At 40.6% G+C, this 461,373-nt stretch carries 425 protein-coding genes, 3 tRNA genes, 3 rRNA genes and 3 riboswitches (1 of these 434 cut by a window edge); of the genes, 212 read left to right on the top strand and 219 right to left on the bottom strand.

The window, feature by feature from the left end:
• Both amrA and amrB read right to left on the bottom strand, forming a co-directional pair.
• On the bottom strand, nucleotides 1-282 hold the 5' end (the start) of the coding sequence (gene amrA / locus QQK06_RS10255) for an AmmeMemoRadiSam system protein A (RefSeq protein WP_284244567.1). The gene continues 309 nt to the left of window position 1, outside the view; only the first 282 of its 591 coding nucleotides appear in the window; it begins with the start codon at nucleotides 280-282; its stop codon lies off the left edge, out of view.
• The gene (gene amrB / locus QQK06_RS10250) at nucleotides 260-1,063 is read right to left on the bottom strand and encodes an AmmeMemoRadiSam system protein B (protein WP_284244566.1); all 804 of its coding nucleotides are present in this window, start codon (nucleotides 1,061-1,063) and stop codon (nucleotides 260-262) included. The genes amrA and amrB overlap by 23 nt, the downstream gene beginning before the upstream one ends.
• A gap of 59 nt (nucleotides 1,064-1,122) precedes the next feature.
• Between amrB and amrS the strand changes: the two genes are divergently transcribed.
• The 3 genes from amrS to QQK06_RS10235 all read left to right on the top strand — a co-directional run bounded on the left by amrS (nucleotide 1,123) and on the right by QQK06_RS10235 (nucleotide 6,334).
• The gene (amrS, locus tag QQK06_RS10245; RefSeq protein WP_284244565.1) at nucleotides 1,123-2,211 is read left to right on the top strand and encodes an AmmeMemoRadiSam system radical SAM enzyme; all 1,089 of its coding nucleotides are present in this window, start codon (nucleotides 1,123-1,125) and stop codon (nucleotides 2,209-2,211) included.
• Between the two features lie 371 nt (nucleotides 2,212-2,582).
• Nucleotides 2,583-3,854, top strand: coding sequence for a sterol desaturase family protein (locus QQK06_RS10240; RefSeq protein WP_284244564.1), 1,272 nt, complete (start codon nucleotides 2,583-2,585; stop codon nucleotides 3,852-3,854).
• Nucleotides 3,855-3,907: 53 nt separating this feature from the next.
• Nucleotides 3,908-6,334, top strand: a complete 2,427-nt coding sequence (locus QQK06_RS10235) for a TonB-dependent receptor (protein WP_284244563.1) — start codon at nucleotides 3,908-3,910, stop codon at nucleotides 6,332-6,334.
• A gap of 11 nt (nucleotides 6,335-6,345) precedes the next feature.
• Here QQK06_RS10235 and QQK06_RS10230 read toward each other — a convergent pair whose 3' ends face one another.
• Nucleotides 6,346-6,723: a helix-turn-helix transcriptional regulator gene (locus QQK06_RS10230; RefSeq protein ID WP_284244562.1), complete on the bottom strand. Its 378-nt coding sequence runs from the start codon at nucleotides 6,721-6,723 to the stop codon at nucleotides 6,346-6,348.
• Between the two features lie 229 nt (nucleotides 6,724-6,952).
• On the opposite strand from QQK06_RS10230, the gene QQK06_RS10225 reads away from it, so the two are divergent.
• From QQK06_RS10225 to QQK06_RS10210, 4 genes are read left to right on the top strand one after another with little or no spacing between them, the layout of a single operon-like run.
• The gene (locus QQK06_RS10225; protein WP_284244561.1) at nucleotides 6,953-7,486 is read left to right on the top strand and encodes a hypothetical protein; all 534 of its coding nucleotides are present in this window, start codon (nucleotides 6,953-6,955) and stop codon (nucleotides 7,484-7,486) included.
• Entirely contained in the window at nucleotides 7,486-9,258 is a 1,773-nt protein-coding gene (locus tag QQK06_RS10220; RefSeq protein ID WP_284244560.1) for an OmpA family protein, read from the top strand. Before QQK06_RS10225 ends, QQK06_RS10220 begins: the two co-directional genes overlap by 1 nt.
• Before the next feature lie 21 nt (nucleotides 9,259-9,279).
• Nucleotides 9,280-9,774: a Rab family GTPase gene (locus QQK06_RS10215; protein ID WP_284244559.1), complete on the top strand. Its 495-nt coding sequence runs from the start codon at nucleotides 9,280-9,282 to the stop codon at nucleotides 9,772-9,774.
• Nucleotides 9,775-9,778: 4 nt separating this feature from the next.
• Nucleotides 9,779-11,911: a sensor domain-containing protein gene (locus QQK06_RS10210; protein ID WP_284244558.1), complete on the top strand. Its 2,133-nt coding sequence runs from the start codon at nucleotides 9,779-9,781 to the stop codon at nucleotides 11,909-11,911.
• Between the two features lie 79 nt (nucleotides 11,912-11,990).
• Here QQK06_RS10210 and QQK06_RS10205 read toward each other — a convergent pair whose 3' ends face one another.
• From QQK06_RS10205 to QQK06_RS10155, 11 genes are all read right to left on the bottom strand, one after another.
• Nucleotides 11,991-13,007, bottom strand: coding sequence for an AraC family transcriptional regulator (locus QQK06_RS10205; protein ID WP_284244557.1), 1,017 nt, complete (start codon nucleotides 13,005-13,007; stop codon nucleotides 11,991-11,993).
• Complete coding sequence (locus tag QQK06_RS10200) at nucleotides 12,985-13,647, bottom strand: lysoplasmalogenase (protein ID WP_284244556.1); 663 nt, start codon at nucleotides 13,645-13,647, stop codon at nucleotides 12,985-12,987. The genes QQK06_RS10205 and QQK06_RS10200 overlap by 23 nt, the downstream gene beginning before the upstream one ends.
• Nucleotides 13,648-13,814: 167 nt before the next feature.
• The gene (locus QQK06_RS10195) at nucleotides 13,815-14,942 is read right to left on the bottom strand and encodes a YHYH protein (protein ID WP_284244555.1); all 1,128 of its coding nucleotides are present in this window, start codon (nucleotides 14,940-14,942) and stop codon (nucleotides 13,815-13,817) included.
• A 16-nt stretch (nucleotides 14,943-14,958) separates the two neighbouring features.
• Nucleotides 14,959-15,423: a hypothetical protein gene (locus tag QQK06_RS10190; RefSeq protein WP_284244554.1), complete on the bottom strand. Its 465-nt coding sequence runs from the start codon at nucleotides 15,421-15,423 to the stop codon at nucleotides 14,959-14,961.
• Complete coding sequence (locus QQK06_RS10185) at nucleotides 15,416-15,724, bottom strand: EF-hand domain-containing protein (protein WP_284244553.1); 309 nt, start codon at nucleotides 15,722-15,724, stop codon at nucleotides 15,416-15,418. The genes QQK06_RS10190 and QQK06_RS10185 overlap by 8 nt, the downstream gene beginning before the upstream one ends.
• Nucleotides 15,725-15,888: 164 nt before the next feature.
• The gene (locus QQK06_RS10180) at nucleotides 15,889-16,095 is read right to left on the bottom strand and encodes a hypothetical protein (protein WP_284244552.1); all 207 of its coding nucleotides are present in this window, start codon (nucleotides 16,093-16,095) and stop codon (nucleotides 15,889-15,891) included.
• Between the two features lie 256 nt (nucleotides 16,096-16,351).
• Nucleotides 16,352-17,110 (bottom strand): isocitrate lyase/PEP mutase family protein, encoded by a 759-nt coding sequence (locus QQK06_RS10175; RefSeq protein WP_284244551.1) that lies wholly within the window; start codon nucleotides 17,108-17,110, stop codon nucleotides 16,352-16,354.
• A 21-nt stretch (nucleotides 17,111-17,131) separates the two neighbouring features.
• The gene (locus tag QQK06_RS10170; protein ID WP_284244550.1) at nucleotides 17,132-17,662 is read right to left on the bottom strand and encodes a methylated-DNA--[protein]-cysteine S-methyltransferase; all 531 of its coding nucleotides are present in this window, start codon (nucleotides 17,660-17,662) and stop codon (nucleotides 17,132-17,134) included.
• Nucleotides 17,659-19,026, bottom strand: coding sequence for a DNA-3-methyladenine glycosylase 2 family protein (locus QQK06_RS10165; RefSeq protein WP_284244549.1), 1,368 nt, complete (start codon nucleotides 19,024-19,026; stop codon nucleotides 17,659-17,661). Before QQK06_RS10165 ends, QQK06_RS10170 begins: the two co-directional genes overlap by 4 nt.
• A gap of 554 nt (nucleotides 19,027-19,580) precedes the next feature.
• Nucleotides 19,581-19,946 (bottom strand): cupin domain-containing protein, encoded by a 366-nt coding sequence (locus QQK06_RS10160; RefSeq protein ID WP_284244548.1) that lies wholly within the window; start codon nucleotides 19,944-19,946, stop codon nucleotides 19,581-19,583.
• Nucleotides 19,947-20,052: 106 nt separating this feature from the next.
• Nucleotides 20,053-21,009: a LysR family transcriptional regulator gene (locus QQK06_RS10155; protein WP_284244547.1), complete on the bottom strand. Its 957-nt coding sequence runs from the start codon at nucleotides 21,007-21,009 to the stop codon at nucleotides 20,053-20,055.
• A 114-nt stretch (nucleotides 21,010-21,123) separates the two neighbouring features.
• On the opposite strand from QQK06_RS10155, the gene QQK06_RS10150 reads away from it, so the two are divergent.
• From QQK06_RS10150 to fghA, 6 genes are all read left to right on the top strand, one after another.
• The gene (locus QQK06_RS10150) at nucleotides 21,124-22,293 is read left to right on the top strand and encodes an efflux RND transporter periplasmic adaptor subunit (protein WP_284244546.1); all 1,170 of its coding nucleotides are present in this window, start codon (nucleotides 21,124-21,126) and stop codon (nucleotides 22,291-22,293) included.
• Nucleotides 22,294-22,302: 9 nt separating this feature from the next.
• Nucleotides 22,303-25,458 (top strand): efflux RND transporter permease subunit, encoded by a 3,156-nt coding sequence (locus tag QQK06_RS10145; protein ID WP_284246605.1) that lies wholly within the window; start codon nucleotides 22,303-22,305, stop codon nucleotides 25,456-25,458.
• Complete coding sequence (locus QQK06_RS10140) at nucleotides 25,451-26,857, top strand: TolC family protein (RefSeq protein ID WP_284244545.1); 1,407 nt, start codon at nucleotides 25,451-25,453, stop codon at nucleotides 26,855-26,857. Before QQK06_RS10145 ends, QQK06_RS10140 begins: the two co-directional genes overlap by 8 nt.
• A 16-nt stretch (nucleotides 26,858-26,873) precedes the next feature.
• Complete coding sequence (locus tag QQK06_RS10135) at nucleotides 26,874-27,902, top strand: zinc-binding dehydrogenase (protein ID WP_284244544.1); 1,029 nt, start codon at nucleotides 26,874-26,876, stop codon at nucleotides 27,900-27,902.
• A 140-nt stretch (nucleotides 27,903-28,042) separates the two neighbouring features.
• The gene (locus QQK06_RS10130; protein WP_284244543.1) at nucleotides 28,043-29,176 is read left to right on the top strand and encodes an S-(hydroxymethyl)glutathione dehydrogenase/class III alcohol dehydrogenase; all 1,134 of its coding nucleotides are present in this window, start codon (nucleotides 28,043-28,045) and stop codon (nucleotides 29,174-29,176) included.
• Between the two features lie 9 nt (nucleotides 29,177-29,185).
• Nucleotides 29,186-30,031: an S-formylglutathione hydrolase gene (fghA, locus tag QQK06_RS10125; RefSeq protein ID WP_284244542.1), complete on the top strand. Its 846-nt coding sequence runs from the start codon at nucleotides 29,186-29,188 to the stop codon at nucleotides 30,029-30,031.
• Between the two features lie 23 nt (nucleotides 30,032-30,054).
• On the opposite strand, the gene QQK06_RS10120 is transcribed toward fghA, so the two are convergent.
• Entirely contained in the window at nucleotides 30,055-30,660 is a 606-nt protein-coding gene (locus QQK06_RS10120) for a LysE family translocator (protein WP_284244541.1), read from the bottom strand.
• A gap of 109 nt (nucleotides 30,661-30,769) precedes the next feature.
• Here QQK06_RS10120 and QQK06_RS10115 point away from each other — a divergent pair, with 109 nt between their 5' ends.
• The 9 genes from QQK06_RS10115 (at nucleotide 30,770) to QQK06_RS10075 (ending at nucleotide 37,168) form a co-directional block, all read left to right on the top strand.
• Nucleotides 30,770-31,651: a LysR family transcriptional regulator gene (locus QQK06_RS10115; RefSeq protein WP_284244540.1), complete on the top strand. Its 882-nt coding sequence runs from the start codon at nucleotides 30,770-30,772 to the stop codon at nucleotides 31,649-31,651.
• Nucleotides 31,652-32,323: 672 nt separating this feature from the next.
• On the top strand, nucleotides 32,324-32,890 hold the full coding sequence (yihI, locus tag QQK06_RS10110; protein ID WP_284244539.1) for a Der GTPase-activating protein YihI: 567 nt from the start codon (nucleotides 32,324-32,326) through the stop codon (nucleotides 32,888-32,890).
• A 9-nt stretch (nucleotides 32,891-32,899) separates the two neighbouring features.
• Nucleotides 32,900-33,394 (top strand): DUF2489 domain-containing protein, encoded by a 495-nt coding sequence (locus QQK06_RS10105; protein ID WP_284244538.1) that lies wholly within the window; start codon nucleotides 32,900-32,902, stop codon nucleotides 33,392-33,394.
• A 33-nt stretch (nucleotides 33,395-33,427) separates the two neighbouring features.
• Nucleotides 33,428-33,739 (top strand): TraR/DksA family transcriptional regulator, encoded by a 312-nt coding sequence (locus tag QQK06_RS10100; RefSeq protein ID WP_284244537.1) that lies wholly within the window; start codon nucleotides 33,428-33,430, stop codon nucleotides 33,737-33,739.
• A 103-nt stretch (nucleotides 33,740-33,842) separates the two neighbouring features.
• A complete protein-coding gene (gene hemN / locus QQK06_RS10095) occupies nucleotides 33,843-35,213 on the top strand; it encodes an oxygen-independent coproporphyrinogen III oxidase (RefSeq protein ID WP_284244536.1) in 1,371 nt (456 codons plus the stop codon).
• Between the two features lie 303 nt (nucleotides 35,214-35,516).
• Nucleotides 35,517-35,897, top strand: a complete 381-nt coding sequence (locus QQK06_RS10090; protein WP_284244535.1) for a hypothetical protein — start codon at nucleotides 35,517-35,519, stop codon at nucleotides 35,895-35,897.
• A gap of 157 nt (nucleotides 35,898-36,054) precedes the next feature.
• Complete coding sequence (locus tag QQK06_RS10085) at nucleotides 36,055-36,246, top strand: DUF3185 family protein (RefSeq protein WP_284244534.1); 192 nt, start codon at nucleotides 36,055-36,057, stop codon at nucleotides 36,244-36,246.
• 131 nt (nucleotides 36,247-36,377) lie between these two features.
• Nucleotides 36,378-36,695 (top strand): heavy metal-binding domain-containing protein, encoded by a 318-nt coding sequence (locus QQK06_RS10080; protein ID WP_284244533.1) that lies wholly within the window; start codon nucleotides 36,378-36,380, stop codon nucleotides 36,693-36,695.
• 92 nt (nucleotides 36,696-36,787) lie between these two features.
• Nucleotides 36,788-37,168 carry a RidA family protein gene (locus QQK06_RS10075; RefSeq protein ID WP_284244532.1) on the top strand — a complete coding sequence of 127 codons (381 nt, stop codon included), beginning with the start codon at nucleotides 36,788-36,790 and terminating at the stop codon, nucleotides 37,166-37,168.
• A gap of 175 nt (nucleotides 37,169-37,343) precedes the next feature.
• Here the strand turns inward: QQK06_RS10075 and QQK06_RS10070 are convergent, their stop codons facing one another.
• The gene (locus QQK06_RS10070) at nucleotides 37,344-37,886 is read right to left on the bottom strand and encodes a DUF1285 domain-containing protein (RefSeq protein WP_284244531.1); all 543 of its coding nucleotides are present in this window, start codon (nucleotides 37,884-37,886) and stop codon (nucleotides 37,344-37,346) included.
• Between the two features lie 287 nt (nucleotides 37,887-38,173).
• On the opposite strand from QQK06_RS10070, the gene QQK06_RS10065 reads away from it, so the two are divergent.
• Nucleotides 38,174-38,911: a substrate-binding periplasmic protein gene (locus QQK06_RS10065; RefSeq protein WP_284244530.1), complete on the top strand. Its 738-nt coding sequence runs from the start codon at nucleotides 38,174-38,176 to the stop codon at nucleotides 38,909-38,911.
• 30 nt (nucleotides 38,912-38,941) lie between these two features.
• On the opposite strand, the gene QQK06_RS10060 is transcribed toward QQK06_RS10065, so the two are convergent.
• Nucleotides 38,942-39,415: a LabA-like NYN domain-containing protein gene (locus tag QQK06_RS10060; protein ID WP_284244529.1), complete on the bottom strand. Its 474-nt coding sequence runs from the start codon at nucleotides 39,413-39,415 to the stop codon at nucleotides 38,942-38,944.
• A gap of 7 nt (nucleotides 39,416-39,422) precedes the next feature.
• The gene (locus QQK06_RS10055) at nucleotides 39,423-40,742 is read right to left on the bottom strand and encodes a M20/M25/M40 family metallo-hydrolase (RefSeq protein WP_431313644.1); all 1,320 of its coding nucleotides are present in this window, start codon (nucleotides 40,740-40,742) and stop codon (nucleotides 39,423-39,425) included.
• Nucleotides 40,743-40,873: 131 nt separating this feature from the next.
• Here QQK06_RS10055 and plsB point away from each other — a divergent pair, with 131 nt between their 5' ends.
• Nucleotides 40,874-43,315, top strand: coding sequence for a glycerol-3-phosphate 1-O-acyltransferase PlsB (gene plsB / locus QQK06_RS10050; RefSeq protein ID WP_284244528.1), 2,442 nt, complete (start codon nucleotides 40,874-40,876; stop codon nucleotides 43,313-43,315).
• Nucleotides 43,316-43,363: 48 nt separating this feature from the next.
• On the opposite strand, the gene ubiA is transcribed toward plsB, so the two are convergent.
• Together ubiA and QQK06_RS10040 are read right to left on the bottom strand one after the other, a co-directional pair.
• Nucleotides 43,364-44,239 (bottom strand): 4-hydroxybenzoate octaprenyltransferase, encoded by an 876-nt coding sequence (gene ubiA, locus QQK06_RS10045; RefSeq protein ID WP_284244527.1) that lies wholly within the window; start codon nucleotides 44,237-44,239, stop codon nucleotides 43,364-43,366.
• Nucleotides 44,239-44,898 carry a chorismate--pyruvate lyase family protein gene (locus QQK06_RS10040; protein WP_284244526.1) on the bottom strand — a complete coding sequence of 220 codons (660 nt, stop codon included), beginning with the start codon at nucleotides 44,896-44,898 and terminating at the stop codon, nucleotides 44,239-44,241. Before QQK06_RS10040 ends, ubiA begins: the two co-directional genes overlap by 1 nt.
• A gap of 147 nt (nucleotides 44,899-45,045) precedes the next feature.
• Here QQK06_RS10040 and QQK06_RS10035 point away from each other — a divergent pair, with 147 nt between their 5' ends.
• Complete coding sequence (locus QQK06_RS10035; RefSeq protein WP_284244525.1) at nucleotides 45,046-45,429, top strand: flagellar basal body-associated protein FliL; 384 nt, start codon at nucleotides 45,046-45,048, stop codon at nucleotides 45,427-45,429.
• 6 nt (nucleotides 45,430-45,435) lie between these two features.
• Here QQK06_RS10035 and glpG read toward each other — a convergent pair whose 3' ends face one another.
• From glpG to proB, 5 genes are all read right to left on the bottom strand, one after another.
• Entirely contained in the window at nucleotides 45,436-46,293 is an 858-nt protein-coding gene (gene glpG / locus QQK06_RS10030) for a rhomboid family intramembrane serine protease GlpG (RefSeq protein ID WP_284244524.1), read from the bottom strand.
• Nucleotides 46,294-46,295: 2 nt separating this feature from the next.
• Nucleotides 46,296-46,628, bottom strand: a complete 333-nt coding sequence (gene glpE, locus QQK06_RS10025) for a thiosulfate sulfurtransferase GlpE (protein ID WP_284244523.1) — start codon at nucleotides 46,626-46,628, stop codon at nucleotides 46,296-46,298.
• Nucleotides 46,629-46,671: 43 nt separating this feature from the next.
• Nucleotides 46,672-47,697 (bottom strand): L-threonine 3-dehydrogenase, encoded by a 1,026-nt coding sequence (gene tdh, locus QQK06_RS10020; RefSeq protein WP_284244522.1) that lies wholly within the window; start codon nucleotides 47,695-47,697, stop codon nucleotides 46,672-46,674.
• Nucleotides 47,698-48,900, bottom strand: a complete 1,203-nt coding sequence (locus QQK06_RS10015; protein WP_284244521.1) for a glycine C-acetyltransferase — start codon at nucleotides 48,898-48,900, stop codon at nucleotides 47,698-47,700.
• A gap of 123 nt (nucleotides 48,901-49,023) precedes the next feature.
• Entirely contained in the window at nucleotides 49,024-50,121 is a 1,098-nt protein-coding gene (gene proB, locus QQK06_RS10010; RefSeq protein WP_284244520.1) for a glutamate 5-kinase, read from the bottom strand.
• A gap of 299 nt (nucleotides 50,122-50,420) precedes the next feature.
• On the opposite strand from proB, the gene yihG reads away from it, so the two are divergent.
• Nucleotides 50,421-51,314 (top strand): 1-acylglycerol-3-phosphate O-acyltransferase, YihG family, encoded by an 894-nt coding sequence (gene yihG, locus QQK06_RS10005; RefSeq protein ID WP_284244519.1) that lies wholly within the window; start codon nucleotides 50,421-50,423, stop codon nucleotides 51,312-51,314.
• Nucleotides 51,315-51,323: 9 nt separating this feature from the next.
• Nucleotides 51,324-52,574 carry a mechanosensitive ion channel family protein gene (locus tag QQK06_RS10000; protein ID WP_284244518.1) on the top strand — a complete coding sequence of 417 codons (1,251 nt, stop codon included), beginning with the start codon at nucleotides 51,324-51,326 and terminating at the stop codon, nucleotides 52,572-52,574.
• On the opposite strand, the gene tesB is transcribed toward QQK06_RS10000, so the two are convergent.
• A complete protein-coding gene (gene tesB / locus QQK06_RS09995) occupies nucleotides 52,558-53,415 on the bottom strand; it encodes an acyl-CoA thioesterase II (RefSeq protein WP_284244517.1) in 858 nt (285 codons plus the stop codon). The two genes, QQK06_RS10000 and tesB, sit on opposite strands and share 17 nt — an antisense overlap.
• A 178-nt stretch (nucleotides 53,416-53,593) precedes the next feature.
• Here tesB and QQK06_RS09990 point away from each other — a divergent pair, with 178 nt between their 5' ends.
• Nucleotides 53,594-53,848, top strand: a complete 255-nt coding sequence (locus QQK06_RS09990) for a hypothetical protein (protein WP_284244516.1) — start codon at nucleotides 53,594-53,596, stop codon at nucleotides 53,846-53,848.
• Nucleotides 53,849-53,972: 124 nt separating this feature from the next.
• Here the strand turns inward: QQK06_RS09990 and rpmG are convergent, their stop codons facing one another.
• The 6 genes from rpmG to radC all read right to left on the bottom strand — a co-directional run bounded on the left by rpmG (nucleotide 53,973) and on the right by radC (nucleotide 56,809).
• On the bottom strand, nucleotides 53,973-54,128 hold the full coding sequence (gene rpmG, locus QQK06_RS09985) for a 50S ribosomal protein L33 (RefSeq protein ID WP_044834320.1): 156 nt from the start codon (nucleotides 54,126-54,128) through the stop codon (nucleotides 53,973-53,975).
• Nucleotides 54,129-54,137: 9 nt separating this feature from the next.
• The gene (rpmB, locus tag QQK06_RS09980) at nucleotides 54,138-54,374 is read right to left on the bottom strand and encodes a 50S ribosomal protein L28 (protein WP_284244515.1); all 237 of its coding nucleotides are present in this window, start codon (nucleotides 54,372-54,374) and stop codon (nucleotides 54,138-54,140) included.
• A 251-nt stretch (nucleotides 54,375-54,625) separates the two neighbouring features.
• Entirely contained in the window at nucleotides 54,626-55,030 is a 405-nt protein-coding gene (locus tag QQK06_RS09975) for a ribbon-helix-helix protein, CopG family (RefSeq protein WP_284244514.1), read from the bottom strand.
• Nucleotides 55,008-55,676, bottom strand: coding sequence for an AAA family ATPase (locus QQK06_RS09970; protein WP_284244513.1), 669 nt, complete (start codon nucleotides 55,674-55,676; stop codon nucleotides 55,008-55,010). The genes QQK06_RS09975 and QQK06_RS09970 overlap by 23 nt, the downstream gene beginning before the upstream one ends.
• Before the next feature lie 75 nt (nucleotides 55,677-55,751).
• Nucleotides 55,752-56,057, bottom strand: a complete 306-nt coding sequence (locus QQK06_RS09965; protein WP_284244512.1) for a PilZ domain-containing protein — start codon at nucleotides 56,055-56,057, stop codon at nucleotides 55,752-55,754.
• Between the two features lie 80 nt (nucleotides 56,058-56,137).
• Nucleotides 56,138-56,809 carry a RadC family protein gene (radC, locus tag QQK06_RS09960; RefSeq protein ID WP_284244511.1) on the bottom strand — a complete coding sequence of 224 codons (672 nt, stop codon included), beginning with the start codon at nucleotides 56,807-56,809 and terminating at the stop codon, nucleotides 56,138-56,140.
• Between the two features lie 150 nt (nucleotides 56,810-56,959).
• On the opposite strand from radC, the gene coaBC reads away from it, so the two are divergent.
• The 4 genes from coaBC (at nucleotide 56,960) to QQK06_RS09940 (ending at nucleotide 61,153) form a co-directional block, all read left to right on the top strand.
• Entirely contained in the window at nucleotides 56,960-58,159 is a 1,200-nt protein-coding gene (gene coaBC / locus QQK06_RS09955) for a bifunctional phosphopantothenoylcysteine decarboxylase/phosphopantothenate--cysteine ligase CoaBC (protein WP_284244510.1), read from the top strand.
• 71 nt (nucleotides 58,160-58,230) lie between these two features.
• Nucleotides 58,231-58,815: a nucleoid occlusion factor SlmA gene (gene slmA / locus QQK06_RS09950; protein WP_284244509.1), complete on the top strand. Its 585-nt coding sequence runs from the start codon at nucleotides 58,231-58,233 to the stop codon at nucleotides 58,813-58,815.
• A 98-nt stretch (nucleotides 58,816-58,913) separates the two neighbouring features.
• Nucleotides 58,914-60,383: an aminoacyl-histidine dipeptidase gene (locus QQK06_RS09945; protein WP_284244508.1), complete on the top strand. Its 1,470-nt coding sequence runs from the start codon at nucleotides 58,914-58,916 to the stop codon at nucleotides 60,381-60,383.
• Nucleotides 60,384-60,496: 113 nt separating this feature from the next.
• Nucleotides 60,497-61,153, top strand: a complete 657-nt coding sequence (locus tag QQK06_RS09940) for a response regulator (RefSeq protein WP_284244507.1) — start codon at nucleotides 60,497-60,499, stop codon at nucleotides 61,151-61,153.
• A gap of 14 nt (nucleotides 61,154-61,167) precedes the next feature.
• Here QQK06_RS09940 and QQK06_RS09935 read toward each other — a convergent pair whose 3' ends face one another.
• The 4 genes from QQK06_RS09935 to QQK06_RS09920 all read right to left on the bottom strand — a co-directional run bounded on the left by QQK06_RS09935 (nucleotide 61,168) and on the right by QQK06_RS09920 (nucleotide 69,866).
• On the bottom strand, nucleotides 61,168-64,284 hold the full coding sequence (locus QQK06_RS09935) for an efflux RND transporter permease subunit (protein ID WP_284244506.1): 3,117 nt from the start codon (nucleotides 64,282-64,284) through the stop codon (nucleotides 61,168-61,170).
• A 6-nt stretch (nucleotides 64,285-64,290) separates the two neighbouring features.
• Entirely contained in the window at nucleotides 64,291-65,604 is a 1,314-nt protein-coding gene (locus QQK06_RS09930; RefSeq protein ID WP_284244505.1) for an efflux RND transporter periplasmic adaptor subunit, read from the bottom strand.
• Entirely contained in the window at nucleotides 65,594-66,235 is a 642-nt protein-coding gene (locus tag QQK06_RS09925) for a TetR/AcrR family transcriptional regulator (protein ID WP_284244504.1), read from the bottom strand. The genes QQK06_RS09930 and QQK06_RS09925 overlap by 11 nt, the downstream gene beginning before the upstream one ends.
• 184 nt (nucleotides 66,236-66,419) lie before the next feature.
• Nucleotides 66,420-69,866 carry a hybrid sensor histidine kinase/response regulator gene (locus QQK06_RS09920; RefSeq protein ID WP_284244503.1) on the bottom strand — a complete coding sequence of 1,149 codons (3,447 nt, stop codon included), beginning with the start codon at nucleotides 69,864-69,866 and terminating at the stop codon, nucleotides 66,420-66,422.
• 288 nt (nucleotides 69,867-70,154) lie between these two features.
• On the opposite strand from QQK06_RS09920, the gene QQK06_RS09915 reads away from it, so the two are divergent.
• Nucleotides 70,155-71,300 carry a GGDEF domain-containing protein gene (locus QQK06_RS09915; protein WP_284244502.1) on the top strand — a complete coding sequence of 382 codons (1,146 nt, stop codon included), beginning with the start codon at nucleotides 70,155-70,157 and terminating at the stop codon, nucleotides 71,298-71,300.
• Between the two features lie 337 nt (nucleotides 71,301-71,637).
• Here QQK06_RS09915 and QQK06_RS09910 read toward each other — a convergent pair whose 3' ends face one another.
• From QQK06_RS09910 to QQK06_RS09895, 4 genes are all read right to left on the bottom strand, one after another.
• Nucleotides 71,638-72,060: a hypothetical protein gene (locus tag QQK06_RS09910; protein WP_284244501.1), complete on the bottom strand. Its 423-nt coding sequence runs from the start codon at nucleotides 72,058-72,060 to the stop codon at nucleotides 71,638-71,640.
• Nucleotides 72,061-72,313: 253 nt separating this feature from the next.
• Nucleotides 72,314-75,460, bottom strand: coding sequence for a TonB-dependent receptor (locus tag QQK06_RS09905; RefSeq protein WP_284244500.1), 3,147 nt, complete (start codon nucleotides 75,458-75,460; stop codon nucleotides 72,314-72,316).
• Nucleotides 75,461-76,016: 556 nt separating this feature from the next.
• Nucleotides 76,017-76,940, bottom strand: a complete 924-nt coding sequence (locus QQK06_RS09900) for an HDOD domain-containing protein (RefSeq protein ID WP_284244499.1) — start codon at nucleotides 76,938-76,940, stop codon at nucleotides 76,017-76,019.
• A gap of 204 nt (nucleotides 76,941-77,144) precedes the next feature.
• Nucleotides 77,145-77,567 (bottom strand): VOC family protein, encoded by a 423-nt coding sequence (locus QQK06_RS09895; protein ID WP_284244498.1) that lies wholly within the window; start codon nucleotides 77,565-77,567, stop codon nucleotides 77,145-77,147.
• A gap of 210 nt (nucleotides 77,568-77,777) precedes the next feature.
• On the opposite strand from QQK06_RS09895, the gene soxR reads away from it, so the two are divergent.
• Both soxR and QQK06_RS09885 read left to right on the top strand, forming a co-directional pair.
• Nucleotides 77,778-78,230 carry a redox-sensitive transcriptional activator SoxR gene (gene soxR / locus QQK06_RS09890; protein ID WP_284244497.1) on the top strand — a complete coding sequence of 151 codons (453 nt, stop codon included), beginning with the start codon at nucleotides 77,778-77,780 and terminating at the stop codon, nucleotides 78,228-78,230.
• 142 nt (nucleotides 78,231-78,372) lie between these two features.
• Nucleotides 78,373-78,762, top strand: a complete 390-nt coding sequence (locus QQK06_RS09885) for a response regulator (RefSeq protein WP_284244496.1) — start codon at nucleotides 78,373-78,375, stop codon at nucleotides 78,760-78,762.
• Nucleotides 78,763-78,823: 61 nt separating this feature from the next.
• Here the strand turns inward: QQK06_RS09885 and QQK06_RS09880 are convergent, their stop codons facing one another.
• The 3 genes from QQK06_RS09880 to QQK06_RS09870 are packed head-to-tail and all read right to left on the bottom strand — an operon-like array spanning nucleotide 78,824 to nucleotide 84,430.
• Nucleotides 78,824-81,682 (bottom strand): M16 family metallopeptidase, encoded by a 2,859-nt coding sequence (locus QQK06_RS09880; RefSeq protein ID WP_284244495.1) that lies wholly within the window; start codon nucleotides 81,680-81,682, stop codon nucleotides 78,824-78,826.
• A gap of 32 nt (nucleotides 81,683-81,714) precedes the next feature.
• Complete coding sequence (locus QQK06_RS09875) at nucleotides 81,715-83,106, bottom strand: M16 family metallopeptidase (RefSeq protein WP_284244494.1); 1,392 nt, start codon at nucleotides 83,104-83,106, stop codon at nucleotides 81,715-81,717.
• On the bottom strand, nucleotides 83,090-84,430 hold the full coding sequence (locus tag QQK06_RS09870; RefSeq protein ID WP_284244493.1) for a M16 family metallopeptidase: 1,341 nt from the start codon (nucleotides 84,428-84,430) through the stop codon (nucleotides 83,090-83,092). The genes QQK06_RS09875 and QQK06_RS09870 overlap by 17 nt, the downstream gene beginning before the upstream one ends.
• Before the next feature lie 271 nt (nucleotides 84,431-84,701).
• On the opposite strand from QQK06_RS09870, the gene QQK06_RS09865 reads away from it, so the two are divergent.
• The 3 genes from QQK06_RS09865 to QQK06_RS09855 all read left to right on the top strand — a co-directional run bounded on the left by QQK06_RS09865 (nucleotide 84,702) and on the right by QQK06_RS09855 (nucleotide 86,910).
• Complete coding sequence (locus QQK06_RS09865; RefSeq protein WP_284244492.1) at nucleotides 84,702-85,580, top strand: TraB/GumN family protein; 879 nt, start codon at nucleotides 84,702-84,704, stop codon at nucleotides 85,578-85,580.
• A 219-nt stretch (nucleotides 85,581-85,799) separates the two neighbouring features.
• Nucleotides 85,800-86,666 carry an SPFH domain-containing protein gene (locus QQK06_RS09860; RefSeq protein WP_284244491.1) on the top strand — a complete coding sequence of 289 codons (867 nt, stop codon included), beginning with the start codon at nucleotides 85,800-85,802 and terminating at the stop codon, nucleotides 86,664-86,666.
• 55 nt (nucleotides 86,667-86,721) lie between these two features.
• Nucleotides 86,722-86,910, top strand: coding sequence for a type II toxin-antitoxin system antitoxin (locus QQK06_RS09855; RefSeq protein ID WP_431313643.1), 189 nt, complete (start codon nucleotides 86,722-86,724; stop codon nucleotides 86,908-86,910).
• 584 nt (nucleotides 86,911-87,494) lie between these two features.
• Here the strand turns inward: QQK06_RS09855 and polA are convergent.
• Nucleotides 87,495-90,239, bottom strand: coding sequence for a DNA polymerase I (polA, locus tag QQK06_RS09850; RefSeq protein ID WP_284244490.1), 2,745 nt, complete (start codon nucleotides 90,237-90,239; stop codon nucleotides 87,495-87,497).
• Nucleotides 90,240-90,903: 664 nt separating this feature from the next.
• Here polA and QQK06_RS09845 point away from each other — a divergent pair.
• On the top strand, nucleotides 90,904-91,350 hold the full coding sequence (locus tag QQK06_RS09845; protein WP_284244489.1) for a helix-turn-helix domain-containing protein: 447 nt from the start codon (nucleotides 90,904-90,906) through the stop codon (nucleotides 91,348-91,350).
• An 84-nt stretch (nucleotides 91,351-91,434) separates the two neighbouring features.
• Nucleotides 91,435-92,520, top strand: coding sequence for an HDOD domain-containing protein (locus tag QQK06_RS09840; protein WP_284244488.1), 1,086 nt, complete (start codon nucleotides 91,435-91,437; stop codon nucleotides 92,518-92,520).
• Nucleotides 92,521-92,585: 65 nt separating this feature from the next.
• Here QQK06_RS09840 and gorA read toward each other — a convergent pair whose 3' ends face one another.
• Entirely contained in the window at nucleotides 92,586-93,938 is a 1,353-nt protein-coding gene (gene gorA / locus QQK06_RS09835) for a glutathione-disulfide reductase (protein WP_284244487.1), read from the bottom strand.
• A 73-nt stretch (nucleotides 93,939-94,011) separates the two neighbouring features.
• Nucleotides 94,012-98,580, bottom strand: coding sequence for an EAL domain-containing protein (locus QQK06_RS09830; protein WP_284244486.1), 4,569 nt, complete (start codon nucleotides 98,578-98,580; stop codon nucleotides 94,012-94,014).
• Nucleotides 98,581-98,790: 210 nt separating this feature from the next.
• Between QQK06_RS09830 and prlC the strand changes: the two genes are divergently transcribed.
• The 4 genes from prlC (at nucleotide 98,791) to QQK06_RS09810 (ending at nucleotide 103,693) form a co-directional block, all read left to right on the top strand.
• Nucleotides 98,791-100,839: an oligopeptidase A gene (prlC, locus tag QQK06_RS09825; RefSeq protein WP_284244485.1), complete on the top strand. Its 2,049-nt coding sequence runs from the start codon at nucleotides 98,791-98,793 to the stop codon at nucleotides 100,837-100,839.
• Between the two features lie 133 nt (nucleotides 100,840-100,972).
• Nucleotides 100,973-102,133: a GGDEF domain-containing protein gene (locus QQK06_RS09820; protein ID WP_284244484.1), complete on the top strand. Its 1,161-nt coding sequence runs from the start codon at nucleotides 100,973-100,975 to the stop codon at nucleotides 102,131-102,133.
• Between the two features lie 70 nt (nucleotides 102,134-102,203).
• Complete coding sequence (locus QQK06_RS09815) at nucleotides 102,204-102,890, top strand: DNA-3-methyladenine glycosylase I (protein ID WP_284244483.1); 687 nt, start codon at nucleotides 102,204-102,206, stop codon at nucleotides 102,888-102,890.
• Between the two features lie 8 nt (nucleotides 102,891-102,898).
• Nucleotides 102,899-103,693: a class I SAM-dependent methyltransferase gene (locus tag QQK06_RS09810; protein ID WP_284244482.1), complete on the top strand. Its 795-nt coding sequence runs from the start codon at nucleotides 102,899-102,901 to the stop codon at nucleotides 103,691-103,693.
• On the opposite strand, the gene QQK06_RS09805 is transcribed toward QQK06_RS09810, so the two are convergent.
• Nucleotides 103,690-104,178, bottom strand: coding sequence for a hypothetical protein (locus QQK06_RS09805; RefSeq protein WP_284244481.1), 489 nt, complete (start codon nucleotides 104,176-104,178; stop codon nucleotides 103,690-103,692). The genes QQK06_RS09810 and QQK06_RS09805 overlap by 4 nt on opposite strands.
• A gap of 297 nt (nucleotides 104,179-104,475) precedes the next feature.
• Here QQK06_RS09805 and QQK06_RS09800 point away from each other — a divergent pair, with 297 nt between their 5' ends.
• From QQK06_RS09800 to ftnA, 4 genes are all read left to right on the top strand, one after another.
• A complete protein-coding gene (locus tag QQK06_RS09800) occupies nucleotides 104,476-106,419 on the top strand; it encodes a methyl-accepting chemotaxis protein (protein ID WP_284244480.1) in 1,944 nt (647 codons plus the stop codon).
• A 255-nt stretch (nucleotides 106,420-106,674) separates the two neighbouring features.
• A complete protein-coding gene (locus tag QQK06_RS09795) occupies nucleotides 106,675-107,592 on the top strand; it encodes a cupin-like domain-containing protein (protein WP_348541182.1) in 918 nt (305 codons plus the stop codon).
• Nucleotides 107,593-107,863: 271 nt separating this feature from the next.
• On the top strand, nucleotides 107,864-108,337 hold the full coding sequence (locus QQK06_RS09790; protein ID WP_284244479.1) for a peroxiredoxin: 474 nt from the start codon (nucleotides 107,864-107,866) through the stop codon (nucleotides 108,335-108,337).
• Nucleotides 108,338-108,677: 340 nt separating this feature from the next.
• Nucleotides 108,678-109,205 carry a non-heme ferritin gene (gene ftnA, locus QQK06_RS09785; protein WP_284244478.1) on the top strand — a complete coding sequence of 176 codons (528 nt, stop codon included), beginning with the start codon at nucleotides 108,678-108,680 and terminating at the stop codon, nucleotides 109,203-109,205.
• A 393-nt stretch (nucleotides 109,206-109,598) separates the two neighbouring features.
• On the opposite strand, the gene QQK06_RS09780 is transcribed toward ftnA, so the two are convergent.
• Both QQK06_RS09780 and QQK06_RS09775 read right to left on the bottom strand, forming a co-directional pair.
• Entirely contained in the window at nucleotides 109,599-109,973 is a 375-nt protein-coding gene (locus tag QQK06_RS09780; RefSeq protein ID WP_284246600.1) for a winged helix-turn-helix domain-containing protein, read from the bottom strand.
• A gap of 12 nt (nucleotides 109,974-109,985) precedes the next feature.
• On the bottom strand, nucleotides 109,986-111,497 hold the full coding sequence (locus QQK06_RS09775; protein WP_284244477.1) for a hypothetical protein: 1,512 nt from the start codon (nucleotides 111,495-111,497) through the stop codon (nucleotides 109,986-109,988).
• 393 nt (nucleotides 111,498-111,890) lie between these two features.
• On the opposite strand from QQK06_RS09775, the gene QQK06_RS09770 reads away from it, so the two are divergent.
• Entirely contained in the window at nucleotides 111,891-111,998 is a 108-nt protein-coding gene (locus QQK06_RS09770) for a hypothetical protein (RefSeq protein ID WP_284244476.1), read from the top strand.
• 121 nt (nucleotides 111,999-112,119) lie between these two features.
• Nucleotides 112,120-113,304: a BaiN/RdsA family NAD(P)/FAD-dependent oxidoreductase gene (locus QQK06_RS09765; protein ID WP_284244475.1), complete on the top strand. Its 1,185-nt coding sequence runs from the start codon at nucleotides 112,120-112,122 to the stop codon at nucleotides 113,302-113,304.
• Nucleotides 113,305-113,308: 4 nt separating this feature from the next.
• Here the strand turns inward: QQK06_RS09765 and QQK06_RS09760 are convergent, their stop codons facing one another.
• The 4 genes from QQK06_RS09760 to QQK06_RS09745 all read right to left on the bottom strand — a co-directional run bounded on the left by QQK06_RS09760 (nucleotide 113,309) and on the right by QQK06_RS09745 (nucleotide 116,805).
• A complete protein-coding gene (locus QQK06_RS09760) occupies nucleotides 113,309-114,604 on the bottom strand; it encodes a sensor histidine kinase (protein WP_284244474.1) in 1,296 nt (431 codons plus the stop codon).
• A 15-nt stretch (nucleotides 114,605-114,619) separates the two neighbouring features.
• A complete protein-coding gene (locus QQK06_RS09755; protein WP_284244473.1) occupies nucleotides 114,620-115,294 on the bottom strand; it encodes a response regulator transcription factor in 675 nt (224 codons plus the stop codon).
• Between the two features lie 45 nt (nucleotides 115,295-115,339).
• On the bottom strand, nucleotides 115,340-115,792 hold the full coding sequence (locus tag QQK06_RS09750; protein WP_284244472.1) for a nuclear transport factor 2 family protein: 453 nt from the start codon (nucleotides 115,790-115,792) through the stop codon (nucleotides 115,340-115,342).
• A gap of 347 nt (nucleotides 115,793-116,139) precedes the next feature.
• On the bottom strand, nucleotides 116,140-116,805 hold the full coding sequence (locus QQK06_RS09745) for a glutathione S-transferase family protein (protein ID WP_284244471.1): 666 nt from the start codon (nucleotides 116,803-116,805) through the stop codon (nucleotides 116,140-116,142).
• Nucleotides 116,806-116,935: 130 nt separating this feature from the next.
• Between QQK06_RS09745 and QQK06_RS09740 the strand changes: the two genes are divergently transcribed.
• From QQK06_RS09740 to QQK06_RS09730, 3 genes are all read left to right on the top strand, one after another.
• On the top strand, nucleotides 116,936-117,412 hold the full coding sequence (locus QQK06_RS09740; RefSeq protein WP_284244470.1) for an Lrp/AsnC family transcriptional regulator: 477 nt from the start codon (nucleotides 116,936-116,938) through the stop codon (nucleotides 117,410-117,412).
• A 211-nt stretch (nucleotides 117,413-117,623) separates the two neighbouring features.
• The gene (locus QQK06_RS09735) at nucleotides 117,624-118,184 is read left to right on the top strand and encodes a P-loop NTPase family protein (protein ID WP_284244469.1); all 561 of its coding nucleotides are present in this window, start codon (nucleotides 117,624-117,626) and stop codon (nucleotides 118,182-118,184) included.
• A 29-nt stretch (nucleotides 118,185-118,213) separates the two neighbouring features.
• Entirely contained in the window at nucleotides 118,214-118,732 is a 519-nt protein-coding gene (locus tag QQK06_RS09730) for a hypothetical protein (RefSeq protein WP_284244468.1), read from the top strand.
• 76 nt (nucleotides 118,733-118,808) lie between these two features.
• Here QQK06_RS09730 and sigX read toward each other — a convergent pair whose 3' ends face one another.
• Genes sigX through QQK06_RS09715 form a run of 3 tightly spaced genes read right to left on the bottom strand, consistent with a single transcriptional unit; the run spans nucleotide 118,809 to nucleotide 120,419 of the window.
• Nucleotides 118,809-119,345, bottom strand: coding sequence for an RNA polymerase sigma factor SigX (gene sigX, locus QQK06_RS09725; protein WP_284244467.1), 537 nt, complete (start codon nucleotides 119,343-119,345; stop codon nucleotides 118,809-118,811).
• A 16-nt stretch (nucleotides 119,346-119,361) separates the two neighbouring features.
• Nucleotides 119,362-120,186: a mechanosensitive ion channel family protein gene (locus QQK06_RS09720; RefSeq protein WP_284244466.1), complete on the bottom strand. Its 825-nt coding sequence runs from the start codon at nucleotides 120,184-120,186 to the stop codon at nucleotides 119,362-119,364.
• Nucleotides 120,186-120,419 carry a hypothetical protein gene (locus tag QQK06_RS09715; RefSeq protein ID WP_284244465.1) on the bottom strand — a complete coding sequence of 78 codons (234 nt, stop codon included), beginning with the start codon at nucleotides 120,417-120,419 and terminating at the stop codon, nucleotides 120,186-120,188. The genes QQK06_RS09720 and QQK06_RS09715 overlap by 1 nt, the downstream gene beginning before the upstream one ends.
• A gap of 315 nt (nucleotides 120,420-120,734) precedes the next feature.
• Here QQK06_RS09715 and QQK06_RS09710 point away from each other — a divergent pair, with 315 nt between their 5' ends.
• From QQK06_RS09710 to QQK06_RS09665, 10 genes are all read left to right on the top strand, one after another.
• Nucleotides 120,735-121,778, top strand: a complete 1,044-nt coding sequence (locus tag QQK06_RS09710; RefSeq protein WP_284244464.1) for an OmpA family protein — start codon at nucleotides 120,735-120,737, stop codon at nucleotides 121,776-121,778.
• Between the two features lie 94 nt (nucleotides 121,779-121,872).
• Nucleotides 121,873-122,034: a hypothetical protein gene (locus tag QQK06_RS09705; protein WP_284244463.1), complete on the top strand. Its 162-nt coding sequence runs from the start codon at nucleotides 121,873-121,875 to the stop codon at nucleotides 122,032-122,034.
• Nucleotides 122,035-122,370: 336 nt separating this feature from the next.
• Complete coding sequence (locus QQK06_RS09700; RefSeq protein WP_284244462.1) at nucleotides 122,371-123,093, top strand: substrate-binding periplasmic protein; 723 nt, start codon at nucleotides 122,371-122,373, stop codon at nucleotides 123,091-123,093.
• A 178-nt stretch (nucleotides 123,094-123,271) separates the two neighbouring features.
• Nucleotides 123,272-124,723 carry an MBL fold metallo-hydrolase gene (locus QQK06_RS09695; protein WP_284244461.1) on the top strand — a complete coding sequence of 484 codons (1,452 nt, stop codon included), beginning with the start codon at nucleotides 123,272-123,274 and terminating at the stop codon, nucleotides 124,721-124,723.
• 154 nt (nucleotides 124,724-124,877) lie between these two features.
• Nucleotides 124,878-126,836 (top strand): TonB-dependent receptor plug domain-containing protein, encoded by a 1,959-nt coding sequence (locus tag QQK06_RS09690; protein ID WP_284244460.1) that lies wholly within the window; start codon nucleotides 124,878-124,880, stop codon nucleotides 126,834-126,836.
• 19 nt (nucleotides 126,837-126,855) lie between these two features.
• Nucleotides 126,856-128,031: an HmuY family protein gene (locus QQK06_RS09685; protein ID WP_284244459.1), complete on the top strand. Its 1,176-nt coding sequence runs from the start codon at nucleotides 126,856-126,858 to the stop codon at nucleotides 128,029-128,031.
• Between the two features lie 60 nt (nucleotides 128,032-128,091).
• A complete protein-coding gene (locus QQK06_RS09680) occupies nucleotides 128,092-128,691 on the top strand; it encodes a MotA/TolQ/ExbB proton channel family protein (protein ID WP_284244458.1) in 600 nt (199 codons plus the stop codon).
• Nucleotides 128,678-128,983 carry a DUF2149 domain-containing protein gene (locus QQK06_RS09675; RefSeq protein ID WP_284244457.1) on the top strand — a complete coding sequence of 102 codons (306 nt, stop codon included), beginning with the start codon at nucleotides 128,678-128,680 and terminating at the stop codon, nucleotides 128,981-128,983. The genes QQK06_RS09680 and QQK06_RS09675 overlap by 14 nt, the downstream gene beginning before the upstream one ends.
• A gap of 14 nt (nucleotides 128,984-128,997) precedes the next feature.
• Nucleotides 128,998-133,173 (top strand): cobaltochelatase subunit CobN, encoded by a 4,176-nt coding sequence (locus tag QQK06_RS09670; RefSeq protein WP_284244456.1) that lies wholly within the window; start codon nucleotides 128,998-129,000, stop codon nucleotides 133,171-133,173.
• A gap of 209 nt (nucleotides 133,174-133,382) precedes the next feature.
• Complete coding sequence (locus QQK06_RS09665) at nucleotides 133,383-134,552, top strand: serine hydrolase domain-containing protein (protein ID WP_284244455.1); 1,170 nt, start codon at nucleotides 133,383-133,385, stop codon at nucleotides 134,550-134,552.
• 147 nt (nucleotides 134,553-134,699) lie between these two features.
• On the opposite strand, the gene QQK06_RS09660 is transcribed toward QQK06_RS09665, so the two are convergent.
• Complete coding sequence (locus QQK06_RS09660; protein WP_284244454.1) at nucleotides 134,700-135,377, bottom strand: HD domain-containing protein; 678 nt, start codon at nucleotides 135,375-135,377, stop codon at nucleotides 134,700-134,702.
• Between the two features lie 75 nt (nucleotides 135,378-135,452).
• Entirely contained in the window at nucleotides 135,453-135,884 is a 432-nt protein-coding gene (locus QQK06_RS09655) for a rhodanese-like domain-containing protein (protein WP_284244453.1), read from the bottom strand.
• 177 nt (nucleotides 135,885-136,061) lie between these two features.
• Here QQK06_RS09655 and QQK06_RS09650 point away from each other — a divergent pair, with 177 nt between their 5' ends.
• A complete protein-coding gene (locus QQK06_RS09650; RefSeq protein WP_284244452.1) occupies nucleotides 136,062-136,931 on the top strand; it encodes a LysR family transcriptional regulator in 870 nt (289 codons plus the stop codon).
• 96 nt (nucleotides 136,932-137,027) lie between these two features.
• Nucleotides 137,028-137,834 carry a substrate-binding periplasmic protein gene (locus QQK06_RS09645; protein ID WP_284244451.1) on the top strand — a complete coding sequence of 269 codons (807 nt, stop codon included), beginning with the start codon at nucleotides 137,028-137,030 and terminating at the stop codon, nucleotides 137,832-137,834.
• A gap of 24 nt (nucleotides 137,835-137,858) precedes the next feature.
• On the opposite strand, the gene QQK06_RS09640 is transcribed toward QQK06_RS09645, so the two are convergent.
• Complete coding sequence (locus tag QQK06_RS09640) at nucleotides 137,859-138,869, bottom strand: LacI family DNA-binding transcriptional regulator (protein ID WP_284244450.1); 1,011 nt, start codon at nucleotides 138,867-138,869, stop codon at nucleotides 137,859-137,861.
• Nucleotides 138,870-139,020: 151 nt separating this feature from the next.
• Between QQK06_RS09640 and QQK06_RS09635 the strand changes: the two genes are divergently transcribed.
• The 5 genes from QQK06_RS09635 to QQK06_RS09615 all read left to right on the top strand — a co-directional run bounded on the left by QQK06_RS09635 (nucleotide 139,021) and on the right by QQK06_RS09615 (nucleotide 143,990).
• Nucleotides 139,021-140,058, top strand: coding sequence for a UDP-glucose--hexose-1-phosphate uridylyltransferase (locus QQK06_RS09635; RefSeq protein WP_284244449.1), 1,038 nt, complete (start codon nucleotides 139,021-139,023; stop codon nucleotides 140,056-140,058).
• Nucleotides 140,058-141,233: a galactokinase gene (galK, locus tag QQK06_RS09630; protein ID WP_284244448.1), complete on the top strand. Its 1,176-nt coding sequence runs from the start codon at nucleotides 140,058-140,060 to the stop codon at nucleotides 141,231-141,233. Before QQK06_RS09635 ends, galK begins: the two co-directional genes overlap by 1 nt.
• Nucleotides 141,234-141,236: 3 nt before the next feature.
• Nucleotides 141,237-142,799, top strand: coding sequence for a sodium/sugar symporter (locus QQK06_RS09625; protein WP_284244447.1), 1,563 nt, complete (start codon nucleotides 141,237-141,239; stop codon nucleotides 142,797-142,799).
• A 149-nt stretch (nucleotides 142,800-142,948) separates the two neighbouring features.
• Complete coding sequence (locus tag QQK06_RS09620; protein WP_284244446.1) at nucleotides 142,949-143,452, top strand: hypothetical protein; 504 nt, start codon at nucleotides 142,949-142,951, stop codon at nucleotides 143,450-143,452.
• Nucleotides 143,453-143,465: 13 nt separating this feature from the next.
• Nucleotides 143,466-143,990 carry a GNAT family N-acetyltransferase gene (locus QQK06_RS09615; RefSeq protein ID WP_284244445.1) on the top strand — a complete coding sequence of 175 codons (525 nt, stop codon included), beginning with the start codon at nucleotides 143,466-143,468 and terminating at the stop codon, nucleotides 143,988-143,990.
• A gap of 51 nt (nucleotides 143,991-144,041) precedes the next feature.
• On the opposite strand, the gene QQK06_RS09610 is transcribed toward QQK06_RS09615, so the two are convergent.
• Both QQK06_RS09610 and QQK06_RS09605 read right to left on the bottom strand, forming a co-directional pair.
• Nucleotides 144,042-145,499, bottom strand: coding sequence for a Gfo/Idh/MocA family protein (locus QQK06_RS09610; RefSeq protein ID WP_284244444.1), 1,458 nt, complete (start codon nucleotides 145,497-145,499; stop codon nucleotides 144,042-144,044).
• A gap of 167 nt (nucleotides 145,500-145,666) precedes the next feature.
• Nucleotides 145,667-145,834 (bottom strand): hypothetical protein, encoded by a 168-nt coding sequence (locus tag QQK06_RS09605; protein ID WP_284244443.1) that lies wholly within the window; start codon nucleotides 145,832-145,834, stop codon nucleotides 145,667-145,669.
• Between the two features lie 108 nt (nucleotides 145,835-145,942).
• Here QQK06_RS09605 and QQK06_RS09600 point away from each other — a divergent pair, with 108 nt between their 5' ends.
• From QQK06_RS09600 to QQK06_RS09585, 4 genes are all read left to right on the top strand, one after another.
• Nucleotides 145,943-146,863: a LysR substrate-binding domain-containing protein gene (locus QQK06_RS09600; RefSeq protein ID WP_284244442.1), complete on the top strand. Its 921-nt coding sequence runs from the start codon at nucleotides 145,943-145,945 to the stop codon at nucleotides 146,861-146,863.
• A 66-nt stretch (nucleotides 146,864-146,929) separates the two neighbouring features.
• Entirely contained in the window at nucleotides 146,930-148,270 is a 1,341-nt protein-coding gene (locus QQK06_RS09595; protein ID WP_284244441.1) for a sigma-54-dependent transcriptional regulator, read from the top strand.
• Complete coding sequence (locus QQK06_RS09590) at nucleotides 148,257-149,546, top strand: sensor histidine kinase (protein ID WP_284244440.1); 1,290 nt, start codon at nucleotides 148,257-148,259, stop codon at nucleotides 149,544-149,546. The genes QQK06_RS09595 and QQK06_RS09590 overlap by 14 nt, the downstream gene beginning before the upstream one ends.
• 252 nt (nucleotides 149,547-149,798) lie before the next feature.
• Nucleotides 149,799-150,272: a c-type cytochrome gene (locus QQK06_RS09585; RefSeq protein ID WP_284244439.1), complete on the top strand. Its 474-nt coding sequence runs from the start codon at nucleotides 149,799-149,801 to the stop codon at nucleotides 150,270-150,272.
• 102 nt (nucleotides 150,273-150,374) lie between these two features.
• Here the strand turns inward: QQK06_RS09585 and QQK06_RS09580 are convergent, their stop codons facing one another.
• From QQK06_RS09580 to QQK06_RS09565, 4 genes are all read right to left on the bottom strand, one after another.
• Nucleotides 150,375-151,997: a phosphoethanolamine transferase gene (locus QQK06_RS09580; RefSeq protein WP_284244438.1), complete on the bottom strand. Its 1,623-nt coding sequence runs from the start codon at nucleotides 151,995-151,997 to the stop codon at nucleotides 150,375-150,377.
• 299 nt (nucleotides 151,998-152,296) lie between these two features.
• Complete coding sequence (locus QQK06_RS09575) at nucleotides 152,297-152,788, bottom strand: nuclear transport factor 2 family protein (protein WP_284244437.1); 492 nt, start codon at nucleotides 152,786-152,788, stop codon at nucleotides 152,297-152,299.
• A gap of 94 nt (nucleotides 152,789-152,882) precedes the next feature.
• Nucleotides 152,883-153,362 (bottom strand): GNAT family N-acetyltransferase, encoded by a 480-nt coding sequence (locus QQK06_RS09570; RefSeq protein WP_284244436.1) that lies wholly within the window; start codon nucleotides 153,360-153,362, stop codon nucleotides 152,883-152,885.
• Nucleotides 153,363-153,379: 17 nt separating this feature from the next.
• Complete coding sequence (locus QQK06_RS09565) at nucleotides 153,380-154,072, bottom strand: cytochrome b/b6 domain-containing protein (protein ID WP_284246599.1); 693 nt, start codon at nucleotides 154,070-154,072, stop codon at nucleotides 153,380-153,382.
• Between the two features lie 218 nt (nucleotides 154,073-154,290).
• Here QQK06_RS09565 and QQK06_RS09560 point away from each other — a divergent pair, with 218 nt between their 5' ends.
• Genes QQK06_RS09560 through QQK06_RS09550 form a run of 3 tightly spaced genes read left to right on the top strand, consistent with a single transcriptional unit; the run spans nucleotide 154,291 to nucleotide 158,710 of the window.
• A complete protein-coding gene (locus QQK06_RS09560) occupies nucleotides 154,291-155,526 on the top strand; it encodes an HlyD family secretion protein (protein ID WP_284244435.1) in 1,236 nt (411 codons plus the stop codon).
• A 50-nt stretch (nucleotides 155,527-155,576) separates the two neighbouring features.
• Entirely contained in the window at nucleotides 155,577-156,278 is a 702-nt protein-coding gene (locus tag QQK06_RS09555; RefSeq protein WP_284244434.1) for an ABC transporter ATP-binding protein, read from the top strand.
• Nucleotides 156,279-156,295: 17 nt separating this feature from the next.
• Nucleotides 156,296-158,710: an ABC transporter permease gene (locus QQK06_RS09550; RefSeq protein WP_284244433.1), complete on the top strand. Its 2,415-nt coding sequence runs from the start codon at nucleotides 156,296-156,298 to the stop codon at nucleotides 158,708-158,710.
• On the opposite strand, the gene QQK06_RS09545 is transcribed toward QQK06_RS09550, so the two are convergent.
• Together QQK06_RS09545 and QQK06_RS09540 are read right to left on the bottom strand one after the other, a co-directional pair.
• Nucleotides 158,693-159,127, bottom strand: coding sequence for a hypothetical protein (locus QQK06_RS09545; protein ID WP_284244432.1), 435 nt, complete (start codon nucleotides 159,125-159,127; stop codon nucleotides 158,693-158,695). The genes QQK06_RS09550 and QQK06_RS09545 overlap by 18 nt on opposite strands.
• Nucleotides 159,128-159,180: 53 nt before the next feature.
• Nucleotides 159,181-161,016, bottom strand: coding sequence for a M61 family metallopeptidase (locus QQK06_RS09540; RefSeq protein WP_284244431.1), 1,836 nt, complete (start codon nucleotides 161,014-161,016; stop codon nucleotides 159,181-159,183).
• Between the two features lie 217 nt (nucleotides 161,017-161,233).
• Here QQK06_RS09540 and QQK06_RS09535 point away from each other — a divergent pair, with 217 nt between their 5' ends.
• Nucleotides 161,234-161,992: an AraC family transcriptional regulator gene (locus tag QQK06_RS09535; RefSeq protein ID WP_284244430.1), complete on the top strand. Its 759-nt coding sequence runs from the start codon at nucleotides 161,234-161,236 to the stop codon at nucleotides 161,990-161,992.
• Here QQK06_RS09535 and pip read toward each other — a convergent pair.
• Nucleotides 161,981-162,928: a prolyl aminopeptidase gene (gene pip, locus QQK06_RS09530; protein ID WP_284244429.1), complete on the bottom strand. Its 948-nt coding sequence runs from the start codon at nucleotides 162,926-162,928 to the stop codon at nucleotides 161,981-161,983. The two genes, QQK06_RS09535 and pip, sit on opposite strands and share 12 nt — an antisense overlap.
• Nucleotides 162,929-163,175: 247 nt before the next feature.
• On the opposite strand from pip, the gene QQK06_RS09525 reads away from it, so the two are divergent.
• Entirely contained in the window at nucleotides 163,176-163,565 is a 390-nt protein-coding gene (locus tag QQK06_RS09525; RefSeq protein WP_284244428.1) for a nuclear transport factor 2 family protein, read from the top strand.
• Between the two features lie 35 nt (nucleotides 163,566-163,600).
• Here the strand turns inward: QQK06_RS09525 and QQK06_RS09520 are convergent, their stop codons facing one another.
• Nucleotides 163,601-163,810: a cysteine-rich CWC family protein gene (locus QQK06_RS09520; RefSeq protein WP_284244427.1), complete on the bottom strand. Its 210-nt coding sequence runs from the start codon at nucleotides 163,808-163,810 to the stop codon at nucleotides 163,601-163,603.
• Between the two features lie 2 nt (nucleotides 163,811-163,812).
• Complete coding sequence (locus QQK06_RS09515) at nucleotides 163,813-163,944, bottom strand: hypothetical protein (RefSeq protein ID WP_284244426.1); 132 nt, start codon at nucleotides 163,942-163,944, stop codon at nucleotides 163,813-163,815.
• Nucleotides 163,945-164,198: 254 nt separating this feature from the next.
• Here QQK06_RS09515 and QQK06_RS09510 point away from each other — a divergent pair, with 254 nt between their 5' ends.
• Together QQK06_RS09510 and QQK06_RS09505 are read left to right on the top strand one after the other, a co-directional pair.
• Nucleotides 164,199-164,606, top strand: coding sequence for a GNAT family N-acetyltransferase (locus QQK06_RS09510; protein WP_284244425.1), 408 nt, complete (start codon nucleotides 164,199-164,201; stop codon nucleotides 164,604-164,606).
• Nucleotides 164,607-165,084: 478 nt separating this feature from the next.
• Nucleotides 165,085-169,116, top strand: a complete 4,032-nt coding sequence (locus QQK06_RS09505; protein WP_284244424.1) for an ExeM/NucH family extracellular endonuclease — start codon at nucleotides 165,085-165,087, stop codon at nucleotides 169,114-169,116.
• Between the two features lie 91 nt (nucleotides 169,117-169,207).
• Here QQK06_RS09505 and QQK06_RS09500 read toward each other — a convergent pair whose 3' ends face one another.
• Together QQK06_RS09500 and QQK06_RS09495 are read right to left on the bottom strand one after the other, a co-directional pair.
• The gene (locus tag QQK06_RS09500; protein ID WP_284244423.1) at nucleotides 169,208-169,339 is read right to left on the bottom strand and encodes a hypothetical protein; all 132 of its coding nucleotides are present in this window, start codon (nucleotides 169,337-169,339) and stop codon (nucleotides 169,208-169,210) included.
• 25 nt (nucleotides 169,340-169,364) lie between these two features.
• Nucleotides 169,365-170,111 carry a TIGR00266 family protein gene (locus QQK06_RS09495; RefSeq protein ID WP_284244422.1) on the bottom strand — a complete coding sequence of 249 codons (747 nt, stop codon included), beginning with the start codon at nucleotides 170,109-170,111 and terminating at the stop codon, nucleotides 169,365-169,367.
• A gap of 280 nt (nucleotides 170,112-170,391) precedes the next feature.
• Here QQK06_RS09495 and QQK06_RS09490 point away from each other — a divergent pair, with 280 nt between their 5' ends.
• Both QQK06_RS09490 and QQK06_RS09485 read left to right on the top strand, forming a co-directional pair.
• Nucleotides 170,392-171,024, top strand: coding sequence for a thiol:disulfide interchange protein DsbA/DsbL (locus tag QQK06_RS09490; RefSeq protein WP_284244421.1), 633 nt, complete (start codon nucleotides 170,392-170,394; stop codon nucleotides 171,022-171,024).
• Between the two features lie 138 nt (nucleotides 171,025-171,162).
• The gene (locus tag QQK06_RS09485) at nucleotides 171,163-171,963 is read left to right on the top strand and encodes a substrate-binding periplasmic protein (protein ID WP_284244420.1); all 801 of its coding nucleotides are present in this window, start codon (nucleotides 171,163-171,165) and stop codon (nucleotides 171,961-171,963) included.
• On the opposite strand, the gene QQK06_RS09480 is transcribed toward QQK06_RS09485, so the two are convergent.
• Complete coding sequence (locus tag QQK06_RS09480) at nucleotides 171,960-172,436, bottom strand: acyl-CoA thioesterase (RefSeq protein ID WP_284244419.1); 477 nt, start codon at nucleotides 172,434-172,436, stop codon at nucleotides 171,960-171,962. The two genes, QQK06_RS09485 and QQK06_RS09480, sit on opposite strands and share 4 nt — an antisense overlap.
• A gap of 172 nt (nucleotides 172,437-172,608) precedes the next feature.
• On the opposite strand from QQK06_RS09480, the gene QQK06_RS09475 reads away from it, so the two are divergent.
• Nucleotides 172,609-174,993 carry a DUF748 domain-containing protein gene (locus QQK06_RS09475; protein WP_284244418.1) on the top strand — a complete coding sequence of 795 codons (2,385 nt, stop codon included), beginning with the start codon at nucleotides 172,609-172,611 and terminating at the stop codon, nucleotides 174,991-174,993.
• Between the two features lie 14 nt (nucleotides 174,994-175,007).
• Entirely contained in the window at nucleotides 175,008-175,460 is a 453-nt protein-coding gene (locus QQK06_RS09470; RefSeq protein ID WP_284244417.1) for a YaiI/YqxD family protein, read from the top strand.
• 18 nt (nucleotides 175,461-175,478) lie between these two features.
• Here the strand turns inward: QQK06_RS09470 and QQK06_RS09465 are convergent, their stop codons facing one another.
• A complete protein-coding gene (locus tag QQK06_RS09465; RefSeq protein WP_284244416.1) occupies nucleotides 175,479-176,855 on the bottom strand; it encodes a DEAD/DEAH box helicase in 1,377 nt (458 codons plus the stop codon).
• Nucleotides 176,856-176,958: 103 nt separating this feature from the next.
• Complete coding sequence (locus QQK06_RS09460) at nucleotides 176,959-177,642, bottom strand: response regulator transcription factor (RefSeq protein ID WP_284244415.1); 684 nt, start codon at nucleotides 177,640-177,642, stop codon at nucleotides 176,959-176,961.
• A gap of 349 nt (nucleotides 177,643-177,991) precedes the next feature.
• On the opposite strand from QQK06_RS09460, the gene QQK06_RS09455 reads away from it, so the two are divergent.
• Entirely contained in the window at nucleotides 177,992-179,641 is a 1,650-nt protein-coding gene (locus tag QQK06_RS09455) for a tetratricopeptide repeat-containing response regulator (protein ID WP_284244414.1), read from the top strand.
• Nucleotides 179,642-179,693: 52 nt separating this feature from the next.
• Here the strand turns inward: QQK06_RS09455 and QQK06_RS09450 are convergent.
• From QQK06_RS09450 to QQK06_RS09425, 6 genes are all read right to left on the bottom strand, one after another.
• Nucleotides 179,694-179,778: transfer RNA gene (locus QQK06_RS09450), tRNA-Tyr, on the bottom strand.
• 42 nt (nucleotides 179,779-179,820) lie between these two features.
• Nucleotides 179,821-179,935: ribosomal RNA gene (gene rrf, locus QQK06_RS09445) — 5S ribosomal RNA — on the bottom strand.
• Between the two features lie 186 nt (nucleotides 179,936-180,121).
• Nucleotides 180,122-183,000 (bottom strand): 23S ribosomal RNA (locus tag QQK06_RS09440).
• A 427-nt stretch (nucleotides 183,001-183,427) separates the two neighbouring features.
• A tRNA-Ile gene (locus QQK06_RS09435) sits at nucleotides 183,428-183,504 on the bottom strand.
• A gap of 39 nt (nucleotides 183,505-183,543) precedes the next feature.
• Nucleotides 183,544-183,619 (bottom strand) — tRNA-Ala (locus tag QQK06_RS09430).
• A gap of 74 nt (nucleotides 183,620-183,693) precedes the next feature.
• Nucleotides 183,694-185,234 (bottom strand): 16S ribosomal RNA (locus QQK06_RS09425).
• The 16S, 23S and 5S rRNA genes sit together here with 3 tRNA genes alongside, the layout of an rRNA operon.
• Before the next feature lie 699 nt (nucleotides 185,235-185,933).
• Between QQK06_RS09425 and QQK06_RS09420 the strand changes: the two genes are divergently transcribed.
• Nucleotides 185,934-186,476 (top strand): gamma carbonic anhydrase family protein, encoded by a 543-nt coding sequence (locus QQK06_RS09420; protein ID WP_284244413.1) that lies wholly within the window; start codon nucleotides 185,934-185,936, stop codon nucleotides 186,474-186,476.
• Between the two features lie 224 nt (nucleotides 186,477-186,700).
• Here QQK06_RS09420 and QQK06_RS09415 read toward each other — a convergent pair whose 3' ends face one another.
• The 12 genes from QQK06_RS09415 to QQK06_RS09360 form a co-directional block, all read right to left on the bottom strand.
• A complete protein-coding gene (locus QQK06_RS09415; RefSeq protein ID WP_284244412.1) occupies nucleotides 186,701-187,249 on the bottom strand; it encodes a DUF7010 family protein in 549 nt (182 codons plus the stop codon).
• A 154-nt stretch (nucleotides 187,250-187,403) separates the two neighbouring features.
• The gene (locus QQK06_RS09410) at nucleotides 187,404-187,886 is read right to left on the bottom strand and encodes a hypothetical protein (protein WP_284244411.1); all 483 of its coding nucleotides are present in this window, start codon (nucleotides 187,884-187,886) and stop codon (nucleotides 187,404-187,406) included.
• Between the two features lie 252 nt (nucleotides 187,887-188,138).
• On the bottom strand, nucleotides 188,139-188,588 hold the full coding sequence (locus tag QQK06_RS09405) for a nuclear transport factor 2-like protein (protein ID WP_284244410.1): 450 nt from the start codon (nucleotides 188,586-188,588) through the stop codon (nucleotides 188,139-188,141).
• 160 nt (nucleotides 188,589-188,748) lie between these two features.
• Nucleotides 188,749-189,231, bottom strand: a complete 483-nt coding sequence (locus QQK06_RS09400) for a hypothetical protein (RefSeq protein ID WP_284244409.1) — start codon at nucleotides 189,229-189,231, stop codon at nucleotides 188,749-188,751.
• A 48-nt stretch (nucleotides 189,232-189,279) separates the two neighbouring features.
• Nucleotides 189,280-190,089, bottom strand: coding sequence for a hypothetical protein (locus QQK06_RS09395; protein WP_284244408.1), 810 nt, complete (start codon nucleotides 190,087-190,089; stop codon nucleotides 189,280-189,282).
• Between the two features lie 650 nt (nucleotides 190,090-190,739).
• Complete coding sequence (locus QQK06_RS09390; protein ID WP_284244407.1) at nucleotides 190,740-190,964, bottom strand: hypothetical protein; 225 nt, start codon at nucleotides 190,962-190,964, stop codon at nucleotides 190,740-190,742.
• A gap of 10 nt (nucleotides 190,965-190,974) precedes the next feature.
• Nucleotides 190,975-191,784, bottom strand: a complete 810-nt coding sequence (gene aroE, locus QQK06_RS09385) for a shikimate dehydrogenase (RefSeq protein ID WP_284244406.1) — start codon at nucleotides 191,782-191,784, stop codon at nucleotides 190,975-190,977.
• Between the two features lie 126 nt (nucleotides 191,785-191,910).
• Complete coding sequence (locus QQK06_RS09380) at nucleotides 191,911-192,612, bottom strand: OmpW/AlkL family protein (RefSeq protein ID WP_284244405.1); 702 nt, start codon at nucleotides 192,610-192,612, stop codon at nucleotides 191,911-191,913.
• 174 nt (nucleotides 192,613-192,786) lie between these two features.
• Entirely contained in the window at nucleotides 192,787-193,158 is a 372-nt protein-coding gene (locus tag QQK06_RS09375) for a diacylglycerol kinase (RefSeq protein WP_284244404.1), read from the bottom strand.
• 4 nt (nucleotides 193,159-193,162) lie between these two features.
• Nucleotides 193,163-194,077 (bottom strand): oxygen-dependent coproporphyrinogen oxidase, encoded by a 915-nt coding sequence (gene hemF / locus QQK06_RS09370; protein ID WP_284244403.1) that lies wholly within the window; start codon nucleotides 194,075-194,077, stop codon nucleotides 193,163-193,165.
• Nucleotides 194,074-194,619, bottom strand: coding sequence for an L-threonylcarbamoyladenylate synthase type 1 TsaC (tsaC, locus tag QQK06_RS09365; RefSeq protein ID WP_284244402.1), 546 nt, complete (start codon nucleotides 194,617-194,619; stop codon nucleotides 194,074-194,076). Before tsaC ends, hemF begins: the two co-directional genes overlap by 4 nt.
• A 159-nt stretch (nucleotides 194,620-194,778) precedes the next feature.
• Entirely contained in the window at nucleotides 194,779-196,413 is a 1,635-nt protein-coding gene (locus tag QQK06_RS09360; protein ID WP_284244401.1) for an acyl-CoA synthetase, read from the bottom strand.
• Nucleotides 196,414-196,757: 344 nt separating this feature from the next.
• Here QQK06_RS09360 and purE point away from each other — a divergent pair, with 344 nt between their 5' ends.
• Both purE and QQK06_RS09350 read left to right on the top strand, forming a co-directional pair.
• On the top strand, nucleotides 196,758-197,240 hold the full coding sequence (gene purE / locus QQK06_RS09355; protein WP_284244400.1) for a 5-(carboxyamino)imidazole ribonucleotide mutase: 483 nt from the start codon (nucleotides 196,758-196,760) through the stop codon (nucleotides 197,238-197,240).
• Between the two features lie 11 nt (nucleotides 197,241-197,251).
• A complete protein-coding gene (locus QQK06_RS09350) occupies nucleotides 197,252-198,412 on the top strand; it encodes a 5-(carboxyamino)imidazole ribonucleotide synthase (protein WP_284244399.1) in 1,161 nt (386 codons plus the stop codon).
• Between the two features lie 59 nt (nucleotides 198,413-198,471).
• On the opposite strand, the gene QQK06_RS09345 is transcribed toward QQK06_RS09350, so the two are convergent.
• The 4 genes from QQK06_RS09345 to QQK06_RS09330 form a co-directional block, all read right to left on the bottom strand.
• Nucleotides 198,472-199,029 (bottom strand): DNA topoisomerase family protein, encoded by a 558-nt coding sequence (locus tag QQK06_RS09345; RefSeq protein ID WP_284244398.1) that lies wholly within the window; start codon nucleotides 199,027-199,029, stop codon nucleotides 198,472-198,474.
• A gap of 144 nt (nucleotides 199,030-199,173) precedes the next feature.
• Nucleotides 199,174-199,647, bottom strand: a complete 474-nt coding sequence (locus tag QQK06_RS09340) for a DUF494 family protein (protein ID WP_284244397.1) — start codon at nucleotides 199,645-199,647, stop codon at nucleotides 199,174-199,176.
• 9 nt (nucleotides 199,648-199,656) lie between these two features.
• Nucleotides 199,657-200,808 carry a DNA-processing protein DprA gene (gene dprA, locus QQK06_RS09335; RefSeq protein ID WP_284244396.1) on the bottom strand — a complete coding sequence of 384 codons (1,152 nt, stop codon included), beginning with the start codon at nucleotides 200,806-200,808 and terminating at the stop codon, nucleotides 199,657-199,659.
• A 35-nt stretch (nucleotides 200,809-200,843) separates the two neighbouring features.
• Complete coding sequence (locus QQK06_RS09330) at nucleotides 200,844-201,938, bottom strand: LysM peptidoglycan-binding domain-containing protein (RefSeq protein ID WP_284244395.1); 1,095 nt, start codon at nucleotides 201,936-201,938, stop codon at nucleotides 200,844-200,846.
• A 116-nt stretch (nucleotides 201,939-202,054) separates the two neighbouring features.
• Between QQK06_RS09330 and def the strand changes: the two genes are divergently transcribed.
• From def to trkA, 4 genes are read left to right on the top strand one after another with little or no spacing between them, the layout of a single operon-like run.
• A complete protein-coding gene (gene def, locus QQK06_RS09325; RefSeq protein ID WP_284244394.1) occupies nucleotides 202,055-202,570 on the top strand; it encodes a peptide deformylase in 516 nt (171 codons plus the stop codon).
• 22 nt (nucleotides 202,571-202,592) lie between these two features.
• Complete coding sequence (gene fmt / locus QQK06_RS09320; RefSeq protein WP_284244393.1) at nucleotides 202,593-203,567, top strand: methionyl-tRNA formyltransferase; 975 nt, start codon at nucleotides 202,593-202,595, stop codon at nucleotides 203,565-203,567.
• Between the two features lie 3 nt (nucleotides 203,568-203,570).
• A complete protein-coding gene (gene rsmB / locus QQK06_RS09315; RefSeq protein WP_284244392.1) occupies nucleotides 203,571-204,860 on the top strand; it encodes a 16S rRNA (cytosine(967)-C(5))-methyltransferase RsmB in 1,290 nt (429 codons plus the stop codon).
• Between the two features lie 20 nt (nucleotides 204,861-204,880).
• Entirely contained in the window at nucleotides 204,881-206,260 is a 1,380-nt protein-coding gene (gene trkA / locus QQK06_RS09310) for a Trk system potassium transporter TrkA (protein ID WP_284244391.1), read from the top strand.
• A gap of 53 nt (nucleotides 206,261-206,313) precedes the next feature.
• Here trkA and QQK06_RS09305 read toward each other — a convergent pair whose 3' ends face one another.
• The 5 genes from QQK06_RS09305 to QQK06_RS09285 form a co-directional block, all read right to left on the bottom strand.
• Complete coding sequence (locus QQK06_RS09305; RefSeq protein ID WP_284244390.1) at nucleotides 206,314-207,105, bottom strand: NF038132 family protein; 792 nt, start codon at nucleotides 207,103-207,105, stop codon at nucleotides 206,314-206,316.
• 160 nt (nucleotides 207,106-207,265) lie between these two features.
• Nucleotides 207,266-208,717, bottom strand: a complete 1,452-nt coding sequence (locus QQK06_RS09300) for a TrkH family potassium uptake protein (RefSeq protein ID WP_284244389.1) — start codon at nucleotides 208,715-208,717, stop codon at nucleotides 207,266-207,268.
• A gap of 290 nt (nucleotides 208,718-209,007) precedes the next feature.
• Nucleotides 209,008-209,625 (bottom strand): YigZ family protein, encoded by a 618-nt coding sequence (locus QQK06_RS09295; RefSeq protein ID WP_284244388.1) that lies wholly within the window; start codon nucleotides 209,623-209,625, stop codon nucleotides 209,008-209,010.
• A gap of 9 nt (nucleotides 209,626-209,634) precedes the next feature.
• A complete protein-coding gene (pepQ, locus tag QQK06_RS09290) occupies nucleotides 209,635-210,954 on the bottom strand; it encodes a Xaa-Pro dipeptidase (protein WP_284244387.1) in 1,320 nt (439 codons plus the stop codon).
• Nucleotides 210,955-211,031: 77 nt separating this feature from the next.
• On the bottom strand, nucleotides 211,032-212,942 hold the full coding sequence (locus tag QQK06_RS09285; protein ID WP_284244386.1) for a transglycosylase SLT domain-containing protein: 1,911 nt from the start codon (nucleotides 212,940-212,942) through the stop codon (nucleotides 211,032-211,034).
• A 144-nt stretch (nucleotides 212,943-213,086) separates the two neighbouring features.
• On the opposite strand from QQK06_RS09285, the gene QQK06_RS09280 reads away from it, so the two are divergent.
• Together QQK06_RS09280 and tusA are read left to right on the top strand one after the other, a co-directional pair.
• Complete coding sequence (locus QQK06_RS09280; protein ID WP_284244385.1) at nucleotides 213,087-213,992, top strand: SPOR domain-containing protein; 906 nt, start codon at nucleotides 213,087-213,089, stop codon at nucleotides 213,990-213,992.
• 10 nt (nucleotides 213,993-214,002) lie between these two features.
• Nucleotides 214,003-214,245 carry a sulfurtransferase TusA gene (tusA, locus tag QQK06_RS09275; protein WP_284244384.1) on the top strand — a complete coding sequence of 81 codons (243 nt, stop codon included), beginning with the start codon at nucleotides 214,003-214,005 and terminating at the stop codon, nucleotides 214,243-214,245.
• A 73-nt stretch (nucleotides 214,246-214,318) separates the two neighbouring features.
• Here tusA and glyS read toward each other — a convergent pair whose 3' ends face one another.
• The 6 genes from glyS to dnaA all read right to left on the bottom strand — a co-directional run bounded on the left by glyS (nucleotide 214,319) and on the right by dnaA (nucleotide 223,598).
• The gene (glyS, locus tag QQK06_RS09270) at nucleotides 214,319-216,388 is read right to left on the bottom strand and encodes a glycine--tRNA ligase subunit beta (protein WP_284244383.1); all 2,070 of its coding nucleotides are present in this window, start codon (nucleotides 216,386-216,388) and stop codon (nucleotides 214,319-214,321) included.
• Between the two features lie 4 nt (nucleotides 216,389-216,392).
• Nucleotides 216,393-217,307, bottom strand: coding sequence for a glycine--tRNA ligase subunit alpha (gene glyQ / locus QQK06_RS09265; protein WP_284244382.1), 915 nt, complete (start codon nucleotides 217,305-217,307; stop codon nucleotides 216,393-216,395).
• Between the two features lie 252 nt (nucleotides 217,308-217,559).
• Nucleotides 217,560-219,995, bottom strand: a complete 2,436-nt coding sequence (gene gyrB / locus QQK06_RS09260; protein WP_284244381.1) for a DNA topoisomerase (ATP-hydrolyzing) subunit B — start codon at nucleotides 219,993-219,995, stop codon at nucleotides 217,560-217,562.
• Nucleotides 219,996-220,005: 10 nt separating this feature from the next.
• The gene (recF, locus tag QQK06_RS09255) at nucleotides 220,006-221,091 is read right to left on the bottom strand and encodes a DNA replication/repair protein RecF (RefSeq protein WP_284244380.1); all 1,086 of its coding nucleotides are present in this window, start codon (nucleotides 221,089-221,091) and stop codon (nucleotides 220,006-220,008) included.
• A complete protein-coding gene (gene dnaN, locus QQK06_RS09250) occupies nucleotides 221,092-222,195 on the bottom strand; it encodes a DNA polymerase III subunit beta (RefSeq protein ID WP_284244379.1) in 1,104 nt (367 codons plus the stop codon).
• A gap of 29 nt (nucleotides 222,196-222,224) precedes the next feature.
• Nucleotides 222,225-223,598 carry a chromosomal replication initiator protein DnaA gene (dnaA, locus tag QQK06_RS09245; RefSeq protein ID WP_284244378.1) on the bottom strand — a complete coding sequence of 458 codons (1,374 nt, stop codon included), beginning with the start codon at nucleotides 223,596-223,598 and terminating at the stop codon, nucleotides 222,225-222,227.
• A 456-nt stretch (nucleotides 223,599-224,054) separates the two neighbouring features.
• On the opposite strand from dnaA, the gene rpmH reads away from it, so the two are divergent.
• The 24 genes from rpmH (at nucleotide 224,055) to QQK06_RS09125 (ending at nucleotide 248,091) form a co-directional block, all read left to right on the top strand.
• A complete protein-coding gene (gene rpmH, locus QQK06_RS09240) occupies nucleotides 224,055-224,189 on the top strand; it encodes a 50S ribosomal protein L34 (protein WP_011045771.1) in 135 nt (44 codons plus the stop codon).
• A 39-nt stretch (nucleotides 224,190-224,228) separates the two neighbouring features.
• Complete coding sequence (gene rnpA, locus QQK06_RS09235) at nucleotides 224,229-224,582, top strand: ribonuclease P protein component (RefSeq protein WP_284244377.1); 354 nt, start codon at nucleotides 224,229-224,231, stop codon at nucleotides 224,580-224,582.
• Nucleotides 224,552-224,800, top strand: a complete 249-nt coding sequence (gene yidD / locus QQK06_RS09230) for a membrane protein insertion efficiency factor YidD (RefSeq protein WP_284244376.1) — start codon at nucleotides 224,552-224,554, stop codon at nucleotides 224,798-224,800. The genes rnpA and yidD overlap by 31 nt, the downstream gene beginning before the upstream one ends.
• A 6-nt stretch (nucleotides 224,801-224,806) precedes the next feature.
• Nucleotides 224,807-226,438 carry a membrane protein insertase YidC gene (yidC, locus tag QQK06_RS09225; RefSeq protein WP_284244375.1) on the top strand — a complete coding sequence of 544 codons (1,632 nt, stop codon included), beginning with the start codon at nucleotides 224,807-224,809 and terminating at the stop codon, nucleotides 226,436-226,438.
• A gap of 269 nt (nucleotides 226,439-226,707) precedes the next feature.
• Nucleotides 226,708-228,087 (top strand): tRNA uridine-5-carboxymethylaminomethyl(34) synthesis GTPase MnmE, encoded by a 1,380-nt coding sequence (mnmE, locus tag QQK06_RS09220; protein WP_284244374.1) that lies wholly within the window; start codon nucleotides 226,708-226,710, stop codon nucleotides 228,085-228,087.
• A gap of 30 nt (nucleotides 228,088-228,117) precedes the next feature.
• Entirely contained in the window at nucleotides 228,118-228,561 is a 444-nt protein-coding gene (gene mioC / locus QQK06_RS09215; RefSeq protein ID WP_284244373.1) for an FMN-binding protein MioC, read from the top strand.
• Nucleotides 228,562-228,968: 407 nt separating this feature from the next.
• Nucleotides 228,969-230,858 (top strand): tRNA uridine-5-carboxymethylaminomethyl(34) synthesis enzyme MnmG, encoded by a 1,890-nt coding sequence (gene mnmG / locus QQK06_RS09210; RefSeq protein ID WP_284244372.1) that lies wholly within the window; start codon nucleotides 228,969-228,971, stop codon nucleotides 230,856-230,858.
• A 27-nt stretch (nucleotides 230,859-230,885) separates the two neighbouring features.
• The gene (gene rsmG, locus QQK06_RS09205; RefSeq protein WP_284244371.1) at nucleotides 230,886-231,521 is read left to right on the top strand and encodes a 16S rRNA (guanine(527)-N(7))-methyltransferase RsmG; all 636 of its coding nucleotides are present in this window, start codon (nucleotides 230,886-230,888) and stop codon (nucleotides 231,519-231,521) included.
• A 17-nt stretch (nucleotides 231,522-231,538) separates the two neighbouring features.
• Nucleotides 231,539-232,333 carry a ParA family protein gene (locus QQK06_RS09200; RefSeq protein ID WP_284244370.1) on the top strand — a complete coding sequence of 265 codons (795 nt, stop codon included), beginning with the start codon at nucleotides 231,539-231,541 and terminating at the stop codon, nucleotides 232,331-232,333.
• A gap of 18 nt (nucleotides 232,334-232,351) precedes the next feature.
• Nucleotides 232,352-233,254 carry a ParB/RepB/Spo0J family partition protein gene (locus QQK06_RS09195; RefSeq protein WP_284244369.1) on the top strand — a complete coding sequence of 301 codons (903 nt, stop codon included), beginning with the start codon at nucleotides 232,352-232,354 and terminating at the stop codon, nucleotides 233,252-233,254.
• A gap of 176 nt (nucleotides 233,255-233,430) precedes the next feature.
• The gene (locus tag QQK06_RS09190) at nucleotides 233,431-233,829 is read left to right on the top strand and encodes an ATP synthase subunit I (RefSeq protein WP_284244368.1); all 399 of its coding nucleotides are present in this window, start codon (nucleotides 233,431-233,433) and stop codon (nucleotides 233,827-233,829) included.
• A gap of 17 nt (nucleotides 233,830-233,846) precedes the next feature.
• Nucleotides 233,847-234,614 (top strand): F0F1 ATP synthase subunit A, encoded by a 768-nt coding sequence (atpB, locus tag QQK06_RS09185; protein ID WP_284244367.1) that lies wholly within the window; start codon nucleotides 233,847-233,849, stop codon nucleotides 234,612-234,614.
• A 112-nt stretch (nucleotides 234,615-234,726) separates the two neighbouring features.
• The gene (gene atpE, locus QQK06_RS09180; protein ID WP_284244366.1) at nucleotides 234,727-234,963 is read left to right on the top strand and encodes a F0F1 ATP synthase subunit C; all 237 of its coding nucleotides are present in this window, start codon (nucleotides 234,727-234,729) and stop codon (nucleotides 234,961-234,963) included.
• A gap of 47 nt (nucleotides 234,964-235,010) precedes the next feature.
• Complete coding sequence (gene atpF, locus QQK06_RS09175) at nucleotides 235,011-235,481, top strand: F0F1 ATP synthase subunit B (RefSeq protein WP_284244365.1); 471 nt, start codon at nucleotides 235,011-235,013, stop codon at nucleotides 235,479-235,481.
• A gap of 12 nt (nucleotides 235,482-235,493) precedes the next feature.
• Nucleotides 235,494-236,027, top strand: coding sequence for a F0F1 ATP synthase subunit delta (atpH, locus tag QQK06_RS09170; protein ID WP_284244364.1), 534 nt, complete (start codon nucleotides 235,494-235,496; stop codon nucleotides 236,025-236,027).
• Between the two features lie 13 nt (nucleotides 236,028-236,040).
• Nucleotides 236,041-237,582, top strand: coding sequence for a F0F1 ATP synthase subunit alpha (gene atpA / locus QQK06_RS09165; RefSeq protein ID WP_284244363.1), 1,542 nt, complete (start codon nucleotides 236,041-236,043; stop codon nucleotides 237,580-237,582).
• A 26-nt stretch (nucleotides 237,583-237,608) separates the two neighbouring features.
• Complete coding sequence (gene atpG, locus QQK06_RS09160) at nucleotides 237,609-238,469, top strand: F0F1 ATP synthase subunit gamma (RefSeq protein WP_284244362.1); 861 nt, start codon at nucleotides 237,609-237,611, stop codon at nucleotides 238,467-238,469.
• Nucleotides 238,470-238,511: 42 nt separating this feature from the next.
• The gene (gene atpD, locus QQK06_RS09155) at nucleotides 238,512-239,897 is read left to right on the top strand and encodes a F0F1 ATP synthase subunit beta (RefSeq protein WP_284244361.1); all 1,386 of its coding nucleotides are present in this window, start codon (nucleotides 238,512-238,514) and stop codon (nucleotides 239,895-239,897) included.
• Between the two features lie 50 nt (nucleotides 239,898-239,947).
• Nucleotides 239,948-240,370, top strand: coding sequence for a F0F1 ATP synthase subunit epsilon (locus QQK06_RS09150; RefSeq protein ID WP_284244360.1), 423 nt, complete (start codon nucleotides 239,948-239,950; stop codon nucleotides 240,368-240,370).
• Nucleotides 240,371-240,708: 338 nt separating this feature from the next.
• Nucleotides 240,709-242,070 carry a bifunctional UDP-N-acetylglucosamine diphosphorylase/glucosamine-1-phosphate N-acetyltransferase GlmU gene (gene glmU / locus QQK06_RS09145; protein WP_284244359.1) on the top strand — a complete coding sequence of 454 codons (1,362 nt, stop codon included), beginning with the start codon at nucleotides 240,709-240,711 and terminating at the stop codon, nucleotides 242,068-242,070.
• Complete coding sequence (locus tag QQK06_RS09140; protein ID WP_284244358.1) at nucleotides 242,070-242,825, top strand: substrate-binding periplasmic protein; 756 nt, start codon at nucleotides 242,070-242,072, stop codon at nucleotides 242,823-242,825. The genes glmU and QQK06_RS09140 overlap by 1 nt, the downstream gene beginning before the upstream one ends.
• Before the next feature lie 118 nt (nucleotides 242,826-242,943).
• A complete protein-coding gene (locus QQK06_RS09135; protein ID WP_284244357.1) occupies nucleotides 242,944-243,705 on the top strand; it encodes a DeoR/GlpR family DNA-binding transcription regulator in 762 nt (253 codons plus the stop codon).
• Nucleotides 243,706-243,728: 23 nt separating this feature from the next.
• The gene (gene glmS / locus QQK06_RS09130) at nucleotides 243,729-245,561 is read left to right on the top strand and encodes a glutamine--fructose-6-phosphate transaminase (isomerizing) (protein ID WP_284244356.1); all 1,833 of its coding nucleotides are present in this window, start codon (nucleotides 243,729-243,731) and stop codon (nucleotides 245,559-245,561) included.
• Nucleotides 245,562-246,222: 661 nt separating this feature from the next.
• A complete protein-coding gene (locus tag QQK06_RS09125; protein ID WP_284244355.1) occupies nucleotides 246,223-248,091 on the top strand; it encodes a hypothetical protein in 1,869 nt (622 codons plus the stop codon).
• A 217-nt stretch (nucleotides 248,092-248,308) separates the two neighbouring features.
• On the opposite strand, the gene QQK06_RS09120 is transcribed toward QQK06_RS09125, so the two are convergent.
• The gene (locus QQK06_RS09120) at nucleotides 248,309-248,677 is read right to left on the bottom strand and encodes a PilZ domain-containing protein (protein ID WP_284244354.1); all 369 of its coding nucleotides are present in this window, start codon (nucleotides 248,675-248,677) and stop codon (nucleotides 248,309-248,311) included.
• A 254-nt stretch (nucleotides 248,678-248,931) separates the two neighbouring features.
• Here QQK06_RS09120 and QQK06_RS09115 point away from each other — a divergent pair, with 254 nt between their 5' ends.
• Together QQK06_RS09115 and QQK06_RS09110 are read left to right on the top strand one after the other, a co-directional pair.
• Complete coding sequence (locus QQK06_RS09115; RefSeq protein ID WP_284244353.1) at nucleotides 248,932-249,474, top strand: hypothetical protein; 543 nt, start codon at nucleotides 248,932-248,934, stop codon at nucleotides 249,472-249,474.
• Between the two features lie 18 nt (nucleotides 249,475-249,492).
• On the top strand, nucleotides 249,493-249,948 hold the full coding sequence (locus QQK06_RS09110) for a hypothetical protein (protein ID WP_284244352.1): 456 nt from the start codon (nucleotides 249,493-249,495) through the stop codon (nucleotides 249,946-249,948).
• Between the two features lie 283 nt (nucleotides 249,949-250,231).
• On the opposite strand, the gene QQK06_RS09105 is transcribed toward QQK06_RS09110, so the two are convergent.
• From QQK06_RS09105 to QQK06_RS09075, 7 genes are all read right to left on the bottom strand, one after another.
• Entirely contained in the window at nucleotides 250,232-250,678 is a 447-nt protein-coding gene (locus tag QQK06_RS09105; RefSeq protein ID WP_284244351.1) for a GNAT family N-acetyltransferase, read from the bottom strand.
• An 86-nt stretch (nucleotides 250,679-250,764) separates the two neighbouring features.
• Entirely contained in the window at nucleotides 250,765-251,598 is an 834-nt protein-coding gene (locus QQK06_RS09100) for a helix-turn-helix domain-containing protein (protein WP_284244350.1), read from the bottom strand.
• Nucleotides 251,599-251,942: 344 nt separating this feature from the next.
• Nucleotides 251,943-253,949, bottom strand: a complete 2,007-nt coding sequence (asnB, locus tag QQK06_RS09095) for an asparagine synthase (glutamine-hydrolyzing) (protein WP_284244349.1) — start codon at nucleotides 253,947-253,949, stop codon at nucleotides 251,943-251,945.
• Between the two features lie 17 nt (nucleotides 253,950-253,966).
• Nucleotides 253,967-255,040, bottom strand: coding sequence for an aspartate/ornithine carbamoyltransferase family protein (locus QQK06_RS09090; protein ID WP_284244348.1), 1,074 nt, complete (start codon nucleotides 255,038-255,040; stop codon nucleotides 253,967-253,969).
• Between the two features lie 105 nt (nucleotides 255,041-255,145).
• Nucleotides 255,146-256,573, bottom strand: a complete 1,428-nt coding sequence (locus tag QQK06_RS09085; RefSeq protein ID WP_284244347.1) for a sodium:solute symporter family transporter — start codon at nucleotides 256,571-256,573, stop codon at nucleotides 255,146-255,148.
• Nucleotides 256,574-256,577: 4 nt separating this feature from the next.
• Entirely contained in the window at nucleotides 256,578-256,955 is a 378-nt protein-coding gene (locus QQK06_RS09080; RefSeq protein ID WP_284244346.1) for a hypothetical protein, read from the bottom strand.
• Nucleotides 256,956-257,155: 200 nt separating this feature from the next.
• Nucleotides 257,156-257,530: a hypothetical protein gene (locus QQK06_RS09075; protein WP_284244345.1), complete on the bottom strand. Its 375-nt coding sequence runs from the start codon at nucleotides 257,528-257,530 to the stop codon at nucleotides 257,156-257,158.
• Between the two features lie 204 nt (nucleotides 257,531-257,734).
• On the opposite strand from QQK06_RS09075, the gene QQK06_RS09070 reads away from it, so the two are divergent.
• From QQK06_RS09070 to QQK06_RS09055, 4 genes are all read left to right on the top strand, one after another.
• A complete protein-coding gene (locus QQK06_RS09070; RefSeq protein WP_284244344.1) occupies nucleotides 257,735-258,496 on the top strand; it encodes a SapC family protein in 762 nt (253 codons plus the stop codon).
• Between the two features lie 117 nt (nucleotides 258,497-258,613).
• Nucleotides 258,614-260,002 carry a coiled-coil domain-containing protein gene (locus QQK06_RS09065; protein ID WP_284244343.1) on the top strand — a complete coding sequence of 463 codons (1,389 nt, stop codon included), beginning with the start codon at nucleotides 258,614-258,616 and terminating at the stop codon, nucleotides 260,000-260,002.
• A gap of 44 nt (nucleotides 260,003-260,046) precedes the next feature.
• A complete protein-coding gene (locus QQK06_RS09060) occupies nucleotides 260,047-260,646 on the top strand; it encodes a YjaG family protein (RefSeq protein WP_284244342.1) in 600 nt (199 codons plus the stop codon).
• A 109-nt stretch (nucleotides 260,647-260,755) separates the two neighbouring features.
• Nucleotides 260,756-262,324: a serine hydrolase gene (locus QQK06_RS09055; RefSeq protein ID WP_284244341.1), complete on the top strand. Its 1,569-nt coding sequence runs from the start codon at nucleotides 260,756-260,758 to the stop codon at nucleotides 262,322-262,324.
• Nucleotides 262,325-262,340: 16 nt separating this feature from the next.
• Here the strand turns inward: QQK06_RS09055 and rsmD are convergent, their stop codons facing one another.
• The gene (gene rsmD, locus QQK06_RS09050; RefSeq protein ID WP_284244340.1) at nucleotides 262,341-262,943 is read right to left on the bottom strand and encodes a 16S rRNA (guanine(966)-N(2))-methyltransferase RsmD; all 603 of its coding nucleotides are present in this window, start codon (nucleotides 262,941-262,943) and stop codon (nucleotides 262,341-262,343) included.
• A gap of 120 nt (nucleotides 262,944-263,063) precedes the next feature.
• Between rsmD and ftsY the strand changes: the two genes are divergently transcribed.
• The 5 genes from ftsY (at nucleotide 263,064) to QQK06_RS09025 (ending at nucleotide 269,932) form a co-directional block, all read left to right on the top strand.
• Nucleotides 263,064-264,263 (top strand): signal recognition particle-docking protein FtsY, encoded by a 1,200-nt coding sequence (gene ftsY, locus QQK06_RS09045; RefSeq protein ID WP_284244339.1) that lies wholly within the window; start codon nucleotides 263,064-263,066, stop codon nucleotides 264,261-264,263.
• Between the two features lie 43 nt (nucleotides 264,264-264,306).
• On the top strand, nucleotides 264,307-264,990 hold the full coding sequence (gene ftsE, locus QQK06_RS09040) for a cell division ATP-binding protein FtsE (RefSeq protein ID WP_284244338.1): 684 nt from the start codon (nucleotides 264,307-264,309) through the stop codon (nucleotides 264,988-264,990).
• Nucleotide 264,991: 1 nt separating this feature from the next.
• A complete protein-coding gene (gene ftsX / locus QQK06_RS09035) occupies nucleotides 264,992-265,966 on the top strand; it encodes a permease-like cell division protein FtsX (protein ID WP_284244337.1) in 975 nt (324 codons plus the stop codon).
• A gap of 322 nt (nucleotides 265,967-266,288) precedes the next feature.
• Nucleotides 266,289-267,152, top strand: a complete 864-nt coding sequence (rpoH, locus tag QQK06_RS09030) for an RNA polymerase sigma factor RpoH (RefSeq protein ID WP_284244336.1) — start codon at nucleotides 266,289-266,291, stop codon at nucleotides 267,150-267,152.
• A gap of 161 nt (nucleotides 267,153-267,313) precedes the next feature.
• Nucleotides 267,314-269,932, top strand: a complete 2,619-nt coding sequence (locus tag QQK06_RS09025) for a sensor domain-containing phosphodiesterase (protein WP_284244335.1) — start codon at nucleotides 267,314-267,316, stop codon at nucleotides 269,930-269,932.
• A 9-nt stretch (nucleotides 269,933-269,941) separates the two neighbouring features.
• Here QQK06_RS09025 and QQK06_RS09020 read toward each other — a convergent pair whose 3' ends face one another.
• Nucleotides 269,942-270,994 (bottom strand): hypothetical protein, encoded by a 1,053-nt coding sequence (locus QQK06_RS09020; RefSeq protein WP_284244334.1) that lies wholly within the window; start codon nucleotides 270,992-270,994, stop codon nucleotides 269,942-269,944.
• Between the two features lie 93 nt (nucleotides 270,995-271,087).
• Here QQK06_RS09020 and tatA point away from each other — a divergent pair, with 93 nt between their 5' ends.
• From tatA to QQK06_RS08985, 7 genes are read left to right on the top strand one after another with little or no spacing between them, the layout of a single operon-like run.
• A complete protein-coding gene (gene tatA, locus QQK06_RS09015) occupies nucleotides 271,088-271,312 on the top strand; it encodes a Sec-independent protein translocase subunit TatA (protein WP_284244333.1) in 225 nt (74 codons plus the stop codon).
• A 3-nt stretch (nucleotides 271,313-271,315) separates the two neighbouring features.
• Complete coding sequence (gene tatB / locus QQK06_RS09010; protein ID WP_284244332.1) at nucleotides 271,316-271,666, top strand: Sec-independent protein translocase protein TatB; 351 nt, start codon at nucleotides 271,316-271,318, stop codon at nucleotides 271,664-271,666.
• The gene (gene tatC / locus QQK06_RS09005) at nucleotides 271,666-272,424 is read left to right on the top strand and encodes a twin-arginine translocase subunit TatC (protein WP_284244331.1); all 759 of its coding nucleotides are present in this window, start codon (nucleotides 271,666-271,668) and stop codon (nucleotides 272,422-272,424) included. Before tatB ends, tatC begins: the two co-directional genes overlap by 1 nt.
• Nucleotides 272,425-272,458: 34 nt before the next feature.
• Nucleotides 272,459-273,253 carry a TatD family hydrolase gene (locus QQK06_RS09000; RefSeq protein ID WP_284244330.1) on the top strand — a complete coding sequence of 265 codons (795 nt, stop codon included), beginning with the start codon at nucleotides 272,459-272,461 and terminating at the stop codon, nucleotides 273,251-273,253.
• Entirely contained in the window at nucleotides 273,244-275,091 is a 1,848-nt protein-coding gene (locus QQK06_RS08995) for a GGDEF domain-containing protein (RefSeq protein WP_284244329.1), read from the top strand. Before QQK06_RS09000 ends, QQK06_RS08995 begins: the two co-directional genes overlap by 10 nt.
• Entirely contained in the window at nucleotides 275,088-276,110 is a 1,023-nt protein-coding gene (gene hemB, locus QQK06_RS08990; protein WP_284244328.1) for a porphobilinogen synthase, read from the top strand. The genes QQK06_RS08995 and hemB overlap by 4 nt, the downstream gene beginning before the upstream one ends.
• Before the next feature lie 8 nt (nucleotides 276,111-276,118).
• The gene (locus QQK06_RS08985) at nucleotides 276,119-276,973 is read left to right on the top strand and encodes a DMT family transporter (RefSeq protein ID WP_284244327.1); all 855 of its coding nucleotides are present in this window, start codon (nucleotides 276,119-276,121) and stop codon (nucleotides 276,971-276,973) included.
• Here the strand turns inward: QQK06_RS08985 and QQK06_RS08980 are convergent.
• Together QQK06_RS08980 and rhlB are read right to left on the bottom strand one after the other, a co-directional pair.
• The gene (locus tag QQK06_RS08980; RefSeq protein ID WP_284244326.1) at nucleotides 276,970-278,481 is read right to left on the bottom strand and encodes a Ppx/GppA phosphatase family protein; all 1,512 of its coding nucleotides are present in this window, start codon (nucleotides 278,479-278,481) and stop codon (nucleotides 276,970-276,972) included. The two genes, QQK06_RS08985 and QQK06_RS08980, sit on opposite strands and share 4 nt — an antisense overlap.
• Nucleotides 278,482-278,500: 19 nt before the next feature.
• On the bottom strand, nucleotides 278,501-279,760 hold the full coding sequence (gene rhlB / locus QQK06_RS08975; RefSeq protein ID WP_284244325.1) for an ATP-dependent RNA helicase RhlB: 1,260 nt from the start codon (nucleotides 279,758-279,760) through the stop codon (nucleotides 278,501-278,503).
• Nucleotides 279,761-279,973: 213 nt separating this feature from the next.
• On the opposite strand from rhlB, the gene trxA reads away from it, so the two are divergent.
• A complete protein-coding gene (trxA, locus tag QQK06_RS08970) occupies nucleotides 279,974-280,300 on the top strand; it encodes a thioredoxin TrxA (protein WP_284244324.1) in 327 nt (108 codons plus the stop codon).
• Nucleotides 280,301-280,497: 197 nt separating this feature from the next.
• Nucleotides 280,498-281,757, top strand: coding sequence for a transcription termination factor Rho (gene rho / locus QQK06_RS08965; protein WP_284244323.1), 1,260 nt, complete (start codon nucleotides 280,498-280,500; stop codon nucleotides 281,755-281,757).
• 56 nt (nucleotides 281,758-281,813) lie between these two features.
• Here the strand turns inward: rho and QQK06_RS08960 are convergent, their stop codons facing one another.
• The gene (locus QQK06_RS08960) at nucleotides 281,814-282,422 is read right to left on the bottom strand and encodes a LysE/ArgO family amino acid transporter (protein WP_284244322.1); all 609 of its coding nucleotides are present in this window, start codon (nucleotides 282,420-282,422) and stop codon (nucleotides 281,814-281,816) included.
• 91 nt (nucleotides 282,423-282,513) lie between these two features.
• Here QQK06_RS08960 and QQK06_RS08955 point away from each other — a divergent pair, with 91 nt between their 5' ends.
• Entirely contained in the window at nucleotides 282,514-283,407 is an 894-nt protein-coding gene (locus tag QQK06_RS08955) for a LysR family transcriptional regulator ArgP (protein WP_348541177.1), read from the top strand.
• 1 nt (nucleotide 283,408) lies between these two features.
• Here QQK06_RS08955 and QQK06_RS08950 read toward each other — a convergent pair whose 3' ends face one another.
• A complete protein-coding gene (locus QQK06_RS08950; protein ID WP_284244321.1) occupies nucleotides 283,409-283,900 on the bottom strand; it encodes a hypothetical protein in 492 nt (163 codons plus the stop codon).
• 189 nt (nucleotides 283,901-284,089) lie between these two features.
• Here QQK06_RS08950 and ubiD point away from each other — a divergent pair, with 189 nt between their 5' ends.
• Nucleotides 284,090-285,559 carry a 4-hydroxy-3-polyprenylbenzoate decarboxylase gene (ubiD, locus tag QQK06_RS08945; RefSeq protein WP_284244320.1) on the top strand — a complete coding sequence of 490 codons (1,470 nt, stop codon included), beginning with the start codon at nucleotides 284,090-284,092 and terminating at the stop codon, nucleotides 285,557-285,559.
• Between the two features lie 53 nt (nucleotides 285,560-285,612).
• Nucleotides 285,613-286,308 (top strand): NAD(P)H-flavin reductase, encoded by a 696-nt coding sequence (gene fre, locus QQK06_RS08940; RefSeq protein WP_284244319.1) that lies wholly within the window; start codon nucleotides 285,613-285,615, stop codon nucleotides 286,306-286,308.
• Between the two features lie 122 nt (nucleotides 286,309-286,430).
• Here the strand turns inward: fre and QQK06_RS08935 are convergent, their stop codons facing one another.
• From QQK06_RS08935 to cyaY, 10 genes are all read right to left on the bottom strand, one after another.
• A complete protein-coding gene (locus QQK06_RS08935; protein WP_284244318.1) occupies nucleotides 286,431-286,895 on the bottom strand; it encodes a glutaredoxin family protein in 465 nt (154 codons plus the stop codon).
• Between the two features lie 87 nt (nucleotides 286,896-286,982).
• Nucleotides 286,983-287,663, bottom strand: coding sequence for a DUF2982 domain-containing protein (locus QQK06_RS08930; protein ID WP_284244317.1), 681 nt, complete (start codon nucleotides 287,661-287,663; stop codon nucleotides 286,983-286,985).
• Between the two features lie 50 nt (nucleotides 287,664-287,713).
• Entirely contained in the window at nucleotides 287,714-288,181 is a 468-nt protein-coding gene (bfr, locus tag QQK06_RS08925; protein WP_284244316.1) for a bacterioferritin, read from the bottom strand.
• A gap of 9 nt (nucleotides 288,182-288,190) precedes the next feature.
• Nucleotides 288,191-288,655 (bottom strand): bacterioferritin, encoded by a 465-nt coding sequence (gene bfr / locus QQK06_RS08920; protein ID WP_284244315.1) that lies wholly within the window; start codon nucleotides 288,653-288,655, stop codon nucleotides 288,191-288,193.
• 131 nt (nucleotides 288,656-288,786) lie between these two features.
• Nucleotides 288,787-288,981 (bottom strand): (2Fe-2S)-binding protein, encoded by a 195-nt coding sequence (locus QQK06_RS08915; protein WP_284244314.1) that lies wholly within the window; start codon nucleotides 288,979-288,981, stop codon nucleotides 288,787-288,789.
• A gap of 251 nt (nucleotides 288,982-289,232) precedes the next feature.
• Nucleotides 289,233-290,453, bottom strand: a complete 1,221-nt coding sequence (locus tag QQK06_RS08910; protein ID WP_284244313.1) for a heme biosynthesis HemY N-terminal domain-containing protein — start codon at nucleotides 290,451-290,453, stop codon at nucleotides 289,233-289,235.
• A 2-nt stretch (nucleotides 290,454-290,455) separates the two neighbouring features.
• Nucleotides 290,456-291,784 carry a uroporphyrinogen-III C-methyltransferase gene (locus QQK06_RS08905; RefSeq protein WP_284244312.1) on the bottom strand — a complete coding sequence of 443 codons (1,329 nt, stop codon included), beginning with the start codon at nucleotides 291,782-291,784 and terminating at the stop codon, nucleotides 290,456-290,458.
• Nucleotides 291,777-292,541, bottom strand: a complete 765-nt coding sequence (locus QQK06_RS08900) for a uroporphyrinogen-III synthase (RefSeq protein WP_284244311.1) — start codon at nucleotides 292,539-292,541, stop codon at nucleotides 291,777-291,779. The genes QQK06_RS08905 and QQK06_RS08900 overlap by 8 nt, the downstream gene beginning before the upstream one ends.
• A complete protein-coding gene (gene hemC / locus QQK06_RS08895; protein WP_284244310.1) occupies nucleotides 292,531-293,460 on the bottom strand; it encodes a hydroxymethylbilane synthase in 930 nt (309 codons plus the stop codon). The genes QQK06_RS08900 and hemC overlap by 11 nt, the downstream gene beginning before the upstream one ends.
• 12 nt (nucleotides 293,461-293,472) lie before the next feature.
• Nucleotides 293,473-293,793, bottom strand: a complete 321-nt coding sequence (gene cyaY, locus QQK06_RS08890) for an iron donor protein CyaY (RefSeq protein ID WP_284244309.1) — start codon at nucleotides 293,791-293,793, stop codon at nucleotides 293,473-293,475.
• 110 nt (nucleotides 293,794-293,903) lie between these two features.
• On the opposite strand from cyaY, the gene lptM reads away from it, so the two are divergent.
• The 7 genes from lptM to QQK06_RS08855 all read left to right on the top strand — a co-directional run bounded on the left by lptM (nucleotide 293,904) and on the right by QQK06_RS08855 (nucleotide 301,830).
• Nucleotides 293,904-294,065: an LPS translocon maturation chaperone LptM gene (lptM, locus tag QQK06_RS08885; protein WP_284244308.1), complete on the top strand. Its 162-nt coding sequence runs from the start codon at nucleotides 293,904-293,906 to the stop codon at nucleotides 294,063-294,065.
• A gap of 5 nt (nucleotides 294,066-294,070) precedes the next feature.
• Nucleotides 294,071-295,318 (top strand): diaminopimelate decarboxylase, encoded by a 1,248-nt coding sequence (gene lysA / locus QQK06_RS08880; protein WP_284244307.1) that lies wholly within the window; start codon nucleotides 294,071-294,073, stop codon nucleotides 295,316-295,318.
• 28 nt (nucleotides 295,319-295,346) lie between these two features.
• Nucleotides 295,347-296,177 (top strand): diaminopimelate epimerase, encoded by an 831-nt coding sequence (gene dapF, locus QQK06_RS08875; RefSeq protein ID WP_284244306.1) that lies wholly within the window; start codon nucleotides 295,347-295,349, stop codon nucleotides 296,175-296,177.
• Nucleotides 296,174-296,896, top strand: coding sequence for a DUF484 family protein (locus tag QQK06_RS08870; protein ID WP_284244305.1), 723 nt, complete (start codon nucleotides 296,174-296,176; stop codon nucleotides 296,894-296,896). The genes dapF and QQK06_RS08870 overlap by 4 nt, the downstream gene beginning before the upstream one ends.
• A gap of 11 nt (nucleotides 296,897-296,907) precedes the next feature.
• Complete coding sequence (locus QQK06_RS08865; RefSeq protein WP_284244304.1) at nucleotides 296,908-297,615, top strand: HAD-IA family hydrolase; 708 nt, start codon at nucleotides 296,908-296,910, stop codon at nucleotides 297,613-297,615.
• A 35-nt stretch (nucleotides 297,616-297,650) separates the two neighbouring features.
• Nucleotides 297,651-299,840, top strand: a complete 2,190-nt coding sequence (uvrD, locus tag QQK06_RS08860) for a DNA helicase II (protein WP_284244303.1) — start codon at nucleotides 297,651-297,653, stop codon at nucleotides 299,838-299,840.
• A 130-nt stretch (nucleotides 299,841-299,970) separates the two neighbouring features.
• The gene (locus QQK06_RS08855) at nucleotides 299,971-301,830 is read left to right on the top strand and encodes a YfiR/HmsC family protein (RefSeq protein WP_284244302.1); all 1,860 of its coding nucleotides are present in this window, start codon (nucleotides 299,971-299,973) and stop codon (nucleotides 301,828-301,830) included.
• Between the two features lie 7 nt (nucleotides 301,831-301,837).
• Here the strand turns inward: QQK06_RS08855 and rarD are convergent, their stop codons facing one another.
• Nucleotides 301,838-302,764, bottom strand: a complete 927-nt coding sequence (rarD, locus tag QQK06_RS08850) for an EamA family transporter RarD (RefSeq protein ID WP_284244301.1) — start codon at nucleotides 302,762-302,764, stop codon at nucleotides 301,838-301,840.
• Between the two features lie 114 nt (nucleotides 302,765-302,878).
• Nucleotides 302,879-303,334: a thioesterase family protein gene (locus QQK06_RS08845; RefSeq protein ID WP_284244300.1), complete on the bottom strand. Its 456-nt coding sequence runs from the start codon at nucleotides 303,332-303,334 to the stop codon at nucleotides 302,879-302,881.
• A gap of 128 nt (nucleotides 303,335-303,462) precedes the next feature.
• Between QQK06_RS08845 and recQ the strand changes: the two genes are divergently transcribed.
• Complete coding sequence (gene recQ, locus QQK06_RS08840; RefSeq protein ID WP_431313659.1) at nucleotides 303,463-305,277, top strand: DNA helicase RecQ; 1,815 nt, start codon at nucleotides 303,463-303,465, stop codon at nucleotides 305,275-305,277.
• Nucleotides 305,278-305,328: 51 nt separating this feature from the next.
• Here recQ and QQK06_RS08835 read toward each other — a convergent pair whose 3' ends face one another.
• Complete coding sequence (locus tag QQK06_RS08835; protein ID WP_284244298.1) at nucleotides 305,329-305,628, bottom strand: c-type cytochrome; 300 nt, start codon at nucleotides 305,626-305,628, stop codon at nucleotides 305,329-305,331.
• Nucleotides 305,629-305,757: 129 nt separating this feature from the next.
• Between QQK06_RS08835 and QQK06_RS08830 the strand changes: the two genes are divergently transcribed.
• Together QQK06_RS08830 and QQK06_RS08825 are read left to right on the top strand one after the other, a co-directional pair.
• Nucleotides 305,758-306,063, top strand: coding sequence for a DUF3630 family protein (locus QQK06_RS08830; RefSeq protein ID WP_284244297.1), 306 nt, complete (start codon nucleotides 305,758-305,760; stop codon nucleotides 306,061-306,063).
• Nucleotide 306,064: 1 nt separating this feature from the next.
• A complete protein-coding gene (locus tag QQK06_RS08825) occupies nucleotides 306,065-306,538 on the top strand; it encodes a 2-thiouracil desulfurase family protein (protein WP_284244296.1) in 474 nt (157 codons plus the stop codon).
• Between the two features lie 16 nt (nucleotides 306,539-306,554).
• Here QQK06_RS08825 and QQK06_RS08820 read toward each other — a convergent pair whose 3' ends face one another.
• Nucleotides 306,555-307,565 carry a GGDEF domain-containing protein gene (locus tag QQK06_RS08820; protein WP_284244295.1) on the bottom strand — a complete coding sequence of 337 codons (1,011 nt, stop codon included), beginning with the start codon at nucleotides 307,563-307,565 and terminating at the stop codon, nucleotides 306,555-306,557.
• 293 nt (nucleotides 307,566-307,858) lie between these two features.
• A riboswitch (cyclic di-GMP riboswitch) is annotated at nucleotides 307,859-307,941 on the bottom strand.
• Between the two features lie 132 nt (nucleotides 307,942-308,073).
• Here QQK06_RS08820 and QQK06_RS08815 point away from each other — a divergent pair.
• The gene (locus QQK06_RS08815) at nucleotides 308,074-309,936 is read left to right on the top strand and encodes a tetratricopeptide repeat protein (RefSeq protein ID WP_284244294.1); all 1,863 of its coding nucleotides are present in this window, start codon (nucleotides 308,074-308,076) and stop codon (nucleotides 309,934-309,936) included.
• An 8-nt stretch (nucleotides 309,937-309,944) separates the two neighbouring features.
• Nucleotides 309,945-310,442, top strand: a complete 498-nt coding sequence (locus tag QQK06_RS08810; protein WP_284244293.1) for a hypothetical protein — start codon at nucleotides 309,945-309,947, stop codon at nucleotides 310,440-310,442.
• Here QQK06_RS08810 and rep read toward each other — a convergent pair whose 3' ends face one another.
• The gene (rep, locus tag QQK06_RS08805; RefSeq protein WP_284244292.1) at nucleotides 310,443-312,464 is read right to left on the bottom strand and encodes a DNA helicase Rep; all 2,022 of its coding nucleotides are present in this window, start codon (nucleotides 312,462-312,464) and stop codon (nucleotides 310,443-310,445) included. It abuts the gene before it with no gap.
• Nucleotides 312,465-312,575: 111 nt separating this feature from the next.
• Between rep and ubiK the strand changes: the two genes are divergently transcribed.
• Nucleotides 312,576-312,827: a ubiquinone biosynthesis accessory factor UbiK gene (gene ubiK, locus QQK06_RS08800; RefSeq protein WP_284244291.1), complete on the top strand. Its 252-nt coding sequence runs from the start codon at nucleotides 312,576-312,578 to the stop codon at nucleotides 312,825-312,827.
• A gap of 428 nt (nucleotides 312,828-313,255) precedes the next feature.
• Here the strand turns inward: ubiK and ilvA are convergent, their stop codons facing one another.
• The 5 genes from ilvA to ilvG all read right to left on the bottom strand — a co-directional run bounded on the left by ilvA (nucleotide 313,256) and on the right by ilvG (nucleotide 319,732).
• Nucleotides 313,256-314,824: a threonine ammonia-lyase, biosynthetic gene (gene ilvA, locus QQK06_RS08795; RefSeq protein WP_284244290.1), complete on the bottom strand. Its 1,569-nt coding sequence runs from the start codon at nucleotides 314,822-314,824 to the stop codon at nucleotides 313,256-313,258.
• Nucleotides 314,817-316,682 (bottom strand): dihydroxy-acid dehydratase, encoded by a 1,866-nt coding sequence (ilvD, locus tag QQK06_RS08790; protein WP_284244289.1) that lies wholly within the window; start codon nucleotides 316,680-316,682, stop codon nucleotides 314,817-314,819. The genes ilvA and ilvD overlap by 8 nt, the downstream gene beginning before the upstream one ends.
• Before the next feature lie 107 nt (nucleotides 316,683-316,789).
• The gene (locus QQK06_RS08785) at nucleotides 316,790-317,716 is read right to left on the bottom strand and encodes a branched-chain amino acid transaminase (RefSeq protein ID WP_284244288.1); all 927 of its coding nucleotides are present in this window, start codon (nucleotides 317,714-317,716) and stop codon (nucleotides 316,790-316,792) included.
• Nucleotides 317,717-317,820: 104 nt separating this feature from the next.
• On the bottom strand, nucleotides 317,821-318,066 hold the full coding sequence (gene ilvM / locus QQK06_RS08780; RefSeq protein ID WP_284244287.1) for an acetolactate synthase 2 small subunit: 246 nt from the start codon (nucleotides 318,064-318,066) through the stop codon (nucleotides 317,821-317,823).
• 1 nt (nucleotide 318,067) lies between these two features.
• Entirely contained in the window at nucleotides 318,068-319,732 is a 1,665-nt protein-coding gene (gene ilvG, locus QQK06_RS08775) for an acetolactate synthase 2 catalytic subunit (RefSeq protein WP_284244286.1), read from the bottom strand.
• Nucleotides 319,733-320,205: 473 nt separating this feature from the next.
• Here ilvG and QQK06_RS08770 point away from each other — a divergent pair, with 473 nt between their 5' ends.
• Nucleotides 320,206-321,729 carry a YifB family Mg chelatase-like AAA ATPase gene (locus QQK06_RS08770; protein WP_284244285.1) on the top strand — a complete coding sequence of 508 codons (1,524 nt, stop codon included), beginning with the start codon at nucleotides 320,206-320,208 and terminating at the stop codon, nucleotides 321,727-321,729.
• A 78-nt stretch (nucleotides 321,730-321,807) separates the two neighbouring features.
• Nucleotides 321,808-322,269 carry a hypothetical protein gene (locus QQK06_RS08765; RefSeq protein ID WP_284244284.1) on the top strand — a complete coding sequence of 154 codons (462 nt, stop codon included), beginning with the start codon at nucleotides 321,808-321,810 and terminating at the stop codon, nucleotides 322,267-322,269.
• 5 nt (nucleotides 322,270-322,274) lie between these two features.
• Here QQK06_RS08765 and ilvY read toward each other — a convergent pair whose 3' ends face one another.
• Nucleotides 322,275-323,159 carry an HTH-type transcriptional activator IlvY gene (gene ilvY / locus QQK06_RS08760; protein WP_284244283.1) on the bottom strand — a complete coding sequence of 295 codons (885 nt, stop codon included), beginning with the start codon at nucleotides 323,157-323,159 and terminating at the stop codon, nucleotides 322,275-322,277.
• A gap of 176 nt (nucleotides 323,160-323,335) precedes the next feature.
• Here ilvY and ilvC point away from each other — a divergent pair, with 176 nt between their 5' ends.
• Nucleotides 323,336-324,820, top strand: a complete 1,485-nt coding sequence (gene ilvC / locus QQK06_RS08755; protein WP_284244282.1) for a ketol-acid reductoisomerase — start codon at nucleotides 323,336-323,338, stop codon at nucleotides 324,818-324,820.
• Between the two features lie 109 nt (nucleotides 324,821-324,929).
• Here the strand turns inward: ilvC and QQK06_RS08750 are convergent, their stop codons facing one another.
• Complete coding sequence (locus QQK06_RS08750; protein ID WP_284244281.1) at nucleotides 324,930-325,760, bottom strand: alpha/beta hydrolase family protein; 831 nt, start codon at nucleotides 325,758-325,760, stop codon at nucleotides 324,930-324,932.
• A gap of 161 nt (nucleotides 325,761-325,921) precedes the next feature.
• Here QQK06_RS08750 and waaA point away from each other — a divergent pair, with 161 nt between their 5' ends.
• The gene (waaA, locus tag QQK06_RS08745) at nucleotides 325,922-327,229 is read left to right on the top strand and encodes a lipid IV(A) 3-deoxy-D-manno-octulosonic acid transferase (protein ID WP_284244280.1); all 1,308 of its coding nucleotides are present in this window, start codon (nucleotides 325,922-325,924) and stop codon (nucleotides 327,227-327,229) included.
• On the opposite strand, the gene QQK06_RS08740 is transcribed toward waaA, so the two are convergent.
• Nucleotides 327,226-328,293: a glycosyltransferase family 9 protein gene (locus QQK06_RS08740; RefSeq protein WP_284244279.1), complete on the bottom strand. Its 1,068-nt coding sequence runs from the start codon at nucleotides 328,291-328,293 to the stop codon at nucleotides 327,226-327,228. The two genes, waaA and QQK06_RS08740, sit on opposite strands and share 4 nt — an antisense overlap.
• Before the next feature lie 50 nt (nucleotides 328,294-328,343).
• On the opposite strand from QQK06_RS08740, the gene QQK06_RS08735 reads away from it, so the two are divergent.
• Complete coding sequence (locus tag QQK06_RS08735) at nucleotides 328,344-329,084, top strand: 3-deoxy-D-manno-octulosonic acid kinase (protein WP_284244278.1); 741 nt, start codon at nucleotides 328,344-328,346, stop codon at nucleotides 329,082-329,084.
• Nucleotides 329,085-329,110: 26 nt separating this feature from the next.
• Here the strand turns inward: QQK06_RS08735 and QQK06_RS08730 are convergent, their stop codons facing one another.
• Nucleotides 329,111-329,767 carry a TetR/AcrR family transcriptional regulator gene (locus tag QQK06_RS08730; protein ID WP_284244277.1) on the bottom strand — a complete coding sequence of 219 codons (657 nt, stop codon included), beginning with the start codon at nucleotides 329,765-329,767 and terminating at the stop codon, nucleotides 329,111-329,113.
• 171 nt (nucleotides 329,768-329,938) lie between these two features.
• On the opposite strand from QQK06_RS08730, the gene coaD reads away from it, so the two are divergent.
• Both coaD and QQK06_RS08720 read left to right on the top strand, forming a co-directional pair.
• On the top strand, nucleotides 329,939-330,421 hold the full coding sequence (coaD, locus tag QQK06_RS08725) for a pantetheine-phosphate adenylyltransferase (protein ID WP_284246597.1): 483 nt from the start codon (nucleotides 329,939-329,941) through the stop codon (nucleotides 330,419-330,421).
• A 43-nt stretch (nucleotides 330,422-330,464) separates the two neighbouring features.
• Nucleotides 330,465-330,893, top strand: a complete 429-nt coding sequence (locus QQK06_RS08720) for a DUF6491 family protein (protein WP_284244276.1) — start codon at nucleotides 330,465-330,467, stop codon at nucleotides 330,891-330,893.
• A gap of 11 nt (nucleotides 330,894-330,904) precedes the next feature.
• Here the strand turns inward: QQK06_RS08720 and mutM are convergent, their stop codons facing one another.
• The 3 genes from mutM to QQK06_RS08705 are packed head-to-tail and all read right to left on the bottom strand — an operon-like array spanning nucleotide 330,905 to nucleotide 333,149.
• Entirely contained in the window at nucleotides 330,905-331,720 is an 816-nt protein-coding gene (gene mutM / locus QQK06_RS08715) for a bifunctional DNA-formamidopyrimidine glycosylase/DNA-(apurinic or apyrimidinic site) lyase (protein WP_284244275.1), read from the bottom strand.
• Between the two features lie 12 nt (nucleotides 331,721-331,732).
• A complete protein-coding gene (locus QQK06_RS08710) occupies nucleotides 331,733-332,632 on the bottom strand; it encodes an ATP-grasp domain-containing protein (protein ID WP_284244274.1) in 900 nt (299 codons plus the stop codon).
• Between the two features lie 31 nt (nucleotides 332,633-332,663).
• The gene (locus QQK06_RS08705; RefSeq protein WP_284244273.1) at nucleotides 332,664-333,149 is read right to left on the bottom strand and encodes a hypothetical protein; all 486 of its coding nucleotides are present in this window, start codon (nucleotides 333,147-333,149) and stop codon (nucleotides 332,664-332,666) included.
• A 170-nt stretch (nucleotides 333,150-333,319) separates the two neighbouring features.
• Between QQK06_RS08705 and QQK06_RS08700 the strand changes: the two genes are divergently transcribed.
• Nucleotides 333,320-335,065 carry a DUF885 domain-containing protein gene (locus tag QQK06_RS08700; protein ID WP_284244272.1) on the top strand — a complete coding sequence of 582 codons (1,746 nt, stop codon included), beginning with the start codon at nucleotides 333,320-333,322 and terminating at the stop codon, nucleotides 335,063-335,065.
• 589 nt (nucleotides 335,066-335,654) lie between these two features.
• Here QQK06_RS08700 and QQK06_RS08695 read toward each other — a convergent pair.
• The 5 genes from QQK06_RS08695 to ubiE all read right to left on the bottom strand — a co-directional run bounded on the left by QQK06_RS08695 (nucleotide 335,655) and on the right by ubiE (nucleotide 341,068).
• Nucleotides 335,655-337,541, bottom strand: coding sequence for a metallophosphoesterase family protein (locus QQK06_RS08695; protein ID WP_284244271.1), 1,887 nt, complete (start codon nucleotides 337,539-337,541; stop codon nucleotides 335,655-335,657).
• Between the two features lie 49 nt (nucleotides 337,542-337,590).
• Complete coding sequence (locus tag QQK06_RS08690; protein WP_284244270.1) at nucleotides 337,591-337,965, bottom strand: response regulator; 375 nt, start codon at nucleotides 337,963-337,965, stop codon at nucleotides 337,591-337,593.
• A 90-nt stretch (nucleotides 337,966-338,055) separates the two neighbouring features.
• A complete protein-coding gene (ubiB, locus tag QQK06_RS08685) occupies nucleotides 338,056-339,621 on the bottom strand; it encodes a ubiquinone biosynthesis regulatory protein kinase UbiB (protein ID WP_284244269.1) in 1,566 nt (521 codons plus the stop codon).
• Entirely contained in the window at nucleotides 339,614-340,273 is a 660-nt protein-coding gene (locus QQK06_RS08680) for a ubiquinone biosynthesis accessory factor UbiJ (RefSeq protein ID WP_284244268.1), read from the bottom strand. Before QQK06_RS08680 ends, ubiB begins: the two co-directional genes overlap by 8 nt.
• A gap of 3 nt (nucleotides 340,274-340,276) precedes the next feature.
• Nucleotides 340,277-341,068, bottom strand: a complete 792-nt coding sequence (gene ubiE, locus QQK06_RS08675) for a bifunctional demethylmenaquinone methyltransferase/2-methoxy-6-polyprenyl-1,4-benzoquinol methylase UbiE (protein WP_284244267.1) — start codon at nucleotides 341,066-341,068, stop codon at nucleotides 340,277-340,279.
• 156 nt (nucleotides 341,069-341,224) lie between these two features.
• On the opposite strand from ubiE, the gene QQK06_RS08670 reads away from it, so the two are divergent.
• Nucleotides 341,225-341,443, top strand: coding sequence for a hypothetical protein (locus tag QQK06_RS08670; protein WP_284244266.1), 219 nt, complete (start codon nucleotides 341,225-341,227; stop codon nucleotides 341,441-341,443).
• On the opposite strand, the gene QQK06_RS08665 is transcribed toward QQK06_RS08670, so the two are convergent.
• The 18 genes from QQK06_RS08665 to QQK06_RS08580 all read right to left on the bottom strand — a co-directional run bounded on the left by QQK06_RS08665 (nucleotide 341,440) and on the right by QQK06_RS08580 (nucleotide 357,482).
• Complete coding sequence (locus QQK06_RS08665) at nucleotides 341,440-342,486, bottom strand: acyltransferase family protein (RefSeq protein WP_284244265.1); 1,047 nt, start codon at nucleotides 342,484-342,486, stop codon at nucleotides 341,440-341,442. The two genes, QQK06_RS08670 and QQK06_RS08665, sit on opposite strands and share 4 nt — an antisense overlap.
• A 177-nt stretch (nucleotides 342,487-342,663) precedes the next feature.
• Nucleotides 342,664-343,437, bottom strand: coding sequence for a substrate-binding periplasmic protein (locus QQK06_RS08660; RefSeq protein ID WP_284244264.1), 774 nt, complete (start codon nucleotides 343,435-343,437; stop codon nucleotides 342,664-342,666).
• 82 nt (nucleotides 343,438-343,519) lie between these two features.
• Entirely contained in the window at nucleotides 343,520-345,619 is a 2,100-nt protein-coding gene (gene recG / locus QQK06_RS08655) for an ATP-dependent DNA helicase RecG (protein ID WP_284244263.1), read from the bottom strand.
• Between the two features lie 24 nt (nucleotides 345,620-345,643).
• Nucleotides 345,644-346,351 (bottom strand): tRNA (guanosine(18)-2'-O)-methyltransferase TrmH, encoded by a 708-nt coding sequence (gene trmH / locus QQK06_RS08650; protein ID WP_284244262.1) that lies wholly within the window; start codon nucleotides 346,349-346,351, stop codon nucleotides 345,644-345,646.
• Nucleotides 346,352-346,377: 26 nt separating this feature from the next.
• Nucleotides 346,378-346,767 (bottom strand): RidA family protein, encoded by a 390-nt coding sequence (locus QQK06_RS08645; RefSeq protein ID WP_431313642.1) that lies wholly within the window; start codon nucleotides 346,765-346,767, stop codon nucleotides 346,378-346,380.
• Between the two features lie 14 nt (nucleotides 346,768-346,781).
• Entirely contained in the window at nucleotides 346,782-348,890 is a 2,109-nt protein-coding gene (spoT, locus tag QQK06_RS08640) for a bifunctional GTP diphosphokinase/guanosine-3',5'-bis pyrophosphate 3'-pyrophosphohydrolase (protein ID WP_284244261.1), read from the bottom strand.
• A gap of 169 nt (nucleotides 348,891-349,059) precedes the next feature.
• A complete protein-coding gene (gene rpoZ / locus QQK06_RS08635; RefSeq protein ID WP_284244260.1) occupies nucleotides 349,060-349,341 on the bottom strand; it encodes a DNA-directed RNA polymerase subunit omega in 282 nt (93 codons plus the stop codon).
• A 54-nt stretch (nucleotides 349,342-349,395) separates the two neighbouring features.
• On the bottom strand, nucleotides 349,396-350,025 hold the full coding sequence (gene gmk, locus QQK06_RS08630; RefSeq protein WP_284244259.1) for a guanylate kinase: 630 nt from the start codon (nucleotides 350,023-350,025) through the stop codon (nucleotides 349,396-349,398).
• Nucleotides 350,026-350,143: 118 nt separating this feature from the next.
• Complete coding sequence (locus QQK06_RS08625; RefSeq protein ID WP_284244258.1) at nucleotides 350,144-350,503, bottom strand: hypothetical protein; 360 nt, start codon at nucleotides 350,501-350,503, stop codon at nucleotides 350,144-350,146.
• 33 nt (nucleotides 350,504-350,536) lie between these two features.
• Entirely contained in the window at nucleotides 350,537-350,908 is a 372-nt protein-coding gene (locus QQK06_RS08620) for a hypothetical protein (protein WP_284244257.1), read from the bottom strand.
• 18 nt (nucleotides 350,909-350,926) lie between these two features.
• Nucleotides 350,927-351,541: a LysE family translocator gene (locus QQK06_RS08615; protein ID WP_284244256.1), complete on the bottom strand. Its 615-nt coding sequence runs from the start codon at nucleotides 351,539-351,541 to the stop codon at nucleotides 350,927-350,929.
• Between the two features lie 29 nt (nucleotides 351,542-351,570).
• Nucleotides 351,571-352,104, bottom strand: coding sequence for a GNAT family N-acetyltransferase (locus tag QQK06_RS08610; protein WP_284244255.1), 534 nt, complete (start codon nucleotides 352,102-352,104; stop codon nucleotides 351,571-351,573).
• 66 nt (nucleotides 352,105-352,170) lie between these two features.
• The gene (locus QQK06_RS08605; protein ID WP_284244254.1) at nucleotides 352,171-354,204 is read right to left on the bottom strand and encodes an RCC1 domain-containing protein; all 2,034 of its coding nucleotides are present in this window, start codon (nucleotides 354,202-354,204) and stop codon (nucleotides 352,171-352,173) included.
• 109 nt (nucleotides 354,205-354,313) lie between these two features.
• Nucleotides 354,314-354,628: a DUF1330 domain-containing protein gene (locus QQK06_RS08600; protein ID WP_284244253.1), complete on the bottom strand. Its 315-nt coding sequence runs from the start codon at nucleotides 354,626-354,628 to the stop codon at nucleotides 354,314-354,316.
• A 271-nt stretch (nucleotides 354,629-354,899) separates the two neighbouring features.
• Nucleotides 354,900-355,304 (bottom strand): DUF1801 domain-containing protein, encoded by a 405-nt coding sequence (locus QQK06_RS08595; RefSeq protein ID WP_284244252.1) that lies wholly within the window; start codon nucleotides 355,302-355,304, stop codon nucleotides 354,900-354,902.
• 37 nt (nucleotides 355,305-355,341) lie between these two features.
• Nucleotides 355,342-355,737, bottom strand: coding sequence for a universal stress protein (locus QQK06_RS08590; RefSeq protein WP_284244251.1), 396 nt, complete (start codon nucleotides 355,735-355,737; stop codon nucleotides 355,342-355,344).
• A gap of 112 nt (nucleotides 355,738-355,849) precedes the next feature.
• The gene (locus tag QQK06_RS08585) at nucleotides 355,850-356,317 is read right to left on the bottom strand and encodes a nuclear transport factor 2 family protein (RefSeq protein WP_284244250.1); all 468 of its coding nucleotides are present in this window, start codon (nucleotides 356,315-356,317) and stop codon (nucleotides 355,850-355,852) included.
• 127 nt (nucleotides 356,318-356,444) lie between these two features.
• Nucleotides 356,445-357,482 carry an alpha/beta hydrolase gene (locus QQK06_RS08580; protein ID WP_284244249.1) on the bottom strand — a complete coding sequence of 346 codons (1,038 nt, stop codon included), beginning with the start codon at nucleotides 357,480-357,482 and terminating at the stop codon, nucleotides 356,445-356,447.
• A gap of 283 nt (nucleotides 357,483-357,765) precedes the next feature.
• Between QQK06_RS08580 and QQK06_RS08575 the strand changes: the two genes are divergently transcribed.
• From QQK06_RS08575 to QQK06_RS08560, 4 genes are all read left to right on the top strand, one after another.
• A complete protein-coding gene (locus QQK06_RS08575) occupies nucleotides 357,766-358,632 on the top strand; it encodes a PEP-CTERM sorting domain-containing protein (RefSeq protein WP_284244248.1) in 867 nt (288 codons plus the stop codon).
• Nucleotides 358,633-358,762: 130 nt separating this feature from the next.
• The gene (locus tag QQK06_RS08570) at nucleotides 358,763-360,634 is read left to right on the top strand and encodes a CocE/NonD family hydrolase (RefSeq protein WP_284244247.1); all 1,872 of its coding nucleotides are present in this window, start codon (nucleotides 358,763-358,765) and stop codon (nucleotides 360,632-360,634) included.
• Nucleotides 360,635-361,141: 507 nt separating this feature from the next.
• Entirely contained in the window at nucleotides 361,142-361,987 is an 846-nt protein-coding gene (locus QQK06_RS08565) for a hypothetical protein (protein WP_431313658.1), read from the top strand.
• 10 nt (nucleotides 361,988-361,997) lie between these two features.
• Nucleotides 361,998-363,182, top strand: a complete 1,185-nt coding sequence (locus QQK06_RS08560; protein WP_284244245.1) for a DUF4785 domain-containing protein — start codon at nucleotides 361,998-362,000, stop codon at nucleotides 363,180-363,182.
• Nucleotides 363,183-363,456: 274 nt separating this feature from the next.
• On the opposite strand, the gene QQK06_RS08555 is transcribed toward QQK06_RS08560, so the two are convergent.
• Together QQK06_RS08555 and QQK06_RS08550 are read right to left on the bottom strand one after the other, a co-directional pair.
• The gene (locus QQK06_RS08555) at nucleotides 363,457-364,644 is read right to left on the bottom strand and encodes an amino acid aminotransferase (protein ID WP_284244244.1); all 1,188 of its coding nucleotides are present in this window, start codon (nucleotides 364,642-364,644) and stop codon (nucleotides 363,457-363,459) included.
• Nucleotides 364,645-364,902: 258 nt separating this feature from the next.
• Entirely contained in the window at nucleotides 364,903-365,613 is a 711-nt protein-coding gene (locus tag QQK06_RS08550) for a DUF445 family protein (RefSeq protein ID WP_284244243.1), read from the bottom strand.
• A gap of 115 nt (nucleotides 365,614-365,728) precedes the next feature.
• Between QQK06_RS08550 and QQK06_RS08545 the strand changes: the two genes are divergently transcribed.
• Nucleotides 365,729-366,586 carry a peptidylprolyl isomerase gene (locus QQK06_RS08545; RefSeq protein WP_284244242.1) on the top strand — a complete coding sequence of 286 codons (858 nt, stop codon included), beginning with the start codon at nucleotides 365,729-365,731 and terminating at the stop codon, nucleotides 366,584-366,586.
• 52 nt (nucleotides 366,587-366,638) lie between these two features.
• Here the strand turns inward: QQK06_RS08545 and QQK06_RS08540 are convergent, their stop codons facing one another.
• The gene (locus QQK06_RS08540; protein ID WP_284244241.1) at nucleotides 366,639-367,058 is read right to left on the bottom strand and encodes a hypothetical protein; all 420 of its coding nucleotides are present in this window, start codon (nucleotides 367,056-367,058) and stop codon (nucleotides 366,639-366,641) included.
• 310 nt (nucleotides 367,059-367,368) lie between these two features.
• Nucleotides 367,369-367,460, bottom strand: a riboswitch (cyclic di-GMP riboswitch).
• 231 nt (nucleotides 367,461-367,691) lie between these two features.
• Here QQK06_RS08540 and QQK06_RS08535 point away from each other — a divergent pair.
• The 6 genes from QQK06_RS08535 to QQK06_RS08510 all read left to right on the top strand — a co-directional run bounded on the left by QQK06_RS08535 (nucleotide 367,692) and on the right by QQK06_RS08510 (nucleotide 375,024).
• Nucleotides 367,692-368,966 carry an efflux RND transporter periplasmic adaptor subunit gene (locus QQK06_RS08535; protein WP_284244240.1) on the top strand — a complete coding sequence of 425 codons (1,275 nt, stop codon included), beginning with the start codon at nucleotides 367,692-367,694 and terminating at the stop codon, nucleotides 368,964-368,966.
• A 9-nt stretch (nucleotides 368,967-368,975) separates the two neighbouring features.
• Nucleotides 368,976-369,677: an ABC transporter ATP-binding protein gene (locus QQK06_RS08530; protein WP_284244239.1), complete on the top strand. Its 702-nt coding sequence runs from the start codon at nucleotides 368,976-368,978 to the stop codon at nucleotides 369,675-369,677.
• Between the two features lie 15 nt (nucleotides 369,678-369,692).
• Nucleotides 369,693-371,054, top strand: a complete 1,362-nt coding sequence (locus QQK06_RS08525; protein WP_284244238.1) for an ABC transporter permease — start codon at nucleotides 369,693-369,695, stop codon at nucleotides 371,052-371,054.
• 10 nt (nucleotides 371,055-371,064) lie between these two features.
• A complete protein-coding gene (locus tag QQK06_RS08520; protein ID WP_284244237.1) occupies nucleotides 371,065-372,282 on the top strand; it encodes an ABC transporter permease in 1,218 nt (405 codons plus the stop codon).
• Between the two features lie 97 nt (nucleotides 372,283-372,379).
• Nucleotides 372,380-373,714: a sigma-54-dependent transcriptional regulator gene (locus QQK06_RS08515; protein WP_284244236.1), complete on the top strand. Its 1,335-nt coding sequence runs from the start codon at nucleotides 372,380-372,382 to the stop codon at nucleotides 373,712-373,714.
• Between the two features lie 2 nt (nucleotides 373,715-373,716).
• The gene (locus QQK06_RS08510; RefSeq protein WP_284244235.1) at nucleotides 373,717-375,024 is read left to right on the top strand and encodes a sensor histidine kinase; all 1,308 of its coding nucleotides are present in this window, start codon (nucleotides 373,717-373,719) and stop codon (nucleotides 375,022-375,024) included.
• Between the two features lie 74 nt (nucleotides 375,025-375,098).
• On the opposite strand, the gene QQK06_RS08505 is transcribed toward QQK06_RS08510, so the two are convergent.
• The gene (locus QQK06_RS08505) at nucleotides 375,099-375,983 is read right to left on the bottom strand and encodes a discoidin domain-containing protein (protein ID WP_284244234.1); all 885 of its coding nucleotides are present in this window, start codon (nucleotides 375,981-375,983) and stop codon (nucleotides 375,099-375,101) included.
• 84 nt (nucleotides 375,984-376,067) lie between these two features.
• Nucleotides 376,068-376,541, bottom strand: coding sequence for a transcription elongation factor GreB (gene greB / locus QQK06_RS08500; protein WP_284244233.1), 474 nt, complete (start codon nucleotides 376,539-376,541; stop codon nucleotides 376,068-376,070).
• Nucleotides 376,542-376,669: 128 nt separating this feature from the next.
• On the opposite strand from greB, the gene QQK06_RS08495 reads away from it, so the two are divergent.
• From QQK06_RS08495 to QQK06_RS08470, 6 genes are all read left to right on the top strand, one after another.
• The gene (locus QQK06_RS08495; RefSeq protein WP_284244232.1) at nucleotides 376,670-378,679 is read left to right on the top strand and encodes a hypothetical protein; all 2,010 of its coding nucleotides are present in this window, start codon (nucleotides 376,670-376,672) and stop codon (nucleotides 378,677-378,679) included.
• Nucleotides 378,680-378,736: 57 nt separating this feature from the next.
• Nucleotides 378,737-379,540: a hypothetical protein gene (locus tag QQK06_RS08490; RefSeq protein WP_284244231.1), complete on the top strand. Its 804-nt coding sequence runs from the start codon at nucleotides 378,737-378,739 to the stop codon at nucleotides 379,538-379,540.
• Nucleotides 379,524-380,600 carry a porin family protein gene (locus QQK06_RS08485; protein WP_284244230.1) on the top strand — a complete coding sequence of 359 codons (1,077 nt, stop codon included), beginning with the start codon at nucleotides 379,524-379,526 and terminating at the stop codon, nucleotides 380,598-380,600. Before QQK06_RS08490 ends, QQK06_RS08485 begins: the two co-directional genes overlap by 17 nt.
• 61 nt (nucleotides 380,601-380,661) lie before the next feature.
• Nucleotides 380,662-381,210 (top strand): sigma-70 family RNA polymerase sigma factor, encoded by a 549-nt coding sequence (locus QQK06_RS08480; protein WP_284244229.1) that lies wholly within the window; start codon nucleotides 380,662-380,664, stop codon nucleotides 381,208-381,210.
• Nucleotides 381,195-381,917 carry an anti-sigma factor gene (locus tag QQK06_RS08475; protein ID WP_284244228.1) on the top strand — a complete coding sequence of 241 codons (723 nt, stop codon included), beginning with the start codon at nucleotides 381,195-381,197 and terminating at the stop codon, nucleotides 381,915-381,917. The genes QQK06_RS08480 and QQK06_RS08475 overlap by 16 nt, the downstream gene beginning before the upstream one ends.
• Entirely contained in the window at nucleotides 381,917-383,155 is a 1,239-nt protein-coding gene (locus QQK06_RS08470) for an alginate export family protein (RefSeq protein WP_284244227.1), read from the top strand. The genes QQK06_RS08475 and QQK06_RS08470 overlap by 1 nt, the downstream gene beginning before the upstream one ends.
• A gap of 3 nt (nucleotides 383,156-383,158) precedes the next feature.
• Here QQK06_RS08470 and QQK06_RS08465 read toward each other — a convergent pair whose 3' ends face one another.
• Nucleotides 383,159-383,806, bottom strand: a complete 648-nt coding sequence (locus QQK06_RS08465) for a leucine-rich repeat domain-containing protein (RefSeq protein ID WP_284244226.1) — start codon at nucleotides 383,804-383,806, stop codon at nucleotides 383,159-383,161.
• Between the two features lie 233 nt (nucleotides 383,807-384,039).
• On the opposite strand from QQK06_RS08465, the gene QQK06_RS08460 reads away from it, so the two are divergent.
• The gene (locus QQK06_RS08460) at nucleotides 384,040-386,199 is read left to right on the top strand and encodes a DUF6351 family protein (RefSeq protein ID WP_284244225.1); all 2,160 of its coding nucleotides are present in this window, start codon (nucleotides 384,040-384,042) and stop codon (nucleotides 386,197-386,199) included.
• Nucleotides 386,200-386,322: 123 nt separating this feature from the next.
• Nucleotides 386,323-388,662: a Tex family protein gene (locus QQK06_RS08455; RefSeq protein WP_284244224.1), complete on the top strand. Its 2,340-nt coding sequence runs from the start codon at nucleotides 386,323-386,325 to the stop codon at nucleotides 388,660-388,662.
• A gap of 121 nt (nucleotides 388,663-388,783) precedes the next feature.
• Here QQK06_RS08455 and QQK06_RS08450 read toward each other — a convergent pair whose 3' ends face one another.
• Nucleotides 388,784-390,094: an aminotransferase class I/II-fold pyridoxal phosphate-dependent enzyme gene (locus tag QQK06_RS08450; RefSeq protein WP_284244223.1), complete on the bottom strand. Its 1,311-nt coding sequence runs from the start codon at nucleotides 390,092-390,094 to the stop codon at nucleotides 388,784-388,786.
• Nucleotides 390,095-390,200: 106 nt separating this feature from the next.
• Between QQK06_RS08450 and QQK06_RS08445 the strand changes: the two genes are divergently transcribed.
• Nucleotides 390,201-391,088: a dihydrodipicolinate synthase family protein gene (locus QQK06_RS08445; RefSeq protein WP_284244222.1), complete on the top strand. Its 888-nt coding sequence runs from the start codon at nucleotides 390,201-390,203 to the stop codon at nucleotides 391,086-391,088.
• 7 nt (nucleotides 391,089-391,095) lie between these two features.
• Entirely contained in the window at nucleotides 391,096-392,298 is a 1,203-nt protein-coding gene (locus QQK06_RS08440) for an MFS transporter (protein ID WP_284244221.1), read from the top strand.
• 148 nt (nucleotides 392,299-392,446) lie between these two features.
• On the opposite strand, the gene QQK06_RS08435 is transcribed toward QQK06_RS08440, so the two are convergent.
• Together QQK06_RS08435 and QQK06_RS08430 are read right to left on the bottom strand one after the other, a co-directional pair.
• The gene (locus QQK06_RS08435) at nucleotides 392,447-393,985 is read right to left on the bottom strand and encodes a methyl-accepting chemotaxis protein (RefSeq protein ID WP_284244220.1); all 1,539 of its coding nucleotides are present in this window, start codon (nucleotides 393,983-393,985) and stop codon (nucleotides 392,447-392,449) included.
• 216 nt (nucleotides 393,986-394,201) lie between these two features.
• Nucleotides 394,202-395,260 (bottom strand): DcaP family trimeric outer membrane transporter, encoded by a 1,059-nt coding sequence (locus tag QQK06_RS08430; protein ID WP_284244219.1) that lies wholly within the window; start codon nucleotides 395,258-395,260, stop codon nucleotides 394,202-394,204.
• 318 nt (nucleotides 395,261-395,578) lie between these two features.
• Here QQK06_RS08430 and QQK06_RS08425 point away from each other — a divergent pair, with 318 nt between their 5' ends.
• The 4 genes from QQK06_RS08425 to QQK06_RS08410 all read left to right on the top strand — a co-directional run bounded on the left by QQK06_RS08425 (nucleotide 395,579) and on the right by QQK06_RS08410 (nucleotide 401,340).
• A complete protein-coding gene (locus QQK06_RS08425; protein ID WP_284244218.1) occupies nucleotides 395,579-397,864 on the top strand; it encodes a S9 family peptidase in 2,286 nt (761 codons plus the stop codon).
• Nucleotides 397,865-398,052: 188 nt separating this feature from the next.
• The gene (locus QQK06_RS08420; RefSeq protein ID WP_284244217.1) at nucleotides 398,053-398,364 is read left to right on the top strand and encodes a TraR/DksA family transcriptional regulator; all 312 of its coding nucleotides are present in this window, start codon (nucleotides 398,053-398,055) and stop codon (nucleotides 398,362-398,364) included.
• 105 nt (nucleotides 398,365-398,469) lie between these two features.
• The gene (locus QQK06_RS08415) at nucleotides 398,470-398,721 is read left to right on the top strand and encodes an HP1242/YdcH family protein (RefSeq protein ID WP_284244216.1); all 252 of its coding nucleotides are present in this window, start codon (nucleotides 398,470-398,472) and stop codon (nucleotides 398,719-398,721) included.
• Between the two features lie 408 nt (nucleotides 398,722-399,129).
• Nucleotides 399,130-401,340: a M4 family metallopeptidase gene (locus QQK06_RS08410; protein ID WP_284244215.1), complete on the top strand. Its 2,211-nt coding sequence runs from the start codon at nucleotides 399,130-399,132 to the stop codon at nucleotides 401,338-401,340.
• 132 nt (nucleotides 401,341-401,472) lie between these two features.
• On the opposite strand, the gene QQK06_RS08405 is transcribed toward QQK06_RS08410, so the two are convergent.
• From QQK06_RS08405 to QQK06_RS08370, 8 genes are all read right to left on the bottom strand, one after another.
• Complete coding sequence (locus QQK06_RS08405) at nucleotides 401,473-401,877, bottom strand: GFA family protein (RefSeq protein ID WP_284244214.1); 405 nt, start codon at nucleotides 401,875-401,877, stop codon at nucleotides 401,473-401,475.
• 36 nt (nucleotides 401,878-401,913) lie between these two features.
• A complete protein-coding gene (gene gloA2 / locus QQK06_RS08400) occupies nucleotides 401,914-402,297 on the bottom strand; it encodes an SMU1112c/YaeR family gloxylase I-like metalloprotein (protein ID WP_284244213.1) in 384 nt (127 codons plus the stop codon).
• Nucleotides 402,298-402,301: 4 nt separating this feature from the next.
• Nucleotides 402,302-402,640, bottom strand: coding sequence for a tRNA-binding protein (locus tag QQK06_RS08395; protein WP_284244212.1), 339 nt, complete (start codon nucleotides 402,638-402,640; stop codon nucleotides 402,302-402,304).
• Between the two features lie 79 nt (nucleotides 402,641-402,719).
• A complete protein-coding gene (locus tag QQK06_RS08390; RefSeq protein ID WP_284244211.1) occupies nucleotides 402,720-403,190 on the bottom strand; it encodes a GNAT family N-acetyltransferase in 471 nt (156 codons plus the stop codon).
• Between the two features lie 180 nt (nucleotides 403,191-403,370).
• Nucleotides 403,371-403,790: a GNAT family N-acetyltransferase gene (locus QQK06_RS08385; protein WP_284244210.1), complete on the bottom strand. Its 420-nt coding sequence runs from the start codon at nucleotides 403,788-403,790 to the stop codon at nucleotides 403,371-403,373.
• A 93-nt stretch (nucleotides 403,791-403,883) separates the two neighbouring features.
• Nucleotides 403,884-404,378 carry a gamma-glutamylcyclotransferase family protein gene (locus QQK06_RS08380; protein ID WP_284244209.1) on the bottom strand — a complete coding sequence of 165 codons (495 nt, stop codon included), beginning with the start codon at nucleotides 404,376-404,378 and terminating at the stop codon, nucleotides 403,884-403,886.
• 85 nt (nucleotides 404,379-404,463) lie between these two features.
• Nucleotides 404,464-405,162, bottom strand: a complete 699-nt coding sequence (locus QQK06_RS08375) for an exonuclease domain-containing protein (protein WP_284244208.1) — start codon at nucleotides 405,160-405,162, stop codon at nucleotides 404,464-404,466.
• Between the two features lie 9 nt (nucleotides 405,163-405,171).
• Nucleotides 405,172-407,028 carry a putative nucleotidyltransferase substrate binding domain-containing protein gene (locus tag QQK06_RS08370; protein WP_284244207.1) on the bottom strand — a complete coding sequence of 619 codons (1,857 nt, stop codon included), beginning with the start codon at nucleotides 407,026-407,028 and terminating at the stop codon, nucleotides 405,172-405,174.
• A gap of 281 nt (nucleotides 407,029-407,309) precedes the next feature.
• Here QQK06_RS08370 and QQK06_RS08365 point away from each other — a divergent pair, with 281 nt between their 5' ends.
• From QQK06_RS08365 to QQK06_RS08335, 7 genes are all read left to right on the top strand, one after another.
• Entirely contained in the window at nucleotides 407,310-407,558 is a 249-nt protein-coding gene (locus QQK06_RS08365; protein ID WP_284244206.1) for a DUF4212 domain-containing protein, read from the top strand.
• Nucleotides 407,559-407,560: 2 nt separating this feature from the next.
• The gene (locus tag QQK06_RS08360) at nucleotides 407,561-409,300 is read left to right on the top strand and encodes a sodium:solute symporter family protein (protein WP_284244205.1); all 1,740 of its coding nucleotides are present in this window, start codon (nucleotides 407,561-407,563) and stop codon (nucleotides 409,298-409,300) included.
• A gap of 129 nt (nucleotides 409,301-409,429) precedes the next feature.
• Complete coding sequence (locus QQK06_RS08355; RefSeq protein ID WP_284244204.1) at nucleotides 409,430-409,870, top strand: hypothetical protein; 441 nt, start codon at nucleotides 409,430-409,432, stop codon at nucleotides 409,868-409,870.
• 99 nt (nucleotides 409,871-409,969) lie between these two features.
• Nucleotides 409,970-411,088 carry a helix-turn-helix domain-containing protein gene (locus tag QQK06_RS08350; RefSeq protein ID WP_284244203.1) on the top strand — a complete coding sequence of 373 codons (1,119 nt, stop codon included), beginning with the start codon at nucleotides 409,970-409,972 and terminating at the stop codon, nucleotides 411,086-411,088.
• A 107-nt stretch (nucleotides 411,089-411,195) separates the two neighbouring features.
• A complete protein-coding gene (locus tag QQK06_RS08345) occupies nucleotides 411,196-412,359 on the top strand; it encodes a serine hydrolase domain-containing protein (protein ID WP_284244202.1) in 1,164 nt (387 codons plus the stop codon).
• A gap of 95 nt (nucleotides 412,360-412,454) precedes the next feature.
• The gene (locus QQK06_RS08340; RefSeq protein WP_284244201.1) at nucleotides 412,455-412,769 is read left to right on the top strand and encodes an antibiotic biosynthesis monooxygenase family protein; all 315 of its coding nucleotides are present in this window, start codon (nucleotides 412,455-412,457) and stop codon (nucleotides 412,767-412,769) included.
• A 24-nt stretch (nucleotides 412,770-412,793) separates the two neighbouring features.
• Nucleotides 412,794-413,483 (top strand): helix-turn-helix transcriptional regulator, encoded by a 690-nt coding sequence (locus QQK06_RS08335; protein ID WP_284244200.1) that lies wholly within the window; start codon nucleotides 412,794-412,796, stop codon nucleotides 413,481-413,483.
• A 25-nt stretch (nucleotides 413,484-413,508) separates the two neighbouring features.
• Here the strand turns inward: QQK06_RS08335 and QQK06_RS08330 are convergent, their stop codons facing one another.
• From QQK06_RS08330 to QQK06_RS08320, 3 genes are all read right to left on the bottom strand, one after another.
• Nucleotides 413,509-414,474, bottom strand: a complete 966-nt coding sequence (locus QQK06_RS08330; RefSeq protein ID WP_284244199.1) for a tetratricopeptide repeat protein — start codon at nucleotides 414,472-414,474, stop codon at nucleotides 413,509-413,511.
• A 4-nt stretch (nucleotides 414,475-414,478) separates the two neighbouring features.
• A complete protein-coding gene (locus QQK06_RS08325; protein WP_284244198.1) occupies nucleotides 414,479-415,417 on the bottom strand; it encodes a tetratricopeptide repeat protein in 939 nt (312 codons plus the stop codon).
• A gap of 281 nt (nucleotides 415,418-415,698) precedes the next feature.
• Nucleotides 415,699-417,372, bottom strand: a complete 1,674-nt coding sequence (locus QQK06_RS08320; protein WP_284244197.1) for a M1 family metallopeptidase — start codon at nucleotides 417,370-417,372, stop codon at nucleotides 415,699-415,701.
• A 169-nt stretch (nucleotides 417,373-417,541) separates the two neighbouring features.
• Nucleotides 417,542-417,687, top strand: a riboswitch (TPP riboswitch).
• A 78-nt stretch (nucleotides 417,688-417,765) separates the two neighbouring features.
• Here QQK06_RS08320 and thiC point away from each other — a divergent pair.
• From thiC to thiE, 5 genes are read left to right on the top strand one after another with little or no spacing between them, the layout of a single operon-like run.
• Nucleotides 417,766-419,763, top strand: coding sequence for a phosphomethylpyrimidine synthase ThiC (thiC, locus tag QQK06_RS08315; RefSeq protein WP_284244196.1), 1,998 nt, complete (start codon nucleotides 417,766-417,768; stop codon nucleotides 419,761-419,763).
• Nucleotides 419,750-420,976 (top strand): glycine oxidase ThiO, encoded by a 1,227-nt coding sequence (gene thiO / locus QQK06_RS08310; protein WP_284244195.1) that lies wholly within the window; start codon nucleotides 419,750-419,752, stop codon nucleotides 420,974-420,976. Before thiC ends, thiO begins: the two co-directional genes overlap by 14 nt.
• Nucleotides 420,960-421,172 (top strand): sulfur carrier protein ThiS, encoded by a 213-nt coding sequence (gene thiS, locus QQK06_RS08305; protein WP_284244194.1) that lies wholly within the window; start codon nucleotides 420,960-420,962, stop codon nucleotides 421,170-421,172. The genes thiO and thiS overlap by 17 nt, the downstream gene beginning before the upstream one ends.
• A 3-nt stretch (nucleotides 421,173-421,175) precedes the next feature.
• Complete coding sequence (locus tag QQK06_RS08300; RefSeq protein ID WP_284244193.1) at nucleotides 421,176-421,976, top strand: thiazole synthase; 801 nt, start codon at nucleotides 421,176-421,178, stop codon at nucleotides 421,974-421,976.
• Nucleotides 421,977-421,983: 7 nt separating this feature from the next.
• Nucleotides 421,984-423,534: a thiamine phosphate synthase gene (gene thiE / locus QQK06_RS08295; RefSeq protein ID WP_284244192.1), complete on the top strand. Its 1,551-nt coding sequence runs from the start codon at nucleotides 421,984-421,986 to the stop codon at nucleotides 423,532-423,534.
• Here the strand turns inward: thiE and QQK06_RS08290 are convergent.
• The 6 genes from QQK06_RS08290 to QQK06_RS08265 all read right to left on the bottom strand — a co-directional run bounded on the left by QQK06_RS08290 (nucleotide 423,501) and on the right by QQK06_RS08265 (nucleotide 432,288).
• The gene (locus QQK06_RS08290; RefSeq protein WP_284244191.1) at nucleotides 423,501-424,748 is read right to left on the bottom strand and encodes a DUF418 domain-containing protein; all 1,248 of its coding nucleotides are present in this window, start codon (nucleotides 424,746-424,748) and stop codon (nucleotides 423,501-423,503) included. The two genes, thiE and QQK06_RS08290, sit on opposite strands and share 34 nt — an antisense overlap.
• Nucleotides 424,749-424,900: 152 nt before the next feature.
• Complete coding sequence (locus QQK06_RS08285) at nucleotides 424,901-427,921, bottom strand: PqiB family protein (RefSeq protein WP_284244190.1); 3,021 nt, start codon at nucleotides 427,919-427,921, stop codon at nucleotides 424,901-424,903.
• Nucleotides 427,905-428,528, bottom strand: coding sequence for a paraquat-inducible protein A (locus QQK06_RS08280; RefSeq protein ID WP_284244189.1), 624 nt, complete (start codon nucleotides 428,526-428,528; stop codon nucleotides 427,905-427,907). Before QQK06_RS08280 ends, QQK06_RS08285 begins: the two co-directional genes overlap by 17 nt.
• A complete protein-coding gene (locus QQK06_RS08275; protein WP_284244188.1) occupies nucleotides 428,512-429,144 on the bottom strand; it encodes a paraquat-inducible protein A in 633 nt (210 codons plus the stop codon). Before QQK06_RS08275 ends, QQK06_RS08280 begins: the two co-directional genes overlap by 17 nt.
• A gap of 124 nt (nucleotides 429,145-429,268) precedes the next feature.
• Nucleotides 429,269-430,768, bottom strand: a complete 1,500-nt coding sequence (locus tag QQK06_RS08270; RefSeq protein WP_284244187.1) for a DUF418 domain-containing protein — start codon at nucleotides 430,766-430,768, stop codon at nucleotides 429,269-429,271.
• Nucleotides 430,769-431,046: 278 nt separating this feature from the next.
• Nucleotides 431,047-432,288: a c-type cytochrome gene (locus tag QQK06_RS08265; protein WP_284244186.1), complete on the bottom strand. Its 1,242-nt coding sequence runs from the start codon at nucleotides 432,286-432,288 to the stop codon at nucleotides 431,047-431,049.
• A 202-nt stretch (nucleotides 432,289-432,490) separates the two neighbouring features.
• Here QQK06_RS08265 and yihA point away from each other — a divergent pair, with 202 nt between their 5' ends.
• Entirely contained in the window at nucleotides 432,491-433,111 is a 621-nt protein-coding gene (yihA, locus tag QQK06_RS08260) for a ribosome biogenesis GTP-binding protein YihA/YsxC (RefSeq protein ID WP_284244185.1), read from the top strand.
• Nucleotides 433,112-433,159: 48 nt separating this feature from the next.
• Here yihA and chrA read toward each other — a convergent pair whose 3' ends face one another.
• Nucleotides 433,160-434,305 carry a chromate efflux transporter gene (gene chrA / locus QQK06_RS08255; RefSeq protein WP_284244184.1) on the bottom strand — a complete coding sequence of 382 codons (1,146 nt, stop codon included), beginning with the start codon at nucleotides 434,303-434,305 and terminating at the stop codon, nucleotides 433,160-433,162.
• A gap of 47 nt (nucleotides 434,306-434,352) precedes the next feature.
• Nucleotides 434,353-434,907, bottom strand: a complete 555-nt coding sequence (locus QQK06_RS08250; RefSeq protein ID WP_284244183.1) for a MarR family winged helix-turn-helix transcriptional regulator — start codon at nucleotides 434,905-434,907, stop codon at nucleotides 434,353-434,355.
• A 100-nt stretch (nucleotides 434,908-435,007) separates the two neighbouring features.
• Between QQK06_RS08250 and QQK06_RS08245 the strand changes: the two genes are divergently transcribed.
• Genes QQK06_RS08245 through QQK06_RS08235 form a run of 3 tightly spaced genes read left to right on the top strand, consistent with a single transcriptional unit; the run spans nucleotide 435,008 to nucleotide 436,314 of the window.
• A complete protein-coding gene (locus QQK06_RS08245) occupies nucleotides 435,008-435,754 on the top strand; it encodes a hypothetical protein (protein ID WP_284244182.1) in 747 nt (248 codons plus the stop codon).
• Between the two features lie 25 nt (nucleotides 435,755-435,779).
• Entirely contained in the window at nucleotides 435,780-436,025 is a 246-nt protein-coding gene (locus QQK06_RS08240; RefSeq protein ID WP_284244181.1) for a DUF2024 family protein, read from the top strand.
• A gap of 31 nt (nucleotides 436,026-436,056) precedes the next feature.
• Nucleotides 436,057-436,314 carry a Rho-binding antiterminator gene (locus tag QQK06_RS08235; protein ID WP_284244180.1) on the top strand — a complete coding sequence of 86 codons (258 nt, stop codon included), beginning with the start codon at nucleotides 436,057-436,059 and terminating at the stop codon, nucleotides 436,312-436,314.
• A gap of 80 nt (nucleotides 436,315-436,394) precedes the next feature.
• On the opposite strand, the gene QQK06_RS08230 is transcribed toward QQK06_RS08235, so the two are convergent.
• The 7 genes from QQK06_RS08230 to QQK06_RS08200 form a co-directional block, all read right to left on the bottom strand.
• Entirely contained in the window at nucleotides 436,395-436,562 is a 168-nt protein-coding gene (locus tag QQK06_RS08230) for a hypothetical protein (protein ID WP_284244179.1), read from the bottom strand.
• 379 nt (nucleotides 436,563-436,941) lie between these two features.
• Nucleotides 436,942-437,940, bottom strand: a complete 999-nt coding sequence (cydB, locus tag QQK06_RS08225; RefSeq protein ID WP_284244178.1) for a cytochrome d ubiquinol oxidase subunit II — start codon at nucleotides 437,938-437,940, stop codon at nucleotides 436,942-436,944.
• Nucleotides 437,933-439,336 carry a cytochrome ubiquinol oxidase subunit I gene (locus QQK06_RS08220; protein WP_284244177.1) on the bottom strand — a complete coding sequence of 468 codons (1,404 nt, stop codon included), beginning with the start codon at nucleotides 439,334-439,336 and terminating at the stop codon, nucleotides 437,933-437,935. Before QQK06_RS08220 ends, cydB begins: the two co-directional genes overlap by 8 nt.
• Before the next feature lie 131 nt (nucleotides 439,337-439,467).
• Entirely contained in the window at nucleotides 439,468-440,016 is a 549-nt protein-coding gene (locus QQK06_RS08215; RefSeq protein WP_284244176.1) for a GbsR/MarR family transcriptional regulator, read from the bottom strand.
• 528 nt (nucleotides 440,017-440,544) lie between these two features.
• Nucleotides 440,545-442,344 (bottom strand): radical SAM protein, encoded by a 1,800-nt coding sequence (locus QQK06_RS08210; protein WP_284244175.1) that lies wholly within the window; start codon nucleotides 442,342-442,344, stop codon nucleotides 440,545-440,547.
• Nucleotides 442,341-443,141, bottom strand: coding sequence for a hypothetical protein (locus QQK06_RS08205; protein ID WP_284244174.1), 801 nt, complete (start codon nucleotides 443,139-443,141; stop codon nucleotides 442,341-442,343). Before QQK06_RS08205 ends, QQK06_RS08210 begins: the two co-directional genes overlap by 4 nt.
• A gap of 14 nt (nucleotides 443,142-443,155) precedes the next feature.
• On the bottom strand, nucleotides 443,156-443,518 hold the full coding sequence (locus tag QQK06_RS08200) for a hypothetical protein (RefSeq protein ID WP_284244173.1): 363 nt from the start codon (nucleotides 443,516-443,518) through the stop codon (nucleotides 443,156-443,158).
• A gap of 235 nt (nucleotides 443,519-443,753) precedes the next feature.
• Between QQK06_RS08200 and QQK06_RS08195 the strand changes: the two genes are divergently transcribed.
• The 5 genes from QQK06_RS08195 to QQK06_RS08175 all read left to right on the top strand — a co-directional run bounded on the left by QQK06_RS08195 (nucleotide 443,754) and on the right by QQK06_RS08175 (nucleotide 447,198).
• The gene (locus tag QQK06_RS08195; protein WP_284244172.1) at nucleotides 443,754-444,227 is read left to right on the top strand and encodes a hypothetical protein; all 474 of its coding nucleotides are present in this window, start codon (nucleotides 443,754-443,756) and stop codon (nucleotides 444,225-444,227) included.
• A gap of 105 nt (nucleotides 444,228-444,332) precedes the next feature.
• On the top strand, nucleotides 444,333-444,878 hold the full coding sequence (locus QQK06_RS08190; RefSeq protein ID WP_284244171.1) for a hypothetical protein: 546 nt from the start codon (nucleotides 444,333-444,335) through the stop codon (nucleotides 444,876-444,878).
• Between the two features lie 23 nt (nucleotides 444,879-444,901).
• Nucleotides 444,902-445,408 (top strand): hypothetical protein, encoded by a 507-nt coding sequence (locus QQK06_RS08185; protein ID WP_284244170.1) that lies wholly within the window; start codon nucleotides 444,902-444,904, stop codon nucleotides 445,406-445,408.
• A gap of 165 nt (nucleotides 445,409-445,573) precedes the next feature.
• Nucleotides 445,574-446,683 carry a DUF4238 domain-containing protein gene (locus tag QQK06_RS08180; protein WP_284244169.1) on the top strand — a complete coding sequence of 370 codons (1,110 nt, stop codon included), beginning with the start codon at nucleotides 445,574-445,576 and terminating at the stop codon, nucleotides 446,681-446,683.
• 356 nt (nucleotides 446,684-447,039) lie between these two features.
• On the top strand, nucleotides 447,040-447,198 hold the full coding sequence (locus QQK06_RS08175; protein ID WP_284244168.1) for a DUF2986 domain-containing protein: 159 nt from the start codon (nucleotides 447,040-447,042) through the stop codon (nucleotides 447,196-447,198).
• A 547-nt stretch (nucleotides 447,199-447,745) separates the two neighbouring features.
• Here the strand turns inward: QQK06_RS08175 and QQK06_RS08170 are convergent.
• From QQK06_RS08170 to QQK06_RS08155, 4 genes are all read right to left on the bottom strand, one after another.
• On the bottom strand, nucleotides 447,746-449,116 hold the full coding sequence (locus tag QQK06_RS08170) for a S41 family peptidase (RefSeq protein ID WP_284244167.1): 1,371 nt from the start codon (nucleotides 449,114-449,116) through the stop codon (nucleotides 447,746-447,748).
• Between the two features lie 320 nt (nucleotides 449,117-449,436).
• A complete protein-coding gene (locus tag QQK06_RS08165; RefSeq protein WP_284244166.1) occupies nucleotides 449,437-449,874 on the bottom strand; it encodes a GNAT family N-acetyltransferase in 438 nt (145 codons plus the stop codon).
• A 53-nt stretch (nucleotides 449,875-449,927) separates the two neighbouring features.
• A complete protein-coding gene (locus QQK06_RS08160) occupies nucleotides 449,928-450,281 on the bottom strand; it encodes a tRNA-binding protein (protein ID WP_284244165.1) in 354 nt (117 codons plus the stop codon).
• A 15-nt stretch (nucleotides 450,282-450,296) separates the two neighbouring features.
• Nucleotides 450,297-451,160, bottom strand: a complete 864-nt coding sequence (locus QQK06_RS08155; RefSeq protein ID WP_284244164.1) for a DMT family transporter — start codon at nucleotides 451,158-451,160, stop codon at nucleotides 450,297-450,299.
• A gap of 114 nt (nucleotides 451,161-451,274) precedes the next feature.
• On the opposite strand from QQK06_RS08155, the gene QQK06_RS08150 reads away from it, so the two are divergent.
• Nucleotides 451,275-452,165: a LysR family transcriptional regulator gene (locus QQK06_RS08150; protein WP_284244163.1), complete on the top strand. Its 891-nt coding sequence runs from the start codon at nucleotides 451,275-451,277 to the stop codon at nucleotides 452,163-452,165.
• A gap of 83 nt (nucleotides 452,166-452,248) precedes the next feature.
• On the opposite strand, the gene QQK06_RS08145 is transcribed toward QQK06_RS08150, so the two are convergent.
• Both QQK06_RS08145 and QQK06_RS08140 read right to left on the bottom strand, forming a co-directional pair.
• Complete coding sequence (locus tag QQK06_RS08145; RefSeq protein ID WP_284244162.1) at nucleotides 452,249-453,271, bottom strand: TIGR04552 family protein; 1,023 nt, start codon at nucleotides 453,269-453,271, stop codon at nucleotides 452,249-452,251.
• A 229-nt stretch (nucleotides 453,272-453,500) separates the two neighbouring features.
• Nucleotides 453,501-455,945: an FAD-binding oxidoreductase gene (locus tag QQK06_RS08140; protein WP_284244161.1), complete on the bottom strand. Its 2,445-nt coding sequence runs from the start codon at nucleotides 455,943-455,945 to the stop codon at nucleotides 453,501-453,503.
• Nucleotides 455,946-456,016: 71 nt separating this feature from the next.
• Between QQK06_RS08140 and QQK06_RS08135 the strand changes: the two genes are divergently transcribed.
• A complete protein-coding gene (locus QQK06_RS08135; RefSeq protein ID WP_284244160.1) occupies nucleotides 456,017-456,973 on the top strand; it encodes a class I SAM-dependent methyltransferase in 957 nt (318 codons plus the stop codon).
• A 122-nt stretch (nucleotides 456,974-457,095) separates the two neighbouring features.
• On the opposite strand, the gene QQK06_RS08130 is transcribed toward QQK06_RS08135, so the two are convergent.
• The 6 genes from QQK06_RS08130 to QQK06_RS08105 form a co-directional block, all read right to left on the bottom strand.
• Nucleotides 457,096-457,830 (bottom strand): SIMPL domain-containing protein, encoded by a 735-nt coding sequence (locus tag QQK06_RS08130; protein WP_284244159.1) that lies wholly within the window; start codon nucleotides 457,828-457,830, stop codon nucleotides 457,096-457,098.
• Nucleotides 457,831-457,865: 35 nt separating this feature from the next.
• Nucleotides 457,866-458,573: a TonB family protein gene (locus QQK06_RS08125; protein ID WP_284244158.1), complete on the bottom strand. Its 708-nt coding sequence runs from the start codon at nucleotides 458,571-458,573 to the stop codon at nucleotides 457,866-457,868.
• Nucleotides 458,566-459,120, bottom strand: coding sequence for an RNA polymerase sigma factor (locus tag QQK06_RS08120; protein WP_284244157.1), 555 nt, complete (start codon nucleotides 459,118-459,120; stop codon nucleotides 458,566-458,568). The genes QQK06_RS08125 and QQK06_RS08120 overlap by 8 nt, the downstream gene beginning before the upstream one ends.
• A gap of 24 nt (nucleotides 459,121-459,144) precedes the next feature.
• Nucleotides 459,145-459,753, bottom strand: a complete 609-nt coding sequence (locus QQK06_RS08115) for an energy transducer TonB (protein WP_284244156.1) — start codon at nucleotides 459,751-459,753, stop codon at nucleotides 459,145-459,147.
• Nucleotides 459,754-460,038: 285 nt separating this feature from the next.
• Nucleotides 460,039-460,803: a class I SAM-dependent methyltransferase gene (locus QQK06_RS08110; RefSeq protein ID WP_284244155.1), complete on the bottom strand. Its 765-nt coding sequence runs from the start codon at nucleotides 460,801-460,803 to the stop codon at nucleotides 460,039-460,041.
• Nucleotides 460,804-460,839: 36 nt separating this feature from the next.
• A complete protein-coding gene (locus tag QQK06_RS08105) occupies nucleotides 460,840-461,301 on the bottom strand; it encodes a nuclear transport factor 2 family protein (protein WP_284244154.1) in 462 nt (153 codons plus the stop codon).
• Nucleotides 461,302-461,373: the final 72 nt, after the last annotated feature.

The following is a 461,373-nucleotide window of genomic DNA, read 5'->3' as shown; positions in this document are numbered from 1 at the left end:
GGGGGGAAAACGACTATCATTAAAGGCGCTGCTATAAGCATTATGACAGACATCATGCCACAATGGTCTGCTGGCCTCTAATGAGCCAATACAACCTCGTAATTGCTCATTTAAATACAAGGTAACAAAGCTTGCTGCTGGCTGCTGCAAGCTTTGATTAACCGGCGCGGCTGGCAAAATAAAGTGCTGATCAACCACTGCATTTTGCAATACTTTCACCACTAACTCCTTTAGAGTCTCAACTGCCGCTGGCTCTAACTCAATAGAGCACGAAACTGGCATAGCCAACCACCTCTTGTTCATTGTCAACTTCAGTGCCCTGATGTGCAGCTAACACATCGCCGGAATTTGCATAGATTACCGGATCAATCTGCCAGTTTTCCCGCTCAGCATAAGTTAATAAACCATTAATCGCATGACAGCCACAAGCTTGTTCGGCAATTAATGGCGTCTGATATTGCTCAATCTGCTGACAAGTTTGTTGATCAATAATTTTTGCTTCTGCATACGGATGGTAATGACTCAAATCACTACTCACTACGACCAAAGTATTTTGCTCTCGCCTTAAGTAGGCTATCAATTGCATCACCTGCTGTGGAGAGCATTGCCCCACTACTAGAGGTACCAAGGTAAAATCATCAAGGCAATACTGTAAAAATGGTAACTGCACTTCCAGCGAATGTTCCCAATGGTGAGCGCTGTCTGAGCTAGTCGCTAACCCCAACGCCAATAATTGTTCTATCGCCGCTTTATCAATAGTAATTTCACCTAAGGGGGTAATAAATAAATCATCTTCTGGCACGGCGCATGTATGTAAGGCAATGTGATGACTAGGCCCCAATAGCGCTATGCGCCGAAATTCACATTCATGATTCTCCAGTAACTGATACGCTTTGGCTGCAATAGCTCCGGAATAGAAATATCCGGCATGCGGGACTATTAGTGCCTTAGGGATAAAATTAACTGGTGAATGCTCAGCAAAGAAACTGGCTAACTGATGCCTTAATTCAACGGCCGATAGCGGATAAAACTTCCCAGCCACCGCAGGCTGACGATATTTCATCTTTTATTCCCAACTAATGACTATACTTCCAGTGTAGGCGATTTCGGGAAAAACTCCTTATGACACGCACAACACCGGACATTTTTCCAACTCAATATTGGCACAAGATCGACGATGGCAGAGTGTGCTGTGACGTTTGCCCACGCAAATGTACCCTCAGGGCCGACAAACGCGGCGCCTGTTTTGTTCGTATGCATAAGGACGGTGAAATAGTACTGACCAGCTATGGTCGTTCCTCTGGTTTTTGCATTGATCCTATTGAAAAAAAACCGCTCAACCACTTCTATCCTGGCTCTAGCGTATTAAGTTTTGGCACTGCCGGATGCAACTTAAGCTGCCAGTTTTGTCAAAACTGGGACATGAGTAAATCACGCGAAATAGACACCCTTTGTGATACCGCCATGCCAGAACAATTAGCAAAAGCAGCGGCCCGATATGGCTGCCAGAGTCTGGCGTTTACCTATAACGACCCGGTAGTTTTTCTGGAATATGCAATCGATACCGCACAAGCCGGCCATGAACTCGGCATTTTTAGTGTCGCAGTCAGTGCCGGTTATGTTTGTGAACAGCCAAGAGAGTTATTTTACCACCACATGGATGCTGCCAATATCGATTTAAAAGGCTTTAGCGAGCGTTTTTATCATAAAATATGTCATGGCCAGTTAGCACCGGTATTGGAAACTCTTGTTTATATCAAGCATCACACTCAGGTCTGGCTGGAAATCACTACACTGTTGATCCCAGACGAAAACGACAGCGATCAGGAACTACACAGCATGTGCCAATGGCTGGCTGAAAACCTAGGACCGGATGTACCATTACACTTCACTGCCTTTCATCCGGACTTTAAAATGCTGAATAAAGCAAAAACCCCGCTCGCTACCTTATTAAGAGCAAGAGAAATTGCCCTAAGCTATGGTTTACATTATGTCTACTGCGGCAATGTTCACCACAGCGATAGTGACAGCACTTACTGCCCAAACTGTCACCACAAAGTCATTGAGCGAGACTGGTATCAGTTAGGCGATTATCACTTAAATGCTCACGGCCATTGCCAACACTGTGGTTATCCCCTTGCCGGAGTATTTGCACCAACACCGGGAGATTTTGGTGCCAGACGCATTGCCGTTCGTTTGGCAGACAATTAACACCGATTACTTGTTCAGGCCTTCATATGCGCCAGTAAAACGGCAGCAGAAGCTTATATCCGTGTCGCTAATATCGAGTTAGCACCAACCTTCTGGTCACCACTATATGGTCAAGTGACAGATCAATTTAGCTTGGCGTGGGTGGTGATGATAGAAGGGGCAGAGCAACCGTAATTTCGGCTCACTTAATTTTTACGGATCCTGAATTCACCCTAAATGAATTCAGGACACTTTCCCAAATCGGTTTCCACAGTCAATCAATGTCGCTCTAAGGTCAATGTTTTACCTGAACACTTTCGCTATCTTTGATCTTTATCAAAGGTAAGTAAGCCATTTTTTGCTTGCTCAAGTCACATTAAAGGTTAGGTGTTATGGGATTTATTCTCGCGGCGATTCCATTTTTTCTGCTCGCTATAGCTATTGAACTATGGTTCGATAAACGCCGCGCCACTGGTTATTACCAGTTCAATGATGCAATAAACTCACTGCAGCTCGGCACCTTAAGTAGAATCATAGGCCTATTAAAAGCAGCGATTCCTTTTTCCCTCTATACCCTGATTTATCAAAACTATGCACTATGGCAATTACCTGAATCATCGCTATTAGTCTGGCTATTTGCCTTTATCGCCTATGACCTGGGATATTATTGGGTGCATAGATTAAGCCATCGCATAAATGTGATGTGGGCCTCTCACGTCGTGCATCATTCCAGTGAAGAATACAATTTAACTACTGCACTGAGGCAAACTAGTACGCCCGCACTGTTTGCCTGGGCGATATTATTACCACTGGCATTTTTCGGTATCAGCCCTATGCTGCTTATTAGCTGTGGCGCGCTAAATTTGATTTACCAATTCTGGGTCCATACCCGTCATATCGACAAAATGCCAGCCTGGTTTGAAGCCATTATGGTGACGCCGAGCCACCACAGAGTGCATCATGCATTAAATCGCGATTATATCGACAAAAACTACGCTGGGGTATTTATCCTCTGGGACAAGCTGTTTGGTTCGTTCCAGGCAGAAAAAGACAATATCAATATTGTTTATGGTGTTAGTCATCAGTTAAAAAGCTGGAATCCAATTTGGGCAAATTTTAAAGTCTATCGCGATCTGCTCACTGATACCTTAAATACCCAAAATTGGCGCGATAAATTTCAACTTTGGTTCAGACCACCAGGATGGCGACCACAAGATGTCACCGATACACATCCTCGCCCTTGGGTGACTACCAAATCATTAATCAAATATGACAACCAGCTTAGTTACATGAGCAAAGCTTATATCTTGTTTCAGTTCGTTATCACTATCGCGTTATCATTTTTTTTATTACTCAGTGCTAGTAACTTTAGCCTGCTAACTAACGTACTACTGTGCGGTATTGCAATGTTCTGTCTCTTTGCCACCAGCACATTACAAGAACAAAAACCAGCGAGTTTTTTATTTGAAACGCTACGCATTATTTTAGTTTCGTCAACGGTAGCCTATTTTTCGCCTGCAGAGATACAAGGCACTGTAGGCGTGGTCACGCTTTGCTACTGTTTAATAAGTCTGATGGGTTTACTTATCTTAAAACGCAAGCAGCAACGACAAACACTTTCATTAGCACCAACTCAGTCGCTCGCAAACGAAGCCGAAAACTAAAACAATAAATATCACCATAACAACAATAATATTTTATCCAACAGGGAATCTTTATGGACAAGCACCAATTTCTATCAGCTAGGCTGCGCCCGAGCCTGCTGACTATTACAATATTAAGCGCATTACAGGTTCAGGCCGATGAACTCGCTGACAACGTAAAAAAATCCGACATTGAAGTGATCCAAGTTAGTGCCCAACACAGAGTTGAAAATATCCAAGACGTCCCCATTGCCATTAGCGCATTTTCAGATGATAGCTTGGAAAAACTAAACGCCGAAAATATCAATGATCTTGGGCTGTTTACCCCGGGACTAGAAACCAATAATGCCACAGCCACTCAAACTACTTTTAATATTCGCGGTATTACTACCAATGATTTTGGTATTGGTTTAGATCCGGCAGTCGCCGTTTATATTGATGGCGTTTATGTTGGACGACGTGGTACCTCTAACCTTAATTTTAACGATATTGCCCGAGTGGAAGTATTAAAAGGCCCGCAAGGTACCTTATTTGGCCGTAATTCCGCCGCAGGTGCCATCAATATCATTACCAAGTTACCGGAAGAAGAAAATACCGGTTCATTACAATTAACGGCTGGCAACTATGGAAAATTAAAAGCCGCCACCACCTATAACCTAGCATTATCAGACGACTTATTCTGGCGAGTCAGCGGGGTTAAAAATCACCGCGATGGCTATGTCGATGTTATTCATCAGCAGGAGGACATTGGCGATAACAATGACTGGTCGCTAACCAGCAGTTTGCTATGGCAGGCCAGTCCTAACTTAACCGCCAACTTGCGCTTTGATGTATCGAATATCGATCAGGACTCAAGACCTGCAGCGACATTAAACCCGGCATTTGGCCCTGGCGATCCATTTGGCAGTGTTGCCACCGACGTTGAAGATAATAACGAAAAGCGCAAAGCGAAAGGCGCTTCATTAGAACTTAACTATGATTTTGCCAATATGCGGTTTACCTCGATTAGCGCCTATCGCGAATTTACCCGCTATAACTCAATGGAAGATGATGGCAGCGCTTTTGATCGCGCCTATTTCCACAGTATCTTAGATGAAGATCAGCAGCAATTAAGCCAGGAATTTCGCCTGACCGGTTACAGCGATAAGCTGAAATGGACACTAGGCGCAACTTATTTCGATGAAGATATCTCTCAAGATACTTATGCTAACTTTCTGTTTCAGTCAATTGACGGCTTTGCCCTGACCAGTGCAGGCATGAATCCGGCAGAAATTCCTAACGTTATGCCAGGTTTAGGTATGGCAGGCTTTTTCATGCAGCTGCTGCCACCTCAGCTAATTAATGAAATCGCCAGTCAAACGGTATTCACCCCGGAGCAAATTTATGGCGTTATTGCCTTTAATAACTATGGCAAGCCATTTAACGAATTAACTCGTAACCGTAACCAAACCACTAGTTATGCCGCCTATGCCGATGCCACCTACAGCGTTAATGAACAGTTCAATCTAACCTTAGGCCTACGTTATAGCGTTGATAAGAAAACGTTTAACATTAATACTGCTTATCAAAACGAAATCAATATTGGCTTACTTGACTACCCGGGCATTCCGGTAGGATTCGCTTTTGCCAACCCTACCGACAGTGAACAAAAAGATGACTGGAGTAAACTAACGCCACGTATCGTCGTCGATTATCAATGGACAGACGACTTAATGACCTATGCCAGTTATGCCGAAGGCTTTAAATCCGGCGGCTTTAATACCTTAGGCATGGCACCACCGGTAGCTGAAGAAACCGTTAAAAATAGTGAGCTCGGGATGAAGTCTTTCTGGCTCGACGGCGACTTAAAACTCAACCTCTCGGTATTTAGCTACCAATACACTGATTTACAGCAGCATGAATTAGATGGCCCGGCTGGCACTATCCCTACCTATAATTTACGAAATGTTGATGCAGAAGGTCGGGGCTATGAAATTGAAGCAGAATGGCAAGCCAGTGATAACTTGTTGCTTTCTGTTAATTATGGCCTGCTCGATACCGAATATACCCATTGGGGATTATTTCCCTGGGAAAATGAGCAAGACTTAAATGAGTCAAAAGTCGGCGAGTCAATTTCCGGCATGCCAAAACATAATATATATCTTGCCGCCGATTATTATCACTACTGGTCGCAGCATACCCTAGCCGTTCACCTTGATCACACTTATACCAGTGAGCGCCAAACCGATATCGACGGCCCATCGATTCCTGTCTTGCCGTATGATCCTGCCACGGTAAAAGGCTTAACTGCCGATAACCGCATTGACGCTTACGGCATCACCAATGCCCATATCAGCGTGATTGATAACGATGAAAACTATCGTGTCAGTTTTTATGTCGAAAACCTGTTTGACAAAGAATATCTGCTGGCAATCGGCGGTCAGGCAATGGCTGTGGGCTCACCAATAGCAAACCGCGGTCTGCCAAGGATGTATGGTGTTAGCGTTACCATGAATTTTTAACCAGCGATAACTTATGTTAAAGGATAAGGATGTAAGCGATAGGACTGTGGCGTGTGCCCGGTCCAACGCTTAAACGCTCGCTGAAAGGCACTTTGCTCGGAATAACCGAGTTTAGCGGCAATATACAGCAATTTGTGATCAGTTTGGGTTAGATAAGAGATTGCCTGCGCTTGGCGAATGTCCGTTAACAGCTGAGTCAAATGAGTGTCTTCTTTTTGCAATTTACGCTGCAACTGTCTAACACCTATTTCTAAATGTTCAGCGATGTCAGTGAGCTCAGGCACTTTATTGGGCAAGGTTTCAATAATAAACTGAGTGATAATATCCAGTGACGCACTTGAACGCTTCGCCGCCAGTTTATTCTCAGCATGACAACACATCTCCAGCATCTAAAGCAACTAAAGCCAATGTCAATAATGTATTATCTTTACAACGGGATGAACGTTGCACAGCAACCAGCAATAACAAAATAGGCAGTGCTTTAAGGCAAATTGCAATGAATAAGGGCAAAGCTTACGAAATTAGATAAATGATCACTGTTAAGCTAAACAAGAAAATTATCAGATTACTGTTACACTTAAATAACTGACTAATTTTCAATCAAATGGAATAAGAATAATGGCGAATAAAAAAGTCACTAAGCCAGATAATGTCATCGCCGATACAGACAATGAACTTAATCAACTACGCAGTATTATTTTCGGCCAGGCTCAGCAACAACTTAACACGCAAATTAATCAACTATCACAAGAACTGCAAAAAGGATTAACTAAGCTTGAGCAAGGCTTTAACCGACAGCTTAGTGAAATGAATAATAGCATTAATAAACGATTAACCGAGCTTAACCAAAGGTTGCAAGATATAGATAAAACTCATGAAGATATCGAATCGCATCTTCAGCAAGATCTGAAAAATCTGGCATCAGAAAGTGAAATGTTTTCCACCTCGACTCAAGAAGATCTTAAGCATATTGAGCAATCACTCAACGAAGAGGCCAGCATGCTCACTAACACCTTTAATGAACAGTTAGAAAAATTAAAAGCACATTTAGATCAGGTATCTAACGAGTTAACCACGTCAAAAACTGACAGGAAAACACTGGCTAAACTACTGGCAACCATGGCGAACAACTTGGAAGACGACCAGCTATAATGAAAACATCGGGCGATAATGTATCAACTGAGGCTCAACAGTTAGCACAATTACGATCCATAATAATGGGTAAAGGTTACTCAGAGGTAACCGATGTTGTAAAAAAAAATGCCCGCCACATCATCAGTGCACAAATCAGCGAGGCGCTGCATGACAGACAAAAATCAGATCAGTCTATCAACAAGGTACTGCAGCCATTACTTGAAGAAACCGTCAGTCATAGCGTAGCTCATAATAAAGAAAAATTAGTCAGCGCCTTATACCCTTTGATGGGGAGCTTAATCAGAAAATCTGTTGCTGCTTTTCTTAGCGACTTAATGACTCGCACTAACCAATTATTAGAAAGTAGTTTTACCTTAAAAGGCATTAAGTGGCGCATTCAGGCATGGCATGCGGGGATAAGTTATGCGCAATACGTAGCCGCTCAAACTTTTATATATCGAGTTGAGCATGTTTTTCTTATCCATAAAGAAACTGGATTATTGCTTAATTATGTCAGCCAAAAAAGTAATAAAAATACCGATGCCGATCTGATTTCCGCCATGCTCACTGCGATTAATGATTTTGTCAGTGACTCATTTTTATCTGATAGTGATGGCGCAAAGCAACAGTTGGAGACCATCACTACTAACAATTTCAATTTATTAATAAAACCTGGACCAGAAGCTTTAGTGGTCGCCGCTATTATCGGTACTCCATCGCCACAAATAAATGAACAACTTCAAATCACCTTGGAAGATATCCATCGCCTATACACGGAAGAACTTACCCAATTTGATGGTGATGACCAACCATTTGCCCACACAACAAGCTTATTAAAAGATTGCTTACTTGCAGAGCAGAAAACCTCTGCTAAACACCAACATTTTCCATTATATGCCTGGTTATTTGTCGCAACATTAACCTTGTTGCTAGTGGTGAAGTTAACGTCAATTTGGCAGCAAAAACAGCTCGCCAATACCTTAGCTTTGTTATCCGATGAGCCTGGTGTAGTGGTAAAGCAGTTAAGTGTAATAAATAGCAATGAAGTCATCATCGATATACTGCGCGATCCTGATGCCATAACAATTAACAGCTGGTTACAACAACATCAGCTATCAATTGAGAATCTAACCATCAAACAAGCCCTCTATCGCTCTTGGGAACCACAATTATTAACCAAACGTGCAAGCGAAATTTTAACTCGCTACCCTGAAGTTACATCAAGTTGGCAAGATAACCAGCTAAACATTAGTGGCGCGGTAATGTTTACTCGTCGAGAAAAACTGTTAACCGAGCTTGCTATTGCCGGGCTCTCAACAGAGAAAAATCTGAACACCAACAGATTAACCTTGTTAAAAACACCAGTAAATAACAACAATCAATCGATTAACAAGCAAATTTTTGATGATTTGGTTGGCCAAATAGCCGCTATTCAATTGAGCTTTGCCGTGGCAAGTGCAGAGATAGATGCCCAAATGCAACAAAAAATAAATAAACTGATGCACTTGTTTACCCAACTCAATTTTCAAGCAAATAAGCTAAACTTAAAAGCAGGGATATTAATAATGGGCTTTAGCGATAGTTCAGGCAATAGAGAAGCCAATGAGGTATTGAGCCGATTACGCGCACGAAACACCGCAAATCAGCTTACGCAATTAGGCATTGCACGAGAGCTCATCTATGTTACCGGGTTAGGGGAAATAGACATAAACGAGGTGGAAGCAAAATCAAGAAAGGTGCTGTTTAATATTATTTATGTCACCAACGGTAAATTAGCAGCGAGTAAATGACCAATTTAATGGAGTAATGTCTTGATTCAAAAAAAAGTATGTCTATTAGGCGCTTCAAGCGTTGGCAAAACAAGCTTAGTAAAACAGTTTGTTGAAGGCATCTTTAACGAAAAATATTTAACGACCATAGGCGTTAAAGTTGATCGTAAAGCACTAACAATTGAAGATAAGACAATCCAGCTTATGCTTTGGGATATAGAAGGTAACGATAGGTATAATCAATTCCAACAAAGGTATTTACGTGGCGCGGCAGCATATATCCTAGTGATGGACCAAACCCGATTTTCTTCGCTTGCCGATGGCATAGATATTCACACGCAAGCAAGGCAAGTAACCGACTGCCCGGCGATTTTGGCTATTAATAAAAACGACTTAGCCGCCAATTGGCAATGGGACAGCGAAGAAGTAAAAAGATACCATAACCTCTTTGAACGACAATTTTCAACCAGTGCCAAAACCGGGGAAAATGTTGACAATATGTTTACCTGCTTAGCCAAATTATTGCTTGAGGATTAAGATAATGAGTTCCTTGATAAATAATCTGATCAACGCGATGGAGCAAGCGGTTTTTGAGGTTACCGACTATCATAGTCATAAATTTAAACTGATTGAAGGACAAAGTGACTGGGTCAAAAAGTTATTACCCAAGGCCACTCATCAAAATGTATTTATCATCAATGACGATACCCCGTTTTTATTAGACTTCCTGTTTGACGCAAATCAGGTCTGGCATAATAACGAAAATGCTAAACTAAAGTCTGGACTGTGGACCGAAGTAACCGACAACGGAAAAGAACTACACTTAGAAGCAATAGCAATAAAACATCAAGGCAACAATTTATTGCTGATCACTAATCAATCTGACGAATTCAGTTTCCGACAAAAGACCCTACAAACAGCAAGAGAATTGTTGCTATCTAACGATAAGCTCATTGAGCAAAATGAATACCTAAACAACCGGATCCAAAGCATTTTAAAGCAACCCTCAGAGCAAAGTGATATTTTACTGGCGCTAACCAAAGCTATCGAGAATGCAAGTTTTGGTGTACTAATCACTAACGCTGACTTTATTACGCTTATTGAAAACTCTTCCGCTGAAAAAGTCTTTAATGTACAACAAACCGCCAAAGCAGTATCAGCAAAACCTGTAGACATTATTACCAAACTACTGATAAACCAACTACCTGAATATGATCGTATTATAACAACTAAATCCAGTTGGACTGGTGAGCTTTGCTGGATGTCGCCACCATCGACACTGAAATGGCTTAAAGTAGCCTTGTACCCGGTAAAGAATGAACTTAACGAACTCACCAATTGGATTGTTTTTATTAATGACATCAGTGACTTAAAACACCTTGTTCAGCACAACGAACAACTGGCACTACTTGATATGCTGACAGAGTTACCCAACCGCATTTCTTTTTGGCAAGCGTTAGAGCAACATATCGCACAGCAAGATCAATTCTATCTATTATATATAGATATCAACGACTTTCGTCATCACAACGAATTTTATGGTCATGAAGCCGGAGATGAATTACTAATTGAAGTTAGTATTAGGCTAAAAGAGCAATTAACTCCTGCGGATTACTTGGCGCGTGTCGGTGGTGATGAATTTGCCATTATATTAAGTCAGATCAACTGCCAAAAAGACTGCCAACTTGCCGTTGACAATATAATCAACCACATCAAAAAACCATTTTATACCGCCAACAACGATTTAATTAATATTAATGTCAATGTCGGTGCCGCTAGCTATCCCAACGACGCTAAAAATGTTGAAGAATTAATGAAGTTTGTCGACTTAAGTGCTTATAGTGCTAAGAAAGGCAAAAACAGTACGCTCCAGTTTTATGATCAGTCAATTAAAGAAGCCTCTGACAAGGTGCTCGAGATTGAGCATGAGTTAAAAACAGCCGTCACTAACAATGAGTTTGAATTGTACTTACAACCGATTGTTGATTTGGAACAAAGGAGAATCGTAAAAGCGGAAGCACTGATCCGCTGGAACCACCCCCAAAAGGGTATTGTTGGTCCTGTGCAATTTATTCCCATTGCTGAACAAAGTGAGTTAATCATTACCATAGGTAAATGGGTGATTGAAAGTGCCTGTAAAATTGCTAAATATATCGAACAACATGGCTATAAAATTAAAATTTCCATGAATCTCTCACCGACCCAAGTGTTAGATGATAACTTGTTTAACTTTTTATATAGCAAAATCAAAACCTACAATGTTGAGCCAGCATTACTGGAATTAGAAGTAACCGAAGGGGTACTGGTAGATGATTACTCGGTTATCGATAAATTACTCAGTAAAGTCAGAGCCATTGGAATGAGCGTCTCGGTTGATGATTTTGGCACCGGCTATAGTTCACTCGCCTATTTAAAAAAACTGCCGCTTGATAGCATCAAAATAGACAAGTCTTTTATCCAGGATATTGCAACCGACGATAATGATAAAGCTATTGTTCGAGCTGTTATCGCCATGGCTCACAATCTTAATCTTGGTGTTATTGCCGAAGGGGTTGAAGATAATGAGCAATTACATTTTTTATCAAAAAATCTCTGTGATTCGGCACAAGGCTACCTATTTAGCCGGCCAATAAAGGTCGAAGAGTTCTTACAGTTAATCAAAGAATATCAATAACTAATCCAAATTAATAAACACTTGATGTTAATACTATATACATTAACGCCACTTCAATATTCATTGACTTCACTAAGCATTAAACTAAAGGATAAGGATTTAAGCGATAGGACTGTGGCGTTTGCCCGGTCCAACGCTTAAACGCACGCTGAAAGGCACTTTGTTCCGAGTAGCCCAGTTTAGCGGCAATATAAAGCAACTTATGGTCGGTCTGAGTTAAATAGGAAATTGCCTGTGACTGGCGAATATTCGTTAGCAGTTTAGTTAAATTAGTGTCCTCTTTCTGTAGCTTACGCTGCAATTGCCGGACACCTATCTCTAAATGTTCGGCTATGTCGGTGAGCTCAGGCACTTTATTGGGCAAGGTCTCAATAATAAACTGGCTGATAATATCCAGTGACGCACTCGAACGCTTCGCCGCAAGCTTATTTTCTGCATGGCAACATAAAACATTTAACACTTCCTCATTAAACGAGGAGATCGGCAACATTAGCGAACTTTGTTTAAACACTATGCCGTTAAAATCGGCATTAAAATGCACTGGACAGCCAAAAAATTCCTGATATTGCTCGCTATCGGCTAACGAAGCATGAGTAAAATGCACACTTAACGGCTTATCATCTGTGTAAGTATATTGGAAGGCAAAAGCAACCCAAGAAGTGATCACTTGCTCGATATTATTAGCACTAGCATTCGGTTCCGACAGCCAGCGAATAACCACTTGCTGCTGCTCAATCTCATGGTAAGCACGGCCAGTGTTACCTAACAAACACTGATACCGTTTTTGATACGCCAGCGCCTGCCATAAGCTCGGACACGCCGCCACAATATGACCTAAAAACCCCCAAAAACTCAGTTCAAATGCCTTGCCATGAACAAAGCCAATATTGGCAATATTTAATCGCTGACTGCCAAACTGCAACAAGGCTTCATAATCTTGTGTGGTATATTCCCGCTCATTAAAGTCTGTTTCCTTCACTCCAATCATAGCAAGCACTTCAGATAACCCAACGCCCTGGCGAACAAGGAAATTCACCAGCGCTTTTAACGCATAGAAAGATTGAGCTGTCGCGTTAGCTGATAGCTGTTCGGTCATCTTGCTGTTTTAACATGCCATTAATAATAAAGAATTGTGCCAAGTAATAACTGAGCATCACCAGCTGATCGGAAAAAGGTAATGGCGTTTTAAATATACTCAGCGCCAGCATGGCATCAGAACTGATAAAACTTAATGCGCCGACCGCAACCCAAAGATGGATCCCTGAGAGTAACGCGCATAACCCCATACAAGTTATAACAAATAAATAAACTGTCACTGGCACCATTAATTCACCGGTATCTGGCAAAATATAAAATGCCATAGCAATTGCAAAAGCCAGTACCAGCACTGCTACTATTTTTCGAACCTTGTTCGGCTTGTTAACTCGCGCACGAATAAAACTCACTGTATAAACCAATTGCGCGATCAAAAATGCTCCCAGTCCTAAAATAAAGCTATTACTGATTGGCAACGCCAGCAACACATCTCCAGCACCTGAAGCAATTAATGCCAATGTCAGTAATGTTTTATCTTTACAACGGGATGAACGTTGCACAGCAACCAGCAATAACAAAATAGGCAGTGCCTTTAAGGAAAATTGCAATGAATAAGGGCTAAAGCTTAACGAAATTAGATAAATGATCGCAGTTAAGCCAAACAAGGTATTTAACTGATTATTATTAGTTTTTGTCGTCATAACATCTCAACTATTAGCAAGATAAGCTTGATGTTATAACATGCTTATTGTGGTCTTACCACTAGATTTACCCAGATATAAACGAGCTACCTATGATAGCTCGTTATTGATTAGGGGACGCCTTCCTTGGCACTGCGATTGTTAGCGCTAACTATTGCTGAAATCTATTAATGACTATGACTAATTCCATTATGGCTGTGCAGGCGATTAGCTAATGCCGGTCCTTGTTTATTAAGCGAACTATCTGGAGTCCCTTTATAACAACCAACCACCCAAGGATAACTATTAGTAATGTAATAACCGTACTGGCCGTTAATCGTCATGCCATTACACTGATCTAGATCGCCACTACCCGCCTGATAATCATAATCGCCACGGAATTGTCCGTCATAATTATTGCTGGCAACATCTCCCATACCCGCCTGAGGGGTCGTATAACCATTGACCAGTTGACGAACACCAGCTTTTAACTGATAGCTTGATTGCGCTTTTCTCACTACGCCATTGTCACTAAAGCAAGAGCCATAAATCGGAAAGCCATCAGCAGCAAAGCCTATCACTGGCGATTCCTGAGCAATCAGATCACAATCACTGTCAAATAAAGCCATAGGATTACCATGATAATGATAAGTGCCATCAGGTTGAACATGGGCATTATGAATGTCAGTACCAAAATTATTTAATGGCGACATAGGGTCATAACGCCACGGGTTATCGAGCTGATCTTCACCACAGCCAATTTTTTCCTGCCCTAACGGTTCATTGCCAACGTCGTAACAAGCGGCAGCTAATAAGTCAATTACAACACCATTAAGCAAGATCGCATTGGTTGTCCCCAAACTTAATTCAGTGACAGTAGCGGCAGCAACCGGCGATTTAGGAATTTCATAACGTCCGCTCTGCTCTGCAACATTGGTGGCAAAAGATGCCGAAGCATCATTAAAATCATGATTGGGGATTTCGTTAACGTCAAAAACACACTTATCGCCACTCACACTGATCACCACATCACCATTAAAACCAACATTACGTTGAACATCCTCTACATTTGAATAATAAGAGCCAACATAATATTCACATGAGCCGTTTTGCTCGGTTAGTATCGCATCAGTTATATCAATGGCATCACCAGTAGTCTGCGTATCAGTAGTAGTGGAGCCTGAAGTTGTAGTCGTATTATCAACGCCCGCACTATTAATATTAGAGCTACTGCTACCACACGCAGTTATCACACTGGTTAACAACGCGATAGCAGCACCCGTTTTTAGTAAACTACTATTAATCTGCTGTTTCATCGTATATTTCCTCAAACTAAACTCGGGTATTAATAATCGAATCATGGTCTTCAAGGCCAAACTTTTCCAATACCTGAGACAGAATTGCCTGCTTTTCATCGTCAGTTAAGCTACCAGTCTCACTGGCTGATAGCTTTTCTTTCATTAGCTGTGCCAGATAGTCCACCATAGACCCTAATTCCTGCCGATGCTGTGGAGCTGGCGGCTTCTGCAAACCGTTTTTTCGCTTCACACCTGCCAGTTCACCAACGACAGCAGCATCAAAACCGGCAATTGCCATAGTTTGTGCCAGCGCTTTTCCCGGTCGAATACCCGCTTGGGAGAATTGCTCAACAATCGCCAAAGCATCTTGCTCAGATAAACTATCAGCATCAAACTGCTTCAGAGTTTCAGTAACCAGTAATTGCTGCTGTTCGTTTAAACTGTCTTGTTTCGGTAATGAAAATGTACTGGAGTTTTCCATAGTGACTGAATCAATCATGGTCTGCTCCTTGATGATGAGGTGGCTGTGGTGGCTTATGATTAGTAAATTCATGCCTGCTGATCACGCCGTTATTATCAGTATCAATACGGGAAAATACCGCTTTATGTTTACCACGCGGTAGTTTTTTGACAGCAAATTCCTTAAAGGTGATTTTACCATCGCTGTTAGCATCAATCGTTGAAAAGCAAGGTCTTGGTGGATGTACTTCTCTTTCATCTGCTACTTGATGAGCTAATACCGAATTAATACCAGAAAAAGCGAATGCTGCGAATACAGCTGATTTGATAAAGGTGGACATGCTGTTCTCCTGTTAGTACTGAACTTACCGGCAGAATAACAACCAATTTTGCAAAAAATGTGTAAAAAGTTAGCAACTATTGAGCAAATATCAATATCATACTAATAGCTGCTTGAAGACGTGCTAAAAAATTACACCCAGACACTGAGGGCTCTCCACAAGCTCTACAAAGTATCAAACGAATATGCTCCACCAGATAAATGCAGTTGCTTGATTGCTGCCAAAAGCTCTCGATATGAGAGCTTCTCATATCGATTTGCCATGACTCTTAAGCCTATAGAATGAAATAAAAGCACATTCTTATTCTTCAAGCTATTTGCCTGATATTGATGGTGTTTCTTAGCTTTTTTAGCCGCTAACCCGATGGCCATGAGCTAAAACCGCTCGAAACCAAGGCGTTTTAAAACCAGCGTCAGTGACTATAATTGGTTTGCTTGTATCGGCTAATACTTTAGCCAAGTTTGCTAAAAACTATTGATGAGTCGTAGGTTTCTCTTTAGTTTTAATGCATTGTATTTAACTCAACCGCCAAAATGTTGTTGGATATTTGTTAACACTAAACAGTGTAGATCTAACGAAAGCATAAATAGTCATCCACCCCTTTTAATTCCTTATGACATCTAACAATTAAAACAAGGCACTAAAATTCTGTGATTTGAGAATCTGGCTTACGTTTTCTTGATAACTATTTGCCAGCTTTTCGAACAACCAATTCCCCATGCTTAAGCGCTTTACGCCAAGAGACTGCAATTGAACAAAATCACACATGTCAGGCATAGCCAACAGGTTTAACGGCAAAGACGTGCAATTGACTAATAATTGAATATCGGCGTGTTCAACCGCGCAAGGTACAAAAATGCCATCTATATCAACGGTCTGATAAGCAGTGATCCTTGCTATTGCACTCGATAAGGCATCAGGAACACCAATAAGAAAAGGGTCTGTTCTAACGTTAACAAAAATATCGAGATTTTTGTCTATAATGCCCTGTTTAAGGGTGCTTAACAATTCGACAAACTCTGAAGTAGGCAACAACGATCTTGTACCGTTATTGACCGTGCTATCTTCAATATTGATTCCTTTCACGCCAACCGCATGCAACTTTTCGATGTTGGCCAGAATGTCGGCGGGGTTGCGGCTGTATCCAGATTCAATATCAACAGACAAGGGCAGTGCCGTGCGCTTAGCAATTTTTTCGACGATAAAAAACAACTCGTCAAAAGACATATCTTCGCCATCTTCGTAGCCTAGCGAGTTCGCAATTGCGGCACTTGACGTGGCAATTGCTTGTACGTTTAAGCTTTCTGCCAATAATGCTGTTTTCACATCCCACACATTGCAAATGATTAGCGGAGTGTCTTGTTGGTGAAGCGTTTTAAAATTCATGTTGTGTTGTCCTACGTGTTGTTAATCTAAAAATTGCGTTTTTGCCTGTCTAGATGAAATAACCTCATCGAGTTGTGTCTCGTTTTTATCAGGGGCAAGTTCAATACCTTCGTGCGACAACAACCACCTTTTTCGTGCTGTACCACCCGCGTAGCCTGTTAACGTTTTTGAGGCGCCAATTACGCGATGACACGGCACAATCAAGGTTATTGGATTTCTGCCATTTGCGCCGCCTACCGCTCTAACGGCTTTCGGATTATTTAAGCGATTTGCGATATCCATATACGACAGTGTTTGACCAAACGGGATTTCCAATAAAATTTGCCAAACGCGCTGTTGAAAGTCGGTGCCGTTAAAATCTAACGGCAAGTCAAACTTTTTTAGATCGCCGTTAAAATAGGCTGTTAATTGGGTATGGCACTCTTTTGTCAACTCATTGCGTTTTACAGGTTTAATGTTGTCGCCACAAAAAATTAACTGACGGATGCCAGCATCTGACGCTTTATACTCGATCAGACCGAGCGGGCTTTCAAAATAATCGTTGTATGTCATTTCAGTTTATTCCAAAGTTGAAGGTTTAAATAACTCCTCCATGGCGAAGCCAGAGCGGGTTCAAAATCTTGTCCAACAAACTGCTGCGCTTTTTTAATGCCTAAATCGGTGCTTAAATAAATATCAGGGTCACTCGCGCCGCGCATTTGTGCATATTGCATCGTCCAGGGGCCTATCCCTTTAATTGCATGCCAGGTATCAACATGCTGAGGTGATTCTGCATGCACATAATGTTGGCTAAAGCCTTTAAGCGTATTTATTCTGCTTTGTGGTATGTTCAAAAATGTCAGGTCACTTGCCGCCACCGCTTCAGGTGTTGGAAAATACGCGCCTTTTTCATTGGTTTCACCTAATTGAGCGACCAGCTGATTAACGAGTTGTTGCGCCGCAACGACCGAGACATGTTGGCCTAAAATGGCTCTGATACCGGCCTCATACATAGCCCAAATACCAAGCAATCGAATACCTGATGCCAATGTAAAGTTGTCACCAAGTGCACATTGCAAGTTAGCTTCAATGGTCTGTAGATCAGCGTCTAGATCTAATACTCGACGAATATTGTTAACAACCAGCTTTAACACGCTGATATCGTCTAGTTCAATTTCGACATCGAATTTGTGTTTTGCAGGGTGATGCACTGCGTTAAATTTACCTTTATGGCCATGTAATACAAAGTATCTGCCATAGCCCTTGTCATCACACCATTCAACACCTTTTATTGCTCTGGTTTGCAGATACACTTGCATGTGTAGCCAGTCAAACGGTGGGCGATAAAACAACTCCAACGACAAACTCGACGATTTTTTGTTCGATTTGCGACGCATTTCTGTGGGGGTAAGTTTCAACATGGTTTTAAAGCAATCATTGAAACGTCTAATGCTTTCAAAGCCACTCGCCAGTGCTATGTCTGTAATCGGCATATTGGTTTGATGAAGCAGCTTTTTAGCAAATAGGCATTGTTGGTAAAGTGCATAAGTTTTTGGCGATACCCCAAGTTGCTGGTGAAAAAGCTTACGTAGGTAACGATCACTCACCCCTAATCGATCGGCTAAATTGGTAACAGCTGCTTTTTGCAATGCGCCGGCTTCAATCAGCTTTAACGCACGCTCAAGGGTTGCGCCTGTGCCCTTTGATGCGGGAGAACCGGGAGCACTATCGGGTCGACAGCGTAAACAAGGCCTAAAGCCAGCATTGGCGGCGGACATTGCTGTAGGGTGATATTCTACATTAACTTCTTTGGGTGGGTAAACTGGGCAGGTCGTTCTGCAATAGATGCCTGTGGTTTTGACTGCGGTAAAAAATTTACCGTCAAACCTCGCATCTCTGGATAATCTGGCTTTTTTGCATACTTCTGCTGAATACATAGTTTCTTCCCCTAAACGACGTCAGCATTATATCGGTTGTCGAGTATCTTTCTAGCCAGATCCGGAACTGTACGTAAAAAAGGGGCGGTGACTTAGGAATCTCTTCAATTGCATGAACAATAAGTAAAGTTGACAACAATGGCTATAGCTTATTTTTCAGCCGATTCTATAAATTTAACTGTTTATAAGGCTAGAAAAAACGTTCACAGCTAGCTAAGCAAAACAATTGCAAGTGAACATTGGGTAACAGGCTATCTGCTCATTTTACTCTATGTTTTTCCTTCGCTTGCAAGTAAATATCTCAGCCAAGGTTAGTTACCCTTGCACTTGCTCCCATTAAAAGGCTTTCAAGTAACGAGGCTAAAGAAGCTCGTCGTCTAGCGTGCATTTTAAGGCTGACAAGAGTGAGAGTTTTCTTCAGTATAGAGAGTGCATTCATGGTGTTTCCGGTTGGTTATTTTTGTTTGGCGATAGATATGATCACCAAACACCATGAATGTTCCCTTCGATTTAAATTATTTCATTGATATATAAGAATTATTTGTGGGGATAGCTCAGACCCAAACATCATTCTCTGCGGTCAACTCACCGCCGGAATCACCGGTATTTTTTACACCACGCGGTTCAATAAACATTATTTTGCATTCATTTTTCGCGTAAGGTTTATGCTCTACACCTTTAGGTACGACATACATTTCCCCCGCAGCTAAATCGACTTTGCCATCACGAAACTCTATTGTCATTTCTCCCTCAATCACTAAGAAAACCTCATCGGTATCTTGATGATCATGCCAGACAAATTCATTCTGGATTTTTGCCAGTTTAAACTGATAATCATTCATCTCCGCAATCACTTTGGGTGACCAGTGTTCGCTGAACTTGGCGAATTTCTCCTGAAAATTAATAGCAGACTTTGACATTTAATCACTCCTTTATCGCGAAAATGAGTACAACATTACCCATTGATGTGCGAACAGAATAGCGATAAATCAACCAGCTGGATAAACAACAACCCTAAAATACTGTTCAACGGTTGCCACTACCTTGGTACATGCGATCGAAATCTGGAATACCATGTTCCCAGATCGGTTTGTCTTTACCTAGGTATTCACGTACCGCATCAAAAAATAGCTGAGTCCGCACCGGCAAATCCCGATGTGGGTACATGGCATACATGGCATTAAACTCCAGTAATTTGACATTAGTTAACAAAGGCACCAATAAACCATCTCGTACTTCATTCTCTAGAATAAAAGCTGGCGCTATCATAAATACAGTACTAGATAAGGTTTTCATTAACAGTACTTCCGCATCATTGGCACGAAACACACTATTAATACGTTGTTCTTGTACCTGATCATTGGCGTCAAGATAGCGAATACCTTCAACCCTTAGCGAAGTACTGCTATAGCTAGCAGCTGGTAACTCAGCTAACTGTTCCATCTTAGCTGGCATGCCATAGGTTTCAATAAATTCCGGCGTCGCCAAAATCAATAAACGATTACGCGCCAGTTTTCGGGCAATCAGTGATGAGTCTTTAGGTTCACCAACCCGAAATGCTAAATCGAAACCCTCAGAGACTATATCCACCAGTTTATCATCTAAACGAAATTCTACTTCCACTTGCGGAAAACGTTTTTGAAAATCGTTAATCACAGGTTGTAGGTAACGTTTACCAATAATGGTCGAGGAAGTAATTTTTAACACTCCTCTGGGTTCCTGATGATAATTTTCAGCTAAATGTATGGTTTCATTTAATAATAACCGCAATTCCGCCGCTTTTTTTACCATTTCAGCGCCAGCAGCAGTCAATGAGAAAGAGCGGGTCGTACGGTTAAGCAACCTAACCCCTAGATCATCTTCCAAGCGGTTCATTTGTTTGGAAATCACTGAACGATCAATATTACGTACTTCGGCCGCTTTAATAAAAGAGCCTTGTTCAACTATTTCCAACAACATTAATAACCGACTAGTTGTATCCATACTTTTCTCTTAACAAACGTCATTGTTGCCATTTTGGCACTAATGAAATGCTAAATCTAGGGTTTTTGTCACCAGTTGTCTTTCGTAACATAGCGCTATCAAAGGAGAGTTATCATGAAGAAACATTTAATCGCCGTTACCCTAGCTTTTTCCAGCTTGATCTTGGTTGGCTGTTCAGAGCAAGCCAATAACCAAGCAGGCCAACAACATTTACAACCGATAGATGTTGCCCAGGTATTAGTCAAACCAGTACAAAGCTGGCATACCTATACCACACGCCTTGAGTCGCCTGAGCAAGTAGCATTAATGCCGCGCGTATCCGGGGTCATTGACAATATTGCTTTTCATGAAGGTGATGCAGTTAAACAAGGAGATTTATTATTTAAACTCGATGATCGCCCTTTTGTTGCCGTAGTCGATACGCTTAAAGCACAAATTATCAGTGCTAAGGCCGCGTTAGCCCAGGCTAAAAGTGAAGCAAAACGTGCCGCCCGCTTAACAGAGCGTAAGGCTATTTCAACCGAGCAAGCAGAATCTCGCACTTCAACCTTGCGTCAACGTGAAGCACAACTTGCCGCACTGCAAGCACAGTTAACATCCGCACAACTCGATCTAGAATTTACTGCCATTCGTTCACCAATAGATGGCGTGATTTCACGCGCTAATATCACCAAGGGCAATAATGTCTTAGCCGGACAAAGTATATTGACAACTATCGTCTCAAGTGAACGTATGTATGCCTATTTTGATATTGACGAACGGACCTGGAATAGCGCTTTTACCAACATCACAGCCGAAAGCAAACAGCCCGTAGTCATGCAAAAGGTTGGACAGTCAGCATTTACCCATCAGGGATTTATTGATTTTATCGATAATCAAATCGATCCAGCTACCGGTACCTTAAGAGTACGCGCGGTGTTTAATGATGACAATGAACAATTACGCGCTGGCTCTTTCGCTCGTATTAAGTTAGCGGCAAACCGCATTACTGAGCAGGTAATTATTCCTGAGCGTGCCATTGGTACAGATTTGAAAAATCGCTTTGTCTTAACCTTAGGCGAGAACAATATTTTGCAATATAAATTAGTGAAAATTGGTGAGCGTTACGGCAAGTTACGCGCCATTACCTCAGGACTAGAAAGTGGCGATGTTATTGCAGTCAACGGCCCTGCTCGTGTCGGTCCAGGTATGCCGGTTAATCCCAATAATGTTGCCATTGACACTAGTGGTATCGCCTTCACTCTAGCGCCATTAGATCAAGCCAGCTTAGTCGCTAAACAATAAGAGTATATGATGAAATTTTCCCATTTTTTTATTCAGCGTCCGATATTTGCTGCCGTACTATCGCTGATCATATTAATCGCCGGCAGTATTTCACTATTCCAACTGCCTGTCAGTGAGTACCCAGAAGTTGTACCACCAACAGTGGTTGTTACGGCCAGTTATCCTGGTGCTAATCCGTCGGTGATAGCGCAAACGGTAGCAACACCATTAGAACAGGAAATCAATGGTACAGAGAACATGTTATATATGTTTTCTCAAGCCACTAGTGATGGTCGTATGACCTTAACTGTAACTTTTGCCTTAGGCACCGATCTTGACCGGGCACAAGTGCAAGTTCAGAACCGAGTTAACAGTGCGTTATCACGATTACCAGAAGAAGTTCAACGTCTGGGTGTCGTTGCCGAAAAGTCGTCACCCGACCTGACTATGGTGGTGCACTTATATTCACCAAAAAAGACTCATGACACCACCTATTTATCTAACTACGCCGATCTTTATATCAAAGATCAGATCGCCCGCTTACCTGGTGTCGGTGACGTCAAATTATTTGGTGGCGGTCAGTATTCAATGCGAGTTTGGCTAAATCCTGATGCTTTAGCCGCTCGAGAATTAACCGCGATGGATGTCGTCAGCGCATTAAAAGCACAAAACCAGCAAGTTGCTGCCGGTAGTTTGGGCGCGCAACCTGCAAGCAATGACAGCCAATTTCAAGTATTGCTAAATGTCAAAGGTCGTTTAGATAATATTGAAGAATTTGAGCAAGTGATCGTTAAAGTCGGTTCACAAGGTCAAATCACCCGCTTAAAAGATGTTGCTCGTCTCGAATTAGGGCAAAACAACTATGCACTACGCGCAATGTTGGACAGCCAACCCGCACTCGCTATGCCGATCTTCCAACGTCCAGGATCAAATGCGATAGAGCTTTCGGATCAAGTTCGTGAAACTATGGCGACGTTATCGCAAGATTTTCCTAGCGGCGTCGAATATGAAATAGTTTATGATCCAACGGTTTTCGTCCGTGATTCTATTGATGCGGTCATTAAAACCTTACTGGAAGCGATTGCCTTAGTAGTGATTGTGGTAGTAGTGTTTTTACAAACCTGGCGCGCGTCAATTATTCCACTGATCGCTGTGCCAATTTCATTAATCGGTACCTTTGCGGTAATGCAATGGCTCGGCGTTTCTATTAATACCTTGTCACTGTTTGGTTTAGTATTAGCGATCGGTATTGTCGTTGATGATGCGATAGTGGTAGTTGAAAACGTCGAACGTAACATCGAACAAGGACTGTCACCATTGGAAGCAACCCGCGTTGCTATGTCTGAAGTAACCGGACCAATTATTGCGATTGCGCTGGTGTTATGTGCGGTTTTTATTCCAACAGCATTTATCAGCGGCTTGTCCGGACAGTTTTATAAGCAATTTGCACTAACCATTACTATCTCAACGGTTATTTCAGCGTTTAACTCATTGACCTTATCACCAGCATTATCAGCGTTATTACTTAAAAGTCATGAGAGTAAGCCTGATAAGTTAACGCGATTGCTTAATAAGTTATTTGGCGCCTGGTTATTTGCCCCATTTAATAAATTATTTGATCGTGGTGCTCAAGGCTATCAAAAACTAGTACAAAAGCTGATCCGAATGAGTGTAATCGTTATGCTGGCCTATGTTGCTTTGCTTGGCGGTACCATTAAATTATTTGACGCTGTACCCGGTGGTTTTATCCCAGCACAAGACAAGCAATATCTGGTGGCGATTGCACAGTTACCCGATGCGGCTAGCCTAGATCGTACTCAGGCAGTAGTAAAAGAAATGGAACAAATAGCACTGCAAGTACCTGGTGTTGCTCACTCAGTGGCATTTCCTGGTTTGTCGGTCAATGGCTTTACCAATAGTCCAAACAGTGCCATCGTTTTTACACCATTGCAGGCCTTCTCAGAGCGCACCGACCCGAGTCAGTCTGCTATGGCAATCGCAGCACAGCTGAACCAGCGTTTTGCTGCAATTGATGAAGCCTTTGTTGCAGTTTTTCCACCGCCCCCTATTCAAGGACTAGGTACAACTGGTGGCTTTAAATTGCAAATTGAAGATAGAGGCAATAAAGGATTTGAAACTTTGTTTAATAGCTTGCAAGCAGTGATCGGCAAAGCGCGACAAACCCCGGAATTAATGGGTCTGTACTCTAGCTTCCGTATTCAGGTACCACAGATGGATATCGATATTGACCGTGAGCAAGCATTGATCCAGGGCATTCCATTAAATGAAGTATTTAATGCACTGCAAGTTTACTTAGGTTCGGTTTATATTAATGACTTTAATATGTTTGGCCGTACTTACCAAGTGAAAGCGCAAGCAGAAGCAGAGTTTCGTCAGGATCCGGAGCAAATCCTTAATTTGAAAGTACGGAATCGTCAGGGTGATATGGTGCCACTAGGTTCTGTACTGACAGTCACGCCAACTACGGGGCCGGATCGTGTGATGCATTATAACGGTTACCCAAGTGCGGAGCTAAACGGTAGCCCAGCACCTGGCTATAGTTCGGATCAAGCTCAGCAAGCAATTGAAGCCATCTTGGCGGATACACTGCCAAAAGATATCACTTATGAGTGGACAGAAGTAACCTTCCAACAAATACTCGCTGGGAATACCATGGTTTATGTTTTCCCATTAGTCGTGCTGTTAGTCTTTATGGTATTGGCAGCACAATATGAAAGCCTGCGTTTACCACTGGCCATTATTTTAATTGTCCCTATGACCATTTTCTCAGCATTGTTGGGGGTTTGGTTAGTCGGTTCAGATAACAATATATTTACCCAGATTGCCCTGATAGTACTGGTAGCACTGGCTTCAAAAAATGCCATCTTGATGGTGGAGTTTGCTAAAGATAAAAATCAGCAAGGGTTGTCGCATTTTGATGCCATTATCGCTGCCTGTCGCTTACGTTTACGCCCGATATTAATGACTTCTATCGCTTTTACTGCCGGGGTAGTTCCGCTCGTACTGGCAACAGGTGCCGGGGCAGAAATGCGTCATGCCATGGGTAATGCGGTATTTTCCGGCATGATTGGTGTCACCTTTTTTGGCCTATTGTTCACCCCGGTATTTTACATGCTGGTCACTAAGATAAAAGATTCATCTGCTCAGGAGCAAGCGCATGACTAAAAACATCTCTCAGCGCCTAAGCACTAAACTGGCGTTTGGTACCACGCTAATTGCTGCTATGCTTTCAGGTTGCGCCAGTAAAATTGATACTGAGCAGCATCAGCAGCTCATTGAAAACTTTATCGCCGAGGCGCAAATTGCGCCAGAGCTTAGCGGTCAAAGTGAAGTTAACTGGTGGCAGCAATTGCAATCTCCCCAGTTGAATCAGTTGATTAGCCAAAGCTTAGCCAACAACTATGACCTACGCAGCAGTCAATTGCTGCTAGAAAGCGCCCTAGCACGTTTAGGAGCACAAAAAGCGAAATATCTGCCGCAAGGTGGTGTAACGATTGACAGTCAACGGACTAATTTGACCACCCCTTATCAACGTCAGTCCAGTGCGGCGATAGGTTTTGACTGGCAGGTTGATTTATTTGGTCGAATTAGCGCCTTAGTCAATGCAGCTAATGCGTCAGCGATGAGCCAGGCAGAACAATTACGCGCACTACAAATAGAAGTAGTCAGCGCAGTAGTCAAAGGCTATATCAGCTATCAGGGCAACCTGAAAAAGCAACAGATCATTGAAATGCAAATTGATGCCCTCAAACAAAGTATCGAAGTGTTAGCAGCGCAAGTGGAAGAAGGGATGGCTAATGAGCTTGATCTGAATCGTACCCGCGCCCAGCTCAATCAACAACAGGCATTATTACCTGAAATTTCATATGCCCAGTATCGTGATAGCTCAATGCTGGCACTGCTCACCGGACGTCTGGTCAACGATTTATCGTTACCAGATGAACAACAAATATTAGCACAACCCTTTGCTGTTGCTCTGGCGCAGCCTGATCACGCTATCGCCCTGCGTCCGGATATCAGCCGCGCATTATTTGAATTTAGTCAGGCAAATTCACTGAGCGTCGCAGCTGCAAAAGCCTTATATCCAAATATCAGCTTATCAGCCTTTACTGGCGTACTTAGCTTAGGCAATAATCAGTTGAAAGATAGTCAGCACCAATGGCAGGTGGCACCGCAAATTGAATGGTCATTGCTCAGTTATCCGGCGTTATTGGCACAACGTGATGCTCAGCAATTATTAAGTGAGGCTGCTTATAATCATTATCAACAGGCGGTATTAAAGGCAATGAGTGATAGTGAATTATCTTTGCAATCACTGGATAAGCAAGTCAAGCAAAAATACTATGCAGAACGCCGTTACTTGCATGCAAATAAAGCATTTTCTCAGGCTAACGCCATGTATCAAGAGGGACAAATTCCCTACTTAGAGTTGTTAGATGCCCGCCGGGATGTTTTAATAGCACAAGAAAATGCCGTTGACTCGACTATTTCATCACTTATCGCCAAAGTCAGTGCCTATCAGGCATTTAATGGCCGATGGAGTAGCGCGTTAACCACCTTGTAGTATAAAGAGTTTACCGATGTCAAACGCAGCAAACAGCGCCACCTCAGAGTTAGCTAAGACAATGCAGGCCATTGTGCTCGAGCAGCCCAATCAAGCCATGACGTTATCTGAACTCACCATAGCCGTGCCTGATTGCGCAGACAATGAGCTGTTGGTTAAGGTGGAATATGTCGGTTTAAATCCGAATGACGGCTATTACGCAAAAAACGGCTTTTGCCAATGGCAATACCCGCACGTGCTAGGGGTAGATGCTGTTGGCACGGTTGTTAACGCAGCAAAAGGAATTTTTCCAGGTGTTGGCGAACGGGTGATGTGGCATGCCAGCCTCGCCGACCAAGGCGTGCTTAGCGAGTACGCTAAAGTCCCTAATTACGCCGTTGCCGTGATCCCTAAAGGCGTCGCAGGAGAAGAAGCTGCTGCCTTGCCTTGTGCTGGTATGACAGCATTAATCGCTTTAGATAAACTAGAAGTAACACAAGGTGATACCATCTTAATTGAGGCGGGTGCCGGTGCCGTTGGACAGTTTGCCATCCAATTTGCCAAATTACGCGGCGCAGATGTTTTTACCACTGCAGCCAAGCGCAATCATCAATTAGTGAAAAAGCTCGGCGCAGATGTCGTATTTGATTATCAGGATAAAAAACTCTGTGAAAAAATTCGCCGTGAGCTTGGGCCAAACGGCTTTGACGCAGTGCTTGACTCTGTTGGTGGTGAGGCAACAATACGTAATATTGAACTAATGCGTTTTTGTGGCCGTATTGCCTGTTTAAAGCCATTGCCACACTTTGATCAACAACTGATGTATCGCAAAGCCCCCAATATTGGCATAGTTTCACTCGGTGGCGCCTGGCTCACTAACAGTTTATGTGCACAACAGAAAATGAGTTTTATGAGTAATTTACTTCTCGATGGCATCGCCAAAGATAAGTTACAGCTCCCTCAGCTCAACTTAGTCAACTTTAACGCAACCGAGATCAGTCAAGCATTAGCAAAACAACTCGCCGGTGGTTTTACCGGTAAACAAATCGTCAAAGTATGCCAATAAAAATAATCCAAAATTATTCATTTATCACTCAGTTAAGCCAGCAGCAAACCAATGACATTAAATTTCTATAAATTCATTGGTAATTAATCTCTTAGCGTTCATAATTGCACATTACATCGAACCAATAATAGTAAAAAAGTATGAGCGAACAATTTATCAAATCAAAAGCCGCCATTGCCTGGGGGCCTAATCAACCGTTATCGATAGAAGAAGTGGATGTTATGCCACCGAAAGCCGGTGAAGTATTAGTAAAAATTGTCGCATCTGGTGTCTGCCATACCGATGCCTTTACGTTGTCAGGTGAAGATCCTGAGGGAATTTTCCCGGCGATACTCGGTCATGAAGGTGGTGGAATCGTCGAACAAGTAGGTGAAGGAGTCACCAGTGTCAAAGTGGGTGACCATGTTATCCCGTTGTACACACCTGAATGTGGTGAATGTAAATTTTGTTTATCTGGTAAAACCAACCTATGCCAAAAAATTCGTGAAACCCAAGGTAAAGGATTAATGCCAGATGGCACCACGCGCTTTTACCAAAATGGTAAACCTATTTATCACTATATGGGCTGTTCAACCTTCTCCGAATATACCGTGTTACCGGAAATTTCCTTAGCGAAAGTCAATCCAGAAGCACCGCTAGAAGAAGTATGTTTACTTGGCTGCGGTGTCACTACCGGCATGGGTGCGGTGATGAATACCGCGAAAGTCGAACCGGGTGCTACTGTCGCTATTTTTGGTTTAGGTGGTATTGGCCTTTCTGCCGTAATTGGTGCAAAAATGGCGCAAGCAAGCCGTATTATTGCAATCGATATTAACGAAGCAAAATTTGATCTGGCGAAGAAACTCGGCGCCACTGACTGTATAAATTCAGCCAATATCGAACAACCTATTCAGGATTATATTATTGAGCTGACAGACGGTGGAGTTGATTATTCTTTCGAATGTATTGGCAATGTCGACGTCATGCGTTCAGCGCTAGAATGTTGCCATAAAGGCTGGGGCGAATCGGTGATTATTGGTGTTGCCGGCGCCGGTAAAGAAATATCGACCCGACCATTTCAACTAGTCACTGGCCGTGTTTGGCGCGGAACTGCCTTTGGTGGCGTTAAAGGCCGCACTGAATTACCAGACTATGTTGAACGTTATCTAAACGGTGAATTTAAACTACAAGATTTTATTACCCATACTATGCCGTTAGAGCAAATCAATCAGGCATTTGAGTTAATGCATAAGGGTGAAAGTATTCGTTCTGTTGTTCACTTTAAACCGGAATAAACGCTGAAAATGACCATCACAACCATTAATCAACATAAAGTATTTGGTGGCAACTTAACACAGTGCAATCATCAGTCAAACACGGTTAATTGCACCATGCGCTTTTCCGTGTTTATGCCGTCAAGTGCCAGTAAAGAAAATCCGGTGCCAGTACTTTACTGGCTATCGGGACTCACTTGTACCGATGAAAACTTTATGCAAAAAGCTGGCGCGCTGCGAGTTGCCGAACAACTCGGTATCGCTATCGTCGCACCTGATACCAGCCCACGCGGCACGGATGTACCGGATGATAGCAACCAAGCCTATGATTTTGGCTTAGGTGCAGGTTTTTATGTCAATGCCAGCCAAGCACCATGGCAACAACATTATCAAATGTATGACTATATTCGTTATGAATTACCACAACTAATCACACAGCATTTTCCGGTATCTGCGCAACGCGCTATCAGTGGTCATTCCATGGGGGGGCACGGCGCTTTAGTACTGGCATTACGCAATCGCGATTTTTATAGCTCAGTTTCAGCGTTTAGTCCGATTTGTCATCCGGTTAATTGCCCCTGGGGCGAGAAAGCATTTAGCCACTACCTTGGCGATAACAAAGATGATTGGCAACAATATGATGCCAGCATACTAATCAGTAAAACAGGCAGGCAGCTTCCGATGCTGGTACATCAAGGCGGTGGAGATGAATTTCTTGAACAACAACTACAGCCTCAGGCATTGCTCGATGCAGCAAAGCGCAAGCATTATCCGTTAGAATTTAATATGATGGATGGCTATGATCATAGTTACTATTTTATCAGTAGCTTTATCGAGCAGCATTTACAATTTCACGCACAGCATTTTAAACGATAGATGAGCCATGCATGACTTGAGGGCTAACTATAGCCCTCAAGTAAAAAGCTCGTCATCAAGTACAAAGCTAATAACATCAACACACTCCCCATCAGACGATTAAAAGTAAGCATACGCCGCTGATTGTTAAGATAAACACTGACTTTATCCCCTACCAGTGCCCAACTGCTCATCGCAAATAAACAAATCACAAAATAGAGCGTAACAAACACTAGTAACTGCTCAGCTGCATCAATTAAATTAAACGCCGACACTCCGGCTACACTCGCTATCCAGGCCTTCGGGTTTAACCATTGCAATAACATTCCTTGGGCAAAGGTCGGCAACAAATGTTCTGATTGATGCACGTTCACAGAGGCAGAAAAAAGCTTAGCACCAAGATAGAAAATAAAACTGTTACCCGTCAGACACAATGTAGTCAGCCAAACCGAATGTTCTGCAGTAACCACACCAAGCCCTAACCCCACCACTAATAACAGCAAAGTAAAACCTATTACCGCCCCCAGCACAAACGGCATAGTGTGGCGAACACCGTGATTGACACCACTGGCTAACACCATCAAATTAACCGGCCCGGGGGAAATTGACATAGCGAGTGCGTATAAGCACATGGCAATAATTATCGACATGCTTGCTCCTTAACAATTTTTTTCTAGTATAAGAAAGCAAAAAAATATAACTAGATAGGATGATTGAAATTAATTATTCTAATAGATAGTACAATGAGTTGGACAAAAGATGATTGATGAATTACGCGCTATGGCAATTTTTGCGCAAGTAGTAAAGCTTGGTTCATTTCGCGCCGCCGCTAAAGCGCTCAAGCTATCACCATCAGTGGTCAGTTATCATGTTGCTCAGCTGGAACAGCAAGTAGGTACGGCCCTTATCTATCGTTCAACACGTAAACTGTCCCTCAGCCATGAAGGCAAAGTATTAGTTAAACATATCGACACCATGATGCATGCTGCCCAGCAAGGGCTGGATGAGATCAGTCATAGAGAAACAAAACTCACGGGTAAGCTTGCTGTCACCTTGCCAACCGCGCTGATCAAGTCACCAATTACAAAGCAAATATCACTGTTTGCCCATCAACATCCTAATGTTGCATTATCACTACTCTATAGTGATAGCAGAGAAGATATTATCGCCAACGGCATAGATTTAGCCATTAGTGCCGGAGAACTCACCAGCAGTAACCTCAAAGCGAAACGGATAGGGAAAATTCAGCGAACTCTGGTGTGTTCACCTGAGTGTTATGCTCGTTATCAAACACCAACGCAACCGCAACAATTAGCGCAATGGCAATGGTTGAAGCTTGCTATGCTGCCGAATTATCGCGACTTTCAGCACCCAGATTTTGGCAAAGTGAAAGTACCATTTTCCCACCAGCTTAGCGTCAACACTGTTGATGCCATGGTGCAGCTATGCCTGTTAGGTCATGGATTAGCAACACCAGCGAATTATCAGGTTAACGATTTAATTACCCAAGGCCAGCTAGTTCAGGTATTGCCACAATGGCAAATAACCCCAATTCCGCTTTATGCAGTTTGGCCAAATAATGTTGCCGAACGCAGTTTAACTAAACAGTTGCTTACCTTTATCAGCGATAAATCAACCTAAAAAACCGTATAAAAACGAAGATTTTCGTATAAAAACCAGGCGATTTTTGTCATCTATTTGCCATGATTTTTGTAAGACATTGACCATTATTTAATTATTCTTTTGCGCTTTTATATTTTGTAAAAAATCATTTCTTTATAAAAATTAATTGGATAACTAAATTGTAAGAACAAAATAACCAATTTTTTACAAATATCCCTTGTCAGTCCTGCTCACTCCTGTAAAGTATTTGCCAGCTACTCGGTAGCGCTGATAAAAAGGAATGTTGTTGCAGGGAAAGCAAACATATTCTTTGAATATGACAAATTTCGAATAAGGATAATTACCTTACATCAGGAAGATGACTGATTATAAAAGTCCGGGAGGACAATAAGGACAGCCCAAGAAAGCGTCAGGATGACCAAGAAAAAGAAAATCAGGAAACAAAAATAACAACAGGAATTAAGTGTCAGTAACAGGGACTGTGCTAATAAGTTAGGAAAACTACTTAAGAATTGGAAATAAAATATATCGTGGTAACACCACTCATATATTCTCCGAAAACGATGGCTCTGCCATCGTTTTTTTCTTGCTAACAAATAAATTCAACGGGAATCTTGTAATCTCACTAACGATCCCAACAAAAGTAGCGTAAAATATCCGCAGATATTGTAACTATGACTTTTTAGCCAAATGACACGCCAGAAAAAATCAAGAAAACCCGGATTAGCACCAGCTAGCGCCAGCAAAGATAAAAAAGATTTAGCCACGCCTAGCGATAAAAAACCGAAAAAGCTTAAAGGCAGAAAACCCGGCTCGCGCCAGACTGATGCCATTAAAAAATCGAAACAAAAATCAGCGCCGCAAACCAATAAAGACCCTCGTGTTGGCAGTAAAAAACCCATAATGTTGACAAAAGCTCAAGCGCCTGAAGCAGCAAACAAAGCGGTTAAAGCAAAGCCTGCACAGAGAAAAGTTGCCGCAATTAAAGTGCTAGATAACACTCAGGCATTGGAGCAGGAATTTTATGCGATTGAAGAAGATGCGCAATTACAGTCGATCTTCGCTAAGCAGGAACAAGAGCAGCCATTAACCAACGAAGAAATCGATTACTTCAATGAGAAAATGGAGCGTTACCACAATTTACAGCAACAACTTGGCTGGTCAGATGAAGAAGAATCATCAGAACCAACTGGCGAAACAGATGAAGACGCCTTATGGGATAAACTAGATAATAATCATTTATCTGATTACGAATAAGGAGCTGCGATGATTGTAGATTATTGGCCATACTGGCTGGCATTTGCCTGCATGATCGTCATCAGCTTAGCAGTTTATGCTGGCAAACTACTACGCCAACTCAAGCATCAAACAGAACGACAGCAGCAACTAACATTGCAACAGCAGCAGGCGTTAGCGACACACGATAAAAAAATCCTCGATAGCGTAGTCATTATTGTTAGAGCAATGAAAGAAGAGCAATGCGATATCTCGGAAGGATGCTGGCGCTTATCAGTATTGCTCGACTCATTAAAAACCGCCGACGATCTAAGTTTGCAATTTCCTGCTATATTTGAATTATACGGTGCAATAAAGCATATGCCTATTCTTGAAGAACGTAAACAGCTCAGTAAGCAGCAACGAATGAAGTTTGATTTAGAGCGCACCAAGGTTGAAGCTCGCTTACAACCTTCTGTTTTTCAAGCAATAGAAGAATTGCATAATTACGCATTAGCAAAGATCGGAGCACTGTCTAATAGCTGATCTTTGCTAACAAGCTTGGAGTAAGATCTCGTTATGACACAGCAATTAAAACAACAGTTCACCCAACGTATTATTGAATTACAGCAAAGAGTAAGCGCTATTCATCAGGACTTTGCTCAAGGACGCGATGCCGATTGGTCAGAGCAAGCCGGAGAGCGAGAAAACGAAGAAGTACTCAATGCACTAGAGTCGGAAGCAAAAATAGAAATTCAGCAATTATCCAATGCGATAACCAAAATTGATCAAGGGCTTTACGGCATTTGTGAAGAATGTGGAGAAACTATTGCCAGCCAACGTTTAGCAGTGCAGCCCGCTGCTTCTAAATGTGTGCAATGCGCCCAATAGCCTACGCCATACTTCATTAATAATTCACTTAGCTTGCGCTCGATCAATAAGCTTATCGGTTCCTTATTCTATAATCCCCTTGTGATAGAGATAAGGAACCAAAATGCAAGCCAAGCAATTTTTTGATAGCCAGTTATTAAATAAATACAATACCAGTGGTCCTAGGTATACCTCCTACCCGACGGCACTGGAATTTAATCATCAGTTTAATAGCACAGACTTACTTCAGGCGATTGAAAAATCAGATAATAATGAGTTATCTCTTTATATTCACATCCCGTTTTGCCATTCGCTTTGTTACTACTGCGGTTGCAATAAAGTTATCACTCGCCATCGTGATAAAGCAGATATTTACCTAGATTACCTTGCCAAAGAAATCAACTCACGCGCACCACTATTTAAAAACTATACCGTTAAACAATTGCATTGGGGCGGTGGCACGCCAAGCTTTTTAACTCATCAACAAATCACCCAACTGGTTACTCTGTTAAAACACGCGTTTAATTTTGCGGATCAGGTAGAAATGAGTATCGAAATCGATCCTCGTGAAATAGAAATGAATTTAGCCGAGCACTTATATGCTCTCGGCTTTAATCGTCTTAGTATTGGGGTGCAAGACATAGATGAAAAAGTCCAAAAAACTATCAATCGCGTACAATCAACTGAGTTTATTGAGCAATTTATCGCCCACGCCAAGCAAGTAGGCTTTCAATCAATCAATGTCGATTTAATTTACGGTCTGCCACATCAAACCATCGAAACATTCACCCGCACGTTAAATAAAGTGCATGAAATGGATGTCGATCGTATTTCATTGTTTAGCTATGCCCATCTGCCAAGCCGATTTGCTGCGCAGCGTAAATTACGAGATGAATGGCTACCTAATACGCAAGAAAAATTCGCCCTGATGAAACTGGCGATCGAAACCTTATGCGGTTTTGGCTACGAATTTATTGGTATGGACCATTTTGCCAAACCTGATGATGAATTAGCCATCGCTCAAAAAAATGGTACTTTGCACCGTAACTTTCAGGGTTACACCACCAAAGGCAACTGCGATTTGTTAGGACTAGGTGTTTCGGCGATTAGTGCCATAGGTGACAGCTTCAGCCAAAACATTAAAGATTTAAAACCTTATTACCAGGCCATTGAAGACCAAGGTCATGCCCAAGAAAAAGGCATCACTTTAACTCAGGATGATGTAATTCGCGGCGAAGTTATCCGTGAATTAATGTGCAACCTTTATTTAGATAAACAACACATCAATACAAAGTACGGCATCGACTTTGATAGCTATTTTGCCGACGACCTACCGCTACTAGAGACCTTTATCAATGATAAGTTAGTGGTGAACAATCAGCAGGAAATTATCGTTAAACAAAAAGCCCGACTGCTGATCCGCATTATTTGTATGAGTTTTGATGCTTATATGAAACATCACATTAACCAGCAACGCTTTTCACGAGTGATCTAAATATTAAATGCTGTGACAGCTACCAGCAATGTAATTTCAACTGCCCGTAGCAGATGAGCGTGAAGCAGACCTTGAATAAATCGTTTTTTATTAAGCGAATATTTACATCACGAGTCTAATGTATGGCTCGTTTATCTCAACTCTCGTTTTCCACACAGCCTGACTATATTGTAATAAATTAATTCTATTGATAAGGTGCTAAAATAATTAAAAATTTATCCTGATATGTGGTTTGCTTTAAATCGTTGATTTGGCATAACCCGAAATGCTCGATAATAAGCTATTAGGGTTCTGGAGTGTTCAGTGACGAACCAATACCGTTATAAAATGAGTTTTACTCAACCAGATTCAGGAATGAATAAGTGCTCAACTGTAATTGGTGGTGTCGGTATTTTGCTGGGAATGGCGTCACTAGCTTTCTTTGGTAAAGGAAGTATCCATGGATATACGTTGATCTATATCGTGGTTTTAGTTGCATTAAATTTTCTTAGTTACCACGCCCAAATACTTAGAATGGTCACCGCAGTTATTTCTGGAAGCGTATCTCTGGCTTTAATTGCTTATTCATTCCCGGACTTTATATCAAATAATATGATTCGTTCTCAAAAAGGGTTTTATTATGTGCTTGTTGGGTTGTATTCAGCTGGTGTTTGTTTATGTCAAATGAAGGCCATACGGAAATAGAACTCATACAAGGCAATTATCAATGGGATATCTAAAGCTTGGCTGGCGCTCATTCTTCGCTAACTTTAGCTAAGCTTTTGTACGCCCCATATTGTGCCGTTATGCGTTTAGTCAGTTGATACGTTCAACTGTATATTTATAAATTTCAGGAGTTAAAATGAATAACAAAATTATCGGAATAGTCCTTATTATTGCGGGTGTTGTATCAGCTATGTGGGGCTACAATATTTATGATTCTGCTAGCTCACAAGTTACTCGAGCATTAAGTGGGGACACGCCTATTGAGGCTTGGGTGGGAATGGCTGGTGGTATAATTGCGATTTTAATTGGTATTACAAGACTCAAATAATATCAATCAATAAGCACATATTAAGGCATTCAAACGAACTAAAAACAGTTGGCTTTCCGTTCGTGCCTCACTTATTTTAGTCAAACTGTCATTAGCCACTTAACGTGGCGTTATATTTTCAAGGAAGCTTTATGATTTATTCGACCACCGAGTCAATCCCTGGAAGAGAAATAGAAAAAATTGTTGGTGTCGTTACTGGTAATGTTGTTCAAGCAAAGCATATTGGTCGTGACATTATGGCTGGCTTGAAAAGCATTATCGGTGGTGAAATACGCGGTTACACCGAGATGTTAACTGACGCCAGAGATATAGCGATTCAACGTCTTGTTGAAAATGCACAAGAAAAGGGAGCAGATGCTGTTGTAGGTATTCGCTTTACTACAAGTGCAATAATGGATGGTTCATCTGAAATAATGGTCTTTGGAACAGCGGTTAAATTAAAAACATAACTTGGCGCACAAGAACAGACAAAAAAACAGTTGGCTGTTCGCTTCACTAAATTTTAGCCTGTTATTGAGGCGTTATAACTACCTGGAATATTATGAAAAAAATTGTCAGCTCGGGTTCTCATCTTGAAGAGCCAATTGGATTCTCTCGCGCTTGTAGAATTGGAAATTCTATAGCTGTGTCTGGAACCGCTCCGATTGAAAATGGGCAAACAGTGTATGAAGGTGATGTCTACAATCAAACTAAATACTGTTTACAGCTGTCAATAAAAGCAATCGAAGAAGCGGGCGGTAGTCTGCAAGGTGTCATTAGAACACGAATTATGCTTACCGATATTACTCGTTGGGAAGAGGCAGCAAAAGCTCATGGTGAATTGTTTTCTAAAATAAAACCCGCTTGCACTTTTGTTGAAGTAAGCCAATTTATCGATAAATTGTGGCTTGTTGAAACAGAAATTGATTGCGTTGTAATCTAGTTATGACAAGTGCTTTAAATGGACGCAAAACAACAAGCAGCAGCGGGTCTTTGGTGGTTTTAACCCTGACGCGCTGTCGCCAACACAACAATATAACGTCAATAGAAAAGCTAAACTCAAAAGAATTTCACTTAATATCGGACATCGAGCAAAAACAGATACAAACGACTACGCGCTAGTCCACCTCCCCAAGCACATAGCACTGACCATCACTATAAAACGTCAATACTGTTTTATCTGCCAGCTGTTCTTGCTGCGCTAAATCCACCCACTGATAATAGACATTACGATGTACTTTCGCCCTTAAGTTATGTCTGACATTAACATACAAAGCACCCTGCTCATTATCGCTCAGTTGATGTTCACTATTCAGCACAAAGCTATCGCCTAAGTTGGTAGTGAGCTCCATCACCGACTGTTGTTCATCCAACCACTGCCATTGGGTGATAATAAATGGCACATCTTCAACAGTAATTTTCACTTTCTCTACCGGCGTTACCAAAAAGTAATCATCCGCTTCTTTTTTTAGCACTGATGCAAAGAGTTTCACCAATGATAGACGTTTAAAAATAGTGTCCTGATAATACCAGTCACCATTGCTTTTAATGGTCAGTTTAATCTCACCGCAATACGGTGGATCCCATAATTCAACTGGCGGTAATGCTTTTTCATTATCTGCCAATCGAGTGATTTGTTTTGATAATTTATCTAACGCCACCTTTATTCACCTTTTCCATCCAAGTTACGATTATTACATTACTGTTCAGTAACTAATGCGTTAATAATTAAGTCCTTTTTCCATTTATATTGGCTTACTATAGCAAGAAGTAAGCACCTTCACGCTATCCCTGATCATATTCACTAACTCAGGTTATTCATTGTAATATAGATCCGCTTTAACGCTAACAAACAGTACCTGCAAATAAAGACTTATTTATCATCTACTAACCTTGTTCACTATTTACTATACTAGGTAAATACCTCATTAATTAATTGTTTGGGCTTGTGCGCTATCTTCTTACCATCATTTTGTTATTCTCTGGTTTTGCCTCTGCACAGGTTAAACAAACGGTTAGTGTTTACCATTATCATACAAAACCCCCTCTGGTGATAAATATCCAAATCAAACAAGGCTTGTATTATGATTTTACCCGTTACTTAAATACCCGCAGTACTACGCATCATTTTGAACTAGTATTTGTGCCAAGAAAGCGTATTGAACGTATGCTCAAGGATGAAAAACTCCAGGGCATTTTATTAGGAGTGAACCCCGTCTGGTTTAACGATAAAAAAGAAGTTAATTATTTATGGACCGAGAAAATTTTTACCGATAGAGATGAAGTTGTTTCATTGGCTGAGACCCCAATAGAATTTACCACACCTGATTCATTAGCCGGAAAAGTGTTTGGCGGCGTTAGGGGGTTTTATTACTATGGCATAAGTGAACTAGTTAACCGCAATAAAATCAGCCATATTGAAACAGTTAAAGAAGTCGATCTATTTTATATGCTGTTAAATAAGCGCATCGACGCGGCGGTGATCAGCCGTTCCACTCTTGATTATTTAGTGAAAAAAAATAACTGGCAATCCATCTTCCATTTATCCAACAAACCGCACGATATTTATGAACGTCGTGTTTTAGTGCCTAAGCATTTATCACCGGTATTTGATGAGCTAGATACAATAGTCAAAAAACTCCCGAAAGACAAAAACTGGCTTAAAATATTAGCTAGATATAAATAGTCTCAACTTAAATTATCAGAAGCACTTCTTCTACAGTAGCAAGGCTTCATCTATCGGAGAAAATTCATCGGCACTATTAATCAAAGAATTCGCAGTTAACGCTAATACGCCATAAACTTGCGTCTCTACTTGATACTTATCTCTTACTTTCCGCAGCAATAAATCAAAGTCGCCATCACCCGAAAGTAACACTATCTGATCAACGTCATTCGCACACTCCAAAACATCGATAGTGATGCCGACGTCCCAATCACCTTTTGCTGAACCATCAGCGCGTTGAATATAAGGTTTGAGCTTTACACTAAAGCCAATGTGCTTTAATGCCTTTTGAAATTTATGCTGGGCATCATCACTGCGTTCAATCGCGTAGGCATTCGCTACGACAATATCTCCCTGAGCGCTCAATAATTGCCATAGTTTTCGATAATTAAACTGTCGTCTAAAGGTATCTCTGGTGGTGTAATAAATATTTTGTACATCGACAAATACTGCAATTTTCTTCATTGCTCATTCACTCAGCGCTATTTTGTGATAAACGATAAAGTAATATCGCTGTCTTTTCGATGTTTTTTGTAAGAGATGTTAAATCCGCAACTTCATTTTTAGTATGGCCTCCCCGCCCCATAAGGCCTAAGCCATCTAACGCCATTTCAACATGATTTGCGGCAAAAGAAATATCTGCAGCTCCCGCTTTTCTTGGGTTAGCGGCAACCACCTCACCATATCCTAGATCCTGGCTAACCTGACTATACAATGAAAGTAACTGCTGATTGCCGCTAGTAGGTGCCATCGGCGGATACCCAGTTGAAAAGCTAAGCACTGCTTGAGTGTGAGCAAGATTGTCACTGACAATCGCCTGCATCATCTTTCTAGCATTTGCCACCTGCTGCTCTGTTAACCCACGCAAATCACCGTTAACGATTAAGCGTTGCGCAATCACATTGGCTTTACCAAAAGCATTGAAGCTTGATGCTGCTTGCTGGCCATTAACTCGTGTGCCACCAGCGATCACCCCAGGGTTAAAGGTTAAGTTCTGCTGCTGCGATAACTGTTCTCGAAAGGCATTAAGAATACGCGCGGCTTCCAATACTGCGCCATAACCTTGTTCTGTGGTAAATATTTGTGATGAATGAGCCGCTTTTCCAGTAACTGTAAGCGTCCAGCCTAAATAACTACGCCTTGCTACCATGGCCGTGCCTATATTACTGTCACCATTTTCAAACCCCAGTGCAATATCCGCCCATTTTGCCGCATCAACAATGGCTTTTTTCGATAAGGCTAACGGCCGGCCGCTGCTTTCTTCGTCGCCGGTCAGCACCACTGTAATAGCTAGATCCTGTAAAATATTCACTTTTTTTAATGCCTGTAATGACGCCAGAATAATCGCATTACCACCTTTCATATCAATCACACCTGGACCAGACGCTTCTGTTTCTGAAAGCCGCTGAAATTGCTGAAAACTGTCATCTTTCGCGAACACTGTATCCAGATGCCCGATCATCAGGATTTTTTTCTTGTTTGCTTGGTTATGATTAAAGTGAGCAACCACGTGACCAGCACGATTAAAAGCACCTCCCTTTTGCCATTTCGCCGCAAAACCTAAAGCGCTCAGTTGCGCTATCATCAATTCACCAACCGCTTTAACTCCGGGGAAATTCATCGTACCGCTATTAATATTGACTGCCTGTGCCAACTGCTCAATCGTTTTCGGTAATTCCTGATGAATTTCTCTGATCATCTGTTGTTCAACAACACCTAACGATTGCCGAGCATTAGCTGATGTGAAAGCCAATATGTGAGTAAGACAAACGAGTACAATAAACTTTTTCATTATTAAGTTCCTAGGGGCTGCTATTGCTGACGATTCGCCTGAATCGCTTTAGCATTAAGCCATATCAGCAATAAGACAAATTTAGATAAAACTGCTAAACTAACTGTTCGAATAAATTTGAGCAAAACAAGATGTTAGCATTCCGACAATTTTTTTATTTTCTATTAAAACTCCCCATTAAACTCTGGGTAAATTGTAGAATTGTTGCCGATAATGTCCTTGATAATAAACAAGCCGATAGCAATAAACCAATCTTTTATGTGGTTCGCCATCAATCGGCCAGTGACTTATTAACACTGCAAAAAGCCTGTCGCAAACTGAGTTATCCCGATCCATTTGAACAGGTCACTATTAACGGCCAATGTTATGACCGGACATTATGTTTGGAAAAGCCCAGCCGTTTATTGGGTGCTAAAGCAACCAATAATCCGTCGGCACAACAACAAGGCTTAGCAATATTAGCCGCCCATCAAGTTGACGAACAATTGGACGCTCAGTTAATCCCTGTAAATTTAGTGTGGGGCAGAAAGCCAACAAAGGAAAAGAATAACGCCAATGTCGGCACCTTATTGGCCGATCAGGAATCTCCCAACTGGCTGCGTAAATTTTTTATCGTACTGTTTCTTGGTCGCAATACCTTAGTACGTTTTAGTGAATCTTTGTCTTTTCGTTTCATCGCCGATAAACAAGGCACCGATAGCGCCACAGTACGTAAGTTTCTACGCGTCGCCCGTTTTCATTTTTATCGACAAAAAATAGCAGCTACCGGCCCTCGCTTAATGCATCGTCAGCAAATGTTCAAGACGCTGATGAAAAATCCGGCGATCAAACGCTTGATTGAAGACGAAGTCGCCAGTAAAAATCAGGACAAAGCAAAGGTTGAAAAGCAGGCACTGGCAATAATGAATGAAATTGCCGGTGATTATCGTGAGTCAATGATCCGAGTCGGCGAGCGTGTGCTGCACTGGCTATGGAATCGGCTATATAATGGCATCGAAGTCAATAATGCCAACACCTTGCGCGAACTAGCAGACGAAGGCCATGAAATCATCTATGTACCATGCCACCGCAGTCATATGGATTATTTATTACTCACCTATATCATTTATCAGCAAGGATTGGTCACTCCAAGAATTGCTGCCGGTATTAACTTAAACTTTTGGCCTGCCGGACCGATTTTCAGAAAAGCCGGGGCCTTTTTTATTCGTCGAAGCTTCCGCGGGAATCGTATGTATTCCACCATTTTCCGTGAATATTTAGGGTTATTATTTGAACGGGGTTATTCAGTAAAATTCTATTCGGAAGGAGGACGCAGCCGCACCGGTAAATTGCTTGAACCGAAAACTGGCATGCTCGCCATGACCATTCAAAGCTTACTGCGAGGTATTGACCGACCTTTAACCTTAGTTCCGGTTTATCTCGGCTATGAACACGTGATGGAAGTGGGGACTTACCATAAAGAACTCAGCGGCAGTAAAAAGCAAAATGAGTCTATTTTTAGTGTCTTTAAGGCGATTCGTAATCTACGCAATTACGGTAAAGGCTATGTCAATTTTGGTACGCCGATCAATATCAACCAGTTTTTAAATCAGCAGGTACCTGAATGGAAAGACGCCATTGATGCCGTGGAGCCACAAAAGCCTTCTTGGTTAACTCCTAGCGTTAACGTATTGGCAGATCAAGTAATGGTAGCGATTAATAAGAGTGCCGCGCTTAATGGTATTTCTCTCATTGCGCTTGTTTTGCATGCGACGGAAAATAAGGCGTTATCACGTCAAGAATTAGCCGCACAACTGGATTTCTTTTTAATGATACAAAACTCAGCGCCATACAGTGAGCAATTAACGCTGCCAGAGCAAACGGGTCAGCAGTTAATAGATGATGCTGTCGCATTAAATAAAGTGGATGTTGAACAAGATAGCTTTGGGGATATTATTTCCCTCAGTGATTCCGCAGCATTAGAAATGCGCTATTATCGCAATAATATTCTCCACGCCTTTATGCTACCCGCATTGATATGTCGCATCTTAGATCGCAACGCAAAAATCAATCAGCAAGAGTTAATTTCACAAATTCACTTAATAATGCCGCTGTTAAAACGCGATCTATTTTTATGGCAAGATATGACCGAATTAAGCAAACAAACCGAGGCTATACTAGCCACGCTTGAGCAACATCAGCTCGCTAAACAAAGTAAAGCAGGATTCTGGTCACTGGTGGGTAATACCAATTCCCTTAATAAAATCAGAATACTGGGGGAATGTGCGGAAGAAACACTACAACGTTTAACCATAATCACCACGTTACTCAATCAGTTATCTCCAATAACTAAAAGTGAATTTAGTGAAAAAGTGGTAGCAATCGCCAAACGGTTATCGGTACTTAACAATATTAATGCGCCAGAGTTTATTGATAAGAAAGCACAAATGACCTTAATTAACGCCATGCGGGATAATGCTTATATTGGCAGTGATAATGAAGGTAAGTTGGTAGCAAACAGTAGCATGGCGAACTTAAGATCCTGTGTTAGTAATCTAGTCGATATTGCAGTATTACAAAGTATTTTACGTTAACACATGATCAACCTCAGTTTAGCTAATAAATGCTAAGCTGAGGTCTGCTTATAAATACTCAATATAAATACCGGCAAAAACAACTAGGCCGACCCAATGATTATTAAGGAAGGCCTGAAAACATCGGCTGCGTTCTCGATTAGCAATCAACATTTGCTGATAACAAAAGAAGCCGGCACTTATCACCAAAGCCAGTTGGTATGGCCACCCAAACGCCAGCATATCGCCAACAGTAAACAACAAAGCTAGCGTTAGTAATTGCAGTAAACCTACAACACGCTTATCTCTCTCAGCAAATAAAATAGCAGTAGATTTTACCCCGATTAAGATATCATCGTCACGATCGACCATGGCATACATGGTATCGTACGCCACCGTCCATAATAAATTCGCACTGAATAACAACCAGGCAATCAGAGGAACTTCTCCCATGGTTTCAGCAAATGCCATGATCATACCCCAGCTAAATGCCGCCCCTAATACCACTTGAGGCAGATGGGTGTAACGTTTCATAAAGGGATAACACGCGGCCAGTAATAACGCACAAACAGACAGTTGAATAGTATAAAAAGATAAGGTCAAGACAAGCGCTAGCGCACCACCGATAAGGAAAGCAAATAAACTTAACGCCTGTTCACTGGTCATCGCACCAGACACTAATGGCCGCTCAGCGGTTCGTTTAACCTTACCGTCAACATGGCGATCTGCATAATCATTAATCACACAACCAGCGCTGCGCATAATAAACACCCCTAACGAAAACACCAACAGGTGATGTAAGCTAGGCATGCCATCAGAGGCGATCCATAATGCCCATAAGGTTGGCCATAATAACAAATATGTTCCTATCGGTTTATCCATTCGGGTGATTTGCTTAACTGCCAACCATTTCTGTTGCCACGATTGACTCACTGACTGCGTCATTAATTTACGTTCTCCATATAAGCCACGGATTGAGGTAAAAATACTTCGGCAACGATTAATGGTTTATTATCAATGACAAACACAGAACGGCGCCCCCACATCGTATGAATCACCGGTAGTTGATAATGTCTGGCTAAATGAGCTACGCTGGAATGGCGATTAAACTCTGCTACCTGAATGGATTTACGTTGTAAGTTGGGGTGGTTAAAAATCACTTGTCCCAGTGGCTGATTACCTAAATTAGCCAGTTCTTTTTCAGCTCCGGTTAAAGAGCTTAATGGTAAAAGACTACGAGCAAAAACATAAGGACGATGATCACAATGCAATATCACTTCTCTAACTAAAACTTCTTGCCCTGCTGGGACTTCATCTGTTGCCTCATCTGGCTGACAAATTTCAACTTGCTGCCCCAACACTTCAACCTCAAATACTGAGCAATGTTTTTTGAGTCGTGCGGTTAGCGAACTTGGTTCCAGTAACCAGTTCCGTAAATTTTCACTAAGCTCACATAACTGTTCATCAGTCCATGCTGCATGGATATGTACCGGAAATAAAGCATGTAAGTTCTGCTGCTGAGTCATAAAGTAATTCGTGTTATTTACCATTAAAAAACCCGCGCATAATAACAGTTTTTTACTTTCAGGTGTTGAACTTTCCACAGCTGTTCTTTCGATATTAAACTCTGATTTTTGCGCCATCCTGACAGATAAAAATTTTCTGCGATAAATTAAATGAAAATCAAAGTTAAGATCGCTACAATAACTGTCGATACATAAAAAATACAATTTATAATGGACTTAGCCAATATGATCAGAAGCTTTATATTTATCCTTTCGTGCTTGGTATTGATATCACCTGCTAAAGCTGCCGATTATGCCTATTATGGGTTTGAACCATCTATTGTCACTAACTATGTTGCCGTCAAGAAAAAGATGGGCTATGTGCGCTTAACGGTAGAACTGATGATCGAAAACTCGGCTAATTATGAAGTAGTTGAACATCACTCACCGTTATTACGTGATGCCATTATTACCATTATTGGCCAACAACCAGAAGCTAAGATTAAATCTATCAATGGCCGTCATGAAATTCAAAAACTGTGTGAAGAGAAAGTCAAAAATTTATTAACCAAAGAAACCGGTAAACCACTGATCAAAAAATTACTATTCACCCAATGGCTGGATAACTAATAGCAGTTAACGCTTAGCCTGACCCGCAAAACGCAGCCAGGCTAATACGCATCCGGTTACTAAGCCAACTAAATGAGCAGTATTGGCCATATTGATTGGTAACACATCAACAAAACCCAGCAATATCCAGAATATTAAGAAGCCAATGATAGGACGAGATAAAGCAAGTCCCCGTTCTGGCGCTAACCAGCCAGCCCACCAGACATAACCAACAACGCCATAAACCACTCCAGATAAACCACCAAAGTTAGGTCCCGAAACAAGAAATTGTCCTAAATTAGACAATACACCTGAAAATACAAATAGTTGCAGTAGTTCCAACCGCCCCATTTTTTGCTCAATACTGCCGCCTAACTGCCACCACCACATAGTATTAAAAGCAATATGTAAAATGGAGAAATGGAAAAATACCGGACCAATTAAGCGAAAAGGATTATCAAAAAATGCTTGAGGAGAAAGCTGCGCGAAAAAATGTAGCTGATTAAATAACGTGCGCTGCCAGCCTAAACTAGCAGCTAAATAGACAGCCCAACAAATTGCAAAAACAACTAGAGTCACAATACCTGCATGAGCAAAAAATTCTTCTTTAACACTCGCAAGTAATGACGGGCCATGATTAACTACCTTGGTATTATCGGCATTATCCCAGGCAGCACCTTGGTATTTTTTATCATCAGGGTTTTTAATAAATTGCTCAAAGATCGTCTTCGCCTGCTGAAGCTTAGTACCCTCGCAATAAACAACGAATTGTTGCTCTTGTTGAATAACTTGCACTTTAATGCCTTTTTTAGACAAATAATTAGCAAGTAATAACGCAATATTGTGTTGTGAAATCCCGACTAATGGCTCAAGTTCATCCTGCACTATTAAGCACCCGATTCAACATCTTCCGGATAATGGAGCTGCCAGTCGACAAAACCACCATCAAGCGAATAAACATCAGTAAAATCCTGACTCGCAAGGAACTGTGCTGCCTGCTGACTGGAATTACCGTGATAACAACAAACCACTAATGGCGCATCTAAATCAGCTTCACGGATAAATTCACTAATATTATCATTAGTTAAATGAATGGCATCAGGAATATGGCTGGTTTGATAAGAAGCAGGATCACGAATATCGACCACCACATGACTATTTTCCTTTAACACCGCATGCAACTCTGAAATATGCAAATGCTTAAATCCCACTTCACTCATTCTATTACTACTCCAACAATATTATAAACCAATTAATTAAATGCTACTGCCAATCCAAAATCACTTTACCCGATTGACCCGAGCGCATGACATCAAAGCCCTGCTGAAAATCATCAACCGAAAAATGATGAGTGATTATCGGCGTTAAATCTAAGCCCGACTGTATTAAGCTCACCATTTTATACCAGGTTTCAAACATTTCCCGGCCATAAATGCCTTTAATGGTTAAGCCTTTAAATATCACCTGAGACCAGTCGATTGCCATGTCTTTACCCGGAATGCCGAGCATGGCAATTTTGCCGCCATTGTTCATCTGGGCGAGCATTTCCTGAAACGCCATTGGTACGCCAGACATTTCCAACCCAACATCAAAGCCCTCTGTCATGCCAAGTTCGCTCATCACATCAGTAAGCTTTTCTTTGCTGACATTGACCACTCTGGTCGCCCCCATTTGTCTCGCTAGCTCTAAGCGGTAGTCGTTCACATCGGTGATTACCACGTGACGGGCACCAACGTGTTTGGCCACCGCGGCTGCCATTATACCTATCGGTCCGGCGCCGGTGATTAATACATCTTCCCCAACTAAATCAAACGATAAGGCGGTATGCACGGCGTTGCCAAATGGGTCAAATATCGCGGCTAAATCATCAGAGATTTCATCCGGCAGCTTAAAGGCATTGAACGCGGGAATCACCAAGTACTCAGCAAAACAACCCGGTCTATTAACGCCAACCCCGACGGTATTTCGGCATAAATGGGTACGGCCACCACGACAGTTACGACAATGACCACAAGTGATGTGCCCTTCACCCGAGACTCTATCACCGATTGCAAAGCCCTTAACTTCCTGACCAATCCCCACCACTTCACCAGCGTATTCATGCCCCACTACCATAGGCACAGGAATGGTGTTTTGTGACCATTCGTCCCAGTTGTAGATATGGATGTCGGTACCGCAAATCGCGGTCTTTTTGATTTTGATTAGTAAGTCATTATGACCGAGTTTTGGTTTCTCGGTCCGGGTCATCCAAATGCCTTCTTTGGCATGCAGCTTCGCTAGCGATTTCATTTAAATCACTCCCATCTCAGTACCAATGCGAGTAAAAGCCGCAATGGCTTTATCTAATTGCGCTTTAGTGTGCGCGGCAGAAATTTGCGTACGAATACGGGCTTGCCCTTTCGGCACCACCGGGAAAGAAAAACCGATGACATAAATACCCTCGCTTAATAAACGATTCGCCATCTCACTGGCGACTTTCGCATCACCCAACATCACCGGCACAATGGCATGGTCAGCACCAGCGCAAGTAAAGCCCGCCGCTTCCATTTGCAAGCGAAAATACTGAGCATTATCTTTTAAGGTTTGGCGTAAGTCATCGCCGTCAGCCAATAACTCAAGCACTTTAATTGAGGCATTAACAATCGCCGGCGCTAATGAATTGGAAAACAAATACGGGCGTGAACGTTGACGCAGCCAGTCGATGACTTCCTTTTTACCAGAGGTATAGCCACCAGACGCACCGCCCATCGCTTTACCTAAGGTGCCAGTGATAATGTCGACTCGGCCCATCACATCACAATATTCATGACTGCCTCGGCCTTTATCACCGACAAAACCGACGGCATGGGAGTCATCCACCATCACTAGCGCGCCATATTTATCGGCTAAATCACACACGGCAGATAAGTTAGCAATCACGCCATCCATTGAAAACACCCCATCGGTGGCGATTAATTTAAACCGTGCACCCGCAGCATCGGCCTCCTGTAACCGCGTTTCTAATTCCGCCATGTCATTATTGGCGTAACGAAAACGTTTTGCCTTACACAAACGCACACCATCGATAATCGAGGCATGGTTAAGTGCATCAGAGATAATCGCATCATCCGGCCCAAGTAAGGTTTCAAACAAACCCGCATTGGCATCAAAGCACGAGGAATACAAAATAGTGTCTTCCATGCCTAAAAATTCCGATAGCTTCTGCTCAAGCGTTTTATGAATATCTTGGGTACCGCAGATAAAACGCACTGACGCCATACCAAAGCCATGGTCATCTAAACCGGCTTTTGCGGCCTCAATCAATGACGGGTGATTCGCTAAACCTAAATAGTTATTGGCGCAAAAGTTAATCACTTCTTCACCGGTCGTGACCGCAATCTCCGCCTGCTGCGCCGTGGTGATAATACGTTCAGCTTTGTATAAACCGTCTTGTTTAACCTGCTCAAGTTGTTGTTCAAGGTGAGAGTAGAAGTTGTTTGCGCCTGTTGTCATGAGTGCCTCGAAATAATTAAAGCTGCTGATCAGTACATTATGTTATTAGAATAGATACAGATCGAATATGGCGCTATTGTACGCCATTCTTTTTTAAGGTGAAGCACAATTTAAATTCAGAACTTACAGCACTACCATATCATCGCGGTGAATAATTACTTTGCTTGGACAGTAACCGAGAATGTCAACGATCTGCTCACTATTACAGCCCTTGATTTTCAATAAATCACGTTCACTGTACTGGCAGATCCCTTTAGCGATAACCTGATTGTTGTCATTATTTACCAGGTCAATAGAATCACCCGCAGCAAAATGACCATTTACCGATGTGATCCCCGAAGGCAATAAAGAAGCTCCTTTATTCACTAATGCCTGCACTGCACCACGATCTAACATCACCTGACCATTACTTTTTAACGTGTGTTTTAACCAGTGCTTGCGCGCTTTCGTTGCCGCCTGGCTGGCAATAAATTTTGTCCCAGGGTTTTTACCTTTTAATAGCAAGTCAAAAACACCACTGTTAGTGCCGTTTACTATGTAAGTTTCAATGCCATTTTCCACCGCTTTCTCAGCCGCTTGAATTTTTGTTTTCATGCCGCCAGTCGCTATTGGGTTACTTGTGGTACCCGCCATCGCGTAGACAGCTTCGGTGATTTGCTCGATTTGTGGAATTAATACCGCATCAGGATTATTTCGCGGATCCTGGTCATAAACACCGTCGACATCACTTAAAATAAACAAGCAATCGGCTTCACTGACTAACGCCACTAAGGCAGCTAAATTATCGTTATCACCAACTTTCAGCTCTTCGGTTGCCACGGTATCATTTTCATTGACCACTGGAATAACATTATTGGCTAATAAAATACGCAATGTATTTTTAATATTAATGTAACGCTGGCGATCTTTTAAATCCCCATGAGTGATCAATAGTTGACTACAAGGAACATCAAAAAAACGCTGCCAATTCGCCATCATTTGCATTTGTCCGACAGACGCCATCGCTTGTTTGGTGGGAATTGAGGGGACAGGAGAACCATGATGAATTAATTGCCTGCCAGCAGCAACACTACCGGAAGACACTAAAATAATTTCTTTACCTGCCCGCTGACATTCAGTAATAAAACGAGCAATAGCTAATAAATGTTGGCCACTGCAACCTTTATTGTCTGGCGCCACCAAGGCACTCCCCACTTTAATAACCGCACGATTAAAGTTCATTGTCACTCCCCTCTAGAATTACGCTTAAGCATGCCTTGAACTTAAGGTAAGTTGCAACGAGATTTTTAACTATTATTAGAAAAGATCGCTATTTTTACTCAGTTAAAGCAATAAGGCGTAATAATTAAATGTTTTCCTTTATTAACTAGGTCAAAATTCTAGTATTTACTTGCTTAAATTATGTCATTGTTTAGTTGTCACTCAGCAATTAAGAGAAAAGCAAAAAATTAGCTGAAAGCGAAAGAAATTCACTTTATTATAAACACCATCAGTGGGTTAATTTAATTATATAGTGTTTCATGTTGAGTTTTTTACCATCATTATTGCTCGGATTACTGTCCTTTACTTTCTACACCATTAATACATTTTTATGGTTAATACCTATTGTTATCTTTTCATTTTTAAAGGCGCTGTTACCTTTTCATCATTGGCGGAAGTTTTTTAGTTATTTATTAGATCAAATGGCAAGTAATTGGGTAGCCCTAAATACCGTCAATCAAAAATTATTTACTAAAACTAAGATTTCAGTCAAAGGACTGGAAAAACTAGAGAAAAAGCAATGGTATCTGATTATTGCCAATCACCAATCCTGGGTCGATATTGTGGTGCTGCAGCGTATATTGCACGGCAAGGTACCCTTTTTAAAATTCTTCCTAAAAAAAGAACTGCTTTATGTACCATTTCTAGGTATTGCCTGGTGGGCATTAGATTTTCCATTTATGAAACGTTACAGTCAGAGTTTTATTAAAAAAAATCCTCATTTAAAAGGTAAAGACATAGCAACAACACAAAAAGCTTGTAAAAAGTTTCGCCATAAACCCGTTTCGATTATGAACTTTATCGAAGGCACGCGTTTTACTCCGGAAAAACATCAAAAGCAAAATTCACCGTTTAAATATTTACTTAAACCTAAAGCCGGAGGCATCGGCTTTGTTATGTCAACCATGGGAGATCAGCTCAATAAGGTATTAGATATCACGATTTATTACCCCGAGAAAACCCCCAGCTTTATTGACTTTATTTGTGGTAAGGTAAAAGAAGTGCAGGTAGATATTAAGATAACCGACATCGACCATTCGTTAACCGGTGACTACATTAACGACAGAGCCCATAAAATTCAGTTTCAAAAATGGGTGAATCAGTTATGGCTTGATAAAGATGCAAAACTCTCTGAGTTTCATCAACAACAATAAGGAAAGACTATGTTAACGCTTATTTCATCATGGTTAGCTAATTATGGCATCGCCGAAGAAAACCTCGCGTTAGCATCCTTAATTACCGGTATAACGATTATCTTAATTATTTGTGCCACCGCTTATTATTTCACTAAACACAAGCTACTCACTCTAATCAATAAATTGGTTATACGGTCACAGAACCAATGGGATGATATTATTCTAGAGCATCATGTCTTTCAGCGCATTGCCTTGATCATTCCTTTAATCACCTTATGGTTTTTGGCGCCTAAGCTTATTGCTAGTGATAATATTGTACTTGATGTGTTACTAGTACTAACAAAAATAGCCACCACCTTTCAGGTCGCCCGCATCATTGATGCGATTTTAAATGTAGTAAAAAGCGTATCACAGCAATCAGCCTCTAAACGTTATCTGCCTCTTAATGCCACGATTCAGGTGATTAAACTGATCGTTTATCTAGTTGCCAGTATTTTATCCATCTCTTTTGTACTGAATAAATCACCTATCTATTTATTAAGCGGCTTAGGCGCACTGACGGCAGTGTTATTGTTGGTATTTCAGGACACCATTAAAGGCCTGGTTGCCAGTATTCAAATATCGGCAAATAAAATGCTCGCTCCGGGTGACTGGATAGAGATCCCTCAATATGGTGCGGATGGCGATGTTCTGGAAATCGGGTTAAATACCGTAAAGGTGCAAAACTTTGATCGCACGGTCACTACAGTGCCAACTTATGCGCTGATCAGTGGTTCATTTAAAAACTGGCGTGATATGTTCGCCTCAGGTGGTCGCAGAATTAAACGCACTATCACGATAGACATCAGCAGTATTCATTTTTATCAGGCTGATGATATTGAGCGCTTAATGAATATACGCTTGATCCGCGAATACTTAACCAATAAGAAACAAGAAATTACCAAGCATAATCAAGAATACTGTATTACGGATACCGATTTAGTCAACCAAAGACAACTCACCAATATTGGAACATTCAGAGCCTATATAGAAGCCTATTTGCGACAGCACAAAAAAGTACACCAGCAAATGACCTGTATGGTCAGGCAATTGCCAGCAACAGCGACAGGCTTGCCACTGGAGCTCTATTTTTTTAGCAATGATCAAAACTGGGTAAGTTATGAAGGCATTCAGGCTGACATTTTTGATCATTTATATGCCATGGTACCGCTATTTGATTTACGAGTATTTCAACACCCCAGTGGCGCTGATTGGCGAAAAGCTAACGCTGACGAATAACGCCTTCTTGCATAGTCGTTGCTACTAGCTCGCCTTGCTGATTAAAAATCTGGCCGCGTACTAACCCTCGGCCACCAACACTGGTAGGACTTTCCATCACATATAATAACCAGTCATCAAAGCGAAAAGGACGGTGAAACCACATTGCATGATCTATGGTAGCAATTTGAAAATTTGGCTGCCAATGGCTGACTCCATGCGGGAATAACGCCGTTGGTAAAAAGTGAAAATCAGAAGTATATGCCAACATATATTTGTGAATTCTCGGATCATCCGGCAAATTACCATTTGCTTTGATCCACATATGACAAACAGCATCAGTTTTTTCCGGTTTTACCCAGTTATATTGTTCAACTGGTCGCAACTCAATCGGCTTTTCCGATAGAAACTTGCCACGGACATTTTCTGGAATAAACTGCTGATGATCAAAAATAAAATCAGTAAATGAGGGTAAATTTTCTGGTCCCGCAACTTTCGGCATGTTGATTTGATGATCAAAGCCGGTTTCTTCCTGCTGAAACGATGCTGTCATATAGAATATCGCTTTACCGTTTTGGATCGCCTGTACACGTCGGGTATTAAAACTTCGGCCGTCTCTGATATTTTCCACTTCATACACCACCGGCTTTTGCGCATCTCCCGGACGTAAGAAATACGAATGCAATGAATGGGTAGAACGTGCAGAGTCTACGGTTTCTTGCGCAGCAGATAGCGCTTGCCCCATAACTTGTCCACCAAACAAAGCCTTAAAACCAAGATCTTGGCTTTGACCACGATATAAGCCCTGCTCAATTTTCTCTAATGTTAACAATGCTAATAAGTCATCTAATACCTGGCTCATACAACCACCCATATGCGCAATCATTTAGACCATTATATCGATGTTCAATAAAAACCAAAAGATAGTGATTGTACCAGTCGGTTTAATCGCTTAATAAACGTCTTTTTTGTTGAATTAATAAACAAATTACGATAATGTCCAATGCAATGAATAAAAAAGTATTAAGACAGGGGTATGCGTGCAAGCAGTATTAGAACGCGAAGTGTTACTGGAGCGAAGGCATTATAATCCTGAACACTCGGTATTATGGGATAAGCTTTCATTAGCGCAAAAATTTGCAGCCAGTAGTTTAACGCAATTTGGCTATGATCTAATGTTTATCAGAGGCAGTAAGGCTGGCAGCATGGCCGTATTGTTATGTGATGACAACATCGCCACTATTTCGGATGAAGGGGAAATTAATACTTCACCAGAAATTACCATTCGCCCCTGATTTAACAAATAAAGTTTTAACAAAAATGCCATCATATTACTGATGGCATTTTTTATGGCAGATAAAAAATAGTAATAAAAAAACCCAGCAGATGCTGGGTTTTTTAAATACGTTGAAACTATAATTATTTAATTTTAGCTTCTTTATACATTACGTGCTTACGAGCTTTTGGATCAAATTTTTTGATTTCCATTTTCTCTGGCATGGTTTTTTTATTCTTGTCAGTAGTATAAAAATGACCTGTACCTGCACTAGAAACTAAACGAATTTTATCGCGCATGATAATTCCTTAAATTTTTTCGCCACGGGCACGAATGTCAGCTAATACTGCATCAATACCTTTCTTATCGATAATACGCATTCCTTTCGGAGTTAAACGTAATTTAACGAAACGGTTTTCACTCTCTACCCAAAAACGGTGAGACTGAAGATTCGGTAAGAAACGACGACGTGTTGCGTTTCTTGCGTGAGAACGGTTGTTCCCTACGACTGGCTTTTTGCCTGTTACTTGGCAAACTTTAGACATGTGAGTCACTCCAAAATTAATTTCAGCTCGAGCTATATTTCCCCAAGACCGTCGCCTCGGGATCCTGAAAAAGGTGGCATATTATAGTGAAAGTGAAAAACGAAAGCTAGCTTTTATATCAATTCTCTTACTAAAAACAACTATTTTTATAAAATTCAGTAAGTTAATTGATTATTACAGGGCTAATTTTCACTTAAATAAAGATTAGCCTTGTTTATATTTTAAGCTCAACGCGGTTAAATCAAACAAATTTAGTCTACATTAGAAGCTAATAACTTACTTAATTTTTCCTGTTGTTCTTTATTACATAACTCGTTAATTAAGATTCGGATAATGTGTGACTTTGCTAACTGGCTATCTTTTGCTAATTCCTGTAGCTGGGCAATAGCTTCTTCACTCAAAGTAAATGTTGCATGCCGAAAGGGTTTATCCGATTTTGATTTTCTTCGCTCGGCCTGACGTTTTACTTCAAACTGCTTAGCTGCTGCTAATGCTTGAGCGAGGTCAACAGGCTGTTTTTTTCCTTTACTGACGAGTTCAGGTGCCCCTTTGGCGTAATTCTCGGCGTCAGCGATAAATTCGTCTACAGTAAATGCCTTTTTCTTGTGTTTATCATCCTTGGATTTTTTTAAATCAGTTAAACTCATGTGAGTCATCCGGCTCCATTGCTAATAGTTCTTCAGCGATTGCTTTCATTTCATCAGCCGCTTTACCTGTGGGATCATTTTCTAACACTGACGAGCCTTGCTCTTCACTATCGTCGTAAACATTACGATTATAAGTTACCGCATCAAGCACATTAATCCCGTATGAGCTACACACTTCTTTTGCTTCCAAGATACGGTTAACTTGACTAGGCAATGCAGGACATTGCGTAATAACAAAAGACGCCAGCATTTTAGGGTTTACCATTTTACAGGTACTGAGCATATCTTCCATATGAGGTACAGTTTTCAAATCACGACGCTTAGGTCTGAGTGGAATAATGACATGTTCAGCAACAGACATTGCCGCCCTTAATGCTAAATTGTCCTGACCGCCACAATCAACAATGACATAATCATAATGCTGTTTAAGACTTAATAAATCATTACGTATTTTACCATAGAGTTGAATACAGTTTATGGCCGGTAAGGATGGATCTGTATTTCTCGCTTGGATCCAATCAGAGGTGGTACGTTGAGGGTCACAATCAACCATTAATACTATGGCTTGTTTGTCACGCGCAAAATAAACCGCTAAATTCTGCGCTAGGCAACTTTTACCACTGCCGCCTTTCTCACCACCAACTAAAATCATCATATTGCCAATTCCTTCTACTACCACTTTTTCAATGCAAGGGTACTTAATTATAGTCTAAAAAATCACAATCTACCTTTAATCGGCTAGTCTTAAAGCAACTTCATACCAACCATTATCCTGCTGGATACAACGAAGTACCCGTCCGGTTAATTGCTGACTGTGCTTAGCCGCCGCCTGAAACACTACGGTGACTTCAGTATTAACCGGAATTTCCTGATCGCAATCGAGCTTTAAACCACCTTTTGAGAAGTCAACACAGACAATTTTTTTCTTAACTTCTTGGCCTTGCTCTCCAGTCCATAGAATATCTACCAGCTCTTTTTCCATATCCAAGCGAAAAGATTGCCTACGTTCAGCGTTTTCTTGATTATCATCAACCATTTCAACCTCCAATCACCTCTATCATTAAAGCTAACCGTCATTTTAGCGAGTTGCAAGATTTTTCTATGACATTCTCTGCTTTAAATGAGTCCATGCTCAGCAAACGAATAACATTGATGACCCGCAATAATCATATGGTCTAACACCTTAACATCAATCAAGGCCAACGCCTGTTGCAACCTTTGAGTAAGCTGCTTGTCAGCCATACTGGCTTCAGCAACACCAGACGGATGATTATGTGCCAAAATAACAGCTCCTGCTTTAAAGTGTAGTGCTTTTTCAACCACTACTCTCGGATAAACCGTTGACGCGTTCAAGGTACCATAAAATAACTTTTCAAAACGTAGTACCTGATGTTGGCTATCCAAAAACAATAGCGCAAATACTTCATTAGTTTCATTTTTTAATTGCCCGATTAAATAGTTCTGGCTATCGACAGACGAAGTTAAACCTTCACCATTAACCAGTTGTTCCTGCAAATAACGCTTGGTCATTTCCAAACACGCTTGTAGCTGTACGTATTTAGCAATCCCTATCCCTGAAATCTGGCAAAACTCCTGTTCACTGGCATTATAGATACCGGCAATGGTACCAAAGTTATTTAAGAGTCGCCGCGCTAACTCAACCACATCACACCCTTTGACACCTGTCCTTAGAAATATTGCCAGTAACTCGGCATCAGACAAACTCATTGCCCCCATAGCTAACAATTTTTCTCGCGGTTTCTCTGCATCCGGCCAATCTTTTAACATAAACGCTTCCTTGCATGCTCATATCGGTTAATTGCTATCAGATGGCCTTTATTTAATTTCAAGCCATAGTGATCACACGCCAATTTTCATCAACCCCTAATAATGCTATGGTATGCACTATAAAATTTAGATTAGTAAGACTCGCGACTTATGCAAACTCTTCAGGAAAAAAATATTGTTCTCGGCATCACAGGTGGTATTGCTGCTTATAAGATTCCGGAGTTAGTACGCCGGCTAAAAGAGCATGGTGCCAATATCCGTGTGGTAATGACCGAAGGTGCGAAAGCGTTTATTACCCCGTTAACACTGCAAGCCGTTTCAGGTAATACGGTGTCAGACAATTTACTTGATACTGAAGCAGAGCTGGCGATGGGACACATTGAATTAGCAAAATGGGCTGATCTGGTATTAATTGCACCGGCAACAGCTAATACTATCGCGAAAATTACCCACGGACATGCTGAAGATATACTCTCAACACTAGTATTAGCTACGCCAGCGCCAATATTTATCGCGCCGGCAATGAATCAGCAAATGTGGCATGCAACGGCAACACAAGAAAATATCGCCACACTGAACAACAGAAAAATTAATATCTGGGGACCTGGACAAGGCGAGCAAGCCTGTGGTGATGTTGGCTTTGGCCGTATGCTGGAAGTAACTGAATTAGTTGAACGCGTTTGTGCTTTATACCAAAACGATAAGCTCTCAGGTCAACACTGGGTGATAACTGCTGGGCCAACCCGAGAAGCGATCGATCCGGTACGTTACATTTCTAACCATAGCTCAGGAAAAATGGGCTTTTCTCTAGCACAAGCAGCACAACAAGCAGGTGCCAACGTCACCTTAATTGCCGGTCCTGTACACCTTAATACACCACAAAGCGTTAAGCGTATTGATGTTGAAAGTGCTGAGCAAATGCACAAGCAAGCATTAACTTACGCCAACGAAGCAACCGTTTTTATTTCCTGTGCAGCAGTTGCTGATTACCGCGTCGCCCAGATTGCCGATCATAAAATTAAAAAGACTGACGACAATCAAGAAATGCAAATTAAGCTGGTTAAAAATCCAGATATTGTTGCCGATGTCGCACAATTGACTAACAAGCCCTACACAGTTGGCTTTGCAGCTGAAACGCAAAACATCGAGCAATACGCCTTAGACAAGCTCAAACGTAAAAATTTAGATTTAATTGCTGCAAATAATGTTGCCACCTCAGGACAGGGTTTTAACAGTGATAACAATGCATTAACTGTCTATTCCACCAATAATAAGTTCGATATTGATCTCGCAGATAAAAGCTTAGTGGCACAGCAATTAGTAGCACTTATCGCCGAACAACTAGATTGAACAACGGGTTCGAGATACAATTGCCCCATTAACAATATTATTCAACATACTAATAAAAGAGAATAATTTATATGTCGGTTACTCAAAAGCCAAACCGTAAACAACAAATTTTAGAATGTTTAGCATTAATGCTGCAAAGCAGCCCTGGTGAACGCATTACTACCGCTAAACTCGCGGCAGAAGTTGGTGTTTCAGAGGCAGCGTTATATCGACATTTTCCGTCAAAAGCCCGAATGTTTGAAGGTTTAATTGAATTTATTGAAGAATCGATTTTTTCACGTATCAACCTGATCTTAACTGACCATAAAGAGGCTTTGGTGCGCTGTCATCATATTCTCCATGTATTATTAGTATTTGCTGAGCGTAATCCGGGGATGTGCCGTATTTTATCTGGCGATGCACTTATGGGTGAAAACGAGCGTTTACGAACCCGAGTCAATCAATTTTTTGAAAAGCTCGAATCACAATTTAAACAGGTACTGAGAGAACGTAAACTCAGAGAAGGCAAAGGTTTTGACATTAATGAACAGGCATTAGCCAATATCCTAGTTGCCTTTGCCGAAGGAAAAGTTGCTGCTTATGTCCGCTCAGGCTTTAATAAAAAACCAAGTGAGAGCTTTAATGAGCAATGGCAATTTTTAATGGCCAGTAAATAGCTTTATACAACTTCGACTATTAAAAACGCTGGCTTTGCTGGCGTTTATTTTTACTAATCAATAATAATAATAACAAATAACGCAAATGAGGAAATCTCGTGAGTAGCCTTGCACATTTACAACCGAACAAACTATGGCAAATTTTTGAACACATTTGTTCAATACCGCATCCATCGAAACATGAACAAAAAATTTCTGCCTGGATCCAGTCATGGGCAACAGAGCAAGGTTTAAACGTAGAGGAAGATGAAGTCGGCAACCTGCTGATCAGCAAAGCGGCTACACCTGGTATGGAAGATCGACGAGGCGCAATTTTGCAAGCTCATATGGATATGGTGCCACAGAAAAACTCAGACAAAGATCATGATTTTTTAACCGATCCAATCCAGCCATTAATCATTGAAGAAAATGGTATGCCTTGGGTAACGGCAGACGGCACTACACTAGGTGCCGACAATGGTGTTGGCCTGGCATCTGCACTAGCAGTATTAGCAAGTGATGACATAGCTCATGGCCCACTGGAAGTGTTAGTCACTATCGATGAAGAAGCCGGTATGACCGGTGCGTTTGGCCTACAGCCGCACTGGTTAAAAGGCGACATTCTGATCAACACAGATTCAGAACAAGAAGGCGAAGTCTATATGGGCTGCGCCGGTGGAATTGATGGTAATGCCAAATTTATGCTCAGTTTTGATCAAGTTGCACCCGACTATCAGGCGTTTAACTTATCAATCTCCGGATTAAAAGGTGGTCACTCCGGCGTCGATATTGATACTGGTCGTGCTAATGCCTGTCTACTATTAGTGCGCTTTCTATTAACTATGGCTGAAAAGTATGATCTGCAATTAACCGAGCTCAATGGCGGTAGTTTACGCAACGCTATTCCAAGAGAAGCAGATGCCAGTTTTGTTATAAACAAAACGCAAATAGAAGCATTCAAACAAGATTTAGCGGATTATTTAGCAATAATTAGGTTAAATTTCAAAGCAGTAGAAACTGATATTGAGATGCTGCTGATCTCACCAGAAACGTTTGAACAGTGCTGGAGTAAAGAATGCCAAACAACCATACTTAGAGCGTTAAATGCCTGTCCTAACGGTGTGCAACGCATGAGTGACGATATCGAAGGCATAGTCGAAACCTCACTAAATCTTGGGGTATTAAGAACTAAGGGTAATAGATTTGAAGCCATGACCTTGATTCGCAGCCTACATGATGATGGCCGTTTAGCCGCACAAACCATAGTAGATTCTGTATTTAAACTCGCGGGTGCTGACATTCATTTTTCAGGTGCTTACCCTGGCTGGAAGCCAAACACTGATTCGACCATTATGAAAGTAGTCAGAGACACTTATCAGTCACTGTTTAATAAGATTCCAGAGATCATGGTCATTCATGCAGGTTTGGAATGCGGATTATTTAAAACGGCTTATCCTCAGTGGGATATGGTGTCATTTGGCCCGACGATTAAATTCCCACATTCTCCGGATGAAAAGGTTGATGTCACAACGGTTGAGCAATATTGGCAGTTATTAGTGGCGGTATTAAAAAATATTCCGGCACGTTAGAGCATATTAGACTTTAGTCTATAAGCTTTTCTCTGATTAATGGGTATACTAAGGATTGCTGAACTAACAAGATCAGCAATCCCTAACCATGGGGACGTTTGAGGAAATTAATTATGATCCAGCCAGAAAAAATAATAATAGCTGATGATCACCCATTATTCAGACAAGCTTTATTGGATACGCTTAAAGTAAAACTGACGCAAACACAGTGGGTTGAAGCACAAACTATCGAAGAATTAGAGCAACAGCTCATCACACATAGTGATGCTGATTTACTGCTGTTAGATTTAAATATTCCAGGAGCACACGGTTTTAATACCCTGATCCATGTCAGAAATCACTACCCACAAGTGCCGGTTGTCGTAGTCTCCGCTCATGAAGATCAAGACACCATTGCCAAAGCAATGGAATATGGCGCTTCGGGTTTTGTCCCAAAATCAACCCCGGTAGAAACCATTTTTGCTGCCATTCAGCAAGTTCTGCTAGGTGATATTTGGCTACCTGAAAGCTTCCGCTTAGAGAGTAAAAATGAAGATCACACCGATATTGCCGAGCGGGTTGCCAGTCTCACTCAACAGCAATATCGCATTTTAATGATGTTTGCCCAAGGCATGCTCAATAAACAAATTGCCTATGATCTCGAAGTTTCTGAAGCGACAATAAAAGCCCATGCCACCGCGATATTTCGTAAACTCAATGTCAGAAACCGAACGCAGGCAGTAATTGCCATCGGGCAGTTGGATTTACCCGAATTAGGTTTAGACACATAAAGAAGTGAGCGCTGCTAAGCGCTCACTGCGCTACCTTGCATATGATGCTTGGCCGTGAGCCCCCAGTCTTCAAAAATGACATACAAACAAGGCAAAACAAACAAAATCAAACATGTTGAGGCTGAAATGCCAAACAATAAGCTAACCACTAATGGCTGTAATATCTGAGCCTGCATACTGGTTTCCAGCAATAACGGCAACATACCAGCAATGGTTGTGATTGAGGTAATAAATACAGCGCGAAACCTTTCTTTTGCCGCTAACACCGCACTTTTATGGATGTCGATACCAGATTTTTGATGTGCCTTAATATAAGTTACTAGCAAGATAGAATCATTCACCACTATGCCCGCTAACGATACAAAGCCCATAATACTCGGAATAGTAAAATCGTAACCTAGTAAAACATGGCCCCATAACGCGCCGATCAACGCCAGTGGAATTGCTAACATCACTATCGCAGGCTCCATATAACTGCGAAACTGAAAACTTAGAATAATAAATACTCCCACTAAGCCCATGAGAAATTTTTGACCGATAGAAGCGCCTGTACCGCCACCTTCTTTCACTTCTCCTTCATAACTGACAGAGAGCTGAGGATATTCAACTAACAAATCGGCAATTACCGTTTTTTGTATCGTTTTAATCAACTCGCCAGTATTCACTAATTCGGCATCGACATCACCAATCACAGTAACCGTTCGTTCGCCATTAACCCGGTTAATGCGCGCATAACCACGCGTTGGTGTTAACTCAGCAACGGCTGATAATGGGATCTGCGTACCGTCACTTAACGTTATCGGATAATTCTGTAATTGCCATAACGAGCGCTTATCTTTTTTGCTTAGCCTGACATCCAGCTCTATATTTTCATTGCCACGCTGAAATTCATCGGCAATTTCACCAAAAAATGCCGAGCGCAATTGGCCAGCGATCATCGCGCCGTCAACTCCTAACGACATAGCTCCCGGCAATAAGTGCACCTGGTATTCTTCCTTGCCTGGACGTAGATCATCCATGAGATTTAACACACCGCTATATTGATTTAACGCTTGTTGGATACGATAAGAAGCTGTTTCCAGCATAGTTAAATCTTCACCATGCAAACGAATTTCAATAGCGCGGCCTGCTGGTCCAAAGCTTGGTTGTTTATATGACAGGGCTAACGCACCGGGAATTTCCCCCACAACTTCTCGCCATTTGTGTTGCAGGTAAACTAAGCTAGTATTACGTTTTTCTGCCGTCAGTAAATCTACCCTAACGGTCGCGACGTGACTTCCTTTCTCGCCAGCATCCGCATTAGTGTTATATTCAACACTAATGTTTTCTACCAGCGTTTGCCCTTTGGGTTGCTTAGGCGTTAACTCCAGGTTAAGTTGTTTAAGTTTATCAATCGCATCCTCAACAATCACTTCGGTACTACGAAGTGGCGTACCTTGTGGCATCAGTAAGCGCATTTCCAAAACATCGCCTTCCAACTCAGGAAATGCTTTAAATTTTAAGATACCACCAGCAAGCAATGCGATAGACAACAAGAACATCGCTAAGACGCCACCAACCACGGCATACCGATATGTGACTGCCTGCTCTACCCAGTTAACTAAGCGAGTCGCACGAAAATATTCAAACTTTTCATTAAAGCGTTGTTTAAAAGTTGCCGCATTGCGCTGATCTCTGTGATGCAATGAATGCAGTAAATGCCCCGGCAAAATGAAAAACGCTTCAACCAAGCTCACCACTAACACCGCCAATAATACCAGCGGAAATACTTTCATTACCTGACCTATATCACCTGAGATAAACGCTAAGCCGGCAAATACTGAAGCGGTAGTGAGGAATGACGAAAACACACCCGGCGACACCATAGTGACACCAGCAACAACAGCACTGTCTATTTGCTCCCCGCGCTCAATATGACTGGCAATACTTTCAGCAATCACTATCGCATCGTCCATTAAAATACCGATCGCCATCAGCATGCCAACCATAGAAATCATATTGATGCTGACCCCTAATAAAGACATTAGCCAAAACGCACCAAGAAAAGACACAGGCAAGCCCATCGATACCCAAAACGAATAACGCCAAGCAAAAAACAGCCACATAGTAGCAAACACCAGTAAAATACCCTGCCAGGCGTTAGTGATCAGCATCGCCAGCCTGTCTTTTACAATTTGTGCCTGATCATTGGTTAACACCATAGTGATGCCAACAGGAAGCGACTGTTGCTCTTGTTCGACAAAAGCATACACTTGGTCGACTAATTTAAGCGCGTCCTGACTGCGAGTTTTTTGAATTTTAATCAGTGCCCCTTGCTTACCATTGAACTGCACTTTCGCTTCATCGAGCTCAAAACGTTCAACCACAGTGGCTAAATCTTTTAACCGCACCTGACCACCTGATGCGGTGGACGCCACCACGAGTTCTTTCAAGGTTTCGGCATTGACCTGTTGTTGATCAAAACGAATTTGTATGGTTTTACCTAAGGTTTCCAAACTACCACTTGGCAATTTAATGTTCTGTTTTTCGATACGCTTAGCAACATCATTAATTGATAAACCATATTGCCTTAACAAAGACAAAGATAACTCAACCCTGAGCTGATGATCAGAAAAACCCTCAATAGTGACTAATGAGATATCCGGTAACTTTTGCAGCTTATCTTTCACCCGTTCAGCATAGGCTTTTAATTCAAAATCGGGTAATTCGGCACTGAGTGCCAAAGTAATCAAGGCTTGTGTACGCCCCATTTCTTTAATAATCGGGTTCTCTATCTCTGCCGGAAAACTGTCAATCGCATCAACTTCGGTTTTAACATCAGCAAGCAACCGCGACAACTCTCGACCTTCGACCATTTCGACCGTCATGATTGCCACCCCTTCACTCGCTTCACAGCTCACCTGGGCAACATCACTGAGACCATCAATGGCATCTTCTAGTGGCATACATAACGCCAGCTCAGTTTCTTGGGTACTCGCACCCGGATAAGGCACCTGAACACTGATTGTATCAGCACTAATTTCCGGAAAAGTTTCTCGCTTAAGCGATGGTAATGTCGACAGGCCAAGCACAACTATCGCTAACATTAACAAATTAGCAGCGGTTGGATGTTTGGCAAAATAACTTATCATCAGCAATTACTCCGCAGACTTAGGTGCAACAGCACGCAGATGTCGACCTGGCACCGCAGGAATAACGTCGCTTAAGATCACCTGCTCGCCCTCGTAAAGGCCACTGCTAATCACGGTCAAACCGTCAGACTCAAATGCAATATCAACAGTGCGCACTTCGAGTGTGCCATCGGTTGTTAACAGATAAATTTTACCACCATGCAAAGCATTAGTTGGCACTGCCAGCAATGATTGCTGGCTGCCTGTTATTTTCACTTGCACATACATATCGTTAATCAAAGGTGGCCGACGCTTAGGGTCAAATGCCTCATTACTGATATTGACATCAACAATTAGGGTGACGGTATTACCGCGAGGGTCGATACTCTCGCCAACACTGGTTAACTTACCCGGCCAGACGTATTGCTGATTGCCAACAAATAAACTCACTTCAGCGTCGAGCAACCAGGACTGAATATCGGGAAATTGCTCGTCATTTGCCATTGGTTTTGTTAAGTATTGGGCAAATTGTCGCATATCTGTCATTGCCACTTGTACTGGGATTTCCATCGTACCAATGCGATGAGCGCTGATCAGACTCTCCCGTTCACCAACAACCTGCTCCAATTCAGCATTCACGCTGGCAATCCTGGCATCAAATGGTAGCGTTATGGTGGTTTTTGCTAATTTTCGCTGTGCTTCACTGAGTTTTGCTTGAGCAACTTTTTGTTTTGCCTGAGCAACCGCTAAATTAGCCGGGTGCTGCTTCACTGCATTCTCCAAATCCAGCACTTTTTGTTGTTGTGCCCAGACATTATTTTGCTCTGCATCTACCGTTGATTGTGCAATTGAGCCAGAGTTTAACAAGCCGCGTTTACGTTTTAACTCTTGCTCTAAGATGCCTAAGCGTTGGTTTTCCAGTTTTAATGATAAGCTTAACTTTGCTTCTTCCATCGCGACCCGACTCACTTCAGCGCTTGCAGAGTTAACATCAGATTGTGCCTGTGCAAGTTTTAATTGATAGTCAACCGGATCAATTTTCAACACCACAGTACCAGCGTTAATGACTTTGCCTTGCTCTAACAACGGATGACGATAAATCACCCGTCCATTAACTTCGGACAATGCTTGCCAAATCTCTTTCGGTTTGGCGCGACCAAAGCCCGTGACAAATGGCGCTATTGAGTGCTTTTCAACCTTTATTACCTTAACTAACGGCTGATAACGGTCGTTTTCCCGCTTTTGCGGTGATGGCTTGACTGCAACAATCAAGATAACAATTACCAGAGCAATTAAAGGAAATATCGCTAACCAGCGTTTTTGTTGCCAATTAATTTTCATTATTTGTTTGCTCCTTTACGCAGCCATATTTCAAAATATCTGCATTGTGCGCTGCCATCGCATCAAGCATCGCTTGGTCATAAGGTAACTTCATTTCCGCTTGCAACATGCCTTTAAGGTGCCAGGGAAACAGCAACATCGACATAAAGTTAAGCGCTAAAAAGCGTAAATCGACATTGGGTTTCAATATTCCCTGTCGCTGCATTTGATCGATCACTTTAATAATAAAGGGTTGATTATTACGCAGCAGACGATCGATTAAAAATTCCCGACACTGCCCTTGATCCAACACTAGCTCCTTGAACATTAATAGCGGAAATGTTGGATTCTTTTGCATAATGCGATAAAAAATACGGAATACTTGCTCAATATCAAATTCATCTTTTGCCGCGAGTGCTTGATTGACCGCCTTCATCACCTCACCGGTGACAGAAATAAACATTTCTTTATAAAGGCCTTTTTTATTGATGAAGTAGTAACGGATCAAGGCGGCATTAACACCAGCTTGCTCAGCCAGCATTCGAGTAGTGACGTCGTGATAAGGCATATTAGTAAAACATTGCTTAGCGGCATCAATCAGCTTGCGTCTAGCGTCATCACTGCCTTTTTCCGGTCGACCACGATTAGTCATATGTTGATCTCTTAATCATGCGGTTAATTTTTAACGGACAATAATAACTATAGATGGATAATTCACCAGCAGATTAATTATCCATATAAAGGGATTTGATTAATTATTGAAAATAATTTTATTTAATAGCTATAAATACAAGGTGTTACTAAAGATTTAGCGCCAAATTTTCGCGATATTTGCACTAATCACCGATGAAACAGCGATGCAGTTTATCGGCTAATTTTGCGCTTATCATTGCTCTTAATGACGCTGGTTTCACCATTTTGCGCAGATAACCAACATCGGCCGCCTTAGTCTTATCTTCAATATCAGAGTCTGTGGTAGCGGTAATTAAAATGGCAGGTAAATAATGATGGCATTGCTGACGCAGTGAAGCGATTAATGTTAACCCGTCAAGGCCATTATCTAATTGATAATCCACTAGTAAGATCTGGACATCGTTACCGTGCTGGTGAAATAACTGCTGCGCCTGCTGAAAAGACTCAGCAGCCAGCACCCGACATTGCCAGGTCGACAACAGTTCCACCATGCCGCTCAGCACATCCGGGTCGTTATCGATGCACATCACAGTAATATCGCTAAAACCAGCGTTAAACGCAGGTTTCTTATCGACAGCCATCTGCTGAGGTTTAGCCCGTTCGACACCGATCATAAATTTACAGCCCAACTGCTCTTTTGAGACAAGTGTTAAACTATGGCCCAGTAACTGGGCTAAACTCTGGGTAATATTTAGGCCTAAGCCTAAACCCCGCCCAGACTGTGATGCGCTATTTTGCAACTGAGTAAACTGCTCAAACACTAACGATTGTTTTTCCAAAGGAATACCTGGGCCATCATCCTGTACCTGAATACTAGCCTGACCACCTATGCGTCTTACCCCTAACAACACTTTACCCGGACTAGCATACCGAAACGCATTCCCAATTAAGTTTTGTAGTATTCTGCGTAATAAATTACGATCGGAAGAGACCCAAACAGACGTATTAACAATACGAAAATCAACTTCCTGTTCAGTGGCAGACGCAGAAAATTCCCGGCTTAACTCCTCAAATAAACCATTTAGCGAAAAAACTGAATACTGCGGTTTAATGTTACCACTCTCTATTCGAGCGATTTCGCCGAGATCCGCTAATAAATCGTTCGCCACTTTCAGCGAGTGGTCGATATTTTGTACCTGACGCCGTTGACTGTCATTTAAATTATTTTGATTTGCCAGTGCCGAAGTAAATAAACGAGCAGCTTCCAATGGTTGCATTAAATCATGACTACAGGCTTTTAAATATAAGCTCTTTTTAATATGCGCCTGTTCTGCTTTTTCTCGCGCCAATGCCAGCGCTTCATTTGCTTGTTCAAGTTTTTGTGTCCGTTCCCTGATCAAATCTTCTAAATTAACATTAGTGTCTTTCAATACCTGTTCTGCCTGACGAAATGCGGTGATATCTGAAAACATCATGACAAAACCACCGTCCGGTAATGGGTTACCTTCTATGCGAATAACCTGACCATTGTCCTGCTGACGTTCTGAGCTATGGGAGCTGCCACGCTTTAAATGATGTAATCGCTTACTTACTTGCTGTTCTACATCTCCTCTACCACAAAGCCCTTTACTGGCATTAAAGCGGATCAAATGCTCTATCGGCGCGCCTTTATAAATCAGTTCCGTCGGATAATTAAACAAATCGAGATATTTCTTATTCCAGGCCACTAGATTCAAATCACTATCGACGATAGAAATCCCTTCACTGGCATTTTCAATCGCACTTTGCAGTAAATTCTCGCTATATTGCTGCTTTTGACTAGACGCTTCTTCCACCAGTAAGGCTAAATCATCCAGCGCAATATCACGGCCATCCAGTGCCGATGACAAAACCAGACGGGCAGATGATGCGCCCATAACACTGGCTAGGGTCTTTTCAGTGTGTTGTAGCAATTCCTGATTATAAGCAAGAGTCCCTAATTCTTGCTTAATATTCTTACGCTGAAACTTAGCAAAACTATTCGCCGCCTTAGTTATACCGACAAAACGTGACGTCAATAGCTCCAGTTCACGATAATCTACTCGGCGATTTTTCCCCCCTGATAATAAATCAGGTGATTGCCACTCAAGGAATAGTGACGCCTGCACCCTTTCCTGTACTGTCTGACGACTGATTTGTGACAATGCCCACATGACAAAAATATTAGCCGCTAAACTTAACAGGCTCGAGATACTGTTTGCTGGTAAAATTCCGTCATTAAATGGTTGTTGATAAAGGCCAAATTGAGGCAAGAAATTTAAAATCAGCCACAACATAAAGCCCACTAAAATACCGCCATAGACCCCAGTTAGACTGGCTCTACGCCAGTAAAATGCGGCAATTAAAGCAGGGGTGAGTTGCGCAAAGGCACCAAAAGCCACTTCCCCCATCGAACTTAAAGTATCTGGTGACGCCATTAAAAATACGACATAACCGAGCAAAATCACCATCAGCACCAAAAATTTGCGAATTTTCAGTAATCGGTAACGAAAATTGTCATACTCTATCTGTGCATGATCAGCCTGATGGGAACGAAACAGAAAAGGAAAAACGATTTCATTACTTAACATGGTACTTAAGGCGATCGACGAGATGATCACCATAGAACTGGCGGCAGAGATTGCACCGAGAAAAGCGATCAGTGTCAGCCAAGTTTGCTGTTCTATCCAAGGAAGAAACAATACATAGGTATCTGCCGGGACTGAGTCCCCCAACAGAACATGGCCAGCTAGGCCTAATGGCATAGCAAAAAGCGCAAAAACCAGCAGATAAAGCGGAAAGACACGACGACTAAGCCAGGTATCTTTTTCATCTTTTAGTTCTACTACCATGACCTGAAACTGCCTCGGCAGTGATAGAAATGCCGCCATCACAATAATCAACATCGCGGACATCGAGATAAAATTATCAAGATTCATATTGTTATAGAGCTGCACATTAGCATCAGACTGTCGCCAGATTTCCATTGGTGAATCAAATAGCACAAACGACACGAACAAACCAACAGCTAGAAATGCGATCAACTTGACTAGGCTTTCAAAAGCAATTGCTAATACCACGCCAGGGTGACGTTCTGTAACATCAATATTGCGAATACCAAACACAATAGTAAACCCTGCTAGTACCAAACTGACAATTAAGCCAAAGCCCCAAGTGCTGACAATATTTGATGCCTGCAACTGTTGAAATGAATAAACAATGGCTTTTAGCTGCAGCGCGATATAAGGCATGGTACCAATCAAAGCGACAAACGTGACCATGATCGCCAGATTATGCGATTTACCAAAACGAGCCGCCAGTAAATCAGCAATCGACGTCAGGTTGAGCTTTAAACTGATGCGGATAATACGCCTGATAAATGGCCAGGCAAAAACAAATAATAATATCGGCCCTAAGTAAATAGGCAGATGGGAAAGAAAATTAGAAGATGCCTGTGCCGAGGTCCCTAAAAAGCTCCACGAAGTACAATAAACACCTAATGATAAAGCATAAATAATGCTCTGGCTTTGTTTAATCAGGCGGTGACGGTACTTATCCCCTAAATAAGCAATAATAAACAACAGTCCAATATAACCAATACTAATTAATGTCAGTTGCCAGTTCGGGAACATATTACCACTCAGTTGTTACTATCATTTTTCACCCAGTTACCTTATCAAGTTAAGCACTGAAAAAACATCTCAAAAACTAAGACATAAGTCGTAGGTAAAACAAATAAACAACACACATTGTAATCAAGCGATTATGGTAGATGCTAACAGCACAAATGACACACTGGTTAAAAATTACTTTTACGCTAGTATTGATATAAAGGATTAATTCATTAGCCCGAGTGCATGACAAGGATTGATGATTATTAGCAAGCTGACTATCTAGCAGCATTTATTGAGATTGTTTTAATGGTGTATCAGCTCGTACATACCATTGGTTCTACCATTTATTTCACCATTTTTATCTTGTTTCTTTGGATAAGTCAGGTTTCGAGAACTAGTCCAGGTGCTGGCTGGTGGGCACTTGCCACAGCGTTTGCATTATTAGCCAGACTGTCATTATTATTCACAACCTCCATACAAGACAGTCAGTTACAATTACTACTGTACGCATTATTTAATATGCCGGAAAAAGCCTGTTTACTGATAGGTATTTTAAAATTTTTAAATTCTCGGCAACAGTTGCAGTTAATTATTAGCGCCACAGTACTTTGTGAAGCTCTAATGCTGCTTTTTACCAGCATAGATATCTCTATCTGGTTTGCACGGATACTGCTCATTGCCGTTAATATTAGCTTTCTGATTATCTGTGCAACCATTTGCTACCACAAGCGACATCAGGAACCGCGAAAACTGCTATTCGTTGCCACCATCTTCACAAGCTTGCTTGCTGTTCATTGGCTCTCTTATCCCATTATATTTGTTATTCCACAATGGCGTTTTTGGGGTTTTTTGCTTGGCACCTTATTGATGTTAATTATTTACCTAACTTTACTTGCAGTAATACTCTTAAATTTTCAAAAACGCCTACTGGATGCAGAAGAGAAAGCCTTGAATCTCGCTTATCACGATTCACTCACCGGATTAAAAAATAAACGCTATATGAATAACCTGTTCGAAAATGCCGTCTCTTTAGCTAACCGTCCCCATCAATTAATGGCGGTACTCTACATCGATTTGGATAATTTTAAACCAATCAATGATAACGCAGGGCATAAAATTGGTGACGAGGTATTAAAGATTGTTGCACAGCGCTTAGTCAAACATACTCGTAGTACCGATATTTGCGCCAGAGTAGGAGGAGATGAGTTTGTCTTGATCGCAACACAATTTGAAAACCAGCAACAAGTCCGCGATATGGTAACGAAATTATTGCAGCAACTACAAAGCCCTATCATGGTCGATCGAACGTGCTACTGCTTAGGAGCCAGCATAGGCATCAGCCTTTACCCTAACGATGGCAATGAATTCAATGAGTTAATTGAAAAAGCCGACAAAGCCATGTATCAAGTCAAAGGCGAAGGTAAAAGTAATTATCAGTTTTATCAGTGTTAACCTGAATGCTTGTTAGGTTTCCGGCTTTGCTCTACCTCCTGCTTCCATGCAGCCCAATACATCGTCACTCCTGGCCATCCATGACATTGCTTACATGGATGGTAGTACTTAGTTTTTGTCTGGAACAAAAAATTCACCATACATCCTGTACAGACACGAAATAGTGCTCCTGCTATTTCGAAATACCGTACATCCTGTATAGACACGAAATAATGCTCCTGCAATTTCGAAATACCGTACATCCTGTACATAAAAAAAAGCGGCTAAATAGCCGCTAAAAACATTTGCCTCTTAGGGAGAATAAGAGTCAAACCAAGAGAGAAAGTTAAGCTGCTGTTTAAGGCTCCCCTTGACATCCTCGATGAGTATCACATGGCACCCAAACCTTAACCATACGACAAGAGCCTTCAATTACCTGAGTTTCCTCATGAGAATCATAACTGTGTGATTCATCTGTTAATGAGATTTCGCCAGTAAAGCGTACAAATTCCCATCTACCATCATCAACTTCTACTTTTCTGACTCTTGATACTGTCACCTCAGCGGGGCATGAAACATGATTATCGAGTTTTTTAGTAGAGGTAACATACATAGGACGACCAATACTAGGATCATCAGCATAAATAGAACCGCTATAACTACAATGCGTTACAGGATCATTAACCGTAATAGTTTCATACTCACAAACTTTGCGGTAGTCCCAGTAACCTCCTCCGGCATATGCAACAGCAGATGCAGCTAGTAATGATAGAATTCCCAAATTGAACTTTCTGAATTTATTTTTTTTCATTGTTTCTTCCTTAAAAATTGTCATATCGCATACTCAACATCAACTCACAACTTAGTATACAATATTTAATATACATTAATAGCTCTATATTTAGAACAGAAATAAAAATGGGTGTTATATGAATTAATAATACTATATATTTCTTTTTTTTATTTAGGTTAATCAATTGATAAGTAAATAAAAAATGCCGCATAAAGCGGCATTTTAATTAAGCAATTTACAACTAAAACTCGTACCTCATCGTTAATTGTGCACTTCTTGGTGCTTGGAATTGCTCTGGTCTTCTGTAGTTAGGATTATCCACACCTTGTTCTAATTCTGCTTTATCGTAATATGATGTTGGAGTATCAAAATCAAAGATATTGAAAATAGTTGCAGAAACAAACAGGTTACCGCCAACCACTTCGGTGCTATATGAAGCACTCAAGTCAAGATTGTAAATCCATTTGCTATGCCCATGAGAACCACGTGGAGATGATTGACCATTGTAGTAAAAATCCGTGCCACGAATATCCGTACAATCTGTCACAGCATTTGTATTAAACTGTGTTTTCGCGTCATCTAACCACATAGGTTCACTGCACGATCCTACGCCCTGTGGATGATACCCAAATTTGTTAATCGGGCGTCCCTGCTGAATACTCAAGTTGAAACCAAGAGCCAGTTCATCGGTCACATCGTAAACACCAAACATTTTTAATTTATGCGGAACATCATTAGAAGTACGACCAAAACTATTATCTGTTAGTTCTGGCGCATCGTATGAACCTGACCAACCAGGATCGGCTTGTGAATGTGCACCACTTACTAAACCTTCGGTACTACCTTCATTTTTAGACCAAGTATAAGAGGCGTGTAATTTAAAGTTCTCAGATATTTGCCCTTCAGCCGTAAACTCTAGAGCGTGATATTCACGTTTTGCTTTAGGTAAGCCTAAATAGTCAGCATCCCATTTCACGTATTCATCACTTGCTACTGTTCCATCTTGATTTTTGTCATAAGCAAGCTTTACTGGGTTACCTGGATTAATGACAAGCGCTAACCAACTAACATTAGTATTTAAGCCAAGTGCCTGAAGTGTCTGTAATTCTTCTGGATTTTCCCGACCCCACTTTTCAACTAAAGCGAACCTTAAGTTTGTATCTTCAATCGAAGATTTAAGATCACGGTATATATAACGAGCACCAATAACCCAATCATCATTTAGTTCGTGTTCAATACCTAAGACAAATTCATCGCTATACATAGGTTCTAGATCTTTATCAACAAACGTTGATACTGGCTGCGCCAATTCGCCATCACTATTAACTTCAACTGCAAATAACTCCCCAACTTGATTTGGTGTATTATTTTCTTCATTGAAGCCGTCAAACATACCGTAACCTGTAATGTTAACCTCTGGTAGCGTCATACGAGCACTGGTGTTTGGCGAAATAGGCATATAGTAACGCCCGTAGTTAGCAAGTAACTTAGTACCACCATCAGCAAATAGATCGTAATTAACACCTAAACGAGGTGCCCATTGGTTATCCATAGAGACATATTCTTCACCAGTACCCGTTGAAGCATCAAACGAGCTATTACGAATACCTAAATTTAAAGTTAACTGCTCATTAACTTCCCAATTATCTTCAAGATACCAAGAACGATAATTTTGTTCAGTTGAACCATTTTTCTTATATTGCTTGGTCCAAAAATAATCATCGCCCACAGCTAAAGGAGAAGGAACGTAAGCAACACCTCTTCTATTAGCATCACGTTTAATAATATCATTTATATTGGCAATACGACTTTCTGTTGCAGTATACAAATCATAACGCCACCCGTTACCTGTGTACTCTGAACGATCAAAAGTTTCAACCTTCTCATGACTATAACCAAAGTTAATTGTATGGTTATCTAACACCCAATCAAAATCGATACGTGTTTGAGTACGTTTATCTTCAGTTAAGGCACTCTTTGACCAGTTTGTCCAGTCACCTCTACGCTGCCAACTGCCACTCCTGTTATCCCATACACGACTTAAGTGCTCCGTAGGGTTTACTTCTAGCGTATCTTGATCAGTGACACCGTAAACTGCAGAGACACTTAAATCGTCAGTAATATAGCCATTATAATTAACAGAAAATAATGAACCGCCCCATTCAGATTGCGTAGGCTCACCGTATTCACCAGTACGGTTACCCTGCTCTCGACCTGTTGGACTATAGGCGTAATCGGCAAAATAATCACTACGTTCCCATTCATTATTCATCGCAGTAAAAGTTAAGCTGTGTTCTTCAGTAATATACCAATCAACATTTGCTAACCAGAAATCAGCTTCGTCAACACGTTGAGTCATAGTTGTCGTATCAGCCCAACGATAGGTCACTTTTTGTGGATTATATAAAGCATAAAAGAATAGTGTATCTTCAATAATTGCACCACTAGCCCAAATGTTATAGCGGGCATCTTTGGTATAATCTTCACCGTTATATGTTTCTAAGGCTAGAGGGTAGCCAGTCACATTACCATCAGCGTCCGTTTCAGGGTGGCCAGTATCAAACTGCCAGATGTCTGGGCTACGAGAACGGAGGAAACTACCCGGTTTGTAGTCAACTTTAGCGCCAAATTTAAACTCATTATCACCAGATTTAGTGACTACATCTGTAACACCACCGATAAAATTACCATACTCAGCAGGAACCCCCCCCACTACAACATTGGTCTGTGCAATAGCCTCCCACGGAAAATCAACATAACCTAATCCTTTACGGATATCGGTAATATTTAAGCCATTAAGAAAATAACCATTTTCAGCAAGTGAGGCTCCACTAAAAGAAACCCCTCGTCCATAATCTCCATCGGGATCTGCCGCTAACGACGATGCTGGAGAGAGTAATGCGACTGATTCAAGATTTTGCGCAACAGGCAATTTTGCTAAATCGCTGGCATTAATCGTTAACTGTGCAGTTGAGCTTTGCATATCAATGTTACGGATAGCTGCGCCTGTTACTTGAATTACTTCAACATTATCTGCATACATAGACACATCGAAAGAGGAAGTATTTCCTGCCGCAACAGTAAGCTTGGCTTCGGATACAGTTTGATAGCCATTTTTAGAAAATGTTACTGTATAGGTACCAATAGGAAGACCTTTAAGATCAAACTCACCGCTTTCATTTGTTGTTGTTCTTTTTACAAGGCCTTTTGTATTATGTTTAAGTGTGACATTTACATTAGCAAGAGACTGACCGTTCTGAACTAACACGCTCCCCTCAATACTACCGGTTGTTTTATCATATGCGAACGCTACAGTAGAGCTTAAGCTGCACGCAATTGCGGCAGCTATAAGACTTTTACGCCATACATTTGCTGATTTCATACTCATAGTTTTTCCTAGATATTTTATTATTAGATTAATAAGCGCTCAGCTATGTTAATCTTCGTTCAAAAGGAATTCAATATATTGCATACAATATATTGAATTCCTTTTGAACGAAGTTATTCTTTTTAGTTATAAATAGAGATTAATGAGTGAAAAAAAAGTTAGGTGTCAAACAGAAACTGCCGATAAATTGCTACTTACGCTATGATTCAGTTAAGTAACGTCTGCGGAAAATACGACTTAACATTCAGATCTATGACATGAAATCATCTTGAATATAACGGAGGTTCTACCCTAAATGAATCGGCTGTTGAATAAGAAAGTTATACAAGATCAGGATTAATACTTAACCCTTTGAAAATAATTAACTATTAATAGATATTTTAATACGGTGTATTAGATTCCATTGATAGAAATAGATGATTCACATTAAGTTTAAGCATAATAGTATGTTTAATCTCGAAAATAGTCGAACTGTTCATAACTGACAAAGCCAATATATCAGCCTTTCACAGTGAGTTAATTAACAGCATAACGGATTTAATCGCACAAACCGCCATTAACTCATATTAGCGGCTATTTCTGGTGCAAGCTCATTAAACTGTTCAAAAACCTGATCACTGATTGCTAATTGCTGCTGCAACTTCTGATAGTCTTTCATCACAACATCATGTTTTTGCCACAACAAATAATGTTCACTTAAGCGATTAGCACGAAATAGTAGCTCAGCTAACGTATCATGTGTTTGCTCTTTTTGCTGCTCAAGCGCCACGATATAAATTGAAGGTAGTTGCCACTCTTGTGCTAATAAATGGCTGATCTCTAACGAAAGGTCGGTCATCAATACTTTAAACTCCCGACTGGACGGCATTAATGAGCGGAATGTCTTGCCTGTCACTTCAGTTAAGCAATGAAAAACAATAATTCGTCCTAAATCATGAATCAAACCAATAAAATAAGCATCAGCCTCATTATCGCCTTCTTCTTTTGCCAATAATTCACACAAGCTGGCACATTGCACTGAATGTGTCCAAATCTGTCGGCCATAGAGTTTATAAAATATGGGTTCGCAAGGGATCACTTCTGACAATAATAAAGTGCTGGCGATTTTCATTAAACCGGAAGTACCTAAAAATGATGCCGCTTTACGTAAGTAAACCACTTCGGTGTTATTACGATTGTATCTAGCAGTATTTGCTACTTCCACTACCTTGGCGGCAAAGGTCGGGTCTTTTTCGATAATGGCTAAATAGGTAAAAATATCACTGTGAGGATCTTTTAACGCATCCAACAATTTGATCAACATTTCCGGTAACAGCGGCATGCGATCACTCAATTCCTTTGGATCTTTAAGCATATTCACCACACGACCATATGTACCACTTTCTATAGCGCTCATACTATTGCAAGCATGCACACTACCAAACATCGCATTATAAAAATCAATATTTACTTCACCCACAGGGATCAGGTTTTTCGTCACAACAACTAGGCCTTAGGTGTTTTCATCAAAATATTACCAGCAGCACTTAACCATTTAATAATATATGTTTAAATTTAGCTTTATATACTGGCACCTAACTTAAGACTAGTTTAAATGAAATCAACACCGCTTAGCGAATTTTTTCCATAACTTCGCTAATTTACCACTTAGCTAAATAAATTGGATATTAGTGAATATTGTGAATTATGAAATTGATAGATTACGTTGCTCTGGCAGATCACTGAGATATTCAACAAACTCCACTTCAAAACCATCATTGTCAATAAAATAAACATTTCTGCGAAACGGCTCGTCTGCACCAGATTTAGCAATGTTAAAACCTGCTTGTTCAAGTCGTTGAATTACTTGCTCCAAATTAGTCACGACAAAAGCAAAATGAGCTAATCCTACTTGATGACCCGCTAGTTCTCTAATAGTGCCAACACCATTATCATTGAAAGTGAGATACTGAAAATCATCTCCGAAATGTAACCAGTTTCTCATTTTACCCGACCACGGACTTTGCCCGCGCTGACGTATTTTCCAATAAGGAAACGCGGCTTGATAGAAAGTTAATGCCTGCTCAAGATCTGCCACTACTAAATTCAAATGTTCTATTCTGATCATATTATTTTCCCGCCATTGTCGCATTGAATACTTTCAGTGATAGCTTTAATAATCGCCGCTTTAATACTTGTTTATTATTTGTCTGAGGTTGAATTAACTGCATAGTAATGCTCCTTTTTTTGATATGAACGGCGCTTACTGTAAAACCTCAACTTAAGTTGATGTAAAGTATTTTTTTACGTAAAGTTAAAACATTGCAACGGAGGGAAAATGGAAGAAGCCAATTTAACTGTCGGGCAAGTCGCTAAACGCTGTGGCGTTAAAGTATCTACCCTACATTTTTACGAAAGAAAGCAGTTGATCCGTAGCTGGCGTAACCTGGGTAATCAACGTCGCTACAAAAAAGACGTATTAAGGCGGGTCTCTATTATAAAAGCGGCGCAAAAAATGGGCATTAGTCTAGCGGAAATCAAACAGACTTTTGCTAGCCTACCTAATAACAGAACACCAGACCATACTGATTGGGAGCGCTTAGCCAAGCACTGGCAACACAGTCTCAACAACCGTATTCAATACCTTAATCGCTTAAAAGACTATTTATCTGGCTGTATTGGCTGTGGTTGTTTATCGATGAAAAAGTGCCCATTGTATAATGCTCAAGACAAACTTGCGGAATTAGGTCCTGGCCCAGTCATCCTGGATAACTTTAGTGAAGAGCAATAGGTAAAGCCCAGTCATCAGTGAACAATATAGCCCAAAAATAGTGATCGCTGCTTGGTTTAGCATCCATCAAAAGATTACAACTTTACAACGCTATCTGAACTTTCTATGCTTAATTCATTCACTATGCTAAAGATAAAATATCATGGATGAACAATTACAATCGAGCATACTGATCGTTGATGACAGTAAAATCAACATTCGGGTAGTGTCGCAAATGATAGGAGACTTAGGTCATCAAATTCACGTTGCACAAAACGGCATCGATGCGTTAAAACTGCTGACCAGAATCAAACCTAGCATGATTTTACTCGATATAAAAATGCCAAAAATGGATGGTTTTTCTTTTTGTCAGCGGATCAAGAAATCTGCGAGCAGAGCCGATATACCTGTTGTTTTTATGTCAGGCTCTCATGATAGCCGCGACATTGCCAAAGCCAAAGCCGTAGGGGGTAAAGGCTATCTCACAAAACCCATTGATTTTAGCCGATTAAAAAAAGAAATTGATTTTAATATGCCATGGACTGACAGTTAATATTAACAAGCAGCTATTCAGATATATCTGAATAGCTGCTGTACGCATTGTCTATTAATAATTAAATTTCGTAATTAATCACTGAATAGCCTAAAGCTTTCAGTTGTGGCGTTAAGGTTTTTGCATCACCCACCACAACAATAAACATCTCATCAATATTTAAATGCTTTTTCGCTAACGCATTGATTTCTTGTTTACTAATGCTAGCCACAATTTTACTACGCGTTTTTACAAAATCGGGGGTTAAGTCATGTTCCAGAATTTGTGCTAAAAACGATAACTTAGCACGAGGTGTTTCATATTTAAGCGCATCATTTTGATTAATCGCACTGCGCATAAATTCCAGCTCACTATCGCTAATGCCATGCTGGGCATAATTGCTAATTTCTTTGAGCAGCTCTACTAGTGATTTATCTGTCACGTCAGCTCTAACTTCTGCGCCCGCAAAAAACTGGCCAGAAAATTTATTACCACGAAAACTTGAACCTGCACCATAGGTATAACCCTTATCTTCGCGCAAATTTAAGTTTATATGACTATTAAATGCCCCACCTAAAATAAAATTCATCAAGTTCGACTTATAAAACTCACCCACAATATCCTGCTTCATCGAGCGTTTACCAATGCGTATTGCTGACTGCGCCGCCTGGTCTTTATTGACCAGATAAATCACTCCCGCCTTCGTATCAGGTAAAGGCAAGGTTAACTGCAATTCACGCCCCTTACCTTGCCAAGACTTAAACAGTTCGATGGCAGTCATCATTTGTTGCTCAGGTAAATCGGAAACCACAATCAACTGGCTATTAAACGGTTTGACCTGCTGCTGATAAAATGCCTTAACATCTTCCAGGCTAATATTCGCTAGGCTGATTTCAGTACCACCGACAGGTAAGGCAGCGATATTGTCTTGATGTAATAAACGACGATAAGCCGCTGATGCTAAATAACTCGCATCTTTTTTACTATTAATTACCCCTTGAATCGCATTACTTTTATTTCGGGCAAACTCACTATTAATAAAGGCGGGTGATAACAACTTCTCGTAAACCAGCGCCAGTGTCGGCATCAGATTTTTCGTTAAGCTATTAATATTAACATTCAGATATTGCGTGCCAGCAGAAATAGAAACTGAACTGCCTAACTTTTGCAGTGCCTGGCTCATATCTTCCGCACTACGCTTAGTCGTTGACTCATTCAGCATATCAGCTAATAACGACACTAATCCGGCTTTCTCCGGCATTTCATAATAATGTCCAGCGGGAATTTTGATCAACATCGACGTTGTTGGCGTTTCAGTACTTTGACTACCTAGGACTTTAATCCCGTTAGCCATTGTATGCTGCCACATTTTTGGTACATCTACCGCTTTATTTACTGGTACTTTAGGCATCACACTGCGGTCAAAATTGTCTTTTGCTTTACGTACTTCAACATCTTCTTTAGCAATCTCACTGGTCGGTGCTATCTGACGTGCCGGCGGAGTAAAATTATCTTTCGCTGCCACTAACGCTAATTGACCTTTGGGTACCACACTCATGATCACACTATGTTGACCTTTAATATATTGATTAAACACCCGCATCACATCAGCTTTTGTCACCTGATTATAACGAGCGACATCTTGAGCAATATAATTAGCATCACCAGTAAATGTTTGATAAGCAGCCAAAGTGCTGACTTTTCCTGAAACACTTTGCAGGCCAAAAATCATATTGGCTTCCATTTGTGCTTTCACTTTAACTAAATCATCATCTTCTACCCCTCGTTGTTCGAACTCAACTAAGGTTTGACGAATAATATGTTCAAGATCCGCGAGGCTTTTACCCGATGCGGGATGAGGTAAAGCAAGCAAATTAAAGCTACACGCAAGCTCAGCACAAGGGTGGTTCACCGACGCCTGCACTGCGAGCTGATTTTTCACTAAATTTTTATACAGTAATGAGGTTTTACTGCCACCTAGAATAGATGACAACACATCTAACGCCGCTTCATCTTGATGGCGTCCATGAACTGTTGGAAACGAGATATAGAGCAAAGGTAAATGAACATTATCTTCCATCGAGATATAACGGTCACTATCAAGCGTTACTGGTAATTTCTCAGGCATTGCCACCTCAGGACCACGAGGTATAGAAGCAAAATATTTTTTCACTAATGCTAACGTCTGTGCTTCATCAATATCACCGCCGATAGTGATAGTAGCGTTATTAGGTCCGTACCAACGTAAGAAAAATGCTTTCAGATCATTAACGTTAACCCGATCTAAATCTTCCAGATAACCTATGGTCTGCCACGAATACGGATGTCCAGCCGGGTAAAGCGCCTCAGCAACTCGTTCTCTCAATAAACCATACGGACGGTTATCATAATTTTGTCCCCGTTCGTTTTTTACCGTTTCTCGCTGCACTTCAAACTTTTCTTGGGTCACCGCATCCAATAAAAATCCCATGCGGTCGGCTTCGAGCCATAACACTTTTTCCAATTGGTTTGCTGGCACAGTTTCATAGTAATTAGTACGGTCACTATTGGTAGTACCATTTAATTGCCCACCCGCCTCAGTAACTATTTTAAAATGCTGTTCATCGCCAACATTTTCTGAGCCCTGAAACATCATGTGTTCGAAAAAGTGCGCAAAACCAGATTTACCAACTTGTTCTCTGGCTGAGCCAACGTGATAAGTAACATCAAGATGCACCAAAGGATCTGAATTATCCTGATGTAAGATAACGGTCAAGCCGTTATCAAGTACATATTTTTTATAAGGAATAACTATTTTTTCTGGCTTAGCAACTACCTGTTCAACAAAATTAACCCCTTGAATCAAAGGTGTTGATGATTGCTGTTCATTACTCGGTGCCGTTTGTTGACAAGCAGCTAAGCAAGACAGCAACAATAGGCTTGTCCATTTTCTCAATGTCATTCTCCTGATCCTGTTATTATTAAACCGAATGATTATTTACTATTAAAACCGTTATCAGCAATTTGTACTTCCGATAACTGACCATATTTTTCCAGCTTTTCTCTCAATTCATCCGCTTGTCCAATCACAACAAACTGTAAATTTTGCTGAGGAAAATATTGGCTAATAAGCTGTTTGGTTTGTTCTAAGGTTAAAGAATCAACCGCTTGTTCAAAGCTATTAATATAATTTTCATCAAACTGGTAACCATACATATCCGCTAACAGTCGAGCAAGCTGCGATGAAGTCTCAAAGTTAGGTGGAAATTGCCCTTTGACATAAGCTTTTGCTGACGCTAACGTTTGTTGGTCAAGACCTTGCTGCCATAAACGCTGATAAGTTTTTAATGCTAAGTCAATCGCTTCAACCGTGGTTGCTGTTTTAGTAAATGTGGAAATAACAAAACTACCGTCCTGGCTATAGGCATTAAAACGGCTGCGAGCACCATAAGTTAAACCGGCATTGACCCGTAATTCATCATTTAACCAAGAGGTAAATCTTGCGCCTAAAATGGTATTAATCACTGACAAGCCAACACGATCAGGGTTACTCTTAGCAATCCCCTTACCGCCAATCAAAAATGTTGATTGCCTAGCGTCGGGCTTATTCACTAATAACAGTTGAGGCTTTTTAGGGCTCGTTGCCATGGCAATGTTTGAGGGTTGCACCTCTGCAGTATTTTTCCAGCCACCGAACAAGGTATTTAATTGGGTTTTCATCAGCTGGCTGTTAAAATCACCAACCACTATTACCGCACTATTTTTTGGCTGATACCACTTTTGATAATGAGCTTTAATATCAGTTAACTGCATGGCATCAACCGACTTATTGTCTCCTTGTACCACAGCACCATAACCCTGTTTACCAAATAGTAAGCGATTAAAATAATTATTAATTACCGCACTGGGGCGTTCTTTATTCTGTTGCAAATTAAGTAAATGTCGTTGCTTAAATTTATCAAACTCTTCGGCATCAAAGCGCGGTGTTATTATCAAATCACGCAGTATCGGCAATAGCTGCGCTTTATCTTTAGCAGCAAAGGACGCACCGATAGTGGCAAACTCTAAATTTGCCGAGCTGTAAATTTCCGCGCCAACAAAATCAACGGCCTGATCTAGCGCTTTTTTCGACAATTGCTGACTACCTAAGATCATGTTTTTAGCGGTAAGGTAGCTGATACCAGCGTTATTACCGTCTTCTATCGCACCAGCCCGCACCACAATATTGACATCAATTAATGGCACTTCCTTTTGTTCCATTAAGTAAACCGTTAAGCCATTTTCCAATGTGACTTTTTCATAGTCTGGTAATTGATAGCCTGCCTGAGTGAAAAAACTGACGCTAATAAGTAATAGCGCAATAAGAGAATTAAAGATCCGTTGCATTGCTATCCTCCTGTGATGATAAAACTCCGACGGTACGGTTGGCCTTTCTTAAATATTTTTTTGCAACAGCCTGCACATCTGCCACTGTCACCTGATCATACGTTTGTGGCGCACTGAATAGCTTTTGATAATCGCCAAAATACATCTCATAGCTGCCAATGGTATTGGCTTTACCATTAATGGTTGCCATCTGACGGTAAAAATCCACTAACTTGGTATTTTTCACTTTCTGTAATTCCTGCTCACTAATACCTTCAGTCATCACTTTATTGATTTCTTTGATGATGCCCTGCTCTAACTGCTGCGCGCTGACATCTTTTGCTGCCACGGCATAAATATAGAAAAGGTTAGGATCGATAGATTGCGGCTGATAAGTAAATACTGAGCTAGCCAGTTGTTGTTCATTGACTAGCGATGCCTGCAAACGTGAGCTATCACCAGTAGAGAGCACGTCATTTAAAATATCTAACGCATAGTAATCTTTGTGCTGAGTTTCAGGCACATGATAAGCCATTAAAATATTAGGAGTAGTTACCGATTGTTTCTGCAAATAAACCCGGCGCTCACCTTTTTGTTCAGGCTCGACAGTATGAACTTTCCGCGGCGCATCTTGTGCAGGAATTGGCTCAAAATACTGTTTAGCTAATTGTTTAACTTGCGCTACAGTGACGTCGCCAGCAATGACGACTACCGCATTATTCGGTGCATAATAAGTTTTATGGTATTTTCTAAGATCGTCGAGACTCCAATTATCAATATCAGACTGATGACCGATCACTGACCAACTATAAGGGTGAGCACGAAAAGCAGCATTTTTCACTTCTTCCGATATCGCGCGGTAATTGGAATTTTCCAAACCAGTGCTACGTTCTGATGTTACGACACCACGCTCACTTTCCACCATTTTTTCATCTATCGCTAAGTTCGCGATGCGATCCGCTTCTAAATCAAACATGGTTTCTATCGCAGAGGCAGGAAACCAGTCAGTATAAACCGTTAAGTTTTCCGTGGTATAAGCATTATTACTGCCACCAGCCGCTTCCATCGTACGATCAAACATTTTAGGGCCATACTTCTTTGCACCGTTAAACATCATATGTTCAAAAAAATGCGATAATCCAGTGATCCCCGGATATTCGTTGCGTGAACCTACTTTCCAGAATAAATACATATTGGCATTAGGGATCGAATGATCTTCTAATACCATGACTTTCATACCGTTTTCTAAGGTAAAGGCTGTAATATCATCCACTTTAGTATTGGCAAATACGCTATGGCTGAATACAACATTGACCAGAAGAGTTAGTGTTGCTAACAACTTCATTTATTTTCTCCATATAAACTATTTCGTCTAACTGACAACTAGAGGCTGTTGATCTATCAGGATTATTTTAGTCACTAGCACCATCAGTTTTATAACAGAAACTTAACATAGTTAGCACTAGCTCGCCTTAAAAATTAGATTAACAATAGGTTAAACAAGATAAATCACTCGCAACAGCAAAGCAGAATCTGTTGATTGTTTACTTTTATTATCTTTATCCACTAGTGTTTATTAGAATGACTTATATATTACCAACACAACAGGCGTTTCGATGAACAGCGTGCTAAGCAAAGTGATCACCCTAGTTCTGTTATTGATATTTAGTTCTCCTAGCTTAGCTGATTCCGCAGTATGGCAAGTAACTAAGGCCGATCAGCGCATTTTTATCGGTGGCACTATCCACATACTACCAGATTCAGCCTTACCTTTACCGCAAAGCTATTCTACAGCCTATCAAGCCAGCGATAGTCTCGTATTGGAAACTGCCATACCTGAACCGAGTGATAGACAATTTCAACAACAACTTGCGAAAGCGATAGCATTGGCTCCCGGACAATCATTAACTGAGTATTTAAGTCAAAAAACATTAAAAACATTAACTACTTACCTAGAAGCAGCCGGCGTCAATCTAGCAGCAATAAATCAATTTAAGCCGGGTTATGTTGCGAGCTTATTAGCCAAACTAGCAGCGAAAAAAGCCAATATTACCAATATTGGGGTTGATTTGTATTTTGAGCAACAAGCAAAAGCAGACAATAAAAAGATTGAATATCTTGAATCAGCATTTTTTCAGCTTAATTTACTAACGCAAATGGGACAAACTGACCCGGATAAATTTATTAGCGACACGTTAAGTCATTTAGATGAGTTTCCAACCGTATTTCAACAATTGTTATCTGCCTGGCGTAACGGAGATACAAACAAATTATCTCAACTGATTATTGAACCGATGAAAGCTGATAATCCCACACTGTTCAAATTAATAATGACAGACAGAAATATACGATGGATAGGACAAATAGAGCAGATGTTTGATGATCACGATACAGAGTTTGTCTTAGTTGGTGTTGGACATCTCGTTGGCGAAAATAATGTATTACAGCTCCTACAAGATCGCGGCTATCAGGTCGTTCAATTAACAAATGATTAAGAATTTCCCCCTAGCAACTACTGCTCTAATTACTAAAACCAAGCTAATCATCAATACCTGACGTCACCAGAGCCTTTATTTCACCGCCATTGAATAAGTTGATTATCCGTTATTACTCGTTGCCATTTATCAATAATCAACAAATTTTTATTTAATAACTTGCAAAAAACACAAAGTGATATCATTATGATATCACTTTAAACAGTTTGGAGCATAAACATGCTGATAGAAAAAGAAATAAAAGCACCAAATGGCATTATGTTTATATTTGTACTTTTAGCGACACAGCTAGGAACATTCGCCATAATCGTCAATGCGATAATGCACAGCTCAGGTAGTCAGGCCATTATCGGTATTCTATTAGCGATCCCTGTATTTATCTGCTGGTTTGGCTTTTTTATGGTCAACCCTAAAGAAGCTCGAGTATTACAGTTATTTGGCAAATATGCTGGCACAGTACATGCGTCAGGCCTGCGCTGGGCCAACCCATTTTATACTAAATCCCGCGTATCTATGCGGGTGAGAAACTTTGAAAGTGGTAAATTAAAAGTTAATGATAAAAATGGTAATCCTATTGAAATCGCTGCAGTCATTGTTTGGGAAGTCGTCGATAGCGCAGAAGCGGTATTTCAAGTTGACGATTATGAAGACTTTGTCTCAATTCAAAGCGAATCTGCCTTACGTAACCTGGCAACAAGCTATGCTTACGATCATCATGAAGATGATGACATCTCATTACGCAGCAACCCTGTCGAAATTTCTGAGGCATTAAAACAAGAAGTGCAAGCACGTTTAGAAAAAGCTGGTGTGAATGTTATTGAAGCACGCATCAGTCACCTCGCCTATGCACCAGAAATTGCCAATGCCATGCTACGCCGCCAACAAGCTATGGCCATTATCGCTGCCCGTCAAAAATTAGTTGAAGGCGCAGTTGGCATGGTAGAAATGGCGCTTAACCAATTATCAGAGCGTGAAATTGTTGAACTCGATAGCGAACGTAAAGCCGCTATGGTCAGTAATCTCTTGGTTGTACTTTGTAGTGATGAAGCGGCACAACCGGTCGTCAACGCTGGCAGCTTGTATTAAAATAGCGAAGGAGACTAGTGCTCCTTTCTTGTTCTCTTAACCAATTGAGGTAATCGTGGCCAAAAAAGCCTATCCATTACGAATCAACGAAGAAATTCTCAATGCCATGCAACAATGGGCTGACGACGAGCTGCGCAGTTTAAACGCGCAGATTGAATATGTACTGCGAGATGCGTTGCGTAAAACCGGTCGTAGTAAACCTCGTCCAATTGACCCGATAATTGATCCAATTGACGATAAATAAACGTAAATTTAATTAGTTATGTATTTAGATGTGGATAAATCAATAACTTCTTTTGGCATCAACCACAACGTGTTGGAATGGACTTAATATTATAGGCATTAACGACGACTACTTTGTTCAAAATAGACTAAGAATTAACTTTCTAACCTTAACAATACTTGTAGTAACTACCGTTGACTAATAATAAAAAATATCTGTCTGCTGTTCGCGCTTTCTAACCTTCGTCGGCATGAAATTATATAATTTTCCTATGCTTACTTCTTCTATTTAGAAATATTATTACATATTTAGTCAAAACAGAACGAGATGAATTAGGACATAGCACCGAGCAAAAAAAAGCCGACAGGTAAACTATCGGCTTATTAGCTATGAGGAAAGCTAGAATATACAAATTATTACAACAAGCGTTCGCTTAGGAACGAGAGTAATTATAGAGTAAATACTCCTCCCATGTAAAGCATTTTATGTAATTAAATTACATAAATGTATTAAAATTACCTTTTTTTTGGATTTTGAACATAAAAAAGCCCCAACAATCAATCTGCAAGGGCTAAAAGTAAGACGCTATTGATTGGAATTTTAATCTAGTGTGCCTGCTCCCAGTTATCACCAATACCAGCCTCTGCGATTAAAGGTACATTGAGCTCAACCGCACTATTCATGATCTCCACCAGCTGTTCTGTCACCTGTTCAACAATATCCTGATGAATTTCAAATATCAGCTCATCGTGTACCTGCATGATCATTTTGATCCGCTTATCATTTTGCTCAGTTATCCACTGATCTACCGCTAACATCGCCTTTTTAATAATATCGGCAGCGGTCCCTTGCATTGGCGCGTTAATCGCGGCTCGTTCAGCGCCTTTACGGCGCATGGCATTTTTCGACTTAATCTCCGGCAAATATAAACGACGACCAAACAATGTCTCGACATAGCCTTGCTCCGTTGCTTTTTGGCGGGTTTCTTCCATATAGCCATGAATACTCGGATAACGTTCAAAATACTTATCCATATATTGCTGTGCCTGATTACGAGCAATCCCCAATTGCTTTGCCAGACCAAATGCCGACATGCCGTAAATCAAGCCAAAATTAATTGCTTTGGCACTACGACGTTGATCGCTGCTTACTTGCTCAAGCTCTACGCCAAATATCTCGGCAGCCGTTGCCTGATGAACATCTTTACCTTGAGAAAATGCCGCTAATAAGCCGGGATCATCTGACAAATGCGCCATAATACGTAATTCAATTTGAGAATAATCGATAGCAACTATTTTATGATCTGTCGGTGCAATAAATGCGTGACGAATTTTGCGCCCTTCCTCACTGCGAATAGGAATATTTTGTAAATTTGGATCAGTCGATGATAATCGACCTGTTGCTGCTACTGCCTGTTGATAAGAAGTATGTACCCGTCCCGTTTTTTCCGACACCATTAAAGGAAGTTTATCAGTATAAGTCGACTTTAATTTACTTAAACCACGATTTTCCAAGATGACTTTTGGTAACGGATAATCCAACGCCAGCTCTTGCAAGACTTCTTCTGCCGTTGACGGGGCACCTTTAGGTGTTTTCTTAATTACCGGAATTTTTAACTCTTCAAATAAGATCTTTTGCAACTGCTTCGGTGAACTTAAATTAAAACTTTGACCGGCAATATTATGGGCTTCAACTTCTAACTCCTGCAAGCGAGCACCAATAGACTGACTTTGCTCTGCCAGCAAATCAACATCAATCAGTACCCCATGTTGTTCCATACGCGCTAATACTGGTAACAACGGCATTTCAATTTCCCGATAAACCGAGTGTTGTCCGCTTAATTTTTCCAATTTAGGATAGATGGCCTGATGTAAACGCAAAGTAATGTCAGCGTCTTCAGCCGCGTAATGCCCTGCTTTATCGATATCAATTTGATTAAAGGTTATCTGCTTAGCGCCTTTACCGGCAATATCTTCAAAGTGCACGGTTTTATAATCTAAATATTTTTCGGCCAGCGCGTCCATATTGTGACGAGTCGCTACACTGTTTAAACAATAAGATTCGAGCATGGTATCAAACGCTATTCCTTGCATTTTAATGTCATAATGGCTCAGCACATTAGCGTCATATTTTAAATTCTGGCCAATTTTAGCGATTTTTGTACTTTCCAATAATGGCTTTAACTGCGCTAAAACCCAGTCTATCGCTAATTGTTGCGGTGCATCCTGATAATCATGTCCGAGTGGCACGTAAGCCGCTTTCCCTGGTTCAATCGCAAAAGACAATCCTACCAACTCAGCTTTCATATAATCCAGGCTGGTGGTTTCAGTATCAAAAGCAAAAGACTCGGCTTTATTTAACAGCTCAAGCCAATGATTAAACTGCTCTTGGGTATAGACTATTTGATAATCGACATTTTCGGGCGCGATAACGACATTAGCGTCTTCGTCATCATTTGCTGAGGCTTCTTTGGCAGGCTGTTCTCCTGATTGCAAATCAGCAAGTAGTCGTCTTAATTCAAACTGTTTATATAACTCAGTTAACTTAGCTTTATTTGGGTCCTTTGGTTGTAATTGTTCGACCGATTGTTCCAGTTCTACATCCAGTTTAATAGTGGCTAACTGATAGGAAAGTGGTAATTGTTCCAGCGCATTGCGCAAGTTCTCACCAATTTTTCCTTTCACTTTATCGGCATTAGCAATGACATTATCTAAGTTTTCATGCTCGAGCAGCCATTTGACCGCAGTTTTTGGACCACACTTTTCGACACCGGGAATATTATCAACCTTATCTCCCATCAAGGCTAAATAATCGATAATTTGATCGGGGCGAATGCCAAATTTTTCGATGACACCGGCAACATCCATTTCAACATTGGTCATGGTATTAATCAGTCGCACATGTTCATTGACCAATTGCGCCATATCTTTATCACCGGTAGAGATCACCGTTTCAATACCCGCCTGAGTCGCCTGATGTGCTAAGGTACCAATGACATCATCAGCTTCAACACCTTCAATCACTAATAACGGCAATCCCATCGCCACAATAATTTCATGTAAGGGTGCAATTTGGGTGCGCAAATCATCCGGCATTGGCGGGCGATTCGCTTTATATTCAGGGTACATGTCATTACGAAAAGTTTTTCCTTTCGCATCAAATACCACAACAATATTACCGTTAGGGTAGTCTTTTTTCAGACTACGGATCATATTTAACACCCCGGTAATTGCACCCGTTGGTTGACCATCTGCAGTAGACAAGGCTTGTAAATAAGGCACGTGATAAGCACGGAACAAGTAAGAAGAACCATCAACTAAAATCAACGGTGATAATGGCGTATTCGACATGAAATAAACCCTTTAAGTAAAAATTTGCGCTAGCATGACATATTCAAGTCACTGACTCTATAAGGAAAAGCATTTTTATTAGTGAACAGGCTACTTACCTGTGGATAACTTTGTTGAAAAGCAACACAAAAGCCCACAAAGAAAAAGTTTCTTTATGGCTTGTAACTACAACTAAATAACTGTTACTTAAGGAAAAAGGTAAGAATGAAATCCTTTTAACACTATTATTATTTTAATTTTTTTAATGTGAATAAATTATTTCACTATTAAAAGTGTTGAACAAAAAATATGCGGATTTATCGTTCAAGGGAGTAAGAGATTACCAGAAATATCTGCTAATACCAGTCAATTGTTAAAATATTTTGAAAGAAATATGAAAGATGTAAATAACAAAAAAACATAAGCCTGAAATAGCAAGAGATAGCGGCAATCGAGATAAAAAATTTTTTTAATAATTATTTATCACTCACTTTTTAGCAAACCCGCTACCGTTATTAACTAGAAAATTAGTGCGCACCTTCAATCGTTCATCACAACGAGCAATAAAAACAAAAAAACAATACTTATCAAAAAGTTAATAGTATGTCGGGTAAATGTCGGGGACTTTTAGCAACGGTCATGATACTTATTCACTATCAAATTTCGAATATCAATAGAGGTAACAATGATCGTTAAGCAGTTACGATTAAGCCGTCGACTTTCTCAAGAACAACTCGCTCAGATGTCTGGCTTAAATGTAAGAACAATACAACGTATTGAAAGTGGCAAAGCACCAAGTAACGAAACCTTGAAATGTATTGCGGCAGCTTTAGATGTGGAAATAGAACAATTAACGAAGGAGCACTTTATGATAGATAAAAAAACCAGTGACTGGCAGAAGCTACCATTGTTTTTAAAATGCTGGTTTACATTCAATTTTTTAAGCGCCCGCCCAAATAAACCGGCAGCCAATCGGGTTAAATATATTTCTCACATTGGCGGTTTTTTGAGCTGCTGCGTTGGTTTGATCAATGAAGCAGCATTAGTTGGCGGTTTGCTTTTACTGGCAAATGCATATCTTTTTGAGTTATTGATTTATCAAGGAGATAAATATGCTATCTGGTTCGATTAACAACTGTATTAATCACAGCTTTAAGCACTAATGTAAAAACAATCTATACTAGTAGGAAAACACCTTAATAAGTTAATTATTCTAATGTTTAATACCTTGGTTAAGCGTTTGTTTTCCTCTGGTAAAGAGCAACCTAACTACTTTTACTATGAAGACACTAAAAATTCTGCGAAAGATGAACAAGAAAATGAAATAGCACAACTTCAGTCAAATCTTAATATAACAGCTATTGATCAGGTTAATGAACAACAGCATCAAATTGCCTTTTACGATTATCTATTTGGCCAATCGCCTCCAACCCGACAACATGACGAATTATCCTTATATGTTGCCAATAAGATCACAGAACTCATGGCTCAGCCAAAACCAGTACTTGCGTCATTACCTATATTGCCCGCTTCACTCAGTAATGTATTAAGTCAGCTAGACAACGAAGATTTTCACACTGATACCCTGATAAAGTTAATAGAGTTGGAGCCTGCGATTGCAGCGAAAGTCATTGAATTAGCCAACTCGTCTTATTACAACCACAGTGAAAAAGAAGTCACTGAGTTAAAATCAGCATTTATGCTGTTAGGGGTAAATGGTTTGATTGAAGGTGTGATCAACGGTTTTGTTAGTAAATTAACCCCTCGACCACAAGTTTATTTTAGCCAATATGGTAATAAAATCTGGCAGCACAGCTTATCAACAGGCGTGATAGCAAAAGAACTGTTACATACTTCGCCACTAAAAAAGCAAACAGCTCAAGGGTATTTGCTCGGTTTAATTTGTAATTTAGGTGATATGATTATCTATCAGCTATTAACTGAAGCCTTTGCCTACATTCATCCGGATTGCCAACCAAATTCATATGCCTTTAAAACCTTGATGCATGAAAACTCAACAAAACTGACCTATTTTATCGCCAAACACTGGCACTTTCCCGAGATGATTTTGTCGGTATTAGCACTACAAACGAAAATCACTAAAGCAGCAACACTGCCGCTTCTTTATCAGAAAAATCCAATGGCCTGCTACATTTATGAGGCAAATTTACTCAGTGAGCTTATCATTCGCTATCAACACCAAGCTATTGATTCAAGCTATTTAGAGCAAGCAAAAGATCGTCTGATATATAGCGAACAGGCAAAATGTTATTTAACTAAGGCCATTGAAGAGCAAGACTAACAACGACCATACCAGTAAAATCAACATCATAAATATCACATAAACAATATTTTAATATTAAATGTTTACATTGTGACAAATTCTTCCGCAGATGTCGGGTGAATTGCCACGGTATTATCAAAATCGGCTTTTGTCGCTCCCATCTTCATTGCTACGGCAAAGCCTTGTAATAACTCATCACTACCAAAACCAATCGAATGAATACCAACAATTTTTTCTTCTTTACCGACACATACTAGCTTCATTCGGGTCGGATCACGATAATCTTCAGTCATCGCCTGATAGAGTGCGGTAAACTGTGAGTTATACACTTTTACCTGATCTGCCCCATATTCAGCTAGCGCTTCTTGCTCGGTCATGCCAACGGTACCTATAACAGGATGACTAAAAACCACCGTTGCTATATTGCTATAGTCCAGATGTTCATACGGTTTATTATTAAACAAGCGTTCCGATAATCGTCGACCAGCGGCAACGGCGACGGGTGTTAACTGTGCCCGACCAGTGTTATCTCCAACCGCATATATACCCTCAACCGAGGTATTCTGATATTTATCGGTAGGAATAAAGCCTTGAGGATCTAACTCTATACCTGCAGCACCAAGATTAATCTTATCGGTCGCAGGCTCTCGGCCTATCGCCCAAATCAAACTATCAACTGGCCCTACCGTTTGACCATTTGCTAAATGAATCGTTAATTGTCCATTTTTCTGCTGTTCTACGCGCTGTGGAATACTATGAGTATGTAATTGAGGACCATGTTTTGCCATTTGTTCCACTAAGGTATCACTTAACATGTTATCAAAATTACGCAGCGGTTTTTCCTTACGCACGAGTAAATGAGTCTCACTGCCCAAAGCATGTAATACCCCTGCCAATTCCACGGCAATATAACCAGCCCCCACGACAGCAACCGATTTGGGTTGTTGAGATAAGGCAAAAAAACCGTCTGAATCTATACCAAATTCAGCGCCTGGGATATCAGGAATACTCGGTCGACCTCCGGTTGCAATGACAATATGATCGGCAGTAATTTTCTCACCGTTCACTTCAACGGTATTTTTGTTAACGAATCTGGCAAAACCATTAATCACAGTAACACCGTTGGCGGCAAAACCACGCTGATAAGCACCATGAATACGTTCAATATAGGCTTCACGATTTCTTACTAGGGTTGGCCAATCAAAATGCTGTAATGGCGCCTTAAAACCATAATCTGATGCATAATGCAGAGCATCGGCAATTTGTCCCGCATACCACATCGCTTTTTTCGGCACACAACCAACATTGACACAAGTACCGCCAATTTGTTTCGCTTCAATTACCGCCGCTTTCTTACCGTGTTTAGCCGCCCGATTAGCCGAAGCAATGCCACCACTACCAGCACCGATAGCAAGAAAGTCAAAATGTTGAGTCATGGGTTATATTCCTAAAAAATGAGACAAGTAGTATATAAGAGTGGCTAAGTGCAGATTCAAGCTCAGTGATGGGTTAATTATTACTGTGCTGAATATCTCCTACGCTAATTTCAACTTTATCTTCTTGTAAAAAATGCGTAACCACTGATTGCTCAACAGGTTTACTATAGAGATAACCTTGAATATTATAACACTGGCGCTGAGCTAAATAATCTAACTGCTCTTTTGTTTCCACGCCTTCCGCAATGCAGTTCATACAAAGTCTGTTTGCTAACACTAGGGTTGCTTCAACAATCGCTTCATCGGCAGAATCCTGCCCAATACCAGCGACAAAGCTTCGATCTATTTTAATCACATCCAGTGGTAAACGTTTTAGGTAATTAAGCGAAGAATAACCGGTGCCAAAATCATCCAGAGCTAACGCGACACCGAGTTTTGCCAGTGCCGTCATTTTAGTAACAACTTGCTCCGGGTTTTTAATCAAAGTGCTTTCCGTCACTTCCAATTTTAATAAATGTGGCGGTATTTCATAACGGGCGAGGATCTCAGTCAGGAAGTCAACAAAGTTATCTTGAGTAAAATGTACCGCCGAAATATTTACCGAAATAAAAAAATGCTCTCGAATGGTCAGCCAGTGTTTTAAATCAACAAAAGCACGTGCTAACGCCTTTTCCGTCATTGCAACAATTAGCCCAATTTCTTCGGCAATGGCAATAAATTCGCCTGGTGAAATTAATAGCTCGTCTTTTTGCCAACGTAATAGCAATTCTACACCTTTCGCCTTACCACTTATAGAATCCACCACTGGCTGATAATAATTAATAAACTCATCCTGCTCATGGGCTTGTTTTACCCTCGATTCGGCATGTAGCCGCTGATTTGCCTCAACATTCATTCTAGGAGTAAAAAACTGAAAAGTATTACGGCCTAATTGTTTCGCATGATACATAGCAACATCAGCATTTTTTAACAATTCATCGGAATCGGCAGCATCCTCAGGAAAGAGTGCAATACCAATACTGGCACCAACACAAACCATATTACCATTTAAGTCGATCGGTTCTCCAATCACCTGGATCACTTTCTGAGCGATTTGTCCTAAAAAGGAATTGTTTCTAAACGACTCCAGTAGAATGACAAACTCATCACCACCTAGGCGTGCAACGGTATCATCAACCCGTAAAATACCCTTCAATCGTTTGGTGATTTCTTGCAATAATAGATCACCATGATCATGTCCTAAACTATCATTTACCTGTTTAAACCTGTCTAAATCGATAAAAAACAATGCTATTGATCGACCAATACGCTTAGAGTAGTCCATACCATGTTTGATCCGTTCTAATAATAACGAACGATTAGGTAAATCGGTCAGATGGTCATAGTTAGCAAGATAACGTAATTCTTTTTCCGCAATTTTTTGTGCCGTAATATCGGTAAAAATACACACATAATGTAAAGACTGGGTGGTTTGATTCATACTGACATTAATATTCAGTAACACATGATACTCTTCACCGGCCTTGGTTTTTACTAGTTCTTCACCACGCCAGTGATCTCCTTCATTTAACGATTGAAATAGTTTTTTATAAAACCGCCGCCTTTTCCCCTCTAAACCAAAGATATTATCGTCAAATGATAATTCTTCTTCCTGCCAGCCAAAAACTTCTTTTAGCGAACGATTTACCATCACCCGGGTAAAATTATCGCTAATGATCAACACCCAATCTTTCGTTTGTTTAAAGGCTTCACCATAGTATTGTGCCCGTTCAGATTCTGCCCTGGATTGTGTAATATTGGTATAGGAGCCTGTTACTCTGATAGGGTTACCGACGTTATCAACATCAACAATTTTACCCAAGTCCTTATACCACAACCATTCCCCATCCGCTGTTCTTAGACGATATGAGCAGGAAAAATTATCTTCTAGATCCCCTGACTCCAGAAAAGTTTGCCACTGATGAACAAATGCTTCGCGGTCGTTTTCATGAATTAACTCGATATGCTGATCAAAACTATAACTCTCAGATAAATTTTTAAAGCCAAGTTCTTCAAACGCTCGTCGGGCAAATAACAAATTTCCCTCCGCCTGCCAATCCCACACATCGCTATTACTGCCATGTAACGCTAAAGATAACCTTTGTTCACGAAATTTAACCTGATCATGGGCATCAATCAGTTGACGAGTATACTGGCGCCGACGTCCAAGCCATAAAAAGAAGCTAGCTAAAGCAACTACTGCATAAATCAAATAGGCTAGTGGCGATGCCCATGGCGCATAACTAACATTGATATAGAGCTCAGTTGCTGGCGAATACTGTCCGGTATATGGCGAGCGCACACGCACAGAAAGCAAATGTTGGCCAGGTGGCAGGCTAGGAAAGGTAATAAAATTATCTTTGGTATCCGGGTAATTGACATTTTTGCTACCATGCAGGCGATAATTGTACTGTAAATCCTGATGCTTATATGTGAACGCCGAGAAATCAAAGCGGATGCCAACATCATCATAAGCTAGCTCTATCGGCTTATTTTCAACCAAAATAAAAGGTAATCGTATATCACGAGACAAAACTTCAATATTAGTCACATGAACGCTTAGCTCTCCTTGAAAACTCGTGGCTTTTAATGCGGACGGATCAAACAATGACACACCATTAATAGAACCATAAGCAAATAAGTGATCATTAATTTTTTCAAAGGCATTAGCATTAAATTCCCGAGCACTAAAACCATCTGCGATATTGAAATTGCGGACATGAAGAGTTTTTCGATTGAGATTATAAATGCCGTTATGGCTGGAAAACCATATATCACCATCGGCATCTAAGGCTAAGCCATAAATGTTATTATCTATACCGCTTTGCTTTTTATTAAAACTGTATTTTAATTGCAGGCTTTCGGCATCTAGCCCGACTAAGCCCACTGAAGAATAGGCGAGCCACAAGACATTTTGACTATCAATTACCCAACTATCAATATAGGCCCAGTCATTTTCAATCACCTCTGGGTTGGTATATAACAATCGCGTCTTTCGAGTTTCAACATTAAACGAAATTAACGAATTGTAGGTTGATAACAGCATTTCCTTACTATTTGGCAGGAACCCCAAAATATTAAAAATATCACTATCGTCATAGTAAGGTTCTAGCTCCTTAAGTTCATCTACCTCACCCGTGTTAACATTGATACGTTTAAAAGCCTTGCCCGTTAAACTCCAAAGATAGTCATCAGTATCTAAATATATTGCATATTGATCTGTCGCTAGGTAATCCAAAACCTCAGTAGAAAAATCTGGCTGGATCAGTTGCTTAGTTTTGGTATCAAACAACTTAATCCCTTTGGCACTTAACAGCCAAAGCCTGTGCTGACTGTCTTCTTTTAACTGCGTGATATAGCTAGCAGAGAAAACACTTTTACTCTGCCGATTCATCAAATACCGTGATACCTGCCCTGTCGACAATGACAACTGATTGATGCCATCTTCGGTAGCAATCCAAATAAAATCACTATCTTGCCGACTTTGTTCTATTGACCAAACGACATTATTGGATAAACGATTGGGATTAGATTTTTGATAACGTAAGTTAGTCACTAAACTGAGCCTGGGGTCCCATTTATATATACCTGTGACTAATGAGCCGAGCCAAAATCCTCCTTGTTTATCCTGATGAATCGCAGTAACGACATTATTATTGATATCCTCATAAACATCGTTATATGCAATGATTTGCTCAGCACTATCCGTTGTTAAATCAATCTTAGAGAGCCCTGAATAGCTACCAACATATAAAGCATCTTCAGTGGCTTTAAATGCCCAGCTATTAGTATTTTTATCTATTAATCTATAACGTTCTAGCGAGGCATCGTCAGAGAGAAAACTGGCGACATTAGCAACATTCACAGCATAAACACCACTATATGTACCTAAATAAAGTTGTTTTTCTGGTGAAACATAAAGATTGTAGACTTTATCCAGATCATCTTCTTTGACCAGCTGACTATCGTTAATACTAGGCAGCTTTTTCCATTGACCACTAGTTGTATTTAATACATAAACCCCCGCTCTTGTGGCAATAAATAAAAAATGTTCTCGCAGAAATATTTCAAAAATACGTTCAGTTTTAACTAAGGCATCAGATAAATCGACTACTGTCTTTAGTTGCGCTGTTTTTTTATCATAAGCAAGGATATATTTAGCGGATGCTATCCACATTTTTTGCCCTTGCCCCTCGACAACATCAACAATAAATTCCTCTTTTTTTTCGGGGGCATGAGATAAAACCAGCTGGAAATCATCACTATTTTTATCGTAGGTGAACAATCCTTGAGTGGCAATGAGCCACATCAAGCCTTGTTTATCTTGAATCACTTTATAAAAGCCACTGTTTTCAAATTGATCATCGAAACCTGATAGCACCCTGAAACGATAGCCGTCATACAAGTTGATGCCATTTTCAGTACTTATCCATAAGTAGCCTTGGTCATCCTGATAAATATCATTAACCGTTGCTTGCGATAACCCGTCATTAACTGACAAGTGTTGAGAGAAGGTGTTGGCAGATTGAGCATTAAAACTAATAAGCAATAGCGCGCTATTAACGACGACAATTAATATCATTTGCTTCAGTAGTCTAACCATAAGTAGCCCCAAACTGCATTGCTTTCATTATAGAATAGTTCGGCTGTTTTCTAAACGATAGTCGTTAATTTCCCCTAAAACCAGATATTTACAAACTGTTAACAAGCATGATGAGTTGAATAACTCTTGATCTTTTATTAAATACAACTTGAATAATTGCCTTATCGATCTTACATCTAAGTAATCACTTTCAATCACATTTTGATACCTATGACCAATCCCTTATTAATGGCAACAGATTTGCCAAAATTTTCCGAAATAAAGCCTGAACATATTAAACCTGCAGTCGAGCAAGCGATTGCCCACTGCAAAGATGTGATTGCCACAGTATTATCAGAAAATAGTGAGTTTAGCTGGCAAAACTTAGTCGAAACGATTGATGAAGCAGATGATGCCTTAACTAAACTTTGGTCGCCGATATCTCATATGAATTCCGTGGTCAGTAGTGATGAGTTACGTCAAGCGTATGAAGCATGCCTACCACTATTATCTGAATACGGAACGTTCGTTGGCCAACATCAACCATTATTTGAAGCCTATCAACAACTCGCTAATAGTGCTGAGTATCAAACTTTGGACCAAGCTCAGAAAAAAGTCATAGATAATGCGTTGAGAGATTTCAAATTATCAGGCATCGCGTTACCAGAGCAAGATAAAAAACGCTACGGCGAAATCGTCAGCCGCTTGTCTGAATTAGGCTCAGGCTTTAGCAATAACCTGCTTGATGCAACTCATGCATTTAGCGTCAATATCACTGAAGAAACTGAACTGGCTGGATTACCTGATTCAGCAAAAGAAGCTGCCGCACAACTCGCGAAAAGTCAGGATAAAAGTGGTTGGTTATTCACCCTGGATATTCCCAGCTACTTACCCGTAATGATGTATTGTGATAATCGCGCATTACGAGAAAAACTGTATCACGCCTTTGTTACTCGCGCCTCTGATTTAGGGCCAAATGCCGGAGAATTTGATAATAGCGAAGTAATGAATGAAATATTAGCGTTACGCCATGAACTTGCTAAGCTGCTTGGTTTTGAGAGCTTCGCCGAGAAATCACTAGCAACCAAAATGGCAGATTCTCCGCAACAAGTGCTGGAATTTCTTGAGCAACTTGCCGAAAAATCTAAGGCTCAGGGACAAAACGATCTGGCAGAAGTAACCGCTTTTGCTCAACAAGAGTATAACTGTCAAACGCTAGAACCTTGGGATCTCCCCTACTACAGCGAAAAACTTAAACAAAGCCGTTACGCAATTTCAGATGAAGAATTACGGCCGTATTTCCCAGAAAACAAAGTCGTCGCAGGGCTGTTTGAAGTGGTTAACAGACTGTTTGGCATATCAATTAAGGAACAACAAGGTGTAGATACCTGGCATAAAGACGTCAAGTTTTTTGACGTTTTTGACGCTCAGGGGGCTAAACGCGGTAGTTTTTATCTCGATTTATACGCCCGGGCGAAAAAACGTGGTGGAGCCTGGATGGACGATTGCGTTGGTCGGCGTCAGCTGCCTAACGGTGACATTCAACTACCTGTTGCCTATTTAACTTGTAACTTCAATGGACCAGTTGGCGATAAGCCGGCACTCTTTACTCATGATGAAGTCGTCACTTTATTCCATGAATTCGGTCATGGTATTCATCATATGCTCACTCAAATCAATGCCAGCGGCGTTTCCGGTATTGATGGTGTACCTTGGGATGCAGTGGAGTTACCTAGTCAATTTTTAGAAAACTGGTGTTGGCAACCGCAAGCATTAGCTTTTATTTCTCACCACTATCAAACCGGAGAACCTCTGCCACAAGCGATGTTAGATAAAATGCTGGCAGCAAAGAATTTTCAATCAGCGATGCAGATGTTGCGTCAATTAGAATTTGCGTTATTTGATTTTAAAATGCATGCCAATTACCAGCCAGAAAACGATAACAGCCACTACATTCAGTCCATCTTAGATCAGGTACGCGAAGAATATGCGGTAGTTAAAGCCGCTGACTTTAATCGCTTTCAACATAGCTTTAGTCATATATTTGGTGGCGGTTATGCCGCGGGTTATTACAGCTATAAATGGGCAGAAGTCCTTTCTGCTGATGCCTTTGCTCGTTTTGAAGAAGAAGGTATATTTAACCCACAAGTCGGCAAAGACTTTTTAAACCATATTCTGGAAAAAGGCGGTTCACAAGAACCAGGGGAATTATTCAAATCATTTCGTGGTCGTGAACCAGAAATTGATGCATTGTTACGCCACAGTGGCATTAATAGCTAAATCCTTCTCAACGGATGACACAACAGAGCCAAGGTTATTCATAGGCTCTGTTTCAATTTCACCATAAAACACCGCATTTGTTGTATAATCCAAGTAATTCAACCATTTTACTATGATTTCTGGGATATAATTTTTGCAAGAATATATTGTCGCGCTTTCGTATTTTTCTGCCCTGACTATCGTTTGTTTAGTGCTGTATGCCTTTACATATTTACTGCCAAAGCCCGACAATCATAATAAGGCGCGTTCGACCTTTTTCTTTCGTTTAGTATTGCTTTTTACTATTGCCTCATTTGAAGGGCTGTTACTGCGCTATGAACACTTTCCGGTGATTGCAATTGTGCTCGATAATTTCTTTATCCTGTTGATCGCCTATTCACTAATGTTTGCCATCTATACCCGCTATGATTGCGACATTAATTACCGTCACTACTTGCTCTGTGGCGCACATTTGTTGTTTTTTGTTTTGTTAATTTACCTGTTACACAATCAAAACGATAACGACTTTTTCCGGTTTTTTGCGGTAATTATTAATATTTCGATCCCTTATTTTTTTACCATTAAAAAAAGCCATCAGCAATATAAACGCCATCGTATTGGCGATCGAATTTTATATAGTTCGCTGATAATCATCTTTATCGTCTTCGTCGCTTATGTTGCTCTTTATAGCTTTTTCTATAGCCATGATATTCAAGTACCAATAGCTCTTTATTTTGTCACTCTGATTTGTTGTATCTGCGTACTGTTTTTTGGTTTTGCACTCAGCATCATTTATTCATTAGTCGGAAAACTGCGTAAAGAGATTATCACTGACCGATTAACTGGCACTAAAAATCGCAATTATTTAACTGATATTTCCGAGCAAATGATCTCGCTCGCAAAGCGCAATAATACACCGCTATCTTTAATTTTATGTGATATCGATTTGTTTAAAAATATCAATGATAACTACGGTCATGCCGCAGGCGATAAGGTATTAGTTGCCTTTTCAACGTTTGTAAAGCAATCCCTCAGAGCAGAAGATGTTTTTATTCGCATCGGCGGAGAAGAATTTGTTATCTTACTACCACAAATTGATTTAACTCAGGCAATACAAACCGCTGAACGTATCAAAGAGATAATTAATCAGCAGCACATTGAGATTGGATCAGAACACATTCATATTTCAGCAAGTTTTGGCGTCACTCAAGTCGATGTCAGTTCCGGCATAGATAACAATATTAACAACGCTGATATTGCTTTGTATGAAGCAAAACGTACTGGTCGTAATAAAGTGGTCGGTCATCGAACATAAATTGCTTGAACCTGGGTATCAGGCCTCTATAATCTAATTTTTCTTAAATCACAGATCTTAGTCATTATTAATGGAATCATTTAGCACACTGTACCAACGCGCCTGCAAGCGTAAAGGCGGCGAACAAGCATTAAAGCACCTGCTAGGTGATGGTAAACATAATCAGCAAGTAGCGCAGTTAACTGACGATCGAGTACTATCTGCCTTTAGTAAAAAAATCTTCCAGTCAGGTTTTGTCTGGCGAGTAGTTGAGCAAAAATGGCCAGATTTTGAGGAAACTTTTTTCCATTTTGATATTGAGAAAATATTAATGATGCCGGACGAAATGTTAGAAACCAAAGCCAGCGATCCTAAAATTATTCGCAATTTCACCAAAGTGAAAACCATTAAAGCGAATGCACAAATGATTTTTGAGCATAGAGACGAACAAAGCTTTGCCCACGTTATTGCTCACTGGCCAAGTGATGACATAATCGGCTTATGGGCATTTTTAAAACAACATGGCCAACGTTTAGGTGGTAACACCGGACCTTATGCTTTACGTGCTTTAGGTGTCGACACCTTTATCATCAGCAGAGATGTTGAAGCTTATTTCCGCGCACATGACATAGTCACCGGCGGCATTCAAAGTAAAACCAGCCTTAATGCCATTCAGCAGCAGTTTAACCAATGGCAAACGGAATGTGATTTATCGTTAAGCCAATTAAGCCGCCTGGTAGCCTTTGCCACCGGCGATAACCATATTCAGGCGCAATAACAGACACTATGGAATTATTACCAGAAATTGCCGTGGGATATGTCGATCCGTCCGATAAAGCACTGGCTCAATCTATTGCGCAAAAATGGCAGTTTCATTATTTGGGTGATGTCGCAGCCAGTACCAAATTTCCCAGTTTAAAATTTCTGTTGCAAGTTAATATCCAGCAACTGGAGTTAATCAAATGCGATGAGCCTAAACTTGCCGCGATTAAAGTTGATTTTGTTGAAGGGGCAGTAGCGCATCGTCGTAAATTTGGTGGTGGCAGGGGCCAGGATATCGCCAAAGCAATAGGTCTAAAGCACGGTTTCACTCCACATGTGTTAGACGCAACCGCAGGGCTTGGCCGGGACGCTTTTGTTTTGGCATCACTTGGCTGTCAGGTCTCATTAATGGAGCGGATGCCGGTAGTTGCCGCTTTACTGGAAAATGGTCTGACGCGAGCACTACTTAACAATGAAACCAAAATTATTGCTGATCGTATGGAGTTGATTTATTCATCATCTATCGAAAATATGTCAATGATTAATGCGCCAGATGTCATTTATCTCGATCCTATGTACCCGCATAGAGAAAAATCTGCCGCTGTTAAAAAAGAAATGCGGGTATTTCAATCCTTAGTCGGTGAGGACCTGGATGCCGATAATTTACTGACACCAGCTCGTGCTTTGGCTAAATATCGGGTCGTGGTTAAGCGGCCATCCTATGCGCCGCCACTTGATAATGTTAAACCATCTACCAGCATTAAAATGAAAAAAAATCGCTTCGATGTTTACGTTAATCAGGCGATTCCAAAAAATTAATGCCATTCGGGTAAGGTATTAAATTCTGCTTCCGTACTTTTTTCAACATTACGCTCCATGATAATTTGCCAGTTACCATTAACTTTCACATTTAAATCGGCAAAGCTCATATAATATTCAAAGGTCACTTTGCCATTTTTATCGAGCTTTCGATAATGATAAATACCCGTTTCATATGCACTGTCGTCGTTAATGACACGATTGTTAAAGCGCATTCTTAGCTCTGCCTTACCACCGCTTTGGGCAATTTTTTTACCGTCAGCACGCCAACGTTTAAACGACTGGCTGATCAGCTCGGTTTTTTTCTTACTCACTAATACCGCATCTCGGTGATATTGTGCTGCCATTAAATCAAAATCATTAACATCAACTGACTTTATCAACGCGCGATACATGGTATCCGTTTGATAACTTTCAACACCATAAGCGCTAGTTGCCGATAATGACATTATCGCAAATACGGTCAACATAAACTGTCTAAGCATAACTGTATCCTTATTATTGTTCTAATTAACAGCTAACTACTTTACCTTGTTCGTCAAATATGCGCTTGTTATTCAGCCGATAATCTTAGGCATTGGTCGAATTTTACCGTCATTTTTCATCTGTGCTTCACAATATTGTCATATAAGAAAAATAAAATACCCCGCTAACGGCTTATGTCACAATTCTAAAATTGTTCTTATTATCATTGTCATAAATCCGTCATATTTCAGTAACCTAATTGTCATAATTATTAACGACAATTCGCTGCAACTAAATTTTACTATCTAAGGTTTACTGTGCGTGTTTCCAGTTTTTCTCGAGGTTCAGTGGTCGCTATTTGCACCTTTGCCGTTATTTTTGTCTCTACCATGTATCAGGTAGGAGAATCATTAACGAAAAGTCGCGCTAAATATTCAGAATATCAAACCCTTAAAACCCTGATCACGGTTAACTTTAATCGTACTATCTCGCAATACTTGCAAACGGGTGACGCCAGCTTACTCAATGAAGCCGAAGCCCAGCTCGATAATATAGTGCTACACACCAAGACATTAAACATTGCCGCTATCTCGACTGAGATGTCACAACAAGCACAACAGCTAAAAGAAGATATCAATACCAAATACCGAGCAATGGGAAAACTCAGCGGTAACCCGCTCGCCTTACTGCGCAATGGCGAACGCGCTATGACGGCAATTAATCATCAGCTCACAGAGTATGCAGAGCAAAGTACAGCATTAACCACAGAACAAAAAATCAGTTATTTGAAACTGACCAGCAAGATTGCTTATTCGCTTGCTGATCTGATTAATATCCGAGAAAACATCTTTGCCAATCACAATAATAATGAGCAGGCACTGTCAATGACCCTCAATGAGTTAGCTATGTTATCAGAGCGACTGAAAAACTTTCCATCATTAGAAATTTATACCGAAGGCGATGACGAAGATGACTTTTTTGATGATCCCGATGATAAAGAAGAGCTCAGCAGTGATGCAATTAGCGAAATCGCTTCACTTATTCGCCGCTATCAAGGAGAACTTGATTCAACCTTGAGCTTACAACAGCAGCAGCAACAAGGCTTAACGTTACTTTCCGCACAAGTAAAAAAAATTGAAGACATCATAGTGAGTGGTGAAGATGCCATAATTGCAGAGCAAAAGCAGGTCAATCAGCAATTAACAATAATTGTTATCGGTTTGCTGGCATTTTTAGTGACCTTTCTCGCCGCTAATTATTGGTTAATGCGTACCGTTGTGCTAAACCCGCTACGCAAATTACGCGACAGCTTTGTCACTTTGGTCAGTGAAGGTCGCGTTGATAACATTACTGGTATTCCGTCAAAGACAGAATTAGGGGAAATATCGCAAAGTTTTAATCAAATGGTATCGCAGCTAGCAGAAGAAGATAAGCAAAAATCGACTCAGCTCACACTCGTATCTACCGCAATGAAAACCATGGAAGATCAGGCGAGAAATATTCTCAATTCTTCCTCTAGCACCAGTGAGCATTTACACGTTGTCGGTAATATTATGCAGGCGCTGTCTAGCGTTACTGATGAAGTCAATACCTTATCACAGCAAGTGGTGGAAAATGCTCAATCTACCCAACAGGCAATGGACGACAGTCAGGAGAAAGTGACCGAAGTACTGAGTGCTAGTGAGCAAACCAATCAGGCGGCCTGTGCCGGTAAAGAAGCAATCTTATTATTGTCACAATCAGTAGAAAGCGTTGGCTCGATCGTTGATGTTATCAGTTCAATTGCCGATCAAACCAACTTGCTTGCCTTAAACGCAGCAATTGAGGCGGCAAGAGCCGGCGAACATGGTCGCGGTTTTTCCGTAGTGGCAGATGAAGTACGTCAATTAGCAGGAAAAACTCAAGAGTCTCTTGATCAGGTCAGTGAACGTCTTGAACAGCTCAATCAGGCTAGCCGAAGCTTAGAGCAGAATATCTTCGGTATTGAACAAGCGTCGGATCAACAAAAGCAAATTGCTGAACTGTTAAAAGACAATGCCGAAAATGTCGTTCAACGCGCGATCACCTCAGCAACTGTTGCAGCACAAACGCTAGAACAGGTAAATAAACAGCGACGCCATTTTGTTGAATTTGAACAGGCAATGGAAAGTGTCAGCGTTGAGGTGACTCAATCAAGTCAGTTGGCGGATAATATTTCGCAAGATGTTTCTGCTCAGGTAAAAGACATCAGTCAAACGCTAAAATTAGTAGTAAGCGACTAGTTTTAAGCCCGTGCCTCTTATGGATAACCGATATAAGCTTATGAAATAAAAAGCTTTGTAACATTTAATGACAACTAAAGATATTTAGCTATTCGTTCTTTATAATCATTTGCTCTGTGCTAATGAACAGACACTTCTATCATAGGAAATTGTAAACAAAGGACGAACTATGCACCCATTGCCTCAAGTTGCTCAATGGCATAACGTTGACTTAGCGACGATTAAGAATGAAATAGTACCGTTAGGGCAACCCCAATATTAAAAGGTATTATTAGAAACTGGCCAGTAGTAGATTACGCCAATCATTCCTACGATCGTTTATCCCAATATCTCACTAGTAATCATACCAATGAGCAAGTTGGCTACATCTACAGTGAAGGGCAGCAGGGGCGTTTATTCTACAATGAAGATTTCTCCGGAGTTAATTATCAATCCTATCGCGCAACATTCTCTGATGTTATCAATAAAATATTAAAACATAGCAGTAAAGACACCGACAGTGCCTATTACATGAGTAGTGCACCATTAAAGCGGCATTTACCTAAATTTTTAGATGAAAACTATAACGACTTTTTAAACCAAAGTGCCAACCCCAATATATGGATCAGTAACAAAATTACGGTAGCCACTCATTTTGACGTACCAGATAACATCGCATGCTGTATTAGCGGTAAACGTAAATTTACCTTATTCCCCCCTGAACAGATATCAAATTTGTACGTTGGTCCCCTCGATATTACCCCAGCGGGCCAACCGATCAGCTTAGTCGACATCAGAAACCCCGACTATCAGCAATTCCCTAAATTTAAACAGGCACTTAAACAGGCTTTAATTGCTGAGTTAACACCCGGTGATGCCTTATATATCCCCTCTCTCTGGTGGCATAACGTTGAATCACTCGATCATTTCAATGTACTACTGACGTTTTTCCATGATGCAACACCTCCTCATTATGGTTCTGCATTAAACAGTTTGTTACATGGATTAATGAGCATCCGTAATTTACCTCCACATAAAAAACATGCTTGGCAATCATTTTTTAATCATTATATTTTTTCCGATAGCCGACAGCGAGATTTGCATATACCGGCAGAAAGACTTGGTATATTAGGGCAACAGACTCCTGAAATTTCAAATGCATTGAAAAAAATACTAACGATGTCAATGAATTGATAAATGTAAAAATAATAATTTTATCCGTTAATTCCGTGCGATAAGCAGGTTAATCCTCTAAAATTAAAATGAATATTTTCGAGGAAAGCTCCATGGCTAAATCTTTATGTAAATGGAAAAAGAAGGAGATTGAAAAACACCTTCATGAGCTTGCTCATATTGTCGACAAGCCCAGATACCTATGTAAAGATTGCGCCCGATCTGCTCACGATAAAGGCTTTCTTTGTAAAGCAATAAAATTACCACTCACACATCCAACATAAGGTTACTTATGATCAGCGAAAATATGAAAATGCCTGCTGGCCAATTACAACAGTTAAAAGACGGCAATATGGTCAATCACAATACTGACGAACTATTTGCCAATAAAAAAATTGTCTTATTTGCCGTCCCCGGTGCTTTTACTCCAACCTGCTCCGCTGCACACTTACCTGGCTATGTCGTCTCTGCCGACGAAATAAAAGCCAAAGGTGTCGATGAAGTTATTTGCTTGTCTGTTAATGATGCCTTTGTCATGCAAGCCTGGGGTGAAGCACAAAATGCCGAAAATATCATGATGCTCGCCGATGGCGATGGCAGTTACACCAAAGCTTTAGGGCTGGATATGGATACGGGCAGTTTTGGTGGCATACGATCACAACGTTATGCAATGATTATTAACAATGGCATAGTCACTAACTTGCACCTTGAACAACCAAAAAGTTTTGAAGTCAGTAAAGCCGAAGTCATTTTAGATGCACTATAAGCCTTAATAAATGTGGTATTGGCGCTATTTTTTAGCGCCAGCGTCGGCGCTATCCCTACAATTTGCTTTATTTACAATTGCTATAAAATATATCAACTATTTGAGTGATAGAAAGTTAATGAATATTCATCGTAGTTTCTTAAATTTAAACTGTTTGTCAGCAATAATACCCTTGGGGTCAAAGCATCCTGCCCGTAGAAACACATTTAAAATGTAATAAATACAAACGATTAACATTAATCATCTTATTGTTTTATAAGTATTTTTTATTTAACAGTTCTTGAAGCAATAGTGGAAAATGCGTAAAATCAGAGATTAAGTTAAATAATGAGGACAGCAGATGTTAAAACCAGAAATGGTTAAAGAACTTAACCAACAGATTAATCTAGAGTTTTACTCGTCAAATCTCTATTTGCAAATGAGCGCTTGGTGCGAAGAGCAAGGATTTGAAGGTGCTGCGGAATTTATGCGTAAACATGCGCTAGAAGAAATGGACCATATGACACGCCTATTCACTTATGTCAGTGAAACCGGCGCCTTGCCTATTTTAGGGGCGATTGATGCACCACCTCATCAGTTTGATTCATTAGCAGATGTTTTCGAGAAAACTTACGAGCATGAATGTTACATCACTGAGCGTATTAATGCCCTAGCTCACCAGGCATTTACTAATCAAGATTATTCAACCTTTAACTTTCTGCAATGGTATGTCGCCGAACAACACGAAGAAGAAACTTTATTCAAAAGTGTTTTGGATAAAATCAACCTAGTGGGCCATGACGGTCACGCCTTGTTCTTTGTTGATAAAGACTTAGCTGAAATGGCTAAAACCGGTACTAATAGTGTGATGACAGAGTCTGGGGCATAGTCACGCTAATTCCCTTTTTAATTAACCGTCAGATTTATATCAGCACTTATCGTTATCTGACGGTTCCTTTCAGGCCAAAAGCCAATACTCACCAGGCAAGGCATCATTTTCACTGCTTCCTTTAAACCGAAAATGAGTATTTTACTATCAGCATACCTGGTATTGATTGAATCCTATCTTAAGTGTACTAATTTTAAATAAGCCGTTGCCGTTAGGTAGTTGATAATTCAATAAATGAATAAATTTTTTCAATAAAATAAACTGCGCACTTCCGCTTACCTTATTTCCACCCTGTTTACCTTTAACACTAACGCATCGAGCGTAGGGCCTGATTCCTTGTATCAATTAACCCTCAATCAACATGATACCCCTGTGTTTTATCTCATTAGCACCCTACATGGCCGAGCAGGACGCAGTATTATCGCAACATTTAGCTATCGTTTGTAAGCTGACATAGTAACCTTGCCCTCTAATAGACTTTATCACTAAGCCACTTTGTGCCAACGCCAGCTTAGTACGTAAATGAGAAATATGAGTGCTAATACAAGCCTGACAGTCTTTAAAGGGCAAAGAAAAAACCTGCTGAGCAATTTTTTCGTGCATTACCAGCGCCGGAGTATCCGTTAACAACAGCAGTAACAAGTTATATTCCAACCCTGTTAACGCAACTTCTGACTGATGCACCAATAACTGTCGAGCATCAATAAAAAGTTCAGCATTGCCAGCCACCAAAACCTTAACTTTTGCTTCGGCAATGTTACATCTCATCACTTATCTCACCTATTCTATCAACTGATCAAACAAGCTTGCTTTATAGCCACTGACAGAATAGGGATCATTCTCTATCACCATAAACTGATCGCGAGAAGATTCATCCAGTGTCAGCGCAAATGATGTCAACACAATATTGCTGCTATTGTCTTTCGCAGTAACATACACCTGATAAGTATTATTGTTTAAGGTAATCGTGTCGTCAGAAGTAAAACCCAATGAACGCTGATAAAGCGCAGTGGCAATGGTTTCATCGGCGCGAATAAAGTAGACATTCACTAAAGTAAAGTCTTCGCTATCCACCAAATTCACCATATTTATTTTATGATTATAAATACTTTCGCTAGTACTATTGTCCAGCACTAATGAGTGAACAATCACTTCTTGCTGATCGACAATACCGTCACCATCTTCATCAACATCGCCGTCATCATCATCATCGACATTTTTAACGTCAGTATAAAAGATCACCGTTTTATTGGTATTTTCCGGTAACGTTAGTAAATGGTTATGTAGCAAAGATATCTCCTGTTCATTACTAGTAACATCAACACTGTAGTCACCATTATTTACGCGCGACCAATCACTAAGCTGACCATAAGCTAAGTTTTCAATCGTTAATGATTGCTCTAATGCGGTGAAGTTCATCGAAATACTGCCACTATACTCAGGCAATAATTCATGCTCGGCAATGGCGTTATAAACATTAAACTGTGCCTCAGCATTAAAATCGATATACGTGGTTTGCGATGCGCTGGATAATTTGTCCAAAATAAATGGCGAAGCGCCTGCGCCGGTATTTTCGCGGATCACCATTAGATACTGTGATGCATAAAAGTAATCAATAGTTTTCGATTGAAACATCACTTCATCACTGCCCGCTTCCGTCAGATAAAAAACATAGCTGCCCTGATCAAACTTCTGATTTTCCGATAATTGCTGATAACCATAACTACCGACGAGTACAGCTTCACTAAAGGTTTGATCAGATTTAGAAATATAAACATCCGTTGTCATTTCCGGCGAATGTAGATTCAATAAACGAAGATTAAATCGTTCATATAAGTCATCATCAGAGTCGTCAATCAGCTCAATATCATAAACTTGCACATTCGGAGTATTCACATCTTCATTTAAGACAATAAAATGAATTGTATCTTGTTCAATAGTGAGTTCCCCCTGATAAATTAGTGCTAACTCACTACGTTCGCTGCTGTCTCCATCTTGCCAAGCCAATTCATAAAAATAATGATCAGTGCTTAATGTATTACGGTTTAACGCCTGACCAAACTCAACCGCACCAAAAGTAAGTTCGAGATCATCATCTTCACTGGTATCCAAATCTTCATCTACGGTTAAATGAATTGCTGGGGCATTTTTAGACGCATTGAAAAACTTAATATAGCCTTGCTTGTCACTATCGCCACTATCAGAGCCGCAAGCCGTTAGCACTGCTGCAATAACAACGATTAATAGATTATTGATTACTCGCGGAATACCACTTCCAAGATTTATTTTCATTTATTACTTCCTCAGATATAAAAGCTAGCCCAAGGCAATCATTCATACCTTAGGCCTTTGGAAGCAATAGATAAACAACAAAGGAATTAGTTCGGGTCTTTACAAAACCTTTGCATTTCTTAAGATTTCTTGAGCTTTCTCCAATAAATGACTGCCGCTATGCACGCTCACGCCTGCGCAATTTGAACAAAGGTGTTAGAGCCTGCAATGGTTTGTACTTTTTATCGTGTTTTACAATGAAACTCCATACTGTTTGGTCAGGCGAGCACCATCGGGCATTTGCTGATATGCCGCCGCCAACCAGTCTTGGTGGTTTACCCATCAAGCAGTTTGCACCGCGTTCCCCCTGTCATCAAAGGTCGTCGTTAAGCCTCATTTTTTTGGTTACAAAGTATGGGCAGAAACGATGAAAAACGGGCAGTTTTATTTGATATCGATATAGCAATTCAATCATTACGACAGCAAGTTGCTGACTCACCAGAAATCGTACAATTAACTTGAGGTTACCATAATATGATCCGCCAGTGGGTACCAACCTAACCGCTCAGCATTAGCTCATTGTGGCTCGGGCGACAATCTATCGGTATAATGGCGGCATTTGCATAAATGCTAGGTTTTTTTCTTGATCAAAACAGATGTTCTTATAATTGGTGCTGGTGCCGCCGGCTTGATGTGTGCTGCCACAGCGGGTTATCGCGGTAAATCAGTCACTGTTGTCGATATGGGCAAAAAGCCCGGGCGAAAAATTCTGATCTCAGGTGGTGGCCGCTGTAATTTCACTAATGAAAACGCCAAACCAGAAAACTACCTCTGTAAAAACCCACATTTTATCAAATCAGCGATGAGTCGTTACAACGCACAAGACTTTATCGAATTGGTAGAACGCCACGGCATTGAATATCACCATAAAACCTTAGGTCAGCTGTTTTGTGATAATAGCGCTCAGGATATTGTTGACATTTTGATGACCGAATGTGACTGGGCCGGTGTGCAAGTACGGCTGCGCAGCGAAGTGCTTAAAGTAGAAAAAACCAAACAAGGCTTTGAAGTAGCTACCTCGGATGAAAGCTATTTGGCCCACTCTCTGGTGGTCGCCTCTGGCGGTTTAACCATGCCCAAATTAGGGGCTAGTCCTATCGGCTATAAAATCGCCGAACAATTTGGCATATCTGTATTACCCACTAGCGCAGCTCTGGTACCCTTTACCTTACATGACCACGATAAAGAGCGCTTTGATGGTTTGTCCGGCATCAGCATTCCTACAGTAGTCACCAGTGAAAGTGGTGTCAGCTTTAAAGAAAACATCTTATTTACCCACCGCGGTTTGTCCGGCCCAGCAATTTTACAAATATCGTCATTTTGGCAAGCTGGCGAGTCAGTTACTATTGATTTATTACCAGAATATTCAATAGAAGACATTGTGCAACAATGGCGAGAATCTCATCCGAAAAAATCACTAAAAAACCAACTGGCGACCATACTGCCAAAAAGCTTTGTTGAAGCCATGGTCAGCCAGGAAGAAATTATCGATAAAGCTGTTAACCAGCTATGTAAGGATGACATCAGCCAACTTAGTGACCACCTGCATCAATGGCAAATCAAACCCAATGGCACCGAAGGCTACCGCACCGCAGAAGTTACTTTAGGCGGCGTTGACACCGATGAGCTAAGCTCAAAAACTTTTGAAGCGAAAAAAGTACCTAACTTGTATTTTATCGGCGAGGTGATTGACGTCACCGGCTGGCTCGGCGGTTATAATTTTCAGGCCTGTTGGGCTGAGGGTGTTGCCTGCGGCCAAGCCTGTTAACTGTTCAATGCTTTAAATATGGCAATCTTAGTGTAACGACTAAACCAGGGCCATTATCCGCAAACTCAAGCTGGCCTTGGTGTAAATTAACAATGGCTTTAACTAAACTTAACCCAAGCCCTGTTCCAGATTGAGTTCGGCTTTTATCACCACGATAAAAACGCTGTGACAGCTTTTGCATTTCCTCAGGAGGCACGCCAACGCCATTATCTGAAACAGCAATATAAACACTATCACTAATATTGATCGCAACAATAACCTTACCAGCCTGTGGGGCAAATTTAATTGCGTTATCCAATACATTACTGAGCGCCTGAAATAATAGCTGTTTATCTGCATTCACTGCGGCCTTGTTAACAACCACTTTCACGCTGATATTTTTATCTTCGGCCAAGGGTTGATAGAATTCAACAACCTCTTGCACCAGCTCTGACAGTTCAATGGCTGCTAGATTAATCAGCTGTTTACCGGATGCTAATATTGATAATCTTAACAAGGCATTAAATATAAAAATAATATGGTCAATTTCACTGTTGGCTTGCTCAAGTTGTTGTTCTACATCACTCTCACGCGGCGAGATTGTTTCAAGCCTATTTTTAAGTCTGGTAAGTGGAACCCTTAAATCATGTGCGATAGCATCCCCGGTATGCCGGGCATCCTCCATCAATGTTTCAATTTTATTTAACATGCCATTTAGATTGTTTTCCAATTCGTCAAAATCTTTAGAAGACGAGGACTGAGGAAGACGAAGCGATACATCACCTGAGTTAATGATTTGCGATGTTAATTGATTAAGTTTTTGCAATCGACGTTGAATGGTATATCCCCAAAAAAAACTCAATATCGCCGCAATAACTACCGAACCGATAAACAACGATGCGGTTAACATAGGGTTGTCAGCATTGGATTGAGCGCTCCAAACCACAATACGTGCCGTTTTACTTTTATCTAACGGAACAATGTCATAGTGATAGTTGATTGAAGATTTACCTGATACGTTAGTGGGTTCTGTTTTGTTGATGTCGCGAATAGAAAAGCCGTTACTGTGAGCACTATTTGAGGTAATTGCATTACCCTTATCATCTTCAATCACCACATAAACATTGGATGCCAGCCCAGCATATTGAGCTTTTACTTCTTCTATTCCTCCAGTATGAAATGCTGTAGAAATTTTTTTACTTATCTGATGAGTCGGATATTGATCCGATTTATCGTCATGTAAAAACAAAGGAGATATAAGCACGATTAACACAAGGACTAAGGTAAAACTTAATAACCAGGCCTGGTGAGTAATAGACATTCTTATCACTGCACTTTACCCATCAATAATATAACCACTACCACGCACCGTTTGCAGTAACTTTTTATCGTGTCCTTTATCAACTTTGGCTCGTAAGCGACTCATATGAACATCAATAACATTGGTAGCAGGATCAAAATAATAATCCCATACTTTTTCAAATAACATAGAACGAGTGACAATTTGCCCTTTGTTTTCCATCAAATAAGCAAGTAGCTGAAACTCCTTCGTTTGCAGTGAAATGGGATGACCAGAACGGGTAACTTTACGACGGGTTAAATCTAGCGTTAGATCTTCAACTTGCAACACGGTTTCGGTTGAAAACGTCTGCTTGTGTCGCTTGTGTAAAACTTCAAGACGGGCCTGTAGCTCTATCACAGAAAATGGCTTTTCCAGATAATCATCTGCGCCCGCTCTCAAACCTATCACTTTTTGATCAACTTCAGCCAAGGCACTTAGAAACAAGACAGGAGTCTCATTTTTTGATTCACGAAGCACTTTCAACACGGTAAGACCGTCAACATTCGGTAACATGCGGTCAAGCACAATTGCGTCGTATTTTTCAGTCGTTGATAAAAAAAGTGCATCTTTGCCATCATGCGCTTGATCGACAATATGGCCTGATTCTTTTAACGCTTTTGCCAGGTATGCAGCAATTTGTGCATCATCCTCAACGACTAAAACTTTCATTCGACCTTTCCTTGAGAACACACAGTATCTCGACCTATAAACTCATTACTGACTTTTTGAATTTGCCACTATAGGTGTATATTGGGCATAAGTAAATTTCCATTCATTGGCTATTTGTTTGAGGGTAAAAATGACTCGCATTGAAAATAATGTGGCATCACTGTTGGGCGCTTTAAAAGTCTCGGTAAGTGCGATGTAAGCCATGTTTTCAACATAACTCACCTGTAGAACGCTCTTTTCAATCGCTGGTACAAATTTCGTTTTATTCATTGGTTGATAAAATTTCAACACCTTGGCTTTAGTGTCAAACTCACCTTTGGGTGAAATCTCGATAAATTCGTCTGACAACAAGTGATCCAACTTTTTTGGGTCAAATGAGATTTGTGCCAAAATCAAATCATCAACACGTTTTATTAGGTCGCGTTCAATAGGGTTTTGAGCGTTACTGGCGCAAGACAGCATTATGGCAAAGACTAAACAAAGGCTAGGCATTTTCATTGGTAGTTCCAAGGTAATTAAACTAAGTGAACTCAAGAAGTTAACACAGCTCACATTTCAACAACCTTGCTAAAACATTAAGAAAAGTTAATGTTGGTAGATTGGTCTAATTGGCGATATTAAGCAGCAGCAAAATAATTTCGTCTCGTTAATATTTGGTTTGTCTGCATAAACGAATTATTTAACTGAGCAATTTTTCCAATTAAAACTCATGCACCAGCAACAAAGTGACCATAAACCAAGAGGATTGAATATTATGGTTCACTTCGACATGTTCATATAGCCGCCTCGCCGCAAAAATCACCTTGAGCGACGCCGACACAGATGAACTAAGCAAACAGCCAATATTAAGGATCATTTCGATATCCCGGTAAGTAAATTGGTGCGAGTTTATTAGCATCATTCAGCCATTCTTTGACATACGGTCGGTTTAACAATAATTGCACCCAATCGCTTGTTTTTGGCCAACGCTGATCCGGTTGGTAATGTGAAGTCAGCCTGAGCACTGACGGCACAAATGCAATATCTGCTAGTGAATATTCACCAACAAGATAGTCTCCACCAAATTCCGTTATCGATTGTTCCCAAATATCATAAATTCTCTTTATCGTTGCAACTTCATCCGCTGACAGTGTTTTTTTCTCCGGGTAGAACGCACTTTCAAATGATAAACATGAACATAAGCGACCAAAGGTAGAATGTTGCCATGCCGCAAGCGAACGCGCTCTTGCCCGCGCTTGAATATTTATCGGTAATAGCGAGCCGTCACCAAGTTCATTGGCATATTCCATAATTGCCAGCGAATCAGAAACAATAAAGCCATTATCATTTAATACCGGCACCGCAGCAGGCGCAGAAAACTCACCAATGCTTTCAAGATTTTTCCAACGCTGCGGACGTCGGATATCAATAATTTTTTCAGTAAATTCAATACTTTGTTCTTTTAATGCCAACCAGGCACGAAAAGCCCAACTCGATGCATTTCTATTGCCACTGTATAAAATTCTGCTCATTGCTGACCTTAAATGAAATGATTGTCTATTTTTAACTACTATAATTATTTTTTATTCACTTTTCGCTTTATAATGCACTGGTAAACGCCTATTTAAAGTCATTTTTTATTATTTTTCGGGGAATTTATCCATGGATGATTTTGACGTTCAAATCCTAAAGCAGCTACAAACTGATAGCCGCCAAAGTACAGAAGCCGTCGGCAGTAAAATTGGTTTATCTGCCTCATCCTGTCAGCGTCGAATAAAGAAACTCAAGCAGCAAGGCGTTATTCAAACAGAAGTAGCAATATTAGACCGCTCAAAGCTGCCAAACATTATCACAACAATTGTCGAGATCACCTTAGAAAAAGGCGGCGAACAAGCGCTTAATGCCACATTAGATGATTTAAATAACGAAGCAAGTATTCAGCAATTGTATTACATGGCGGGTGATATCGACTTTGTTGTTATAGTGGTAACTAACAACATGGAAGAATTTGATCAGTTATCAAGAAAGCTATTTATGTCGAACACCAATATTAAGAAATTTACCACCAAAGTGGTGATAAAACCGCACAAAACAAATTTAAGCATTCCGTTGGATAAGTTAACAAATAATAGCCACTAAAATTGTAACATTAGGTGTTCAACCGTTGACTTCACTACGCTGTGCTTTCAAGATAAGCATATGACGACAAAATTTAATCAATACTTAGCTCGAATTATCATCATTCCATAGGAATGGTGGGATTTGCTGTGAGTTAAAATTGTCAAACCCGCCCAAGAGGCGGGTTTTGTCATTCTGCCTCTAGGGATAAACGTAAATAAACGGAGGTAATATGAAAAAAATAGCTGTTTTCGGTAAACCCGGTAGTGGTAAATCCACTTTCAGTAAAAAATTAGCGTCTGTGACTGGCATTCAGTTGCACCAATTAGACTCTATTGTTTATAACAGCGATGGTAGTCAGGTAGATAGCCAAACGTATCACGAAAAGCATCAAAATATTCTAGTCTCAGACAGTTGGATTATCGATGGTTTTGGGCCAATAGCCTCTTTCAATAAACGCTTGGATGCTGCTGACACGTTAATTTATATCAACTTACCTTATACGGTGAGTTATTGGTTAGTGACCAAGCGACTATTAAAAGGGTTGTTTATAAAACCAGAAGGTTGGCCTGCCGGCAGTTCAGTATTAAAAGGCAGCATAGCGAGCTATAAAATGTTAAAACTCAGCCCGACATTTTGGCATGGGGATTTCCTACAACAACTAGAAAAAAAGTCACCGGGCAAGTCTGTGTATGTGATCCGCTCACTTGCACAATTAAACCACTTTATCGATAGACATGTGAAGCCCCAAACCACAACGAACAGCAACAAAATAACGTCCCATATAGACTGAACGTTCAACGAACCTGAGACTAAATTAACATGACAACAATATGCATTGACCTGTTACCAGAGAATGCTTTATCGATAAAATATGCACATCAAGGGGCACACACAGATTGCTATTACATTGACATCCCTAAAAAAGTGACGCTAACGCAATATATCGAGGCTTTTTATACAACGCCGGTCTTTAAAATTGAACACATCATCTTGTCAATTTTTGCCAAAAAACATGTCAGCAATAATGATATTAGCGCTTTAGCGAACGGTAATAGTAATCAATTTTCAATCTGGACGGTCGAAGATAAGAGTAATAACCAAATATTACTGTGTGAATTCACCAAAAGTACCCGCTCTTGGTTAATGACAGCGTCTTTAGAACACCTGAATCAGCCCGTTACCCGGCTTTACTTTGGTTCTGTCGTCGTTCCCAGAACAGTATCATCATCAGGAAAAAGCACTTTCGGTATCTTGTTTCATGTATTTTCCGGTTTTCACAAGTTATACAGTCGGGCGCTACTAAAATCAGCATTTAACGCACTGGTGAAGCATAAATAACACTTAAAATAGACAAAGCATCGGCATTATTCGGCGTTGAATAACTGCCAAGAATAGCGATATTAAGACAGTTGAATTACTCCGCTTGAACGTGCGCCTTTAAGTAATCAATCACTCTTTTATGGCGCATTTTTACTGCTGATAATTTCATTTCACAGATATCGGCAATTTCCTGAAATTCTAATCCGGTGCGATATCTCAGTAGCATGATGTTGCGGTCAACAAATACTAATTCATCGAGTAGTGATGATAATAACTGAGTAAAGTCACCTTCGTTCACCATAGGAGCTTCGAGAGTGTCAAGGTAATCACTATCATTGTCATAAAGCTCCCAGCGACGTTCTCTAATTTTATTTATGCATTCATTATGAGCTATTTTAAACAGCCAAACTTTAAACGAGACGATCCATTTAAAGCCTTTGAGGTGGTTCAAGGCTTTAATGATCGTTTCTTGCACAGCATCTTCAGCATCAGCCAGATTACCCAGAACTTTCGCACAATAGCTTTTGAGTCTGGGTAAATAAGGGGTGATCAGCTGCTGAAAAAATTGTGTATTATACGGCAAGCTCTCTTGCACTAATGCAACGAGCTGCCGTTCATTCAAGGCATTCAAATCAATCTGACCTGACTTACCCTTTAGTCACTTTATTGGCTAATAAAAACGTATTTGGCACAGTCACAATCTGCTCTTGTTCTGCCATGACTTTACTGGCAACACTGCCGATTGACACTAAAGTGCCTTTTACTTCTTGCACTGTGATGCTATCGCCCGCTTGATACATTTCTCTTAAATAAACACCGGCGACAATTTCCTGCGCCATTGACTTTGTTCCTATCCCTAAAGAGATTGCAGCGGCTAAACCAACGCTGGCAATAACGACAGAAATAATGGTATTAAGCAGTGAAACATCGATATCAAGCTGAGTGATAGATAATGAGAACGTGATCACTATGATGATGCCGCGGCATACTTCCGCAACCGAACGACCATAATCGACGCCAGTATTTTTTGCCGCAATCTTAACGGCATTAAACACGATCTGGGCAACAAAGAAACCACACAGTAACACCGCCAATGCCGCCAACAATTTAGGTAAAAACAAGGCTAAGGTATCAATTAAGCCAGACAACATAGTTAGACCAACAATATCTAACGCCGCCAGTAAAAAGATCAACATAACAAATATTGAAATTATTCGGGCGATCACTTCACTACCGGTAACCTTAATATCCATTTTGCTCAATAAAACATCCAGCCCTAACTTATCTAAAAAGTTATTAAAACCAATTTTACTGAGTGTTTTGTTAAGAAAACGCTTAATCAGTGTAGCGACTAGCCAACCGACTAACAGAAATACTATGGCAACAATAAGGTCTGGTAAAAACGTCATTACCTTGTGCCATATCGTCATTAATCCGTTATAGGTTTTTTCTGTGATATTTTCCGTTGCCATTACTTGTTCCTACCTTGTGCCATGTTGTTTAATACGGGCTTCAAAATTTTGATAAATATGCTGACAAATACCACCCAAATAGAGGCCATGCCCAGCGCAAGTAAATCTTTACTACCCTGTTGTACATTGACAGTCGTCGCTGCCCGTTTAAATAATTCGTCGTCTGGCGTGTTAAAGGCGACATCCTCATCACTGGTCAGCCCCTCCGCCAAACTTTGTTCAATACTTTTCATTTCTTCCCCTAGCAATCACCACCTGCTTAAACCAATAACGTTTCGTTTTGATAAAAGTCACAAAAAATAATCAATTAATATAAATTTTGTCGGCGGATTGTACGTTAATTTCGAGCATTATTTCTATGACTAGTACAGAAAATAACTATTTAATCAGCACTTAATACATAAGTTGTTTTCAATTTTTCTATCAATTTTTTGCCAAACATCAACAAATAAATAAAAAAAATAATTTTTTTGTGACTTTCTTGTTTTCTCACCGTTATAGCTGGCAGACATTAAGAAAAATTTATCTGATCTACACAAGGAATTATCATGAAAGCATTTAACATTTCCCTACTCGCAGCCCTTATCAGCGCACCTTTAGCTGCACAAAATATCGATAAAACATGGGAAGTTGGCGTATTTGGCGATTACATAAAATCAAGTACCAACAAAGAAGATTTAATTGACTGGCAACAAATTGAAGCTGGCAAGTCTCTTGGCTTAGACTTACAAAAAATTATCAATGAACAATGGAATGTACGTTTAGAACTTGCCAGAACACGTTTTGACACCGAAAACGGGCACGACAAAGAATACGGCAACCGTTATGGTATTGACGCCATCTATCACATTAAAGATAGCAACGCTTATACGTTTGCCGGCGTTAAACGCTTCAATAATGTTAAAAGCTACAACGCTGTAAACCTTGGTGCAGGCTACACAGTAAGCATAAATGACAATCTATCACTTTATAGTGAAGCTGCCGTTTATAGGGATGTGGATTACGGTTACACCGATCAGGGCATTAAACTTGGTATGAAATACACCTTTGGTAAAACTCAACCAGCCCCTGTGATTAAGCAAGCTAAACCGGTAAAACCAGCTAAGCCGGTCACAGTTGCCGACAGCGATAATGACGGTGTTAACGATAACAATGACCAATGTCGTCATACACCTGCTAACGTTAAAGTAGATGCGAAAGGTTGCACAGTATTCACTAACGAAACCGTTGAAATGTCGCTCACCGTTGCTTTTGCCCATGACAGTGCCACGATTAAACCTTCTTCAATTCATGAAATCAAACAACTGGCTGATTTTATGAACAAATACCCAGATACTTCAGTTGAAATCGCGGGTCATACTTCTTCAGTTGGCAGTGCTGAATACAACTTAGGACTCTCTCAACAACGCGCGGACGCAGTAATGAACGTTTTAGTGGATACATTCAATATTAACGATTCTCGCTTATCAGCAAAAGGCTATGGTGAAAGCCAATTGCTATCGGCTGACAATAGCGCATCAGCACATGAAAAAAATCGTCGTGTTGTAGCCAAGATTACCGCAACAGAGAAAAAAGCACAGGTAAAACACTAATCATATTGTCGATGCATGAATGCAGTATTTCACTGCATTCATGTTCACGATTTCTGGTTGCCTAATCAACATTCTCGATAGGAAATACACACTAATGAAAAAGATAAAAGCATCCACATTAACCTTTATCAATAAAAACATTAAAACGAACGAACATGCTTCATCCTATCCGGTTCGTAAAGTTAAAAATGAAAAAATAACCAATATCCCGTGCCCACAGGAAATTGTTAAAAAGAAGCAGCAAGCCATTTGTTAAGGCAGTACTCGCACAACTCTGTCAGATGCCACTATCAACATCTGGCAGTCTCTTACCATGACAATACGTTTACTAAAGTAAAGTTATAATTTGCATAACAAGAACACCTGTTCCAAGCGGATAACCATACCCAGTACTAGTCATTTAGTTATCGAAGAAAACCCTCATGCCTTAGTAGCAGAAGTTCGACATTCCTTTAATTAGTAAAGTTAATTGTTCAGCTATACTATAAATTACAAACGGTTAACGGTAAGTAATGTGCTTTTAAACTGGTATTCTGATTACAACAATAGCGATAGATGGTACCTATGGTGTCATTTATCGCGACTAACATGCTTGTTTTTTTTTCTCAAGCTATCCGCTATTTCGGCTCAACCACTCGATACCGTCAAATTAAATGCCGTAACCGAAAACCTGCCGCCTTATCAAATCGTAAAAGATAATCAATTGATCGGTGGCAGTTCTTATTTTTTAGTCAAAGAACTGCTGCAACGCGCCGGTTATCAAGTGAATTTTCAAGTACTTCCCTGGGCGCGGGCTTATTATATTGCGGAGCATCAAGCCAATGTTGTGATTTTTTCAATGACTCGTAGTAGCGCGCGGGAACATAAGTTCAAATGGATTGGTCAGCTACGAGAATTAACTTACAGCTTTTATGGGGTAAAAAAAGATGACTCGATCATCATCAACTCAATAGATGATGCTCGATTACTTACTGTTGTTGCGGTGCGTAACAGCTTTGAAGCTCAGTCATTAATACAAAAGGGCTTTATTGTTGACCAAAACTTAATTCTGGTGAAGAATTATCAACTAGCTTGGCAAATGTTACACAAGGGCAGAGCTGATTTAACCTATGCTAATGCCTTAGTCGCAGAGCAAATCAACAAAAGTTTTCGCATACAACACACCCCTTTTTTTAAACAACCTTTTGAAGTTGAAAACAACGCTTTGTACATCGCCGCCAGCCTGAAGACGTCTGACACTATCGTTGAAAAACTAAGTCTAGTGTTAAACGATATCAAAAATGATGGCACTTTTTATCAAATTAACAATCCATAAAAAAGCAATATATTAATAATTACAGCAATTTAACTAACGTATCATCTTGTAACACCTTAGTGCACTTACCGTAGAATTCATACCATTGACCTCATCCAGATTGAGTTGCTTAACAACAGCAACTAACGTGATTTGACGCTGATTTTTTCAGCATCTTGAATTTATCTAAGGAATGAATATGCAGCTATTTAATCGTCAAATCCTGTTTGCTTTCTGCTGTATAACAGCGTTCAGCACTGTTGCTGGCGAACAGGAACAAGGTATTATCGAACGTACTATACACGCTTATGGTGGTAAGCAATTACTAGCGCTTAAAACCATTAAAATCGAAGATGAATATAAAGGTTTTCGTTATGGGCAAAGTAACAGTCCTGATGAAGTAGATATGGTTGATTATCGTTCCAGCCTGACCATTGACTTAGAGAATAAGCGCAAAGACTTTAAATGGCTACGCGGCAACCAGGCTGATTTTTCCACTCAGCACAGAATATTTAATGGTCGCACCGGCTATGTTATCAATCATGATAAGCAAACCCTAACGCAGGATAACCATATCAACTACCGCAATGCTGGCCGTAATCACAGCTATTATCTCGATACGGCTATGGTGTTATTACTTAACGAGAACAAAAACAAGGTAAAGTATCTCGGTCAGAAAATGTTACACGGCAAAGCACATAATTTGCTTGAGCTAAATACTCAAGGTTTTAAAAACCTGACCTTTTACCTTGAAAAAGAAACGGGTAAATTAAGTTTAATGACCCGGCCTCATTGGCGTCCCAATACCTTTTTTAACTATAACTATTCAGACTATCAACAGCAGCAAGGGATCACTTATGCTGCCAGTACTTATGTCACCCGAGGCGGCCAGCCATTTAACGCGTTCGTTAAACGACAAGTTGACTTTAACCCTACAATCACTAATGAGTTTATCGTACCGCAAGACTATGGCAAGGCACCCGATATCTTAGACTTTAGTGAAATGACGATCTCTTCTCCTGGCGATAACCTTTATTTAGTTGGCAAAGACTGGGGCTTTACCCTGTTTATTGACGCTGGAGACTACTTTATTGCAGCGGGCGGTTATCAAGATCTATCCAAACGGTTCGCTTTAATGAAGGAAAAAACTGGATTAGATAAACCACTGAAATATCAAGTTGTTAGCCATCACCATCTCGATCACCTCGGTGGCATGAGTGAAGCAGCGGCATTAGGGGCTTCTTTTATCACCGTCCAGAGCAATGTTGCCAGTATTCAGCAAGTGCTGGATCAACCATTACCAGATCAACGCTTTATTATTATCAAGGAGCAAGCAAGTTTCGCCAACGGCTTAGTACAAATAATTGATTACCCTAACAGCCATGCCAATCACAGTCTGCTCACCTATATCCCTGAGGCTAAATTACTGTTTAGTGCCGATTTATATTTATCCAGACAAAAAACCGGCGCCCCCGATGGCTCCCCTGAATTAGCTCAACTAAAAAATACTTTAGCCAAACATAAACTTAAGGTTGAACATTTTGCCGCCGCTCACAGCAGCAGAGTGCTAACCAATAAAGATTTCAACGCCTCACTAAACAACATGCCAACTGCTGTATGCCCAGCAAATTGGCAAATATGCTTTGACTAAGACACCAAGTAATCATTAAACAATTCATACCACTGATATCGGTAAATATCAGTGGCTCACTCACATTCTCCACAAAAAAATTACTTGCTATTCACTTTCCACCTTTATAACATACAAACAATAACAATTATCATTTGCATTAAAATTTAGATTAATGAATCCTTCTTTACTATCCTTAGTGATGCTAACCACAGCGGCAACAGCTATCGCACATGCTGAAACAACATCCAGTCAGCATGAACATATCGTTGTTACCGGCACTCGCACCGCTAAACTATTGAGTAACTCTCCGGTATTAGTTGAAGTGGTTGATGGTGAAACCATTGCCAAGATCAGCCAGGGAACAATGGCGCAGGCGCTGAACTATATTCCCGGCGTCGTAGTAACACGCAGTGTAAAAGACGGTTATAACGTGCAAATGCAGGGCTTTGACGGCGATCATGTGCTAGTACTGATCGACGGTCAAACCATCATTAGCCCGACCGGCTCTTCCGCCGATCTCGACCAAATCCCCGCCAATAATATTGCCCAGATTGAAGTGATCCGCGGTGCTGCTTCGGTAATGTATGGCAGCTCTGCCATGGGAGGAGTGATCAACATTATCACCAATCAATCAGCTGAACCGGCATTACAGTTTGATTACGATGTCAGTCAGTATCAGGGTAACACCATAAAAGATAATGACCTGAACCATACCTTTAAGCTAAATGCCGTCGAACAGTTTAATGGTTGGCGTACGAATTTTAACGCCCTGGTTATCGATAATCAGGGCTTCGATTACGACCAAACCACGGTTAGTCAGGACGCCGCCAGTGTTGACAAAGTTTTTATTCGCCTCGGCGCCAGCAAACCTCATAGTAATGACATTACCACCAGCATTAATTATCAGTTACTGGATGAAATGAAAAAGCGCGACAGCTCAAAAATTCCCGGCCGTAGCGATGTAATTTTCTACCAAACCGATGTTAATCAGCATCAACTGGATATTGGTGTAAAAGGCAATAGTCAACCGCAATCGCCCTGGCAACTTAATGCCCGTTATATCAGCCATCAGGAGACTAGCGGCCAGTCAAACAGCCTGCGCAATACCGACATCACGCTGGCAGAAATTAATGGCCAGCAGGTATTCCAATTCAAGCAACTGGCACTGGTAGCTGGTGGCGTATTGCATAGCGATAAGCTTGATCAGACAAAACCAGCTGAAGATGTCATTGAAATTAATGATAAGCATAGAGAAAGCGCTGAACTTTATCTGCAAGCTAACTGGATTAACGATAGTTACCAGCTGTTGGCAGGCATGCGCAGCCAGTACGATTCTGACTTTAACTGGCACCATGCCATGCGGCTGAGTACTATGGCTAATTTCCAGCTGGCGAAAAGTCAGCTGCAATGGCGCGCCGGAGTCGGCCAAAGTTATCGCGTGCCTAACTTAAAAGAGCGCTTTTACCTGTTTGACCACAGTGCTCTCGGTTATATGGTGTTAGGTAATGCACACCTTGAACCTGAAACTGCCAATTCCATTAATTCCAGCCTAACATTCGATACCTCGATTGCCGACGGCAGAGCCGATGTCAATGTTGATTTCAGCCTGCATTATTCGAAAACCAAAGACTTGATCGACACGGTTGTCGACACAGATATGTCTGAACAGCAGCAGTTAGCAATTTATCATTATCAAAACATCAATAAAGCCGATATTTACGGCGTTAATGTTAGCACTGAACTGAACTTAAGCGACTGGCAATTACAGTTAAATTACAGCTACCTAGATAGTAAGGATAGCAACAATCAGCGCCTGTTTTCTCGGCCTCGCCACCAGCTAAAACTTAATATTAAGTACGAAGTAAGCGCTTATGATCTTGAACTGATCGCCTACGCCCTCTATCAGGCAGATGAAGCGGTACCGACGAGTTATCGCAGTATTGCCAACAACGAATACACCACAGTTACCGCCTTGATTACTCAAGCGATAACCGATCAACTTTCCTGGCGCATCAGCATGGCAAATATTTTTGATCAACATCAAGCCAGCAACGCCAATCGCCAGAACCTGTTTGATGCTCGCCCGGTTAGCAGCCGTACCATTAGTGCCGGCGTCAGCTACCAGTTTTAACTATTAATTTGGAGATCCCATGAAATTCAACTCAGCTTTATCCATAACCAGTTTGGCCTTAAATTTGACATTGTGTGCCATACTTAGCGCCTGTGGCGGTGGCAGCAGTTCAAAAGACACTACAGACCCAGAACCCCAACCAACTCCTGAGCCAACGGCGCCAGTGCAAGGGCAAATATTTGGCCCATACAGTACAGGTAGCGTTAACGAGCCAGCATTTGTTTATTTCGATCTCGACAGTCACAGTGTGGTTGCGTTAACGGCAGAGCAAGCAACAACCAATACCGAATGGGATATCGCTTTTAAACGCAGCGGCATTTACCTGAATCAGCATCAAGAAAATACCATTACTGCCTATTCAACCGGCAATAACAGTGACTTTTTCGACGCTGAAGGCAAGCCAATTGCCGATAGTTTTATTAATGCCACTGCCGACACGGAACTTGATGACTATTTAGCAGTAACCACCAGTAATGTCCCAACAGAAGAAGGTGCCTTTGTTGGCGACATCACTTCCAATATTGTTGATGGCTTTTATAATTATAATTCATCAACTCATGTCGTCACCGCCGCTGAAGATCACTATTTTATCGTCCATTCTGATGATGCGTTTACCAAGTTCAACGTCACCAACATCACTACAGAAGGTAGGGCCATGAGCGAAATCAGCATAGCGCTTGGTTATCAAGGCGTAAGCGATGTTGAGTTTGGCATAGCGCAAACATTAACTATCGATGCAGCATTAGCCTGCTCTGGTGATACCGACAGCATCTATATTGATTTTGATACTCAACAGGAAGTAACAGTTAACGATGATTGGGATATCAACCTGCCCTGTATCGAAAATAATGCCGACAATAACAGCGGCGCTGATTTCATAATTAATCTTGCTGACGACGCTAAAGCACTGCAAGATTTTGATAATAACTACACTAGCGTAGACGCCAGTGCCGTTGCTTACTATGGATTTAAAGACAACAGTTATTCGGTAAAGGCGTTCGACGCTACCCCCTGGTATCAGTACAACTTAAGTGGCGGCCACTTACTATGGTCACAGTTTGACGTTTATCTGATCAACACGCCAACCAGCACTTATAAGCTACAAATGACCAGCTATTACAATGAAGACGGTGTTTCCGGCCATATCAGCTTTAGGGCTGACCAGTTAACTGAATTAGCAGGCACCAGCCAATAATTCCCCAGTGGCACAAAGCAGATTTTTATCTTGTGCCTAACGTAACTTTTTGGAGAACTTATGATCGCCCAAATTGAACAGCTCATGTACCAGTTATCTGACTTATTTATGGCACCTGTACTGGCGCTGATAGCGGTGTTGTTTATTTACTCGCTGTTTGCCAGCGGCCAATTTTTTAGCCAGAGTCTGCAGCGAAAACGTCAGTATTCATCATTCGTAACACTGATCAATACTGGTATCGGCAACAAGCAGCCATTAACGCTAACAGGCTACCCGCTAGCTACTCTCGCCAATGAATATACAACGATTAGTCAGGAGCAATTGGACGTTGCCGCACTAAAAGAGCTGGAAGGGGTGCGTAATGTCAGCAGGTTAGCACCAATGTTGGGGCTAATCGCTACCATGATCCCTATGGGGCCAGCATTAAAAAGCCTTGCCGACGGTAATATTCAAGGCATTAGTGAAAATCTGATCGTTGCTTTTTCCGCCGTTATTTTTGGTTTGGTTATTGCCTCCATCACTTTCTGGATAGCATCAGTGAAAAAGCGCTGGCTGGCAGAAGAGTTAGTCGCTTTGCTACCGCTGTTAAATAACACGCCGAAAATTGCTAAATCTCAGGCAGAAGTACATGCAGTGGAGACTAACCATGCGGCTGCTTGATGAAGACGAAGCCATCAACCCAGCACTATCTGTGGTCAACCTGGTCGATGTATTTCTAGTATTAGTTGCTGCACTACTTATTGCCATCGCGCAGAATCCGCTCAATCCCTTTATGGCTGAAGACGTTACCGTGATTAAAAACGCAGGCAAAAACGATATGGAAATTATCGTCAAGAAAGGCACCACCATAGAGCATTTTAAAAGCGAAGGAAAAACCGGCTCAGGCTCCGGTAAAAAAGCTGGCACTGCTTATGAAATGGCAGATGGCAGCATAATTTACGTCAAAGAATAGCGATTAAAAACCCGATGAGAAACCCGTTAATTACCCTAGTCCTAATACTGGCGATATTGTTTAGTTTTGCTGGTGCCGCCAGCGAAAATTCAGCCAAAGCTGACACTGAATTTGCCAACAAGTTGCTGTTTGTTAGCACCGCCCATAGCAATAAAGCAAAAGTACGTTTGTTGCAGAAAATGGCCAAACAGCATAAGAACTTATGGCAAATTGAACAACAGTCGGCACGCTCACTGTCTGAGTCAATAAAAGACAGCCACACCTTTGCTCAATTATTTAACCGCTATGACTTAGTGATCTTAGATGCCGTTTCAGCGCACGAAGCACAAAAAAACTATGGCAGTTACAGCGCTATGCTAACTAAGGTAACTTCACCGGTAATCGCAATAAACGCGCTCTCACATGATGCTCTTAATAAAAGATTAAATAGCGAAATAAGCGAGCAAATACAAAGTTACTGGCAAAACGCAGGCCGCACTAACCTTAATAATATGCTGAGCTTTATTTCATCGGCCATAAGTAATCGCAATACAGATAAAGTCCCCGCCCCTATTATTTTCCCGAAGCAGGGCATTTATCACCCGGAATTATCACAAGTAATAGTTAACGATTTAGCCAGCTACCAGCAAATTAAAGCACCTAAGCCGCAGCAACCGAAAATAGCGCTATTACTGCAACGAGCATTAATAGAAACCGAACAAACCCAGCTAATCGACAGCACCATTGCCCAACTGGAAGCGAAAGGCGCCTATGTTGTGCCCTTCTACTTTGAACTAAGTCCAGCCAGTGGCGACTATAGCCAATTATTGCAAACCCCCACCTTTGAAAATGGCAAAGTTACCGGCCAGCAAACCGCCGTCGATTTAATTATTAATTTTCGCAATATTCACTGGGCCAATAAGCGCAAAGTAGAATTCGAACAGTTCGGCGTTCCGGTGATACAGGCGATGACTTACTACTCTGGCGATCAAGTTGCCTGGGAGCAGGATATGCAAGGTGTATCACCTGGAATGACCGCCTTTACTCTGGTACTGCCGGAAACTGCTGGCGTAGTCGATCCTATGGTAGTAGCCGCCATGGACATGAAAAGCCAGCAAGTAGAAATTATCGATTACCAGTTGCAACATTTAGTCAATAAAGCGCTTAATGTCGTTAAGTTAAAATACAAAGCCAATCAAGATAAAAAGCTAACGGTTTTTGTTTGGGGTGATAAAGACGTTGGCGCCTCTTTCATGAATATTCCTGACAGTATCGAAGCCATCAGTGAGCGATTGGCGCAGCAGGGTTACCAAACCTCAGAGCGCGATGCCAAATACATTACCGATAATATTAAGCAGATTCTCGACCCGTTTTATCGCGACTATCAGCTGACCGAGCTATTAGCACAAGACCTGGCCGAACTAATGCCTATCGATACCTATTTAGCCTGGTTCAACAGTTTACCTCGTCAGCTCACCGAGAAGATTAATGATCACTGGGGGCAACCGCAAGATAACTTTATGGCGGTTGAAAAAAACGGCAAACATTACTTTATTCTGCCGCGTATTCGCAACGGCAATATGCTGATCATGCGCCAGCCACCACGTTCAGATAATAAAAATGATGAAAACATGATTTATCATCAGGGTATAGTGCCGATCAACCATTTCTATCTGGCGGCTTACTTTTACGCCCGTGAATACTGGCAATCCGATGCCATTATTCATTTAGGCACCCATGGCTCACAGGAATACTTAAACGGTAAAGAGCGAGGCCTGTCGATTTACGATCAGGGGAATCTCGCGGTGTGGGATACACCGGTGATCTATCCGTTTATTGTTGATGATGTTGGTGAAGCGATGCAAACCAAGCGCCGTGGCCGGGCAACGGTGATCTCGCATATGACGCCGCCATTTGCCGCCGCCGGTTTGCAAGGAGAAATTCGTAACCTGCATGAATTAATGCACCAATATAAACAGCTGGATCAAGGGGGCGTTAAACAAAAAACCGCCAAGCAACTCACCGCATTATGTTTTGACACTAATGTCTGCAGAGATATCGACTGGCAACAACCACAAATCGATCGAAATTTTGACCAGTTTATTGAAGCGCTGCATCTTCATCTGGAAGATCTGGCGACCGCCAATCAGCCATTAGGCCTGCATACTTTTGGTCAGCTAGCAGAGCAGGATTTGCTGATTTCAAGCTTAATACAAATGTTAGGGCAAGATTTTTCACAACGCGCCAGTGACTTTGAGCATAAGTACTTTGAACATCAGCACTTTGGCTATCAACAACATCAGGAAACAACCACCGGTGAGCATAGCCATAACTACCATCAAACAGCCAAAGATACCGAGCAGGACGTAAAACAACTCGCCGGTTACCAAACCGTTAAACAATTTATTGTTAACAGCAATGCTCAGGCAACAGATATCGCTATAACCGAGCTATCTGATGAACTACAAGCAGATATCAAACGCGGCAAAACGCTTTATCAAAGCATGTTGGGCATTAATGAGCTCAATGCGATGTCGGATGCGTTATCTGGCAAGTACATCCCGGTAAAAACCGGCGGAGATCCTATTCGTCATCCTGAATCATTAGCAACCGGTTTTAATTTATACGGTTTTGATCCAAGCCGGGTGCCAACCCAAGCCGCGTATCAGCAAGGCAAAGAACTGACCGAGCAGATGATAGCCAACTATTATCAACAGCATCAACAATACCCGGACAAAATGGCATTTTCCCTGTGGTCAATCGAAACCATGCGCCATTACGGTGTGCTTGAAGCGCAGGTAATGGCCGCTATCGGAGTAAAACCAAAATGGAGTGCCGACGGCCGGGTAATTGGTACTGAGGTTATTCCATACAGTGAGCTCAAAAGGCCACGGGTTGATGTGGTGTTATCTGCGACAGGTTTATATCGCGATGCTTTCCCGAATGTGATGCAACTACTGGCGAAAGCAATCAATCAGGTCGCCGAGCTAACAGAAGACAACAACTCGATTTGGCTAAACAGTAAAAAAATAAAAGCCGAGCTGATCGCCGACGGCCTGAGCAAAGAAGATGCACAATATTTATCGACTATTCGAATTTTCTCAAATAAGTCAGGTGATTATGGTTCTGGTGTAGATGATGCCACCTGGGCCAGTGATACCTGGGAAACCGACAAGAAAATTGCCGATAACTACCTGAGTAAAATGGGTTACTTTTACGGGGCGGATAATAAACGTTGGGGACAAAAAGTCACTAACAACCAGGGGCAAGATATTCAGCTCTACGCCAAACAGCTATCAGGTACAGATATCGCGATGTTTGCCCGTTCATCTAACCTGTTTGGCATGTTAAGTTCCGACGATCCATTTGAATACTTTGGCGCGCTCAATCTGGCAGTACGCAATATCGATGGCAAAAGTCCGGACATGGTAGTGTCAAACCTGCGCGATGCCAATAATGCCAAAGCCGAAGACGCCAGCCTGTTTCTGGCAAAAGAATTACGCACCCGAATGTTCCATCCAAGATGGATCAAGGAAATGCAAAAAGAAGGTTATTCTGGCGCGGTATCTCTGGCTTCGCGCATGGATAACTTTTTCGGCTGGCAAGTAGTGTCACCAGACTTAGTGCGTAATGACCAGTGGGATCAATATATGGATGTTTATGTTAACGACAAACTTAATCTCGAGCTGGATAAATGGTTTAAGGAAATTAATCCGGCAGCACTGGCGCGGATGATGGAACGTATGCTTGAAGCCGAGCGTAAAGATTACTGGCAAGCAGATCCCCAGCGCTTAAAACAGCTGGTAGAAAAATACATCGACATAGTGCAGCAAAACGAGTTAGTGGTACTCAATGATGCGCTCAAACAACATGTTAATGAACTCGCCACCGGCTTTGGTTTAGCGCCATTAAACACAGCACAAACTATCAGAGATATGGCAAAAACTGCGATGGCACAAAAGCTACGAAATGCCGAGCAGCTCACTCAACCACAGGCAACGCCTGAGCAAAACAAGCAAACTCAACAGCAAAAAGTGGAAGGACAAAAGCTGGAAAAACAAACCGCTAAAACCAATGAAGCGAATAACAATATTTACTACTCGTTGGCCGCAATGCTATTTATCGTTATATTTGGCGCTTGCTGGCAAACCATGCTAGGAACAACCTCTCGTCACCAGCGCTATTTGCTGGTTAACGACACCAAACAGTAACCGCAGCTTGCGGCCACTTCTACTTAGAGGTGGCCACTTCCTTTCCAACATAGCTTCAGATCCTAACTGAAATTATTTACTTGCCAATACACTCTATTTCTTATTTTTTAACCTTGATACAACTTGATACAAAGAGCTAAACAAGGATACAGCTTCCCTCATTTTTGTTCGCTACATTATCCGCATCTTTATTTAATCAGGACATCAAAATGAAATTAACTCAGCCACTTTTCCGCACTATGACATCCGCCATTAGCTGCGCTATCGCATTGACATTATCCGCTTGCGGTGGCTCAAGTAGTAAATCTACAACCGCAGAAGCCAAGCCAAACACTATTGAAATGTTTGATTATCAAGCCTTGATCGATAACGCAGTCACCGGTGAAATCCCAGGTGTAGTACTTTATATCGACTCTCCTGAATTACACTTTCACGGCGCAGCAGGACTAGCCGATCTTAATCAGCAGACTCCGATGCAAATTGATGCAAGAATTCCCAATGGCAGTGCCGGTAAAAAACTGACCGCCCTGTTAGCTGGCATGCTGGCAGAGCAGCAATTACTGAATTTGGACGCTAACATTACCGACTACCTTGCTCCTGCCATTACTAACAGGATTGCCAATGGCTCAGAAATCACCATAAGACAGATGTTGCAACATACTGCGGGGTTATTTGATTATCTTAATGATTCAGACGGCGCCTTTTATCAGGCGGTACGGTTAGATCCCGACAGTATTAAAACAGATATTTTCGCGATCCAATTTGCTTTTGATCAGGACGCGAAATTCGCACCGGGGCAGGACTGGTCATACTCGAATACCGGATATATCTTAACCGGTCTGGTTATGGATCAAGTACTCGGCGACCATCATTTTAACGCAATGCGCAGCCAAATTTTCGAACCCTTTTCCCTGAACAGTATGAGTTATGGCGGTCTGGAAAAAGATCATGCGCCAATCACCTCCGGCTATTTTAAAGATGATGCTGAGACGATAAACACCCGCCCATATTACCAAAACATCGGCGTAGCTGATGCCCCAGTTGTCAGCACCGCAAAAGATATGGCCGATTTACTGAAATTGATTGTTGATGGCGCGCAAATGAGTGCAACAACTCATGACTTATTGGTTGCTGATGAAAGCTTTGTTGATACCGGTATTGGTTCCTTGCAGTACAGCCATGGCTTATTCAAAGAAACCATTAACGGCAAGCAGGTATTACACCACGGTGGAAGTGAACTAGGTTATGCGACTTACAATTTTTACATCTCAGAAACAGATACTTCAGTTGCCATGTTAATTAACTGTAATGGTTACCAAGCCTGTGATAACGCGCACACCGCTTTGTATCAACAAGTGATTAATCAATTAACGAAATAAATACGTTTAAGTATTATGCGCCCAAAGAGTAAATCAGATAACGCCTATAAAACCAATGAAACATAATTCAATAGGGTCAGATCTGTTGATGTCGATTTAAAAAGCCAGATCAGTTTTTAATCTGATCTGGCCCCATTGATTTAACGATTACAACGCACTGCCATTACGGGTTTCAGCTTTCAGGTTTTGAATAAATCGCTCGGCTCTATTTACTCTCTGCTGAGCCAACTTTTTTGAAGCCGTCAGTTTTAACTTTGCCGGTAGTTGAGTATGAAACCTTTCAATCGTGTTAAGTGCACCTGTTAAACCCTCCGCCCACCTGTGTCTGGTAGTCATCGATAATATTCGGGTAATGCCAATAGTGCCTAAAAAGTCTAAGGTATCTGCATCATGAAACGCCTGCGCCAGCTTATCCTTTCCCGGTTCGCTATAAAACATATGCCCGAGAATTAGCGCGTTAACGGCCGGAATTTTTTCCATCGGAAAGCCAACCGATAACAAAATACTCTCGATATTATCCACCGCAGTTTGCGAATGCTCAGCATCATCAATTTGATAAGGTGGAAAAACCCCTAGATCATGCAAAAATGCGGCGGCAAACACCACCTCGCTATCGAACGGAATATTTTCCTGCTCTGCTATTTTTTGGGTTAACAAATAATTACGCTGATAATGAGCAATACCCCAGGCACTATGTTGCAATAATTTATCCGCAAACTGATATATCTCGCGTTTCCAAGGCTTACCCAAGCTAATTACCGCAGGTGTTTCACTGGCATCAGAAACTGCGCTAGCAAACAATAATAATAACCATAAATACGGCATATTCTCTTGTTCCTGTTTTTTTGTATTTAACGCTTAACTGGCCAGACGAATCTGAAAGCTCATAATAATCACAGATTATTGCTGTGCTTCATTGACCCGGCGATTAACAGGATAACGTTCAAAATCTTCCCAGTAGTGGATACCGCCGATCATCTCCTTAACCGCAAAACCTAATGCCGAAATTTTCGCCGCCGCCTTGGTAGCACCATTACAACCTGGACCCCAACAGTAAACGATGAACAGGGTATCCTTGTCATACTGAGCAAAAGACTGTTGATTAATTTCTTTGTGCGGCATACTAAGTGCAGTAATCGCATGGCTTTTTTCATATGCCTCAGATGAGCGCACATCTAATAACAAATAATCTTTATTGCCTGCCTTAATGTCGGCATAAACATCGGAACAATCGGTTTCACAGGCCAGTTTATCGGTAAAAAATGCATGTGCATGATCACTTGCCGCCACCTGAGTGGCAAAAGCATTACTAACGATAGCTGTAGTTGACATAGTATATTCCTCTTAACAAAAGTGTGATGTGAAAAATCAATAGTGCTAAGATAAACCGTTAGCTCAGCGGGTAAAATTCACTTTTGCTGAACTCGCGATTCAGATTAACTGAATAGTCATTGCGACCTAAGCAAAGTAAATTAGCTTTGTCGATACTATGATTGAAGGAAGTGCCGCTTGGAATTTTATCATTTACGCTCATTTGTTGCCGTCGCCCAAACGGGAAATCTAACCCAGGCAGCAAAACGTTTATATAGTACACCGCCAGCGATCAGCGCTCACATCAAAGCCTTAGAACAAGAATTGTCTACCGCATTATTTGTGCGCTCAAGCAAAGGCATGGCATTAACTGACAAAGGCCGACTACTGCTAGAAAAAGCACAAGCTACATTAACCAGCGCTCAAGATTTAGTTAATACCGCCGCCAACAACCAGCACGACATCATAGGCCATTTTCGCTTGGCGATTAATTTGCCAGTAGAGCGAATTAAGTTGCCACAACTAATCAATAACTTAAAAGAAAACTGCCCCGGCATCAGTGTCGACATTCATCAACAGGCCACAGGGAAAACCTTGGTCGAGATTAGAGAACAGCAACTCGATGGAGGCTATATTTCCGGCGATGTCCCTGAAGATTGCTTAGGAATTAACGTTAAACAGCAGCAAATTACCACCATTGCCCCATTGCGTTATGATGCAAACAAATTACAGAGTCAATCAGCACTGAACCAACAACCGTGGATCACTATGGGCGATTATTGTCCGTTTGATATTTTCCTTAAAGAAAAACTAGGCGATGATGTTCCTTCAGCGCTCACCACCAGTGATAACAGCACACGTTTGGAACTGGTTAAAAACGGTGTTGGACTCAGTTTCTTAGAATATGAAGAAGCCATTGAGGCGGCAGATAAACAGCAAATCCAAATCATTCCAACCTTAGATTTTTCAACCCCTCTACATTTCATTGTTCTCAAACAACGCGCAACTGAACCTGTGATCAAGGCATTGCGACAAGAAATTCGTATCTTATGGGGCGTGGCTTTATAGTTGCATAAATAAACGTCAAGCTAATTGATTGGTAATTAAACAAAAGCTATGGTTTACTAAATAAAAATAAAAATAATAATTTAATAGCGACTCTCGATGTTGTTACGATTTTTGATCCATAAAGTCTGGCATATACACTCACTGACTGTTTGTCATCCCATTCGATACTTGTTATTTAGTACATTAATATGTTTTCAGTGTACAGGTCACAGTCAGACGATAAAAATTGCCGCTATCGACTGGTGCCCGCAAATTTGTCTAGATAAACAGCGACCCGGTTATGTCATCGAAATTGTCAATCAGGTGTTTAAAAACAGTCCTTATCAAATCACCATTGATTATTATCCCTGGTCACGAGCTATTAAGTATGTCACTGAAGGCAGTTATGACGCGTTATTATCGCCAGCTAAAAAAGAAGCGCCTGATTTAACTTACCCTGAGCAAGCGGTCGGACACCAAAAAATGTGCTTTTTTACTAAGGCGCAATCAAGCTGGCACTACCGAGGACCCAATTCATTAGATGATCAGTATGTTGGTGTTGCTGCTGATACATCGATTGAAGAACTAAATCAGTATATAAAAGAACATCCTCAACATTTTCAATTTCAGCCCTATCATGAACGTTATGTTAAGCAAAATGCCGGCAAGGTATTAAAAAATAGAATCGACAGTTTTATTTTTACCCTTAATACCACTAACTACACCTTGGCACAGCTCAATCTGACGGCAAAATTTAAGAATGCAGGCTGTGTTTCCGTCGCGCCAATTTATATCGCATTGACCCCGATAGCTGAAAAGCAAGATGCTATGCAAGCAATCGCTTCATTTTGGGATAAGCGTTACGCCGAGCTACAAAGCCAAGGCGTAATCAATAAAGTCATCACCAAATACCGGATTGAATAACCGCGCAACCACCTAGATAGATTGTTATAAGGATAAAGCAGAGGTCGATTCTCGCTTCACTAAACGTGGTAAATATTTAAAAGTTTCAGAAGATTGATGAATAGACACTTGCTCGCAATTCGCTAACGCCAGTTGCGCTGCTTTTTCTGCCATTTCTTCGATAGGATAATGTAAAGTTGTTAATTTAGGACGAGAGTAACGCGATAATAAGACATCATCAAAACCGATTACTGAAACATCTTGTGGTACACGAAAGCCGTTGTCCTCCAGTGCAGAGATCACACCAATTGCCATCGCGTCATTGTAAACAAACACCGCACTAAACGGTATGTGTTTAGAAAGCAACTTTTGTGTCGCTAATTCGCCCCCCTGCTGATTAGGTTCAGCATCAACAATTAATTCAGGAACCATTTGTTTATCTTGTCGCGCCAACTCGGCACTAAACCCCTGCAAACGTAATGACGGATCATCAATGGAATAATGGCTGGTTACGCAGGCCAATTGTGTATGCTGCAACGACAGTAAATGACGCGCTGCAATACCGCCACCTTCAAAATTATCTAACCATACACAGCGGTGCTGAATCGCTTCAATAAAACGATCAATTAATATTAGGCCAGGTGCCTGTTGTGCTAGTGAGATTAATTCTTCGTCAGCTAGTTTTTTACTATGAACGACAAAAGCATCACATTGTCGCTCTAGTAGCAGATTGATCGCCCGACGCTCTGAATCGGCACTAACCTGGCCAGTACTAAGTAATAATTGCATATTGTTTTGCCGGGCAATTTTTTCGACGCCATTAGCTAATGAAGCAAAAAATGGATCGGTTAAATCTGGGATCACCACACCAATAGTCGTATTTTTCTGAGTGACCAGTGCACGAGCATTAGCATTAGGTTTATATCCAATATCAGCCATTACTTTTAGCACTTTATTGCGAGTTTTCTCTCCTACTTTCGGCCCGTTATTAACCACCCGCGATACTGTGGCAATGGATACCTCGGCAATTTTTGCAACATCTTTTATCGTACTCATATGAAAACGTTTACTTGAAGTTAAAAAAGGAAAATATACAGCTAATAACTTTACCTTACTTGACCACTAATTTATATAAATTTCCATTTGCAATAAAAAATGTAAACGTTTACCCTAAATTAAATTTTTACGATATAACGATAGATTTAACATGACTTTTGATCCCAGTGAGCACCCACATCGACGTTTTAATCCTTTAACAGACGAGTGGGTTTTAGTCTCACCTCACCGAGCAAAACGTCCGTGGCAAGGGCAAGTTGAACCGTTAAACGAGCAGCAAAATGCAAGCTATGATGCCGAATGTTATTTATGTGCAGGTAATACCCGCATTAACGGCGAAGTAAATCCGCAGTATCAAAAAACTTATGTCTTTCGTAACGACTTTGCCGCGTTAAAAACTGATACCCCACTTAGTCACAATGATGATCCCTTGTTTAAAATGACTACTGAGCAAGGTGAAAGCCGGGTGATATGTTTTTCTCCGGATCACAGTAAAACTCTACCTGAACTCAGCATTAATGAGATCACCGAAGTGATTTCCACCTGGCAACAGCAAAGCCAGGAGCTTGGTAAGAAATATCTATGGGTACAAGTATTTGAAAATAAGGGCTCGATAATGGGTTGTTCCAACCCTCACCCTCATGGACAAATTTGGGCACAGCAACAATTACCAACATTAGTAAGTAAAAAACAACAAGCTCAACAAGCCTATTTACAAGCATATGGCAGCAACTTACTGCAAGACTACGTCGAACGAGAGTTAACTCAGCAACAACGTGTAGTGGTAAAAAATCAAGACTGGTTAGTGGTAGTGCCATACTGGGCTGCCTGGCCATTTGAAACGTTATTGCTGCCGCGTTTTTCTATTCAGCGAATAACAGAACTAAGCTCAGCTCAACGCACCAGTTTAGCAGATATTCTCCGTCAAATTACTATTCGCTATGACAATTTATTTAACAGTTCGTTTCCCTATTCAATGGGCTGGCACGGGGCTCCTTACGATAACAAGGAGCACCCAGAATGGACGTTACACGCGAGTTTTCTCCCGCCATTATTGCGATCAGCAACAGTGAAGAAATTTATGGTCGGTTATGAAATGATGGCAGAGTCACAACGGGACTTAACCGCAGAACAAGCGGCACAAAAATTAAGAGCTACAGCTGAAATTCATTATAAGGAACAGCAATAATGGACTTAGCATATTATGTAAAACACAAATTTATCGATTGCTTTGCGCAACAACCGGACATCATTACTCATGCTCCGGGGCGAGTAAACTTGATTGGTGACCATACAGATTACAACGACGGTTTTGTTTTGCCAGCAGCAATCAATTTCGCTACTTATATTGCAGCGCGACAGCGCAATGATAATAAAATTAGAGTGCTGGCGCTGGACTATCAGCAACCGCTAATGGAATTTGAACTTAACCATATTCAGTTTAATCACAAGAATATGTGGCTCAATTACGTCAGTGGCACCTTGCAAGCACTGATGGCGCAATTCCCGAATATTTCAGGTGCAGATATCGCCGTAACAGGCTCGGTACCGCAAGGAGCAGGCTTAAGTTCATCCGCCAGCTTTGAGATAGCGATATTAAAAGCGTTTGCTCAGCTGAATAACCTCCCCTTGACCGGTGTTCAGGCAGCACTCATCGGGCAAAAAGCAGAAAATGACTTTGTCGGCTGTAACTGCGGCATTATGGATCAACTGATTTCAGCATTAGGTAAAGAGAATCAAGCGATGCTACTCGATTGCCGTGATATGAGTATGCAGTACGCCACTATTCCAAAGGACATGGCATTGCTGATCATTAACTCCAACGTTAAACGCGGTTTAGTGGATAGCGAATATAACTTGCGTAGATCTCAATGCGAACAGGTTGCCCGTTATTTTAATCAACCAAGCTTACGTAGTGTCAGTTTAAATATGCTAAAACAGGCCGAAAATAAGCTTGACCCAATATTAATTCAGCGGGCTAAACATGTGATCACCGAAAATACCCGCACTGAAGCGGCAATGAAGGCCTTAGAGCAGCACGATATTAAGGCCCTAAGTTACCTAATGGCAGATTCACATCTATCATTAAAACAAGATTTTGCTATTACCACAGCAGAAATCGACTTTCTGGTTGAACTGATAGCAAAAGCACTGGGTACCCAAGGTGGCGTGCGTATGACAGGTGGCGGATTTGGCGGCTGTGTAATAGCGTTAACGCCAAAGAGCAAGGTTGAGGAAATAACTCAGCTGATTAACGATAATTACCAAAAAAGCACTGGTCTTAATGCAACAATTTACTTATGTGAAGCGAGCGATGGTGCGTTTAACAATACACTCCCTAATGATAACAACAATGGAGAATAACCAATGAAACTGGAAATGCTCGATAGCGGTGTTTTTATCGCTTATGTCATCGGCTTATTGATTTTAGCCCTGTGGATTTCAAAAGAAGATAAACAAGAAGGTAAAAATACCGAAGATTACTTCCTCGCCAGTAAAGCCCTGCCCTGGTGGGCGATTGGCGCTTCGTTAATTGCTTCGAATATCTCAGCAGAACAAATCATCGGCATGTCAGGTTCAGGTTATGCTATCGGCTTGGCAATCGCTTCTTATGAATGGATGGCTGCCATCACTCTGATCTTAGTCGGTAAATACATGTTGCCGATCTTTCTAAAAAATGAAATTTTCACCATGCCGCAGTATTTGGAACAACGTTTTGATAGTCGGGTGAAAACTACTTTAGCGCTGTTTTGGCTCGCTGTTTACATTTTCGTTAATTTAACTGCCGTATTATGGCTAGGCGGCTTAGCGATAGAGACCGTCGCCGGCGTTGACTGGATGTTTGGCATGGTATTTCTCGCGGTATTTTCGGTTGCCTACTCCCTTTATGGTGGCCTCAAAGCCGTTGCTTATACCGATATTTTGCAAGTGGTACTATTAGTCTTTGGCGGATTATTCTTAAGCTATTTAGCCTTAGATGCCGTTGCCGATGGTCAAGGTGTTGTCGCTGGTTTTAGCGTGCTCACTCAAGAACTGCCGGGGCACTTTGACATGATCTTATCACCTGAAAATGAACATTATATTAGTTTACCTGGTATATCAGTGCTAATCGGCGGTATGTGGATCATGAACTTTAGTTACTGGGGTTTTAACCAATATATTATTCAGCGGGCGCTGGCCGCCAAAAACATTAAAGAAGCACAAAAAGGCATCGCCTTTGCTGCCTATCTGAAATTGCTTATGCCAGTAATAGTCGTATTGCCCGGCATTGCTGCAGTGATATTATATCCACAATTAAGCGCAGCCGATCAGGCTTACCCTTCGATGATGGCATTAATGCCAGTCGGTATTAAAGGCCTAGTGTTTGCTGCCTTAGTGGCGGCAATAGTTTCCTCACTAGCCTCAATGACCAACAGTATTTCCACTATTTTCACTATGGATATTTACAGCAAGCTAAAGCCGGGAAAAACACAACGTCATTATGTTCACATTGGCCGTATCGCAGCATTAGTATCACTGGCAATCGCGCTAGTTGTCGCTGAGCCATTATTAGGTAAATTCGATCAGGCATTTCAATATATTCAGGAATTTACCGGCTTTTTCACTCCAGGGATAGTGGTTATTTTTGTGATGGGGATGTTCTGGTCAAAAACCAGTTCCGCAGGTGCCTTATCAGCCGCGTTAGGTTCCGCTGTTTTTTCATTAGCACTCAAAATCGTTTGGCCAGAATTACCCTTTATGGATCGTGTAGGTCTGGTATTTTTACTGTGTTTAGCTTTATGTATTTTAGTATCACTACAGCATAAGGGAGGTGACTCAAATTCCAGCGTATCGCTAAAAGAAATCAGTTTTGATACTGAGAAAAATTTTAATCTGTCAGCGTTTGGCGTGGTATTAATTTTAATCGCACTGTACAGTACCTGGTGGTAAAATCCTTCTTCTTTCAGGCCACATAATGTGGCCTGAAAATTATTGATTTAATAGTGCCTTTCCCAAACGAATACAAAATAAAATTGCCCCTGATTTTCTCTGGTGGTAACGTTAATATAAGTTATCAAATACGATAAAAAGAGAAAACAATGAAGTACTTATTTAATTTTTTCTTACTCATTTTTGCCACAACCGCTCACAACGCAAAAGCTCAACAAATAACAGTCGAAAGTGCGTTATTAGCCTGCAAAGATAAAACGCAAGTACATGAGAACTTTCCCTTTAATTATCGCTACGGTGTTGACTTAGTATTAAAAAATACCAGTGATCAAAACCTGACAATCGCTACGAATATTAATAGTGCTACCACCATGTTTAATAAGGAAAACATCTATCAGGTTTCACTAAACCATCAAATGGTTAAACATGGTGATAACGTTATAATTCCTCCCACAAGTACCCTCCAGCTTGTTGAGTTATATCCGGGCGAATTCACCTCGATTTCCTATCAATTTTCTCATAATGCACTGATAGAGCAGGCAAAATTAGAATTTATTGCAACTGAATCATTAGCTAACCGTTTTAACCTCTGGCAGGGCAGAGCACTTTCTCCAGCAGTAAAAACTCGTATAATGCACAAATGTAAAACTTAATCACCACTAATCGATGCAAATTAGACTAGTCACTATCAACGACGCTCGGGCATTATCTGATTTTTATCAAGCAAATCATGATCATTTAACTCGCTGGGAGCCTTTAAGACCTGACGATTATCATACTCTTACTGCCTGGCAACTAAGATTAGAGCAATGGCAGCGGGAACAAGAGCAACAACAAGCGGCTTATTTTATCGGCCTGTCTGAAAATAAACGCGATATTATTGCCACTTGCTCACTAACCAATATTATTAAAGGGCCATTTCAGGCAGGTAACCTAGGCTATGGAATAGCAAAAAAACACCAAGGAAAAGGATTAATGAAAAAATTATGTCAACAGACCATAGATTATGCTTTTAACGAGCTTAAGTTAAATCGAATTATGGCCAACTACCTACCTGACAATCATAGATCGGCAGGATTATTACAAAATTTAGGATTCGAAAAAGAAGGGTACGCGCAAAAATATCTGAAAATTAATGGTCAATGGCAAGACCATGTTTTAACTGCGCTGATCAATCCGAGTAACCATTAACTTATTTGAAACAAGCAAAGGCAGATAGTTTCTGCCCTTGCCTGCCATTCACTAAGCAACAATACCGAGTGGTTTGCCCGTTTTCCATGCTCCACGGGTAAAATCAGGAATGGTTTTACTGTTGCTTCTGTCTGCAACTGATGCCGCACTAAGGGGCGAAATAGCTGACCAAGCAGCCGCATCATAAACATCTTGATCTAGTGGCTGTCCGTGGCGCAAACAATAAACAATTCGCCACATCATGACAAAATCCATGCCGCCATGCCCTCCGTTACGCACCGCTTCTTCTCCCATGCGTTTCCATAATGGATGGTCATATTCCGCCCGCCATTTTTCCATATCATTATCCCAGCGATGGTAACTTGGCGGATACGGTTTTCTACCCTGAGACCCAGATTCTTGCCAGGCTTTTAACGCTTGCTGATACTCTTTTTCATAAAGTGCCTTGACCTTACTGGGTGCCTGCTCGATAGCAATACGATTTGGAAAACCGGCAAATGTACCATTGGTTCCTTGAATAAGGTTATGACGACTGTAAGGCCTTGGGCTGGTCGTATCGTGCTGCACAACAATAGTTCGCCCTTTCACCGTTTTAATAGTACTAGTGTTGATATCTCCAGTAACAAATTTCATCTGATTGCGCTGATGATCTGCCGGAAACTCTCTTCGCGCGTAAGCCGCGCGCCCCAAGGCAGGAGAACTCATCGAGGTCAAATAGTCAAATCTGTCGCCACGGTTAATATTCATATACTGCGCAATAGGCCCTAAACCGTGCGTAGGATACAAATTACCATTACGCTTAGTATGCCACTCAGTCCGCCAAGATCCTGTACTATGTTCAATCTCTTTCATTTGCCAGCGTAGCTCATGAATATAAGCCGCTTCACCATGTAACAATTCGCCAAACAGTCCTTGACGCACCATATTAAGCACCATCAATTCATCTCTGCCGTAGTTGACATTTTCCATCATCATACAGTGCTTTTGCGTACGCTCTGCGGTATCAACTAATTGCCAGCATTCTTCAATACTGGTGGCTACCGGTACTTCGACAAAAGCGTGCTTACCACTTTCCATGGTATCGATCGCCATCGGAGTATGCCAGCGCCATGGAGTAGAAATAATAACAATATCAATATCTTGCCTAGACAGCATATCTTTATATGCTAAGTCGCTGCCAGTATAACGAGTAGGCTTTTGCATTCCTTGTTTAACGACGTAATCAATAGATTGATCAAGCATCTCTTCATAAGTATCGCAAATAGCCTTAATTTCTACCCCTTCAAGATGACAATAATGTTTAACATGCCCTGAGCCGCGTTGACCAACCCCAATAAAGCCAACCCGTACGGTATCCATTTGAGGCGCAGTTAGCCCCATGACGGATTTTCCTTGTGCGTCAGGAGTGTGATTTTCTAACGAAGCTAAATTACTGCAGCCTGCAGCTACGCCAGCCGCAGTGACTGCAACCGCTGATTTAATAAACTTACGACGATCTAAAGTAGACATAGCATTCCCTGTAAAAAAGAGCACGTAGAAAGCCCTTTCATTTTTTATTGTTGTTACTCTCCTTTTTATCATTTACAGACTTAGCGTGGCAAGATACAACTTAGCAATACTTCACTCCATCCACCGACTTTTGTTGCTTATATCTCGAACACGAAAAGATCTATAACCTACTTGTAATTAACTAAATGACATAACACTAGCTTATTTCCTATTAATGTTAACCACTTTGACACTAGCGTGCCATTAAACAATTTTATTTTCGACTGCTCTACTTTACCGTCATCAATTAATATGTTGTTTTTAGCTAAATTTCTGCACTCTTGATAAGTATTCATTACTGTATCTCCTATTCGATTTGATGATATTCTGTGCAATATCTTTTGCTTTAGCCAACGATAAGAATTAACATTAAACATAAGTAAAACTTATATTACTGTCATGTTATGGATAAAAGGCTGAAATACCTGAATGCGTTACATAGTTTTGAATGCGCCGCTCGCCATCAGAGTTATAGTAACGCGGCAGAAGAATTATATGTTTCCCAAGCGGCCATTAGCCAACAAATGCGCCAGTTGGAACAGGCGTTGGAGATAAAACTTTTTACGCGTCGAGGACGTAATATGCTGTTAACCCAAAGTGGTGAAAAGCTTTATCACGCGTGTCGAATAGGCTTTAGCGAAATAATTCAAGGACTTAATGGTATTCAATGTCAGGGCATTGCCGGCGATCTGACGATAACCTCAACCCAGGCGTTTTGCTCGTTATGGTTAATGCCAAGATTACACAAGTTCTCTCTATTGCACCCTGAGATTAATATTAAAATACTAGGCTCCAATCAAATTGAAGATTTGGAAAAAAAACATATCGACTTAGCTATCCGCTTCAGTGTATCACAGCTTGATAATGATAATGATCAACTTGTTGTTGAAAACTTCGGCTCTGATTATGCGTACCCAGTGATCGCCCCACAATTAATGGAAAGCTGCCAAATCAAACAACCACAAGATCTACTGAAATGCCGGCTGGTTAGCCTTGCCAATGAAAATGTCGCCACCTGGCAATCTTGGTTTAAACATGTTGGTGTTACTGGATTTTGTGAACACACTTTAAAAACCGAGGTGACCTCAAGTGATATGGCATTAAGCGCGGTAGTCGCTGGTCATGGCGTTGCATTAGCAGCATCCACTATGGCTGCACCTTATCTTCAAAGTAAACAGCTAATTATTCCTTTTAAAATTAAGCATCCTGCAACATGGCAACGTTATTTAGCCTATCCGGCAAACTCCGCTAAAAAGGCGAGAATAGAAGTGTTTTGTCAATGGCTGAAAAATGAGATGATACAATCAGTAAGTTCACCGTCTTAAGGCCCGATACTTGCTAGTATTTAGCAAAGAACAACGCGGAAACAATATCGTTTGGCAACCAATCATATGACCAATATATTAGTAATAGATGATCGTTCAGATATAAGATTAAGCTTAGTCTTACTATTGGAAGATCATGGCTATCAAGTAATCGAAGCTGACAACCCACAAACTGCCCAGCAACAGTTAAAGCAACACACAATATCGCTTATCTTACTTGATATGAACTTCAGCTTGGATACCACTTCTGGCGAAGAAGGTTTGCAGTTTTTAAATTGGCTTCAGTCAGCCAAACTGAATACCCCAGTGATCGCAATGACCGCCTGGAGCAATACCGACCTCGTGGTACAAGCAATGAAATTAGGTGCAAAGGATTTTATTGAAAAGCCATGGAAGAACAAACAACTGATACACATTATCAGTCAACAACTGTCGTTAACTTCGTTGCAACAGGAAAACGCTAAATTCAAACAACAACTGACAGAACAAGCCATTCAACATTATCAATGGCAATCTGCCTGTATGGCGGAATTACTCGATACTCTCAAAAAAGTCGCAGCAACAGATGCAAATATTTTACTCACTGGTGCCAACGGCACTGGTAAAAGTGAATTAGCACGCTTTGTTCACCAACATTCAAACCGGCAACATCACCCTTTAATTTCAGTCAATATGGGATCGATACCAGAAAACTTGTTTGAAAGCGAAATGTTCGGTCATGTTAAAGGTGCATTTACTGACGCAAAAGCGAATCGTATCGGACGCTTTGAATTAGCGGAAAATGGCAGCTTATTTCTTGATGAAATAGCCAATATTCCATTGACTCAACAGGCTAAATTACTACGCGTCTTAGAATCTGGTGAATATGAAGTTCTCGGCTCAAGTAAAACCCAACGTGCGAATTGCCGGGTCATCAGCGCGACAAACGGAAAATTTTCCGAGCTAATTGCTAACGATGTCTTTCGGGAAGATTTATATTACCGATTAAACACGATAGAGCTGACGGTACCATCGCTGCAAGAACGATCATTAGATATCATACCGTTAGCCAAATTTTTCATTACCCAGTTTTCGCAAAAATACCATAGTAATTATTGTGAACTGACCCAAGGTGCGCAACAAGCATTACTTGAGTATCACTGGCCCGGTAATATTCGTGAATTAAGTCATTTAATTGAGCGGGCAGTGTTATTAAATAGCAATGCACTAATAGACGTTGAAGATTTACGTCTAAAAGCGGCAGCGCCTAAACAGCAACTGCCGATTATGACATTGCGCGATGCTGAAATTCAGTTGATCAAAAAGGCATTACTACAAACTGACAACCATATTCCTCAAGCGGCTAAGCTACTTGGGCTAACGAAATCTTCCATGTATCGTAGAATTGAAAAATATGAATTGGCTTAAACCTCGCTCTTTAGAGCAACTACTGACGATAAAATTACTTATTTTATCCTTACCGGGTGCAGTATTTCTTGCATTGCTAGAGTATCAGGCTGATCTTCACTGGCAGTGGATTATTGTTTCTGAATTTGCACTGTTAATTTTTATAATTTGGTCAGTGCTTACCATTAAATATCAAGTGATGCGCCCCTTTGTTCGCGCTGGCCTTCATCTCGATGCTGTCAAGCAAGAAGACTATCATCAATTCGCAAAAACTAGCTTTGACCAAGGAAAGGTTAAGGACTTTCATCTGCAACTCAATGAACTCAGTCATCACCTACAACAGCAAAAATCTCGCTACGACCAACATGTATTTCTTGTTTATCAATTGATTGGTCAGCTAGCTACCCCTGTGATGGTGTTTAATCAAAAACAACAACTAACTTTCGCTAATAATGCCTTTAGCCATTTATACAAGCAACCATGGCAAGTATTCCGCTTTGCCAAGACTAAGCAGCTAGGAATTGAATTTGATGGTCATCAGTGGCAATGGCAAAACGATAGCCAGCATAAATGGCAAATCAAACACAGTGAGTTTATTAACAATGGTGAATCACATCAGCTATTAGTTTTCATTGATATTGAATCAGCGTTACGTGCCAATCAATTAGAAGCCTGGCAGCAGATCATTCGAGTGCTCGGCCATGAGATTCGCAATTCACTTACCCCAGTTTCATCAATGGCAGAAAGCTTAGCAGATAAGTGCCTGATTGAAAAAGATAAAAGAGCACTAGATGTTATCTCTGAGCGTTGTTTTCATCTTCAACAATTTGTTGACCGTTATACTACAATTTCGAGACAATTATCTATTACAAGACAAAAAATTTCCGTCGATGAATTGGTGTATTCAATAACTAAACTATTTGAAGACTTCACAATTGAGCTTGAACAATCTGTTGATACTATTTGGGCCGACTTGAGCTTAATTGAACAAGTATTAATAAATTTGATCAAAAATGCTCAGGAAGCAAATGCAACAAATGTCCAACTTTCATTCTCTGAGCATGAGCAACATTTTATTATAGAAGTCGTCGACGATGGTCATGGATTTGCCAATCTAGATAATTTATTTGTGCCACTTTATTCGACCAAAGTTGACGGTCAAGGCATTGGGTTAAGCTTTTGTAAAAATATCATTGAGCAGCACCAAGGAGTCATTGAGCTTCATAATAATGCTAAACAAAAAGGTGTGACTGTGATCATTATTTTGCCGATTAATAATCGTATAAATAATGCCTAAGTGCACTGGTTCGAAAATGGGAATTTATAGTCCGATTTCGGACTGGCGAGAATAAATATATTTAATTATTTGTTTTTATTTACTATTTAAAATAAATGAATAAATAAGCTTGTATAATATTTATACAGTAATTACCAAAATTTACAATAAATTTACCCAGTTTTTAATTAAGAAAGCATGAAATAACTGCTAGACTAATGCCCTGTTATAGATGGCTAATAAAAATAATTTAACCCAAGAAAAGGAACTAGAATGAAAAAAATTTTACTCGGCAGCGCACTTATTAGTAGCTGCTTGATGGTAGCGGTAACTGCAAATGCACAACAAGCTCAATCGGAAAAACATGCCAATCGAGCGACCGAATTACGTCAATCTTTATTCAGTTTGTTAGGAAGTAATATGGCACCTTTAGGTGCTATGGCCAAAGGAAAAATGCCAATTGATAAAGCAGCCATAGAGAAGCATGCCACACGTATTAATCAATTATCGTTAATGATTAACGACTACACTAAAACTGATACTTCCAAGTTTAAAGTAGATACTGAAGCATTAGAAGAGGTTTGGTCTAAACGCGCAGCCTTCGAAAAACGTACTGATGACTTAACCAGTGCCTCGGCTAACTTAATAAAAGTGGTTAGCACAGGTAAAGAAGGTGAAATCAAAAAAGCTATCGGTGGAATAGGCAAAACCTGTGGCGGATGCCATGATGATTTTAAAGCAGACTAAACAAAATCAAAGTATTTGATCGATCTCAGAGCCGTTAATCATTAACGGCTTTTTAATTGCTTTTTATCTACAACCCTGTGCTAAAGTAAGCTAGATTACCAGCTATAAAATATCATTTTCTGCTAAGCAATTTTGCTCTTTAAGCGACTTTAATGAATAAGACTTATATCCGGCTAAACCAAATGCATCCGTACCATTTAGATAGTAAATATCATCTTGTTGGTTTGGATTGTTAATCGTAAAACCCATTACCTTCGCAATTTGTCTACTGATCATATAGTGATTAGTTAAGCAACCTAACTCATTATTAATCGCACTTATAGTGTCACTGGTTACATTGGCACCATAGAAGAAAAACGGTACTTTTGCGGCATCTATATCAACTATATTGTGGCCAAATCGTCCACTTTCCCCCATTAATTCACCATGATCTGAGGTAAAGAAGACATACGTTGGCTTTGACTGCTTTTTAGCATAATCAATAATATCTTTTATTACCTTTTGGGTAAAAAGCACCGAGTTATCGTAACTATTCATCATATAATCACGGTATGCTTGACCTTCGACCGGATAAATTGCCTTACTTTTAGGGTAGTTCTCAATATAAGGAGTATGAGCACTACGCATGTGCAAAGTGATAAATTGAGGCTGTTCGCTTTTTAAATCAATACCTTTTAACTCGTCGACTAGACGATCATCATATTGGCTTTGATAATTTAATAAATGCTTATTTTCCTTCCAAATGTCGATATCACTAGGAGAAAGGGCATACGTTAATCCACCTGCATTTTTTTGAGTACTAATATAAAATGTGCGATAGTCGGCAATTTTAGCTAAGCGAAACAGAGAAGTATTCATTTTACTTATCTGACTTACGTTATCAGGCTCATATATCGTATTGAAAAATAATGATAATGAAACCCTTGTTGAAACGGCACTGGCTATTGAAGGCTTAAATATAAAATTTGGATCTTTCAGTAACTTTTCGATATCTGGTGTCGTGTTTCTTTGATAACCAAACATCCCCATATTTAAATAGCTGAGGCTCTCTCCCATTATTACTATAATATTGGGTCTATCTACATTGTATATTTTAGTTATTTGATATGGAGCATAATGCTGTAATTCGGGCTCTATTCCACTTATTGCTTTTACTTGTCTCGCTAAAAAATAAGAAAAACTATAAAAGCCATTTTTAACCGATGACTGAGCAATATTAGGTTGAAATTTCTGAGATGAATCCGATGTCAAGGCTTGCAAAAAAGGCGCAAAGCAAATGATTAACAGAATATAAGGCATACTTTTTACAGTAAAATTTTTATTTCGTAACTGATTTAAAACCAGTATTGCGATAATAAAAAAAGCAAACGATAAGCTCGCGGGCACTATCAAAAATTCAATAACGTCCCAAAACCCCGTTATTGCGTCTGATGATTCAGACATCAGTAGAACTAAATCAAAGCCACTATAAAATCCACCATAATAATGGAAATACATGAGCTGTGTTACTTGCCAGATAAAAAGAAAAAATAACACAATATATGTCAGAACATAGGCTCTGCTCAACGCCATAAGAAGTGCTAATAACAATGAAATAACGCAACTTTTACCATTGAGCCCCGCAATATAATGAGGGTTTATCCATTGGTAGAGCATATCTGGCAATAATAAAAATAATGAAATAACTAACAGAAGGGAAAGGCTAGACTTAAGCGTTGAGCTCATAAATAAAACCAAGTTTGATGTAAATGGGCGACCTTTAGAGCCGGGATTATACACAATAATATACGGTATGAAATTAAACAATTAATTAGCTAACTCGCTTTATCATGCATTAGCTATCGCCGAAATTATTAATCTCAAACAGTAATTGATAGGGTATTATTTTTGACGACCAACGATATCACTGATAAAAACCACACGGCACTAATCACATGCTATCGAGCATTAAAGAAATAATAAATAGTCATCCAATTCATATTCTTAACAAAGTGCGAGCCTGGTAGGGAGAGAGTTACAATTGGTTAAAACATCGTATTATTATTTTTAGATTTATCAGGGACCGATTGGACAACATTCCAGTGTTCAGCAAATTTTCCGTCTTCCATGCGAAAGATGTTCACAACTGCACGACCGAGATCGCTCGGTGTGCGCTTTACGTGCTGATGAATCCAAACCAAATCCCCTTGAGTAGCAGTTCGTTTGATCGAAGTTGTTATTTCCCGATGATTATTAAACCGATTTTCAAACAATTTTAAAACTTCTTCTCTGCCATCCTTCACATGTGGAGAGTGTTGAATATAATCAGCCGCAAAGCACTCATTTCGCAATATATTGATACGTTGAGATGGTTCAAGATCAGGGCGGTTTTCCAGGATATCCATACAATACAGCGCTTTTTTCAGGTTTGCTTGCGCCGGCGTGCTAGTTTCTTCGCTTGCCTGTGACGCCATAGTTGCTGATAGTGCTAATAAAGCAATAAATCTGTACTTGAAAGGCTTATTTTGGACAGCCATGTTCGCTCCTTCTTTGTAAAGCTTTATCACAATTACCAAACCAGTCTATGAAATATATTCTTCAATTTTTAAATAGCTTATCGAACTTTATTTATCAAGCATTAGCTGTCGCCGGGAGCATTAATCTCATCGAATAATTAGTTAATAAGGTATTATTTCTAACCACGCTATTTTCTTGTTCGACAACAAAGCCAAGTTTTTCAAATACTGGTTTTGCAATGATTGATGCTTCGACATATAGCTCGGTTAACCCTAGGCTCTGTGCTTTAGAGAGCAAATACTTTATTAATGTACTAGCAACTCCTCGCCCCTGAAACTTAGGTAAAACGTAGGTACAATCAATATGACCATCAGGATCTAATTCAATAAAGCCGGCAACCTGATTATCAATCAAGGCAACCAAGGGCTGTTTAATCGCTAAACGTTGCTGCCATTTTTGATAATCTATTGGAGCAGGTGCCCATGCCTGCTTTTGCTGTTCAGAGTATACCGAAGCATCTATCGCATGAACTGCCTGATAAAACAGTTCTGCAATCGCTTTGGCATAAGCACTAGAGTAGTTGGTTATTTTCATATTCAGGTAAAAACCACTTAATAGTAATATTCTTCAATGACTGGTGCATTGAGTACTACCAGCCAGTAAACAAAGGCGGCAACCGCTATCGCAACAACGGCAGCTTTGACAATTTTTGAGCTTTCGATTGCAGCATCTTCACTGATAACATGTGCCGCTTTTTTCCCATTGACCATAGGTTTAATCAGGTTTTGCTTCTTCACCAGTAAGTAATAAAACACAGCAAAAACATGTACAGATGACATCAACAAAATAGCGTTAAAACCATTACTATGAATAAATTTTAATAACCGTTCGAGCTCACTACTTAAAACACCACTATAAGGGCCAGAAGAAAAAACTTCATCATTAATAAATAAGCCCGTAGAAGCTTGTACCAATACTAGCAATAACATTAACAGCACCATCAGGCTACCTGCAGGATTATGCCCGGCATATTGAGTTGTTTTGTCACTAAGACTACCTCGAATATAAATAATCACCTGATAGAAATTGGGGACAAAATTTTTGAACCTGGCATGAGTAGTACCAACAAACCCCCAGATGATACGAAATAGCACAAAACCTAACGCCAGATAACCAAGCTTCATATGCACTTCAATTAATCCACGATCTTGTTCTGAGGTATACCAAAGCGCCAGCAACAGTATGACAAACCCCCAATGAAAAATACGAATTGGTAGATCCCATACCAGATATTGCTTAATCATCACTACAGTTCCAAGCTAAATTGAATTCTGGCTACGGATTATAAAGGATGTTTACCTAAGCTAAAACCGGAAATAGCAGTTCGATACCGGACTAAACTTAGTACCACTGACAGCAGTAACCACCTAACGCACTGATTAATATGGATTAAATCTTTGGCATATTATTCGCATTTATATAAACACTAGACAGCGAAGACGAGCGTTATCAGCAGCCTTGTATGGATATCATTAAAAAAAAATCATCAAAATCGCGTACTAAATTATATATTAGCGCAACCATAGCTATCACTGCATTAGTGAGTGCTATGGTGCTAAACAACAATAATGTCAGTTTAGCAAAAAACACCTTACTTATTGCTAAGGTCAAACAAGGTGATTTAGCTATTAGTGTCGAAGGATATGGCAAGCTGGTTTCAGAAAAACTTAAACTGATCACCGCAGCCACTCAGGCTACTGTGAGTGAAGTATTATTAAAACCAGGCGCTCAAGTAAGTGAAAAAAGTATTATTGCAGTACTTGAGAATCCTTATTTAACTCAGCAGCTTACTAATGAGCAACAGGAGCTAGCTCAGCTCCAAGCGAATTTTCGCCAGCTTAAAGTCAATCAGCAACGAGAAAAATTAACAGAACAGGCGATGCTGACCGAAGTCAAATCGGCTTATCAATCAGCCCGACTCAAACGACAAGCACAGCAACAACTGGTAGATCAGGGTATAATTTCACAAATTACCTTTCAGCAAAGCCAATTAGACGAAAATCAGTTAGATGCCCGAGTTAAAATACTAGCTAACCGCTTGCAAAAACTCAGTCTGGTACATCTCGAAGCGCTCAATATTCAGCAACAACGAATAGAGCAACAATTAGGCAAGCTCACCAGCATAGAGCAACAAATTGAGCAACTAACAGTCAAAGCAAATTTTGAAGGTGTGATACAACATATGGCAATCAAACTTGGACAGAGTTTACAAGCCGGACAGGAAATCGCCGTTATTGGCAGTACCAAACGTTTAATTGCTGAAATCGTTATTCCACAAAACCAGGCTTCACTAGTACAACTAACACAGCAGGTCACTATAGACACCCGCCAAACAACCATTACTGGCGAAGTAAGCAGAATAGACCCAATAGTAGAAAACAATATGGTTAAAGTAGACATTAAGCTCAACGAACAATTACCCAGCAACGCCAGGCCTGAACAAAGTGTCGACGCTAACATTATTACCAAGGTACTAAAAAACGTCAGCTACATTGAAAAACCAATCAATGTTATGACAAATAGCCAGCATACTCTCTATCGCCTAAACAGCACACAAGCCATGGCAAAGCGCACAAAAATTTCTTTTGGTGAAACTGCAGGACGTTATATCCAAATAAATTCAGCAATTAAGCCAGGTGAGCACTTTATTCTCTCAGATCTATCGAATTATCAGAGCGAAACAATACACTTGCACTAATTGGCATATTCTATAAATTAATTTAATTAACAAATATAAAAGGCTAAGCAATGACTGAAATAGTAAAACTGGCTAATATTGAAAAAATATTTGAAACCGAAGAGCTAGAAACTCACGCGTTAAAGTCGATTAATCTGGTGATTAATCAAGGGGATTATGTCGCTATTTCAGGGCCATCAGGCTGCGGAAAATCGACTTTATTGTCCTTAATCGGTTTATTAGATATGCCATCAACCGGACAATATTGGCTTGATGGTAAAAATGTCGCCGAGCTTTCTTTAGATCAAGCGGCAGAAATCAGAAGTAGTAAAATTGGTTTTATTTTTCAGTCATTTAATCTTATAGATGAACTCAGTATTTTTGATAATGTCGCCTTACCATTGAGATACCATCAGAACAAATTTTCCGCGGCAGAAATTCAGCAAAAAGTCAGTAGCTGCCTGGAAAAGGTAGCATTAAGCCACAGAGCGCAACATAAACCAAACCAATTATCTGGCGGACAGCAACAAAGGGTTGCCATCGCCCGAGCGTTAGTCGCCGATCCGGCGATTATCCTCGCTGATGAACCAACCGGTAATTTAGATTCTCACTCCGGCGATAAGATCATGACCTTACTATCACAACTGCATCAACAGGGAACCACTATCTGTATGGTCACTCACGATCCGAGATATGCTGATATGGCAAACTCTCAGATCCAATTACTTGATGGCATGATATTAAGCACGCCAGCTATCTCCACCGTCGCCTAAACACTGGAATTTCCTTTATGCACTTATTTATCTACCAATTAAAGCAGGCGCTTTTAAGTTTAAGGCTAAGACCAAATTTTGTCTTTAGCATAGTGATAACTATGGGCTTAACCTTAGGCGCTTTACTATTTGTTGCGACATTAGCCTATGTCATGCTCATTAAGCCTTTACCCTATCCTGAACAGGAAAAATTGTTCACCCTGACTCATCAGCTAGTCGATGAAGATAACAATATTGACGGTTACGCCTTTACCTACCCAAACTTAATGCACTTATATCAGCACCAACAAGTATTTAGTGAACAGGCGTTACTATATATCGACGGCGCAGTGATCACCTCACTAACAAATAACCCGATGATGCACATCAGTTACGTCACCCCAGAGTGGTTCACTATGCTAGACGCGCCGATGGCAGTTGGACGACGCTTTCAACAAAGTGAAAAACTAGGTAGTTATCATCCGGTTGCCATTATCGATTATCAAACCTGGCAACGAGAATTTAATGGCGATGCTGATATACTGAATAAGAAAATTGATTTTGGCGATAAAAGTTTTGCCATTGTCGGTGTACTCGCGCAATCACATCATAAACTATCATTAGCCAGCCCTAGTTTTAAATCCCATATCTATATTCCTTGGGATTTTAATACCGTTAGTGAGCGTAATCGAAAAAAATGGGGTAATGACGATAGTGGATTAATGTACCTTGCCAAGGCTAGCCAGCACACCATGGAAAACTTGAGTGATAGCCAAATTGGCATGCAACTCACGCAACTGATTAATGAAAACTGGCAACAACAGGTGCAAGAAATTGCCTTTTTTAAAGATTGGCGCATTAATATTGTCGCAAGCCCATTAAACGAGCATATTATCGCCGACAGTAAGAATAGCCTTTACTTATTAATTATTGGCGCAATTGGGCTCTTACTTATCGCCTGCGCTAACATTGCTAATTTATTTATCTCACGCTTTGCCGAACGCCAACATCAGCTTGCTATTTGCGCCGCTATAGGCGCCAATCGAAAACAATTATTTACCACGTTAGTAGCGGAAATCGGCGTATTAATGTTTGGCGCACTGGTTCTGGCTCAATCGATCGCTGCAATCGGATTTACCAGCGTTTCGCCATATTTACAGGATTATTTACCCCGAGTTTCTGAGCTAACACTCAATAGCTTTTCATACGCATTTTCCTTCTCTTTACTATGGATATTAGTCCTGGGCTTTTCTCTTATCGCTGTCAAAATGATCCGCTATCAAAACCTTAGTAGCTCAATGCAATCCAGTGGTAAAGGCAATAGCTTTCAGGTGTCTAATACCGTTCGAAAATTGTTAGTTATCAGCCAAATCACAGTAGCATCATGCTTAATTTTCATTAATATTTTGCTTTATAGTAACGCCCAGCAAGTGATTAATCAGCCATTAGGCTATCAACCAAGCAATAGTTATGCTGTAGTACTATCTCCGTACGCCAACGATAAAGCTCGTGCCGCACAAATGAATGAACTAAGAACAAAGCTTAGTGAGTCGGCAAAAATCGCCCGGGTGAGTCAGGCAATGCGCCCCTCTATTTTCGCTACTTTGGCATTAACTGCGGAAAAAACCAATCAACGATATACGGCAGCAGCAAAAGATATTGATGAGCATTATTTCCCATTAATTGAACAAGCCATTATTCAAGGAGAAAATTTTACCCGCAGACAAATTGATGAAGACGAAAAAGTTATTATCGTCAACGAAAGTTTCGCCAATAAATTAGCACCAGATGGTAATATCTTAGGCTTGCGCTTTGCCAGTAACCGTCAGGTTATTGGGGTAGTTAAAGATATCTATTTACCTGGAGACAATATCAAACAGGAACGTTTCTATTACCCCGTAAATAGAAGCCGAAATATGCTGTTGATCCGCATGGAACCTGGACAAACACTGACTAGAGCAGAATTATTGCAGCAACTGCAATCCGTCAATAAACAACTGAACATTTTCAGTTTTGCCACGCTAAATGAATACAATGAGCAGTTATTATTTCGCTCAACCGTGACCGCACAAGCCACCATTATTTTAACAATAATCACCTGCTTATTATCGGGGATTGGTTTATACGGCATTTTAAAATACACCAGTGAAATACGCCGTTTTGAAATCGCAACACGTATGGCTGTAGGTGCCAAAGGCAAAGATATTATTCGATTGATTTTTAATGAAAATTTACCAGCGATAGCAATAGGCTTTGCCATTTCATTAATGATACTCGGGGCTATTTATCTTAACTTTAACCAAGTATTAACCAGCTATAGTCTGCTCGAGGGACTGATATCATTTGTCGGCACCAGCATCTTGATCACACTACTAACGCTATATGCCTGTTACTTGCCGTTAAGGCAATATATTAAACAGCCGGTTATTCTCAACTTAAGACATAGTGAATAAGCGCTTAAGCTTAGTAAACACTCCTGAAGAGTTCTGTTCAGGAGTGTTGTGATATTCAGTAGTAAATAACTTAAGTCGTAACGAATAAGTACCACCGTGATCCCAAGGCCACCACAAGGCGACAATAGTAGGCGAATCATGTTTGCCAGATAACGCTAATATTCGCTGGTGTTTACTGAGTTTTGTTAAACTGCCTAGTTGCTGCTTAAGCGGCTGAGGCATTTTTTTCCAACTCTTACCCTGCCACTCATCAGTTAAGGTTAGGCGAAGCTTATGTAATACTGGCTCCGCCTTATTTTGAGCAAATTCACTTAACATCGCATGATTGCGTTCATCATATGACCAGTTGATATTATCTCCTAACGACAACCTCAGAGATTCAGTCAATGCTTCAATTTGTTGTTGTGAAAATGCCACATTTTTTCCTTAAATAACTTACTCAGCATTGAGCTAGGTAAGCTGTCAGTTAATTATTCTTCGCTTTGTTCGCTATCAATGCCAATCCAGCTTTCTAAAAACTGTTGTTGTGTCTCAGTTATTTCATCCTCTGAAAGTTTGGCAACTTCTAACGTTGGGTTACTAATAAAGGTAATTTGTTTTTTCACCGTGTGGCCACGCTGAATATATTCAATTGTCGTGGTATCACCAGGCTTAAACTGCTCTAATGCTTTATCCCATAATTTTTGTGAGCGAATTTCCCGGCGACCTAGTTTAACTATCTCGTCCCCTTGTTCAATACCTGCTTGATACAATGGACTGTTAACTAAAATTCGATTGCTGACGATCGCCGCTTTGCCATCAAAGTGTAAAGATAGCTTACCTAAATAAGCACTGTCACTGTCCTTTTGCTCTAATGTTAACCCTGCAGGTGCTAATAATGCCGCATAATCTGCTTGAGTTTGGCCATAAACATGCTGATCAAAAAACTTATCAACAAAACGTTGATCGCCTGTCACTTTTACCAGCGTATTTTTAATATCTTCTCGGCTATATGGTGTTTCAGATTTACCAAAATCTAACCACATTTGACGCATAAAATCATCGAGTGACTTACCGGGGAACTGAGCTCGAATCGATAAATCCAGCGCTAAGCCGACAGCTCGACCATAGGTATAATAACTGAAGAAGATGTTTTTATAATTGGTTTTATCAATTGAGACCCCGGCATCAGTAAAAGTTGCAAACTGACTCGCCCCTTCAGGCGTTTTATATAACCGACCGCGCATGTTATAGGCCTGATTAACTACGGCCGCAATATCATCTAAATATTCACTATGATCTTTTTCATTCGCGCGACGAATAAACAAATTCGTATAATAAGTAGTAAAACCTTCCGCCAACCATAAACTTGGCGTCATATTGGCGCTCATAAAATTAAATGGTTCAAGCTCTTTCGGACGAATACGCTCGACATTCCAAGAGTGAAAAAACTCATGGGACAAGGTTCCCAATTGCTTATACTCCCCTTCATCCAATGACTCGTGATGTGTCAGTATGGTGGAGTTTCTATGTTCCATACCATCGCGACTAACATGCGGCAGATAACAGGCAATAAAAGTATATTCACCATAGTCAAACTTAGGTAATTCACCGAATACTTTAACTTGCTCAGCAACAACCGCTTTCGCCATTTCTGTATATTTATCTAAGTCTTGCTCGATACCGTCATGATGAACAGCAAGATTAATGGTTTGTGTGCGACCGCCCGATGTTACCTGCCATGAGCGAACCTGATGATCGCTTAGCTCAGTTGGACTATCAAAAAAATAATCTAAATTGGGAGCGGTAAAGCGATATTTACTCTTATTGTTGGCTTTCGGCATTTGCGTGGCGACTTTCCAGTTTGGCGCAAATGGGCGAAACTCAACATCAATGGCCCTATTTTCATGACCTGTCGCCCAGATAAAGGTTGCAGGCATATTTAAATGAGCATGAGTACGATCAATTTGCGAATAAGTACCATCGGCCCGATCAGCAAATAAAGTATAAGTAACGGTGACTTCACCATCATGATTGGCAATATGCCACTGATAAGGAGTTGCCCGTGTGACCGTTAAAGGTTGGCCAACACTATTAACCGCTGAAACATTATAGACGTTCTTAGCAAACTCGTGCATCGCATAGCGTCCGGGTGATGAGCGGCTCATCTGTACTTCCAGTACTTGATTTTCAATACCGGTAAATGTCGCTGAAACTCTCGCTTCATGGTGCACGGCATTATCAAACGACACTTGATAACTTGTCTCTCCATCAGCAAAAGCAAGCGTGCTTAATAACAGCCAGCTGAGCGTCAATAGTTTTCTCATCTTATTTCCCTAACCTATGATTAATTTATGATAATGGTGACAAGTTTAATTATTATTGCATACAAAATACAATTATTTTATTGTTAAAATATTTATCATTTACTATCTTATAACAGTTAACGAACAAAGGTAACCAAGTAATATTCTTGCTATTTTGCCATTTCTAGCCAACAATTTATGTCATGAATTAGCACTTTAATTAATAAAGATAGAGTTAATGACAAACGATATTAATACAGAGCTCCCTACACCAATTGCGGTAGTGCATCGAAAAATACCGATATTAGCCGGAGTTAATCAATATCAATCGCCGTTTACTCAAGTGATCTATGTCAAATCTGGCGTGTTATCTATTATTACTGACTCCGGGCGCCACTTTGTCCCACCGACGCAGGCGATAGCGATTCCCGCACAACTTTCACATGAATTGTTAGCTAAAACAGAGGTTGAATTAACCTTGTTGTCGTTTGAATCTAAGCCAGCCGAGATCTTGCCTGACGAGATAAAGGTTTTATCGATTTCCACTTTTTTAAAACACTTATTAGATGAATGTCAGAGCATAGATAAACACTATCTCTGGCACGAAACACCAGGCAGACTGCTGCGATTGATTCGTGATTATCTTGCCTGCGCACCGAGTTTAGATATTTTTTTACCTTACCCAAAAGATCCACGACTGACTAATATCACCGAGAAATTACTGAAACACCCATCGTTAAAAAGTGACCTCATCTCTTGGGGTAAATTTGTTAATGCCTCATCGCGGACCTTAACCAGAATCTTTAAAAAAGAAACCGGCATCACCTATAGTGAATGGCGACAGCGGCTGAACATTCAGATTGCAATTAAACATTTAGCCGTTGGCGATAGTATTAGTCATATCGCCAAATTACTCGGCTATGAGTCAAGCTCCGCTTTTATCTATATGTTTAAAAAGCAAATGGGAATATCACCTAATCAATTTTTAAAGAGTTAACATCTTATTAGTAGCGTTAATTAAATGATGGGTAGTTTCCGGCTCAATAGAGGCATGACCCGCAGTTTTACTGATCACTAACTGAGACTTAGGCAATGCCTGATGCAATAACCAAGCATTATCAAATGGACAAACAATATCGTATCGTCCATGAACAATAATCATTGGAATTTCTGTAATTTTTTCACAATTAGCCAAAATCTGATTATCTGTTAAAAAGCAGTCATGCACCATAAAGTGCGCTTCATGACGAGACAAAGTCCAGCTACTATCATCATCTGTTGCCCCAGCCAAAAATTCTTCGTTCGGCTCTAAGGTACAACAACGAATTTCCCAATTTGCCCAAGCGTTGGCGATTTTTTTCGCCAACGCTTTATCATCACCTGTCATAATGTCATAAGCTGCTTTAATACTCTGTTGACTTTCCCCATCAGGAAAACAGGCCAAATACTCATGCCAATAATCGGCAAAAATACGAGTGCCGCCGCCACCTTCAAATGTCCATTGTGTATCCTGTGGACGTCCTAAAAATATTCCCCTCAGTACCAGACTCAATACAGATTGCGGATGGCTTTGAGCATAAACTAACGCTAAGGTTGAACCCCATGAACCACCAAAGACATGCCAGCTTTCTATACTTAGGTGATGGCGAATCTTTTCAATATCAGCCACTAAAAAACTAGTTTCATTGTCCGTTAAACTACCAAAAGGTTTAGAGCGACCACAGCCCCTTTGATCAAACAAGACAATGCGGTATTTTTCCGGATCAAAGAATCGGCGATCTTTCGTAGAACAACCCGCCCCTGGGCCGCCGTGTATAAACAAAACCGGTTGACCTTGAGGGTTACCACACTGCTCAACATACAGCTGATGAGTTGCGTCAACGGCTAATAACTCAGACTGATAAGGTTCAATTTCAGGAAATAACTGCTGCATTTTGTCCTCTGTGTAAAACATAATAGATAACATTGATTATGCTGATTTGTATTAAGAAAGTCGATTAAACATCATTGCTATTAGCAATGAGTTATCAGTTTTAACATCATAATTTGTCACACTTTATAGATTCAGTTTCCCCAACAAACCTAGAAGAACTATGCTAATGTCTGGTAATTAGCAAGGACTTCAGGAATAGATGATGAGAATTTTCACTCTCTTATGCGCTTTATTAAGCGTTAGCGCGATGGCTCAAACTCAATATTTTGGTGACAAATCACAAAGAGCTGCCGTTGAACAAGCCGTTAATTACTATTTAGAAGGCAGCCTACTCGGAGATCCGAAAGTAATTGCTCAAGCCTTTCATCCAAATGCCAAAGTACAAGGCATCAGAGATGGGCAACATAAAGTCTATGATATGAAAACATTTTTAGGCTTTTTCAGTACCGACAAACCAAGGAAACATACCACTAAAATAGTTTCCGTGGATATTGAAAACAATGCGGCTTCTGTTCGAGCAGAATGGGATATGGGTAGTTGGAAATATGTCGATTATCTATCGTTATTAAAGCAAAACGAGCAATGGAAAATCGTCAATAAAATCTATACCGTTGTGCAAAAGGATCAGAAAAAATAGCTTCAATGGAGAGTTACTCGAGCGGATAACCCTCATTAACGTACTTCTTTAATATTATTCAGGTTAAACTTTTTCAGACAGGCCTGACAAATACAACTTTTCTTTTGCAATTGCTTTGGAACCTGAGCAAGCAGCTTTGCTGGCATTTTGCTTTTTGTGCACCAGCAAGGCTCAGCATTATTTACACCACAATGATTTTGCTGCTGACATAAAGGACAGATACTGCTATCGATTGAAGCTGGCATGGTTAAACCGCCATCACAGCATCACGCACGATTAATGGCGGTTGGAACAGGTGTTGAATTGCTAATTTTTTTTGCTGATAAATATCTTTTATCGACACTTTCGCCAGTTCAGATACTTGATAAATAGTTGCCATATTTTCCTTACGACCAACAACTGATAAAATTACGACTCAGCTTAAATTATATGCTTATTTAGTTGCCGCTAGCCTACCATAATTAATTCGCTTTAAAAATTATTCAGTTAAGCACTAAGCTTGCTCGCCGCTACCTCAGAGTTTGAGTAATTTCTTGCGTCAGCTGACTTGAAAGCGGATAAATCTAACTTTGCTGGTACAATGAGCAAAGCATTACTAATCATCGGCAGGCATTATACTTGTATCGAGCAATTATGAAAATTCAGAAAATTACATGGCAACAAGCGCTTCCAGTTAGGCATTGTGTATTATGGCCAACAAAGCCTCTCTCATTTTGTAAAATTACTTCTGATGAAACTGCAGATCACTACGGTGCATTTATTAATGATAAATTGGTCTGCGTCGCTTCAATTTACATTGATGGCGATAATGCCCGGTTAAGAAAATTTGCCACCTTACCTGCATTCCAAAGTCGCGGTGTCGGCAGTAAAGTTATTGAACATATTGTTTCAGAGTTGAAAAAGTTAAAGATTAGTTACTTCTGGTGCGATGCACGAACAACTGCGTTAACATTTTATCAAAAATTTGGCCTTGATGTTCAAGGCCCTGAGTTTACAAAATCGGGCCTGCCGTATTATAAAATGGCAGTTCGATGGCACTGAATAAGTAAAGATAATCCCTTTTGATTTTTGCAGATTACACCAGGAGAGAAATTACAGCGAGTCACATTAATACTCAGCTTGGGTTCTTTCGCTACTCGTTTCCACAATCACCTTTATTTATAAGCCTTAAATTGGCAAGACTCACCTCTAGCTCATTATTTTTTCATCCCAAATCAAAAGTTGACCCTATGGTTAAATTATGATTTTCACAATTATTTGATAACCTGTTCACTCAATATACTTATTTTTTAATCAATCTATTGAGTAAGTTAAAGTGATTTTATTACTCCATCTAAACATTACAACTAGAGCATTAATTGACCATATGGTTATATTGTGGCATTTTACCCATGTTATAAAGATGTAACTAAATAATAATAAGCAGCAAACAAATTTTTACAATAATCCTTCTTTTCATCAAAACGTCATGCTTTGGTGTAAGAATTTCTTGCGACAAAAATAGGTAAGGAAAATTATAATGGAAGTCAAACCACTAGTACTTCTAGCCTCTCTCTGTGCTTTACACGCACAAGCGGACGAGGTCACTAATGCTTGCTACAACTGTCCTCCTCTAGACAGAGTGGCTGATGCAACTAATTTTGATGATTCAAGCTATTATGCAGATGCCTTAGTAGCGATTTCAAACAATCAATCTGCGGCAGATGTTAAAGCCAAAATCACTGCCAGTATTAGTCAAAACCACAAAACACTAACATATTCAGAAGTCTGGACGGCATTAACCCAGACAGATGAAGACCCAGCTAATACTGATAACGTTATTTTACTCTACAAGGGGACTTCAATTCCTAAAATGTCAAATGGCAGCGGTACCCAAAGTAGTGATCCAGATAACTGGAACCGTGAACATGTTTGGGCAAAAAGTCATGGGTTTTCTAGCTCTAGCAACGAAGCATATACTGATATTCACCACCTAAGACCCACTGATATTTCAGTGAACTCTTCACGGGGCAATTTAGACTTTGATAACAGTGACTCTCCATTATCAGAAGCACCTAGCAATAGCGTTGATAGCGACTCATTTGAGCCAAGAAATGCTGTAAAAGGTGATGTAGCACGTATGGTGTTCTATATGGACACTCGCTATGAGGGGTTAGGTGATATAACACCTGATCTACAAGTACTTGACCGTTTAACTACTAACGGTGAAGCAGCATTAGGTCGTTTGTGCCGTTTATTAGAATGGCATGCTAATGATCCTGTTGATGCAACGGAAATAGAAAGAAACAATCGCATTTATGAATTTCAAGGTAACCGTAATCCGTTTATCGACCACCCAGAGTGGGTAAACGTGTTATACAGCGCACCAGCATGTAGCGGCGATGGTGATACCGGTGGTGGCGACACTGGCGGCGGTGATACTGGTGGTGATACCGGAGGCGGCGACGGTGGTACTTCAGCAACCAGCATGATGATTTCAGGCATAATCGATGGCCCATTATCAGGCGGCATCCCAAAAGCTGTTGAGTTATACATCACTAGCGATATTGCTGATCTAAGTAACTGTGGTATTGGTTCTGCCAATAATGGTGGCGGCACTGACGGACAAGAGTTTACCTTCCCAGCAGAATCTGCAGCAGCCGGTACGCACATTTATGTGGCATCCGAATCAACAGGTTTTACAGCATTTTTTGGCTTTGCACCTGACTATATCTCGGGGGCTGCAAATGTAAATGGTGATGATGCGATTGAACTTTTTTGTAATGGCAAAATCGTTGATACCTTTGGTGATATTAATACCGACGGCAGCGGCCAGCCATGGGAGTACATGGACGGCTGGGCTTATCGTAACGACAATACTGCCGCAGCCGGCACTGAATTTAACATAGCTGACTGGACATTTAGTGGCAAAAACGCCCTTGATGGCCAATCAAATAACGATAGCGCGGAAACTCCCTTTCCAAGCAAACGCTTTACGGTTGGCGAACCATTAATTATTACCGGTATTTTCGATGGTCCGCTATCAGGCGGTACACCAAAAGCGATTGAGCTATATGTACCATTTGGTATAACTGACTTAAGTGCTTGTGGTATTGGTTCGGCGAATAACGGCGGTGGTACTGATGGCGAAGAATTTACCTTCCCAGCCGATGCAGTCAGTGCTGGTAGCTATATCTATATTGCCACTGAAACAGCTGGTTTTGAAAGCTTCTTTGGTTTTGCCCCTAGCTATACTCACGGTGCAGCTGCGGTAAACGGCGATGATGCCATTGAACTATTCTGTAATGGCCAAGTAATCGATACTTTTGGTGACATTAATAAAGACGGTACAGGCCAGTCATGGGAATACAAAGATGGTTGGGCTTACAGAAACTCAGGCACAACGACTGATGGCACTCATTTTGACATTAACCATTGGACATTTAGTGGTAAAGACAGCAATGATGGCGAATCAACCAATGATACTGCAGATAAACCATTTCCTTTAGCGACATTTGCTGCAGGTAATGATAATGAAGAGCCACCAGTAAGTGCGCTCGGCCAATGTTATGATCACGCGACACTCATTAGTGCAATTCAGGGTGAAACCAATACATCACCATTAGTTGATCAAACTCATGTGGTTGAAGGTGTAGTTAGCGCGGTATTCCCTGATCTTAAAGGCTTCTTCATCCAAGAAGAGCTAGTTGATCAAGACGATAACCCTTTGACTTCTGAAGGCCTGTTTGTTTATAACAATCAGAACACAGTAACGCCAACTGTTGGTGATGTTGTGCGTGTTATCGGTAATGTCGCTGAGCACTACGATAATACCCAAATAAGCGCTAATGAAGACTTACTCAATTGTGCCACAGATTCTTTAGTTGCTACACCCGTGACTTTACCTTTAGCATCACAATATGCTTTAGAAGCAGTTGAAGGCATGTTAGTAAGCTTTGAACAAACGTTAACTGTGGTAGATAACTATAGCTTAAGCCGTTATGGTGAAGTCACGGTTGCTAGCGAGCGTTTATATAACCCAACGCAAATTGCAACTCCGGGTGATGCAGCGAACCAGATTAAAGCAGAAAATGTTCTTAAGCAATTAGTAATTGATGATGGTCGCACCGTACAAAATGCTGATTCTGTGCCTTACCCGGCGCCGGAATTAAGCGCTGAAAACAGCTTACGTGTTGGCTCCCAAGTAACTAACCTTGAAGGTGTAATTAGCTACTCATATAGCAAATATCGTTTACAGCCAACCGTAGCGCCAAACTTTATTGATGCTAACCCGCGTACCTTTGCGCCTGAGCTAGCTAATGAAGGTGACTTAAAAATCGCCAGCTTTAACGTATTAAACTTTTTCAATGGTGACGGACAAGGAACGGGTTTCCCAACCTCTCGTGGTGCTGACACAGTTGAAGAGTTTATTCGTCAACGTGACAAGTTAATTAGCGCATTATTAGCGATGGATGCTGATGTTGTTGGCTTAATGGAACTTGAAAACGATGGCTTTGGTGAATTTAGTGCTATTCGAGATTTAGTTAATGGCTTAAATGACAATACAGCAGCGGGCCAATGGGCATTTGTTAACCTAAATGCAGAGCATGTCGGTACCGACAAAATAAGCTCAGGTATCATCTACCGTAGTGATAAAGTTGCCGAAGTCGGTATAGCAGCATTTACTACGACAGAACCATTTAATTACGGCAATCGTCCGCCGGTTGTACAAACTTTTGAAGACTTATCAAATGGTGATCAATTATCATTAGTAGTTACTCACTTACGTTCTAAAGGAAGTTGTAGTAAAGCGGAAGGTGATGACAAAGATCTTAATGACGGTCAAGGCTGTTGGAATGCGACACGGGTAACTGCAGTTAATACTCTATTAGCCTGGTTAAACACTCATCCAACAGGTATAGCGGAAGATGATTACATTATTTTAGGTGATATGAACGCTTATAGCATGGAAGATCCAATCAATGCCTATAAAACTGCTGGTCTGTCTCATTTAATGCAAGAGTTTCATGGCAACCAAACCCACTCATATATCTACCGCGGTGAATCAGGTAGCCTAGATCATGCTTTTGCTTCTTCCAATATGCGTAAGAAAGTGATAGCTATCACCGACTGGCACATTAATGCCGATGAACCACCCGCACTAGATTACAACATGGAATATAAGTCTGACTACCAATTAGCGAACTTGTATGCCGATAATGCTTATCGTACTTCTGATCACGATCCTATTGTCATTGCACTTGATACTTATCAAGAGTTCGATGTTAACTGGGATAATTTATCAGGCAATCCAGGTTGGAGAACATACAGCTTTGATTTACCAGCGGGTATGAAAGTATTAGAAATCACGAGCCAAAACGGTAGCGGCGACGTGCAGTTGTTTGTTGAACATAATAAAAAACCGACTTATGGTCATTTTGATTGTAAATCGACCGAGGCCGGCACAAAACAAGCTTGCTCATTTGATAACCCTACGGCTGGTACCTGGTATATTCGTATCCGTGGTGGACGTTACAACAATGTTGATATGAAAGCTTATTATCACAACTAAAAACGTAACAATTAGATAACCCCATTAGCTTTATCGCTGATTAATTAAAAGCCGCCACAATATTGTGGCGGCTTTTCAATTTAATCAAAGATTACTTCACTGGTAAGAAGGTTATACGGGCACCTAAAGTCCAACGTGCTTCATAAACGTTTTGAAATGCTTTTTGTTTGTCAAACTCAATATAGGTTTGCTGGCATTCTTCGGTAATGTTAGAACCTTTCACATAAGAGCTAATGTTCTCATTCCAGTTATTCCCCTTGATTGCTCCCCCCTAGCCTAGGTGCATGTTGAATTATGCGATCAGCTAATCGTGAGAAAGGCAAACTCTGGATCCACACTTTGCCATACCCAGAAAGTGTCGCCATAAAGAACCCTTCACCACCAAAAAACATACTTTTCAGCCCCTTGGTCATTTCAATGCTGTAATCAATGCCATCGCTAAATGCCACCAAACAACCAGTATCTAATCGTAAGGTTTCACCATTAAGTTCTTTTTCAATCACTGTGCCGCCAGCATGAACGAATGCCATACCATCTCCTGATAAATGCTGAAGTATAAAACCTTCACCACCAAAAAAACCACTGCCTAAGCGACGGTTAAACGCTATATCTACTTTTGTACCTCGCGCAGCACATAAAAAAGAATCTTTTTGACAGATAACACTGCCACCCATTGTCGCTAAATCAATGGCAATAACAGAGCCAGGGAAAGGTGCAGCGAATGCAACCCGCCGCTTTTCCTGTGCGTGACAAGTAAAATGAGTTATAAACACTGACTCTCCGGTTAGTGCTCGCTTGCCCGCTGAAAACAGCTTACCCAGTACCCCTTGTTCGGCATCCGATCCGTCCCCCAATTTGGCCTCAAATTCGATACCATCTTCCATGTAATTCATCGCTCCTGCTTCAGCGATAACTGTTTCTCCCGGATCGAGTTCTATTTCCACCATCTGCATTGAGTGACCAACAATTTCATAATCAATTTCATGGCTTTGCATAACGACATCCTCTGTTTTTATCAAAATTGTTCATTCAAAATAGCATGAGACATATTTTTTTACATACTCAATTGCAACCAAATGACTAAAATACGGTCTATTAGATTGCCATAATAAAAATACCAATGAATGCCAATAATTAATTGTTATCGTATTAGTGCATCAGGGCGTGTTGTACTTAACTCATTCATTGCTATAAATAACTTTGCTGATATTACCTATTTATAGGAATAATGATATTATCAAACAAATCATCTGTTATTTTTAAAGAGTACAAAGTATGAAAAAACTATTGATTGCCTTTTTTGCTATCGTTTTACTGCCTATCACAGCACAAGCTGCAAAATTTGAAGAAGGCAAACATTACTCCGTAGTACCAGGACAAGCCACTAACACACCAGAAGTGAGAGAATACTTTTCTTATTATTGCCCTGCCTGCCGTGGTTTTGAACCCTACTTAGCTGACATAGCGAAAAGCCTGCCTGAAGGCACTGAATTAAATAAAACCCATGTCGATTTTATGGGCCATAGTTCACCAGAAATTCAGGGGATGTTAAGTACCGGTTTAGCGGTGGCAGAAAAAACCGGCCTGGCAAAAAAATTCAGCGCTGAAGCCTTTAGTTATTTACAAACTCAACGTAAATCTATCTCTGACCTCGAAGATGTAAAAAAAATCTACATCGCAGCAGGCGGTGACGGTGCCACTTTTGATAAAGGTGTAAAATCTTTTGCGATTCGCGGACAGGTAAAGCGCAATAAAAAAGTACAGGATAAATTATCTAAAGCCCGTTATATTGGCAGCGTGCCTGCATTTGTTGTCAACGGTAAATATGTAATTAATGCCAAAGAGCTAGATCGCAATAACTTTATGCAAGATTATAAAGATATTATTGCTTACTTATTAACTCTTTAAATAAGGCCTCACTCATACTGACAAGCACCAGTCATTATTCTATTCTGGTGCTTGTTTTATTAATAACACCGAAACTTCCACACCTCTCCAACTAATCGTTTATACTCAAGTAAACCGTAAGCTGAATTAAACGAGAACATGAGTTACTTAAAAGCTGGTTTATCATTACTCGTACTCTGCATAATAATGAGTACCACAAATGCTAAAGCATCCTCCTTTAAAGAGTGCCAGGTACCATTAACCTTATCATCCACCACAGACTGGTATCCCTACATTTATCAACAAAAAAATATCAGTTATGGTGTTGATGTTGAGTTATTACAACTTATTCTTGAACAAATGGACTGCCAATTAGAGATACTCCATTTTCCTGAAAGGCGTTCATTATTTGAATTAAGCTCAGGCAATTTTGATATTGCTTTAGGCGCCAGTCGCACTAAAGATCGCGAGCAGAAATTTCATTATTCTGTTGCTTACCGTAAAGAGCAAAACCGTTTTGTTTACCGAGCTAATGACAGCAAATTAACCAAGATAAATAGTTTACAAGGCATCATCGCAGCAAAAAAAATCATCGCGATTAACCTAGCCGGTTGGTATGGTGATGAAATAGAGCAAGCGAAATCCCTCTACAATGGCTTTATTTTTTCTGACACCGTAAATAAACGACTAAAAATGCTTTCGTATCAAAGGGTTGACCTGGTAATCGATGATGATATTGTCCTTTGCAGCGAAGTCGAACGCTCTTCTTTACCTAATTTAGCTCTACACCCACTGATTCTGTCAACCGCCAGTATTCATTTTATTTTCAATAAACAAACGGTTTCTTTAGACTTTATCAGACGATTCAATCAAATTTTAACCTCTATGAGAACATCTGGAGAGTTGGAAGCGTTATACCACCAACAGTTACCCGCTAGCTGTATTAACCCTATACCTTAATCAACAAATATCTGCATTTCCTGACCAATCTGCTTACGCATTTCCATTAATTTTTTTGCTGTATCATGCTGCTGTTTATCTTCATTCGTTTCTGGTATCCACTCAGGTACTGAAATTTTTTCACCATGCTCATCAACAGCCACCATAATAACGATACAGTGGGTCGTTAAGCGGCGATTTAATGATTTGGGATCACAAGCACTGACTTCAAGCGCAATATGCATTGAAGAGTTACCGGTTAGAATTACCTTGGCATTAACTTCCACTAAACTACCGACATGGATTGGAGCGACAAAACGAATACCCCCCGCATAAGCAGTAACACAATAGCGACCACTCCAGCCTGCGGCACATGCATAAGCAGCTAAATCAATCCATTTCATTACTGCGCCACCATGCACTTTACCACCAAAATTAACATCTTGCGGCTCAGCAAGAAATCTCAATGTCAGTTCCCGTTGTGGTTTAGCCATTTTCACCCCCAGTCTGTAATTACAGTCATACAACCTTATCATTGAACAAAATGCTTTTAACAACAGAAGTAATGTCATTAATTAATCATACAAAGCGATATTCAGCAGAGCATTAATTAGCTAAAATAAGACTTCATTAATGTATTATTTCCGACTATTAGACTTTAAGCCAATGAAACAGAAGTTTTTTTCCTTTTTTAAATACTTAGCCATCTTTTTACTTTCGCTTTATTTGCTAATTTGGCTTAGTTCACCAATGGTGATTCACTACTTAGTCACACAACAACTTAAGCCTTATAAGTTAACCTTGTCAGAACAATCGAGCATTCGCTATAACCCGTTTATTTCAGCTTTAAATATAAATAATCTCGCAATCAGCAAAGCGCAGGAAAAAGTGTTCGCTATTAAACGACTTAATTTGGAAGTGAACTTGTTACAGCTACTGTTTGATCGAATCTATATCAAATCATTTAGCATCGATGGTTTATCGACAGAAATAGCATTAATTGATGGCAAGCTTGAAATAGCTGGCATCGCCATTTCGGAAAGTACAGAAGAAAAGCAAACAGATACCAGTAAGCCAGCAAATAACTCCCCTTACCAATTCATTATGCCTGAGCTTGCACTCAAAGAAAGTGAATTGATATTTCGCGATGAACATCAGCAGAAAACATTAACCATTAGCTTGTTAACACTTAATGGCATAACAGCAACCGCTAACGCTCAGCAAGCCAATCTCGACTTGGCGCTAACAGTTGAGCAATCAAAAATAAATATGCAAACAACGCTTGCTGCCACAGAGGGTAAAATAAGTATTAACAATAAGCTGGCATTAACAAATTTTTCACTAGAACAGTTAACTCCCTGGTTACCTAAAGAGGTCAGCAAACTCGCCGGTAAGTTAGATTTGTCCGGCCAACAAAAAATAACTATTGCCCCAGATATAACTACAATAGAACTAACGGATACCAAACAAATCCTTAATAATTTACAGCTGAACAGTGCTGACATTCAGCTAAATACTGCGCAAGAGCTAATGACCAGTCCATCTCTAACCGTGACCTTGCTACCGCAACAACCTGTGACAATTGTTGGCACATTGCATACAGAAGTAAACGATATATCGATAAACACACAAAATGATAATAAACAGCTGTTATTTTCGCTTAAACAGCTTAATTCCGGCACAGTCACGCTGAGTCAACGTCAGCAAACTCCACTAATACATTTAGATCAGCTGATATTAAACGATGCAACTATTTCCAAAAACCTTAATGCCGAATTACCAGCTCTGAGCCAGTTTGCCCAACTGATCATCACAGATACTGAGTTGTCGCCGACAAGTATAAAAATTAATGATGTCAGCTTAGCGGGATTACAAGCCGATCTGATAATCGATCAGCAAAAAAATATGATCACGTTAGCGCCAATCAATAGTTTAAAGAATCAAGAGCAGGCAGCTAAGCCGCCAGAACAACCAGAACAACCAGAACAACCAGAACAACCGCCAGTAAACAATAATACGTTTGTTTTTAGTCTAACTAAGTTTTCTTTAATGGATGACGCCAATATTCGTTTTAAAGATAGCAGTGTCGAACCTGCTTATAATCGAAGTTTTACTATCAATGAACTAACCTTGGGGCCAATAGATACCGAACAAGCTGATTTAGTGAGTGAGTTATTCTTAAAAGGTAAGAGCAATAAATATGCTCACTATCAATTTAACGGCACAGCTACTCCATTTACCAAGGTGCCTGTTTATACGCTAAAAGGTCAGCTTAAAGAACTTAACCTGCCAGATATCTCAACTTATATAAAAGATGCTTTAAAATATGAAATCAAAAGTGGTCATCTCGATTTAACCATAGATGCCAAACTGAGTGGCGAAGATATTTCTGGTAATACCGATTTATTGCTACAAGGCATAGATTTAACGGCAGCAAATGATCATGAAGCAGACTCTCTCAGTGATCAAACCGCCATTCCCTTTTCTGCAGCCATTGGCATGCTTAAAGACAGTGACGGAAATGTGGAACTTAGCCTACCACTTTCAGGCAAAACCAGTGAGCCATCTTTTGGAACTTCCGGCTTTCTCAGTTTGATAATCAAGCAAGCTACCATGATGGCGGCTAAGGATTACCTGATCACTACTTTTGTCCCTTATGCGAACGTTGTCTCCGTAGCATTATCCGCCAGTAATCATCTACTGAAAGTACGCTTTAATGATTTACTCTTTAGCCCGAAACAAGTTGCAATTAGTGCCGAACAACAAAAATTCGTTACGCAATTTGCCAGCTTGATGAAAGATAAAAAGCAAACTAAATTCACCCTTTGTGCCATAGCAACACCAGCAGATATTGGCTTAGCTGCTGGTACTAAGGTCAGTACTAAAACCGACATTGAGCAGTTACACAGTATTTCACAAACACGCTTAGATAACTTTAAGCAACTGATGGTTGAGCAATATCAAATCGCCTCATCACGTTTATTATTATGTACTCCACAAATAGATACCGGCACTAAAGCTCAGCCTAGGCTGACATTCAACAGCCATTAATTAGGATCGCAGATATGAAAATTTGGGTTGATGCTGACGCTTGTCCGGTGGCAATTAAAGAAATTTTGTTTCGCGCTGCCGATAGAACGCAAACAGAAACAACACTCGTTGCCAACCATGCGATGCGTATTCCACCATCAAAGTATTTACACTTTGTTAGGGTAACAGCAGGTTTTGATGTTGCTGATAATGAGATTGTTAAACGCTGCCAAAAAGACGACTTAGTGATCACCAGCGATATCCCATTAGCTGCTGAAGTAATAGAGCAAGGAGCAACCGCTTTAAATCCAAGAGGTGAATTATACACTAAAAGTAATATTCGCCAACGGCTAAATATGCGAGACTTTATGGATACACTGAGATCCAGCGGTGTAGAAACAGGCGGCGTACCGCCACTAAATCAGGCGGATCGCCAAGCGTTTGCCAATAATCTCGATAAATGGTTAGCCAATCATCCTAGCGAGTAAATCAAAATCAAAGCGTAACTAAACAGCGGTAGTGCCTTTATTCACCCGTTTAACACGATTTGTTCGATTGGCCGCAGTTTTTGATTTATTGTTTTTTTCAGCCCAGTTTGTTTTACTTTTTTTAGCGGGTGGTTTGTGGCCTTTAGCAACATCTGCTGAACGTTGTCCATCCTGATGTTCTTGCTTTGGCGCTTTATTCTTTTTCGGCTTTTTAGCTTTCTTCGCTTTTAATGGTCGAATAGCTCGTGAGGCTGGTAACTCATTTGCAGGTATAAAGCCTGGCAGTTCCTTGCGCTCAATATGCTGTTGGATAACATATTCAATATCTTGTAATTGCTTATGCTCATCTGCACACACTAAAGATATTGCATGGCCAGTTTGACCAGCTCTGCCAGTGCGACCGATACGATGCACATAATCTTCGGCTACATTAGGTAATTCAAAATTTACCACTTGTGGGAGCTGATTAATATCTAAACCTCGTGCGGCAATATCAGTTGCAACGAGTACGCGGATTTCACCTGACTTAAAGTTTGCTAACGCCTTAGTGCGCGCTCCCTGACTCTTATTCCCATGAATCGCTGCGGCGTTAATTCCTTGGCCATCGAGATCTCGGGTTAAACGATTTGCGCCATGTTTTGTTCGGGTGAATACTAGTACCTGCTGCCAGTTATTTTCACTAATTAAATGGCTCAGTAGTTTAGACTTTTTCTTCTTATCACTTGGAATAACTAATTGCTCAATGGTAGTAGCAGTTGAGTTTTCCGGACTAACCGAAATTTCAATTGCCTGCTTAACCAAGCCTTTCGCTAAAGCACGAATATCAGGTGAAAATGTAGCTGAAAATAATAAGTTTTGTCGCTGCTGGGGCAACAAGGCAATGATCTTTTTAATATCACGAATGAATCCCATATCGAGCATACGATCTGCCTCATCCAAGACCAACATTTCTAGCTGCGAAAACTTAACCGCATTTTGCTGATGCAAATCGAGTAATCGACCAGGTGTTGCCACTAAGATATCAACACCTTGACGTAGCTTCATCATCTGAGGATTAATTTTTACTCCACCAAAAACTACGGTAGATTTGATTGCCAATTCGCTCGAATATGCTTCAACACTAGCACTAACTTGCGCCGCTAATTCTCGAGTTGGCGTTAACACTAATGCTCTCACATGATTAGCTTTTGCAGGTGTCCCTTGTGACAATAATTGCAACATAGGTAGGGTAAAGCCCGCCGTTTTTCCCGTTCCCGTTTGTGCTGCCGCCATCACGTCCTTGCCTGTTAATATAGCCGGGATTGCCTGAGCTTGAATAGCAGATGGAGTAGTGTAACCTTTCGCTTCAATCGCACGAAGAATAGGCTTAGATAAGGATAACGAGGAAAAACTCATAATGTGACTCAATATGTAAATAAAATGCTGATATACAGCGGCGCTGAAGCATACAGTATAGCGGCCTTAAGCGCAATCAAGCCATAATTTATAGTTAACTCATCTACTGAGCAGTGTAATAGAACTGATAGCCCTTAGAGCGCACCGATTGAATCACACTCACGGTTAAGCCAGCAGACTTTAACTTACTGCGTATACGTGCAACCTTAATATCAATGGAACGGTCAACTCCGTTGTAATCAGCACCTTTTAAAACTTTTAATATCATCTGCCTAGAAACAACTTTATCTCTATTGGTGGCGATATAGTAAAACAGCTCATACTCTTCCTGAGTCAAACCAAGGCGCTTTGCTTGAAAAGAGCAATCACAATCATTGGGATGAAACACCAATTCACCAAACATTAGCGTATGATTACTATCTATTTTTTTAGGTCTGACCCCTAACCTTTTGATCCTTTGATACAAAACCTCAAACGGTGCACCTTTAATGACAAAATCATCAGCACCTAAATCAAAAGAGGCAATTTCAGCTTCTGTAGACTCTTGAGCAGTAAAAAATATAATCCCACCTTGATAGAACTCACGTAACTCCTTACAGATGTCATAACCATTTTTCTCAGGCAAACCAATGTCCAGTAACACTACATCAGGATTGGTACGAATCACTTTTCTAATAGCCGCAGAACCGTTGAAGACTTGGATGACTTCAAAGCCTTTGAGCTCTAATTGTGCTTTTAACATCAAAGAGACCACACTATCATCTTCGATGACCAAAATTTTTTGCATCTGCTACCTAAGCCATAGCGACTTCATTCATTAATATAATTAGATACTATACCTGTAAGAATATTTATCAATTGATCACAAACTGCATGCTCAAAATGCTATCACTTGTTAATGGATTTTTACCAATATTTAACGATATCAGTACATTTCCATCAATTTACAGATAAAAATCATCGCAGTTATCTCATTGTTAGTTAAATAACGAGGTCTGAAAGTAGACTTTATTCCGATTTAATCGCGTGTTGAACTGAGCAGTAATAAATTATTCCCGATAAGATAATGAACAAAACTAGACAAGATCTATAAATTCCGTTAAAAGCATAATAATAATAGCGGTTAAAGGGAATTCATGAGTAAGGTTGATTATGGAAACAAACGTTTCCTTGTTGTCGATAATATTAAACAATCACGCGATACACTAAAAATCTTTGCCTATAGTCTCGGTGCGTTAAGTGTCGATACTAATTGCCATGCACCCGACATTTTAGCCTTATGCGAAACAAATGATTATGATGTTATCCTGCTCGGCTATGATTTAGGTGATAAAAGAAAAAATGGTCAGCAAATTTTAGAAGAGCTTCGAGCTAAAAATAAGCTTTCACGTCGCTGCATTATCATAATGATCACAGCTGAAGTATCTCAAGCTATGGTATTGGCCGCACTAGAACACAAGCCTGATGAATACTTAACCAAACCCTATACCTTAAAAGATCTTACCATTCGCTTAAATCGTTGCTTTGAGAAAAAACAAGCAATGCGTGCAATTTACCAGGCAATGGATGTCGATGATAAAGTAAAGGTCATTGCCCTGTGTAAAAAGTTAATCCAGAAAAATTCTCCCTACAAAAATGAGTGTCTAGGTATCCGCTCTCGTCAACACTTTGAATTAGGGGAATATGCTCAAGCTAAAAAAATCTACTCCGCCTATTTAGGTACCCCAAACTGTCAGTGGGCTGCTATTGGCTTAGGGAAAATTGCTCTGGTAGAAGGTCACTACCTTAATGCCGAAAAATATTTCAATGCCATTATTGATGATAATCCGCTTTATCTTTCTGCATATGACTGGTTAGCTAAAACTTATGAACTCAATAACGATCCAGATAAGGCAGAAGAGATACTTGAAAAGGCCCTAATGGCTTCACCTCGTTCTGTTACTCGCCTGAAAAAATATGCTGAGCTTTGCCTCACTAATAATAAACTAGATAAGGCAACGAAAGCCTTATCTAAAACGAATGATCTTGCTTATCATTCGATTCATAAGAAACCAGACCATGCGCTACAATTTGCCGAAGCACTGATAGAACATGCGGATAATTTGCGCTTGTTTGAGATCCGCAAACTTAATCATAAAGCCTTTGATATTTTAGCTAACATGACCAGAGACTTTCCGGTCAACGAATTGAAGGTCATCGCCCAGTTTTTAACAGCACAACTACACAATAAAGCAAAAGATACAGGCTTAGCTAAAAGTGCACTTAAAGACGCTGAGCGTTTACTAGAGCTATTTAAAGATCAGTTATCAGTAGAGAATACTTTTAGAGCTGCACGCTCGCTTATCGCTTTACAGAGAAGAGGAAAAGCCGAAAAACTATTGGAACAACTCGCCGAAGCTCACCCTGATAATATGGAAATACTATCAGAAGTCGTTGCATTGTCAGACCGCCCAATCAGTGAGAAGGATAAACTAGCCGCTCAAGCAGCACTGGAAGTGGGAGTGAGCTTATATAAAGCCAATCACTATACATTAGCAATAGATAAGCTTAATCAGGCGCTTTACCACTTTCCTAACCACTTAGGGGTTAAACTCAATCTACTACAAGTGTTACTCATTTCTTATGAAACGAATCCAGATCGTATTGCTGATTTTAAACAAGCAAAAGTACTGATGAATCAATTAAAAGATCTTTCACCGGAAAGCGAGTCTTTCAAACGTTACAGTAAACTAAGAAGTAAATATCAAGCATTAGCGACCTTTATTAATAACAGAAAATCAGGCTAACTTAACAGGATATAAAAATAAAAAAGCCTGCTAATGCAGGCTTTTAGAATGATGGTGGAGGGAGGTGGATTCGAACCACCGAAGGCGGAGCCGTCAGATTTACAGTCTGATCCCTTTGGCCACTCGGGAACCCCTCCAAGGGGAAAAGCCCAGTCTTAAGACTGGGCTTAGCAATAGAAGTCTAGCGATGACCTACTCTCACATGGGAACTCCCACACTACCATCGGCGCAGTTGCGTTTCACTTCTGAGTTCGGCATGGGATCAGGTGGTGCCACAACGCTATTGTCGCTAGACATAAACTGGCGTTAATCAAGCTCACGCTCAATTAACCAATCTTGGAAAGCTGTTTCAATCTTCTTATTCAATTCTGAGTACGTGATTTGACGTGCATGGATGCACTAATGTCGATGAGGTTCATGGATGAACGTTTTTCATCGACGATATGTCAGTCTACAACTTTAAAACCACTTGGGTGTTGTATGGTTAAGCCTCACGGGCAATTAGTATCAGTTAGCTCAAGGCCTCACAACCCTTACACACCTGACCTATCAACGTTGTAGTCTCCAACGACCCTTTAGGGAGCTTAAAGCTCCAGTGAGAACTCATCTCAAAGCCTGCTTCCCGCTTAGATGCTTTCAGCGGTTATCAGTTCCGAACGTAGCTACCGGGCAATGCCATTGGCATGACAACCCGAACACCAGTGGTTCGTCCACTCCGGTCCTCTCGTACTAGGAGCAGCCCTCTTCAATTCTCAAACGCCCACGGCAGATAGGGACCGAACTGTCTCACGACGTTCTAAACCCAGCTCGCGTACCACTTTAAATGGCGAACAGCCATACCCTTGGGACCGACTTCAGCCCCAGGATGTGATGAGCCGACATCGAGGTGCCAAACACCGCCGTCGATATGAACTCTTGGGCGGTATCAGCCTGTTATCCCCGGAGTACCTTTTATCCGTTGAGCGATGGCCCTTCCATACAGAACCACCGGATCACTATGACCTGCTTTCGCACCTGCTCGACGTGTCTGTCTCGCAGTTAAGCTGGCTTATGCCATTGCACTAACCGTACGATGTCCGACCGTACTTAGCCAACCTTCGTGCTCCTCCGTTACTCTTTGGGAGGAGACCGCCCCAGTCAAACTACCCACCAGACAGTGTCCCCAAGCCCGATAAGGGCCCTAGGTTAGAACATCACGCATACAAGGGTGGTATTTCAAGGTTGGCTCCACCACATCTAGCGACGCGGTTTCAAAGCCTCCCACCTATCCTACACATGTAGGAGCAATGTTCACTGTCAAGCTATAGTAAAGGTTCACGGGGTCTTTCCGTCTAGCCGCGGGTATACGGCATCTTAACCGCAATTTCAATTTCACTGAGTCTCGGGTGGAGACAGTGTGGCCATGATTACGCCATTCGTGCAGGTCGGAACTTACCCGACAAGGAATTTCGCTACCTTAGGACCGTTATAGTTACGGCCGCCGTTTACCGGGGCTTCGATCATGAGCTTCGCAGAGCTAACCCAATCAATTAACCTTCCGGCACCGGGCAGGCGTCACACCGTATACGTCATCTTTCGATTTTGCACAGTGCTGTGTTTTTAATAAACAGTTCCAGCCACCTGGTTACTTCGACTGTCACCAGCTTAGGGAGCAAGTCCCATCACCAGCAACAGCGTACCTTCTCCCGAAGTTACGGTACTATTTTGCCTAGTTCCTTCACCCGAGTTCTCTCAAGCGCCTTAGTATTCTCTACCTAACCACCTGTGTCGGTTTGGGGTACGGTTCCTATATATCTGATGCTTAGAAGCTTTTCCTGGAAGTATGGCATCAACAGCTTCAACTCCGTAGAGTCTCGTCTCGTGTCTCAGTCTTAAGAACCCGGATTTGCCTAAGTTCTCAACCTACACACTTTCACATGGACTACCAACGCCATGCCTGCCTAGCCTGCTCCGTCCCTCCTTCGCAATATATAGAAGTACAGAAATATTAATCTGTTTCCCATCGACTACGCGTTTCCGCCTCGCCTTAGGGGCCGACTTACCCTGCCCTGATTAACATGGGACAGGAAACCTTGGTCTTTCGGCGGGGGAGTTTTTCACTCCCCTTATCGTTACTCATGTCAGCATTCGCACTTCTGATACCTCCAGCAAGCTTTACAACTCACCTTCAACGGCTTACAGAACGCTCCCCTACCACTTAATCCTAAGATTAAATCCGCAGCTTCGGTGCATAGTTTAGCCCCGTTACATCTTCCGCGCAGACCGACTCGACTAGTGAGCTATTACGCTTTCTTTAAAGGGTGGCTGCTTCTAAGCCAACCTCCTAGCTGTCTGGGCCTTTCCACATCGTTTCCCACTTAACTATGACTTTGGGACCTTAGCTGGCGGTCTGGGTTGTTTCCCTCTTCACAACGGACGTTAGCACCCGTAGTGTGTCTCCCGCATAGTACTCATTGGTATTCGGAGTTTGCAAAGGGTTGGTAAGTCGGGATGACCCCCTAGCCTTAACAGTGCTCTACCCCCAATGGTATTCGTGCGAGGCTCTACCTAAATAGATTTCGGGGAGAACCAGCTATCTCCCGGCTTGATTAGCCTTTCACTCCGACCCACAGGTCATCACCGCATTTTTCAACATACGTGTGTTCGGTCCTCCAGTTGATGTTACTCAACCTTCAACCTGCCCATGGGTAGATCGCCGGGTTTCGGGTCTATACCCTGCAACTAAACGCGCAGTTAACACTCGCTTTCGCTACGGCTCCCCTAATCGGTTAACCTTGCTACAGAATATAAGTCGCTGACCCATTATACAAAAGGTACGCAGTCACCCGAAGGCTTCCACTGCTTGTACGTATGCGGTTTCAGGTTCTATTTCACTCCCCTCACAGGGGTTCTTTTCGCCTTTCCCTCACGGTACTGGTTCACTATCGGTCAGTTAGGAGTATTTAGCCTTGGAGGATGGTCCCCCCATGTTCAGACAAAGTTTCACGTGCTCCGTCCTACTCGTTTTCACGTTGTGTTTGCTTTCGTGTACGGGGCTATCACCCTGTATCGCCAGCCTTTCCAGACTGTTCCACTAACGCCCACACGCTTAAGGGCTAATTCCCGTTCGCTCGCCGCTACTAAGGAAATCTCGGTTGATTTCTTTTCCTCGGGGTACTTAGATGTTTCAGTTCTCCCGGTTCGCCTTCTTTGGCTATGTATTCACCAAAGAATAGTTGCTTATGCAACTGGGTTTCCCCATTCGGAAATCTGTGCCTATAACGCCTTTTATCGGCTTAACACAGCTTATCGCAGATTAACACGTCCTTCATCGCCTCTAACTGCCAAGGCATCCACCACATACGCTTAGTCACTTAACCATACAACCCCAAATAGTTTGGTACGCCAGGGTGACTAAACCCCAGCAATTGTAAAGCCTGACATTTTCACGTACTCAATAGAGTATCTTGAATAAGAATTTGATAGTTTTTCAACTATCGGTTGATAATCTTCTCTTCTCAACATAGGTCGAGGAGAAAGGATTATCGGTGATAAATATTGGCGCGACACCAACATTTATCGGGATATATATCAGCTTTCCAGATTGTTAAAGAAGTAGTAATTAGCGCGCATTCGGCTAAAAACTTGGTTTAAAAAACCAAACTTAAATCATCATCAAATGATACGTTAAGTTTGGCCTTTCGTTCCTTGAAGAAGTACGTTCAATTCAAGTTAATCAAGCTAGTTAGTAGCGACGTGTAGGCTTTTTTACACGAGCTGCGAACTAACGCAGAGTAACGAAGAATTTGGTAGGTCTGGGCAGACTTGAACTGCCGACCTCACCCTTATCAGGGGTGCGCTCTAACCAGCTGAGCTACAGACCTATTTTAGTATTCACCGCCAGTAGGTCACTCAGATAAAGTTGGTGGAGCTAAGCAGGATCGAACTGCTGACCTCCTGCGTGCAAGGCAGGCGCTCTCCCAGCTGAGCTATAGCCCCAAAGGCTTTGTCTTCTTCTAATTCGTTATCATACAATGTGTGTGAACACTCAACACAAGTTAATTCGTTCAAGATAAGGAGGTGATCCAACCCCAGGTTCCCCTAGGGTTACCTTGTTACGACTTCACCCCAGTCATGAAACACAAAGTGGTAATCGCCCTCCCGAAGGTTAGACTAACTACTTCTTTTGCATCCCACTCCCATGGTGTGACGGGCGGTGTGTACAAGGCCCGGGAACGTATTCACCGCAACATTCTGATTTGCGATTACTAGCGATTCCGACTTCATGGAGTCGAGTTGCAGACTCCAATCCGGACTACGACGTACTTTAAGTGATTCGCTCCACCTCGCGGTCTTGCAGCACTCTGTATACGCCATTGTAGCACGTGTGTAGCCCATCCCGTAAGGGCCATGATGACTTGACGTCGTCCCCACCTTCCTCCGGTTTATCACCGGCAGTCTCCTTAAAGTTCCCGCCATTACGCGCTGGCAAATAAGGATAGGGGTTGCGCTCGTTGCGGGACTTAACCCAACATTTCACAACACGAGCTGACGACAGCCATGCAGCACCTGTCTCAGCGTTCCCGAAGGCACTAATCTATCTCTAGAAAATTCGCTGGATGTCAAGGGATGGTAAGGTTCTTCGCGTTGCATCGAATTAAACCACATGCTCCACCGCTTGTGCGGGCCCCCGTCAATTCATTTGAGTTTTAACCTTGCGGCCGTACTCCCCAGGCGGTCAACTTAGCGCGTTAGCTACGCTACCCACGTTTCAAGAACACAGACAGCTAGTTGACATCGTTTACGGCGTGGACTACCAGGGTATCTAATCCTGTTTGCTCCCCACGCTTTCGTGCCTCAGCGTCAGTATTTGTCCAGGTGGCCGCCTTCGCCACTGATGTTCCTTCCAATCTCTACGCATTTCACCGCTACACTGGAAATTCCACCACCCTCTACAATACTCTAGTTAGCCAGTTTCAAATGCAGTTCCGAGGTTGAGCCCCGGGATTTCACATCTGACTTAACTAACCGCCTACGCACGCTTTACGCCCAGTAATTCCGATTAACGCTCGCACCCTCCGTATTACCGCGGCTGCTGGCACGGAGTTAGCCGGTGCTTCTTCTGTCGCTAACGTCACAGTGCAAAGGTATTAACCTTACACCTTTCCTCACGACTGAAAGTGCTTTACAACCCGAAGGCCTTCTTCACACACGCGGCATGGCTGCATCAGGGTTTCCCCCATTGTGCAATATTCCCCACTGCTGCCTCCCGTAGGAGTCTGGGCCGTGTCTCAGTCCCAGTGTGGCTGATCATCCTCTCAAACCAGCTAGAGATCGTCGCCATGGTAGGCCATTACCCCACCATCTAGCTAATCTCACTTGGGCTAATCTAAAGGCAAGAGGCCCGAAGGTCCCCCTCTTTGGTCCGTAGACATTATGCGGTATTAGCAGTCGTTTCCAACTGTTGTCCCCCACCTTAAGGCATATTCCCAAGCATTACTCACCCGTCCGCCGCTCGACGCCGAAGTACAAGTACTTCTCGTTTCCGCTCGACTTGCATGTGTTAAGCCTGCCGCCAGCGTTCAATCTGAGCCATGATCAAACTCTTCAATTAAAAAATCGTTTGTGAGAGACAAGCTCTCGACTCAATGAATTCTGTACAAATAAAACTTACTTACTACCCGAAGGTAATAATTGTTTTGTATGAACATCTTCACTGAGATTATTGTTGCTACCTAAGTAGCTGTCGAATCAATCTCATGTGAGTGCTCACACAAATTGCATGATAACTAATTGTTAAAGAACGTTATCTTTTCTATATAAAGAAGAGATAACTGAAGTTAAATCGCATTCGTTTAACTCCGACACTTCGATTTGGCTAGAAGCCTTGCCCGAAGCGAGATGCGCATTCTACGCAACTCAGTTTTGATGTCAACAAGTTTTTGAAAATTTCTTTAGCTTTTTCGCCGCAGCACTTTTTCTTAACTTATCTGACCCGTTTACCTATCAAATTCGATAACTAAACTTATCAAAACACTCCTCTGGGCTGTCCCTGAGAAGTGGATGCGCATTTTAGGGATTTTTGCGACCACGTCAACAGTTAATTTCACTTTTTTATTTGTTTGCTCTGTTTTTGTACAAAGCGCGGTTTTTCTGACATTTATTGCACTATTCTCGCTTTAATAATCAACAAAACTAACGAAATGACTTTATACGTAGTTTAATACTGATAAGTAGCAATTCGCTTTTTTGATGATAAAAGCATAACCTTTTAGCTAAATCATTCAGCCAAGTTCTATTAAAGAGATAAACCATGGAACAAACTAACTTACGTTCATATAAAGGAACACAGCCCACAATAGGCAAAAATACCTATATAGATAAAAGCGCCGTACTCATTGGTGACATAACAATTGGCCAAGATTCCAGCATCTGGCCATTAGTTGCTGGCCGCGGCGACGTGAATAAAATGACAATAGGTAGTAGAACCAATATCCAGGATGGCACCATTTTGCATTTGACCCGCACCTCTAATGCACATCCAAATGGTTTTCCATTAGTGATAGGTGACGATGTCACCATTGGCCATCAATGTATGCTACATGGTTGTACTATAGGTAACAGGGTTTTAGTGGGGATGGGTGCGATTGTTATGGATGGTGCTATCGTTGAGGATGATGTATTTATTGGTGCCGGTACTGTAGTACCACCTAACAAAACACTTAGAAGTGGCTATCTTTATGTGGGTAATCCAATGAAAGAAGCTCGACCATTAAAAGACGCAGAAATAGCATTCCTCAAAGAGTCGGCGATCAACTATGTCGATTTAAAAAATGATTATTTAACTGAGCAGTAATAAATTGAATAAGTCATGACTTGAGCTGTCAGATTCAATCTTTAGGATGCGATCAAATCTGACAGTCGCATTTGTGCCATTAGCGGCTATTTATGCAACATACACGGACACTTTATGGGGTACAAAAGCGGACGTTCGGTAATAACGCCCCATTCAGGGGCTGATAATAGCTTGCTAAAATGTGCAGCGAATCGGAACCTAGCAAGCTCTTAGCAGTCCCGTTACTATAATGGCTTGTATGTGCTTGTTATATCTCTAGTTAACATTTGATAAATACTTAACAAATAAGTTAAAACGATAACACAAGAGATAGCTAAAATACCGCTGTTAGGGAATAAATACCAAGCTGCTACAATTAAAACACTTCTTAATACAGCATGAATTAAGCCTACAGGATGGTTAACAATCCAAGAATAGACTACCCAATGAAGCCCTAATCCAACGCCTAAACTCAAAGGAACAAATTCAGGTGCATTTAATAGTAATGGTATATGGACGACCCAAAGAAGATTAACCATTATGATGCATTGACCCATTAGTTTTGCCAAAGGGTTGGTTGAGGAAACTAAGTTCTCTTTCCTATATTTAGCTATTAATAAAGCTATAGGAAAAATACCGCCTGTTGCAAAAAGTAAAATATATATAGAAATGTTTGCGCTAAATTGTGTGCTTAGAAGTCCAACTAAAAACCAAATAATTGTTCCAGCAACCGGCATTGAAATAGATCTGTTTGAAGATTTTTCAAATTCTTTTCTGTATTCATCTAATGTCAAAATACTCTCTCCTTCGCTTGAGTAATGCTAAGACTTGTTGAAGCATATAACGCCCTTTAAGGGGCTGATTAATAGTTTGCTAAAATGTGTAGCGAAGCAGAACTGAGCAAACTGTTAGCAGTCCTGCTTTAAATTCTTGTTATATTGCGCTTAATTAAGGCCTGACGAAATTACCATAAAGCTGATTTCTAACGGGTCGTTTAATTAAATAAATCGCCCCATTATTTTCCATTTCTCTAATTTTATTTAAAGGGATATATTCTGGTATTGGCGTAAAATAATCATCGTTACTTAAATCACCGTATTGGATACTATTTACGACTGAATATTGCCATTGATAGAAAAACCTTCCATATACGATTGCTACATTATCATCAGTCACGCGTACAACTTTTGCCAGTTTATATTTATTTTTACGTTCTAAATCACCCTTGATAAGCCTCATATCTAAAAAATAAATATCACTAATTTGAGGATTTAGAACTAAAACCGTGGTTTCAGCCTGTTCAGTTTGATGTTGCTTATATCTATCGAACCCAAAATACATAACCATAAGTAAAAAAACTAATAACACCAGTTTATTTAAGGATATTGTCAACTTAGATTTTGGAAGTTGTGACTCGAAGGCATTTTGCACTTTAATCTCTCCTTGAAAAATACAGCGCGGTGCTAATCAACAAAATAAAGAATATAAGATGACTTAACGGCATAATATGTCACAAACGTAACTCGTCTGACATATTATGTCAACAAAAGATTAGTGCTCCTTAGCTTATGAGCAATATAACGCCCATTTAAGGGGCTGATAATAATTTGCTAAAATTGTGAAGTGAAGCGGAACCGAGCAAACTGTTAATTTTCCCGCTTTATTGCCTTGTAGGGCGAATTATTAGTCCATGTACCTTCTCATTTGCGTTATTAAACCTTGTTCATTGAACTCCAACACGAGAATAGTACGTCCCTTATAATGCTTAAGCTTTTTATTTTTATAGTATTTTGAGTCTTCATTAACTACTACTACAGCTGTATCAGTACCTATGATTATATTATCTATAGTCTCAACCACAGAAACCATTGAAGTACCTTTACTTATGATCCCATTTCTAAGTTTATCTTTTCCAGTAAATGAAACACCATACGTAGGATGATGATCTGTAAAGTCATCCGTAAAAAATGCAAGATACTTGGCTATTGCTTCTTCATTCGAATTTGGCTGCCTCGCGTTTTCCGATGCCGATATAAATGCTTTAATCAAACCAGCTGTTGGTGCAGCTTTAGCTGATAATATAAATAATAAAGTTAATACTATAAATATATTGATAATTAGTTTTTTATTCATTTTATTCTCATTATATTGAGCGGATAGCTGGTAGACATCTATTCGTCTAACGCCCTGTTAAGGGGCTGATTAATGTTTGGCTAAACTTGTGTAGCGAAGCGAAACCGAGCCAAACGTTAGCAGTCCCGCGCTTAAACAGCTTGTTAGGCAACTTTATAAACTACTGGCTATAAAAAACTGTAGGTATTTCGCCGTTTAAATATTCTTTATCATCTGTACAACTTACATTAACTAAACCATGTACGAGAAATGCAACTATGCAACCGCCACTTTCCTCATGTTGATATCGAGCCTCTGCAGCAGTAATTTTCTGATTTTCAATAGTAAAGGTAATTGCTTCAAAACCATCATCGAATACAAAAGGTAGCGGAATAATTACTATCAAAGCGAAAAAGCCTTTCTCTGATTCGGAAAAGTTGTAGGTCCATTTTTCTAATCCATTAGATATTGATTTTAAATTAGGCTCCCCCCAATATTCCTTTAACTCCGTTGCGCTGATACCGGTTCCTTTATCTGAAATATAGCCTTTTTCTTTTTTTACTATAGGGTTTTGTATTGACGAAACTCTAGAGTCTAAAGAAGAGTAACCAATACCAACACACCCTGATAATAAGCACGATAATAATATCAATAAATTTTTCATGTTCATCCTTGCAAAATACGTCCTATGCACACTTAGTTGCCTAACGCTTCAAGCAGGGGCGCAGCTTTGCTGCGTCCATTGCCTTGACTTGTTAGATTGTTCTATAAGGTTATTCACATCTTTCATAATGTTATTAAATTCGCTATCGCTTCCATTATTCTTAAAGACAAAGTGAGGGGGAACTAATGATTTTCCAGCTGCATTTCTGTACGTTCCAACTACAGCTATATTTTCAGTTGCAACTATAGACATCGTAAAGTTAAAGCCATACTGATAGATATCTAGTTTGTTTGTGGCAGGTGAATTTTTATGAAATGACAAATAGTCATTTATAGACTCTCTAATTTTACGACCATAATACCCTTCTTCAGTTTTCTTGTTTCGGCTGTTCAAAACTCCTTCAGATTCAGATTCATCTGACATAAGAATTACAACTGTTTGTTTATCTTCCAGTGAAAATCGTTTTGAGAGATCTTTAGAATTATTAGTAAAAAAGTTTTTCCCATCATTCATAACGATATAGAGCTTATCAGAATTAACTAAGTCAATACCTAAGTTGCTCATACTGTTTTCATAGGTGACCTTATGGAGACCGATATCATCAAATTCTAGTAATTTCGGAAAGCTCTCTTTCAACAGACCTTTTACTTCATAGCTGGTACTTTCGCCAATTTTCTTATTGATAAAGTAACTAACAGTCAAACCAACAAATAAAGCGGTTCCAATTGAAAGCAGCACCTTTTGATATGGTTCTGGGACTTTAAGAAAAATCGGAATAACAACAAAACATAAAAACGCAATAACTCCCCAAAGAGCAAAGTTTTTCTTTGTTAAATCGGTAAAATTTGGAGACTTCATAATAACTTTATACTTCCTGTGTATTTGTCTTTCAATCTAACACCCCATTCAGGGGCTTTTTATTGTTGGCTAAAATAACGAACGCAGTGAGGAGATCCAACTATTAAAAGTCCATACTGCAATGGCTTGTTATGTTTACTTTACTCAAGTTTTCCAGCGCAAAGTATAAAATGAAGCGCCCATTGTAACGATTACAATAAAACTGCCAACCAAATAACTCTGGATATTGTTGCTAAAGTTAAAGTCTTCTCCAAGAAGGGTAAAGCATATCTCAGCTGTTAGCGCCCCAACAATTACACCAAATATTGTAAAAATATAAACAGTACGAGCTGTAAACTGTGAGTGGGTTATCTTCAAATACAGGAAGCCAACCGAAGCTATTGAAGCCAAAATAGCGAAAAACTGTAACACCAGAATTAATTTATTCACTACATTATTATCAAATTTACTAACCTTTTGCTAGCTAAGAAAATATTTGAAAGTTAGTAGAGTGGTCTAAGGACAAAAATGCGCAAATTGCTCATTTTCCTGAATATAGGGGAAGTTTGTTGGTTCTGGATATAAAAACAGTATCAAAAGAAAATATTTCAATGTCCGTTATTCGCTCATTGCAGTCTGCCAGATAAAAAGCTAGTACAGATAAATACGCATTAAGTTAGCGTAATTACCCCTTGATCTGGCTCGTTATCTTCGAGCCAATCTTCAACTAATGATTCCCAATCCAACGTCACTTCCGTGTTAATAGTTATTTGTTGCTCTGTCTCTTGAGCTAATACTATCAGGATTTTTTCTCCTGCAAGCTGCCCGCTAAAACACCAACAGCCATAATCGCTATCAAAATAATGATCGTCGTTAAATAAAATCGCCTGATTCATACTAATCCTTTCACAGTGCCGTTCTTAATTGCGACAAAACCGTGCTCACCTCTGGTTTAACACCTCGCCAAATATAAAAACTTTCCGCCGCCTGTCCCACTAACATCCCAAGGCCATCAATTGCTTGTTTAGCATGATGTTGTTTGGCAAAAGCTAAAAAAGCAGTATCTTCCTTACCATACACCATGTCATAACAAACCACTTGTTCATTAATCAAGGAGTGCTCTATCGGTAACTTATCTCCGGTTAGGCTCGCTGATGTTGCATTAATAATGACATCGAATGCCATTTGATTAACATCGCTAAAGCTCTTTGCAGATAAACGCAGATCGTTAAATTGCTCAACCAGCTTTTGTGCTTTACTCATGGTGCGATTTGCTACTACGACAGTTTCAGGGTTTTGTTCCAGCAAAGGTAATACTACGCCTTTTGCTGCACCGCCCGCCCCTAGTAACAAAATGTTACTCCCTGACAGTTCTACCCGATGTGCTAACAGATCATTAACCAGGCCTAAACCATCGGTATTATCCCCCAATATTTGCCCCTCTTTAAAAGTTAAGGTATTTACTGCTCCGGCTAACTGAGCACGTGATGATAATTGATCACACAAACACAAAGCCTGTTCTTTAAAAGGCACGGTAACATTGGCACCTTTACCGCCTGATTTAGCAAATGCCCGCACAGTATTGGCAAAACTATCTAGGGCAACGAGTTCACTAAGATAATTCAGTGGTTGTTGTGTTTGACTAGCAAATAACTGATGAATAAATGGTGAGCGTGATTGGCTTATCGGATTGCCATAAACGCGATATTGGTCCATAACCTTGTAATCATTAATACTAAATTATCACTAGATTAGCGCAATCAAAGAGAGATAAAAACTAAAAAGCCGCGCTTAACTTAAAGTTAGCGCGGCTTTTTTATTATGACTTAGCGCAAGTTAATCTTAAAATTTGTAACCTAACATCACTGAATACACCATAGGATCAACAGCTACATCAGCAGAGCCCTTAATCGTGTCACCAATTTTAAAGTTTGCTTCAGTCTCAATATCGATATAACGAACCGAGGCGTTAATATGCCAGTTATTATCTAATTGGAAATCTGCGCCAATCTGCGCAGAAAAGCCAAAAGAATTATCTAAATCTAAATCTTTAAAGCCTAATGACTTAGGGGCTGATTTAAATTCTTCATCAAAGAAAATTGTGTAGTTAACACCTAAACCAAGATACGGTTTAAAATTTGAGTTAGTATCAAAGTAATATAGTGCACTGATTGTTGGTGGTAAGTGAGTTGTTTCTGCAAGCGTAACATCATCAACATTTACCCCGAAAACACCAGGAGAAATTCCTTGAGCATCGTGAATTTTAATATCATGAGAAAAAGGAGTCGCAGCTAATACTTCAAGTGCCCAGTTATTATCGTAGAAATATACAAAGTTCAAACCTAACTGGCTGTTATCATCAACAGAAACGGCTAACGGCGTATCGCCACCTAGGGCTTCAACATAAACTCCTGCTTTATCACTATCCGGGTTTACCATAGTGATACCACCACGTACTAATATATCACCCGCTTTATAGTTATCAGCAATTGCTGTTAGCGATAAGCTGGATAAGACGGCAAGTGTTAATAAATTCTTTTTCATAATGCTATTTCCATAATGTTTATAAGGTTTTTAAGTTGAGCGCATTTTATCGCTTACATTATGGAAAATGTTGATCCAGCACAAAGTTGTAGAGCTCCCAGAAGAATATCTGACAGCTTTTATGATCTAAATCATCTTTTCACTTATTACCTAGATAACTTAGCCAATAAATGATTAAAACAATGTATAAATTTTATAACCCCAAACCAGAACAAAATAACAGATAGCAACAAAAACGGCTGCTGAACCTAAATCTTTTGCCCGACCACTAAGTTCATGCCGTTCCAAACCAATACGGTCAATCGCCGCTTCGATACCCGAATTAAGTAATTCGGTGATCAAGATACCAAAGATGCCGGACATTAACAGACAAAACTCAACAAAACCATTAGCGATATAACAAGCAATCGGCAGTAAAATAATTAATAAAAACACTTCCTGACGAAAGGCAATCTCATGCTTATACGCTGCTTTTAATCCGAGAATGCTGTTACGCGTCGCAGGACCAAATCGAGCGAAATGCCCTAAGTTATTTTTTTCTGTCATAAAATTACTCTGCTATCAGCCAATCTGTCGGAGTTAAATAATTTATCAAATGTGCTTCTTCACTGTCAGGCTCAGGCTGGTAGTTGTATTCCCAACGCGCCAACGGCGGCATCGACATCAAAATAGATTCAGTGCGACCACCGGATTGCAAACCAAACAAGGTACCACGGTCAAATACTAAATTAAATTCAACATAACGGCCACGGCGATAAAGTTGGAATTGTCGATGCGACTCTTGATAAGGTGTCGATTTACGTTTATTAACAATGGGAACATAAGCATCGATATAGCCTTGACCGACTGCCTTAATATAATCAAAACACTTGTCAAAGCCCCACGCGTTTAAATCATCAAAGAATAAGCCTCCAACACCTCGTGTTTCATTGCGGTGTTTTAGATAGAAGTAGTCATCACACCATTTTTTATGCTCGTCATATATCAAATCACCAAATGGCTGGCATAAATCTTTAGCCGTTTGATGCCAATGAATAACGTCTTCTTTAAATGGATAAAATGGCGTTAAATCAAATCCACCACCGAACCACCATACAGGAGCTTCACCTTCTTTTTCTGCAATAAAAAAACGAACATTAGCATGTGATGTTGGTACAAAAGGATTTTTCGGATGAATCACCAACGATACGCCACAGGCCTGCCAACTTCTGCCTGCCAGTTCTGGGCGATGTGCTGTCGCCGATGGTGGTAATTTATCGCCCGATACCAAAGAGAAATTTACTCCGCCTTGCTCAATAACCGCGCCATTGGTCATTACCCGAGTACGACCTCCGCCACCTTCTGCCCGCGTCCAGTTATCTTCAACAAACTTTCCTTCGCCATCTGCCTGTTCTAATGTCTGACAAATTTGATCTTGCAATGACTTCAAAAATTCAATGACTTGGTCAATATTTACTTGGCTCATGAGCGAAAAGTTTCTCCTGTTAAAGCATCAATAATGGTAGATGGCTGGCTATACCCTAAGGTATTCCCTTTAATAATAAAATCGATTGTTTCTGTTAATGCAGGTGATAAATCCTGCCACTGCGTTGCAGGTAGCTCACCAGATAAATTAGCGCTGGTAGAAACTATCGGTTTATTAACTTGATTACACAAGGCGACAACATCCGGCTGACTGGTTACTCGCACCGCTATCGAATCGAAATCACCGGTTAGCCAAGAAGATAACGACGGATTTTTTGGAAACACCTGAGTAATGCCATCAGGCCAACGTGACAAGACGCTAAAGCGTTTGTCTTGCGGTATTTTATTATCATCAACATAAGGTAGTAATTGTGAGTAATTAGCAGCTAATAAAATCAAGCCTTTCGCTTTATCTCGTTGTTTTATTTTGAGTAATTTTTCAATAGCTTCAATATTGTCAGGATCGCATCCTAAACCGAAAACGGCTTCTGTCGGATAAGCAATAATACCGCCCTGTTGATACACTTCTACGGCTGTTGTCATAAAATCAATACTAAAGCACTTAAACAATGGCGCCAATTATACGGTTTTTTAACTCGCTTGCATTAATATTATAAAGTTGTCTTGCCAGGCAATAATAAAAAGACCGAAAAAGCAAATATCACTCTTTCAGCCTTTTTCACTAAACCTCAGTTATTAAAACTAAACTTCACTAAGTTGTTTTACTTTCTCCCGTAAAATAAACTTTTGCACTTTACCGGTAGAAGTTTTCGGTAATTCACTAAACACTATGGTTTTTGGCGCTTTAAAATTGGCCATATGCTCGCGGCAAAACTCGATGATTTCCCGTTCGCTAGCATCTTTATCCGCTTTTAAGGTAACAAACGCACATGGGCTTTCCCCCCATTTTTCATCTTTACGAGCAACTACTGCAGCTTCCATTACAGCAGGATGCTGGTATAACACACCTTCCACTTCTACCGAAGAAATGTTCTCTCCACCAGAAATGATAATATCTTTAGAGCGATCCCTTATTTCAATAAAGCCATCAGGATGTTTAACCGCTAAGTCACCAGAATGAAACCAGCCATGTTTAAAGGCTTCAACCGTTGCAGTATCATTTTTTAAATAGCCTTTCATGGTGGTGTTACCACGAAACATGATTTCGCCGACGGTTTCCGCATCAGCTGCAACAGGTAACATGGTTTGTGGATCTAAAACATCCACTTCTTCCTGAGTTGGATAACGCACTCCTTGACGTGCCTTTAACGCTGCTCTTTCATCGTCGGTTAATTCGTCCCACTGACTTTTCCATTCACTAACCACACAAGGACCATAAACTTCTGTTAAACCGTAACCTTGTGTTATATCAAAGCCATGTGCTTCCATACCTTTGATCACCGTTGCAGGTGGTGGCGCGCCAGCCGTCATAATATTGATGCCACGAGGGATTCTATCCAATAACTCACTATCAGCATTTAAAATCATATTTAACACTATTGGCGCACCACAAAAATGACTAACATTATGTTCTATCAAGCTAGTGACAATCGCATTGACCTCCACTTGACGCAAACACACATGCGTACCGGCCATTGCTACTACTGTCCAGGGAAAACACCAGCCATTACAATGGAACATTGGTAATGTCCATAAATACACTGAATCACTGGCAAGCGGCCAAATCATATTATTACCAACAGCATTTAAATAGGCACCACGATGTGAATAAACCACCCCTTTAGGATTTCCCGTCGTACCCGAAGTATAATTTAACGCCAGCGCCTGCCATTCATCATGAATTAAATTTCCTTGAAAGTTTTCATCCCCTTCTGTTAATAAGTCTTGATACTCTAATTCCCCTATTCGCTCAGCATCTTCACACTCAATATCATCATCGATATCTATCACTAATGGCGCACGAGTACATAAGGCTAGCGCCTTTTTTACTGTCGGTGCAAAAGCGGTGTCCGTCAGCAACACATCACATTCACTATGATCGAGAATAAAAGCAATCGCCTGTGCATCCAGACGAATATTAATCGAGTTGAGCACAGCTCCAGTAAGCGGAACGCCATAATGAGCATCTAAAAATGCCGGAATATTAGCGGCAATGATACTGACAGTATCTCCTGTTTTTACTCCTCGTTGAATTAAAGCCGAAGCTAAACGACGAACGTTCTGTCGATATTCTCTGTAGGTAAATTGCTGATCACCATGAATAATAGCGACTTTATCCGGATAAACATCTGCTGTGCGATTTAAAAAATTGATCGGTGTTAATGGCTGACTATTGGCAGCTACTTTGTCTAAGCCTTGATTATAAATATTATGCATAACCTTTCCTCATCAGTACTTATCGCCAGTCTTACGCCAGCTTTTTAGTTTAGATAGGATCAGTTTACGCCTTTAATGGTGAATAAAAATTAGCCTTTGGTCTAATACTGTCGACAATACACATAGTTTTTGCTATTAAAAAACTATGTTTCTATATATTTAAATTTAATTGTCTACAGTTTGATTCCCGACCTTTCCTTTACTAAGGATTAAAGTGTCTATTTTATCAACAACTTTTGTCAGACTTATTTCCGTATTAAGCCAAACAAAGGTATAATGCGCGCCTTATTTTATTGCGACAATATAGCAGCACTTTAGCCAACTAATTATCAAGGTGAAAAATCATGAAAGTGGGTATTATCATGGGGTCAAAATCTGATTGGCCGACAATGCAACACGCAGCAGAAATGCTAGATTTATTGAATGTTCCATATGAAACAAAAGTCGTTTCAGCCCATAGAACTCCTCACTTGTTAGCTGAATATGCAGAAAGCGCTAAAGAACGTGGTTTAAAAGTGATTATCGCTGGTGCTGGTGGTGCAGCCCATTTACCAGGTATGACGGCAGCGTTTACTGCATTACCAGTGTTAGGCGTTCCTGTGCAATCAAAAGCATTAAGTGGTCAGGACTCATTATTGTCTATTGTTCAAATGCCTAAAGGTATTGCCGTAGGTACATTAGCAATAGGTACCGCTGGTGCCGCCAATGCTGGATTACTTGCAGCGCAAATTTTAGCGACTCACGATGAAGCCATTATGGCGAATATCGAAGCATTCAGAGCCGAACAAACCAATAATATATTAAGCAACCCGAATCCAGCAGAATAGGCAAATCATCCATGAAAAAAGTTTTGGTATTAGGTGCCGGCCAGCTAGCCCGTATGATGGACTTAGCCGGTTCACCACTCAACATGGATGTAAAAGCCTTCGATGTTCGCACTAACAAGGTAGTTCATCCGGTTGCGCCTGAACATATTTACGGCAATTTAGCTGAGGGCATCGCAGAGGCTGAAGTAATCACTGCAGAATTTGAACATGTCGCTCACGATATCCTTGAACAATGCGAACAATCAAATAAGTTAAAACCAACTAGCCAGGCTATTAAAATTGGCGGTGACCGTCGGTTAGAAAAAGCGCTGCTGCGTGAGTGTAATGTTGCTAATGCTAAACATTACGTTATCGAAACTCGGGAAGATTTTGAGCAAGCATTAACAGAGTTAACTCTGCCAATCATTTTCAAAAGTGCTCTAGAAGGTTATGACGGCAAAGGCCAATGGCGCATGAAGTCCACAGAGCAAGCAGATGAAATCTGGCAAGATATGGCTGATTTTATTGCACAGGCTAACTCATCGGTTCCTCAGGGCATAGTCGCTGAACAAATGGTACCATTTGATCGTGAAGTATCTCTCGTTGGTGCCCGGAACACGCATGGTGAAATCGAGGTTTACCCATTAACTGAAAATCATCACGCTGGCGGTATATTAAGTGTCTCAGTTGCTGCACCTGTTGAGCAAGAACTACAAATTCAAGCAGCAAGTGTGTTTAAGGCGTTAACGGAAAAATTGAATTACGTCGGTGTATTAGCAATAGAGTTTTTCCAAGTTGGTGATCAATTGCTGGTAAATGAAATAGCCCCTCGGGTTCATAATTCAGGCCACTGGACACAACAAGGTGCTGATACCTGCCAGTTTGAAAATCACTTACGTGCTATTTGTGGGTTACCACTTGGCAGCACCAAACTTGTTCGCCCTACGGCTATGGTGAATATTTTAGGGGAAGATTCAGTACCAAATGAAGCTCTTGCGCTCCCTAGCCTAAGTATCCACTGGTACGATAAAGAAAAGCGAGCGGGTCGTAAAATGGGACACCTTAACTTGTGTGGTAATGATGAACAGGAATTAGCACAACGATTAAATCAGTTAGCTGCTATTTTACCTACAGAAGCTTTCCCAGATTTAGCAAGTTTCGCTGCTAAGTATCAAGAACGAGTTACTCAGTAATCATTCCGAAATTTATATTGGTTCTAAACATAAAAAGCGAGCTTGGCGCTCGCTTTTTATTATTGAAATTTACTGCATTTTTTCTGCGCGCATTGTAACTTTTCTCCTGCCGCCATCTGCCTTTTGAGTAATAGAGGAAAACCACAGGTTTTGCATTCGCCAGCAACCGGTTGATGATTAACGGCAAACTTGCACTTAGGGTAGTTATCACAGGCATAAAAGGTTTTACCAAAACGGCTTTGTCGCTCCACTAAAGAACCTTTTCGGCAACTTGGACAAGATATCTGTTCTAATGGCTGCTGTTGTGCTTGATGCTCAATATGATGACAAGCAGGAAAATTAGTACACCCAATAAACATACCATAACGCCCTTGCTTCACAGCTAATTCATGACCACAGTCAGGACATTCACTGCCGGGCAAGATCTTATCTTCTACTTTCTGATGTTCAACGACAGGACGAGTGTATTTACATTGAGGATATGATGCACAGCCAAAAAATGCCCCGGCTTTACTATGCTTAACCACTAACTCACTGCCACAATCCGGGCACACCTCATACGCTTTTTCTAAAGCATGCTCATGGCGAGTAAATAATGGGTCGTCTGGCTTTGACATAGAGTAAATATAATTAAAAATTAGTAACGTCTATTATGCCATAACTCCTATTAACGAGAATAGGCTATTTTTTACCGTGTCACAAAAGCAAAAAAGGGATCGGTGATTAAAAGCATCATCGATCCCTTCTGTTATCTGTTTGACTTAATGTAACGGGCCTTCCTGCTCATCAAAGATCAAGTCTTCCATTTGAGAGTAAGCCGATTCTTTACCTGGCACATTAAACAATACCATCAATACAACCCACTTAAGATCATCGATAGTGAAATATTTAGTATCTAATTCCATCACTCTATCAATCACCATCTCTCGGGTAGTAAAGTCTAAAACATTAACTTGCTCGAGAAACATTAAAAAGCCCTGACACTCTATATCAAGCAATTGCTTTTCTTCACGGGTATAAATTCTAAATGAACGGCTTTCTGTTCGCGTAAAATATGGATAGGCGTCGGTATCCTGCAAAGCGGCTAGCTTTTCTAACCAGGCAAGAGCTTTATATATTTCGTCCTGGTGGAATCCTGCGCGAGTTAATTCATCAGTGAGTACATCATGGTCTACCATTACTTCAGCTTCACTATGAATGTAATTTTCAAAAAGATACATCAAGATATCAAACATAATTAGCCCCTATTTAATTTTCAGGTAGCCTCCTGGCACCGCAGATACCAGACCTCTAAGCTCAAGCATTGTTAACCGGGTTAGCACTACATCTGTGGGTAGTTTACTCCGAGAAACCACCGTATCTACGGGAGTGATTTCATATCCCACACTAGCTAACAATGAATCGTTAAACAAGTCTTGATCACAACTTTTTTTTGACCCTTGCCCTTTCTCCTTGTTTCTATTGTTATTTCCCTTTAAGTGTAGACCATAATCACTGTTAACGTTCACCTCTTCTATTATATCGGCCACTTCATCAACTAATTTAGCTCCTTGTTTAATTAGCCAGTGACACCCTTTAACCTGAGGGTTTTGAATATTTCCCGGCATGGCATAAACATCCCGGTTCTGTTCAAGTGCACATCGAGCTGTAATTAACGAGCCACTTTTCATCGCGGCTTCAATTACTAGCACCCCTTGCGATAAACCGCTAATAATACGATTGCGCTTTGGAAAGTGACCAGCCTTCGGTGGTGTATGCGGCAAAAACTCACTAATAATAGCGCCACCGTATTCAATAATTTGTTTAGCTAACCCCTTATTTCGCGCCGGATAGACAATATCAATGCCGGTGGCAATCACAGCGATAGTAGCTTGCTGGTTATCAACAGCTCCTTTATGAGCAAAAGCATCAATTCCCAATGCCAAACCACTAGTCACTACTAAGCCACATTCTGTCAGCTCTTTCGCCAATAGTGTCGCAGCTTCCCGACCATGAATGCTGGCATTACGGCTGCCAACTATGGCTATTTGCTGACGATTTAATAATCGGGTATCCCCCTTAACAAACAAAACTAGTGGTGGGTCATAAATTTGTTTTAGCAGCTGTGGATAATTAGCGTCTTGATAACTAACAATAACAGCACCAGCCTGCTGACTGTGTGCAATAATTTTTTCGATTGCGAACCAATCAGGATTCACAATCCCTTGATATTGTTTTTCACTGATAGCAAGTTGCTGCTGACTTGGCGGCTGATTAAACAGCTGTTCAATACCATACCGTTTAACCAAGACCAATTTTTTCTGAATAGATAACCGAGGAATAAGTTTTAACGCCAGCCAGTAATATTCTGGCGTATATTCTTTCATTTGATTGATGTGACTTTCCCTGTCAGTCACCTGTTTACTCCTTAAAACAGTGTTTTTTTATTGTCCTATAATGCCATAACGCTATCATTTAAACGCAGAGGTTTTTCAGATCGTAAAATTAACGCCATACTCACCTGATCAAATACTTTAAACACCATGATTTTACCAATAGCTTCTTCCGGCATCTGATAATCAGAATCTGAAGCATTAGCCAACCGACTCCAGCGAGAAGCATCTTGGGTGTACACCGGGCCATCTTTCGTTTCCAACACACCAGGGCTTAAACGATTAACCGATAAAATGTCTCCTTGTTTAACCCCGTGCTCTATTCCCTGATCAATAAAAATCACTTCAAACTTACCGAATTCACGATTACCGTTTGATGATTTAATAATTTTACCCTGCACCGTATCAGCAGCAGCCTGCATAGTAAAAAATGCCGGTAATAACTGCCCTTCATTAACAGGTTTGACGATAGCGCCAGAGCGTAGTTCTCGCATAACCCCCTCTAAATACATAGTAGATGGTTCTTTTTCTGCAGCGTTCCCTGCTCTTATCGCCTTACCTGAACCTACCATACGGGCGTGATAGCCAATAACAGTTTCGCCATCAACGGCAATAATCGCTTCTTCTTTTTGATAAACTCCGTAAGACTGGCCTACTTGCAAGTCACCGTTCACGTAAAGCTTAAAACCGTTAACACTGGATTTATAACCTTCATCACTACCAAGTATATAAGGTGAATTATCCAGATCTTGCTGAGACAAAATAGTATCGTATTTTAAAAACGGGGATAAAACACTAAGCGAGATGGTTTCAACTGGACTTTGATCTTTTAACTGAGTTCTGACTTTCGGTGACCATTTTAATACGGGCTTACTATTCTCTTTTACCAGCATTGGCTGGCCTTCAACGTCATACACTAGCTTTAATTCATCACCAGGATAAATCAAATGTGGGTTTTCAACCTCCGGATTAATACGCCAAAGCTTTGGCCATAACCAAGGCTGCTGTAAAAATTTTCCAGAGATATCCCACAAAGTATCTCCTTTTTTCACCACGTAAGAATCTGGTGCATTTGGCGCTAACCGTAATTCATCCGCTAGTGCAGCCCAAGGCAAAATAAGAGAAAATAGTGTTAACAAGACTCTTTTTAACATACTAACCTGCCTATTCTTGTAGCAATTAACCTAAATCACTAGGATTAATTTTATTTAATGGCTAAAATTGAAACATAACACTCTATGCGAAATTTCGCGAATTCTTTTGAAAAATTATGGCTATATTAGACGTTTTAACATTTCCAGATCCAAGATTAAGAACCAAAGCAAAACCAGTTGAAGTGGTCGATGACAATATTCGACAAATTGTCGACGATATGTTTGAAACCATGTATGCAGAAAATGGTGTCGGCCTAGCAGCAACCCAGGTTAATATCCACCAACGTATCGTAGTCATTGATGTTTCCGAAAACAAGGAACAATCCTATGTATTGATCAATCCGGAAATCATCAGAAAAAATGAAGAAACGATGATCAACGAAGAAGGTTGTTTATCGGTACCCGGTAATTACGCCAAAGTGGATCGTCACACAGAAGTTACGGTAAGAGCACTTGATCGAGACGGTAACGAATTCGAACTGGACGGTGAAGAGTTGCTCGCAATCTGTATTCAGCATGAGCTAGATCACCTGAACGGTGTGCTGTTTGTTGACTATCTGTCACCACTGAAGCGTAAACGCATTCAGACCAAGCTTGAAAAAGAAGCGCGTTTAGCGAAAGCCAACGCCTAACTTACTTAACAACAGAAATTATATGTCAAAACCATTAAACATTATTTTTGCTGGCACGCCCGACTTTGCTGCCCAGCATCTTGCAGCGCTAATAGATTCTCCTCACAATGTTGTCGCCGTTTATTGTCCACCAGATAAACCTGCGGGCCGCGGTAAAAAGATCACCGCTTGCCAAACTAAACAACTGGCTCTTGCTCATGAGATCCCAGTCATTCAACCATTAAATTTTAAAGAACAAGCAGACCAGAAAGCATTAATCGAACTTAAAGCCGACGTCATGGTGGTAGTTGCCTACGGTTTGTTGTTACCAAAAGTCATTCTAAAGGCGCCAAGACTTGGCTGTATTAATGTGCATGGTTCGATACTACCAAAATGGCGTGGTGCAGCCCCTATTCAACGAGCAGTAGAGTCAGGTGATCAGCAAACCGGGGTCACCATCATGCAAATGGACGAAGGACTCGATACTGGTGATATGCTATTAACCGCCTTGTGCGATATTACCGAGCAGGACACCAGCACCAGCATTTATCAAAAGCTAGCAGAACTGGGGCCAAAAGCGTTATTAGAGACCTTATCCTTAATGGCTGAAAATAAACACCAGGCAATTAAACAAGATAACGAACAAGCGACGTACGCAACAAAGCTAGATAAGTCTGAAGCTGAGTTAAACTGGCATTTACCAGCAAAAGTATTGCATCAAAAGTTACGTGCTTATATCCCTTGGCCTGTTGCACAGTTCACTTTTATCGACGATAAGACAAAAGAACATCGTATTAGAGTCTGGCAAGCTAGTGTTGTAAAAAATAGTGCGCCGGTTCAACCAGGTACCATTATCGATGTCGATAAAACAGGCATAACGATAGCGACCAGTGAGCAAGCATTAAAGCTAGAAAGCCTACAATTACCAAACAAAAAAGCCATGGCAGTTGCAGACATACTTAACAGTAAAGCAAACTGGTTTAAAACAGGACAATCCATTAACGGACAATTGAGATAACCCATGAGTGCAAATGTTAGAGCACTAGCCGCTAAGTGCTGTTATGCGGTTGTCGATAAAGGCCGCAGCTTAGCAGATGAATTACCCCAATTGCAGGAAAAAGTAGCTGGGAAAGATAAAGGTCTATTACAGGAGCTTTGTTATGGCGTGTTACGTTACCTACCCGAATTAGAACATAGCTGCCGGCAATTAGTGACAAAGCCGTTAAAAGGTAAACAACGGGTAGTACATTTTCTGATTTTAGTGGGCATTTACCAGATAAAATATACTCGCATTCCTGATCATGCTGCAGTCAGTGAATCTGTTGCGGCAACTAAACCTTTGAAGCATTTTCACTTAAAAGCCTTGGTTAACGGAGTGTTACGCGGCTTCCAACGAATGAGCGCCGACGGTCAGTCAGAGGTTGCAGACGCAATAAAATTTAATCACCCCAGTTGGTTTATCAATAAAATTAAACAGGCATATCCAAGTGATTGGCAGCAAGTATTAACCGCTAATATGGCAAAACCACCGATGTGGCTGAGGGTCAACCAGTTACAAAACAGCGTTGCGCACTACCAAGAACAGCTCAAACAGGCAAAAATTGATATTGAACTAGTAGATAGCAATTCAGGAGCAATCAAACTGGTGACTCCCGTTGATGTAGGCTCTTTACCTGGATTCAATCACGGTGAGGTTTCAATTCAAGATGGTGCAGCACAACAAGCCGCTGTGCTACTAGATTGTCAAAGCGGTGACCGTGTACTTGATTGTTGCGCTGCACCTGGCGGAAAAACCTGCCATATGCTTGAGCTCACACCAGGTATTGCGTCAATGACTGCAATCGACGTCGATGAAAACCGATTGGCTAGGGTCAAAGAAAACTTATCTCGGCTCAATCTCAGTGCCAAAACCATTGCTGGTGATGCCTCGGATCCTGAGAGTTGGTGGGATGGTGAATTATTTGATCGGATCTTGCTCGATGCCCCGTGCTCAGGTACAGGTGTTATTCGCCGTCATCCCGATATCAAATGGCTCAGACAAGCAAGTGACATAGATAAGCTGGTGATATTACAACAACAAATTTTAACGAAAGTATGGTCTTTACTTAAACCGGGTGGTACCTTGCTTTATGCAACCTGTAGTATTTTACCTGAAGAAAACTGTGAGCAAATTCAGCAATTTATTAATAAAGAACCTAACGCTGAACTAGTATCACTCAATAGCAATAGCGACACCATTGGCTGGCAGATTTTACCTAATCAGCAATCAATGGATGGGTTTTATTACGCAAAATTAACCAAAAGAATATAAAGGCACTTTGGTAAAATAAAATGAAAATAGTGATAATCGGCGCAGGACAAGTAGGCGGCACCTTAGCGGAAAATCTGGTAGGTGAACGTAACGAGATCACCTTAATCGATACCAACAGCGAAATCCTGCGCGAACTGCAAGATAAAATGGATCTACAGGTGGTTACTGGCCACGGTTCACACCCAGATGTCCTGAAAAAAGCTGGCGCAGAAGACGCAGAACTGGTCATTGCGGTTACCAGCGATGATTCAGTTAATATGATTGCCTGCCAAATTTGCTATTCACTATTTAATACCGCCAGTAAAATTGCCCGTATTCGCTCAGCCAAAATACTTAAATATCAGGAACAATTATTTCAAAATGACAATATTCCGGTTGATCATGTCATAGCACCAGAGCAATTAGTTACTCGAGATATCGCTCGCTTAATCGATTACCCAGGTGCACTCCAGGTATTGGAATTTGCCGGTGGTAAAGTCAGTCTGGTTGCGGTAAAAGCCTATTATGGCGGCTTGTTAGTGGGTCATGCTTTATCAACACTAAGAGAACATATACCCAATATTGATACCCGAGTCGCTGCAATTTATCGAAATGGTAAACCTATTCGCCCGTTAGGTACTACGGTAATTGAAGCAGACGATGAAGTATTCTTCATTGCCGCCACTATCCACATTCGCGCCGTAATGAATGAATTACAAAAACTGGAGCCTGCCTATAAACGAATTATGATAGCAGGAGGCGGTAATATAGGCGCCGGTTTAGCTAAAATGCTGGAGAAAAATCACCAGGTAAAATTAATAGAACACACACCCAAGCGTGCAGCTTATCTAGCGTCTGAACTCAATGATACCTTAGTTTTTGTTGGCGATTCTTCCGATCAGGAACTATTAGTGGAAGAACATATTGACCAGTTTGATGTTTTTATCGCGGTTACCAATGATGATGAAGCCAATATCATGTCTTCGCTACTCGCAAAACGACTTGGTGTTCGTAAAGCTATGGTTCTAATCCAACGCAGTGCCTATATCGACCTAGTACACGGCAGTAACATTGATATTGCAGTATCACCACAGCACGCAACTATTTCTGCGTTATTAACCCATGTGCGTAAAGGCAGTATAGACAATGTTTACAGCTTACGTGGCGGTGCAGCAGAAGCGATAGAAATCGTCGCTAAAGGCAATGAAAAATCATCCAAGGTTATTGGCAGAGCCATAGCCTCATTAAAACTACCACCAGGGACAACGATTGGGGCTATTGTGCGTGATGAAGAAGTAGTAATTGCTCACTCCAACACAGTAATCCAGGCAGAAGATCACGTGATATTATTTTTAGTAAACAAGAAATACATTTCAGATGTCGAAAAACTGTTTTACGTTGACCCGCTGCAGTTTTTTTAACGCAATAAAAAAGCCTAACAAAATTGCTAGGCTTTTAAACAAAAAGGCTAGTATTAACTATACTTTTTTCTCGCTAAACCAGCTAACGCTAAAACAAATAATATAGCAGTTTGTGGTTCCGGTACATCAACCGGTTCGCCAACCACATCACCACCAACGGAAATACCATCAAATGCTAAGCCTGATTGGTACTGGCTGTCATCCCAGTTAACGGTACCAAATTCTAGATAATAATTTCCAGCATTAGCAATAGAATAATTTGATTCTATCCAACCTGTGTAGCCACAACCAGCTTTATAACAATCACCAGAATCACCCCCTAATGGCGACCATGTTGGTGCACCACCAATAATTTCCACCGTTGCTGGCGATAAAGTTGCTTCAGGTGCTGGCATACCAAAACCAGGCACTATATTTCCACTTTCTAGAGTACGAGCAGTAAACAAAATAGCCACTTGATTAAATGCTTCATCCAATAATCTTGCCCAACCATAATCAGCAAAGCCAGCGCCGTCAGAGGTCACATAGTTAAAAAAGAAGTTTAAGTCATCACCAGCTTCTGCTGAAAATAGACTAGAAGTTAATACTGAACCCGTAGTTCCCCCGATACCTTCTAACCCAACTCCTGCTTCACCATCAGTAGTTGCTACCCAGCCATAATTGCCACCAAATGACGATTCAGTCACATCTCCATCTGCACCTGCAGTACCACAAGTTCCTTCACAATTCCAGCCAGCAGGTAAACCTGAATCAAAAATAACAGAGGCTTGGGTATTAAGTGATAAAGCAAACAGCATCGCTGACGCTATTATTTTAATATTGGTTATTAATAAATTGTTTTTCATTAACTTTTTTCCTTTATAAAGTTATTAAACTAATTAGAATCGAGCACACTGCAAAATTCAAACCAAAAAGAATAAATAGTTAACAATCAATATGATAAACATAGCTACTAGTTATTAATTAATACAATTGTAAAAAATTTAGACAGTAATAACGTTTTTGCTAAGAGCGCCAAAAAGCAGGAGTGAACAGCACCAATAGAGTAAAGATTTCAAGCCGGCCAAAGAGCATCGCGATAATAAGTACCCACTTACTAAAATCGCTAAGGCCTGAAAAGTTAGCCGCAACCTCTCCTAAGCCGGGTCCAAGGTTATTTAAACAAGCAGCTACCGCTGTAAAAGCAGTAATATCATCAACGCCTGCAGCCAACAGCGCTAACATACAGACAACAAACACCGCAGCATAAGCAGAAAAGAAGCCCCAAATAGCTTCAACCACACGATTAGGTAAGGCTTTAGCCCCCAGTTTAATCGTAAAAATAGCTTTCGGATGTACGAGTTTCTTAAGCTCACGTATCCCTTGTAAATAAAGCAAAACAATACGCACTACTTTCATACCACCACCAGTACTACCGGCACAACCACCAATAAAACTGGAAAAAATAAGTAATATCGGCAGCAAAGTTGGCCAATCAGCAAATGATGTTGTAGCAAAACCAGCTGTGGTACTAATAGAAACCGCCTGAAACAATGCCTGATCTAGGGTATCAAATGTTGAATCATAAACACTAAAACTCATCAGCACGATAAAACAAATCAGTGTCAGTACCAATTGAATGGTAATAAAGGCTTTAAATTCAGGGTCATAAAAATAGGTACGTAATGAACGGCTGTGAACAACAGCAAAATGCAACGCAAAGTTAACGCCGGCAATTAATAAAAACAAAACACAAACAAAGTTAATTAACGGACTATCAAAATACCCCATGCTTAAATCATGGGTGGAAAACCCCCCTATGGCAATGGTAGAAAACGCATGACAAATCGCATCAAATACTGTCATACCCGCCGCCCAATAACTTAATGAGCATGCCACAGTTAATGATAAATAAATATACCAGAGATGTTTTGCGGTATCCGCTATCCTAGGCGTCATCTTTGACTCTTTCACCGGGCCTGGGGTTTCTGCCCGATATAACTGCATGCCACCGACCCCAAGCATAGGTAATACTGCCACCGCTAATACAATAATCCCCATACCACCAAGCCATTGCAATTGCTGGCGGTACCAAAGTACGGCATGAGGTAAGCCATCAATTTTATTTAATATCGTGGCACCAGTTGTTGTTAATCCGGAAAATGACTCAAAAAATGCATCGGCAACAGATAAGTTTGGCTGTTCCAGTAACATCAATGGAATAGCAGAAAAACTCGCCAGCACCGTCCAGAACAAAACAACGATAAGGAATCCTTCGCGCGCCCGTAAATCGCCTTTTTCATTACGGTTTGGATACCAGGACAACCCACCCATCACTAAGCAAAATAAAAATGCCATCAAAAAGGAGACCCCGCCACCATCACGATAAACCATAGAAATCAACGCAGGTGGCAACATGGTAACACTCAGTAAAGCGACCAAAATTCCCAATATTCGGATTATATTTTTATATTGCACAATAAGTTACGTTTGTTTTTATTATTTATACCAAGTGAATTAAACATTTGGCCATTCAGCGATAATTAAAAGGCTTATAGGCAAGGCTTTGATTGTAACTAATGGTTATTCCCTTAGCAAAATCAATAACGCAGCATGTAAGCCTTTTAAACTCGCCCGTTGGGAGCTTGTCAGAAAAGTGATAACTTTACAAATTGCTTTGATGGAGAATGCTACACTGGCATCAATTTGTTTTGTTCTAACTTCTCTGACACAGCTCTGAATAGGTTAAATATTTATTTCAATTGGTATTACGGTTCTTTTGATTTTAATGCCAATTGCCCAGAGCTCAAAGTTTGCAACTGAGTCTTTATCTGCTGGATATTATCTGCCGGAATTAATAACGACAAATTAACGTCAGTTTGAAAGTTTTGCTCGATAATTTGCCCACCATTTTTTTCAATTAAATGCAGCACATCATTTACTTGAGTATACTGACACGCCAACGTCTTCTCTACCATAGGTATTTTCGTTTTTGTTTGAAGATGAACGAGTGCCTGGCGCACGCTTGCACCATAAGCACGCTGCAACCCACCAGTACCTAATTTAGTACCACCAAAATAACGAACAACAACCGCGATAATTTCGCCAATTCCACTACCCTGTAACACTGCCAGCATCGGACGCCCAGCAGTACCTGAAGGCTCTCCATCATCAGAAAAACCATAGCTTTGGCTATCTAACGGATGAGCACAGACAAAAGCATAACAATGATGGCTCGCCTGCGGGTGCAATTGTTGAATCTGCTTTAAGAATAGTTTAGCCGCCTCTTTTGATTGGCAAGGGGCCAAATAGCAAATAAAGCGACTACGGGTAACCACAGTTTCATCGATTACTTCGTTAGCCGCAATTGAATAGGAAGATGTCAAAACGCTCTCTTAATTTAATTCAAGCTCACGCGTCATATTTTCATTATGGGATTGATGAACAATGATATTATCTTCAATTCGAATACCACCAAAAGGCCGCATTTCATCAATTTGTTGCCAATTGATCATATCGCGATGAGCCGACTGTTTAAGTTCAGCCAACAATGAATCAATAAAATACAAACCCGGTTCAATAGTAAAGACCTGATTGCTTTCAACCACTCGAGAGGTTCTTAAAAAGCTATGAGGCTCTGGAGTCTCAATATGGGTGCCACGTTCATCCGCCATAAAACCACCGACATCATGAGTTTGCAATCCTAAATGATGACCAAGGCCGTGCGGAAAGAAGGTGCTGACAATGCCAGCTTCAATCGCCAGTGCAGGATCAACCTTGATAAAACCAAACTCATGTAAAACATTGGCAATGTCGTTATAGGTTTCAATATGTAAATCAACATAACTTTTGCCCGGTTTCAATCCATCAACCGCTTTTAGCATCAACTTATTCATTCGAGCGATCAGTTCTGCAAACTTATCTCGTTTAAATGAATAGGTACGGGTAATATCCGACGCATAGCCATTATAATTTGCGCCCGCATCAATTAAAAAAGAACGATGAGCCTGCGGTACTTCCCTTTCTAACGCGGTATAGTGCAAGATTGCGGTATTTTGATTTAATGCGACAATATTGCCGTAAGGTGTTTCCGTTTCAGTATGTTGAGTCGCTTTTAAATACGTCTGCTGAATATCATATTCAGAAGCGCCATCAAAAAATGCATCTCTCGCCGCCATATGTCCAGCGACGGCTAGACGATTTGAACGACGCATACATTCTTGTTCATACTCCGTTTTATAAGCCCGATGAAAATGCAAATAATTAAGCAAAGGTTCAGAATTAATATTTTCAAAGCCTAACGCTTGTGCCACCTCTACGTGTGCCCCGATATAAGCAAAACCATTTTTATCATAAGGTAATAACTGATCAACATCTTTTGCTGTAGTTAACACCTGAATATCAAAAAATTCTGTCCAATAGCTCTCGGGTAACGGCAACACTTTATGCCAAAAATCAACTGGTTGATAATAAATCAACTTAGGTTTATCTTCGCCGTTAACGATAAGCCAGGAATTAGGTACATCAACCAATGGTAACCAGTGTTTAAAGTGAGGATTAACTTTAAATGGGTAACCTAAATCATCGAGAAATACTTTTAACTCTTGCCCGGAATGAATCACAATCCCTTGCAAGTTTTCTCTGGTTAATGCATTTTTTGCTCTCACTTGCAGCTCAGCCAAATGGCCAGGATACAAAGATGCTAATTTACTCATAAGATCTCTTCACCACTAGAATTTTTATCTATCTTATCATAGCCTAGATGACTGTACATTAGCCGAAGGAAAAGTGTTTACAGCTGGCTAATGTTCTTACGGTGCAATTGCTCAAACAGGCGACTAGATTGTCCGACTTTTTGCTGGTAAATCTGTTGATAAGCAAGCACGCTTTTAACATACTCCCGTGTTTCTCTAAACGGAATAGTTTCTATCCAGATATCAGCCGGCAATGACGACGCTGTTTTTAACCATTTTTTTACTCGTGACGGCCCAGCATTATAAGCTGCCGTAGCTAACACCTGATTGCCCTGATGTCTATCTAACAAATTTTTCAGATACTTAGTGCCCAGATTAATATTGTTTTCACTATCTAACAGGTATTTATTTGACACTTTTTTACGGCGTGTTAATAATTTTGCCGTCGCTGGCATCAACTGCATCAAGCCTTTAGCACCAACTGATGAATTTGCGTCCGCCATAAATGAGCTTTCTCGCCGAGTGATGGCAAATGCCCAGGCAGGATTGATCGCATGCTTACTTGCGTGATGATTAATTTCATCATTAAATGCCAATGGAAAACGCAAATCAACATCATCCATATAACCAACCTGGGATAGAGTAAAAATAGCCCGATCGAACCAACCAATTTCATTTGCCAATTTAGCTGCAACTAATTTTTGCCTGTCATCGAGTTGATTTAGCCAATAGTTCCATTCTTTACGTGCAAAATAATAGCGACCAAGATGAAATAATTCGAATGCACGTTTACCAGCACTGTTTTCAAATAGCGCCTGTTTCTCCTGCTCGGTAATTTGCAGAGGTTTATTCTGAAGGTTCATCGGTTTATCGGAAAAACCTGCTGCTAAAAATCCATAATAATGGCGCTTGTCGGCAAGCGTTGCCATCAATTGTTGACCTTGTTGTATTTCATCCGTTGCTAGTAAGCTACGAGCATACCAGTACTGCCACTGCTGGCTTTTTTGCAGTGGCTTTGGCAAAGATAATAATGCTTGCTTAATAGCTGGCCACTGTTGTTTTCTTAAAACATCGGCAATTTTCCATTGCACCAAATTACCAGTAAGATGACTATCATCCACCTGCTCTATCCAATAAGAAGCTTTAGGGTGGTGCTTACTGGCTAACGCTAACGCAAACTTAAAAGCTATTTGTTGTTGTTGCTGATAGCTAAAGTTAAATACTTTTTTCGCTTGCTGATAGGAAGCTATCGCCCGCCCCTGATCACGCCAAATCAATCTTTTTATTCCATAAACAAAAACATTAGTCTCTTTAGCATTTTTAGTCGGAAAACGAGATAGATTAGTAATATAAGCGGGGTCTCTGCGTACTTTATGCCAAAGCTTACCAAGATATTGTTCCTCTTTCGGCAGCAATGATGTTAAGTATGGAATTAAGGTATGTTTACCGCCATCGGCCGCTTTAGCCAATCGCCGCCACACTACCTCCGGCGTTCTCAGCCCAACTTGCTGCCAGCGTTTAAATAACGGATCACAAGCCTTAGGTTGTGATTTTCCTACTTCCCACAAGCTGGAAACTTGAGCGAGTATTGGTTTTTCTTCAGCCCCTTTATTTAACTGATAGCGAAGATAGTAACAGGTTAACTTTGCATCAGCCGTTGGCTGGAAAAATTCGATATATAAGCTCTGACGATTACGCTTGATCAAATAGTTTAGCCACTTTTTCCGAAGCGGCCAATCCAGCGGACTGCCCTCATATTTTGTTAAAAAATTTGCAATCTCTTTGGCCGACGATAGTCGCATACGCGTCATTAAGCGTTTTTGATCTAAATACGGCTGCAGCGGATAAAAATGTAAGCGATTATAGAGTGTTTGATATGTAGCAGAATTTGCCTTCCAAATTTGCTTTTCAGCTTTTTCGAAGGTTTTTCTTAATAAGGTATTTTCATCGGCATAAACATTAGTCACTATGCTGGAAAATAAGGCGACAATAAGGAAAAAACGGGTCATAACACAGCCTTTATTTAACATCTGCATTTAAGGTTATTCAGCAAAAGATAACAAAGCAAGCCTTATCGACAAAATTCATTTTTTCGCCATATTTTAGAACGCTCAATGAACTGTTAATATGATAGAAAACAACGAACAATTTTAATGAAAAAACAGCTAATTCCAGCAATTGTGATGATATGCGCTACTCAAGCCGCACTTGCTAGTGATATTCATAAATTCGGACTCGGGGTTAATTATCACCTTGATCAACAAAGCACACCTGGCTATCAAGCGGCTTACCAATGGCAATTTAGCGAAGCGTTTGAATTTGATGCCCGGTTACTGTCAAGTAATGATATAGAGGTTGAGCAAAATGAGGTTAATATTTTCGGTGATTATGCGCAGTTCTCCATCGGTGCTAGCTTTCTCAAACGTTATAACGATGAATTATCAATAAAAGCTGGTACGGGTTTAGGTTGGACTTTTTCGTCGTCAAATAAGCAACTGATCAGAGACTCAGCAATAGCCCCCTATTTGATGTTAGCCGTTAATTACCAACTCACTGAGCGTGTTTCATTGGAGCTCGGTCAGTTTAGTCACTTTAACAGTGAAGCAATAGACACCAATCACAGCATCTATTTCAACATTAGTATACAGTTAGGCCGTAATAATGTGTTATTCAGCAGGTTTAACAGTAATAATCAAACAGCTATGGAACAAAGCCCGGCAGTAAACAATACACCTGCCGCCGTTAATAAAACCGCAAATACTAGGGTTAGTGCAAAAGCAAATAGCACAAAGATACAAAGAATCCCGCAAACGAGCACCTTAATGCCTAATTATTGGTATGTGCAACTTGGAGCATACCATCAGTTATCAAATGCGGAATTGGCTTATAGTGAAATTCAGCATCGAGCACCTGCACTCAAACTCTCAATAATTAAAAATAATAGTTATTATCGCATTATTAGTCACAGTTTTAATTCAAAACAACGAGCAGAAGATTATGCAACTATGATAAAATCACAGTATCAATTATCTGGATATATCAGCCAGTTTAAGAAGTAACCCGTATAGAATGAAAGACCTGTTTGAAAATGCTGATCATCAGCTAGATGCTATTGGCTTGCGATGTCCTGAGCCAGTAATGATGGTTCGGAAAAACATCCGAAAAATAGCCAGTGGAGAAACCTTGTTAGTATTGGCTGATGACCCTTCTACCACACGCGATATACCTAGTTTCTGTCGCTTTATGGAACATGAATTAGTCGCGCAACAATCCGATTCATTGCCGTTTCAATACCTGATAAAAAAACATTAAAAAAAGGAGCTTCTAGCTCCTTTTTTTATTCGCGATCAATGGAATGCAGTAATTACCTTCCACCTTACATACTTTAGCTTTGTAATAATGAAATATCAGCAATAGCTAAAAAGCTATTTCTGATCTTATTTAATAAGGTCAAACGGTTAGTTTTCACCTGTTCATCATCCGCCATCACCATAACGCTATCAAAGAAGGTATCTATTGGCTGTTTAATTTGTGATAACTCGGTTAATACCGCTTGATAATCCCTTGCAGCTTGCAATGGCGCTATTGTATCACCTATTTTGGCGAATGTTTCAGCAAGTGCAATTTCCGCAGCTTCAGTTGCCAGCCCATGATTAAACTCAGCAAATAATTCACCATCAAATTTGGCTAAGATATTACCAACACGTTTATTCGCAGCCGCTAACGTTTCCGCTTCAGCCATCGTTTTGAAATGTTGTACCGCAGAGACACGCTTATCAAAATCTAATGGCGCTGTAGGTGCATTCGCAAGGACTGCCTGAATAACATCAACCGCAACATTTTGTTCTTGATAATGCGCTCTAAAACGACCTAGAACAAAATCAATCACTTGCTGTTGAGTGTCCTGATTGGTTAACTTATCACCGTACAATGCAATACTTTCAGCAACCAGATCTGTAATATCTAAGTTCAATTGCTTTTCAATGACAATACGAATTAAACCGATCGCAGCACGACGTAAAGCAAACGGGTCTTTATCCCCTTTTGGTGGCTGATTAATACCAAAAATTCCAACCAAGGTGTCAATTTTATCTGCAATAGCAACGGTACAACCGATATTACCCTCAGGTAGACTATCACCAGCAAAACGTGGACGATACTGATCTTCTAATGCCTGAGCAACGGCTGGCTGTTCACCGTCATGCTGAGCATAGTATTTCCCCATAGTGCCCTGAACTTGAGGAAACTCTAATACCATTTCACTCATCAGGTCAGTTTTACTAAGTAAGCCCGCACGATACGCCAACAAAGTATCTTCATTGATGGTTTTAGCGATATGCTCACTGAGCATGGCGATACGTTCAGATTTAGCTTTCAATGTGCCCAATTGTTTTTGGAACAAGACCGATTCTAAACTTGCTAAGCGCGATTCTAATGACTGTTTTTTATCTGTTTTGAAAAAGAATTCCGCATCTGCCAAGCGAGGACGTATTACTTTTTCATTACCAAAAACGACCTTTTCCGGTTCTTTACTTTCAATATTCGTGATAAAAATAAACTTATTAAGTAAGTTACCTTGTTGATCTTGTACCGGAAAATATTTTTGATGATCTTTCATCGAATAAATGAGTGGTTCTGCGGGTACTTGCAAAAAATCTTTATCAAAACTACCAATCAGTGCGACCGGCCATTCGACTAAAGAAGTCACTTCTTCCAGCAAATCCTGATCAACTAATGCCACGCCATTCAGTTCGTGCTCAGCCTTTTTAATTTGCTCAACAATTAATTGTTGTCTCGCCTGGTAATCAACTTGCACATACGCATCTTTTAAACTTGCTTCATAATTATCGGCATGGGTGAGTGTCAATAAGCCATGATGGTGAAAACGATGGCCTTGGAGCAAGTTGTTTGAACTAACACCTAAAGCTTCACCGGCAAGAATAGTCTCTCCATACATTAAGGTTAGTGTATGTACAGGTCGGATAAACTGAATACGTTCACTCCCCCAGCGCATCGGCTTAGGAATAGGTAATTTACTTAAAGCTGTATTTACCATATCAGGAATAAGCGCTTCAACACCTTGTCCAGCCTGCATCGCTTTATGTAACAGCCATTCACCTTTATCGGTTGTTAAGCGTTGTGCTTGTTCAACCGTGATACCATTAGCTTTTGCCCAACCTTGAGCAGCCTTACTTGGATTGCCATCCTGATCAAATGCCACATTAACTGCGGGACCACGCTTTTCAATTTCTTTATCTTGTTGCTTAGCTGCAAGTCCGTTAACCTTAACAGCCAGCCGACGAGGCGTTGCATACCAGGTAGCGCTATCAAATGCTAATTCAGCATTTTCTAACTGACTTACGATTTGATCATAAAAAACCGTCGCTAATTTTTTTAATGATTTTGGCGGTAACTCTTCAGTTCCCAATTCAATTAATAAAGTTTCTGTTGTCATAATATTACTCCCCCGCTTGCTGAGATTGACACATAGGGAAGCCTAGTTGTTCTCTGGTTGCATAATATGCTTCTGCACAGGCTTTAGATAGAGTTCTTACCCGTAAGATATAACGCTGTCTTTCGGTAACTGAAATAGCATGACGCGCATCGAGTAAATTGAAAGCGTGAGAAGCTTTCATCACTTGTTCATAAGCTGGTAAAGCTAAACCTGCTTCAATGAGTTTTTCACTGTCTTTTTCACATTGGTCAAATGTTTTAAATAAAGCATCGACATCAGCATGCTCAAAATTATAGGCTGATTGCTCAACCTCATTCTGATGAAAAACGTCACCATACAGTACTTTTCCCATCGGACCATCAGTCCATACAAGATCATAAATACTATCGACGTTTTGAATATACATCGCCAAACGTTCAAGACCATAAGTGATCTCACCGGTAACAGGCGCACACTCTATGCCTCCAACTTGCTGGAAGTAAGTAAACTGAGTGATCTCCATTCCGTTTAACCATACTTCCCAACCTAACCCCCAGGCGCCAAGCGTAGGCGATTCCCAGTTATCTTCAACAAAGCGGATATCATGTACTAAAGGATCGATTCCTAATTCCTTCAAAGAATTAAGATATAGCTCCTGAATATTCTTTGGTGATGGCTTTAACATTACCTGAAACTGATAATAATGCTGAAGACGATTTGGGTTTTCACCGTAACGACCATCGGTAGGACGACGGCAAGGTTGAACATAAGCACTGCTAATCGGCTCAGGGCCAATTGAGCGCAAAAATGTCATAGGGTGAAACGTACCTGCTCCTACTTCAAGGTCAAGTGGCTGAACAATAACACAGCCTTGTCGTGACCAATAATCTTGTAATTGTAAGATGAGGCCCTGGAAAGTTTTTATGTTAAACGTACTCATGTTTATCCGATTTTAATACTGAGTTAGTTGGATACTGGCGCTAGTATAACGTTTGTCTGTTTATTCGACTAGTTACTCGCGATAATTTATTGAGCTTTTACTCAAATTCAAACTAACATTAATAATGATGTCCGGGAGTTATTTTGTCTATCAATTCAACACCCGATATCTGTTGTTATTGATTTATAGATAAGTTATTAATCTCTAACAAAAAAGACCACATGTAGTGGCCTTTTTCATCAGAGGTTAAAACTAAATATCTAAGTTTGCTACTTTTAGCGCATTTTCTTCAATAAAGTTTCGACGCGGCTCAACATGATCACCCATTAAGGTGTTAAATAATTGATCCGCTGCAATAGCATCTTCTATAGTCACTTGTAGCATACGTCTGGTTTCTGGATCCATCGTGGTTTCCCATAATTGTTCCGGGTTCATTTCACCCAACCCTTTATAACGCTGTATATACTGACCACGCTTTGATTCTGCCATTAACCAATCTAGCGCTTGTTCAAATGACGTAACCACTTTAGTCTTATCACCACGTTTAACGTAAGCACCTTCTTCCATCAAACCATTAATTGCTTTGTTTAAGCTAATAATAGCGGCAAATTCATTAGACTGAATAAACTCATAACTACAGTTATAAACCCTATCGATACCATGCTGACAAACATTGAAGCTAGCGAAATAAATATTACGCTCCTGATCATGTTTTACCTGTGCATCATAAAGAGAGCCATTACCATCTTGGTTTTGTAATTTAGTTGTGATTTCTTTTGTCCATTGATCAACCTTAGCTTTATCTTTAAAATCCTCTGGCGCAATTGGCTGACCATAGATCATTTGTTCTAAGATTTCTTTAGGAATTTGACGAGACACTCGTTTAATAATAGTTTTAGTTTGACGGTATTCATTAACCATTTTTTCTAATGCAACACCAGAAATTGCCGGCGCAGATTCATTAACATAAATAGCTGCATTATCTAATGCCAATGACGTCAAATACTCTATCAGCGCGTCGTCATCTTTAATATAGCGTTCTTGCTTACCTTTTTTCACTTTATATAAAGGAGGCTGTGCGATATAGACATAACCTCGCTCCATAATTTCCGGCATTTGACGATAGAAAAAAGTTAACAATAAAGTACGAATATGAGAACCATCAACATCCGCATCGGTCATGATAATAATACTATGATAACGTAATTTATCAGGATCATATTCATCGCGACCAATACCACAGCCTAAGGCCGTAATTAAGGTACCAACCTCAGCAGAAGAAATCATCTTATCGAAACGCGCTTTCTCTACGTTTAATATTTTACCTTTTAACGGTAAGATTGCCTGATTCTTACGATTACGCCCCTGTTTAGCAGAACCACCCGCAGAATCACCCTCCACAATATATAGTTCAGAAAGCGCCGGATCTTTTTCTTGGCAATCTGCTAACTTGCCAGGTAAACCAGCAATATCAAGTGCCCCTTTACGGCGAGTCATTTCTCGAGCTTTTCGTGCAGCTTCACGTGCTCGCGCGGCATCAATGATCTTCATCAAAATGGTTTTAGCTGTCGTAGGGTTTTCAAGTAGGTACTCACCTAGCTTTTCACCCATCGCTTGTTCAACAGCAGTTTTCACTTCTGATGATACTAACTTATCTTTAGTCTGTGATGAAAATTTAGGGTCTGGTACTTTTACCGAGATAACGGCAGTTAAACCTTCACGGGCATCATCACCAGAGGCACTAGTTTCACCTTTTTTGGATTTATTTAACCCTTCTTTAACCATATAAGCATTTAAAGTACGAGTTAATGCCGTACGGAAACCACTTAAGTGAGTACCACCGTCACGTTGTGGAATGTTATTTGTAAAACAGAAAATATTTTCCTGGAAGCCATCATTCCACTGCATAGCGACTTCTACCACTATGCCGTCTTCTCGTGCTAAATCAAAATAGAATATTTCTTCATTAACAGGAGTTTTATTGGTATTAAGATAATCAACAAATGCTTGAATACCACCTTCATAAAAGAAGTGTTCTTCTTTTCCTTCCTCACGTTCATCAATAAGTTTTATTGATACACCAGAGTTTAAGAAAGATAATTCACGGATACGTTTAACTAAAATATCATAGTGAAATTCGATATCAGAAAAAATAGTAGCGCTCGGCCAAAACCTTACTTCAGTCCCGGTATTATCACTTTCACCAACAACAGCTAAAGGTTCTTGTGGTTCGCCTAAATGATATTCCTGCTCATGTAATTTACCAGCACGACGAATGGTTAGTTTTAATCTATCACTTAAAGCGTTTACAACGGAAATACCAACACCATGTAAACCACCGGATACCTTATAACCAGAATCTTCACCACCAAATTTACCACCAGCATGTAGTACTGTCATGATGACTTCAGCAGCTGATACACCTTCTTCTGGATGAAGATCGGTAGGAATTCCTCGACCATCATCTTTTACAGAGACAGAGCCATCTAAGTGGATTTTTACAATGATATCATTACAGTGACCAGCCAAAGCTTCATCAATTGAGTTGTCCAACACCTCGAACACCATATGATGTAATCCAGTGCCATCATCGGTGTCACCAATATACATACCAGGTCTTTTACGAACAGCGTCGAGCCCTTTTAATACTTTAATACTGTCAGAGCCGTATTCATTTTCTACAGTCATAGCTTTTAGCCTATTTACTCATTGCGGATATATGCCCATGTTTCACGTGAAACATCTTATAGTTATCGTTGTCTGGAATAATGGGTTCCAATGCAACTCGATCTATTGCCGTTATCATTGTTTGACAATCCAGGTGATTATTTATGTTTGCAATAATACTGCGAGAATTAATATCTAATTCTGCCCCGACATCATCAATTAACAAAATTGGCTTTACTCGTTTACCTTGCTCTATTAATTTAGTTTGAGCAAAAGTTAACGCGAGTAAAAACAACTTTTGTTGTCCTCTAGAGAGTCGTTGTTCCAAAGTCAGGTTGTTTAGTAAAAATCTGACATCAAATTTATGAGCGCCAAAAAGCGAATAGCCTTTTTCATACTCTCTTTGCTTGTTTACTATTAATACTTCTCTAAGTTCCTTTTTACTATGCCAGCCCTGTAAGTACTGAATAGTAATATCGTCTTCTATAGTTGGCAAAAACAGCTTTAGCCAAACTAGCAACTCTTCCCTTAACCCTTCAATATATGCACTACGCTCTTGAGCAATACTCTCTGATAGTTGACAAAATTCTTCCGTCCAATAGCTATATTGATCACCAGCTACCTTATTTTTTAAGCAAGCATTTCTTTGCTTCAATATTCTATTAAACGTTTTCCAGTCTGAGGGAAAAGAATGTTTCACGTGAAACAATCCCAAATCAATAAACTTTCGACGCTCTTTGGGGCCACCAAAAAACAATTTAAAACTCTCAGGTGTTACTACTTGAATGGCGACATTCTTTGCTAAGTCCGATAACTTATTGTGCTTAACACCATTAATTTTTATTTTTATCTCACCACTCTGACTACGCTGAATACCAAGTTGATTATCAGAATCTGTTTTTACGGTAACTACAAAATTATCACTGCTGGTATTTATTAGACTATTTACATTAGTCGAACGAAAAGATTTACCATGCCCTAAATAAAAGAGACTTTCTAATAAACTGCTTTTACCGCTGCCATTACCCCCAATAAAAAAATTTAATTTACTATGAAAATTAACTTTCGCTGTACTTAAATTTCTAAAGTTAAACGCCTGTAACTCTTTAACGCTCATTTACAACCGCATAGGCATAACAACATAGATGGCTTCACCAGAATCTTCGCCTTCAATTACCACACTGCTATTAGCATCAGATAAGGTAAATTTCACTCGGCTATCTTTAATGGCATTAAGCACATCTAGAACATAATTGACGTTGAAGCCAATTTCGACTTCTTCAAACGGAAAGTCTATTTCAAGTACTTCTTCTGCTTGTTCTTGTTCTGGATTATTGGCGGTGATCTTTAATTCAGTGTTCGAAAAATTAAGTCTAACACCTTTAAACTTTTCATTAGATAATATCGACGCACGAGACAATACTTGCCTTAAATCAGTATTATCTGTGGTTAATACCTTGTCACCATTTCTTGGTAAAACCCGTCGATAATCGGGAAAACGACCATCGACCAATTTACTGGTAAAAGAAAATTCACTGTCGATTATCCTAATATGATTAGAACCAAGAAAAACTTGTACTTCTTCTTCCACCGGATCTAATAATCGAATAATTTCTAAAATACCTTTTCTTGGCACTATTACCTGACGATTAGGTAACTCTAGATTTTCTATTGCTAATTTACAAATAGCAAGTCGATGGCCATCAGTTGCAACAGAACGAATTTCATTTCCTTCTGTTTCAATCGACATACCATTCAAATAATAACGAACATCCTGATTTGCCATAGAAAAATGAGTACTTTCAATCAGGCGTAATAATTCTGACTTACATAGTTTAAATTCAACATCCCCTTTCCACTGTTCAATATTTGGAAAGTCATCTGCAGACAAGATTGATAATGAATAACGGCTTCGACCAGAAGAAATAGTCACCGTATCATTTTCCGAAGCAAAGGTGATCATTGAGCCTTCAGGCAGGCTTTTACAAATATCCAGTAGCTTTTTCGCTGGAATCGTTAATTTACCATCACCTTGATGGTTCTCTATAGTTGCGTAAGCAACCATTTCGAGCTCTAAATCTGTAGCTGTTAACGTTAGTGATTGCCCACTAACATCAAATAAGATATTACTTAAAATAGGAAGTGTACTTTTACGTTCTACCGCACCAGACACCAGTAACAATGGTTTTAATAACAACTCTCTGTTTAATGAAAACTTCATTTTATACCTACTATTTTTATACCTTATTCTTAGGATGAAAGGGTTCTAGTTAAATTAGAATAATCTTCTTTAATATCGTGAGACTCTTCCCGTAATGCCTTTACTTTTCTGCAGGCATGCAACACGGTAGTATGATCTTTACCGCCAAAAGCATCCCCTATCTCTGGCAAACTATGATTAGTTAACTCCTTCGATAATGCCATTGCAATTTGCCTAGGTCTAGCTACTGAACGATTTCTTCTTTTTGACAGTAAATCAGCCACTTTAATCTTATAATATTCAGCAACTGTCTTCTGAATATTATCGATAGTAACTAACTTATCCTGTAAGGCAAGTAAATCTCGTAACGCTTCTTTAACAAAATCGATATTTATTGCTCTACCGGTAAAATTTGCGTTTGCAATAACTCGATTTAATGCGCCTTCCAGCTCACGAACATTAGAGCGCAATCGTTTAGCAATAAAAAATGCAACTTCATCGGCAAGGTTAATATGGCTTTCTTGCGCTTTACGCTTAAGTATCGCTACCCTAGTTTCAAGTTCAGGTGGCTCAATTGCAATTGTTAAACCCCATCCAAAGCGAGATTTTAATCTGTCCTCTACCCCATCGATCTCTTTAGGATAACGGTCACTGGTTAAAATGATCTGCTGATTACCTTCGAGTAACGCATTAAAGGTATGAAAAAATTCTTCTTGAGTACGCTCTTTATTGGCAAAAAACTGAATATCATCAATCAATAAAGCATCTACACCACGATAATACTGTTTGAATTTTTCAATCGCATTATTTTGCAGCGCACGTACCATATCCTGAACAAAACGTTCAGAATGCATATAAGCAATTTTAGCATTCGGCTTATTAAGCAAAATACCGTTGCCAACAGCATGCAGTAAATGGGTTTTACCTAACCCGGTACCACCGTATATAAATAGTGGATTATATGCTGTGCCCGGATTATCTGCTACTTGCGATGCGGCAGCACGAGCTAACTGGTTTGACTTACCTTCGACAAAATTATCAAAAGTATAATTAACACGGACGTTAGTTTTTTTCGGCAAGTTAGCTTCTGGAAAATTACCTGAATTGCCCGAATTTTTATTATCAGATTTTTTCGGGGCAAATGCTTTTTCGTCTTCCTTAGCCACCTTATTGACCTTGGCTATACTACCAACATCAAAACGCAATAATGGTGGATTTCCACTTTCTTCTAGCGATACCAATTCATTGATACGATCGACATATTTATCTCTGACCCAATCTAAAACAAATCGATTTGGTGCATACAAAGTCATGATGTTTGCATCTACAACACATTGTAAAGGTCGGATCCACATACTAAATTGCTGCGCAGGAAGTTCCTCTTGTAAAATAGAGAGGCATCGTTGCCAAAGAGAATGTTCCAAAAGAAAACTCCAGTAATATAGTAGCGTGTATAAATGATCGTTATCGCTACCAATTAAGATTATTGTTATAAAGAACTCTCATTATCTCTTTAGTTATCCACAAGTGCAATATTGACTTTTCCGATAAAATTGTATTCAACAACTAAAAAAACCTATCCATTTGATTTATTTGCGATAATCTCTTTATATTTAAATCGATTTAAAAAAATTTATATAGAGTTTTTTGCTCTTAATAAACGTGTTTTGATGAAATAACTGACAAAAACTCCCCCTCTTGTTATAAAACTGTGGATATTCAATAGATCATCAAAAGATCCTTTCATGATCTTTTGTTTTTTAGCTAACAATAAATATTGACAATGCCATAGTTTCTATTTAGAATTCGCCCTCATTTTTAGACCCAGTGTGCTCAATACGGCTGTTTTGCCAGGGCAACAACAACCGACGGATAGCGTAATGAAAAGAACATTTCAACCTAGCGTATTAAAGCGTAAACGTAATCACGGATTCCGTGCTCGTATGGCGACTAAAAACGGTCGTGCAGTTATTGCACGTCGTCGTGCTAAAGGCCGTGCACGCCTAAGCGCATAATCTCTTTGTTTAATCTTTAATAAAGAGAAGGTAACCACTATGGTTACTAATAGATTTACTCGGGAGTCACGTTTGTTGACTCCCAGTCAATTCCAAAATGTTTTCAAAAAACCTCTCAGGTTTGGCTCTAGCCATATCACTGTTCTCGTCAGTCCAAATAAATCAGATCAAAAACGTTTAGGTTTAGCTATTGCAAAAAAACGCGTCAAATTAGCCGTTCAACGCAATCGCATTAAACGACAAATACGAGAAAGTTTTCGCTTAACATTACCGATGTTACCCAATATTGATATGGTCATTATGGTGAAATCTGGCGCAGATAAACTTGAAAACGAACAAATTAGACAGCAATTAGAAAAAATATGGCGAAAAATAATTCAACGCCACAACTAATTGCAATATCACTGGTAAGAGCGTATCAACGTTGGCTTAGCCCATTGCTTGGTAGCAATTGTCGATTTATGCCGACTTGTTCAACATACGCTATAGAAGCAATTAATCGCTTTGGTGTAATAAAAGGTTGTTGGTTAGCAGCCAAACGTATACTAAAATGCCACCCACTACACGCGGGAGGAGAAGATCCCGTGCCACCACTAAAAAAAGAGAAATAACATATTATGGAATCTCAACGCAGTTTTCTGTTTATTGCCTTAATGGTTGTCACCTTTTTATTATATCAACAATGGCAATTAGACAATGCACCGGTACAACCACAGCAAGTGGTTAATCAAAGTGATGGAGCTATTTCAAATACTTCGTCGGATGATTTTGTCCCAGCATCAAGTGCAGATAGCCCTGTGGTATCAAATACCACTAAGCCAACCGCTGCGCTGGTTGAAGTTACTACCGATGTATTAAAAATAAAAATTAATACCCAAGGTGGCGATATAGTAGAAGCTACTTTGTTGCAATTTGAAACAAAGCAAGGAAGCAAGATACCATTTACTATAATGCAGCAAGATAGTCTTACCTATATTGCACAAAGTGGTTTAACAGGTGCTCAAGGTATAGATCGCATTATTAAAGGTCGACCAATTTATCAAGTCGCGCAACAGCAATATCAATTAGCTGATGGTTCACCATTAGTAGTTGATCTTACCTATGTAACAGACACAGGATTATCAGTAACCAAACGTTTTACCTTTGAGCAATCGAGCTATAAAGTTGCAGTTGACTATATTATTGATAACAACTCAAGCACCACTGCCAGTGTTGAACTTTACGCACAATTGAAGCAATCGACTATTGTAGAAAAATCAAGTTCTATGCTCCCGACTTATCGTGGCGCTGCTTACTCCACAAAAGAAGAACTTTATGAAAAATACGATTTTGACGATATCGCAGATGCCAACTTAAACATATCAACCCAAGGTGGCTGGGTTGCTATGCTACAACACTACTTTGTTGCGTCGTGGATCCCGGCTCAGAATGAAGTTAACCAACTTTATACTAACTACACCCGTAATGGTGAAGCGGTGATTGGTTTTAAAGCCCCTGCTCTTTTAATCGAGCCTAATGAGCAAGCAACCGCGTCAACCAGCATCTATATTGGCCCTAAAGATCAAGAAAACTTAGACAAAATCGCTGACGGTCTGGAATTAACCGTTGATTTTGGCTTCCTATTTATGATCAGTGCGCCGTTACACTGGCTATTAATGCAAATTCAGGCCTTAATTGGTAACTGGGGCATAGCAATTATTATCATTACTATTATCGTTAAAGGTCTGATGTACCCATTAACGAAAGCGCAATACTCGTCAATGGCGAAAATGCGTGAGCTACAACCAAAAATGACGCAACTAAAAGAGCGTTTTGGTGATGACAGACAAAAAATGTCACAAGCCATGATGGAGCTCTATCGAAAAGAGAAAGTTAATCCAGCCGGTGGTTGTTTACCTCTAATAATCCAAATGCCAATATTTCTGGCGTTATACTGGGTATTCCTAGAAAGTGTAGAGTTACGACATGCAGGCTTTGGCCTATGGCTAACCGATCTGTCATCTAAAGATCCTTACTATATTTTGCCAATATTAATGGGGATCAGTATGTTTATCATGCAAAAAATGCAGCCGATGACAGTACAAGATCCGATGCAACAAAAGATCATGCAGTACATGCCGGTAATGTTTACCGTATTTTTCTTCTGGTTCCCTTCAGGACTGGTTTTATACTGGCTAGTCAGTAACATAATTTCTATTATACAAATGAAGATAATCTTCGCAGCATTAGAAAAACAAAAAGCTAACTAAAGATTATTCACTTGTTAATAAAACGCGACGCTAATACCGTCGCGTTTTTTATATACGGTATACCACGGTTACAAGGGCGTAATAAAATGCCGTTCTATATAACGTACAGCGTTACGCAAATTCATAAATGAAAAAGCGTATAAATAACTCCTTAAATTCATCAATAACTTTTCTGCTTTTTCCACTACCTAACACGAGTATTACCTATTTATCACTTAAGGTTTATAATGGCGCCTGAGAAATAGAGATTAATGATTTAGGTAACAAGTATGACTGCTTACGCTCTCGAGCAAAAAGAAACTATCGCAGCACAAGCTACAGCACCAGGACGTGGTGGTGTAGGTATTATCAGAATTTCAGGTCCGCAAGCGAGTAATGTTGCACAAGCGATACTAGGCAAGGTGCCAGAGCTAAGAAAAGCAGAATATCTAACCTTTAATGACCTAAACCAACAAGCATTAGATCAAGGTATTGCACTTTTCTTTAAAGGGCCAAATTCCTTCACTGGTGAAGATGTACTTGAGTTACAAGGTCATGGCGGCCCAGTAATTCTCGATATGCTGTTAAAGGAAATTTTAGCCTTAAACAAAGTCAGAATGGCAAAACCTGGAGAATTTAGTGAACAAGCTTTTATTAATGACAAACTCGATCTCACTCAAGCCGAAGCAATTGCCGACTTAATTAATTCCAGTTCAGAGCAAGCAGCACGTTGCGCCCTACACTCACTGCAAGGTGATTTTTCCAAACTGGTCCATCAAATGGTAGAAAATACCATACATTTACGTATGTATGTTGAAGCCGCAATAGACTTTCCTGAAGAAGAGATCGACTTTCTTGCCGATGAAAAAATCGTAAATGACTTAAAAGCGATTATCGCGCAAGTTGAGCAGGTTCAGCAGCAAGCCCAACAAGGTAGTATCATCCGTGAAGGTATGCGCGTAGTTATCGCAGGTCGTCCTAATGCTGGCAAATCCAGTTTACTCAATGCATTAAGCGGTAAAGAATCCGCCATAGTAACTGATATTGAAGGCACCACTCGCGATGTCTTATCAGAGCAAATTCATATTGACGGTATGCCACTACATATTATCGATACAGCAGGGCTTAGAGACAGTGCCGATAAAGTGGAACAAATCGGTATTAAACGCGCCTGGCAGGAAATCAATCAGGCCGATCGTATTTTACTCATGGTAGATTCTACTCAAGTACAACACGAAGATCCCAAAACGATCTGGCCAGAATTTTTTGATAAATTACCAGATAACATCGGACTAACGGTGATCCGTAATAAAGCGGATGTCTCCGGCGCACAAACTGGATTAATTAGTGATACAACGCTGCCGACCATTACCTTATCGGCAAAAACCGGTGACGGTGTCACAGCGCTTAAACAGCACTTGAAAGATATCATGGGTTACCAAGGTAACGTTGAAGGTGGTTTTATGGCACGTAGACGTCACTTGGCAGCTTTAGAGCAAGCTCATTTTCATTTAGTCACCGGCTTAGAACAATTAGAAGCTTATGTCGCTGGTGAAATTCTCGCAGAAGAGCTTCGCCTTTGTCAGCAAGCACTCAATCAGATCACTGGCGAATTTACCAATGATGACTTATTAGGACAAATATTTTCATCCTTTTGTATCGGTAAATAATGCCTTTCTCTACATTTTATAAGGAAAATTATGAGTTCTTTTCAAATAATCGTTGGCAGTATGCTTGGCGGAACCGAATACGTCGCCGAAGCTTGTCAAGAGACTTTATCGTCGCTTAATCATCAAACTCAGCTGCATTTTTCACCTGAATTTGAGCAAATACCAATAAAAGATCAAATCTGGTTAATTTGTACCTCGACCCATGGCGCTGGTGATTACCCAGACAACCTACTCCCTTTTGTAAATAAACTAAGATCAAACACTCAAGATCTATCCCCGATCAAATTTTTTGTGATCGGTGTCGGTGATTCTAGCTACGATACCTTTTGTCAGGCTGCAAAAAATATAACTACTGAATTAAAATCAAAGGGTTGCAAAGAATTAATCTCATTAAAAACTTTAGATATGCAATTAGATTTAGATCCTGAAGATGAAGCTCAGGCATGGATCTTAGCTAACAAGGATCGTTTATAACCTGCTTACCCATAAGTTATTCACAAAACAATATAAAAAAACACTCTATTGTGGATAAAAATAAAAAAAACTATGGATTAGCTATTATTTTTCAGTTTATAAAAAATAAATAAATATGGTCTGTGAATAAATAGCCATTTTGATCAAGGCTTATAACGGCTTTGATCAAAGTTTGATCACATCAATACATGTTAGATAATTATATGATTTTAAATAAATAAAAACGCTTATCCACAAAGATCCTTTTTACTAATAAGTAATAATAATAAGATCTTTAAATAGATCTTATATATTATTTAGTGATCCTTCCTCGATCTTTTTCGTCATTTGATCATTCCCCTAGTAACTAAAAAAAGTTAAAATACGTGCCCTTTTATTTTGAACTTAATTTTCAAGGCTAATTTTTTATGTGGTATCAAAACTCATATGAGGTAATTGTTGTTGGCGGCGGACATGCAGGTACAGAAGCTGCATTAGCAGCAGCACGTATGGGTTGTAAGACATTATTGTTAACCCATAATATTGATACTTTAGGTCAAATGTCATGTAATCCAGCAATTGGTGGCATAGGCAAAGGTCACTTAGTCAAAGAAATTGATGCATTAGGTGGTTTAATGGCAACAGCCATAGATCATGCAGCGATCCAATTTCGAACGTTAAATGCCAGTAAAGGCCCAGCTGTAAGAGCTACTCGAGCGCAAGCAGACCGCGCTTTGTACCGCTCTTTTGTTAGAAATTACCTTGAAAACCAAGAAAACTTAACAATATTTCAACAACCATGTGATGATCTTATTTTAGAAAATGATCAAGTGATTGGTGTTTCTACCCAAATGGGCTTGAAATTTAAGGCGCAAACCGTTGTTTTAACGGTAGGAACTTTCTTAGCTGGTCAGATCCATATTGGTTTAAATAATTATCAGGGCGGGCGTGCAGGTGATCCTGCCAGTGTTAATTTAGCGAATAAATTACGTGACATGCCATTTAGGATCGATCGTTTAAAAACTGGAACGCCACCTAGGTTAGATGCCAGAACCCTGGACTTTTCGGTAATGGAAGAACAACCTGGCGATGATCCTCGCCCTGTTTTTTCATTTATGGGATCTCGCGATGATCATCCACAGCAGATTTCTTGTTATATTACTCATACCAATGAAAAAACTCATGATGTTATCCGTAATGGCCTAGATCGTTCACCTATGTATACCGGCGTGATCGAGGGAATAGGCCCTAGATACTGCCCTTCTATTGAAGATAAAATTACTCGCTTTGCTGATAAAAATTCCCATCAAATTTTTGTAGAGCCTGAGGGGCTTACCACACACGAAGTTTACCCTAATGGTATTTCAACTAGTTTACCATTTGATGTACAAATGAACTTGGTACGCTCAATTAAAGGTTTTGAAAATGCTCATATCACCCGCCCTGGTTATGCAATTGAATATGACTTTTTTGATCCTCGTGATCTAAAACAAACCTTAGAAAGTAAGTTTATTAAGAACTTATATTTTGCTGGTCAAATTAATGGTACTACGGGGTACGAAGAAGCTGGGGCACAAGGACTCATTGCTGCAACGAACGCTGCTGCTAATGTACAGGGCAAAGAAGAATTAGTATTAGGTCGCGATCAAGCCTATATGGGGGTATTGATCGATGATCTTGCGACCTTAGGTACCAAAGAGCCCTATCGTATGTTTACTTCGCGCGCAGAATATCGTTTATTGTTACGTGAAGATAATGCCGATATTCGCCTAACAGAACAGGGTCGTAAACTAGGTTTAGTAGATGATGAGCGTTGGCAGCGTTTTAATGAAAAAATGGAAAATATCGCCCAAGAACGTCAGCGATTAAAAGATATTTGGATCCAAAAAGATCATCAACAGGTTGAGCAAGTCAATCAATTATTAAAAACACCGGTAAGTCGGGAAAATAGCCTGGAAGATCTTATTCGTCGTCCTGAAGTACGTTATGACGACTTAATGAAAATAGAGAGCTTAGGTCCAGCAATAGCTGATACACAAGCGGCTGAACAGATTGAAATTCAAATAAAATATGCCGGCTATATCGAACGTCAATTAGATGATATTGCTAAGAAAAAACGTCACGAAGATACCTTGATCCCAACGAGTTTTGATTACGGTCAGATTTCCGGGTTATCAAATGAAGTGGTTGCTAAGTTAACGGATGCCAAACCTGAAACTATTGGCAAAGCGTCGAGAATTTCTGGTATCACACCCGCGGCAATTTCGTTATTATTAGTTTATTTGAAAAAGCATGGCTTGTTGCGTAAAAGTGCGTAACAGGCATTATCGCTTGGAAAGCTTTTAATGTCGCTAAAAGATGAATTAATCGGATTAATCGAACAAACTGATTTAGTAGTCACCGAACTACAAGTGAATCAACTGATCCAATATGTTGAGCTACTGAATAAATGGAATAAGGCTTATAATTTAACGTCGGTAAGAAATCCTAGTGATATGTTAATTAAACATATTATGGATAGTTTAATGGTAGGAAAATATCTAGCGGGTAACTCGTTTATCGATGTTGGAACCGGCCCGGGATTACCGGGTATTCCCCTCGCTATTTTATATCCAGAAAAACAATTTACCTTGCTTGATAGTTTAGGCAAACGCATTACTTTTATTCGTCAGGTTGTTTTTCAATTAAAACTTGCTAATGTATCTCCTCTACTTTCTCGCGTAGAAGACCATCAGCCGCAGCAGTTGTTTGATGGTGTGTTAAGCCGGGCTTTTGCCTCGTTAGAGGATATGATCACCTGGTGCTCACACTTAATTGCTGATGAAAAAGGTCGTTTTTTTGCGTTGAAGGGGCAATACCCGGAAGAAGAATTACAACATTTGCCACAAGGCATAATATTAGAAAATAGCTTTCAAATTAATGTACCTGAACTTGTCGGTGAACGTCATTTGATTGCGTTAAAAAAATCAAACAATAAATAATATTATTTGAGGTTCTAGTGGGAAAAATTATTGCAGTTGCCAACCAAAAAGGTGGCGTCGGAAAAACAACTACCGCTGTTAATTTAGCTGCTTCGTTAGCGGCGACTAAGCGTCAGGTATTATTAATAGATCTTGATCCTCAAGGCAATGCTACTATGGGCAGTGGTATTGATAAATATGAAGTGCCTGCAACCTGCTATGAACTGCTGATCGATGAAACGCCGTTCGAGCAAGTTGTCTGTAAAGAGACTTCTGGGATTTATGATTTAATCGCTGCTAATACTGATGTCACTGCTGCTGAAATTAAATTAATGGAAGTGTTTGCCCGCGAGCAACGTTTAAAAAACGCACTGGCACCGGTGAAAAAGCAATACGATTTTATTATTATTGACTGCCCACCTTCATTGAATATGTTAACCGTTAATGCGATGACAGCTGCAGATTCCGTATTAGTGCCGATGCAATGTGAGTACTATGCGCTCGAAGGTTTAACTGCGTTAATGGATACCATTTCACAATTAACTTCTGTGGTAAATGGCGATCTACACATTGAAGGCATCTTGCGTACTATGTATGATCCGCGCAACCGCTTGGCCAATGATGTTTCTGAACAGCTAAAACGTCATTTTGGTGATAAGGTTTATCGAACCGTAATACCACGTAATGTTAGGTTAGCCGAAGCGCCAAGCTTTGGCGCACCTGCAATGTATTATGATAAATCATCTACCGGTGCTAAAGCGTATTTAGCACTAGCGGGTGAAATATTGCGTAAAGCAGAACAAAAAAAACAATGTTCTGAACTAGTTAAGTAAAATTTAGCAAGGAAAATTATGAGTCCGTCAAAACGCAGAGGCCTTGGTCGTGGATTAGATGCATTATTAACCAATGCGCCACGTAAGCAAGAAGAAAGTAGCAATCAACCAACCACTCAGGCGGGATCAGAGAGTAACAATACCAGCGAATTACAAAAATTACCGATTGAGCAGTTACAACCGGGTAAATATCAACCTCGTAAAGACATGTCACCGGATGCGCTAGAGGAACTGTCTCATTCAATAAAATCGCAAGGTATTATTCAGCCTATAGTTGTTAGACCTCTTGCTAAAAATAGTTATGAAATTATTGCCGGTGAACGTCGTTGGCGTGCTGCACAATTGGCTGAAATTGATTTAGTCCCTTGTTTAATTAAAGATGTGCCTGATGAAGCTGCTGTTGCGATGGCATTGATTGAAAATATTCAACGGGAAGATCTTAATGCGATGGAAGAAGCTATCGCTTTAGACAGACTGTTAACTGAGTTCGAATTAACTCATCAGGAAGTGGCCGATGCTGTCGGTAAATCGCGCACCACAGTGACTAACTTATTACGTTTAAATAACTTAAACGATGAAGTCAAAACTTTGTTAGAACATGGCGATATTGAAATGGGTCATGCTCGCGCCCTACTTGCTTTACAAAATGATCAACAAACAACTGCCGCGAGAACGGTTGTTGCCAAAGAATATAATGTAAGAGAAACGGAAAACTTTATTAAGAAGTTACAGGAACCAGAAAAACCTAAAGCTGAAAAAGTAAAAGACCCTGATACTCAATCATTAGAGCAAAGCCTTTCGGAAAAATTGGGTTCACAAGTGACTATTTCGCATAATACCAAAGGGAAAGGCAAGTTAGTTATTTCTTATACCAACCTTGATGAACTTGATGGAATTGTCGCCAGATTTGGCTCTTTTTAATTATTCTTATTAATCAAGTTAAAAATTTGCAATTATTCGCACATATTGAGGGCAACAAATGCCCTCTTTTGTTGCATTAATAACGTAATTAAGTATACTTGCGTCGGCTTGATTAAGTTATAAATTCGACTTAAAAGAAGCATAAGTTTTACGAAGATTTTCGTTTGGAGAGCGTTGTGACAACTAGGCAAAAAAATGCCTTAACCAAAACCGGACGAAAATACGCAAATCTACAAATTGCGTTAATGATATTTTCCGTATTAACTTGTGCCGCAGTAACATATTTATTTTGGGGATTATCTCACGCGACTTCGGTATTAGCCGGAGGAGCTGTTGCGATAATCCCTAATGTTGTCTTCGCAATTAAAGCGTTTCGCTATGCAGGAGCAACTGCGTCAAAGAAAGTGATGGAGTCATTTTTTAGCGGCGTAAAATTAAAATTGGGTTTGACGGCGCTTTTATTCGCACTAGTCTTTAAATTTTTAGTGATTATTCCGCTACCCTTTTTTGCAAGTTTTTGTTTAGTAGTGGTTATGCCACTGGTAACACCATTTTTATTAAAATTTAAACTTTAATCATTAGGAACTTTAATATGTCTGCAGGTGAAATAACCAGCCAAGAATATATTAAACATCATTTGCACAATCTAACTGTGGGTGAAGGCTTTTGGGCTGTCCACATAGATACGCTAGGATGGTCAATATTTTTAGGCTTAGTTTTTCTTTATATCTTCCGCTCTGTTGCAAAAAAAGCGGATACTGGCGTACCGGGTAAATTACAATGTGCAGTTGAGATGATCGTCGGCTTTGTTGATGACAGCGTTAAAAGCACTTTTCATGGTAATAATCCGTTAATTGCACCATTAGCCCTAACTATTTTTGTTTGGGTGTTATTAATGAATGCTATGGATTGGGTCCCTGTGGATCTATTACCTAGAATTTTTGAGTTGTTTGGTGTGCATTATATGAAAGCGGTACCGACAACGGATATGAATATGACGTTAGGTTTAGCGTTTGGCGTATTTATCCTAATTATTTACTATTCAATCAAAGTGAAAGGTATTGGTGGTTTCATTAAAGAATTAACTACCCAACCTTTTGGACATTGGTCATTGTATTGGTTGAACTTTATTCTTGAAGTAGTCACGATGTTAGCTCGTCCATTATCATTAGCGTTACGTTTATTCGGTAACTTATATGCGGGTGAATTAATATTCTTATTGATTGCGACATTAGGGATTGCCCAATTGCCAGTGCACTTTATATGGGCTGCGTTCCATTTATTGGTTATCCCATTACAAGCGTTTATTTTTATGATGCTAACTATTGTTTACCTTAGTTTAGCTCACGAAGATCATTAACTTTTCGGGAATATGTTAGGACGGCATTAGCCGGCTCGAAAGGTAAAGGGCAGGAAGCCCATAATACTAAATTTTTAACTTTAAACTTTACTTTTAATAATCGGAGATAGAAATGGAAAACTTAGGTTTACTATATATTGCAGCAGCACTACTTATCGGCTTAGGTGCTTTAGGTACAGCTATTGGTTTTGGTTTATTAGGTGGCAAATTCTTAGAATCAGCTGCTCGTCAACCAGAATTAGCACCTCAACTACAAGTAAAAATGTTCATCGTAGCGGGTCTTATCGATGCAATCGCGATGATCGGTGTAGCAATGGGCTTATACATATTATTCGTTAAAATTGGTTAATTTTTTAACTTTTATTAATCAATACGAATTTTATAGGAGGTACACAAATGAATATTAATATGACCTTAATCGGTGAATTAATCGCATTTGTCGTATTTGTAATTTTTTGCATGAAGTATGTATGGCCACCAATTATTGGTGCCATTGAAACACGTCAGAAAACGATTGCTGACGGGTTAGCTGCTTCAGATCGTGCTGCTAAAGATCTTGAGCTTGCTCAAGAAAAAGCTACGGCACAACTAAAAGACGCTAAAGCGCAAGCAGCTGAGATTGTTGAAGCTGCGAAAAAGCGTGAAGCTCAAATTGTTGAAGAAGCCGCTGAAAAAGCACAAGCAGAGAAAGCAAAAATTATCGCTGCTGGTCATGCAGAAATAGAGACTGAACGTAACCAAGCGAAAGAAGAATTACGCCAACAAGTGGCGATTCTTGCAGTAGCTGGTGCTGAGAAAATTCTCGAGCGTTCAATTGATGCCGCTGCTCACAGCGACATCTTAGATAAACTTGTAGCTGAACTTTAAGAGGGAAGAGCTATGTCTGAATTGACAACTGTCGCTCGACCCTACGCCAAAGCAGCGTTTGATTTTGCTGTTGAAGCTAATGCCGTAGATAGCTGGCTGGAAATGCTAGTGTTTGCAGCTGAAGTTTCTCAAAATGAAACTATCGTTAACTACCTTTCTGGTGGTGCTTCGGTTGAGCAAGCCACAGATTTATTTTTAAAAGTCTGCGGTGAGCAAATAGACAGCAAAGGCCAAAACTTAATTAAGTTGATGGCTGAAAATCATCGTTTGTTGGTGCTACCACAGGTACTGGCTCAATTCAGTGAATTAAAAGCTGAATATGAGAAAGAAATTGCTGTGGATGTTACATCTGCTGTGAAATTAAAAGCAGCACAACAAAAAGTAATAAGCGCCGCGCTTGAAAAGCGTTTGGCTAGAAAAGTAAAGCTCAATTGTGTTGTCGACGCAAACGTGGTTTCCGGCTTGTTAATTAAAGCGGGTGACATGGTTATAGATGGTTCAATCAGAGGTAAATTGAACCGCTTAGCAACAACAATGCAATCTTAACGGGGAACAGAGCATGCAACTGAATTCCACTGAAATCGCTGAACTGATCAAGAATAGAATTGAACAGTTTGACGTAGTTAGTGAAGCTCGTAATGAAGGTACTATTGTTTCAGTAACTGACGGTATCATTCGCATCCACGGTCTTGCAGACGTAATGCAAGGTGAGATGATCGAACTTCCTGGCAGCCGCTATGCAATCGCGTTGAACTTAGAACGTGATTCTGTAGGTGCGGTTGTTATGGGTCCATACGCAGACCTAGCAGAAGGCGTAAAAGTTAAAGGTACAGGCCGTATTTTGGAAGTACCTGTTGGTCGTGGTCTATTAGGCCGCGTAGTTAACACCTTAGGTGAGCCAATCGATGGCAAAGGCCCAATCGATAACGATGGTTTTTCACCTATCGAAGTCGTAGCTCCTGGTGTTATCGAACGTAAATCAGTTGATCAGCCTGTACAAACAGGTATCAAATCAATTGACTCTATGATTCCTATCGGTCGTGGTCAGCGTGAGCTCATCATTGGTGACCGTCAGGTTGGTAAATCTGCAATCGCATTAGATGCCATCATTAACCAGAAGAACACAGGTATTAAGTCTATCTATGTTGCTGTTGGTCAAAAAGCTTCGACTGTTGCAAACGTAGTTCGCAGCTTAGAAGAACATGGTGCATTAGAAAATACTATTGTTGTTGTTGCCTCTGCTTCTGAAGCAGCAGCATTACAATACTTAGCACCTTACTCTGGTTGTACTATGGGTGAATACTTCCGTGACCGCGGTGAAGATGCGTTAATCGTTTATGATGATTTGTCTAAACAAGCTGTTGCTTATCGTCAAATTTCATTGCTATTACGTCGTCCACCAGGACGTGAAGCATACCCAGGTGACGTTTTCTATCTTCACTCTCGCTTATTAGAACGTGCTGCTCGTGTAAATGAAGCATACGTTGAGCGTTTCACTAACGGTGAAGTGAAAGGTAAAACAGGTTCATTAACGGCTTTACCTATTATTGAAACACAAGCGGGTGACGTTTCTGCATTCGTACCAACTAACGTAATTTCGATTACTGATGGTCAGATCTTCTTAGAATCTAACCTATTTAACGCAGGTATTCGTCCTGCGGTAAATGCGGGTATCTCGGTATCTCGTGTTGGTGGTGCAGCGCAAACAAAAATCATCAAAAAATTAGGTGGTGGTATCCGTTTAGCATTGGCTCAATATGCTGAGCTAGCAGCGTTCGCGCAGTTTGCATCTGACTTAGATGATGCGACTCGTGCTCAATTAGAGCATGGTCAACGTGTAACTGAATTGATGAAGCAAAAACAATACAGCCCGTTATCAATTGCAGAAACAGCGGTTTCGCTATTTGCTGCTGAAAAAGGCTATCTAAATGACGTTGAAATCAACAAAGTAGTTGATTTTGAAGCAGCGTTACTTAGCTATGTCAATAATGAGCAAGCTGAATTGATGGCTACAATCAACGAAAGTGGCGATTACAACAAAGACATTGAAGCAGGTTTAGCGAAAGCGATTGAAACTTTCAAAGCTACGCAAACTTGGTAATTAGTTAACTTTCGGAGAGAATAGTCATGTCCGGCGCTAAAGAGATAAAATCGAAGATTGGAAGCGTACAAAATACGCAGAAGATCACCAGCGCGATGGAAATGGTTGCAGCCAGTAAGATGCGCAGAGCGCAAGAGTCTATGGCTGCCTCTCGTCCATACGCTGAAAATATGCGAAATGTGATCGGTCACATCGCGCTAGGTAACTTAGAATATCGCCATCCATATTTGGAAGAGCGTGAAGTTAAGCGCGTAGGCTATATCGTTGTCTCTACTGATCGTGGATTATGTGGTGGCTTGAATATTAACTTATTCAAGCAAGTGCTTGCTGATGCTGGTAAATGGCAAGAGCAAGGTGCTGAAGTTGAGTTTGGTATTGTTGGTTCAAAAGCGACTGCTTTTTTCAACAATATGGGCGCCAACGTAACATCACAAATTTCAGGATTGGGTGATAGCCCTTCAGTAACTGACCTTATCGGTAGTGTTAAGGTAATGCTGAATGCCTATGACAATGGTGACATTGATAGGTTGTTCATTGTGTATAACAAATTCGTTAACACCATGACGCAACAGCCGACCATCGATCAACTTTTACCTTTACCTAAGTCAGACGATGACGCAATACAACATCGTTGGGATTACTTATACGAGCCGGATGCGCAAGCCTTGCTTGACCAGTTATTGGTTCGTTATACAGAGTCTCAAGTATATCAAGGTGTAGTTGAAAACCTCGCATGTGAGCAAGCTGCTCGTATGGTTGCGATGAAAGCCGCAACAGACAATGCGGGTGACTTAATCGGCGAATTACAATTGGTATATAACAAAGCACGTCAAGCAAGCATCACCCAAGAATTGAGTGAGATTTGTGCTGGTGCTGCAGCGGTATAGGTAACTGTTCTTGTAAAAGAGCACAATTATAGAGGATTAAACATGAGTACAGGTAAAGTCGTCCAAATCATTGGCGCAGTTGTGGATGTAGAATTCCCACAAAATGCTGTACCTCAGGTATATGACGCATTAAATGTTACTGAAGGTGACCTTTCAGGCTTAGTACTTGAAGTACAACAGCAATTAGGTGGTGGTGTAGTTCGTGCTATCGCTATGGGTTCTTCTGACGGTTTGCGTCGTGGTCTGAACGTAGAAAACACAGGTAATAACATCCAAGTTCCAGTAGGTACTGCAACCTTGGGTCGTATTATGAACGTATTGGGTGAGCCTATTGATGAAGCTGGCCCAATCGGCGAAGAAGAAAAATGGTCAATTCACCGTGAAGCGCCAGCGTATGCTGATCAAGCGGCAGCGAATGAATTGTTAGAAACAGGTATCAAAGTAATCGACTTGGTATGTCCATTCGCTAAGGGTGGTAAAGTTGGTTTATTCGGTGGTGCTGGTGTTGGTAAAACCGTTAACATGATGGAGCTTATCCGTAACATCGCAATCGAACACAGTGGTTACTCTGTTTTCGCTGGTGTAGGTGAGCGTACTCGTGAAGGTAACGATTTCTATCATGAAATGAACGATTCTAACGTACTTGATAAAGTAGCGTTGGTTTACGGTCAAATGAATGAGCCTCCAGGAAACCGTTTACGTGTTGCGATGACTGGTTTGACTATGGCTGAGAAGTTCCGTGACGAAGGTCGTGACGTACTTTTCTTCGTAGATAACATTTATCGTTATACGCTTGCTGGTACTGAGGTATCTGCATTATTAGGTCGTATGCCATCAGCGGTAGGTTACCAACCAACGCTTGCTGAAGAAATGGGTGTACTTCAAGAACGTATTACTTCAACTAAGAAAGGTTCAATTACCTCAATCCAAGCGGTATACGTACCTGCGGATGACTTGACTGACCCTTCACCGGCAACTACCTTTGCTCACTTAGACGCAACTGTTGTACTTTCTCGTGATATCGCGGCTCAAGGTATCTACCCGGCAATCGATCCACTTGACTCTACATCACGTCAATTAGATCCATTAGTGATTGGTACTGAGCACTATGAAGTAGCACGTGGCGTACAATCTACATTACAACGCTATAAAGAACTTAAAGATATTATCGCAATCTTAGGTATGGATGAGCTTTCTGAAGAAGATAAGCAAACTGTTGACCGTGCTCGTAAGATCCAGCGTTTCTTATCACAACCGTTCTTCGTTGCTGAAGTATTCACAGGTTCTCCTGGTAAGTATGTATCACTTAAAGACACGATTGCTGGCTTTAAAGGTATTCTTGCGGGTGAATATGATGATTTACCAGAGCAAGCGTTCTACATGGTTGGTTCTATTGAAGAAGCAACTGAGAAAGCGAAAAACATGTAATGTAGGCTGGCGACTGATTAATAGTTATTAGTCGCCTATTTGGAGGTCATATGGCATATACAAGTGTCAATCTGAATGTAGTAAGTGCAGAGGAGAGTTTGTTCTCTGGTGCCATTGAATCATTACAGATCACAGGTAGCGAAGGTGAGCTAGGTATTATGCCTGGTCACGCACCTTTGCTGACCTCGCTAAAACCTGGTATGGCAAGAATCGTTAAGAAAGGTGGTGACGAAGAAGTTATCTACATTTCTGGCGGTATGCTTGAAGTTCAGCCGAATCAAATCATTGTGTTAGCCGATGTGGCTACACGTGGTGCTGATTTAGATGAACAGGCTGCTCAAGAAGCGAAACAACGTGCAGAAGAGCATTTAAATGCTCATGGCGACGATGTTAACTACGCAGAAGCAGCAGCGGAATTAGCACGAGCAGTAGCTAAATTACGTGTTATTCAAGCGGCGAAGAAAAAACTCTAGCCCATGCGGTAATAAGACAACACTAAGTTTTAGTGATTGAGGAAAAGCGACCTTTACTTTGGTAAGTGGTCGCTTTTTTATTGCGAGATTTTCTTAAAATTAGGAGGGCGATTAGCTAGATCGCTTGATATAAAGATGAAGCCCTCAGCTTGGTGGTATTTTTAAAGGAGATGATGGGAAGGTTTTTTAAAGTGATTTAAGTATTATTTGTTGGCATGTTGTGTGAAAAATAATTCAAAATACTGATGGAAAATTGTTATTAAACAAAGTTACAATTTCTTTATCAACGCTTATACGTTAACGTATAGGCTTAATTAATAACGATTAATGGAATAGCTATGTCTCTGTCAGTTGTCATCCTTGCTGCGGGTAAAGGTACCCGTATGCGTTCAGCCTTACCTAAAGTGCTACATACCGTTGCCGACAAACCTATGGTAAGTCATGTTATTAATGCTGCCCGTTGTTTAAATGCCGAAAATATCTATGTAGTTTACGGTTTTGGTGGGGAAATTTTAAAAGCGAATATTAGCGGTGATGATTTAACCTTTATTGAGCAAAAAGAGCAGCTAGGTACCGGGCATGCTGTAGATATGGCATCTCCCTTTATCAAAGATGATGAAGACGTTTTAGTGTTATATGGTGATGTGCCATTAACCCGGGTTAATACTTTAGAAAACCTAATAGCAGTTAAGCCTGATAATGGTATGGCATTACTAACGGTGCATTTACAAAACCCGACCGGTTATGGTCGTATTGTCCGTGATAATCATCAGGTGGTTGGTATTGTAGAGCAAAAAGATGCTAATGCTGATCAGCTAGCAATTAAGGAAGCCAATACCGGTATATTGTTAGCGAATGGCGGCGATTTAAAACGTTGGCTGGCTAACTTATCTAATGACAATGCTCAGGGAGAATATTATTTAACTGATGTTATTGCTGCTTGTCATAATGAAGGGAAAATTATAGCAACTGCACATCCTGAAACGGAAGTTGAAGTTGAAGGGGCAAATAACCGGGTACAACTGGCGGCATTAGAGCGAGCATATCAGTTAAGAGAAGCAGAAACTTTAATGCTTAATGGTGCGAGTTTGCGCGATCCTAACCGTATTGATATTCGTGGAAAAATGCTCATCGGACAAGAAGTACAAATTGATGTTAATTGTATTTTCGAAGGTGAAGTGGTTTTGGCTAACGGTGTTGCTATTGGAGCAAACTGTATTTTAAAAGACTGTACCATAGGTGAAAATACTATTATTAAACCTAACTCTATTATTGAAGGGGCAGTCATTGGTGATCAATGTTCCGTTGGGCCATTTGCTCGTATTCGTCCTGATACTATAATGAATAAAGATTCTCATGTCGGCAATTTTGTTGAGTTGAAGAAAACCATTCTTGGCGAAGGTAGTAAATCAGGTCATTTAACTTATTTAGGTGATACTACTATTGGTAAAAACGTCAATATTGGTGCTGGTACCATTACCTGTAATTATGACGGGGTTAACAAATCTCAAACTATAATTGATGATGAAGCCTTTATTGGCTCAAACAGTTCACTAGTGGCGCCGGTGTTTATCGGTACAACAGCAACCGTAGGTGCAGGTTCTGTGGTGACTAAAGATGTTGAAAATGAAGAACTGGCTATTGCCCGGGGTAAACAGCGAAATGTTAAAGGCTGGCAACGACCAACTAAGAAGAGTTAATGAAACTATGCATTAATTATCTACTCATTTCTTACTTAATGGTGGGCTTATTCCTAAGTCCATCGTCTTGTATTGCTTCCAAATTAAAAGTCGTATCGACAGAAAATAAACTATTACAGTATAAAGAAAAAAATCAACTTAAAGGACCAAGTGCTGAAATATTTAAGCTATTAATGGTTGATGCTAAGTTATCGGCAACTGTAGACTTTATGCCTTGGTCTAGAGCTTTTAAACTTGCCAGTGAGCAAGCCAATACCATGATTTTTACTATGGTAAGAACTAGTGAACGCGAAAGCAAGTTTCATTGGTTATTGGCAGTAAGTGATGTTGTACGAGCATTTGTATCGTTAAAGCAGCGCCCAGAACTCAAGTTAAGCACTATTGCTCAGGCAAAAAATCATAGTATTGCGGTGGTAAGGGGATCTTATGGATTGTCGTCTTTACTTAAACTTGGATTTAAGGAAGGAGAGAATATTTACTTGGTCGCCAATAATAAAATAGCTATTAATTTACTAATGAGTGAAAAAGTTGATTTTATCTTTGTAGATCCTAGTATTCTAACACCTTATTTCTTAGCTCAAGGCATAGTTACTGAGCAAGTTATAAATAAATACATTTTCCCCGAAACCCGCAGTCAAGGCTATATTGCACTGAATAAAAACTCCACACCTGAATTGGTTAGGGTATTACAACTGTCTGCAAAGCATGTAATGCAAAACTCTCTTTATCAGTATTACTATCATCTAGAACCATAATATCAACGTTAAATAACCTAAGAATAAACCTAATATTCCTGATCTGAACTATTGAATAAATTTATAAAAAACCTATAATAACTTTCGGTTTGAAATTTATGGTCGTAAATCGAAACTAATGTCTAAACGAAATACTAAGCAACGCCGTCATATTATCATCACTGAATTGAATAAATTAGGTGAAGTGAGCGTTGATCAATTAGCTAAAAAATTTGATACATCAGAAGTTACTATCCGTAAAGATTTAGCTGCGTTAGAAAATAGTGGCTTGTTATTGCGCCGTTATGGTGGTGCGGTACCTTTGCCAAGTGAGTTGATCGAAGCTAAAAGTGATAAAGTTTCAAAACGAAAGGTTAGTATCGCTGAGAAAGCAGCGACATTAATTCGTGATCATAATCGCATTATTTTAGATAGCGGCAGTACTACTTCTGCATTAGTGAAAGAGCTCAGCAACAAGCAAGGCTTAGTGGTAATGACTAACTCGCTCGCTATTGCAAAAGAAATTCATGCTTTAGAAAATGAACCTACCTTATTGATGACCGGTGGCACTTGGGATCCTCATTCAGAATCATTTCAGGGTAAAGTAGCAGAAAGCGTACTGCGTTCTTACGACTTTGACCAATTGTTTATTGGTGCTGATGGTATCGACATCGAACGAGGTACGACGACCTTTAACGAATTGCTTGGCTTAAGTCAGGTGATGGCAGAAGTTTCTCGTGAAGTGATTGTTATGGTTGAATCAGAGAAACTTAATAGAAAAATACCTAATTTGGAAATTCCATGGTCTGATATTCATACTTTGATCACAGATGATGATATGCCGATGGAAATTAGAGAAAAAATTATTGCTCAGGACATTAATGTTATTTGTGTCCAGTAACAACAGAAAAAAAGGATAACGATATGTGTGGGATTGTCGGTGCTGTAGCACAGCGTGATGTGGCAGATATTTTAGTTGAAGGGTTAAAACGTCTGGAATACCGAGGTTATGATTCGGCAGGGGTAGCGCTTATTGATAATGACAAGTGTCTGAATCGTGCTCGTCGTTTAGGTAAAGTACAGGAGTTATCGGATGCATTAGCCGAACAGCCTTTATTCGGTGGAACAGGGATTGCACATACTCGCTGGGCAACTCATGGTGCGCCGAGCGAAATCAATGCTCATCCTCACGTTTCTAGCGATAATATCGCGGTAGTTCATAATGGTATTATTGAAAATCATCATGAACTAAGGGAAAAGCTTGTCGGATTAGGCTATAGCTTTGTCTCGGAAACAGACACAGAAGTGATTGCCCACCTTGTGCATCATGAACTAAAAAGTGCTAAAAGCTTAGTCGACGCGTTTCAAAAAACAGTTGTCCAGCTTGATGGAGCTTATGGCGCAGTAGTGATGGATAGTAACGATAAAGATCGTATTGTTGTTGCCCGTTCTGGTAGCCCGTTAGTTATCGGTTATGGTTTAGGGGAAAACTTTATCGCTTCTGATATGTTAGCCTTATTACCGGTAACCCGTAAATTTTCTTTCTTGGAAGAAGGTGATGTTGCTGAAGTGACACGCTTTGAAGTTAATATCTTTGATAAAAACGGTAATAGCGTCGAGCGTGAAGCAAAAGAGCGTGAAGTGGCGCAAGACAGTGGCGATAAAGGTGAATATCGTCACTACATGTTAAAAGAGACTTATGAGCAGCCAACGGCAATTCGCAATACCTTAGAAGGTCGTCTTATTGGAAATCAGCTGGATATCAATACCTTTGGTGAAGGTGCGGATGATATTTTTAAAGAAATTGAACACGTGCAAATCATTGCCTGTGGTACCAGCTATCATTCAGGTATGGTGGCGCGCTACTGGTTGGAAGCGTTAGCCGGTGTATCTTGTAATATCGAAATTGCCAGTGAGTTTAGGTATCGTCAATCTCATGTACCGAAAAATGCCTTATTAGTGACTATTTCACAATCTGGCGAAACTGCAGACACCTTAGCTGCGTTGAGATTAGCAAAAGAGTTAGGTTATAAAGCTAGTTTAACTATTTGTAACGTGCAAGGCTCATCTTTAGTCAGAGAATCTGATCTTGCCTTTATGACCAAGGCTGGCGCTGAAATCGGCGTTGCTTCCACTAAAGCATTTACCACGCAACTGGTTGGTTTATTAATGATGACACTGGCTATCGGTCAGCATCATGGTATGAGTGAATCAACGCAAAATGACATTGCCAAATCATTAATGACTTTACCTAATAAACTTGATGAAGTATTAGCATTAGCTGATTCTATTGAAGATTTAGCAGAAGATTTTGCTGATAAGCATCATGCGTTATTTTTAGGTCGTGGTGATCAATATCCGATTGCGATGGAAGGGGCATTAAAGCTAAAAGAGATCTCTTATATTCATGCTGAAGCCTATGCGGCTGGTGAATTAAAACATGGCCCATTAGCGTTAATTGATGCTGAAATGCCGGTAATCGTGGTAGCACCACAAAATGATTTAATAGAAAAATTAAAATCAAACGTCGAAGAAGTGCGAGCCCGCGGCGGTTTAATGTATGTGTTTGCTGATCACAATGCCCGTTTTGAAAGCGATGAAACCATGACGGTAATTAATGTCCCGCATTGCGATGATATCATCGCGCCAATCGTCTATACCTTACCATTACAATTGTTATCTTATTATGTCGCTATCATTAAAGGTACTGACGTGGATCAACCACGTAATTTGGCAAAATCAGTAACGGTAGAGTAATTAACAGGTAAAGTAGCCTTTGTTTTGTGAGAGAGTAATAAAGTTGTTAATCACACAATAAAGATCTTAACTAAACAATAAAGTCGTTTACTAAAACCACTGAAACTATGCTTGATTGATGAGCAATGTTTGAGTGGTTTTTTAATGGCTGCAAAACAATATTTCAATAGTGAAGTAAAAAATGCTAAATGGATAAAGTAAGGTCGTGGAGCTGGCGGTAATGCCTGATAATAGTGCTAAGATGCAGAATTGAGCTATTGCTGCTCAATTGGATGGTGAACGCCAGCTAGCGGCAAGTTTTATGCAAAATGAAGTGGTACTGGCAACTCTGTTTCATCATCAAGCACAAATCACCACCGGTGGCGCTAAATTTTCCCGGTGTTGAAATTCATGCCACCATGTTTGACGTATCGATGTTGCCCGAAACTTTGCCTTATCGTCCGGACTGGTGGCTGGAGAACGGATTTCCTTATCTGAGATTAGTGACGCTGTACTAGCTTATTCAGGAGCCACCAGACAAAGACTGGGATGAGGTATTTAGCCATCAGTTGAAATAATGCTAAGGTTAGAAGCTTAACTTGCATTTAATTGATTCCAAGACCAAAATCATTGATGTGGTGAAAAGTAAGCAGACGCTTGATAATAATAAGGAATACTTTTTATGGCTTATGATTTTGGCTCACAAACATTAGGGATAAAAAACCCGTTTAAGGTGGAAGGGCTGTTTAAAGTAGGTGCTGGTCTATTAGTGTTGTTAGCGGGAGTGATACCTTTGCTTCAAGTCGCTGATACGTTGCAGCAGGATAAGATCGCTGGCTGGAGCTATGCCATTCTTGGTTTTGTGCTAATCACCAGTGGTGCTAGGCATGCAGGTATCGGTATTTTTCAGCTGTTTCGTTATTTTGTCGGTCGTTCGGTGCCAAGTTCGCTCGCTTATAATCAGTCCGTCTCTGAAAAAGATATTGCAGACGAAGAGCGGGGGACAAATGTCTTGCTCTACGATGCTAAGCAGCTGCATGCCATGTTGATGGGACGTAAAAATACTACCTTTAAGGAACCTTTGGGCTGGATGGCGCGATTATTACATTCGCTATATCCTAAATTAACTTTTATGCCTTATCCATTGCGCAATTTGGCGCAGGAACTAGCGGCAATGACGATTAATGTGTTGACCGCGCTGCTGGCATTTGGCATTGCTGCGTTTGTTGTTAATGTTGGCTTGGCAGGTGAAGGGGCTAAGGTCATCGCCTTACCTGTGTTATCTATTTTGTTGCTAATTTATTTGCTAGTTAACTGGTATAACACTGCCGGCTCGATTACCGGTAAGAAAAGTTCGAGGCTACATACGAGTGGCGGTAAATCTTTTGGTGGTTTGATCGCCTTGTCGTTAATCGCGCCTGTGATGGCCGGTGTTTATCTGGATCAATATTCTCCTGCCAGTCCACAGCAATTGCAAACTTATGCTGAAGCTACTGCGATGTTTAATGTCTGGGGGAACTTATTATTGTTGCTTGGTGCTATTATTGTGGTACTTGGCGTGACGTTACCTTTGCTATTTCGGCGCATGGCTGAAGTGACACCGGCGACTGAGGTTAGTGAATATCGTGAAAACATGCAGGAGTCGGTACATCCAAATGAAATATTCATTAATATTGAAAATATCGTGCTGGCCAATCGCCGTTATCGTGAAATCCCTAATCGTATTTATCGTAATTTTGATCCTAAATTGAACGAGCAATCTGAAGGTAAAGGCAGTTTTAATGGTGAGCTTATCATTGAAACTCAACCGTCACTGGCTAAAGGTGAGACTAAGCATAATGGTTTAAAAAAATTACTGACCGGAGTGAGCCAGTTAGGTTATCTGCTCGGCGCATATTTATTTTACTTATTTGGCTTAAAGCTTTTGGATGTCGTCAAGCAAGCGGTCAGCTTTAACGGTATTCAACCTGGACAAGAGCAAGTGCTTGGCTTTTTTAATTTATGCTCTGCTGCGCTGGCGATATTTTTTGCCTGGCTGACTATTTCGACGGCGGCGCGGGTGATGAGTCAGGCATCGCATTTATTTTGGGGGGAAATGCACTTTAATTCTCTGCTGATGTTTATGAAAACCGAAGGCACCTATACGGAGTCAAAAATATCTACCGGCATGGCTATTCATGACAGTACGCGTTCGGAAAACACTGTGGTTAGAAGTAGTATTACTCCTTGGGTGATCACCTCTCGTATCAAATCAACCATTTTTGCTACTAGTGGTGGTGCTAATTTGGAATCGATTCGCTATATCATGGGAATGAATAAAAATGAGGAAGAACTGGCTGATATTGTTAATGAAATTAAGTCATTCTTGCGTGGCAGAGAGGCGATAGCAGCCATTACTAATGAAAAAGACCTCGATAATGCCAGCCAGATTTTTCAGGTTAATCAACAAACTCGATCGATAAATAGCGAAAAATCAGCCAAACTTGAACAAAAAGATAGTGATGATCAAGCTGCGGGCTATCTGCGTAATCAATCGCCAGAAAAAGATTAAGCTTAGATTGAGTAATCATTTTTTAGAAATACTAATTAATACAAAGTAAAAAGTAACCAATCGGTTACTTTTTATCAAAAAAAGAAGATAGGCCGTCTCTGCTTAAGTTACTTGAAGCTATTATTGAGACCGTAAAACACACTAAAATCTCGTTTTAAAAACTAGATCGGTTGCTTGCTAATAAATGTGCTTTTTAGGTAAATAAAAGCTAAGTAATTTAACTGGCCTTTTGCTCAGCAAGGTTATTTATCAATAAGTCAAATAGGCTTATATTAGGTTCGGGATTATGAGGCCAAAATCGAATACCAAGCCAGTAATGAGACTGCGTATCATTTTTGACTAGTTCCTGCCAAATCATGGTGCCATAAACATCAAGTTGATCTTCCTTATGATGGTAACGAATTTGGATTACATCATCTTGTTTAGCTGGTTCTGCTGCTAATAGACAGACGCCAAAAGGAGAAATATCTTTGAATTTAAATAAGTCTATTGGTCTATGATCATACATCAGAGTTAATTCACCTGCAGGGAGTATGATATTGCTATGGCGAGCGTTTTGACGGCGTTCTCTATAGTTGTAGTCCATGGTAGTCCCTTACTTTAAGTATTTCTACAGCATAATCTTTAAGTGTAGCAAAGGTTGTTTAAAAGACAATTTATCGGGTAGATGACAAATTAATTATTACAAAAACATTTTTGATAATGGTAACAAGTTATTGTTACAGTATGATTTATTAGAAATATTATTAGTTAGCGCTGAAAAACTCCTTGTAACTTATCGCTTAAAATAGCAGCTTTTGCATGGCAATTTGTTCTCCCATTATTTATTAGGATAGGTAAATGAAAAATATTGATATGCCCATAGGATTATATGAAGTGTTTGGAGAACAGCAGTCGATTGCAGAAATTATTATTACGATTGTTTTTGCCTTGATTGGGAGTGCTCTAATTTATTTTTGTTTTTATCGGCCTAGCCATCAAGAAGTAACCTGGATGACGATATTAGGCTTAATTCTAGTTGTTGATGTTTTAGCCGGTTGTATCGCAAATTTTACTAGGGGTACTAATCAGTTTTATTCAGAACGTGCCAAGAACAGGATTATTTTCATTTCAATACATATCCATATTTTAGTTATTGCTTGGCTCCTCGCGGCACCTATGGAATATGCTGTATTGGTTTGGGCTTATACAATAGGCTCTGCATTCCTTATAAACTATTTGAAAGGTCATCCTTTGCAGATGTTTTTTGGTGCTTTTTTTATGTGTTGTGGTCTTTTAGGGTTAATGCTGATGCCTATCGAGCAATGGTTTTTAATTACTAGCATGTTTTTTATGATTAAAGTGGTATTTAGTTTTGCTGTTGATCATTACAAGAAAGAATAACTCGAAAAGGAAGCGTTTATGAAAGGTGAATATCAGCTTATTATTGCGGCTATGCTTAGTTTTATTGCCTCGCTACTTCATGTGATGATTATTTTTGGTGGCGCAAGTTGGTACCGTTTTTTTGGCGCGGGTGAGCGTATGGCTAAGCTTGCTGAGTCAGGGAGTTACTACCCGATGATAATAACATTAGCGATAGCGTTAATGTTATTTCTATGGGGGTTATATGCATTATCAGCCGCGGGTGTGATCGTTAGATTTCCATTAATTAAATGGGTGCTTTGCGCTATTACTGCGGTTTATTTGCTGCGAGGAGTTATTGGCTTAATAGCACCATTTATCAGTCGCCATCCGGCAATAATGGAAAATTCAGTCACATTCTGGCTAAGTAGTTCGATAATTTGTTGTCTTTTTGGCGTTTTTTATTTGCTAGGTACTATTTATTACTGGCGCCAGTTAGCTAGTGTTACTAGTTAAGCTCCGGTTTGTTTAATAACTGATGCTCAGAGGCATTAGCATTCGTTAAGATAAGTAAAATATGATCAATATTTTATGCAATAAAAATAAACTGCGCAGCCCCTATTTCCTTGGCCTAATGAAGCGCTTTTTAAAGCCGATATGTGTGCGCCTACAGAACGACAAAGTGACGGGTGTTTGGTTGAAGATACCTTGAGTGAATATATTTTACATTACTAAATTGAACGACAAAAATAACCCAGGTAGAGCTCCTGGGTTTTCTTTGCACTTATTGAATATGAGTTTACTTTTTTGTCGTTGAGTATATTAAGCGTTGTAGCATTTGCCCTGTTGGCTGATGAAGCTTTTCTTCTAGTAATGTAAAACCATATTTTTTATAGAAATTGCGACCGATAGTGTTTACTTTAAAAACCTCAACTTGCAATTCGTTGTGAAGTTGTTGTGCTTTATCCATCAGTTTTTTGCCGATGCCTTGACCGTGGAATTTCGGATGAAGGAAAATCGCGCCAACTTCATTTCCCATCAGGGCGATAAAACCTTTAACTTCATTATCTATTTCGGCTACCCAAATATCAGTATTGGGAATATAAATCTCGGCCGTGTTAATGCGTTCTTTGGCAATAAACTCATCAGTCATAAAGCTATGCGCCATTCTGGTGGAGATTTCCCACGAATCTAGTACAGCGGTTAAATCGGATGTTTGATAGGGGCGAATTTTTACTGTCATCATTTACTCATCTGCTATTTTATTTATGCCGTTATTTTAATGAGCACTAGACATTAGTGATTGAATAAAAACGACAACTTTAGCTGTTGTTAGTCAAATTCAAAATTACCGTAAATATCAATAGTAAGGTTTCTTTGTTTAGCGTATTGCCCTGGGGTTTGACCAATAGACGCTTTGAGATAACGAATTAAATGAGGTTGATCGCTAAAGCCATATTTAGTGGCGATATCCGCCCAATTGATGGTTTTATCTGTTGAGCTATATAAATGTTCCAACATTTCTTCTAAGCGGATCATTGACTGAGTTTGTTTCATAGTGAGTCCGGTAACCCGGGTAAAACTGCGCTCTAATGTTCGTTGTGAACGATAGAGCTTTGCGCCTATATCTGCAATAACAGTTGTTTCCAGCATAGTGAGTACTTGGCGGGTCAACTCGATGTGCTGATCGTTGTGGTTTGTTTTGCACCAATCACTGAGTAAGTTATCAAGCATAATAGCGGCTTGCTTTGGCTGGTTTGCAGCGCAACTCAATAATTGAGCTAAGTTAACAGTACTGGTTGTGAGCTTTTTGATATCAACGGCCTGAATTAAATTTGTAACAAGCTTACAATCTTGGTTTAACAATGAGTAAGGCCCGCCGATTTTAAATTTTATCCCGATAATTTGAAATGGCTGACTATGATCCATAGTGAAGGTGTTTAAGTGCTGAAATAGCCAGTGACTGCCATTGCCTGTTTGCAACTTGTTGTCTGCAGCATAATGATAAGGTGTATGAGCTTGAGTAATAATTAAATGTGTAGCTGGGTCCGGGTTTAATTTTGGATATTGATGGCTGGTATCACCAGGTTCTTTTTCTAAAAACCAGTAACATTCGACATATTTGGTGATTTCTTTATTGCTGGGAAATAACTTCCAGTTTTTCATTGTAATAATCTAAGGTTAGCTATCATGGTGTTATGTCGCTGTGGTTTGTATTTTGATACTAAACTAGCTGTATTATTCAAGGAAGTATTTGTTGGTTTTTTATCTGAATTTAAGATGTTTTGGCGTAGCTATAGCTGGCTATTCCACGTCAAAATAACGGTTATATTGCCTATGCGACGCTGAGGCTATTTGTCCTCTTAAAATCAGAACTCAACTTCATCTGTGGCGACTTCAAAGTCTGCGATATGTGCGGTATTAGCTGACACATGATACCAATCGCCTTAAAAAGAAACACGCGAAACCTTATTGATTTCGCGTGTTATGCTTATGCAAAGTTTAAAGTTTTACACCACCCAACCAAGTGCTTGCGCCTTATCATAGGCTACTTTACTAATGTCTTGTGCGACAAAATGATGATACAAAATCATGATGCCTAATACATGATTAAGCAAGGCATCATTCTGAATTTTTTCAGCATCGCTAGTGGTATGGCTTTCCTGACGTTGGATTAATATTTCTAAAAAGCCGGGATCGATTAATTTAGCTTGTTCAAGCCGTTGTGGTGAGGCGAACTTATCTAACAAGTTTTTCAGTTTTTGCCATTTATCCTGATCGGTATGAGCAGGTGGTGCCATAAAGGCAAACTTTTCTCTATTGTAGAGGGTTTCTGGTAATAGCCCTTTCATTGCTTCTCTTAATACATGCTTTTCTCTATTGCCCTTAATGCGCATTTCTGGCGGCACTAAACAGGCAAATTCTGCCAGTTTGTGGTCGAGAAAAGCCGGGCGTGCTTCCATAGAGTTGGCCATATCAACCCGATCTCCACCCCAAGTTAATATTTGTCCTTCGAGCATGGTTTTAATCCAGACATATTGTGCTTTATCTAGTGGGTGCCGGCCTTTGAGATATTGTTGGTCGAGTTTTTCCGCGATTGCTGTACCTGGCTCATAGCGAATGATCTCTTCACGGCGATCTTGATGGATTAGCTGCTTAGCCGCACCTGTACAGCCGAGCCAAGGTTGCAGGCAACTGGGAGTAAAGCCAACTTTTTCATTAATATCATCAGAAATATATTCATCTTTAGGCAACATAGCGCCCTGAAATAATTTGTTATTGGCTTCGAGTGTTTGTTGCCAGGCCGCAGCTTGCTCCTGATCTAGGCCATCCATGCCGTGTAAAAACATGTCTTTTCTAAAAGCGGGATAACCGGCAAATAGCTCATCCGAACCCTCACCTGTTAACACTACTTTATAATTTACATGACGCACCCGTTGCGACATCATTAACTTGGCAACTGCCAAGGTATTGTATATCGTGCGTTCGGTGTGCCAGATGGTGCGTTCAAAATTATCGTATAACAGATCGGCGTTGAGGGTTAATATTTCCTGTTCTGCGCCAACAGATTGCGCCATTTCTGTCGCGATAGGTGTTTCGTCATAATCGGCATTATCAAAGGCAATAGTAAAGGTTTTGATTTTTTCCTGGGCAGTGGCTGAGGCAAGACCCAGGATAGAGCAGGAATCAATGCCGCCGGATAAGTAACAACCCACAGGAACATCGGCATTTAATCTTAGTTGTACTGCTTCTAATAGATGTTTTCTAACACCTGAGATATAAAATTCTTCAGAATGTTTCGAGCGCATTTTCAATTCAGGAAAATCCATATCCCAGTATTTGTGAGTGTCTATATGAAATTGACCGTTTTTACGGGTTATTTTCAGCATATGGCCTGGCTCAACCTGTGAAATCCCTTTAAATGCTGTAGTACCGGGTACCATCACCTGAATTAGTTGATGAAACAGGCCATGAGTGTCAATTTCGGCATTAACGCTTGGGTGAGCTAATACTACTTTGACTTCTGAGCCAAAAACGATTTCTTCGCCAGTATTGGTCCAATACAGAGGTTTAATACCAAAGCGGTCGCGTACTAAGTATAGGGCATCTTCTTGCTCATCATATAAAGAGAAGGCAAATTCGCCACGTAACTGTTCTAAGGTTTTATCTATGCCGAGGTGTTTAAATAATCTCGGTACGATTTCTGAATCGCTTTTACTTTTAAACTGAAAACCCTGAGCGGTTAAATCGGCACGAATGCGTTGAAAATCGTAAAACTCGCCATTATGAGCGTAAATGATTGTGCCATTTAACCAAAAAGGTTGGCGGCCTCGTTCTTCATTTAAGTCGATAATCGATAGTCGGGAGTGACTCATGCCAACCCCTAAACTTTTAGGGTTACAATAGCCGTAATTATCAGGGCCGCGGTGATGTTGGATCGCCGCCATATTAACTAAAATTTGTGAATCTATATAACAATCTTTACTTGATGCAAAAACACCAGCAATGCCACACATATAATACCTCTGGAAAATTAAACAATATCGAGAACGCGTTCAGCCCGTCTAACCAAACAGGTAAGGAGCGCTTGCCTTAAGAAAACAGCGCCCCGAGCCTGTGCAAAATACCAGTTGTGATGGGTTTTATCTAAGCTGGTACATAGCTCCTCGCCACGCGCTAATGGATGCAAGATAATGGCGTCTTGCTTGAGTTCTGTTTGATCTGACAATACGTATTTACTGCCATATTCTTTAAATGTGTCACCTTCCCAGGCAATGGCATTGATGTAGATAACATCTGCTCTTTTGACACTGTCAGCAAAAGAGGAAGTGACATTAACCTTAATGCCTTGTTCGGTCAGTTGTTCTTTTTGTTCAGGGCTAAATACGGTATTTTCCTGCTCATTAGCAACTATGGTGACGGACTTAAATGCCGATGAAAATATCGCGATCAGTTTTAATAGGCTTCTGACTGTCCGCATTTTTGATGGCATGCCGATGATACATATATCGATTGGGTTTTCCGGCTGTGCCGCGATAAGCTCAGGCCGCCATTTAAAAATAGTGTAAATATCGGCTAAGGCCTGAGTCGGGTGTTCATCAAGGCCATTACCGGCATTAATGATAGGGATACGTAGCGTATCCATCATTTCTTTGACTGACTCTTCGTTTGAGTCCCTTAATACCACACAGTCACCGTAATTATTAAACATTTCAGCGACGTCACTCAGGCTTTCCCCTTTAGCGATACCTGTAGTTGAACGGTCGGTGATCGACATAATGTCACCACCGAGTCGATGCCAGGCGCTTTCAAATGATAAACGGGTACGAGTGCTGGGCTCATAGAATGCTGAGATCAGTATCTGCCCTTGCAATGAAGCTGAGAATCGGCCCGGGTTCGCTTCGTACTTGGCTGCCAGTCGAAAAAGTTGTAGCAAAGTATGACAATCAAGTTGATCGGCAGAATAAATATGTTGATTGGTTAACTTTTCCAGATACTCGCCATCTTCAACAATCGCGCGTAACAAGTTTTTCGGGTGTGCGTTTCCGTAAACATCCGGTTTCTTTCTTTCGAAATTAACGATGTCTTGTAAGTTAGGATCTACCATAATGATTTATTTACAACGTCTTTGAATAAAAAGTACAACAAAAAAAAGGGACTGCAGGTGCATACTATGAGTGCTGTGTATATCACAACCATAAGTGCATCTTCACTAATATACATGATCACATTCCTGTTCTTCTTGCCAGTGAAAATCTATTGCTTTGAATCGGATGAAATACTGACATATTACAAAAGAAACAAAGCATGAACTGATAGCGGCGGTATAAAACCCGACCTGAAAATAAAACACTAAACCGGTTACCGTACCAGCAACCATGGCAAGCATAGCTCCTCTACCTGATAACTTAGCTCCGTAGAGGCCATAAATGATTGGCCAAATGGTTGAGGCAACAAAGGCGCCGGTGAAATTGAGTAATGCTCCTAAGGTTGCCATTTTGGGTAAACAGGCTAACCAAGTGGTGACACCTAATAAGATGATCATTAATTTATTGACGGTAAGTAATTGTTGGTTAGAAGCATTTTTCATTAACAGCTTTTTGTAGATGTCGTTTGAAAGTAAGTCTGAAGTGGCTGCTAGAAGTGAATCCATGCTGGAAGCTAGTGCTGAGAAAATAATAATAAAGACCAAAATGGCGCCGGACGCCCCTAATACTTTAGCAGCAACTAATGGGCCCACCATATCGGGAGATTCAGGAAAAATGCCAAGGGAATTAGCAGAAAAAGCAATAAACCCGGTGACGATGGGAATAGGGAACCACAACAGGGCTGAAAATTTAAATGACTTTTCTCCGACACCTTGTTTAAAAGCAAGTGCTCTCGACCACCAAACGTTAGAATGAAAAATTTCACCGATGCCAAAAAAGATATTATTAAAGAAAAACATTATTGCTGCTGGAAATACTAGGTTGAGTAATTCTGGTTGGCTTTGTTTAACATTTTGATAAGTATTAGAAAAACCAACTTGGTCTAGGCAAGCATAGGCAATATAGGCAACACCGGCTATGATGATCAGGGTTTGCGCAAAGTCAGTCGCGATTACCGCCCGCAATCCGCCAAGTAAGGTATAAAGAACACACACTACGATGATCACTGTCATGCCAGTGTGATAACTTATAGGGCTTAAACTTGACAGTAAAATACCGCCGGCCATACCCAAGCTGACTAGCCAGCCCAAGGCATAGCAAAGGGAAATGATGAGAAAAGCACACCAAGCTCCTTTGCCATAGCGCAAGTAAAAGAAATCACCACTGGTGACACCGCTCGGTAATAAAGATTTAATTCTTTTTGCCAAAGGCGCAAATAGCAGTAAACCCAGAGCAGCCATGCAGTAGCCCAACATGCCCCAGATACCAAACTGATAAGTTAATTGAGGTGCGACTAATGTGGTATTGCTCGTCACCCAGGTCGCCATCGCCGTTGCTGTAGCGAGAGCAAAGCCAACATTTCTGCCAGCTAAGGCAAAATCATCCTGAGTTTTCGACTTTTTACCTAGATACCAACCCCAAAGTACCCAGATAACAGAAAATGTTACCAGAATGATGACGGTGTCTTGCATGCTGATAAGGTTTGAAATCATGTGATTATTCTTCTTGTTTTATCTTTAGAAGTCTAAGAATTAGTGCACAAAATAATATTGCACCAATAATGAACACAGTTAGTGCTTTAGTTAAGGCGTGATGTTGTACCGTGAATTCATTGGTTATTGCTGTTTGACTGCCTTTACTTGGATAATAAGTGACTTGATAGTTACCATCAGACAACCCTGACAGTGTAAAAGCATCTTGATGGCTAATTTTTTGTTCTATATATGGTTTTCTTTCTTTAGTGACACTAACTTTGAGGCATCTTTTTTCGCAGTCAAGATGAGGGATGACTAACGAAATATAGCCTTCGTTAATAATTTGACTCGCGTTGCTGTTAAAGCAAAGTGCGAGTAACAGTAAAAAAGTAGACTTCAAATCATTAGTTAGGATAATTAGTGATGCATTTACCCTAGCATTGATTCGAGTACTAATCAAATTGAAAAGGAGGGGAAAGATAAAAGGCAAAACAGTATATCGTTGTGCCTTTTTTGAGTGACTATTTACAATATTTTAGGCACTATTTGTCTGTTACGCGGTGGTTTTGGATTAGGTTACGCCTTTCGCTTTATTCGACATTAACGTATTACCGAACCGCCAACTGAATAGTTTTTATATTGCGGATAAAGCTCGATATAGTCGCACCAACTACTGAAACTGGTGTAGTCATAACGCTTATCGCTGGCGGTAAACCATTGAGATGTGGTTAAAGGTGGCAAGCGAAATTTCTTTTTAAAACCGTCAATCGCTATCCAGCAGGCTAACTCTTTAGTGGTTTTATTTTGAACTTGTATTTGGGCATAACCTTCGGGAGTGTAGCGATAGAGTACTTCCGTTTTCGGTTTGCTGGTCGCTGAAAACGGGAAACTAAATAAAATAGCGAGCATAAATAGCGAGGCTTTTTGCCAGAAAAACTTGGTCATGTAATTTGATTTTTCATTATTAAAATTCATCTATATCACCAAGTTACCCGTTAACTATTATGCTATTTTATCTGCAATTGTTGATGTAATGTTAAATTTTGTTGAGATTTTTATATTTTTGCCATTGAAAGCGATCAACTTTGTCTCCATAACTAACTGCAACGCGTATTCTGTTATAACAAATTAGATTACAAATACAGTAAAAAATTTCAAAAAAAGTTAGAGTGAATATATATGAATATTGTAGCAGTTAAAAAAGAGCAACATCAAAACCTTAAAGTTGCCAACCAACGTGACTTATCACATGTTGCTAATCAACACATAGTACCTGTAAATGTCCGTGAATTTGGTCAGGCTTCTACCAGCTACCCAATTGTTATTGTTAAAGACCCTGAGTCAGAGCGTTATCGTACTGTCGCTATGTTAGGTCTTGAAGCTGGTGAAAACCTATATCATGAAGAAAATAAGTGGCAGGCGATTTATATTCCTCAAGCTTTATCGGTGGCGCCATTTTCTCTTGGTTTAGATCCTGAAAAAGAAAAAACATTAACTGCTTGTATCGATATCGATAGCCCATTCGTTGGTGAAGATAAAGATAATGCCTTGTTTGATGAAGAAGGTAATGACACTGAATTTTTCAAAAGTATTCAAGATCAGTTAGGTCGTTTATATGAAAACGAAGTCGCTAATGAAAACTTTGTTAAAATATTAGCCGAAAATGAATTATTGCAAGAGTTAGAATTACAAGTTGCGTTTAATAACGGCGAACGAAAGAAATTAGTTGGTTTATTCGGCATCAACGAAGAAAAACTACAAAACTTAACAGATGAAAAAATCTTAGAATTGTATAAGCAAGGCGCATTTATGCCAATTCATGCGATGCTTGCTTCTTCAGGTCAGGTTAATCGCTTAGCACAGCTACGTAATGCGAGTGATAATCCGGTAAAAGTTAGCGGTATTAATTACAGCATAGTTGGTGCTAAAGAGGAAAAATAATTAAGATCTAGGGTCTTAACCTCAAAATTATATAAAGGGAGCTGTTAAGCTCCCTTTTTTATTAGCAAAAGCTATGCTAGTTTTAATCCATAGTGCTTGCGTTTTTCTGAGGTTTAAATGGCTGAAAAGAACAGAACACCTAAGGAGTTAAATGAAAAAATTCAGACTCTGGCGGGTGAGATCCAAGTCCAGATCGAAGAGAAAGTCGCTGAACTGATGAATAATCACGCCAGTGAGAAACCGTTTACGGATGAGGAAGTTGGACAACATCCTTATTATCAAGCACTCGTTAAAGAAAAAGCGGCGCTAGAGCAAAACTATCAAACTAATGAACAAACCATTAAACAAAATGAAAAGCAATATCTGCATCAGCAAAAAGTGCTGAAAAAACAAGTTGCCGAGCTCCAAAATAAAATTAATGACCATCAAGCGCTAAATGAAGCAAAATTAACTGATACAGAAGCCGCATTGAAAAAGAAGCTAGCGGAGTATTCGTCGTTAGCAGATAAGTATCAGGAATTAGTTAGCCAGCAACAAAGGCAGCAGCAAGAGCTAACCGAATCTCAGCAAGCAAATGCGGCCTTAGCAGAACAAGTTGAGGCATTAAAAAGTATCGAACAAAACCTGTTAAAAAGTGATCAGGCAAAAGCCGCGACGCTCGATGTACAAAATCAGCAAATTTCAGGGCTTAACAACCAGCTTAATAATTTAGGGGCAGAGTTAGAGTTAGCCAAAGCTGAGCAGACTCAAAGCTCGACCCTTGTCTCGCAAGTGACTGAGCAGCAAACAAGCATCACTGAACTTACTGAACAATTACAACAAAGAGCACAACAATTAGAACAACTGTTCAAAGAGAAAAAGTTATTAGAAGTAAGTAAAGACCAACTTACCGAAGAAGTTAAGCAGCAAAATACTGAGATTCACTCATTAAAACAACAGTTAGCTCATGCTCAACAAGAATATAGTGATACTCAGCAAACCATGCTAGAAACTGAAAAACAGTTGGTATCACTTACGGATGATAACCAGCGGCTATCGAAAGAATTAGCTCAATCAAGAGAACAATTAACCCAACAACAAGCAGGCCATCAAGCGGCGCTAGATCAATTGAATGATCGACTTCAGGCAAGCGACGAATTACAAAGAAAAAATGCTCAGGCGCTGCTGCAGCTACAGCAAAGTTATGATAATTTAGCGGCGTCGTTTGAACAGGCGCAACAAGATGTAGCGCAATACCAGCAATCTTCAGCACAGTTAGTAAAAGATGTTGAGCAAGCGCATAGTGAACTAGAACAAAATAAACAAAGGTTTAATGCGCAAATTGAAAAACGCGATAAACAGGAAGCTGAATATAATAAGGCGCGAGAAACCATTAAATATCTACGTGATGAAAACGTTGAATTATCACAAAAGCTTGAACAGCAAGTATCTGAATTAGAAAGTAAAGTTACAGAGTATCGCTTACGATTCGAATATGCACAAAAAGAATTAGCGAAAAACCAATAAACTTTTTGGTAAGATAGCGGCAGTTTTATTGATAGGAATTGCTTGTGACCATTCACCTCCCCTTTGCCAAGTTATCTCAATGGCAGGCCATTGCCTTTAGTGTTGCCTTAATTGAACGTATGTTACCTAACTACAAAATTTTTGCTGAAAATGCTGGCTTCGGTAATTTTCAGTTACTGCGCAATCAGGTGGATTTAATTTGGCAACGGCTGGATAAAAGTCAAAAAGTTAACATCAACTATGATGCTCAATTATTAAAATTAGAAGAACAGGTGCCAGATCCACAGGCTTTTGATTTTTTTGGTGTTTATCCGGCGCTTGATACGTCGATGGCGGTGATGTCGCTATTGCAAGCAATGCAAGATAGTGAAGGTCAGGATTTTGGTAATGTATCCAGGCTTTCTGAAAACAGTGTTAATTTTTATGTTGAGCTTTGCCTGTTACAAGAGCAGGAACATCAAACTTCTGAGCAAGAGCTGGCAGATAAAATTCAACAACATCCGTTAATTCAGTGGGAGGTCGCGACTCAAAATGAATTATTTGATTTCTTAAAAGCGGCGCCGGAAAACAAAACGACCATTCAAACGATCAAACAAATGGTACTTGAACAAGGTTTGTCTAATCTGGGCATTGAAACCAGTTAGCCTCTGATTATTGTCGTATAAAATGTACATTTTATCTTATTTTTTATTTTAGCTCTGGGCATCACAGCTCAAATTCGTTAACGTAAAATAAAAACTAAGTGGAATAGTAATGAAAAAACTCTTTTCTTCGGTATTTTTACCTGTCTTATTGTTTTGTGCTGTTTATAGCGCGGCGGCAAATGAACAATATAACCAGAAAATTAACCAAAACATTGAACAGGCTATGGCTGCTTTTCAGGTGCCAGGCGTAGCCGTTGCTATCGTGAAAGATGGGAAGCTCGCTATGAGCAAGGGCTTTGGTGTCATAGAGCATGGCAAGCCAGAGCAAGTGGATGCTGATACCTTATTTGGCATTGCCTCAAACACTAAAGCCATGACCGCTGCCTTGATTGCACAGCTGGTGGATCAGGGTAAATTATCTTGGCACAGCAAAGTGATTGATATTATTCCTGAGTTTCAGATGCCTGATGCCTATGTAACCCGTGAGTTTACTATTATTGATTTGCTTTCTCATAACAGTGGTTTAGGACTTGGTGCCGGTGATTTAATGATCTGGCCACAAACCACTCATACCATGGCTGATATTATTAAAGGCATTAAATATTTACCTCAGGTATCAAGTTTTAGAAGTGAATTTGCTTACGATAATTTGATGTTTATTATTGCTGGTGAAATCGTTGCTCGTGTCACCGGTAAATCATGGCAGGACAATATCAAAGCGCAAATTTTCCAACCTTTAGGAATGGATAATACTAAAGCAATGTTTTCTTTGATCAGCCCGACAAATAACAATGTTGCTCGTGCCCATGTACCTCTGGATGGAAAAATAAATGTCGTCGGTGGTAACTTTTTAGAGAAATTTTCTTCCGCTGGTTCAGTTGCCTCAAGTGTTAATGACATGGCTAAATGGTTAATTGCTCAATTGAATCGTGGTCAATACATTGATGGCAAACAACAAAAACAGCTATTTTCTCAAGCACAGAGTGAAGCCATGTGGCAACCTCGGACGTTATTGCCAGTGTCAGAAAAAATGATGGAAAATGATAAAACACATTTTTCTGCTTATGGCCTTGGTTGGTTTATGAAAGACTATCACGGTGTTAAGTTGGTGCAACATACTGGCGGTATTTTAGGTATGGTCTCTAAAGTGGTGTTAGTGCCGGAAGAAAACTTAGGTCTAGTGATACTAACAAACCAGCAATCAGGCTATGCGTTTAACGCCATAGCGAATGATATTTTGCAAACTTATCTGACAATTGATAATAAGGATTGGGTTGCTCATTACCAGGCGTTGCGGGATAAACGTTTAGCTAATGAAAAAACACGTTTGGCTGAGGCAGCAGCTCAGATTGATAAAAGCTCGAAACCTTCACTTAAGTTAGCGGACTATGCGCAAACATATAATGATAAATGGTACGGTGATATTGCTATTACGTTGGAAAATGAGCAGTTAGTGATGCAGTTTACTAAAACTGCTGAATTACGCGGTAAGTTAGAACATTATCAACACAATACTTTTATTGTCCGTTGGGATGACCGAACGATAGAAGCTGACGCTTTTGTTAACTTTAATCTTAATGAAGATGGCTCAATTAATTTTGCAACCATGAAAGCAGTTTCTAATTTAACCGACTTTAGTTTTGACTTTCATGATTTAAAGCTGACACCGAAGCATTAGTTGATAGCGTAGTGTTTTAGTGACTTGCTTGATAGAGGCGATAGCTCACCTGGCCTGCGTTTTTTTCTTTTAATAATGACCAGTTATTCGGCAGGGATAACTGGTCATTTTCGTTTTCCATTTCAATATAAATTAAGGCATCATTAGCTAACCAGCCGTGTTGTAACAGCTCGACGGTTTGCTCTACCAATCCTTGTCTAAAAGGCGGGTCGATAAACACTAGGTTAAATGTTGTTGTAGCTTGCTGTGATAAAAAACTTAATATATTGGTTTGCTTAATCTCGATATTTTCGGCATTTAACAGGGTTTTATTGCTACTGAGCTGTTTAGCCGCTATGCGATCGAGTTCAACAAAGGTGACATGTGCGGCGTTACGAGAGTGCGCTTCAAACCCTAAACTGCCAGCACCGGCAAAACAATCTAAACAACGACTCTGATTGATATAAGGCATCAGCCAGTTAAACAGCGTTTCCTTAACTCTATCCGTTGTTGGTCGTAAGCCCTCAGCTGCTAATACCGGTAACTTTCTACCGCGATGTTTACCGGCAATGATTCGAATATTACCCGTTGGTTGACGGTTTTTTTCTGGTTTAGCTGAGCGATTTTTCGATTTGCGCATAAGTTCAACTACTTTGGTTTGTTGTCGACAGTTTAGGTGTTAAGATAGCGGCAATTTTATCCTTGTTTCAACAGTGATGGCTATCAATATTGTCATTGATAGCACAAAGAAGATGTAAATATGTCGAAAAAGAAAGGTATGTTTTCCTGGTTAGGTCTAGGTGGACAAAAAGAAAAAGCAGAAACGCAATCGCTTGAGACTCCGGAAGACGAGCAACTATTATCAGAAGCGCCTGAAGCAAGTGAAAAAACACTTGCGGAGCAGATACCGTCATCAAATAATGATTTGCCAGAGCCAGAGCCAGAGCCAGAGCCAGAGCCAGAGCCAGAGCCAGAGCCAGAGCCAGAGCCAGAGCCAGAGCCAGAGCCAGAGCCAGAGCCAGAGCCAGAGCCAAAAGTTGGTTTTTTTGCTCGCTTAAAGCAAGGACTAACTAAGACACGGCAAAACTTAGGTGGCGGATTACTTGATCTGTTCCGCGGTAAAAAAATTGATGATGAATTATTTGAGGAATTAGAAACTCACTTATTAATGGCGGATGTTGGTGTTGAAACGACGATGAAAATTATCGATTCGTTGACAGAATCAGCATCTCGTAGTGAGCTAAAAGATGCTGAAGCCTTATATGATTTACTTAAAGCTGAGCTGAATAAGGTGATTGAGCCGGTTAATCAGCCGTTAGAAATACCAGAATCTGATTCACCATACGTGATATTGATGGTCGGGGTTAATGGAGTCGGTAAAACGACCACTATAGGTAAACTGGCTAAACAATTTCAGGCGCAGGGGAAATCTGTGATGCTAGCTGCTGGAGATACTTTCCGTGCCGCGGCAGTTGAGCAGTTACAAGTCTGGGGTGAACGCAATGATATTCCAGTGATCGCTCAGCATACAGGTGCCGACAGTGCATCGGTTATTTTTGATGCAATCAGTGCGGCAAAAGCTCGTAATGTTGATGTGTTGATCGCAGATACCGCTGGACGTTTACAAAATAAAAATCACCTAATGGAAGAGCTAAAGAAAGTGGTTCGGGTAATGAAAAAGCTCGATCAAAATGCCCCACATGAAGTGATGCTAACCATAGATGCTGGCACCGGACAAAATGCTTTAAGTCAAACGCAGTTGTTTGATCAAGCTGTTGGTTTAACCGGGTTAACTTTAACTAAGCTTGATGGCACGGCTAAAGGTGGTGTGGTGTTTGCGGTTGCTGATAAGCATGGTATTCCTATTCGTTACCTTGGGGTTGGTGAAGGCATTGATGATTTAAGACCGTTTAACGGTAGTGATTTTATCGAAGCACTGTTTAGTGATGAAAATGCTTAACACAATGTAGGCTATTAAACGATTACTATAAGAATAATTAAAGATGATCCGTTTTAATAAGGTAAGCAAAACATATCCCGGCGGTATTGTAGCATTAAACAATGTTAACTTTAGTATCGCCGCAGGAGAGATGGCATTTTTGACCGGACATTCAGGCGCCGGTAAAAGTACGTTATTAAAATTAATGAGCTTAATGGAGAAACCGAGCAACGGTAGTGTCCATATTAATGGCATAGATCTCTCGCAAGTTACCTATCAACAAATACCTTATGTGCGCCGCGGTATCGGGATGATTTTTCAAAATCATAACTTGCTGATGGATAGAACCGTATTTGATAATGTTGCATTACCTTTGATTATAGAGGGTTGTAGTCATAAAGAAATTAAAAAGCGGGTTGATGCTGCGCTCGATAAGGTACACCTGGGAAATAAACTTCGTTGTTTTCCTAATATGCTCTCCGGCGGTGAACAACAACGTGTTGGCATAGCTCGAGCGCTAGTCAATAAGCCCCCTATTTTACTTGCCGATGAACCTACAGGTAATTTAGATCCTAAGTTGTCACTGGAAATCATTAAATTATTTGAAGAATTTAATGATGTCGGTGTAGCGGTGCTAATCGCGACCCATGACCTTGGTTTAATTGCCCGTTTAAAATACCGCACGTTGACTTTAAAGCAGGGAGCGATGATTAACGACGGTCTGTTCGAGGGGTTACAAGGCGAATAATATGGCTAACTTGTCACAGGAAATGCACGAACAGAACACCAGTATGATTGGAAAAATGATTGCCTATTTATTGCGTCATCTCCAACAAGGTATTGGTAGCTTAGGAGATTTATGGCGTACTCCTTTTACTTCAGTGATGACAATTTTGGTGCTAGGTATCAGTCTGACCTTGCCTGCAACATTACACATGTTTGTCAAAAATGCTAAAGCTATCTCTGAACAATGGGATTCAGCCTCTGAAATTAATGTCTTTTTAAAGCTATCAGTAACAGATAAAGCAGCAAAAAACTTAGTGCAGCGTATTCGTTTGTATCCAGAAGTGGCAGAAGTGAAGTACATTTCAGCGAATCAGGCGTTAGAGGAATTTAAACGTTTATCCGGCTTTGGCCAAGCATTAGAGTATTTATCAACTAATCCGTTACCTGCAACCATATTAGTTACGCCGACAAAACGTGCCAGTCAAGCGCAAGCAGCTGGTGAGTTGCTACAGAAATTAGAGAATGAAAAAGAAGTCGCCCAGGGAAAGCTGGATCTTGAATGGCTAACCCGTTTGGAAGCTGTCACTGAATTAATCGAAGATATTGTTTTAGGCATAGCGAGCTTGTTATGTTTATCTGTGGTGTTAATCATAGGTAATACCATTAGATTAGCCATTTTAAATCAGCGAGATGCCATAGCGGTTATGAAACTGGTGGGCGCTACCGATAGCTTTATTCAACGTCCCTTTTTGTATTCCGGTGTCTGGTATGGCGTACTTGGGGGGATGGTTGCCGTTTTATGTGTTGAAATGCTCGCTATTTACCTGACCGGTTCGTTAGCTAAATTAACAGACTTGTATCAGAGTAGTTTTATGCTACAAGGCTTAGATGGCAGTGAAATGTTATTGCTCATAGGTGCAGCCGTTAGCTTAGGCTTAGCTGGGAGCTATCTTTCAGTTCGTAAACATATCCGTGCAATAGAGCCTACGGCGGATTAATACGCCTGAAATTGACTAACAGCCAGTATGCCATCAGTCCAAGCCAGCGCTTAAGTTCTCGTCATATTTTTTCTTAAGTTTAAGTAACAATGAAAATAGTGCTTAATTTTGCCGTGTTTTTAATTAGGTAAAATCGTCCGGTTATTAACAAAATAATACAAATTTATCGGCAAGTTGTTGAAAGCATTTATTGTATTACACTGTCTAGTAAGATAGGGTATTAAATCATCGAATGATTGTTTTATTCAATGATGATAAGTAGTCGATCAATTTGTTTGTTCGTGTTATTATCGCGAGCCAAGCTAAGAAAAGGGTTTTATAAATGAGTGATACTATGCAATCTATGGCGCTAACGGTACCGCAAAGCGGTAGCATTGAAGCCTACGTGCAATCAGCTTATAGCATTCCAATGTTGAGTGCTGAAAGAGAGCATGAGCTTGCAACTCGTTTACATCAAGAAAACGACTTACAAGCTGCTCAAGAATTGATTATGTCGCATCTGCGCTTTGTCGTGCATGTGGCGAAAGGTTATGCCGGGTATGGTTTACCACAAGCGGACTTAATTCAGGAAGGAAATGTCGGGCTAATGAAAGCGGTTAAACGCTTTAACCCTGAAGTTGGGGTGCGCTTGGTTTCATTTGCTGTTCATTGGATTAAAGCAGAAATTCATGAATTTGTGCTGCGCAATTGGCGTATCGTTAAAGTTGCAACGACTAAAGCACAGCGTAAATTATTTTTTAATCTTCGTAAAAATAAAAAACGTTTAGGTTGGTTTAGCAATGATGAAGTATCTAACGTTGCTGAAACACTGGGGGTTAGTGAGAAAGACGTGTTAGAAATGGAATCTCGGATGACTAGTCAGGACCAAACCTTTGAAATTTCATCTGATGATGACGATAGTGGCCAAGGTATGAGTTTTGCACCTGCCCAATATTTGGAAGACAAGCAGTCTGATATTGCGGAACAGGTTGAAGAAAGTAACTGGGAAGATCATGCCAATCAACGTTTGGCCAATGCATTAGTAGCATTAGATGATCGTAGTCAGGATATCATTAAAACCCGTTGGTTAAATGATGATAAAAGTACCTTGCAAGAATTAGCAGATAAATATCAGATCTCAGCTGAACGTGTTCGTCAGTTAGAGAAAAATGCCTTGAATAAACTGAAATCAGGTATGGCTGCTTAAGTTTATCTTATCTACTAAAAACCGGCTGTTGCCGGTTTTTTTTACCCTAGAATTTATTAATTGCATAATTTTTATACATAGCCTCTGGTAATGGTTATATATTTTGTTAGACTATCCGCTTCTGATATTAAAACAATAAAAACTGAATAGGCTAGCCTTAGATGGAAGTAAGGGCGAAAAAGGATACACAAGCAACGAAGCAACTCCCTAAGTTAAAATCGTTGTTAAAAAAGTATCGACAAGTTAAAACGATGCAATCAGGGCTGTTACAGTTATCTGAACTGGCAAGCACTGTTACCAACATGTCGTCTTTTTATCATGCTTTGGAGTCGGTGATCAAATCGCTATTGATCACAGACAGCTTCTATATTGTTTTATTAAATGACTCCCGTCAGTTATCACTAGCCCATAGCCAGAATACCAAAGAAGAACGAATATTTGAGCATCTTGATAACCATAATTGGCGTCAAAGCTTAACCAATATGGTGTTTAATCAAGAAGAACCTCTTCACTGTAATTCAGCTGAACGCATGGCGTTAGCACGCGCCGAAAAAATTGTATTATACGGCTCAGCCTGTGTTGACTGGCTTGGTGTGCCATTACGTCGAGGCCGTCAGGTTATTGGAGTGATTGCCTTAACCAGTTATGATGAAAAGCTTTATTTTGATGACCGGGATTGCCAATTGCTTGAATTTATTGCAGAACATTTAGTGACAGCAATAGATAGAGTACGTAGTCGAGAGCTGTTAGAGCAAAATATTCGTCAACGGACGCAAAAATTAACAGAAACTAATAAAAAGCTGCAGCAAGAAATTGCTGAACGTCAAAAAGCGGTGAAAACGCATAAAGCGTTATTGGCGATTTCCGAGTTATCCGCGGCCAATCAGGATATTGATAGTTTTTATGCATCATTGCATAAAGAAGTTGCCAGCTTGTTGCCAGCGAAGAATTTATATATTGCATTGTTATCTGAGCAACAGCAGTTATTATCATTCCCCTATTATCAGGATGAAAAGCTATCGCCCCCTGAGCCTAGAAAACCAGCTAATGGTTTAACAGAGTTAGCGATTGAAATCGGCTTACCTATCTTGATCCGAGAAGGACAAATATATCGTCTTAGCCATGATGGTGAAATAGCCGTTAGCCCATTTTCCCGTCCTTATCCTTGTGAGCGATTACCGAAAGCCTGGTTGGGCTGTCCGTTAATGGAACAGGATAATATTATCGGGGTGCTGGCGATTCAGCATTATCAGGATAGTTATGCTTATCAAGAAAATGATATTGAGTTAATACGCTTTGTTAGTCAGCATATCGCTTCTGCCATTATGCGGAAAAAAGCACAGGAAGACGTTGAGCATAGTAAGGAAGAGCTTGAGCGCATTATTAATCAGCGAACCCAAGAGCTACAAGCGACTAATTTGAATTTGCGTATGCAGATAGAGGAACGGAAAAAAGCAGAGCAACAGCTGTTTTTTGAAGCTCATCATGATGCGTTAACTAAGTTGCCAAATCGGGCGATGTTTTCTGATCGACTGTCGTATGCGATTAAACACGTTAAGCGTCATCCAAACCATAGATTTGCTGTACTTTTTATTGATTTAGATCGTTTTAAAATGATCAATGATACCTTAGGGCATCATGCCGGCGATGAGTTTTTAATCGAAATTGCTGCCCGTCTATCGGATTGCGTTCGCGATAACGATATTCTTGCTCGTTTAGGTGGTGATGAATTTGTTATTTTACTCGATTCTTTACATTGTCAGGACGATGTTGAAGAAGTAGCGTCACGAATTATTTCTGCGATAGAGCAACCATTTGAAATTAATGGTCATGTGCTGTATTCCAATGCCAGTATTGGTATTGCCTTATGTAGCAATCATTATAATGATACCAATGAGATTTTGCGTGATGCTGATGCAGCCATGTACCAGGCTAAAAGTTTGGGACGTGGTCGTTATGTCTTTTTTGATGAAAGTATGCGGGAACAGTTAATTGCCAGCATGACGCTTGAGCAAGAATTACGCATCGCGATTAAAGAGAAACAGTTTGAGTTACATTACCAAAAAATTTCTGATTTAGAGCTCACCCGCACTCTTGGATTTGAAGCGTTACTTCGCTGGCAACACCCAACCAAAGGTTTATTAACGCCGAGTGAATTTCTGTTTATGGCAGAAGAAACAGGCATGATCTTAGAAATTGAAATCTGGGTGATAGAGCAAGTGTGTTTGCAGCTAAAAAGTTGGCAATCAAGTCATGAATATCAGCATGCGTTTATTGGTGTCAATTTATCCGGTCGTCACCTTACTCAAGCTAATCAACTGAATGCGCTGATCCAGCTGATTAAAGGCAATACAGTCGAGCCAGAGCGATTAATTCTCGAATTTAATGAATCTGCCTTTAGTCAACACACAGAATTAGCACTTAAGGGCTTAAAACGATTAAAAGCGTTTGGCGTGAAATTAGCACTTGATGATTATGGTGCTGGTTTATCATCGTTTAACTTTTTATATAACTATCCGTTTGAATTTATTAAGTTAGATCGAAGCTTCGTTCGTTCATTAAAAAATAATAGTAACAACATTTCTTTAGTTAAAGCATTACATCAGTTAGGAGACCAATTTGGTTATCGGCTAGTGGCCGAGGGCATTGAATCTCAGGAAATGCTGGACCGATTACAACAAGCTGGGTGTGAATTTGGTCAAGGGTATCATATTAACCGTCCTGGTCGTATTGTTGATGAAAGTGAGTTAATTGATGATCTTCCTAAGGTTTCAGCTTAGCTAATAATGTTAGCCTTTGGAAAAAAAGCCTTCTACTCTTAACGCTATTCCTGGCGTGGTGCTGTAATGTTGTTTTTCCGGCCATTCTAAAAAAGGTTCTACTTCAAAAAATAACCAGCTTTTTAACGCGTTGAATCGGTAGCGATAACTTAGGGTGTATTTATCGATAATAAAGCCTCGTTTGCCATTACGCTCTCCTTCTACCTGAAAGGCAGTAATAGTTGCCGCGTTTTGCTGTAGCTGAGTGAGTTTATAGAAACCGTGTTTCCAGCGTAGACCACTAAATGACTCTGATACCCGGACGCTGTAGTTAATACGGTATTGTGTTCGTTGTGTCGCCTGGTAATCATACTCAAGCAACAGTTTAGCGCCTAAGCCGTCATCTAAAAAATAATAAACTGAAGGTTCAATTTTTATACTATTAATATCGTGCCAATTAAAGCGTCTTTTATGTTTGGTTTTGACAAAGATATCACCACCTGAAATACCGATGCGAGACTCAAGTAATTTGGTGTCACTGCGATTATGAGTATATCTGACCGCGGCAGCAAAGTGTTCATCTTCATCATCGGGGCGTGAATTCACCGTTTCTAATGGCAGTTGACTCTGGTTGATATCGTCGTCATCCGATAAAATGATATCGACCCTATCTTTAAAATGGGGTAGTTTCACTTTTACCCGAAAACGGGTATCAAATTCACTCCAGTCTCTGGCTTTTGGCTCCCAACCAAAACGTATTTTTGCTGTCACCTTTGGACTTTCTTGTTCTGAATTTTCATCGAGGAAAAAGTTATCAAACCACATTGCGGATTGAAAAACCGAATCGGAGACCGTTTGATGAAGTTGTTCCATCCAATGGTAATCGTCAACCTCTGTATGGGGGGAGTGACAGGGATTTTGTAATGAATGAGTCGTTGGTTTGTTTGTGACTTTATCGCTTTGTTGCTTAGTTTTTGGCTGATTATTATCCGCTGGGCAGGCGCTTAGCGGTAACTGAACGATAAATGCCAGCAATGCAACAATAACGGCAGCGATAACTCTATTGTTGGGCTTATCTAGCAAAGTTTGTTTTACCTCATCTTTTGCGTGGCTAATTGGTGCTTTTTTTTAAATAAACTTTATAATGGATTCAATTGAATTATAGGAGTTTTTTTCATGGGTGGTATAAGTATTTGGCAATTAGTGATTATTGCCGTGATCGTCATACTTTTGTTTGGCACAAAAAAATTACGTAACCTGGGTTCAGATTTAGGCTCGGCAGTTAAAGGCTTTAAAAAAGCGGTTAGTGATGAAGATAAAGCGGACAAGGAAAAAGATGCTTTAACGGATAATTCAGCGGAAAACGTTAACGCTGACGCTAAAGAAAAAGACAAAGTTTAGCCGATGTTTGATATTGGTTTTTGGGAGCTGTTATTAATATCAGTGATTGGCTTAGTGGTACTCGGGCCGGAGCGTTTACCTGTTGCTATTCGTACTGTACGAGCCTGGATTAGTGGTGTTAAAAATTTTAGTAATAGTGTAAAAACTGAATTAACGGAAGAGTTAAGAATTCAAGAGCTCCATGCCAATTTAAAAAAAGCTGAGCAGTCTAATCTGGAAAATTTATCGCCAGAAGTTGCCCAATCATTAAAAACTTTGCAAGAGGCGGCTGAGTCTGTGCAGCAGCCTTATAAAAAAGAGCCATCTCAGCCTGAAGACATCACTTCAGCAAAGAAAAAAGAAAGCGATAATTAATGAGTTCATCAAGCAAACAATATACGTTATTTGATCATTTGCTCGAATTACGTTCGCGGTTATTGCACGCGGTATTAGCGGTATTGGTCGTGTTCTGCTCGATGATCTATTTTGCTAACGATATTTACGAGTATGTTTCTCAACCATTGTTAGCGACTATGCCTGAAGGTGGACAGATGATTGCAACCGATGTTGCTTCATCGTTTTTTGCCCCTTTTAAGCTAACCATAGTGTTGGCACTGTTTATCAGCATGCCTTATATCTTGTATCAAGTGTGGTCCTTTATTGCCCCTGGTTTGTATAAAAACGAGAAAAAGTTAATTGCGCCATTAATGTTTGGCAGTAGTTTTTTGTTTTACGGTGGGATCGCTTTTTCTTATTACGTGGTGTTTCCGATAGTGTTTGCCTTTTTTACTTCTGTCGCACCAGAGGGCGTTAACATTGCCACTGATATTAGCAGTTATCTTGATTTCGTTTTAAAATTATTTTTTGCCTTTGGTATCGCCTTTGAAATCCCTATTGTTATTATCTTAATGTGCTGGACTGGCTTTACCGATCCCTATAGTTTACGCAAAAAAAGACCTTATATTGTTGTCGGTGCATTTGTCATCGGTATGTTATTGACACCACCTGATGTGATTTCTCAAACCTTATTAGCTGTACCTATGTTGTTATTGTTTGAGCTTGGAGTCTTTATTTCTAGTATTTATTACAAGGAAGACGATGAGCAATCGACGGAAGAAGTAAACCACGAATAAGTTTTGTTTAACGGCAACATAGCGAACAGATGATTTGATAGACATAGGCGTTAATTTTACAAACTCTCGTTTTGATAAAGATCGGGAACTAGTGATTGAGCGAGCTCAAGCCGCAGGTATAAAAGGTTTGCTAGTTACCGGTACTAACGTCAACGAAAGTCAGCAAGCTTTGGCATTATGCCAACAGTATCCGCAATACCTAGCTTGTACCGCTGGCGTGCATCCTCATGATGCGAATAATGTTAGCGATAATTACCTCACTGAGCTGCAATTATTAGCACAATCACCTTATGTCAAAGCTATTGGGGAATGTGGTTTAGATTTTAACCGAAATTTTTCTACGCCGGAAAATCAACAAAAAGTTTTTGCCGACCAAGTTGCGCTGGCTAGCAAATTAAAAATGCCGCTGTTTTTACACCAGCGTGATGCTTTTGATAGCTGGCTGGAAATACTAATGCCTTTTGTTAGTAAAGTACCCGCTATGGTGTCCCATTGCTTTACTGGAGATTTAACGCAATTAAAGGCTTGCTTAGCGCACAACATGTATATTGGTATTACGGGTTGGGTCTGTGATGAACGCCGTGGCCAGGAATTGAGAGAGATAGTTAAACATATTCCGCTCGAGCGTTTAATGATAGAAACAGATGCGCCTTATTTAACACCAAGGAATATCCGACCTAAGCCGAAAAGTAGCCGCAATGAACCAGGTTATTTACCTTATATTGTCCAGGTTTTAGCGCAGGAAATGGGCTGTTCTACTGACGATATTATGCGATATAGTATGACTAATAGCGTTGACGTCTTTGGAATGGAGCGATTATGCGAATAACAGGAACCCTCTTGTTATTAGTGTCGGTATTGGTGACAGATTTGCTCTGTGCCAGCGAGTTAACAGTGACCGATAAATCGATTTCGGTTCAGTACTTTGTGCTACCGTCATCTCAGGCGCAATCATTGCCGATTGATAAAGTGCTCACTATTGAACAGCAGTTCTGGCAGCAACAAGCTGGGAATCGTGTACCAATTACTGAGCCCTTAAATTGGTTAGCGGTAAAGTTGACTAACCATACTAAGCAGGAGGCACATTTTCAGTTGGTGTTAACGGGGGGCGAATATATTTTCGCTGAACGATTTTTTGTTGAAACGCCATCAGCCAATGTTAAGTCACTAGTCAGTGAACGTGAACTCAATAACCTCATCCATAGTGCGATCACCTTGACTTCCGAACAAACTATTACTGTTTATCTTGCGTTAAGCTCGCCAATGGCTGATTTTTTAACTCTAGAGTTAATGAGCGAAGTGCAGTTTAGCCAATTTCTGGCAGCTGAATATTTATCGTTAGGCCTCGCGGTTGGCAGCCTCTTTGCGTTTGCGGTGATTCTATTGTTCGTCGCTTTCGCCAATAAGCAACAAATGATGTTTTTACTGGCGGGATATTATTTATTGCAGTCTTTGCTGTTGGCTGTGATTTACGGTGTGAATCTGCATACTATTTTTCCTGGACTCACATTAGTGCGTGGCCTTGAAATACCAGTATTAACATCGCTATCGGTAATTACATTACTCGGCTTTAGCGGACAATTGTTTAATTTAGCGGCGCGTCAGCCAAAAATATATCAGTTGTTTTGCGCTACGGCCTGGTTAATGTTGTTTAATATTGGCTTGAGCATATTTTTACCTCTTAACGTCAATTTCTTGATCAGTCAGTTGCTTAGTATCGTCTCGATAGTGCTACTTGGTGTGCTAGTGAAAACGCTGCTACGGGGGCAGGATAGATTAGCCAAATTATTTACCGGGTTTGTTGTGATACAAGCATTAGTGGTCATTGTTAATGTGCTGCTAGTTGGCTGGTTTGATTTTGATGCCTTGACTTATACCTTTGGGAATTGTTGTTCGGGATTATTTATTGTTTATTTATTAGCGCGCCAGTCAGCATTGCAAATTGATAAAAAATATAGTGCACAACGCGCGGCACTAGAAAGTGAAATGCAATCAAAACAGGTGCGTGACGAATTAATTGAATTGCAGGCTCGAACTCAGGAACAGTTAGAGAGCAGAGTTCAGGAACGCACTTTTGAGCTTAATATTGCGCTACAGGAGCTGGAAGAAGCGAACAGGGAACTGGCACAAAAAAATACCTTGGACGAGCTTACGGGTCTTTATAACCGACGCTTTTATGATCAAAAAATGCTAGCGGAATTTCGTCGTAGTCGTCGTAATTTAACGCCATTAAGTTTAGTGATTATCGATATCGATTATTTTAAAAAAATTAATGATAATTATGGTCATTCTGCCGGAGATAATTGCTTAGTTACATTAGCTAAAACCATTCAACAGTTAATGCGCCGGAGCACTGATATTGCCTGTCGTTATGGTGGCGAAGAGTTTTGTCTGATCCTGCCGGAAACTGATAATGCTGGAGCCGTGGCGTTAGCGAATGAGCTCAGAGAAAAAGTGATAGCACAAATCTTTGATATTGGTGTTACAGAACTGTCATTAACTATTAGTTGCGGAGTCAGTACTTATCAGCATCAGGCAGATGTTCAGCCAGTTGATATTTTTAATGCCGCCGATAAAGCCTTATATCAGGCGAAAGAAAATGGCCGAAACCAGGTAGTTAACAAAGAAATTTTATCGGGCACTGTTGCTCAAGAGGAGAACGAATGAATAATAGCTTTGGGCAATTTCCGGCCCGCAGAATGCGCCGTATGCGCAGAGATGATTTTTCCCGACGCTTAATGGCTGAGCACCAGCTTACGGTTAATGATTTGATTTATCCGGTTTTTGTTTTAGAAGGAGAGAATCAACGGGAAAGTGTTGCTTCGATGCCGGGTGTTGAGCGTAAAAGCATAGACTTATTACTGGAAGAAGCACAAGAGCTGGTCGACCTTGGAATACCGGCTGTGGCATTGTTCCCAGTAACGCCTAATGAGAAAAAATCATTGCTTGCTGAAGAAGCTTATAATCCGGACGGTTTAGCACAGCGTGCAGTACGGGCGTTAAAAGCTAAATTTCCTCAATTAGGTGTGATCACTGATGTCGCATTAGATCCTTTTACTACCCATGGTCAGGACGGCATTTTAGGTGAACAAGGTAAAGACCAAGACTATGTTTTAAATGACATCACTAAAGAAATATTAGTTAAGCAGGCTTTGTCTCATGCTGAAGCTGGTGCAGATGTGGTGGCACCGTCTGATATGATGGATGGACGAATTGGTGCTATTCGAGAAGTTTTAGAGCAAAAAGGTTTTGTTAATACTCGGGTATTGGCATATTCCGCGAAATATGCATCTAATTATTATGGACCATTTCGGGATGCCGTAGGTTCTGCCGGCAATATTAAAGGCGGTAATAAGCACTCTTATCAAATGGATCCGGCTAACAGTGATGAAGCGTTGCATGAAATTGCGCAAGATATTTATGAAGGGGCTGACATGGTAATGGTTAAGCCAGGCATGCCGTATTTGGATATTGTTCGTCGTGTTAAGGACGAATTTAAAGTGCCAACGTATGCATATCAAGTCAGTGGTGAATATGCGATGCATATGGCGGCGATTGAAAATGGCTGGTTAGCGGAAAAACCGTGCATTATGGAAGGCTTACTAGCCTTTAAGCGTGCCGGTGCCGATGGCATTCTCACTTATTTTGCTAAACGTGTGGCTCGCTGGTTAAAAGAAGACGCTTAATTAGTTTTATGAGCTTAACAAATAAGCACCAGTCATTAGTGGCACTGCACAGCGCAGTGTTACTTTTTGCCTTATCTGGGTTATTTGCTAAATGGCTTGAATTGCCGGCTACGGTGATCGTTTTTGGCCGCGCGGTGTTTTGTGCCTTGACCTTGGCGTTGCTGGTGATAATGTTTAAGCGTCAATCATTAGCTTGCGACAAGAAAACCTTGGCTGCACTAGCAATAACTGGGGGCATCTTAGCATTCCACTGGGGCAGCTTTTTTCAGGCAATTCAGCTATCTTCCGTGGCTATAGGCTTGATCACTTTTGCCAGCTTTCCGATTTTTGTCAGCTTTTTAGAACCGGTATTTTTTAAAGAGCCATTTCATTATCAGGCATTGCTACAGGCACTATTAACCTTAGCTGGGATTTATTTAATTTTACCTGATGGTGCGACCACCACCAATGAGTTAACAGGTGCATTATGGGGAATAGCATCAGCATTTTCTTTTGCGGTGCTGACCTTACTCAACCGTAAATTTGTCAGAAATAGTTCAGCGAAAAAGGTAGCATTTTATCAAAATACTTTTGCTGCCTTGTTTATCGCCCCCTTGATAGTCATCGAACCAGTTGCTGTTACATCACAACAGCTGACGATATTATTGATCTTAGGTGTGGTATTTACAGCTTTTGCTCATAGTTTATTTAACTATTCGTTAAAAGTAATTAAGGCACAAATTGCAAGTATTGCGGTGAGTCTAGAGCCTATTTATGGCATTGTTGCTGCTTATTTTTTTCTTGGTGAACACATCAGTATGCAGATGGTTATTGGTGGGATGATTGTATTAGCAACAAATGTATGGGCGTCGACTAATCGTTAGCTCGTTTGAATTGTCAGAGTCAAATTAAACGCCGCCAAATGCTCATTTTCCTGTGCGAGTTCATCGCTGATCAGCGGATGTTGATTTAGCCAGTTCTCAGGTAATATTAACAGAATATTGTTATTGCTGACGGATGCTTGATAACTTGGTAGCACATCATCTTTGCGTCGCCGGCATAAGATCACCGCTAATCGTAATATGGCTAGCAAGTATTGGGCACTTTGCACTTCATTGGTTGAGCGCTGTAATAACTCAGCTTGGATATCGCCTTTATACAAGAGCACCAAGGCTTTTAGTAACTGCTTATCTGTTTGATCAAAGCCGGGTAATTCTGCATTTTCGATAATATAGGCGCTGTGGCGCTGATGATGTTTAAATTCCAGTAGCAGGCCAATCTCATGTAACTGGCAACTGGCGATTAATAACTGGTAGTTATTGTCTTCGCTTAACTGCCAGTTATCTTTGAAGCTATTAAATAGTTTTATCGCCTGTTTTTTTACATTCTCAGCATGATGACAGTCGACATGAAATCGCTGTATTAAAGAATTTATCGTCCGTTGGCGAATATTGATTTTCGCATTATGGGGCAGCATTTCGTAGAGTAATCCTTCACGCAGTGCGCCACTAGATAGCTGTAGTAAAGCAATTTCAAAACATTCAAAAATAGCGATTAAAATGGCTAAACCACTGGCAATTACCGGTGTTCGCTCACTGGATAATCCTGCGATACTAATTTTGTCAATGCGCTGGCAAGCAATTAATTGCTGTTTGATCTGCCGCAAGAATTCTGGATGGATTAAGGTTGGTTGATGCTGGTGAATTAAGACTTCAGCTAATGCCTGCATGGTACCTGAACCACCGAGCACAGTTTGCCAGCCAATGGCTTGATAAGGTTTTATTAACGGTCGGAGTTTTTCTTTTGCTGCTGATATCGCCTGATTGAAATTATCTTGGTTTAATTGGCCATCAGCAAAATATTGTTTAATAAAAGTCACGCAGCCAATATCCAGACTGGTTACTTGTTTAGCATTAATGCCTTCACCAACAATTAATTCGGTACTGGCGCCACCTATGTCGATAACTAATCGTTTATTGGCGCTGCAATTGGTATGAGCGACGCCCTGATAAATATACTGTGCTTCCTGTTCGCCACTGAGCAGAGCAATTTTATTCGCTAATATATGATTAGCCTGACTGATAAATTCCGCACTGTTTTTTGCTAATCGCAGCGTTGCAGTGGCAACAATACGAATATTATTTTTTGGAATATCTTGCAAGCGTTCGGCAAAAAAACTGAGACACTCTAAGCCTCTTGCTATTGCTTGTTGGCTCAGTTGATTATTAGCATCTAAGCCAGAGGCGAGGCGCACCTTGCGTTTTACTTTATCGACAACTTGCACGCTATCGGCAAGTTGTCGGGTGATCAGCATATGAAAACTATTTGAGCCAAGATCTATGACCGCATATAACGGCGCGCTTGCTGGGTTTTCATTATGCTGCTTGGACATTGCTTGTTACCTGTTCAACCTACCGATAACTACGGTTACCACCGGTTTTTCCCCGATTCTGCCCACCGTTATGAGGCCGGTGACGACGCTTGCGTGGCGCTGGTTTAGGAAAATCTGTGATCAAAGCATCCGGATCATATTTACTCACCGGTAATGTATGCCCAGTATATTCTTCTATTGCGGGCAAGTTGAAAACATACTCTTCACAGGCAAAGCTTATGGCATGACCTGTTGCTCCGGCGCGACCTGTTCGTCCGATGCGATGGACATAATCTTCACAATCATCCGGTAAATCGTAATTAAATATATGAGTTACTTGTGGAATATGTAAACCACGAGCAGCAACGTCAGTCGCCACTAGAATATCCAGCTGACCGGCAGTGAATTGTTCCAGTATTTTTAAGCGTTTTTTCTGAATGACATCACCGGTCAATAAGCCAACGCGAATATTATCGGCTGCTAGGTGAGCATAAATATTTTCACAGCTGTGCTTAGTATTGGCAAAAATAATTGCTTTGTCTGGCCACTCTTCTTCGATCAGTGTCTGCAGCAAATTCATTTTATCTTCATTCGAGGGATAAAATAATTCTTCACTGATACGAATATTGGTTTTTTGCTCTGGTTCTATTTCAACACTGACTGGATCGTTCATGTGCTCAAATGCCAGTTCTTTAACGCGAAATGATAAGGTCGCGGAAAATAACATGCTAAGTCGGTCAGTAGCCGCTGGCATCCGCCGGAACATATAGCGAATATCTTTAATAAAGCCGAGATCAAACATACGATCTGCTTCATCCAGTACTACCACTTCGATATGGTTGAGGTTATAAACCCCTTGTTTCATATAATCGATTAATCGTCCACAAGTACCGATTAAAATATCGACACCTTGTTCAAGCTCCTGACGTTGACTTTCATAACCTTCGCCACCATATACAATACCAAGGCGTAAACCGGATGTTTTTGCCATTTCAATGGCATCACGGTGGATTTGCACCGCGAGCTCACGTGTTGGCGCCATGATCAGTGCTCTTGGTTGGCGCGGATCTTTAGATGGCGTTTGTAATAAACGGTGAAAAGTTGCGGCTAAAAAGGCGATGGTTTTACCCTCACCAGTTTGTGCCTGACCGGCAATATCTTTGCCTTGTAAAACAACGGGAAGTGATTTCGCCTGAATGGACGTACATTGGGTAAAGCCCATGGCATCTAACCCGGCAACAACTTGCGGTGCGAGGTTAAGCTCTGTGAACTTTGTTTCTGTTAAGTGAGTTTTATTCATAGAGCGTAGCTTAACAGGTTACAGAGCTAATAATAAACAATATCTCATGGCTTAGGACATTATTCTTATAAAAAAGCATGATTTTGTCTTAAATAGCCGGTGAGATGTTTGATTAATTTGCTAGAATTGATCAGGACGTGTTGGTAATTAAATGTGATGCGGGTATAATCCCGAGCAATTTGGCGAAATAAGCCATCATTATTGGAGAGAAAAATGAGCGATAAGATTGTTCAGTTATCAGATGACAGCTTTGAAGCTGATGTAATCAATGCATCAGGTCTGGTTTTAGTTGATTTTTGGGCTGAATGGTGTGGCCCTTGTAAGATGATTGCCCCTTTGTTAAATGATATTGCTGATGAATACGCAGATCAGGTAACTGTTGGTAAATTGAACATAGATCAAAATGATGCAACGCCGCCAAAATATGGCATCCGTGGTATTCCGACATTGTTACTATTTAAAGATGGTGCGGTGATCGATACTAAAGTTGGCGCATTATCAAAAACTCAATTAAAAGAGTTTATTGATAACAATTTATAATAGGCAAAAGGCTCGTAATTACGGGCCTTTTGTTTTTAATCAAGTTAGTTAATTATTTTTTGTCACTTTACGTACTGAATTTTTAATGCTAACTTTAATTATCAAATAAAATAGCATTTCAAAACTCATACTACGCAACTCGTTATTTTGCCTGTTGGCAAGCTCAAAACAACGTAACAAAGTCTAAGAACCTCAATATGAATCTTACCGAACTTAAACAAAAATCTATAAGCGAACTGGTAAAGTTAGCTGAATCAATGAAACTAGAGCATCTTGCTCGTAACCGTAAACAAGACATTATTTTCGCAATATTAAAAGCGCATGCTAAAAGTGGTGAAGACATTTTTGGTGGTGGTGTCTTAGAAATTTTACAAGACGGCTTCGGCTTTTTACGTTCGGCAGATTCGTCGTATTTGGCGGGTCCAGATGACATTTACGTCTCACCGAGTCAAATTCGACGTTTTAGTATGCGTACTGGTGATACTATTGCCGGTAAAATTCGCCCGCCGAAAGACGGTGAACGCTATTTTGCATTATTAAAAGTTAATGAAGTTAACTTTGATAAGCCAGAAAACTCCCGTAATAAAATCTTATTCGAAAACTTAACCCCTATTCACCCAGATAGCCGTATCGGGATGGAACGTGGTAATGGCTCTACCGAAGATATTACTGCACGTGTACTCGATTTAGCTTCACCTATCGGTAAAGGTCAGCGTGGCCTAATTGTAGCACCGCCGAAAGCGGGTAAAACGTTATTGCTACAGAATATTGCCCAAAGTATTGCCCATAACCACCCTGATTGTGAGTTAATGGTGTTACTGATAGATGAACGCCCGGAAGAAGTGACCGAGATGCAACGTCTGGTTAAAGGGGAAGTAGTAGCTTCTACCTTTGATGAGCCCGCAAATCGTCACGTACAAGTGGCCGAAATGGTGATTGAAAAGGCGAAACGTTTAGTCGAGCATAAAAAAGATGTCGTGATCTTACTCGATTCAATTACCCGTTTAGCACGTGCTTATAACACGGTGATCCCGTCTTCAGGTAAGATATTAACTGGTGGTGTAGATGCTAACGCTTTACATCGTCCAAAACGCTTTTTCGGTGCCGCGCGTAATATTGAAGAAGGTGGTAGCTTAACCATTATCGCTACTGCGTTGATTGAAACCGGTTCGAAAATGGATGAGGTTATTTACGAAGAATTTAAAGGCACGGGTAATATGGAATTACACTTGTCTCGTAAAATTGCTGAAAAACGCGTCTTCCCTGCTATTCACTTTAACCGCAGTGGTACTCGTCGTGAAGAGTTATTAACTAAGCCGGATGAACTGCAAAAAATGTGGATTTTACGCAAGATCGTCCATGAAATGGGTGAAATCGATGCGATGGAGTTTATGATAGATAAGCTTGCGATGACCAAAACTAATAATGAGTTTTTTGATTCGATGAAACGTAAGTAACCGATAATGCGATAGATAGAATAAAGCCAGCAAATTTGCTGGCTTTTTTGTGCTCATTAAAGATTTGTTAGCAGTGAATAAGCGATTGCTGCCATGATAATACCAACTAATGCATCAATAGCACGCTTGGTTTGCGGACGGTTTAACCATGGAGCGAGCTTTGCTGCTGTCCCAGTAATACTATAGAACCAAATAATCGACGCAAGGATAGTACCAATGGCAAATGCCACTTTTTCATGACCGATAAATTGCCCACCAACGCCGCCAAGGATAACCACGGTATCGAGGTAGACGTGAGGGTTTAGTAAGGTTACTGCCAAGGTAGTTGAAATAACTCCTACTCTATTACTGGTTTTAGTATGGAATTGCTCCGCCTGATATTTGTTTTGCCAGACATTGCGAAATGACAATGCAGCATAACTAAATAGAAATAACACACCCCCCCAGGAAATTAGCATCATTAATAATGCGGAACTTGCGATCAGTTGTGCACCACCAAAAATACCAAAGGTAATTAATAATACGTCACAACATAAGCATATAGTGGCTGCTAGTATATGGTGATTTCTTTTGATGCCATGATTGAGCAGGTGCGAGTTTTGTGCGCCAATTGGAATGATCATGCTGGCGCCGAGCATTAATCCTTGTAGTAAAGGTGAAAACATAGTGGACTCCTATAAGACGTTTGTCTCACTTTAAGTCTCGCTTTCGTTAAAGTATAATTAATATATTTTATAACTCATTAATTTTACTAATGTGATAGATTACAAACTACTTCATGCGTTAAGTGTGCTTATTACCCAGCAAAGTTTTGAAAAAGCGGCAAATGTATTGTGTATTACTCAGTCTGCGGTTTCACAACGTATTAAATTGCTGGAGCAAACCATAGGGCAACCTGTGGTGGTTCGAGCACAGCCGATAGTCGCAACGGCAATCGGGAAGAAATTGCTTAGTCATTATCAGCAGGTAAAGCTATTAGAACAGGATGTCTTGCCGGATATTTTTGCTGATCAGCCAGAAGAGATCCTTGCGGTTAATTTAGCCACCAATGCAGACAGCCTGGCTACCTGGTTAGTACCGGCAATAGAAAAAGTGGTGCATCAGCATAAAATATCGGTCAATTTTTTGGTGTCCGATGAAAATCGAACAATAGATTTTTTAAAAAATGGCGAGGCGTTTGGTGCTATCAGTACTTATGAAAAAGCGTTGCCTGGTTGCACCTTCACTAAGCTAGGAGATATTGAATATTTACTGGTGGCTTCGAAAGCATTTAAAGAGAGGTACTTTATTAATGGTATTAATCGTCAGAGCATACAATTGGCGCCGACGGTGGCATTTGATCAAAAAGACGACATGCATATTCGTTATATAGAACAGCAATTTGGATTAGCGGAAGGGAATTACCCATGCCATACCGTGCGTTCGTCTGAAGCTTTTGTCAATTTTGCCAAGCAAGGACTGGCATATTGCTTGATCCCTAAACTGCAAATAAAGCAAGAACTGGCTTCAGGAGTCTTAATAAATTTATTGCCTGACAACTCATTAACCAGAACCTTGTATTGGCATCGTTGGGTGTTACTTAAGGGGGCTTTTAAGCAATTGTCTGATGCGATATTAACTAAGGGGACTCAGGCATTAGTTCAGCAATAAACTACTTTTTGCGGTATAAACCATCAAAAGCATCTTGCCAGTTATCTTCATTTGGCTTTTTGGTTTGCCAATGCTGACGTACTGAACCATCTTTATTTGCGGTCCAGATAATGCGCTGCATCACCGTTTCTCCGTTCTGTTCTAGGCTACCCGACAATATCATTTGATTAGCTACTCTATTGCCGGTCAATATGAGTAACAAACCGCTGTTATCAGTCCAGGTTTGATGCCATTTTCCTGAGTTTTTATCGTATATATTGAAGCTTTTTCCTGTGTATCCTGAGGGGGTTGAGTATTCTTCAAGTATGGTACAGCCGTCGTTGATTTGGCTAATTTTGCTAGTACGAACAATATTGTCTTTTGTGGTGGTGACTTGCCATTGACCGAGCCAAAAATCAAATGCTCGGTAATTTTTATCACTACAGTTATTTATCGCTGCCTGACTAGAGACGGTTAGTAATAAACAGCATAATGTCAAGAAAGTGTTTTTCATTTGAGTACTCCTTACTGAGTGAAGAGTGATTTTTATCTTATTGTTTAAGCATAATGATTCGCTTGTCAGTTGTTGGTAATTTGCGATAAATGCACCATAAGTTAAGTTATATCCCCCTAAGATCAGTGAATTATTATGCCTTTATGATACAGATCAGTATAATGGCAAAAAATTTTTAAAAAGATGCCAATGAAATACAGTGATTTAAGGGATTTTATTGACCAGCTGGAACAACTTGGTTTGCTAAAGCGTATCAAGCAACCTATTTCAACTGAGTTAATGATGACAGAAATTAGCGATCGAACGCTAAGAGCGGGCGGTCCTGCGTTGTTATTTGAAAACCCTGTTGGCTATGATGTGCCTGTATTAACTAACTTGTTTGGTACGCCTGAGCGGGTAGCACTTGCTATGGGACAACAAGATGTTTCCTCATTGCGGGAGGTGGGTAAATTATTAGCCACTTTGAAAGAACCTGAGCCGCCAAAGGGCTTTAAAGATGCTTTGGATAAATTACCGCTGTATAAGCAAGTGCTTAATATGCCGGTAAAAGTAGTGAAAAAACCGTTGTGCCAACAGCAAGTATTCAGTGGTGATGAGGTTGATCTGACTCAATTACCGATCCAAAAATGTTGGCCTGGTGACGTTGCTCCCTTGATCACTTGGGGTTTAACCGTGACTCGTGGACCTCATAAAGAGCGTCAAAACTTAGGAATATACCGTCAGCAATTATTAGGCAGAAATAAAATTATTATGCGTTGGTTATCCCATCGTGGTGGCGCATTGGATTTCCAAGAGTTCAAGAAAACGAACCCTGGTGAAAAGTATCCTGTATCAGTTGCTTTAGGCGCTGATCCTGCAACTATTTTAGGAGCGGTGACACCGGTACCTGATACGTTATCTGAATATGCCTTTGCCGGCTTATTGCGTGGTGCAAAGACGGAAGTGGCCAAATGTATCAGTAATGATTTGGAAGTACCAGCAACAGCTGAAATCATTTTGGAAGGTTATATTGATCCTGATGAAATGGCGCCAGAAGGGCCATATGGTGACCATACTGGCTACTATAATGAAGTGGATGATTTTCCGGTGTTTACCGTGACTCATATAACCCAGCGGAAAGCGCCGATCTATCATAGTACCTATACCGGCAGGCCACCCGATGAACCTGCTATTTTAGGTGTTGCATTAAACGAAGTGTTTGTGCCTATTTTGCAAAAGCAGTTTCCGGAAATTCAGGACTTTTATTTACCGCCAGAAGGTTGTTCGTATCGTTTGGCAGTGGTTACTATTAAAAAGCAATATGCCGGGCACGCCAAACGGGTGATGATGGGGGTGTGGTCGTTCTTGCGTCAGTTTATGTACACTAAGTTTGTTATTGTTTGTGATGACGATATCAACGCCCGGGATTGGCAAGATGTTATTTGGGCGATGACTACTCGGATGGATCCGAGCCGAGATACAGTGTTAATTGAGAATACCCCAATTGATTATTTAGATTTTGCCTCGCCAGTTTCCGGGCTAGGATCAAAAATGGGTATGGATGCCACTAATAAATGGCCGGGTGAAACAGACAGAGAATGGGGTGAACCCATAGTAATGGATAGCAGCGTTAAACAGGCTGTTGATGAAATTTGGAGTGAACTCAATATCTTTGAGTAACTCAAACTGATAAAGAGTAAATAGCGCTGGCTATTTAAAACATAGGTTGATAAATGAAAGAAATACAATGTCAGGTTCAGTCAATATCATCATTAACTGAGTATGTTTATAAGGTATTACTGAAGCCTGAGCAGCAGGTGGAGTTTTTGCCCGGGCAATATTTAAATTTTGTCATGGCTAAAGATGATAAACGGCCATTTTCTATTGCCAGTGCTCCAGATAACGAACTAATCGAACTACAAATTGGTGCCTTTGGTGCCGACAGTTACCCGATGCAGGTCATTGAGCGTATTAAAGAAAATAAAACTGTGACCGTTGAAATGCCATTAGGGAAAGCCCAGTTAAATACTGACAGTGAACGCCCCTTATTATTGATAGCTGGCGGTACTGGCTTTTCCTATATCAAATCTATGTTTGAATATTTGGCTAACACCCATTCTAAGCGTCAGGTTGTGGTTTATTGGGGGTTAAGAGATCCAAGTGCCTGCTATGAATTAGATAAAACCACAGACACAATTAATAAATTAGCTAATGGTTGTTTTCACCCTGTCGTCGAAACACCTCACGATGATTGGCAAGGCCGTATTGGGATGGTACATAAAGTGGTGATGAAAGATATCGAAAACTTAGCGGATTATGATATTTATATCGCTGGGCGCTTTGATATGGTTGCGGTGGTTAGAGATGACTTTGTCGCTCAAGGCGCAGATATCAATCATATGTACGCCGATGCTTTTGCTTATATCTAATACTCTTACATAAATACTAACTTAAGCAGTCAGGTTCAATGGTAAACAGTGAAACCAGACTGCTATAACAATGCAGCAAGTCATGCTTGGTTAAATTAGCCCATTATTTTTTAATGCTCAGATTAGCTGTTTTTTGCGTACATTTTTTTAAACCTGGCAACACTAAAACCGGTCATTTTGTATTTCCCCCAAAATAACACTGGCACGCCTGTACCGCCAAAGTTTGTAAATTCGCGCTGGTATTTTTCTGAGGTTTCAATATTTTTTTCTTTATAGCGAATGTTATTTTCAGCAAAATATTTTCTTGCCTTAGCGCAGTAACCACAGCGAGAGGTGGTATACATCACTAGATTATTAGTTTGGCTATATTTAAGCGCCTGATATGGTGCTATTTTTATCGCAACTTGAGTATAGCTGCTATATTTTGACGTTAATGCTTGTTTATCTATGGTTTTAGCGTCAAAGTCTGCTGGCTGCTTATCGCTATAATGCACCTTGCCGTCTTTATCTAGCCACTTATAGATTTCCGCCGTTGTCCCCGGTATGGCTATAAATAATAATAACCAGTAAATTATCGATCTTTGCATTGCTATATCCTTATATGATTGCCAACTCTTTATTGCACAGTGTAGTAAAGAGTTGGCAGCTCAGCGAAAGAAGTTATAAAACTTGAGCTAGTGCGACGATTGATAATTTTTTGCGGCACTTTTGCATTGTTTCAGTAACTGTGCGAATGCGTCAACATCACGATCTATATATGAATCATTAATAAAAATATCAGCACCAAGTGCTTGATGTAATGCGCGGCATTGGTGAAAGAAACCCGCCAGTGGTCCTTTGATCTCATCGCCATTTTGGCACTTATAACCATCAAAACTGATGATAGCACTTTCGATAGGCATTAACTCTCTGGCGACACAATACGTGACTAATGGCTTTTGTTCATGAATCAAATGATTGGCAAGCCGTGGTGAAATATGATCTTTAAGCTGTTCAAAGGAGTGTAGTGTGAGTCCGATATAGCAAAGCTGCTCCTGGGTGATGCCATAAGTATTGGTAATAGGGTGAATGGTGCGAATATTGTCCCAGGGAATTTGCCAGCGCCCTTTTCGATGATAAAAAGTGATGTGCTCTGGCGATAAAATAAAGCTATTTTTCGGTTCCAGTAGTTTAAGTATCCCTAAAAAGATAAATGACAGGCTCAGTAATAACAGTAGCATGAGTGAGAACTTCGCCTGTTGCCAATAAAATTGACTGACTAACAACACAACTAACAGCGCAAGTACACTGCATAAGGTGATAAACCAGGCGTTACGTTTGGCTTTAGCGGCAATTCTTATCTCTGGTTGTTGCATTTATCCCTCGGATTGCTAACCGTAGCCGTTATACGTTATGCCTATTATTGTTAAAGTTGTGACTGTAAGTAGTTTTCTAAGCCAATTTTGTCGATTAGCCCCAACTGTTGTTCTAGCCAGAATGCATGGTCAACTTCGGTATCATTGATCAAAGTTTGTAGCATATCCCGGGTGACAAAATCTTGCTTTTGTTCACACAATGCCATCACTTCTTTGAGTTTGTTATCGACAGCATATTCGACTCGTAAATCGCTAGCGAGCATTTCTGGGACATCGCTACCGATTTTAAGGCCGTCACGGGTGGTCATATCGGGCACACCTTCTAAAAACAAGATACGCTCGATTAGTGCTGAGGCGTGTGACTTTTCATCGTCAAATTCATGATCGATGCGGGTAAACAATTTGTCAAAACCCCAGTCTTGATACATCCGTGAATGAATAAAATACTGATCCATGGCTGCTAACTCAAATGCCAGTAAATGATTGAGCTGTGTGATAATTTCTTTATCGCCTTTCATAACGGGCTCCTATAACTGTGCTTGCAGGTAGTTATCAATTTTCATGGTGGCTATTTGATATTGTTGCGCTTCTAGCCAGTCAATATGTTCTTCTTCCTGATGAAGAATTTCTACTAGCATATCCCGGCTGACAAAATCTTTGCGTTGTTCGCACAGCACTATCGCTGATTTTATCGTCGCCAGTTGTGTTAACTGAAATTTCATATCACAGTTCAACATTTCTTCCGCATGTTCACCAATAGCTAGTGCGCCTAATTGCTGTAAATTTGGTAAACCTTCGAGAAACAAAATGCGCTCAATCAATTTGTCAGCTTGTTTCATATCGAGAATCGATTTTTTATAGCACTTCTCGTTAAGTTGATGAAAGCCCCAGTTTTTGTATATGCGGGCGTGGAGAAAATATTGGTTAATCGAAGTTAACTCGCTGGTTAATACTTTATTGAGCTGTGTGATGATTTCACTTTGACTTTTCATAATGATGACTAAGTTGAACAAGGTATCATTAGTATAGAGACCAAAGGGGAAAGTTCAATATTTACTTTGAAAAACAAACGTTTGAAAATAGTAATGGTTTTTGTTTAAGTTAATGTTTTGGCAGGAATAAATTAGCCGACGTCTTTAAACAGACCTTCATCAATAATGGTGTTATTGATCACTTGTTGAATAACTTTAGTGCAGGAGCCGCATTGTGAGGAGACATCAAGATGTTTTTTCAGTTCACGAATAGAACCAACACCGCCTTCGATGACATGTTGTGCCACTTGTTTATCCGTAATGCCTTTACAAATGCAAACGTACATTTTTACCACTTAACCTCAACCGAAATCTTAACGCAAGTGATAATAGTTCTTGTTTGGTTTTTAGTCAAGAAGAATTTAGATTGAAATAGATTGATAAAAGATGCTTTACCGATTCAGTGTTAAGGCATTAAGGGGCAAACGCCCCTTAATGCGGTGATTATTATCGCTATGAAATTTGAATAGCTAACAAGGGCAAAGGTATTCATTCAGGAAATTAAGCTCCCTTTGCTTTTGTATGAACTAACTATTGCTTAGCCATTAATGGTAATTAAAGCATTATCGGTTAAGTGAGCTGCTTTTCTCAGTACTTCATTCGCTTTGGCTAATTCTCCTTGCTGTTGTAGTACTTCGGCAAAGGTCAGTAAGTCGGTCTTATCATATTGTTCACCGTCTAGGTGAACTAAGGTGTTGAAGGCTTTTTCCGCTGTTGGCCATTGCTTAGCTTTGGCACAAAGGTGGGCTAATGTACTAAGCCACTGAGCATTTTGTTGGTCATTGTGAAGATGCTTTTGCACTGCCTGAATTAACTCGTCACATGCGGTGAGCGGTAGAGTACGCATTTGTTTAAGTAAGACATCATTACTTTCTTTTTTGATCACGGGTAACAAGATTTTACTTAATGGCTGATGAATTTGGTGCTCAGCCAGTACTCGGCAATAGGCAAAGACCACAGCTGTGCGTTGTTTGACTTTTCGCCCTAAATTATCCCAATACTGTTGCAGTGCTTGATTATCATGCTGATTTATTTGCTGATTAAATGCACCATAAAATCCCTGAGCTTCCCAGTGCTCAATCCGTTCTGGTGTAATTTCTTTGTTTTTTCGGGCTGCTTTCAGTTGTTCAACGACATAATCATATCTTTGTTCAATTAAACTTAATTCGATTTCTAATGCTAATAACCTGCTGTCGTGACCAATGAACTTATGATGTTGATCGATAAGGGCACGGGCTTGCTTAAACTCTTTATGTTTGAGCAGTATGCTTAAGGTCACTAATACCGACTCTAGACCGACATCTTTTAAATTTTGATTATACTGTTGCAGCTGAGCTAAATAATGCTTGCTGTTGCTTGCCAGCCCTTGCTTATCTGCGGCACTGGCAGCTAATAGGTAAGCTATTTGCTGTGCCTTGGCGGATTCTGCACATTTTACTAATAAGTGTTCTGCTTGTTGATTATCGCCTAAGACATAAGCGGCTATCCCCTGATTTAATTGGCGTAGTCCTTTACGCTGTCCGGCAAACAACAGTTTATTCCAGGCAGCTAAACTAAATGACATTCCACCTTTAAACAGCTTTAATGACATTGCCAGTGCGATAAAAAGTACTAGCAACATAATACTGGCAGTGACCACGGTAGACTCAATCGTAATGTCTCCCATGGCAATTAAAATATAACCTTTCTCGCCAATTAATACCGGACTAATGGCAACGGCAGCAAAAAATAGTAACAGTACAAGGATCAGGCGCTTCATGATTAGGCCTCCTCATTGCTTACGGGTTGCTGCTTAACTGGTTGCTCTGGTGCTGCTTTAGGCGTCTGCTCTTGGTTGGTTTTATCACTCTCAGCATCAGTTGCTTGTCCAGGTTCAATCGTTGGCTGGGTTATCTGTGAGTTACTTTTTTGTGTTAACAATTGACGTATTGCCTGATGTGATTGTAACTGGATGGCATAGTCATAGCTGATGATTTTATCTTTAAGCAATTGTAGTGATTGATAAAACTTAGCCGTTTCTAAATGGCCCAGATCAAAATACTCACGTAACCAGAGCTGTGCCTCGTCCATATATTGCTGATATAAAGGAGTATTTTCTTTGCTAGCTGCCCATTGCAGTTGTTGCAGCTTGAGCGCTAAATTTTCTTTTAAATGTTGTTGTTGCTCAGGTGCCATCAGTGGTTCTACTTGCCCCGTTCTTCGGCGCACAGTAATAAAGTCAGCAAGGAATTTACGCCAGGTTTTGACCAGGTTCGCTCGCCAATCTGCTGCATCTTGTGACAATTGCAAATCTTGTTGTTGCTCTTGACTGTCAGGTATTTTTGCCATGGCAAAGCTTAACTGTGGGAGTTGCTTACTTAATGCCATTAGCTGTAACAGTACCTCTTCGGTATCCAGTTGTGGCATTAATTTTAGCGCTTCAATATCTTGATAAATATGCTGACGAATTGGCAGATATTGCGGATCATTGAGTTGTTTGATTCGGTGTTCTGCATCGTTTAACAATGCAATTGCTGCCTGAGTATCGTGCTCTAACCATAATGTACGGGCGGCAATTCGGGTTAAATATTCCGCTTCGTGTACCAGCCAGTCGCTCGGTTGATTTTGTTCAAAACGGGCAATTTGCTGTTCCAGTTGCGTAATACGTGTCTGGCTACTTTCTGTTAGCTCAGCAAGTGCGGTTTGTATTTGCTGTTGAGTAAGTGCTTGTTGTTGGTTCACTAGTTGCTGCAGCTGCTTAATATTTTGTTGCGCTTTGCTATCGACCTGAGCCAGTAGTTGTTTGTTTTGTTCACTATTTTGCTGGCTGTGTAAATAATGGATGGCGGCTACGCCAGCACCACTGGCTATTGCGATGACCAGTGCCAGTACTGCCGTTTTCGATAGTTTATTACTACTTGTTGAGTTAGTTGTTTGTGTGTTTCGTTGTGCTTTCAAAGTATGCTCTTCTTTTGTTTTTACTTTGCTGTTTGCTTCACTAGTTTTCGCTGATTGTGTAGTAATTTTATCTTGAGACATTGGAGTTTCAGGCAACTGATCGTTTGACTGTTGAGTGTTGCTATCTGCAGGTGTGTTTTTATTGTCAGTCATGTTCAAGTCCCATAGTCAGTACGGCGTTAACAATTGCTTGGTGATCAGCCCCTTGGGCGTTGATCACTTTTTTTAGACCAAGCTGCTGTGCTGTTTGTTTTATTCTTTCACTGGCGACTACCCATAAGCATGTGTTTTGCCAGAAGTTATCCTTAATATTGATCAAGTCTACTACACGTTGCAATAAAGCGTTACTGGTAATGATGACACCGGCAACATTTTTTTGTTGCCAAAGCTCGAATACTTGTTCGGTCATTGAAAGCCATACCCTTTGGTAGCTTTCCAGGTACTGAGTATCAGCACCACGTTGCCTTAACTGAGTTGCTAACAATTCCCTGCCACCATTACCGCGAACAATTAATACCGTCGGGTGGTTTGCTAACTGTGCCGCGCTTAATTGTGGCAAGCTGAGCATGCCCTCAGTGTCGTGTTGGCTTGGACAAATTGACTCTACGCCAAGGGCAGTTAATGTTTGTCGTGTCGCTTGACCGACAGCTATTACTGTGGTGCTAGCGCTGATCCAATGACTAAGTGGATAAGCCTGGTTGGCATAATTCACTGCGGCGACACTGACAAAGATGAGAATATGTGGTTGAACGTTCTGTTGTACGTTGAGTATTTCGGCTTTGTTAGTCGCTAGTTGATATTCAAATAATGGCTGACAAATACTGTCTACACCAGCTTGCAGCAAGGCTTGTTTTAATTGTAAGCCTTGCTTTTCAGGACGGGTAATAACAAACGGTAATTTATTGATCATATACCTGTTTTAAAATGCTATCAGCACCTTGCGCTAATAGTTTTTCCGCCAGTTGTAGCCCAAGTTGCTCTGCCTGGCTTACATCACCAGAGACTTGATCTTTGATAATTTGTGAACCATCAACGGCGCCAACTAGCCCGCGTAAATGAATGTGTTGTTGCTCAATTTCAGCATAACTGCCAATCGGCACCTGACAACCTCCTTCTAATGCTTTGTTCATAGCGCGCTCGGCTAAGACCCGTGTTCGGGTTGTAGTACATTCTAGCGGTGCTAATAGCGCTTTGATGGTGTTGTCGTCAGTTCGACATTCGATACCGACAGCACCTTGGCCATTGGCGGGTAACATCACTTCAGGTGCAATAAATTCTTTAATGCGTTCAGGCATTTCTAAGCGGATCAAACCCGCGGCGGCTAAAATAATGGCATCGTAATCGCCGTTATCGAGTTTTGCTAATCGGGTGTTAACATTACCGCGCAGATCTCTAATATCTAGATCAGGGCGTAGCGCTTTTATCTGGCATTGGCGGCGTAAGCTTGAAGTACCCACAACTGCGCCATGAGGTAACTCTTCAAAGCTGGCGATGTTATTGGAAACAAAGGCATCGCGCGGATCTTCACGCGGACAAATAACTTCGAGTCCTAATCCTTCTGGAAACTCAACCGGGACATCTTTCATTGAATGTACTGCGATATCGGCTCGGTTTTCTAACATTGCCACTTCCAGTTCTTTAACAAATAGCCCTTTGCCACCAACTTTTGCTAATGGAGTATCTAAAATGATATCCCCTTTTGTGGTCATAGGGACTAATTCTACCTTAATGTTTGCATGGAAATGTTCAAGCTGTGCTTTAACATATTCAGCCTGCCATAAGGCAAGCGCACTTTTACGGGTGGCGATACGTACGGTTTTGTCGGTCATTTGATATCCTGTTTATGCTGCGCTGAGGCTGATGTCGGCTTCTGCCTGAGTACTCACGGCTTGGGAGATAAATTGCCAAAATTCGTCACCGCCGCGTTTGTCTGTCCATTGCTGATCTTGGTATTGGAAATGATGGCCGTTGAATTTTGTTGCTACCCAAATTTCATGGAGCGGAGCTTGTTTATTGATAATAATTTTTGAACCATTTTTGAATGTTAGAGTTAACATACCGCCAACGCCTTCATAATCAATATCAACACCACAGTCTTCAATTGCTTCTTCTAATGCTAATAACAGTTCATCCGCCATTAAATTGTATTGGGTATCGTTCATTTATTCGCCCTTTAAATAAAAAGTTGATTAATAGCTTTTGTTTAGCTTGTATTTGATGGTCATCAGATTATAAAACGTCTATCATGGGAAAAAAATCGAATTAATCAAAAATGCGTAAACTAAATTCATTAATTTTAACTACTGTATTGATCTTAAGCTCGCTATCTGGCTGTGGCATGTCTGGTCCCTTGTATCAGGAAAAAGAACCAACATCGGCTACAAGCCCAGACACTCAAGATAAACAAATTAATGCAGATGAACAACAGGAATAATCGTTGTGGATTTTTTTAATCGTAAAGGTACTGAATTATACGCAGAAGATTGTGCGGTTGCTGATTTAGCAAAAACTTATGGTACGCCGTTATTTGTTTATTCTCGAGCGACTATTGAACGTCATTGGCATGCGTTTGATCAGGCGGCAGGTGAGCGTCCTCATCTCGTTTGTTATGCGGTCAAGGCTAATAGTAATTTGGCGGTACTAAACGTGCTGGCGCGCTTAGGTTCTGGTTTTGATATCGTTTCGCAAGGTGAACTTGCCCGGGTTATTGCCGCTGGTGGTGATCCGGCGAAAGTGGTGTTTTCCGGTGTTGGTAAAAAATCTGCAGAAATTGCCTACGCATTACAGCAAGGTATTTATTGTTTTAATGTTGAATCAGAAGCTGAGTTAGATCGTATTCAGCAGGTAGCTCAGCAGCTGAATGTGATAGCGCCAATTTCATTACGAGTTAATCCTGATGTTGATGCCGGTACTCATCCCTATATTTCTACTGGCCTGAAAGAAAATAAGTTTGGCGTCAGTATTAGCGATGCGCATCGTATTTACGCTAAAGCTGAAAGTTATCCTCATATTGCGGTTAAAGGCATCGATTGCCATATTGGTTCTCAGCTGACTGAAATTAACCCGTTTTTAGATGCGTTAGAGCGTATCTTATTGCTGGTTGATAATCTTGCACAGCAAGGGATAGAATTATCTCATATTGATGTTGGTGGTGGATTAGGGGTCTGTTATCAGGATGAACAACCGCCTCACCCTAATGAATATGCTAAGGCAATTGCCGATAAACTAGCAGATCGTGATATTACCTTAATTTACGAACCCGGCCGAGCCATTATGGCCAATGCTGGGATCTTAGTGACAGAAGTTGAGTTTCTTAAAACCAACCAAGATCGACATTTTGCTATCGTTGATGGCGCAATGAATGATCTGATCCGCCCGTCGTTATATCAGGCGTGGCAAAACATTATTCCTGTCGTTGAAAGACCTGAGCTAGCTAAGCAATGTTACGATATCGTCGGTCCAGTGTGTGAAACTGGAGATTTTTTAGGTAAAAATCGAGAGCTGGCGATTAACGCCGGAGATTTACTGGCAGTGCGTTCATCCGGCGCTTACGGTTTTACCATGAGTTCCAATTATAATAGCCGACCACGTGCCGCCGAAATTATGGTAGATGGTGAACAGGTCTATGTGGTACGTGAACGCGAAACCATTGAAAGTTTATGGCAAGGTGAGTCGTTATTACCTTAAGTGAAGGCGTTTAAGACGAGATTAATAGATGCTAGTTAAATTTTCCAAAATGCACGGTTTAGGTAATGACTTTTTAATGCTGGATAATGTCACCCAGAATGTCTATTTGCCCAATGATCAGATTCGATTATTAGCTGATAGAAATTTTGGTATCGGCTTTGATCAGCTGCTAGTCGTTGAACCGCCATATGATCCGGATTTAGATTTTCATTATCGTATTTTTAATGCTGATGGCAGTGAAGTGAGTCAATGTGGCAATGGTGCCCGTTGTTTTGCTAAGTTTGTTCGAATGAAAGGCTTGATTAACCGTAATAAAATACGGGTATCAACCCATGCCGGTAAAATGACTCTATATGCCGAGCGCGACGGTAATATTACCGTCACTATGCCAGTGCCTCAGTTTGAACCGAATAAAATCCCATTTACGGCCCAGAAAGTTGAAGGCACTTATATTCTGCTCACTGAAGAAGAAACTGTCTTATGTGGTGCTGTATCTATGGGGAATCCTCATTGTGTATTAACGGTGGATGATATTGACAATGCGCCGGTTGAGCGCTTAGGCAAGCAATTAACGAGTCATGAACGTTTTCCTAAAGGTGTGAATGTCGGTTTTATGCAAGTGGTATCCCCGGAGTTTGTTAAACTTAGAGTATACGAGCGCGGTACGGGAGAAACTTTGGCTTGTGGTAGTGGTGCCTGTGCGGCGGTAGTGGTTGGCCAAATGCAGAAAAAGTTAGCAAAACAGGTTACCGTGCAGTTACCTGGCGGTAAGTTAAAAATATTTTGGAAAGGACCAGGTAGCCCGGTAAAAATGACAGGGCCTGCAGTTCATGTATTTGATGGGCAATTTCATCTATGAGTAAAAAATCACATTCCAGTACATCTAAGGTACAGCAACAAGAAATGATGCAAAGCGAAGAAATAACCTTAACTGATGACATCGTCGTTAGTTTTTTAGAAGACAATCCCGAATTTTTTAATCGCCATCCTGAACTGGCGACTAGCTTACGGGTTAGCGATCAACATCGAGGCACAGTGTCGTTGGTGGAACGTCAGCAACAGCAATTACGACAAAAAATTCACGGTCTTGAAGAAGAAATCACTCAGTTAATGGCGATAGCGAATCAAAATGAGCAGTTATTTACCTTATACAGTGACTTATATTTACGATTAATTGATTGTCAAAGTGCCGAAGAGTTACTTGATTGCTTGTTTAAAGCAACCACAGAGTTATTGTCATTAACAGATATGAAACTGTGGTTGGTAGCGCCGGGCGAATTTAGTCATGCCTGTCTGGTTGAGAAAGACTGTGGCGGTATCTTGCAAAATCGATTGGCAAAAGATCAATATTATTTTGGTCGTATCCAGCAAAGTGAACAGGAAATGATATTTTCCGGTCAGTGTTTAGGTTCAGTGGTATTAATTAAGCTACAGCACCAGCAGCAAGTATTAGGCTTTCTCGCCATTAGCAGCCAGGATGCCGAACATTTTGATCCCCGGATGGATACCTTGCTGTTGAGCCAGTTTAGAAAATTAGTAGCAAAATTGCTGGAAAGATTCTTAGTGAATGAGGCTTAGTCTTATTTTTTATGCAGTTTTATCGGCGGTTAGCACCTTTTAAAGCCATCAGTTTTGATTTAGATGATACCTTGTATCATAACTATCCGGTAATGATGGCGACTGACGCGAAAATGATCGCTTATTTTCGGCGTCTATTGCCACGGGTAACGTTTGATTGTGATTATCGTTTTTGGTTTCAATATCGCCAACAAGCGTTAGTTAATCTACCTAAGCTCAAACATGATGTAGGTGCTTTGCGTTTTGAAAGCTATCTGTTAGGTTTATCCGCATTAGGTTTTAGCGCCGATGATGCTAAAAAGATGGCACAGCAGGCACTGGATTATTTTATTGTGCAACGTAGTGATTTTACTGTCCCTGATGAGGTGCATCATTTACTCACTCAGTTGCAACGGCATTGGCCGTTAATTGCAATTAGCAATGGTAATGTAGATACACAGTCGATAGGCATTCATCATTATTTTAGTGCGATATATCATGCCGGTAATGGTTTAAAGCAAAAACCCGCCTCAGATATGTTTCAACAAGCTTGTCAGCAATTTAATTTATTGCCTGAACACTTGCTGCATGTGGGGGATTGTGGCGCTAATGATGTTATCGGTGCGATTCGCCATGGCTGTCAAACAGCTTGGGTATCGACTTATGATGTTGGTAAACCGTTAAGGGTATTACCGACATTGGCATTAAGCGATGTTACAGAATTACAACGCTTGATATAATCTCCTTTCATTTATTTTTTTCGAGTTTACCTGCTATGGATGTCTCTGAACTGCTTGATTCCTTAAACGATAAACAACGTGATGTTGTTGCTGCACCGCTACAAAACATGCTGGTACTGGCAGGTGCAGGTAGTGGTAAAACACGGGTACTGGTGCAGCGCATTGCCTGGTTAATGAAGGTTGAGCATGTTTCGCCCCATAGTATATTGGCGGTGACCTTTACTAATAAAGCCGCAGCGGAAATGCGTTCACGGGTTGAACAGGCCGTTGGCGGTAATGTTCATGGTATGTGGATTGGCACCTTTCATGGATTGGCACACCGATTATTAAGAATGCATTTTCAAGAGGCAAAATTGCCTCAGGCATTTCAGGTACTGGATTCTGATGACCAGCTGCGTTTAGTTAAACGTGTGGTACGGGCATTAAATCTCGATGAAAAACGTTGGCCGGCAAAACAAATGCAGTGGTATATCAACGGTAAAAAAGATGAAGGCTTACGCCCGCAACACATTGAAACTCACTATGACCCGACAGAAGAAACCTTTGTTAAAGTGTATCAGGCATATCAGGACGCCTGTGATCGCGCAGGGTTAGTGGATTTTGCCGAACTATTATTGCGCGCTCATGAGCTGTGGCTAAACCACCCTATTCTTTTACAACATTATCAGCAACGCTTCACTCATGTGTTAGTGGACGAATTCCAAGATACCAATGCTATTCAATACGCCTGGTTAACCATGCTCGGACGAGAGCAAGGAAAAGTAATGATAGTGGGTGATGATGATCAGTCAATTTATGGCTGGCGTGGCGCAAAAATTGAAAATATCCAGCGTTTCTTAAAAGATTTTGATGGTGCACAAACGATACGCTTAGAGCAAAACTATCGCTCAACCGCCAATATACTTAATGCGGCAAATAAGTTAATTGCTAATAACAATAACCGCTTAGGTAAAGATTTATGGACTCAAGATGATGCCGGCGAGAAAATTTCTGTTTATACTGCATTTAATGAGATAGATGAAGCCCGTTTTATTGCTGGCAGAATTACTGAATGGCAAAAGCGTGATTTGGCTGCTAGTGAAGATTCACTCGATGATGTTGCTATCTTATATCGTAGTAATGCTCAGTCGCGCTTATTAGAAGAAGCATTATTGCAAGCGAACTTGCCCTATCGCATTTATGGTGGCTTGCGCTTTTTTGAGCGCCAGGAGATTAAAGATGCATTGGCTTATTTACGCCTGATTAATAATCGGGATGATGATGCCGCGTTTGAACGTATAATTAATACCCCGACCCGAGGGATAGGTAACACCACATTATCATTAGTGCGTGATGCCGCACGTAGCATGGAAGTGACGTTATGGCGGGCCTGTCAAACCATGTTAATCAATCAGGAACTGAAAGGACGAAGTGCTAAAGTGATCCGTCAGTTTATTGAATTGATTGAACAACTGGAAGATGATTCAATTAATCTCGACCTCGATCAGCAAGCCAACTTTGTTATTCAGCACAGTGGCTTAAAAGCTATGTATCAGGCGGAAAAAGGTGAACGCGCCGAGGCAAGAATTGAAAACCTCAATGAGCTGGTCACTGCTTGTCAGACTTTTGAGATGGACCCTGAATTAATGGAAGAGCAAAGTCAGTTAACTGCATTTTTAACTCATGCAGCTTTGGAGTCGGGTGAATCCCAAGCTGATGAATATGAACCTGCAGTACAGCTAATGACTATGCACTCAGCCAAAGGCTTAGAATTTAAGCTAGTATTTATCGCTGGTTTGGAAGAAGGGATGTTTCCTTCACAACAGTCGGTAGAGGATATTGGCCGTTTAGAAGAAGAACGACGTTTATGTTACGTTGGTATGACGCGGGCCATGGAAAAGTTATATCTTTGTCATGCGGAAAGTCGTCGTTTATATGGCCAAGAAAAATATCACAGCCCGAGTCGTTTCCTCAAAGAGTTACCGGGCGAATATACCGAAGAAATACGTTTACAAAATCAGGTTTCCCGACCTAAATCAAGTGGTCGCTTCTCCAATACTATTAGTCTGGAAACTTTTGAAAACTCAGGTTTTAAATTAGGGCAGTCCGTGTTACATCAAAAATTTGGTGAAGGCGTGGTGCTAAACTATGAAGGGAATGGAGCACAAAGCCGTGTTCAGGTGAATTTTGCTGATGTTGGCAGCAAATGGTTAGTGGTAGCCTATGCTAATTTAACAGCCCTGTAGCTGGAATATTTATCCGTTATAAAAATTACGCGTGCTTTGTTAGATAAAAATAAGTAGAGTATTTAATGCACTACCTAATGTAAGAGTTATTTTTTTGATGCTATTGAAATGGTTAAGATACTATTGCTGTGTGCCCATACTATTTATGGGTATGCTGTCAAACTTAACTTTTGCTCAGCAACTTAGTAGTGAACAAATAAAAGCGGCATATCTTTATAACTTTCTTAAACATGTAAAATGGCCTCAAGAACAAAGCAAGCAGCAGTTTGTGCTGGCTATCTATCAAGACGATGATTTTTACCGCACTATTAATCAGGCGTTAAGTCGCCGCTTAGTAAAAGGTAAACCCATTTCGGTCAAACTGGTTAACAATATCAACCAGGCAAAAAAAGCAGATTTAGTTTTTGTTTCAGTTAAACCTAATATAGATATTTCACTGATTGCTACTGACTTACGGCGAACTGACACCTTATTGGTGACAGATAATAGCGTTGATAAGCATAACATCATGATCAATTTGCTATTTAATTCAGAAACTTCCGGTATTAGTTTTGAGGTCAATAAATCTAATATAGTGTTTGAACGGCTGGAAATGTCGGCAGAGCTGCTGTTATTAGGGGGAACCGAAATAGATGTTGCTGAGTTATATCGAGAAACTGAGTTGGCAATGCAAAAAATGCGGCAGCGTGAAATTGAACTCAATAGTGCGCTAGCAAAACAGAATCAGCAGTTGGCCCTCAGTAGTCAGCGACTTAAGCAATTAGATCTAAGCTTGAAAAAAAGGCAGCAGGAAGCAGAGCAGCGACAACAGGATTTGGTCGCGTTAAAAAATAAGATCACAGAGCAACAACAGGCATTTTCAGCAAAAGAAAAGCAATTGGATGAACTGGTAGTGCAACTGACCGGTGCGAAAGCTGATTTAGAACAAAAGCAAACACTGGCGGAAGAAAAAGAGCAAGCGAATATTCAAATGGCGGAGCGGATTGAGGCGAATCGTCAGATACTTGCCCAGCAGCAATCACAAATCGATTTACAAGGTGTACAACTGAGCCGTAAAAACGAAGAGCTGGAGGAAAGAAAAGCCCGTATTGAGCAGCAAAAATTCTATTTAATCGTTTTGGCAGTACTCATTTCTATCGCGGTATTTATTAGTATCTTAGTGGTATGGTTATTTAATAAAAATAAGAAAACTACCAGAGAACTGAGCCGCACCTTAGAGAATTTAAAGGAAATGCAAGATCAGTTGATTCAGTCAGAAAAGCTTGCTTCATTGGGTAAATTAACTGCCGGTGTAGCACATGAAATTAATACCCCATTAGGTATTGCCATTACCTCCTCAAGCTCAGCACTGGAAAATACCAAAGAAATTCAGAGTGATTTTGATTTAGGCAATCTGAAAAAATCAACATTGGGTCGCTACCTGAAGGTGATGGAACAATCGACCAACCTCAATATGTCGTCCCTTAATCGAGTGATTGAATTACTGAATAATTTTAAGCAGGTCGCCGCTGATCAGGTGGTTGGAGAGATCCGTGAGATTGATATTGCCGAGTATATTAATGAAGTGATGCAAACCCTATCTGCTGAGTTAAAGCGTTTTCGTGTTAACTATCGCTACCTTGGTGATGACGATATTATCGTTAAAACTGTCCCTGGTGCATTGGCACAAGTGATCACTAATTTAGTGACCAATTCGCTTAAACATGGCTTTGAAAGCCGTGATAGCGGTAATTTAACCATTAGTGTTAAGCAGCAAGGTAATAATATTGAAATTGAATATACCGATGATGGCGAAGGCATGGATAGTGAAGTGCTACGCAATATCTTCGAGCCCTTTTTTACCACTAAACGCAGCAGTGGTGGCACCGGCTTAGGGATGAATATCGTTTATAATATTATCCAGCAGAAGCTACATGGTGATATTAAAGTTAGCAGTGAGTTATCTCAGGGTTCACGTTTTGTTATCACCATTCCACAAGCTTTAAATTAAACAGCCCTTAGACACTGACATTTTTGCGCAGAGCCTGTTGCTTTTGTTTATGGGCATTAAAAGAATCAAGGCTGTAAATTATGAGTGCGATCCAGATAAAGCCAAAGGTGATCAGCTTTGCCATTACTAACGGTTCTTGATAGTAGGCAGTCGCTAAAATAAACATAATGCTTGGCCCTATATATTGGAAGAACCCGACAGTAGATAAGGTTAAACGTTTAGCTGCGGCGGTAAAGCACAATAGTGGCGCAGTGGTAACGACACCGGCAAATATCAGAGTCGTATTCATGGTTATGGTATTGATTAGCATATTGCTGGTCTCGCTACTGACAAAAATGCTCCAGTAAACAAGTGCAATCGGTAACATCAGCATTGATTCGACTAACAAGCCGATAAATGAATCAACATGCAGTTTTTTTCTTAATAATCCATAGACGCCGAAGGTGCTCGCCAGTGCCAGTGAAATTATCGGTAATGAACCAAAGGAAATAAGCTGAATTAATACACCGCTAATCGCTAGTAGTACAGCAAACAGCTGCCACTTTCTAAGTCGCTCCTGAAGAAATATCACCCCGAGTGCGACACTCAATAGTGGGTTGATAAAATAGCCTAAGCTGGCATCAAGCAAGTGATCATTATTGACTGCCCAGATAAATAAAAACCAGTTAGTGCCGAGAATAGTTGCTGTTAGCAATAATTTAGTCAATATTTGCGGTTGTTTGATAATTGCGATAAATGCTCGCCATTTACCAGTTAAGATCACGATAATTGACAACAATAATGATGACCAGACGACTCGATGTACCATGATTTCATCTGGAGTTACAGCAAGTAATAACTTAAAGTAAATTGGTGCCAGCCCCCACATTAGATAGGCGGATATGGCGTTAATTACGCCGGAACGTACATCGTCTTTAGCTGGTTCAGTCGTCATTACTGGAATACTGTCAAAGAAAAGGAAAATGGGATTATATCATCTCTGCCAATTAGCACGGGTAATTGGATGAAGTAAAATGTGTTTAGATTGTAAAGTCAGCTGCACATTTTTTTATCCCACCATATAGGTACCAGTGCCAAATGCAATGTGATCGTTTTGTTCATTGTGCAGCTCCATCCTAGCAACCGCGACTTTACTGCCACTTCTAATGATATGAGCCGTGGCAACAAATTCTTTTCCTCTGCCTGGGCGAAGAAAATCAGTACGTAGATCTATGGTGCCTAGCTTACTGAGACTTTGTTGGATATTTTGTGGTGATAAGTCATCAAGCTGATCAATAATATTTGCCGCCGCAACGACGCCACCCGCTAGGTCTAACACTGAGGCGGTTACGCCACCGTGGAGGATTTTCTGAATCGGGTTACCAACCAGTTTGTCATCCCAAAGAAAGCGGATCTCAGAGCGTTGGGTATCGAAATGTTTAATCTTTAAGCCAAGTAACTGATTAAATGGCATATCATTGGTCCAAAACTGCGCAATTTGTTTAAAGAGTTGTGCCTGATCCATAATTGTTCTGGTCTGATGAGTTGTTTGTTAAGCATATCACTGAATTTCTCGATAAAGAAATTTTCTTATTAGATTACTCGTTACTAAATTATCGGGTAAAATAGCGCGATTAAAAATAACGAAGTAATATTTTGACTGTAGCCACGCCTGATATATCAAATGATGCACTATTAACAAACTTAAAGCACTATTTTGGCTATAGTGAGTTTCGTCCTGGGCAGCAAAACGTGATTGAACAAATACTTGCAGGTCGAGATAGTTTAGTACTGATGCCAACAGGTGGTGGTAAATCGCTTTGTTACCAATTGCCTGCGACTATGTTGTCGGGGATAACCATTGTTATCTCACCTTTAATTGCCTTGATGAAAGATCAAGTGGACGCGTTAAAACGTCAGGGTATTCAGGCGGCATATGTTAATTCAAGCTTAACGCCAGCAGCCATTAATGAGATTTTCCAACAATTGGCGCGCGGTGAGATCACTTTATTGTATCTCGCACCGGAGCGGCTGAATAACTATTATTTTATTCAGGGATTGCAAGAGTTGCCGATCAAGTTATTTGCCATTGATGAAGCTCACTGTATTTCACAATGGGGGCATGATTTTAGGCCTGCCTATACTCGGCTAAATACTATTAAGCAACAATTTCCTCATGTGCCGGTAGTCGCGTTAACGGCGACCGCAGATGTGACGACTCGTAAGGATATTTTACAGCAATTAGGCTTACAGAACCCTTATATCCATTTGGATAGTTTTGACCGCGCTAATATTCGGTTAACACTGGCGGATAAGTATCAGGGCACTCAGCAGATCATCAGTTATATCAAAAAGCGGCAGCAGGAATGTGGCATTGTATATTGCAGTAGTCGTTGGCAAGTGGAAAAGTTAGCGAAAGCGTTAGCGAATACTGGAATAAACGCCGCAGGTTATCATGCCGGAATGGAGCCTGAAATTCGCGACATTGTTCAGGAAGGATTTGCCAAAGATAATATTCAGGTGGTGGTAGCAACGGTAGCGTTTGGTTTAGGGATCAATAAATCTAATGTTCGTTTTGTTATTCATTTTGAACCGCCGAGAACATTGGAGTCTTATTATCAGGAAATTGGCCGAGCCGGACGTGACGGCTTACCGGCAGAGGCGCTTTTTCTCTACGATGAAAATGATCTTAAACGTATTGAATCCCGCATTGAATCCAGTGAGCACGAACAGCGGCGTCATGTTGAACTGCAACGCTTTCAGGCGATCACAGGTTTTGTTGAAGCACAGACTTGTCGTCGACAGCTGGTACTAAACTATTTTGCCGAATACACTAAGCAGGGGTGTGGTAACTGTGATATTTGCTTAGACCCGCCAAGTTTATTTAATGGTTTAGAGGTCGCGCAAAAAGTATTATCTTGTGTTTATCGCATTGGGCAACAAGGTGACGCTAATTATCTGGTTGATATTTTACGGGGCGTAACGACAGATAATATTGCTAAACAAGGCCATGATAAGGTATCGACTTTTGCCATCGGTAAAAACAAAACCCCGGGTTATTGGCATTCGATTATCAGACAGTTAATTCATTTAGGTTTTCTGCAGCAGGATATTGCTAATCATTCTGTACTTTGTTTGACTCAGGCGGCTCACGCGATATTAAAAGGAGAAATCGCACTAATGCTGGCGTCTCCGCGCTTGCAAAAAGCCAGTTACTGGCGACGATCAACACAAAAGTCCAGCTATGACCGTAAATTGTTTGCTAAATTAAGACAATTGAGAAAGGAACTGGCGGATGCCGAGGATATTGCACCTTATATTGTCTTTAATGACGCAACCTTATCAGAGCTGGCTAAATACCAGCCGATATCCAACCATGAAATGCTTAATATCAGTGGCATTGGTGAAACCAAGTTACAGCGTTATGGTCAGCCCTTTATCTCTTTGATTAAAGAGCATAAATTATAGAAATAAAAAAGGCGCCTGATGCGCCTTTTGAGATCATCAAGAAAGATAAAGTTATTTCAAGCTGGCAAAATATGCCGCTAAGTTTGCAATGTCTTCATCTGATAAAGGCATTGCCATTGCACCCATTACTGGATCTTTACGAGCGCCTGATTTGAAATCTTTTAATTGTTTGGATAAATAAACTTCTTTTTGACCCGCTAAGTTTGGATACATAGGTACGGCAGATATGCCAGTTGCACCATGACAAGCAGCACAAGTGCCTGATTTTGCTTTACCTGCGGCAATATCACCGGCAAACACTGGAGATGCCATCATCACTGTAGCTGCTACGGCTAAAGTAAGTTTTTTCATAACTTTCTCTCTCTTAATTTTTATATAGAATTTAAACGCCTTGGCTGATTATAGGTAAAAAGATCAAAGCTGTCGTTGCTTTTTTTAGTAATATAGCGCAATCAAAGAGAATTCTTAGGTTTAGATCAAATGACGACTAAATTTATTATTAAATGCAACGAGTTAATTGATTCAAATATTATATTAACGTGCAATCAGAACTGGTCGCAAGAAGATATTGCGCTAATCGTAGAGCAATTTTTTCATCAGTATCCACAATGTCAGTGGGTTGAATCTTTAGAAGGAGCCGATCGGGTGGTAGCCCGCTTACTATGGCAGCAAAATCATTTTCAATTAAATTTTGAATGCTACTCTGAGTCAATCTGGCTTGATAGTGAAGATGAGATGGCTCAAATGAATATAGAGTCTTTTTATGCAGTGTTAAAAGGGGCATGATATGGAAAAAATATTAGTCAGTGCCTGTTTGTTAGGGCAAAGCGTCCGTTATGATGGCGGCCATCAGCTGTTACTAAATCAACAGCTCATTCGCTGGCAGCAACAAGGACGTGTAGTGGCTGTTTGCCCTGAAGTTGCCGGCGGCTTATCTGTGCCTAGAGCACCAGCTGAAATTAGCCAGCTAGATCACAGGGTTTATGATAATACCGGCATTGATGTCACTGATGCTTTTAATCAAGGGGCGCAGTCTGCTTTGGCACTTTGCCAGCGACATAAAATTCGTTACGCTTTATTAAAAGAATCCAGTCCATCTTGTGGCAGTCAGTTAATATATGACGGTCATTTTCAGGGAGAAAAAATTGTTGGGCAAGGGCTGACGGCAGCATTGCTACGTCAGAACGGTATTACAGTCTACTCTGAGCAAAGCCTTAATGAACTTATTGTGCAAGTCGAGGCACTCGATCAAGATAATTAGTGAAGCCGAGCTGGGGTTAATTAGCTACTGTGAGCCTATTATGACCACCGCGCTGCAAATCCATTACTAAAGTGCGGGTATAATTAAGAATTGTCTGAACATTTTGGGACAGTTTAAAGTCGTTAACCCCGGTTGAAATCGTCATTTGTGGTAAATGCATTCCTGATTTGCTGCTAACAAAACGAAGTTTTTCTACACCCTGGCGGATTTTTTCTGCGATTTCGCCGGCTGTAGAACGTTCAATTTCTGGCAAGAGTATTAAAAATTCATCGTGGCCAGCACGCACTGGGAGCCCACTGTCACCGACGTAGCTGCTAACTTTATTCGCTACTTTTGCCAATAATACATCGCTGATCAAGGCTCCGTATTTCTGAGTTATTTGTTGCATTTGATCGACACTAATCACAATCGCAGCCACTTGCTTATTTGGATTCTCTTTGCTCCAGCTTTCCAAGTGCTTATTAAGTGCCTTACGGTTGTATAAGCCAGTTAATGGATCCAGATAAATTTCCTTTTTAACTTCTGCTAACTCTTTTTTCAGTGATTGCGATTGTTGCTTAGAAATTTTTAATTGCTGCGCCAGCTGTTGTTGCTTTTGCTTAAATGACAGCGACGCCTTTTCAATTTGTTGGATAGCGTATGCGATTTGTTGGGCGTTTTGGGATTTTAATCCTGTGATGTTGTCATCAATTCTTTTGATTAAGTTGCTAGTAAAGTTAACCGAACTTTCACTATTTTGCTGGACGCCACTAATAAGGTCATCAATTTCTGTGATTATCTCGTCACGAAATTTACCTTGTCCGAGAATATAAAGTTGATATAGCTCTTCAATAAAAAAATTATCCAGCTTTTTGCCTAAGGAAAAATGCTGTTTTATTTGCGCAATGAGCGCTGTATTTTTGCCGCTGACATATTCATAACTGACGGCATAATTTATCGGCGAAGCAGGGAGGTGCCAAAGTTGCAATTGCTTTATAGCAAGCGCAAGTTTGTTATCTGCTTGTTCCATGGAATCATGATACTTCACTACTTCCAAACCTCTAATTAGCGCGGCGACGTCTTATTATTATTATTATGGCATCTATTCTCTAGCAATTTTGTCAAAAGTGCTAGAGTAAATATGGAATTAGTATTAATAAAATGTAAATAAAGTGGCTGGTAAGATTGATTCTGCCTAAATTTGTTGATAATGCGCTATTGTGTCGCAGTAGACATGATGTTTTATTAAACTCATGAGAGGGACAAGGGAGGCACGCAAAGTAGGTCAGGAATAGTAAGTTAGCGACTGCAAAATATAGACAAGCCCCCACTATATCTAAATTCGGTAGTTCCGCTATCTTAGGTTTCCCCTTAGACCGGTAACTTTGCGTCTCTAGCTTTCACTAGATTTGCCCTTATCGAGCTTTAGCAGCTCAGTGACCATTATAAGCTATGAAGACAGCTTGTAAACCTTTATGATAAATTATCGTGTCATGTCGTCGCCACTATCGACAGTTTATTTATAATGTTATGAATATTAAGGAAAATATAGATTAATGAAATCTAGCTTATTTGTGCTGTTAGTGCTGTTTTCTGGTTTTTTTACAACTTTTGTTGATGCCAATGAAGCAAAACTGTCGGAACTGCAAGACAATATTATTCAGGTTGATACCTTGTTTTTGACCGATCCTGAATCCTTGCCTTATCAAACAGTGATTGAATTATCGCAAAAAGTGATTCGCAATCGAGAGCTCTATAACGCTAATACCATAGGTAAAATGTTTAGTTTATTAGCTGATGCAGCCGTTAATAAAGGGGATTTGGCGAAAGCATTACAATTTTCTTTAGATGGCGAAGCGTTGATTGGTCTAGAGGCTAAGCTACATTTATCATTAACACTGAAAGTGGCCGCTGGTTATTACTATAAAGGTAAATATCACCAAGCGAAGGAAATTGCCGATCAGGCGGTTGTATTGGCAAAACAAATTAACACTCCTATTTTGTTGATTAAGGCTTTGGGATATCGGGCTATGGCGAATGCGGTTATTGCGGAGCATCAACTGGCATTAATCGATTTACAGCAAATTCAGCAATTGCTCGCAAATTATGAGCAATTTAATGATCATATTCATTTACTGGCGGTGATTGCTAATGCGCATTTTTATTTAGGTTCATATCAAACGGCGCTAAAACTATATAATAAGGTACTGAAAATCAGGTTTGATCAGAATAAACAATTTAATATTGACCAGACCTATTACAATATTGCTCGTTGTTATCTTAAATTAGATCAGTTAGATGATGCCTTTCATGCCTTTAATGGTGCAAAACAATATGCTGAGAAAAAAAATGCGCCGATCAGAATTGCATACGCAGAGCTTGGCTTGGGGCAAGTGTTATTAAAGCAAGCAAAGTATGATCAGGCATCTGAGCATTTGATGGTGGCGAATGAACTTTTTCATGGGCAAAACATCCCTCAGCCGTATTTAACAACTTTACTTAACTTGGCTCAGGTAGCCAAAGTTAAGGGAAACTACGCACAATCCTATCAATATATCACTCAGGCTGAAATGTTGGTTAACAGTACGGAATTGACTCAAGAACAAATTGCCTTCTATCAATACTTGGCGCAAATGTATCAGGAGCAGGGGTTATATCAACAAGCTTATCAGGCGCAAACTAGGTATATTGAGCGTTATAAACATTTTAATCATGTCCATCAGCACCTGCCAAGCGAGTTGGATCCTAATAATATTGCCAGCGAAAAAAATCGCGAATTGTCACTAAATATGGCGGCAGAAACTGAACTGAAAAATCAGTTTGCTGAAAAATTTAACCAGCAATATCAGGTAATTGTCAGTCTGGCTGTCGTCATTGCGCTAATGGTGATTTTACTATTGAGCATAATACTTAAACACAGGGCAAAACGATTGAATCAGCAATATGATGAAATTGAAAAGCCGACAGATATTTTGGCAACGCCTTCGCAAACTAAGAGCTTTTATCAACATTATTATAAAATGGCGCGAAAATTTGAATACCCACTGTCAGTGGGGTATTTTTCCATCGATAATTGGCAAGAATTAAGATTTCAGTTCAATAAAAAGGTGGTCGAGGAAGTGGCACGTATTATCGCTACCTTGGTTAATGAACATAAAGGAGAATTTGATCAGGTTGGGTTAATTAATGAGGGAGAGTATTTATTTCTTGCTCCTTATCAAGCACCAGAGCAGTTAAGAAAAACCTTTGAACAATTAACAAACGCATTAAAAGTGCAGTTTTTTGCTAATTTAGGTGAGTTTTCTTTAAAAGTTGGTTACGATTGCCAATCTCCAAATGTTCAAGATATTGATCCTTACATTTTCTTATCTCGTTTGAGCGAATCAACGAGAGCTGAATATAGTAGTTATAAAACATAGGCTTATATATGGTATTTAGTCTGGTAATTATTGGTATATTTGTTGCCGTTAGTATTTATTTTTATTTTCGTGCGGAAAGTTTGTACCGACAGTTGTTAATTGTGAAAAAAGACGCTGCGCATGCTAAGAAAGAAAGCAAGCAAATGGTGGACTCCATTGCGGTTATTGCTAAAAAAAATGAAGAGTTTTCCGTTGCTAGGTATAAACGAATTAAGGAATTGGTCAGTGACCCGGCGGAATTAGAGCTGTTATTACCGTTAGTAAATAATTTCTCTATGATTTTTCGAGAGAGTTTACGTGGCAAGGGACAACTTCATAAAGTCGCGAAAAAGTGCTGTGATAGCTATAAGCCAGGACACTATAAGCAATTAACGACTCATATTGCTAAACAAGATGCACAAATTAAACGTGTCTGGAGTAGCAATAATCTCAGTGGCTTTATCGCTTTTATTGAGGCGATGCTGATCGAACACGAAACAAAATTAATTCCGAGCAGCGACAAATAACTACGCGTTTTTCTTTTTCAGTAATTCGCGTAAATTCTCTACTCCTTGACGAGCCGATGCTTGCTTTTGCTCTTGGCTCTTTTTCGTTTGCGTTACTTCCCAGTTCAAATCATTTTGCGGCAACTCATAAAGAAAGCGGCTAACTTCGGTGCGGGCTACCTCACCAAATTGACGGCGTTCTCTGGCGTAAGTGAAAATCAGTTCCCGTTGTGCCCGTGTAACGCCGACATAAGCTAGGCGACGCTCTTCTTCAACATTATCTTCATCGATACTTGTTTGGTGTGGCAATAAGCCTTCTTCCATACCGATTAAAAATACATAGGGAAATTCCAGTCCTTTTGATGCATGCAGCGTCATTAACTGTACCTGATCGGCAAATTCTTCTTCTTCATTTCGCTCCATCATATCGCGCAGCGTTAGTCGGGTGACGATTTGTGGTAAGGTCATTGGTTCTTCATCGTCAGAGCCTTCGAGCATTTGAGTGACCCAGCTAAATAATTCGGTAACATTTTTCATCCGCATTTCCGCCGCTTTAGCACTTGGCGAGGTATCATAGAGCCAGTCTTCGTAGTTTATTTCCCGGATCATTGCTCTTAGCACCGCTGCGGTATCACCACGTTCAGCATTATCTGCCGTTTCCACCAACCAGCGGGTAAAGGCCTGCATTTTTGCCAGTCCTTTACCGGATAGATGTTGCTCTAGCCCTAATTCAAAGCTGGCGGCAAACATACTAATTTGTCGCATATTGGCGTAGGTGCCGAGTTTTTCTAGAGTAACTGGACCAAGTTCGCGCCTTGGCACGTTAACTATCCGTAAAAAGGCATTATCATCATCTGGATTGACTAATACTCTAAGGTAAGCCATTACGTCTTTAATTTCAGAGCGTGAAAAAAACGAAGTACCACCACTTATTTTGTAGGGAATACGGTTGGTCATTAGCGCTTTTTCCAGCAAGCGTGATTGATGGTTGCCGCGATATAAAATGGCATAATCTTTATAATGACTGCGATTTAAAAAGCGATGACCTATCAGTTCGCCCACGACACGTTCAACTTCATGTTCTTCGTTTTTCGCCTGCACCACCCTTAGTTCAACGCCATAATCGAGTTCACTAAACAGAGATTTATCATATACATGAGGGTTATTGGCGATCAGAATGTTGGCGCATTTCAGTATCCGACCGCTGGAGCGATAATTTTGTTCCAACTTAATCAGCTTTAATGACGGAAAATCCTGGCCGAGCAATACCAGGTTTTGTGGCTTGGCACCGCGCCATGAGTAGATCGATTGATCGTCATCGCCTACTACGGTTAATCGGCCGCGTTCACCTGTGATCAGTTTAACCAGTTCATATTGACTGGTATTGGTATCCTGATATTCATCTACCAACATATAGCGAATTTTATTGCGCCAGCGCTCCCTGACTTCCGAATAGTTTTTTAACAATAAGGTTGGTATCAGGATCAAATCATCAAAATCCAGCGCGTTATAAGCCTTCATATGTTGCTGGTAGCGGCGGTAAAACTCGGCATAAAGTGCGGTATCGGCATCACTGGCGAGTTTGATGGCAGCATCGGGTAGCAACAGGTCGTTTTTCCAGTTGGAAATCATAGTTTGTAACTTGCTGAGCAAATCTTTATCGCCGTCGAGTTCTTCAGCGGTTAATTCTTTTAATAATGCGAGCGTGTCTTGATCGTCAAACAAGGTAAAACCAGGCTTAAAACCTAAGGTTTTTATTTCCCTGCGTACGATGTCCAGACCTAATGAATGAAAGGTGGAAACCGTTAAACCGCGGGTTAATTCGCGCCCTAACATTTTAGTGACCCGCTCTTTCATTTCGCGTGCTGCTTTATTGGTAAAAGTCACCGCGGCGATATTACGTGCCTTATAATCACATTTTTGGATCAGATAAGCGATTTTCTGACAAATAACCCCGGTTTTACCGCTGCCAGCGCCAGCCAGTACCAGGCAAGGGCCGCTTACATATTTGACTGCTTCATTTTGTCCGGGGTTAAGTTTCATGCCATTGGTGTTGTTAGTTGACGAGGGTGCTGATTTTACCTTGTTTTATCCTTTGGCAAAATAACTTAATGCATTACAATAGCGAGATTAATCGAATAATGAGCAACTCCGATGATCAATGCCAAGAAAATAGAAGAAATTGCTAAGCAGGTGACTGAGTCAATTCCACCGAGTTTAAAAAACTTAGCCAGTGATTTTGAAGATAAAACAAAAACTGTGTTGCAGCGTAAATTATCTCAGTTAGATGTGGTGTCGCGCGAAGAGTTTGATGTGCAAACGCAGGTTTTATTAAAAACCCGTGAAAAACTTGAACAGTTGGAAGCAAAAATTGCTGAGCTCGAGGCTCAACTGAATAAAGATTAATAGGCCCTAGGTTAGTGCCTAAAAAAGCCCATCGCATAGCAATGGGCTGAAAGCGTCAGCCTCTATTTTTAAAGGCTAACTGATGGGAAGCTAAGCATTTAAACTGATGTTGGCGGTTATTGTTCTTTCATATTCGATAAAATATCCTGACCGCTGGCCATAACTGTGGTTGGTAATTTTCCACCCCACCGCTGGGCTTTGACATATTCCACCAATACTTTACTGGTTTTAATCGCTTGTGCTTTTTCTTAATTGCTTCTGTGGTGATAGCTTAAGCGGAGCCGTCGGCACGGGCTTTTTCTGCGGCGGCAAGATTGTTCTCTGATTGTTTGGTTTCTATGCTTTGCAGGTATTTATGCGGCAGTACCAGATTTTCTATTGGCACGCTGTGATAAAAAAACCACTTAAGTATTAAGTGGTTTTTAACGTTACGCTAGAAATGCCTGATAGGCTTGATTGTTGGTTTCTTCTTGCCATTCGTAAGCTAAATCTTTGAGATGATTAAAGAAATCGAGTGAATCATCATTATTGACTTCAAACCCAGCGAGTACCTGACCAAATGCAGCGCCGTGATTACGGTAATGGAACAAGCTAATGTTCCAATGTTCGCCTAAAGTATCGAGAAATTTCTCCAACGCGCCAGGATATTCTGGAAACTGGAAACGGAAAATACGTTCTTGTGTTTTAACCGGGTTTTGTCCGCCGACCATATAACGAACATGTAACTTGGCTAGTTCATTATCGGTTAAATCACTTACCTGATAGTTTTCCTGCTCTAGCAGAGAGATTAACTGCTGACGTTCAGCCTGGTCTGCAACTCGCACACCAACAAAAACATGGGCAATGTCCTGTTGAGTGGCTCGGGATGCATGGCGGTAATTAAATTCTGTGATCACGCGCCCTTGCAAGGTGTGGCAGAAATTACGAAAACTGCCTTTTTGTTCTGGAATGGTTACTGCTAATACCACTTCTTTTTGCTCACCGAGTTCACAGCGCTCAGAAACGTAGCGCAAGGTATGAAAATTCATATTGGCGCCAGATAAGATTGCCACTAAGGACTCATCCCCAGAACTCGATTGACAGTACTTTTGCAAACCCGCAAGTGACAGTGCGCCAGCTGGTTCGGCGATCACTCGAGTATGCTCAAAAATATCTTTAATTGAGGCGCAAATCTCATCGGTGGTGACTGTGATGACGTCATCGCAATATTGCTTGATTAACTCAAAGGTATGCTGACCAATACGTTTGACCGCGACACCGTCAGCAAATAACCCGACTTGTTCAAGATCTGTCGGTTTTCCCTGTGCTAACGCGGCTTTTAAGCAGGCGGAATCTTCAGCTTCGACTCCTATCACTTTAATATCTGGTCGTAATTGTTTGAGATAAACTGCCATACCGGCAAGTAGGCCACCACCACCAACTGGAATAAAAACAACATTGGCTTTGGGTTGTTGCTGCAATAGTTCTTTTGCTACTGTGCCCTGGCCTGCTATGACATCTGCATCGTCAAACGGGTGAATAATGGTTTTATTTTCCGTGTCGGCAAATTCAATTGACGCCGCTTGTGCTTCATTAAAACTCTTGCCCACTAAGCGAACTTCGGCACCAAAACGACGGACATTATCTACTTTAATGTCAGGTGTGGTGATCGGCATCACAATGGTTGCTTTGATGCCTAGTTTGCTGGCAGCCATTGCCAGACCTTGTGCATGATTACCAGCAGATGCGGCAATTACGCCGTGAATACATTGTTGCTCAGATAAATTGGTCAGCTTGTTATAGGCGCCACGTAGTTTAAACGAATGCACCGGCTGCTGATCTTCACGCTTTAAATAGATTTGGTTACCTAAGCGGGCGGATAATTTATTCAGTGGTGTTAACTCACTTTCTACTGCGACATCATAAACGGGCGCTAACAATATTTTTCGCAAATATTCAAGCGCTTGCCCCTGAGTAGCTTGTGTTGATAATAAAGCTTGCTGTTCGGCGTCAGTCATTGTCAGTGACTCCATCTAATATATCGCGGTTTCTTACCGCACCTTTATCGGCACTGGTGGCGAGCATGGCATAATTTTTCAGGGCATAGCTGATAGGGCGTTGGCGATCAAGTGGCTGCCAAGCATCTTTGCCTTTGGCAAACATGTCAGCTTCTCGTTGTGCCATTTTAGCGGCTGACACTTGTAATTCAATAATACGGTTTGGAATATCAATATGAATAATATCCCCCTGTTCAACTAAACCTATGGCGCCACCACTGGCAGCTTCTGGAGACACATGACCGATAGATAAGCCGGAAGTACCTCCGGAAAAACGACCATCGGTGATCAACGCACATTTAGTGCCTAGCCCCATAGATTTTAAGTAAGTGGTAGGATAAAGCATTTCCTGCATGCCAGGACCACCTTTTGGTCCTTCATAACGGATCACAACTACTTCGCCAGCGACAACCGAGCCGTTTAAAATTCCCTCTACTGCGGCTTCTTGGCTTTCAAAAATATGAGCAGGTCCGGTAAAGGTGAGGTTTTCTTCGGCAACGCCGGCTGTTTTGACGATACAGCCATCTAAAGCAAGGTTACCGGAGAGTACCGCTAAACCGCCTTCTTGAGAGTAGGCATGTTTGAGTTCGCGAATACAGCCATTTTCTCGGTCGTTATCTAAACTGTCCCAGCGACAATCTTGGCTAAAGGCTTTCGTTGTGCGAATACCGGCAGGTCCGGCACGATAGAAATCTTTTACCGCTTGATCAGCGGTCAGGGTAATATCGTATTGTTGAAGAAATTCATCTAAGGTTAACCCTAGGACATTTTTCACTTCGGTATTAAGTAGGTTAGCCCGTGCTAATTCGCCAAGAATAGCAACGACACCACCAGCGCGGTGAACATCTTCCATATGATATTTTTGCGTTGATGGCGCCACTTTACAAAGTTGGGGGACTAAACGAGATAATCGGTCGATATCGGCCATAACAAAATCAATTTCTGCTTCCTGTGCCGTTGCCAATAAATGCAATACCGTATTGGTTGAACCGCCCATGGCAATATCTAAGCACATGGCATTTTCAAATGCTGCTTTGTTGGCGATATTGCGTGGCAAAGCGCTTTCGTCATTATCTTGATAATAACGCTGAGTTAAATTTAATATTTCACGGCCGGCGCGCAAAAATAATTGTTCACGATCGGCATGAGTTGCTAGCATAGAACCGTTGCCTGGCAGTGCCAAACCTAATGCTTCTGCTAAGCAGTTCATTGAATTGGCGGTAAACATACCGGAACAGGAGCCACAGGTTGGACAGGCTGAACGCTCAATCTCATCACTTTGTTCATCAGAAACTGTTGGATCAGCGCCTTGGATCATGGCATCAACTAAATCGAGCTTAATGATTTGCTCAGAGAGTTTAGTTTTACCCGCTTCCATTGGGCCACCTGAAACAAAGATCACCGGAATATTAAGGCGCATTGCCGCCATCATCATTCCAGGGGTGATTTTATCGCAGTTAGAAATGCAGACCATGGCATCAGCACAATGAGCATTAACCATGTATTCAACAGAATCTGCGATTAAATCCCTTGATGGTAAGCTATATAGCATGCCGCTATGCCCCATGGCGATACCATCATCTACCGCAATGGTATTAAACTCTTTAGCAACACCACCAGCCTCTTCAATCGCCCCAGCTACCAGTTGTCCCATATCTTTGAGATGCACATGGCCTGGCACAAACTGAGTAAAGGAATTCACGACTGCGATAATAGGTTTACCAAAATCGTCATCAGTCATTCCGGTAGCACGCCAAAGTGCACGAGCTCCCGCCATATTGCGGCCTTGAGTAGAAGTAGCAGATCTTAATTTAGGCATAATAGTGTCCATGTGAGTATTTCGAATTTTATTGTTAAAGCCGACTAAAAAGTTAGCTTTAATAATAAAACTCAGGGACAAGTGGTCCCTGAATAGTCGTTAAACGATTATTTTACCGGAGCTAACCAGGAATCTTCGATCTCGGTCTTACCGTTAAATATACCGAAGAACGCTTCTTGTAACGCCTTCGTGACCGGGCCACGAGAGCCAGTGCCAATCGGCATACCATCGACAGTTTTCACTGGCACAACTTCGGTAGCGGTCCCTGTCATAAAGAATTCATCTGCAAGGTATAACGACTCACGTGATATTGGTTCTTCTTTGACTTCATAGCCTAGTTTTCTAGCTAACTGCATGACCGTATCGCGAGTTAAACCCGGTAAAATAGATGCGGTACTAAACGGGGTATAAATTACCTTATTGCGCACTAAAAATAAGTTTTGACCAGCGCCTTCACTGACCATATTATTAACATCTAATGCAATACCTTCGGTATAGCCGTGACGACCTGCTTCCATGGAAATTAATTGTGAAGATAAGTAATTTCCACCTGCTTTTGCTGCTGTTGGCATAGTATTTGGTGCCAAGCGGTTCCAACTCGATACACCAACATCAACCCCATGTTCAATCGCATCGGCACCTAAGTAAGCTTCCCAGCTAAATGCGGCGACCATTAAGTCTGCTTTGGCATCGGCAGGTGGACGTAATCCCATACCAACATCGCCTAAGAAGGCTAACGGGCGTAAATAAGCAGTTTCCAAGTTGTTTTTTGCTACGGCATCTTTACAAGCCTGCATCACTTCTTCCTGAGTGTAAGGAATGTTCATGCGATAGATTTTCGCTGAATTAAATAAACGTTGAATGTGTTCTTCTAAACGGAAAATACAGGTGCCTTTATGCGTTTTGTAGGCACGAATACCTTCAAACACTGACGAACCATAATGTAATGCGTGACTCATTACGTGTACTGTGGCGTTTTGCCACGGCATGAGTTCACCATTAAACCAAATGAGTTCTGCACTTACTTTAGCCATTTTATTTTTTCCTAACTCTTTGTGGGTTAACCGTCAGTGTTAACAATTAACCGAGTAAATTTTAGGGTGCTTCTCGCTTGTTAGTATAACTTCTTTACACTGGTTTAGCGTGGGCCATTATTGTCTACGGAGACATCTTTGATGTCGATTAGCTTATTGATTTGATCGACCAAAAGTTCAATCGGCCTTTCACTACTAACTTGTAGATTAATTGTCCCGATGTGAGTGCCAGTATTTACTTTAGCTTCGATGCCATTGATCAAAAAACCGCGATAACGAGTTACTTGTAATATGCGCTCTAATACCACTTGTTTGTCATCAACATGGATAATGAGTTGGTAATTATTCATGCTAGTTGGTCTCCATCATTTTATCGTTGGCAGTTTCAGGTGGTACTAATGGCCAGACGTTATCTTTGGCATCAATTTTTACCTGTAATAAGTAAGCACCGTCATGTTCAAACATTTCATTAATTGCCGTGGAGACTTCTGATTTTTGTGTGATTTGCTTTGCTTTAATATCAAAGGCTTGTGCTAACGCTACAAAGTCAGGGTTATCTGATAAATCAGTTTCACTTAAACGACCATTGAAGAACAGATCTTGCCATTGGCGTACCATGCCTAATTTTGCATTGTCGATTAACACGATTTTGACTGGTAGTTGAAAACGCTTGATGGTGGATAATTCCTGAACATTCATCATTAATGAACCATCACCTGATACTGCGATGATACAGTCATGCGGACGACTGATTTGCGCACCAATCGCTGCCGGTAAACCAAAGCCCATAGTGCCCATACCACCGCTAGATAGAAAGTTACTTGGATCATTAAACGTCATATGTTGTGCTGACCACATTTGATGCTGACCAACATCCGTGGTCACGCAGGTATTTTTCGGCATTGCATCGCTGATGGCTTTTAATACCGCTGGGGCAAAGATATTGTTACCGGGATGATCATAGCGCCAGGCAAATTCCTTTTTCATTTGCTGACAATATTGCTGCCATTCGGCTATTGCTAACGGAATTGCCAGTGCCGGCAAGTTTACTTTCAAATCGCCTAAAATTGCTGCATCTGCTTTACGGCGCTTATCAATTTCTGCAGTATCGATATCAAAATGTATGATTTTGGCATGTGGTGCAAAGCTGTTTAATTTTCCCGTTACTCTGTCATCAAAACGGGCACCAACGGCGATTAATAAATCACATTGCTGTACTGCTAAATTGGCGGCTTTAGTACCGTGCATACCCAACATACCAAGATAATTTTCATCTTCTGGGTCTATTGCACCTAGGCCTTTGAGTGTTGAGACACTTGGCATATTTGTCGTCTCGATAAAGGCGCGTAACTCATCGATGGCATTTGCCATACCAACACCACCACCAACATAGATCACCGGTTTCTTTGCTTTACTTAGCATCGCTATGGCTGAACCAACATTAGCAGGAGGCAGGTTTACTTTGTTCTTCAACCGTGACGGTACTTGATGTTGACTGACGACTGGAGCCAATTGTATATCTTTGGGAATATCAACTAACACTGGTCCTTGACGACCCTCTAGCGCTATAGCAAATGCCTGATGTAGTACTTTTTCTAATTCGTTTACATCGGTAACCTGAAAAGAGTGCTTGGTACAGGCGAGTGATAAGCCAAAGATGTCGATCTCCTGAAAAGCGTCTGAGCCCATCGCCACCGTCGGTACCTGTCCTGTGATGGCAACAACCGGGATTGAATCAGCTAACGCATCGGCAAGGCCGGTGATCAAATTCGTTGCGCCCGGGCCAGAAGTGGCCAAGCAAACTCCAACTTTGCCTGATGCTCTGGCATAACCAACCGCCGAAAAAGCAGCACCTTGTTCATGTCGACAAAGGAAATGGTTGACCTCACTGTCATACAAGGCATCGTAAATCGGCATAATTGCGCCGCCGGGATAACCAAAGACATCGGTTACGCCGTGTTGCTGCATTACCTCAAACAGTAGTGAACCGCCGGTGTGTTGCTCTTCGTTAGTCATTGTTGTGTTAACTATTCAAAAACATTTGTTAATGCTTTGAATTAGTATGCTCCTTTGATTATGTCTAAGATGTTAAAAACAAATTAGTTGTTACCTTAAAACGAAAAACCCCCCGGTCCTTTCGGAGCGGGGGGTTTGTATATTTTCAGTGAGTTTTATTTAGCTCAACAAACGACCCCGCGATGATTGAATAATCACCACGACGAGAATGTTAATAATCACTAGGCTAAATTTTTTCATTTTATTTATGCAGAAACTCTGAAATTTTATTAAAAATTTTGGCTGTTTTTCAGCCTTATTAAATTAGTACCATAGCTCTAATTGATAGTGCAAGTTTTTTTGTTAGCGTTTTTTCTTGGTTGAATTGTTTTTTAGTTATAAGCCGGCCGGAGAATATTTCTTATGGCGGTTCGCATATTCAGCTTTTGCTGGCTACACTGTTGAATTAGGGATTGAATTAAAAATGGAATTTTATGTCTCTTGCCCGTGTATATTCTCGGGCGCGTATGGGATTAGACGCGCCCTTAGTCACCGTTGAAGTTCATTTAGCCAATGGTTTACCCGCTTTTAATATTGTTGGTTTGCCTGAAACTTCAGTACGTGAATCGAAAGATAGAGTGCGCAGTGCTTTAATAAACTGTGGCTATGAGTTTCCTGCTAAACGCATCACCATTAACCTTGCCCCTGCTGATTTGCCAAAAGAAGGTGGTCGTTTTGATTTGCCTATCGCGTTAGGCATTCTCGCTGCTGCTGAGCAGATCCCGGTGCAAGATTTGGAACATTATGAATTTGCCGGTGAACTGGCTTTATCTGGTGAACTGCGCCCAGTAATTGGTGAAATTCCCATGGCGTTGGCCACTAGTGCTGCCAATCGTGCCTTGGTTTTACCTTATCAAAATGCTGAGCAGGCAAGTTGGGTGCGAGAAGCGAAAATATTTGCCCTTCGTCATTTAAATGAACTTTATCGACACTTGCTAAAACAGCAAGCTTTGCCATTAGTTGAGGCGAAGCAGAATTTAGAGCCGGAGTTCACCGATCAGTTAGATATGGCGGATGTTATTGGTCAGCCATTAGCCAAGCGAGCGTTAGAAATTGCTGCTTGCGGCGGACATAATTTGCTGTTTATTGGCCCTCCGGGGACTGGAAAAACCATGCTCGCCAGTCGTTTACCGGGTATTTTACCTGAAATGACTGATCAGGAAGCATTGGAAGTTGCAGCAATTCAGTCAATCAGTCATCAAACTATTGATAGTCAGTCTTGGTTTACCCGACCGTTCAGAGCTCCACATCATACCGCCTCATCTGCGGCACTTGTTGGTGGAGGCAGTCAGCCACAACCAGGAGAAATTTCGTTAGCCCATCATGGGGTGTTATTTTTAGATGAGTTACCGGAGTTTGAGCGTAAAGTGCTGGACGTGTTAAGAGAACCGATGGAGTCTGGTGCTGTAACTATTTCACGTGCTTTGCACAAGCAAACCTATCCGGCACAGTTTCAGTTGGTGGCAGCGATGAATCCGAGTCCAACCGGGTTTTACAATGATAAACGCAGCACGCCAGAGCAGGTTTTGCGCTATCTTAATCGTTTATCAGGGCCGTTTCTCGATCGTATTGATATTCAGGTCGAAGTGGCTCGTTTGCCACGAGGCATGTGGAGTCATCATCCGGAAAAAAATGAAAGCAGTCGGCAAATTCGTCAGCGGGTGCAGCAAAGTCGGACGATGCAATTGCGCCGGCAGGGAAAAGCGAATGCTCAGTTAACCAGTAGTGAGATCAGGCAATATTGTCGGCTGAGTGGAGACGATAATGAGTTTCTTGAACTAGCGGTAGAAAAGTTTGGTTTATCGACTCGGGCTCATCATAAAATTTTGAAAATAGCCCGTACTTTAGCTGATATCGAAGGTGAACGCGTTATTCAGCATGCTCATTTGATTGAAGCGTTATCTTACCGGGCAATGGATCGCATACTACGGCACTTAACCGATGCCGTTTCGGCTTAACTAGATGTATTGAAATTGGCAATATTTATGGTATACCCTCTCTAAATGTTCTAGTCAAATTTTCCAGTGACAAGGCGGATGCAGTTAATATTTGATCATAAAAAATTTTGGTTAGTGAAATCACCCTATATTATTCTGAGTATATTGTTTGTTGCTGATTACATATTTTTTCCACCAGAAACATGGCACCATGAACCGACCATGTTCAGAAGAACTGTTTTGATTTATGTAGGATTGTTAGTTCCGCCGATAACAGTTTTTTATCTGATTAAAGATTATTTTTCAGCGAAGCATATTAGTGTCAATTTTAATAATTTAACCATCACTGCTGGTAAAAAAGTAACATCACTAGTAGGTGTGAGAAAAGTTTTTTATAAGCACAAAAGCTTTTTTAAGCTATTCAAGTTTTCATTTGTGGAAATTGATATGGTCTATGAAATCCCTTATTGGTACAGCCCTGTGGATAAACAGGAGCTTGATTTGATGTCACTGGAAAGCGCTTGTAACAAGAATCACATTAAGCTGATACGTTTAAAATAAATGATTTAATCTGGGTTAATCGCCTGTAAAAAAGCCTGTATTAGTTTTTGTTCACGCTGTTGATTTAAACAGCAAATGCCGAGTTCAAATGGCTCAATCTCGCCGACATTTGCCAGATACTGCACTCGGTCTTTAACCGGGCTGTTCTCCACTACTACCTTGGGTGCTATACCGACACCACAGCCTAAGGCAACCATACTCACTAATGCTTCGTGGCCGGAAACAGTGGCATAAATATGCGGTTTGCCTTGCTGGCGCCGGCGATACCAGTAATCAAAACGTTTTCTTGCCACGCCGTGTTCGGGCAATATCATTGGAATGTCTGTCCAGGGAATAATCGTTTGTTTGACTTGTTGTTGTACTTGGCAAGCCATGACTGGGGCAATCACGGCGAGTGGAATTTGCGCTAGAGGTTGAAAATAAAATAATCGAGATAAGTTTTCAGGTCTGACGGCGATGGCGATGTCGACGGATTGTTGTTGTATTTGTGAAAAAGCATCGGCGGCATCACCGGTAGTTAACATAATTTCAACCAGTGGATGCTGTTGGCGAAAACGTTCCAGCAACGGAGGTAAATGACTGTATGCTGCTGTTACTGAGCAAAAGATATGCAGTGTGCCTTGTAGCTGTGCCTGTTTTTCATTCAGCGCTAATTGCAATAATTGCCACTGCTCAAGTTGCTGCTGAGCAAATTGCAAAAACTGCCTGCCAGCATCAGTTAGTGCGACAGAACGATTATCACGTATCAGTAGTTCGCAACCTAATTCTGTTTCGATGCGCTGAATTGCCCGACTTAGTGTCGACGGACTGACATGATGTGCTTCAGCGGTTTTACCAAAGTGCAGGCTTTGCGCTAAATGGCAAAACATGGTTAATGCTTTTTGCTCCAAAATAACTCTCTTTCTATGCTGGTTCGATAAGATTATTGCGTAATTTGCAACGTAATGGTGCAAATATATCATTTTAAGCAATATTAGTATTGCGCTAAGCTAAGTGCAAGTGAAGAAAAGTTAACATTCTTTTGCAGCTCATCTGAGCAAAGCATCAGATGATTGAGGATAACCGCATGAGCAACTATTTTAATACCTTAAGTTTACGTGAAAAATTAGCCCAGTTGGGTAAATGTCGCTTTATGAAGCGAGAAGAGTTTAGCGATGGCTGTAATTTTATTAAAGACTGGAATATTGTCATCGTCGGTTGTGGTGCCCAGGGACTTAACCAGGGGCTGAATATGCGTGATTCAGGGTTAAATATTTCGTATGCCTTGCGTGAAGCGGCAATCGCTGAGAAGCGTCAGTCGTGGCAATGGGCAACGGAAAATGGTTTTACTGTTGGCACCTATGAAGAGCTTATTCCACAAGCAGATTTGGTACTAAACTTAACGCCGGATAAACAGCATACCTCGGCGGTTAATGCGGTAATGCCACATATGAAACATGGTGCGACTTTGGCGTATTCACACGGTTTTAATATTGTTGAAGAAGGCATGCAAATTCGTCCTGATATCACGGTTGTGATGGTGGCACCTAAGTGTCCTGGTACCGAAGTGCGTGAAGAATATAAGCGTGGTTTCGGTGTGCCTACCTTGATCGCTGTGCATCCGGAAAACGATCCGCAAGGTAATGGTTTGGCGATTGCTAAGGCTTATGCTTCAGCAACCGGTGGTGATCGTGCTGGTGTGCTTGAGTCGTCATTTATCGCCGAAGTAAAATCGGACTTAATGGGTGAGCAAACCATTTTATGTGGCATGTTACAAACTGCCGCGGTATTAGGTCATCAGCAATTACTGGCGCTTGGCGTTGAAGCTGGTTATGCCCGTAAATTATTACAATATGGCATTGAAACGGTGACTGAAGGGTTAAAGCACGGCGGTATTACTAACATGATGGATCGTTTGTCGAATCCGGCAAAGATCCGTGCTTTTGATATGTCGGAACAGTTGAAAGGCATTTTACGTCCACTGTTTGAAAAGCATATGGACGATATTATTGAAGGTCGTTTTTCTGCCACTATGATGGAAGATTGGGCAAATGATGATGCTAACTTATTGAAATGGCGAGCAGAAACCGCTGAAACTTCGTTTGAATTAGCACCAGATTGTGAGCAAGAAATTAATGAACAAGAGTACTATGATAAAGGTATTTTTGTTGTCGCCATGGTGAAGGCTGGGGTTGAATTGGCGTTTGAATCTATGGTCGCGGCAGGCATTATCGAAGAATCAGCTTATTATGAATCTTTGCATGAAACACCATTGATTGCTAACTGTATTGCTCGTAACAAGCTTTATGAAATGAACGTGGTAATTTCAGATACTGCAGAATATGGTAATTATCTATTTACTCATGCTGCGCAGCCGTTATTAAAAGACTTTGTTAGCCAGTTAACTTTGGAAGATTTAGGTCAAGGTCTAAACGAAAGCTCTAATGGTGTTGATAATGTCCGTTTGATTGAAGTGAATGAAGCGATCCGCAGTCATAGCGTCGAAGCTGTCGGTAAAGAGTTACGTGGCTATATGACAGATATGAAACGTATTGTTGAATCGGCATTATAGCTTGCTGTTATCAGCAACGCGGTAACGATTCTCTGGAGAATAGGGCGTATGATTTTTCAGTTTAACATTGAGATTAAACTGAAAAGTTATACGCCCTAATGCTTTGATGTTAACGACGCTGAGCGAGGGAATTGCTTAACCACAGAGCGATATCCTGAGCTAAAAAAGCGTTACCTTTTAATAATGACTGGCCTTGTCGGGTGCCTTTAAATAGTTTTAATGTTGAGCGACGTTCCCCATTCCATTCAAATAGTTCTTTAGCTGTTTGATAGGTGTCTGTGTGGTGCACTGAAGCGATAAAGTAAATAGGAATATCGATCAGGTTTTTAAAATGCTCTTTTTCCATATAGTTGAGTGTTGGGGTGAGCATGACAAAACTGTTGATGCGGATATTTTCGGCCAGAAAAATTGCCTGTGCCGCAGAACACCCCGCTGAAATCACAGCGACTTCATGCTTATTACTAATGCGGGTACGTAAATAATTATAGGCGGCTAAAACATCACTTTGCCAGTATGAGGTTAATCGGCTGACTTCTGATTGATAAACGCTAATCTCTTTGGCATTACGTTTGATTTTCAGGTGGGAAAATTCGTCGGAAATACTCTCCCCGTAACCGCGTAAATCTAACGCTAAAGTATGTAAACCATGGCGTGATAATTGTTTGGCTAGTTCGGTATAATCAGCACTGTCGTGACTGCAATCATGTAATAATAACACCCCTGCATGTTCTTCTTTACCGCCGTAATATTTGCCGGCGAGCATAAAGTTTTGCGTGGTCATAAATTTGACTTGGTTAACATCAACCGACGCTTGCTCGGTTGTTGCCTCTGTTGTATTCGCCTGCTGGGCAAATACCTGGGCTGATAACGAACCATAGCTTAGATAACATAAAGCGCTGTAGATGAGATGTTTGCCGAAGATAGCGAGAGCCTTTTTCAAAACATTTCCTTAAATTATCAAGCGTTAGTGCATTATTAGAGTAACGTAATCTGCGACTAACGGCTAGTATCTGCGTTATTGTCAGATTATGTCGTTCGTTATTTAAGTATTATTCTTCTATAACGTATACTAGCGCGATAACTTAACGATTTTTTTTATTTGTGCATTATTTTATTAGCTTATTGCTTTATCGTATCTTATTGCTGCTGTTATTACCTGTACTGATAGTGGTATTACTTTTACGTTCAATCAACCATCCACAATATCGCTATCGTATTTTCGAACGTTTAGGGTTTGTTAATTCAGATTTTAAAATCGGCGGTATTGTGATCCACGCTGCCAGTGTCGGTGAAGTGATTGCGTTGAAAAGTTATATTGAATTGTTGCTACAGCAGGCACCTGAGCTAATTATCACCTTCACGACCTTTACCCCGACAGGCTCGGCGCAAGTGAAGAAGTTATTTGCTGACAGAGTGCAACATTGTTATTTACCATTAGATATCTGGCCTTGTAGCTGGTTGTTTTTAAAAGCGTTAGCCCCTAAAGCTGTGGTGTTGATGGAAACAGAACTATGGCCGAATTTAATCGCGCAATGCCACCAACGAGGAATAATATTACAGCTGATTAATGGGCGTTTATCGGATAATTCTATCAATAGTTATCGTAAATTGAGTTGGTTGATAAAACCAAGCTTGCAAAGTTTTCAACAAATACTAGCGCAAAGTAGTGACAATCAGAAAAACTTTATTGCCTTAGGTGCTGATGCTGAAAAATGTCAGGTTTCTGGTAACCTAAAATATGATCTACATATTAGTGAAACGGTCAGAAAAAAGGCCCTGCTATTAGCACAATTTATTGCTAAACAAAGAAAAATCTGGCTGGTTGCCAGCACACATCCTGGTGATGAAGAGTTGGTATTAGCCAGCTTTGCTCAACTAAAAGTTAAGTATCCCGAACTTTTATTGGTGCTGGTGCCGCGTCATCCGGAGCGTTTTGAATCAATTTATCAATTGTGTCTTGCACAGGGTTTTCAGTCGATAAAGCGTAGTACCGAGCGGCCGGTGACCAGTGAAAATGATATTTGGTTAATTGATAGCCTGGGTGAATTGCTGCCGTTATGTGGCTTGGCAGATATTGTTACTATGGGAGGTAGTTTTTCTTCTATTGGCGGCCATAACCCATTAGAACCGGCCTTGTTTAAAAAACCGATTGTTGTTGGTCATGATATGAAAAATTTCAGAGCGGTGATGAAACAATTGACGGCGAAGCAAGGGATCATGCAATTAACAACCAGAGATTCTTACTCGCGAGTACAAATGACAGATGCGCTAACTCAAGCGGTCGATCAATTGTTGCAGCAACCACAGATGATGGAGCAACTAGGACAACAGGCATTTAATGTCGTGCAGGCTAACCAAGGAGCGAGTGAATATTCAGTGCAGGCTTTGTTAGCATTAGTAAAACATTAAAATGCAAGCTCTGGGTATTGCTCTTTTAATAACAGCTGAATTTTATCTTTAACCTGATTAAACGTAATTCCCCGCATTAAATCTTTACCTTTAGCGCGAATACCCCAGGGAAGCTCTGTAAGAGGGGCATTTTGCTGTCTTTCAATTGACTCTTTATAGCAACTAACAACGTAATCTTGATAAAGGTAAGGGCCAGTACGTAACGGATTTGAATGGGCATATAAGCCGATCACTGGTGTTCCAACGGTTACTGCCATATGAGCGGGTCCGGTATCCGGCGCTATTACCAGATGAGCGAGCTTTAACATCGCCAGTAATTGTTTTAACGAGGTTTTACCAACTAAGTTGTGCAGCCGGTGGTTACTGAGACTAATGATTTCTTCAGCAAGTAGTTTTTCCTGAGTGGTTGGGCCGCCGCATATAATGATATCAAAACCATGCTCGGCTAAATAATCAGCAGTCTTCGCGTAGCCTTCACTGTGCCAGTTGCGTTCTGCTTTACTGGCAGCTGGTGCAAGTACGGCTATGGGCTTTGATGTGCTTAATGCTTCACTGGCCCAAAGCATGTCTTCATCAGCTATTGGTATTTCCCAACTCGGTGGTTGTGATGGTACGCCAAGCGCTTGAGCAAAGCCTAAAAAGCCTTCTAACACATGTGGATTTTTCAGTGGCGCTACTTTTTTATTAGTAAATAGCCATTGCCCTTCTTTGGCGCGAAAATGGTCGAAGCCTATTTTCACTTTTGCTGGAATACATAGGCTGGCAAGGCTTGCGCGTAATGCTACCTGCATGTGTAATAACACATCAAAGTTACGGCCTTTTAACGTTTTTCGTAACTCTTGGTAGCCTGTAAAGCCTGCCTTTTTATCAAAAATAACAAACTCTACGTTAGGCAAGCCCTGTAATAATGCTGCTTCTATTTTTCCGATCACCCAAGTGATTTTAATATTTGGCCAATGCCGTTGAATTTGTTGCACCATAGCAACGGCATGACAAACATCTCCGATAGCGGAAAGTCGTAAAATACATAAATTATTTACTTGAGCTAATTGACCCGGGTTCAATGAATCACCACAATATACAAGGATAACATTACTAACTAGGCCGTATTATCTTGAACTCTCCACTAATTGTAAATTATTGTCAGCAAAAAGTTTTTCAACAAGATAATTGTTATTGCCTTTATGATAGCGATCAGGTGAAAAATTTCACACCGCAAATGTTTGAAGCCGACTATTGGCAACAGCGTAATGCTGTTAACGGTACCGCACAAGGACGAGGCACCACCTACTTTATTCAGCATCAACAGCAGCAATGGGTGTTAAGGCATTATTACCGAGGAGGGTTAATTGGTAAGCTTATACACGACAGTTATTTGTTTACTGGTTATCAAAAGACCCGAGCGGCACAGGAATTTGCTTTATTAAGTCAGTTAGCGGTATTAGGTTTACCGGCACCTAAGCCTGTAGCTTACCGTATTACACGGAGCGGTTTGACTTATCAAGCTGATATTATCAGCGAACGTATTAATCACGCCAAAGATCTGGTGGCATTGCTGAGTGAACAAACATTAGCGGCAGCGAGTTGGCGTGCGATTGGACATTGTATTCAGCGATTCCATCAACAAGGGATCTATCATCATGACCTCAATGCTCATAATATTTTAATCGATGATCAGGAAAAAATTTGGCTAATTGATTTCGATCGGGGGGAGCAGCGTAAACCTGCACAACAGTGGCAGCAACAGAATATGGACCGGTTGTTGCGCTCATTTAATAAGGAATGCCTTAAATTTTCGCAATTTCATTGGCAACCTGATAATTGGCGACAGCTGATGGAGGGCTATTTGAGTTAATACTACATTAACTCAGTAGGTGCATCTTAAGCTGCGTTTAACGCATCTTGATGACGTTGCTGATACATGTTGCGTGCTTCAAGAAAGTCAGCTTTAGCAGATGCTGTGATATAAGGGCGTAACAAGACCAAAATTTTCAATACCCCTTCAAAAAACACTGAGTCGTTAATTTCGGTATTTTCTGTTTGGGTTTGATAAAAACTTAACCAGAAAGTATTGATCAAACGTAAAATACTGACGATATCTGCTAGTTCGTCATCCTCAAAGGTCATCATATTCGCATCACGGAGCGATACCAGCATTTCACTTAAACGTTTAGATATCGTGTGTTGCACTTCAACATATTTTTCGTGCAATAACGGATTTTTGGCCAGTAATACCGGCAAGTTCGCATAGAAAAAACGAAACTTCATTAATGCCTGAAACACTGCATCCATATAGAGGATAATCGTATCTAACGGCTTCATTTCAGGATTTACTTGCGGGAAGGTTTCTAACAACAGGTTGCGGGCATATTCTTCGTAGATGGAGAGGATAATGTCTTCTTTATTGCGAAAATGATAATAAAGATTACCCGGACTAATGCCTAAATGAGCAGCGATATGATTAGTGGTAACGTTGCGCTCACCTTGTTCATTAAATAACTCGATACTGGCTTGAATTATTTTATCGCGAGTTTTCATGCTCTTATACTTCTGTTTAATTAGTCGATTTGCTTATAATACTATCAATGTTTATCGGATTAAAAGTCTTTTCGAGTAAATACTTTAACACCTTTGACACTATCTTAGTTGTCATTGCCCTAAGCTCGGCACTACAATGAAGGTTATTAATCAATGAATGATAGTAAGACAATGACAGTTAAAGCAATTTACCCTGGCACTTTTGACCCGGTTACCAATGGCCACACTGACTTAATCGAACGAGCGAGTCAGTTATTTTCACAGGTTATTGTTGGGGTGGCGGCAAGCCCTAGTAAGCAACCCAGATTTGATTTAGCACAGCGGGTTGCCATGATTGAAGAAGTCACCAAAGAGTTAGCGAACGTTACTGTTGTTGGTTTTAGTGGTCTGCTAGTGGATTTTGCTAAACAGCATCAGGCGAATGTCTTGATCCGAGGCTTGCGAGCAGTATCTGATTTTGAGTATGAATTTCAGCTGGCGAATATGAACCGGCGTTTATATCCGAAGCTTGAGAGTGTGTTTTTAACGCCGGCAGAAGAAAACTCATTCATTTCGTCGACATTAGTGAAGGAAGTGGCCTTGCATCATGGCGATGTTAGTCAGTTTGTTCATCCGGTCGTTAAACAGGCTCTGGAAGCCAAACTATCAAAGTAAACTACTAGCTTATAATAAAGATATCACTCGATTGAGGAAGGTTATGATGAGCTTTTTAAAACTGGTAGTACTCAGCGTTTTGTTATCGGCTTGTGCGCACAATGACAAGTCGGCGTTTGCGGAAAAAGATCAAGCGTTGCGCGAATATATTGTGAGTAATGCACTTAATTCTGTTAAGCAGGTTAATTCATTTCGATTTTATGGTTGGAACAGCTTAAGTAATGACTTTATTGTCCTTTCCTCTTCACCTAGGCGTCGGTATCTTATTGAATTGTCTGGGTTTTGCCATGATATTCCCTGGGCGCATACTATCATAGTGAATCGTGGTCATGATACGAGCCTTCATGCGCGTTTTGATTCGGTGTCGGCAGTTGATTCGCCAGAAATTAAGTGCATCATTAAAACCATATACCCAATAACTAAAGCGCAGTTTAAAGATATTCAAACGATTGATAAGCCAGCAGAAGAATAGCTCTTTATTTGCTAATCCGTTTGACAGTTGGGGCAAAAAACCGAGCTACGGTTACTTTGTCGGATTTCTTCTAACGATGTCTTACAATTCATACATGGCTTGCCTGCGCGTCCGTATACCATTAATTCTTGTGCAAAATAGCCGGGCTTACCATCTGACTGGGTAAAGTCCTTTAACGTTGTCCCGCCTTGTTCAATTGCTGCCGCTAATACCTTTTTAATGATGTCAGTGAGGCGATCAAAACGCTGTTCATTAATGTCAGTTGCAAGCGTGGTTGGTAAAATACCGGCTTGAAATAAGGCTTCATTAGCGTAAATATTACCGACGCCGACCACGATTTGATTATTCATTAAAAAGGTTTTAATGGGGACTTTACGTTTTTGTGCTTTTTGGTAAAGGTAACCATAAGTAAAATCATCGCTCAGTGGCTCAGGTCCAAGTTTAGCTAAAATCCCCTGATGATCTATGTGTTGTTCAAACCATAATACTGCGCCAAAGCGTCGCGGATCGTTAAGGCGCAATATTTTGCCGTGGGCAAATACTAAATCAAAATGATCATGCTTTTTTACAGCGACGCTACTATCAACAACTCTAACTGTGCCTGACATGCCAAGATGTAATAATAAAGTGCCGTGGGAGAATTTCAGCAATAAGTACTTAGAACGACGTTCAATCGCCTCCACTTTGTGATTTACCAGTTGCTGTACTTCGTCAGGTATTGGCCAGCGTAATTGTTTATGACGCACCTGCACGTTAATGACTTGCTGGTTTAGAATGTGAGGGGTGATACCGAGTCGGCATACTTCTACTTCTGGTAATTCTGGCATAATTGTTTTCTATTAAAGGCTGAGTCGGTTCATTCTGGTGACAAAAGCTTGAGCAAAGCGCTCAGCTGATTGATTATCCATATTAAAATACAGTGAAGGTTCAATTAGTTCCGCCTCCATTAACGCAAATTGCTCGCCAAAACGGACAAGATCGACCCGAGCGTATAAAGGCATTTGATGCTGCTTGGCGATAGCATCAAGACATTGTGTTGCTTGCTCAACTAATTTGGCTTCCGGCGCTATGGCTGCCAATCGACCACCATGTTCTTCTTGCACACGAAAATCATCATTTTTTGGTGTTTTTAGAATGGCATGGCTATATTGTCCGTTGAAATAAAAAAGTGAGTACTCACCTTCTGTAATAATGTTTTCCATAAATGGTTGAACCATATAGTCGCGATTAGCAAATGCGCTATTGATTGCTGGTAATTTTACGGCTATCTCGTTTTCCTTGAGCCAGAAAGTATTATCGGCATTGGCACTAATACGAGGTTTTATTATTAGCTGCTGGCAATTTAGTTGTGCAAAATAACTAGTGATGTTATCACAGGTAAGTTGTTTGTCAGTTAAGCGCTGATGCCAAAGTGTAGGAACTAAAGTGACACCATTTTTTTCTAAATCTTGCAGGTAAATTTTATCAATATTCCAGCGCACTATATTGAGGTTGTTTTCTAGGTGGGCGGAAGATTGTTCAATCTGTTCAAGCACTCTGAGAAACGCTGGCGCATCATCCTGATAATCCCAAGGGGTACGAATAATCACCGCATGGTAATTATTCCAGTCAACATTTTTACTACGCCAGGAAACGGTTTCCGTTTGCCAACCTAATGCTAATAACGGCGCTTCTATGAGAGTATCGTAACTTTCAAAATCATCTAAACAGTCCATGGAAAGTATTGCGCATTTTTTCATGTTGTTATCCTGCTGTTTTTATCAAGTTGCTTTAGGAATTAAAGAGCTGTTCTGGCAAAAGTTGTTGGTAAATCGGTAGGGCTAAGGCATACCAGAGTTTATCCTGATGGTGATAAATCAATAATTGCTGTTCTGCGATATGTAAAGTTAATACGTTAGCTTGTGCCTGCCCTGCTACTTCAATACTGATGATCAGTCCCAACTGTGGATCAATATTATCTGGAGGGGCAATCTTATCTCCCTCAAGCCGCTGCCAACTTAACATCATTTGCTCGAGCGCCTGACCACTAAGAGCGGGGGGGGTAGCTCGCCAGCTGTTGCCGATACGTTCAACTTTGATTTGTTGATTCAGGGTAAGGGTTAAAATAACGCTATTTTCACCTAAAATATAATGATTTTCCGGCAAGCTTGTCCTGCTGGTAAAAACATTATCATGGGTGGCATTGATCAATAAAATAAAGCCCATGACGGCAAAAATAATAATATTGTTCCAGCCTGCACGAGAAAATTTAATCATGGAAATCATCTAACTATTGTTACTAAGTGTTTAAACTAGCATAAAGTGACCCCAGGTTCATTAATTTACATTTAGCGACAATAATCCTAGTGAAATTTTCACTGGTGATTAGACTTAACCTTGCTATTTTCATTACACTATAGCGAATTAAAATAACAACAGGTGTTGAAATGAAACGTACCCTAATTAAGTCGCTCGTGCTTAGCGTTAGTACCTTATGTGCTAGTGTCACTAGTGCCTTTGAATTAAGTGCCAGTGAGCGTTTACAACAATTGCTGCAAGAACATTGGCAAACTGCGAATAAAGAACAAGTATTTTTCCGTAAAGATCCTGATGCTTTTCGCATGAATGGCAAATTGCCGGAAATGTCACAACATGGCAGAGATCGTCGTCAGGCATACAATACCAAATTACTAAAGCGCTTAGATAATATTGCGTTGGAACAGTTGACGCCTGAAGAGCAAGTCACTTATCGTTTGTTTAAATATGAGCGTCAAACTGAGGCAAAAAGTTATCAGCAGCTGGATCATTTCTATCCGCTCACTTATTACAGTGGCTTCCACAGTTATTTTGCTGGTGCACCAGCTAATATGTCCTTTTTAACGAAAAAGGATTACCAGAACTATTTAATCAGTTTGGCAGATTTTCCACGTTATAATCAGGAACATATTGTTGATTTAAAACAAGCGATTAAAGCAGGTCATACCCATTATTGTGAAACCTTTAAAAATTACCATAAAGGGATCAGCAAGCATATCGTTGACGATGTTACTCAAAGTGATTTTTACGGTCCGATAGCGAACTTACCAGCAAACTTTTCGCAGCAGGATAAAGCGTATTTTACTGAACAAACTACGTCATTGATTAAAGAAAAAGTGATTCCTGAGTATCAGAAGTTTTATGATTTCTTTACTCAGGAATATATGCCGCACTGTCGTAAAACTGTAGGTATCAGCGAGTTATCTGGGGGGAAAGACTATTATAAATATTTGATCGAGTTTTATACCACCACAGATATGACGGCAGATGAAATACATCAGTTAGGGCTAGATGAAGTAAAACGCATTCGTGGTGAGATGCAGGCGATTATTAATAAAGTTGGTTTTAAAGGGGATTTTAAAGCCTTTATTAAATTTTTACGCACTGATGAAAGGTTCTATACGGATTCTGAGCGCGATATGCTGGAAAAAGCCAGTTATATTACCCGTAAAATGGCGGCACAATTGCCTAAGTGGTTCTCGGTACTACCAAGACAGACCTTTGATATTAAACCCGCACCAAATGGCGGTGCTTACTATGTTGCTTCCGACGGTAGTGGCACGACTTCAGGTACTTACTTTTTAGATACTAAAGATTTAAAAAGCCAGCCGTTATATACGCTTGAAGCCTTAACTTTCCATGAAGCTGAACCTGGCCATCATTTTCAAAGTGCAATAGCGCAGGAAGTGGACATGCCAGAATTTAGAAAAACTTTGTACCACGCCGCTTATGGTGAAGGTTGGGGACTTTACTCTGAGCGTTTAGGTAAAGAGATCGGTTTTTATCAGGATCCTTATAGTGACTTTGGTCGTTTAACTTATGAAGCATGGCGCGCTTGCCGTTTAGTGGTTGATACCGGTATGCATGCTAAAGGCTGGTCACGCCAGCAAGCAATTGATTATTTAGCGGAAAATACAGCCTTGAGTATGGCGGATGTTATTGGTCAAATCGACCGTTATATCAGTTGGCCAGGTCAGGCTTTGGCTTATAAAATTGGTGAAATCAAGATCCGTGAATTACGTGCTCTTGCAGAACAGGAACTCGGTGATAAATTTAATATCCGTTTATTCCATGATCAGCTGTTAAAAAATGGTAGTTTGCCGATGGCATTACTAGAAGAGTTAACGAAAGATTGGATCAAGCAGCAGAAAAGTTAGTTTAGACAGTTCTTAGTTTAATGTAACTGAACGAGAAAAATACTTAATAGCTTGGTGTTTTTTTATAGTTATATTGTCGCAGTGGCGACGGCACCCAGAAAGGGTTTACGCGAACCCTCTCTGGACTCTCCCGCGCTGCTGCAAAATGTTATTCTTACTGAAAAATTCAATCATCGAGCAAACACTTTGATGGCATGTCCCCATGCCACTGCGCTTTGCCATCATCCATGATGGCTATAGCTGTGATTGAATGTTTCATCCAGACATTTTGCCAAAGCAGACCTATGCTTCGTTCAAATTTAGTGATGAAGCTCGTTGTAATAACGAGCGTTTAAAGTTTACACCTTTCCCATCAAAGTGTTTCGTTGTGCTGGACGACGAGGATTCTTACAGGACGTAAGTTATTAGAGCAACGCAGGAGCAGTTGCCGAGTTTCCAAAGAGGAAACAGTCGTTTTTTCCTCTTTGGGTGGTGCCAACGCCCCGGCAATATAATCAGATTAGAAAACCAATGTTAGAAAGTATTTATTTCTAACTTTACACTAATGTTTGTTAACTGATTGGCATTAGGCAAATCGCCTGCTTTTTTATTACCTCTGTTCACCAAACTGGATATGCTCACCGTCTGCGGTTATTAGTTCAGCCTGAACCAATTGTTCGTTGTCGGTTAAATGGAGCAATCCGATGCCACTGCCATTATATAACTGTGCTCTTTTAGCATTATTTGGCTTACGGACGTTAACCTTCATTCGGCGTCGTTTAGTAAACCAGTTTAACGGTGAATAAGGGGCATAGAGATAGCGATTTAATTTATCCAGCCAGCGCAGTAGGCCGCTAGGAAACTGATTTTTAATACCACTGCAGGTGATCTGGACAATACGGGAACTGTTTTTACTAAACCTATGGCTAACGTCGTAGACAAAGGAATAATGCACATCGCCAGAGAGAATAATAAATTCTGGTGGCGTTTTGTTATGACGAAAAATATTGAGCATCACGTTGGCCGTACCGGAATGTGCCATCCAGTTTTCTGCATCAACCATTAACGGCTGACCGAAAAAGGTAAAAATGCGCTGTATCGCTTCGATAATTTTTACGCCATAAATCGGTGCGGGTGATACAAGAATGACTCTCGATTCACCGATCAACTCCTGCTGCATTGCTGTTAACGCTTCCCAGTCCATTAACCCGGAAGGTTTTGATGCCCGGCTTTCTGAACGCCAGCGTTGGGTTCGGGTATCCAGCACTACAAGTTTAGGTGTCGTTGCTAAACTAAAATGCCAGTCTTGCCAGCTTAATAGCTTATCGATCATTGATTCTTGCTGTTGAACACCTTGGCCGTTAAACCATAGCTTTATTTTAGCATTTAATGAGTCAAACTTATGTGGTGCATTGCCCCAGCCTTGACATAACCAGTAAGCAATTAACGAATTGCCGATAATACGCTTAGAAAATGCGTGATTATATGCCGCTTCTTCCCAGCCGCGGGTTAAGTTCCAGTCGTCGGTAATATCATGATCATCAAAAATCATATAACTGGGAATATGGGCTAGCGCCCGTCTTACCTGAGTTAAGCCTTGGATAAACTCTTTAATTGTCAGCAGTTCATCCTGATATTGTGTTTGATAACCGAGAGGAACTCTCTCTGACGAAAAATTTACTGCCTGCCATAGCTCTGGCGACCATACCAGTAAATACATCGCCAGATTTTCAGCTAATGTGACTAGATGATTTTTCGCATTGACGGAAGTAAAAATCGGTTTTTTACTGGCGGCAAATAGCTTGTCATAAACTGCTTTATTCGCTTCGGTATGAGGTAATAATTTGTCACGCTGGTAATAGCAGTATTTACTGCTGAATAACTGCTCACTGTTATTTACTACAGCACCTTGAAACTCTTCCGGATATAAACCTAAGATTTCAATTACTTGATGAATGGCAACTAACGTGGGGCCGGCAACATCATCGGCGTAAATTTGGTCACCGGACATCATAACTAATGCTGGTCGCTTATCTGCTTCAAATTGCTCAGTCGCTAATAAATCATCAATCCGGGTTAAGCCATCACCACTGTTATAATGCGGCTTTCGGCAAGAGCCATGCAACATGCTGTTAATATTATTAGGTACAACAACACTAGGTAACTTCTGTCCAGGGTATAGTAGCTCGGGTATCAGTTCGGTTAGCTGATGACTGTTTTGCTTGTCGCTGAATTCAATATCGTAATAAATAAGGCTATTGGTGGGTAATGGCTGTTGTAGTTTTAATGAAACGAGCTGAATAAAAGCGCGTTCACCTATAGCTACTGAGCTACATTCATCTGATGTTAATGGCCGTTTGACTATCGGTGCTAAGTCTTGTTGAAATAAACTAAGCGTGAGTTGATAAGGCTTAGTCGTTACTAGCCACAGGGTTAAATTATGGCTATCAAGGTGTCGAACGATTGGGCCTGCAATGATCGGAGCTAAAGAAGACAAAGTAGTATTTTATTATTATGAGTAAATTACCGCAGTGTATCAGAGCCGTTTAGTCTTTCAATAAATTATCTATTACTGTCACTAAGTCAGGCAAATTTACTGGTTTAACTAGATAGTGCTTAATGCCAATGTCAATAGCGGTTTTTTTATCATTTTCTGTGCTGTGTCCCGTACACATGATGATAGGAACTGAAGGCGCTACTTTTAATAATTGACTACTGAGCTCGTTGCCAGAGATGTTTGGCATGGTTTGATCGGTCAGCACTAAATCAAAATTTGTTGGGTTAGTGGTAAAAAGTGATAATGCTTGCTCGCCATCGAGGCAAATGCTGGTTTGATAATCAAATTCTTCGATAAATTCACGATATAAGTTAGCGATATGGGGTTCATCTTCGACGATCAGAATATGCTTTCTAAAGTCCATTTTTCACTTCGTAAATGCCATTGTCAGATAATAAAAAGATGACACTATTTAGACAAATTCGCAAGTTGAATGTAATAACTATTTGATCTTTTAGCTAAATAATATTGCAATAGTCAGCATGCTAGCAGCGAGAATAATAGTTTGTATCATTCGCAAATGTTGTTGCTGGCGTTGTTGTTGCAGTGTTTTTAACAAGGCTAATTGTTGCTGGTGACTATCTTTACTGGTTTTTAAATAATCGTAAATTAGATCGGGTATTTCGGGTAGTTTTTCATTCCAAAATGGAATATTTTCTTTGATTTTGGTAAATACGGCTTTTACCCCCATCTGCTCTTGTACCCAATTTTCCAGAAAAGGTTTGGCGGTTTGCCATAAATCTAGCTGTGGGTAGAGCTGACGCCCTAAACCTTCGATATAGAGTAAGGTTTTTTGTAATAATACCAGTTGCGGTTGCACTTCCATATTAAAGCGACGGGCGGTATTAAACAGATTCACTAATACCTGACCAAAGGAAATTTCTGCTAATGGCTTATTAAATATGGGCTCACAGACGGTGCGAATGGCAAATTCAAATTCATCAACACTAGTGCCTGCAGGCACCCAGCCTGAATCTACATGCAACTGTGCCACTTTACGGTAATCGCGGTTAAAAAAGGCGACAAAGTTCTCGGCAAGGTAGCGTTTATCTTCCCGGTTTAAGGTACCGACAATGCCACAATCTATGGCAATCCAAGTCGGATCGGCAGAATTGGTTGCGTTAACAAAGACATTACCCGGATGCATATCGGCGTGAAAAAAACTGTCACGAAACACCTGAGTAAAAAACACTTCAACACCACGTTCGGCGAGCAGCTTCATATTGACATTAAGCGCATGTAACCGGTCAATTTCTCCAACGCCAATACCATAGATACGTTCCATTACTAAGACGTTTTTAGAACAATATTGGCTATAAATTTCAGGCACATAGAGAATATGATCATATTCTCTTCCTTGGCTGAAATTACGCTGTAGCTGGATGGCGTTTGCTGCTTCTCTGTTGAGATCTAGCTCATCGAGAATGGTTTTCTTATATTCAGCAACGACTTCTTTTGGCCGTAAACGTTTGCCATCGGGCAGCCAGCGGGCTAAAAGTTTGGCAAATAACGTCATTACCTTGATATCGGCGTGAATGACTTTTTTGATATTAGGACGTAATACTTTGATCACAATCTCTTTATCATGATCATCAAGCGTTAAGGTAGCGGTATGAACTTGCGCGATTGATGCTGAGGCCAATGGCTCAAGTTCAAACGCCTGAAAGTATTGTTCAAAGGTTTGCTCACCAATGGCCTCAATAATAATTTTTTTAGCTTGCTCGCCGTTAAAAGCGGGTACTCTGTCTTGTAGCATTGCCAGTTCATTAGCAAAATCTTCTGGCAGCAGGTCTCTGCGGGTTGATAACATCTGGCCAAATTTAATAAATACTGGGCCAAGTGATTCAATCGCCAAGCGAAAGCGTAGCGCTAGTGGTTTGTCTTTGTGTTTGTTACGCAGCCAGAACAAGCTCAATCGTAGTAATTTTGTATACCAGGGCAAGGTGTTTTGCGGTAGCAGTTCGTCTAAACCATAGTGAAAAAAGGTTTTGATGATGCGGTATAAACGAAAACTACTCACTATCTTGGGTATCCTTACCAACTAGCATGCTTGAAGTGAGCATATCGTCTATATGGGTCATACGTAATTCAAGTTGATTAATGCGTTGTGCTAATTGTGAAACTTGTTGTGAAAAATCATCGATGTTATCAGATGTTATCGCAAGTTGCTGTTCGTGCACTAGGTATTCACTGGCATCTGCCTGAATTTGCTGTGCAGCAAATTGTAATTTTTGTTTGCACCAATCAGAAAACTGTCCAAGTTTATAAGTTGGAATATCTCCTATATGCTTCGCCAGTTCTGAACGCCAGTCAATGGTAATGTTTTCAAACAGGCTTGCAAAACGTTGGGCAACTTTTAAATCACCACTGATATCAAGTTTATCCTGCTTGATCAGTTCAGTTAATTGTTGGTTTTGCTGTAGCTGCTGTAATGCCGCAATATTAGATGTTAGCTGACAATCATTGTGTTCAACATTACTGGTAACTAATACTTGCTCCCCATCAACAGTTAAGGTGACGGGAAAGTTTAATTCGGTTAATTTGATCGTTAAGGTTTTTTCCGACAACTCATGCAATGCTTTGTTATTATTTATGTTTAATGTTAAAGCTTTATTGATAATAGTCTCAATTATTAGCAATAACATTTGTTGCGGCATGTGGAATGTCGACATAATTTAAAATTTATATCCTTTGTGTAATGCAACCACACCATCGGTCAAATTGGTATAACTGGTTTGCTCAAATCCTGCATCATCCATCATAGATTTTAATGTTTCCTGATCAGGGTGCATACGGATAGACTCCGCAAGGTACTGGTAACTGTCACCATCTTTGGCCACCAGTTCCCCCATTTTAGGTAAGATACTAAATGAATAAAAATCGTAGAGCTTATTGATAATTTCATGCTCTGGTTTGGAAAACTCTAATACCAGTAAGCGGCCACCAGGCTTTAATACCCGGTACATCGACCGTAATGCCATGTCTTTATCGGTGACATTACGCAGGCCAAAGGCAATGGTAATTACGTCAAAGCTATTGTCTTCAAATGGCAGGTATTGCGCATTTGCTTGGACATATTCAATATTTTGTACCAGTCCTTTATCACGTAATTTATCCCGGCCAACATTGAGCATTGAACTGTTAATATCTGCTAATATCACTTTACCTTCACGGCTAACTAATTTTGAAAACCTGGCGGTGAGATCACCAGTGCCACCCGCTAAATCTAATACTTTATTACCAGGACGAACACCACTGGCATCGATAGTGAAACGTTTCCATAAGCGGTGAATACCAAACGACATTAAGTCATTCATGATGTCATATTGCTGGGCCACAGAGTGAAATACGCTGGCAACCTTGGATTCTTTTTCCTGTTTATCGACAGTTTGATAGCCAAAGTGCGTGGTTTGCTCAGTATCAGATGAGGCAGCTTGATGCTCTGAAGGTTGTGGTGACGATGACATAGGGTGTTCACAGTGTTTAAAAATTATCGCTAGTCTACCGTATTTCTTAGTAATAATTAACTATTCAGATCAAGATATCTGACAGTAATGAACTTTTAACTAAAAAATTTTTCTAAATGCTCGGGTGTGATAACAATAACTGGAGTATTAAGGAAAATGCCATCTAATAAAATTATACAATTGCTACTGATTTTATTGACAATATCAGCGTGTAGTTCGAAGGAGTTATATGATGCGGGTAAGCAGAATCGTCAGTCTTACTGTCGGGAATATGTCGGTCCGGAGTATGAGCAATGCCTGAAAGAAATTAACAACAAAAGTTATGAAGACTATCAGCGGGAGCGTCAGCAGGTCATAAACGATAAAACAAATTAGCGAGTTAAGAATCTTTGCTTAAGCCAGTTATTCAATGGCTTGGCTAATTTAATTTCAATATATTTATGTAACATAAAGGCGATAAATAACATCACACCAATAGTGATAATGACCATTAACTGAATATTGTCTTTATTTCCTAAGGTATTGAAAATTATATACCCTAAGTGCTGATGTATCAGATATAAAGGGTAGGTCAAAATTCCCAGATAGTAGCACCAGGATTGGCGTAACGGATTATTCTGGCAGAATGCTGTGAGACAAAATAGCGCAAAAAATAAAGTATTTAATAATACGATAGTTGTACTGTTAAAGTGGAGTTGAAACCATTGTCCCATTAAGTCACCAAACAGCACCGATTGCTTCAGTACGTAGCAGTAAGCAAGAACTAACAGAGACATGCGATACCAGTTTACGCCATCACGTTTTAATAAATAAAAGATACAACCCGTAGCAAAGTAGCCACTCCAGTGAGGAAACATCGCTGTGAACATATTAATATTGCTTGCCCAAGGTGTGTATAGCGCGATTAGACTTAACGCTAATACCAGGGCGATAATATGCTGAAAATGTTTTAACCAACCAAGTAATAATAACGCTAGTATAAATAAGTAAAATTTGAGTTCTATATAGAGTGTCCAATAGGCGCCGTCGATGGGTTTATAGTTTAACGCTTCATTGACCATAGTTGTATTGGCAAAAAATTGTGGCCAACTGACAGAAAAAACTTCTCCTCCCCAAAAAACGGTGACAATACTGGTGATGATTAATGCAGCCCAGTAAGCCGGAAACAAGCGTACAAAACGAGAGATCAGAAATTTTTTAGCACAACCATCAGCGACGCTCATAAAAATAACAAAGCCGCTTATGATAAAGAAAAAATTGATGCCCATATAAGCATATCGGGTCGCTACCCTTAAACTCTCAAAATCTGCGACAGGTGCATAGCCCTCCATTACTGCGGTATAGGTGTAATGAAAAATCACCACGCCCAGTGCAGATAAAAAACGCAGTAAATCAATTTCAAAAAATCGCGTATTCATTGTTAATATCGGAGTGCTTAAGTATTGTTAATTTAATGTTAAATCTACAGGTAGATAGCAGTAAGCACTAGTGATTTTTTGCTATAAGTAAAGAGTATTTTGATATAAATCAGGTGATTGAGTAATGCTCATGGCTGTCGAGTCAGTGGTCGAACAGTGTCACCTCGAAATAAAAGGTTAAAACTGATTTGCGGTTAGATGGTAGGTTTCCATCAGCTGGGTGAAGCGGCCAGATTCTATTAGCTTTGTTAAGCCGACATTAAATGTCTGTATCAATTCTTTTGCATTGGGGTGACTGTTGGAAATACCTATCACAAGTGGCAAAGCGTGTTTTAAACAGCCAGCTTTTCTGATTTGATGGGTTTCATTTCTCTCCGTTAACAGATGTGACATCACCGCTTCGTGCTCAAGTAATATCTCGATACGCTGTTTGAGTAACAACTGGACATTGGTTTTGGCAGCGATATCTCCGGTGCGAAAAATAATATTAGCCGCCTTGGATTTTTTGGCATTACTGAGAAATGCATCAAATGGACCGCCATCATAACCATAATCGTCTACTACATTGACGGTCACCGGACTTAAGTCTTTAATATCGGTATAACGCCATTTATTTTGCCGGTTGACGAAAAAGCAAGCTCGCGAATAAGTTAACGGCATGCTGTTAATGAATCGATCACTGATTGTCGGCGCATAAATACCATCTATTTTTCCTTGTTCTGCTAAGATCATCGCTCTATTTAACGGTAGTAATAATGACGTTAAATTAACGTTAGCGTGTTTGAGAATGTCTTTTGAGGCGTCAACAAGAAAACCGTGGCTGATTTGCTTGCCTTGAATGCAAATAAACGGGCACCATTCATCCGATGCCAGCTTAAGTTTTGTCTCGTCGGCTTGAGTAATAAAAGATGGTATAAGAATAACTAAGGCTAACTTGATGAAAAAATTCATATATCTGTGTAGCGATGGATTATTATAGCTAAGGGTAGTGAGTATTTTTGTGAAAAGCTATTGATAACGGTTAATCTGGACTTTATGCGTTGGAATAATGCTCACGGCTACCAAGCCAGCGATCGATAAGTGCCAGTGCTTTGTCAGGATATTGTTGCCATAACAGGTAAGCATGTTGCTGTACTTCGGGGATCAACTCGGCATCGCGTACCAGATCGGCAATTTTCAGTTCCGCCAGTCCGGTTTGTTTAGTGCCGAGCAGTTCTCCCGGACCACGAATTTCCAGATCTTTTTGCGCGATAACAAAGCCGTCGTTACTTTCTCTTAGTACCGCCAGGCGTTTAGTGGCGGTTTTTGATAACGGACTCTTATACATTAACACGCAATGAGAAGCGACTGAGCCGCGGCCGACCCGACCGCGTAACTGGTGTAATTGTGCCAAGCCCAAACGTTCCGGGTTTTCGATCACCATTAAGCTGGAATTAGGCACATCGACTCCGACTTCAATGACTGTGGTTGCCACGAGTAAATGCAGGTCACCAGCCTTAAACTCTTCCATGATCGCCTGTTTTTCCTGTGCTTTCATTCGGCCATGGACCAGACCCACTTTGAGTTCAGGTAAATGTTGCTGTAAATAAATTGCGGTATCTTCTGCGGCCTGGCACTGCAACACTTCAGACTCTTCAATTAAAGTGCAGACCCAGTAAGCCTGACGGTTTTCTTCGAGACAAGAGGAGCGAATACGGGCAACAACATCGTCACGGCGACTGTCAGGTAGTGCCACCGTTGTGATTGGCGTTCGTCCCGGCGGTAGTTCATCGATAACAGAGGTGTCAAGATCGGCGTAAGCCGTCATTGCTAGTGTTCTTGGGATAGGTGTAGCCGTCATAATCAACTGATGCGGATAGTTTCTATTAAATGCGCCTTTTTCTCTTAATGCTAGTCGTTGATGAACACCAAATCTGTGCTGCTCATCGATAATGATTAAGGTCAGCTTGTTGAATACGACATCATCTTGAAATAACGCATGAGTGCCAACCACCATTTGCATATCACCGTTAGCGATATGTTCGAGAGCCTGTTTACGTGCCTTGCCTTTGGTTTTTCCGGCGAGCCAGCCAACAGTAATCGCTAAAGGTTCAAACCATTGCTGAAAGTTAATCGCATGTTGTTCGGCCAATATTTCTGTTGGCGCCATTAATGCTACTTGATAGCCTTGGCCGATAGCGGTAATTGCCGCTAAGGCGGCGACTAAGGTTTTACCTGAGCCGACATCTCCCTGCACTAAACGCATCATCGGAATTGCTTTATTGAGGTCAGTACGGATCTCTTTTACCACCCTTGCCTGTGCATTGGTGGGAGAAAAAGGCAGCGACGCTAAAAATTGATCGTTAAGCGTTTGATCAATCGTTAATGGCATTGCCTGATGGGCGTCACTGGATTGTCTCAACTTGAGCATGCTGAGATTATGGGCCAATAACTCTTCTTTGATTAATCTGAGCTGGGCCGGATGTTTACCAGCCTCTAACTGCGTGACCGAAGTATCGGGTGTTGGTCGATGCATAAAGGCTAAGGCGTCGGCCAGCGAGTATGGCTCATTAATAAAGTCAGCTGGTAGTAACTCTTCCACCTGACCGCGTTTGAGCCGTTGCAGTGCTTGTTCGGTCAGGTTACGCAAGGTGATTTGTCTGAGGCCGTCTGTGGTCGGATAAACCGGGGTTAAAGTTTCTTCTACCGACGTTAAGGGCTGGTCTTGTTCTAATGCTTTGTATTCCGGATGGATGATTTCAAAGCCACGTGCTCCTCGCTGAATTTCACCGTAGCAGCGAATCGCTAAACCAATACTGAGATTGTTTTTTTGTGCGGCGGAAAAATGGAAAAAGCGTAAGTTAACTGAACCTGTGCCGTCATTCACTGTGACTAGCAGCATTCGGCGGCGTCCTTGAATGATTTGGTTTTGGGTAATTTCACCTATGATATTAGTATAAATGCCGGGTAAACAGTCTCTGATGGCAGTTACCCGGGTACGATCTTCATAACGTAACGGTAGGTGAAATAACAGATCTTGAACTGAAACCAGCCCAATTTTTTCCAGCTTCTGTGCCATGCTGGGGCCAACGCCCTTCAATGCAGAAATGGCGATTCGTGCGAGATTACCTAGTCCCTGTTGATTCGCTGACACCTTACTAGCCTATTGTTTGTGCACTTAATTATCCAGTTCTTGCCAGGCTTCTTGCGTCATTTGCATTTGCTGCCACCACTGCTGAGAAGCAATAATTTGTCCTTGCTCATCAATTTCAGGATAGGGCAAGCCTTTGCGTTGACAGGCCTGAGCAAAAATTGGGTGACCGCCTTCAAATAAAAACCGTTGGCGGCGTTGATAAGAAATGCTTGGTTTGTCGTACATACCGGCCGCTTTTCGCTGACGTTGTGCTTCATATAAGACTACGGCGTTTGCGACGGAAACGTTGAGTGACTGCACCATGCCAACCATAGGGATCACTATATCCTGATCGGCTAATGCTAATGCTTCTTCGGTGGCACCAAATTTTTCTTGGCCTAAAATAATTGCGGTTGGTTTGGTGTAATCAATTTCGCGAAAATCTACCGAAGTATCAGAGAGATTAGTGACCAATACCTGCATATTTTGCTGTTTTAATACCGCAATCGCGTCTTTAGTGCTGGAGTAGTTATGGACATCAACCCAGTTTTGACTACCAGCTGCACTACCACCGGAAACACGCATTCGCTCGTTTTTCCATACCGCATGAACATCACTGATACCTATGGCATCAGCGGTTCTGACGATAGCGGCTAAGTTATGAGTTTTATGCACACCTTCCATACAAACGGTAAGGTCCGGTTGGCGTTGATCTAGCATGGCATTAATGCGTTGTAGCCTTTCTGGGGTCATTCGATTTTCTCTATTGCTAAGCGCTATTAGGCAACGTTAGGTAATTCCATTACGCCATCGATTTCGATAGCAACATCTTTGGGTAAACGTGCTACCTGTACCGCCGCACGAGCTGGGTAAGGCTGTTCGAAATACTGACTCATGACTTCATTCACTGTAGCGAATTGACTCAGATCCATTAAGAAAATATTGACCTTAACCATATCGTTTAAGTTACCACCTGCGGCTTCACATACGGCAGATAAATTTTTAAAGACCTGATGTGCTTGCTCGGCGAAATCATCAGAAATGACTTCCATGGTTTCAGGCACTAATGGAATTTGCCCCGACAGATAGACGGTGTTTTTTACTTTCACGGCTTGGCTGTAGGTGCCAATTGCGCTTGGTGCATTTTCAGTATTAATAATAGTTTTCATAATTTTCCTTTAGATTACTTGTTACGGACAACGCGTTGAACGTCAACCATCACTTTAATTTTACGAATAATATCGGCTAAATGGATACGGTTGCGACAGGTAATTTCCATATCAATTACATATAAGCCAGATTCTTTTTCGCCTGAATTCAAGGTATGAACGTTAGAATCACATTTGGCGACCACATTGGTTAATTTAGCCAGCGCTCCTTGGTGATTGACGATTTCAATTCGTAATTTAGCGATAAAGTCACGATCGATATCACTGTCCCATTTCACTGGAAATAATTGACTTTCCTGAGAGCCTTTGATGTTACGACAGCCTTGCTGATGCACCATCAAACCTTTACCTGGGCTTAAATAAGCGAGTATGCTATCACCAGGAATTGGACGACAACATTTACCATAGTTGACTAACATGCCCTCAGTACCTTTGATTGGCATTTTAGTTTTACTGGTGGAGTGATTTAGCACGCTGTCTTCAGTGAATTCATCGGTAAGACGACGAGCGATACCTATGCTTAACGCGTTACCCAAACCGATATTAACCAGTAAATCATCAAAACTGCTATTGCCGGTTTCTTTCACTACCTGCTTAATTTTTTCCTGGCTAATATCGTCGAGTTTTGTTTTGCCTAAAGCGTGACTGAGCAATCGTTTACCTAATGCGTGAGATTCATTTTGTTCTTGCGAGCGTAAATATGTCCGAATTTGTAAACGGGCCTTCGCAGTAACAACAAAGTTTAGCCAAGTGGCATTTGGTCGGGCAGCAGACGAAGTGATAACTTCTATGGTTTGTCCAGAATCTATCGGTTGACTTAATGGATAAGGTTTTCGGTCAACTTTTACCCCAACACAGGAATTACCGACATCGGTATGGACCGCATAAGCAAAATCGACTGCTGTTGCTCCCATGGGTAATTCGATAATGCGGCCATCAGGAGTAAATACATAGATTTCTTCAGGGAATAGGTCTGATTTTACATTTTCAATAAATTCAAATGAGCTACCGGCACTTTGCTGTAGTTCCAGCAAGCTTTGCATCCAGCGGCGAGCTTTCATTTGTGCTGTGGTGCCACCGTCATCATTACTTTGTTTATAAAGCCAGTGAGCAGCAACCCCTTTATCGGCCATTTGATCCATGTCTCGGGTTCTGATTTGGATTTCCACTGGGATACCGTGCGGGCCAATTAACGAGGTATGTAATGACTGATAACCATTGGTTTTTGGGATGGCAATATAATCTTTAAAACGAGTTTCGATTGGTTTAAATAAATTATGGACGGCACCTAGAGCGCGATAACATTCATCTAACTTGTTATCCACTATGATGCGAAATGCATAGATGTCCATCACCTCGTTAAACATTAATTCCTTGTTTAACATTTTACGATAAATCGAAAACAGATGTTTTTCTCGGCCAATAACCTGTGCCTCAATACCATGTTCTGTAAGGCGAGCTGCTATTTCTTCCTGAATATTGTTAATAATTTCTTTACGATTACCGCGTGCCTGTTTCACTGCTGATTTTAATGCTCGGGCACGCATTGGATGTAAGGCTTCAAAACCTAATACTTCCAGTTCATTTTTAATGTCGTGAATACCGAGACGATTGGCTATCGGTGCATAAATTTCGAGTGTTTCGCGAGCAATGCGGCGGCGTTTATCCGGCCGTAAGGCGTCTAAAGTGCGCATATTATGGGTGCGGTCAGCCAGCTTAATTAAAATGACTCGGATATCCTGTACCATCGCGAGCAGCATTTTACGGAAGTTTTCCGCTTGCATTTCTGCTTTATTATTAAACTTTAATTTATCGAGTTTACTGACGCCTTCTACGAGTTCAGCGACAGTGTGACCAAATAATTCCGCCAGTTCATCTTTAGTGACTGCGGTGTCTTCTATCACGTCATGGAGTAGCGCAGCCATCAAGGTTTCATGATCCAGATGCATTTTCGCGAGATTTAAGGCAACGGCTACCGGATGAGTAATATAAGGTTCACCACTTGAACGCATTTGTCCTTCATGTGCATCGCGGGCAACGATATAGGCTTGTCTTAATAGATCAATTTGTACTTTTGATAAATAACTGGAGACATGTGCTTTTAATGGTTCAAAAAGGTACACGCAATAAATCCCTTAGTGAATGGTGAAAATTATCTGCTTATAACTATAAGAATACGTTGAATCAGTATGAAAGCCAAACAGTTCACAGTGATACTCTGATACTAGTTAGAAAAAACGCGTAATTATACAGTGATAATTACGCGCTTAATAAACGAATATTAGTATCGAATTATTGCTGGTTGTTACCACCAACAATTGCAGCTACAGCAGCTAATTCAGCAGATTCTTGTTGAATTTGCTCATGACGATCTGTGTCGTCCATTACTTCAGTTGAGATCAACCCCTTTTCTATCTCACGTAAAGCTAAGACAGTAGGCTTATCATTTTCTAATTCAACCAAAGGTTCTTTACCACCCGTTGCAATTTGACGAGCACGACGAGATGCTATTAACACCAAGTCAAAACGATTACCGATTGCATCTACGGCATCTTCAACAGTTACGCGAGCCATTTGGTCACTCCAACGTTTAAAAATTACAAAATAGTTGCGTAGTTTACTATGTGCTTAATCGTTAGCCAATAGCTCTTTGAATAAAAGTTGATGATTTTGCACTTGTTGGCTACGTTTTAAGCGTTGATTGTTAACAATAGTGGTTAAATCAGCAAGCGCCTGATCAAAATCATCATTGACTATGATGTAGTCAAACTCCTGATAATGTGAGCATTCCGCCTTTGCTTGCGCCATACGTTCTTTTATCACTTGTTCGCTGTCTTGGCCTCGACTTGTTAAGCGATTTTCTAATTCTTGTTTGGATGGTGGGCTGATAAAAATGGTAGTAACGTCAGGTTTTTTCATTCGTACCTGTTGGGCACCTTGCCAGTCGATATCTAAAAAGACGTCAATCCCTTGTGCTAACTGTGCGTCAATTGCGGTTTCTGATGTGCCGTAATAGTTGCCAAATACTTCCGCGTATTCATAAAACTCTTTTTGCTCGATTTGCTGTTTAAACTTCTCAACGGTGACAAAGTGATAATGTTGACCGTTAATTTCGCCCGGGCGTGGATCACGTGTGGTGTGAGACACTGATACTTGCATTGCTCGTTCACTAGGCTGTTTTAACAATGCTGATATAAGGCTGGATTTTCCAGCACCACTTGGCGCGGAAAGGATAAATAAATTGCCTGGAGCCGCCACGACTTACCTCAGAGGTTGATAATAAATAGCGCACTATAGCCTAATTTCGTTGATTTTTCTCTATTGAGTGAAAAATTTACTAAGGCGTATTGTTCTGAGTCAGTCGGAGCCGTGGCGACTAATCACGTAATAAACGAAGAATTTCTTTCATGTTTTCTGTGACTACTAAGGTATGGCAATTGAGTGCTGTTATTTTGACTGGAATAAATGAGTCGCTGGTCGCGGCATACATCTTACCTGACCAAAGGTTTTCCTTTGTTTTATCAGTTTGCAATTCTTGGATTACGGTTAACCCGGCGGTATCAGGGTTGAGTTGATGACGTTCAACAGTGATTTGTTGTTTGCTTATATCAATAAGTAAGCTGGCCGGTTTTTGCGAATGTTTCCAGCTGCCGTTAATCTCACATGACTGGGCAAAAGTGTTAGCCGAGCATAAGAGCAGTAGTAAGGTAAAGGTTTTAACAAATTGGTTTTTCATGATTATCCTTAAATGTAATTATCAGCTAGGTATTTAAAATAGGTAAGCTTGATAAAAACAAATCGCGGCAATCAACCAGAAAAAGCACCAGGAAAAGTGCTTTCCTTTAGTAAAACCTGCGGATAAAAGTCCACTAAGTAGAAAAACGCTGGCTGTGATTACTAAAATTCCTTGTTTGAAGTTAACTGTAGGAGCAGCATAAACAATTAAAATACCGGCAAAGCCCCACCAGGCCAATGTCGTTAAGTGCCAGGCAAAACGTAGAGTGCGTTTGGTAAACCAGTCACTGCCAAGTAATCGTGGTAAATTATCACGGCGAAATAGTCGGATCAAAAGGTATTTTTCACCGAGATAAGAGTGGATAATGCCAATGGCAATTAAGAGTATACTTGCAAAAATTAACATCTGATTTTTATCTCGCTATCATTGTTCTGCTAATAATAAATTAGCGCCTGATAGGCCAAGAAATCCGGCACAGGCGCGATTAAATCGTTTCGCGGTTTTCGCTTGGGTAAACCAGTGACGTAAATAACGGCCGAATAAGCCATAGATAGTGATCGCGATTAACTCTAATAACAGAAAAATTGCGCCGAGCTGTAAAAACTGGTTATTAATATTGGCATTTGGATCGACAAACTGTGGTAAAAACGCAGTGAAAATTAAAATGGCTTTCGGGTTACCGGCTGCCAGAGTAAATTCTTGCCGGGCTAATGCCAGATAATTACCTGAGCTATTGTGCTCTGTTGCTGGCGCGGCGGTTGCGTGCCAAAGCTGAATGGCAATCCATAGTAAATAAGCAGCGCCGATAACTTTAATCATCAGGAAAATGGTTTCTGAGGCGTATAACACGGCGGCAAGTCCTGAAGCAGCGAGTACTATCATGATACTAAAGGCAAACAGTCGGCCAAATCCGGCAATAAGAGCAGTGCTTATGCCATAGCATCTGGCATTATTCATTGCTAATAAGTTATTCGGTCCCGGTGCCATGTTTAAGGCAAAACAGGCGGGAATAAAAATAAATAAATTGAGTAAATCCATGAGTTGATGCTCGTTGTGAATTATTGTTGTTATAAACAAGTCTTGGTATAGACAATAGTATTGTTTAACTCACCGGATGGTAATTGACTGTCACTGGGCAGAGTTGCCCGATATTGATAGCCGCAACGCAGAGCAACCGCCTGACTTTTTACGTTAGTTTCGGCGGCTTTAATTTCAATACACTTAGCATTAAGTTGTTCAAACGCGTGCTTTTCCAGTCTATACACCGCTTCAGTAATAAAGCCTTGTCCGGTGGCCGAGGTTTTCAGCCAGTAGCCGAGTTCAAAATAGCCCTGATTTTCATCTTTGATCAGCAAACCAATAGCGCCGATTAATTCACAGGTGTCTTTTTCGACAATAAAATAACGTAGCTCATGCTCAAAGCGGTTAAAGTTTTCAATTGCTTTTTTAATATCGTCGATCGACTGTTTTTCGGTCAATGCGTAAGGCACCCAAAGCAGAAATTGCTCCAATTCCGCCTTGCTTTCTCGAATTGCGGCTAACACCGCTGGCTGTAATGCCAGCGATGGTGGCTTTAGTATCAGTCGTTTGCTTTCTAACATAAGTAGTCTTGGCTAATGCTAAAGATAGATTTCTGATGAGTTATCTACCTTTAGCTGGTTTAATAGTTAGTTTGCATTTCCTGTGATTTGGTATTTCAAAGGAACAGGAGTACCGCCAAAGCCATTCCAGCCCCAGCAAACTAGTCCAGTATCATCTTTTGCACAAGAATAATGATAACCTACAGTAATATCTGTTGGATTTGATAATACTGGAACATCTAGTTCTCCATAATAATTATCGCCCCAACACGTAACGCCATTGTCATCAATTGCACAGGTATGTCTTGGACCGGCAACCACCTTAGTTGGATTGTTTAATTGAGGTACATTGAGTATATCTCTGGTTCTTTTTCCCCAACAATGTACTTGATTATCTGCGATTGCACATGCGTGGCTGTCTTCAGCTGTTAAGCTGGTTGGAGCATTTAATTCAGGTGTAGCGACATCAAAAGGTTTACCGTACATATCGCCCCAACACGTAACGCCATTGTCATCAATTGCACAAGAAAAAGTATCACCAGCAGCTAATGATATCGGATTAACCAACTCTGGAGAGTATTCTTTACCTTTTCTGCCATAACATTCAACCTGATTATTAGTAATGGCACAGACGGATGATTCTCCATACGGTTCTATTACGGTAACATTTGTCCATTCAGGTAAGTAGAGGTCTTTTGTTGTATAATGAGGAAATGAAGCTGAAAGATCAAATCCCCAACATCGAGGACCATTGTCATCTATTAAGCAACTTAGCATGTCATTGGCACTAATATATGTAGGGTTGCTGTACTCAGGTAATGTTGTCATATCAAGGTTATTCTCATCCCCCCAACATTCTAGAATATTGTCCTGGTTTTTTTTGGTACCAATCGCACAACTGATATTAAAACCTGAGGTTAGTTGTTCAATTGTTGCAAATTCTGGAGGATTGGTTTGATTGTCGTATTCATGACCCCAACAAGAAATGCCTTTGTCATCTATTGCGCAAAAACTATCGCGTGTGGCAGCTATTACTCTTGGGTTGGATAAATTGGGTATCAAGTCTGAAAATTTAGTATTTTCATAATGATCGAAGCATGTTACGTACTGTTCATTTACTTCGTTTGGCAACAAGACACAAATATCTTCATTAGTTTGAGCTAGGCTGGTGATATCGGAAAAATCATGTGATGCAAATACAATACCTGTTCCTGCTCTCCAGCAAGACATGCCTTCATTATTTAACGCACAGACGTTATCAAAATTACCACCAAAAATGGCGGAAATATTAGCAATAGGAAGTACCATTTGTCCGTAAAAATTATCAAAGCATCTAACGCCATTATCATCTTTTACGCAAAGAGCATTATCGCTTACTATAATATCGGTAGGGTTTGATAATATGGGCAGTTGAGGAATGTATTCTCCCCAGCATTGAACCCCTGTATCATCTAAAGCACAAGCAAACCTTTCTGAAATTGCAATTTTTTGCACATTATTGAGCTGTGGAACGTTATTAATCGGCTCTCTATTTCCCCAACACTGAGTACCGTTGTCATCAACAACACAATGATATCCGCCAAAATGTATTCCGCTATAAATGGCTGTCGGGTTGCTTACTTCGGGAGGTGTTGTTTCGTCACCCCAGCAATAAAGTTCATCGCCATTAGATTCTGCAACAATTGCACAATAGTGATTAAAGCCTGCGCTTAATTGTTTAAAATACGGAGAAACTGTGAGCTCAACGTTTGTAGTATTAGTGGCACCTTCGTTATCAGTTACTGTTAACTGAAAACTTAGTGTTTCGCTAATGTTGCCGGGAGTAAAAGTTAATTCTGCTTTGTCTGCATTAATTAATGTTACTGGCGTTCCTGAGGTTTGCGACCATGAGTATTGGGTAATAGTTCCATCGCTGTCTGTTGAGCTTGAACCGTTCAGTATGACTTCTTTTAAACCAACAACAGAAAAGTCTTGTTCAGACATCACCACGGCCTTTGGCGATTCATTTGGTGCAGGCAGTGGCGTCGGCGTATTAGTTGCTGAAGTACTGCCACCTCCGCCACAGGCTGTAATAAAGATCGTAATAATAAATATTGAAGTTAATCGGGTAAAAAATGACATTAGTATTTCCTTATCATAATTATTGTTATCCGTGGTTTTTACAGCGGCCTATATTTTGTGGCTGCGAATATTACCACTGCAATGCTGGGCTGTCACTTGAGCACATATATTATTCGGGCTGTTGAGAGTTAATTTGATAACTGGCAACAATGGTAGTGTGACGCACCGAGCGGGTAAAATACTGCTCCTTTACTTGCACATAGTCGCTATCGGTAAAGAAGCTATTCATTGCCGATTCGTCTGGAAAGTTGATGGTAAACACCCGGTTAATAGGCTCATTGACTTGAGAAAGTAGTACTTTTGAAACGACAAAGTCATAGCCAAAAGAGCCACCGTATTGTGTTAAGATTGGCTTCATTGCCTGGCGATATTCACCGTAGACCTCATCATTGCTGACATCAAGTCCGACTAACATTTCAATCATTATTAATTTCTCATTTATTGATAGTTAAATAAGGTGTAATACCAATTGAATTAATGATTTGATCATTCAGCGAGAATTAAAAGGCTGATAGGCAAGGCATTGATTGCAGAGAATGGTTATTCCCTTGTCAAAATCAATAACACAGCATATTAGCCTTTTAAACTCGTCCTTCGGAAGCTTGTCAGGAAATTGATAACTTTACAAATTGCTTTGTTCTAACTTCCCTGAGATAGCTCTGAACTGATTAAATATTTATTTCAATTGGTATAATTTAGGCACCTAATAAAGGTAAGTGTTTAAGTTTTTTATATTGCATCGCTAGTTCTAGACAGTGGCGAACAGCTTTTTCCGGCAGTTTTTCATCAATATTCAGTACTATGGCCCGATTAGCCTGAAAAGTTAATGAATCTGAATAGAGCTCCCGAAAGGTGTCGATCAGTTTAGTCTGACAATGAAAAAACAGATAATAGTGCTCTTGTGTTTTAGCTTTCCAATCTATACGTACTGGGCTGCCATTTTGAACCTGGTAGCTGAGTTCGCCCCACTTTATTGTTTCGTCGATCTCACCCAGTTGTAATTCATTTGCGACAGTGAAAATGAGCTGTCTTAACTCTAGGATAAGCGGTTTGATAGCATGAGGATAGCTCTCAAGCTTCACCTGCATTTCTGTTTTCATTGTCCTTACGCTATTTATTCCCATATTAACTGGTAGGTTATATTCTCATCAGTGAAACGTCACATTTTGCATAATTTGCCACTGCGTTAGCGGTTGAACCAATTAACGCATTGAGGCCTTTTTTAGAATGAGTGCCTAATATAATTAAATCAGCACGCTTTTTTTCTGCCAAAGTGCAAACCTGCTCATAAGGTTTACCAAATTTGATCGAAACATTTTTCTTCGGAATTTGAAATGACGATGTGATAGCTTCAACTTCAGGTAAAGTATTTTCTTTTAATTCTTTTTGATAATCTTTAGGGAGCAAGCTATATGGAATAACATGGATGACAAACAGTTGTGCCTGATGAATTTGTGAAAACTCGTGTGCTTTTGCTAATATTTCTTTGCCTTCTTTACTGGCTTCAATAGCGCAAACGATAGTGTTATACATTACTCGCTCCTGTCTCAATTATGATGATAAACAAAACAATTATTTAATAGAGTGACAGATTATCAAGCAAGTTGCTAATAATCTGCACAGTTATTGGTATGATTATTATAGTTTATTCGTGGTATTTTCTGATCACGGCGATTTTACCGTTTTCGATTTCCAGTACGTCCATCATGGTTGATGTATAGTTAATCGGCTGCTTGTTTTGCGGATGAATACCTTTGGCACTATTTCGATAACGCACGGCAATCGCAGTGTCATTAAAAACAAAGGTGTTTAATATTTTTGCGCTGTACTCTGTATGTGCGCCGAGATAAAAGCTCATGCCTTGGCGCATTTGAGCCTTGCCATCGGGCTGGCGGCTGTCATCGGTAACATAAGGTAAATGTGTCGAGCCAACATCGTCAGTCATTAACGCCAAAAAGTTTTCAATATCTTGTGCTGTAGCATTTGGCGCTTGAGTTGCCATCATTTTAGTAAAGTAGTCTTGTGCCAGTGTGTTAAGGTCTGTTTTAACTTCTTTTGCTGCGGCTAAGTTTGAGACAATCAGCAATAATGCGATGGTTAAAAATTTTTTCATCGTTAACTCTATTTTTTGTTAATTTTTTGTTAATTTTTTTGGATTTTGCCAGTTAGCCAAAAAGTAAGCTTTCTGAATTTACTGAAAAACTTACCACTAAAAAATCAATAAAGCGACAAAGAACGAATTATTTCGTATTACTTAGTTTAAGTTCTTTTAGCGCATGTTGGATAGCCGTTGAATCAGGATAAAAATGCAAACTGGCCTGTAATACTTGTTGAGCAGCATTAGGCTGAGCGAGTTTTTCCGCCAGAAACCAGCTGAGTCCGCGCATATTTTTTTCCCGTGGTTTAATTGGATAATGCAGTCGCTGGCTGAGTTGTTGATAATGGTTAATGATGTCAGTTGCCGTCATGGTTTGTGCTTGAGTGTCGCGAATTGACCAATCCTGATATAACCAGGCGAGGCTGTCATAGATTCCTTTAAAGGCGGACAGCATATGGTCGGTGTTTGCTAATGTACTGGCTGTCCAGGTCAACCCTGAGGGGGCGCTGTTTTTAAATACCTGTGCCAGTTTTGCATAATCTTGTTGAATAAGGCTGTGCTCGATATCACCTATTGCCAAATAAAACTGGCTTGATAGCTGAGGGTGAGTGTTAAGAAACTGGGAGACCAATTGAGTTAACTGCGGCGCATAGTGCATTGATGGACTTAAGGCAATAAAAGCGGAAAAGCTCTGTGGATACTGGGTAAACATCTGAGTAACCAATAAGCCGGATAATGAGTGGCCAATAATAAAACGCCCGCCATTAGTGCGGTAGTTTTTGGTAACAAAGGCCATGGCTTCTTCCCGGATAAAGGCTGAGTATTTTTGTGCCTGCGGGCTTAATACCATACTGTTTTCTTCATCGATAAAAGGAAAGTTATCGTCGCTGTAGTTGCCGGTGTGAGGAAGGCCAACAACGATCATCTGATCTATGCCATACCTTGCGGCCTGAATATCAACGATAGTGCTGGCCCAATGAAAATTATCTTGATCGTTTAACGTCACTAACACCGGGTAGCTTTTATCTGACTGCTCTGCATAGTTTTTGGGTAAATGAACCAGCACGGGTCGCGTTTCATTTAATGCCGCAGAGTGAAATTGATGTTTGATAGTGACGCTCTTACTCCAAGTGAGTGAACTGAAAAGTAAAGTAAGTATTAAGGTAATTATTTGGGGCATGAATAGATCCTTGGTAATTATTGTTACCAAGACAAAAGCAATTTAACTGCCAATTAGTAATGCATTGAATTTATTATATTATTTGTTTCGCATTAGTTGTGCGAACACTCGATTAGCTGTTCGCGAACAGTAGAGCCTCACCTTGCCCCAGGCTTTTGTACCGTTTTTTTTACAATTAGTTAACAGGAGGTGGTGTTTTTTTGAACGAATTATAAAGATTTTGCTTGAGTTTTTATGTATGATAGCGCTGTCATTTTCAAGGGTGTAGATAAAAGGAAATATAATGTCTTGTTTTAAAAGGGTATTTGCAAAGTTATTGCTTGTGCTGGCATTGCCATCTGCACATGCAGGATTAATCGATTTGGGTGTCGCTGATAAATATACTATGGCAGTAGGCCAATATGATTTTTTTGGTATGCCAGTAGGCGGTAATTTGAATCTTGGTAGTGAAGCCTGGATTCATGGCAGTGTTGCGGCCAGCAATTATATAGGTTTTGGTAGCGGTGCAATTGTTTACGGCGATGCATGTTCTGCAAATATTACCGCTGGAGCTGATGTTAGCGGAACGGCATCTGAATGTAGCGATGTCGTGAAGGAGAACAGTGCTGTCTTTGACCAATTGTCATTAGATATTGCTCAAGCAAATGAGCAGGCCGGTGCATTAGGCGGGATTGATTTTGGTGCCATCAATAGCTCGGTTGCTATTCAGGCTAATGCTTATGATGCGCTGGCTGTGTCAGCCATTGATTTGACGTCAGGGGAATATTTAACCATTAATGGTTCTGCGAGCGATCAGTTAATACTGAATATTAGCGGTAATGCCTTTGTTGGTTCAGGTGCAGGGATTTTATTAACAGGAGGCTTAACGTCAGCCAATGTATTTTTTAACTTTATTAATGACGGTCAAACTACCTTTAATTTTGGTGGCGCTAATATTAGCGGTACCTTCCTTGCTAATAACGGTGCCTTTATTGCTGGCGATGGTGCGCAATTAGATGATGTTCGCTTTTATACCAACAATACCTTAATTGCTAATGTCCAAACGGTAAGAACAAAAACACCAGTTGAGGTACCTGAACCTTCGACTATTTTAGTGTTTCTTATTGGCATTAGTTTCTTGTTAGTTCGTGCTAACTTTAAACACTCGTAATTGATTTTGTACGATTTAAAAGGCTCTTAATAGAGCCTTTTTTTGTGGTTTGTGGTTGTAGCTTGCCTATAGGTTTCATCCTTGTCACAATAATTTTGCCTACAAAAATAATAATGGATGATGCCCCTCTATGTTAAGAAAACTGCTAATTGTCGCTGTACTATTTATTGGTAGTACTACCGCTGTTTTTGCCGATAATAATAAAACGGATAAGCGGGCGGATTATATTCGTCAGCATTATGCAAAATACGAATATCAGATCCCAATGCGTGATGATAAAACTCTTTTTACCACGGTATATACACCTTACGATAATTCAAAAGCCCATCCTATTTTGATGCAACGTACTCCTTACTCAGTTGGCCCTTATGGGGTTAATAATTATCGAAGCCGTTTAGGGCCATCTGAAGCATTTGAAAAAGAGGGGTTTATCTTTGTTTTTCAAGATGTCAGAGGGCGATTTCGCTCTCAAGGCGAGTATGTCAATATGCGACCACAAGATGCTTACCTGCGCGGCAAAAATGCGGTTGATGATGCCACCGATACCTATGACAGTATCGAATGGTTAGTGAAAAACATTGAGCGCAATAACGGTAAGGTTGGCATGTGGGGAACATCTTATCCAGGTTATTACACTTCTGTCGCCTCTATTAACGCTCATCCGGCATTAAAAGCCATTTCACCACAAGCACCGATTGCTGACTGGTTTTTTGATGATTTTCACCGTAATGGCGCTTTTGCCTTGCCGATGGCTTTTGTCTTTTTTGATACTTTTGATAATTTCCCGAAAGAAAAACATAGCTATTGGCCAGAAGGTCAGGATATGGCAACTCACGATGGCTACCAGTTTTTTCTTGATTTAGGGCCGTTATCTAACGTTAATAAAAGCTATTTTCATAATAAGCGTCCGTTCTGGGATGAATTAACAGAGCACCCCAATTATGATCAATACTGGCAGTCACGCAATTTACTGCCGCATTTAAATAATACTAAACCGGCGACTCTAATAGTCGGTGGTTGGTATGATACTGAAGACTTATACGGCCCACTTAAAACCTATCAAACCATGTCTCATGGTAATCAAAAAGACCATATACAACTAGTGATGGGGCCTTGGTTCCACGGCCAATGGAATAGAGATGACGGTAATAAAATGGGCGAAGCAGACAATGGCTTTAATACCAGTGACTGGTTTCAGAAAAATGTCTTGTTACCTTTTTTTAATCAACATTTAAAATCTGGTGATGATGCTTATATAGCTCAAGCAACAGTGTTTGATACTGGCGCAAACCGTTGGCAACGCTTTGAGCAATGGCCGCCGAACGCGGTAACTAAACAAACTTTGTATTTACAGGCCAATGAAAGCCTGAGCGCCGACAAGCCAAAAGTTAAAAATAGCTTTTCTGAATATCTAAGCGATCCAAATAAGCCGGTTCCTCATTCGAAAAAAATCGGTCGCGGTTGGGATCGTGAATATATGGCAGAAGATCAGCGTTTTGCTGCTCGTCGTCCGGATGTTTTGATTTTTGAGACTGAACCGTTAACCGAAGATATGACCTTATCTGGCAATATTGAGCTGAAATTGCAGTTTAGTACTTCTCAGTCGGCGGCCGATCTGATCGTTAAGTTAGTCGATGTCTTTCCGGCAAAAGATGAAAACAATAACAAACTGGATAAAACTCTAGGTAATCGGCATGAGCTGGTGCGTTGGGGGTCAATTCGTGGCCGTTTTCGTGACTCGATGACTGAGCCTAAACCTTTTGTGCCAAACCAGGTTACGCCGGTGAATTTTGAGCTTTATGATGTCATGCATACCTTTAAGCGCGGTCACAAACTGCAAATTCTGGTACAAAGCAGCATGTTCCCGTTCCTGGATCGTAACCCGCAACACTATGTTGATAATATCTTTAAGGCGATGGAAGCTGATTTTGTTAAAGCGGATCACAGGATTTATCATCAGGTAGGTAATGCTAGTCAGATAGAGCTCTCTGTGTTGAAATAAAGTGTCTAACCCAGCGTTAAAAAAGCCTCGTACTCACGAGGTTTTTTTATGCCTGTAATTAACACCATTTTGGAGCAAATTCTTCAGCAGCCAGAGTGGCGATTTCTGATAGAAGCTTTTAAGTGTTGCCAGCATTTGAGCAACCTGCTGTTAGTTGATCAGCCGGTCCTTTTACATGCTGGTTCTACTGAATAAACTGTAAATTTATGCTTTTTATCTATTTTTAGGTAAAAAGTGTAATAGGTAGGTGTCCACGTTTTAAACACCATTGCCCTTTCCGTAATTACAACTGCTTATTTAGTTTAAAGTGATCCGACTAGGTTTAGAGTAACTACTTAATACAGACTTAAATCTGATGGCAGATATGTATGAATTTTCGTCGTTTTTTTACCTTGCAAAAGATTAACTGGCTGTTAAAACTAAATTAAACAGGTAAGAGGTTTGACCTCAAACCTGTTTAATTAAATAGATAAAAATTTAACAACAGGAATTACTATGAAAAAAATAATGACAGCCATAGTACTTAACTATTTAGCAATAACAGGAATAGCAAGTGCCAATCAGGGCTTAGCCTTTATCCATGGAACTGGGCACCAGACCGATGCCTATAACGATTACTGGACGGGAGACTTTGTTAACTCGGTTCGTCAGGGCTTACCTGATAGCAGTAAGTACACGGTGATCAATTGCGACTTTGATCAATATATGTGGGCTGAGGATGCTGCCGGTTGCTTAGCAAATCAGCTTAACAGTTTTATATCAGCCAAAAGTATTACCAGTTTAACCTTACTTACTCATTCAAATGGCGGCAATGTAGTACGTTGGATTTTGTCTAATCCAACTTACGATAGCCGTTATCCGGCTATTATCAGCAAAACTACAGAAGTGATTGCGCTTGCTCCGTCAAGTTTAGGTACACCACTTGCCGATGCGGTAACTCAAGGCAATGTTTTTGAAAGTAGCTTGGGCTGGTTACTTGGCTATGATTCCGATGCAGTAAAACAGCAGCAAGTGAGCTGGATGGCTTACTATAACGATAACTGGTTATTGGGAACCAATGGTCGTCCCGGTTTACCTTCTACTTTTAAAACAGTGATTGGTTCAGATGTGGAGTCTGCCATTTGGGATGGGGACAGTTACTGTGCGGGTTATCAGTATCAGGTAGCACTTGAAACAACACAGAACTGGTTGGATTCCTGCTCTGATGGTTTTTTGGAATGTAGTTCACAAGCTGGCGCTGGTTCGGTCTGGTTTACCGACAAACAAAGAACAAGCGATAGTGAGCCGTTAAGCCATCAGCAGTCTCGCCGAGATTGCTTTAATTTAGACGTAATTATCAGAAATGACATATAAGGAGATAAAGATGAAATTTTTAACACTTACCTATAGTGCCTTAAGTGTCAGTGCGATATTACTCTCTTCGTCACTATGGGCCCGCCCACTCTCTAGCCAATCGCTTGACTTAGTCTCGGTAAACGCACCTGAGCATAAAGTGGAACGTAAGTCGCTACATTTTAGTCAACCGATAAACAGCACGCAGCAGCTATCGTTTGCAGCGAAACCATTTACCCATACCAGTGATGAATATTGGCTTGAGGTAACGGGCAAACAGTTAAATGATGGCCTAGATGTTAATATTACTCAGCCAGGTGCGTTAATTCGCTTATCGGGTAAACGTGCCAACGCTCCGGGTGCAGTGAATAGTCTCGCTATCGATCCGGAAAAAATAGCGCTCAGTAAAGGCGCAGAAAAACTGTCTAGTCCATTTAAGCAAAAAGTCTCACAACAGCAATTTGCTACCGCCAATATTTTTCCTAATAGTAGTGCGGTGCAACTTGATAAACGTATAGGCAAAGGCGTATTTAAGTTAAAAGTTAATCAGCAACTTAACGGTCATGAGCGTTACCTTATTAATGTTAAAGAAAAAGGCTCACCCTACCGATTGAAAGTAACGATTCCTCGCCAGTCGATTTTAGCCACTCAACATTTGGAACTGGATATGGCTATGCATAATAAAAATGACCAGCTGGACAATAGCCGTTATAGCGCAGTTATTAAATCACCCAATGGTGACGTTATGCCGGTTAAATACCAACAGCATGATGGTAAATACAGTATTACTTTACCTGAAATGGCTACGTCAGCTTTACCTGGGCAGTTGTACGAGTTACAAGTTTCCTCTCACGCCAGTGATAATGGTTTAAAGATTAGCCGTAATGGTAAAGTAGCGTTTGCGATTAGCCAGCCAACCGCGAAAATGACGGGCAAGGTAGCAGTTGAAAATACCCATGCCGTTATTGGTGTTGAGGTCGCCAGTGAAGGGCGTTATGAAATTAGCGCTATTGTCTCTGGGGTAAATAAGCTGGGCGAACAACAGCAGGTGATGCTAAGTCGCTCTGCACATTATTTACAGCCGGGTGAACAACACGTGCAGTTAATTTTTGATACGCAATTGTTAAAACAAGCTAGCGTATTACCGCCGTATCAGTTGAGTCAATTACGACTCGTTGACCAAAGCCGTATGGCACTGTTGCAGCAGCAACAATAATAAATATTTTATTGTGACAGGCCGATCACAGCGAATAGCATTGTTAGGCCTGTTTGGTTGCCAAATAATTCTGGTGTTAAAATAGGCGCTTCAGTAGTCTGTTTTGATCGCTGTTATTTATATTACTAGTAATCAACTTAGTGCATATGAGGTAAAACTGAGAAAAAGTGCTTAAAGAAGTCTCTAAGTTTATTTGACCGTTACACTCGCGTAAAAAAAGCCTGTCAGTGAATCGCTGACAGGCTTTTATTTTTTATTAGTAACGTGAATAGTGTTACAGCACTTTAGCGATAGATTGCGCTAAGTAATCGACATTGGAGTTAGCTATACCAGCAATACTCATGCGGCTTGAACCTACCATGTAGATGCTGTACTCGTCTTGTAATTGTTGTACTTGCTCTGGGGTAATACCCAAGAAAGAGAACATACCTTTTTGACGCGTGATAAAGCTAAAATCACGAGTTACACCATTCTCTATTAATTTATCAACGATTAACTGACGGTTACCATTAATGCGGTCGCGCATTTCTTTTAATTCGCCATACCATTGATGACGTAATTCATCAGAATTTAAAATGGTTTCTACTAGTGCGGCACCATGTGCTGGCGGCATAGAGTAGATACAACGCACTACTGATAATAATACTGAGTTAGCAATATCTGCTGCGTTGGCAGATGAACCGATAATAGTGGTTGCACCGATACGTTCACGGTATAGACCGAAGTTTTTCGAGCAAGAACTACAAACGATCATTTCTTCAACGCTGTCAGCGATTAAACGTAAGCCATAGGCATCTTCATCTAAACCGTCACCAAAACCTTGGTAAGCCATATCAACAACAGGTAAGAAACCAACAGTTTTTGCGACTTCTGCAACTTGTTGCCATTGTTCATTGGTTAAATCCATACCACTTGGATTGTGACAACAAGCGTGTAATAACACAGCATCATCGCTGCTTACTTCTTTTAGCGCAGCTAACATACCGTCAAAATCTAAGGTTTTATTTTCGTAATCATAATAAGGATATGTTTTAACGGTTAAACCTGCAGCTTCAAATAAACCTGTGTGGTTTGCCCATGTTGGGTTGCTGACCCAGATGGTTGCGCCAGCTTTACATGATTTAATAAATTCAGCGGCAACGCGTAATGCACCTGTTCCACCTGGCGTTGAAACGGTACGAGCACGATTCTCGATAAGCACTTTGTGGTTACCAAAAATCAGTTTGCTCATTTCGTCGTTAAATAATGGTGAACCGGTTGGGCCAATATAAACTTTGGTATCTTCATTGTCGTGACGATATTTCTCAGCCTTTTTTACACAATCTAAAATTGCTGTATGTCCAGCTTCATCTTTATAAACACCTACCCCTAAATCAATTTTTTGAGGGTTCGCGTCATCACGATATTTAGCCAATAGACCTAAAATAGGATCGGCTGGCAAAGCCTTTAAGCTACCAAACATGTCTCCATTTACCTTATAGCAAGAGAGGGATTTTACTAGGTTTTGCGCCGTCGCAAAATTAGCATTTAAAATCCACATTGATTAAAGCGCAAGCATAGCTTTAAACAAGCGAAAATTAAAGGGATTTAGATTAAAAATCCCACTAAGATATAGTCCATTTGGCACTAACAAAGATCGGAATTAAATGAGATGGAAAAAGTGAAAATTTCCGCAACGATTTCTATACGGTTTTATTAGGCGTTGCGGAAAGGTAAAATGTTAAATATTGTTGGTAATTGCCGCGATAAATCCGATAATTCCACCGAATACACCACCCCAAACCACTAACCAGCCTAGGTGTTTACGGATCATCTCCTGGATAATTTCCTTTACAAGTTGTGGGGTTAATTCATTTAATCTTTTTTCGATGATATCGCTGACTTTTAACCTCATGCTAGTCATGACATTTGGCTGTTCAAGCTGATCACGCAAAATGGTATTAAACTGCTCACTTTGCGAGATCCGTCCCATGGTTTCTTTCATTTTATCAATAAAAGGTTCACGCATAGGTTGTAATGCTTGCGCGCCGCCAACCATAGCAAGTATGCCGCTAAAAGACGAGTTTTCAATAACGTTGACTAGATCGTCAAACGCTGGTGATAAATCGATTTTCTCAATGACCGGCGCCAAGTCTAAGGTGCTGGCGTGACCTGTACTGTCAGATAGAAAGCGATCGATATTTTCCTCGGTAAAGAATTGTTCCATCATTAGGTTGCGAATACCGGCTTTAAAATCTTCAAAACGTGCCGGGATCACCCCAGAGCCATATAACAGCGGGACTTTTTCAAATAGCATATGTATCGCTAACCAGTTAGTAATGGCACCGGACAGGGCAAATAGCCCAATACTGTAAATGATGGCCTGTTCGCTATACCAGCCGCCTAGGGTAAATGCCAGTGCCAAGAGGTTAGTGATCATGCTTTTATTCACTTTTATCTCCGTTTGCTTATTTGATGATAACCGGCGCTAGTGTATCAGGGCTTAGGGATTGCGCCAAGCGAGCTGATTTGGTTAACTAAACAGCAACAACAATTAGGAAAAAATTATGAAAATGAAATCGTTAGCGCTTGCCTGTAGCTTAGTTCTGTTCGCTTCTGCCAGCTCGTTTAGCCAGACGCAAGACTCTCAATGGCGTAAATTGGATCCCGAGAATACCGTACTAATGACTTTACCTCAGGGCAAGGTAGTGATCGAACTGGCACCTCAGTTTGCGCCAAACCATGTAAAGCAGTTTAAGACGCTGGTTAAAAAAGGCTTTTATGATGGAGAAAAGTTTTATCGGGTGATCGATGGCTTTGTCGCTCAGGGGGGGCCGGAAGACGCCAGCGAAAAGGATAAATCAGTAGCGCCGTTAAAAATTGAAGGAGATTTTGCGGTTGATAATAAGTGGTCATTCACTTTAGTACAAAATAATGACTTATTCGCGCCGCAAACTGGCTTTAAAGACGGTTTTGCTTTGGGTTATAGCCCGAAAGAGCAAAAGGCCTGGTTGTTACATTGTCCTGGCGTGATCGCCATGGCAAGGGAAAATGAGCCTGATACCGCCACTAGCCATTTTTATATCCCTAATGGTCAGGCACCTCGCTATTTAGACCGCATTATGACGGTATTTGGCCGAGTAGTTTATGGCATGAATCATGTCCAGTCGATCACTCGTACCTCAGTCATTGAAGGTGCAACGGAGGTGGATAAAAAAGATTATACTCCTATGGTGAAAGTGCAATTGATGACGGATGTGCCAGTAGCGCAGCGCCTTAATCTGGAAGTGAAAAATACCGAGCATCCAACATATGCCGAGAAGTTAGCCGAGCGCAAACAACGCGATCATACGTTTTTCTACAAAAAACCGCCGCAAGTGCTAGATATTTGCCAAACGCCGGTTGGTGTACGTATTGCGCAGTAACAGATTAATAGATGAGTTAGCGCAAGTTAAGCAATAACTCATCTATTACTCGCTAGCTAGCGATAGGATCTTTGAGTAATTCATCAACCAGCCAGGTTTGACCTTTTTTAACCATTTTTATGCTTTTGAGTTCTTTATAGGTTTTACCATGACGATCACCAGTAAATAAAATGGTTAATTTACCGGTAGTATTAAACTCTTCTCTTACTTTAAAGTCTGCGAGCGCCGCATCAATTTTTGTTGAGTCAAAAGACATATTAAATAAACGACGAGCGGCATTTTGCGCGGTGCGGTACTGAGTGAGCTGCTTGGCAAAATCAGGTGTACAGTAACTGGTGGCTTGTTTGATATCTTTTTGATTATAGAGGGCGTCGAAAAATGCCACTGCGACTTGATCGGCACTAATCTCTTTTGGTTCGTTACAAGCACACAGCGTTAACGCGAAAAAAATAGCAATAATAATCGATTTCATTGATATACCTTATGTTAATTATCCTTAGTTGTTTAATTGGCATAAGTCAGTTTTTTGCCCATGGTTGATAGCAAACCTGATCTCTTGACTGTTAAAGAAACAGGTTATTTATACCGATAATATAATTTTCATTATCAATTATAGTCTGCCTATCGGCATCGTAGGTTTTTCTTTGTTGATCACACATAATTTACTCTTTAAAAAGTGGTTAATTAAGGTGCATGCTGAAAATGGGCAGCAGAAACTGCTGGTATACAAGGGATATTGAGCTGTTATTAAGCAACTTGGTATTACAATTCAATACTCCAGTGTCGGTAGCTACGCCATCATAGAAACTTTTCAAATTTCCTTAGACCGCTGGCTTTGCGTCCTAGACTTTCATCTAGTTTGCCTTTTTCAACTGATGCGTGCTCAATGTAACGAATTTTTGGATAAATGTACAGATTCCACCTGTGGCTAATCTAGCTGTTCGGTCATCAGTTAGAGCGAACAGGACACTGTTCGCTCTTTATTATTTTAAATTAAATTCAATAAAATCAACCGTATAAGTGTTGGCACTTTCTTTGCTGTTAACAACCTTATTACGAAAGTGTTACTTCGGTAACAGTCAATTTCACTTACAGGAACATATCTATGTTGAGAGACACTTCTGGTCAAGATATTAAGATTGAGCAGCCACACTTTAACAAAAAACGGATCATGCAAATTGCTCTGGTATTGATTGTTATTATCAGTGTTATTGGTTATGCCGCACCCAAATTTAACAGTATGTTTTCTTCTGACTTAACGGTGGCGGCCGAGCGATTGAGATTTGCCACAGTTGAGCGTGGTAATTTGCAACGTGATATCGGTGTACAAGGGCAAATTGTTGCGGCGAATAGTCCAACACTTTATGCAAAAGCCCCTGGCATTGTTAGTTTGTTTATTAAAGCAGGTGATACGGTAACACAAGGGCAAAAACTCGCAGAAATAAATAGTCCGCAATTAAGAAACCGTTATGAGCAAGAATTGGCAACTTTAGATCAATTAGAACTGGAAGTTGGCCGTCATCAAATTGAAATCAAAACGTCACAGTTAAATACTCAGCAAACCATAGAAATGTCGGCGGTGAATTTAGAGGCAGCTGAGGTTAATAAAAATAGAGCGGAAATTAGCATTAAAGATTCATTGATCAGCCAAAAAGAATACGAAGAAAAAATTGCAGAATATAAACGTGCTTTACTCGCTCATCGCCATGCAAAACAAAATTTTGATCTACAAAAAGAAAGCATGGCGTTTGAGTTAAAACGTAAGCAGTCTCAGCTCGACCGTCAACAATTTGTAGTAAATGACCTTAAACGCCAGGTTCAGGAACTGATTTTGATTGCACCGACAGACGGCATTATTGGTAGCGTGAGTATCCGAGAAAAAGACAATGTTGCTGCGAATGAGTCGCTGATCACGGTAATTGATCTTAGCGTCTTTGAAGTAGAAGTGAATATCCCGGAAAGTTTTGCTGATGATTTAGGTGTCGGCCTGGCCAGTGAAATTAGCTTTAACGGGGAAAACCATATGGGACAAATCGTTGCTATATCGCCAGAGGTGAATAATGGCCAAGTTAAAGGACGCTTACGTTTTAATGAAAATGGTATCGCAAACTTGCGTCAAAACCAGCGTGTCAGTGCCCGTATCTTAATTGAATCAAAAGAAAATGTTTTAAAAGTGCGCCGAGGTCCGTTTGTCGAAAGCGGTGGTGGTCGTATTGCTTATGTCGTCAATGGTGATAATGCCATTCGTACCAGTGTCAACCTTGGTGCGAGAAGCATAGGTGAAATTGAAGTTGTAGCCGGTTTACAGGCGGGTGATCAAATAGTGATTTCAAGCCTCGATTTGTTCAACAGTCGTGATCAAATTTATCTGACTAAATAGGAGAATCCCATGTTAAAAATGGATAACGTCAGCAAGATATACAGAACTAACTTAGTAGAAACACATGCGTTAAGAGACGTCAATTTACATATTAAAAGTGGTGAATTTGTTTCGGTGACCGGCCCTTCCGGCTCGGGAAAAACTACATTTTTAAATATCGCCGGGTTATTAGAAACCTTTGAACACGGTGATTACTTTTTAGATGGTCAAAATGTTAAGGGATTAAGTGATGATCGATTGTCAGAAATACGAAATCAAAAAATTGGATTTATTTTTCAAAGCTTTAATCTTTTGCCTGATTTACCCCTTTTTGACAATGTTGATGTTCCACTTCGCTATCGTGGCATAAATGCTAAAGAACGAAAGGAGCGAATTGAGCATGCATTAGAAACTGTGGGCCTGGCATCGAGGATGCAGCATTTGCCGACGCAATTATCTGGTGGTCAACAACAACGGGTGGCGATTGCTCGGGCGATAGCCGGCGATCCGTTATTTTTGTTAGCGGATGAGCCAACGGGTAACTTAGATTCTTTGATGGCGCAGCAAGTGATGGAATTACTGGAAGACATTAATAGTAAAGGCACTACGATTATTATGGTAACTCACGATGACCAATTGGCACGCCGTGCTCACCGTAATATTCAGATTTTTGATGGTCAGGTCAGTGATTTGGAAAAGTCAGTGACAGACGAGATTATTCGTTCGGCGTAAACAGGGGAACATCTAATGTTTAGTTACAATTTACAGTTGGCAATTAACAGCCTGAAAGAGCGAATGTCGTTGACCGTGCTTACTGTGGTCACCATAGCTATCGGTTTAGGTTTATATACCACAGTGAAAACCATAGGTTATCAAAGCTCACAAATTCCTCTGCCGCATAAAAGTCAAAACATTTATCTGGTGCAAATGGACAATAGGGAAATCACAGCGGAAAACATTGATGAGCCTATGGAAATGGTCGACTTTACCTACAAAGATACGATTAATCTGATGGAATTAGCGATTCCTGGTGTTAGCCAAACTTTTTTCTGGTCGACTTACGGTATTTTAAACGTTGAAGAACAAAATATCACACCGATCCGCACTCGTGGCGGTGTTACTAGTAGTGTTTTTTTTGACCTGGTTGAAATGCCTTTTGTATATGGCCAAGGCTGGGATAAAGCGGCTGATCAAAGTGGTCAGGCAATAATAGTGATCAGTAAACTGATGAACGATCAGTTATTCGGTGGTGTTAATAGCGTGGGTCAAACAGTACGCATAGGTACCAATATGTTAACAATTGCCGGTGTTTATGATGACTGGGAAAACACCCGCAAGTTTTATAACCGCAGTTACGGTACAGGTCGCCCAGATAATTATTTTATTCCTTATTCATATGCACTTAATCTCAATATGCCGCGTAGTGCGGTATTTGATTGCTGGGCGGAGAATGCCTCAATATCTCGATCATTTCGTACCAAAAATAAAGAGCAGTTGCTTAATTCTGAATGTGCCTGGATCACATTCTGGGCCGAAATTCCAAATGACGAATTGTTAACGCAATACAAACAGCAATTAAATAATTATGTCGCGTCACAAAAAAGTTTAGGGCGTTTTCCTCGGGAAATTAAAACCTATGTGACTAATCTGGATGAGCAAATGGCGTTTATTAATGCTAACAATGGTTATATTCAAACTTTTTCTTTAATTGCCACGTTGTTTTTTGCGGTATGTCTGCTCAATGCCATCGGAATTATGCTAGCGAAGTTTATGCGTAAAACCAAAGAAGTGAGTTTGCGCCGAGCATTAGGTGCGAAAAAGTTCACCATTATCAATCAGTATATTTTAGAGGTCATTATTATCGGCCTTATCGGCGGAGTATTAGGCATTTTAGTCGCTTATCTTGGGCTTGAAGGCATGATGCGTATACGTCTTTATGCCTCTGATTATACTATGCGTTTGGAAGACATCGTCCACTATTATCAATTAGATACTGTAATGATTTTTCAGGCATTTATTACCAGTGTCCTTTGTACTTTGGTTGTTAGTATTTATCCAATTTGGCGCTTATGTAACATCCCGCCAGCAAGCCAGTTGAAATCTCAATAAGGACAGAACAATGGATATTAAACCGATATTGTTAAGTTTAAAACATAATAAATTTATGGCGTTTCTGGTCATTATTCAGGTGGCATTTACTATGGGAGTGCTGACCAGTTCTATTTTAATTGCTGCCACGACATTACGAGCTTGGAATATGCCTTCTGGTATCCCGCACAATGACGTAATTCGTATTTCGCCGCAGTTTTATGAAGTAAATAAGAATATTGAGCAAGCGATAATTCGTGATATTGAACGTGTACAGCAAATGCCGGGAGTTGTGAATATTGCGCCATCAAATGCAGTACCATTTACCGCAGAAAATGTCATCAAAGTATTTACTAGCGCGGAAAAAGAGGCGCAACCTTACCGTACGGTAGTGTTTGAGAGTGATGAAAATTTGTTTGATGTTTTGTCACTGCAACTGATTGAAGGGCGTTGGTTAACGGCGGCTGATGTTATTAAAGGTGAACAAGCGAATCTGACGGAGCGAGCGCCAGTGGTAATGGTCAGTGAAGACATGGCAAAAGCTTTGTTTGGTGACAGTTCTGCGATCGGGCAAACCATCTGGCTGGAAGCACAAGGTGATCCGGTACAGATAGTGGGCATTTATAATAACTTTATGACGGGTGAACGTTTAAATGGCAATGGTTTGTCATATCACAGTATTATTCGGCCTCAGGTGACCTGGAGTAGCTCGGAACAACCGCATTATTTGATCCGTATGGAGCAGGGAATGGCAAGTGCAAGTTTGGAAGATATTCTGGCCATTTTTTACCAAGAGCGTGGTCGTTATATTAACAGCAGTGAGTTACTAAAACGTACCCAAAAACGTATGTATGATGGCCGAGGTAGTCGGGCGCTCACTTTCTTAGTGATCAGTGCGGTATTAGTGATTATTACTGCGCTTGGCATTACCGGATTAACTGCGTTTCAAATCACGCAAAAGCGCAAGCAAATTGGTGCCAGACGGGCACTTGGTGCGAAAAAGAGTGATATCATGCGCTATTTCTTAACCGAAAATAGCATCTTGACGCTAACCGGGTTGCTTATTGGGCTGGCGTTAACCTTAAGTATTACCTTTGAAGTATCTGAACGGATGGAAGAAAACGTATTTAATGTTGGTATCTTTGCGGTGACAGCACTAGCGTTATGGTTAATTAATCTATTAGCAGTATGGTTTCCGGCAAAACGTGCCGCGAATGTTGCACCTGCAATAGTCACTCGCAGTGCCTGATTTCGGCTCACTCGTGATACACTAAGGAAAAAGGTAACGGGTTGTTAATTGCCTAATTTCATTGGTATAACAACCCGTGCTATGGATAACTATTTTTATGAGTAAAAAAATTCTTGTCATTGATGACAATCCTGATGTTGCTAAAGCATTACAAGTGTTATTTACCCTTAATGGCATGTGTTGTGACCATCAGTTGACACCGCAAGATGGTTTGGCGGCGTTAGCGGCGCAGCATTATGACTTAGTACTACAGGACATGAACTTCACTCAGGATACTACCTCCGGAGAAGAAGGCATTCAGTTATTTAAGCAAATTCGTCAGCAATGGGACGACTTGCCGATTATTTTAATGACCGCATGGACTAGCTTGGAAACTGCGGTTGAATTAGTGAAATCAGGTGCCAGTGATTACATCAGCAAACCCTGGGATGATGATAAGCTGATCATTACCATTAATAACCTGATTGAATTGAATGACGCCCAACGCTCTAACCATAGTCATGCGCTGAAACAGCATAGGGATAGACGTTCACTGGCGGAAAAATATGACTTATGCGGTTTGCGATTTCAAAGTACTGCAATGCTGAATTTGTTGCAGATTGCGACCCAAGTAGCGCATTCTGACGTTTCGGTGTTGATCACCGGGCCAAATGGTACAGGTAAGGAAAAAATCGCTGAGATAGTGCAAAAAAATTCAAGTTGTGCCAACGGCCCGTTTATTAAAGTTAATGTTGGCGCGCTGCCGCAAGATTTAATGGCGGCAGAATTATTTGGTGCAGAAGCTGGTGCCTATACTGGCATCACTAAACGCCGTTTAGGCCGTTTTGAACTGGCAGATCATGGTACCCTCTTTCTGGATGAAATCGGCAATCTGTCTCTTGATGGCCAAGCAAAGTTACTGCGGGTACTGGAAACCGGTGAGTTCGAACGTATTGGCGGCAGCGAAACGATAAAAGTTAAGGTCAGAATAATCAGTGCCACTAATGCCGATCTAAAGACGGAAATTGCCAAAGGAAACTTTAGAGAAGATTTGTATTACCGCTTGAATGTCATTGAATTGCCGCTGCAGGCGCTTAATCAACGGAAAGCCGATATCCTGCCACTGGCAGAGCATTTCTTAGGGGAAAGCTTTAGCCTGACCGAACAAGCGGCTCAGGTGTTAAAATATTATCCTTGGCCTGGGAATATCAGGGAGCTGAAAAATGTTATGCAAAGAGCGGCATTATTAGCCCAGGATAATTTGGTCAGCGCTGACGTATTGGGACTGGATGTGGTTGTACCTGAATTAGTTAGTCGGGATGAAGAACTGACTGCTCAGGATATTACACAAGCTATCAGTGATGCTGGCGGCGTAATTTCAGAAGCAGCGAAACAATTAGGTTTAAGTCGTTCAGCTTTATATCGCCGCATGAAGAAGTTTGAGATCGACTAAAGATGAGAAAAAAATCGCTGTTTCGCCGTTTGTTGATCACGGTTTGTTTGTTGTTTATTAGTTTTAGCGCGCTGCTTAGTTATTATCATCAATACTATAGTGAGCATCCAATTGCTCTATTGATGTTAACCGCTGGTACTCTATCGTTGCTTATTGGGGCTTTTCGTTGGCACCTGACGCCAATTAGGCAAGCCCTCTCTGCGTTAAATAGCGGCATTAATAGCCTGAAAGATAATGACTTTAGTCTGACGATTTACGATCAACAATATCAGGAAGTGAACAGTGTTATTGGTATTTATAATGAGCTAACGACGATATTGCGAAATGAGCGTATGGATATTTTTCAGCGTGAATTATTACTCGATACCGTGATCCAGAGCACGCCAGTTGCTTTAGTGTTGACCACAGACTCAGGTAGTATTGTTTACAGTAACCTGGCAGCGAAAGAATTATTAAAACAACCGCAAATTATTGGTAGTAATTTCTTTGATATTTATCAGCAATTAGCACCTGCATTACAAACGGCAATCGATGAAAAAACTAATGGCTTTGTCAGTGATGTCATCGATGAGCAAAACATTATTTTTCATGTTAACTGCCAGCAGTTTATGTTAAATGGTCGTGAACACTCGCTTTACTTGCTAAAAAACATTACTACGGAAATTTCACTGCAAGAAGCGAACATGTGGAAGCAAGTGATCCGTTTAATCAGCCATGAATTAAATAATTCTTTGGCTCCGATTGCTTCTTTGACTCGTTCGGCGAAGAAAATTATCGAAAATCCGGAGCATGTTCATATGCTTAATGATGTGTTGGAAACTATCGCTAATCGCACCGATCATCTGCACCAGTTTATTAGCCAATATGCCAAGTTTGCTAAATTACCTAAGCCGGTTATCAGCCAGGTTGAACTCACGCCATTTTTACAGCAGTTAGCTACGTTGATACAGGTGAAGTGCGAAATTAATGTTAGCAGCCAATATGCCGAGCTTGATGCCGCACAAATTGAGCAGGTAGTGATTAACTTAGTGAAAAATGCTAAAGAGTCCGGCTCAGATGAGCAGGAGGTGGGGGTTGATATCACCCAGCAAGCGAACTTATTAACTTTTAGTATTTACGATCGTGGTTCGGGATTGACTGACAGCCAGATGCAGCAAGCGTTATTGCCATTTTTCACCACTAAGTCGACCGGTAGCGGTGTCGGGTTAGCGCTATGTAATGAAATTGTCACTAATCACGGTGGCAAGCTACGGCTGGCGAATCGCCAGTACGGCGGCTTATGCGTTAGTTTTAGTTTGGTGTTAGCTTAATTCATTAGTGTAATACGCTGATAATTAGTATCAGCGTATTACTTATGTGAAGTGGAGGTAACTTGAGGTGTTTTTTAATAATCGGAATAAATTTCTAGTTCATCGATTTCGATAAAACTATCGCCATAGTTGGAATTGACTCTGACCCTAAGATATTTCGCGGTGACGATTTCAGTAAAGTTACCACGTTGGTCGACGGCTTTAGATAAACGATAAGACTCATGTTCGGTAAAATTATTGCCATCGGTGGAGACTTCGATAGTGATACTTTTCGGACTTCGGCCTAGTTCGACGGATTTATCATTGACTAAAATTCGGAATCCCGAGATGGTAACTTCCTGGTTGAATCTTACCTGTAGCCAATAACCTTGCTCGTTATTTTCCTTATCTTTTTTCACTAACCAGATGCCGCGTTCAATGCGCTCACCGAGTTCTTCGGTGATCTGTCCACTATAGGTATAGCCATCAAAAGCGCTGGCGGCGGTATCGGCATTGTAATGATCGGAAGCGGTATAACTACTTTCAGTGAGGTTGTTGGTGTAAATCAATGCGATATTGCCGTATTGCCCTGAACGGGTCAAGCCATCGCTAACATAATCATCATCCGGACTGGCGCCATTACTTTGCGACAGCGCTAAGTATTCGATGGCGCAATTGGCAGTGGAACTTGGAGTATAGCCAATGCGCAAAGTTTCCTGAGTGCGTCGAGCTAAATTGACGACTTCAAACCATTTATCTGAATAGCCTTGATCGCTTGAAAAATATAATGGCCATGGATTATTTTCGTATAACTGACATTCAAGCTCGTTACCTTCTTCTTGCTCCACACTTATCTTGATCTGATTGCTTTTATCGATCAAGACATCTGAGATTTTACCTATATATTCGTTAACCGAGTTTTCACTTGCATTGACAGTAAACGCACTTAATAAGGTCGCGGCCAGTAATGTATAACGCATTGGGATATTTCCTTATAAATCATCAATTTTTGACTTTCCCAATGCAGCAAAATTCGTACCCAAATGTTTGCCAATTTCCTGACATTATTTATACCAGATTTTGATCACTTCCAGCTCACGCTGGCCTTCCGGGGTGTTAACGATCACTTCATCGTCAACTTGTTTACCTAATAAAGCACGCGCCATGGGCGAGTCGATGCTGATCTCACCTTTTTTGACATCCCATTCATCCGGCCCCACTAAGCGATAAGTGACTTCTTTATCTTCTTCATTTAGTAAAGTGACCCAGGCACCAAAATAGACTTTGCCTTCCTGCTGTTTTTCCGGGTAAACGATTTTAAGATCTTCCAATCGTTTCATTAAAAACCGAACCCGACGGTCGATTTCTCTCAGCCGTTTCTTACCATAAATATATTCGGCATTTTCACTGCGATCGCCAAGAGCTGCCGCTTCTGAAACAGATTTGGTAATGCGCGGACGTTCATCTTTCCACAGGTATTTAAGCTCCTGATCAAGACGATCCCAGCCTTCGCGGGTGATGTAATTAGATTTTTTCATGGGAATGATTTTATAGGTAAAGCGTTTAGGGAACAATATTGAAATTTATAAGTGATTCTCTGCAACTTTTTTTGCTCCCTGTCGTAATTGCTATTGAGACCTAAATATTGTTTGGGAGTAAAAAGAAAATGAATAAGTTATCCAATTATATTGTAGCTGTATTAATAGTTATCGGGCTTTGCGCTTGTGGAGGCGGGGGCGGAGGTGGTGGAAGTAGCAATACTCCTTCAGATCCTTATACCCCTGATGAGCCGGATGGCCCATCCGTTGAGTTTCCGGTTCAAAGTAGCACACCTAAAATGGTGACTTTAGCCGAGCATGGTGTGATATATACCACAACCTCAGGATTATCACTTTATTATTTTGATAATGATAGTGCTGGTAGTTCAGCTTGTAATGCCGAAGATGGGGCTCCTGTCGGTGGTAGTAATGATGCCACTAGTTGTGCAGCAATTTGGCCGCCTTTGCTAGCTGATAGTGGCGCTCAGGCAAATGGTGATTTTACTTTGGTCACTAGAGCGGATGGCACAATGCAATGGGCCTGGCATGATTATCCATTGTACAGCTATATAAATGATAGTGCACAAGGTGATATTAACGGTGATGGATTAAACGACATTTGGCATTTAGCAAGGCCATTACCCGTCACTGTCTCTAGCGATATGCTTGCGGGACAATTAGTTGCCAGTGATCAGATATTAATGGCAAGTGTTAGTAATAGTGTTGTTGATATTAATCGAATGAACAAAGACGGCTTTAGTCTTTATACATTTGACCAAGATAGCATCGATCAGATTAATTGTCTTAGCGAAAATTGTATTAACAACTGGCCGCCTTTAGTGGCCGATCAGGGGGTTCGCACAACGGGCAAATTTTCAATTATCGACCATGGTGAATATCATCAGTGGGCATACAATGGTATCCCACTCTACTTGTTTGCCGGTGACAATGCCGCTGGAGATATACTCGGAGACGGTGTAGCTGATGTTTGGCATTTGGCGACCACAGCTCCTGCTACTTTCCGCACTAATGAAGCCGGTACTTTACTAACTTCAACAGGGATCACATATATTCTGGCAGAAGATAGTGAAGGCTCAGGTAACTTTGTTGCCAAGCAAACAAGTCAAGACCAGTTTACTCTGTATACCTTTGATAATGATGCAAGTAATACATCGAATTGTAGTGGGGATTGTGCAGTAAACTGGCCTCCTTTTTTAGCTAAAGCTAGTGACAGCGCCATCGAGGATTTTGATATTTTTACTCGAGATGATGGCTATCGCCAATGGAGTTATCGAGACGAACCCCTGTACTTTTACATTGGTGATACAGATAAAGGTCAGGCAAATGGTGATGGCGTAGCTGGTGTTTGGCATTTGATCGATCCGATAATGGAAACTCAGTTTATGACAGAAACTAATACCCTTGGTGAAGTATTAACCGTTAAAGGTATGGTTTCTGTACTGGTGAGTGATGGCAATGGCGGTTTTGAAGCCATGACTGAGGATAAAACCGGTTTTGCTTTGTATATTTTTAATCAGGACATGCAAGGTGTTTCAAATTGCAATTCAGATTCCTGCATTGCCGCCTGGCCACCGTTATTAGCAACTGACGATGATACTGCGATGGCACCATTTAGCATTATCAACAGAATGGACGGAAATAAACAATGGGCAATTAATGGTAAGCCGTTGTATTTCTTCAGTCCGGATACTAATGCCGCCGATATTAGTGGTGAGGGGGTCAATGATATTTGGTATGTTGCCAGACCAGCACCTGTTCGTGTTTATAGCCATGATCCCAAAGGCGATATCCTAGTCGCTAATGGCGAGTTGCAACCAAGTATGGGGAAAACAGCTGAAGAGTTAAAAGCGTTAACCCTCTATACCTTTGATTCGGATATTAAGGATTCAGGCGAATCTACATGTTTTGATGATTGTGCTCAAACCTGGCCGCCGTTATATGCCAGCGATACTGATCAACCTTATGGTTTGTTTACTATTATAGATCGTACGGAATCCGATAGTACAAGCACCAGACAATGGACCTATAAAGGCAAGCCGTTGTATTTCTATACTCCAGATAGCCAGTTAGGAGACACCTTTGGTGATTATCCAGGGTGGCCATTAGCTCGCCCATAGCATTAACAGTAGTAAAAACTGCCGGGCCACGCCCGGCGGTATCAAAGGGTTAATATAATGAATCTAATTACATACTTTTTCCTATTGTTGCTGTTAAGTGCTTGTGGGGCCGGAGATGGCAGCTCACTTGATGAAAATGGGCGGCCATTAGCGGTTAACGATGAACAACCTATGACCCCTACAGAGGACAATGAAGAAATTCAGGCAAGCCTAGTATCATTGCAACAACAAGTATTTACGCCAATTTGTTCAGTCTGCCATATCGGTGCTAATGCACCTTTTGGTTTGGAACTTGATACGCTCGAACACAGTGCTAATAATTTGATCAATGTGAGTGCCGAAAGTAATGCAGAGTTTAAACGAGTAGAGCCCGGCAGCAAGGAACTGAGTTTTTTATATTTAAAAGTGATTGGTGACCCTCGGGCCGGCAGTCGAATGCCATTAAACCAGGCGCCGCTATCTGAAAGTGCAATTGCCGCCATAGGACAATGGATAGACGATGGGGCGAATATTGATATTAATCAGGCCCCGCTTTTTGTTAAACAAATATCACACATAAGTAATAACACTACCCTAGTGTTGACTATAGAGTTTAGTGTTGATGTCGATCCTGACAGCCTGTTAGCTGAAGAGATATTGGTAACAACTAATACCCAGGTATTCCCTCCGCCAGAAGGCATTATTTGGCAAAGCCCAAGAATATTGACTTTAATGATTAACAAACCCGCTGATACAAAGCAAATGGTTATAACGTTTAATCAAGCAGCTATCAGTACGATAACCGGAATATTTGGTCAACGGCTGGATGGCGATCGTGACGGCTGGCCAGGAGGAGAACTCAGTTATGTTGCAACTTTTTAATCTTAGCCTATTAGTGGCATTGTTGTTGATTGGCCCCAAAACCTATGCTGAACCATTGCTTGCTTATCTTAATAATCTGAAATGCAGTGCCTGTCATGTTAATCCCGATGGTGGCGGCTTACGCAATAGCTTTGGTAATGCTTACGGGTATTCCGTGCTGCCTCAAAAGCAACTTGGTACCGATAGTGCGGACATAGGGAAAGTATCTGATTATCTTAGGTTAGGCGGCAATTTCCGCAGCAATGCTGAATATGTTAAAGATAAAACAGATCAGGAAAGTGCCACATTTAAAGTTGATTCTGCTCAGCTATATCTTGCGTTTAATCTCAAAGATACCATTACATTTTATCTCGATCAAAAACTCGCACCTGGCTCTGCTATTAATAGAGAAGCTTTTGTGATGTACCACTTTAACAGCAATGATTTTGTTAAAGCGGGAAAAATTTATGTCCCGTTTGGTATACGGTTAGAAGATGACAGTGCTTTGGTTAGACAGGCAACCGGGTTTAATTTTGCCAGTAGTGACAATGGCATAGAGCTTGGGTTTGAACGAGAACATAGTTTACTCAACTTTTTTGTGACCAATGGTACCAGTGCCGTCAGTAATGATGATAATAACTTTCTCTATGGTTTGCGAGCCGAATATTTGTTTAGTAACGCGCGAGTGGGTACCACGTTAACGTTAAACGATCGGGATGAGGGAAAACGTCAGATCGTTAATTTTTACGGGGCTTATTCGTTAGGAAAATTTACTCTGTTAACAGAGTGGGACTGGATTGAAAGTGAACAAACAACTGGTGGTAACAAAGAACAGCTAGTTGGCTTGTTTGAACTTAATTATCAGTGGATGCCGGGGCTAAATATCAAACTTACCTCAGAGTGGTATGACCCTGATAGACAGATAAGTGAAGATCAGGAAACTCGTTACTCATTGGTGACTGAATATACGCCTTTATCTCATATCCAGCTCAGAGCAGGCATAAGGGTGATGGACAGTATTCCTCAGTTTGAGCAACGTAATAATGATTTGCTGTTTATTCAAACCCATTTTTACTTTTAACCTATACTGATAAGTATCTGAATTTATAAGTAAAGGATAAAATAAGCACAAAGGTTATTTTATGGATTCTAAAGAATTAGCAAGGTTACTGGCAAAAACTGCGTTGCATGATCAACAAGCATTTGAGCGTTTATATTTATCGACCGCAGCTAAGTTAAACGGCATAGCCTATCGTATCTTGCATAATTCAGATTTGGCGCATGAGGTATTGCAGGAAGCATTTATTCAAATCTGGCACAATGCGATTGAATACCGAATCGACAAGGCTGAGCCTTTTACCTGGATGGCTTCCATTGTCCGTTATCGCTGTTATGACCGAGTGAGAAGTGAGCAAAGGCGGCTGGAAAACAAACATATTCAAGAACAAGTGGAAAGCATAGAACAAATAGCAGCAATCAATCAGCCGACTACGCAGATGTGTGAAATAGGTCAAGATTTAGCAGACTGCTTGGAGCAGCTAGAAGACGTTCATCGGCGTGGTATTTTGATGGCGTATTACTTTGGCTTTAGTCGCGGTGAAATTTCTGATCACTTAGAAAAACCGATAAACACGATAAAGTCATGGTTAAGAAGAGGGTTAGCGAGGTTGCAACAATGTCTGGAAAAATAATGCGTTATCAACAGCCTGCATTGGTAGAACAACTTGCGCATCAATATGTGCTAGGTACTCAGTCGTTACTTGTTCGTCAGAGAATCGCTAAGCTCAGACTTGAGTATCCAGCAATAGATGAGCGAATTTATTTTTGGGAACAAAAGTTAACTGTGCTGCACGACAAAATGCCAGAAATTATGCCAGCAAATGATAACTGGCAAACTATTCAACAAAGACTGGCTTTTGCACCAAAACAAAATAGCGCTGGCGTGCGCTTTTATCAATGGCTGAGTGGTTTATCCATGGCATGTTTGGCCTTGGTGTTTATCGTTTGGTGGCAAACGGCACCACAAGACAGTTTAAGCTATATTGCCATAATGAAAGACAATCTTAAACAGCCACAATTGGTTGCCGCTACTTATGGCAAAAGTCGCACTCTGAAAATTGAATTACTGAGTATTCCACAAGTACCGCAAGATATGAGTCTTGAGCTTTGGGTCAGATCTAAAACCGATAAACAAATTCGTAGCTTAGGTGTTATTTCTACCTCTAGCAACGTCTTTGATAGACAATTGAGTGAAGCTGAATGGCGACTGATTAAAGACTCGGAAGATCTACTGTTAACTATGGAAGAAAAAGGAGGCTCTCCCATTGGCGAGCCGATGGGAGACTTAATATCTCAAGGATTGTGTATTCGTATGGCTAGCTGGCAGGATAAGGTTTAATGAGAATAATACTAATAATGGCTTTGGTGGTAATAACTGGCAAAGCCAGCGCCAACGTTTGGGATTATGATGTTGGTTTCAGGTTACGCCATCAGCAAGTCAATGATCATTGGTTGCCTGACGCGACAGCAACCACCTTACTTGGCAGGGGCGAAATTCAATGGCAATTAAACAACGAACTGAGCCTTTTAGGGCAGTACGATCACGTATGGGCTCTAGATAAAGAAGACTATAATTCAATTACTTATTGGAATAAACATTCCCCTATTCCTGATCCTCCTGGCGGAGAACTGAATCAGTTAAAATTTGACTGGCAGTTTGCTGCTAACTGGCGTGCGATTATTGGCAGACAAGATATTTCATTTAATAATGAGCGCCATATTGGTAATGTCGCTTACTGGCAAAACGATCAAACTTATGATGCACTGAGTTTACGCTTTAACAACGGTTTTGATTTAACTATTCAATACAGCTATGTAGATAAAGTACACCGCATTTTTGGTGATAACAGTCGTTCAATACTTCCCGAATCTGACTATCGTTATCAGTATAATCCCGCTCGTCCGCCAGAGCAGTGGGGCAATCATAATCATCAAAGCCATCTACTCAATGCCGAGTATCGTCCGACGCCACAATTAACCCTAGCCGCTTTTGCTTATTTGTTAGATAACCGCTCATTGCCTACATGGTCAACAGATACCTTAGGCGTTCGAGTAGAAGGCGCGGAAAAGCCTGATCAGTTAAAGTATCACTATAATGTGGAGCTTGCCTGGCAACAGGCTGGTAAACATCATCCGGAACAATATAATGCCTGGTATCTGGCGACAGAGTTTGGTTTACAATACCGCAGTCATAAATGGGATTTAGGTTATGAGTATCTGGGGCGGGATAACGACTCTGGCTTTAATACCAGCTTAGCGACGAATCATAAATTCTTAGGCTGGGCTGATATTTTCTCCAGATATAGTGCAACAGGCGGAGTAGAAGACATCTATTTATCTTATGGCGGACGAAATGGAAAATTGCGTTGGAAACTCGTTGGCCATAATTTTACTGATATTGAAAACCATCATGATATTGGCTACGAATTCGATGTGGAGCTAGCCTGGCGTTATAGCCGTAAACTTGAATTTAAACTGCTCGCCGCAGATTATCATACGCAATCTGGGATGAGTTCTGCTCCAGCAACGCAATATGACTTATCGACTTGGATGTTATCCGTTGCCTATAATCTATAATGCTTATTTCCAATCATCGGCATTACCGTCATGGCTGATAACTATCCCTTCTTGCTTATCGTAAAAGTCATACAATTCATCTGGCATGGGGTTTTGGCGTACATCTAGAAACTCTAGTTGTTTAAGACCCGTTATCGATAAATCTTCTAATTTATTATCAAAAAAATAGCCGGTTTTTAGTTTGAGTAATGGGGTGATATCCAAAGTCGTCAGGCGGTTTTGCATTAATCTTATCGTGTGTAGTTCATTTAACCCTTGTAGGTTTATCGTTTTTAATCGGTTTCGGAATAAGAACAATTTTTGTAAATGAGAAAGACCTTGTATTTTTAGCTGTTCTAATTGGTTATTTGCCAGATTAAGTTCCATTAAGTTGTTCAGGCTCGTTAGATCTAAATTAGATAATGCATTGTTGTACAGGGATAAATAAGTGAGATTGCTAAACTGCGTAACTTCTTGAGCGTTTGTTATTTCCATACTGTGGCACTTTAAGCGAGTAACGTCATAAGCGCTATGCCAATTGTTTTTTTCGGCAGTTTGATGAACACAGGCTGCAAAAGCCGGATCTTTAAATTTAATATCTTTGATAATAACTTCTGCTGAGACTAAGTATGGGATAAAAAGCACCCAGAGCCATTTTTTTATATTGATCATGTACTAATAAAACCTTTGAGTGAACATGGAAAAGAGAAACTGAAATATGTTACCTATCTTAGTTAAGTTTGATATCAGTAAACAACTTTTTAGATAGAAACATTATCATGAACTAATTTCCTTTGTATTTCATTCAATTGAACAATTTCTTCCGGGTTTTCATCTTATCCGCTCTTTGGTGACCTACACTTAATAAGTGGGCTACTCGTTCCGCTGTCTTGAAGGAGTTCGCTATGATGAAGTATAAAAAATCAATAATATTCAGTATGTTATTGTTAGTTTTTTTGTTTGGTGGTTACTTGATCTTTCCTATCAATCAGGTGTCGTATGCCTATCGACAAGTCAAGAAAATCGCCCCGGCAACCAGCAATTATTTGTTACCGATTAAACAGCACATTGCGTTTGCGGTCAGACCAAGTGAAAACTTTCATTTTCCGATCGCACTGGGCGATCACGGGCCCAGTGAAAGTTTATATGCTGGGCCGAATCAATACCCCTTTTATTGTATGACCTTAAATTCTGATTTAGGGCAGCCATTGGTGGATAATCAACTGGGTTATGGCGTGCCGGTTTATCAGGACATCAACAAAAAAAATGTGATTATTGGTTATTCTAAAGACTGTAATGCCCGCTCACGTATCCAGTATTTTGTTGCCGACCAGCAAAATAATATTTATCAGCTTAATGAAAGTATTCCCACGGAACAACTTAATAACGGCAGTATTTTTCGGGTCGAACAAGGCACTATTAATCGCTTTATTTATACGCTGGTTATGCCGGTGACAAGTTCGGAAATCGGCGATCGTTTAGCTCAATCACAATGGAATAAGCGGCTGATTTATCAATTCAATGGTGGCTCTGGTATCGGCTATCGGCAAGGACGACAATTGGCGAGTAAGGTGATTGACCGGCAACTTGAGCAACTACGTGCCGGCTATGCGGTGATAAGTTCTAGCGGAAACCGCACCAGCTATACATATAATATGTTGTTAGCGGAAGACACCGCTCGACGGGTCAAAAGGCAGTTTGTTAGCCTCTATGGTGAGCCGTTATATACTGTTGGTATTGGTGGCTCTGGCGGTGGATTGGCACAATACCTGATTGGGCAAAATTCTCAGGGTATTTTAGATGGCTTGATCCCGCTATATTCCTATCCTGATATGATCACTCAGACGACATATGCCCTCGACTGTGATTTACTCAATAATTATTTTACTTTTCGGGCCGACAATAGACGGAAATGGCGAGATTGGTCTAAGCGTCAATTGATTGAAGGTATGAATGCCTTAAATAATTTTCCGCAGCGGGCGGCTTATTTGCAGCCGATGAATCAATTGCTAGCGGGTTTTGTCCCTAATATGCCGCAAGGTAACAGCGAATGTATTAACGGTTATTTCGGTTTATCGAGCTTTATTAATAACCCGCAACAGGGGTTTATTCGTAACTTTTTTCATCCTCAGGTAGTTAAAAATACTAAGTGGAGTTATTGGCAGGATATAGGTTATTTACTGGGATTAGACCAGCAGGGCTATGGTTTGTCGACCTGGGACAATGTCGGTGTACAGTATGGGCTCGCTGCATTAGTGGCTAATGAAATCAGTGTTGAAGAATTTTTAGATATTAATCAGAAAATTGGTGCTTGGAAACCTCAACCACAAATGACAGCGGAAGATCTCCATACACCATTTGGCCGTAAAATCCCGATATGGCTATCGCTTTGGGGGAATCAGAATATTACCGAAGTCGTTAACGGGGTAGCGCCGCGACACCAAGGTTCAATAATGGCAATGCAGGCCGCATATCGTAGTGGTCAGGTGTTTATCGGCAAAGTTAGTTTACCTGTTATTGATGTTCGGCATTATTTGGAAAACGATCTCGATATGCATCATGTTTCTGCCTCGTTTTATAGCCGCTTACGCATCGATAGCGCCATGGAGCAGCATCAGCATCATGTTATTTGGATTTCGCATAAAGACTATAACCCAGTCAATCAAGCATTTAACTTAATGGATCAGTGGTTGCTGGCATTGAGAGGCAGCACCTTAGCAGATGTGGTAGCCGCTAAGCCTGAGCAGTTGATGGATACTTGCTTTGATCAACAAGGGGATATTATTGCCCAAGGAGAAGGGGTGTTTGATGGTCAATGGAACCAATCTGCTACTGGCATGTGCGAGCGCGAATATCCGATGTTCAGCACCAGTCGTATTCAGGCGGGAGCAAACTGGGCCGGCGATATGTTTAAATGTCCGTTAATTCCGGTCACAGAAGCGATTGAACGTGGTTTTTATGGTCAGCACCTGATGACGCAACACTTAGGGGAGTTAAAACAGATATTTCCTGATGGCGTTTGTGATTATCAAGAAAGAGATTTGGGTCGTCCAGCCGATCTTTAAGTTAATCAATGGCAATCACAGCTGCTCGTCAATTAAAACATGCTTGTTGCACTTTCGTTGGCTTGTTTTTTCTGATCTCGCCCCAATGTTCGAGCTATTAATGTAAATAATGGAATGGTTTGGATGACAACTATTGCCGAGCAGCTCGCTCAAGAACTCAATGTAAAAACAGCTCAAGTGAATGCTGCGATAAATTTATTGGATGACGGTGCGACTGTACCTTTTATTGCGCGCTACCGTAAAGAAGCAACGCAAGGGCTGGACGATAATCATCTACGTCAGCTGGCGCAGCGTTTAGCTTATTTACGAGAGTTAAATGAACGTCGGCAGGTGATCTTAACCAATATTGAACAACAGGGAAAACTGAGCGTTGAGTTAAAAGCTCAACTTGAGCAAGCGGATAATAAAACCCGGTTAGAAGATTTGTATTTGCCTTATCGTCCGAAAAGGCGCACCAAAGGGCAAATGGCGATTGAAGCTGGATTAGCGCCGTTAGCAGACTTGCTGTTTAGCGACTGGTCTGTCAATCCTGAGCAGGCAGCATTGGATTATCTCAATACCGAACTAGGCTATGGTGACGCTGAGCAAGTGCTGGAAGGCGTGAGTTACATCCTGATCGAGCGTTTTTCTGAAGATGCTAACTTATTGCAAAAGCTACGTCGCCATCTGAAAAAGCAAGCACATATGGTCAGTCGAGTCGTGAAGAAAAAGCAGCAAGAGGCCGCTAAATATCAGGATTATTTTGATCATCACGAACTATTAAGCAAGGTACCATCTCATCGGGCACTGGCTATGCTACGAGGCCGTAATGAGGGTTTTCTTAACTTATCTATAGATGTTGATCCGGGACAAGAAGCCAGTGCCTATTCCAGTGCCGAGCAGATCATTAGCGAACATTTTAGTTTTCGTTTTTCCGGACAAGCTGCAGCGGCATTTTTAACAAAAGTTGTCCGTCTTGCCTGGAAAGCAAAATTAAGTGTATCGCTGGAAACGGAGTTACTCGGGCAATTACGTGAACGGGCAGAAACTGAAGCGATTAATGTTTTTGCAACTAACTTAAAAGATTTATTAATGGCAGCTCCAGCTGGTGCTAAAGTGACGCTTGGCCTAGATCCTGGCTTAAGAACTGGTTGTAAAATTGCCATTGTTAGTGACACCGGGAAATTACTGCATACCACGACAATTTTTCCCCATGCACCGCAGAATAACTGGGATAAATCGGTTCGCACTCTAGTTAACTTATGTCAACAACATAAAGTCGAATTGATAGCTATTGGTAATGGTACCGCATCACGAGAAAGTGACAAATTAGTGGTTGAAGTGCTTGAACAGCTTGAACAAAAGTCAGTGAAAAAGGTATTGGTCAGTGAAGCGGGTGCTTCGGTCTATTCCGCGTCCGAGTTGGCAGCGAACGAATTCCCTGATTTAGATGTTTCATTACGTGGTGCAGTGTCGATTGCCCGTCGATTACAAGATCCATTAGCAGAATTAGTGAAAATTGATCCGAAAGCGATTGGTGTTGGTCAGTACCAGCACGATGTGAGTCAAAGTCAGCTCACGGCGATGCTTGATAATGTGATTGAAGATTGTGTTAATGCGGTTGGGGTTGAATTAAATAGTGCCTCTGCAGCGTTATTAACCCGAGTTTCTGGGTTGAATAAAACCATGGCGCAAAACATTGTTCGTTTTCGTGACGAGCATGGGCGGTTTAATAACCGTAAAGAACTGAAAAAAGTCGCGCGTTTAGGACCTAAAGCGTTTGAACAATCCGCTGGTTTTTTGCGCATAGCAAATGGTGATAATCCATTAGATCAGTCGGGTGTTCACCCGGAAACTTATCCGGTAGTGGAAAAAATGCTGCAAGCATTAAACAGTGATATTGCTGAAGTGATGGGCAATAGTGACAAACTGAAACAATTAACGGCGCAGCAGTTAGCGGACGAACAATTCGGTGTCATTACCGTTGAAGATATTATCGCTGAACTGGAAAAACCAGGGCGAGATCCGCGCCCAGAGTTCAAGACCGCAAATTTTAAAGAAGGCATTAATACTATTAATGATCTGCAAGTCGGGATGATATTAGAGGGCGTTGTGTCTAACGTCGCGAATTTTGGTGCTTTTGTTGATTTAGGCGTTCATCAGGATGGCTTAGTGCATATCTCGGCGATGACCAACAAGTTTATCAGTGATCCGCACGATATTGTCAAAGCAGGCGATATTGTTAAAGTTAAAGTGACGGAAGTTGAGGCAGCTAGAAAGCGTATCAGCCTAACTATGCGTTTAGATGATGCGATTAGTGCCAAGCCTGCTCAGCAGAAAAAGTCGTTTGATAATAAAAAATCAAATGGCAAAGCGCATCAGCCAAAATCTGGGCAAAGACCTCATAAAAATAAAGCGAAAGAGCCAGCAAATGCTGCTATGGGTAACGCTTTTGCTGATGCTCTTGCCAAATTGAAAAAATAGCCTCAAGTGCGAATTTAATTTTTATTTTAGTGGCTACCGGCGGTTAATGTTGAAGATAAATTCGCTTTTTGAATGGACCAGAAATATATTTATCAGTCCTGGCGTGTCGCTGCATTGGTCTTTATTTCATGTAAAGTGCAATGATTGCGGCTAGATCAGCTGCGAACTGATGGGCAGTTTGTGGTTCCATATTTTGTACACTGACTCGGATCGCCTGTGATTTCTCGTCAATATCAAAACTGGTGCTAGCCCTGACAAGCCAGCCTTTGCGTGATAATGCATATATTATCGCCTGACTATCACCCGTTACCGGCACCCAGACATTAAGCCCATCTGTGGTTTGTTCGATGCTAATTCCATGGGCTGCTAAGGCATTGATCAACGTAGTTCGGCGATGCGCACAATGCTCTTTTGCAGCATTAAGCTGTTGTTGGAAAGCTTTTGTGGTTAGGCAAGTATACACCAGTGATTGTAAAACCCGGCTGACCCATGACATGCCAGGAGCTAAACGGGTATTAATGCGTTTGATTGACTCTTTATCAGCGGCGACAAAAGCCATGCGCAGATCGGGCCCTAGGCCTTTTGATACTGAACGGAACACCGCCCAGTTATAAGTGCTCACAGGAATGACACTATGATGTGGCGTTACTGCCAGCAAAGAAAAATGATCGTCTTCCAACACTAACACCTCAGGGTAATGACTTAATACTTCACGTAACTGAACGGCACGTTCTCTAGAAATACTGGCACCAGTAGGATTGTGTGCTCGGGGAGTGATTAATACTGCTTTTGCTCCTTTTTCCAATGCCGCTTTGAGCGCATTTGCACACATGCCGTATTGGTCTACTTTGGCAGCGACTACTTGCATACCCGCCAAACGTATCGCGTTGGCAGAGCTGATATAACATGGGTCTTCTACTACGACTTTATCACCTGGCACCAGATGAGCTGCCATCATACGCTCGAGTGTGTCGATGGCACCATTACATAATGTGAGATCAAAATTTGGCGGACAAGCTCCGGCAAACCATGCTTTACCATATTGATAGATTTGCGGCAGTATAGTTGCTTCACCGTATAAAAATTGAGCCAACTGAGTATGACCAGCCACTTTATTTAAATCCGGTAACCATTCGCGTCTTGGGCTGCCATCTGCCAGATCAAACAGTGCAGTATCTGTTATTCCTTCTTGCTCTCCAGCGCTAGGTTCCTGACAAATACGTGTGCCCAGACGTCCTTGGGTTACGGCAATGCCAGCTTTGGATAAACGCTGATATGCGGCTGACACTGTGTTGCGATTGACGCCTAACTGCTCTGCCAATTCGCGAACTGAAGGTAGCAAATCTCCCGCCATTAGTTGACCATCACTGGTTAGCTGACGAATAGAGGTAAAAATTTCTTGTGCACTATTACCTGAAATCTTGACTTTCATTTTTGTCCTATGACAATATAGTTTGTGTCATATGTCAAAATAACCTGAGGTTATTTATCTTATGCTTAGTTAATTCTATCTACATTGTAACCAAATAGGAGTTCAAATGTTTACTGGTTTATCTGCATTTCCCGTGACCCCTTTTCATGATGAAAAAATTGATTTCTCTGCTTATCAGCGTTTAATCACTAATTTAACTAATGCCAGAGTGGATTCCATTTGTGCGACGGGCTCGACAGGCCTCTATCCTTATCTAACATGCGATGAATTATCGGCAGTTGCAAAATGTACGGTTGAACTGGCAGATAATATTCCTGTAATGGCTGGCATCGGTGCGTTGCGAACCGCCGACGTATTAAGGAACGCCGAGGCAGTGCAAAAAGCAGGAGTCAGCGCGGTCTTGCTTGCACCGGTTTCTTATCATCCCCTGAAAGAAAACGAAGTTTTTTCTTTGTATCAGCGGGTTACCGCTGAACTGTCGGTACCACTTTGTGTTTATGAAAATCCCGGTGTCACTAATTTTACTTTTAGTGATGAGCTCTATCATAACGTATCTCACTTGCCCAAGGTTGCCGCGATTAAAATTCCAGGCATGCCGTTTGCGACTGAGCAAGGTGTAGAACGTTTGGCTCAATTGCGCAACATAGTCCCAGAGACTGTCGCTATTGGTGTTAGTGGTGACAAATTCGGCGCGGCAGGTATAGCAGCAGGCTGCGATCTGTGGTTGTCGGTGTTAGGGGGATTATTTCCTCATACAGTGAAACGCCTGATCCACGCTGCTCAGTCTGATCAGAAAGTGATACAGTCGGCGAAAAAACTCGATGGACTTTGGGAATTGTTTGCACGTAATAAAGGCGGAATGCGGGTGATGGCTACCGCTGCTAATATTTTGGGTTATAGCGAAGTCAATTGTTTACCACAACCTCTTAGTCCGTTAGCGGGAGAAGATCGGGTAATGTTAGCGAACTTGCTTAAACAGTTGCAATTGGATTAAGCGGATTATGAGTGGTTATCTCAAGACTAAGCGGACATGGTTATTATCACCCTTTAAGTTGGCGGAACTGCCCCGTTATGTACTGGCTGCGGTGTTGGCACGTATGGCTACCGGTGGTTCGGCGGTGGCCATTATTCTGCTGGCAAATAGTTATGGTGCACAGGGAAAAGTGGCTGGAGCACTGGCTGCCTGTTTGACTGCTCCTCATGTTCTTGGCCCTATTTATGGCCGCTGGTTAGATCAGTCGGATAATCCTCGGCGGATTATAGCCGTCTGTACTTTTTTGTTTACCGTTTTCTTTCAATTGGCTATTTTAGGCTTTCAGTGGGATTTTATCTGGTTAACGATCGGTTCATTGTTAATTTGCGGTATTTGTAGCTCATTTATGATGGGCGGGCTCAGTACTCAACTTATTTATCTTGTTGCTGAAGATTTATCTGCCCGGCGCCGTGCACAAAGCTATGATACTTTCACTTATGGCTTTGGTTTGACGTTGGGACCGATGCTAATCGCGTTGTTAACTACAAGTTATTCCATTCAGTTAGCGGTTAGCCTGTTGATGTGTTTGCCGGTGCTTTCAGGATTATTTATTCTGTGCCTGCCAACGCCTGAGCATGAAATTACCCAGAAAAAAGTCGCTACACTGGGATTTAGACAAGTTATTGATATTATGCGTCAGTCCGGTCCACTAAAGCGTACGATAAGCATGACTTCAGGTGCTTCCTTTAGTGTCGCAGCTTTGCCAGTATTAGCGGTTTATCTCAGTGAGTTCTGGCAGCATAGTAAAGCAAGTGGGGCTTATCTGGTAACTTGCTATGGTATTGGTTGTGTATGCGGTGCAGTGTTACTGATGATTAGGCCTATGCAATCTGAAGTACTAACTTTGCTCAGAAATGTTGGTAGTGGGGTATTGCTAACACTGATACTGATCAGCTTCAGCTCTTCTTTTAGTCTCGGTCTTGTCGGCTACTGGCTATGCGGTGTTATCAATTCCATCTTTTTTGCGGTGACGCTGGCAGCGAGAAGTGAATACGCACCTCAGCAGGGAGCGGCGCAGATATATATGTGGGTTGCCGCGGCTAAAATTAGTGCCGCCTCATTAGGAGCATTTGCTGCTGGTTTTTTGGTGGATCACTCCATTACCTTAGCCATGATGGTTTCTTCGTCGGTATTAGCTCTTACTCTAATCTTATGTTTTTGGCGAAAGTGATTTGGGGCAGTAGACAGTGTTGAGATTTGCTGCAAAAATAAACGTTAAAAAGCAATACGTTCTAGCTAAATCTATTTAACAAGCCAGAGCCAGATTAATGTCATAATCCGGCTCTGGTTGTTTAACACTCATTGCGATAAGTGAAGAGTTATCTGAAAGTTGAGCTTAACATTTCCAGTGTCTGGGCTTTTTCATTAACCGCCTGACCATAACCACTGACATTTTCTGCCATCTGGGTATTCTCTTTGGAAATACCGTCTATGGTATGAATACTTTCATTGACTTGTTCTGCTACTACACTTTGTTGCTCGGTTGCGGTGGCGATTTGCTGGCTTAAGCCGGTAATTTCATCCACCATAGCAACAATTAGATCCATTTGCTGCTTGGCTTCTGTGGTGTCATCAACACAGTTATTTGCTGAATCCCGGCTCGCTAGCATCACTTGGCTCCAGCGTTCCAAAGTTTTTTGTAGTTCAACAACCGAGTGTTGAATTTGTTCGGTTGCTGCCTGAGTGCGGCTTGCTAAGGTTCTTACTTCATCAGCTACGACCGCGAAGCCTCGTCCTTGCTCACCAGCTCGGGCCGCCTCAATTGCCGCATTTAGTGCCAATAAGTTGGTTTGATCAGCAATGCCCTGAATCTCACTCATGATTTCTGCTATTTTGGTTGCATCAGTCACTAAAGAGGTGGCGGTAGTTGCGGCGTTTTCTACCTCGTTAGAAAGCCCGCTTATTTTTCCTTGAGTGGTGTCAATAGTGCTAATGGTGTGATGACATTTTTCGACAATATCCAGCATTTTATCATGTGCACTATTGGTACTTTGACTGACTTCGCCAATCGTGGCACTCATCTGGGTGATCGCCGTCGCCAGCTGATCTAGGTGATCATTTTCTTCCAGCAAGCCGGTTAATGATTGTTGTGAACTTTGGTTTAACTGGCTGGCAAGTTGTACTAATAAATCACCGGTATCTTTACTGCGACCAAGAATAGTTCTGATTTTGGCTTGCTGCATAACAAAAGGGTAGTTGAGTAGAGCAGTCAAACCTTTACCGCAAAATAATAAACGGGAAGGGCTGTCGTATTTCGCTTTGATACGCGAGACTTCTCTTGGTAGCAGAATCAGCTCGTCAAAATAAACAGTAATTAACATCGCAACCATAAGCAATAATAACAATGCCGCTGACCAGCTAAACTGCCAAGCAGCAACAAGACTCGCCGCTGCAATAATCAGGACACAAATAAATTGTTTTAAACTAATATTGGTGGAAAATTCTGTCACACGCTTATTGTTATTAATTGAGTTGTATAAGGCTTGGGCAGCTTGCTTTTGTTCTTGGCTGGGCGCAACGCGCACTGATTGGTAACCAATAATATTATTCTCTTGGTATATAGGAGTTACATAGGCATCTACCCAATAGTAATCACCATTCTTGCAGCGATTTTTTACCATGCCGCGCCAGGAATCACCGCGTTTGAGCTTCTGCCATAAATCTGCAAACGCTGCTTTAGGCATATCCGGATGTCGAACTATGTTGTGATGCTGACCGATTAATTCTTCCTTAGTGTAGCCTGCGACCCGACAAAAATTATCGTTAGCATAAATAATGTCGCCCTGTAAATCGGTTGTCGAAACCAGTTGCTCTGTAACGTCAAATAAAACTTCATTTGCAGAAGTGCGTATTGTCATAAACCACCAAAGTTATTGTACTTGTATATTTAAGAACAATAATTATCATTTAGCTATGGTTAAAATGCCAATCATATCGTGTGATTATTTACTGTTAAGTGATTGATATAGAAAATGTATGTTAATGGAAAGTAAAAAAGGGGAAGCATTGCTTCCCCGTAAACAATCTCAACTTAATGAGATTGACTAACGCAAGTTGGTGGTCTTGGTTGTGCGCTATAGCACATACTTTACTGAAATTTGGGCGTAATCAGAATCGGCATCTAAATCTTTAGCGTCGAAATTACCAAACTCGATACCGTAAGATAATTTGGCATTAATTTGTTTAAAAACATTAATCCCCCAGTGAGTGCGGTCGCGATCTGACTCATCTGTTTCTGTATTGCCATAAAAGAAATTAGAACGCAGGTCTTCCGTCCAGAAATGACGGTAGGATACTAGTATTGAAGTGGTTTCTTCGACTTCTTCACCGACAAGATCGGTTGCCGCCGCCGCACCAACATAGCGACCGGTATTGCCACCATGTAATTGGAAACGAAAATCGTCTTTACCTACCGTCTTGATACGACCGGCAATACCGTAACCAACACCGGATTCAGATTCGCCCATGGCGGTTTCCAGCTGTTTGGCAACGGCGGCAATGGATACATTGCCCCAATCACCTTTAAAAGTGTATTTAGCGATGACATCAGGCACTGAGTCTTTTGCACCGTAGCCTCCAGCGCCAACATAGCCACCATAAGATTCTGGGTTTTCGATAGCAATTTGCAGGCCGCCGTTAGTGTAGCGTACTTGATCTTGACGAATAAAGGCTGAAGCCACTAAAGGACCGCCGAAATCTGCTGCTTCGGCGATAGCGCTGGTATTGACAAATGTCGACCAGGTTTGTCCAACTGTCCAGTTTTTATATTTGATAAAGGCATGGCGTAAACGCGGATGTCTGGAATTGGTTAATTTTTCATTGCCACCACCGCCAAAGAGGTCAAATTCTATAAACCCAGTGACATCACCGTGGACGTATTTGGTGTTAAAGCGCGTCGAGTCGGCATGAAATCGAACATTGGAAATATCATCTTTCACCACATGACCAATCCAAAAATCATCATTCGTTAAAGTTGATGCCGCATTGCCGTCAATGTAGCGAATATCTCCTTGAATATAACCACCAAAGGTTATGGTGTCCTGATCGGATAACTTGATTTCATAGCCCGCATTCGCACTACTTGCTACTACCAGCAAACTGGTGGCCAGCAGGCTTTTTCTATTGTTTAACATCACACTTTCCCCATTTTAATTGCTCTTAGCAGCACAAACTTGCAGGCTACTTTTATCGTTATTTTTTAATTTGTATTTTTAATTCTGGTTATTACGGTAGAGCGTAATTTGTTAATAAGGAATTAGACCTAAGTCTATATTGTCAACAATTGACACTAGACTTTAGTCGTAGCTGGTGGTGCCGAATAGGAATTCGTCGTGGAAAATCAGGTACTCAACGTGAGATAGCTATCTTGCAATCCGACTGTGATAATATCTGATGCTAACAATAAATCGCTGATATGATATTGGCAATGATAATGATAAGAAGGTTTTTCTATGAGGAAACTACTCTCTATTTCTGCGGTTTTCGCACTTGCGAGCCAAGTGAGTTACGCTCAGCAACTGAGTGTTGAAGATTACCAACGGGCTGAACAACAGTTATCGGCGACGACAGATACTTTAGTAACAGGTACGGTTGATTATCCTCGTTGGTCAGATGAACAACGGCTGACTTATCGTAGCCATACTTTAGACGGCAATCGCTTTTATCGTTATGACGTAAAGCAGCAAAAGAAAGAGCTGGCCTTTGATCATAAAAGATTAGCAGAAGCTTTAGCGCGTATCACCGAAAGTGAAGTTGACCATAATAAATTGCCATTTCGTTCATTTCGTTTTACTGACAAAAATACCATTAATCTCAAGGTTAAGCAGCTGACGTATAGTTGTAATATAACCAGTTATCTATGTAAAAAAGATAATATGGCACCTAAGGAAAATGAGCTGGTTTCACCGGATGGTAAACGTGCCGTGTTTATTAAGGGACATAATCTATGGCTCAGGGATTTAGTAAGTAACGAGGAACGTCCGCTAACGACTGACGGTATCGAAGATTTTGGCTATGGTACTAATAATGCTGGCTGGATCAGAGATGACAAACCCGTAGTTAAATGGTCACCAGATTCAAAAAAATTAACCACTTTCAGGCATGACAGTCGCAACGTCGGTGACATGGGGGTCGTCTCTACTATTGTTGGTCACCCTAAAATAGACATCTGGAAATACCCGCTACCAGGTGATGAACATATATTTACCATTCACCGTGTCGTCATCGATGTCGAGCAAGCTAAGGTGATCCCATTAGACATGGCGCCAGATGCTCAACGTTCTACTATTACTGATCATGTTGCGGGCCGAGACGGTAGTTTATTAGATGTTGACTGGGCATCCGATAGCTCAAACTTTGCCTTTGTCTCTTCATCTCGAGATCATAAAAAAGCAACATTGCGTATTGCGGATGCAGCTACCGGTAAGGTAAAAACTGTATTTACCGAAACGGAAGAAAGCTTTTTTGAGTCAGGTGTCGGTGGTATTAGCTGGCGTTATTTAGCAAAAACTAACGAAGTGGTGTGGTTTTCTCAGCGTTCAGATTGGGGCCATTTATATCTGATCGATGCATCAAGCGGGAAAGTGAAAAAGCAAATTACTCACGGTGACTGGACGGTTATCACATTGTTAGCTGTCAATGAAAAGACAGGGAAATTGATTTTTACTGGTGCTGGACGTGAAGGGAGTGATCCATATTTTCATTATCTCTACAGTGTGAATAAAGATGGCTCAGATCTGACATTGTTAACGCCTGAAAAGAAACACCATCGTATTACTCTATCAGAAGACGGACAGTACTTTCTCGATCGCAGCTCAACTTATGAACAGCCGGAAGTCAGTTATTTAGGTGATATAACAACTGGCAAACGTATCGTTATTGAAAAAATGGACATCTCAGCGTTATCGACAATTGGCTGGCAAGCACCAACGCCATTTGTAGTTAAAGATCGTAATGGTGAGCAAGATATCTACGGCTTGATGTATAAGCCGAGTAACTTTGATAAAAACAAACAATATCCAGTGGTCAACTATCTCTATCCTGGTCCACAAGTTGGTAGTATTCGCGGTCGTCACTTCCGTAGCGCGCGTGGAGACAATCAGGCGATAGCTGAGCTTGGGTTTATTGTGATTGAAATTGATGCGCTTGGTACGCCGGGGCGTTCAAAAAGTTTCCATGAAGCCTATTACGGAAATATGGGCGACAGTGGTATTCCGGATCAAGTCGCGGCGATTAAACAACTGGCAGAAAAATATGTTTGGATTGATGACTCACGAGTTGGTATCTGGGGGCATTCTGGCGGTGGTTTTGCGTCTACTCGTGCTTTGCTGACCTTCCCTGATTTTTATAGCGTCGCGGTATCGCAGGCGGGTAATCATGATAACCGCTTATATGAAGATGATTGGGGCGAAAAATGGCATGGTCTGGAAGTGAAAAATGAAGATGGCACTAGTAACTATGATAGCCAGGCGAATCAACTACTAGTGGATAACTTAAAAGGTAAGTTATTAATCGCTCATGGCACCACAGACACTAATGTCCATCCTAATAACACCCTAGTAGTGGTAGAAGCACTAATTAAGGCAAATAAAGATTTTGATATGTTATTGCTGCCTAATCGTGGCCACGGTTTTGCCCGCGAGCCCTTTATGATGCGTAAACGTTGGGATTATTTTGTTACTCACTTGTTAGGGGCAACGCCACCTAAAGAATATTTTTTTGAAACGTTGAACAAGTAAAATTGACCAATGATTAGCAATAAGGGGCCGAGCGCCCCTTATTTTTTAGCTGAGATAAACCTAGGTTTATCATCAGATAATGAAAACAGAATATTCATTGTGCTAGATCAATATCCTTAATCTCGCTGTCGTTATGATGAAGTTATACCACGTTGATTCAATTGGTATTAGGCAAGGAGATAACAACAATGATTGCACAGATATCAGATACCCTACTGGCAAAAAAAGCTGAGTTAAGCCAACGTATTGCGGCGATAGAAGCCGATTTTAAGAAAGGACGCGCTGCTGATTTTGCCGAACAAACGTCGGAGCGTGAAAATGATGAAGTGCTTGATGAAATTCATCATGAAGCTAAGGCTGAATTATCGTTAATTTGCCATGCCTTGCAACGAATTGAAAATGGCCGTTATGGCATTTGTGATAGCTGTGCTGAAAAAATTGCTGAGCAGCGTTTAAGTGCACTTCCCTACACGACAAAGTGTATTGATTGTGCTACTTAATGGCTAATTTTATCAGTCATGTTGTATGAGCTTATTAACTATATTTTTAAAGTGTAATGGTATTAATAGTTTAAAGATCAATACACTCAAATTAAGGAAATTTTTATGACAATTGAAAAGCATGATTTACACCGTGAGTTCCCCGAATTTGAAACTGAGATCCATCAACTCAAAATGAAAGACGCACATTTTGCTCGCCTGTTTAAAGAATATCATCAGTGCGATCATGAAGTGCGCCGAATTGAACAAGGTGCTGAAAATACCTCAGATGAATATTTAGAACAGCAAAAAAAGCAAAGATTATTGCTAAAAGACCAATTGTTTAGTTTGTTAAAACAGGCGCAAGCAGTCGTCTAAATTACTGCCCCTTAATACACTCTGTTGTTTTGGCCGATAGTGATATCGGCCTTTTTTTCATCTGTTTTTTGCATCTAGTGTTGTTGTTGCTTTTAGCACTTTTCTTATACTGATTAGTTTCTTTTTAAATAAAAAGTGAATAAACATACATATGTAGCTTTTGTTAAAAAAATGTCAAATATTATTTTTCTGTTTTTTCTACTCATTATTTGTCCATAAGTAAATGCAAATTAAATTCATATAAAACAATTAGTTATTTTTAAGTGTAAAGAAATGTTTCTATTTTGAACGTAATTGGTTTGTGAAATATTTGTTTAATATTTGTTAATGTATACAAAAGCGCTATGGTTAAAAAACCTCTTAAAGAGGATAAATAATAATAAAACGCACCCTAGAGAAGGAATACTTATGAAAATTAAATCGTTCAATTATTTATTGATCGCATCGTCAATATGCTATGCAACATCCTTATATGCTGCAGATAACGACGCTGTAAATGCGCGTACGTTAGCAGGTCAACCTATGTTTGCAACAGGAGACCTTGGTACAATTTCGGCGCAGTTTAATGAAAAAACAATGAAGCAAGCGGTTACTCAATACCTTGGTTCGTCATTGCTTGGCAATGAAAGTTTTACCGTAAAGCGTCAATGGCGTGATCAACTAGGCAAAAACCATATTCAATTACAACAAAAAATTAATGGTTTACCTGTCTACGGCACCAGTTTATCCATTCACATGCAAGGAGATCAATTAGGTGTTGGATTGAAGCAAAGTGTTGGTAACAGTAAAATTTATGCTATGTCTGGTGTGGTCGCACGTGCAGAGGGGAGTAGCGCTAATCGCAAGCAAACGTCTGCCAATGCGACAACGGGTAAAAATCGTGTGATTGAATTAGCTCAGGAGCTAGGTGAAATTACCGCTCAACCTCAGCAAGTATACGTTTATCTACCTCTAACCGATGAAACGAAACAAGCATGGAAAGTGGAAGTAACCTGGAATAACAGCGGTGAAGATTTTGGCCGCGATTGGTTATTTTACGACGTTAATACGATAGAGCTATTAACTCGCCATGCTCAGGTGCATTCCGCTAAAAATTGGAAAACCTACGATTTGCAAAATCAAGATCAACAATATGCACCGGGTCAACTGTTATGTACTAATAATCAAAGCTGTGGTGATGCATCGGCCCAGCGTGCACATGATGGCGCGGCAAAAGTTTATGATTTTTATAAGGCTCGTTTTAATCGTAACGGTATTAACAACAATGATATGGTCATGATTTCCAGTGTTCACCTTGGCAATAATGTTGCAAATGCCTATTGGACAGGCAGCCAGATGTTATACGGTGACGGTGATGGGCAACAACTAGATGATCTGACATTAAGCTTTGATGTTATTGGTCATGAATTGACTCATGGTGTTACTCAACATACTGCTAACCTGATTTATAACAATGCGTCTGGCGCATTAAATGAAGCTTGGTCAGACATTATGGGCGTGGCAGCTAAAGCTTATCGTGACAATACCACGCAAGCCGATTGGCTATTAGCGGAAGAAAGCTACACGCCTGGAGTGAGTGGCGATGCGATGCGTTATATGAAAAACCCAACGCAAGATAACTACTCAAAAGACTGGTGGCCAGAGCGCATTCCTTATGTCAGTAATCCAAACAACGGTAATGACCAAGGTGGTGTTCATGGAAATTCAGGGATTGCGAACTTAGCATTTGCCTTATTGGCTGATGGTGGTCAACATCCTCGTAATAAATCTAACGCAACAGTGAACGGTGTTGGCTTATTGAAAGCTGAACAGATTTTCTATCGTGCATTAACTACGTATATGAATCAAAGTACTAATTTTGCGGGAGCAAGAAGTGCTACTGCTCAAGCGGCTGCTGATTTATATGGAGACAGTGAGAAAAATTCTGTTGAAACAGCATGGTGTGCCGTTGGTGTCGGTGAGTGTCCAGGAGTCGTTACTTCACCACAAACTTTAGAAAATGGCGTCGCTAAAACGAACATCTCTGGTGCTGAAAAAGCGGAAATGATCTTTACATTAGAGGTACCTGCGGGGGCAACTAATTTATCATTTGTTACATCAGGAGGCACAGGTGATGCAGACTTGTATGTACGCTTTGGTGATGAGCCAACGTTATCATTATCCGATTGTAAAAGCACAACACCTACAAGTGATGAAACTTGTGAAATTACAAATGTTCAGGCGGGTAAATATTATGTCATGGTACAGGCATGGAACCAGATCTCTGGTGTCAGCCTAACAGGCAGCTATCAAACTAGTACTGGGGAAGTCGAGCCGATCAGTGAATCTGTCACAGGTATTTCGGTCAACACAGGAGCATGGACTCGTTATACTTTACCGTTAGCCGCTGGTTATAAGGACATGAATATTTCAATCTCGGGTGGTTATGGTGATGCTGACTTGTACGTGACTTATGGGCAGCAATCAACGTCATCACATTCTGATTGTAGTCCGTTACTATATGGTAATAATGAATCATGTGACTTCACGAATCCATCTGAAGGTACTTGGTACATTGATATTTACGGTTACAGCTATGCATCAGGGATCACCTTAACGGTGACAGCAAATCCTGAGTAAATCGTTTATATAGCATTTATTACAACACCATTGAGTCATTATTAGCTCAATGGTGTTTTTATATGCCTAGTGCTAGGCCGCACATCGATGATTAATGTTATTAACGAATATACGCTCAACCACAGATCACAATTATCTGTTAGGTTCGAATGTCTCGTACCTTGGTAGCTTAGCATCTAGATCTTCCCAACTAGCCTTAGAGCTGACAAAGTTATGAGACATTGGTCGTTCACTGATCTCTGAATCCAGTAACCCTAAGCGCAGGCGAATTCGGCTTGGATCACCATCATTAGAACTGTAAATGGGTGAACCACAAGTTTGGCAAAAGTGACGGTATCTTCCAGGCTTAAAAGAAAAATGTGATAAGTTGTTGGAGCCTTTGACAATATCAAAATCTTCGCTGTTAACAAAACCATTAGTGGCATAGGCTGTGCCGCTGTTTTTACGGCAAAGCGAACAGTGACAATGAATAATATTTTTTATTGGGCCATTAATAGTGACTTCAACTGCGCCACATAAACATTTACCTTGATACATAAAATTCCTAATTTAAGTGTGAAGGTTTATAGTTGATTAAATTTGATAAAGCTCTAGTGGTAAACCATCCGGATCGCTGAAAAATGTATAAGGCTTATGGGTGTATTCATCGATACGAATGTCTTCAACTGCTATTTGCTGTTGAGTGAGATATTGCGCAAAATCCACCACAGACTCAACTACGAAAGCTAGATGTCTTAAACCCCTTGCTTCAGGATAGCTAGGCCTTTCAGGTGCATCGTTAAACGAAAACAACTCAATCTGAACGCCGTTTGGTAACTGCAAATCCAGCTTATAGGATTGACGTGCTTCGCGGTAATTTTCAGCAATGACTTTTAGCCCTAAGATGTTGACGTAAAAATGCTTTGAGCGCTGATAGTCAGAACAGATGATTGCAACATGGTGTATGGCTTTAAGCATATAATTATGCCAATCGTGTGCCGTTCGGCACTTTACTGTCGGGAACCGCAAGGACTACCGCATTATCTTCCCGGTGAAAGCCAGTGACTAAACATTCTGACATGATAGGACCGATTTGCTTAGCTGGAAAGTTAACTACAGCAACCACCTGCTTATTAAGCAAGTCTTCTTTATTATAGATATCGGTAATTTGTGCGCTGGACTTTTTGACGCCAATGTTATCGCCAAAGTCGACTTGTAAAATGTAAGCCGGGTTACGCGCCTCGGGAAAGTCTTCTACCGCAATTATAGTACCGACACAAAGCTGAACCCGTTGAAATTCTTGCCATTGTAAGTCATTCATTACTAATTCCTTCTCACTTTTTTGTCTTCAATATTAACATTACTTTCGTGAACTTTTTTGTATGAAATTGCTGTCTACGCTATTGCGAGTTGGGCGTCAGTTCTTTGGTCATAAAGGTGCTATAGGGATCTTCTTGGTAGTCAGCAAACGGCGGGCAGTAATCAAACCCAAATGCCTGATAGAGCTTTTGTGCCGGAGCAAACGCCGCCAAGGTGCCTGTTTCCAGACTAAGGCGCTGATAACCACGGGACTCAGCTTCAGCAATAATATGTTTTAATAGTGTTTGTGCCACACCCGTACGTAAAAACTTGTTGGCAGTACGCATTGATTTGATTTCGCCATGCCACGGATTTAGCTGCTTTAACGCGCCGCAGCCTGCTAATTCTTGCTGATGCCATGAGCTTAAAAAGGTGATGTCAGGCGCAGCTAGTGCACTGAGGTCTAATGCGTGAACACTTTCTGGCGGTGAGTGCCGTAACATTTCCTGATGATGTTGAGTTAATAAGGCGATGACAGCTGGATGTTCTAACTGGCCTAATCTAATTTCCATGAGTGGGTTATTTCCTGAGCTAGATGCTGATTGCAGAGTGGCTGTTTTGACTAAGTTGCAAATTAGCAATAATTAATAGAAAAATAAAGACGGTTAAGGATATATTGTGGCTGTTGAGCGTTAAAAATAACAAGGTGTAAAGCTACTGAGCTGCGCCACTTATTTTAATGAAATAGTGTGTTAAACAAATTTACATAATGCCAAGCCTAACGGTTGCCCATTACGTAATGAATAACCAAATTTTTGATAAAATGCTTCTTTGCCCTGTGCCGCAAGTAATCCTATGGTTGCGCCGGGTTGGCATTGGTGTGCTAAGTAATTTTCGATGTGCTCCATTAGCCGATTACCCAGTCCCTGACCTTGATGCTCTGGATGGACAATGACATCCTGAATATAGTAATACATGGCGTTATCGCCTATTACACGAGCGGTGGCTATTAAGTGCTGTGATTGATCTCGTATGCAGACCCAAAATAATGAATGTTTGATACTGTGTTGTACTGTTTGAATATCTGGATTACTCCAGCCGATAGTTGCTCTAAATGCGATAAATTCTTCAGCTTCTGGAGCAAGAAATGTGGTTGAAAGTTGAGCAGACATTCGTATCCTTGTGAAGCATTATTGGGTAAATAAGTAGGCTAAATATTGGCATTTTTTATAGTGATGAAAAATGGCTAAAATCACTCGCTAGTCTTATTTTAGGTAGATGGCGTACTCTTGGGCGGAACGTTGCGTATTTGGATCTTCAATAGAGTTAACTGATTGAATATTTTCGAGATAATTTTTAGGAACCCCTATTTCCTTTGCGCCGATAATAACGTGATTGAGATACCAGTAATAAGGTGATAACAACGGATTGATATCAGTAGCATAGTAAGTAAAAGCTTGTTGTTGATTACCCAGATAGTCCTCAACCGTTATTATTTTAATTTCATAACCAACACCGAGACCTTCAACCGCATCGAGTGCGGCTTTTTCTGCATCAGCTATATCGAAAATTGCGCCAAATACTTTATCTTCTTGATTATTTGTCTGTTCAATATTGCCTTTGCCTGAACCATCGTGACTGGCTTTGTCAAAGCGTAATCGGTGGCCATTCAGTTGGTATAAGCCGATTCTTTTGGCACTGGGAACGCGGGCAGTTAAGCGAAGCAATGACATATTTGAGCCGTAGGCAAAGTATTTCATCAATATTCCTGTTATGTGTTTAGTCGTCTTGGGATCATGATTAAGTAACGATAAGTGAATTGAGCAAAGAAACCAAGGGCGTCGCTTATAGTAATAATTGTTTCAATTGAGTGCTATCAGAATAGTAGCGTGTTTGCGCCAGAAATAATTCAGCGGTAGCAATGGCATCATTGAGGGCATTATGCCCGCCATAAGGCGGTAAGTGATACTTAGTTCTTAATGTCGCCAATCGTAATTGAGAAGGATCATAGGCGATGTCTTTTTTATCTAATCGCCGTTTAGCAATCGCCAATGTATCTATTATCGGAAAGGATGGTGCAATGCCATAAAGTTCGAGACAGGCTTGCTGTAGAAACTCCCGTTCTATACGGGCAAAGTGTACTAACATCACCTTGCCAGCTAACGCTTTCAGAAGTTTTTCAACCGCTACTTGTAATGGCACACCTTGTTGTTGTTGTTGATTAGTAATTTGATGTATTGCCACGTTATCAGCGGATAATTTTTGCTCGGTATTAATAACTTGATGATGACAGCTACCTAAGTGAATTTGTCTATGGTGCAGCTCAACAAAACCAATACTTAATAATTTATCTTGTACTGCATCCAGGCCGGTAGTTTCAAAGTCTACTGCCAGTATATTGCTTTGTGCAAGTGAACTTGTAGGAGATGGAAACGCTACAGCGAGAAAGTCTTTTAACGGACCAGCTGGTGCGCGTAGCAAATCGCGTTTACGCTCAACTTCATAACCTAATAGCCAGTTAAATAATGGGTGATAACGTAACATGGTTTTTACCTAATATGCCGTCTGTCGGCTGTCTTGCAAGGTTTTTATTACCTTAAAGGCGTCTTTTAAATGTTCGCGCTCTAATTTTGATATGTGTTTAGGTGCCAAATAGTTATCTGGTTTTTTGTTGGCCTGTAAGCAATTGGCCTGATGGGTTATCCGTAGTAAGCCGAGAAATTGAAAAGCGTCGATTAGGTTGGCAGCTGAAGCCTTAGTGAGTGATGGACTTCCGGCTGCCTGTTGTAACCGTTCAATGGTATTGGTTGCTGCTATTCCTTCACTTAGCGCATAAATGCGTGCCAAGTCGACTATCGGTGCAATGCCGTTGTGCTTGAGGTCGAGCACGTTTTTGTTCTCGCCATCTTTGATCAAAACAAAATCCCGGAAAAAGCCGAGTGGAGGTCGCAGTGCCAGAGCATTTTTTGATAAGTGGGCAAGAAACAGAGTGTTGTTTTTGGTTTTGCTTAATAGTCGTGATCTAACCTGTTCAAGCAGTTGGCTATCACCGTGTACAGTGACTAAGTCAAAGAATACACTACTATTTAATAGTGCTTGCGGACTTGGGGTTTCGACCCATTGCTGGAAATAGCGATGCCATACTTTTTGCTGTTGTCGCCATTTGCTATTCGTTGCCATGATGTCGCCAGGACAGTGGATAAAACCACAGAGGGCAAGCCCGTCACAAACAAAGGCTGCCAATTGAGCAAACCATTTCTCGTCGTCTGGCTCCATGTCGTCGGCAATGATCAGAGCGTTATCCTGATCGGAGTGAGCAAATTGTTCCTGTCTTGCCTGAGAGCCAGCAGCCAGCCAGGCATAAGGAACTGGAGCTGAACCATACTTTTGCTCTGCCAGTTCGATTAACCGGATAGTAAATGCCGAGGTAATGGCACTAATACTCTTGCCGAGATGGTCGGCTGTGGTACCAAGTTTTGCCATTCTGATCTGTAGTTTTGGTAACAGCTTACTGATTTGGCTAAGTTCATCAATAGATTTTGCTTTACCTATGATATGGGTGAGATTAGTGGCATTTTGACTTTCATGATTCATTAAATCGGTAATGGTAACCATGGCATGCAGCTGGTTGTTTTTCATCACTGGAAGATGATGAATTCGTTTTGTTGTCATTAACATCAAAGCGTCATAGGCCTTGCTGTTATGGTCTATAGTCAACATGTTAGCTGTCATTATTGTGCTAATCGGCAGCTGATAATCTAAGCCCTTTGCAATGCAGCGCTGGCGTAAATCTTTATCGGTAATTATGCCAACAGCTTGATTGCCTGTAGCTAATTCAGCAATGACGACTAAACAGGAAAAGCCTAAGTCACTCATTTTAATCGCCGCCTGTTGAATAGATGATTGCTGGGTAATGGTGGCAACCGGGGTATGGTAAAACTGACTGAGATTAGTATTCATCAGGGAAGAAGCAATAACAGCGTCTTCATTAATTTGATGCATTTTTTGCTGCAGTCGTTGTGCCGCGCTGTGGCTTAAAAAGCTGATTACCGCTGGATAGTCTTGCACTATGGCAATAAGTTTTTCGTAAGCAATGCAATAGAGTAGGGTATCTTCTTCGGTTGTTACCTGGATTGGTAAGTCATTTGTCGCAGCACAGAATACGCTACATAGTTCTCCTTCACTGTATTTACCCAGTAATTCATCCTGATGATCGCAATAGATAAGTGCTCCCTTGCGTACAAGATAGAGTTGATTTTTCTGACACTGTGACGGTGGTAGCTTAACCCCTTGCTCGAGATAACAAATAGTGCAGAGCTTGATCACTTGCTCCAGTTTTGCAGGAGGTAGCTGATCAAAAGGGGGAATTGCCTGTATAAAAGCGGAAATATCGGCTAAATCGTTATCCATAATGTTTTTATCAACAAGGGGGCTGTATCTATTTAGGGGCTTTTTATTGCAGAGGTCAAGCCTATTTCACCTGACCTAGACTAAAGTGTAATACCTGAAATTAGCAAACCTTGTTAGTGTTTAAGCTAGCAAAGATTTTCAATCGGTATTTTCATTGCTCTAGCTTAAGATGAAAGAAGTACCAGAAAAAATCTTGCTATTGATATAACAGGTAAATAAACACGTACAAAAACAACAAACGTGTATTAATGGGCAATAAAGCCCAATGCTAGGAGAAAACAATGGAAGACAAAGTTTCATATTGGCAAGAAAATCTTCGCCTAATATTCATCTGTCTTGCTATCTGGTTCGTGGTGTCATTTGGTTTTGGTTTATTGCTGGTAGAACCATTAAATGCTATTCGGCTAGGTGGGTACAAACTGGGTTTCTGGTTTGCACAACAAGGCTCAATTTATACCTTCGTTGCTCTGATTTTTTGGTATACCAAAAAAATGAATGAGTTAGACAAAAAATACAATGTAGGAGAATGATAATGGATGAATTAAAACTCTATACCTACATTGCGGTATTTGGCTCTTTTGCCTTGTATTTTGGTATCGCCTGGTGGGCGCGTGCCGGCTCAACTAGCGAGTTTTATGCGGCTGGTGGTGGAGTCACGCCATTGCAAAATGGTATGGCGATCGGTGCTGACTGGATGAGTGCGGCATCGTTTATTTCTATGGCCGGATTGATTGCCTTTTTAGGTTATGGTGGCTCAGTATTTTTAATGGGCTGGACTGGTGGCTATGTGTTGTTAGCTATGTGTTTAGCTCCTTATATGCGTAAGCATGGCAAGTTTACCGTGCCTGAATTTATTGGTGACCGCTTTTATTCAAAAACCGCCCGTATTGTTGCGGTGATTTGCCTGATTATTGCGTCATTAACGTATATTATCGGCCAAATGAAAGGGGTTGGTGTGGCATTTTCTCGCTTTCTGGAAGTGGAATATGACATGGGTCTCTATATCGGTATGGGGGTGGTGTTTGTCTATGCGGTACTAGGTGGTATGAAAGGTATTACTTACACTCAAATTGCCCAATATTGTGTGCTTATCTTTGCCTACACTATTCCTGCGGTGTTTATTTCATTGCAACTAACCGGTAATCCTATTCCGCAGCTTGGTTTAGGTTCGACCTTGGCGGATGGCAGTGGTGTCTACTTACTCGATAAACTCGATATGGTGGTAACGGATTTAGGTTTTAAGGAATACACTACAGATAATATGGGCGGGACCTTAAATATGTTCGCTTATACCTTATCATTAATGATAGGTACCGCAGGTCTACCACACGTTATTATGCGCTTCTTTACTGTTCCTAGTGTGCAGGCAGCACGTTCTTCGGCTGGATATGCGTTAGTATTTATTGCTTTACTTTATACCGTAGCACCAGCTGTTGGAGCTATGGCTCGCTTTAATTTGATGAATACTATTGAACCTGCAGCGGGGCAAAACTTAGCCTATGATGAACGCCCTCAATGGTTTAAAGATTGGGAAAAAACTGGCTTATTGAAGTTTGAAGATAAAAATGGTGACGGTAAAGTACAGTATGTTGCTGATCCTGATAAGAATGAAATGGTGAAAGTTGACCGTGACATTATGGTATTAGCGAATCCGGCCATTGCGAACTTACCTAACTGGGTGATCGCATTAGTGGCAGCCGGGGGGCTGGCTGCTGCGCTTTCTACTGCTGCTGGTTTATTGCTGGCAATATCCTCTTCAATTTCTCATGATTTAATGAAAGGGGTATTAACACCAGATATGTCAGAGAAAAATGAGTTGCTCGCCAGTCGCATTGTCATGACCTTGTCGATATTACTGGCAGGTTACCTTGGACTCAATCCGCCGGGCTTTGCCGCCGGCACTGTCGCCCTGGCCTTTGGTTTAGCGGCATCGAGTATTTTCCCAGTATTGATGATGGGGATTTTTTCGAAGCGCATGAATAGCAAGGCGGCTATCTGGGGTATGTGTTCAGGTATTGGTGTTACTATGCTGTACGTATTTCAGCATAAAGGCATTATGTTTATCCCTGGTACCTCGTTCTTAGGAGATATGGGGGCTAACTGGTTCTTGGGTATTTCACCTAATGCCTTTGGTGCAGTAGGCGCAGTGGTGAACTTTACCGTTGCCTTTACTGTATTAAAACTAACAGCTGCAGCACCGCAAAACATCCAGGATATGGTCATGAACTTTAGGACACCACATGGTGAAGTGGCTACCGCGCACGACCATTAATCTGTGACGTGCATTTAAGTATAAGGCTCCTATCTAATGATGGAGCCTTAAATTTTTGGCAAGTGAATGGGAATTGGTTGGTTGTTTTTAAATGAGAGCGTTAATTAATATCGACCTCATAGGAGTATTATGAATCGTCATAGCAAACTTGCGCTGCTATTAGCGCCGTTTTTAATTTTAGGTGGCTTTGTTTTATCAGACTTATATTTAGAGCATCAAGCCAGTGAAAATAGAATTATCGAATTAGTACCATTTGGCCATTGTGACGTGAAGAATCAGCATTGTGAGCTTAAATCTGGTGAATTTGAAGTCAATATTATGGATGAAGGTGGCATTACTACCGTGAATTCCACTTACCCATTAGATACGGCGACCCTGTTTTTAGTGAATAAGCAAAATCAGGCGAGTCATTATCAACTTGGTATGAAAGATAACCCCTATTACTGGCGTCGGGAAACCCCGTTAGGTAGCTATATTGCTAATAAAGGCGATAGCTATAAACTACGGCTGATCCTTGAAATTAAAGGCGGTAAGTATATTGCGGAGTTTTATACCCAAACCACCCGTTAATAGCAGAAAGATAATATCTGGAAGTTGTTGATAAAATAGACATTATAAAAAGAACACCTTAAACTGAATGCTAATAAATAGATCTGTTAAGTATCGGCAATGTCTCTTACCTTATTACAATCAACTATATTGTTTGGCGGTATCCACGGCATTATACTCGCGTTCATTCTGTTAGCTGACCGACGCCTTACCCATAAAACAGCGGTAAGTTATTTAAGTGCATTTGTTGGCGTATTCTCTTTATTAATGTTAAGAAATATCGCTGAAATGACAGAATTTAGCGTCAAATTCTCATTTTTATTTACCTTAAGTAGTGCTCTAGTGCCTTTATTAGGGCCTAGTTTGTATTTATTTGTTGTACGTATGGTTAAGCAAACGTCAGCACGCAATCACTTAGAGTACTATCATTTTTTACCTGCCGCGGGATATCTATTATTTTTAGTGATTGCTGGATTAGGTTTTGACATTGTCGATCGCACTCAATTGAAGAATTATCCGACCCTGATGATATTTGTTAGTGTGCTGCAAGCGGTGATTTTATTGTTACTATTTGCTTATATTATTTGTAGTACTCACCTTTTGTATCAGGCAAAGCAAACGGCTAAAAATTATTATGCTGGCAATGAACAAGTAAGTCTTAAATTTTTATTTATTTTACTATCTGTTATCGCCATCATTACGCTGATTTGGTTAATATTTTTCAGCGCTGATATAGAGTTATTTAAACAGGCTCGCTCGCAACAAGCATTAGAGCTGTTTTGGTTGTCGATCAGTTTATCTATTTTCATACTCGGCTACTATTGCCTACTGCATCCGCAATTATTTAATTTGGTGATCCCCAAGACATCAGAATCCTATTTGCATAAAGATGAACAACAGCTGATAGCTCAGCAGCAGGCGTTAGTCGCTTTGATGGAACAAGAAAAACCTTATCTTGACCCTCAGCTAAATTTGCAGCAACTTGCTGAAAAGCTAGCGATGAAACCTAAAGAACTGACTTATATTATTAATCATCGGTTGAATAGAACGTTTTATGAATTGATTAATCAGTATCGAATAGAGCAGATAAAACGTCGCTTACAACAACCACAAAGTGCTCGTGAAAAGCTAGAAATTATAGCTTATGAATCAGGGATAAAATCTTCATCTACCTTTAATCGCTTATTCAAGCAGTATGTCAATATGTCACCAAAAGAGTATCGGGCGCAGTTTTCTTAGCGTCGAGAATTTCATTGCCCATTGAGGGAAGTGAGCAATGAATTTCCTTTTAACGCCCTTAGCTTATGCCAAAATTGGTGAAAAATATTTATTGCTAAGGAACAGAAGTGGATTATCGAGCACCTGACGTTTTATTAAACCGTAAAACTTTTTTTACCAACTTATTATTAGTGTTATTTCTTGCTGCTTGCGGAAATAGTAGCAATTCCAGTTCACAACATAATGTGGTGATAGATCCTAAAGAGGTTGTTGATACTCTGCCATTATCAGAGCAAGTCGATCAATATTTAGCCGACAATTTTTCTGCGTCTGATGCAGGAATTGCGGTGCTGGTGGCTGAAGGCGAAAATAAAATTTATCAAGGACAGGCTGGACTGGCGAATAAAGCTGAAAATTTGACGGTTGATCAAGACACACCATTTCGATTGGCATCTGTGAGTAAACCTTTTACCGCTATTGCGGTGTTTATCTTAATTGAGCAAGGTAAACTGACACTTAGTGATTCTATTTTAACATATTTACCTGAATTAGACCCAAGCTGGAAGCAAGTCACAATTGCCAGTTTACTTAGCCATCAGTCCGGTATCCCGAACTTTTTTACTGACGAGTTTATTTCTGCTCTCGGCTGGGATTGGCTGGAGGGGCTAGATAATCAACGGGTGCTTGAATACTTTATCAATCACCCTGAACTCGAATTTTCGCCAAATAGTCAGGCACAATACAGTAATACTAATTTTTCATTGTTGGCGACTATTATTGAACGTGTTAGCGGCAAGAGTTTCTCTCACTTTATGACTGAACAGCTGTTTTCACCATTAGCCTTAGCCAATAGCTACGTTATTGATCAAGGTACTGAGCATTTAGTTAATGAAGCACTAAATTATGGAGAAAGTTACTTAATGTATGGCACTGAACTTTATATTAACGGTGCCAGTGGACAGGTTTCTTCGGCTAATGATTTATGGCGATTACTGAATGCCTTGATAGCACAACAAATCATTAGCGAGTATTCACTTGATTTAATGTTAAGTATTCAATCAACGTTTAGTGATGGTAGCCATTATGGTTTTGGTTGGGGAGTGGATGAAATGACTCAGAGTAATCAATTGTATGTATTCCATGATGGCTCAAATGACGGTTTTAAATCACAAATAGCGCTGGTAAAAGACTCGGGTTTAATGGTGATCATTCTATCCAATGCCGGGGATTCAGCAGAAGATAAAGTAGCTGGCATATTGGCGCTAATTGTCAACCATTACCAATTGGATTAATCATTTATCGCATTTATATAAAGGCTACTGACACTACGCTGTCAGTAGCTGTGTCTTATCATGTTGTTGTTCTGACAAATATTAAGGAGAAACACATGACGAACGTTGTAGAAATTGTTAATTTTACTTTGGCAAAAGGTTATACCAAGGATGATTTTTTAGCGGCTAATCAGCCGATGGATGAATTTTTAAGAGAGCAAAAAGGCATGCTGTACCGCTCTTTGTGTGAAAAAGCAGATGGTCGCTTTATCGATATTGTTTATTGGCAGGATATGGCAGCAGCGCAGCAGGGGCAACAGGCTTTTCGCCAGTCACCACAATGCCAGCAAATGGTACAGTGTATTGAGAAAGAATCGGTTCAACTTGAACATGTTAACGTGCTAGCATCATTCGGTTGTGATGGTGGGTAACAGAACAGAGAGTTAGGATAAGCTATGCGCAAGGCGGAACGATTATTTCAATTGATCACTTTATTGAGAGGTCGTCGTCTTGCTGTCACCGCAAGTAAACTGGCTGAAATCCTTGAGGTATCAGAGCGGACAATTTATCGGGATATCCAGGCCTTAATGCTTTCCGGTGTGCCAATTGAAGGGGAAGCAGGGGTTGGCTATCGGCTTGACGCTAGGTTCGAACTACCTCCTTTAATGTTTACCAGTGAGGAATTATTGGCCTTGCTAGTTGGCTCAAAAATGGTACAAACATGGGGAGATAGTGCGTTAGCCGTTGGTGCAAATTCCGCATTGGATAAAATTACCGCAATATTGCCAGATAAACTGAAAGGTAATAATCAGCACTCACCTATTGTGGTGCCAGATTATTTTAAAAATACAGAGTTAGCTCTACTTAGCCAGCAATTACGTAGTGCAATAACTGAGCAAAAACAGTTAGCTATAGAATATACAGATGTTAACCAGCAACTGTCACAGCGAACCATAGAACCCTTGGGATTGGTCTATTGGGGGGCTAAATGGACTTTAGTCGCTTATTGCCAGTTACGATCGGCATACCGAGAATTTCGCATTGATCGTATCCAGTCTTGTCAAAAATTATCCCAGTCTTTTGAGTTAGCAAATGAAAAGAATTTAACGCATTATCTGCAAGTTATGGAAGCGGCTAATGGTTAAGTCGGTTAATCGCTTTTTATGATTTCTATTTACATAGCTTGAGGTTAGTGGTCAGGTTTTGTAGTTGATAATTCGCGGGTAAATTGTCTTCGTCGATTTGCGTGATAATCGCATGAGTTTGACAATATTGTTGTTGTTTTATCAACACATTCGCCAGATGATACCTTGCTTGATTGGCCTTGATCAGGTCGCCCGCTTCGGAGGCTGTAATAATTGCTTTATTGAAGTTATCATTCGCTGCGGAGTATTTGTTCAGTCGAACATAGGTATTCGCAAGATTAAAATATACCACTGCCATTTGTTGTTTATTACCAAAAATTTCCGCCCATTTTACCGTTTCGAGCCAGTGCATTAATGCTTGCTTAGGTTGATTTAAGTAATTGGCAACATGCCCCATATTGCCATGAAGTTCCAACATAAAACGGCTATCCGGACTGTTTGGGTGTTTTTCCACTAATTTCGTTAGTAACTGATAGGCTGGTTGATATTCTTCTAATACCATCAATAAATTAGCAAACTGGACAATACGAATTGGAGACGGGTATTCTTTATTCATCTGCCCTAACAGTGATTTAGCAAATAATTTACTTTGCTTACTAGCTTCAATATCGTCAAAGGCTAATGCTGTTTTAGCAAAGTAAATAGCATTAGTGATTTGAAACAAAAACGGTAGGTCAGTTCGGTTAATCCACTTCCGAGTTTCCTGATAAAGCTGCTGATCTTTTTGCAGATTAAATAACGCTTCATACTTGTATTGCAACACTTCAAAGTAAACTCGGCTGTTAGACGGAACTTGTTGCAGTACTTGATCAACATTAGCGAGACAGTCAAATGGCGAGTGTAAACAGATAGCGGTGATTTTTTTTAACGGATTTGTTGATGGGTTTTTTTTCGTTTGTCCGGCCAGTACCCGAGAATTACTTAACCATAGGAAAATCACTAATAATCCATATAGTAACAAGGCTTTTTTTCGACAAATGGCTATTCTCATATTATCAATTAACTTTTTGTGCTGTAGTGCAGTTAGTTAAAATTTGTGGCAAGTCATTAAATGGATATATCGGCTTACTCGGTAGTATCTCCTTATCTAGAGTACGATAAAGCGCCAGTGCCTGACAGAACCTATGTTGTTTAGCTAGCACCCTGACTAAGTGATAATTAGCTTGATTCGCCTTAATTTTATCACCGGCTTGATAAGCCACTTTTACTGACTCTGTAAAATTTTGTTGTGCCTGAGGGTACTGCTGTAGCTGTTCATAAATATCAGCGAGATTAAATAGCACAACGGCAAGCTGTTGTTTATTGCCAAATTGCTCTGCCCATTTAACTGATTCTTGCCAATGAGTAAGCGCCTGTTCGGTTTTACCGAGCTGATTGGCAGCATGGCCTAAATTGCCGTTGAGTTCTAGCATAAAGTGGATATCGGGGCTTTTAGGGTATTTCTGTTTTAATGATAGCAATAACTTATAGGCCTGTTGGAACTCTGATAATTGCATTTGTAAATTGGCAAACTGCACTAAACGTAATGGCGAAGGGTATTCATTGTTCATCTGGCCAAGTAAGGATTTCGCAAAGCGATAACTGGTAATGCTGCCTTGCTGATCTCCCATTCTTAATGCCGCCTTGGCGAAATAAATAGCGTTTGAAATTTGAAATAAAAATGGCAACTCTGGTTGGTTGAGCCAGTATTTAGTTTCATTATATAACCGTTCCATATGCTGTAAATTTAAAAGCGCTTCATATTTATATTGTAATATTTGAAAGTATACTCGGCTTTTTGGCGGCACCATTTCAATGGTGGAGTCAATATTTTCCAAGCAGTCAAATGGTGAAGTTAGACAGACGGATGAAATCTTATGAAGTGCGCTTTTCGGAGTATCAACTTTTTCATTGGCGGATATGGGGTAACAAATGAGCCACATCAATGTGAACATTGCACAACTTAATTGATATTTTCGATATCGCTTCATCAATGTCTTCAGCAAATTACCTGTTCATAAACTATTAGTGAGTTCTGCTAATTTATCAACTAATGCAACATTGTCCAGCTTTTTGTACATATGTCTAAATTGGTCAACCAGTTAGTTGATAATAGTGATTAGTAATTTCTTAAGTAAATGAATTTTAATGATTATTTTTAATTTGGTACTAACGAAGGGAAGATGCAACACCTGACAATGAGTATGTGCCAGATGTTGCAATTTAGTGCTGTGAATTAGCCCTGAATATTTAGGCTAGAAACATAGAAGTTACTGTCGACTTTTATGCTTGGATTTTTGTGGTTTATCGTTACTTCAGACCAGTGAGTGGTTGGTGACAACCAAATTGCTTCGCCATTAATGAAAGCGCGAACTGGCATATCAAAACCAGGCTTAACATTATTCCAGCGCAGGCGAATTTTATCGTCTTTAAGGTAATATTCTAATGTTGGTATGCGGTTATCTCGTAAGTATTGGTCAAAGACCTTGCTTAAGTCGATACCGGCTTGCTCGCTGATAAAGTTTTCTATTTGTGTTGTGGTCACTGTTTGATGGTAAAACGTTTTACCTATACCACGCAATATTTCACGCCATTTTTTATCGTCATTAACTAGCTGACGGATGGTGTGTAACATGTTGCCGCCTTTATCGTACATGTCACTGGAACCTTCGCTGTGAATATTGTATTGGCCGATTATTGGCTGCTGGTTCTGGATGTTAAGTCGCTGGCCTCGGGTATATTTGAACGCGGTCTCTTTACCATAATGATATTCAAGGAATAAGCTTTCAGCGTAGTTAGTAAAGCTCTCATGGATCCACATATCCGCAATATCTTTACTGGTGACATTGTTAGCAAACCATTCGTGGCCAGATTCATGGACAATTATAAAATCGAATAACATCCCAGGTCCTGCGTCACTACGATCTCGACCTAAATAGCCATTTTGGTAACCATTGCCATAAGTGACTGAGCTTTGATGCTCCATGCCCAAGTAAGGCGCTTCTACCAATTTATAACTGTCTTCATAGAATGGATACGGGCCAAACCAGTACTCTAGCGCTTCGACGGTGCGTTTAGCGTCTTTAAATTGCTTTTTCGCTTTTGCTAAGTTATCGCGCAACACCCAGTAGTCCATATCAAGCTGGCCTTTTTCACCCTGATATTTTTCGCCAAAATGAACGTAGTCGCCGATATTGAGATTCACGCCATAATTGTTAATTGGGTTAATAACACGCCAGTGATAAGTTTTGGTTTTGGCGTTTTTGTTGTGAGTGGTTTCAATCAAGCGACCATTGGAAACATCGACTAAATGTTCAGGCACTTCCACGCGAATATCAACGCCGTTATCCGGTTCATCATAACCGTGATCTTTATTTGGCCACCAGATGCTGGCACCAATGCCCTGATTACTTGAGGCAATAAAATCGTTGCCGTTATTATCTTTACTCCAGGTGATGCCGCCATCCCAAGGTGCTTTTTTGGCAACGGTTGGCTGACCGGAAAAGTGCATCACTAATGATTGAGTCGAACCAAGCGTTTGTTGAGCATTAGGGGTAATAAAATAGCTGTAACCATCTTTTTTTACCGTAAGCACTTCACCATTTTGTGTGACCTTAGTTAGTTTCATCGGTGCTTGTAACTCAATTTGAATATCTGATTGTGGCGCAACGACCCGGTACGACATAGTATTGGTACCGGCAATGGTACGTTTTTTTGGATCAACTTTTATTGCTAAATCATAATGACTTAAATCCCACCAGGCGCGTTCAGGGGTAATAGAACCACGCAGTACATCTTGTCTGGAGCCATTGTTTGCTGTGCCGAATAGATTATCAGCCCAACTAATTGCTGGAATTTGTATACAGGCTAATGCCGCGCTTAGCAGTAAAGTACTCGATTTTAATTTCATGATCATTCTTCTTATAATGAATTTGCACTATCTCTATATTACTTTATGTATAATGTATATCTTTTTGCGTTGAATTAGCAATAATTGACGTTATTTAGCTTGCATCTGAGGTAACATTCTCTAAAATTGAGCTTACTGTACCAAGTGGCGATATCACTCGTCTACTCAGTACAACTTGTCGGAGTGCTTTATTTTTACTTTAAACTTTATGATTTAGTGAAGTTTGTGGTAAGGCTATAGCTGAGATCGCTGTTGCGGGATCCGTAGAACCTGATCAGATTAACATCTGCGTAAGGGAACAAGACAAAAATAATCTAGATCTTGATTATTTTTTTCCATTCTACACTCCGTCTTTTTACTTGTAACACTAACGTTTAGTTAAAAAGGCATATTATGACTCAGTCACAAAAATCACTTTCTCGACGTCAACGTCGGGAACAGGCACAGGCATTTATTCATAATGTCTCTGGTCAAAGTTACCCCAATTCACAAAAAGTATACGTCAAAGGAAAATTACACGATATTCAGGTTGGTATGCGTGAAATTAGCGTCGGTGATACCTTTGTTGGCGGTACTGAAGAGCAACCGATATTTGAAGCGAATGAGCCGATCAGAGTTTACGACACCTCCGGAGTATATACAGATCCAGAAGTATCGGTCGATGTTCATCAAGGCTTACCTAAACTGCGGGCTGAATGGATCACTCGCCGTGGTGACAGTGAAACACTTGACGGTGCGAGTTCAGGCTATTCGCAGCAACGATTAGCGGATGAAGGACTAGATCATATTCGTTTTGATAATTTACCTAAGGTTCGTAAAGCCAAAGCAGGTAAAAATGTCACGCAAATGCATTATGCTCGGCAGGGAATTATTACCCCAGAAATGGAGTATATTGCCATTCGTGAAAATACCAAACGCGCTGAAATGAAAGACGAAATACTCAAGCATCAGCATCCAGGCGAAAGTTTTGGTGCCAATATCCCAAGTGAAATTACTGCTGAATTTGTACGTCAGGAAGTTGCTGAAGGTCGTGCAATCATTCCGGCAAATATCAATCACCCGGAATGTGAACCTATGATCATTGGCCGTAACTTCTTGATCAAGGTGAATTCAAATATCGGCAATTCCGCGGTCAGTTCATCAATAGAAGAAGAAGTTGAAAAACTGGTATGGTCAACTAAATGGGGTGCCGATACGGTGATGGATTTATCAACCGGCCGTTATATTCATGAAACCCGCGAATGGATCATCCGAAATTCACCGGTGCCTATCGGTACAGTACCGATTTACCAGGCATTAGAGAAGGTCAATGGCGTCGCTGAAGATCTTACCTGGGAAGTATTCCGAGATACCTTGATTGAGCAGGCAGAGCAAGGGGTGGATTATTTCACGATCCATGCCGGGGTGTTATTGCGCTATGTGCCGATGACGGCGAAACGAGTAACTGGCATTGTCTCGCGTGGTGGTTCGATCATGGCGAAATGGTGTTTATCTCACCATAAAGAAAATTTTCTCTATACCCATTTTGAAGAGATTTGTGAGATTTGTAAGGCCTATGATGTTTCATTTTCTCTAGGCGATGGTTTGCGTCCGGGTTCTATTGCTGATGCCAATGATGAAGCACAGTTTAGCGAATTACATACCTTAGGAGAATTAACAAAAATTGCCTGGCAGCACGACGTCCAGGTAATGATTGAAGGCCCGGGGCATGTACCATTGCATATGGTTAAAGCGAATATGGAAGAGCAGCTTAAACATTGTCATGAAGCGCCGTTTTATACTTTAGGGCCACTGACCACAGATATCGCGCCAGGTTATGATCATATTACTTCCGGTATAGGTGCGGCAAATATTGGTTGGTATGGTTGTGCGATGCTCTGTTATGTCACGCCGAAAGAGCATTTGGGGTTACCGAATAAAGAGGATGTTAAAGAAGGGCTGATCACATATAAAATAGCCGCCCATGCTGGCGATCTGGCGAAAGGCCATCCGGGTGCTCAAATTCGTGACAATGCCTTATCGAAAGCGCGTTTCGAATTTAGATGGCATGACCAATTTAATCTCGGTCTAGATCCAGAGCGTGCAAGGGCTTACCACGATGAAACCTTGCCGCAGGAATCAGGTAAAATTGCCCACTTTTGCTCGATGTGCGGACCAAAATTTTGCTCGATGAAGATCACTCAGGATGTGCGGGACTATGCTGCTAAGCTTGAAGCTGGCGAGCAGATCCAGGTGAAATTAGTCGATGAAACTGTAACGGCGCAAGCTCAGAGTCTTGAACAGGCGATTGCTGGCATGGCAGAAAAATCAGCAGAATTCAAAGCGACAGGTAGTGAAATTTACCATCAGGCGAAGGAATTAGCGGCAATAGACGGCGATGAAAATCGATAACCTGATTTGCTCAGATGTAGTGAGTCAGCCGTTGCATTTTGCTATCGTTGGTGCAGGTCTTATCGGGCGTTTAATCGCCTGGCGTTTAGCCCAACAAGGTCATCAAGTGACCTTGTTGGATAAAGACAGTAAACCAGCGAAGCAAAGTGCAGCTTATGCAGCTGCTGGCTTATTGACGCCGTTGGGTGAGGCCATGCACAGCGACGCTAATATTGTTGAAATGGGTTTTGAATCGCTTAGCTTGTGGCCGAAGTTATTGGCTGAGCTTAGTGGTTACACTTATTTTCAACAAAGTGGTGCGATAATGGTCAGCCATGAGCAGGATATCAGTGATTTTCAGCGCTATGCCCGCTATCTTGCTAACCATTATGCTCACTACCAGTGTCACAAGATGAGTCGTGAACAATTACTGGCGCTAGAACCAGAACTTGGACGTAGCTTTCATTCTGGGCTGTATTTGCCTCAGGAGGGGCAAATCGGTAATCGTAAATTATTAATTGCCTTGCAGCAGGAGTTGGAGAAACTGGCGGTTTGCTGGTTGGAGCATGCCAGTGTTAGTGGTATTAACCAGCAGAGCAATACGAGTGTGGTGCAGTTTACACAGCAGGGGCAGCTAGGTCAGATTAACTGCGATTTTGTTATTGATTGTCGTGGTAGTGGTGCGAGAAAGTCACAATGTAGCAAGCAAGCGTTCGCGCTAAATGATTTACGAGCGGTGCGGGGGGAGCTATTTCAGTTATTGGCTCCTGATGTTCATTTAACTCGACCGGTGCGCTTAATGCACCCACGTTATCAGCTTTATATCGCACCGAAAACCCATGGCTATTATGTTGTTGGCGCGACAGAAATTGAAAGTGAAGATAATGCGCCGATGACAGTACGCTCATCGATGGAGCTACTTAGCGCGGCATACAGCGTCCATCCTGGGTTTGCAGAAGCGAATATCCGACAACATATCAGCCAGTTGCGTCCGGCGTTTAGTGATAATCAACCTAAGATCTTAATCAGTGAACGGGTGCTGCAGGTTAATGGCCTGTATCGTCACGGCTTTTTAATTGCTCCTGTGGTGTTGCAGCAGGTGCTGTATGCAATTGAGCAAATGACCAGGGACTCAGCGATTGAACCTGATGCTTCCCCTTATGGTCGCTGGTTGACGATTAGTGCACGGGAAAATAGTGCAATGGAAAAAGAGTCTTATGAACATTCATATTAATGGCCAGTTACTTGAGCTGGTTCAGGCGGCGAATACCGTCGCTGATGCGTTAACTCAGTATTTAACGACTGAGAACCAACAACAAAGCTTTGCCGTTGCCTTAAATGGTGATTTTGTTGGTAAGGCTGATTACCACATTACACAGTTAAAGCATGGGGATTGTCTGGATGTGCTGTTCCCTATTCAGGGGGGTTAACTGATGTCATTAACTATATATGATACCTCGTTGACTAGCCGGTTATTGATTGGCAGCGCGTTATATCCGTCACCAGAGATAATGAAAAAGGCGATATTAGCCAGTGGTTCGCAAGTGGTAACCCTGTCGCTGAAAAGGCAGAATCCGGCTGAGCAGGCAGGCGCTAAAATCTGGCAATATATTCAGGATGTTGTCACTAGCCAGCAAGGTTATTTATTGCCAAATACGGCTGGCTGTAAATCAGCGAAAGAAGCCGTGACGTTAGCGAAAATGAGCCGAGAAATTTTTAACACCGAGTGGATCAAACTTGAAGTCATAGGTGATGATTATAACTTGCAGCCAGATCCGATTGAATTATTAAGTGCGGCCAAGCAACTCGTTGATGATGGTTTTAAGGTCTTGCCGTATTGCACCGATGATTTAGTGCTGTGTCAGCGGCTCTATGATCTTGGCTGTCAGGTTATTATGCCCTGGGCCTCGCCAATCGGCACAGGTAAAGGACTGATGAACCCTTATAATCTTGAAACTATCCGTTTACGTTTACCTGATGCTACGTTGATTTTAGATGCCGGTATCGGTAAGCCATCGGATGCCTGTCAGGCGATGGAAATCGGCTATGATGGGGTGTTGCTAAATTCAGCGGTGGCACTTGCTGATAACCCGGTGGCGATGGCGCAAGCCTTTGCATTAGCATTGCAGGCGGGAGAGCAAGCGTATGTTGCCGGTATCATGCCGGAACGACAAACGGCGCATCCAAGTACGCCGACCTTAGATACGCCGTTTTGGCATCAGTCAATGAGTTGAGTTAACAATGAATAACTTATTATCACATACAGATAAACCCATTATCTGGTCGATTTCTGGTGCCGATTGTTCAGGTGGTGCTGGAATTGCTGCAGATATTAAAACCGCTCATGTACTTGGCTGTGAACTGTGCCATTTGGTCACCGCTAATACGGTGCAAAATTCTCAGCAGTTAGTTGCGGTTAATGCGACGGATGTCACAATACTTCAACAGCAAGAGCAAATTTTGATAACGGATAAACCGCCACAGGTGATAAAAATTGGTTTAATTGCCAACGCTGAGCAGCTGGACTGGCTGGTGAACCTGCTGGTTATGCTGAAAAGCAAAAAACCTGAAATAATGGTTGTTTATGATCCTGTCGGCCAGGCAAGCGTTGGCGGGGGCTTATCGTCATTATCACCCGCTCAGTTAGCGGCGCTATTACCTTGTATTGATCTGTTAACGCCTAACCTTGAGGAAGCGCAGCAACTGACCGAGAGTGTTAGTGAAGATATGACTGAACTCAGTCGCCGGTTAACGCAACTTGGGGTTAAACAGGTGATTATTAAAGGCGGCCATGGCGGTGGTGAGACGAGTGTCGATTATGCTTATTCGGCAAATGAGCAGCGGGCGTACCAGTTAGTATCACCACGGATCGTAACGGACTATAGTCATGGTGGTGGCTGCACGTTTGCTAGCGCATTAGCGAGTTTTTTAGCGCATCACTACTTATTACGGGATGCTTTTACCTTAGCGAAAGCCTTTATCCAGCAAGGGTTAAAGCAACATCAGGGGAAACTAGGCTACTATGGTGCATTTGAACAAACTCAATGGCCGGGCAAGTTAGCGGATTTTCCTCGGGTCATTACTGAAATTAGTGACCAATCCCCTCCGTTACCTGCGTTTAATTCGTTATCCATTGAGCGTGATAATCATCAGGGGCTAGGTTTATACCCTGTGGTAGATTCAGTTGAGTGGTTAGCACGCCTGATGCCGCTTGGTATTAATATCATCCAACTGCGCTTGAAAGGCCTGAGTGAACAAGCATTACGCGATGAAATCTCTCGTGCGGTTGAACTGAGTCAACAATATGATTGTCAGTTATTTATTAACGATTATTGGCAGCTGGCAATCGAATATGGCGCCTATGGCGTGCATATAGGCCAGGAAGATTTAATCGATGCTGATTTACACGCTATTGCTCAAGCCGGCTTACGTTTAGGGGTCAGTACCCACGGCTGCTATGAATTTCTACTGGCACAGCAGTTAAAACCATCATATCTGGCGATTGGCGCTATTTTTCCAACGACGACTAAAGATATGACCGGGCAAATTCAAGGGCTGAATAACTTACGGCAAATTTTACAACTAGCCACCGATATTCCTGTGGTCGCTATTGGCGGTATAAATTTAGAACGGGCACCAGCGGTTTGGCAAACTGGGGTAGATTCATTGGCGGTGGTCACAGCGATCACTCACGCTGAAAATCCTGAGCAAGCAACACGGGATCTTCAGCGTATTTGTAGCGGTAAAAAGGACTTATATCAATTTGATTCAGTTAAAGCGAGTTGCTCTTGATTTTTTCGCAATGGCTGTAGGCGACCATAGGTCATACTGCGCCACAGCCATTCAAACGGACCAAAGCGAAAATGTTTCATCCAATAGCTGGAAAACCAAAGCTGAAATACCCAAATAGCCAACACAACTAATATTTGTTCACGCCGCTCGACTGTGCCGTAAAGTCCTAAACCCCAACCGTAAAAGATAAAGCCACAAATTAAGGTATGGCTAAGGTAATTAGTTAATGCCATTTTGCCGACGTTGGCGAACATGGCTTTAACTCTGCCAAATACATTAGTTCGGCAAAATACCACTAGAAAGGCAATATAGGCATAAGCGACAGTTAGGCTGCCCCAATAGTTATATTGTGACCCGACAAACATAGTGCTGAGTTGCCAATTAGCGGCAAAGTTGTTGGCATTCCCTTTAATGATCAGGGCAAGACCAATCGTCAGCGCAATGATTCCGCTGAGCAGTAGTGAGCGATTAGTAAAGCGATCGCCAAAAAAGTTGAGCTTGTAAAACGCCATACCGATAAACATCAAGCCGATGACTCTTGGGAGGTAGAATGGCAGGTTACCTTGCATGCTGGCCGCCATTTGGTGCCGTATTTCCATTTGACCTAGCCAGGATGCTTGGTTGGCTAAAATATCTTGTTTAATGGCTTCGGCTGATGGCGCCCAAAACGCTTGTACTTCTTGAATCTCTGTCGCTTCCCAATAGGGTAAGCTAATGCCTGCGGCATACATCACCAGTGAACATAACGCGATTAAGCTTACTCCGAGGATAATAAGAAATTTTGGTGATTTTTTGCGGGCACTATAAGCAATCATACCGCTAATAGCATAAGCGAATAAAATATCGCCGTACCATAATAAATAGGCGTGTGCTAGTCCTACAAGGGCCAAAATAGCCATACGTTTATAATGAATTTTGGTGGCATCGCCCTGCTTTTTAATGATGTTATCTGCCATTAGCACTATGCCAGTGCCAAACAACAGTGAAAATATTGTCATAAATTTTTGATCGGCGAAAAGATGAGAGAAATAGTAAATAGTAAAATTTATCCCGTTGATATCGCCAAATGAACTGGGATTGCTATAGGCAGAAAAAACCATTGAAAATGATTGGATGTTCATAATTAAAATGCCTAACAAAGCAACACCACGGATGATATCTATAGTCACTAGGCGCTCGGATGGCATTTTGGGTTGATTAATACAATTTGTCATGTCTACTCTTTTTATTTTTTTATCCATGTGCAACTTAGTCAAACAATATCAGGATTTATTACAATCTACTTGAGTAATATTGCTAATAAGTTGCTCAATATTGTGAAAAAGTGTGTACATTTTGTTTGTGAATAGCGAAATGGCGATGAATATTATTGCTCCAATGGTATTTTCGGTGCCCAGGCTAACCACTCTGGTTTAGCCTTACTATGTAATAAAAAGCGTTTTTTTGATGGCATATTTTGCTGGTTGTCACTATTAACTGTGGGGGTGGCGAAGGCAATGCCGCCGGCAAGTAAAGACTCTATTGACTCGGAATTAATTGCTAGCCCGGAGAACAGCCCTGCTTCTAGTTCAAAGCCACTGGCATTCCAAAATTTACTTTCTGCTGTGACTAAAGGCGCGTAACGCTCGGCGATATTAAGATATATATTTACCCGGTCTGCATGTTTAGCCAGATCAACCCCTATCACCTGACCAACCACCACCTGACGATACATGACTGGATTGCCTACTCTTATTGAACCGAGTGTTTTAGTAGATAATGTAAGGTTTAATCCGTAGTGTAGTGATGAAATTGCAGGCGGGATGTCCTCGGCGTTAAAGTGAGTTTTGGCTTCGCCTTGGCCAGGAAATATTTGAATAAAGTCTCCCGCTATCAGCTGATTAAACCTTGCCGAGTTAAGTAAATTTAGTTTTGGGCTGACTAGCCAAAATTTTGTACCGGTTACGGCAAGTTGTTTTTGGTCGTTAGTTAAGTAAGCGAATACTGTCGCCCCTTGTCCGTGGGGATCTAATACCAGATGTTGTACCTTGCCGACTGTATGTCCTTGAAACTTGATTGCTTGTCCAGGGCTAAGACCATTAAGGTTATTAAAATGTATGGTCACGGTTATCCCTGCCATTTTTGCCTGTTCCAAATTGGCAAACAGGGTAAAATTCTGTCCTTCTTTTGCTCGCGGTATTTTTACTGCTGAGTCTGGCGTGTAAAAACTGATACCTCCTTGAACGACGCTTGCTAAAGAATTGGTTTGCAGCTGAAAGTTACTCAAGTTACCGTGCACAGCAATACCGCTGGTATTGAAAAAACGCGTAGTATGATTGATTAGGTGAGCATATTTCGACCTTATGGTTAGGGTCAGGGAAATATCTTTTGTAGCCTGATCTAGCTCAACGGTATCAATTTGCCCGACGGTGAGCCCTTTGTAACTGATCTGACTGCCGGGTAAGAGCCCGTAGCTTTGCTCGGCGTTAAGCGTTAGTTGCAGTCCGGCAGCACTATGATGTTTAGCAACTGGATTGGCAGCGAGATTAAATTCAGTGGTCGCTTTACCGTCACCACCACTCACTAGAATATAACTGCCGCCGAAAAGTGCCTGAGTGTCATTTAGGCCTGCGAGTGATAAATCGGGTTCAACTAACCAGAACTGAGAGTTTTCCCGCAAAATGTTCTGATATTGTGGCAATATACCGGCAATTAGCTGCGTTTTCCCGTTGTGTTTATTTTGATAGTGAATATGACCAATCACTTTGCCTTGATAAAGTAGCCGGGTATTTTTTTTAATAGTAAATGATGCATCTGCCAGCAAGGTAAATTGTAAGCTTTGCTTTGCCTGTTGCTTATTTAGCGTAAGCGGGAATCGATCACCATTAGTGACCTTAGCTTCATGGTTTCCTTTATCCTCCAAGCCAAAGGCAATACCCCCGTTAAATAATGCAGGTAAAGGAGGAGTCTGGATTGTGAGCCCTTGCAAGCTGGCATTCACTTTGATGCCATCTATTTGCCAGAATTTACTGGAAGTAGAAACAAGTTGTTGAAATTCAGGCTTAATATGAATGTGAACCAGTGCTTGTTGCTCATTACTTCGTTCAATTGCCTGCACTGAACCTGCGAGTTGCTGGTGATAGAAAACGCCTGCACCGACGTTTATCGCTGAACTATCCGTTGTGGTTAAGCTTAAGTGTAAACCAGGAGTTGAATAGCGATAAGGAGGACGTTGGTTGTAAACAGTAAAGCTACTGCTTGGTTCACCTGCTGAAGATGGTTGCAGGCCAATATAACTGCCAAGTAATAGTTTATCGATACTGCTGGCAGCAGCAAAAGAAATTTTTGATGATACCAGGTAAAATTGACTGTCGCTGGTTAAGTAAGGTTCAAGTCTCGGATTGATTTTTGCCTTGGCAATTATTTTTTGTTGCTCAACATCAATTTTATTAATTGCGACGACTTTACCGATCGCAATGTTCTGTAAACGAATACTGGTACCTTGATCGATTGCTGAATCCAAATCCAGTATTAGGGTGATTTCTCGTCCCATTTCTGCAGCATGAAAATTTGGATGGAGCGTAAATTGTTGGCCTTCGTTGGCATTTTCGCTGTTAGCAGCATTGTTTGGACTATCAAACGCAATGCCGCCAGCAATAATTGATGTCAGTGACTCACTGTTAAATTCAATACCTGAGGTTAGAGAAGCGTGAACGTTAAAACCGCTGGCATGCCAAAAGCGTGAATTTTTCTTAACTAAGCCTGCATATTCAGGTTCAATAAATAGCCCGATTTTTAACTGATTACTGTTATCTAAATAGTGAAACCCGGTGACATGGCCAACCGGTATTTGTTTAAAACTTACAGGGGAGTTTTTTTTCAGTGAACCTAAGGATTCACTAAGTAAAGTGAGATGCAGACCTGGCTTGGACGGTTCAATGATTAGGGGTTCTTTAGCCGCGATAAAGTGGCGCTGCGGTTTACCCTTTGCATTTAAATCCGGTTGCATATTAATGTAACCACCTGAAAGCAAGGTGTCTAACCCAGTGATACCCTTAAGTGAGACTTCGGCAGTCACATACCAGAATACCGTGTTGTCAGTTAGCATTTTACTTGCATTAGGGACCATTTCAATTTCAACAATCACACTTTGCAAATCGTCTGCGACTTCGATATCACTGACCACCCCTGTGGTTAAACCTTTGTAATGCACTTCTGTTTTTCCGATAACTATGCCGCGAGCGCTATCAAACTGTACGGTAATATAAGTACCGCGTTCTAGATAAGCATTAACTACTAACCAGGCGCCAAAAATTAAGGCGATGATAGGCACCAGCCAAATAGCGGAAATACCTGTTTTTCTCTTGATATAGGCTTTAGGTATCTGAGAGTTAGTCTGCTTTGGCATCAGTACTCCTGCGTTCAATATCCCAGATTAAACGAGTATCAAAACTGGCGACGGCAAACATAGTGAAAATCACCATTAAGGCAAAATAGTTTAAGCCAGGTGCCGCTTCAACAGAGCGGATAAAACCTAAATTGACCAAAGTCATCATGATAGTCACGACAAAAACGTCCAGCATTGACCAAGGACCAAGCCATTCTACTACTCGATAAAAACGACTTTGCATGCTGGTTGGAATGAGTGAATAACGTTTAGTGTTATAGACCAGAAACAGCAAGCCGGTAATTTTGATAAAGGGAATGATAAAGCTGGCAATAAAAACAACGGCTGCAATTGGATATAAACCGCTTTGTATTAATTTTATTATGCCACTGAAAATGGTGGTTGGTTCGGTAATAGCAAATTTATGCAACACCATAATTGGGTAAAGATTTGCTGGTAAAAACATTACTAATGAGGCGAATGTCCAGGCCAGAGTATATTGAACGCTATGTGGCTTGCGCAGGTGTAAAATGCTATGGCATCGACAACACCTATGCGAAGTGTTGCTATTGAGTTTTTGGCAGCAAGGACAGCCAATAAAGCCGAGAGATTTAGCGCGTGGATACAAGGGCTTGCTCCAGTTTTTGCCAGATAAGATGGTGATCTAGTGCGTTAGACACTAAGGTAGAACATAAGAGTAGCAGCAAGAGAGATATTAAGCCGCCGCCGATACTCAGACTCGCCATCGACTGTAATTTGTAAATCGAGACAATAATGCTAAGAAAAAATACACTGAGCATTGCCCAATGATCTAGCTGGTGATAAGAACGAAAGAATATTAATAATCTCGGAGTGATGTGCTGTTTACTAAGCTGCCATGAGAGGTAAAAGGCGGTAAATAATCGAATAAAGGGTACCGCAATAGTAAACATAAAGACGCAAATAGCGACTAAAAAAAACTGATTATCGATCAGGGCGGCAAGACATTCAATTAACGAGGCTTCGTGGTATAAACCTATCGCGCGGATGCCAACTATGGGCAAAGTTAAGGCCGGAAAAAATAATAGTAAACCTGCTAATGCGACGGCCATAGTACGCTCAACAGACTGCTTTTTGCGTGAAAATAAGGTAGCGCCACAACACGGGCAAACAGCACGTTGATTATGCTGGACCTCAGGGATTTCCGACAGCGTATCGCATCTAAGGCAGGCGATCATTTCTTTTGTATAAGCTGTTTTGTTCACAAGTAGGATAATTATTATTAACGTTCTTTAAGTGTAAGATATCCTAGTGTTTTCGCCATTTAATTACCGGGATAAAAAAAGCAGCCAACTGGCTGCTTTTATTACTAATCTTGAACTATGGGAATTAGGCAGTTTGTAGGCGCTCACTACTTTGTTCACGCCTTAATATAGGTTGCCATTGTAAATAAGTAATTGAACGCCATAACCATTCTAAAGGCCCAAAGCGGAAATACTTGAGCCAGATTTTGCAGATAACAACCTGACAGAACAAGATCACAATCGCGAGAGCAATTTGTTCTGCACGATCTACTTTGCCAAACATGCCACCGGCGTAACCATAAAAGATGCTAGTTAGAATAATTGAATGGGAAATATAGTTAGTTAGTGCCATTTTCCCCAACGGTGCTAACCAGGAGAAAGAACGGATAAACCATTGTTTACTCGCTAATTTGACAAACATACCAAAGTAACCAAAACATAGAATAATTTGACTATAAAAGAATAGGTTATAGCTTATAGCGGTGAGTTCCAGAGATTGCTTAGTTATCGGATTAAGTATGATGTAGACACTAACAACATTAAGCACTAAGCCAATCCCTAAGCCGCCCCAGCATACCGCATTGAAGAATGCTTTATGGCGTTGAGGCTCGGTTAAACGACCACTTGCTACTAGCCAGTAACCTATCATAAATAACGGCAAGCAAACGACAAACGCCATCATAGGAGTCGATGCCAGTTGTTCTATACCTTTTTCAAATCTATATTGTGTCACTTGCCAGTAATCGGCCTGACTAAACAGATGTGCTTCCTTATGAAGCATTATTTCTTTTTCTTTATGACGATCAAAGCGTTGTTGAACACGATGAGCAATTTGCTCTTCCGTGGTCATCTGATCTTCATCTATTTCTTCTTCCGGTTCAGTGCTTTCATCAGCTGGTAACGCATTGTCAGCTAGATGACTATTTAAAAATTCAGGAGTTAATTTAAAGGCTTCTATCATTTCATCCGATTGCTGACGTACCATGACTCTTTGCTCGCCTTCTTCAACGACAGCAGCATTATCTCGGGTAACACCAAAAAATATTGCCGCGCCAAGCGAAAGAACGATCGGTACTAACATAATAGTAAAGCCGGTTTTCGCATAAGCAGTTGGAGAATTATACTTGCTTAGTTTATTTGTTCTGAGCAGGAAAACAAAGCCAAGCAGTAGCATGCCGGCAACGGCATAATCATGTAGGATATCGCCACCCCATAAGAAGATCATATGCACCATACCAAACAGGAATAGCGCGAACATTCGACGGCTAAACCAGGCACCAAAAGGACGATCCGCTTGCTGAGCATTAAGCAGCATCACCGCGAACCCCATGCCAAAGAGCAGCGAAAACAGTTTATAGAATTTTCCTTCAATAAAGACTTTTACTAGCCAGCTTGCGGCCCAATCTCCGCCGGTTTGGCTAAAATCGAATGCCATTAAATCGCTTATTGGGCGGTTAAACCACTCGATGTTCATGAAAATAATGCCAATTAATGCAAATCCTCGCAGTAAGTCCATGACTTGAATGCGGTCCTTATTGGCGACTGGTTGCAATGCCGCTGAGGGTGCAGGTGCTGTTGTATTCATAATAGCTTGCCTAATATTAGTGATAATAAGTGCTAACAACAGGTATAGCAGAATATGTGCCATATGCTATCTGATTGAAATTAATAGATAATTTTTATATTTAAGCAATGTGAAGTTGCTATGTAAGTGAGATAAAGCTAAATATCAGTCAAATTGACCAAGTGAATTTTAAGGCGTATTGGGCTTTTGTATAGGTTTTGGTATTAAATTAAATAATGAAAAAGTATGAGCGAAAAAAAAGCAGCGATAACGCTGCTTTTCTCTTAATTATTCATGACTTATTTCATTGCTGCCATATAGTTGGCTAATGCAGAGATGTCATCATCTGATAATTTAATTGCAATATTACGCATCATGGCGTTGCGATCATTATCACGTTTAGCTTCGCGGAATAGCTCTAACTGCGATTTAATATAAGTAGCACTTTGACCGGCAATTGATGGGAAGGCAGCTTTATCCATGCCGTCACCGTTAATGCCGTGACATGCGATACAAGCTGGAATACCACGTTTAGCATCGCCACTAACATAGAGTTTTTGGCCAGTGTTGCTGGTTTTAGCCGCAGCTGGTTTTAAGGTTTGTGACGCGAAATAAGCGGCAACGTTTTTAATATCGTCGTCAGATAACGGTGCTGCCATTCCTGCCATTACCGCGTTGTCACGCTGTCCTGATTTGAATTCAGCCAATTGTTTAATTAAGTAAGCTTCACCTTGACCAGCTAATGCAGGGTACATGGCAACCATAGGATTCCCGTCTGCTCCATGACATGCCGTACAAGTAGCCGCTTTCGCTTTACCTGCAGCAACATCACCAACAAATGACTTCACCGCTACTTTACCTGCTGACGCTTTCACTTCGCCAACTGCGGAAGTGTCTTCAAAGTATGCACCGATATTAGCAATATCAGCGTCAGTTAAATTACCTGCCACCTGATTCATAGACGCATTGTGACGAGATTCCGCTTTGAATGCTTTTAGTTGCTTTTCAATGTATTCTGGATGTTGTTTAGCAAGGTTAGGGTTGATCAATACCTTGCTGTTACCGTCTTTACCGTGACAGTCAACACATGCGGTAATGCCACGTTCTTTATCACCATGCTCATATAAGGCTTTACCCGCAGATGCATCGGCAACAACTGCTGCCGGGGCAGCTGCAGCTGGTGTAGCTGAGGCGCTTTCGTCTGCGCTAGCCGCCCCTGCTGGTGCAGAACCGTCACGGCCAAAGCTAGAGAAATGTGCGGCAACGTCTTGCATATCTTGTTCAGAGAGCGCAGCTGCCATTGGCGCCATTACTGGGTCTTTACGGCTACCTGCTTGAAACGCTTTTAATTGCTTAACGATGTAATCAGCATGTTGGCCAGCAAGATTAGGGTAATTATCAGCAATACCGATACCGTTTGCACCATGACATCCGGCACAGGTCGCGGCTTTGGTTTTACCCGCTGCTGCATCTCCATCAAATGCATTAGCATGTGACAGCATGCCTAATCCAAAGACAATAGAAATTAAGACGTTTTTCATGAGTTGCTCTCTGTTTTTATTAAACTTGATTTGTCACCAACCAAGCAATTTTAAAATGAACGATTAACGCGGCATTTTACACGAAACCGGGAATTGTTTAATAGTGCTTAAGAAAAAAACACTAAAAAAAACGTGGTTTTTACTTATTTTAGTGAAAAAGCGATATAATCGCTTTCAAATATTAGTTAGAGCGGAAATTAGTTTGTCTACTCCTGAAGTTAAATTACAACAAGCAAGCTTCACCATCAGTGCACCAGATATTAGGCGTTTGCCTGATGACAGTGGTATTGAAGTCGCTTTTGCCGGTCGCTCCAATGCCGGAAAATCCAGTGCATTGAATGCCTTAACTCACCAAAAAAGTTTGGCACGCACCAGTAAAACGCCGGGACGCACTCAGTTGATCAATGTCTTTGAAGTGGCGGATGGCCAGCGCTTAGTTGATCTACCTGGTTATGGCTTTGCTAAAGTGCCGCTAGAAATGAAAAAGAAATGGCAAAAAGCCCTGGGTGAATATCTTGAAAAACGCGAAAGCCTGCAAGGTTTAGTGGTGTTGATGGATATTCGTCACCCATTAAAGGATCTCGATCGAGATTTAATTGAATGGGCGGCTGATAGTGAGTTACCAGTATTAGTGTTATTGACTAAGTCAGATAAGCTTTCTCAAGGTAAAGCGAGTGCCGAAGTGTTGAAAGTAAAAAAAGCACTAAAATCATTAAATGCAGATATTAAAGTGCAGGCATTCTCATCATTGAAGAAAACGGGTGTTGCTCAGGCAACGCAAGTGATCGGTAATTGGTTGAGCGCTGATGAACAAGCTGAATAATAATTACTATTGGAGATAGAATAGGCAAAACGTGTTTTGCCTATTTTTTTAGCTAAAGGTTAACAGTATTCCCGCCAGTGAAAACCCTACTACCAATACCACAATTGGGGTTTTAAATTGTTTTAATAACAAGAACCCAAGTAGTACTAATGCCATGTCTTTACTGTCGTTAACAGATGAGCTAAATACCGGTAGATAAAGCGCACTTAATAACAAGCCGACGACAGCGGCGTTAATCGCCTGAATTGCACCGGAAAGGCGCGGTAAATTTGCCAGACCATGCCAGTGTTTTAAAAAAGCGAGCATTAATAAAAAACCCGGTAAGAATATAGCGATGGTCGCAATTAACGCACCTAAGACCGGAAAGCTCGGCGATAAATGAAACCCTAAAAATGTTGCTAACGTAAACATCGGGCCAGGAACTGCTTGCGCTGCCGCATATCCGGTCAGGAAAGTATCGGTAGTTATCTGCTCTGCTAATAAATTTTGTAATAGAGGCAATACCACGTGGCCACCACCAAAAACCAAACTGCCAGCTTGATAAAAATCAGCGGCCAGCTGCCACTGATTCGACGCTTGTGCCAAGTAAGGTAACAATACTAATAAGGCGATAAACGCTACAAAGGGCAGCCAGGCAATGCCTGCGGGAGCTGTAGCAGATAATTCTTTATTAGCTAAATATTTTGCGCCAAACAACGCTGCGATAGTCAGCACCAGCATTTGGCTATAAACACCGCTGGTCATTAGTAAAACAATCGCAGCTGTAATGGCGATGGTTCGGGTGATCTTATCGCGGCAAAAGCTATTAAACATGGTTAATACCGCATCGGCGACGACAACAACTGCCAGTAATTTTAAGCCGTGCGTGACGCCATAAAAATAGCTGTTATCGACGAGTTGATAACTTAAACTCGCCAACATCATCATTAACATGACTGACGGTAGGGTAAAGGCAACAAATGCGGTTAGGGCACCCGCTAATCCTGCTTTTTTGTAGCCTAAAGCAAAGCCGACCTGACTGGAACCTGGTCCAGGTAAAAATTGACTTAAAGCCACTATCTGCCCGTATTCTTGCTGACTAAACCAACGTAATTGCTGAATAAATTTTTGTTGGAAATAGCCAATATGTGCCGCAGGTCCACCAAAACTGATGCAGCCGAGCCAGAAAAAATGCTTAAAAATAGTAAGTAACATAATTTGCTCAGTGATGAATAATAATTTTACTTATATGCAGCTAGCCGTTATTCGAGATATTCTCGACAAATTAGCTGGCTGTCTGCTTTTGTCAGTGCTTCTTTAGTCAGGCCACATAACAGACCTGTTTCAGTTTGTTGATTATATTGGCATTGGCTGCACACGCCAAATGCGTTACGCCCTGTCACCTGTTGATAGCTAGAGAGCATTTTCTCAAGTAACGATTTGGCCTGCTGTCGCTCATTGGCTGACAAATGGACTAACGCTTGAGAAAATTTATCTGGAGGTGCGGTCTGAGCCAAAAATGTTCGACCTTGCTTTGTCACTGTTAAATGAGTGATCCGTTTGTCATTTTTATCTTTTTCTCTGCTGATCAGCGCTTTATTTTCTAGCACTTTTAAGGTTTGTGAAACTGTTCCTTTGGTTAATCCTAGGTACTCAGTAACAGCCAGCATGGTGTCAGAATAACGGTTGCAGCTGGCAAGGTAGTGCAATGTTTCTTGATGTATGGGTTGTAAGCCCATGCTTAGTCCAGCGGCGCGGGTTTCATGACGGAGTAAATTTGCCAGCCGCTCAATCCGGCTATAGATATCATTTTTCATAACATAATAGTATCGAGTCAAAACTTATTTGACAAGCGAAGATTTACCATGATTAAATAAAATGGTTTCGAGGCGAAACTATTTTATTTAAGGAATTATAATGAAACTAGCAAAAATATTTTTAGCAACGAGCTTATTATCTGGCTTTACTAGCATTAACGCTTTCGCGTTCAATGAGCATCACGGTCATATTCAAGCTAAGGCTTCTCAAGAGGTAAAAGCAGAGTTTGATATAGTGCACGCAAAAGTAACTACGTCTGGCGCGCACCTGGTTTTTCAACAAGAAGCCAGAGGAAAAGTTGGCACAGCAAAACCAAAGGCTACGGGAACGTTAGCGGGTACCGAGGTATACAGCTATGTCTGGCCAACAAGTTTAAACAGCTCAGTGGTTGGGTTTGAAGCAGATCAAGGGATACTAGCGTTAGCATTAACGGTTCATCCTGATTTTGATGATACCCCACTTTATGATGAGAACAACGATGGAAATAAAACCAATGATGGTGACAACTGGCATAGCCACTGGGTAGTACTGGTGCCTGATGATGCCTGTGGTACGGATGCACTAAAGGTTAAGGACATACCTGAAGGCAGTCAGCCAAAATTACCGGCAACCTGGCCGAACCTGCCGTTGTTTATTGATAGCCCGGGGTTTGATTTTTCACTAAAAAATACCGAAGTACTAGTGAGAGTGCCATTATCAGCAGTAGGCTTAAGTCGCAATTTTTCATTTGATGGTGTTACCGCAGGACTAAAAATCAACCAACAAGTTCATGCGCCTTTGCTTTGTGTAGCCAAAGTATTTGATATTGCCTCTGGAGATTTGTCTTTACCCGGCAAAGCATTATAACGTTATTAATTACGGAGAATTTGAAATGAAAATCCATGTTTACGATACTCATGTATTAACAGCTCAAGGCCAGCATATTCATTTTGATGTTTTGGTTAATGATGAGCATATTGAACGAGTGCAGGAATTTGCCGAGCAGTATTTAGCTAAGCTTAAAGTGCCTGCTACCGAGATAAAGCAGCACAGGTGCAATTTTTGCCATAGTGAAGTCGCAAGCCCTAATGTACAACAGCAGATCGCTGAGCAAGGACATAGTATTATTCGCTTGTAATAAGTGACTGAATAATTGATATGAGTAAAACATGACAACTAATATCAGCTGTGATGCGCATGATTACTTTGAAATTGTTTGCATGCGTCGTAGCCAGATCAGGGTGACAACGTATAGTAAACAAGGTATTGAAGGAATTGCATGGGATATAAAATTAATAGATAAAGTTGAAATGATCTGCATTCGGCAGCGGGATAATACAGCGTTTATTGCGCTAACCGATATTAACAGTTTAACTGCATTTGGTAATCAACAAAGCCAGCATAATTTTTCAGTAACCTGGGCGTGAACGCTATTTATTAATCAAAAATGCTCATCTTAAATAGCAACAAGCCAGTAGTTAACTACTGGCTTGTTTATTTTAACTATTTACAATTGATATAAAAAAGCTAAAAAGTTTTTCGAATCATGATGATTATCAAATTCAAATAAGCGAAAACCTGCATTGTCAGTAACAGCAATATTGAGCTTGTTTACTGATATAGATTTTACTGGTGCTTCGATGGAGCACACGAATCCTTTTTGATTGTATGACATAATAATACTCTTTTTTTGAGCGCACATTTGTTTAGGCGCGAAATTAAAAAAGCCATATTATTGTTTAAAAGTGAAATATTGATTTAACTCAGACATTCAGCGAGATAGTACTCGGTGAATTAACAATAAATTAGCTTACTACGTGGTAATGTCTGACTGTGAAAGGGAAAGGCAATACAATAATTATCTTGCTTGATAATTAGCCAGTACTTTACCTTGTTTCTTTCGTCGTGTATAGCTAATTGTTTTAAAAATTTAATTTTATATTGCGTTATTTGATATATAGCGTTTATCAGCGCTCGCTAATCAGCAAAGTCTGCATCATTTTTCAGTACCTTGAGCGTGGGCGTTAATGTTAGTTAACGCCCGCTTAATGCGATTAGTAATAACGTAGATCTTCTACTTTGCCCCAAAAGACCCAGTAAGAAAAAATGGTATAGCCAACAATGGTGGGGATAACAAACAATGCGCCATACAATAAAAAGTTTAACGACTCAGCGGCTGACACTGCCTGCCAAATAGTGATCTGGTTAGGCACAATAAATGGATAGAAACTAATGGCTAATCCTAAAAATGTCAGGATAAAAATTCCGATGCAGGCGAGAAATGGTGTCGCTTCATTCGACAAGGCTTGATTTTCAACTTCAACAATTGAGCGCCACGCGTAAACAAACAAGGCAACGACACATAGCGGAATCATCGCTAACAACAGGCTGACACTGGAACTTAACCAGCGTAAATAAATAGATTGATCAATGATCAGGTTTGTTGCTGATACCAGACTAATACCAATAAAGCTGATAATTAACGCCCGTTTGGCATAGCGAATTGCGCGTTGCTGTAGCTGATTTTCGGTTTTCATGATCAACCAGCATGCGCCAATGAAACTGTACGCGGTACTAACGCCAATGGCACTGAGTAGCGCAAACGCTATACTACTAACGCTTAGCTCAAAGCCCATAACATACATGCCGAGCATATATCCTTGCGAGCCGGAGGCTAAAAAGGAACCGATTTTAAACGCCTTATTCCAGGTTGGCTTATGGTTAAAGGCCGCTTTCGCGCGAAAATCAAAAGCAACGCCGCGTAAAATCAGGCCAATCAGCATAAATACGGTTGGCAAATAAAGGGCTTTAAAAATCATGCTGTGTGCTGTTGGAAAAGCAATTAACAACAGGCCAACGGCCAACACCAGCCAGGTTTCATTGGCGTCCCAAAAGGGACCGATAGAGGCTATCATGGTATCGCTGTCTTTTTCATTGTTCAGCGGTAGCAGCATACCAACGCCTAAGTCATAACCGTCTAAAATGGCATAAACTAAGGTAGAAAATGCCATTAGTCCGGCGAAAATTATCGCTAAGGTAGCTTGATCAAACATTGGTTGGCTCCTGTAAAAAATTGTTTATTTGAGCTGGGTTAGCGTTCCGTTTTGCTGGGCCTTTATGCTCACTTTCTTGGATTTCTTCTATTTCTACCGCACGCATCGCCATAACAAATAACGTACTTAAATAGGCGATGAGCAATAGACAATAAACCATAATATAAAGCATGAGTGAGAAACCGACGTTTTCAGGCGCCAGATCGGTGACCGCATCTTTAACCATTAATACGCCACGCACCAAATAAGGTTGTCTGCCAATTTCGGTGACATACCAACCTGCGAGTGTGGCCAACCAGCCAGAAAAACTCATTACTACTAATAGTTTTAATAACCAGCTTGGCAGAGGCTGTTGTTGTTTTTTCTGACGATACAACCGATATCGGGCATACCAAGCAACCATGATCATTAATAATCCGGTGGCAACCATAATGCGAAAAGCAAAAAATACCGGCTTTACTGGCGGCGTGTGTTCAAAATCGCTTAATCCTTTTATTTCACCATCAAGTTCGTGAGTGAGGAGCAAACTAGCTAAATTTGGAATACCAATGGCAAAATCATTGCGTTGAGTTTGCTCATTTGGCCAAGCAAACAACAATAGTGGTGCTCCTTTTTCGCTATGCCATATTCCTTCCATGGCGGCGATTTTTTCCGGTTGATGTTTTAAGGTATTTAAGCCGTGTAAATCGCCAACAAATGCTTGTAATGGCGCCAGTATCATTGCTGAAGTCAGTGCTACTTTTAGCGTAAGTTTAGGGGCACGTTTATCATCACCTTGTAATAAACGAAAGGCACTGATCCCGGCGATTAAAAAACTGACCGTTAATCCTGATGCTATTAGCATATGGCTAAAACGATAGCCAAAAGAAGGATTAAAAATAATTGCTAGCCAGTCAACCGGGTAGGCAATGCCATCTCTAAGCTCAAAACCTGTTGGTGTTTGCATCCAGGAATTGAGCGATAAAATCCAAAATGCCGATAAACTGGTGCCAATAGCCACAATAAGGGTTGCTAGGGTATGAATTTTTGCCGGTACTCGTTTAATGCCAAATAGCATTATGCCGAGAAATGTCGCCTCTAAGAAAAAAGCCGACAGCACTTCATAACCGAGCAAAGGCCCGGCAATATTGCCAACTTTTTCCATAAATCCTGGCCAGTTAGTGCCAAACTGAAATGACATGGTAATGCCGCTCACCACTCCGATAGCAAAGGTTAGCGCGAATATTTTTACCCAAAAACGATAAGCACGCATCCAAATTGCGTTACCGGTACGATCAAACTGAACCTTGAAAAACACCAAAAACCAGCACATAGCGATGGTAATAGTGGGAAACAGAATATGAAAACTAATGTTGAGCGCAAACTGTATGCGCGAGAGTAGCTCGGTATCTAACATATTTACTCCTTACCTACGCCAAAATTTAGGCAATAGGTCGCTAATTGCGCCATTGGTTATGGCACAGCAAAAATTGAAATGGGTAAAAAAGTGGGGGAGCCAATTATTGACTTACCCCATATTAAAGGTGGCTAACTGCCGCTTTTTAAAAACTTGTCTTTCATATCTAGCACCTTACCGACGCCAGAGCCCAGCTTAAACAACGTTTTGAGTTTGTCTGGATTCATACTTTGTAGCTCACTGGCGAAAAAGGTAATATTTTCTAATAAATCATGAATTTCCCGCATTTTATCCTGCGCGTATACTTCTTCATCATTGGCGGGGTCATTGAGTAAGTTATCGCGTAATAAGCTTAAGGTTGGGTCGATTTCTCGCTTACGTCGTTCTTCAAATATACGATTGGCCATCTCCCAAATGGAACCGGCCGGACGGTAATATTCTTTTCTGTCGCCAGGCTTATGTTGCACCTGGATCAACCGCCAAGAGTGTAGTTCTTTGATCCCCATACTGACATTGCCGCGAGAAATATTCAGCAATTCAGACAATTCGTTAGCGGTTAATGCATGTTCACTAATAGTAAGTAAACCGTACATTTGCCCTATGGTGCGATTGAAGCCCCAGCGACTGCCCATTTCGCCACAGTGTAGGACAAAGGCCTCGACTTTTGATGACATGATCATGATGACTACTCAGTTATGTTTTAAAGTTTCAGAAATTACTGAAACTTTAAAACATAGCTTGATATAGATCAAGTTTTGCTGATTAAAATATGTAAATTTATATTCATATGGACGGTGATAATCAGAGCGATGGTTCGCGCTATTATTGCTATTTAAGATAGGTAATGAGGCAAGTGAAATAAACAATTAAGGTGCGATAGGTTTTCCTGTTGATAATAAATAAAGGATATCAATAAATTACTTTGTTTTGCGTAGGCAAAAAAAAAGCCGAAGACAGTGTCTTCGGCTCGATAGCTTTGGGGAAAGCTAGAATATAAAATTATTACAACAGGCGTTCGCTAAGGGAACAAACGCATTATAGAGTATCAACTCTATTAAAGTAAAGTGTTTACTCTAAAAAAAATGAAAAAAGTCCGACCAGTTGACATCTGGTTATGTGGATCGTCACAAATTATCTGTGACCAGTCACATTATTTGGGATTATCAATCAACAGTGGGATTTGAATATTGGTAATCTCAAATTAAGAATTATTTCCAATAAAACTCGATAAATGGAAACGGTAAATTTATCGCCTGTATATGGTAGAACGCATTTTTCTTTTGTTTCTCGTAATGATACTCACGTAGTTTTTTTGTAGTGACAAATAAATTGTTTCGGACACCTTCAAGAAACAAATCACTATGCATCTTCAGTATATTAGTAATATCGTAGTGGTAATAATCTCCAACAATTGAAGAGCAACTTTCCAGAGCATTTGAATAAATATGATAATCAAACAGATGCTCTTGTTTGTACCTTTTTTCATCACCATAGGTAACCATCGTATTTCTAGTCACCATTAAAGTAAGATGATTATTTATTGGTTCAGAACTATTTTGACGCAAAACATCTCTTTTTACTTTCAAGTACACTTTGCTATGTTCAACCATCAGTGCTAACTCAGTCTTGTTGGACAATGTATTACTAGTTAGTTGATAGCAAGTATCATCAATGTCCATGCCAAAATTCGAACTAGAGTAAATTGATTGAAGTATTGAATCCTTCGCTATCAAATTCGATAAAGAGTTATCTTCATGGTCTAGCTCTTCTGTTATAAATTTATTCTTTTCCAATGAAATCTCGTTCTTTTTAAAACTGCTTATTTTGTTTTGGTATTTATATTCTGCCGCATATTTTTCAATGTAGGTTGCATCGTATGGTGGGTAGCGCTCTGTATCTGCTTTGTATAGCTCCTTTTGCAGCTTACAGGTATAACTTTTAGTTAACTCTGTTTGTTCTCTTACAAATACACAACCTTGATTACAATAAGGTAAGTAAGAACAAGTAAAACACTCTTCATCTGCTGGCAATCTATTTTCTATGGATTCAATAGTTTGCCATCCATTATTTATAATGTCTGGAATTGAGTCGTTAAACAAATTCCCGTAGTAGAACTCTTTTGATGATTGCCCCCTTGGGCAAGCGTATACATCACCGTTATTCTGCAACAGAAAGAATTTATCACCACAATTTACTGCGCTACAACAAAACTCTGGAGTAAACTCTTTAAACCAATGTTTCTTGAGTCCTTCTTCTAAATCAGTTCCTTCGAACTCTTCAAATAGCTTTTTATAGAATTGCACTTGTTGATCTTGAGTCAACATTTCAGTGCCAATTATCCCACCACCAAACTTATCTTTGTTTTTGTGGCTATCAAAAGAAAACATGATATTAAACTTGGTCATATCTAAACCAATATCATAATGAATATACTTTATGTCTTGGATAAAGGCGTCAAGCTGGTAAAAATGTTCCTGTGTAACAACACAGGATATCTTTTTATGATGCTTGTATTTAGCCAACAATTTTAGATTACTTGTTATTTTGGCTAGAGTAGAACGACCCCTTTTGTCCGTTCTGTACTTCTCATGAAGCTTTAATGGCAAATCAACACTACCGCTAATCGATACTTGGTACTTTTCAAAAACGTCAACAAGTTTGTCGAAATTGAATAGGTTAGTTTTGATATGTACAGGGTTTAAAGGGTAGCCCGCATCCTTAATTCGGTCACCATATTCACGATAATATTGGTATGAGTAATCTAAGAGACTTTCCAATATTTCTTTAGGTATAGAAGTGGCCTCCCCTCCGTGGAACGATAGATTAAATGGCGTAATTCCCTCCGCCAAAAAGTCAGTAACTGCTTTATCTAGCGTTGAAACCACTTGCTTTAAAGTGGATTTTTCATCTGTTCCTGTACCAAGGTAACAGTACTTACACCCCATATTGCAAAAGTTGGTAGGTGCATATAAAAGATGAATAAAACGAGGTGAAGCTAGGTCGTTCATTTCAATTCAAACAACTTTTTTTTAGACAAATACTGGAAATAAGCGATAACAACAGCGTTAGCTATTAATCCGAAAAAACCAAACTCAAGTAGCCTTTCAAGCGTCAACAAGAATAAGCCACCTAAAGCAATAACACACAATGAAAAAAAGATGCGCTTAATCAAACGATGATAAATTGAACTGGCATTTCCGTTGTACAAAAAGCAAGGATATTTGGCATCTTTTGAGCCAACAATAGTCACCAAATTCTTATTTATACTATCTACCTTGCCCCATACAGCTACACTAGCATCGTTAGGTAGTCGATATTCATGAATGCGATATGCTTTATATTTCTCTTTGGCTAATTTTGCCGTACCTTCATTTGGTGGACTTGTCTGTCTATCTTCTTCTCGAACTAAATTCAACATGGTAGATGACAAGCGAGACAAATCAATATGCGCCAGAAACCCCGATTGAGATACCATTAATGGCGGCATCTCTGATTCTTTGACTTCCAGTAGTGGACTGTGTTCTTGCATTCCTTTTTCTGGTTTTTTACGCTTTGTTTCAAACCACGCCCAAATGTAAGTTTTCCAATAAACGCATTGCTTATTGAAGAAAGGAGATTTAATAGTTGGCATTTTTACATTGCCTTGAATGTGGATGTAATCGCCTACGGTTATATCATCTGTTATTGCTTTAGCCTTATAGAGGATCAAGCAGTTATTAAGCAGCTTTAACGTATAAAGAATGTTAAAAATGCTCAATACCCCCACAATTACAGCAGATATAGTAAAAATTAATTCATACTCCATTAAACACCCTAAAACTATCCGTTGTTATTTCCATTATTATTATTGTTGTTATTGTTATTATTATTGTTGCTAGATATCTCAAACTCTACGTCAAACATAGACTTTGAAGCAGCACCAACAAAATAAGCCTTCTCAATTTTAGAAACCTTTGAACCATCAAAAGTAATGGAGTGATTCAATTCAGTCGGAGGGCAGGCATAGGTGTCAATAATTTCGCTGCCAGTATAAAAATATAAAATGGAGCGTTTAAAAATGATGTGTTTATCTGGATCGCCATTTCCAAAGAAATCACGTATTTTCGAAAATACCACTTCTTTATTTTCACTTATTGAAAGTTGAGAAATAAAAAAGTCGATTTTATTGTCTTGTGATTGCATCCTATATTCTTATATTTTATTCCTATTTAAGCGCGATCTAAGATAACAGATTATTAGTCATATAACTAAAATCTTCTTTCGAGCCGTTTTAATATCATATTAAAATGAATTGATTAATTGGTCACTAAACCAAATTGATGTAGTTCTTAATTAAGAAAAGTCTTTGATGTTCATATACCTTGCTAAGTGTGTTACTTTGGAGGGTACATACAATAAGTGTTAGGAACCTATAGAAATGGAATTCAGTTTCGAATTTTCAGAAAGATTAATTGAGTCTGCCCAAGGATTGTTGGAATCCTCCCCAGAAAAAGATGAAGCAGGCAGGACAATTTTGTATTTGAGTTGTTTGTCTTGTGAAATCAGCATGAAAGCGCTTTTGGAAAGGTCTGGTTACTCCATCCAAGAACTGAAACGTTTTTCTCATAGATTGCATAATTTATTAGATGAAATCACGACATGCACACACTCCGATCCAGAACGAAGAGTAAGCTCGATCAGGAGTAAAGAAGTATTATCTGGCATTTCAAATGGCACAGTTGGTACATTGTTAGTTTCTCAGATTGAAAGCGCTTCAACATATCCAAATGAAATTCGTTATGGTGAAATAGTAACCCACTTTCCAGCACCTGCAATGTTGCAATGTGCTAGGGTTGTTCTTAATTGGTGTAAAGAAAATGATGGTTGTTTGATTCGTGTCACAGGCTCCTAATAAGTTAAATAACAGGGGCAAAGAAGACAGTGCTTATGCTCCTCGTAGTTAATTTTGTTCAAGTGAAATTGACTATTGTATAGGCTAGTTATGTAAGTTAGTTCATTGAATACTTTAGAGTTAGTTTTTTTCAAGTTAGTTTCTCATGAGATCGAGTTATCAGAATTTGAGAGCTGGGTGTATTCAGAATCACGGCTTGAAGAAATATTAAGTTCAGATGATTATTTAGAGCTTATCTCTATCAATTACAAAACGCCTTCTAGTCTTTATGAAGCTCAGAAAATACTTACTAGCTACTTTTCAATGGGCAAATATTACGAATGGAACATTCGAAATATACTGCAAAAAATTGTTGAAAAGCCGAATGACGTTCATAAGTATATTGAGCAATGTTATAACTTGTACTGTGAAGGTTTCGGCTTTATGGACAATCTAGGCTTGGGGTATGGTCTTGGTATTACGTGTTCAGACTATCACAATGAAAAGGTTGATGATTATTACCCACAAATACTAGGTGAAGTCGATAAAGTGGTTGAGTGGTTAGATAGTGGAAAAATTGTGATCACTGGTCACAGTGGAGAATACCACGGCATAGAATATGAAGATAACCGCAGTGTTATAGAAAAAGAGCCTACAGGTTATAAAATCTAAGAAAGCACAAAATGGTGGCAGTTTTGGCTGTAAATACAGCTAGAAAGTTACGAAAATATCCTAAACAGTTTATGAGGCATCACATGGAAGTATCGAATATAAATGAAAAATTTGAATCATATGACTCCCATAAAATATGGGAGGCAACATGGGAAATTCTTCGATGTGACGATATTGATAAACTGACGGAGTTGTCTGCCTTCATTCCAAGATTCTCAGACATATTAAAACAAGTAGATATGGGCGGTGCTGTCAGAAAAAATGAAGATGACACTAAGCTTGCTTTTGAATACATCAAAAAACGCTGTTCTGGATTATGTCGGTGCTTTCTGTACACATACTCTGGTCACAACATGTTCAACCCTAAAAAGGAATCAGATCTAGCATTTGTTGATATTGATAAGGCAACAATTATAAAAGAGGTTCAAGAACAACATTTTTCTGTAACTTGTTCGACTTGTTCAAAAAAGTATAAAGTTCGAGAAGTACATGGTTGGCATGTTCCGTGGTACGAATGGAGTAGTTCCTAGCAAGACAATTTCGTATGGGATTGCAAACGCATGTTTCGGTTCTATATTACGCTAGTATTTTTTGGATAAAATAAATGATTAAAGTGCAAATATTAAAAATAATGATGTACATATACAATGTCTGAATAGTAAGTGCTGAAGAACTTCTAAGCGGTATATATTTAAATGTCGAACATAACTAAAAATCAGCATTTTGTGCCTCAGTTCTTATTAAAGAACTTTACATCGCCTAATGAGACGATAAATATTTATGACTCTGCTAGAGAGTTATTAAGACCACCAACAAGCGTTAATCGTGTGTTAGCAGAGAATTATTTTTATGACAAAGATAATTCTGTAGAGCATTTTTTGCGGGATCATGTTGAAGGGCCTGCATCATTGATAGTAAAACAATTTTCACCTCATCAGCAAAGCCAAGCAGTTCCTTTAAACCAAAAATCTAAAATAGATGTTCTTAGGTTTCTAACGGTTCAATTGAATCGCACACCAAGAGCACTTAACGATTCGCTAGGTAATATCGATAACTTTTTTGATGATCTATTTAAAGAAATTGGAAGATTAAACAATTTTGAAGAGAGTGTTATAAACAGTGTAAAGTTTAAGCTTGATGATCCAAAAGACATTTTGCGGATGCAAACTATTGAGGCAGCTTTTAATTGGCCTTTAATTAATGATCTTGAGTGGCATTTTCTCATCAATAGTACTGATTTAGATTTTGTAATATCTGATCACCCTGTTGTACATTACAATTGGTATTTACGTGACTCTATAGAAATGGACTATACAGCGATTACAAACCACGGTGTCCAAATGTTTCTGCCACTTTCGCCAATAGTTACTCTTTGTTTATATGACAAAAAAATTTATAAGCTAGGAAACAAAAATTGTAGTTACACAGAAGTTAATAATAAATCAGATATTAATATATTAAATGATTTGCAGTTCAGAAGTAGAGAGTCGTTTATTGTATTTAGTGACATAGCTCAATCAGAGTATGTTAGGAATAAATGCCGATTGATACCTCAAAACAGTATGTTTAATAAATTTTCATCCTCAACAGCGCCTGTTGAGGATGGTAGTGGACAGCTCAAATCTACGCAGATGCAATGGAGAGAGCAATTCTCGATAAATAAGTGGCTTTCATTCAGTAAAGTTAAAAATAAGTTACGAAAAAAAACTATTCGCAGCTATATAAGACGGCCTGATATTGTACGTGAGCGAGACATTTTTTTAGATAAAATGAGGAATGGTGGTCAGAGTACCCCAATAAAGTAGTGCTGCGGGGAAGTATCTGGCATGAATGAGGTCAAGCTAGTTGACACAACCAATATTCGTCAGCTTCCGTTTATTGAAACTGAAGAGAACATGTTGCGCAACTTTAACTCACAGATTATTAAACTGTTATCACTTATGCCAATACTAACTTCAGATTTTGAAATTAACCATCTGACTCTACAGTTTCTTCTGGCAGTATAACGTCTTTTGTATATTCGGAATAAGATTCTTGTAGATACTTCAGCCCATCTGTTTTATCTATATGATCTTCCCCTAACACTGTAGACATCTTTTATTTAGAAAATGAAGTATGATGAGAGATGTTATAAGAAGTCAATATCCCTAAGAATTTAAAAATGAATAGAAAAAAGAAAATTAAATCGACTTTACTGGCCAAGAAAAAGAAGGCCAATGCCAAGCTACATAAAAGCAATAAACCTAAATATATCTCCAAGGCAGAACGTGAAAGGCTTGCTGAACAAGCTCAGGAAAATATTGAAAATAGTGAATCGTAATTTAGTTGAACCAACAGGGTCAGATCGATTGATTTAATATTGTTCCTATCGGTTCAGTTCAAATACCTCTGGCATGATAGGTTGTAAAATGTCGTCGGTAATTTTTCTGGCAAGCCACAAATAGTATTTTCGTTGCCATGCATCCAATCGTGAAATTCGTCATCATATTTAACGGGTGAAACGAATAAAAGGGCCGGTGACACATGAAATGCATTATCATTAAACTCTGTGTTGATTTTAGCTATTATTATCATCGAAAGCATTCGACACACTAAGAAATCTCGAATGATTCAAGCTGATATTTCTTGCATGCGATTGCCCGAGGCAATAACCGACGTGTATGCTTTTTCAGCGAACAAGATTATCTGTTTAACCTTTCATTTTTGGCATCTAGTGTCAGCCAATCAGCGATGTTATGCCGAGATTTTTCAAGTGTTACAGCCTTGATAGGTTATGCAAAAAAAGGCCGCCAATACAATTAAGTAAACGAGAATGATACGCATGTGTCACCGATCCTTTTTTCTATATCAACGAGTGATTACGCTATTTACTTCGCGTTTAATTGAGCTAATTTTATTATGGCTTCACGTGAGTCAAGTGGATTATCTTTTATATAAATATCAGGGATAACGGACTTTCCTTTACCTTTGCCACTTGGGCGTTCAAGGTAGAATCTAGGACTCACTGCTTTGAGCCCTGAGTTGGGAAAGGTAAAAAATTGGATACCACCTGTTTGCCATGAATAGCCAGCGGACTCTTCCCCTATAAGGTCTGCAAAGTCGAAATCCTGCACTGTATTAGCAAATAAGATCGCAGAAGAATAAGTCACCTTCCCAATTAACACAGATACGTGGCCGCTAAACGCCAGCGGGTTGTTGTGAGTTACCTGCTCGAAATGGTCATAGTTTTTGGTAATTATGTCGCCAGCTGTTTCACCTTCATCCATATACTTGGCAATAATTTTTTTTGTATAGCGGCTGGTATGTCGGTATGGTTGATCTGCTAAGTAAGTGAGCAAACCTTTTTTCCACATATCATCATCACCACCTGGGTTATGGCGAATATCAATAATGAGGTGCCCGATACCGTGCTTCTTAAGTTGTTTGAAAGCTGTTTCTGTAAATTGATAAAACTGTTCCTTATCTTGCCACCAGAATAGTTTGATAGTCATCAATGCCTGGTTATTATCTAAAATTTCAAATTTAAACAAGTCGTCAAAGGATTCATTCTGCTGTGCTTTGGGAGTTGCCATACTGGCTGAGACTTGGATGCTTTTTGTTCCTTGGATTGTATTCACTTCTATGTCAAATTTGCTGGCTTTGCTAACAAACAGCCAATAATATAAGGCGAATTTTTCTGATAAAATGGCTTCTCGGTGAGTAGGAGTATCGCCGTAGGTTCTTTCTAATAAATCTGCATAGATAGCTGTCGCGTTACGGCCATTAATTTGCGTGATTTCTTGCTTTTCGTATTCGCTTTTATTGCCACCTAATTCAGTAGAAATATATAGGTGTCCTTTATCTACTATTACTTCGAACGGAAATAACCCTTGTCCACTTGCTAAAATAGCCTGAGTAAGTTTGGATTGGCTGTTGACCATTATATTCATATGACCATCATTAAACTGGCTATTTAATCGCGTTATTTTTGCTAGAAATTCTTGGTTGGTCAGAGGTGTGTTCAATGAAGCTTTGAGTGTGGTTATTGCTTGGTCAAATGCTGCAACTTTTGCCATACGAATACTAAGATTAGGGTGTGTATGGCTTAACCATTCGCGCCATGCATCAATATCTTGTTGCATTTTTGCTGGGCTTAATTGCTTATTTAATTTGTTTAATTCGTTATCGCCCAACGCACACTTGATGTTAAGCAAATATATCGTAAAGAGAAAAAGGCTAAAAATACGGATTGTTGTCATGCTGTTCTAATACTCTTGGTTGGATACACACATTAGGGTGTGTTGTGTAAGTTAACCAGAGATAAGCAGTTTTAATGCCAAAGGTAAGTTGTTGAAAAGTATTGTTATTTGTCTGTATCACTAATGTGCGAACACAAAAGTTACCCTGCTATCTGTGTGCGAACAGATAACCAAGATATGTTAGAAATGGTGAAAGGTAAGGTAGTTGCTGCGTTATCTGAATTAACAACTCTCACCCACAGTTGTAAGTAATGTTAGCCTGACTTCGAGAAATAAAGCTTTACAGTCCTGCCATCGATTGGCTGCACGCTAGCTAATCTTTAAAGATTTATCGCCATATCAACTCTATGCATGTCAACTCCCCAGCCATTGTGGAGATAAGTGATTTCTTTAGCATCAAATTGCGCGAAAAACGGGGCGGATAAATGACTCGCTGCAATATCAATTGCTACAGAACCTGCCTCTTGTGCATATTGTTTAATATATGCCATCAATTTTGTCCCCAGACCTTTTCCTTTCTCATTTGGGCACACCATGATCCAAGTAATTCGGCATCTATTTGACGTGTTAATCAATCGAATACCAAAGGCAGCAATGACAGTGTCATTGGATAGGACCACCTTATAGCTATCGGTTAAATTCATTAAATAATTTGAATACTCTTTGCGTTCATTTTCAGCAAAAAACTGCGGGCAGTTTTTATCAAAAAGCATTAAGCAGTTATCAAATCGTTCTTTGCTGTAGTCTGCAATTCTCATCGTTTAATACCAAGTGAAATAATGGTTTGAGCATTCGCTGATTATTCTGGCTATTATCCTGCTCTACAGCCGTTAGGCATTGGTACTTCAGGCATGGCTAAACAGGGGCGCTGTTTATCTTCATAGCCGATGTCAAATAGCATGCCTTGTGAAAGCTCGCCAGCCATTTTCTTTTCGGGCAAGTTAAGCACGAATAATGCTTGCTTGCCGGTAATTCCAAAAGGGTCTGTGCGTTCCTGCTTTATTCCTGCGAGTATCGTGCGATGATGATCGCCAAAATCAACGGATAACTTCATCAATTTATTTGATTTTTCAATTTCACAGACCTTAACAATCGTGCCCACTCTAATATCCAGTTTCGCGATATCGTCAAGTGTTATTAACGCTTTTACTGGTGCATGCTTCAATGGCGTTTCCTTATGTTAGCTATTTACTATTTTTTGCTTGCTTTGTTCTTTCTTCGCCAACCATATCAGCGGCAGTACGATCATTGCTGAGCCTAAATACATGGTGGGCTCTGGAGACTCATTAAACCATAGTATGCCAATGGCAATCGCACCGATTAACCCTGTGTACTCTGCTGCTGCAATTTTATTGGCTTCTATGTAGCGATAAACCCAAACACATATGCCGGCGTATGTGAGGATAAAAACGTTAGAACTGGTGGCAATGAATAATGATGGCCAGCTCCACGCTTGTCCTTCCCATAATACTAATGCCAGTGCCACGGGCGTGCCAACCAAGCTAGTCAGTAATAAGGTTTGAAAGACGTTATGGTGTGATGGCAGTTTTTTTACCAGTAAATTGTTTAATGCCATGGTTAATGCAACGATGAATGCGGCTAGTACAGCCCAGCTAAAATGTGAAGGTTTGACGATAATTAACACGCCAATAAACCCTAAGGCTGCAACCAATATTGATGAAAATGTCCCCTTTTCTTTAAAAAAGAGCATGGCTAACAGCAGCATTAATATTGGGGCAGTATAAAACAGGGCATTTACGGTAGCCAAAGGTAACGTGCTGAGTGCAATAACCATAAAAACAGCACCGAACAGCCAAATATGACCTCTGACAATATGCCATTTTAGTCCGGTAAAAAAATGCGTGTTTTTGCTAAAGATACAAAACGGAATTAACAGAACGATGGCGCTTAACTGGCGATACAGAATGAACTGATACACAGCGACATCTTTCGGTAAATTTTTAATTAACGCATCTGAAAGTACGGCGATGTTATTGCCAATAATCAGTAAAAGCATCGCTAATCCAATCGTTAACTTTGGCATGTTGAACTCCTACTAACAGCAAATGAAATAGCATTGATTAACGTCAAGATATAACAATAACTAGTATTATGTATAATGATTAAAATTTATTTAGTATGAGTAAAACTAATAGTGATGAGGCCGCCATTAAAAGCCATTCAGTGTTTTGACGCTGTAGCCCGATTAAATAGCTTTTCTAAAGCTGCAGAAGAGTTACATGTTACTCAAAGTGCGGTTAGTCATCAGGTAAAACAGCTGGAGGAATATTTAAACGCAAGTCTCTTTATTCGACAAGGTAGAACCTTCTCATTGTCGGACGTTGGTCAAACATATTATCAAGAAGTGAGCCATGCACTTGGCGCTATATCAAATGCTAGCAGGATGGTCAGAGAGGGGACATCTGGCAATATCCGCATGGCTTTATATAGCTCGTTAGCGGTAAAGTGGCTGATCCCTCGATTAGATGATTTTAGAAAACGATACCCGCATATTGAATTGACTGTGAACATGATAACCGACGATGTTGAATGTCATGATCGCATTGCAGATTGTTTTATTACGGTAAATCCCCCTCGTAAGGGCTATTTACATAAAGTTTTATATCAAGAAAAACTTATTCCAGTGTGCAGTCAACAACTATGGAAAACAATAAAAACGGCACCACTTCCTGAGGCGATGTGGCAACAAACTTTGCTTTCTGCTCAGTATTTTGGTGTGAATAAAGCGTTAAATACCGATTGGTTACGTTGGTGTGATTCCGCCGGTTTTACGTTACCACCAGAGACTAAGATTTGCCATTTCAGCCATGTGTTGTTAGCAAATGAAGCGGCTAAATATCATATGGGAATCATGCTAATGGATAGCATGTTATTAAGCATTGAAGATAAAGAAGCAGGCCTGGTTCAAGTGCATCAACACGCATTAATTACGGGGGATAATTATTATTTCGTTTATAAAAACAGTCAGGCCAATAACAGCGATATGAAGGTGTTAGAACAGTGGCTGATTGAACAATGCAAGAAATAACGGCGCACCGTTAAACGGTTTATGTGTCGTATTATCAGCGTATCTTGATCATCAGGATAAACTACCTAAATTGTGCATTTTATTTATGGTAAAAATGGCAATACCCGCTTTCTCACTGCATTTCGCTGGCGTTTTTTATATTCAGCATGTGAAGCTAAGCCTTCCCTGGACGCTAAGTAACTGTGCTGATCCATCAATTGAATTTCAAACGGAAAGTAAAAGCAAAGGTGCTTGCCATTAGGTTGGATGATTTTGATACGCTGGCGGCAAGTAATTTGTACTGAATGATAAGAGACTTCACTAAATGGATTCGTCGATGTACCTTGTTCAATGGTTGGATAAACAAGTGACTGCATTTTTTCTTTTATTTGCTCAACGGGCATACCCTGGTCAAAGCATTGATCTAACCATGTTAAATCAATTAAGGTATTGCGTGATCGTGAGGGTTTAATGTTGGCATAAGTCAGTATATGTTGAACTCTCAAAAAGGCTAATACATCAAGTACATCGGCACGAGAATGGGTAATAAATCGAATACCAATCCAGTCAAAAATATCTGCGGCGACATTTTCCGTTTTATGAAGTAACTTCATTGCGACAGAGCGGCGGGATTTAACGGTTCTAAATTCTACGTCAACTAAGGCAATATCTCCTAAAGAGCACTTGTCATTCTCTTTGACGATATGACCGTCAAAGCGCTGAAAAATCTGCTTGCGAATATCATCATGGTATAAATCATTCAGATAAGAATGACTATGAGTTAAGGTGTGCAACACTCGCAGAATTGCACCGCTCCACGGGGTGAGTTCTTTTTTGCCGTGGCCTGATGCATTTAAAATATATTGGATGACATTTTGCTGTTCTTTGAGCTCGGGTGGAATAACTTCCCCGTCTTTTAATAATTCCTGCTCAATTAATTCAATGGCTTCCTGGCGCAGCATTTCAATTTCTTCAAGATCTGCCGGGTCTTGAAGGTCGAAACCATAGCAAGTTAAGAATGCGTTGGCTTCTTGCTCTGTATGGATATGAATACGCTTCGCATCGATAAACGAGCGTCCTTCTAAGGCTGTACGAACCGAAGTGCTACGCCAAGGGTTGATATTCATAACATTGCTATAACGTTCAGCTGAACGCTTTAAGTCACCATAATATGAGTAGTTCTTTGTTAACTATAGTCGAATTTAGCTAACAGAGCCGAACTCTTAGATGAGATTCGACTATGCCCGCGAGAATGAATTACTTACTTAGCGCTTGGTAGCTGCATGGCAGCATATTCAGCTCTTTCGGGTGAGCAGAATATTGTGGTTAGTTTGGTAAACACTCATATCGGCTTAACTAATAGTCATAAATGTGTTCTATCTGATGATCATTAAGCCTCATTTCATTAAGCAGAGCAGCTAAATCTGACACTTTTACCATATAAATAATTCGTTTTTGTTTTTGTGATGAGACTACTTGAGAATCAAATAAATACTTTCCATAGCTTGGCTTAAACGGAGAATTTTTATCGGTAATAAAAGACACTGCTATTTTGTAATTGCCAGAAACATCAGTAAAGGCGACATCAAGAGCAGCAAGCTTTGGCATTATAGAAGTAAAGCCACCCCAACGAGGAACCGATAATAAATATTCTTTATCATGATTTGCTAAAATTTCGCCTGGAAATACTTGCTCAGGTTCTAAGTTTTTATCACTGTGTAACGTAAGATAGATTTTGCCATCACTTTCATCATAAGCGCTTTTCGCGGCAAATTTTATAACACCTGAGTATAATTCTTTAAATCCAAATTCAAGCGTGAAGAAAAGCTTTCGTTCAAGTTTGCGAATAAAGTTATCTTGAAAAAATTCAGGCTCAGTCCATATTTTTTTGAGCCAGTAAGCAAAATCAAATTCATACCATGCTTGATGAAATATTAGCTCGCTATAAGCGCTGTGGGCATCACGAATAATATTTTCTTCAGCAGTTACCGCATCGGCGGTCCAATGAGTAAAGCGGCCGATAGTATTCTCGTAAGCGCCTTTGTACATGTACTCGACTGTTGTTGAGATACCAATGACTTGTAACATAGTCATATACTCATCATTACTTGGGTACTGATTGTCACTGAGAGCAAGGGTTTTATCGTACAACTTCCAATACTCATCAATACTGGCAAAAAAAGGAAAATCACTTGGATTATTTTCTTCGCTAAGAAAGTTGCTATATTCCAGCGGGTTAAAGACTAAATACCATTCAGGAATAGTTAATAAGGTTTGGCCTTCGTTACGATAATATTGCGCTATCTTCGCCTGCTGTTGTTCAAACGGAGTTTTGTTTTTAGGGTAATGGGCTTGCCAAAGTTTATTGCGAAAGCGGTTATTAGGGTCAACCTTATTTTTTACAGCAAAATATTCTTCGGCACGGGGATAGGCTTTTTTGAATTGCGCCGTAGATGCATGAACTTGATAAGGTAAATAGTAGGCTCCACCTTCAGATATTACCGCATCGATGATTTCTTTACTCCACGCTTTAACTTTTTGTTGCGCAATTAAACTCGTCCCTTGTCGATAATAAACAACAAAAGCAAAAACTTCTTCGTTCGCCCATGCTAATAACGTTCCAGGGTCAGGCAGAGCATGACGGATAGAAACATTAATAATATTAACCTCATGCTTTTGGAATATCTGTTTCATCTTTTCAGCAAAGCGAGAAAAATTCGCTACCGGTACAAAGTATTCTCTCAGTGCGTCGGTATATTCTTTACGGTCGCTTGGCTCTAGCTCATTAACGTCATAACTTGCTTCATAGTTACGCCAATAGACGGCTTCTTGGGCATAATAAATGGGATCAAAAATAGTTTGTCTGACCCATTTACCTACATCATAGTCAGCGACAAACCCTGCAACTTTAGGCTGCCAGCCATATTCTTTATTTTTAGGGATCAAGCGCTCAGCTTCAGTCACTGGCTTGTCAGTTTTTAGCCAAGACACATTACGTATTGCTTCAAAATCTGGCGGATAAATATCAGCATTGTGAAAAACTACCGCTTTATTATCTCGAATATTGGTTTTGAAGTGCTCATAGTAATCTGCAAGCTTCATTGTTGAGGTGTGGCGTTCTACTTTTACATTAGGCACAAGCTTTAAGGTCGCTTCTGCAATGACACCAATACCACCATAACCGCCGATAGCTGCATAAAATAAATCTGCATTTTCGTGTGGCGAAGCATTCACAACCTTCCCATTAGCTAAAATGAGTTTTATTGAACTTACTGAGCGTACTAATGGCCCTTCGCCAATATATCTGCCATGAACGTTGACACTGAGCGAACCTCCAACCGTGAAATTGGCGTAAGTTTGCATTATCTTGATCGATAAATCGTAAGGGTCGATGAAAGTTTGTAAATCGCGCCAGGTTATGCCGGCTTGCACGGTAACGAGTTTTTGTTCTTTATCGAGTCTAATGACGTTATTAAAACTGCGCATATCAAAATGCAAGCTGTCGGGATAAGAGGTTTGTCCCCCTTGACTGTATCGACCACCACCGATAGATATAGGCCCTGTCGTTGATGCTATTTCAGACGCTATCTCATCAATACTTTCTGGTTTTACAATGCGTGCAACAGTGACGGGATTTAACTGAGTAATATCATTTATCGTTAATGTTTTAGCCGGTATATTTTTATATTGAACGCCTGAACTCCAGACAACTAATGTTGTTGCGATGGAGGTAAAAATGATAAAGGCAAGCATTCCCTTGCCAAGCTTTTTTAGAATTTTAACGGGGCGTTGCAACCACATAATGTGTCCATACAGTTTTGCTGATAGTTTTGTTATAGTGCCGTAACGTACTGAATTTCACAAGGACGAACATGATTCAATCTCGACGTAAGTTATTAAAAGCTATAGTAAGTATTTCAGCGCTGATGCCAACGTTGAAAGCTATTTCAATGTCTTCTTCCCTACACTTAGCGAGTGAATCAAACAGTAACTTTAAATTTATATATGGTAATTCAGCTTACAAAGATAATTTTTATCAATTCTTGGTCAATGTGTTTCACCTATATCCTGAGCTTGAGTTCCATCAACTTATTGATGCGATAACAAAACGCGCGAGCTCAGATCAACAAATCTATATCGAAGTGCAAAATAAGCTTAATGAAATCAGCTCATTTATTGCACCGTTAACTTATTCGATGCCGGCACTGAGTAAGCAAAAACAAATCATTGCCGATCAAACACAACAGTTATTGCACGATAAAAATCAATTCAGTGGTTATTTGGAAATAGGGAGTACAGGACGTTACTTAGACGCTTTAGAAGAACGTTTTACTATCGAAAATGATCGATATTTTGTTACCGATAAAGCGGCAACATATTCGCCTATCGATATGATTGATAGAGGGCAAATAATAAAAGCTGGATCTGATATTTTATTCAATAATTATCAACCTGCTCTGCATTCCATACCTAGAAATTCACTTGATTTAGTCACTGTTTATATTGGCTTTCATCATTGCCCTGTAGCATTAAGAGAAGAGTTTATTACTAATATTAGAGACACTATGAGTACCGGGGGATACTTAGTTGTGCGCGATCACGATGTTAACAATAAAAAAATGCATCATATTGTTGCGTTAGCCCATGATGTATTTAACTTAGGTACTATGGAGTCTTGGCAATATAACAACGCGGAATTACGTAATTTTTACGCTTTAGCTGAATTGGATGTATTGTTAAATAAATTGGGATTTAAGTCCGATGGTAAAAAGCTATTTCAACAGGGCGATCCGACGTTAAACGCCTTGATGGTATATCAAAAAGTTTAATATTTGTTACTAATAACTACGCAAATCAAACGCCACTTAATTCGCTCATTAACCACCTCATTGATATTGGCGGAAATAGTGACGCAGGAAATAACTTCTTGGTTAAAAGATAGCTTATCTGGTTAGTGATTTTTGCTAGAACTTTTAAGTTTATATATCACGTTGATGCTTTTTTTAATCTCTATGTATTGAGGAACAAAGATATTGGTTGAACGGGCTTGGCTGCTCATCATGGCATACGCTCTGGCTTCACTTTTGATCCCAAAGGTAGCAAAAAACGACGAGAAAGAGCCTGAGTCATTAAAGGCAAACACAGATCCTAGCTCAACTCCAAGGCCTGCTGCCATTTGTTCTGCTTTGAGTTTTGCTTTTTGTGCGGCATTTTTAATTAATTCAATTTCTATTTTTTCTCTTTGCGTAGAGCTAAATTGGCTTTCAATATTCTCAACATGGTTAATATCGAGTAATTCATTAGTTATCTCAGAATATTGGTTGAGATTATCAATGGTTACTTCGAATCTTTGGCTCAGTTCATACCCTAAAATAGCGAGATCGTTGTAGTCTTTATCTCGTGTACGTTTGGAGCGTTTGTTTATTTCAAAAGCGCTAATCTGCTTTGCTGATATGCCATTTTTAGTGAGCACAGCAACTACGTTATTTGATGTTTCATTAAGTAAGCTTGTTGCCTTGGTGGCTTCTTTATCAAAAGTAGTGACATAAAATCCAAGGGTAGCTTTATCCGGCGTCACTTTTTTTACACTTTCTCCAGTGACAGTAACAAAAGGGAAGTCAGGTAAATTTGAGGCAATACTATCTAGTGAAAGCATAGCTATTAATAAGGTTAGTAATATTCTCATTTTATTTTCCTTAAATATCGTTAATTTCTGATGGCTCAACTCTTTTCAGCTGTGAACTCAAATATAATTTCGTAGTTTTTCTTTATGTTTTCGCCTGGTGTGTATTTCCATTGAGCGAGTGCTTTTTTGGCTGAACGCTGTAATGCCCGGCTGACATTACTATTAATAATTTCGATGTTCCTGACATCACCTAAACGATCAATTTCATAACGCAACCTGATTGAACCCGATTGTTGCGCTCGTAAGGCGTTGTTTGAGAATTTAGGCATCACCTTATAAATAGGCTTGATAATAAATTCAGGCTCTTTCAAATGCGGGAGTTTGACAATTTGAATGGCGTTTAAATCGATATTCTCTACATTACTCGCTTGCGCACTATTTATTGCAGGTGCTAGCTTAGCTATCTCTGACTCTATAGTCGGAGTTCCAGGTTTAGGAGGTAACTCAGGTTTAATTACAATAACCTCATCATCAACTGGCTTTGGAGGTGCCTCTGCAATTTTGACCTGATGCGAGCTTGTTAACATTGGTTGTTGCGGCTCTGGGCTTTTCGCAAAATGCGTCATAATAGCCATGATACCAAATGACGCTACTCCTCCTAGTGTGAAGATCGAGAGTAATTTAATGAGCGAATATTTTTTATTATTCGAAGACTCAGCCAGAGTAATGTTGGGAGCAACTATGTGTGATTTTCGCTGCTGATAAAGTGCTGATAATTCTTTATCGAACGGTTCATTATTCATGATGGTTTCCTAACATTGCTTTTAAGTTTTTACGTGCATATCGCAAACGACTTTTTACGGTTTCAAAGTTTTCGTTGGTTAATTCGCATATTTCTAATATTGAAAACCCTTCCTGTTGGAATATAAATACTTCTCGCTGATAAAAGGGCAATTGCATAATAGCTAAATTAAACAATGCTAAACGATCAGTGCTTTCAAATTCCCGACTGAGTGAGCAACCCGTTAAATGGTGATCTTCGAGAGTTTGCCATTGCCATTTTTGTTGGCGTCTGAGTTCATCAATTAAGGTATTTCGGGCTATGGTATATAACCAACTTTTCACATTGGTATGTTGTTTGGTTGTTGATTGCACTTTCATCACTTTAAGCCAGGTTGCTTGCAGCGCATCTTCAGCTGTTTCCTTATCGGATAAGCTCATTAAATAGTGATAAATTGATATATTGAACTGTTCTACCAGCGCCACTAAATGACAGTTGTCGCCGGTAGATACGTAGTGCTCAAGCAACCTTTCAGGTGTGGTGGCAGTGTTTAACCAACCTTTTATCATTGAGGGTAGCTTCAAATGAATATCCTAAATCTGTTGTTCCATATTAAAATCTAATTGCACGGTAAAATTTTGTTGTTTTACGTGCTTACCATCAATTGACTTTGCGCGATATTTCCATTTTCTTAATGCTTGTTTTGCCGCTTTATCAAAAATACGCTTCGGCTCAGAATCTACCACTTTAACATTAATGACCTGACCTATCTCGCTAATATCAAATGTTAATTTTACCCAGCCTTGAATGCCATTTCTAAGGGCATCCATTGGATATTTAGGATTCACCCTGACAATGGGGCTGGCATCTTGATCTGGCTGAGCATTCATTGTCGCACTGTCTGTTATATTGTTAACAAGCTTTAAGTCATCAGGGGTGTAGGAAAATTCTGAATTAACTTCGGTTAACTCTGGGGTCACCTTGCTCAATTCCATAATTGGTGGTGGCTCAGGTGGTTGAAATGGCTTTCTAACAAAGGGCTTTGCTTTTGTTTCTTCCGGTAGTTGAACTATGTCAATGGTAATCGGAGGAGGTCCCTGGGTGATGCCAACCTGATCGCTACTGATCAAATGTGCCATAAAGGCAAATAAACCAAATGTGGTAATGCCTGCAATGCTAAATACAGATAATAGTTTTTTCATGGTGTTGCCTCGCATAATAAAGAAAATAAGGAGGTGTGATCACACAGCAAGTTATTGATTTAACGACTTGCTTATCAGTAAAACGAAGGAGGGAATAAAAAGGGGTTAAATAAATTTAAAAAAGCCAGATGAAAAATTTTCTGGCCCAGTTAATTAGACGATATTAACGTTAAAATTGCTATTTAATATCAAGATTTACCGTTGTTCCTAATACTTTTAGCGAGCATGGCGGAAGGCGATCATCATTTGATGAAATTGATCCCTACCGCTATGCACTGCTAAGTGTTATTTATTATTTTTAAAGCGCATAACAAAGCGGCTGGTATCGCGACCTGGGATGTCCCAGATCTTTTTAGTTTTGTCATCAGTGCTATTTTTTAATATATCCAACTCACCATCCAAGGTAAAACCAGCTGCCGTCATTTCATTTTTGACGAGCTGAGGGTCGATTCTATGTAATGTGCCGCCAACACTGGCGGGCGCACCAGCAATAGCTTCATGATCTATGATGCCAATGATACCACCAGGCTTTAAAAATTTGCGAAATTTCGCCAATACTTTGTTTACCTGAATTTTTTCAGCCTCACTAAATACATAGTAAAAGTCGTGATAACCCAAGGCGAGCATTATGGTGTCTAGGCTATTTTCTTCTAACGACAGATCATTTAACGAGATATCGATTCGTTCGGCATTTGTTAAACGCTTGCCATCAGCCAAACGTTCTGAAAGGGGTTGGCCATAATATTTCAAAAAATGTTTGTCGTTATGAATGATGACTTTACCCTGTTCGCCAACTACATTGGCTAATAATTCAGAGTAATAACCACTACCGGCGAGCACATCTAAAACTTCAGTGCCCGGTGCGATATTAAAAAAACGTAATACTTGTTCTGGTTGTCTTTTTTCGTCTTTAGCAATATCGGTGGCGGGTCTGTCTTTACTGGCAACTGCTGACTTAATTGCTTGTTCAGAGAAGTTATTTGCTTGTGCGCTTAACGTCACGGTAAGTCCGAACGCCAATACCAATGGGTTAAAAAGTGAAAATTTCATCATATTTCCTTATCTTTTGTTATTGTTAGCTTGTTGTTATCCAGTATATTCGACGAATTTGACCTCGGTGGGCACTTTGTCTTTATCGACGCGGGTTGAATGTAGCATTTGTATTTGCCAACCAGCTCCGTGCTTAACCAAAACGGCGCTTTCCAGCCAATACATGGTGCCTGATTTGCCATTGTTGGTGAATATTGCCTTATTCCAGTAACTGACCCAAGCACTGTCATCATGTAATTTGGTTGTAACCAGCTGAAAATAGTTTTTTCTAACCATGTTAGATGGCCGTATAACGCTAATCAGTTTATTAGCGTCCCAAATTTGTCCTACTTCCAACAATTGAAAATCATCAGTCATAAACGATTTGAGTTTGTCGTGATCAAAAGCTGAGGTCGCAGCAAAAAACTCCTGAATGGTATTAAATGGCTGGTTATTAGCGTAACTGGGTGAGATAAACATACAGCCGCACAGTAGTAGCATTAGTGTTATTTTTTGCATGGATAACATGTCCTTATTGATAGTTTTTTTATTGTTATGCTTGACCCTAGCATAAAAATTAATCGACCCCAA

Source organism: Thalassotalea insulae (genome assembly GCF_030161395.1).
In the GTDB taxonomy this organism is placed as follows: Bacteria; Pseudomonadota; Gammaproteobacteria; order Enterobacterales; family Alteromonadaceae; genus Thalassotalea_E; species Thalassotalea_E insulae.
This window is presented reverse-complemented; position numbering and strand designations above follow the sequence as displayed.

Bases quoted from the DNA above. Each gene is read 5' to 3' on its own strand.
- amrB (WP_284244566.1), bottom strand. From the start codon at position 1,063: ATGAAATATCGTCAGCCTGCGGTGGCTGGGAAGTTTTATCCGCTATCG.
- amrS (WP_284244565.1), top strand. From the start codon at position 1,123: ATGACACGCACAACACCGGACATTTTTCCAACTCAATATTGGCACAAG.
- QQK06_RS10240 (WP_284244564.1), top strand. From the start codon at position 2,583: ATGGGATTTATTCTCGCGGCGATTCCATTTTTTCTGCTCGCTATAGCT.
- QQK06_RS10235 (WP_284244563.1), top strand. From the start codon at position 3,908: ATGGACAAGCACCAATTTCTATCAGCTAGGCTGCGCCCGAGCCTGCTG.
- QQK06_RS10230 (WP_284244562.1), bottom strand. From the start codon at position 6,723: ATGCTGGAGATGTGTTGTCATGCTGAGAATAAACTGGCGGCGAAGCGT.
- QQK06_RS10225 (WP_284244561.1), top strand. From the start codon at position 6,953: ATGGCGAATAAAAAAGTCACTAAGCCAGATAATGTCATCGCCGATACA.
- QQK06_RS10220 (WP_284244560.1), top strand. From the start codon at position 7,486: ATGAAAACATCGGGCGATAATGTATCAACTGAGGCTCAACAGTTAGCA.
- QQK06_RS10210 (WP_284244558.1), top strand. From the start codon at position 9,779: ATGAGTTCCTTGATAAATAATCTGATCAACGCGATGGAGCAAGCGGTT.
- QQK06_RS10205 (WP_284244557.1), bottom strand. From the start codon at position 13,007: ATGACCGAACAGCTATCAGCTAACGCGACAGCTCAATCTTTCTATGCG.
- QQK06_RS10200 (WP_284244556.1), bottom strand. From the start codon at position 13,647: ATGACGACAAAAACTAATAATAATCAGTTAAATACCTTGTTTGGCTTA.
- QQK06_RS10195 (WP_284244555.1), bottom strand. From the start codon at position 14,942: ATGAAACAGCAGATTAATAGTAGTTTACTAAAAACGGGTGCTGCTATC.
- QQK06_RS10190 (WP_284244554.1), bottom strand. From the start codon at position 15,423: ATGATTGATTCAGTCACTATGGAAAACTCCAGTACATTTTCATTACCG.
- QQK06_RS10185 (WP_284244553.1), bottom strand. From the start codon at position 15,724: ATGTCCACCTTTATCAAATCAGCTGTATTCGCAGCATTCGCTTTTTCT.
- QQK06_RS10180 (WP_284244552.1), bottom strand. From the start codon at position 16,095: ATGGCCATCGGGTTAGCGGCTAAAAAAGCTAAGAAACACCATCAATAT.
- QQK06_RS10175 (WP_284244551.1), bottom strand. From the start codon at position 17,110: ATGAATTTTAAAACGCTTCACCAACAAGACACTCCGCTAATCATTTGC.
- QQK06_RS10170 (WP_284244550.1), bottom strand. From the start codon at position 17,662: ATGACATACAACGATTATTTTGAAAGCCCGCTCGGTCTGATCGAGTAT.
- QQK06_RS10165 (WP_284244549.1), bottom strand. From the start codon at position 19,026: ATGTATTCAGCAGAAGTATGCAAAAAAGCCAGATTATCCAGAGATGCG.
- QQK06_RS10160 (WP_284244548.1), bottom strand. From the start codon at position 19,946: ATGTCAAAGTCTGCTATTAATTTTCAGGAGAAATTCGCCAAGTTCAGC.
- QQK06_RS10155 (WP_284244547.1), bottom strand. From the start codon at position 21,009: ATGGATACAACTAGTCGGTTATTAATGTTGTTGGAAATAGTTGAACAA.
- QQK06_RS10150 (WP_284244546.1), top strand. From the start codon at position 21,124: ATGAAGAAACATTTAATCGCCGTTACCCTAGCTTTTTCCAGCTTGATC.
- QQK06_RS10145 (WP_284246605.1), top strand. From the start codon at position 22,303: ATGAAATTTTCCCATTTTTTTATTCAGCGTCCGATATTTGCTGCCGTA.
- QQK06_RS10140 (WP_284244545.1), top strand. From the start codon at position 25,451: ATGACTAAAAACATCTCTCAGCGCCTAAGCACTAAACTGGCGTTTGGT.
- QQK06_RS10135 (WP_284244544.1), top strand. From the start codon at position 26,874: ATGTCAAACGCAGCAAACAGCGCCACCTCAGAGTTAGCTAAGACAATG.
- QQK06_RS10130 (WP_284244543.1), top strand. From the start codon at position 28,043: ATGAGCGAACAATTTATCAAATCAAAAGCCGCCATTGCCTGGGGGCCT.
- fghA (WP_284244542.1), top strand. From the start codon at position 29,186: ATGACCATCACAACCATTAATCAACATAAAGTATTTGGTGGCAACTTA.
- QQK06_RS10120 (WP_284244541.1), bottom strand. From the start codon at position 30,660: ATGTCGATAATTATTGCCATGTGCTTATACGCACTCGCTATGTCAATT.
- QQK06_RS10115 (WP_284244540.1), top strand. From the start codon at position 30,770: ATGATTGATGAATTACGCGCTATGGCAATTTTTGCGCAAGTAGTAAAG.
- yihI (WP_284244539.1), top strand. From the start codon at position 32,324: ATGACACGCCAGAAAAAATCAAGAAAACCCGGATTAGCACCAGCTAGC.
- QQK06_RS10105 (WP_284244538.1), top strand. From the start codon at position 32,900: ATGATTGTAGATTATTGGCCATACTGGCTGGCATTTGCCTGCATGATC.
- QQK06_RS10100 (WP_284244537.1), top strand. From the start codon at position 33,428: ATGACACAGCAATTAAAACAACAGTTCACCCAACGTATTATTGAATTA.
- hemN (WP_284244536.1), top strand. From the start codon at position 33,843: ATGCAAGCCAAGCAATTTTTTGATAGCCAGTTATTAAATAAATACAAT.
- QQK06_RS10085 (WP_284244534.1), top strand. From the start codon at position 36,055: ATGAATAACAAAATTATCGGAATAGTCCTTATTATTGCGGGTGTTGTA.
- QQK06_RS10080 (WP_284244533.1), top strand. From the start codon at position 36,378: ATGATTTATTCGACCACCGAGTCAATCCCTGGAAGAGAAATAGAAAAA.
- QQK06_RS10075 (WP_284244532.1), top strand. From the start codon at position 36,788: ATGAAAAAAATTGTCAGCTCGGGTTCTCATCTTGAAGAGCCAATTGGA.
- QQK06_RS10060 (WP_284244529.1), bottom strand. From the start codon at position 39,415: ATGAAGAAAATTGCAGTATTTGTCGATGTACAAAATATTTATTACACC.
- QQK06_RS10055 (WP_431313644.1), bottom strand. From the start codon at position 40,742: ATGAAAAAGTTTATTGTACTCGTTTGTCTTACTCACATATTGGCTTTC.
- plsB (WP_284244528.1), top strand. From the start codon at position 40,874: ATGTTAGCATTCCGACAATTTTTTTATTTTCTATTAAAACTCCCCATT.
- ubiA (WP_284244527.1), bottom strand. From the start codon at position 44,239: ATGACGCAGTCAGTGAGTCAATCGTGGCAACAGAAATGGTTGGCAGTT.
- QQK06_RS10035 (WP_284244525.1), top strand. From the start codon at position 45,046: ATGATCAGAAGCTTTATATTTATCCTTTCGTGCTTGGTATTGATATCA.
- glpE (WP_284244523.1), bottom strand. From the start codon at position 46,628: ATGAGTGAAGTGGGATTTAAGCATTTGCATATTTCAGAGTTGCATGCG.
- tdh (WP_284244522.1), bottom strand. From the start codon at position 47,697: ATGAAATCGCTAGCGAAGCTGCATGCCAAAGAAGGCATTTGGATGACC.
- QQK06_RS10015 (WP_284244521.1), bottom strand. From the start codon at position 48,900: ATGACAACAGGCGCAAACAACTTCTACTCTCACCTTGAACAACAACTT.
- proB (WP_284244520.1), bottom strand. From the start codon at position 50,121: ATGAACTTTAATCGTGCGGTTATTAAAGTGGGGAGTGCCTTGGTGGCG.
- yihG (WP_284244519.1), top strand. From the start codon at position 50,421: ATGTTGAGTTTTTTACCATCATTATTGCTCGGATTACTGTCCTTTACT.
- QQK06_RS10000 (WP_284244518.1), top strand. From the start codon at position 51,324: ATGTTAACGCTTATTTCATCATGGTTAGCTAATTATGGCATCGCCGAA.
- tesB (WP_284244517.1), bottom strand. From the start codon at position 53,415: ATGAGCCAGGTATTAGATGACTTATTAGCATTGTTAACATTAGAGAAA.
- rpmG (WP_044834320.1), bottom strand. From the start codon at position 54,128: ATGCGCGATAAAATTCGTTTAGTTTCTAGTGCAGGTACAGGTCATTTT.
- rpmB (WP_284244515.1), bottom strand. From the start codon at position 54,374: ATGTCTAAAGTTTGCCAAGTAACAGGCAAAAAGCCAGTCGTAGGGAAC.
- QQK06_RS09975 (WP_284244514.1), bottom strand. From the start codon at position 55,030: ATGACTCACATGAGTTTAACTGATTTAAAAAAATCCAAGGATGATAAA.
- QQK06_RS09970 (WP_284244513.1), bottom strand. From the start codon at position 55,676: ATGATGATTTTAGTTGGTGGTGAGAAAGGCGGCAGTGGTAAAAGTTGC.
- QQK06_RS09965 (WP_284244512.1), bottom strand. From the start codon at position 56,057: ATGGTTGATGATAATCAAGAAAACGCTGAACGTAGGCAATCTTTTCGC.
- radC (WP_284244511.1), bottom strand. From the start codon at position 56,809: ATGTTAAAAGATTGGCCGGATGCAGAGAAACCGCGAGAAAAATTGTTA.
- coaBC (WP_284244510.1), top strand. From the start codon at position 56,960: ATGCAAACTCTTCAGGAAAAAAATATTGTTCTCGGCATCACAGGTGGT.
- slmA (WP_284244509.1), top strand. From the start codon at position 58,231: ATGTCGGTTACTCAAAAGCCAAACCGTAAACAACAAATTTTAGAATGT.
- QQK06_RS09940 (WP_284244507.1), top strand. From the start codon at position 60,497: ATGATCCAGCCAGAAAAAATAATAATAGCTGATGATCACCCATTATTC.
- QQK06_RS09935 (WP_284244506.1), bottom strand. From the start codon at position 64,284: ATGATAAGTTATTTTGCCAAACATCCAACCGCTGCTAATTTGTTAATG.
- QQK06_RS09930 (WP_284244505.1), bottom strand. From the start codon at position 65,604: ATGAAAATTAATTGGCAACAAAAACGCTGGTTAGCGATATTTCCTTTA.
- QQK06_RS09925 (WP_284244504.1), bottom strand. From the start codon at position 66,235: ATGACTAATCGTGGTCGACCGGAAAAAGGCAGTGATGACGCTAGACGC.
- QQK06_RS09920 (WP_284244503.1), bottom strand. From the start codon at position 69,866: ATGTTCCCGAACTGGCAACTGACATTAATTAGTATTGGTTATATTGGA.
- QQK06_RS09915 (WP_284244502.1), top strand. From the start codon at position 70,155: ATGGTGTATCAGCTCGTACATACCATTGGTTCTACCATTTATTTCACC.
- QQK06_RS09905 (WP_284244500.1), bottom strand. From the start codon at position 75,460: ATGAGTATGAAATCAGCAAATGTATGGCGTAAAAGTCTTATAGCTGCC.
- QQK06_RS09895 (WP_284244498.1), bottom strand. From the start codon at position 77,567: ATGATCAGAATAGAACATTTGAATTTAGTAGTGGCAGATCTTGAGCAG.
- soxR (WP_284244497.1), top strand. From the start codon at position 77,778: ATGGAAGAAGCCAATTTAACTGTCGGGCAAGTCGCTAAACGCTGTGGC.
- QQK06_RS09885 (WP_284244496.1), top strand. From the start codon at position 78,373: ATGGATGAACAATTACAATCGAGCATACTGATCGTTGATGACAGTAAA.
- QQK06_RS09880 (WP_284244495.1), bottom strand. From the start codon at position 81,682: ATGACATTGAGAAAATGGACAAGCCTATTGTTGCTGTCTTGCTTAGCT.
- QQK06_RS09875 (WP_284244494.1), bottom strand. From the start codon at position 83,106: ATGCAACGGATCTTTAATTCTCTTATTGCGCTATTACTTATTAGCGTC.
- QQK06_RS09870 (WP_284244493.1), bottom strand. From the start codon at position 84,430: ATGAAGTTGTTAGCAACACTAACTCTTCTGGTCAATGTTGTATTCAGC.
- QQK06_RS09865 (WP_284244492.1), top strand. From the start codon at position 84,702: ATGAACAGCGTGCTAAGCAAAGTGATCACCCTAGTTCTGTTATTGATA.
- QQK06_RS09860 (WP_284244491.1), top strand. From the start codon at position 85,800: ATGCTGATAGAAAAAGAAATAAAAGCACCAAATGGCATTATGTTTATA.
- polA (WP_284244490.1), bottom strand. From the start codon at position 90,239: ATGTCGAATACGCCATTATCACCGTTGATTTTAGTTGATGGTTCTTCT.
- QQK06_RS09845 (WP_284244489.1), top strand. From the start codon at position 90,904: ATGATCGTTAAGCAGTTACGATTAAGCCGTCGACTTTCTCAAGAACAA.
- QQK06_RS09840 (WP_284244488.1), top strand. From the start codon at position 91,435: ATGTTTAATACCTTGGTTAAGCGTTTGTTTTCCTCTGGTAAAGAGCAA.
- gorA (WP_284244487.1), bottom strand. From the start codon at position 93,938: ATGACTCAACATTTTGACTTTCTTGCTATCGGTGCTGGTAGTGGTGGC.
- QQK06_RS09830 (WP_284244486.1), bottom strand. From the start codon at position 98,580: ATGGTTAGACTACTGAAGCAAATGATATTAATTGTCGTCGTTAATAGC.
- prlC (WP_284244485.1), top strand. From the start codon at position 98,791: ATGACCAATCCCTTATTAATGGCAACAGATTTGCCAAAATTTTCCGAA.
- QQK06_RS09815 (WP_284244483.1), top strand. From the start codon at position 102,204: ATGGAATCATTTAGCACACTGTACCAACGCGCCTGCAAGCGTAAAGGC.
- QQK06_RS09810 (WP_284244482.1), top strand. From the start codon at position 102,899: ATGGAATTATTACCAGAAATTGCCGTGGGATATGTCGATCCGTCCGAT.
- QQK06_RS09805 (WP_284244481.1), bottom strand. From the start codon at position 104,178: ATGCTTAGACAGTTTATGTTGACCGTATTTGCGATAATGTCATTATCG.
- QQK06_RS09790 (WP_284244479.1), top strand. From the start codon at position 107,864: ATGATCAGCGAAAATATGAAAATGCCTGCTGGCCAATTACAACAGTTA.
- ftnA (WP_284244478.1), top strand. From the start codon at position 108,678: ATGTTAAAACCAGAAATGGTTAAAGAACTTAACCAACAGATTAATCTA.
- QQK06_RS09780 (WP_284246600.1), bottom strand. From the start codon at position 109,973: ATGAGATGTAACATTGCCGAAGCAAAAGTTAAGGTTTTGGTGGCTGGC.
- QQK06_RS09775 (WP_284244477.1), bottom strand. From the start codon at position 111,497: ATGAAAATAAATCTTGGAAGTGGTATTCCGCGAGTAATCAATAATCTA.
- QQK06_RS09770 (WP_284244476.1), top strand. From the start codon at position 111,891: ATGGGCAGAAACGATGAAAAACGGGCAGTTTTATTTGATATCGATATA.
- QQK06_RS09760 (WP_284244474.1), bottom strand. From the start codon at position 114,604: ATGTCTATTACTCACCAGGCCTGGTTATTAAGTTTTACCTTAGTCCTT.
- QQK06_RS09755 (WP_284244473.1), bottom strand. From the start codon at position 115,294: ATGAAAGTTTTAGTCGTTGAGGATGATGCACAAATTGCTGCATACCTG.
- QQK06_RS09750 (WP_284244472.1), bottom strand. From the start codon at position 115,792: ATGAAAATGCCTAGCCTTTGTTTAGTCTTTGCCATAATGCTGTCTTGC.
- QQK06_RS09745 (WP_284244471.1), bottom strand. From the start codon at position 116,805: ATGAGCAGAATTTTATACAGTGGCAATAGAAATGCATCGAGTTGGGCT.
- QQK06_RS09740 (WP_284244470.1), top strand. From the start codon at position 116,936: ATGGATGATTTTGACGTTCAAATCCTAAAGCAGCTACAAACTGATAGC.
- QQK06_RS09735 (WP_284244469.1), top strand. From the start codon at position 117,624: ATGAAAAAAATAGCTGTTTTCGGTAAACCCGGTAGTGGTAAATCCACT.
- QQK06_RS09730 (WP_284244468.1), top strand. From the start codon at position 118,214: ATGACAACAATATGCATTGACCTGTTACCAGAGAATGCTTTATCGATA.
- QQK06_RS09720 (WP_284244466.1), bottom strand. From the start codon at position 120,186: ATGGCAACGGAAAATATCACAGAAAAAACCTATAACGGATTAATGACG.
- QQK06_RS09715 (WP_284244465.1), bottom strand. From the start codon at position 120,419: ATGAAAAGTATTGAACAAAGTTTGGCGGAGGGGCTGACCAGTGATGAG.
- QQK06_RS09710 (WP_284244464.1), top strand. From the start codon at position 120,735: ATGAAAGCATTTAACATTTCCCTACTCGCAGCCCTTATCAGCGCACCT.
- QQK06_RS09705 (WP_284244463.1), top strand. From the start codon at position 121,873: ATGAAAAAGATAAAAGCATCCACATTAACCTTTATCAATAAAAACATT.
- QQK06_RS09695 (WP_284244461.1), top strand. From the start codon at position 123,272: ATGCAGCTATTTAATCGTCAAATCCTGTTTGCTTTCTGCTGTATAACA.
- QQK06_RS09690 (WP_284244460.1), top strand. From the start codon at position 124,878: ATGAATCCTTCTTTACTATCCTTAGTGATGCTAACCACAGCGGCAACA.
- QQK06_RS09685 (WP_284244459.1), top strand. From the start codon at position 126,856: ATGAAATTCAACTCAGCTTTATCCATAACCAGTTTGGCCTTAAATTTG.
- QQK06_RS09680 (WP_284244458.1), top strand. From the start codon at position 128,092: ATGATCGCCCAAATTGAACAGCTCATGTACCAGTTATCTGACTTATTT.
- QQK06_RS09675 (WP_284244457.1), top strand. From the start codon at position 128,678: ATGCGGCTGCTTGATGAAGACGAAGCCATCAACCCAGCACTATCTGTG.
- QQK06_RS09670 (WP_284244456.1), top strand. From the start codon at position 128,998: ATGAGAAACCCGTTAATTACCCTAGTCCTAATACTGGCGATATTGTTT.
- QQK06_RS09665 (WP_284244455.1), top strand. From the start codon at position 133,383: ATGAAATTAACTCAGCCACTTTTCCGCACTATGACATCCGCCATTAGC.
- QQK06_RS09660 (WP_284244454.1), bottom strand. From the start codon at position 135,377: ATGCCGTATTTATGGTTATTATTATTGTTTGCTAGCGCAGTTTCTGAT.
- QQK06_RS09655 (WP_284244453.1), bottom strand. From the start codon at position 135,884: ATGTCAACTACAGCTATCGTTAGTAATGCTTTTGCCACTCAGGTGGCG.
- QQK06_RS09645 (WP_284244451.1), top strand. From the start codon at position 137,028: ATGTTGTTACGATTTTTGATCCATAAAGTCTGGCATATACACTCACTG.
- QQK06_RS09640 (WP_284244450.1), bottom strand. From the start codon at position 138,869: ATGAGTACGATAAAAGATGTTGCAAAAATTGCCGAGGTATCCATTGCC.
- QQK06_RS09635 (WP_284244449.1), top strand. From the start codon at position 139,021: ATGACTTTTGATCCCAGTGAGCACCCACATCGACGTTTTAATCCTTTA.
- galK (WP_284244448.1), top strand. From the start codon at position 140,058: ATGGACTTAGCATATTATGTAAAACACAAATTTATCGATTGCTTTGCG.
- QQK06_RS09625 (WP_284244447.1), top strand. From the start codon at position 141,237: ATGAAACTGGAAATGCTCGATAGCGGTGTTTTTATCGCTTATGTCATC.
- QQK06_RS09620 (WP_284244446.1), top strand. From the start codon at position 142,949: ATGAAGTACTTATTTAATTTTTTCTTACTCATTTTTGCCACAACCGCT.
- QQK06_RS09615 (WP_284244445.1), top strand. From the start codon at position 143,466: ATGCAAATTAGACTAGTCACTATCAACGACGCTCGGGCATTATCTGAT.
- QQK06_RS09610 (WP_284244444.1), bottom strand. From the start codon at position 145,499: ATGTCTACTTTAGATCGTCGTAAGTTTATTAAATCAGCGGTTGCAGTC.
- QQK06_RS09605 (WP_284244443.1), bottom strand. From the start codon at position 145,834: ATGAATACTTATCAAGAGTGCAGAAATTTAGCTAAAAACAACATATTA.
- QQK06_RS09600 (WP_284244442.1), top strand. From the start codon at position 145,943: ATGGATAAAAGGCTGAAATACCTGAATGCGTTACATAGTTTTGAATGC.
- QQK06_RS09595 (WP_284244441.1), top strand. From the start codon at position 146,930: ATGACCAATATATTAGTAATAGATGATCGTTCAGATATAAGATTAAGC.
- QQK06_RS09590 (WP_284244440.1), top strand. From the start codon at position 148,257: ATGAATTGGCTTAAACCTCGCTCTTTAGAGCAACTACTGACGATAAAA.
- QQK06_RS09585 (WP_284244439.1), top strand. From the start codon at position 149,799: ATGAAAAAAATTTTACTCGGCAGCGCACTTATTAGTAGCTGCTTGATG.
- QQK06_RS09580 (WP_284244438.1), bottom strand. From the start codon at position 151,997: ATGAGCTCAACGCTTAAGTCTAGCCTTTCCCTTCTGTTAGTTATTTCA.
- QQK06_RS09575 (WP_284244437.1), bottom strand. From the start codon at position 152,788: ATGGCTGTCCAAAATAAGCCTTTCAAGTACAGATTTATTGCTTTATTA.
- QQK06_RS09570 (WP_284244436.1), bottom strand. From the start codon at position 153,362: ATGAAAATAACCAACTACTCTAGTGCTTATGCCAAAGCGATTGCAGAA.
- QQK06_RS09565 (WP_284246599.1), bottom strand. From the start codon at position 154,072: ATGATTAAGCAATATCTGGTATGGGATCTACCAATTCGTATTTTTCAT.
- QQK06_RS09560 (WP_284244435.1), top strand. From the start codon at position 154,291: ATGGATATCATTAAAAAAAAATCATCAAAATCGCGTACTAAATTATAT.
- QQK06_RS09555 (WP_284244434.1), top strand. From the start codon at position 155,577: ATGACTGAAATAGTAAAACTGGCTAATATTGAAAAAATATTTGAAACC.
- QQK06_RS09550 (WP_284244433.1), top strand. From the start codon at position 156,296: ATGCACTTATTTATCTACCAATTAAAGCAGGCGCTTTTAAGTTTAAGG.
- QQK06_RS09540 (WP_284244431.1), bottom strand. From the start codon at position 161,016: ATGAGAAAACTATTGACGCTCAGCTGGCTGTTATTAAGCACGCTTGCT.
- QQK06_RS09535 (WP_284244430.1), top strand. From the start codon at position 161,234: ATGACAAACGATATTAATACAGAGCTCCCTACACCAATTGCGGTAGTG.
- pip (WP_284244429.1), bottom strand. From the start codon at position 162,928: ATGCAGCAGTTATTTCCTGAAATTGAACCTTATCAGTCTGAGTTATTA.
- QQK06_RS09525 (WP_284244428.1), top strand. From the start codon at position 163,176: ATGGCTCAAACTCAATATTTTGGTGACAAATCACAAAGAGCTGCCGTT.
- QQK06_RS09520 (WP_284244427.1), bottom strand. From the start codon at position 163,810: ATGCCAGCTTCAATCGATAGCAGTATCTGTCCTTTATGTCAGCAGCAA.
- QQK06_RS09515 (WP_284244426.1), bottom strand. From the start codon at position 163,944: ATGGCAACTATTTATCAAGTATCTGAACTGGCGAAAGTGTCGATAAAA.
- QQK06_RS09510 (WP_284244425.1), top strand. From the start codon at position 164,199: ATGAAAATTCAGAAAATTACATGGCAACAAGCGCTTCCAGTTAGGCAT.
- QQK06_RS09505 (WP_284244424.1), top strand. From the start codon at position 165,085: ATGGAAGTCAAACCACTAGTACTTCTAGCCTCTCTCTGTGCTTTACAC.
- QQK06_RS09495 (WP_284244422.1), bottom strand. From the start codon at position 170,111: ATGCAAAGCCATGAAATTGATTATGAAATTGTTGGTCACTCAATGCAG.
- QQK06_RS09490 (WP_284244421.1), top strand. From the start codon at position 170,392: ATGAAAAAACTATTGATTGCCTTTTTTGCTATCGTTTTACTGCCTATC.
- QQK06_RS09485 (WP_284244420.1), top strand. From the start codon at position 171,163: ATGAGTTACTTAAAAGCTGGTTTATCATTACTCGTACTCTGCATAATA.
- QQK06_RS09480 (WP_284244419.1), bottom strand. From the start codon at position 172,436: ATGGCTAAACCACAACGGGAACTGACATTGAGATTTCTTGCTGAGCCG.
- QQK06_RS09475 (WP_284244418.1), top strand. From the start codon at position 172,609: ATGAAACAGAAGTTTTTTTCCTTTTTTAAATACTTAGCCATCTTTTTA.
- QQK06_RS09470 (WP_284244417.1), top strand. From the start codon at position 175,008: ATGAAAATTTGGGTTGATGCTGACGCTTGTCCGGTGGCAATTAAAGAA.
- QQK06_RS09465 (WP_284244416.1), bottom strand. From the start codon at position 176,855: ATGAGTTTTTCCTCGTTATCCTTATCTAAGCCTATTCTTCGTGCGATT.
- QQK06_RS09460 (WP_284244415.1), bottom strand. From the start codon at position 177,642: ATGCAAAAAATTTTGGTCATCGAAGATGATAGTGTGGTCTCTTTGATG.
- QQK06_RS09455 (WP_284244414.1), top strand. From the start codon at position 177,992: ATGAGTAAGGTTGATTATGGAAACAAACGTTTCCTTGTTGTCGATAAT.
- QQK06_RS09420 (WP_284244413.1), top strand. From the start codon at position 185,934: ATGGAACAAACTAACTTACGTTCATATAAAGGAACACAGCCCACAATA.
- QQK06_RS09405 (WP_284244410.1), bottom strand. From the start codon at position 188,588: ATGAATAAAAAACTAATTATCAATATATTTATAGTATTAACTTTATTA.
- QQK06_RS09400 (WP_284244409.1), bottom strand. From the start codon at position 189,231: ATGAAAAATTTATTGATATTATTATCGTGCTTATTATCAGGGTGTGTT.
- QQK06_RS09395 (WP_284244408.1), bottom strand. From the start codon at position 190,089: ATGAAGTCTCCAAATTTTACCGATTTAACAAAGAAAAACTTTGCTCTT.
- QQK06_RS09390 (WP_284244407.1), bottom strand. From the start codon at position 190,964: ATGAATCAGGCGATTTTATTTAACGACGATCATTATTTTGATAGCGAT.
- aroE (WP_284244406.1), bottom strand. From the start codon at position 191,784: ATGGACCAATATCGCGTTTATGGCAATCCGATAAGCCAATCACGCTCA.
- QQK06_RS09380 (WP_284244405.1), bottom strand. From the start codon at position 192,612: ATGAAAAAGAATTTATTAACACTTGCCGTCTTATCCAGCTTATCGCTA.
- QQK06_RS09375 (WP_284244404.1), bottom strand. From the start codon at position 193,158: ATGACAGAAAAAAATAACTTAGGGCATTTCGCTCGATTTGGTCCTGCG.
- hemF (WP_284244403.1), bottom strand. From the start codon at position 194,077: ATGAGCCAAGTAAATATTGACCAAGTCATTGAATTTTTGAAGTCATTG.
- tsaC (WP_284244402.1), bottom strand. From the start codon at position 194,619: ATGACAACAGCCGTAGAAGTGTATCAACAGGGCGGTATTATTGCTTAT.
- QQK06_RS09360 (WP_284244401.1), bottom strand. From the start codon at position 196,413: ATGCATAATATTTATAATCAAGGCTTAGACAAAGTAGCTGCCAATAGT.
- purE (WP_284244400.1), top strand. From the start codon at position 196,758: ATGAAAGTGGGTATTATCATGGGGTCAAAATCTGATTGGCCGACAATG.
- QQK06_RS09350 (WP_284244399.1), top strand. From the start codon at position 197,252: ATGAAAAAAGTTTTGGTATTAGGTGCCGGCCAGCTAGCCCGTATGATG.
- QQK06_RS09345 (WP_284244398.1), bottom strand. From the start codon at position 199,029: ATGTCAAAGCCAGACGACCCATTATTTACTCGCCATGAGCATGCTTTA.
- QQK06_RS09340 (WP_284244397.1), bottom strand. From the start codon at position 199,647: ATGTTTGATATCTTGATGTATCTTTTTGAAAATTACATTCATAGTGAA.
- QQK06_RS09330 (WP_284244395.1), bottom strand. From the start codon at position 201,938: ATGTTAAAAAGAGTCTTGTTAACACTATTTTCTCTTATTTTGCCTTGG.
- def (WP_284244394.1), top strand. From the start codon at position 202,055: ATGGCTATATTAGACGTTTTAACATTTCCAGATCCAAGATTAAGAACC.
- fmt (WP_284244393.1), top strand. From the start codon at position 202,593: ATGTCAAAACCATTAAACATTATTTTTGCTGGCACGCCCGACTTTGCT.
- rsmB (WP_284244392.1), top strand. From the start codon at position 203,571: ATGAGTGCAAATGTTAGAGCACTAGCCGCTAAGTGCTGTTATGCGGTT.
- trkA (WP_284244391.1), top strand. From the start codon at position 204,881: ATGAAAATAGTGATAATCGGCGCAGGACAAGTAGGCGGCACCTTAGCG.
- QQK06_RS09305 (WP_284244390.1), bottom strand. From the start codon at position 207,105: ATGAAAAACAATTTATTAATAACCAATATTAAAATAATAGCGTCAGCG.
- pepQ (WP_284244387.1), bottom strand. From the start codon at position 210,954: ATGAGTAAATTAGCATCTTTGTATCCTGGCCATTTGGCTGAGCTGCAA.
- QQK06_RS09285 (WP_284244386.1), bottom strand. From the start codon at position 212,942: ATGACCCGTTTTTTCCTTATTGTCGCCTTATTTTCCAGCATAGTGACT.
- QQK06_RS09280 (WP_284244385.1), top strand. From the start codon at position 213,087: ATGAAAAAACAGCTAATTCCAGCAATTGTGATGATATGCGCTACTCAA.
- tusA (WP_284244384.1), top strand. From the start codon at position 214,003: ATGAAAGACCTGTTTGAAAATGCTGATCATCAGCTAGATGCTATTGGC.
- glyS (WP_284244383.1), bottom strand. From the start codon at position 216,388: ATGACAACAGAAACTTTATTAATTGAATTGGGAACTGAAGAGTTACCG.
- glyQ (WP_284244382.1), bottom strand. From the start codon at position 217,307: ATGAGTACGTTTAACATAAAAACTTTCCAGGGCCTCATCTTACAATTA.
- gyrB (WP_284244381.1), bottom strand. From the start codon at position 219,995: ATGACTGTAGAAAATGAATACGGCTCTGACAGTATTAAAGTATTAAAA.
- recF (WP_284244380.1), bottom strand. From the start codon at position 221,091: ATGAGCGTTAAAGAGTTACAGGCGTTTAACTTTAGAAATTTAAGTACA.
- dnaN (WP_284244379.1), bottom strand. From the start codon at position 222,195: ATGAAGTTTTCATTAAACAGAGAGTTGTTATTAAAACCATTGTTACTG.
- rpmH (WP_011045771.1), top strand. From the start codon at position 224,055: ATGAAAAGAACATTTCAACCTAGCGTATTAAAGCGTAAACGTAATCAC.
- rnpA (WP_284244377.1), top strand. From the start codon at position 224,229: ATGGTTACTAATAGATTTACTCGGGAGTCACGTTTGTTGACTCCCAGT.
- yidD (WP_284244376.1), top strand. From the start codon at position 224,552: ATGGCGAAAAATAATTCAACGCCACAACTAATTGCAATATCACTGGTA.
- yidC (WP_284244375.1), top strand. From the start codon at position 224,807: ATGGAATCTCAACGCAGTTTTCTGTTTATTGCCTTAATGGTTGTCACC.
- mnmE (WP_284244374.1), top strand. From the start codon at position 226,708: ATGACTGCTTACGCTCTCGAGCAAAAAGAAACTATCGCAGCACAAGCT.
- mioC (WP_284244373.1), top strand. From the start codon at position 228,118: ATGAGTTCTTTTCAAATAATCGTTGGCAGTATGCTTGGCGGAACCGAA.
- mnmG (WP_284244372.1), top strand. From the start codon at position 228,969: ATGTGGTATCAAAACTCATATGAGGTAATTGTTGTTGGCGGCGGACAT.
- rsmG (WP_284244371.1), top strand. From the start codon at position 230,886: ATGTCGCTAAAAGATGAATTAATCGGATTAATCGAACAAACTGATTTA.
- QQK06_RS09195 (WP_284244369.1), top strand. From the start codon at position 232,352: ATGAGTCCGTCAAAACGCAGAGGCCTTGGTCGTGGATTAGATGCATTA.
- atpB (WP_284244367.1), top strand. From the start codon at position 233,847: ATGTCTGCAGGTGAAATAACCAGCCAAGAATATATTAAACATCATTTG.
- atpE (WP_284244366.1), top strand. From the start codon at position 234,727: ATGGAAAACTTAGGTTTACTATATATTGCAGCAGCACTACTTATCGGC.
- atpF (WP_284244365.1), top strand. From the start codon at position 235,011: ATGAATATTAATATGACCTTAATCGGTGAATTAATCGCATTTGTCGTA.
- atpH (WP_284244364.1), top strand. From the start codon at position 235,494: ATGTCTGAATTGACAACTGTCGCTCGACCCTACGCCAAAGCAGCGTTT.
- atpA (WP_284244363.1), top strand. From the start codon at position 236,041: ATGCAACTGAATTCCACTGAAATCGCTGAACTGATCAAGAATAGAATT.
- atpG (WP_284244362.1), top strand. From the start codon at position 237,609: ATGTCCGGCGCTAAAGAGATAAAATCGAAGATTGGAAGCGTACAAAAT.
- atpD (WP_284244361.1), top strand. From the start codon at position 238,512: ATGAGTACAGGTAAAGTCGTCCAAATCATTGGCGCAGTTGTGGATGTA.
- QQK06_RS09150 (WP_284244360.1), top strand. From the start codon at position 239,948: ATGGCATATACAAGTGTCAATCTGAATGTAGTAAGTGCAGAGGAGAGT.
- glmU (WP_284244359.1), top strand. From the start codon at position 240,709: ATGTCTCTGTCAGTTGTCATCCTTGCTGCGGGTAAAGGTACCCGTATG.
- QQK06_RS09140 (WP_284244358.1), top strand. From the start codon at position 242,070: ATGAAACTATGCATTAATTATCTACTCATTTCTTACTTAATGGTGGGC.
- QQK06_RS09135 (WP_284244357.1), top strand. From the start codon at position 242,944: ATGTCTAAACGAAATACTAAGCAACGCCGTCATATTATCATCACTGAA.
- glmS (WP_284244356.1), top strand. From the start codon at position 243,729: ATGTGTGGGATTGTCGGTGCTGTAGCACAGCGTGATGTGGCAGATATT.
- QQK06_RS09125 (WP_284244355.1), top strand. From the start codon at position 246,223: ATGGCTTATGATTTTGGCTCACAAACATTAGGGATAAAAAACCCGTTT.
- QQK06_RS09120 (WP_284244354.1), bottom strand. From the start codon at position 248,677: ATGGACTACAACTATAGAGAACGCCGTCAAAACGCTCGCCATAGCAAT.
- QQK06_RS09115 (WP_284244353.1), top strand. From the start codon at position 248,932: ATGAAAAATATTGATATGCCCATAGGATTATATGAAGTGTTTGGAGAA.
- QQK06_RS09110 (WP_284244352.1), top strand. From the start codon at position 249,493: ATGAAAGGTGAATATCAGCTTATTATTGCGGCTATGCTTAGTTTTATT.
- QQK06_RS09105 (WP_284244351.1), bottom strand. From the start codon at position 250,678: ATGATGACAGTAAAAATTCGCCCCTATCAAACATCCGATTTAACCGCT.
- QQK06_RS09100 (WP_284244350.1), bottom strand. From the start codon at position 251,598: ATGAAAAACTGGAAGTTATTTCCCAGCAATAAAGAAATCACCAAATAT.
- asnB (WP_284244349.1), bottom strand. From the start codon at position 253,949: ATGTGTGGCATTGCTGGTGTTTTTGCATCAAGTAAAGATTGTTATATA.
- QQK06_RS09090 (WP_284244348.1), bottom strand. From the start codon at position 255,040: ATGGTAGATCCTAACTTACAAGACATCGTTAATTTCGAAAGAAAGAAA.
- QQK06_RS09085 (WP_284244347.1), bottom strand. From the start codon at position 256,573: ATGATTTCAAACCTTATCAGCATGCAAGACACCGTCATCATTCTGGTA.
- QQK06_RS09075 (WP_284244345.1), bottom strand. From the start codon at position 257,530: ATGAATTTTAATAATGAAAAATCAAATTACATGACCAAGTTTTTCTGG.
- QQK06_RS09070 (WP_284244344.1), top strand. From the start codon at position 257,735: ATGAATATTGTAGCAGTTAAAAAAGAGCAACATCAAAACCTTAAAGTT.
- QQK06_RS09065 (WP_284244343.1), top strand. From the start codon at position 258,614: ATGGCTGAAAAGAACAGAACACCTAAGGAGTTAAATGAAAAAATTCAG.
- QQK06_RS09055 (WP_284244341.1), top strand. From the start codon at position 260,756: ATGAAAAAACTCTTTTCTTCGGTATTTTTACCTGTCTTATTGTTTTGT.
- rsmD (WP_284244340.1), bottom strand. From the start codon at position 262,943: ATGCGCAAATCGAAAAATCGCTCAGCTAAACCAGAAAAAAACCGTCAA.
- ftsY (WP_284244339.1), top strand. From the start codon at position 263,064: ATGTCGAAAAAGAAAGGTATGTTTTCCTGGTTAGGTCTAGGTGGACAA.
- ftsE (WP_284244338.1), top strand. From the start codon at position 264,307: ATGATCCGTTTTAATAAGGTAAGCAAAACATATCCCGGCGGTATTGTA.
- ftsX (WP_284244337.1), top strand. From the start codon at position 264,992: ATGGCTAACTTGTCACAGGAAATGCACGAACAGAACACCAGTATGATT.
- rpoH (WP_284244336.1), top strand. From the start codon at position 266,289: ATGAGTGATACTATGCAATCTATGGCGCTAACGGTACCGCAAAGCGGT.
- QQK06_RS09025 (WP_284244335.1), top strand. From the start codon at position 267,314: ATGGAAGTAAGGGCGAAAAAGGATACACAAGCAACGAAGCAACTCCCT.
- tatA (WP_284244333.1), top strand. From the start codon at position 271,088: ATGGGTGGTATAAGTATTTGGCAATTAGTGATTATTGCCGTGATCGTC.
- tatB (WP_284244332.1), top strand. From the start codon at position 271,316: ATGTTTGATATTGGTTTTTGGGAGCTGTTATTAATATCAGTGATTGGC.
- tatC (WP_284244331.1), top strand. From the start codon at position 271,666: ATGAGTTCATCAAGCAAACAATATACGTTATTTGATCATTTGCTCGAA.
- QQK06_RS08995 (WP_284244329.1), top strand. From the start codon at position 273,244: ATGCGAATAACAGGAACCCTCTTGTTATTAGTGTCGGTATTGGTGACA.
- hemB (WP_284244328.1), top strand. From the start codon at position 275,088: ATGAATAATAGCTTTGGGCAATTTCCGGCCCGCAGAATGCGCCGTATG.
- QQK06_RS08985 (WP_284244327.1), top strand. From the start codon at position 276,119: ATGAGCTTAACAAATAAGCACCAGTCATTAGTGGCACTGCACAGCGCA.
- QQK06_RS08980 (WP_284244326.1), bottom strand. From the start codon at position 278,481: ATGTCCAAGCAGCATAATGAAAACCCAGCAAGCGCGCCGTTATATGCG.
- rhlB (WP_284244325.1), bottom strand. From the start codon at position 279,760: ATGAATAAAACTCACTTAACAGAAACAAAGTTCACAGAGCTTAACCTC.
- trxA (WP_284244324.1), top strand. From the start codon at position 279,974: ATGAGCGATAAGATTGTTCAGTTATCAGATGACAGCTTTGAAGCTGAT.
- rho (WP_284244323.1), top strand. From the start codon at position 280,498: ATGAATCTTACCGAACTTAAACAAAAATCTATAAGCGAACTGGTAAAG.
- QQK06_RS08960 (WP_284244322.1), bottom strand. From the start codon at position 282,422: ATGTTTTCACCTTTACTACAAGGATTAATGCTCGGCGCCAGCATGATC.
- QQK06_RS08950 (WP_284244321.1), bottom strand. From the start codon at position 283,900: ATGAAAAACACTTTCTTGACATTATGCTGTTTATTACTAACCGTCTCT.
- ubiD (WP_284244320.1), top strand. From the start codon at position 284,090: ATGAAATACAGTGATTTAAGGGATTTTATTGACCAGCTGGAACAACTT.
- fre (WP_284244319.1), top strand. From the start codon at position 285,613: ATGAAAGAAATACAATGTCAGGTTCAGTCAATATCATCATTAACTGAG.
- QQK06_RS08935 (WP_284244318.1), bottom strand. From the start codon at position 286,895: ATGCAAAGATCGATAATTTACTGGTTATTATTATTTATAGCCATACCG.
- QQK06_RS08930 (WP_284244317.1), bottom strand. From the start codon at position 287,663: ATGCAACAACCAGAGATAAGAATTGCCGCTAAAGCCAAACGTAACGCC.
- bfr (WP_284244316.1), bottom strand. From the start codon at position 288,181: ATGAAAGGCGATAAAGAAATTATCACACAGCTCAATCATTTACTGGCA.
- bfr (WP_284244315.1), bottom strand. From the start codon at position 288,655: ATGAAAAGTCAAAGTGAAATCATCACACAGCTCAATAAAGTATTAACC.
- QQK06_RS08915 (WP_284244314.1), bottom strand. From the start codon at position 288,981: ATGTACGTTTGCATTTGTAAAGGCATTACGGATAAACAAGTGGCACAA.
- QQK06_RS08910 (WP_284244313.1), bottom strand. From the start codon at position 290,453: ATGAAGCGCCTGATCCTTGTACTGTTACTATTTTTTGCTGCCGTTGCC.
- QQK06_RS08905 (WP_284244312.1), bottom strand. From the start codon at position 291,784: ATGACTGACAATAAAAACACACCTGCAGATAGCAACACTCAACAGTCA.
- QQK06_RS08900 (WP_284244311.1), bottom strand. From the start codon at position 292,541: ATGATCAATAAATTACCGTTTGTTATTACCCGTCCTGAAAAGCAAGGC.
- hemC (WP_284244310.1), bottom strand. From the start codon at position 293,460: ATGACCGACAAAACCGTACGTATCGCCACCCGTAAAAGTGCGCTTGCC.
- cyaY (WP_284244309.1), bottom strand. From the start codon at position 293,793: ATGAACGATACCCAATACAATTTAATGGCGGATGAACTGTTATTAGCA.
- lptM (WP_284244308.1), top strand. From the start codon at position 293,904: ATGCGTAAACTAAATTCATTAATTTTAACTACTGTATTGATCTTAAGC.
- dapF (WP_284244306.1), top strand. From the start codon at position 295,347: ATGCTAGTTAAATTTTCCAAAATGCACGGTTTAGGTAATGACTTTTTA.
- QQK06_RS08870 (WP_284244305.1), top strand. From the start codon at position 296,174: ATGAGTAAAAAATCACATTCCAGTACATCTAAGGTACAGCAACAAGAA.
- QQK06_RS08865 (WP_284244304.1), top strand. From the start codon at position 296,908: ATGCAGTTTTATCGGCGGTTAGCACCTTTTAAAGCCATCAGTTTTGAT.
- uvrD (WP_284244303.1), top strand. From the start codon at position 297,651: ATGGATGTCTCTGAACTGCTTGATTCCTTAAACGATAAACAACGTGAT.
- rarD (WP_284244301.1), bottom strand. From the start codon at position 302,764: ATGACGACTGAACCAGCTAAAGACGATGTACGTTCCGGCGTAATTAAC.
- QQK06_RS08845 (WP_284244300.1), bottom strand. From the start codon at position 303,334: ATGGATCAGGCACAACTCTTTAAACAAATTGCGCAGTTTTGGACCAAT.
- QQK06_RS08835 (WP_284244298.1), bottom strand. From the start codon at position 305,628: ATGAAAAAACTTACTTTAGCCGTAGCAGCTACAGTGATGATGGCATCT.
- QQK06_RS08830 (WP_284244297.1), top strand. From the start codon at position 305,758: ATGACGACTAAATTTATTATTAAATGCAACGAGTTAATTGATTCAAAT.
- QQK06_RS08825 (WP_284244296.1), top strand. From the start codon at position 306,065: ATGGAAAAAATATTAGTCAGTGCCTGTTTGTTAGGGCAAAGCGTCCGT.
- QQK06_RS08815 (WP_284244294.1), top strand. From the start codon at position 308,074: ATGAAATCTAGCTTATTTGTGCTGTTAGTGCTGTTTTCTGGTTTTTTT.
- QQK06_RS08810 (WP_284244293.1), top strand. From the start codon at position 309,945: ATGGTATTTAGTCTGGTAATTATTGGTATATTTGTTGCCGTTAGTATT.
- rep (WP_284244292.1), bottom strand. From the start codon at position 312,464: ATGAAACTTAACCCCGGACAAAATGAAGCAGTCAAATATGTAAGCGGC.
- ubiK (WP_284244291.1), top strand. From the start codon at position 312,576: ATGATCAATGCCAAGAAAATAGAAGAAATTGCTAAGCAGGTGACTGAG.
- ilvA (WP_284244290.1), bottom strand. From the start codon at position 314,824: ATGACTGACGCCGAACAGCAAGCTTTATTATCAACACAAGCTACTCAG.
- ilvD (WP_284244289.1), bottom strand. From the start codon at position 316,682: ATGCCTAAATTAAGATCTGCTACTTCTACTCAAGGCCGCAATATGGCG.
- QQK06_RS08785 (WP_284244288.1), bottom strand. From the start codon at position 317,716: ATGGCTAAAGTAAGTGCAGAACTCATTTGGTTTAATGGTGAACTCATG.
- ilvM (WP_284244287.1), bottom strand. From the start codon at position 318,066: ATGAATAATTACCAACTCATTATCCATGTTGATGACAAACAAGTGGTA.
- ilvG (WP_284244286.1), bottom strand. From the start codon at position 319,732: ATGACTAACGAAGAGCAACACACCGGCGGTTCACTACTGTTTGAGGTA.
- QQK06_RS08770 (WP_284244285.1), top strand. From the start codon at position 320,206: ATGTCTCTTGCCCGTGTATATTCTCGGGCGCGTATGGGATTAGACGCG.
- QQK06_RS08765 (WP_284244284.1), top strand. From the start codon at position 321,808: ATGCAGTTAATATTTGATCATAAAAAATTTTGGTTAGTGAAATCACCC.
- ilvC (WP_284244282.1), top strand. From the start codon at position 323,336: ATGAGCAACTATTTTAATACCTTAAGTTTACGTGAAAAATTAGCCCAG.
- QQK06_RS08730 (WP_284244277.1), bottom strand. From the start codon at position 329,767: ATGAAAACTCGCGATAAAATAATTCAAGCCAGTATCGAGTTATTTAAT.
- coaD (WP_284246597.1), top strand. From the start codon at position 329,939: ATGACAGTTAAAGCAATTTACCCTGGCACTTTTGACCCGGTTACCAAT.
- QQK06_RS08720 (WP_284244276.1), top strand. From the start codon at position 330,465: ATGATGAGCTTTTTAAAACTGGTAGTACTCAGCGTTTTGTTATCGGCT.
- mutM (WP_284244275.1), bottom strand. From the start codon at position 331,720: ATGCCAGAATTACCAGAAGTAGAAGTATGCCGACTCGGTATCACCCCT.
- QQK06_RS08710 (WP_284244274.1), bottom strand. From the start codon at position 332,632: ATGAAAAAATGCGCAATACTTTCCATGGACTGTTTAGATGATTTTGAA.
- QQK06_RS08705 (WP_284244273.1), bottom strand. From the start codon at position 333,149: ATGATTAAATTTTCTCGTGCAGGCTGGAACAATATTATTATTTTTGCC.
- QQK06_RS08700 (WP_284244272.1), top strand. From the start codon at position 333,320: ATGAAACGTACCCTAATTAAGTCGCTCGTGCTTAGCGTTAGTACCTTA.
- QQK06_RS08690 (WP_284244270.1), bottom strand. From the start codon at position 337,965: ATGGACTTTAGAAAGCATATTCTGATCGTCGAAGATGAACCCCATATC.
- QQK06_RS08680 (WP_284244268.1), bottom strand. From the start codon at position 340,273: ATGTCGACATTCCACATGCCGCAACAAATGTTATTGCTAATAATTGAG.
- ubiE (WP_284244267.1), bottom strand. From the start codon at position 341,068: ATGTCATCGTCACCACAACCTTCAGAGCATCAAGCTGCCTCATCTGAT.
- QQK06_RS08670 (WP_284244266.1), top strand. From the start codon at position 341,225: ATGCCATCTAATAAAATTATACAATTGCTACTGATTTTATTGACAATA.
- QQK06_RS08665 (WP_284244265.1), bottom strand. From the start codon at position 342,486: ATGAATACGCGATTTTTTGAAATTGATTTACTGCGTTTTTTATCTGCA.
- QQK06_RS08660 (WP_284244264.1), bottom strand. From the start codon at position 343,437: ATGAATTTTTTCATCAAGTTAGCCTTAGTTATTCTTATACCATCTTTT.
- trmH (WP_284244262.1), bottom strand. From the start codon at position 346,351: ATGACCCCAGAAAGGCTACAACGCATTAATGCCATGCTAGATCAACGC.
- QQK06_RS08645 (WP_431313642.1), bottom strand. From the start codon at position 346,767: ATGAAAACTATTATTAATACTGAAAATGCACCAAGCGCAATTGGCACC.
- rpoZ (WP_284244260.1), bottom strand. From the start codon at position 349,341: ATGGCTCGCGTAACTGTTGAAGATGCCGTAGATGCAATCGGTAATCGT.
- QQK06_RS08625 (WP_284244258.1), bottom strand. From the start codon at position 350,503: ATGAAAAACCAATTTGTTAAAACCTTTACCTTACTACTGCTCTTATGC.
- QQK06_RS08620 (WP_284244257.1), bottom strand. From the start codon at position 350,908: ATGTTAATTTTTGCAAGTATACTCTTAATTGCCATTGGCATTATCCAC.
- QQK06_RS08615 (WP_284244256.1), bottom strand. From the start codon at position 351,541: ATGGATTTACTCAATTTATTTATTTTTATTCCCGCCTGTTTTGCCTTA.
- QQK06_RS08610 (WP_284244255.1), bottom strand. From the start codon at position 352,104: ATGTTAGAAAGCAAACGACTGATACTAAAGCCACCATCGCTGGCATTA.
- QQK06_RS08605 (WP_284244254.1), bottom strand. From the start codon at position 354,204: ATGTCATTTTTTACCCGATTAACTTCAATATTTATTATTACGATCTTT.
- QQK06_RS08600 (WP_284244253.1), bottom strand. From the start codon at position 354,628: ATGATTGAAATGTTAGTCGGACTTGATGTCAGCAATGATGAGGTCTAC.
- QQK06_RS08595 (WP_284244252.1), bottom strand. From the start codon at position 355,304: ATGAAAACAGAAATGCAGGTGAAGCTTGAGAGCTATCCTCATGCTATC.
- QQK06_RS08590 (WP_284244251.1), bottom strand. From the start codon at position 355,737: ATGTATAACACTATCGTTTGCGCTATTGAAGCCAGTAAAGAAGGCAAA.
- QQK06_RS08585 (WP_284244250.1), bottom strand. From the start codon at position 356,317: ATGAAAAAATTTTTAACCATCGCATTATTGCTGATTGTCTCAAACTTA.
- QQK06_RS08580 (WP_284244249.1), bottom strand. From the start codon at position 357,482: ATGCCCCAAATAATTACCTTAATACTTACTTTACTTTTCAGTTCACTC.
- QQK06_RS08575 (WP_284244248.1), top strand. From the start codon at position 357,766: ATGTCTTGTTTTAAAAGGGTATTTGCAAAGTTATTGCTTGTGCTGGCA.
- QQK06_RS08570 (WP_284244247.1), top strand. From the start codon at position 358,763: ATGTTAAGAAAACTGCTAATTGTCGCTGTACTATTTATTGGTAGTACT.
- QQK06_RS08565 (WP_431313658.1), top strand. From the start codon at position 361,142: ATGACAGCCATAGTACTTAACTATTTAGCAATAACAGGAATAGCAAGT.
- QQK06_RS08560 (WP_284244245.1), top strand. From the start codon at position 361,998: ATGAAATTTTTAACACTTACCTATAGTGCCTTAAGTGTCAGTGCGATA.
- QQK06_RS08555 (WP_284244244.1), bottom strand. From the start codon at position 364,644: ATGTTTGGTAGCTTAAAGGCTTTGCCAGCCGATCCTATTTTAGGTCTA.
- QQK06_RS08545 (WP_284244242.1), top strand. From the start codon at position 365,729: ATGAAAATGAAATCGTTAGCGCTTGCCTGTAGCTTAGTTCTGTTCGCT.
- QQK06_RS08540 (WP_284244241.1), bottom strand. From the start codon at position 367,058: ATGAAATCGATTATTATTGCTATTTTTTTCGCGTTAACGCTGTGTGCT.
- QQK06_RS08535 (WP_284244240.1), top strand. From the start codon at position 367,692: ATGTTGAGAGACACTTCTGGTCAAGATATTAAGATTGAGCAGCCACAC.
- QQK06_RS08530 (WP_284244239.1), top strand. From the start codon at position 368,976: ATGTTAAAAATGGATAACGTCAGCAAGATATACAGAACTAACTTAGTA.
- QQK06_RS08525 (WP_284244238.1), top strand. From the start codon at position 369,693: ATGTTTAGTTACAATTTACAGTTGGCAATTAACAGCCTGAAAGAGCGA.
- QQK06_RS08520 (WP_284244237.1), top strand. From the start codon at position 371,065: ATGGATATTAAACCGATATTGTTAAGTTTAAAACATAATAAATTTATG.
- QQK06_RS08515 (WP_284244236.1), top strand. From the start codon at position 372,380: ATGAGTAAAAAAATTCTTGTCATTGATGACAATCCTGATGTTGCTAAA.
- QQK06_RS08510 (WP_284244235.1), top strand. From the start codon at position 373,717: ATGAGAAAAAAATCGCTGTTTCGCCGTTTGTTGATCACGGTTTGTTTG.
- QQK06_RS08505 (WP_284244234.1), bottom strand. From the start codon at position 375,983: ATGCGTTATACATTACTGGCCGCGACCTTATTAAGTGCGTTTACTGTC.
- greB (WP_284244233.1), bottom strand. From the start codon at position 376,541: ATGAAAAAATCTAATTACATCACCCGCGAAGGCTGGGATCGTCTTGAT.
- QQK06_RS08495 (WP_284244232.1), top strand. From the start codon at position 376,670: ATGAATAAGTTATCCAATTATATTGTAGCTGTATTAATAGTTATCGGG.
- QQK06_RS08490 (WP_284244231.1), top strand. From the start codon at position 378,737: ATGAATCTAATTACATACTTTTTCCTATTGTTGCTGTTAAGTGCTTGT.
- QQK06_RS08485 (WP_284244230.1), top strand. From the start codon at position 379,524: ATGTTGCAACTTTTTAATCTTAGCCTATTAGTGGCATTGTTGTTGATT.
- QQK06_RS08480 (WP_284244229.1), top strand. From the start codon at position 380,662: ATGGATTCTAAAGAATTAGCAAGGTTACTGGCAAAAACTGCGTTGCAT.
- QQK06_RS08475 (WP_284244228.1), top strand. From the start codon at position 381,195: ATGTCTGGAAAAATAATGCGTTATCAACAGCCTGCATTGGTAGAACAA.
- QQK06_RS08470 (WP_284244227.1), top strand. From the start codon at position 381,917: ATGAGAATAATACTAATAATGGCTTTGGTGGTAATAACTGGCAAAGCC.
- QQK06_RS08465 (WP_284244226.1), bottom strand. From the start codon at position 383,806: ATGATCAATATAAAAAAATGGCTCTGGGTGCTTTTTATCCCATACTTA.
- QQK06_RS08460 (WP_284244225.1), top strand. From the start codon at position 384,040: ATGATGAAGTATAAAAAATCAATAATATTCAGTATGTTATTGTTAGTT.
- QQK06_RS08455 (WP_284244224.1), top strand. From the start codon at position 386,323: ATGACAACTATTGCCGAGCAGCTCGCTCAAGAACTCAATGTAAAAACA.
- QQK06_RS08450 (WP_284244223.1), bottom strand. From the start codon at position 390,094: ATGAAAGTCAAGATTTCAGGTAATAGTGCACAAGAAATTTTTACCTCT.
- QQK06_RS08445 (WP_284244222.1), top strand. From the start codon at position 390,201: ATGTTTACTGGTTTATCTGCATTTCCCGTGACCCCTTTTCATGATGAA.
- QQK06_RS08440 (WP_284244221.1), top strand. From the start codon at position 391,096: ATGAGTGGTTATCTCAAGACTAAGCGGACATGGTTATTATCACCCTTT.
- QQK06_RS08435 (WP_284244220.1), bottom strand. From the start codon at position 393,985: ATGACAATACGCACTTCTGCAAATGAAGTTTTATTTGACGTTACAGAG.
- QQK06_RS08430 (WP_284244219.1), bottom strand. From the start codon at position 395,260: ATGTTAAACAATAGAAAAAGCCTGCTGGCCACCAGTTTGCTGGTAGTA.
- QQK06_RS08425 (WP_284244218.1), top strand. From the start codon at position 395,579: ATGAGGAAACTACTCTCTATTTCTGCGGTTTTCGCACTTGCGAGCCAA.
- QQK06_RS08420 (WP_284244217.1), top strand. From the start codon at position 398,053: ATGATTGCACAGATATCAGATACCCTACTGGCAAAAAAAGCTGAGTTA.
- QQK06_RS08415 (WP_284244216.1), top strand. From the start codon at position 398,470: ATGACAATTGAAAAGCATGATTTACACCGTGAGTTCCCCGAATTTGAA.
- QQK06_RS08410 (WP_284244215.1), top strand. From the start codon at position 399,130: ATGAAAATTAAATCGTTCAATTATTTATTGATCGCATCGTCAATATGC.
- QQK06_RS08405 (WP_284244214.1), bottom strand. From the start codon at position 401,877: ATGTATCAAGGTAAATGTTTATGTGGCGCAGTTGAAGTCACTATTAAT.
- gloA2 (WP_284244213.1), bottom strand. From the start codon at position 402,297: ATGCTTAAAGCCATACACCATGTTGCAATCATCTGTTCTGACTATCAG.
- QQK06_RS08395 (WP_284244212.1), bottom strand. From the start codon at position 402,640: ATGAATGACTTACAATGGCAAGAATTTCAACGGGTTCAGCTTTGTGTC.
- QQK06_RS08390 (WP_284244211.1), bottom strand. From the start codon at position 403,190: ATGGAAATTAGATTAGGCCAGTTAGAACATCCAGCTGTCATCGCCTTA.
- QQK06_RS08385 (WP_284244210.1), bottom strand. From the start codon at position 403,790: ATGTCTGCTCAACTTTCAACCACATTTCTTGCTCCAGAAGCTGAAGAA.
- QQK06_RS08380 (WP_284244209.1), bottom strand. From the start codon at position 404,378: ATGAAATACTTTGCCTACGGCTCAAATATGTCATTGCTTCGCTTAACT.
- QQK06_RS08375 (WP_284244208.1), bottom strand. From the start codon at position 405,162: ATGTTACGTTATCACCCATTATTTAACTGGCTATTAGGTTATGAAGTT.
- QQK06_RS08370 (WP_284244207.1), bottom strand. From the start codon at position 407,028: ATGGATAACGATTTAGCCGATATTTCCGCTTTTATACAGGCAATTCCC.
- QQK06_RS08365 (WP_284244206.1), top strand. From the start codon at position 407,310: ATGGAAGACAAAGTTTCATATTGGCAAGAAAATCTTCGCCTAATATTC.
- QQK06_RS08360 (WP_284244205.1), top strand. From the start codon at position 407,561: ATGGATGAATTAAAACTCTATACCTACATTGCGGTATTTGGCTCTTTT.
- QQK06_RS08355 (WP_284244204.1), top strand. From the start codon at position 409,430: ATGAATCGTCATAGCAAACTTGCGCTGCTATTAGCGCCGTTTTTAATT.
- QQK06_RS08350 (WP_284244203.1), top strand. From the start codon at position 409,970: ATGTCTCTTACCTTATTACAATCAACTATATTGTTTGGCGGTATCCAC.
- QQK06_RS08340 (WP_284244201.1), top strand. From the start codon at position 412,455: ATGACGAACGTTGTAGAAATTGTTAATTTTACTTTGGCAAAAGGTTAT.
- QQK06_RS08335 (WP_284244200.1), top strand. From the start codon at position 412,794: ATGCGCAAGGCGGAACGATTATTTCAATTGATCACTTTATTGAGAGGT.
- QQK06_RS08330 (WP_284244199.1), bottom strand. From the start codon at position 414,474: ATGAGAATAGCCATTTGTCGAAAAAAAGCCTTGTTACTATATGGATTA.
- QQK06_RS08325 (WP_284244198.1), bottom strand. From the start codon at position 415,417: ATGTTCACATTGATGTGGCTCATTTGTTACCCCATATCCGCCAATGAA.
- QQK06_RS08320 (WP_284244197.1), bottom strand. From the start codon at position 417,372: ATGAAATTAAAATCGAGTACTTTACTGCTAAGCGCGGCATTAGCCTGT.
- thiC (WP_284244196.1), top strand. From the start codon at position 417,766: ATGACTCAGTCACAAAAATCACTTTCTCGACGTCAACGTCGGGAACAG.
- thiO (WP_284244195.1), top strand. From the start codon at position 419,750: ATGAAAATCGATAACCTGATTTGCTCAGATGTAGTGAGTCAGCCGTTG.
- thiS (WP_284244194.1), top strand. From the start codon at position 420,960: ATGAACATTCATATTAATGGCCAGTTACTTGAGCTGGTTCAGGCGGCG.
- QQK06_RS08300 (WP_284244193.1), top strand. From the start codon at position 421,176: ATGTCATTAACTATATATGATACCTCGTTGACTAGCCGGTTATTGATT.
- thiE (WP_284244192.1), top strand. From the start codon at position 421,984: ATGAATAACTTATTATCACATACAGATAAACCCATTATCTGGTCGATT.
- QQK06_RS08290 (WP_284244191.1), bottom strand. From the start codon at position 424,748: ATGACAAATTGTATTAATCAACCCAAAATGCCATCCGAGCGCCTAGTG.
- QQK06_RS08285 (WP_284244190.1), bottom strand. From the start codon at position 427,921: ATGCCAAAGCAGACTAACTCTCAGATACCTAAAGCCTATATCAAGAGA.
- QQK06_RS08270 (WP_284244187.1), bottom strand. From the start codon at position 430,768: ATGAATACAACAGCACCTGCACCCTCAGCGGCATTGCAACCAGTCGCC.
- QQK06_RS08265 (WP_284244186.1), bottom strand. From the start codon at position 432,288: ATGAAAAACGTCTTAATTTCTATTGTCTTTGGATTAGGCATGCTGTCA.
- chrA (WP_284244184.1), bottom strand. From the start codon at position 434,305: ATGTTACTTACTATTTTTAAGCATTTTTTCTGGCTCGGCTGCATCAGT.
- QQK06_RS08250 (WP_284244183.1), bottom strand. From the start codon at position 434,907: ATGAAAAATGATATCTATAGCCGGATTGAGCGGCTGGCAAATTTACTC.
- QQK06_RS08245 (WP_284244182.1), top strand. From the start codon at position 435,008: ATGAAACTAGCAAAAATATTTTTAGCAACGAGCTTATTATCTGGCTTT.
- QQK06_RS08240 (WP_284244181.1), top strand. From the start codon at position 435,780: ATGAAAATCCATGTTTACGATACTCATGTATTAACAGCTCAAGGCCAG.
- QQK06_RS08235 (WP_284244180.1), top strand. From the start codon at position 436,057: ATGACAACTAATATCAGCTGTGATGCGCATGATTACTTTGAAATTGTT.
- QQK06_RS08230 (WP_284244179.1), bottom strand. From the start codon at position 436,562: ATGTCATACAATCAAAAAGGATTCGTGTGCTCCATCGAAGCACCAGTA.
- cydB (WP_284244178.1), bottom strand. From the start codon at position 437,940: ATGTTTGATCAAGCTACCTTAGCGATAATTTTCGCCGGACTAATGGCA.
- QQK06_RS08220 (WP_284244177.1), bottom strand. From the start codon at position 439,336: ATGTTAGATACCGAGCTACTCTCGCGCATACAGTTTGCGCTCAACATT.
- QQK06_RS08215 (WP_284244176.1), bottom strand. From the start codon at position 440,016: ATGATCATGTCATCAAAAGTCGAGGCCTTTGTCCTACACTGTGGCGAA.
- QQK06_RS08210 (WP_284244175.1), bottom strand. From the start codon at position 442,344: ATGAACGACCTAGCTTCACCTCGTTTTATTCATCTTTTATATGCACCT.
- QQK06_RS08205 (WP_284244174.1), bottom strand. From the start codon at position 443,141: ATGGAGTATGAATTAATTTTTACTATATCTGCTGTAATTGTGGGGGTA.
- QQK06_RS08200 (WP_284244173.1), bottom strand. From the start codon at position 443,518: ATGCAATCACAAGACAATAAAATCGACTTTTTTATTTCTCAACTTTCA.
- QQK06_RS08195 (WP_284244172.1), top strand. From the start codon at position 443,754: ATGGAATTCAGTTTCGAATTTTCAGAAAGATTAATTGAGTCTGCCCAA.
- QQK06_RS08180 (WP_284244169.1), top strand. From the start codon at position 445,574: ATGTCGAACATAACTAAAAATCAGCATTTTGTGCCTCAGTTCTTATTA.
- QQK06_RS08175 (WP_284244168.1), top strand. From the start codon at position 447,040: ATGAATAGAAAAAAGAAAATTAAATCGACTTTACTGGCCAAGAAAAAG.
- QQK06_RS08170 (WP_284244167.1), bottom strand. From the start codon at position 449,116: ATGACAACAATCCGTATTTTTAGCCTTTTTCTCTTTACGATATATTTG.
- QQK06_RS08165 (WP_284244166.1), bottom strand. From the start codon at position 449,874: ATGAGAATTGCAGACTACAGCAAAGAACGATTTGATAACTGCTTAATG.
- QQK06_RS08155 (WP_284244164.1), bottom strand. From the start codon at position 451,160: ATGCCAAAGTTAACGATTGGATTAGCGATGCTTTTACTGATTATTGGC.
- QQK06_RS08150 (WP_284244163.1), top strand. From the start codon at position 451,275: ATGAGGCCGCCATTAAAAGCCATTCAGTGTTTTGACGCTGTAGCCCGA.
- QQK06_RS08145 (WP_284244162.1), bottom strand. From the start codon at position 453,271: ATGAATATCAACCCTTGGCGTAGCACTTCGGTTCGTACAGCCTTAGAA.
- QQK06_RS08140 (WP_284244161.1), bottom strand. From the start codon at position 455,945: ATGTGGTTGCAACGCCCCGTTAAAATTCTAAAAAAGCTTGGCAAGGGA.
- QQK06_RS08135 (WP_284244160.1), top strand. From the start codon at position 456,017: ATGATTCAATCTCGACGTAAGTTATTAAAAGCTATAGTAAGTATTTCA.
- QQK06_RS08130 (WP_284244159.1), bottom strand. From the start codon at position 457,830: ATGAGAATATTACTAACCTTATTAATAGCTATGCTTTCACTAGATAGT.
- QQK06_RS08125 (WP_284244158.1), bottom strand. From the start codon at position 458,573: ATGAATAATGAACCGTTCGATAAAGAATTATCAGCACTTTATCAGCAG.
- QQK06_RS08120 (WP_284244157.1), bottom strand. From the start codon at position 459,120: ATGATAAAAGGTTGGTTAAACACTGCCACCACACCTGAAAGGTTGCTT.
- QQK06_RS08115 (WP_284244156.1), bottom strand. From the start codon at position 459,753: ATGAAAAAACTATTATCTGTATTTAGCATTGCAGGCATTACCACATTT.
- QQK06_RS08110 (WP_284244155.1), bottom strand. From the start codon at position 460,803: ATGAAATTTTCACTTTTTAACCCATTGGTATTGGCGTTCGGACTTACC.
- QQK06_RS08105 (WP_284244154.1), bottom strand. From the start codon at position 461,301: ATGCAAAAAATAACACTAATGCTACTACTGTGCGGCTGTATGTTTATC.